Consider the following 460,435-nt stretch of genomic DNA (forward strand, 5'->3'; position numbering starts at 1 on the left):
TGATCGGCATTACTTCCGGGGACATAAAAATTCTAGGCAGCAGCATTAAAACAGATTTTGAAAAAGCGGTTTCCCATATTGGAGCCATTGTAGAAAATCCTGAGATGTATAAGTTTTTGTCAGGTTATCAAAATCTCATCCATTATGCACGAATGTCAAAAGGTGTGACAAAAGAGAAAATTGATGAGACTGTCGAGCTGGTAGGCCTGACAGATCGGATTCATGATAAAGTGAGGACATACTCACTTGGAATGAGGCAGAGACTTGGTCTGGCGCAGTGTCTATTGCATGATCCCAAAATCCTCGTTCTGGATGAGCCTACGAATGGCCTTGATCCGGCAGGCATCAGGGAAATTCGTGATCACCTGAGGATGCTTGCGAGAGACAGAGAAATGGCTGTCTTTGTTTCCAGCCATTTATTATCGGAAATGGAAATGATGTGCGACAGAATCGGCATTATCCAAAACGGGAAATTGATTGATGTTCAGTACATCAGTGATTTTGTACAGGGAAAAGAAAAAGTTTATGAAGTGGAAGTGGATGACCCTGATCAAGCAGAAAGAATGTTAAAGGGTATATACCCCGAATTGCCTATACAGGTCACAGAAAACAGCGTGTACCTTCCACTTGTCCGTGAAGGCATACCTGAGATGGTAAAGGAGATGGTCCGGACAGATATTAGAATATTTGCTGTCCGTGAAGTTACCAAAACATTGGAAGATCGCTTCCTGGAAGTTACTGAGTACAAGGGAGGTGCCGAACATGCTCGGACTGATTCAAAATGAATGGATGAAGATATTTAGGCGTCCGGGGACTTATGTCATGATTGGACTGCTTTTAATCATGGCGACTGTTGCAGGTGCCTTTATAAAATATCAGGAAAGCGGAGGGTCAGTCCCGGATAATATGGAATGGAAAAGGGGTTTGCAGACTCAAAACGAAAGCTATCAAAAACAGCTTGATGAGATGGGGGAAACGGTTCCCAGAGACATGAAGGAACAGTATCAGAGGGAGATTGCCCTTAATGAATACCGAATTCAACATGATATATCACCGAATGAGGAGTACTCTGTCTGGGGATTTGTATCCGATACCTCACAGCTTATTGAATTTGCCGGCCTGTTTACCATCATCATTGCCGGGGGGATCGTGGCGAGTGAGTTTACATGGGGAACCATCAAACTTCTTTTGATCAGGCCTATTAAAAGAGTGAAAATCCTGGGAGCAAAGTATATCGTCGTGATTTTGTTCGGTCTGATGCTGCTGGCCCTCCTCTTCGGATATTCAGCACTTCTGGGCAGTCTCCTCTTTGGATTGCCTGAAAAAGCAATTCCTTATTTATATTATTACAATGGAACAGTGGAAGAACAAAGCATGGGACTTCATCTGATAGCTTATTATGGCCTTAAATCTATTAATATGCTTATGCTTGCAACTATGGCTTTTATGATTTCAGCAGTTTTCAGGAATAGCTCTCTGGCAATAGGACTTTCTCTGTTTCTGATGTTTATGGGAGGACAAGTCACAAGGCTGATTGCCATGAAGTATGATTGGGCAAAGTACAGCCTTTTTGCCAATACAGATCTTCTTCAATATTTTGAAGGAGTGCCAATGGTTCAGGGAATGACGCTTGGATTTTCGATCATGATTATTTTTATCTACTTCCTGCTTTTCCAGGCGCTTGCATTTTATGTATTTAATAAAAGAGATGTTTCTGCTTAGAAGTAAATAAGAAAAGGTCTGGCATCGCTGCCAGACCTATTGCTATTTAAGGAGTTTTTCATAAACTGACGCTAATGCCTGTTCAAATTTGCCTGTTTTCTTAGGCTGATAATATACCTTGTTTTTTATTCTGTCCGGCAAGTACTGCTGTTTGACCCAGCCTGTTTCATAATCGTGAGGGTACAGATAGCCGATGCCTCTTCCAAGCTCTTTTGCTCCTTTGTAGTGGGCGTCCTTCAGATGATCGGGGACTTCACCGCTTTTGCCTGCACGAATATCTGCAATGGCAGAATCCAAAGCTTTGTATGCAGAATTGGATTTTGGAGATAAGCTAAGCTCTATGACCGCATTTGCAAGCGGTATCCTTGCTTCCGGAAATCCAATTCTTTCGGCTGTTTCGACGGCTGCGAGAGTCCTGGCTCCGGCTTGGGGTGATGCCAGTCCAATATCTTCATAGGCGATAACCAGAAGTCTTCTGCTTATGCTCTGCAAATCGCCTGCTTCAATTAATCTGCCCAAATAGTGAAGCGCAGCATTTACGTCGCTTCCGCGGATAGACTTTTGAAAACCGGATAATACATCGTAATGGGCATCCCCATCTTTATCGTGTGTAAAGCTTTTGCGCTGAATGCATTCCTCCGCAACGGACAAGTCAATCTTTATGATGCCTTCTTCATTCTCTTTTGTTGAAAGCACAGCCAGTTCCAAGGCATTAAGCGAGCTTCTGACATCGCCATTTGAAGCAGTGGCCAGATGAGTTAGTGCTTCATCCGTAAAAGCAGTTTGTTTATTGCCAAGGCCCCGTTCCTTATCCTGCAAGGCCCTTGCCAGTGCTTTTTTTATTTCATCTGCGGACAGCGGCTTCAGTTCAAAAATTTGACACCGGCTTCTGATCGCGGGATTTATTGCATGATATGGGTTGCTGGTTGTGGCGCCAATTAAAGTGATGCTGCCATTTTCCAGATAGGGAAGCAGAAAATCCTGTTTGCCTTTATCAAGCCTATGGACTTCATCCAGCAGCAGAATGACCCTTCCCGACATTTTTGCCTCTGCCGCTACCACTTCCATATCTTTTTTATTATTAGTCACTGCATTTAAAGTGCGGAAAGCATATTTGGTGCTTCCAGCAATAGCACTTGCAATCGACGTCTTGCCTATACCTGGAGGCCCGTACAGAATCATGGATGAGAGCTGCTTAGCCTGCACCATGCGATAAATAATTTTTCCTTCTGAAACAAGATGCTCCTGGCCGATGATTTCATCTATCATTCTCGGCCTCATCCGGAATGCAAGAGGTTTAATGTTCAAAGTTATCACTCCAGCCTTTTGCCGGCAGCCTGCAGTCTGCCTATCAATTTTCAGCAAAGCTTTCGCTTTCTATTTAAGATACCATAACATTTCCTGCTGCGAAATCATTTAGGCGGCAGTCGGCGAGTTCAATCCCGGCCCGCCCTTTTCCTCCTAAAATATGCTATAATGTCAAAAGTCTATAATATTACTAAGGATTTAATCTTCATATATTAAAGCTGGTCTTGCTGGGAGCGTTGGGCTTATGTTACTGAAAAATAAAGGGCAAATCGGTCCCAGGTTTTTGGTTTATTTAATAGGGCTGCTTGTTATGAGCCTGGGGATTGTTTTGTTAATAGTAGCTGATATAGGGGCAACCCCCTGGGATGTTCTGCATGTTGGGCTATACTACCAGCTTGGACTGACGATAGGCAGCTGGTCCATCATTGTCGGTATCTTCATATTAGCTGCTGCAGCATTGATTTCAAAGGAATTTCCACAGGCCGGTGCATTCTTGAATATGATACTGATTGGTCTGTTTATTGACGCCTATTTGCTTTTGCCGTTTATGCAGACACCTAATGGGCTGGCGGGGAAAATGGCCATGTTTGGTTTTGGTATAGTTGTTTATTGCTATGGGATGGGACTGTATATTTCTGCTCAGTTCGGAGCTGGGCCGAGGGATAGCCTGATGATTGCATTGACAGAAAAAACCGGCTGGAAGGTTAGAAATGTCAGAGCCTTAATGGAAATGGCTGTGCTGACTGTTGGATGGCAGTTAGGGGGACCTGTGTTTTGGGGCACCATTGTACTCAGTTTGGCAGTCGGACCAATTGTCGGTTCATCTTTGCCGCAATGCCAGGCTTTAACTGACCGATTTTTGGCAAAGCTTAAAGAAAGGGATGTATATGGGAATCAAAAGCTTAAAGAAAAGGATAGAGGTGCAAGCTGATGAAAATATCTACTAAAGGCCGTTATGGTTTAACTATAATGATTGAATTAGCTAAAAAGCATGGGGAAGGTCCGACTTCGTTAAAATCGATTGCCCAGACGAATGACCTGTCTGAGCACTATCTGGAGCAGCTTATTGCTCCGCTTCGGAACGCCGGCCTTGTTAAAAGCATCCGCGGTGCATACGGCGGATATATTTTAGGCAAAGAACCGACAAAAATTACCGCCGGGGATATCATCAGAGTTCTTGAAGGGCCCATCAGTCCAGTGGAAGGAATTGAAGATGAGGAGCCTGCAAAGAGAGAACTATGGATGCGAATTCGTGATGCTGTGAAAGATGTGCTTGATAACACAACGCTTGAAGATCTTGCCAGCCATACAGATACCGGAGAATCGGATGCTTATATGTTTTATATTTAGGCCTTAATCAGGGAATAATTTTCGTGGAAAATACAAGCAGCAGGACGAAATGAAGTAGGTGGAATAATTTGGAAAGAATATATCTTGACCATGCGGCAACTTCGCCAATGCATCCTGAAGTGATTGAACGGATGACTGAAGTCATGAAATCTGAATATGGAAATCCTTCAAGCATTCATCATTTCGGGAGGAGTGCACGCCATATTGTCGATGAAGCAAGATCTGCTTTAGCAAACAGTATTGGTGCAAAAGCCAATGACATTATTTTTACAGGCGGCGGAACAGAAGCTGATAATCATGCGATTTTTGGAACGGCTGAATCCTGCCGCCATAGGGGCAAACACATTATCACAACTCAAATTGAACATCATGCGGTTTTGCATGCATGTGAGGAGCTTGAAAGACAGGGCTTTGAGGTAACGTATTTGCCTGTTGATCCAAATGGGCGTGTTTCGGTAAAGGACGTAGAACATGCCTTGCGGGATGATACCATTCTTGTAACCATCATGTACGGAAATAATGAAATAGGGACTCTTCAGCCGATTAAGGAAATAGGCGGGTTATTGGCAGAGCACCCTGCCAAATTCCATACTGATGCTGTTCAGGCATATGGGCTTGAAAAAATTGATGTGCAGGAATTGAGAGTGGATTTGCTTTCCGTCTCCGCCCATAAAATCAATGGCCCAAAAGGGATTGGCTTTTTATACGCCCATCCTGATGTGAAGCTTTCTTCGAGGCTATTTGGCGGTGAACAAGAAAGGAAGCGCCGGGCAGGGACGGAAAATGTTCCATCTATTGCAGGCTTCCAGGAGGCTGTCCGGATCACTCAGAAGGACATGGAAGCTAAGCGGGAAGAGCTGCTTTCTTTTAAGATGCTGTTCATGGATAAACTGAAGCAGGAAGATGCTGTTTTTGAGCTGAACGGATTGCTTGATTATTCCCTTCCTCATGTTTTAAACTTAAGCTTTCCCGGAACAAATGTTGAAGCCATGCTGGTCAATCTTGATTTGGCTGGAATAGCAGCATCAAGCGGGTCGGCCTGTACTGCAGGCTCCATCGATCCATCCCATGTTCTTGTCAGCATGTTTGGAAAAGGGTCAGATAAACTGCAAAATTCCATACGTTTCAGCTTCGGCCTTTTTAATACAAAAGAACAAGTCGAAAAAGCAGCAGAACAAACAGCCAAAATCGTGAAGCGGCTGGCTAAATAGATATGATGATGGAAACATGCACATTTAAGCGTGCTTTCTGAAGATTTGAGGTGAAAGAGATGAACAAAGATCCAAAAGATACCCGGGTAGTGGTTGGAATGTCCGGAGGCGTTGATTCTTCTGTGGCGGCCCTGCTTTTGAAGGAACAGGGGTATGATGTCATCGGCATCTTTATGAAAAACTGGGATGATACAGACGAAAATGGTGTTTGTACCGCTACAGAGGACTACAATGATGTCATCCGGGTATGCAACCAAATCGGCATCCCATATTATGCAGTTAACTTCGAAAAGCAATATTGGGATAAGGTATTTACCTACTTCCTTGAAGAATACAAGGCAGGGCGGACACCCAATCCTGATGTTATGTGCAATAAAGAAATTAAATTCAAGGCATTCCTTGAACATGCTATGAGCCTTGGCGCCGACTATCTTGCGACAGGACACTATGCACGTGTTGAATTCAGGGATGGCGAATATAAAATGCTTAGAGGCATTGATGATAATAAGGACCAAACGTATTTTCTAAATCAGTTAACACAGGAACAGCTTGAGAAAGTGATGTTCCCGATTGGCGATATTGAAAAATCAAAAGTTCGTGAACTTGCAAAGGAAGCCGGTTTGGCAACTGCAGCAAAAAAAGACAGCACGGGCATCTGCTTTATTGGCGAGCGCAACTTCAAGGAGTTCCTTGGGAATTACCTTCCGGCGCAGCCCGGAAACATGGAAACCATGGACGGAAAAGTTGTCGGCAAGCATGATGGTCTCATGTATTATACCATTGGACAGCGGCATGGACTTGGCATTGGCGGAGCAGGTGAACCCTGGTTTGCAATTGGTAAAGACCTAAAGAGAAATGTCTTGTATGTTGGACAAGGCTTCCACAATGAATTGCTCTATTCAGACTCCATTATTGCTGTTAATGCCAGCTGGGTGACAAATTCAGAACAGCCGCAGGAATTTGAATGTACGGCTAAGTTCAGATATCGTCAGGCTGACAGCAGGGTAAAGGTTCAGATACTTGGAGATGGCAAGGTCAAAGTTACTTTTGAGGAGCCAATCCGGGCTGTTACCCCTGGTCAGGCGGTTGTCTTTTATAATAATGACGAGTGCCTTGGCGGCGGAACAATTGATGAAATATTCAAGGATGGCAAACAGCTGGATTATGTCGGTTAAGAAAAGACGGACCCCGATTCTTATCAAAGGATCGGGGTTTTATTACGGGAATAGAAGACAGCGGAAAAGGTGAAATCAAATATGCTATACTTTGATTTGAATGGAGTGATGAATTATGGATAAAAACCAAATGGGTATTCGATATATGCAAGAAGGAAAATGGGAAGAAGCAGCGAAGGTTTTTATGGAAGCAATTGAAGAAAATCCAACCGATCCAGTTTCATATATTAACTTTGGAAATGTGCTATCTGCTGTCGGAGAAAACGAAAAAGCGCTGAAGTTCTATGAGAAAGCAATAGGGCTTGATGAAAATGCCGGTGCAGCTTACTACAGTGCGGGAAATTTATATTATGAATTACAGCAGTTTGATGAAGCTAAAAAGATGTTTGAAACAGCATTGCAAAAAGGCCTGGAAACCGCTGATAATTTCTTCATGCTGGGCATGTCCCTTACAGCCCTTGATCAGGGCAGACTGGCTTTGCCTTATTTGCAGCGAAGTGCGGAGTTAAATGAAAATGACGCCGAAGCACATTTCCAATATGGATTATGCCTGGCACAGCTGGATTACATTGATGAAGCTATCGGGCAGATGGAAAAGTGCATTGAAATTGAGCCGGAGCATGCAGATGCTTATTACAATCTTGGGGTAGCATATGGATTTAAAGAAGACGAAAATGAAGCACTTACTTACTTTAATAAGGCACTGGAAATTCAGCCGGACCATATGCTTGCGGGCTATGGAAAAAAGCTGATTGAAAAGGGCGGCAGCGAATTGAATTAAAGTGGTTTTAAGGGGGAGGGAATGGAAATGGAAAAACAGGATTCCATGGATCTTTTTGCCGAACAGGGGAAGTTCATAAAAGGCAGACATCTGGTCACAATCTTTCATAATGAGCAAAACTTATATACGGTTGTGCGCATTCGGGTTGATGAAACGAATGACTCTTATGATGAAAAAGAAGCGGTCATTACAGGCTATCTGCCAAAGATGCATGAGCATGAAACCTATATTTTTTATGGTGAATTCAAAGACCACCCTAAGTTCGGAATCCAATTCCATGCAAGCCATTACAGGAAAGATCTTCCCCAGACCAAACAAGGTGTAGCCAATTATTTATCAAGTGAATTATTTAAAGGGATTGGCAAGAAAACCGCCGAGCAAATCGTGGAGACACTTGGAGAAGATGCGATTACTCGTATTCTAAACAAGCCGTCCCTGCTCGATAGTGTTCCCAAACTGTCACCTGAAAAAGCTAAATTGCTTTACGATACGCTTATGGAACACCAGGGTCTTGAGCAGGCCATGATTGCTCTTAATCAATATGGATTTGGCCCGCAGCTTTCCATGAGAATTTATCAGGTATATAAAGAAATGACGATTGAAGTCGTCCAAAATAACCCTTATAAGCTGGTTGAGGATATAGAAGGGGTCGGCTTTGGCCGTGCTGACGAACTGGGATATCAAATTGGCATATCAGGCAGTCATCCTGATCGTATAAAAGCTGCCTGCCTCTACATACTTGAAACGGAGAGTATGCAGGCAGGCCATGTTTATATTGAAGCAAAGCCTCTTCTGCAAAGTGTGAAGAAGCTGCTGGAAGAAAATAAGCGTGATGTGATTGAATACAGGGATATATCCAATGAACTGATTAAGCTTGAAGAGGAAGGGAAGATCATGGCTGAAGGCCAGAAAATCTTCCTTCCATCTCTTTATTTTTCCGAAAAGGGTCTAGTAACCAATATTAAGCGGATCCTTAAGCAAACCCAGTATGATGAACAGTTCCCGGAGTCGGAATTTCTTTTGGCCCTTGGAAATTTGGAGGAGCGCCTGGGTGTCCAATATGCCCCAACTCAAAAGGAAGCCATTCAAACAGCTCTTATGTCTCCTATGCTGATATTGACCGGCGGGCCGGGGACAGGAAAAACAACCGTTATTAAGGGGATTGTTGAGTTATATGCCGAGCTGCATGGCTGCTCTCTGGAACCGAAAGATTATAAAAAGGAAGAGCCCTTTCCCTTCCTGCTGGCAGCCCCTACAGGAAGGGCTGCAAAACGGATGGCAGAATCAACAGGACTGCCCGCGGTAACAATTCACCGTCTTCTTGGCTGGAATGGGTCTGAAGGATTTGACCGGCACGAGGAGAGTCCATTAGAAGGCAGGATTTTAATTGTAGATGAAACATCAATGGTTGATGTTTGGCTTGCAAACCAGCTTTTCAAGGCTCTTCCAGAAAATATGCAAGTAATCCTGGTTGGTGATGAAGACCAGCTGCCTTCTGTGGGTCCCGGCCAGGTTTTGAAGGATCTTTTGCGCTCAGAACGCATTCCAACTGTCCGTTTAACAGATATATACAGGCAGGCTGAAGGATCCTCAATTATTGAACTGGCCCATGAAATGAAAAAAGGCAAGCTTCCTGCGAACATCTCTGCGCAGCAATCGGATCGTTCATTTATCAAATGCCAGCCGGGCCAAATTGCGGATGTCGTTGAAAAGGTTGTCCTGAATGCCAAAAAAAAAGGTTATTCTTCAAAAGATATTCAGGTGCTTGCTCCAATGTACCGCGGACCTGCAGGCATCGACAGACTAAACGAAATACTGCAGGAAATACTGAATCCAAATCCCGATGGAACAAGGAAAGAGCTGTCCTTTGGCGATGTGAAATACAGAATTGGCGATAAGGTCCTTCAGCTTGTCAACCAGCCTGAGAACAATGTTTTTAATGGAGATATGGGTGAAATTGTTTCTATTTTTTACGCAAAGGAAAATACGGAAAAACAGGATATGATTGTCGTATCCTTTGATGGTGCGGAAGCTACATACACAAGGCAGGATCTGAATCAGATCACGCATGCCTACTGCTGCTCTGTCCATAAATCGCAGGGAAGTGAATTTCCGATCGTCATTATGCCTGTTGTTAAAAGCTATTACAGGATGCTGAGAAGAAATCTCCTTTATACCGCCATTACCCGCAGCAGACAATTTTTGATACTGTGCGGAGAAGAAGATGCATTAAAAATCGGTGTGGAACGTGCGGATGAACAGGCCCGCCTGACCACTCTTTCTGAAAAGCTGAGAGATGCAATCCTATCTAATGATGAAACAGGGCTTGAAGATATAGCTGAGTCTTCTCTTGAGGAAACACTTTCTCTCGAAGAAAAGCTTCTCCAAGCCGACCCAATGATAGGAATGGGAAATATAACACCGTATGATTTTTTGGAAAAAGAATATAGCTAAGAAGAGCAGTCTACAATAAAAGACTGTTCTTTTTGTATATCTAAACAATAGACATGCAATTTGTCGGTTAAATCTAAAATATAAAAAGGAGAGATAAATGTGGAAAAGAAAAGCAGAACTTCTCTTCTCAATCTCCATGGAGTAAAACGCCGCAGACAGCCTCGGCAGGAATATGAGTTTTCAGAGGAACTGTCAGACGGCGGGGAGCGCAGCGAGCGTTTTAATAAGCCAAGGTACAGCAGAAAGTAGGCTTATGCAGGCTTTCTAATCCGTTCTTAACAATACTTTTTGGCTCCTATGGCAATGGTTTTCCGTTATGTTTTTTTAGGGACAGTGAAAACTATAAATGTTCGGGAAGGCGGGACTCTCTTTGCGGACATTTTCTTTATTAAAAGGCCTGCCGGTTTTTGAGTTGAAAACCGGTAATAAAGCAGGCGATATCTGTGATTTATCCATTTCAGGCACCGGAAAAGTTCAGGGATTACTGCTGCGAAAGGGCGCACTTTTGAAAAAGACATATATCATCAATATTGAAGACGTGGCATCTTTCGGCTGGGATGGAGTGATGATTGAAGATACCTCTGTTCTTCAGGCAATTCCTAAACATGATGATTATACATGTGAGACCCATAACCGGTTAACCGGCAAAATGATTATGAGCCGGGAAGGAGAACGGCTGGGTTTGCTTGAGGATGTATACTTTAAGGAAGAATTGGGCACGATTGTAGGGTACGAACTGTCGGATGGCTTCTTTTCAGATGTGCTGGAAGGAAAACGTGTCATAAAAACCGATGACCCGCCTGCAATTGGAAAAGACGCCATAATTGTAAATGTAAAATAGTGAGGTGTCTTTTTCGTGCTGAAATGTCCAAATTGCCAGAGCAAAGATATTGGTAAAATCGGGATTAACCAATATTATTGCTGGAATTGCTTTATAGAACTTTCCTTGTCCAAAGGGATCATTAACACCCATCAAGTAGAGGAAGATGGTACGCTCAGCTCCCTTGATGATTTATTTGCAGAAGATGAGCGCCGGTTTCTTTCGTAAGAATTAACGAAAGAGGTGAGCCAGTGTGAACAGAATATTAACCTCTGCAATGATGCTTGGGGCAGGCATGGCTGCTTATAATTACGCCCAAAAGAATAATATGATATCAGGCCGAAAAATGAAACGCATCCAAAAAAGAATAACAAAAGCTTTATTTTAAAATGATCATGGCTGGTTCTTAAAAAAGGGGCCAGCTTTTTTTGCGCAGCTCCAGGCTTTTCTTACTAAGTAAGATGCATAAATCCCAGGGAAGCTATCACAATAAAAACAAGGAGGGGGGCCATATTGAATATTCAAATGAAATGGTACTACCGGCTTGGATTTCTGCTTCTCTTGTTTATTGTGATTTTGGTTTTTCTAAAGCTCCAGGCATTATGGATGCCCATTCTGGAAATCGTATTTGCCGTATTCATTCCTTTTGTCATTGGTGCATTTATTACATATCTTCTACACCCGATCGTGGAAAAATTGCATGAAACGGGCCTTCACAGGGGGCTTGCCGTTTTTATTATTTATTTTTTATTTTTCGGGGGAATTGGCCTTACCCTGTATAAAGGGATTCCGGCTTTTATTCATCAATTGCGAGATCTGGCGGAAAATGCTCCTCATTTTGCAAATCAGTACCGCGGGTGGATCGACACGATACAGAGTAAAACTTCAACATGGCCTGATGGCCTGCAGACCAGGATTGATGATGTTATTGCAGCTGTAGAGCAGCGGTTAAATAATCTTTTATCGAAGGTAATCACATTTTTTCTTAATGTATTGAACTATGCTGTGATTATCGCAGTTATCCCCTTCATCTCCTTTTATCTCCTTAAAGATTTTTCGATTATGAAAAGAGCTGCCTGGTATTTGACGCCAAGAAAATGGAGAAAGGAAGGCGTGTTGTTCTTAAGAGATATAGATAAGTCTCTCGGAAGCTATATCAGAGGGCAGCTTCTGGTATGTGCAGCCATTGGGGCCATTTCTTCTCTGCTATTCTGGGTTTTTGATATGCGCTATCCTCTTTTGCTCGGCACTATAATAGGTGTTACTAATGTAATCCCTTATTTTGGTCCAATTATCGGAGCGGTCCCGGCTGTCATCATTGCCTCAGCTTTATCGGTTAAAATGGTCGTAATAACAATTGGGATTATTATGGTTCTTCAGTTCCTTGAGGGGAATATCCTATCACCCCTGATTGTTGGAAAAAGTCTTCATATGCACCCTCTTCTCATTATGCTCGCACTGCTGGCCGGCGGAGAAGCTGGAGGGATATTGGGCTTGATTATTGCAGTTCCGATTTTAGCTGTTATTAAAGTAAGTATCATACATGCAAAAAAACACTTTTCAAAAAATAAACAGCCAAAAATCAGCAGAACCTCATCATGATGTTGACAACAATAAAGATAAATCGCTATAATGCGTCTATAAAGTTATATATTAAACATTTTGACGGAATGAGTATGTTATAGGCCATCTGCGTGAATGCATTGCTGCATTCATAAAAGAGAGGGAGTTCCATGGCTGAAAGAACTTCCAGATGAAGGATAACAGAAAGCTAATCCTGAGTGCAGCTAATCCCTGCCGTATTTCCGCGTTAAGGATCTGAGAGATGGGAGATTGTCTAATGAACCGGATAAGGATCTGGTCATTATACTTTTAACTTCCATAATCAGGGTGGTACCGCGAGCAAGCTCTCGTCCCTGTCCAGGGATGAGGGCTTTTTTTGTTGTTTTTAAAGTTTTTACATACATTAGGAGGCTGGTTAGAATGAAACAATTGTCAGGTGCTGAAATACGCAGAATGTTCCTGGATTTCTTTAAGGAGAAAGGACACGCTGTTGAACCGAGCGCATCTCTCGTTCCGCACGAAGATCCTTCCCTGCTCTGGATTAATAGTGGTGTTGCCACTCTGAAAAAATATTTTGACGGCCGTGTCATCCCTGAGAATCCAAGGATTACAAATGCCCAAAAATCCATCCGCACCAACGATATCGAAAATGTAGGAAAAACAGCAAGGCACCATACATTTTTTGAAATGCTGGGCAACTTCTCAATTGGTGATTACTTTAAAGAAGAAGCAATCGTTTGGGCTTGGGAGTTTTTGACTGATAAACAATGGATCGGTTTTGCAGAAGAAAAGCTTTCTGTTACGATTCACCCCGAAGATGATGAAGCCTTCAACATCTGGAGGGAAAAAGTGGGAGTGCCGGAAGAAAGAATTATCCGCCTGGAAGGAAACTTCTGGGATATCGGAGAAGGGCCAAGCGGTCCAAATACAGAAATCTTCTATGATCGCGGACCTGAATATGGAAATGACACAGAAGATCCTGAACTTTATCCCGGCGGTGAAAACGACCGATATTTAGAAGTCTGGAACCTTGTGTTTTCTGAGTTCAACCATAATCCTGATGGTACTTATACACCGCTTCCTAAGAAAAATATTGATACCGGGATGGGGCTTGAGCGGATGGCATCTGTCGTTCAAAATGTGCCTACCAACTTTGATACAGACTTATTTATGCCGATTATCCGGGGAACAGAAGAAATCTCAGGCCGGAAATATGGATCTTCAAAAGAAACGGATGTTGCATTTAAAGTTATTGCTGACCATATCCGCACAGTGGCATTTGCAGTGGGTGACGGTGCGTTGCCTTCTAATGAAGGTCGGGGCTATGTATTGAGAAGATTGCTTCGCCGTGCTGTCAGATATGCCAAACAAATCAATATAAACGAGCCATTCATGTATGAATTGGTGCCGGTGGTAGGAGAAATTATGCATGACTTCTATCCGGAAGTAAAAGAAAAAACAGAATTTATCCAAAAGGTCATCAAAAATGAAGAAGAACGTTTCCATGAAACACTTCATGAAGGTCTTGCCATTCTTTCATCTGTTATTAAGAAAGAAAAGGAAAAAGGCAGCGATACGATTCAGGGTGAAGACGTTTTCCGTCTTTATGATACGTACGGATTCCCGGTTGAGTTAACGGAGGAATATGCTGAAGAAGAGGGTATGAAAGTGGATCATGCCGGATTTGAAAAGGAAATGGAAGGACAGCGTAAGCGTGCACGTTCAGCGCGTCAGGATGTAGATTCAATGCAGGTCCAGGGCGGTGTATTAGGAGAGCTGAAAATCGAAAGCAAATTTGTCGGATATGATAAGCTTCAGACAGAAGCCCAAATAGCTGCAATTGTGAAGGATGGGCAATTAATCGAAGAAGCTCATGATGGTGAGGAGATTCAGCTGATCCTGAATGAAACACCATTTTACGCAGAGAGCGGCGGGCAGATTGCTGACCAGGGAACTCTTGAAGCAGAAGATTTAAAGGTTGTCATCAAGGATGTTCAAAAAGCTCCAAATGGCCAAAACCTTCATAGAGCTGTCGTTGAAAAAGGAACGCTGAAGGCTGAAGCATCTGTATTGGCTGCGGTAAATGAGCAAATCCGTTCAAAGGTAATCAAAAATCATACTGCAACTCACTTGCTGCATCAGGCTTTAAAGGATGTTTTGGGTGGCCATGTTAACCAGGCTGGTTCTTTAGTAGGGCCGGATCGTCTGCGTTTTGATTTCTCTCATTTCGGGCAAATTACTTCTGAAGAGCTTGAGAAAATTGAAGCGATTGTTAACGAACAAATTTGGCAAAGCCTTGAAGTTGACATCAATTACAAGGATATTGACGAGGCAAAAGCACTGGGTGCTATGGCTCTATTTGGTGAGAAATATGGCAAGATAGTCCGTGTTGTTCAGGTTGGGGATTACAGTCTTGAGCTTTGCGGAGGGTGCCATGTTCCGAATACTGCTTCCATCGGATTGTTCAAGATTCAATCGGAAAGCGGAATTGGCGCTGGAACTCGCAGAATAGAAGCAGTAACTGGTGAATCTGCATACAAGCTAATGAATGATCAGATTACTGTTTTAAAAGAAGCATCAGGCAAATTAAAGACCAATCCAAAAGATTTGTCCGCAAGAATTGATGTGCTGCTTGGAGAAATGAAGCAGCTTCAGCGTGAGAACGAATCTTTAGCAGCGAAATTGGGCAATATTGAAGCAGGGAGCCTGGTATCCAAGGCAAAAGAAGTCAATGGCATTACCGTTCTTGCTGCGAAGGTCCAGGCATCAGATATGAATAACCTGCGCAATATGGCTGACGATTTAAAACAAAAGCTTGGATCTGCAGTTGTTGTATTAGGCAGTGTAAACGAGGGAAAAGTGAATATTATTGCCGGAGTGACAGATGATCTGATCAAAAAAGGCTTCCATGCAGGCAAAGCGGTCAAAGAAGTTGCAGCAAAATGCGGCGGCGGAGGCGGAGGCCGTCCGGACATGGCTCAGGCTGGCGGAAAAGACCCGGAAAAACTTGAAAGTGCTCTGCAATTTGTAGAAGAATGGGTTAAATCCGTTTGATATCCCTGTAAAGTAGTGTAAAATGGGAGGTAACCAAGAGAGATTGTTCATCATCAGGAAGAAACAGCTTGTTCTTCACCATGTTTTCCTGTCAGGAACAAGATCATTTATTGATCGCTCTGTTTATTCAGGCGGCAGGCCAAACAGTTATGAAGAGAGGGACAAGCTGGCAGTGAACCGGATTTAATCCGGCAAATATAAGCTATCCTATCCTTCATACAGAAAAGCGAGGTGTAAGATATGAGCTCATTTGACAAAACAATGAGGTTTAATTTTCCTGAAGAACCAATCGAACAAGATGTTAATGAAGTTCTGTTTCAAGTTTATGGTGCCCTCCAGGAAAAAGGGTATAACCCTATAAATCAAATTGTCGGTTATCTGCTGTCCGGGGATCCGGCTTACATTCCCCGCCATAAGGATGCACGCAATATCATCCGTAAACTTGAACGGGATGAGATCATCGAAGAATTGGTTAAATCATACTTAAAACAGCAGCGTGAGGGGTAAACATGCGGACTATGGGACTGGATGTCGGCTCTAAGACAGTCGGCGTCGCTCTAAGCGATGCGCTTGGATGGACAGCGCAGGGCTTGGAAACCATCAAAATCAACGAGGAAGAAAAAGAGTTTGGTTTTGAAAGAATTGGTGAAATAATAAAAGAGCATGAAGTCAGTAAGATTGTTGTCGGCTTGCCTAAAAATATGAATGGAACCATTGGCCCCCGCGGTGAAGCCAGCCAGTTCTTTGCTTCAGAGCTGGAGAAGCTATTTGGCCTTCCGGTCGTATTATGGGACGAGCGTCTCTCAACAATGGCAGCTGAAAGAGTTTTGCTTGAAGCGGATGTCAGCCGCAAAAAACGGAAAAAAGTCATTGATAAAATGGCAGCCGTCATGATTTTACAAGGCTTTTTAAATAGCCAAATTTAATGAGGTGAACAGAAATGAACCATGGAGATAACAACATTACTGTAATTGACGAGGAAGGCAACGAGCAGCTTTGCGAAGTATTGTTCACGTTTGATTCGGAAGAATTCGGCAAGTCATATGTCCTTTACTACCCAGTGGGAGCAGATGAAAATGATGATGAAGAAATTGAAATTCACGCATCAGCATTCAGCCCAAGCGAAGATAGCAAGGATGGCGAACTGCAGCCGATCGAGACAGAAGAAGAATGGGATCTAATTGAAGAAATGCTAAACACATTCCTTGATGAGCAGGAAGATTAATAAAACTGGCCCGCGGGCCAGTTTTTTATTTGCTTCTTTTTCGGCAGGAGTTGAATAAACCGAAAGTGCAAAATATGGAAATGATTGGCGAATCTTTTTGGTTTTTGTAATATCCTGCGACTTCCAAAAGAAAATATAGTATAATAAGCCCGTGATGTATGAGGAAACAATAAGAATATACGATTTCTTTGGCCAGTTGGCAAGAAAACATGCTAGTTAATTTCCAAAGAAGCCAACGTCTTTAACGGGGGGATATGTGATGTCGGCAGACGATCAAAAAGGAAAAAAAGAAATAATACGTGAAAAAATGATTGAGCGCCAAGGCGAAGCAAAAGTAGTCCGTAAAATTGTACTGATAGTTGCAATCATATTATTAATCTCAGCTGCTGCTGTGATTGGCGGCGGATATTTTTATATTAATTCAGCTTTAAAGCCTGTAGATCCGGATAATAATAAGCCGAAGAAAGTAGAGATACCAATCGGGTCATCTGTTACAGGAATCGGCACTGTTCTTGAAGAAAATGGAATTATCAGGGATGCACGTGTTTTTAAATACTATGTGAAATTCAAAAATGAAGCTGGATTTATGGCAGGAGAATATGAATTGAAGCCTTCTATGAATATGAAGGAGATTCTGGATAGCTTGAAAACAGGTAAGGTAATGGAAGAAGTAGCATTCAAGATCACCATTCCAGAGGGAAAACAGCTTGAGCAGATCGCAGGAATTATTGCCGAAAAGACTGATAAAAAACCTGAAGACGTTTTGAAGAAACTCAATGATAAAGCTTTTATTGAGTCTTTAATGGCAGCATATCCTGAATTGCTGACAAAGGAAATCCTTGCAGAGAATATTAAGTATCCCCTTGAAGGATACTTATTCCCGGCAACCTATCCTTTTTACAAAGAAGATCCGACTATAGAGGAAATTGTCAAAGTTATGCTTGATAAAACGGCTTCAGTTATTAAAAAGTATAGCGGTGATATGGAGAAGCAGGAATACACTCCGCACAAATTATTGACAATGGCATCGCTCATAGAGGAAGAAGCAACGGCGAAAGTAGACCGTGATCAGATTGCGAGTGTTTTCTACAACCGGATTGACACAGGAATGCCTTTACAGACAGATCCAACTGTCCTGTATGCACATGGTGAGCATAAATCAAGGGTCCTTTATAAAGACTTAGAGATCGACTCACCATACAACACATATAAGTACCCTGGACTGACGCCCGGACCTATTGCAAATGCCGGGGTTTCCTCAATTGAAGCAGCATTGGTGCCTGCAGAAACAGATTTCCTTTACTTCCTGGCCACATCAACAGGAGAAGTGCTTTTCTCAAAGACACTGGATGAGCATAATCAAAAAAAAGCACAGCATATATCAAATAATTAAATTAGGAAAAGGGGAATGTGCAGATATAGCATTCCCCTTTTACTTATGGTAAAATAGATCAGGTGTTTTATATTTCTTCGCGATAGCGTAAATCACGGACAAGCATGGATACAGGCTCATCTAAGCCGGAATGCAGCACAGCGCATTTTCACATCCTATCTGTGAACGCTATTTTTTTCATGTCTAAATAGAAAAGCGGCTAAAAACCGCAGTTTGACAATAAAATTTCATCTGATCGAGGTGATGCCAGCTTGATGAACGATAAGCTGCATGCATATATAGAGGAAATAATACCTGAAAGGCCCCAGTTGCTGGACAAAATGGAGCAATACGCCCAAGAACACAATGTTCCGATCATGGAGCTGGCAGGAATCGAGGCGATGCTTCAGCTGTTGCGCATTCAAAAACCGAAAATGATTCTCGAAGTAGGCACGGCAATAGGCTATTCAGCACTCAGAATGGCGTTCGCAGTTCCAGAGACGAAAATTGTTACAATTGAACGCGATGCGGAACGTTACCAGCTTGCCGAAAAGTATATAGAAGAAGCCGGGAAAAAGGAGCAAATCATCATCATTAAGGGAGATGCCCTGGAAGTCGGGGAAGACGTTGAAAAGCACGGACCCTATGATGCTATATTTATTGATGCAGCAAAAGGCCAATATCAGCGGTTCTTTGAAATCTATTCACGATTTCTCTCAGATGGCGGCGTGATTATAACAGACAATGTCCTTTTCAAAGGCCTTGTGTGTGAAGCAGATATAGAAAATAAACGTATCCGGAATATGGTAAGAAAAATTGATGTGTTTAATAAATGGTTAATGAGTCATCCTGAATATCATACAGTTATTTTGCCTGTTGGGGATGGCGTGGCAATTAGTAAAAAGAGGTGATTATAATGAAAAAACCTGAACTGTTGGTAACGCCAACAAGTGTTGAGGATATCGGGCCCCTTGTGTATGCAGGTGCAGATGCTTTTGTGGTAGGAGAACAGCGATATGGACTGAGACTTGCAGGGGAATTCACACGGGAAGATGTGAAAGAAGCGGTTGAACTTGCACACAAGCATGGGAAAAAAGTGTATGTGGCGATGAACGCTTTATTTCATAATGATAAAGTGCCTGAACTTGAAGGTTACATCAGTTTCCTGAAAGAAATAAATGCTGATGCAATTATATTTGGAGATCCTGCTGTATTAATGGCCGCCCGCTCGGCTGCGCCGGACATGAAGCTCCATTGGAATACAGAAACTACTGCAACAAACTGGTATACATGCAACTACTGGGGCAGAAAAGGTGCAAAACGCGCAGTCCTGGCAAGAGAGATAAATATGGATGCCATCATTGAAATAAAAGAAAATGCCGATGTGGAAATTGAAGTGCAGGTTCATGGCATGACTGCCATGTTCCAATCAAAGCGCTCCCTGCTGGGCAACTATTATGAATACCAGGGGAAAGCCCTGGAAGTGGAAAACCGCAAACAGGAAAAAAATATGTTCCTCCACGATAAGGAACGGGAAAATAAATACCCGATTTTTGAAGATGAAAATGGCACTCATATCATGAGTCCTAATGACATCTGCATTATAGATGAACTGCAGGAAATGATTGAAGCAGGCATTGATTCATTTAAAATTGACGGGATATTAAAAACTCCTGAGTATATTGTTGAAGTGACTAAACTCTATAGAAAAGCTATTGATCTATGTGTCGAAGATTCGGGCCAATACGATGAAATAAAAGATGGTCTTCTCACTGAAGTTGAAGAAATACAGCCAGCGAATCGTCCGCTTGATACCGGATTCTTCTTTAAGGAAACTGTCTACTAATTTGACTATATTAAAAAGAAAGAGGAGGAAGCTCTATGGCAGCGGTAAAAGTAAAAATTTCCGAAATTGTCAACGGCAAACGGGTTATTGTAAAAAAGCCTGAATTGCTTGCTCCGGCTGGAAACCTTGAAAAGCTGAAGATTGCCGTTCACTATGGTGCCGACGCTGTGTTTATCGGCGGACAGGAATACGGCCTTCGTTCAAACGCAGGCAACTTCACTTTTGAAGAAATGAAAGAAGGCGTCGAATTCGCCAAAAAATACGGAGCTAAGATTTATGTTACAACCAATATTTTTGCTCATAACGAAAATATTGATGGTCTTGAGGATTATTTGCTGGGCCTTAAAGAAGCAGGAGTTGCAGGAATCATTGTGGCAGATCCGCTGATCATTGAAACCTGCCGCCGTGTTGCACCGGAGATAGAAGTTCATTTAAGCACACAGCAATCCCTCTCCAACTGGAAGGCAGTCGAGTTCTGGAAGGAAGAAGGATTGGAGCGTGTGGTCCTTGCGCGTGAAACAAGTGCGGAAGAAATCAAAGAAATGAAGGAGAAGGTTGATATTGAAATTGAAACCTTCATTCATGGGGCGATGTGTATTGCCTACTCCGGGCGCTGCACACTCAGCAACCATATGACTGCACGTGATTCCAACAGGGGTGGCTGCTGTCAATCCTGCCGCTGGGATTATGATTTATATCAGCTTGAAGGAGAAAATGAAGTTCCTTTATACAGCGAAGGAGATGCTCCATTTGCGATGAGTCCTAAAGATCTTAAGCTGATTGAATCAATTCCGCGTATGATCGAATTGGGAATTGACAGTTTAAAAATTGAAGGACGCATGAAATCCATCCATTACATTGCAACAGTAGTAAGCGTGTACCGCAAAGTGATTGATGCCTATTGTGCAGATCCGGACAACTTCCAGATTAAGCAGGAATGGCTTGAAGAGCTTGATAAATGTGCAAACCGCGAAACAGCGACCGCTTTCTTTGAAGGGGTTCCTGGGTATAAAGAGCAAATGTTTGGAAATCATAGCAAAAAGACGAATATCGATTTCGTCGGGCTTGTGCTGGATTACAATCCGGAAACACAAATTGTTACCCTTCAGCAGAGAAACAAATTTATGCCTGGAGAGGAAGTCGAATTCTTCGGACCTGAAATTGAAAACTTTACACAAGTCATTGATAAAATTTGGGATGAAAAAGGCAATGAGCTGGATGCTGCGCGCCATCCGCTTCAAATTGTTCAATTTAAAGTTGATAAGCCGGTATACCCTGACAACATGATGCGAAAGGAGCTCTAATCAATGAAACGCAAACCCGTTGTAATTGGGGTGGCCGGCGGTTCCGGCTCAGGAAAAACGAGCGTAACCAAAGCGATCTACGACCGTTTCAAAGGGCACTCAATCCTTATGATCGAACAGGATTATTATTATAAGGATCAGACTCATCTTCCTTTTGAAGAAAGATTGAAAACGAATTATGACCATCCGCTTGCATTTGATAACGATTTGCTAATTGAACATATTGAAAGCCTGCTGAGATATGAACCGATTAACAAGCCTGTATATGATTATGCCATGCATACAAGGTCGGAAGAGGTAATTGAAGTCGAACCAAAGGATGTCATCATCTTAGAAGGCATTCTGATTCTTGAGGATGAGAGGCTCCGTAATCTGATGGACATGAAATTATACGTAGATACAGATGCCGACCTGCGGATCATCCGCCGCTTATTCAGGGATATAAAAGAGCGGGGGCGCACCATGGATTCAGTCATTGAACAATATGTAAATGTTGTGCGGCCAATGCATAATCAATTTATTGAGCCGACGAAAAGATATGCTGACATCATTATTCCTGAAGGCGGGCATAATTACGTGGCCATCGATTTAATGGTCACAAAAATTCAAACAATTCTTGAACAAAAGTCATTTTTATGAAACAATAGCATTGAAAATGTTCTATAGGACTTATCCTTTTACCGAATGGCTGTGTAAGATCCATTACTTACCCGGTTCATAATAACCGCCAGCTAAATCTTTCAGAGCCAATCAATAGAAAAAGATGATCTGCGCGCCCTTTAACAAAGGACGCGCTCCTGTTCATTTTCTTGAAAATATGATAAAAAGAAGTACATACATTATAGAACACATACTTTTAAAGAATGTGTAATTCGAAGGAGTGAAGGTTTTGGCTACAGAAAAGGTTTTCCCAATGACACAGGCAGGTAAAGAAAAACTTGAGCAGGAACTTGAATATTTAAAATCGGTTAAACGCAAAGAAGTGGTTGAACGTATAAAGATCGCAAGAAGCTTCGGAGACCTTTCCGAGAACTCAGAATATGATTCAGCGAAAGAAGAGCAGGCATTTGTTGAGGGCCGGATTACCACTCTTGAAAATATGATCCGCAATGCAAAGATCATCCAAGAGGAAGAAATGGCCGGAGATATTGTTGGACTTGGCCGTTCCGTTACGTTCGTAGAGCTTCCGGATGGAGACGAAGAAACTTACACTATCGTAGGAAGTGCCGAGGCGGATCCTTTTGAAGGAAAAATCTCAAACGATTCACCAATTGCTAAGAGCCTGATTGGGCGTACAGTTGGAGACGAAGTGACCGTTCAGACTCCTGGAGGAGAAATGAACGTACGCATTGTTTCCATTAAATAAGAATAGCTGGTTTGAAATCAGAAAACCTCGTCAAGACTTTTGACGAGGTGTTTTTTATGTGGAGAAAAAGAGCAGTTGGCTGGCTAATTGTTAGTTTCATTATTCTTTGTTTTTTAATGGGAAGGCTTATACAGCTGCAGCTTGTTTCAACAGAGCATTTTACAGGCAGGAAAATCAACCTTTTGGAAGCGAGTGTCCGGCAGCGGTCCCAGGAAATGATTATCGATGCCGGGAGAGGGGATTTTCTTGATCGCAGCGGTAATCCCATGACATTTGAAAATAAATCTGTTCTTATATTATTCCCTTTCCTCGCAAGAATGGATTGGGATATAAAAAAAATATCTGAAATTACGGGTGCTTCGGAGTATTCTTTGCGGCATTCTGTTGAGAATGCAAAAGAACCTTTTGCATTTGGAAGTCCGGAGCCCATTCAGCTGTCTTACGATCAAATGGATAAAATCAATGACTTGAAAATTCCGGGTGTCTTTGCTGTTGAAAAGAAATACAGCCGCTCCGAAAAACCTGCATCCCAGCTAATTGGTATTACCGGTCAAAATCAGGACGTCCTTAATGAAAGGTACCCGGACAAAGATCTGTCTCCTGACACAATGATCGGCATTACTGGTATGGAGAAGAGCTTTGATGAATTTCTGCTTCCTGAAGGGGCATCAAAACTTGTTTATCATGTGGATGGAACAGGCGGGCCCCTGTTTGGAATCGATGTAAAATATGTTGAGCCGGCAAATCCCTTTTATCCTGTCAATATTAGGACAACTTTGGACTACGATTTGCAGATGATGGCTGAAAAATTGGCGGATCAGCATGGGATAAAAAAAGGCGGTATTGTACTTCTTGATATAGATACTAATTCAATTTTGGCAATGGTGTCGCGTCCATCGCTTAATAAACATAATCCATTTGATGAAGAAAGCAGAGGGACGATTAATCATATGATTAAACAGCAGATCATGGGATCGGTTTTTAAAACGGTGGTCGCCGCAGCCGCAATTGATCATGGTCTGGACGATCCTAAGAGGCAATTTGACTGCAGCAGGAAAATAAATGGGGAACCAGATCTTAAATATCAGCATGGCATGCTGAATTTCGATGAGAGCTTTGCCAGAAGCTGTAATAATACATTTGCTTCCATTGCTAAGGAATTAAAAGATATTAACCCGGATCTCCTTGAGGAATATGCGGAAAAACTGTCATTAATAGGTCCTGTAAGCTGGGAGGGGGATATTTATCACTTCAGCGATTTTAAACAGCTTCAGGACGAAGAAAAAGGAAGGGTGTTTCTGTCTGAAGATGCTAAAAAAGACAGTAATTTTGCAGGCCTGACAGGGATTGGGCAGCATGAAGTGAGGGCTACTCCACTCGCTGTTGCCAACATGATGGCAACTATAGCCAAAGGAGGAGAGAAAGAAATGGTCCGGGTTGCGTCAGAAATTGAATATAAAAACAGTACATCTCTTATAGAATTCGAGAAACAGAAGCTGCAGGGAGAAATAATTGCCCCGTTTACCGCTATGAAGCTTCAAAGGCTGCTAAGGGAAGTAGTAATCAATGAAGATGGGACCGGCCGATGGTTTAAAGAACTTCCTTACGAAGTTGCAGGCAAATCCGGCACTGCAGAAACAGGCATAATGGCAGATGGAAAGCAGCTTCACAATAAATGGTTCGCTGGTTATTTCCCATATAAAAATCCAAAATATGCCCTTGTAACTGTAAACTTGGAAGTTACTGAAGACACAGGAGGAGTGAATTCGCTCTTTGCTGATATTGTGAAAGAAATCTATAACTATAATCATAAACAAGAAACTCCTCCATTGGGCTCTGCAGACCAGTAAACAAATATGGTATAGTGTAACTTTCCGTATACTGCTGTCGTCCATTTAATTGCCGCGAGTACAGGTGTCCATAGGTTATTTCTTTTAACATAACCTGATTCCATGTTAGAATGTTGACAGCCGCTGTTTGGGCAATAGCCCTTGTGCGGATGGGGGTAAATAATTTCTACTCATTTTTTATTAAACCTATAAGTCTGATAATAGATTGGGGAGGAGAAAGTCTTGAAAGGGAATAACAGAGAATCCCGTTTTGGAAAACGGGAAAAAAGAAAAAAAACCAATATCATCTTAAATAGCCTTATTGCACTTGTCATCATCCTTATTATTGTTGTATCAGCCAAAATATTCTTAGGCGGTAATAATGACCAGGCACTTCCTGCCGATGAACAGACAGCATCTGAATCGAAGCAAAATGAGAAAAACAAGGAAGATAATGGCAATGATATAGAGCGAAACAAGGATAAAGGCGAAGAGAAAGCAGATAAAGAGTCTGAAGAAGAAGAAAAAGAAACAGAAGAGAATGCTGAAGAGGAGCCTGAAGAAGATAAAGAACAAGTCGTAACAGAAGGCGGAAGCGGGCCTGACGTTGAAAAAACGATTGAAAATCCAGCATGGAAACCAGTCGGAACCTCTCAAACCGGAGAGCATACTGCTGTCTACGATCAAAATCATGCAGATTGGCAGGAAATGCTCAGTGCCATTTCTTATGCTACAGGTGTTGATCAGGGCAATATGACTGTTTGGTTCCTTGGGAATAATGGGCCAAACAGCTCTGTTGGGACAATTTCCACAAAAGATCAAAGTGAGAAGTACCGTGTCTATATAGACTGGGTTGACGGAGAAGGATGGAAGCCATCCAGAGTAGAGGTCTTAAATGAAATAAATTAATTAATAAGGACGCCAAGGCGTCCTTATTTTTTTGCTTTAAAGTGGACTACCGCCGAGAAATAAGTCCTTCCATTCTCATCAAGATGCATTTGATGCGATACATGGTGGACAGATAATAGGATGGCTTTATTATGCTCAATCTGTAAATTTATCTTCCTTTCAAGCTCCTTTATAGTAGGCGCCTCATAAAACTCAACCTTATCTTCTATCAAATCAAACTGGAAATTCATCATGATTCCCCCTTCCCTTCGATACTATCTTTTATTTTATGGGGTGAGTTTTAGTCTGGCAACTTTCAAAACCTGAGAGGTTAATGCATGAATTATTTACGAATATGGCAAACATCCCGTCTATGATGGTAGAATAGAGTTTGCATAAATCATATGGGCATGCTATTACCAGGAAGTAATCAAAGCATAGAAAATCAGAAAGAGGTTTTAAAATGAAAATAGCTATTATCGGAGCAATGGAAGAGGAAGTTACTTTACTTAGAGATAAAATAGAAGATAAGCACCAGGAAACTATTGCCGGATGCGAGTTTACAGCAGGGAAAATGAATAGCGCGGATGTTGTGCTGCTCCGTTCTGGAATAGGCAAAGTAAATGCAGCGATGTCGACTGCCATCCTTTTGGAGCGGTACAAGCCGGATTATGTCATTAACACCGGTTCAGCTGGAGGATTTAATCCTGAACTGAATGTAGGAGATACGGTAATTTCGACTGAGGTTAGACATCATGATGTAGACGTGACCGCTTTTGGCTACGAATATGGACAGGTACCTCAATTGCCTGCAGCATTCGAAGCCGATCACAGCCTCGTGCAGATTGCTGAAGCATGCGCCAGGGAAATTGGGGATATTCAGGTTGTCAGAGGGTTAATTGCCACCGGTGACTCTTTCATGAATGATCCGGCAAGAGTGGATTATATCCGTGATAAATTTACAGACCTTCAGGCAGTAGAAATGGAAGCAGCAGCGGTTGCGCAGGTTGCTCATCAGTTTGGGACTCCTTTTGTTGTCATCCGTGCCCTGTCAGACATAGCAGGAAAAGAATCCGATGTTTCATTTGAGCAATTTTTGGAGAAGGCAGCACTTCATTCTGCTACACTTGTAATGAAGATAGTAGATGCCATTAAGAATAACAAATAAAAAAGGTCAGGCGCTTGTACATGAATCAGCTTTTCCCTTTTTTTCCAATCTTACATTATTTACATCACCTTCACGCTTGCTAAGTATGTTAAAGTAGAATTATAGTCTTTCTTAGAAGGTGATAATAAATGATGAACGAAGCAAAGCACTTATATGAAAAAATGGTGGATTTCAAGCGGTTTGCAATTTCAATGCTCGCTGTCGGATCGTTTTTTTACATTGGTTTAATTATCCCTGACACAGCAAATACAGTTTCTGATTTATATATAATGGCTGGATCTTCTTCAGCTTTCCTAATAGGCTCAATCCTTTTCTTTATCCTTTCCAAGCGATGCAGAACGAAATTGAATGAAACGGATGAAGGCCAGGAATACCTCATGAGAAAATAATGAAAAAAACGCCCGGATTCCCGGGCGTTTTTTTCATAAATTAAAATTCTTAATAAAAATGAATAAAAAAGGTTTACAAACTGCATAATCGTGGATATAATTACCAGTGTAAGTGAAAATTCTAAAAAGGAGGTCGAATGAAATGATGCTAACTGCAATTGTATTAGAAACACAGCTAAATAAATATTGTACAAATTCGACCTACATGGAATGGATCGCTTAGATTTACTTTATTGACATTATATATCCATGCCGCAGGGAGAATTGTGCCCTGCGGTTTTTTATGCCTAAATGGCAGGCCGCTGGGAGTATATCTCTTTGCGGCTTTTTTGTGCCTTTTGGCAGGATATGAAAGAGGAGGTGGAATATCTAATGACATTAAATATCTTATTTTTGACAGTCACGATAAAAAAACGTCACGTATCAGCAGAAGATGTTGTTCGTGAACAAATGGCTAAAAAAATTATTGAACAAAATCGTGATCGTCAATTCTCTATTTATCGTCCATTTTAATTTCAGTGACAAAAAATCAAGAAAGGTGGTTTGTTAAATGATTTACATTTTACAAGGACGTCAGGCAATTTTCTGGGTGGAGAAAGATTCCACCTAACAAAGCTGTAACCGGTTAGGAGGTAAGAAGCGTGTCTTTGCATATTTTAATTTTAACCTTGAAATTCCGAAAAAAAAGGAACTGATCCACTTGATGCGGATTAACAGAATGTTCACATTCCTCCCATTTTCTGAAGCAAAAACCATGTTACATTAAAGAAAAGAAGGATTTAAAAAAGGGGTGTGGAAGATGTTCTGGATCGTAATGGGATTGGTTGTGTGCGGTACTGTCGGCTGCATCATTTCTGCTGAGGTAAGCGTAACAGAGTAATATGAAATATTAAAAATAGGACTGACTTCCAGATTGAGAAGTCAGTCCTTTTTGTTCGGGTAAATCCAGAGAAATAGGACAATTACAGAAACTGCGATCAATATCAGCAAGGTCTTTAAAGAAAAACCTTCAAAAATAAACTTTGCAAGGCTGTCAAGAAAAACAATAAAAAATACGAGGGCTAAAATTATTCTCTGACCATTCAAATCATCAAGACCTCTTTCTTCCTGATTATTTATATAACTTTAAACGGAGCTATGTATACCGCATGCCGGCGATAAAAATTATACCATGAATGATTATATCCTATCATCATAGCGAAAAGCTTTAATGAAGGTCTATTGGCTGAAAAAATGAGGGACGGAATTTTTTCTGAGGAAATTATCTGAATTGGACAGACAAAAACAACTCCATCCATACATAGGAATTAGTTATAGGCATTTTTGAACGCATTATAAGCGGGGGTGGAACGATGTCCGGTATTTTAACTGCACTCGGGTTTTTGGTTAAGGAGATAGTGTTTCTTGTATCTTATGTAAAAAATAATGCATTTCCTCAACCGCTGTCTCCTGCAGATGAAAAGAAATACCTGCGTTTGATGGCTGCAGGCGATTCGCATGCCCGTAATATGCTTATTGAACATAATCTAAGGCTGGTTGCCCATATTGTAAAGAAATTCGAAAATACAGGAGAGGATTCCGAGGATCTGATTTCAATTGGGACAATCGGACTGATAAAGGCCATCGAGAGCTATTCGGAAGGGAAAGGCACAAAGCTTGCCACCTATGCAGCCCGCTGTATTGAGAATGAGATACTGATGCACTTGAGGGCACTGAAGAAGACTAAAAAAGATGTATCCCTTCATGATCCTATCGGGCAGGACAAAGAAGGCAATGAAATATCTCTTATTGATGTTCTTAAGTCGGAATCTGAGGATGTTATTAATACGATTCAGCTAAATATGGAGCTGGAAAAGGTGAAGGAGTACATTGATGTTTTAGATGACAGAGAAAAAGAAGTCATTGTCGGCAGGTTCGGACTTGACCTGCAAAAAGAAAAAACACAAAGAGAAATTGCCAAAGAGCTTGGCATCTCAAGAAGTTATGTCTCCAGAATTGAAAAGAGAGCATTAATGAAAATGTTTCATGAGTTTTATCGGGCGGAAAAGGAAAAAAGGAAAAATAACAGCTAAAGGGACAGTTTGACTGTCCCTTTAGTTATTCAATTCTGCCGTTTTTCAATAATAGCTTCCAGTTCTCACCGCTGTCTGCAGATTCATATACATCTTTGAGATAAGTTGAAACAGCAAGCTTTCCGTCAGAGTTATGATCGGCAGCAATGTATGTAATAGGGTTGTCATAGCTTAGAAAAGGGATTTCAATCTGTGAGTTTTCCATCGTTTTGAGATCGATTTTGCTCATTTGAACCTTTTCCTTATCTGCAAACGCATAATACAAGCTGTTTTCCGTAAATGCGAGGGCTGTAGCCATAATTGGCTCAGATACTAATTTTACAGTTTCTCCTTTATCCTGTGAGTAAAAGATGCCGCTTCTTGTTGACATTGCCATGATTTCCGGATTAGTTGGGTGTGCTGCGATCATACCAAGTGTGTCGGCCTCAAGTCCTTTTAAGCTTATTGGATCCCATGTTTTTCCTGCATCCTGAGAGCGGTATACACCTGCCTTGAGCTCATCGTTATTTTCCTGATTAATCATATAGATGATTTTGGTATCATATCCGGCAGCTAAAAAAGGAAAGGAACTTGTTCCGCTAAAAGCCAATTTCTTGAAAGAAGCTCCGTTATCTGTACTTTTCACAATGCCTAGGGGGTTTTTAATAACGGAGTTCTTATCAGGATGGCCGCTGACAATAAATCCATCTTTGACTGCCTGAAACCCCATATAGTCATGGTTAAGAGAAGTGGTCTCGTGCCAAATGCCATCTCTGAAAAACTTTAAGCCTTCGCTGGATGAAAGGTAAAGTCCGGTATCATTTCCGGGATAGCCAATTCCTTGAATATGCTCGATTTGCTGAGCTGAGGCCTCAACAATAGTATAGTCAGTCGCCTCTGAAGTTTTATTTGAAGGTACATCAGCAGTTTTCTCACTTTGCTCATCCTCAACAGAACAGCCTGCTATGAGCAATAAAAGGAGAACCGCCAAAATTGTTCTGCCTTGTTTCATTCGTTTCACTCCAATCCATAACATTTCAATAGTTATAATTATCGATGTCATTATATAGTATTTCAGCAAAAAATAAAAAACCCTTGCCTGTGGAAGGGTTCAGATTAATGGCTCGCTGCTATGAGTGAAGAAAAAACTTATTCCTCTCCTTATACTTGATATCAGAAAGGTGTTTTGTCATTTTGCCTGACCCCTTACAGGCAGGGCAGGTTTTCTTTATGAATTTACATGCTGTTATGCTGCCTGTGCCTTTGCATTTCTTGCAGATGGAGATAATCTTCATTTAACACTCCTCCCATAAAATTCCTTCTGCTATATTCTATGAATTGCTCTAATAGAGGTGCTAAGAAAACATCGATTTTTAGCAGTAATTTAGTACAAAAGCCTAAGCGATTGTCCATTTTTTACATATCCTAGTAATAGAAGGCGAAGGGAGGTAATTGGTTATGCCTTATGGTTATGGCGGTTATCCTGTTCCCCCTCCTTATCCATGCGGTTATTATGGAGGGGGCGGTTTCTGGCTGGCCCTTGCAGTTGTCCTGCTGATCCTGCTGCTTGTTTTTGGGGGATTTGCTTATTATGGCGGCTATTTCAGGTAGCGATAACCAGCATTTGGCTCATATCTTAGGGTATGGGCTTCTTTTAATTGTGTTATTTAATAGAAATTTCGGAAAAATCAAGGTATAATATTTCTGCAGCCGAAACTTTTTATGGGGGGATAATATGACTGCAACAGCATATTCGTCAGTGTGGGATTTAGATGTTTTTTTTAAGGGTGGAAGCGACTCAGCTGAATTTAAACAGCATTTACAGGAAACAAGAAAACATATTGATTCATTTTCAGATCTAATACATAATTGGGAGCCTTCTAACTCAGCCGAAGATGCAGCTGAAATAAGTAAAATTATTGAGATGTTTCAGCAGACGGCAAAAAAAGTGCGCCAGGCCGGAGCTTTTGTGAGTTGTCTACAGGCTCAAAATACCGAAGACAAAAAAGCGAAAGACCTTAGAGGGTCTACTACGGAATTGAGTGCAGGTTTTCAAAACGCTTTAACTGTATTTGATCAGAAGCTGGCAAGTTTAGAGCGCGATGCATGGGAGCAAATAATAAATGATAAGGATTTAAATGAACTCTCATTTGTATTAAGGGAGCGCCGCGAAAATGCCTCAGAAAAACTTTCGCAGGAGGAAGAGACTGTTATTAATGCTCTTGCCGTTGATGGTTACCACGGATGGGGCCAAATGTATGACGTAATAGTAGGAAACATAAAGATTCCATGCACTGAAAATGGGGAGTTAAAACAGCTTTCAGTAGGACAGGCCGCCAATAAGTTTTCAAGTCCTGACAGAAAGGTGCGCAAGGAAGTTTTTGACAATTGGGAAAAGTCATGGAACAGCCAGTCTGACTATTTATCCAAGACACTAAATCACTTAGCAGGCTTTAGATTAAATGTATATAAATTAAGAGGATGGAATGACTTTCTAAAGGAACCTCTGGATTTAAACCGAATGAAAAAAGAAACTCTGGAAACAATGTGGGAGGTAATTTCACGAAATAAAGCACCTTTTGTTAAATATTTGGAGAGAAAGGCAAAGCTTTTAGGTTTAGAGAAATTAAGCTGGTATGACCTGGATGCGCCGCTCTCCGAGTCAGAAACGAAATTATCCTATCAGGAGGGCGCAGAATTTATCCTTGAGCAGTTTGCCCACTTCGGAGAAGAGATGACCTCCTTTTCTAAAAGAGCCTTTGAAGAAAAGTGGATTGAAGCAGAGGACCGTCCAGGAAAGGCGCCAGGCGGTTTTCATACTTACTTCCCTGAGGACAGCCAATCAAGAATCTTTATGACATACTCAGGGACCCCATCCAATGTTTCTACTCTGGCACATGAACTCGGGCATGGTTTTCATACATATGCCATGAGAGATCTTCATTTGCTGAATCGAAATTATGCCATGAATGTTGCAGAGACAGCTTCTACTTTTGCAGAAATGATTGTCTCTGATGCAGCAGTCAAAAATGCAGGGTCAGAAGAAGAGAAACTGGCACTTTTAGAAGATAAAGTTCAAAGATCTGTTGCATTGCTAATGAATATCCATGCACGATTCCTGTTTGAAAACAGATTCTATGAAGAAAGAAAACAGGGAAATGTGAGTGCCGACCGTCTGAATGACATCATGACGGCAGCCCAAAAAGAGGCTTATGGCGACGCACTTGATGAGTATCATCCATCCTTCTGGGCTTCAAAACTACACTTCTTTATTACTGGCGTGCCATTCTATAATTTCCCATATACTTTTGGGTATTTATTCTCGCTTGGAATCTATGCACAGGCACTAAAAGAGGGGAAAGGGTATGAAGAAAAATATATAGCATTATTAAAGGATACTGCATCGATGACAGTTGAAGATTTAGCGATGAAGCATTTAAATGCCGATTTAACCAAGCCTGAGTTCTGGGAAAGCGCTGTTCAATTATGCATGGATGATGTGGAAGAGTTCCTGGCATTAACAGAAGATAAGTAAATATAGAAGCCGCGCTCTTATTTTGAGCACGGCTTTTTTACATTTTTTTCAGCCTGAAAGGGCTTATCATTAAAATTGAAAGTATCAGCATTATGAAAAGGAATATTGGTGAAGGCCAATATGGAACCGCCAGAAAGCATAAAGTGGCGAGGCATCCGGAAGCTGTTATTGGCAGCCCGGTAAAATAGCCGTCGTTATTCTCACTAATGTTAAAACGCGCTAGCCGCAAAGCTCCACATCCTATATATAGAGCAGTCAGGAAGGCGCCGGGTGCCCCGAATTCATAAAGTACTCTCGTGTATAGGAGCAATGCAGGTGCAACTCCAAACGAAATAATATCACTCATCGAATCCAGCTGTTTTCCTAAATCCGATTCAATATTCATTTTCCTTGCTGTCATCCCATCAAACCGGTCAGCAAGAGCTGCGATAAAGATCAGCAGCACACTCAATTTCAAATTGTCATTAATAGAAAATAAAATAGCAAAGCACCCTAAGAACAGGTTAGACAGAGTTAAGATATTGGCTGTCTGTGCCTTTAGCTTCTTGATGGTTAAATCAAGAACATCCTGAAAAAACATATCAAACACTCCTTGCAACGGGGAATCACAGCTTGCAGACTATAGGAAGTTTTTCTAACAGCTATGTGTTAATGTCTGGAAATTGGGAACTATCAGGAAGGGTAGAAAAAGAAGTAATCCGCAAATTTACTGAAGCCAATAATAAAAAAGAGCCAAATCTGAGGAAGTCTATGGCAAACTTAGTTTTATATGTTATATAATAATATTTTATTCTATGCTTTTTATGCCTGTTCGTAAAGAACATATTTAGTTAGGGGGCATTTCTTTTGTTAAAACCTGTATATCGACTGCTGATTGAATTGACAAATGGAAGATGGACATCCGGTATACTTCAGAAATTTGCACAATCAAATTTAAGCAGGAGGGTCATTCCTTCATTTTCAAGAATTTATAATATTAATGAGAGTGAAATGGAAAAAAAACTGCATGAATATCCAACACTTCATGAGTTTTTCATTAGAAGGCTGAAGGAAGGTGCACGAGTAACGGACGAAAACCCTAATTCAGCAGTAAGTCCTGTAGATGCTGTAATCGAAGATATTGGGGATATCCGGGAGGATCGTATAATTACAGTAAAAGGGAAGAACTATTCCATCTCTGAGATGCTTGGTGCAAATAAAGCAGGGAAATATGCAGGCGGCACTTACATGATCTTTTATTTAAGTCCGAGCCACTACCACAGAATACACAGCCCGGTCACTGGAAAAGTAGCAGATCAATGGATTCTGGGTTTAAAATCTTTTCCGGTTAACAAATGGGGTTTAAAATATGGAAGAGAAACGCTTTCTAAAAATTTCCGGAGTATAACTGAAGTAAGGCATGGTGAAGCTGCAATTGCGATTGTGAAGGTTGGTGCTATGTTTGTAAATTCCATTGAGCTTACCCATGAAGGGGACCAGCTTGAAAAAGGAAAGGAAATGGCCTATTTTACATTTGGCTCTACCGTCATTCTCTTATTTGAGAAGGGGAAATTCCAACTTGAAAAGTCAATTAAGACTCCTGCTCACATTAAAGTTGGGGAGCGGATTGGAACCCTATTGTGATTGTGCAGGCCAATTGTTTCAGGTTTTAAATATGGAGAATAAAAAAAGCCCTATGCAGGGCTTGTCCATTTTTAGGATGTAACTTTTATTCTGTTTGATAGTGAACGACGGTGGATTTCTGTTTCAATTAAACGGATGAAGTCTTTGCTTAGCTGCAGTTCCTTTGCTTTATAATAGGATTCGATTAATAATTCATCTGACAGTTTACGCATTCCTGTCCCACCTCCAGGTACTTGATATTTCAGCTCTAAAAGGATTATTTTATACATATAATGTAAGATTTTATGTTGTACCCCTACTCTAGCAAATTAAAACGATTAGAACAACTGTTCTCTTATCCACAGGAAACCGTGGATAACCTGTGATTATTTTGTTTATAAAAAGGGAGAAAGTATTAAAACCATATTGGATTATGTGCATAAAGTTATCCACAGGTGTGAGGGGCGGATGGTTTTTGTCGAAAAATTTTTATTTTAAGGGTAAATAATAACTATTCCGTGGAAATTTACTGAGTTTTGAGTGTCTTTCCCCATTTTGTGGAATCGTATAAAATAGAACGGCCAGATTGTATCCGTCATTCTTTATTTTGAAAGAGCGGATGAAATTGGGTATGATGAAGTCGGTGTTTACCTAGTGAAAGGCTGCAGACCCTAATTGTCATTAAAGACCGGGAATTAGTTGAGGTCATTAGAAACATTATTGCCGGACAATATGAATAAATGATTGAGGTGTAACTATAGTGTTAAAGCAATTTTTGCCTAATCAGCATGTTAAAAGTATTTTTGAAATAACTCCACACAGTTTACAGGAAAAGGGAGTTAAAGGGATAATCACGGACCTGGATAATACTCTAGTCGAATGGGACAGGCCGAATGCAACACCGAAGCTGATTAGCTGGTTTGAAGAAATGAAGCAAAGCAACATCAAGGTTACCATTGTGTCTAATAATAATGAAAATCGTGTTAAGGCTTTTTCCGATCCCCTTGATATTCCGTTTATTTATCAGGCTAGAAAGCCAATGGGCAGGGCCTTCCGGAGAGCTCTATCCGAAATGGGACTGAGAAAAGAAGAAACAGTGGTGATTGGTGACCAATTGCTGACTGACGTGCTGGGAGGAAACAGAAGCGGTTTCCATACTATTTTGGTTGTACCTGTAGCTCAAACTGACGGATTTGTTACGAAATTCAACCGTCTGGTGGAGAGACGGATTTTAAATTGGTTCAGAAAAAAAGGAATGATTCAGTGGGAGGATTAAAAAGTGAGTGAAGAACAATTTGTTTGCGTAGGCTGTGGAGTAAAAGTTCAGGCAGATAATCCTGATGAGTTGGGTTATGCTCCTCAATCAGCTCTGCAGAAGGAAACAATTATTTGTCAGCGCTGTTTTAGGCTGAAGCATTATAATGAAGTTCAGGATGTAAGCTTGACTGATGATGATTTTCTGAAGATCCTGAATGAAATTGGACAAAGTGATGCGCTTATTGTGAAGATTGTGGACATTTTTGATTTTAACGGCAGCTGGCTTCCAGGGCTTCACCGTTTTGTGGGCAGCAATAAAATCCTGCTTGTCGGAAACAAAGTTGACCTGCTTCCAAAGTCCGTGAAGACAAACAAGCTGATTAACTGGATGAAGCAGGAATCAAAACAGCTGGGGCTGAAACCGGAAGAAGTTTATTTGGCAAGTGCTGCAAAAGGGTACTCCATTAATGAAATTGCATCAGCCATCGATCATTATCGGGACGGAAAAGACGTTTATGTAGTAGGATGTACTAATGTAGGTAAATCCACTTTCATCAATCGCATTTTAAAAGAAGTAACAGGTGAAGGCGATGTTATCACTACTTCTCACTTCCCTGGGACGACTCTTGATATTATCGAGATACCTCTATCTGACGGAAAGGCTTTGGTGGATACTCCAGGTATAATAAACCATCATCAGATGGCCCATTATGTAGATAAAAGGGATTTAAAGGTGATAACACCTAAAAAGGAGATTAAGCCTAAGATTTATCAGCTGAATGAAGAGCAGACTCTGTTTTTTGGCGGCTTGGCAAGGTTTGATTACATTGCAGGCGGCCGGCGTTCATTTGTTTGCCATTTCTCCAATGAATTAAATATCCACCGCACAAAAACAGAAAAGGCGGATGAGCTATATGAAAATCATGCGGGAGAGATGCTCACACCGCCAAGAAAAGAGCAGATGGAAACCTTTCCGGAACTTGTGAAACATGAATTCACAATTAAAGAACCGAAAACAGATATAGTATTTTCAGGACTTGGCTGGATTACGGTAAATGAGGGCGGGGCCAAAGTAGCTGCATATGTTCCTAAAGGTGTCCATGCCATGATAAGGAAGTCATTAATTTAGGCTGTGTACTTGCATTTTTACGTTTTTCAAAAGGGGTGAGGGTTTTTGAAAAAGCTGTTTGGGGTGATTGGGGATCCAATTTCCCATTCAATGTCCCCCGCTATGCACAATGATTTATTTGAGTTTTACAGTATTGATGCACATTATCAGCCATTCCATATATCCAGTGAGAATCTGACTGACGCTATTAAAGGGTTCAGAGCAATCGGCATTGCGGGATTTAATGTTACAGTCCCCCATAAGGAAGCAATCATCCCTCTTTTAGATGAACTGGATCCTCTGGCGGAGGCAATTGGGGCAGTTAATACAGTGAAAAATCAGGATGGTAAGCTAATAGGCTATAACACGGATGGAAGCGGGTTTGTAAAAGGCCTGCTGAACCAAAAACAATCAATTAATGACAAAAAGGTGCTGATAGTGGGGGCAGGCGGAGCTGCGAGAGGGATTTATTTTACAATTGCTAAAGAAGGTCCGGAGCTTATGGATATTTGCAACCGGACTCCACAAAGGGCAGAACAGATTTTGAATGATTGCCCTTTTAAGGTTCCTGCTCGTGTGCTGAACCGGCAGGAGGCAGAGGAAAGCCTTGAGAAATACGATTTAATTGTTCAGACTACATCAATCGGGATGCATCCGGAAATTAGCAGGATCCCGCTTTCAGTACATAAGCTAAAGCCAGGAGCCTTTGTCAGTGATATCATATATAATCCGCTGCAAACCAGGCTTTTAAAAGATGCTGTTGAAAATGGCGCGGGTATTCAGAATGGGATTGATATGTTTGTATATCAGGGTGCACTTGCTTTCGAAATGTGGACTGGCATCGAACCTGACATTGAAAGAATGAGACAAAAAGTTTTAAATCAGCTGGGAGGATTATCATGCTAACAGGAAAGCAGAAACGTTTTTTACGATCAAAAGCGCATCATTTAAACCCGATTTTCCAAGTGGGAAAGGGCGGGGTAAATGAAAATATGATTAAGCAAGTAGGAGAAGCGCTGGAAGCCCGTGAGTTATTAAAGGTTTCAGTCCTTCAAAACTGTGAAGAAGACAGGGATACGGTGGCACAGCAGCTGTCAGAAGGCGCGAAGGCTGATATTGTACAAATCATCGGAAATATTATTGTTTTATTCAAAGAATCGAAGGAAAACAAACAAATCAACTTGCCGTAAGCTTCCAGGGACTAAACTGAATGTATGGAGGAGTGTAAATGGAAAAGGTAGGCATACTTGGAGGGACCTTTAATCCGCCTCATTTAGGCCATCTCATTATTGCGAATGAGGTAATGTCTTCTCATGGTTTGGATGAAGTCTGGTTTATGCCGAACCATGAGCCTCCCCATAAAAAAAGGTCAGATAATGTCAGCAGCAGTGATCGAATAGAAATGCTGAAACTGGCATTGCAGAATCATCGCGGCTTTAAATTGGAGCTGATTGAACTGGAGCGGGAAGGTCCTTCATTTACCTACGATACGATCAGGATTTTGAAGGAACACTATCCTCAAAAGCAATTTTATTTTATTATTGGAGCTGACATGGTTGAATATTTGCCCAAGTGGCATAACATTGACAAACTTCTTGAATTGATTACCTTTATAGGAGTAAGGCGGCCATCTTACAATTTGCAGACTCCGTATCCGATTCTTTATGCTGACGTTCCTGAAATGGGGATCTCCTCAAGTATGATCAGAAGCCGTGTAAAGGAAGGCGGTACTATACGATATCTGGTACCGGATTCTATAAGGAGTTATATAAAGGAGAATCATTTATATGAATCGTGAAACAGCTCTTGCTATAGTAAAGGAGAAGCTGACTGAACATCGCTACCTTCATACAGTCGGAGTGATGGAAACAGCCATTAAACTTGCAGAGAAATATGGCGCTGATAGTAAGAAAGCTGAATTGGCAGCCATTTTTCATGATTATGCCAAGTTCCGCCCTAAGGAAGAAATGAGGGGAGTTATCATTAAGGAAGGTATGCCAGCCGAGCTTTTGGATTACAATAGTGAACTTTGGCATGCTCCTGTTGGTGCTTTTTTGGCTGAGAAAGAAGCGGGAATCCATGATAAAGAGGTTTTGGATGCAATAAGATATCATACTTCAGGGAGGCCGGGAATGGCACTTCTTGAAAAGATCATTTATCTTGCAGATTATATTGAACCTGGAAGGCATTTTCCGGGAGTTGACGAAGTGCGTGATTTAGCACAGACGAACTTGAACAAGGCATTAATAAAATCTGTCCAAAATACCATCATGTTTTTAATGAAAAAAGGGCAGCCTGTTTTTCCGGCTTCCTTCGAAACTTATAACGACCTTGTAATGAATAAGGAGGATTGATTAAATGAAAGAAAATACAATGCTGATGACGGCAGTAAAAGCAGCGGATGATAAACGTGCAGAAGATATAACGGTTCTTAATATGAAGGGGATTTCCCTGATTTCGGACTACTTTGTTATTTGCCACGGAAACTCTGATAAACAAGTGCAGGCCATTGCTCGGGAAATGAAAGAAAAATCTGAAGAACACGGATTTACGGTTAAGCGAATGGAAGGCTTTGATGAAGCAAGGTGGATTCTGGTGGATATGGGTGATATTGTTGCACATATTTTCCATAAGGATGAAAGAAGCTACTATAATCTTGAGAGACTTTGGGGAGATGCCCCGGTCGAGAACGTTCAGGGCATTCTTAACCAATGAGCTATGGAAAGTTCGCTTATCTGTATGACAGGCTGATGGAAGATGTTCCTTATGACAGCTGGATTAAATTGGTCAATGAAAAGCATGAGGAATTCAATGTTCCAGGCAAACAATTGCTGGATCTTGCGTGCGGCACAGGACAGCTTTCAATAAGGTTAAGTGAGCAGGGCTATGATGTAACCGGTGTGGATTTATCAGAGGATATGCTGGCTGTAGCCCAATCAAAGGCGGAACAGAAAGGTCTGCAAATTCCCTTTTTCCTGCAGAACATGGCAGAGCTTGAAGGGTTTAGTGAATTTGATATTATTGGCATCTTTTGTGATTCTCTGAATTACCTGGAGACAGAATCAGATGTGAAGAAGACCTTCCAGCGGGTCCATAGCCATTTAAGAAACGATGGTCTGTTTATTTTTGATGTTCACTCCATTTATAAAATTATGCAGATATTTATGAACCAGACATTTGCTGAAAATGACGAGGAAATTTCATATATCTGGCACAGCTTTCAGGGCGAATACCCCAATTCTGTAGAGCATGATCTTTCATTCTTTGTTCTTGACGAAAAAACAGGAAAGTATGACCGCTATGACGAACTTCATTTGCAGCGTACTTATCCTATTGATCAATATAAAAGCTGGCTTGAGGAATGCGGTTTTAACCTTGTTGATGTTTCAGCAGATTTTGAAGCAGGACCACCAGGCAGCAAGGCTGAACGAATCATTTTTATTGCAAAGAAAAGACACTAGTAAAAAACAGCCGGGTTCATTCCGGCTGTTTTTTTAAAATAATAAAGGATTTTTTCCGTTAGCATCGAATAGCTAATGGAGAGAATACTGTTTTTTTACTTCGACAAGATCTTCGTCAAACTTGGAGTGTGTAGCCTGGAATAAGTGTTCAAATACACTGCCGAGCTCGCTTTCGAGAATTTTAATTCCCTCTCCTGTAATTCCTCCTTTGACACACACCTTTTCCTGCAATGTAGGCAAAGTATAAAAACCTTTTTTCAGTAATTCCCCAAGCCCGATCAGCATTTCTCCTGCAAGCTTTGTAGCTGTTTCATTATCAATCTCCGTTTCCGCAACTGCCGCATTGATGAAGCGCTGTGTCAAGTAGCTGAAAAAGGCAGGGCCGCAGCTGACAATATCTGAAGAAACCCTGGTAATGGCTTCCTCTATAAAGACAGGCGTGGAGATGCTTTCAAAAAGCTTGTTAAGTTCCCCTTTCCATTGTTCGCTGCACTGTTCACCGAATGATAATAATGAAACTCCTGATAAGGCCCGGTTAGTTATGCTTGGAATCGCCCTCGCTGCTGAACAAGGCACAATTGATTCAAGCTGTTTTACACTAATAGGGCTGGTTATGGACACTACACATTTATCTTCTGACAGGAACGGCAAAATATTTTGAACGACATTATACACATCATGAGGCTTTACACAAATAAAGATCAGCGAAGAACGATGGGCGGCCTCTCTTGCATTATTTACAACGGTAATTTCCTGATGTGTTTCTTTTATTTCCATGGCTTTTGCCACTGTCCGATTGGTTATCGTCATGGAGGCCGGGGAAACGGCTCCTCCATCCAGGAAGGCCTCGGTCAAAATTCTCCCCATATTACCTGTGCCAATGATTCCGATCTTCAATGCTATATCCCTCCCTTAAAAGCAGGCTCTCTCATATAACGATATGTATCAAAAAAACATTTATTCCAAAAAGAAAGGATGGATTCATAGTGCCCGAATGGATAAAAACATATAAATTTTACTTTGCAGGAGGTGCGATTGCATTGGCTGCATTCCTCTATCACTATTTGACACCCGTTCAGGAGACTGAAGTATTTCCTGAGATTGAACAGTCAATTTCATTGAACGAAGAAAATGGTAAAGAAACAGCTGGTGATATGCAGGCTGAACAGGTGCCACAGGCAATGAAAGCAGATATTAAAGGTGCAGTAAAAAACCCGGGAGTGTACGAAGCAAAAGAGGGTGAAAGGGTAATAGACCTGCTGGAAAAAGCAGGCGGACTGACGGGAAAAGCGGATAGCACTAAAATTAATTTTGCTCTCAAAATTACAGATGAAATGGTGATATATGTTCCGGAAGAGGGTGAAATTGTTGAAGAGACCCAAACGGGAGCCGGAAATGTCGAGGCTAAAGGACAGCAGGATAGCGGAAAGGTAAATTTAAACAGGGCAGATGAAACAGAATTGCAGACATTGCCTGGGATTGGCCCCTCTAAGGCTGCAGCGATAATTGAACACCGGGATACAAATGGACCCTTTAAGGATATTGAGGATTTGAAATTAATATCAGGGATAGGGGATAAAACCTTTGAAAAACTCAAAGAGCATATTAGAATAAACTAATTTCATTCCATTGACCTGCACAAGCTTGAGGCTTACACTTATTGAGAGAAAAAGCTATATTTGAATTCAGGGCATTCATGCCTATGTAAAGGGGAGAGACAGATGGACCGGATTTCCTGGAACCAATATTTTATGGCACAAAGCCATTTGCTTGCTTTGAGGAGCACATGTACAAGACTTGCGGTCGGGGCAACCATTGTAAGGGATAAGAGAATCATTGCAGGCGGCTATAATGGATCTATTACCGGCGGTGAACATTGTGTTGATGAAGGCTGCTATGTTATTGATAACCATTGTGTCAGGACCATTCATGCGGAAATGAATGCGATTTTACAGTGTGCAAAATTTGGGGTGCCGACAAGTGAAGCAGAAATATATGTAACTCATTTTCCGTGCCTTCAATGCTGCAAAGCGATTATACAGGCGGGAATTAAAACAGTTTACTACGCACAGGACTATAAAAATCACCCTTATGGAATTGAACTCTTTGAGAAGGCTGGAGTGAAAACTGTCCAGGTGGCAGCTGAAAAAGTATCCTTTGATGACAGCATGCAGGAAAAACGTGAGTTTATAGAAGATTTAATCCATGAGCTTGAAAAAAGCGGTAAAAATCAGGACGTAATGAAAAGCTATAAAGAAAAAAAGGACAAGCTTTTTCAAAAATAAACCACTCAAGGAGCGGCACCTGCAATGATAAGGTGCTGCTCTATTTCAAAAAACTAAAGGAGCAAATGATATGAAAGGCAGATGGATCTACGCAGCTGCTGCCTCACTCCTGGGGAATTTGACATCATTACTTCATCCGGCAATTGCTATTATTTTTTCTCTTCTTGCCCTTTTCCTCTTGAAAAGAAATATCTTGACCAAAAACAACATGACTATCCTGATTTTGATTTACATTGTCTTAATCATAAGGAGTGAATTAGCGGCAGATTATAACAGGACAAGTCTTACAGGAAATGAGGGTGAATTTGAAATTACCCTGTCTGAATCAGTAAAGATAGATGGAGATCTTCTCACAGTCCTAATTGAATTGACCGGAAAAAAAGAAAAGCTGGCTGCCAGTTATAAGATCAAATCCGAAGCAGAACAAAAAATCCTTTCAGACCATCTGAGGATAGGAATGACATGCCGGGTTAATGGCACCTTACAGAATCCTCCAACTTCTACTAATCCTAATTCCTTCAGCTACAAGGATTACTTAAACCACAACAGTATCTTTTGGATCCTCGAATTGGAACAGTTAAACCTCTCTGATTGCACCTGCAATAAAAGCCGCATCACATTACCTATCTTAAAAATGAGGGAGATGGGCACTAATCATATTTTAGAGCATTTCCCTGAACAGACAGCTCCACTGGCAATTGCACTTGTTTTCGGCGATCGGAATTTTGTTGATGAGGATACTATTGCTTCTTATCAGAAAATCGGAATTATCCATTTGCTTGCAATATCCGGACTTCATGTAGGTATGCTTGCTGGAATGTTCTTTCTTGCCGGAATACGGGCCGGTATCACCAGAGAAAATATGACCAGCATCCTAATAATGGTTTTGCCGGTATATGCAATACTGACCGGAGCTGCACCGTCTGTACTGCGGGCTGTGTTTATGATGCTTCTGGTTTTACTGGCAAAGAAGCTGAAGGCCCCTATTCAATTAGCTGATGTTATTTCTATTGTGTTTGCAGGCTATCTTTTTATCTCCCCTTTTATTATATATAATGCCGGGTTTCAGCTGTCTTTTGCTGTTGCCTTATCGCTTATTCTCTCAGCTCCTGCCATCTTCAAAAAATTCACTCATCCCTTCGCTGCCCTCCTGGCTGTCTCCTTTATTTGCCAGATGGCAGCCATTCCGATCCTCCTTTGGCATTTTTATGAGGTATCGATCATTTCCATAATTGCCAATCTGGTCTTTGTGCCTTTGTTTTCTTCCATTGTACTTCCAGTGGTATTAATTCTATTCTTTATTGATTTATTAACAGGGGGAAGGGCAGATTTCTTACTTCATGTATTTGAAAAAATGATTATTTTTCTTAATTGGATTGCTGAAATGCTTTCGGCCATTCCTAATTCGACCCTTATACTTGGCAGGCCATCCGTTTTAATGCTGATCATATATCTTCTGCTGATTCCCGCATTCTTTGCCGGCTGGGAAAGGTCAAAAAACAAAAAAGCCATTATTAAGAACGGAGTGCTTCCCATCCTTGCAATAGTATTTCATTACTTGTCAAATGTGTTTACACCAGCTGGTGAAATTACATTTATTGATGTTGGGCAGGGTGACAGCATACTGATAAAGCTCCCGTATGGGAGAGGGAATTACTTAATAGATGCAGGGGGCGCGCTCATGGTTGAGACTGAGGACTGGAAGATGCGAAGTGATCCATATGAAACAGGAAAGGACACAGTAGTGCCTTTTCTGAAAAGCAAAGGGATCAGTAAAATAGATAAATTTTTTCTCACTCACGGGGATATGGACCACATTGGCGGCGCATCAGCTGTTCTGAGGGAAATGAAGGTAAAGTCTGTAGTGTTTCCACAGGGAGCTAAGTTCTCGGAGGCTGAAAAGGATTTAATTGTACAGGCTAAAAATAACAAAAGTGAAATTGTTTTTACTAAAGCCGGAGATAGCTGGCTTATAGGAGATTCCGTATTTCAAGTTTTGTCCCCGTTTGGCGGGGAGATGGGGGACGGTGAGGAGAAAAATGATGGATCTATTGTCCTTTTTGCCAAAGTGGGAGGGTTAAACTGGCTGTTTACCGGAGATTTGGAGGAACATGGGGAAGGTCAGCTCATAAAGTCTTATCCCAAGTTGAAAGCTGATGTCTTAAAAATTGGGCATCATGGAAGCAAAACCTCTTCAACAGAATTATTTCTCGCTGGAGTAAAGCCGCGGATTGGCGTTATATCTGCAGGCAGAAACAACAGGTATGGGCATCCACATAATGATGTAATGAGCAGGCTGAATGATTATAATGTCAAAGTTTTGAGAACCGATAAGCAAGGGGCGGTTACCTATTTTTTTAAAGAGGATTCAGGAACCTTTTCAGTGCAGCTTCCATAGTATATGTTAGAAAGCATCAGCTTCCAGACATGATAATGCTTAATCGAAATTCCGCCAAAAAAAAGAGGCTGCCTCAGCAGCCTCAATGTGTCAGCGGTATTGTGACACATTGCTGTATGTAGCCATTAAGCTCCTAAAAATTTAATGACTGTTGCAATAATAAATAACGTTGCGAAGAAACCGAATGATACGATGAATCCTACACCAGAGTCGATTGCATCATTACGTTTGCTTTGGACGTTCTTTTCAAATTCGTTCACAGTCTACCCCTCCTATTTCCTATATAGTATAAGTCATTCAAATGAAAAAATCTAGAGTTCGCCTGCCCTTTTCCTGCATTAGCAGGAGTTGTCACAAATATGACGAAACAACAAGGGGAAAATAATAAACAAAGGTGCACCGCAGCTTCCTGAGTTTCCCGGGCCTCAGGGATGCAGCGTTCTATATAGATTGGAAATTGGCGTTCATTTGGACGCCAATTTCTTATGTCTTGTCAAATTGCCATCGCTTCTTTAGGATATATAGTGAATATATTGTTTGGCGAACGGAGAGAAGAAATTGGTTTTTGATATTTGGAACAGAATTAAAGCGAAAAGTTTTGCTCCTATTTACTTATTATACGGAACAGAACCTTATCTTATAAACGAAACGAAGCAGCTTCTGATCAACAATGTGCTAAGCGAAGAGGAAGCTGATTTTAATTTATCCTCTTATGACCTTGAGGAAACCCCCATTGATACAGCGCTTGAAGATGCGGAGACATTTCCGTTTATGGGTGAAAAGAGACTGATCTTTTTACATAACCCGGTTTTTTTAACATCAGAGAAATCGAAAGCTAAACAGGAGCATAACCTGGCTAAGCTTGAAGCCTATATTAAAGAGCCTGCCCCATATTCAGTGGTGGTATTTTCCTCATCGGCAGAAAAACTCGATGATCGGAAAAAAATAACCAAACAATTGAAAAAAACGGCTGCAGTCCTTGAAGCCAAGAAATTAAATGAAGGTGAATTGAAAGCCTGGATCAGGGAACGGGCAGCATTGAACGGTGTGCAGATTGATGAATCGGCTGTTGAGCTGATTTTGACATTGGCAGGCGCCAACCTGTTTATTCTGACCAACGAGATCGATAAATTAGCCCTATATGCGAATGACACAAAGCGGATAGATGAACAAATGGCAGAAAAAATGGTATCACGGTCTTTAGAGCAAAACATTTTTTCCCTAGTAGATAAGGTGGTTCACCGCAAAATAGAAGAAGCCCTGAGAATTTATTATGATTTATTAAAGCAAAATGAAGAGCCCATTAAGATTTTATCTGTTATTACAGGGCAGTTCAGATTGATTTATCAGGTGAAGGAGCTTGCCAGGAGAGGCTACGGCCAGCAGCAGATTGCCGGCTATTTAAAGATTCATCCTTTTCGGGTAAAGCTCGCGGCCGGACAGGCTCAGCTGTTTGCAGACGAAGAACTGGCAGCGATCATAAGCTTGCTTGCTGATGCGGATTACCAAATGAAAACAGGAGGCATGAATAAAACCATGCTGATTGAAATGTTCCTGTTTCGTCTGCAAAGTCAGGCGCTCAGAAAATAGAAAAGCGGAAACGGCTTATGACCCCGAGTCCCTGGGAGCCGCAACTAGACAAGCTTGTGACCTCGAGGGGGTAGGCGCTGGAGCTGGACAGTTCTCGAAGTACAAAGTTATAAATTCTGATTACATAAAAAAAGCGGTCCACAATTTGGACCGCTTTTTTATGTAAAATAAAAGGCTATCCCTTAAGATAGCCGATATCTTTAAACATTAAGCATTTAAAGAGTTCATTTTTTTCATTAAACGAGACTTTTTACGGGCAGCAGCATTTTTGTGGATAAGACCTTTTGCAGCAGCTTTGTCCAGTTTACGAGCAGCATCAGCGAAAGATTCAGTTGCAGCAGCAGAATCGTTGTTTACGATTGCAGCATCAACCTTCTTAACAGCTGTACGCATTGCTGATTTAACAGTCGCGTTTTGAGCGTTGCGAGCTTCGTTAGTTTTAACACGCTTGATAGCAGATTTAATGTTTGGCATTCCATTCACCTCCTGAAAAAGCATCGAGATTCTATAACTCGACATTCACGTTCATTAACAAATTCAGAACAAGTGATATTTTATCAAACACGGGGTGATAATGCAATACTCTGTACTCAAAATTACTGAAGGATAAATCGGGAAGTTCATTTTTATTCTGCATGTTTTTTCATTTTAAAGGCAAAGATAGTATATATCTGAATTTTAGTAATTTGTCTGTTATTTTCCAACCTAATAAGCTGAGATTGTGAGGGATACATATGAAGGAATCAATAGATTTAAGCCAGTACTCAGTTCGAACGGATCTTGCCATTGAAGCCAGGGAAATGGTGATTTCCGGCAGGCAGAAAGACAATGTTCACGAACAGGAGAATCTTTCCCAAATAGAAGGCGTCATAATTAAAGAAAAAGAAGAAAACGATATTAAAATTTCCTTTGTTGAAGTAACAAAGGAAGGAGCAGAAGCATTAGGGAAAAAAGAGGGCAAATATCTGACCCTCGAAGTGACGGGCATACGCCAGCAGGATACCGAGCTCCAGCACAAAGTGGAGACTGTATTCGCAAGTGAATTCTCCCAATTTATAAAGCAGCTGGGCATTAATGAAGATGCATCCTGCTTAATTGTCGGACTGGGCAATTGGAATGTCACTCCCGACGCATTGGGGCCGCAAGTTTGCGAAAATCTGCTTGTTACAAGACATCTCTATCAGCTGCAGCCTGAAAGCGTAGAAGAAGGCTACCGGCCGGTAAGTGCTATTTCTCCAGGGGTGATGGGCCTGACAGGAATTGAAACAAGTGACATTATTCATGGCATTGTTGAAAAAACAAAGCCTGACTTTGTCATTGCGATCGACGCTCTTGCTTCCCGATCAATTGAAAGAGTCAATTCTACCATTCAAATTTCGGATACAGGGATTCACCCTGGCTCTGGTGTAGGGAATAAACGAAAAGAAATCAGTAAGGAGACTTTAGGAATACCTGTTATAGCGATTGGCATCCCAACAGTTGTCGATGCCGTATCCATAACAAGCGATACAATTGATTACATCCTGAAGCATTTTGGCAAGGAAATGAAAGAAGGAGGCCGTCCATCACGTGCTCTTGCCCCTGCAGGAATGACTTTTGGGGAGAAGAGAAAGCTGACAGATGATGATCTGCCGGAGGAACATCATCGAAAAACCTTTCTTGGCATGATCGGAACCTTGCCTGAAGAGGAGAAGCGGAAGCTTATTTATGAAGTACTCTCGCCTTTGGGTCACAACCTTATGGTGACGCCAAAGGAAGTGGATGTATTTATTGAAGATATGTCAAACTTAATTGCTAACGGTTTAAACGCTGCGCTCCACCAGAAAGTGAATCAGGATAATGCCGGATTTTATACAAGATAGAAAATATCCTGTTCTATCTTCTCTAGCAAAGTCATAACATTTACTAGACTAGCAAGGAGAGGTGGAGCAATGAAACCTTTTAAAGCGAACGGACTTGTAGTAACTATCCAAGGGACAAGCTTGCTGAAGGCTATTGGGGGATTTCTGCTTTTTCTATTTATGATATTTTCAATAAGCGGGGCATTAACTTCCTTAAAGCCTGAATACCGAATCAGTTCATCTTCAGTAAATTCTGCCGCGAACAGCCTGACAGGAGAAATGCTTTATCATTTTCTCGGATGGGAAAACCACTCATTTCTCCAGGGAGTTTCTGAAAGCAGTTCTCCCCCGGCCTTTGCCAATTTAATTTTTAAGCTATCCACAAATGTCAATTTGGATGATCCCAGAAGTCTTCTGGGAAGGGAGCTTCCCTTTTTCTCGATTTATGACAGTAAAATTCTAGTTGCAGGTGAAGGAACGGATTATACAAATATGCCTGTAGAATCTTCTCCCCCTTTAGAAGTACTGATGGCCGAACAGGAGGCAGCCCTGCAAAACACTGAGGGGCTTGAGCCATCTGGAGATAAAAAACAATCAAATGCCCCGCCGGTATCTACAGGTGATAAAAAACCTGTCTATGTATATTTTTCGCATAATACTGAGTCCTATCTTCCATATCTCAAGGGTGTCACCAACCCTGATGCGGCCTACCATTCAAAAATTAATATTACTAAAATCGGTGACAAGCTTAAGGAAGAGATGGAGAGCAAAGGAATCGGCACATTTGTAGATAAAACGGATGTTCAGGGGAATTTAAACAAAAAGGGCTTATCATATGGACGCTCCTATCAGGAATCCAGAGAGGTGGTCCAGGCAGCAATCACTTCCAATCGGGATCTCACTTATTTAATTGATATTCATCGTGATTCAAAAAGAAAAAAAGATACTACAAAAGAAATTAACGGAGAGTCTTATGCCAAGCTGGCTTTTATAATTGGAGGAAATAATCCGAATTACGAGAAGAACTTAAAATTTGCAAAAGAGCTGCATGATAGATTGAGCGTCAAGTACAAAGGATTAAGCAGGGGAATAATGAAAAAAGAAGGCGCAGGGACAAATGGCAACTTTAATCAGGATTTATCAGGCAATGCCATACTCATTGAGTTTGGGGGAGTCGATAATACGTTTGAGGAGTTAAACCGCTCGGCCGAAGCACTCGCGGAAGTGTTCAGTGAATATTACTGGCAGGCAGAGGAAGTGAATTCACCGGCTGGCGGTGAATCAGAAAAGAAATAGTAATAGGATGATGCGGAATGAAAATGTTTATGCTTAAAGCTCTTTTTCTGGCAGCGATTATGTTTGTCTCTGTATTATTCGGAATGCAGCAGGCAAATGAAGGAATTCACAGAATGAAGGGATTCCATGACGGAAATTTCAAAAGTGCCCTGACCATAAATGAAACCAATGAAGGCGAAGTTCAGGCTTCTGTCCTGGGGAATGATGTGTCAAGCCATGATCTTCAGAAGAAAAGAGAAAAACTTGAAGAAATGAAAGCATATAATTTCTTTTCATCATTAGGAAAAAGCATATCCGAAGGCATATCAGAGCTGACAGAAAAATCGGTCGCAATCATCACAGACTTAATAACAGGGAAATAGGCTGCTCAGGAGGGCAGCCTTATTTTTTTGAAAATAAGCGGCTTAAAGCTTAGCATTGAATCTTCACAAACCTACTGATATAATCAAAAATAGTGTATAAACTAAAAAGACTATTTTAAAATTGACCACACTTAGCTCCAGGCGCCTATTTAAAGGCGCTTGCGCTTTTCTATAGTAGGAGTTGAAATATTAATAATGAACAAAGAAGAGAGACTAAAAAGGCAAGAGAAAATCAGGAATTTTTCGATCATCGCCCATATTGACCATGGTAAGTCGACTTTGGCCGACAGGATCCTTGAAAAAACCAATGCGCTGACTTCACGCGAAATGAAGGATCAGCTCCTTGATTCCATGGATCTTGAAAGGGAGCGCGGCATTACGATCAAGCTGAATTCCGTTCAGTTAAAATATAAAGCTAAAGATGGAGAGATATACACTTTCCACTTAATAGATACGCCGGGACACGTCGATTTTACATATGAAGTATCCCGAAGCCTTGCAGCATGTGAAGGCGCAATTCTGGTTGTGGATGCGGCTCAGGGTATTGAAGCGCAAACCCTTGCTAATGTTTATCTGGCCCTGGATAACGATCTTGAGATTCTTCCAATTATTAATAAGATCGACCTGCCAAGTGCGGATCCGGAAAGGGTTCGAAATGAGATCGAAGAAGTTATCGGCTTGGATGCATCTGAAGCAGTACTTGCTTCAGCAAAGGCAGGAATCGGAATAGAAGAAATCCTTGAGCAGGTTGTTGAAAAAGTACCTGCTCCAGTAGGGGATCCGGATGCCCCATTAAAGGCTCTTATATTTGATTCTCTTTATGATGCCTACCGCGGTGTAGTAGCTTATATCCGGGTGGTTGAGGGTACGGTAAAAGTAGGGGATAAAATTAAAATGATGGCAACCGGCAAAGAGTTTGAAGTTACAGAGGTTGGTGTGTTTACGCCAAAATCAACGCCATTGCCTGAATTGTCAGTTGGAGACGTAGGGTTTTTGACTGCTGCAATTAAAAACGTTGGTGATACACGTGTAGGTGATACCATTACAAGTGCGAAAAACGGTGCGGCCGAAGCTCTTCCTGGATACAGAAAAATGAACCCGATGGTTTATTGCGGACTTTATCCAATTGATAGCGCCAAGTTCAATGACCTGCGTGAAGCGCTTGAAAAGCTGGAGCTGAATGATTCTGCCCTTCAGTTTGAACCGGAAACTTCACAGGCCCTCGGATTTGGATTCCGCTGCGGTTTTCTTGGATTGCTTCACATGGAAATCATCCAGGAGCGCATTGAGCGCGAATTCAAAATAGATTTGATTACAACAGCGCCTAGTGTTATCTATGATGTTATTCTTACAGATGGCACTGAGGTTAAAGTGGATAACCCATCCAATATGCCTGATCCTCAAAAGATTGACCGTGTTGAAGAACCTTATGTAAAAGCTACGATGATGGCGCCGAATGATTATGTGGGAGCCATTATGGAACTTTGCCAGCAAAAACGCGGCATCTTTATTGATATGCAATACATGGATGAAACCAGAGTAAATATTATATATGAAATTCCTTTATCGGAAATTGTTTATGATTTCTTTGATCAGCTGAAATCCAATACAAAAGGATATGCTTCTTTTGATTATGAATTAATTGGATACAAGCCATCAAAACTTGTTAAGATGGATATTCTGTTAAATGCAGAAAAGGTAGACGCATTGAGCTTCATCGTTCATAAGGATTTTGCTTATGAAAGAGGAAAAGTAATCGTTGAGAAGTTAAAAGAGCTTATTCCCCGTCAGCAGTTTGAGGTTCCTATTCAAGCGGCGATCGGCCAGAAAATTGTAGCCCGCTCAACCATTAAAGCCATCCGCAAAAATGTATTGGCTAAATGTTACGGCGGAGACATTTCCCGTAAGCGTAAATTATTGGAGAAGCAGAAAGAAGGTAAAAAGCGGATGAAGCAGGTTGGTTCTGTTGAAGTTCCGCAGGAAGCCTTCATGGCCGTTTTGAAGATGGACGATAACACCCCTAAAAAGTAAAATATTTGCTTTGTTTTAAGAGGTTAGATATGCTGTCATAATAATAACAGCACTAGCCTCTTTTTATTTAGGAAATTGCTGTATTTGAATGTTGATTGAATGATGAAAGTAGTGAAATAAATGATTAAAGCAGCTTATATACACATCCCATTTTGTGAACATATCTGTCATTACTGTGATTTTAATAAAGTGTATTTAAAGAACCAGCCAGTTGGAGAATACCTTGATTCTCTTGATAAAGAGATGAATCTTGCTTTGAAAGATACACCTGCATCTCGGCTGGACTCCATCTTTGTCGGAGGCGGCACGCCCACTGCGCTAAACGGGAAACAGCTTGAACAGCTTTGCAGCACTATTAAACGGCAGCTTCCCTATGACCCTTTCACAGAATATACATTTGAAGCTAACCCGGGAGATCTCTCTAAGGAAAAGCTTCAAATATTGCATGATGCCGGAGTCAACAGGCTGAGCTTTGGTGTCCAGACCTTCAACGATGAACTCTTAAAAAGAATTGGAAGGTCACACCGGGCAAAAGACGTTTTTCAATCAATTGAAGCTGCAAAACAAGTAGGCTTCGATAACATCAGCATCGATCTGATATACAGTCTTCCCGGCCAGACACTTCAGGACTTTAAAGATACACTCGAAACATCATTCACATTGGATATTGTTCATTATTCGGGCTATTCGCTGATCATTGAGCCCAAGACAGTATTCTATAATCTGATGAGGAGAGGGAAACTGCCGACTCCCGGAGAAGATGTGGAAGCTGAGATGTATGATTTATTGATGGAACAAATGGACAAACATGGATTTGCCCAATATGAAATCAGCAATTTTGCCAAACCGGGCTATGAGAGCAGGCATAACATGACTTATTGGGATAATGAATGGTACTTCGGCTTTGGGGCAGGTGCGCATGGCTATGTAAACGGGCTTCGCCGTTCAAACCACGGACCCCTGAAAAAATATATGGAGCCTATTGAAAAGGGCCAGCTTCCGATCCTCGAAGAACATAAGGTGCCCCTGGAAGAGCAGATGGAAGAGGAAATGTTTCTTGGGCTGAGAAAAACTGAAGGTGTCTCAATTAGTCGCTTTAAAGAGAAATTTGGCAAAAACCCGCTGGAGCACTTTAAAGTTCAAATTAAACAGCACACCGAAAAAAAATTAATTATTGCCGGGGAAGAGCATATTAAATTGACAAAGCAAGGACGATTTCTTGGAAATGAAGTATTTCAGTCCTTTATAGGGTAATCTGCCTGAGGATTGCTTCTGGAAAAAAGGAAGCCAAATTATTGACACTGCACGTATGATTTGATAATTTATTAGTAGAATTAGCACTCGGGGACAAAGAGTGCTAACAGAGGTGATAACTGTGTTAACAGATCGTCAATTATTAATTTTTCAAGTAATTGTTGATGATTTTATTCAAACTGCACAGCCTGTCGGGTCGAGAACTCTGTCGAAAAAAGAAGAAATTTCTTTTAGTTCCGCAACGATCAGAAATGAGATGGCTGATTTAGAGGAACTTGGGTTTATTGAGAAAACACACACCTCATCGGGGAGGATTCCATCTGAAAAAGGGTACCGCTATTACGTGGACCACCTTTTATCCCCGCAAAAATTAAATCAGCATGATATCCACAAAGTACAATCGATCTTTGCGGAAAGAATTTATGAGCTGGAGAAAATTGTTCAAAAATCGGCAAAAATCTTATCTGAGCTGACTAATTATACATCCATAGTCCTCGGGCCTGCAGTAAGGGATAACAAGCTGAAGAGAATTCAGATTGTTCCTTTGAATAAAGAAACAGCGATAGCAATTATTATCACAGATACAGGCCATGTGGAAAACAGAATGTTCCACTTGCCGGAAAACATTGATGCAGGTGATTTGGAAAAGGTCGTTAATATCCTTAATGACCGTCTTGCCGGTGCCCCGTTGGAAAGTCTGAACAATAAGATATATAAAGAGGTTGCCGTGCTTTTAAGGCATCATATCAATAATTATGATTTAATGCTGAATTCAATTGCCGATACAATAAAGATACCGGCCTATGATAAGCTTTTCTTTGGCGGTAAAACAAATATGCTCAGCCAGCCGGAGTTTCATGATATTGAAAAGGTTAAAAACCTCATGAATATGATCGAGCAGGAAAAAGGCATCTATGATTTACTCAGTAAAAACAAGTCAGGGATCAATATTAAAATCGGCAGGGAAAATAATAATTCAGCAATGGAAAACTGCAGTCTGATAACAGCAAGCTACTCAATCGGCACCGAGCAGCTCGGCACAATTGCCATTCTGGGCCCTACCAGAATGGAATATTCAAGAGTTATCAGCTTATTGAACTATATCAGTGCAGACTTATCATCTGTTTTATCCAAGCTGTATCAAAACAGATGATGGTGGAGATATTGATTAAGGGTGGAAAAACCTTTCCACTCCTTTCCTTATGTATTTTTATATCAATACTGCAGCCATTCTTTAAGGGAGGTGAACATGTTGGCAGAAGAGAAAGAGACATTGAACCATGAATCAAATGAACAAACCAACGAACCTGAAGGAGCTGAAAATGAGGCTCCTATTGAAGAGGTATTTGCAGAGGCTGATGAAGCAGAAGCAGGTCCTGATGAGGGAACCGATGCTGAGCTTACAGCAGCAAATGCAAAAATAGCTGAATTGGAAGGCAAACTGGAAGAGGCTGAAAATCGCATCTACCGCCTACAGGCTGATTTTGAAAATTCCCGGCGCCGTGCAAGGCTGGACCTTGAAGCGTCTGAAAAGTATAGAGCACAAGGCTTAATCTCTGATTTGCTGCCTGCGCTTGATAATTTTGAAAGAGCACTTCAGATGGAAGCTGAAAATGAACAGGCTAAATCTATTCTTCAAGGAATGGAAATGGTTTATCGGAGCTTGGTGGAGGCTATAAAAAAAGAAGGCGCAGAACAGATTGAGGCAGTTGGGAAAGAATTCGACCCTCATATGCACCAGGCTGTGATGCAGGTAGAAGATGAGAATTTTGATTCCAATATCGTGGTCGAAGAGTTCCAAAAAGGCTACAAGTTAAAGGATCGAGTCATTCGTCCATCAATGGTTAAAGTAAATCAATAACTACATATTTGGGGAGGTAAAGAACATGAGCAAAATTATCGGAATCGATTTAGGTACAACAAACTCATGTGTCGCTGTACTTGAAGGCGGCGAACCGAAAGTAATTCCAAATCCGGAAGGCAACCGTACAACGCCATCAGTCGTAGCGTTTAAAAACGGCGAGCGTCAGGTTGGTGAGGTGGCAAAGCGCCAGTCTATTACAAACCCGAACACCATCATGTCCGTTAAACGCCATATGGGTACAGATCATAAAACAGAGGTTGAAGGAAAGGAATACTCTCCGCAAGAGGTTTCTGCTATTATTCTTCAATATTTGAAATCTTATGCAGAAGACTACCTTGGCGAGAAAGTTACTAAAGCAGTAATCACAGTTCCAGCATATTTCAACGATGCTGAGCGTCAGGCTACAAAGGATGCAGGCCGAATTGCCGGCTTGGAAGTTGAACGTATCATCAACGAACCGACTGCTGCAGCTTTGGCATATGGACTGGATAAAATGGATGAAGACCAGACTATCCTTGTTTATGACCTTGGCGGCGGTACATTTGACGTATCTATCCTTGAGCTGGGCGATGGTGTATTTGAAGTAAAATCCACTGCCGGGGATAATCGTCTTGGCGGAGATGATTTTGACCAGGTAATTATTGATTACCTCGTTGATCAATTCAAAAAAGAGAACGGCATTGATCTTTCTAAAGATAAAATGGCTCTTCAGCGTTTAAAAGATGCTGCTGAAAAAGCGAAAAAGGATCTTTCCGGTGTAACTTCAACACAAATTTCACTTCCGTTTATCACTGCCGGGGAAGCTGGACCTTTACACTTGGAAGTAACACTTTCAAGAGCAAAATTTGAAGAGCTTTCTGCGGATCTTGTTGAACGTACAATGGGACCTACACGCCAGGCATTAAAGGATGCTGGCTTGACTCCTTCAGAAATCGATAAAGTTATCCTTGTCGGCGGTTCAACACGTATTCCAGCTGTACAGGAAGCAATCAAAAAAGAAACAGGAAAAGAACCGCACAGAGGAGTTAACCCTGATGAGGTTGTAGCAATGGGTGCAGCTATTCAGGGCGGTGTCATCACTGGTGATGTTAAGGATGTTGTCCTTCTGGATGTAACACCTTTGTCTCTTGGAATTGAAACAATGGGAGGAGTATTCACTAAGCTGATTGAACGCAATACAACTATTCCAACATCAAAATCCCAGGTGTTCTCAACTGCTGCTGATAATCAGTCTGCTGTTGATATCCATGTTCTTCAAGGGGAGCGCCCAATGGCAGCGGATAACAAAACACTTGGCCGTTTCCAGCTAGGCGATATTCCTCCAGCTCCGCGCGGTGTGCCGCAGATCGAAGTGTCTTTCGATATCGATAAAAATGGTATCGTAAACGTACGCGCTAAAGACCTGGGCACAAACAAAGAACAAGCTATTACGATCAAATCATCAACAGGATTATCTGATGAAGAAATTGAAAAAATGGTAAGAGAAGCTGAAGAAAATGCTGAAGCTGATAAGAAGCGCAAAGAAGAAGTTGAACTTCGCAATGAAGCGGACCAGCTGGTATTCACTACTGAAAAGACTTTAAAAGATCTTGAAGGCAAAGTGGATGAAGCAGATGTGAACAAAGCAAATGAAGCTAAAGATGCACTAAAAGCTGCAATTGAAAAGAACGATCTGGATGAAATCCGTGCTAAGAAAGATGCTTTACAGGAAGTTGTCCAGGCGTTAACAATGAAGCTTTATGAGCAGGCGCAGGCTGCTCAGGGAGCTCAGGGCGCAGAAGGTGCTGAAAGCAAAAATGACGACGATAATGTTGTAGATGCTGAGTTCGAAGAAGTTAAAGACGATAAATAATCTCTGAATCTTTTAAGTCAAAGTCAGGTCTTTCTTGGCTTTGGCTTTTATTTTTGATACAATAATCTTTATGTGAAATGAATCGGGGAGTGGTAATCATGAGTAAAAGGGATTACTATGAGGTTCTCGGAATCAGCAAGGGTGCATCCAAGGATGAAATTAAGAAGGCTTATCGAAAGCTTTCAAAAAAATATCATCCTGATATTAACAAAGAGCCTGATGCAGACGAGAAGTTCAAGGAAGTTAAAGAAGCATATGAAGTCCTAAGCGACGACCAGAAGAAGGCCCACTATGATCAATTTGGTCATACGGATCCTAATCAGGGCTTTGGCGGAGCCGGTTTTGAAGGTTTCGGAGGATTTGAAGACATTTTCAGCACTTTCTTCGGAGGGGGTTCCCGCCGGCGTGATCCTAACGCACCAAGACAGGGTGCAGATTTACAGTACACCATGTCCTTAACGTTTGAGGAAGCAGTATTTGGCAAAGAGACCGATATTGAAATTCCGCGTGAAGAGACGTGCGATACCTGCAGCGGTTCAGGCGCTAAACCGGGAACTAAGCCGGAAACCTGCCGTCATTGTCATGGATCAGGTCAGCTGAATGTTGAACAAAATACGCCATTTGGCAAGATCGTCAATAGAAGAGTTTGCCACTACTGTAATGGTACCGGCAAAGAAATCAAAGAAAAGTGCACAACATGCCGTGGAGCCGGTAAAGTGCAGAAACGCAGAAAGATACACGTGAAAATTCCTGCAGGCATTGATGATGGCCAGCAGCTCCGCGTGGCGGGCCAGGGGGAGCCAGGTGTAAACGGAGGACCTCCAGGCGACCTTTATGTTGTATTCCATGTGCGGTCACATGAGTTCTTTGAGCGTGATGGCGATGATGTTTATTGTGAAATGCCTATAACGTTTGTCCAGGCTGCTCTTGGTGATGAAATCGAAGTGCCGACACTGCATGGAAAAGTAAAACTTAAAGTCCCTTCAGGCACACAAACAGGAACCAAATTTCGTCTAAAAGGAAAAGGTGTGCCAAATGTAAGAGGATATGGAACAGGAGATCAGCATATTATTGTCCGCGTTATTACTCCGACAAAGCTGACCGAAAAACAGAAGCAGCTTTTAAGCGAGTTTGCTGAAGTCAGCGGAACAGTTCCGCAGGGAGAACAGGAAGAAAGCTTTTTTTCTAAAGTAAAACGAGCCTTTAAAGGTGAATAAAGGAATGGGAGTTGGTAGTAGTGAAATGGTCAGAAATCAGTATTCATACTGCAAATGAAGCTGTTGAACCGATTTCGAATATTTTGCATGAAGCCGGAGCAAGCGGAGTTGTAATAGAGGATCCTTTAGAACTTGTAAAAGAAAGAAAGGATCAATTCGGTGAAATCTACCAGCTCAATCCGCAGGACTATCCTGAAGAAGGCGTAATTGTAAAAGCATATTTGCCAGTAAACAGTTTCCTTGGGGAAACTGTTGATGAAATAAAAGAAGCAATCAATAACCTCATTCTATTTAACATCGATATTGGCGAAAATAAAGTCAGCATTAGTGAGGTAAACGAAGAAGAATGGGCTACTGCCTGGAAAAAATATTATAACCCTGTAAAAATTTCAGAACGCTTTACCATTGTCCCAACCTGGGAGGATTACACACCTGTCAGCAGTGATGAGCTTATCATAGAGCTTGACCCGGGCATGGCATTTGGGACGGGAACACACCCTACGACGGTAATGTGCATCCAAGCACTTGAAAGAACAGTAAAACAGGGTGATAAAGTTGTAGATGTAGGAACAGGATCGGGTGTCTTAAGCATTGCTGCAGCTATGCTGGGTGCCGGGAAGGTAGAAGCCCTTGATCTTGATGAAGTGGCAGTAAATTCAGCTAAATTAAATATTAAGCTGAATAAAGTGCAGGATATAGTAGATGTATCACAAGGAAATCTGCTCGATGGTGTCAGCCAGGGAGCAGATGTGGTCGTTGCCAACATTCTTGCAGAAGTAATTCTCCGCTTTACAGATGATGTTGCGTCAGTCGTAAGGGAAGGGGGATACTTCATCGCTTCAGGCATTATCCAGCAGAAGAAACAGGAAGTAAGAGATGCTATTTCCGCTGCAGGGTTTGAAATAGTTGAGACCATACAAATGGAAGATTGGGTTGCCATTGTGGCAAGGAGAAAGTGATCAGAAAAGCTCCTGCACCTCGAGGATGGAAGGTGCAGGAGCTGGCATACCGTAAAAAGGGGGTAATGAACTTACCCTCCTTTTTACAGTTGAATGAATCTTGGACAGGTTAGAAAGAGGGTGCCGATTGTGCAGCGGTATTTCATACAAAATGCAGTTAATGATAAGTACTTTCATATTACTGGGGAAGACCGTCATCATATAGTGAAGGTAATGCGCATGAAAGAAGGCGACAAAATTATCTGTGTAGATCCATCCCAAAATAGTGCACTTTGTTCAATTGCAGAAATTACCGATGAATATGTGGCTGCAGAAGTTGTACAATGGATTGAAGGGTCTTCTGAGCTGCCTGCCGATATTACTATCGTGAGCGGACTGCCTAAAGGGGATAAGCTGGAGTGGATCATTCAAAAGGGCACTGAGCTGGGAGCGAACCGTTTTATCCCTTTTACTTCAGCTCGTTCAGTAGTAAAATGGGATGCGAAGAAATCTGTGAAAAAAGCAGAGAGATGGCAAAAGATTGCTAAAGAAGCTGCTGAGCAGTCACACAGGAGCATAGTGCCTGAAGTGTTTGCACCGCTTGATTTAAAGTCATTGCTGAAAATATCGGCTGATTATTCATATAAATTGATTGCCTTTGAGGAAGAAGCGAAGCAGGGAGAGGTCTCTGTGCTCTATAAAACACTTTCTTCCATGAACAAAGGAGACTCACTTTTAGTTGTATTCGGACCTGAAGGCGGTCTTGCAGATAATGAAGTTTCATTGCTGCTCGAATCAGGCTTTCTAGCCTGCGGTTTGGGGCCGCGTATTTTAAGGACAGAGACAGCGCCTCTCTATTTGCTGTCAGCTGTTTCCTATCATTTTGAATTAATGGGGTGAATTTAGATGCCTGCAGTTGCATTTCATACACTTGGCTGCAAAGTCAATCATTACGAAACAGAAGCCATTTGGCAGCTGTTCAAAGAAGCTGGCTATGAACGGACAGACTTCGAATCCGTTTCAGATGTTTATGTAATTAATACATGTACAGTTACAAATACCGGTGATAAGAAAAGCCGCCAGGTAATCAGAAGGGCAATTAGAAAAAACCCTGATGCGGTTATCTGTGTAACGGGCTGTTATGCACAAACCTCACCTGCCGAAATTATGGCAATCCCTGGAGTTGATATCGTTGTAGGGACTCAGGATCGGGTGAAAATGCTTGAATATATCGAGCAATATAAACAAGAACGGCAGCCGATCAATGGCGTCGGAAACATCATGAAGAACCGTGTCTACGAAGAGCTTGATGTGCCGGCATTTACAGATCGGACACGTGCTTCCCTTAAGATTCAGGAAGGCTGCAATAACTTTTGCACATTCTGTATTATTCCCTGGGCGCGCGGCTTAATGAGATCCAGGGATCCGAAAGAAGTAATCCGCCAGGCTCAGCAGCTTGTTGATGCCGGATATAAAGAAATCGTTTTGACTGGAATCCATACAGGCGGCTATGGCGAAGACATGAAGGATTATAACCTGGCTATGCTTCTTACGGATCTTGAAGCTCAGGTAAAAGGTCTCAAACGTTTAAGAATCTCTTCTATTGAAGCCAGCCAAATTACCGATGAAGTCATTGAAGTTATGGATAAGTCCAAGGTCGTGGTAAGGCACTTGCACATTCCTCTGCAGTCAGGCTCAAATACAGTTCTTAAAAGAATGCGCCGCAAGTATACCATGGAATTCTTTGCTGAGCGTCTCGAGCGCTTGAAGGAAGCTCTTCCGGGTTTGGCTGTTACATCTGATGTTATCGTTGGCTTCCCTGGGGAAACAGAAGAAGAATTTATGGAAACCTACAACTTTATTAAAGAGCATAAATTCTCAGAGCTTCATGTATTCCCATATTCAAAGCGGACAGGAACACCTGCGGCGAGAATGGACGACCAGATCGATGAAGAAGTCAAAAACGAGCGTGTTCATCGCCTGATTGCTCTGTCAGATCAGCTTGCAAAAGAATATGCATCTCAGTACGAAGGTGAAGTTCTGGAAGTGATCCCGGAGGAAAGCTTTAAGGAAAGCAGTGACAGCAATTTATTTGTCGGATACACTGACAATTATTTAAAAATCGTCTTCCCGGCAGCAGAAGAAATGGTCGGCCAGATAGTAAAAGTAAAAATTACAAAAGCCGGCTATCCATACAATGAAGGTCAATTTGTAAGAGTTCTTGATGAATTGAATGAAACAGAAGAAGCGGCAGTTTAAAGGAATTACCTCAGGGTAGTTCTTTTTTTTTATAAATTTATTAATAAATAATGGGAAAACTACTTTCGAAAACGATTACAAAAAATATAAATAGTGCTCGATATTTTATTGTCTAAATGATATTATGAAAGAGGTACGTACAACTGTTTTTAAAAGGAGTAGTTAAAATGACAAATAACGTAGCGAAAATGATCGATCATACATTACTTAAAGCCGATGCGACAAAAGACCAAATAGAAAAAATCTGTGCTGAAGCTAAAGAATATAATTTCGCGTCTGTTTGTGTTAATCCGACATGGGTTAAACTTTCAAGCGACCTGCTTAGCGGAACTGAAGTGAAGGTCTGCACAGTAATCGGATTCCCGCTTGGAGCTTCCACACTTGAAACAAAAGCATTTGAAACAAAGAATGCCATTGATAACGGTGCAACAGAAGTAGATATGGTAATTAACATTGGTGCTTTAAAAGGCGGAGACAATGAGCTGGTTGAACGGGACATACGTGCGGTTGTAGATGCTGCAAAAGGAAAAGCATTAACCAAGGTTATTATCGAAACTTGCCTTCTGACTGAAGAAGAAAAAGTTAGAGCATGTGAGCTATCTGTAAAAGCTGGTGCTGACTTTGTTAAAACATCTACAGGATTCTCAACTGGCGGAGCAACAACTGAAGATATTGCCCTAATGAGAAAAACTGTCGGACCTGATCTTGGCGTAAAAGCTTCGGGTGGAGTAAGAAGTGCCGAAGATGCACAGAAAATGATTGAAGCAGGTGCAACGAGAATTGGAGCAAGCTCTGGCGCTGCTATTGTCAACGGTTTAACAAGCGATTCGGATTACTAAGAAAACCGGAAGGCGACCGTTTATCGGCTTATGACCTCGAGCTAGACAGTTATCGAAATTCAAAATATATTATACTTGTTGTAAGAAAATGCCGGGATTTCCCGGCATTTTTTGTTTTTTTATCGGCCGTGCAGCTTTATGATAAATTTTCCAAATTGATTTGCAAAAGGAAGAACAAGCAGTGAAGATAGTACATTAAATAGAACACTGATATGTGCAAGCTGCACATCCGGGGAACTGGCTGCACTCTCTCCTACGACAGCAAGGGAATGAATAAAAGGATAAAAGGCCGCCACACCCAAACAGTTCAGCCAAATATGGGCAAAGGCAGTCAGTTTTGCTTCTTTTCCTGAACCGATGGATGCTAAATATGCGTCTGCGCATGTACCTATATTAGATCCAAGCATTATGGCAATGCCGGTATCCAAATCCATTGCGCCAGCAGTTAAAAACCCCATAATAATGCCAGTTGTTGCTGTGCTTGATTGGATGATAGCCGTAAGGACAATTCCGGCAGCCACAGCGAATAAATAATTCCCATCCAAAGTAAGCAGCCAGTGGTTGACCATATCATTATCTTTAACAGAACCAGCGAGATATTCAAACCCGCGCATTGCTGCAAAAACCGCTGATAATCCAAGCAAGGCGAGACCCGAGCTCCGCAAGCTCTTCTTCTTCAGTACAGCCAGGATGCTTCCGGCAGCTGCAAGCGGGATAATATACGATTCTATATTAAAAGTGATTAATTCTGTCGTAAATGTTGTACCTATGTTGGTTCCTAATATGATGCCAATCGTTTGGGGAAAAGTCAGCATACGTGCAGAAACCATTCCAATTGTTATAATCATTACCGCTGAACTGCTTTGCAGGACAGCCGTCAAAATTGTGCCCATCACAGTGCCTTTCCAAGGTGAATTTGTCATCACTGCCAGCCAATTCTTTAATGAACCGGCAGATAAATTAAAAAGACCCGACCGTAAGAGTGTCATACCATAAATAAATAACCCGATTAGCAGAAAAAATAATAACAGCTGGACCAAGCAGCATTCACCCCCTACATTTAATACTATGGAACACCCTGCCGGGACATGCTTATGTACAAAAAATTGTTTAGCTTGTCAGGAATGGGGTACTAAATAATCACAAACTAATAAAAATCAATCCCGCAGCAGGCTAATTACTGTTGACCTTGATAAGCTGTTATATTATAATTGCAAGGTACATGGAATAAACCATGTTGTTGATGTAAGTGTGTTGTGCTCGGAGGGAGGGAAAGAGAATGTCTAAAACCGTCGTTCGTAAAAACGAATCGCTTGAAGATGCTCTTCGTCGCTTCAAACGTTCAGTATCAAAAACTGGTACTTTGCAGGAAGCAAGAAAGCGCGAATTCTACGAAAAACCTAGTATTAAACGTAAGAAAAAGTCTGAGGCTGCTAGAAAGCGTAAGTGGTAAGAGAGGGTGTATGTAATGAGTCTTCTCGAGCGTTTAAATGAAGATATGAAACAAGCGATGAGGAATAAAGAAAAAGAAAAGCTTACTGTTATTCGTATGATCAAAGCTTCGCTTCAAAACGAAGCAATCAAGCTTGGTGAAGATCTTAACGAAGAACAGGAGCTTACTGTCCTTTCTCGCGAAGTTAAACAACGCAAGGATTCCCTCCATGAATTTGAAAAAGCAGGTCGTGAAGATCTTGTTGAAAAAATTCGTACTGAACTTCAGTATGTCGAATTATATATGCCAAAACAGCTTTCTGAAGATGAAGTTTCCAAAATTGTTGCAGAAACAATCGCAGAAACAGGTGCTTCTTCAAAAGCTGATATGGGAAAAGTGATGGCTGCTATCATGCCAAAGGTAAAAGGCAAAGCAGATGGTTCACTTATAAATAAACTTGTACAACAACACCTTTCATAAAACTTTGCATTAAAAGACCGAAAGCCAATGGCTGACGGTCTTTTTTACTTTTTCTGCCCAGCAATGGGCCGATGGAATGGATTACATTTGTTTCTAGGTTATACTAAAGAAAATAGCAATTATCTAAAAAAATAAAAATGAAACTTTTTAATGATTCAATCGTAAATACATATATAGAAGGTATCTTACGGTTAAAGGGGGGGGAAGTTTTGATTGCCAGAAGAGCAATAACCGCCTTTGCATTGTTTTTTGCTCTGCTGCTGCTGGGAAGCCCTTTTCAAGGAAAAGCCGATAATGAAAAAGTGCTGATTGTTCCTATCGAAGAAACTGTGGAAAAAGGGCTACATGCATTTTTAAGCAGAGCGGTGCAAACAGCTGAAGAAGAAAATGCATCAGCCATAATATTTGAAATAAATACACCCGGAGGGGCAGTGGATGCAGCCGGACAAATTGGAAAGCTGTTAACCTCAACAAATGTAAAAACTATATCTTTTGTCAATAAGCAGGCCTTATCTGCAGGTGCCTATATAGCTTTGAATACGGATGAAATATACATGGTGCCGGGTTCAACAATGGGTTCAGCCGCAATTATTGACCAGCAGGGAAATACAGCTGGCAAGAAAGCAGAATCGTACTGGTTTGCGGCAATGCAGAGTGCAGCCTCACAAACGGACAGAGATCCTGTTTATGCCCTTGCTATGGCAGATGAATCGGTTGACCTTCCGGAATTGGGGGCTCCGAAAGGAAAGCTGCTTACCCTCACAGCTGAACAGGCTGAGCAGGTAGGCTATTCGGAAGGCACAGTAAATTCCAGGGCGGAATTACTGAAAGTGCTTGGATTTGAAGAAGCTAATATACAGACAATTGATGAAAGCTTTGCAGAAAAGGCAGCCCGCTTTATTACCCATCCAGTCGTCATCCCCATTCTATTATCTATTGGAAGCCTCGGGTTAGTTCTGGAACTGTATTCACCGGGTTTCGGCATCCCTGGATTAATGGGATTATCGTCCCTGCTCCTGTTTTTTTATGGCCATATGGTGGCCGGTCTGGCAGGTTATGAGACATTAATTCTGTTTGTAATAGGCATTGGCTTAATAATAGCCGAGTTTTTCCTTCCTGGAGGAATTCTAGGAATAGCCGGGATAGCAGCAATACTCGGGAGCCTGTTCCTGGCTTCTGATAATGTGGCCCATATGGGAATGTCTATTTTAATTGCTATAGGAGTTTCAATATTGGCATCTATATTAATGATAAAGGTGTTTGGTAAAAAGATGAAATTCTTCAAAAAAATTATATTAACCGATAGCACAAATACTGAAAATGGATATATTTCAAATAAGAGCAGGCTTGAACTGATTGGGCATGAGGGTTATGCACTTACTGCACTAAGGCCTTCAGGCACTATAGTTATAGGGGATGAGAGAATTGACGTTGTCAGTGAGGGAGCCTTTATCCTTAAAGGGGCAAGAGTAAAAGTTGTTAAAGCAGAAGGATCGCGTATTGTTGTCAGAGAAATATCTAATCTAGATTTAGATAAATAAAATCATCAGGAGGTAAAATTATGTTAGAAGCAGGAACAGTAGCAATATTGGTTGCCGTCGTACTCGGTGTCATATTGCTGGGGATATTATTCACCTTTGTACCGGTTATGCTGTGGATATCAGCATTGGCAGCGGGTGTCAGAGTCAGTATCTTTACATTAATTGGAATGAGGCTTCGCCGGGTTATACCAAGCCGTGTTATTAACCCGTTAATCAAAGCGCACAAAGCAGGACTTGAAGTAACAACAAACCAGCTGGAGAGCCATTACCTGGCAGGAGGAAATGTTGATAGAGTTGTCAATGCGTTAATAGCAGCACATCGTGCGAATATTGATTTAAGCTTTGAACGCAGTGCAGCCATTGACCTGGCAGGTCGTGACGTTTTGGAAGCAGTTCAGATGAGTGTTAATCCAAAAGTAATTGAAACTCCTTTTATTGCCGGTGTGGCGATGGATGGTATTGAAGTAAAGGCAAAAGCGCGAATTACAGTCCGGGCCAATATTGACCGTCTGGTCGGAGGTGCGGGTGAGGAAACAATCGTGGCGCGTGTCGGTGAGGGGATTGTCTCTACAATTGGTTCGCAGACAGATCACAAGAAAGTACTTGAAAATCCGGATATGATTTCTCAGACTGTTCTTTCAAAAGGTCTGGATGCAGGAACTGCTTTTGAAATCCTCTCGATTGATATTGCAGATGTGGATATCGGCAAAAATATTGGTGCGGAACTTCAGACTGAACAGGCTGAGGCAGACAAGAAGATTGCCCAGGCTAAAGCGGAAGAAAGACGTGCTATGGCCGTAGCTCAGGAGCAGGAAATGAAAGCCCGTGTTGAAGAAATGAGAGCGAAGGTTGTGGAAGCGGAGGCACAGGTGCCGCTTGCCATGTCAGAAGCGCTCCGTTCCGGTAATATCGGGGTAATGGACTATATGAATATCCAAAACATCTCGGCTGATACCGAAATGAGGGATTCAATCGGCAATATGAGTGACGACGGCAAAAGTGGCCGTAAAAATGACTAAATGATCCCTTATTGGGAGAAGGGAGGAAACTCTCTTGGAATTTTTATTTGAGAATCCTTTTATTCTCATTGCTGTTATTGCTTTCATTTCCTCCTTTTTCAAAAAAAAGAAAGAGGAGAAGCCTGTTAAACAGGCTCCCCGTTCAGTACAGCAAGAGAATCGGACACAGGCGGAAAGAACTTCTGCAGAGCCTGAATTGGCCGAAGTGCTGGAAGAGGAAAAAAGGAAGCTGACAGAGAAATCCAGAAGAATAGAACAAGAATACAGACAGCGTAAACAGCAGGCAGAACAAAGCATGAAGGCTCTTCAGAGTCAGCAGAGAGCTGCTGAAAGAAAAGCAAGCGCAATATCGAGAACAGCTTCCAATACAAAAACAGGATACCCGGTGGAAGCCTCAGGAGCTGGAAAGTTTGAGCCGCGGAAACAGTCGCTTGTTGATGGAATTATCTGGTCTGAGATTCTTGGACCTCCAAGATCAAAAGATCCTCACAGGTCCCTCAACAGAAAGCGGTAAAAAATAAGTGCTAGAACCTTCGTTCATTTCATAAATATGAGATGAAAGGGGGTTCTTTTTTTATGGCAAAAAAGTGGGGACAATTCGTCCGCGGCTGGATGACTAAAAATATGGAGCTTCCTCAAGATGTCATGATGGATCTGCCCCGCATTACAATGATCGGGCAAATCCATATCTATATAGAAAACCACAGGGGATTACTGGCTTTCTCAGATAAGGAATTAAGACTGCTTTTGAAGCAGGGACAGCTTTTAATAAGAGGGAAAGCCTTCGTCATAAAAACGATACTGCCGGAAGAAATACTGCTCGAGGGAAAAATTGATTCAGTAACTTATATTACAGACACTGATTAAGAATTCAGGGGGAAGGAAATGAAGAACCAGTGGATTGAATTTTACAGGGGCCTTGTAACAGTTAAAGCAAGCGGGAAAGGAATAGAAAGATTTATTAATGCGCTTACCCGGAGCGGAATCAATATCTGGAATGTAAAGAACCATGGAACGCATTCAGTCACCTTCAAAATGAAATTGGAAGATGCCAAAAAAATAAGGAGCCACGCCAGGAACAGCGATTGCAGAATCGAGTTCCTGCAGCGGGCAGGAGCACCGTTCCTTATGAAAAGGCTGCTGAAAAACAGCGGATTTGCAGCTGGTGCCCTCGCGTTTTTTGCTGTCATTCTCCTTTTATCCAATATGGTTTGGGGCATAGAGATTAAGGGAGCAAATCCAGCAACGGAATATCAGATCATCAAAGAATTGGACAAGATGGGGGTTAAAAAAGGAAAGCTGCAGTTTTTTGTAGATAACGTGGAGTCAATTCAGCGGACGATATCCAACAATATTGATGCGATAACCTGGGTTGGCGTGGAGTTAAAAGGGACAACCTACCATTTACAGGTAGTTGAGAAAAATGAACCTGAGAAGCCCGAGTATTTAAGTCCGCGTCATCTGGTAGCTAAAAAGAAAGCTGTCATTGTAGAAATGTTTGTTGAAGAAGGACGTCCAGTCGTCGATATTCATGATCATGTTCAGCCAGGACAGCTTTTAGTCTCCGGGATCATCGGGAAAGAGGGCCAAACGGAGACTGTTCCTTCAAAAGGGGAGGTTTTCGGGGAGACCTGGTACAAATCTGAAGTCATTCTTCCGCTTAAGAGCACATTCAAAGTCTTTAGCGGCAATGAAAAAGTTAAGCATAGCATCAGAATCGGAAATCTCGAGATTCCCATATGGGGATTTGGGAAACCGGAGTTTGAAGAGTATGAATTAGAGGAAAATGAGAAAGTAGTAAAGTTCCTGAAATGGGAACTGCCTGTTTCATACGTAAATAAGACATTCCGTGAAAGAGAGCAAGTCACCAGAATATATTCCAATAAAGAGGCTTTTGAAGCTGCGAAAGATTTGGCCAGAAAAAAAATAAAAAGCAGCTTAGATGAAAATGCTAAAGTTAAGGGAGAAAAAGTTTTGCACCAATCAATTGACAATGGTAAAGTAACTATAGCAATACATTTCCAAATTATTGAGAATATTGCAGAAGGACAACCAATTATTCAAGGAGATTCGGAATGACAGAAGACTTGAAAACAATGAACCTGCAGCTTGAAGATCCTAATGAAGCCATTGCATTATTAGGCAATTCAGATGCAAACCTAAAAATTATTGAGCAAGAACTGAATGTTTCCATTGTAACCAGGGGAGAATCCGTTTATGTGTCTGGCGAAATGGACAAGGTGGAACTGGCTGGAAAGGTTCTGGATAAACTGCTTTATGTAATCCGGAAAGGAATAAATATAAGCCAGAGAGATGTTATGTATGCTCTTCAAATGGCAAACAAGGGAACACTTGAGTATTTCAGTGATTTATACGAAGAAGAAATCACAAAAAATGCAAAAGGAAAGTCTATTCGTGTTAAGACATTAGGACAGCGTCAATACATTCATGCAATCCGCCAGAATGACCTGGTTTTTGGCATAGGGCCAGCAGGAACAGGAAAAACGTATTTGGCAGTTGTAATGGCTGTCAATGCTTTGAAAAATGGGAATGTGAAAAGAATTATTCTTACCCGCCCTGCAGTCGAAGCAGGGGAAAGCCTTGGCTTTCTGCCGGGGGATCTGAAGGAAAAAGTCGATCCTTACTTACGGCCTTTGTATGATGCTTTGCATGATATATTAGGTGCAGAGCATACACAAAGAATGATTGAAAGAGGCACGATTGAAATTGCACCGCTGGCTTATATGCGCGGAAGAACCTTAGATGATGCCTTTGTCATTCTGGATGAAGCGCAAAATACAACTCAGGCGCAAATGAAGATGTTTCTGACCAGGCTGGGCTTTGGTTCAAAAATGATTATTACCGGAGACAGAACACAGGTTGACCTTCCAAAGGGTGTAAAATCAGGCCTGATCGCAGCAGAAGACATACTAAAGGGTGTAAGCGGACTATCATTCGTTCATTTGGAACAAAGTGATGTTGTGCGGCATCCGCTTGTGGCGAGGATTATTCAGGCATACCAAAAAGAAGATAGTCAATGAACCTATAAGCCGCCTTTTTGGCGGTTTTTTCTTTGCCTGCTAAAATCTGAAGTTAATTACTATGGAATTATTTGCTATTAATGAAATGTTTAGGTAACCTGTTATTAGATAGGCCATTTTTCATTGATGAAAACCCTTAGAAAAACTGTTATGATTTTACATAATTATAATTAAACTATTTAAAGTGTAATAGAAGTTTTTTACCCAGGACAGGAGGGGTAAATGTGCCAAATCTTCAGCAGAGCATGACGACAATCAGAAATTTACTTAATATGACCTTTTTTCGTGTTCTCTTATTTGTTCTATTGGGAGTTGCTATGTATTTTTCCATGTATAGCAATGTGAAGCCTGAAAAGCTGGATTTAAGTCTGTTCTCTGTGGCTGAACAGACAATAAGGTCACCCATAACAATAGAGGATAAAGCAAGCACAGAAAGAAAGAGAAAAGAAGCAGAAAATAATGTAAAGGATATTTACGTTGTAAAAAAAGAGATTGCACAAAACAGAGTTGACCTGGTTACTTCCATTTTTGGATCCGTATCGGAAGTGAATGAAGAAGTAAAAGAAGTGATGGATGAGAAAAAGAAAGCTGCTGCAACTGAGTCCGGCAAAGATGTAGAGGCACCAGACCCTTCCGCTCCTGGTCCTGAAGATAAATTATCCATGGTTAAAGAAAAACTCACTGATGACGTAACACGTGAAGTATCTGATGGCGTCTTCCTTGCTTTGCTGCAGGCAAAGGAGGGGGAACTGAGCATTGCGAAAGACCTTACTGTCACTGCTATCAATAAAATAATGAATAATGAAATTCCGGCTGAACAGGTGGAGAACGCGAAGAAGCGTGTTGAAGAAGAACTGAAGTTCACCAGCTTAAATTCAGATTTAAAAAAAGCCGCAATAGAGCTGGGTCGCTATGCAATATATCAAAATCAATTTTATGATCCTGCTGCTACGGAAGAATTGCGGCAGCAAACTATCGAGAGTGTGGAGCCTGTAAAAATCCTTCAGGGACAGATCATTGTTGAAGAAAATCAGCTGATCAGCAGGGACATATACAGACAGCTTGAACTTGCAGGACTTCTTGACAGTGTTAATTCGATTCAGCCTTTTATAGGCTTATCTCTGATCATTGTCATCGTTTTATCAGCCCTATACTATTATTTCCACGAATTGAATGTGCAGCGGGAATTAAAGCAAAGCTATTTATTGCTGTTCAGCCTTGTTTTTATCTTATCGATATTGCTTATGAAGGTCATAAGCCTGTTCCAATATGCTGATTACTCAGAGATAGGGTATATTTACCCTGCAGCCATGGGAGCTATGCTGATCAAAATATTGATCGATGAAAAGCTTGCAATGTACTACACAATTATTATGGCTATCAGCGGAAGCATCATTTTTAATGAAGGTGTTACAGGAACATTCCAGCTGACATCAGCCATTTATATCCTTTGCAGCGGCTTGGCGGCCATATTGTTTTTGAGTAAGCAGAATCGCCGCTCTAAAATATTGCAGGCTGGTTTATTTGTATCTGCAGTTAACATACTTGTTATCTTTTCAATGCTTTTTTTAAGAAATGGCCACTATGAAACGATAGAATATGGATTTTACTTTGTCATAGCTCTGATTTCAGGTATATCGTCTGCTGTCCTGGCGATTGGCCTGCTGCCATATTTTGAGGCGGGCTTTGGAATTTTGTCTACTATGAGGCTGATTGAGCTTTCCAATCCTAATCATCCGCTGCTGAGAAAGATACTGATCGAATCTCCCGGAACCTACCATCATAGTGTAATGGTTGCAAATCTTTCCGAGTCAGCTTGTGAAGCTATTGGAGCAAATGGTCTTTTGGCGAGGGTGGGCTGCTATTATCACGATATCGGCAAAACGAAACGGCCGCAATTTTTTATTGAGAATCAGGTGAATATTGAAAATCCGCATGATCGGCTTCCTCCTCAGACCAGTAAGAACATTATTATCGCCCATGCCGCAGATGGGGCTGAAATGCTCCGAAAACATAAGATGCCTAAGGAGATAGTGGATATTGCCGAACAGCATCATGGAACAACATTGCTGAAATATTTTTACTATAAAGCAAAACAGAATGGCCTTGAGGTAAAAGAAGAGGATTATCGCTATCCGGGACCTAAACCGCAATCAAAAGAGTCGGCAGTCATCGGCATTGCGGATAGCGTAGAAGCTGCAGTCCGTTCAATGGCACATCCTACAACAGAGCAAATAGAGGATTTGGTCAAAAAGATAATCGCAGACAGGCTTCAGGATGGACAGCTGAATGAATGTGATTTAACCTTAAAAGAACTGGAAACCGTTTCACACTCGTTCTGTGAAACGTTAAACGGAATTTTCCATTCACGTATTGAGTATCCTGAAATGACAAAACAGAAGGTGAAACAGGCATGAATTTAAGCATTGATTTTTTAGACGAAACGAATGAGCTTCAGGAAAATGATATAGCCAAAATTGAAGAGTTAATTAACTTTGCGGCTTCAAAAGAAACTGTAGAGCCTGAAAGCGAAGTATCCATTACGTTTGTGACCAATGAGCGCATCCGCGAAATCAACAGGGAGTACCGGGATAAAGATCGGCCCACAGATGTTATTTCTTTCGCGATGGAAGAGCTGGGTGAAGGTGAAATTGAATTGATTGGTGCTGATATGCCGCGGGTACTTGGGGATATCATTATCTCCACTGCTAAGGCGAAGGAGCAGGCGGAGGAATATGGACATTCTTTTATAAGGGAGCTTGGCTTTTTGGCGGTCCATGGCTTCCTTCATCTTCTTGGCTATGATCATGAAAATCCGGATGATGAGAAAAAAATGTTTTCCCGCCAGAAGGATATACTTGATGAATTCGGGCTCACGAGATAAAAAAGTCCGAAAACACAATGTCCTTAAATCCTTTGTGTTTGCTTTTTCCGGAATTAGAACTTCGTTATTGAATGAAAGGAATCTGCAGATACATTTGGCAGTATCCCTGGCTGTCATGTTCTTTGGGATATACTTTGGCATTTCCCGGCTTGAATGGATGGTCATTCTGCTGGCCATCGGGGGCATGCTCTCACTTGAATTGCTGAATACAGCCATTGAAAGGGCTGTGGATCTGGCAACCGAAGATTATCATCCCCTTGCAAAGCAGGCGAAGGATATAGCCGCTGGAGCGGTGCTGGTGTATGCCATTGTAAGTGTAATAATAGGCGGAGTAATATTCCTGCCTAAAATTCTGATATTTTTGCAGTAATGTGAAGCTGTCCGAATGGGCAGCTTTGCTTTTTTGCTTTTTCTATATTAATGATAAAGGCTGACCTTAATCTGCTGAGAATTATCAGGCCTGAGTTTGAAAACGTTCACTGAATCAGCTAAAATGACAGAACAGCCTTAAATTCTGCAGGCTGTGGAGATTCTAAGGGGTGCCATTTAGAAAACAATGGCCAGATAAAATTCAATCAGCCTACATATTTTTAGAAAATTCAATTTTTTTATTACGTTTTTGCTACAAACGATGAAAATCAAAGTAAAATGTTGTAAAATAAAAGAGAAGCGGCTGCTTTTTACAGAAAGAAGCTTTGCGAGCCCAAAGGACCATGATTGCATCGGGAGCAGCTCCGTTTTACAGGAAAGGAAGAAATATTTGTGAATAACGATCAACTAATACAGGAAGCAAAGATTGCAAGAGATAGAGCATATGTGCCATATTCAAAATTCAAAGTGGGAGCGGCGCTATTAAGCAGTGACGGTCAGGTTTTTCACGGCTGCAACATAGAAAATGCAGCGTACAGCATGTGTAATTGTGCTGAAAGGACTGCGCTTTTCAAAGCGTATTCTGATGGCGTAAAAAGCTTTTCAGCCATTGCTGTTGTTGCTGACACAGACCGTCCTGTCCCCCCATGCGGTGCATGCAGACAGGTAATATCCGAATTATGTCCGCCTGAAATGAAAGTTGTTTTAACCAACTTAAAAGGGGATATTAAAGAACTAACAGTTGAAAAATTACTGCCAGGAGCATTTTCACCGGAGGACTTACATGAATAATACACAACAAGGACACAAATCAGGCTTTATTTCCATAATCGGCAGACCAAACGTAGGAAAATCAACGTTTTTAAATCGCGTAATTGGGCAGAAAATTGCCATTATGAGTGATAAGCCGCAAACAACGCGCAATAAAGTTCAGGGTGTCCTGACAACCAATGACGCACAATTTATTTTTATTGATACGCCAGGAATTCATAAGCCAAAGCATAAACTGGGAGACTTCATGATGAAAGTTGCCCAAAACACACTGAAAGAAGTGGATGTCATCCTGTTTATGGTAAATGCCCAGGAAGGCTTTGGACGCGGTGAAGAATTCATACTTGAGAAATTTCAGTCAGTCCGTACGCCAATTTTCCTTGTGATCAATAAGATTGACCAGGTACATCCAGATGAACTTCTTAAAATTATTGAATCTTACAAGGAAAAGTACGATTTCAGCGAAATTATCCCCATTTCTGCTTTAGAAGGCAATAATGTAGAGACGCTGTTAGGACAGATTAAAAAATATATTCCGGAAGGGCCGCAGTTTTATCCTGCTGATCAGGTAACAGATCACCCAGAAAGATTTATTGTTTCCGAACTGATCAGGGAAAAAGCGCTGCACTTAACGAGAGAAGAAATACCGCACTCACTGGCTGTAACTATTGATAAAATGGAGCGCCGCGAAGACAAGGATGTCGTCCATGTCATGGCAACGATCATTGTGGAACGTGACTCCCAAAAAGGGATTGTGATTGGAAAGCAAGGAAAAATGCTCAAGGAAATCGGAAAAAGAGCCAGGGTGGATATTGAAAATCTTCTTGGATCACAGGTTTTTCTGGAGCTTTGGGTCAAAGTCCAGAAAGACTGGCGCAATAAAATGTCTCAGCTCCGCGATTTTGGCTTCCGTGAAGATGAGTACTGAACCAGCCCTAATTAAAGTATTATCTATTTCTGATTTATATGCATACAGGTGATTGACAATATTTTCGTCTCATGATTTTACAAAGACAGGCTATGATATAAATAAATGTATTGGGATAAAGAATTGCTAGTTGAATAACTGAAAGGTGGGGTTTTCGATGATGGATTTTACCTGGAGAGTGTTTTCCCAGACAGGAAATATTGACACATATCTTCTCTTCAAGGAGCTAGAAAAGGAAACTCAGGATATACCCGGCAGCAATGATGAAGAGCTAGCAGAAGCTGATTTTCCCATCTCATAGGTTTGTCGAAAGACAGGGATGGTGTCACGGTTGCTTGATAAATGTGAAGGCATCGTCATCAGGACAACTAATTATAGTGAAACAAATAAGATAGTTACTTTATATACCCGGGAATGGGGTAAAGTTGGTGTGATGGCACGAGGAGCGAAAAAGCCCAACAGCAGACTTGCAGCTGTCACCCAGCTTTTTACATACGGGAATTTTTTAGTTCAGCGCGGAAGCGGTCTCGGTACCCTGCAGCAGGGTGACATGATTTCATCCATGCGATCTATTAAAGAAGATATTTTTCTGACGGCTTATGCAAGCTATATTGTCGATTTGACTGATAAAAGCAGTGAGGATAAGAAGCCCAACCCATTTTTGTTTGAATTGCTGCATCAAACGCTAAATTTAATTAACGAAGGATATGACCCGGAAATTCTCACGAACATTTATGAAATGAAAATGCTGAATGGTCTAGGTTTATATCCAGTTCTTGATCAATGTTCTGTCTGCGGAAGCACTGACGGACATTTTGCATTTTCTATCCGGGAAAACGGACTCATTTGTCATCGCTGTCTTGATAAGGATCCTTATCATTATAAAGTATCACAGGCGACAATTAAGCTGCTGCGACTGTTTTATTTTTTTGACTTGTCCAGACTCGGCAATATCTCTGTTAAACCGGAGACCAAAGCTGAATTGAAAAAGATTATCTCTGCTTATTATGAAGAGTATTCCGGCTTAAACCTTAAGTCTAAGAAGTTTTTGAATCAAATGGACAAGTTTAATGATCTTATGTAATGATATCCTTTTGCTTTTTACTTAAGATTGACAATCCAATGTAATTCCGCTATGATTCAAATTAATAAAATATTATTGCTGTGAAGGAGAAGAGTACTTAACTTTTTCTCATTAAAGCGAACCTGGGACAGTGGGAGCCGGGTATGGATGGTTAAGGAAGGGCGCTCTGGAGCAATTTTGTCTATCGACAACCAAAGAGGCTGCGGTCAAAATCGCAGCAAATAGGGTGGAACCGCGGGTGAACTCTCGTCCCTATGCCATGTGGGCATAGAGACGGGAGTTTTTTTATGTTTACTGAAGATGGAAGTTCTATAGGTAGACAGCTGCTAAGTTCATAATTGTTTATTTAATAAAAAATAAGAAAGAGGTGTCCTATGAATATTCAAAACATGATTTTAACACTTCAAAAACATTGGTCTGAACAGGGTTGTATCCTCATGCAGGCTTATGATACTGAAAAAGGCGCCGGTACAATGAGCCCTTATACATTTTTACGAGCGATTGGACCAGAGCCGTGGAATGTGGCTTATGTAGAACCTTCACGCCGTCCGGCCGATGGCCGATATGGAGAGAATCCAAACCGGCTTTATCAGCATCATCAATTTCAGGTGATCATGAAGCCGTCGCCGGATAATATCCAGGAGCTGTATCTTGATTCACTCAAGGCATTGGGCATTGATCCGCTTGAACATGACATCCGGTTTGTAGAAGATAACTGGGAAAATCCTTCTCTTGGCTGCGCAGGCTTAGGATGGGAAGTTTGGCTTGATGGTATGGAAATAACACAGTTCACATACTTCCAGCAGGTAGGCGGATTGGAATGCAAGCCTGTATCTGTTGAAATTACATACGGAATTGAAAGGCTTGCCTCTTACATTCAGGATAAGGAAAATGTATTTGACCTTGAATGGACAGAAGGATTTACAGTTAGGGACATTTTCCTGCAGCCCGAGTTTGAGCATTCCAAATATACGTTTGAAACATCAGATCAGGAAATGCTCTTTAATTTGTTCAATATCTATGAGAAAGAAGCACATAGGCAAATGGATGAAGGGCTTGTACACCCGGCTTATGACTATGTATTGAAATGTTCCCATACTTTTAACCTGCTCGATGCAAGGGGAGCGATCTCAGTAACAGAAAGAACAGGCTATATTGCAAGGTGCCGGAATCTGGCCAGAAAAATAGCCAAAACCTTTTATGAAGAGAGAGAAAAACTTGGCTTTCCAATTTTAAAGGATAAGGAGGAAGGATCTCATGAATAAGAAAGATCTTCTGCTGGAAATTGGACTAGAAGAAATGCCTGCCAGATTTGTCACTAATTCGATGAATCAGCTTTCAGATAAAGTGAAATCATGGCTGTTGGAAAAGAAAATATCTTTTGGCGAGATCAGCGCTTTCTCCTCTCCACGCCGTTTGGCTGTTCTTGTTACGGGAGTGGATACCGCCCAGGAAGACATAAATGAGGAAGCGAAAGGACCTGCGAAAAAAATTGCATTAACCGAGGATGGAGAATGGTCAAAAGCTGCGGTTGGATTCAGCCGGGGTCAGGGAGCTTCTGTAGAAGATATATTCTTTAAAGAAATTAACGGTATTGAATACGCCCATGTCAGCAAATTCATTAAAGGGCAGGAAACAGCTGCACTGCTTCCTGAACTTCAGCAGATTGTCACTTCGTTATCATTCCCGAAGAATATGCGCTGGGCAAATCAGGAGCTGCGCTTTATCAGGCCTATCAAGTGGCTTATGGCGCTATTTGGAAATGAAATCATACCTTTTTCCATCACAAATGTTCAGACTTCCAACCTTACAAGAGGTCACCGCTTTTTAGGGAAAGAGATTGAAATTAACAATCCTTCTGATTATGAAAAGGCCCTGCTGGCACAATATGTAATAACTAACCCTCAGGAAAGAAAAAGTGCCATTCTTTCACAATTGGAAAAAATAGAGGAAGAGCATGGCTGGGTTATCCCGGTGGATGAAGAACTATTGGAAGAAGTAAACAATCTTGTTGAGTACCCGACTGCATTATATGGCACATTTGAAGAAGAATACCTTGAACTTCCGGAAGAGGTTTTAATTACTTCCATGAAAGAGCATCAGCGCTATTTCCCGGTAAAGTCCAAAGACGGCACGCTTCTTCCTTACTTTGTAACAGTCCGGAATGGTTCTCATGAACATTTGGAGAAAGTGGCTAAAGGAAATGAGAAAGTATTGCGGGCAAGACTTTCTGATGCAGCTTTCTTCTACAGGGAAGACCAAAAAACGGATATTGCGGCATCGATCGAAAAACTTAAAAACATTGTGTATCATGAGGAAATTGGTACACTTGCCGAAAAGGTAGACCGTGTCCGCCAGCTGGCAGCGAAACTGAGCGAGAAGCTTGACTTCAGTGATGAAGCAAAAGCAGTGACAGATCGGGCTGCTGAAATCTCAAAGTTTGACCTTGTTTCGCATATGGTTTATGAATTTCCTGAGCTGCAAGGTTTTATGGGGGAAAAATACGCCCTGCAAAAAGGTGAAAAAGAAGCTGTGGCACGTGCAATTAATGAACATTACATGCCGCGCAATGCAGAGGACCGGACGCCGGATAGTGATGCCGGTGCATTGCTTTCCATTGCTGAGAAGCTGGACACAATTGTGTCATCCTTTGCAATTGGAATTATTCCAAGCGGTTCCCAGGATCCATATGCCTTAAGAAGACAGGCATCGGGTATCATCCAGACGTTACTGGCGAGAAACTGGAATTTGAACCTCGAAGAATTGATTTCATTATCTTCTGAGACTGTTCTTAATGCGGATATTGGAAAGAAATCAAAAAGTGAATTGATGCAGGAATTAGTTTCTTTCTTTAAATTAAGAATTAAATATATGCTGCAGGAAAAAGCAGTGCGCTATGACTTGATTGAAGCTGTTTTAGGAAATGATATCGGCTCCGTGCCTTCACTTGTGAAGAGAGCCCAAGTATTGGAGTCCCACAAGGATGCAGAAGGCTTCAAGGAAAGCATTGAAGCTCTTAGCCGGGTAATCAACATTGCTTCTAAGGCAGAAGATAAAGGGGATATAGACAGCGGCTTATTTGAAAATGAAAACGAAAAAGCTCTGTTCAGCAAATATTTATCAGTTAACGAGGAATTGAAAAAAGAGGTTAACGAGGAAGAAGCCTTTAACTTGCTAATCAGCTTGAAACCTGAAATTGATCAATACTTCGAGCATACTATGGTAATGGATGAGAATCAGGAAATTCGCCGCAATAGGCTGCAGCAAATGGCACATTTGGCTGATGTGATAAAGAAATTTGCAAATATGAATGAAATAATTGTTAAGTAATAAGCTGAAATTTTGCGTTTTATGCTTTAATACGATTAAAATCTAAGATGAGGACAGCTGCCGTGGCTGTCAGGAAAGAGCCTGTTTTTGACGGGCTCTTTCGTATTTTGGGCATATTAGGCAGTATAAAACAAACTATATATGAAACACATCTTTTCATTTATGATATATAGTATATAATAATTATATAAAAGTATAACCTTATTATAGTGGAAAATGAGTGCCAATAGCATCTCCTTTTCAGATTAGGTGGTGAGGAAAATCGAATTAAATAAAAGGCAGGAAAAGATCATAGAAATCGTTAAGGAAAACGGGCCGATCACTGGTGAGAGTATAGCGGAACAGCTTAGTCTAACGAGGGCAACACTAAGGCCGGATCTGGCTATATTAACGATGGCAGGCTATTTAGATGCCCGTCCGCGTGTAGGTTATTTTTATACAGGGAAGACTGGGGCACAGCTGTTGACAGAAAACCTTCAAAAGCTTTATGTAAGGGATTATCAATCCATTCCTGTAGTGGTTAATGAGAATGTTTCGGTATATGATGCTATAGTGACAATGTTTCTAGAAGATGTCGGCACGTTATTTGTTGTCGATCAGGGTTCACTGCTTGTTGGGGTTCTGTCAAGGAAGGATTTACTGCGAGCAAGTATTGGCAAGCAGGAACTAAATTCCATCCCTGTTAATATTATTATGACAAGAATGCCTAATATTACCATGTGTGAAAAAGATGATTTGCTCATAGAAGTTGCTAAAAAGCTGATTGAAAAGCAAATCGACGCCCTTCCTGTTGTAAGAAAGACGGAGAAAGGGTTCGAAGTAAACGGCAGGATAACCAAAACAAATCTGACAAAAGCGTTCTTGGCTCTGGCCGGGGAAAAGTAGCAATCTAAGAAGGAGATGGTGTTGAAGGATGAAAAAATTGCCGGTCATTTACGTCGTTTCAGACTCAGTTGGAGAAACGGCCGAACTTGTAACAAAAGCTGCAACGAGCCAGTTCAATGGCAGTGATATATCTATTAAGCGCTTTCCATATGTCGAAGAGAAAATACATATTGATGAAGTCATTTCGCTCGCAAAGCTTGATAATGGGATGATAGCCTATACAATGGTCAAGCCGGACATGAGGAAATATATTAACCAGCGGGCTGCTGAAGAAGGGATATATGCTTTTGATATTGTTGGCCCATTAATGGATCAAATCCAAAGAGCCTGCGGCATTACACCGCTTTTTGAACCTGGACTGGTCAGGAAGCTTGATGAGGATTATTTTAAAAAGATTGAGGCAATTGAGTTCGCTGTAAAATATGATGATGGCCGTGACCCTCGTGGAATATTAAAGGCTGATATAGTGCTTATAGGTGTATCAAGGACTTCAAAAACACCTCTTTCCCAGTATCTTGCCCATAAGCGCCTTAAAGTGGCTAACGTGCCCCTTGTGCCTGAAGTCGATCCTCCAGAAGAGCTGTTTCTTGTCCCGCCGGATAAGTGCTTCGGTTTGAAAATCAGCCCTGAAAAATTAAACTTCATCCGAAGAGAACGCCTGATATCATTAGGTCTAAGCGATAATGCCAGCTATGCTAATATAGAAAGAATCAAAGAAGAAATAGGTTACTTTGAAAAAATAGTTTCCAAAATTAAATGCCCGGTTATTGATGTCACGAACAAAGCTGTAGAAGAAACAGCCAATATGATCCTAAGTCAATACCGGAAAAACTTTCCGAAAAGCTAGCACATAAATTCTTTATGTGCCTTTTCTTTTTTTGTCGGCAGCCAGTTTTTTGGGGGATTTCACTTTATGATGAGAAAGAAACGGCAAAATTTAATTATATTCTTGCCAGATAAAATAATGGCAAAATAGAGATTAATGTACTATAATAAAAAATTGTGATAAAAATGTATCCGAATAGGTTTAGAGTTCATTGTCAAGGAATAAACTATTTATTGTGGCATGTCAAGCTTTCGACCAAGAAAAAATTCGACATATCTCACTATGCAAAAGTTATTCATGTAAAGAAGGATTATGCGGAGTGATGTAGAATTATTAGAACATTAGGCAAACCAATCATTATGGTAGATGCTGATTCCTGTCCTGTAAAAGAAGAAATTGTCGAAATAGCCAATTCCTTTACTGTGGACGCAGTATTTGTTGCTTCCTATGCCCATATGCAAAATGACCTGAATGGGCTGTCTGGAAATTTGTTGACAGCAGTAAGGAAGCTGCAGATTTATTCATAATGAATAATGTGAAATCAGGAGATGCAGTTGTAACTCAAGACATTGGATTGGCATCAACTCTTTTGCTAAAGGGTGTTTATGTCCTTTCTCCCAGGGGAATTTTATTTGAAGAAAGTGAAATTCGAACCGCTTTGGAAATGAGGCATCTTTCAGCTAAGGCGCGAAGAAGAGGGGTTTATGGAAAAGGCCCAAAACCATTTAGCCAAGAGGAGCGATCCAGGTTTGTGCAGCAATTGACCAAGATTTTGTCGAATTTTGAAGGGATTCAGTAACGTTTATCGAATACCTGAGTAAGTAATGGAGTTGTTCATATGGCAGAACGGATCGCCGAGGAGAAAGTAAATGAAATTCGGCAAGCTGTAGATATTGTTGATGTCATTGGCGACTATATTCAACTAAACAAGCAAGGACGCAACTATTTTGGGCTTTGTCCTTTTCATGGCGAAAATACACCTTCCTTTTCTGTATCACCCGAAAAGCAAATCTATCATTGCTTTGGATGCGGAGCAGGAGGCAATGCCTTTTCTTTCTTAATGGATTTAGAAGGATATTCCTTTCAGGAAGCCGCACTAAAACTCGCTGAAAAGGGAAATGTCAAGCTTGAAATTGATGCGGCATCAGCTAAATCAATGCCTGTGGATATACAGCAGATGATGGAAGCCCATGAGCTTCTACGTAAATTTTATCACCATCTGCTTGTAAACACAAAAGATGGTCAGCATGCATTAGAATATTTGCTCAATAGAGGCTTTACAATGGAGTCGATCGAGAAATTTCAAATCGGTTATTCATTGAAATCCTGGGATTTTGTCTTCAAGTTCCTGACTAAAAGAAAGTTCCCCGAAGGCGTCATGGAAAGAGCAGGACTGATCATCAAAAGGGAGAAAGATGGGAACTATTTTGACCGCTTCAGAGATAGAATTATGTTCCCTATTTTTGACCGCAGCGGAAATACGATTGCTTTTTCAGGGAGATCACTCGGGGCCGATGAGCCCAAATATTTAAATAGTCCTGAAACAGCAATCTTCAATAAAAGCAAAACTTTATATAATTTTCATCTGGCGAGACCACAGATTAAAAAATTGCAGAGAGCCGTTCTTTTTGAAGGGTTTGCAGATGTAATCGCCGCTGATCGTGCTGGTGTCGGTAATGGTGTTGGTACGATGGGCACCGCTTTAACTGAAGAACATGTTGCTTCCTTAAGAAGAAATGTTCAATCAATCACGATCTGTTATGATTCCGATAATGCCGGTATCGAAGCCGCATACCGGGCAGCAAACCTGCTAATGGAAGCAGGCTGTCAGATCAGAGTGGCACTCATGCCTGACGGCTATGATCCGGATGATTATATTAAAGAATATGGCGAAGAAAAATTTCGTCATGATGTAATCGAGTCCAGCATAACCTTTATGGCATTTAAGCTTCTTTATCTCCGAAGAGGCAAAAGACTTCAAAATGAAGGAGATAGGCTCCTTTATATCGAAGAGGTATTAAAGGAAATCAGCCGGCTTGATAAAGCGGTAGAAAGAGACCATTATCTTCGCCAGCTTGCGAATGAATTTTCGCTTTCTCTGGAAGCCTTGAAAGAGCAGCAAAAACAGGTCTATTACACGGAGAAGAGAAAAAGCAGCCAGAAGGGCACAGGTGCTTTCGAGCCTCAAAAAAGGCTGCAGACACCCAAAAGGGCTGACAGTCTAAAACCCGCCTACCATACAGCGGAAAGAAGGCTGATTGCCCACATGCTCAGAAATAGTGACGTAGCATTTAAAGTTCAGGATATGCTTCAGGGAAATACATTTAACATTGATGAACACCAGGCTATTATTACCTATCTTTTAGGTTTCTACGAAAAAGGCCATACGCCTGATCCAAGCGCATTCATAAATTTTATAAATGATGAAAAGCTTAAGCGCATTGTGGTGGATATAGAAATGATGTCCATAAACGATGAAATAAGCGAACAGGAATTATCAGATTACCTTAAACAGGTGTTGAATTATCAAAAGATGTTAAAAATAAAAGAAAAACTAAATGAAGAAAAGGAAGCAGAACGCCAAAAAGATTATGCTAAAGCGGCTTTAATCGCAATGGAGATTCTTCATTTGCGAAAGTCACTATAAGAAGGCTGTGTGCCTTAAATAAATAATTTGGGATTATGCGTCTTCTAAGGGATGGTTCCATTTGAAGATGTATTAGAATGTGTGTGATTTTTGGAAGGAGGGGGACATATGGCTGAAAAGTCGGCCCGTTCAAAAGAGGTTGATACAGAATTGACCCTTGAACAAGCGAAAGATCAATTAGTTGAAATAGGAAAAAAGACAGGTGTCCTTGCCTATGATGATATAGCAGAAAGATTGTCTCAATTTGAACTCGATTCCCACCAGATGGATGAATTCTATGAATTCCTCGGAGATCAGGGTGTTGAGTTAGTCGGAGATAATGAAAATGAAGATCCAAATGTTCAGGAACTTGCAAAAAATGAGGAAGAATTTGATCTTAATGATTTAAGTGTTCCTCCGGGTGTAAAAATTAATGATCCTGTCCGTATGTACTTAAAAGAGATTGGTCGTGTGGATTTACTCTCTGCAGAAGAAGAGATTGCACTCGCCAATCGAATTGAGGAAGGCGACGAAGAGGCGAAAAGACGTCTGGCAGAAGCGAACCTCCGATTGGTTGTAAGTATCGCTAAAAGGTATGTAGGACGCGGAATGCTGTTCCTTGACCTTATCCAGGAAGGGAATATGGGACTGATAAAAGCGGTTGAAAAATTTGACTATCGCAAAGGATTTAAGTTCAGTACGTATGCAACATGGTGGATACGCCAGGCCATTACGAGAGCGATTGCTGACCAGGCCAGGACCATTCGTATTCCTGTCCATATGGTGGAAACCATCAATAAATTGATTCGTGTTCAGCGCCAGCTTCTTCAGGATCTTGGCCGTGAACCAACACCAGAAGAAATTGCTGAAGATATGGATTTAACTCCAGACAAAGTTAGAGAAATTCTTAAGATTGCACAGGAGCCTGTATCATTAGAAACACCTATTGGTGAGGAGGATGACTCTCACTTAGGTGACTTTATTGAAGATCAGGATGCGACTTCTCCATCAGAGCACGCGGCATACGAGCTCTTGAAGGAACAGCTAGAAGATGTTCTGGACACACTGACTGACCGTGAAGAAAACGTTCTGCGTCTTCGATTCGGTCTTGACGATGGCCGCACCAGGACTCTTGAAGAAGTTGGCAAGGTATTTGGCGTTACCCGCGAACGTATTCGCCAAATAGAAGCCAAAGCCCTAAGAAAACTTCGCCATCCGAGCAGAAGCAAACGTTTAAAAGACTTTTTAGAATAAAAAATAATTGCCAGTGGATAGTTTACTTCTTAAAATAGAAGTAAACTATTTTTTTTGACAGGATGTGCTTTGGTTGGAAGAAAACAGAAAAAAAATTATTGTTAACGAACTGCTGCATTGGAAAAAGAGCCGAATGCTCCCTGATCAATATTGTGACTACCTGCTTGCTCTTTACACAGAAGGAAGTCAGCCGAAAGAAATAAAAAAACGTAAAAATACAATGGTTCTATATCTTGCCAACCTTATCCTCCTGCTGCTGATTCCAATTTCTGCTTTATTAATTTATTTTACTGAATTGTCTATTACTTTGCAAACCGTCATTTTAATTCTTTTCATTTCTGCGTGTATTTTCTTTATTTTTTATTTTTCTGGAAAAGTAAAAATGATACATATACCCATCATCTCAGCAGCTTTGATTTTACTGATGGGATCTGTTGGTTATGTATCGGAGTTATATCCCGAAAACGAAAGAATTCTCTATGCTTCCCTAGTAATTAATTGTGTTCTTTGGCTGTATACAGGATTAAAATGGAAGTTTTTATATTTATGGATATCAGGGGCGCTTGGATTCTTTTTAATAGTTATTTCTATATTCATATAATAAAATATTTTAAAAAGTTTTTAAATGTTGAGAAAACTCTAACATTCCTTATATAATAGTAATGAAAGCGTATACAACTTTTGTTCTTATAAGGGGGATTTACATGAATTTTGATTTAACTGCAGAACAGAATATGATCCTTAAAACAATCAGGGAATTTGCTCAGGAAGAAGTGGCACCGGGAGCTTTGGAAAGAGACCTTACTAAGGAATTTCCAATAGAAGTATTTAAGAAAATGGCTGACCTTGGCTTGATGGGGCTTCCTTTCCCTGAAGAATATGGCGGTGCAGGGGCAGATACTGTAAGCTTTGCTATTGTAACAGAGGAGTTGAGCAGGGCATGCGCGTCCACCGGAATCACTTACTCTGCGCATATTTCACTTGGCGGAGCACCGCTTTATTTATTCGGGACCGAAGAGCAGAAGCAAAAGTATCTGGTGCCAATTTGTACAGGTGAGTCTTTTGGAGCTTTCGGTTTGACAGAGCCTAATGCAGGCTCTGATGCTGGCGGTACTAGAACAACAGCTGTCGAAAAAGATGGGGAATATATCATTAATGGTAATAAATGCTTCATTACGAATGCCAGCTATGCGAAGCATCTAGCTTTGACTGCAGTCACAGGTGAAGTGGATGGTAAAAAAGAAATCAGTGCGATTATTGTTCCAACGGATGCAGAAGGATTTACGGTTATCGATAATTACGAAAAGATGGGACTCAATGCGTCTAACACAACTGAACTAGTCCTTGAAGACGTACGCGTTCCGACTGAGCACTTGCTCGGCAAAAAAGGCGAGGGCTTCAAACAGTTTTTAATCACATTGGATGGAGGGCGTATTGGTATTGGAGCAATGGCTCTGGGGATAGCGCAGGCTGCTTACGATAAGGCACTTCAATATGCTAAGGAGCGCCAGCAGTTTGGCCGTTCTCTCTCAAACTTCCAAGCTATCCAATTTAAACTTGCAGATATGGCGATGAAAATTGAATTGGCACGAAATATGGTCTATAAGGCTGCATGGCTGAAAGACCAGGGAAGACCATTTGCCAAAGAAGCTTCCATGTGCAAGCTCTATGCCTCTGAAATCTGTATGGAAATCGCGGACCAGGCTGTTCAGATCCACGGCGGATACGGCTATATGAAAGAATACCATGTAGAACGCTACATGAGGGACGGTAAGCTCACAGAAATCGGGGAAGGCACCTCAGAAGTACAAAGAATGGTCATTGCGCGCCTAATTGGATGCTAAAACTGTATATTGAGGAACGAATGAGACATCCAGGTGAAATAATTAGCAAAAACTCCATCCTCTAGATGGAGTTTTTTGTCCATTTTATGAACAAGATTTGACAAAGTTTACAATAGGGCTTTTCCTTCTGAGTTTTTTAAAGTAAAATAGAGATTGTTTGTATACTTACTTAAACTGAATGTGCTTACATAAGGGAGGTTAAATCATGAATCGCAATCCAATCATTCCATTTGTGTTAATTATGGTTTTTGGTGTGGTAGCAATGTTCCTAGTTTCTTTTAAAGGTCTTGGCGATATGGAAGAGCTTGCAAAAGAACAGGAAGGCGGCGGTGCTGAAACTGAAGAAACTGCAGCTGCGACCCCTGAAGAAATTTACCAGAAGAGCTGTATCGGATGTCACGGTGACCAGTATCAAGGCGGAGTTGGTCCTGCTCTAACAGGTGTAGGTGATCGTTTATCGCAGGATGAAATCGCAGATATCGTAGTAAACGGTAAAGGCTCAATGCCTCCAGGATTAGTGCCTCAAGACAAAGCTGCCGAAATGGCTGAATGGTTAGCAGGCCTTAAGTAATACCTATAATGAAAGTCCTTTGCATATGTAAAGGACTTTTTTTATACTATAAGAAAGGCTATCGTAAAATGACGATAGCTTTTTTAGCTGTTCGCTCAAGAAGAGCAGGCGCTATGCGCTTTTTACAATACATAAATAAGTGGTGACAATATGAATACGGAAAAATTATCAAATCGGCTTGAAGCTGTAACAAATTATATTCCCCCAGGTGCACGAGTAGCTGATATAGGCTCAGACCACGCGTATTTGCCATGCTATGCAGTAAAGAAAGGGATTGTCCCTTTTGCCGTTGCTGGTGAAGTGGTGGAGGGTCCTTATCAATCCGCCAAAAAACAGGTGAAAATGGAAGGACTCGAAAATCAGATTTCCGTAAGAAAAGGAAACGGGCTTGAAGTGATTAGCCCAAATGAAGTTGACTGTATAACCATAGCAGGCATGGGAGGATCTTTAATTGCGAGCATTCTTGAAGAGGGGAAGAGCAAGCTTGCTTCTGTAAAGAGGCTGATCCTCCAGCCGAATCTAAGTGCCATTTCGATTAGAAGCTGGCTGATTGACAATGGCTGGGAGCTAATAGCCGAAGATATTCTTGAAGAAGACGGAAAGGTCTATGAAATCCTTGCAGCTGAAAAAGGAGAGCCATTGAAACCATACAAGAATACAGAACAAGGTCTACTGATGGGCCCTTTTCTTATGGAGCAAAAATCAGCCATATTTCAAAACAAGTGGCTCGGTGAAAAGAAGAATTGGGAGAGAATCCTTTTGCAGCTTGAAAAAGCAGCATACTCCAGAGAAACAGAGAAGAGAAAACAGGAGTTAAAGCGAAAAATCAAAATGGCAGAGGAGGTATTGATGCAATGAAAAAAATAAATGGACATGAGATTATCCAACTATTTGAGCAGTTCTCCCCAAAAGGGTATGCGATGGAAGGAGACAAGATTGGCCTCCAGGTTGGCAGGCTTAACGCTCCTGTTGAAAATGTTATGATTGCCCTGGATGTACTGGAAGATGTCGTTGATGAGGCAATTGAAAAGAATGTGCAGCTGATTATTGCTCATCATCCCTTAATCTACAGACCTTTGCAAAAAATTCCCACTGATACTCCATCAGGAAGAATTATTGAAAAGCTTATCAAACATGATATAGCCGTGTATGCAGCACATACGAATTTGGATATCGCCAACGGCGGGGTCAATGATATGCTGGCTGATGCACTGAAGCTTTCCAATACGGAAGTCTTATATCCCACATATGAAACTGTATTGAAAAAGCTCGCTGTGTTTGTGCCTGAAGAAAATGCTGAGTCTTTAAGACAAGCTCTTGGGAACGCAGGAGCTGGTTCAATCGGCAATTACAGTCATTGCTCTTTTACCTCTTCTGGGATAGGGCAATTTAAGCCTGGCAGTGAAGCAAATCCTCATATTGGCCAGCTGGGTGAGCTTGCGGCTGTTAATGAAGTCTGCATTGAGACCATTTTTCCTGAACATATAGAAAAAAAAGTGCTTTCTGCGATGTTCAAAAACCATCCTTATGAAGAAGTTGCCTATGATATTTATAAGCTTGAAAACAAGGGTGAAGCTCTGGGTCTGGGTAAAATTGGAGAAATCGGCGAGATGACTCTGGAGGAATTTGCGGAGCATGTAAAACAAACACTTGAAGTGAAGGGAGTTCGTGTAGTGGGTGACCTTTCATCAAAAGTGAAGAAAGTTGCTGTTCTGGGGGGAGATGGAAACAAGTACTTTATGTCAGCAAAGATGAAGGGTGCTGATGTATATGTGACGGGGGACATGTATTACCATGTGGCCCATGACGCTATGATGATGGGCCTGAATATTGTTGATCCCGGCCATAATGTTGAAAAGGTAATGAAAAAAGGAGTCACCCAAAAATTATCTCAGATGTGTACCGAAAAAGGATATAGCGTATCCATTTTCCCTTCCGAAGTTCATACAGATCCGTTTAAATTTGTCTGAAAATCAAAAGAACCGGCTTCCCTCAGGGACCGGTTCTGTTTATCGCAGTCTAACGGGCAGTAAGATCCCACTTCAAGAATCAGAGAAATCAAATGAGGGTAAGTGGGGTCAAACTGCCCGTAAAGGCCCGAAAAGAAGAACAAAGACTAAGAACGCCCCATCCTGTGGCAACGTCTTTGTGACCCACTTTCCGTGGGCCTCAACTAACAATCAGCGGGGGATAAAGAACCCCCCAGTGATTGAAGTTTCACTTTATATGCACTTCCGCTTTTTATAACTTTGCAGGCTTCTTTACTTTCGGAAGTATTTTATTTAACGGCACTTTCTTCTCACGGGACCATGTGGAATCATCAGCCGGATCAAATTGTTCAAGGAAAGTAATAACTTCCTTTGTAATAGGTGTCGGGGTTGAGGCTCCTGATGTAACGGCAACTGTCGATGCATCTTTAATCCAATTCACATCCAGTTCAGTAATATCAGCAATACGGTAGGCTTTTGTACCGGCAATTTCTTCTGATACCTGTGCAAGACGATTGGAGTTATTGCTCTTAGGGTCACCCACAACGATTAATACATCGGCCTGGCCAGCTTGTTCTGCAACTGCTTCCTGGCGGACCTGGGTAGCCATGCAGATTTCTTTATGGAACTCTGCGTGAGGGTATTTTTCCTTTATCTGATCCATTACATGGACAACATCCCATTGGCTCATTGTAGTCTGATTTGTCACCAGTATTTTATCCGCCTGTATGTGAAGTTCATTTACATCCTCAACAGTCTGCACTAAATGAACTGCATGAGGAGCCACTCCAACTGCACCTTCAGGTTCTGGATGGCCTTTTTTGCCGATGTAAATGATTTGAAAACCTTCCTTTTCCTTTTCCCTGATCAGATCATGTGTTCTTGTTACATCAGGGCATGTTGCATCAAGTGTCACAAGGCCTTTTTGTTTCGCTGCTTCCCGCACTTCAGGTGAAATGCCATGTGCTGTAAAAATGACGGTGCCTTTGTCGACTTTGTCCAGGATTTCTTTGCGGTCTTTTCCATCAAGTGTAACAATGCCTTCCTCTTCAAAAGCATCTGTCACATGTTTGTTATGGACGATCATACCCAAAATATAGATGGGTCTCGGCAAAGACGGATCAAGTGCAGCGTTCCTCGCAATAACCATTGCATCCACCACACCGTAGCAATACCCCCGAGGAGAGATTTTTATGACGTTCATCTGTATATCCTCCCTAATAAAAAGCTTATATATGAATTGAACTGAGTTATGTTTCTATACGGAAAAACTCCATATTGCACCTCTATTATATAAGAGATAAACCGAGAATACAAAAGGAGTAATTCTTCTTAAGGAAAAAGAAAAAAAGAATGCCCCGGCATCCTTTTCATTAAATATATAATTTTGGTCTGGAAATACCTTCTGCCGATGATCGCTTGACAGCCGGCTGTTCCATGGCATGTTCCTTTTTTGTATTTTTTGGCTTTGAATTCTGTTTCTTTTTTTCTGTAGTTGCCTGATGGGATTCCACTTTAGCTTCAGAAGCTTTCTCACCAGCTTCAGGTGCATCCTTTATGCCTCTGTAAAGCTTCCACATGGCAGGAAGATTCCTGACCAGCGGTCCATACTGCTGAACCATGGGTCCGATTTGCTGTGCTGTATTTAAGACCTTTTGAGTGTTGGTTAAAAAGCCGTTTATGGAAGATGGGTTGCTTATTGCCTGAAGGATGCCTCCGCCTGCCTGTGAGCCTCCTGCAGCTCTGGCAGCTCCCATTCCTGGTGCCGGCTGGGCATTTCCTTTTCCTAATATTTTGGAGAGCAATCCTCCTCCTCCGCGTTTCATTCCCGGAGGACCGCCCATCATAGGCCCCATGGGTGGTCTTCCCTGCATCGGGGTCATAAAAGGATGGGGATTCATCCCTCCGCGCATAGGGGGTCTTGATCCTGGCATCATATTCATTGGCCTCCTTTCGCAGCACATTTCTGCTTCTTAAATAAAAATTTATATTATAAAGTATGCGTTTATCCCATTTTGGTTTAGGCATTATGGAGAAGAAGCCAATTTATTTATTAAAATCACCTAAAAAGCTCATCATAAAAATATAAATGCCTGTTTGAGTGGTTATTTGCAGGAAACTTTATTATAATAACAGGATGTAAGAAAAGCTCGGAACCAGCAAGTTGTCAGTTGATACTAGTAGATCTTACTCACTAATATATGTTTCGGATGAAGCCTGAACAAAGGAGAATCTGAATAATTGAGGAGTTTTTTATATGAACGAAACGAAATTTGACCGATTTAATTTAAAGCCATTTATTATAGAAGCGGTTAAAGATTTTGGCTTTTATGAGCCGACGGAAATTCAGGAAAGAATGATCCCTGCCGTGCTGAAGGGCGAAAGCGCAATAGGACAATCACAGACAGGTACAGGGAAAACGCATTCATATGTATTGCCTATCCTTCAAAAGGTTGATCCTTCCCGCCAGGAGGTTCAGGCTATTATTACAGCTCCAACCAGAGAGCTTGCCAATCAGATTTATCATGAAATTCTTAAAGTTACAGAGCATTGCCCGGAGGGAGAAGAAATAACTGCACGCTGCTATATTGGCGGTACGGACAAGCAGAGAACCATTGAAAAGCTAAAAAAACAGCCTCATGTGGTTGTAGGCACACCGGGAAGGATCAATGACCTTGTAAAAGAACAGGCATTGTTTGTGCATACTGCCGAAATTCTTATTGTGGATGAAGCAGATTTAATGCTTGATATGGGGTTCATTGAAGATGTTGATCAGATTGCGGCAAGGATGCCGGAGAAGCTGCAGATACTGGTATTCTCAGCTACCATTCCAGAAAAGCTGAAGCCTTTCCTGAAAAAATACATGGAAAATCCTAAATATGTACATGTGGAGCCTAAGCAGGCCACAGCAGCAAATATTGAGCACTGGCTTCTGCCATCCAAACACCGCAATAAAGTGGAGCTGGTCTATCAGGCACTGACTTCCTTAAATCCTTACTTAGCCATTGTTTTCACCAACACCAAGAAAAAGGCAGATGAAGTGGCAGACGGATTAATCAGTAAAGGCCTTAAAGTCGGACGTATCCACGGGGACCTTAACCCGCGTGAAAGAAAGAAAATGATGAAGCAGATTCTCGACCTTGAGTTCCAATATATTGTAGCTACAGACCTGGCTGCCCGGGGCATTGATATACAGGGAATCAGCCATGTAATTAACTATGAGCTTCCAACTGATCTTGATTTTTATATACATCGGGTTGGGCGGACAGCGCGTGCAGGTTTCTCAGGAATTGCTGTAACAGTGTATGAGATTTCCGATGAGGATGCATTAAACAGACTTGAAAAAATGGGGATCGAATTCAGGCACAAAGATCTGCAAAAAGGTGAATGGACAGACCTGGATAATCGCAACAAGCGAAAAACGAGACAGAAACAAACAGATGACATTGATAAAAAAGCCGCTTCATTGGTGAAAAAACCGAAAAAAGTAAAACCAGGCTACAAAAAGAAAATGAAATGGGAAATGGACAAAATAAAAAAACGCGAAAGAAGAATAAAGCGTAAATAAAGAATCAAAGGGAGAGGTATTGTCATGCTGAAAATTGGATCACATGTTTCCATGAGCGGGAAAAAAATGCTTTTAGCAGCAAGTGAAGAAGCTGTTTCATATGGCTCCAATACATTTATGATTTATACAGGAGCTCCGCAAAACACAAGAAGAAAAAAAATCGAAGATCTGAACATTGAAGCCGGACTGAAGCATATGGCAGAGAACGGGATTGCTGATATTGTTGTACATGCTCCTTACATTATCAATATCGGAAATACTGCAAACCCTTCAACATTTGAATTAGGCGTTAATTTTCTTCGATCTGAAATCGACCGCACCGAAGCGATTGGAGCTAAGCAGATCGTTCTCCATCCCGGCGCCCATGTTGGGGCAGGATCAGAGGCCGGCATCAAAAAAATCGTCGAAGGCTTAAATGAAGTCTTAAACGGTGAAGAAAATGTGCAGATCGCTCTTGAGACCATGGCTGGAAAAGGGTCGGAGTGCGGGAGATCCTTTGAAGAGCTGGCTATGATTATAGAGGGAGTTAATTATAACAACCACTTATCTGTATGCTTTGATACTTGCCATACACATGATGCAGGATATGACATTGTGAATGATTTCGACGGGGTATTGGAAGAATTCGATAAGGTTATTGGACTTAACCGCCTGAAAGTTCTCCATATTAATGACAGCAAAAATGAGCGCGGAATGCGTAAAGACCGTCATGCAAATATCGGCTTCGGCCACATTGGCTTCAGCGCATTAAATTATATTGTCCATCATCCTCAATTAAAGGATATCCCTAAAATTCTGGAGACTCCTTATGTTGGCGAAGATAAAAATAATAAAAAAGCCCCTTATAAGCATGAAATTGATATGCTGCGCAGCCAGGAATTCAATGAAAACTTATTAGAAGCCATTTCGGCTGTATAAAAATAATAAAAAGCTGTGCCTGGGCTGCACAGCTTTTTTGCATGAGAAATTAAGTATCATAAACAAAGTTCTATTTTGTGAATTGCAAAAATAGCCTGTTTACTTCCCTTGCAGTTTCAGGGCCGGCAATCCTGGCAATTTCCTTTATGATTTTTGTCCTTTCGCGGTCATCAAAGATGTTTACTTGCTTGCCTCTCAAATGATCTGCAATTTTCTGAGCCTGCGCTTTTGTAATCTGAATGTTGAACTGCTCTCCATATTTTAATAATTCTTCTGCTGTAATATTACTTAATTTGTGATTAATGATGTTTTCGAATATTTTCATTTTTCATCACTCCTCCTCAGTACTTTATGAGTGAAGAATGTGAATAGTGACAATAAGTTTTAAGATTTACGATAAAAGCATGTACCTTTACTTTAAATGCAGGTTCCTGTATACTATTTTAGTAAATCGTAATGATTCTTAATATGTAAGGTGATAAAAATGGCACAGCCAATAATTGAAATAGCTCATGTTTCTTATAGATATGAGAAAGAGAATGTTCTTGAGGATATTAATCTGACCATTAATGCAGGAGATTTCCTCGGAATTGTAGGTCCCAATGGGTCGGGTAAATCAACCCTTTTAAAGCTTATCCTGAATTTGCTTAAAGTGCAGAAGGGGAGCGTAAAACTGTTTGGCCAGGAAATCAGCCGATTTAAGGATTGGCAGAATATTGGATTTGTTTCTCAAAAGGCAAATTCATTTAATACAGGATTCCCGGCAACAGTCTTTGAAGTCGTTTCAAGCGGCCTTACAAAGAAGCTGGGGCTTTTTAAATTTATGGGCAAGGCCGATCAGGCAAAAGTTATGCGTGCAATTGAATCTGTTGGCATGCATGAGTATGCAGGACGTAATATAGGCGAGCTTTCAGGCGGGCAGCAGCAGCGGGTCTTCATCGCCCTGGCATTGGTAAGCGACCCGAAGCTATTAATATTGGATGAACCTACAGTGGGTGTGGATGTGAAAAATGTTCAGTCCTTCTATGAAATGCTCGATGATTTAAATAAGGAGCTGGGCATTACTTTATTGCTTGTTACACATGATATTGGGACAATTTCTGATAAAGTCACTCACGTGGCGTGTCTGAATAAGAATTTGCATTTCCATGGAAATACAGCAGAATTTGAAAGTTTGAATATAAATGAAATGTCAGAGATCTACGGGCATGATGTACATGTCCTGACACATAACCACCATGATCACCATCACCACCACGATAAAGGAGCAGGCAGATGATTTCAGGAATCCTTCAATATGAATTTTTACAAAATGCTTTTTTAACTGGAATTATCATTGGGCTTATTGCTCCTCTTCTGGGTGTGTTTATTGTTGTCAGAAGGTTATCTTTAATTGCCGATGCCTTAAGCCATGTCACACTTGCAGGCATCGCTGCAAGCCTGCTGCTCGAAAAGAAATTTATCGGGCTGAGCGGTTTGAATCCTTTATATATGGGGATGGCTTTTTCTGTAACCGGGTCGTTATTTATTGAAAAGCTGAGAGCTGTTTATAAGCACTATCAGGAGCTGGCTATCCCCATTATTTTATCTGGCGGTATTGGGCTTGGAGTCATATTCATTTCACTGGCTGACGGATTCAATACAGACTTATTCAGTTATCTGTTCGGCAGCGTCAGTGCAGTGAGCCGGCTTGATTTATGGACTATTTTGATTATCAGTGTGCTTGTCATTGCACTTGTGGTCCTGCTCTATAAAGAATTGTTTTTGCTGTCCTTTGATGAAGAGCATGCCAAGGCATCTGGAATAGCTGCTAAAAGTGTCCACTTCATATTTATTGTGATGGTGGCCCTGGTTATAGCTGCTTCCATGAGAATAGTGGGTATTTTATTAGTTTCCTCCCTTATGACATTGCCGGTTGCTGCGAGCATCAGAATCGCAAAAGGATTCAAGCAGACCATTTTCCTGTCCATGCTTTTTGGTGAAATATCTGTTCTGGGAGGATTGACTATTTCCTACTATATTGATTTGGCACCGGGCGGAACAATCGTCATGATTGCCGTATTAATACTGATTGTAACAATATTGCTGAAAAAACTTGCGGGCATGAGGCCGGCATAAATGTGAGTGACTTCTATCCTATATGATTTAAGAGCAAAAAAGAGGTGGAAAGAATGAATGTTGATGAAGCCATGCAGCTTTTAAAGGATAAAGGCTATAAGCATACGGGGAAAAGGGAAGAGATGCTTCAGCTATTTGCCGACAGTGATAAATATATAACGGCTAAAGATGTTCTCGAGAAAATGAAAGATAATTACCCTGGACTTAGTTTTGATACCATATACAGAAATTTATCGTTATTCGTGGATCTGGGGATTTTTGAAATGACAGAGCTGTCAGGCGAAAAACATTTCCGCTTTACGTGTTCTCATGATCATCATCATCATCACTTTATATGCCTGGATTGCGGGAAGACGAAAGAAATTGAAGTCTGTCCCATGAAACAAGTGCAGGAAAATCTAAAGGGCTATGATGTTTCAGGGCATAAGTTTGAAATATATGGGAAATGTCCGGAGTGTTTTTAATTAGGAACAAACAAAGAAGCATGGAGCTATTTTTCCATGCTTCTTTTTTGCAGCCAATCTTCTGCCCATGCATTAGCTTCTATCCAGTTTCGGACTCTAATGACGCCATTGGGAAGGGGATCCTGATTATAGGGTGTGTCGAATAATATGACAGGAATTCCGCAAGCCTCATGGATCATGACCGCATTATCATGCTTGTCTTCCAAAAATATATCCACCTCATACTTTTTGGCAGCTTCGATTTTATCATGGTTCCCGATCAGTTCGATATGATCAAACTCCAATGCATTCTCTAAAAACCATTCCTCTGTTACTTGCTGCAGGTGAGAACCCCTGGCACTTATAAAATACAATTCATGGTCCCGTTTCCATTTGGTAAGAACTTCTTTTGCGCCTTTTGCCAGGGGGGACTCTTTGTAGATAATGGGCTCATTTTCATAAAACCACTGTGCAAATTGTTCTTCTGAAATCGTTACTAAAGGTGTTAAATCATATTGCTTAATATCTTTTAAAGTAATATTCAAATTAAATGCTTCATTTAAATACGGGACCATGGCTTCAGGGCTGGTAACCGTTCCATCTATATCGATGCCAAAGCGCTTCTTCATTTTAATAATCTCCTTTAATGCATATATCCCTTATCTTAACAAAAGTCATGGTCTTGCAAAAGAGTATTGCAGGCCGGTTTGACAGTTAAACATTAACATCTTAAAAAAGTCTTTTATCGCAAACACTATAAATGCTCCATTAAGCAATATTCTTTTAGGAACACAGCAAAGAAAGAGAGGGATCATTGATGGCAGACCAAGATCGCACCAATGAAGAGTATGACCTCAGATACAGTGAGCGAATTGGTGAAGCAGATGCAGCAGATTATTCAGAAGAAGCTGCTGCAGAGATAGCGGCGCCAGGTTTATATGACAGGTCGCTTGATCGGGATGAGGAAATCGGAAAAGAAGCAGTTCAGGCCAATTATTCTGAGGAGACCTCTGCAGAAATAGCAGCGCCAGGTGTCTATAATAGATCATTGGACAGGGATGATGAGAATGAAACCGCTGCAGCCGGCAGAGGAGTCGGTTATGCAGCACTGGCACTTTCCATTTTATCTTTGTTTGTGCTGCCGGTTCTTTTTGGAGCAACAGGAATTGTCCTTGGTTTTATCGCAAGAAGAAGGGGTTCAGAAAGCCTTGGAGGCTGGGCGATTGCCATAGGAGCGATTTCCATTATTGTCGGTATGTTTATACTGCCGTTTTTTTAGAAAAAAAAAGCCTGGTTTCCAAATTTAATTTGGTGCCAGGCTTTTCTGTTTAATTTATTGTGGTTCTTTCTATGGCTGCAGGCTTTCTGCCTGTGCTTTTTCTTCTTCCTGTTTTGCAAAATATTCTTCAGCGATTTTGTCGATTTCGATCTTAAGTTCCTCGACCATCGTTTCTTCCGGAACCTTCCTTACAATCTGGCCTTTGCGGAACAGAAGACCTTCTCCGCGGGCACCGGCAATGCCGATATCAGCTTCCCTGGCTTCACCAGGTCCGTTAACCGCACAGCCCAATACAGCAACCTTAATGGGCGCTTTGATTTTTTGAATATATTCTTCCACTTCATTAGCAATGCTGATTAAATCAATCTCAATCCGTCCGCATGTTGGACAGGAGATCAGTGTGGCAGCATTGGAGGATAAGCCAAACACTTTAAGAAGTTCACGGGCAACCTTGACTTCTTCAACCGGGTCTGCACTCAATGAAATTCTTAATGTATTTCCAATGCCTTTGCTTAAGATTGCCCCGAGTCCGGCGGCGCTTTTTACAGTACCGGCAAAAAGTGTGCCTGATTCTGTTATACCTAAATGAAGAGGGTAGTCAAAAGCTTTTGAAGCTTTCTCATATGCTTCAATTGCCAAGTTCACATCGGAAGCCTTCATAGAAACGATGATGTCATGGAAATCAAGGTCTTCTAAGATTTTGATATGATGAAGGGCGCTTTCAACCATGCCATCTGCTGTAGGGTATCCGTATTTCTCGAGGATTCTTTTCTCAAGAGAACCTGCATTAACCCCAATCCGGATAGGTATTCCTTTTGCTTTGGCAGCTTTGACGACTGCTTCCACTTTTTCTCGTTTACCGATATTTCCGGGATTAATGCGGATTTTGTCTGCTCCGCCCTCGATAGCCTTAAGAGCCAGCTTGTAATCGAAGTGGATATCAACAACAAGCGGTATGTTAATTTGTCTTTTAATATCTGCTATGGCATTTGCAGCTCTTTCATCAGGGCAAGCAACACGTACGATCTGACAGCCTGCTTCTTCCAGCCTTTTAATTTCGGCTACAGTTGCTTCAACATCATGTGTTTTTGTTGTGGTCATGCTCTGGATGAACAGCTCATTGCTTCCGCCAATTGTTAAAGGCCCAACTTTTACAGGCCTTGTTTTCGTGCGATGTATAATTTCACTCAATGGAGATTCGCTCCTTTTTATCTATTCATATAACAGCTGAATATTTCGCTGTTAGAGAAGGTCCACTCTATTGTATCAATGAACCGCTGATGTTGACAAGAATGATGATTAGTTGTCCTGACTATATTTTGGGAATTTATAGGTTTTACCGGATTTTATTTCTTCAGGCTGCATTCCATTGTTCAATTCCGAGAAGTCGGACACCACCTGGTCTATGCCAACTGGAATTGGCCCATCAAGGTTTAGTTCAATTATTGAAAGAACTGTCTCTCCCGGATTGACCTTTTTCTCAAAAAAGCCTGCGTCTGTTTCTGCAGATGGAATTGTGCTGGCCTCCATAGACGGGTTTTGCCCAGCTGGGAGTGTACCATGATTCAGGTCATAAAAAATTACGTAAATTACAAGGACTGAAAGCAATACTCCCGCAATTTTCTTCATATTGGACAAACCTCCTGCAAATAGCATGTTTACCCAATATGTATGCTTGTCCTAGCGTGCTTAGACCAACAAAAGTTCTCTTTTATTATTCTGCAGACACAAGAGATTTATTTTAAACCAAAATAAAAAAACGTGCAGGGTGCACGTTTTATTTGGGGTTATGAGCAGGGACTTCCTTAATGGCCAGCAGAAGAATAATAAGGGAAACAAGCCAGTTAATAATTGCCCCGTTTTGCACGGTGGTTTGCAGGGCTGACATGATAGCAAAGAAAATGGTCGGCAAAGTAATGCTGTAGGCAGACATACGCCATAATTGTCGGTATTCCAGTTTTTTGGCAAGAGCTTTTTTGATTAGAAGGCCTGCCAGTGCTAACAGGGATATCTCAATAAATCGAATGCCCGCTGCAAAAATATAAATGACAATCCCTATTAAGGGAATAATAATCGGCATAAGGGATTCTGCAGAAGCAAGGAACTCGGAAAGATCACTTTTGGAAATTGTGCCGCCCGACAGCATGGAGTAGGGATATGTCTGTACCTGTCCTTCTGCACGTATATAGATTTCATTTGTTAATAAAGCAATCGTATTGCCGCTTTCGCTTAGAACTGAAGGGTCAACTGCACCTGTCGAATCAACAATGATTGTAAAGTCATTCTTGCTGATGGTAACTGGTGCTTTTTCATCTGTGTAAAGCTGTCCATCTGTTATTTCAAAATGGGGTAATTGATTGTCAATGGTTTCATCAATAGCATTGAAGCCATTAATGATTCCTGCCCCTGAATAAAATACGGCTGGCAATACTGACAGCAGGGTAAGGAAAAACACATACAAAATAGTCTTGCCTATTCCCTGATGCCTGAATAAAGCAATATCTTTAGGAGAAAACAAACTTTTATAAAACTGAACAAAAATATTCATTTGCACACACCCTTTTTGAGATTCACATTCTTATTTTAGCCAAATCCCAAGGAGTTACAAGGGAAATACTCTGTTGGATTTAAAGCAATACTTCTTCTGTGTTTGTAATAAAAATGTAATATTAGTGCCTAATGTTAAGGAATTGTAAATTTGGCTCTTATTTTATTTACTTTTATCTTGAATACCTTTAATAATTGTATGGGGTTTGATGAAACATGTCGAATAAATTATAGGGGTTGAAAATTGTGGAACTTAATGTTCAGCAAATGCTTTTTGAATTTTTGGGAGGACTTGGAATCTTCCTTTATGGAATCAAGTTTATGGGTGACGGGCTCCAAAAATCAGCTGGTGACCGGCTGAGAGATTTATTAGATCGTTTTACGACAAATCCGCTAATGGGGGTATTGGCGGGTGTACTTGTCACCATCCTTATACAAAGCAGCTCTGCAACTACTGTAATTACAGTTGGTTTAGTATCAGCCGGGTTCATGACTTTGCGCCAGGCGATAGGTGTTATTATGGGGGCTAATATAGGAACCACGGTTACTGCATTCATCATTGGTATAGATATCGGGGAGTATGCTCTGCCGATCATTGCTTTAGGCTCAATTCTATTATTTTTCTTTAAAAAACAGAAAATCCACAATATCGGGCAAATTGTTTTTGGCTTTGGAGCATTATTCTATGGACTGGAATTAATGAGCGGAGGAATGAAGCCTCTTCGCACATTGGAATCTTTCCATGACTTGACCGTCAGCATGAGTTCAAATCCAATTCTGGGTGTTGTTGTCGGAACTGTGTTTACAGTTATTGTTCAAAGCTCAAGTGCCACAATCGGTATACTCCAAGGATTGTTTTCTGAAGAGCTGATTAATCTGGACGCGGCATTGCCGGTTCTGTTTGGAGATAATATCGGTACAACCATTACTGCTGTTTTAGCTGCTATTGGAGCGTCTGTTGCTGCAAGAAGAGCTGCAGCTGTACACGTACTGTTTAACTTAATCGGAACAACCATTTTCTTGATTTTATTAAAGCCTTTTACATTCTTAGTTGAAACACTGCAGGGTAACATGGATCTGAATCCTGAAATGACAATTGCCTTTGCACATGGAATTTTTAATACGTCTAATACAATTATTCAGCTTCCATTTGTAGCTGTACTGGCGTGGATCGTGACCAAGCTCATTCCGGGTGAAGATGCGGTTGCTGATTATAAAGCAAAGCATTTAGATCCTATGTTTATTGAACAATCACCATCGATTGCGCTCGGACAAGCTAAGGAAGAAGTGCTCCGTATGGGAACATTCTCTGTACGCGGACTTGAAGAAACGGTTCAGTATTTAAAAACAGGCAATCAAAAACATTCCGATACCGCATATCAGTTAGAAGATGCAATCAATAACCTTGACCGTAAAATTACAGATTATTTGATTAAGCTCTCTACAAGTTCACTTTCAGCACATGAATCTGCTGAGCACACTATGCTGATGGATACGGTAAGAGATATTGAGCGTATCGGTGACCATTTCGAAAATGTAATAGAGCTGATTGATTATAAACAGGCAAATAAAGTGTCCATTACTGATTCAGCCATGGCAGATCTGGAGCAAATGTTCAAATTAACTATTTCCACCGTGAAAGAAGCTATGCAGGCACTGGATCATAATGATAAAATTGCTGCAGAACATGTTGTAAAAAAAGAAGAAGAGATTGACAAGATGGAAAGAAAGCTCCGCAAACAGCATATCCTTCGATTGAATGAAGGACTCTGCACCGGGCAGGCCGGCATCGTGTATGTCGACATTGTCAGCAACCTGGAGCGTATCGGCGATCATGCTGTGAATATTGCTGAAGCTGTTTTAGGCGAAGAATAAGTGGTAAAATAAGCAAGGGGTAATCCCTTGCTTATTTTATTTTAATAAAGAGGTGCTGATATTGGAGATAGTTTATTGGACACTGATTATTCTGTTGTTTATTATTGCTTTTGCCGGCCTGGTTTTTCCAATTATTCCAAGTGTGCTGTTTTTGCTGGGCGGTTTTATCCTTTATGGAATCCTTTTTTCTTTTGAACCGTTTAACTGGCTCTTTTGGACGGTTCAGGGGCTGTTTGTTCTCCTGCTGTTCGGAGCTGATTACGTAGCCAATATGATTGGCGTAAAAAAATATGGCGGTTCAAAAGCTGGTGTATGGGGAAGTACAATCGGCCTTTTAGCTGGCCCATTTGTCATACCTGTTCTGGGAATCCTGATTGGCCCATTTCTTGGAGCGGTTATTGCTGAACTCGCAATTAACAGGACAAACTTTAATGATGCATTAAAGATTGGATTCGGATCTGTAATCGGATTTGTCAGCAGCGCAGCAGCCAAAGCGGTGATCCAGGGAGTTATGATTATTTATTTTCTTTTTGTGGTTCTTTAAATAAGGCTGTATTCACAAGGTTTGTTGCTTTTTATATATTATTTACTGAGTTGATTGTAGCGGAAGGTGCGAAATCCTCGAAAATGCATTCGCATTTTCTTCGTGCGGTGTTTACTCAAGGGGGCTTATTCAATGCCTGCGGGAGTAGGGGGACAGGTGAGACCCCGCAGACGCGAAGCGTCGAGGAGGCACACCGCCCGCCCCGCGGTTCGCTGAGCAGCCTGGAGCGGAAATCAACGGATAACATTGCTGGAGAAAAACAACTATTTATACGAAAAGAGCCTTAAATTAGCAAGATCCTTCGAATTAAAAAATATTAATTTGGATATTGTATATATGTAGCAAAGCATTTTGTTTGAAACAAAAATCCAACTTTGGTAATCTTAATCTAAAGACCTTAGAAACATTATAAAATCTGAATTTTATAAATGATTGAATTGTTTCGGGGGCTGACCAAAACAGATACATAGGGAGGAATTTTATTATGGCATTCGAATTACCGCAATTACCTTACGCTTACGATGCATTGGAGCCAAACATCGACAAAGAAACGATGAATATCCACCATACAAAGCATCACAATACTTATGTAACAAACCTTAACAATGCTTTAGAAGGAAACGAAGAGCTTCTTTCTAAAACTGTTGAAGAAGTGGTATCCAACCTGGATGCTGTTCCTGAAGCAGCCCGTACTGCCGTACGCAACAACGGCGGTGGTCATGCAAACCATTCACTTTTCTGGCAAATCATTTCTCCAAATGGCGGCGGAGAGCCAACAGGTGAATTAGCAGATGCCATCAGCAGCAAATTCGGAAGCTATGACAGCTTTAAAGAAGAGTTCGCTAAGGCGGCTACAACTCGCTTTGGTTCAGGCTGGGCATGGCTTGTAGTAAACAATGGTGAACTTGAAGTAACAAGCACACCTAATCAGGATTCACCATTAATGGAAGGCAAGACTCCAATCCTTGGCCTTGACGTTTGGGAGCATGCTTACTACTTAAAATACCAAAACCGCCGTCCTGAATACATCAATTCTTTCTGGAATGTTGTTAACTGGGATGAGGTTTCTAAGCGTTACAGCGCTGCAAAATAATAAATCTAACAGCACGGCAGATTATATCTGCCGTGTTTTTCTTTTTCATATTGATTTCCAGGTGGTTCTTGTGCAAATTTCTAAATCATTGCATAACCACACTGGCTTTGTAGGAGACTACCCTTAGAACCAAAGGGGAGTTTTTTTATGAGCAGATTTAAAAAACTGATCGGTGATGTTGATTTAACAAAAGATTTAACATTGCTATTATTTATAGGCGGGCTGTATTCTTTAAGTGCTGCCCTTTCAAACACATTTGTAAATATCTATCTCTGGAAGCAGTCTGGTGAGTTCAGTGATCTGGCTTTGTATAACCTGGCCATTGTTGTTCTGCAGCCTTTGACTTTTATTCTGGCGGGGAGATGGGCGAAGAAGATTGACCGTGTCATTGTACTGAGAATCGGTGTGATTTTTTTAGCTCTTTTTTATCTGACCGTTCTTTTTATTGGAACAAACGCTTCGAAATTTTTATTGCTTCTCGGTGCTTTGCTGGGGGTAGGGTATGGGTTCTACTGGCTTGCTTTCAATGTGCTCACTTTTGAAATAACTGAGCCGGAGAATCGGGATTTCTTTAATGGCTTCCTTGGAATACTAACATCCGTTGGGGGTATGATTGGACCGATAGCAGCGGGTTTCATTATTTCAAGGATGGAAAAGTTCACCGGCTATTCCGTTATTTTCGGAATCTCCCTGACCCTTTTTTCAATAGCTGTGTTTTTAAGTTTTTTTCTTAAAAGACGGCCGGCAGATGGAAGGTATTTATTTAGGAGAATCCTTGCAGAGCGAAAAAACAGCCTGAATTGGCGCATGATTACAAATGCTCACTTTTTTCAGGGGCTCAGAGAAGGAACCTTTATTTTTGTCATATCAGTTTATGTCTTTATTTCAACTGGCAGTGAACTGGCTCTTGGTACATACGGTTTGGTAAACTCAAGTATATCTTTTTTAGGGTATTATCTTGTGTCAAGACTTTTAAAAAAGGAGTATCGGAAAAGAGCCATACTTATCGGCGGATTAGTACTGTATGCGGCCATATTCTTTATCGTATTTGATGTTACATATCCAAAGCTGCTGATGTATGCAGCTGCGATTGCTGTAGCATATCCTCTCCTGCTTGTGCCATATATCTCGTTAACGTATGATGTCATTGGCAGAGGCTGGAAGGCGGCAGAGATGAGGATTGAGTATATTGTCGTCAGGGAAATCTTTTTAAATGCAGGACGTATAGTATCGATTTTAAGTTTTTTAGCTGCGGTAACTTTTTTTCAGGAAGAAAAAAGCATCCCTATTCTTCTCTTAATAATAGGAGCCGGACATTCCGTCATTTATTTATTCGTCAGAAAAATTCATTTTCAGTCTGCATGAGAGAGGAAATCCTCTCTCTTTTTTTTACCAATAAAATTATCTTTGTCGAAAAAGGGTTCTTTATAGAATTTATTGTTATTTTCTTTTAGAATGGGACTATGAGACTTTTTTAAAGGAAGTGTGCGTAATTTGAATAGGAAGAAAAAGAAGACCCATGTTCCTTTCCGTCTGAATATGCTCTTCTTTGCTGTGTTTTTATTGTTTTCCATGCTGATCCTCCGGCTTGGGATGGTTCAGATTGTTTATGGCGATGATTATAAGCGTGAGATTGAAAGAACGGAAGATGTTACAGTTAACAGCCCGGTGCCAAGAGGTAAGATGTTTGACAGAAATGGACAGGTGATTGTCGATAATACCCCGCAAAATGCCATCACATTTACTAATAATGGGTATAAGCAGGATGAAATGCTTGAGGTGGCAGAGAGGCTTGCCAAGCTGATCCACAAAGATACCAAGAAGGTTCAGGAACGCGATAAGAAAGATTACTGGATCATGAAGAATCCTGAAAAGGCAGAAGAAAAGGTTACTAAAAAAGATAAAGAAGAACTTGAAAAGAAGTATGAGGGTAAGGACAAGGAGCTGGATAAGGCCATTTATCAGCTCACTTTGGATCGGATTACAGAAGAGGAATTAAGTGAATTGACAAAAGACGATCTTGAAGTTCTTGCTATCTACAGAGAATTTACAAGCGGATATGCTTTAACACCCCAAATTGTTAAGAATAAAAAAGTAACACCTGAGGAATTTGCAGTTGTCAGTGAAAATCTGCAGGTTTTACCTGGTGTTGATACAACAACTGACTGGGAAAGATATTATGCTTTTGGAGATACTTTGAAATCAGTCCTTGGAAAAGTAACAAGCTCTGATGAAGGTCTTCCGGCTGAACAGATTGAATACTACATGGCACGTGACTATAGCCGTAATGACCGTGTAGGTAAGAGTTATATCGAGATGCAGTACGAAGAAGTGCTTCACGGCCAAAAGGCAAAAGTGAAAAATATTACGGACAAAGCCGGGAATGTTCTTGAAACTATTCCCATCACAGACGGTCAAAGAGGAAAGGACCTTGTTCTGAGCATTGATATGGATCTTCAGAAAGAAGTTGAGAAAATTATTGAAGAGGAATTGCGTAAAGCCAAGGCATCGTCCGGAACTGCATTATTGGACAGAGCCTATGTAGTACTGATGGACCCGCATACCGGAGAGGTTCTATCAATGGCCGGCAAAAAGATTGTTAAGGACAAAGAGACTGGCCAGTCTGAAATGCAGGACGATGCATTAGGCAACATCACGACTACTTATAATGTCGGTTCAGCTGTGAAGGGTGCTACAATACTTACCGGCTATAAAACGGGTGCTATTAATCCCGGAACCGTCTTTTATGATCGTCCTTTAAAAATTAAAGGAACACCGGTAAAGAAATCCTGGAGAAATTTCGGCCCTTTAAATGATATTAATGCTCTTAAATTTTCCTCTAACGTTTATATGTTTGAAACTGTCATCAACATAGGCGAGGGTAAATATGAATTCGAGAAGCCATTATGGATAGATAAAAAAGCTTTTAGTACTGTTAGGGAATCCTTCGCTCAATTCGGTCTTGGCGTCCGGACAGGGATTGATTTGCCAAATGAGCAAACAGGCTTTAAAGGAATGAGTACATTGCCTGGTTTCATGCTTGACCTCTCGATTGGACAGTACGACACCTATTCCAACATGCAGCTGGCCCAATATGTGTCTGTCATTGCCAATGGGGGTAATAGGATGGAGCCTCATATTGTAAAGGAAATCCGTGAGCCATTAATGGAAAATAATGAACTTGGCCCTATTGTTCAGGAGATGGAGCCAAAGGTTCTTAATAGGGTCGAACTTAAAGATGGCTGGATGGACCGTGTTCAGGAAGGTTTCCGCAGAGTCATGCAGGAAAAAGGCGGTACAGGTTATTCCTATTTTGCCGGCAAAGAGTATAAACCAGCGGGTAAAACAGGTACAGCAGAAGCCTTCTACGATGGGCCTGAGCGCAGCAAATTTGGAAAAGAGCCTCCTGAGGTCATGAATCTTAGCCTTGTTGGCTATGCACCATCAGAGAATCCCGAGATTGCCATGGCTGTTTTAGTCCCTTGGGCCTACCAGGGAAGCGTGGACCACGGAGCGAATAAAAAAATTGGTGAACGTGTTCTGGATGCCTATTTTGACCTCAAAAAAAATCGTGAAAAAGAAGGAAAAGATACTCAAGAACCTGTCCAGGACGTAGAAAATGTTGATGATGTGCTTGAAGGACAGGAAGAGGCTCGAGAAGAAGTTGAATAAGTTTTTTAAAACTGTCTCCTGACAATCCGGGAGACAGTTTTTTTTTACAATATGCATTGTAAGGCAGCCGTGATGGAAAGATAAATTATGTTATACCTCATATTCGACATATTTACACAAGAATCGCCCAAATTTACAAAAGCTTTACAATCAGTTAAAACCGCGTTAACAGTCAACCCTTATTCTAATAACCGTAGGACAAAACAACCAATTTTCTTAGGGGGAATTCAGGAATGAAACGTCTTAAAAAAATGAGCCTTTTATTAATGCTGACGGCTGTAATGGCATTCACTGCAGCTTGCGGAGGCGGAGATACAAATGAAGATGCAGGCGGAAATGGTGAAGAGCTCGAAGGCAGTGTGGTCATAGATGGCTCTGGTACTGTTTACCCATTCATGGCACGCATGGCTGAAAACTATATGGGAGAACAGGAAAATGTCTCTGTAGAAGTCAGCCGTTCAGGAACTTCAGCCGGCTTTAAGAAATTCCTTGCAAAAGACGGAACAGATTTTAATGATGCTTCCCGCCAAATCAAAGATGAAGAGAAAGCTTCAGCTGAAGAACTTGGCATTGATGTACAGGAAATGAAGGTTGCTTTAGACGGTATTACAATCGTAATTAACAAAGAAAATGACTGGGCTAAAGATCTTACACAGCAAGAAGTTGTTGATATCTTCCTTGCAAGTGCAGGAAAGAAAAAATGGTCAGATGTTCGCCCTGATTTCCCGGATGAAGAAATTCAGACATATGGCCCAAATGAAAACCACGGCACTTACGAATTTATGTTTGAGAATATTCTCGAAGAACAGGATCTTCCTGAAAATATCAACTTGCAGCAGGATTACTCAACTTTAGTGGATCTTGTATCTAAAGATAAAAATGCTATCGGATTCTTTGGCTATGGTTACTATGACAGCAACAAAGATAAATTGTCTGCAGTAAAAGTTGACTTTGGCAATGGGCCTGTTGAGCCATCACTAGACACAATCAAAGAAGACGGAGATTATGCTCCATTTACTCGCCCGGTATTCACATACTTGAACACAAATATGGCGAAAGAAAAGCCGCAAGTGCTCGATTACGCAATCTACACAATGGAAAATGCACAGGATGTTGCAGCAGAGACTGGATTTGCTCCATTATCTGATGAAGATATCCAGGCTTCTCTGGATGCTTTGAACGGATTGAAATAATTTTCTAAAAAGTGTTGAAAAGGGGAAGATGAGAAGTTAGCCTTCTCATCTTCTTGCAGTGTTTAATATTTTACCGGGTATTATAAGCAAAAAAGTTCTTCTATGGATGAGAGGAATGAAAGGGGTTTTAAACTTGGCTAAAAGTGCTGTTCACGAAAACGACAAAAAGTTAAATATTCGTGAAATCATACAACAAAAAAAGAAATCTCGAAGTGTCAATAATTATACTGAAAAGTTAATTCCTAAAATTTTATTTGGTATCGCAGCAATCTCTGTTTTGACCACTATTGGAATTGTACTTACTTTAATTACGGAAACAATCGCCTTTTTTAAAGACGTTCCTTTTATAGATTTTTTTACAGGCACTGAGTTAAAGCCTTTAGGAGAAAATGCTGTCTTTGGTGTTCTTCCCTTACTGACGGGAACAATCATTTCCACTTTGATCGCTATGCTTGTAGCCATTCCGGTGGGTCTGATGACAGCCATATTTTTAAGTGAATACGCATCAGAAAGAACACGAAAGGCATTAAAGCCTCTTCTTGAAATCCTGGCAGGTATTCCTACAATAGTTTATGGGTTTTTTGCTTTTACTTTTGTAACACCTTTACTAAGGTCTTTTATTCCTGGCCTTGAACCAACAAATATTTTAAGTCCCGGGATTGTAATGGGAATTATGATAATCCCAATGGTGGCTTCCCTTTCTGAGGATGCAATGAGTTCTGTACCAAATGCAATGAGGGAAGGTGCTCTTGCACTGGGGGCAACAAAGCTTGAGGTAACCTGGAAAGTGGTTGTGCCAGCAGCTATTTCGGGTATTATTGCTTCGTTTGTATTAGGAATTTCCAGAGCAATTGGGGAAACGATGATCGTAACCATTGCGAGCGGAAGTTCAAAAAACTTCACATTTGACGTTACTCAATCCATGCAAACCATGACTGCTTATATTGTGGAAGTAACAGGCGGGGAAGCAGCCGCAGGAACAACATTATATTACAGCCTTTATGCAGTTGCTATGACATTGTTTGTGTTTACGTTAATTATGAACCTTCTTGCTCAGTATATCTCTCGCAGGTTCAGGGAGGAATATTAATATGAAATATGTAGATTCAGAACAAGTGCATAAAAAGATGGGCAGCCGCCTGCTAGCCAATAACCTGGCTAAAACACTCTTCTTTATGGCCACTTTATTTGGCCTTGTCGTATTAATTGTTTTGATCTATCGGGTTCTTGCCGGTGGATTAGGCTGGATAAACTTAGATTTTCTGATGAATCGCTTATCGACAGATCCTGAAAGAGCTGGAATCTGGGGAGCGATAACAGGAACATTTTGGCTGATGCTTGTTGTTGCTCCTGTAACGATGATTTTAGGAGTAGGCACAGCAATTTATCTTGAAGAATATGCAGCCAAGGGACGCATTTCTTCTTTTATTAAAACTAATATCTCCAACCTGGCGGGCGTTCCGTCAGTTGTTTTTGGAATCCTTGGATTAACTGTTTTTGCAAGAGCATTGGATTTGGGTTCTGTAGTTCTCGCAGGAGGGCTCACGATGGCACTGCTGGTTCTTCCTGTTGTAGTAGTTGCCAGCCAGGAAGCAATCCGTGCTGTTCCCCAATTTTTAAGAGAAGCCTCTTACGGAATGGGAGCGACAAAGTGGCAAACGATTAAAAATGTAGTACTTCCTGCAGCATTACCTGGTATCCTTACGGGGGTTATTCTTGCACTATCGCGGGCAATCGGAGAAACAGCTCCATTGGTTGTTATCGGAATTCCGGCATTGTTGATTCCCGTTCCTGATGGAATCTTTGATAAATTTACGATTTTGCCGGTTCAGATTTATTACTGGACTATTGACTCTGCCCTTGTAGCAGAATATGCCAACCTGGCAGCTGCAACAATCGTTATATTATTAATTGTTTTGTTCGCGATGAACTCAATAGCCATCTTAATTCGGAATAAATTCCAAAAAAGATATTAGCCTGGGAGGTTTAATAAAATGCCTGTAGTGACAGAAAAAACAAATCCAAATGTAAAAAAAGAAAGCATAGCTCCAAATTCAGCAGAAAACAAAAAAGTTGTTTATAATACAAAAGATCTTAACTTATGGTATGGTGAAGGCCATGCGTTAAAAAATATAAATTTAGCCATCAATGAAAATGAAGTAACGGCGATTATCGGACCATCAGGATGCGGTAAGTCCACATATATTAAAACGCTGAACCGCATGGTTGAACTTGTGCCTTCAGTAAAAATTTCCGGCGAAATCTTATACCGGGAGCGCAATATTCTTGATAAATCATTTAAAGTGGAGGATTTAAGAACAAATGTGGGGATGGTCTTTCAAAAGCCAAATCCATTTCCAAAGTCCATTTATGAGAATGTAGCATATGGACCAAAAATTCACGGTATCCGCGATAAAAAAATCCTTGATGAGATTGTTGAAAAAAGTTTGAGGGGTGCCGCTATTTGGGATGAAGTAAAGGATCGGCTGAACCAGAATGCGTATGGCCTATCCGGCGGGCAGCAGCAGCGACTTTGCATTGCACGCTGTCTTGCCATTGAACCGGATGTCATTTTAATGGATGAGCCTACATCTGCACTTGACCCTATCTCTACATTAAAGGTAGAAGAGCTTGTACAGGAGCTTAAGCAAGAATTCAGCATTATCATCGTTACTCATAATATGCAGCAGGCAGCACGTATTTCTGATAAAACAGCTTTCTTCTTAAATGGTGAAGTAATCGAGTTTGCCGATACTGATAAGATATTTTCTACCCCTTCAGATAAGCGGACTGAAGATTATATCACTGGACGATTCGGCTGATCTATTATATTGGTTTGTATCAACGATTTTAATCATTACTATTAGGATGAAGGGGGATTACATTGATGGTAGTACGTGAGAGGTTTGAATATGATCTTCAGGAGCTTCAAAAGAAACTGATTGAAATTGGCAATTTTGCAGGAGAAGCTTTGCATAGATCGGTTGAAGCGCTTGAAACTAAAAATATAGAATTGGCACTTGAGATTATTGATGACGATAACCAGGCAGATATTTTATATGAGGAAATAAATGATTTAGCGATACTATTAATTGCTAAACAGCAGCCAGTGGCAATTGACCTCCGCCGCATCATTGTGGCTATAAAGATCGCAACAGACATTGAAAGAATTGCAGACTTTGGAGTGAATATTGCAAAGTCCACCATACGGATTGGGTCAGAGCCGCTAATTAAGCCGATTGAACATATAAAGAAAATGTATGAAATTTCAACTGAAATGCTGCGTCTATCACTGGAAGCTTTCACTGAAGAAGATACTGCAAAAGCCAAAAAAGTTGCCGATATGGATGATCAGGTCGATGACCTCTATGGTGAAACCATTAAAGAGCTGCTGCAAATTAATCTGCAGAAACCGGAATACCTGCCGCAGATCACCCAGCTTTCATTTATTTGCCGTTATTTAGAAAGAGCAGCTGACCATGTTACGAATATTTCTGAACATATTTTTTATTTGGTTAAAGGACGCCAGTATGATTTAAATAATTAACAAGAAAAGCGGAAGCGCCTTGTTCACCCCGACAAGCACAAGACGAGCCTCGCGGGAAGGCGTTTTTTGCCTTTTTGGGAGGATTGGCTTGTGATCTCGAAGGGGTAGGCGCTGGAGCTAGACAAGAAAAGCGGAAGCGCCTTGCCGCACAGGAGCTATTCAATAAAAAAAGCTAAAAGGAATCTTCCCTTTTAGCTTTTTGTTATGATTTTAGCAATTTCTTTATAGCTCATATTATGGTTCAGTTCAAATGTGCCCAGCTGTATTTTTTTGCTGTACCCGTATTCCTCCATGTAATTGCCGAAGTCTGCTGCCTGGTCAATTACACTTGCTTTTTCAAGAAGTGACGCGATTTCCCCGGGTGTCATGCCGCTCTCAATGGTTAGCTGATATACTTTCTGAGACTCTTCTTCCTGCTCCGTATTTTCCTCAGCAGGTTCTTCTTCTTTTACTTCCTTATTCTCGTTTTGGTCTTTGGCGTCCGTCTGCTGTAAGAGAGTATATTCTTCGTTTGTTAATACAGTGTAGCTGTTTGCCTGCAGGAATTTTTTTGCGCTGCTTTCATCGATTGTTCTATTTGGGGTTTGCCCCGGTTTATTCAAAAAGTAGGCTGTGCCAAAGGCTATGACGGCAATAAGGATGCCAAATGCAAATGCCCTGGTATTTCTTTTATTCATAGCTATGGCCCCTAAATTTCATTTCTGTTTGAATGGTCCTTACTTCATCAGGTGAGAGTGAAGATTGTCTTGCAATTTGTTCTATTGACAGCCCTTGCCTGGTCAGCAGCATCACCTGATTTTTTATTATTTCATGAACTTCCCTTTTTTCTGCAAAATGAACAGAAGGCTCTGCAGGAACGTTCTGAGTAAAGGGTTCATCCTCCACCAGCAGTTCTTCTTCCAATACTTTTAATTTCTTTTTAATTTGATACATTTCCTGGATTTGCTGCATGGACATTTGGTCCATTTCATCGCGAAGCTCTTTATAAGGATCTCTCAAAAACACTGAAAGAATTAATAGCCCTATAGATAAGATCAATAATGACAGTAAGATTGATTCCAATAAAAGTCACCTCTAATTCATTGCACAGAAATATTTTACCATCTAAATTGACAAATTTCGATATATAATCCATAAACAGGTGAAATTTAAAGATTCCTGTCGCTGAAGCTCTGTCGAATCAGAAGCTCAGCAAACGTTTTAAAAATTTTTCCTATTTGAAATCGGGAAGGCATGTGCATTCGCAAGAAGCGACAATTTCCGTTCATTGTAGACTATCCATATCAGTGATAACATTGAGTTATATAAATAGTCATAAAATTTTGCTTTTTGTCATATAGAACCCTTTTTCTATGAAAATAATCGCAAGAGGTGCCGTCATGATAGATGAAATTATTAAGCTTCGCCGCAGGGGGCTTTCATTCCGTAAAATCGCAAGTAAGCTTGATACAACAGTCGGAAAAGTACAGTACCAGTGGACCAAACTTATCCAAAATAAAGGGAAACGCGACAGCGGGGAGTCTTTAGGGGAAAAATTAATATCTGAAGAAAATATCGTGCGAAATCAATCGAAAGATCATTTGACATTAACACGTTCAGCAGATGATAGTGCAAAAGTATTCTGGAGATTGTCTATTCAGAAAGTGAAGATGCTATCACTATACTTGGACGAGCCTGTCTCTTCCTTGAGAAAGTCTTTAAGGATCTATGATGTTACCGGGGTTATTTTTGATGGAGCCAATGCGGTCTGTGATCATGAAGTGATCCTTTCCGATCATTCTGAATGGACCTTTAAAGGGCTTAAACTCGGCAATGTGTATTGTGTTGAGCTGGGCATTAAAATAACAGATACTCATTTCATTCCGTTACTGCGTTCAGAAGCATTGTATACTTCTGAGGAATCACCTTCACACAGAAAAAGTGAATCTGAGCTTCAGCCTGCATGGACGGTAAATGTGAGTACATACACCTATTATGAATCAGTGAGTGAAGGAGAAGGTAAAGAATGATGGACTCGGTAACTTCAGGACTAAATAATAATAGTTTCATTAATGATAAACCTAAAATCCTTCTTCTTACCTGGGAGTATCCTCCCCATGTGGTAGGTGGTTTATCAAGGCATGTGTATGGACTCGCAGGTGGATTAAAACAGGATTATGAGGTTCATATACTGACTGCTAATCCCGGCACTCTTTCCAGCTATGAACGTATAAACGGTATCTATATCCACCGGGTTAAGCCGCTAAATGAAAAAGATCCTAATTTTCTGCACTGGATTTTGGGATTGAATTTGGCGATGGAGCAAAAAGCCATTGAACTGTCATCCTTCTGCCACTTTGAAATCATTCATGCACATGATTGGCTTGTAGGTGCATGCGGCCTGTCCTTAAAGGAGAGCTTGCACTGTCCTTTAATTACAACTATACATGCAACAGAATATGGAAGGAATAATGGGATCTACACAGAATTGCAGAAATTTATCCATACAAAAGAAGAACAGCTGATCATTGGATCAGATCAGGTTATTGTCTGCAGTGAATATATGAAGGAAGAAGTACTTCAGCAATTTTCAATTGCCAGCGAAAAAATAGCTGTTATCGCAAACGGAATCAGCAAAGAAACAATTCTTGATGATCCTGACAGCATATTGGAAGGGCTTCCGGTAAAAAAAGGCGGAAGACTGATATTCTCCATTGGACGGATGGTGAGGGAGAAAGGGTTTGATACCTTAATAGAGGCAGCGCCTATAATAAAAGAAAAGTATCCGGATGTTTATATAATCGTTGCCGGCAAAGGTCCTATGCTTGAAGCACACAGAAAAAAAGCAAGAGAACTGAAAGTTAATGATGTCATATATTTTCCGGGATTTGTAAATGACATGCAAAGATTAGCTCTCTTTCAAAAATGCGAAATCGCTGTTTTTCCAAGTTATTATGAGCCATTTGGCATTGTAGCCCTCGAAGCAATGATCACTGGAAAGCCTGCGATAGTTTCCAATACAGGAGGGTTAAAGGGAATCGTTAAACATGAATATTCCGGGCTGTTCATGGTCCCTGGAGATCCGCACAGCTTCGCAGAGCAGGCTTCCGCTATCCTTGAGAACCCTAAAGCTGCCGACACAATTGGCAAACAAGGCCAAAAGGTCGCAGAAAGCCTATTCAGCTGGGGACGCATTGCTGATGAAACAAAAAGAGTATTTCAAGAAACTCTGATCATCCAGAAGCTGGAAGATCTGGTATGATGTATTTTATTTTACCTGCCATTAAAATGCCGTTAAAAAAATTATAGAAAAAGGTGCATAAAGATGAATACATTAAATTGGATTCAATCTGATGTTTATGAAGAAATGGAGAAAGCGCCGATCGGGAAATTGAGGATGATTCCCGGATTATGGATAGACGGGAAAACTTACTGGATGGAAAATGTCAGTAAAGAAATGTTTCCTGATGAAAATATTTCTGTTCAAATTAAGACAGAAAAAATCCACTCTAAAATTTCCTATTTTAGATGCTATATTACTAACCATGCTGACGAGCCCAGAACGATTAAGCTTTTATTGCAGCACAGACATGAGTTTTCTTCCCGTGGACACCTTTCTTTCATTTCTCCCGCAGAAAATGTCATCTTTCATATGGCTGATTCCAAGCTGTTTTTGGTTAATGGCCAGCTAAACGGCAAAAAAATGGAAGAGTGTACGATTCAGCCATACTGGAACATTTTCAGTGATCAAATATGGAACTGCAAAAAGAAAGGAACATTAAAATACCACCCTATGGCCCAGGGCAATGCAATAAGCATCTTCGCACTTAATGCAGTATTCGATGGCAGAGGAACAGCAGAAGGCGAGTCATGGATAATAAACGGAAACAGCAAATCAGAAACGCTTCAGTATAACAGCCTGCTGATAGACAGGGTTAAAGAGGATACTTTTAAAAAAACGTACTAGCATTTCGATTTAAAAAATGCTATTATAGAAAAGTCGTATGAACGAACTAGTTTGAACATAGTTTGGAGGGAAATTACATGCGCGTAAACATTACGTTAGCTTGCACAGAATGTGGAGATCGTAACTATATTTCTAAAAAAAATAAACGAAATAATCCAGATCGTCTTGAGCTTAAAAAATATTGCCCAAGAGACAAGCGTTCGACTGCACATCGTGAAACAAAATAAGCGGTAGGATCATTCCTACTGCTTTTTTTGTTGACTTTTTTTATGGATATCCTTCCCTTTTTTGGATGAATTATTGAGAGCTTTGCAAAAGTAATCTTCTGTTGGAGGTTTTAATATGGAAATCGGTAAAAAGGCCCTTAGAAAGCAAATGCTGAATCGAATGAAGGAATTGAACAAGCCTGAGTATGAACAGCTGTCCTATCAAATTGCCTGCAGCCTTTATAGCAGCCCATTATGGAGACAGACCAAAACGATAGGAATAACGGTCTCAAAGGCGCCTGAGGCTGACACTTGGCAGATTATCAGAAGAGCTTGGGATGAAGGGAAAAGGGTGGCTGTCCCGAAATGCATACCCGAATCAAAGCAAATGGTGTTCCGTGAGTTGAATAGCTTCATGGATTTGGAGTCTGTATATTATGGATTATGGGAGCCGAATCCGGAAAAAACGGATGAAGTCCCCAGTGAGGAAATCGATACTTTAGTCGTTCCCGGACTGGCATACATGAAAAATGGCTTCCGGCTCGGATTTGGCGGAGGCTATTATGATCGTTTTCTCGAGCATTATAAAGGAAGAAAGGTTTCACTGGCTTTTGAAATGCAGGTCATAACCGGCTTTCCGGTGGAAAACCATGATATGCCGGTGGAAATGATTATTACCGATCAGCAGGTGTGGGCATCCGGCGATGCTTGAGTCTATTGCTATTATTATTTTTATATTGATCACATCGCTGGCCGGATATTATTTCCGATTACTGACCTTTTCAGGCAGTATAGCGGCATTCATTGTGGGTGCGGCAGCAGGCTGGGGATTTGGTTTTTATGGCCTTCTTGTCCTGGGGTTCTTTTTTGCAAGTTCAAGCTTCTGGTCAAAATTTAAAAGCCATAAAAAAAAGGAATTCGAAAATAAGCATGCAAAAGGATCAAGAAGGGATTGGCAGCAGGTTGCTGCCAATGGAGGCATATCCGCTATTGCCAGCATATTTTATCTGCTGGATCCATCACAGGTTTGGCTGATAATGTTTCTTATCGGACTGGCTGCAGCAAACTCGGATACATGGGCATCAGAAATTGGCTCATTAAGTCAAAAACCCCCCATTTCTCTAAAAACCTGGAGGACAATAGAAACGGGTACTTCCGGTGCTGTCAGCTCTCTTGGCACGCTTGCAGCTTTGTCAGGGTCATTTACAATTGCTCTTCTATCAAATGTGCTGTTTGACATTTCAATTTATGAGGTTTTACTGATTGGAGTTCTTGGGTTTGCAGGGAATTTGATTGATTCTTTATTGGGTGCTTTTCTTCAAGCTGAATACAAGTGCCATGTATGCAGTTCAAACGTGGAAACAGCCGAACATTGCGGGCAGCCGGCCTCTTTGGTAAAAGGCTGGTATTTTGCAGATAATGATTTTGTTAATTTTTTTTCAGGTTTAGCTTCTGCCTCTGTGGGAATGCTTCTATATATCTTATTGGCATAAAGGGACTTTGCTGTTCTCTACAATTAAGTAAAGGGGAGTTATTATGAAAAGTCGGGTAAACAGAGTGGTGCTGATCGGAACAGGCTTCGTTGGATCAAGCTATGCGTTTGCACTATTAAATCAAGGTGTTACAGAAGAACTGGTGCTGATTGATTTAAATAAGGATAAATCTGAAGGAGATGCCATGGACTTGAATCACGGCATGCCCTTTGCCCCTTCCCCAACATCGATCTGGTTTGGAGATTATTCCGATTGCAAAGATGCTGATTTGGTTGTGATTACTGCTGGAGCGAATCAAAAACCCGGGGAAACTCGCCTGGACCTTGTGGAAAAAAATTCTAAAATCTTTAAAGGAATAGTTGATCATGTCATGAAAAGCGGTTTTGATGGCATTTTTCTGGTTGCGACCAATCCAGTGGATATTCTCACGTATGCTGTCTGGAAATACTCCGGACTCCCAAAAGAAAGAGTAATTGGATCCGGAACGATATTGGATACGGCCAGATTCAGATTTCTGCTGGGGGAATATTTCAAAGTCGATACGAGAAATGTTCATGCTTATATTATAGGTGAACATGGAGATACTGAATTGCCTGTATGGAGCCATGCTGATATTGCAGGGAAAAGCATTGAAGACTGGATGAAGAAAGAAGAGAATTTCAGACAGGAAGATCTTAATGGGTTATTCCTTAATGTCAGAGATGCAGCTTATCATATTATTGAGCGAAAAGGCGCGACTTATTATGGAATAGCCATGGGTCTGGTCAGACTGACCAAAGCCATCCTGCAGAACGAAAATTCTGTCCTTACGGTGTCAGCTTACTTAGATGGGGAATATGGTCATGAGGATGTTTATATTGGGGTGCCTGCTATAGTCAATCGAAATGGCATTCGTGATATTGTTGAACTTCACTTAAACACTGAAGAGAAGAATCGGTTTACCCATTCTGTTAATGTTCTCAAGAAAACGATGGATCCAATATTGAAGGATTAGTCAGTTTGTATCAATAGTGAAATTTATTTGCTATAGAGAATGGATAAAAATTATTCACTCTTCTCACAATAAGGAAGAGGAGGGAATTCAATGTCTCGATTACTATCTATTTTTATGATTGGGCTTGGTACTTATTTTGCCTATCATAACCGTTATCGATTGATTAATGTTATGTTCGGGAATGTCTTTTTGCGGAAGCTGCTGGTTACTTCAGTCATGAGTTTTCCGCTTGTCCGCGACAGGATGATGAGCTCTGTTTTTTCTTCCGGGCCATCGGAAGGGCGGCAATCTTGAAGTAAAAAGACCGTAATAGGTCTTTTTATTTTGCGGATATCTTTGGGTGCTTTTTCTTTTACAAAAAGATTCTTTTTTGCCTATAGTTAAATAAAGTATAGTAATTATTGCAATATATAGAGAGTGGGGGAAAAATTGGCCGTTCAAGAGGATTATGTATTTTGGAAACTTGCGGATTACTTCATATCTGACCACGGATACAGAATGATTCAGTTATCAGGAGATCAGGATGAATTATGGCTTGAAAGAATGGAGGATAAGAGCATAAAGGCAATCAGGCTCTTTAAATATAATCTTGATTGGAGCAATTGGATGCAGCGGGATATTGAAGTGACTGCCGAAAAAGCTGAATCGGTCAGGAAGCAGCTTGGAAAAAGGGAAATGCCGGTTTTAAATATCTATGTTTCTGCGCACCTGCCTGTTGATGACTATGAATTCCGCATCACAGACCCCTTCATGCCTGAAAATGGGAAGGCATCTGTCCGAACCATGATCATTGAGTCCGGCAAACCGGAAAGCCTGCATGAAGTTGAAGAAATTTTCGAAAAACCGTTAACCCTTCCGGCCGGAAATTATACGGAAATGGATGCTGATGCCCTGAAGCATACTGCTCTTTCTAAAGCGGTAAAAACAGCAAAAAAAGAAAAGGAAATGTTCAATTTTGGAAAGCCTTTTTTCACGTATATATTTATGGTTATTCAAGTTGCTGTCTTTTTGCTTTTGGAAGCGATGGGAGGCAGCACAGATACATCAACGTTAATTAAGTATGGGGCTAAATTTAATCCATTAATTCTTGATGGAGAATGGTGGAGGTTTTTAACCCCGATTATCCTTCATATTGGGCTGCTGCATTTATTAATGAATACACTTGCCTTATTTTATCTAGGATCGGCAGTGGAACGGGTGTATGGAAATATAAGATTTCTATTTATCTATTTGGCTGCTGGATTTGGCGGAACATTAGCCAGTTTTGTTTTTAGTCCTACACTTTCAGCCGGGGCCAGCGGAGCTATTTTTGGCTGCTTTGGAGCACTTTTATATTTTGGCCTCATTTATCCAAGCCTTTTCTTCCGGACCATGGGATTTAATATACTTGTTGTATTAGGAATCAACCTTGCATTTGGATTTACCATCCCGGGAATTGATAATGCCGGACATATAGGAGGACTGATTGGCGGATTTCTTGCTACTGGCATTGTGCATTTTCCAAAGAAGAAAAAGCCATTGCTTCAGCTGCTGTTTTTAGCTGGATCATTCTGTCTGGCTGCCGGCTTGCTGAAGTATGGATTCAATGAACCGGGAAGACTATTAAATGAACAAACTGCTATGGTAATGGCCCAGGAACATATTAATGGTGAAGAGTTTGAAAAGGCTCGTTTAATGCTTGCTGATTTTATTGAAGAAGGGAATGCTTCACCGGAAGTCTATTTTCTTTTATCATATGCTGAAATAAAAGTGGGGAGATTAAAAGAAGCAGAAGAACACCTTCTTCATGTAATTAAGGAAGATGCTTCTTTTCATGAAGCACATTATAATCTTGCACTAGTCTATTTAGAAGAAAAGCAACTGGAAAAAGCAAGGAATCATGCACAAAAGGCCGCTGATCTTCAGCCGGATCAGGAGGAGTATCAAAAGCTGTTAAATCAAATAGAATGATGCTGACAGAATTTTCAGCTTACTTCCTGGGAAATAACAGCTGCATTTCCCTGCGAATTTTTATGAATCATGCCATTTATTGGTATGATTTTTTTTATGCATGTCAATGATGTTGAATAGTATGCAAGGAAAAGAATGGAACAGAATGCTGAGGTGGGGATTTTGGAGAAAGCGAGAAGAGAGCCTGTAAAGGTTTCTCTGAAAGATAATATTGAATATCTTAGAGATGCTCTGGGAGTTGACAAAAGCTTTGATGTGATTCAGCTTGATGTGGAATATGCAGAAAGGGAAATGGCTTTATATCTGGTAGACGGCTTTGTAAAAGATGACATTCTGCACTATCTGATGAAGATGCTTGCCGGCCTGGATGCAGCCCAGCTGGAAGGAGATGCACTTTCCAGACTGATAAAAACGTATATTCCATACGTGGAAGTTGAAACAACTGATGACCTGGATAAAGTTGTGGATATGGTGCTGGCAGGGCCGACTGCTCTAGTCGTGGATGGTATCGATGAAGTAATTCTCATTGATGCACGTACATATCCGGTAAGAGGCCCTCAGGAGCCTGATATTGAACGTGTTGTCCGCGGTTCAAGGGATGGGTTTGTAGAAACACTCGTTTTTAACACAGCTTTAACAAGGAGAAGAATTAGGGACAGGACACTGCGCATGGAATATATGCAGGTGGGCAGACGTTCCAAGACAGATGTTGTTGTCAGTTATATTGAAGACATTGCAGATCCGGATATGGTGAGGAAAATAAAGGAGTCTATCTCAAAAATTGATACTGATGGATTGCCGATGGCCGAAAAATCAATAGAGGAATTCATATCAGGCCGGCATTGGAATCCATATCCCATGGTAAGGTATACCGAAAGGCCTGATACGGCAGCAACCCATCTTTATGAAGGCCACGTCTGCATTATCGTCGATGGTTCGCCAAGTGTTATCATAACACCAACAACCTTCTGGCATCACCTTCAGCATGCTGAGGAGTACAGGAATAAGCCGCTTGTAGGGGCTTATTTGCGATTTGTCCGATTTTTAGCTGTCTGGGCTTCCATCTTCCTTTTGCCATTATGGTATTTATTTGCGATAGAGCCGCAGCTGCTTCCTGATGCATTATCCTATATCGGACCCAATGACACGGGAGAGCTGCCATTAGTCGTTCAGTTCCTGATGATAGAGCTTGGTCTAGATATGCTTAGGATGGCTGCAATCCATACTCCTTCCGCCCTGGCCACTGCCTTGGGACTCGTGGCGGCCCTGATGATTGGTCAGGTAGCAGTTGAAGTGGGATTGTTTATTAATGAAGTCATTCTTTATTTAGCAATAGCGGCAATTGGAACATTTTCAACCCCAAGCTATGAAATGAGCCTGGCAAACAGGCTGATAAGAATCGGTCTGCTGATATCAACCAGTATTTTCCATACTTACGGCTATGTAGTTGGGATCCTGCTGATGATTATCATGCTTGCCAGAATGAAGTCTTTTGGGGTGCCCTATTTATGGCCATTCATCCCTTTCAATCTGAGAGCATTCAGGGATGTATTGCTAAGGTCACCAATACCATTGAAGAACAGGCGTCCGCGTTTCCTGCATCCAAAGGATCCAGATCGCTGATCGAAATCCCTTCCTGCCTGGAAGGGATTTTTTATATATTCTAGGGGCTTCTCTGTCTTGAGTAGGGGGGGATTTTAGATTATACTTTTATGTGGTATAAACTTATTAATAAGGCAGAGGTACAGAATGAAAACCATTTATGATATACAGCAGTTTCTTAAGAAATATGGAACTATCATCTACATAGGGGATCGGGAAGCTGACTTGGAGCTTATGGCTGCTGAATTAAAAGAGCTATATGATTCCCAGCTTATTGATGTAAAAGATTATCAGAGCAGCATCTTGATCCTGCGGACAGAAATTCAGAATCTTAAAGAGAATAAATAGAAAGAAAAGGTGATGGAGTTTGGCAGAAAAATGGCTGGTAGGGGTAGATTTAGGCGGAACAACAACAAAGCTTGCTTTTATTAACTACTATGGGGAAATAATTCATAAATGGGAAATTCCCACGGATAATAGTGAAGAAGGAAAAAATATTACTATAAATATAGCTAAAGCTATCGATCATAAATTAGAGGAATTGGATTTAAGCAAGGATAAAATTATCGGCATTGGCATGGGGGCGCCAGGTCCAGTAAATCTGGCAACGGGTGTTGTATATAACACTGTTAATTTAGGCTGGAAAGATAATTATCCGCTGAAGGATCTTCTTGAAGTGGAAACCTCACTTCCAGTCATCATTGATAATGATGCTAACTGTGCTGCTCTCGGGGAAATGTGGAAGGGTGCCGGAAATGGCGCTAAAGATCTGGTGTGTGTAACACTTGGAACAGGTGTCGGCGGAGGCGTAATTGCCAACGGAGATATTGTGCAGGGAGTCAGCGGGGCTGCTGGTGAAATAGGCCACATTACCTCCATTCCTGTTGGCGGGGCTCAGTGCAATTGCGGCAAAACAGGCTGCCTTGAAACAATTGCATCTGCTACGGGCATTGTTCGGCAGGCTCTTGAAAACCTTGAATCTCGCGGAGAAGGGGCTCTATCTCAATTGTACAAGGCAAACGGGTTTATTACTGCAAAAGATGTTTTCGATTCTGCAAGGAATGGGGATGAAACATCAATTCTGACAGTCAATAATACAGCTATGCACCTTGGATTGGCATTGGCAAATATTGCGAATACGTTAAATCCGGAGAAAATAGTATTGGGCGGAGGAGTTTCCAGAGCAGGAGATATACTGCTTAAGCCGGTTATTGCAAATTTCATGAAATTTGCGTTTGCAAGAGTGAAGGAGTCCACAATCATTGATATTGCGACATTGGGCAATGATGCCGGAGTAATTGGTGCAGCCTGGCTGGCAAAAAATAAGTAAATTGAAAGATAAGTACCTGAGGTGCAGGTGCTTTTTCTTTTTCTCGAAAAGTGAGAGTCTTAAGCAAAGCGGATCCCTGGTTACCTATCAGCTGCTCATTTTTACAAAGTTAATCAGTCATCTTTTTTTCTTTTTCTCATAAAATTGAAATGATGGAAAGGGGGAGAAAGATGAAAGTCAAAGTCCGCTCAGGAGATTCCTTATGGTATTACAGTCAGCTCTTTATGATGCCAGTCAATCTCATTGCTGATGCTAATCCCGGAATTAATCCTGCATCACTGAAGATAGGCCGGGAAATTAATATTCCGGGTTTTACATTACTAAATTATACGGTTAAATCAGGTGACACCTTTTGGAAGCTGAGTTCTTCCCGTAACCTGTCTGTGGATGCTCTTCTCCTTGTTAATCAATCCCTTAATCCGAACAGCCTGATCCCTGGTTCGACTATAAAACTGCCGAGGCGCGTCATAACCCCAATTGTATCAGGCAGGAGAATTTATGATTATAAAGCATTAACAGCCGATATCTCCATGCTGGCAGATATTTATCCGTTTATAAAAGTAAATACAATTGGCCGAAGTGTCCTTGGAAAGCCAATACAGGAAATACGGTTAGGCAAAGGGAATAAGAAAGTGCAAATCAATGCATCCTTTCATGCGAATGAATGGATTACGACTCCTATATTAATGGCTTTGCTGAACAGCTTTCTTTTATCCATTACAAATGTCCGGCCGATTAGAGGAATTTCAACAATGCCTTTGTATAATTCCGTTGACCTTTCCATAGTTCCAATGGTGAACCCTGATGGGGTTGACCTGGTGTTGAACGGGCCTCCAGCGGAAGTCAGGGAGGAAGTTATTTCAATAAATAGGGGCAGCACTGATTTCACAGGATGGAAGGCTAATATTAGAGGGGTTGATTTAAATAATCAGTTTCCTGCCAAATGGGACTTTGAGAAACAGCGAAGTGAACAAAGTGCTCCGGCACCAAGAGATTATCTTGGAGAAGCCCCGTTAACGGAACCGGAAGCCATAGCGATGGCGGAGTTGGCAAGAGATAATCAATTCGATCGGATGTTGGCCTTCCATACACAAGGGGCAGAGTTTTATTGGGGATATGAGGGAATGGAGCCTCCGGAATCGGAGGTAATCGCGCAAGAATTCGAGCGTGTCAGCGGATATAAGGCAGTCCAGTACATTGATAGCTTTGCGGGTTATAAGGATTGGTTTATACAGGATTTCCGGATGCCGGGATTCACAATTGAATTGGGAAGAGGCATTAATCCACTGCCCCTGTCACAGTATGATGATATTTATGAAGAGGTGCTGGGCATTTTTCTTGCATCACTTTATATGTAAAAAAATTGACTTTAAAATTGATTCTGTATTGTATTTTAATCAAGCAGACATTAAAATTACTATCATACTAACTTCTCTAAGCCAATAGTTCTATGTAAACCAGCCGCTTTTCCCAATTGAAGACGGAAAAACGGCTTTTTCCTATTAAATTTTTTAATTTCTATTAATATTGAAACATTTTCATGCTATTTACGTACTTATATTTAGGGAGAAAAGGGGGGGGCGGACTTGTTAAACATTGCAGATCACAGGAAGTTTCTTTTTGTATCTTTTATTCTGCTGCTTTCATTATTTTTAATAACCGGCTGTGTACAGCCTGAGAAAACTGAGATAGAGCAGAATAAGGATCAGGAAAAGGAAGCTTCTGAACCTTCCGCACCACCTGATGAAGCCGGAGACAAGAGCATTAAGACTATCCGGATAAAAGAAGGGGAATTTCAGGGAGCAAATGGCTGGCTCAGCAATGATCAAATTGTTTACACTGTAAATGATGGCGCAGCTTCCAGGATTTATGCTTATAGCCTGTTTTCAGGCGAACAAGAGCTTCTCTATGAAAGTTCACACCCGATTGCATCTGTAACGGTAAGCCCAGCCGGCAAATACATATTGATTCGATCATCACCTGGAACCTATGAAGCAGCCTTAACGGTTATAAAATCAAATGGAAAAGTTGTCTGGGAGGAAAATATTACTGGCTTTGATTTTGCTGTTGAGTGGAACCCTTATCATGAAGAGTCTATATTAATTGCTTCATTTACTGAAGACTGGGATTTCACACCTTACCATATAGATATCGCAAAAGGTACATTAGCAGAATTAAACTTAAGGGAGCCTTTTGCTAAATGGTGGGATTCAAATCATCTTATTTTCCTTGATTGGGACAGTGAAAACCCGTCACTTTTCGCACCGCTCGTTAAGCAATCTATTGCTGGAAATAATGAAACCCTCGTTGAGGAAGACATTTTTCAATTCGATGCTGCCAGGGACAGGCTAATGACCATTACTGTGCCGGCAAATCAATCAGACCAGGCACTGTATACTTTTATGGATAATCATTTCAATAAGCTATCATCATTCTCGGTACCTCACTTGACAAGATTTTCGGATTGGCTGGTGCCGTATTATGACTGGATTCCCCGAGGAATCATTACTTTCCAGCCATTGTATAGCGCTGAGAGTGATATGTATGCAGGGGGATTTCAGCTTATATCCGTTGACAGTGAAACCGGCGATAAGGAAGTGCTTTTCGAAGATATGGAAAATGCGCCGCTCAGCTGTTCACCCGACGGGAAAGCCTGTTTAACAGGTTTCTATCTTGAGGAACTGATAATGACCGGCAGAAAAGAGGTCATTCGGTTAGTTGAACAGAACGAGTAATCAAGCAGGTAAAGGAGCATAGATATGGCAATCGCAGATGTTACAGTCATTCCAATTGGAACGGAAACACCAAGTGTCAGCAGCTATGTGGCAGACATTCAGCGTGTATTAAAAAAATACGAGGAAAGCGGCACAATTCGATTTCAGCTGACACCTATGAATACCATTATTGAAGGGGAGCTTTCTGATTTGTTTGAGGTCATCCAGGCAATGCATGAAGTCCCTTTTGAAAAAGGCTTAATGAGAGTGGCGACAAATATCCGCATTGATGACAGAAGAGATGTTAAGAGAAAAATGGAAGAAAAGGTCCAAAGAGTTGAAAGCCGGCTTAATAGCTAAAAATAAAAGGGCTCCCACTGAGGGAAGCCCTTTTATTTCTTAAAGTAAAGCTCAATGCGCCGGCGGGTTGGCGGTAACGCTGTGTTTTTCTTAGTGAACAGCAGGATATCCACTGTTAATTAAGGTCATTACAGAGAACCATCCGAAAACGGCAAGTGTTCCTACAGCAAAAACCAAGCCAAGGAAGTTCTTGTTCTTCAGTGCACTAAATGCACCAAAAGCTGCAAGAACTGCGACTAATGCAAAAATGATTGGTAGTCCCATTAAAACAGCCCCCTTTATTTCGTGATCAGCAGGCAAAAGCCATATCAAAATCATTCTTCAGGTTATATACCCATTATGTAAAACCCAAGTATATACATTCGTCCTTTATTTTATATTTTTTTCTTCTATTTGTCGAGGTCTAAAAATGACACTTGTATGTCATATGCTTCAGCAATGCCGATTATTAAATCCTTTAGATGAAGTTCCGAAAAATAAACCGCTGGCATTTTTTCATCTTTCTCCGTAAAGACTAAATGCTCCTGAAATTGATACACAGCCATCCGGATATCTTCCTTATTGCCCCCGGTTATTGTAAAGGCGCTAAGGAGCTCCGTGAACAAGCAAACTCCGCTTTCTGTTTCAATCGCAAAGTCTTCAAAAGTTTCTCCCTTTACACCCGATTTTATGTAACAGAGCTTAAAAAATTCTTCAAAAAGTCCGGCATCGACGAGGACGCTTTTGGTAAATTCTGCATGATTCCTCTCTTCAAACAGAAAGATGCTCTGCTGAAAATCGAACAGTTCAGTATTATTTTTTATTAAGTTCATGAATTCGGGCACATCTTGAATAATATAGCCGGCTTCAACGCCATATAGGATTTTCATCTTACACTCCTTTTGCAGATATAAGGCATTCCATTCTGATATAGTGTAAAATAATAGACAAATAAATCAACAATGGAGGTGTAGGCAATGGAATGGAATCAGATCCCTCTTGGCCCATTGCAAACAAACTGTTATGTCCTTTCGAATGAAAACAAAGATTGTTTAATCTTTGATCCGGGTGAAGAAAGTGGAAAACTGAGCGGTATTATCGAACAAAAAGGACTGAAACCTCTGGCTGTCATACTTACTCATGCCCATTTTGATCATATTGGCGCTGTAGACGAAATAAGAGATGCATTTTCTATCCCAGTATACATACATGAAAAAGAAGCAGCGTGGCTTCCGGATCCAGCCTTAAATGGTTCTCACCTATTTAAAATAGGCAAGCTGATAAAAGCAAGGCCTGCCGACCATATTATAACAGCTGAACAAGAGTTGAGCATAGGTGAATTTACCTTTAAAATTCTGGAGACACCTGGCCATTCTCCAGGGAGTGTTTCTCTGTATTTTAGAGATGCTGGTCTTGTGGTTGCCGGTGACGCGCTGTTCAGCGGAAGCATCGGACGCACAGACCTGCCGGGCGGAAATCATCAGCAGCTCCTTGAAAGTATACATAATAAGCTTTTGTCATTGCCTGAAGAAACAGAAGTGCTTCCTGGACACGGACCGGTTACGACAATTGGCCTGGAAATGGATTCAAATCCATTCCTGAATGGATTCTGATTGGAAAATAGAAAAGCCCTTCTCCAATGAGAAGGGCTTTTCTGGGGGATGTTTTATTCATATAAAATGGGAGGGGATATAGTTAAGCTACTACATTAACAATATAACAGGGAAAACACTATGTCAATAGTGAAAAAAGTGTCCAAAACAATAAAAATGGCTGTTTCCAGAGATCTAGATTTTTTATTCGAAAAGGGAGTTTATATGCTGAATTTAATAATAAATTATATAGAAAATACTCCTCAAAAAATGATCAGCTATGCTGACTATATCCAGCAGGCCCTTTATCATTCCGAATATGGTTACTATATGAAAGATGCGGAAAAAATTGGGCCGGGGGGAGATTTTATTACAACCAGCAATGTTTCTGATATATATGGAAGGACCATATCAAAGTGGTTTCATCAAATGGCAGGGAAATATAAGCTGCCTTTTCAGGTCTGTGAAATAGGGGGCGGAAATGGGCGCTTTGCGAAAGCTTTCCTTGATGAGTGGAATCTTATTGCTGATGAAGAGATTCATTACTATATTCTTGAAACAAGCCCCTATCACAGGAAACTGCAGCAGGAGCAGATAGTATTTTCCGAACATATCAGACAAATAGATAGCTGGAACGAGATCACCCCATTTTGCGGCCTGATTTTTTCAAATGAGCTGTTTGATGCCTTGCCTGTACATGTGGTTGAAAAAGTAAATGATCAATTGCATGAAATTATGGTAACCGTAAAAGACGGAAAGCTTGCAGAAAAAGCTGTGCCATTAACAAATAAAGATGTTTCCTTATTCCTTGAAGAAAGCGGTTTGTCACTTAGCGATGGTCAAAGAATTGAAATCCCTCTGCAAATGGAACAGATGATCAAAAGTCTGTCTGCAGCTCTGGATAAAGGATTTGTGCTGACTGCCGATTATGGCTATACAGATGAGGAATGGCAAGAACCGATGAGAAGAGATGGAAGTCTCAGAGGTTATTACAAGCATTCTTTAATTAAGAATGTACTCGAGCATCCTGGAGAGATGGATATAACCAGCCATATTCATTTTGATTCCCTGATCCGCATGGGAGAGAAAGAAGGGCTGGATTGTCATTTTAAGATGAGACAGGATGAATTCCTGCTGTCTGCCGGCATTTTACAGGAGCTTGAAGATCATTATGATCCTAACCCGTTTTCTCCTGTCAGCAAAAGAAACCGGGCAATCAGAAGTCTGATAATGCCTTCAGGCATGAGTGCAGCATTCCATCTGGTCCTTCAGGCAAAGAAAATAGGGCAAAAATAAAAAAGCGATGAATTCATCGCTTTTTTATCGGCTATTAGTGGCCGCCGGCGCCAGGTGTCATCATAAATGTTGACCAGTAAGTGAAGCCTACGAAGAAAACAGTTAAGTATGCTCCAAAAACATAAATATACATACGTTCGGAAAGCTTTAAGTAGCTTAAAAGCAGGAAAAATCCTGTTTGGCCGAAGAAAATCAAGGACGTTGTATACATATCGCCAAGGTAAAACATAACAGCGAAAATTCCCGTCCAGAATCCTAATACTCTGTACATACGATCCATATGTATCCCTCCTTTTACCCTTACAAGTCCATCACTACAATATTATAAAGTAAATGCTTAATAAAAGTAAATAATGGTTTCTAAATAGTCCAGAAAAGGGCGGGGAAAAATGCTTAGCACGGTCTTTTTTCCGCCATTTTTCTGCGGGTTCCTTTAATTTCCAACAATTGCTTTGTATGCGCACGAATCACAGCCAGTGAGCATATTCTGCTTTTCCACCAGCTGAATGGAATCAAACAGACTTTCAAACATTCCCTTTAAAAATTCATAATGCATATTGCAGACTGGCTCAGCATGCCGGGCTGCAACCTCCTTAAATGGGCAATTATAAATTTGGAAATAGACAATGGTCTTTTCCTCATTTGCATCAAATTCAGGGTGAAATCCAGACAAATCGGCAGCATGCTTTAAGATGTTTAATTTCTGTTCAAAAGTAAGTTGATCTGTGTTTCCATACCGTTTAAGCTCTTGGCCGATCAGCTCACCCCCAAACTTTTTCCCTGTCGCATACAGTGCTTTTCGTCCTTCTTCACCTAAGTCAAGCATTGTTTCCATGGCTATTTTGGCCAGCAGCTGATAATCCCTGTAAGGGAAATGCAGCTGTACAACATCATCAGACAACCGATATAACCGGCTGGGCCTTCCGCCTTTGCCCGTTTTTTTTGTTTCAGAAACAAGCATATTTACATCTTCAAGCTTGGATAAATGCAACCTTGCAACATTGGGATGGATGCTGAAATTATCAGCAATCTCCTGTACGGTAACATCTTTATGCCGTTTAGTAATGTATTGATAAATATAATAGCGGGTTGGGTCGGATAACACATTGGTTATTTTTAATGTTTGCTCCATTTATTGTCACCTCAAAAGGATTATTTATTCCCGAGGTCATCAGCTGTCACTTAAAGGATTTAGCTGGCGCCTTCCTGGCCTGCTTCCATTATAATACAGCCGATTGAGGTTAACACTGTAATCACTATAAGTTTAGAAAATGTTCACAAATGAAGTTTAATTACTTATACAAAAGTGTATACATATATTGTACAATTAATATACAATACGTGTCGACATAATCATAATAATGAATTTGTGAGGTGAAGAGGTATGAGCCAATTGACATTTTTCACATATCCCAGCTGTACTTCCTGCAGGAAGACGAAAAAATGGCTGACAGCCCATTCAATTGATTTTAAAGAAAGGCATCTCTTCAGGGAGACTCCATCACCAAGAGAATTATTAAAAATCCTTTCTTTAACCACAAGCGGCCTTGATGAGCTTCTCGCGACCCGCAGCCAGACCTATAAAGAACTGGGACAGAACCTTGAGGAATTATCTTTATCAGAAGTGGTGCAAATGGTGATTAAGGAGCCTAAACTGCTGCGGAGGCCGATTCTGACAAACGGAGATAAGATTGTCATAGGCTATAATCCGGATGCATTTAAGAATATGGCTAAATAGTTTTTTTAAAATTGAAAAAGGAAGGACATCCGGTGTCCTTCCACAACTACTGGGCTAGCAGGATTCGAACCTGCGCATGACGGAGTCAAAGTCCGGTGCCTTACCGCTTGGCTATAGCCCATCAATTCGCTTTATCCTTTTTTATTATGGAAAGAAAAAAATAATCTATTCACAAATTCGTCAAAAAAATTTGTCGAAGAATGAAGGAAATGCTCTGGATAAGTCGAATTATTATCCATAACAATTAAAAAAGGTGGTGCATAATTAGTTGAGTATAATTGAAAGAATGGCAGAACGAATTATTAAAGACGCAGTCAGAAGCCATGCATCCGACATCCACATCATTCCCCGAAGAAAAGACACACTCATTCAGCTGAGGTTCGGAAGCCAATTGACCCCAAGGCTTTATCTTCCCAAAGAAGAGTGCGACAGATTGATTTCTCATTTTAAATTTACAGCATCGATGGATATTGGTGAAAAGAGAAGGCCGCAGAGCGGTGCATATTCATTTGAAGTAGACGGACAAATGATTGGCCTGCGCTTTTCAACCCTCCCATCTAGCCACAGCGAAAGCCTAGTTATCAGAATTCTTCCCCAACAGGAACAAATTCCTTTTTACCAAATCAGCCTTTTTCCAGACATGACAAGAAAAATGCTTGCACTGCTGAAGCATGCTCATGGATTGATTATTTTCACTGGCCCGACCGGCAGCGGAAAAACCACAACACTGTATTCCCTTCTGAATGAAACCTCCCATATGTTCCATCGCAATGTCATCACCCTGGAAGATCCCATTGAAAAAGAGAATGACTTAGTTCTTCAAGTTCAAGTGAATGAGAAAGCCGGCGTATCTTATTCTGCAGGCTTAAAAGCAATCCTTCGCCATGACCCGGATATCATTATGGTGGGTGAAATCAGGGATGCGGAAACGGCGAAGATTGCAGTTAGAGCAGCGCTTACTGGTCACCTTGTTTTAAGCACTATGCATACCCGGGATGCTGCAGGGGCTGTATATCGTATGGCTGAGTTTGGAGTGAACATGCTGGAGATTGAGCAGACTCTAGTGGCAGTCACCGCACAGCGCCTTGTCGAATTGAATTGTCCATATTGTGAAGAGGAATGCTCCCCATTCTGCTATGGATATGGCAGGTGGAAAAGGGCAAGTGTGTTTGAACTGCTCTCAGGAAGGGCGCTCAATGCCTCCATAAAGAAGGCAAGAGGGGAAAGCAGCCTTGTTAAGTATCGAACACTGAAGGAAATCATAACTAAAGGGATTGCTCTAGGCTATATAAAGGAAACTGAGTACAGCAGGTGGGTGCATGGCGATGGAGAAGCATAAATGGACCATTCAAGAACAGGGTTTATTTCTAAAGAATACGGGGGAACTGTTGTCCAGAGGTTACCCTTTATCTGAAGCGCTGGAGTCACTGGTGCATCAGCTGCCGCTAAAAAGAAAACATGAAATCAGGCAGTGCCTCTCTCAATTGAGAGAAGGGTTTCCATTTTATCAAATACTTGCAAACATGAACTTTAATAAAAATCTGATTGGCTATGTTTTTTTTGCTGAACAGCACGGAGGTCTTGCTTCTGCATTTCTTGAAGGAAGCGAAATGGTGCTCCGAAAAGGCAAGGACATTGAAAAATTGAAAAAGATGATGGCCTATCCGATCTTCCTGATGCTCATTACCGCATTCTTATTTATTTTCGTTGATAAAGTCCTGTTGCCCCGCTTCTCTTCCTTATTCATTTCAATGCAGCTTCAGCCTAATTTCTTCACGAAAGCCGTTTATTTGTTTGGTGATTTTCTCCCATTTTTCTTTATGATCCTGCTCTTCGGCTTGGTCGCTTTGCTTATATACTATTTTGTCAGATTCAGAAATCTTTCCCCTATCCAGCAAAAAAAGATCCTGGTAAGAGTACCTGCAGCTGGCCATTTTCTTCGCCTTTACTATACCCATTTCTTTGCTGTACAGCTCAGTTATCTTTTAAAGGGCGGCTTATCCATATCTGAGGCGCTGAGCCTTTTTGAGAAAAATGATAAGCAGCCTTTTTACAGTGCCCTCGGTAAAGCCGTTAAGGCCAAGCTCCGTGAAGGGAATAAGCTTGAAGACATTCTAATGAGTTTTCCATTTTTTGAAAGGGAACTGGCTAATATTATTAGACATGGTCAAAAAAATGGCAGGCTGGACCAGGAATTAACTTTTTTCAGCAGGCATTGTCTGCACAAAATGGAGGAAAACACAGAAAAATTTCTTAAGGTCATTCAGCCCATTTTATATATGTTTATCGGTTTTTTAATAGTTTCGATGTATTTGGCAGTTCTGCTGCCTATGTTTCATTTACTGGAGGGATTTTAATGAAATGGCGCATGTTAAACAATAACAGAGGATTCACGCTCATTGAAATGATGATTGTTTTATTGGTGATTTCGGTGCTCTTGATCATCACCGTTCCCAATGTAACAAAACACAATTCAAAAATAAACAGCAAGGGATGCGATGCGTTTGTTAAAATGGTGCAGGCGCAGGTTCAGGCATATGAAATCGATAAAAAAGTACTTCCTTCGGACATACAGGACTTAGTTGCTGCCGAATATCTCAATCAAGAAACCACAACTTGTCCAAATGGAGATGCTATTACGATTTCTGCAGATGGGAAGGTTGAATCTGAAGAGTCATGATGAAAAACAAAGCAGGCTTTACATTGATAGAGTCGCTATTTGTTCTCAGTATTTTCCTTATTATTGCCTCGGTTACAGCCCTGCTTCTCAAACCGCATTTTTTCTATCTTGAAAAGATAATGTTCTTTTCCCAATTAAAATCTGACCTCCTTTATGCCCAAAACTATGCCATAACCCACCAGACAGATGTAGCTATTCAGATAATTCCAGAGGAGAATAGGTATTTCGCTAAGGAAAAGCTTGCGGCAGATCCTATTTTTAGCAGAGAATATTCCGGAATCATTGAGATTAAGCCGGGAACAATGCCCTTGTATTTTCAATATGGCCCTGGCGGAATTACAAATAAATTTGGAAGCTTCTATATTAAAGCAGACAGGGAGCAATACAAAATAACATTTTTTATCGGAAGAGGACGATTTAATGTGGAGAAGGAATGAAGGCTTTTTTCTGGCTGAGCTCCTGCTGTCTTTATCAGGGCTGCTGCTTGCAGCAGGCATAATGTTTCCCCTTGTCATAAAGGCACTTGAGCATTCTGAAGAGGTAAAACAGGATTATGACGGCACACAGCTGTTTTATGAAAGTCTTTTGGAGGCTGCATCGGAAGGTAGTTTTCCTGAGGGGAGGACCATGAAGAAAAATCAGACAGTCTATAAAATATTCCTTAAGGAAAACCAAGGATTTATGGAGGTTTGCATAAGGTATGAAAATGTACGGGATAGCACGAAGGAAAAGTGTGAGGTATTTCAGTAATAAGGGATTTACAATGCTTGAAATGCTGTTTTCATTTTCAGTATTCTTATTGATTGTTTCCTTTTTGACGGTTAGCTTAAATTTCATTTTTCAGGACTGGAAAATGGAAGCTAGGACACAAAGACTTGAATGGCATGTATTTATCAACCAGCTGAAAAAAGAAATCAGACTTGCTGATGCTGCAAATATAACACCTGGTTCAATTGTATTAACGATAGACGGGAAAAGTGTGCTTTATGAAAAATATGGATCTAACTTGCGAAGGAGAGTGGATATGAAAGGCCATGAGATTGTCCTTCAAAAACTAAATGCCATTACATTTACGTCTGTAAATGGCGGAGTTGGAATAAATGTTTCGGATCATTTTGATCAGGAGCATTCCGCATTTCTTTATTACTTTATGGATATGGAGGATATTAATGTACAGTAATCAGGGTGGATTTGCGTATCCTCTTACTTTGACAATCATTCTGGCTGCACTCTTTCTTCTTACAATTCAATTAGACCAGTTTATTTCTGAGAAAAGGATCGTGAATCAGACGGAAACCGTCATGATGCAGGAATACTACCTGCTGAGTTCCTTTAAAAAAACAGAAAAAATGCTGCGTGAAAATGCAGACCCGAAAGAGTCAGGAGTTTATTCGTTTAAAAAAGGATCGGTTTCATATGAGATTTCTCCTGTAGCAACAAGCTTAATTCAGATAACCTTTAGAACAAAGATTGACGCTGATAAGGAAATTTCCGGTTATGCTTACTATGACACAGACCTTCAAAAAATGATAAAATGGATTGAAAAAAACTGAGTGGGGATAAAGATGAAGCCTATTTACTTAATCGGATTCATGGGTTCCGGCAAAACAACGATAGGAAAAGAGCTGGCAGCCCGTTTAAATCAGGAAGTACTCGATACAGATGAAGAAATAGTGAAGCGGGAGAATAAAAATATTAATGATATTTTCGCACAGAATGGAGAGGGATACTTCAGAAATCTTGAATCACTTATATTAAATGAAATCGGTGATAGAGCGGGAGTTATAACCACTGGCGGAGGAATTGTGATAATGCCTGAAAACAGGAAGAGGCTTAGCGAAACAGGAATTGTTTTCTTCCTTTATGCGTCTCCTGAAGAAATTTTTAAACGGATTGAGAAGGATCATTCCAGGCCGCTGCTGAAAGGCGATAAAAAAAGGCTGATTCATGACCTTTATGAAAAAAGGATGCCTCTCTATGAAGAAACTGCGCATGTAATCATTGATACAACTAATAAAGATAAAGCAGAAATTATACAAGAGATTATAGATTGTTTAGAGTGAAAACCCGTTGGACATACTTGTAAATGATAAATAGCAAACTGCTATTGCAATTCTGTGCGGAAAAAGGCAGGTATGGACATGAAATTCAACGATTATGTAAAGTATCTTACACAGACAGTAGTAAAATATATTGATCAGCCAAAAGATGAGCGAATACGGCATCGTATTGAAAAAAAGGACATGAAAGAGCCGTTTTTATTCAGGTGGTTTGGCATGTTATCTTATCTGTTTTACTTGGGCATGAGAAGAAAAAAACATAAATAGCTTTCATACAAAAAACCGGCTAAGTCTGCCGGTTTTTTGCATTTTTAGACTGCGCTGTCTGTCAGATAAAAGAGACCGCCATTTATTATGGAAATATTAACCTTTGGTTCATATTGCTCCTGAAGAGCTGTTTTTTCGTTTTCATAACTTTCTCCCTTTTCTTCTGCCTCCTCGTAAAAATGTTCAAGAAGGCTGAGATCTTTTTGCCAGCGCTTACGGGCCTCATCAGCCCATATATGATCTTCTTGTTCAATTTCAGTTTTAATAAAATTTGCTACCCTGTATACTCCGCTCCCCGGCATAATAAGCGGAGACAATGTGAACGAGTAGTCGGGGATTTTGGGCGTAAGGCTCATGCCAAGCAATCTGTCATGAAAACCTTCGACCATCTGGCCATTTATCAATTGGAGGCCGATGGATTTAAAGACATCCCTTTTTCGGTCACATTGATAAGATACGCGAATGTTCATACCCAGCCATGGTCTTAACGGGACCTGCTTTCCAGGTGCCTGCCGATGATTTTCATATAAACGGATATAGCCTGCCAGGTTCCTGGCTGAATCAAAGATCTGATGAAGCCTCGGGGAGCCGAAATGAATGACTTCCCCCTTAATATGCGGGGGGGCCAGCTGTTGGTTTGTAACAAGCGTCAGCTGCATCGGGTTTGGAATTCCGCCTGTTTTTTCGAGATAATGCCAATAAAAGGGACGATTCATTAATTCTTTATCCAAATCAATCGTCAGCTGTACGGTCATATACCCCGGACCTTTATCAGTTATTTCACACCCATTTGCGTGAAAATACCTTTCAAGAAATTTATGAATTTCCTGTTGCTGCATTCAGTTCACCTTCTTTCAGATCCTCCGCGAATTGAATCATGCTCGTCAAGTTCTCCATTTTAATTCTCATTTCACCTTCTGAAGCCGATCTTCCGAAAATATCAACAAGGTGATCGTCAATACTGCCAAATTCAAGCTTTGTTAAAATATCGTCCAAATCACCGATGACTTTTTCGAAGAGATGTATTTTCTCATATAAAAGCTTCATGATGTGTTCTTCGACTGTTTCTTTAGTGGCAAAATTATAAATCATGACATCCTTTTCCTGGCCGAGACGATGGATGCGCCCAATCCTTTGTTCGAGCCGCATTGGATTCCAGGGGAGATCAAAATTAATGATATGATTGCAGAACTGCAGGTTTATTCCTTCTCCTCCCGCTTCTGTTGCGATCAGGACTTGAGCATTCTTTTGGAAAAGCTCCCTCATCCAGTCCTTTTTGCCTCTTTTAAATCCTCCCCTGAACGGAACCGAAGTAATCCCATATTGCTTTAAAAACCACTGCAGGTACATTTGCGTTGCCCTGTATTCAGTAAAGATTATGACCTTGTCATTTATTTTCTGTATCAATTCCAGTGCTTTTTGAGCTTTGGAGTTTTGCTGGACAGCTTCTACTTTTTTAATAAGGTATTGTATTTGCTCCTGAAAAGCTATTGAAGGCTGCTCCTGTCTTTTCAGCATATTCTGAAGCGTAAAATAGACAGCTTCTCTGCTTGAGCAGGCCTCTCTTTGCAGCGTCATCACTGAAAACTGGCTGGAACTGACCCAATTTTCTTCATTCCGCAGCTCTGTTACTGCTTCATAAAGTTCACGCTCGGCCTGCGAAAAATCAATCGGTATGGTTTCCACATGTCTTTTGGTCCATTCAATCCCGGTATCTGCCCTGCGGTTGCGGATCATGACTTTGTTTACGAGTTCCTTTAGATGTGCATCATCGTTCAAAGATCTTGAGTCCCTTTTATAATTCTCATAAAAAGCTGATTCATTGCCAAGATGTCCGGGTTTAAGCAGGGATACGAGATTGAAAATCTCACTGATTCGATTCTGAATGGGTGTTGCTGTTAATAGGAGGCAAAACTTCTTTTTAAGGTTTTGTACAAATTCATAGTTTTTCGTTTTATTATTTTTTAGCTTGTGAGCTTCGTCTATAATGATCAGGTCATAATCAAGGCTGTAAATAATGTCCCGATGAGGATTGCGTTTGGCTGTATCGATGGATGATACCACAACGTCGCATTGTTCCCATACATAGCTTTTCCGCTGCGCCACAGCCGGAATGAAAAATTTGCTGTTCAGTTCCATGGCCCATTGTGAAACGAGTGAAGCTGGCACGAGTATAAGAACTTTTTTTACGAGTCCTCGGATCATATATTCCTTTAATATCAGTCCAGCTTCAATCGTTTTTCCAAGACCGACTTCATCAGCCAGAATCGCTTTGCCGTTCATGCTTTCGACTACCTGCTTGGCCACTTCCAGCTGATGGGGAAGAGGAGTAAGGTTCGGCAGATGCTTTGGAGCCTGCAAGCCTTCAAAGTCAGGAATAGTTGTATGATTCTCAACCTCAACAGCCAGTTTATAAAGCTCCCAGTTTCCCCATGGGCCGTCGTCATCAATTCTTTTTAAGAATTCATCCTGCCAGGCAGAATCAAAGCCAATTTGCACTGTCATAAAAACAGCTCCTTTTATCTATATAAAGATATTGCCCAAACCTTGCTAAGGTGGTACGATGTTAATAGCTTTGAAAGTTTTGAAAGTTAACACATTACATTTAGTTAACCGAAGTAATGGATGCTAAATTTTTTCTGTTTGGTATAAGTATGACCATCTTGGAAAATTTTATAAATGCGAATGACAACAAGGGGAGAGACTACATTTGTAGCGCCGAAGGAGCAAGCAAAATCTGTGAATCTCTCAGGCAAAAGAACTCTTGTTTGACGCAGCTCTGGAGAGTGCTTTTAAATAAGCCACCCAAGGGGAAAGCCGGTTTCGGTAAACTTTCAGGTGCAAGGACAGAGATCTTCTCATAATTGAGGGGACACTCTGTCCTTTTTTATGTTCCTAAAACAAATTTCAAAAGATTTAAGGGGGACGAGTAAATGTCAAAGTTAAAACGCACGCCTTTATTTGAGGTGTACAAAGATTACGGAGCAAAAACCATCGACTTCGGCGGCTGGGACCTTCCTGTTCAATTTTCAAGCATTAAAGAAGAACATGAAGCAGTCCGTACAAAAGCCGGCCTTTTTGATGTATCCCATATGGGTGAAATCGAAGTGAAGGGGACGGACAGTCTTAAATACCTTCAAAAAATGATGACGAACGATATTTCCAAATTAAAGAACTCAGGTGCTCAATATACAGCCATGTGCTATGAAAATGGCGGAACTGTTGATGATTTACTTGTCTATAAAATTGAGGATGACCACTATTTGCTGGTTGTAAATGCTTCCAATATCGAAAAGGATTTCAACTGGCTGCAGGACCATGCTGAAGGCAATGTGGAATTGAAAAACCTTTCAGAAGATATGGCACAGCTGGCGATTCAGGGGCCGCTTGCAGAAAAAGTGCTCCAAAAGCTTGCTGGCACTAATCTGTCGGATATCGGATTTTTCAAATTCCAGCAGGATGTTGATTTGAATGGCAAGAAAGCGCTTGTATCCAGAACTGGATATACAGGAGAAGATGGATTTGAAGTTTACTGTGATGCCAAGGATGCAGCCGTATTGTGGAATGAAATTCTTGAAGCGGGCAAAGAAGAAGGAGTTCGCCCGTGCGGACTTGGCGCAAGGGATACCCTTCGCTTTGAAGCCAACCTGGCGCTCTATGGTCAGGAGCTCTCACCTGATATCACACCGCTTGAGGCAGGTATCGGCTTTGCTGTCAAGGTAAATAAAGAAGCGGATTTTATCGGAAAAGAAGTGCTTAAGAAGCAAAAAGAAAACGGGGTGCCGCGCAAGCTGGCCGGAATTGAAATGATTGACCGCGGTATTCCGCGCCATGGATATCCTGTGTATAAAGGAGAAGAACTGATCGGGGAAGTGACAACAGGCACTCAATCTCCGACATTGAAAAAGAACATTGGCCTTGTTCTTATCAAGAAAGAACATGCTGAGCCTGGAACTGAATTGGAAGTGGAGATCCGAGGCAAAAGGCTGAAGGCTGAGATTGCAGCAACACCTTTTTACAAAAGAGAAAAGAACTAACCGGGGGGAGAAAATGATGAAACATCGCTATTTACCGATGACAGAGTCTGACCAGAAAGCAATGCTTGAGAAAATCGGCGTCAGATCTGTGGAAGAATTATTCAGTGATATTCCCGAGAGTGTAAGATTTAAGGGCGAATATAAAATCAAGCCGGCAAAATCAGAGACAGCCTTACTGAAAGAGCTTACTAAAATGGCTCAGAAAAATGCTGATCTTCGCACAAATACATCTTTCCTTGGTGCGGGAGTTTATGATCATTACATGCCAGTCATTGTCGATCATGTATTATCCCGTTCAGAGTTTTATACTGCCTATACTCCTTACCAGCCGGAAATTTCCCAGGGGGAGCTGCAGGCAATTTTCGAATTCCAGACCATGATCTGTGAATTAACAGGAATGGATGTTGCCAACTCATCCATGTATGATGGCGGGACAGCTCTTGCTGAAGCAGCCATGCTAAGCGCAGGGAGCACACGACGGAAGAAAATACTAATCTCAAGCGCAGTTCACCCTGAATCTAAGGAAGTAGTCAAAACATACGCAAAGGGCCAGTATATTGAAGTGATTGAGATCCCTCATAAAGACGGCACCACTGACCTTGAAGCCCTAAATGAAATGATTGGCGATGATATCGCAGCTGTGATTGTACAGTACCCTAACTTTTTTGGCAGAGTCGAGCCATTAAAAGAACTTGAGGAAATTATCCATGCCCACAAGTCTATGTTTGTTGTTTCAAGCAACCCGCTTGCTCTTGGCGCGCTTACTCCTCCAGGGAAGTTCGGAGCAGACATCGTAGCAGGAGATGCTCAGGTTTTTGGTATTCCTACTGCTTTTGGAGGCCCTCATTGCGGATATTTTGCCGTAACATCCAAGCTGATGAGAAAAGTGCCGGGACGTCTTGTCGGACAAACGGTAGACGATCAGGGCCGCCGCGGCTTCGTGCTTACCCTTCAGGCGCGTGAACAGCATATACGCCGTGATAAGGCAACGTCCAACATTTGTTCCAATCAGGCTCTCAACGCACTGGCGGCATCTGTAGCGATGACTGCTCTTGGCAAGAAGGGCGTAAAGGAAATGGCTGCTGCCAATATGCAAAAAGCCTATTATGCAAAACAGCAATTTAAGGCTGCCGGCTTTGAAGCTCCATTCGAAGGCCCTTCATTTAATGAATTTGTCATCAAGCTGAATAAGCCTGTTAAAGAAGTAAATCAAAAGCTTCTTGAAAAGGACATTATTGGCGGCTACGATTTGGGCAGAGATTATGCTGACCTGAAAAATCATATGCTTGTTGCTGTAACGGAATTGAGAACGAAGGAAGAAATCGATGCATTCGTTAAAGAAATGGGGGATTACCATGCATAAGGAAGATCAGCCACTCATCTTTGAATTAATCACAGAAGGCCGTATCGGCTACAGCCTGCCTGAAATGGATATTCCGGAAATTGACCTGGGCGAGCTTCTTCCTGAGGGATATCTGCGAGAAGAAGAGCCTGAACTGCCGGAAGTGTCAGAACTTGATATAATGCGCCACTATACTGCACTTTCCAAACGAAATCATGGTGTTGATTCGGGATTTTATCCACTTGGATCCTGCACAATGAAATATAATCCTAAAATCAATGAGAATGTAGCGCGCTTCAACGGTTTTGCCCACTTGCACCCGCTGCAGGATGAAAGCTCTGTTCAAGGTGCACTGGAATTGATGTATGATCTGCAGGAGCACCTGATTGAAATTACAGGAATGGATGAAGTTACACTTCAGCCGGCTGCAGGAGCGCACGGAGAATGGACTGGATTAATGATGATCCGTGCCTATCATGAAGCTAATGGTGATAGCAAACGTACTAAAGTAGTCGTTCCTGACTCTGCCCATGGAACAAATCCGGCATCCGCAACAGTAGCAGGATTTGAAACAGTAACGGTTAAATCGGATGAAAATGGATTGGTGGATTTAGAGGACCTGAGAAGAGTGGTTGGCGAGGATACTGCTGCTCTTATGCTGACTAACCCGAATACTTTAGGTTTGTTTGAAGAAAACATTCTTGAAATGGCTGAGATTGTTCACAGCGCCGGCGGAAAGCTTTACTATGATGGAGCTAACCTGAATGCTGTACTTTCAAAGGCACGACCTGGAGATATGGGATTTGATGTGGTTCACCTTAATCTTCATAAGACCTTTACAGGACCGCATGGCGGCGGCGGACCTGGATCTGGCCCTGTCGGCGTAAAAGCGGATCTAATCCCATACCTTCCGAAGCCTGTTTTGGTTAAGAATGGTGACCAGTATGAATTTGATTATGACCGCCCACAATCAATCGGCCGCGTGAAGCCGTATTATGGAAACTTCGGCATCAATGTCCGGGCTTATACTTATATCCGTACTATGGGGCCGGATGGACTGAAGGCTGTTACGGAAAATGCGGTACTAAACGCAAACTATATGATGAGAAGACTTGAGCCATTCTTTGACCTGCCATTTGACAGACATTGCAAGCATGAATTCGTTTTAAGCGGCAAGCGCCAGAAGAAGCTTGGGGTGCGTACTTTGGATATAGCCAAGCGCCTTCTAGACTTTGGCTATCATCCGCCAACCATCTATTTCCCGCTTAACGTGGAAGAGTGCATCATGATTGAGCCGACAGAAACAGAATCTAAAGAAACACTGGACGCTTTTGTCGACGCCATGATTCAAATTGCAAAAGAAGCTGAGGAAAACCCTGAGATTGTTCAGGAAGCACCTCATACAACAGTGATTGGCCGTCTGGACGAAACAATGGCTGCAAGAAAGCCGGTTCTTCGTTACCAAAAACAATAATAAACAAGAGGCCCCGTCAAACTGACGGGGCCTTTTCAAATAACGCTATTATTTTTTCGCCTTCACTTTTCCGGACCATTTTTTAAATCCGCCCTGCAGGTGTGAAAGGTCTTTGTAGCCTTTACGGTGCAAAAACTGGGCAGCTCTTGCACTTCTCATACCGCTCTGGCAATATAAGTAGACTGGCTTGTCCGGACGCAATTCTTTCATGCGCATTTTCATTTGTGAAAGCGGAATATTGCGTGCACCTAAAATATGGCCATGTTCAAATTCATTTGGTTCGCGAACATCGATTAATTGGGCTTTTCTATAGCCTTCTCTAAACTGGTCTTCAGTAAGCGTTTTAACAATTCGGCGCTGATAAAACCACGTTATGACAGAATAGGTAATGATTGCACCCAAAATGATAAGAATGAAATAAAGTGTTTCCAATATGTCTTTCTCCTTTCACACATAGGTAAGCCAACTAATATTATATAAGTCTTTCCTGATTGGAGTAAAGGAAATCTGTTAAATTTGTTATGGAAATTCAACTTGCTTTAAATTTCATCGGAATTTTGTTAGACTAATATCCGCATACGACCAGTTAAAGAAATTGAAAATGAGGGTTACATATGACTAAAGAAGTTTGGCGGTTTATTGATTCAGGAGAAGGTTCTCCTTCTTTTAATATGGCTTTGGATGAAGCCTTGCTTGACTGGAACAGTGATGGGAAGATGCCACCTGTAATCCGGTTTTACGGCTGGAATCCCGCAACTCTTTCAATTGGATACTTCCAAAGGGTTGAAAAAGAAATAGATATGGAAGCAGTGAAGCAGCATGGCCTGGGATTTGTCCGCAGACCTACAGGCGGAAGAGGGGTGCTGCACGAACATGAACTCACATACAGTGTCATCGTTCCTGAAGCCCATCCGGAAATGCCAAGTACAGTAACTGAAGCATACAGAGTCATTTCTGAAGGAATTCTAAAAGGTTTTCACGCCCTCGGAATGGAAGCTTATTTTGCTGTACCAAAGACGGCTGAAGAAAGGGACTCTCTAAAAAATCCAAGATCTGCTGTTTGTTTTGATGCTCCAAGCTGGTATGAACTTGTTGTAGAAGGCCGTAAAGTAGCTGGGAGTGCACAAACAAGACAAAAAGGTGTAATCCTTCAGCATGGCTCTATTTTGCTTGATTTGGATGAAGACAAGCTGTTCAGCTTATTCAAATATCCTAATGACCGGGTAAAAGAGAGAATGCAAAAGGCTTTTAAAAATAAAGCTGTTGCCATAAATGAGCTGACAGCAGAAAATATTACTCTTGAACAGGCTAAGGCAGCTTTCAAGAAAGGGTTTGAGGAAGGCCTGAACATTGTACTGGAACCTTACGAGCTTTCAGATGAAGAGATGGCATATGTACAAAAGATCGCAAATGAACGATATGAAAGTGATGACTGGAACTATAAGAGATAAAAGCGGCTAAGTAGCTTTTTCTCTTTTTTTAATGAATATTTTTCCAATTACTGCTTTACAAAAGTGCAAGCTTCAAAATATGTTAAAATTTATCGTTAATTGTCGGAAATCGGCTGTTAACTCTGTTTTTCTTTAAATTTTAGTATATTTTAAGTTTGACAAAATCAGATTCAGTTGAATCAGACACAATATGTAGTGGTGTCGAAAATATTTAGGACACTATATATTGATTTTAAGGTTTGAGTTATGGTAACTTTAGGGTACTCTTTTAAAACAGATAGATTTACCCTATCTGACAGAATACTTACACACATTAATTAGATAATTGAAATTAGAAGGAGTTGTAACAATGTCTGTTGCTCTAGGACAAAAAATGAAATTGAACATTGAACGTTTAAACAAGGACATCCGTCTCTTTCCTCAGGTTCACCCTGTAACCTCAGATATGAAAATGACCCACAAAGGTGTTTCCCGCTTGGTTATGCTAGATCGCTATACCTTCAAAGACACCGAGAAAGTGACACTCACAAACGGTGACTTCGTTGTTCTCACCATCAAGGAAGATCCGAAATTTCCGGCACGCGGCTTAGGCTACATCCTGGATATTGACTGGGAAAACAAGACAGCAAAGGTTTTAGTAGAGGAAGATTACAGAGGAGTGCTGGATGATCCGGAAGAATCGAGAACAGGCATTATTACAAAGCCTCTTGATGTAATAGAGAAGCCTTTGGAAATCTACTATGAGCAAATCGCCAAGCGTAACGCAACAGGCCTTGCAGCGGTTGAGAAGACCGAAGAAAAGAAAAAAGAGTGGTTTGAAAAATTCTATCAGGAATTGAAAAACCTGAATTTCATTCCGGCTGGCCGGGTGCTGTATGGAGCGGGTGCTGACACAGATGTTACGTACTTCAACTGCTATGTAATGCCTTTCGTGCAGGATTCCCGTGAAGGAATTTCCGAGCACCGCAAGCAGGTAATGGAAATTATGAGCCGCGGCGGCGGAGTAGGGACAAACGGTTCAACTCTGAGACCGCGCAATACACTGGCTAAAGGGGTAAACGGAAAATCTTCCGGTTCGGTTTCCTGGCTGGATGATATTGCGAAGCTTACACATCTTGTTGAGCAAGGTGGATCCAGACGTGGTAAATCAGCTTAAGTGCCTCGTCTATAAATAAACCTCGTGAATTGCTGGGAAATCTTTAATGTAACCTCTGAACCACAACGAAGCCGGAAACGGCAGGCGTGAAGGTTTGAAAATCAGAGCGAAATAAAGACAATCAGCAGCCAAGCTCCTGTCTCGAAAGAGTGGAGAAGGTTCAACGGCCATCGAAACCACACCTCCAGCAGGTGGAAGGGAGTAGAGTAGGGAGCAAGTGCTTCCGAAGTGCGAGGATACCAAAAAGGTATAAGATATGGTCTGAACTCTAGGGTGACCTAGAGAGTTGGTGTAACGAACCAACATAACATTTTTGGCTCAGATGATTATGCTATCCGATTGGCATCCGGACATTATCGAATTCATCATCTCGAAAATGCAAAACCCGAGAATTTTACGTTTCCTTCTTGAAAATACAAATGATGATTCGATAAAAAAGTATGCTAAAGAAAAATTAAAATTTACTCCATTTAATGAACAGGAAATTGCCATGTACCAGGGCATTGTTAATTACAAAACTATTCCAGGCTATGGCGGCTTCAGTGAAAAAATCATAAAAGATGCTGAAGAGAAGCTGGCGGCTGGCGGTACTTACAGTGTTCATAACTCTGAGTTCCTTACAGGGGCAAACATTTCAGTCTGCCTCACAAAAGAATTTATGGATGCGGTTGAAAATGATGCAGAATATGAGCTTCGTTTCCCGGATGTTGAATCCTATGATGCCGAAACGATGAAAACATACAACGAAGAATGGCATAAAGTCGGTGATGTCAGAGAGTGGGAAAAACTAGGCTATAAAGTCCGCGTTCACCGTAAAATTAAAGCGAAAGAGCTTTGGAACCTGATTAACATCTGTGCAACATACTCAGCTGAACCAGGCATTTTCTTTATCGATAACGCAAACGACATGACGAATGCACAGGCTTACGGACAAAGGGTTGTAGCTACAAACCCTTGTGGCGAGCAGCCTCTGGCGCCAAATTCTGTCTGCAACCTTGCAGCGGTGAATCTTGCAGAAATGGCAGATAAAGAAAATAAAACTGTTAATTTTGAAAAGCTGAAGCGTACTGTTGAAGTAGGTGTACGGATGCAGGACAATGTAATAGATGCTACACCATACTTCCTTGAAGAGAACAAAAAGCAGGCATTAGGCGAGCGACGAGTTGGACTTGGCGTTATGGGTCTTCATGATCTGCTTATCTATTGTGAAACAGAATATGGATCTGAAGAAGGCAATGTGCTGATTGATAAAGTCTTTGAGACTATTGCTACATCAGCATACAAAGCTTCTGTAAAGCTTGCGGAGGAAAAAGGAAGCTTCCCGTTCTTAACAGGTGACAGTCCTGAAGAAACGAATCGTCTGCGAAAAGCTTTTACCGAAACAGGCTTCATGCAGAAAATGCCTGAGGATATCCGTGCTTCTATTTTAGAAAGCGGAATCCGCAATTCACATCTTCTAACCGTTGCTCCTACTGGATCCACAGGGACGATGGTTGGAGTTTCTACAGGCCTTGAACCATATTTCTCCTTCTCATACTTCAGAAGCGGCCGCTTAGGCAAGTTCATTGAAGTGAAGGCAGATATTGTTCAGGAATATTTAGACCGTAATCCGGATGCAGACCCTGATAATCTGCCTGAATGGTTTATAGCAGCGATGGATCTTGCTCCAGAAGCGCACGCAGATGTCCAATGTGTAATTCAGCGCTGGATCGACAGTTCGATCAGTAAAACTGTCAACGCACCGAAAGGCTACAGTGTTGAACAGGTTGAGAAGGTGTATGAACGCTTATACCGCGGCGGAGCAAAGGGCGGAACAGTATATGTGGACGGATCACGCGATTCACAAGTATTGACACTGAAAGCTGAAGAGAATAGCTTTGATGGTACTGATACAGTCAAAAAAGAAAAATCAAAGCAGCATGTTGTGCTGGTTGATACAATCAGTGACCTGCGTTCAACCGATGTAACAATCGGTTCAGAAGTAGGCAATACTTGCCCGGTATGCCGCAAAGGAAAAGTCAAAGAAATCGGCGGCTGCAATACTTGCACAAACTGTAATGCCCAGCTGAAATGCGGTTTATAAAAATGGCTGTTTTCGCAAGGTTTGTTGCTATTTGTATATTATTTACTGAGTTGATTGGAGCGGAAGGTGCGAGATCCTCGAAAATGCATTCGCATTTTCTTCGTGCGGTGTTTACTCAAGGAAGCTTATTCAATGTCCTGCGGGAGTAGCGGGACAGGTGAGACCCGCGGTTCGCTGAGCATCCTGTAGCGGAAATCAACGGGCAACATTGATAGGTGAAAAACAACAATTTATACGAAAAGAGCCATAAAAATAATAAATAAAACGAATGAGAGAAGATGGAAATAATTGTTCCGTCTTCTTTTTTTGCTGTTGGATTATTTGGCTCATACTACAGTCATAGGGTTCAGCCGAAATTATATAACGGCAGGACAAATTGACAAAGAGAGGTTAATCCAATGAAGCCATTTATCCCTCAGCTAGTTTATATAGAGCCTCAAGCTCTTGAGTATCCATTAGGAAGAGAACTAAAGGGAAAATTTGAGAAAATGAATATAGAAATCAGGGAAACAACTTCACATAATCAGGTGAGGAATATTCCTGGCGATAATGAATTGCAGAAATACCGCAATGCTAAATCCACTTTAGTGGTAGGGATCAGACGTACTCTGAAATTTGATACATCCAAGCCTTCGGCAGAATACGCCATCCCCCTTGCTACTGGCTGCATGGGTCACTGTCATTATTGCTATTTACAAACCACACTTGGCAGCAAGCCGTATATTCGAACGTATGTAAACCTTGAAGAAATCTTTGATCAGGCCTCTAAATATATGGAAGAGCGCAGCCCAGAGCTGACACGCTTTGAAGCAGCGTGTACTTCCGATATCGTAGGGATTGATCACCTGACCCATTCACTGAAAAAAACGATTGAATACATCGGTCAGACTGAATACGGCCAGCTGCGGTTTGTCACCAAGTACCATCATGTCGATCATTTGCTGGATGCGAAACATAATGGGAAAACCCGGTTCCGATTTAGTGTCAATTCCCGCTATGTTATAAAAAACTTTGAGCCTGGTACTTCCTCTTTTGATGACCGGCTTGAAGCTGCCCGAAAAGTAGCCAATGCCGGCTATCCGCTTGGCTTTATTGTAGCACCCATTTATATGCACGATGATTGGCGTGAAGGCTACCATGAACTGTTTCAAAGGTTAAGCAGTTCACTCGATGGCATCAATCTGAATGGCTTAACTTTCGAATTAATCCAGCATAGATTTACGAAACCGGCAAAAAAAGTAATTGAAAAACGCTACCCAAAAACAAAGCTTGAAATGGATGAAGAAAAGCGAAAATATAAGTGGGGAAGATATGGTATAGGCAAGTATGTTTATCCGACAGATGAAGCAAAAGATCTGGAACATACAATCAGGGAGTATATTCACTCCTATTTTCCAGAAGCAGAAGTGCAATATTTTACTTAATTATGAAATTTTGCTTGTCAGCCGTACTAATTTAAAAAGCTCCTGATTAAAGATGTATAAGTAAAGGTTCCTCTATGAGCAAGTACATCGACAGGAGTGGCTTACATGTATATAGATGGTGTTTTTTCAGGAGGAGGCATCAAAGGATTTGCCTTAATCGGCGCATATGAAGCAGTTCATAAAAGGGGATTTCGCTTCAAGCGGGTTGCTGGTACAAGTGCAGGATCCATTGTGGCTGCTTTAATTGCTGCCAATTATACAAGTGAGGAAATATATCGGCTCGTCGATGAGTTTGATGTAAAAAAACTTCTTGATGAAAGAAAAAGCTTTATTCCCTTTGCAGTCGGAAAATGGCTTAATCTATATTGGCGGCTGGGTTTATATAAAGGATCCGAGCTGGAAACCTGGATGGCTAAAAAGCTGGCTGACAGGGGGATTAGAACCTTTTCAGATCTTCCGCCTCAATCGCTGAGAGTCATAGCGTCCGACCTGACAAATGGAAGATTGGTTGTACTGCCGGATGATCTTGTGCATTATGGCATTGATCCAGCTTCATTTTCGGTAGCAAAAGCGATCAGGATGAGCTGCAGTCTTCCCTATTTTTTTGAACCGGTCAAGCTGAACGCATACAGCGGTTCCAGTGTCATTGTGGATGGAGGGGTTCTAAGCAATTTTCCCATGTGGCTTTTTGATAAGGAGAATGTGAAAAAGACCAGGCCAGTGCTCGGGATAAAGTTAAGTCATAACTTAAGCGAACGGCCCCCGAATAAGATCGACAACGCCATACAAATGTATGCGGCGCTTTTTGAAACGATGAAGGACGCGCATGATGCAAGATACATCTCGAGAAAACATGCACAAAATATTATTTTCATTCCAACTGATGGTGTACTGACTGCGGAATTTAATATAACCGAGCAGAAGAAAAAAGATCTTCTGGAGCACGGCAGGCAATGTGCGGAAAAGTTTTTTTCATCATGGAGCTATTAATTCATCATGGAGCTATTAATTAGAAAGGTCAAGGGCTTTAAGTCAAACAATATATCAGCAAAAAATCGAGCCCGGATTAAAGGGAGGCTCGATTTTTCTTTTTGCCTTTTTTGCCTTCTATGACTGTCAAATGTGGAGAAGACTTTTTTTTGGACTTTTTAATGGAAGTAATGGAACCGACAGATCCCTTTCTGCCATTGGCAGAACCCGATTCTTTATTATTAAAGCGTCTTTTTGATTTTTTGGCTGCCTTTATAAAAGCTCGCTGCTCTCGCTTTGAGGGATTAAATTTGTTAAAGCGCTGAAAAAGAAAGTATACAACAGCTCCAATGATGACAATGACAGCTATTCTCTGCAAAAAACCGGCAGGATTTGAGATCAGGCTGACGGCAACTCCGATTACAGCTAGAATTATAAGACCGGAGACAATATAAAATGTAAATGGTTTTTTCAAGAAAGCCACCTCCCTAAAAGCATGATGAGCAATTTTATAAGCTTTTAAACTCTATAAGCTAAAGTTTATCGAAATAATGATGAAATCTGTCTTTATTTTTTAATTTTCCTATTTCTTTACAATTTAAACAGAAGAGCATTAACTTTTAATAAGTCTTAGTAAGGTTTTCCAAAGTATCACGAAAATTGCTTATACTTAAATTTATGCTGTGCACCCCAGTCCCGGAACTTGCATAACCGGAAAAGCACAAAATTAAAGAGCTTCATCCTTAATTATTTTATTCGACTTAAAATCTCATAAAACCTCTATATAACAGGAAAATATATAAAAAATATGAACGGTTTTTGCAGTGGATATTATTCCGGCTGCTTTTATTTAAAATTGCATGCAATGGAATAATTGTGTGTGGACATAATAGGAAAAGGAGGTGGCGCAAAGTGGCAGATGAAAAAGAGCGCTTGGAACAGGATCAAAGAGAAAAACCAATGTCTTTTATGACAATGGTGGTCATTACCGGACTGGTTGGAGGCATTCTTTGGAGCGGACTGGCCTATCTTGCTTATGTGTTTAATTTCACGGAAATTCGCCCTAATGTTATTCTGGAGCCCTGGACGATTGGAGCCTGGAAAGAGGGATGGCTTGGGACGCTGATTTCAATTTTCCTGATAGGGGGGATATCTATTATAGCTGCCCTTATCTATTATGCAGCGCTGCGGAAATTTCAAAGTATTTTCGTGGGGGCTGGCTATGGAGTTGCCCTTTTTTTACTGGTGTTTTTTGTACTCAATCCAATCTTCCCTGGAATTAGCCCGTTTTGGGATCTTGAGCGAAATACGATTATTACATCACTTTGTTTCTATATTTTATTTGGTGTGTTTGTAGGATATTCCATTTCATATGAAGCTCAGGAACTGAAAGGCAAAACCGAAGATGAAAAAAAGGCCCGCACAGATCCGGATTTAATCTGATGAAAATATGCTCATAAATTATCAAAGCAGAAATGGCAATTATTTTCGAGCGATGATAAAGAAAATAATGCGAAAAGCGCTATACATCAGAACTGTATGAAATTTTGCTTTATGATAGAATGTTCTTAAATGGGCATTCTTTTTCAGTGCTGTCAGCAGGAAGTTAAAAAGAAGGAAAAGCCCGTAAGCAATTGTTTAAAAGGGGGTTGAATATGGGGAAAATACTCCTGTTAAATGGGCCGAATTTAAACCTGCTCGGCAAAAGGGAACCTGGTGTTTATGGAAAAGAAACACTCGACCAGCTGGAACAAAATATGAAAGCATTGGGTGCTTCATATGAGACAGAGGTGACCTGTTTTCAGTCAAATCACGAAGGGGAGCTCATTGACAAGCTTCACCTTGCCAATGAAGATGGCACACAGGGGATAATTTTCAATCCCGGGGCATTTACCCATTATAGTTACGCAATAAGGGATGCTGTTGCAGGAATCCAGGTTCCTGTGATCGAAGTACATATTTCTAATGTTCATGCAAGGGAAGAATTCAGGCATATTTCTGTCATTGCACCCGCTGCAATGGGCCAAATAGTCGGCCTCGGCTTTAAAGGGTATGAACTGGCACTTTATGCATTAATGGATTTTGACAAGGGGAGAGGATAAAATGGAGAAAATTCAAAAATTACGTGCACGCTTTTCAGAGTCAGGGATAGATGGGATGCTGATTACCAGCAATTACAATCGCCGTTATATGACTGGTTTTACCGGTTCATCTGGCGTGGTTCTAATCAGTGCGGATAAAGCACTCTTTATAACCGATTTCCGCTACACGGAACAGGCTGCTAAACAATGTGAAGGATATGAAATTGTGAAGCATACTGGTGCCATTCCGGAAGAAGTCGCCAAACAGGCAGAACTGCTTGGGATTAAAAAGCTTGGTTTTGAAGAGAATCATGTGACCTTTTCATCCTATAAAGCCTATGAAAAAGCTGTTCAGCTTGAGCTAGTCCCTGTTTCTGACACTATTGAAAAGTTACGCTTGATAAAGGACGATTCAGAGATTAAGATAATAAAGGTGGCGGCAGACATTGCAGATGCTGCGTTTAAACATATTCTCGATGTCATTCGGCCAGGCATTACGGAACTGGAAGTTTCGAATGAATTAGAATTCTTTATGAGAAAAGCGGGTGCAGATTCATCATCGTTTGACATTATCGTAGCATCCGGGTACCGTTCGGCTCTGCCGCATGGAGTTGCAAGTGATAAGGTTATTGAAAAAGGCGATTTTGTCACTCTGGACTTCGGCGCTTACTATAAGGGGTATGTTTCAGATATTACCCGCACAGTTGCTGTTGGAGAACCGGAAGATAAGCTGAAAGAAATCTATACAGTTGTGCAGGAAGCTCAGGAGCGGGGGATGGAAGGCATCAAACCTGGAATGAGCGGCAAAGAAGCAGATGCCTTAACTCGTGACTATATTGCTGGTAAAGGCTATGGCGAATATTTTGGCCATTCTACCGGACACGGCATCGGCCTTGAAGTGCATGAAGGGCCCGCATTATCATTTAAGTCTGATGTTATCCTTGAACCTGGAATGATTGTAACGGTGGAGCCTGGCATTTACATACCGGGACTTGGCGGTGTCCGCATTGAGGATGATACAGTCATAACAAATGATCATAATGAAACGCTTACTCATTCTACTAAAGAATTGATTATTCTTTAATTGTACACATTAGGAGGACAAACTTATGATTTCAGTAAACGATTTTCGTACGGGATTGACGATTGAAGTTGATAACGGCATTTGGCGCGTAATGGATTTCCAGCACGTTAAACCAGGAAAAGGAGCGGCTTTTGTACGTTCCAAATTGCGCAACCTTCGCACAGGTGCGATTCAGGAAAAAACCTTCCGTGCAGGTGAAAAAGTAGGGAAGGCACAGATCGATAACCGTAAAATGCAGTACCTTTATGCAAATGGAGATCAGCATGTTTTCATGGACAATGAGTCTTATGAGCAAATCGAGCTGCCTGCATCAGCAATTGAGTATGAATTAAAGTTTTTAAAAGAAAACATGGAAGTTGCTATTATGCTTTATCAGGGCGAGTCTCTTGGAATCGAACTTCCTAACTCTGTTGAGCTTACAGTAACGGAAACAGAACCAGGCATTAAAGGGGATACTGCATCCGGCGGAACAAAGCCTGCAACAGTTGAAACCGGCCTGATTGTGCAAGTTCCTTTCTTTGTAAACGAAGGGGATAAACTGATCATCAATACAACTGATGGTTCATACGTATCGCGTGCGTAGTTTTAAAAAAATCCCGAGAAATCGGGATTTTTTTATCCTTTATATTTCCTGCCTTCAGCGCCGGGGGATATGTCCGTGTCATTGCGATTATTATAATCAGGATCAGATGTGGGAGCAGTTCTGTTATCGCGGGTTCCGCCCAGATAAGCCCTGTCGCCTTTTTTCTGGTTTTTTAAAAATTCATCTAAATTTTCATTCATCCTATAACCTCTTTTCTATAAAATTGCTCAGTGTCACCTTATTAGTATTTGCTTCTTCACTGTGATTATAAGCCGAAGATTTCCTAGCTGTAATAGATGAACTCGGCCGTGATGCGGCTTTCAATTTCTATGGTGCCCGGCTGGATAGGTGTGCTTGCGGCACTTTTAACAAAAGTGGAGGATTGAAAAGAAACAGGCTGCTCAATGCCTAAAGTTCCTTCCGTAATCGATACTGGAGTGCTGATTAATTGTACTCTTAGTGCAGCAGCGATTGTTTCTGCCTTTTTGTAAGCATCCAATACGGCCATGCTTAATGCCTGCTGGTAGAATTCCGGCTGGTTTTCAGTTTCGAAAGTAATTCCTCTAACCGTATTTGCGCCGTTTTCCACTCCCGTATCCACAACAAGTCCTGTATTTTCTATTTCATCGATCGTAATGGCGAGTATATGCTCAACCCTGTACCCTCGGAAAATTTGCTTGCCATCCACAAAATCATACTGAGGAAAAATAGTGAATTCAGACGTTTGAATTTGCTTATCTGTAATTCCAATGGCATTAAGCGACTTTTTGACATTTGAAATGGCAGCTGCATTCTGCTCCTGTGCTTTCTGAAGCTCCCGGTCTTCTGTTAAAACTCCCAGCTTTATATTAGCCTGATCAGGCTGTACAGCTAACTTTCCTTCACCTGAAACCCTTAAAGTATTTGTCTTGGACCTTTCATGGCTTCCAGTCTGCAGAGTATTGCGGACAAATGGCTGATAATAATACATAACTTTCGGACCCCGCTTTCATGAATGTATCTTTCTAGAATTACGCGGGAGAAAGAGAGAAAATGCGTAGAACATTAATGCCAGCTGTAATTCATTAGTCCGGCAATTTTTTTTGGTATATCCGTATTCTCGAGCACTCCTGTAAAAGTTTCGCTCCCATTGCCGTAAGCAAATAAAGGGATCATATTGCCGGTATGACCGCCGGTTGAGCTAAGAGATCTTATTGTATTTGTTAAAATTCCCCCATGATATTTCTCAGCAATCAGGCTTCCTATTTCCCATGCTGCTAAGTATTGAGGATAAACCTGGCTGTCTTTGTTCTTAAGCTTGCCATTAAATGCCTCAATCTCCTGCCCGGTTAAATCAATATTTGCATACTGTTTTAAAACACTCTTCACGCTTTCTGAACGGTAAATGCCCCTATTTTCATCTTTTGCCAATTGGCTGGCCATATACTGCGGAGACGCCTTAATTTCCTTTAAATGCTGTATATCCAGCGGTTCTGATGCTGATATCCCCATGGTTTCATGATCTGCCACAATCAAGACGAGTGTTTCTTTGTCCTTTTTTGCCCATTCGACCGCATACTTGACAGCTTCATCAAATTCAATTGTTTCTTTCCAGATGCCTGTAATATCACCTGCGTGTGAAGCATGATCAATTCTAGCTCCTTCCGCCATGAGGAAAAATCCCTGTTCTCCTTTTGAGAGTATATCGATCGCCTTTTCAGTCATTTCTTTTAAGCTGGGTTCTTTGCTGTTCAGTAAATGCCGGTCCAATTTAAAGTTCATATATTCGTCATGGAACAAGCCAAGCAGCTTTGAACCTTTGACATTCAGTAATTCATCCCGATTCCCGGCATAGGCATATCCTTGTTGCTTTGCCTCTTTTATTAAATCTCGCCCGCTTTGCTTTTCTGGTGTGAAGTATGCTCTGCCGCCTCCCAGCAGCACGTCCACCCCGGATTCCAGCTGCTGGCGTGCAATTTCCCCCTGTCCGGACCATCTGTTTGAAACACTTGCTGTAAAGGCTGCGGGTGTTGCATCTGTAACTGTATTGGTGGATATAACCCCTGCTTTTTTACCGTTTTTCTTGAATAAATCAAGGATACTGTCTGCTTCCTTCCCATCAGGTGTAACTCCGATCATCTCATTATTTGTTTTTTTTCCAATTGCAAGTGCCGTACCGCCGGCAGCAGAGTCTGTCACATAATTATTGGCAGATTCGGTATGCACCAGTGCGGTGTGAGGCAGAGATTCCAGGAACAGCCGCCCATCCTTCCCGTATTCCAGTTTTCTTGCAATCTCAATCTGTCCAATTCCCATTCCGTCCCCAATCATCATAATGACATTTTGCGGTCCATTAGTATTTCTTTGATGAGCTATTCCTTCTGCAGGTAAGAAACCAAGAACAATAAGATGAAAAATAACCATGATGTAAATGCATTTTGCTTTCATAAATCGCACCAGCCTTTTTCTAATTCTTTTTGAATTATTTTTTGAAGAAAGATATTTTTTTACTCAGGCAAAAGCTTGTACTAAATAAATGTGAAGCTTTCAAATCTAAGTCATATTGTTTTGCAGCAGGCATACATTTTAAATAATGAGAAGCTAGTCCGAAAGCTGATTGGGAATGGAGGAGCAGACTTGGAAACGATTATAGCCTTTTTGCCGAAAAAAATTGCCGAACAATTACAGAGAATCCCTCCGAAAATCTTAAAGGACCTGGAGGAAATCAGGGTCCGCATTTCGAGGCCTATTGAGCTGACAGCAAGGGGAGTACCGCATTTTCTCCCTTATATAGTTGATTCAGAAGACGCTGTGCATTTATTGAATAAAATAAGCCATTTCTCGATTTACACACTCGAGGAAGAGCTCAAAAGAGGTTATATAACGATTGAGGGCGGCCATCGGGTTGGACTTGCAGGAAAGGTCATTCTTGAGCAAGGCAAGGTAAAGGCGATCAGGGATATTTCCTCTTTTAACATTAGAATTGCCAGAGAGAAAGTTGGCATTGCCCAAAAGCTGATTCCGAGAATTTACAGGGGTGGCTGGCTGCATACCATGATTATTGGACCGCCGCAGACTGGTAAAACCACATTGCTGCGCGATATTGCAAGAATCATTTCATCTGGTGATCCAAGCAGTGACCTTCCTGCGAGTAAGGTTGGGATTGTGGATGAACGCTCCGAAATAGCAGGATGTGTGAATGGAATCCCGCAGATGACTTTTGGAAACAGAATTGATGTCCTTGACGCCTGTCCCAAAGCTGAGGGCATGATGATGATGATTCGTTCCATGAGCCCCGAGGTTCTGGTTGTCGATGAGATTGGCAGGCATGAAGATGCAGAGGCCATAATGGAGGCGGTGAATGCCGGAATAAAGCTGATTATGACTACACATGGAAATTCACTGGAGGAAATTAAGAGGCGCCCCACTTTACAGACCATACTTGAAATGGGTGTTTTTCAGCGATTTATTGAACTGAGCAGAAAAGATGGGCCGGGCAGCATTGTTTGCATTCGAAACGCAGACGGTGCGGGATATCAGCATCAAGAGGGCGTGATGTAAATGATGAAGCTTATTGGGGCTGTATTTATCCTCATTGCAACCACATGGGCAGGGTTTGAAGCCTCAAGGCACCTGACCGAACGGCCGCGCCAGCTTCGTCAGCTTAAATCGGCACTGCAGTCCTTAGAGGCTGAAATTATGTATGGCCATACACCTCTTCATGAAGCATCAAGACGACTTTCGGCCCAGCTTTCCAAGCCCTTATCCTGGTTCTTTGAATCCTTTGCAAAAAAACTGACCGATTCCGAGACGACAGTAAAGGAGGCATGGGAAGAAAGCTTGAAGGAAATATGGAAAATGACGGCCTTTAAACAAGGGGAATTCGAGATTATGAAGCAATTTGGCGAAACACTTGGAAGACATGACCGTCTTTCTCAGCAAAAGCAGATCATGCTGACCCTTTCCCATCTGGAACGTGAAGAGGCTGATGCACATGACAGACAAGTGAAATACGAGAGAATGGTCAAAAGTTTGGGGTTTTTATCCGGATTGCTCTTAATCATTTTACTAATGTAGGATACGCCGGCTTGATTTGCCGGACGCTGATCAGAGCTTAGGGGGAGAAAAGATGGGCTTAGAGGTAGATATCATATTCAAGATTGCAGGTGTGGGAATTGTTGTAGCCTTTTTGCATACTATTCTTGATCAGGTGGGCAAAAAAGAATACGCCCAATGGGTAACTCTTTTCGGATTTATTTATATCTTATTCATGGTTGCTTCCATTGTAGATAACCTTTTCCAAAAAATTAAATCAGTCTTTTTGTTTCAGGGATAAAAGGGGGGCTCAGCCATTGAAATTCTCCAGATAGTCGGATTTTCGCTTGTTGCCACGTTCCTGGCGCTGATTGTTAAGGAGCAAAAGCCGAATTTTGCGTTTTTGCTGATTGTTTTTGTCGGCTGTGCCATCTTTCTTTTTCTGGTCGACCAAATTTACGCCATTATCCATATGATTGAAAAGATTGCTGTCAATGCAAAGGTGAACATCGTCTATGTTGAAACCATTTTAAAGATTATCGGAATAGCCTATATTGCTGAGTTTGCCGCCCAAATTACGAAGGATGCAGGACAGGGAGCTATTGCAGCAAAAATTGAAATGGGCGGGAAGATTCTAATTCTTGCCATGGCCATTCCGATCCTAACTGTATTAATCGAAACCATTATTCGCATGATTCCGAGCTAGCCGGCTGCCTGCTGAAATTACAGGCTGCCGGACTGGACAGGCTCATATTACTGGTATTAGATAGGGTCTTTTAAAAGAGGTGAAAAAATGAAGCAAAGGATGCAGAAAATTTTACGGTTGAGCTTATTTCTATTCTTTTTCCTGACACCAATTGTACAAGCCTCACCAAAGACCGGCGAAGCAGAAGAGACGATATCCCCGCAGGATTTAATTGAAACCCAGGTGGAGAAGTTAGAACTTAATGAATTAAAAGGATTTTGGGAAGATATCACCACAGAATATGGAGGCTTTTTGCCCGAGAGTCAAAAGGGGAGTCTCTATGAATTCATAAAAGGAGATAAGGAATTTTCACTAAAAGATTGGGCTGGCGGCGCGATTAAGTTTGTGTTCCATGAGTTTATAGTCAATGGGAAATTGCTGGGGACTCTGATATTGCTGACGGTGTTCAGCATGTTCCTTCAGTCGCTGCAGAATTCATTTGAAAAAAGTACTGTCAGTAAAGCTGCCTATTCCATCGTCTTCATGGTGTTAATTATTATTGCACTGAACAGCTTCCATGTTGCGGTCACTTACACAGAGGAAACCATTTCCACCATGGTGTCATTCATTATGGCACTCATTCCGCTGCTGCTTGCACTGATTGCTTCTTCGGGAGGTGTGGTATCTGCAGCGTTTTTCCACCCGGTGATACTATTTTTGATGAATGTCAGCGGAATATTTATCCAGTATGTTATTCTTCCGCTTCTATTTTTATCAGCCCTTTTAAGCATTGTCAGCACATTGTCAGAACACTATAAGGTAACTCAGCTTGCCAATCTTCTCCGGAATTGGAGCATTGGGCTTCTTGGGATGTTCCTGACGGTCTTTCTGGGAGTTATATCGGTTCAGGGAGCATCGGCCGCGGTTACAGATGGAATAACCATACGGACAGCAAAATTTATTACAGGGAATTTTATTCCGGTCATTGGGAGGATGTTTACAGATGCGACAGATACCGTAATCAGCGCTTCGGTGCTTTTAAAAAATACTGTTGGGATAGCAGGTGTAGCCATTCTCCTTATTATTGCAGCATTTCCTGCAATCAAAATTTTAATGATTGCCTTTATATATAAATTTGCGGCAGCCATTTTGCAGCCGTTGGGGGGAGGGCCGATCATATCCTGCCTGGATATAATCAGCAAGAGCATCATCTATGTTTTTGCCGCTCTGGCCATTGTCTCCCTAATGTTTTTCCTTAGCATTACAGTTATTATTGCGGCCGGCAATTTGACCATGATGGTCAGGTAGGGAGGGAATGAAGTGGATTTCATAAAAGAATGGGTAACCAACATCATATTGTTTGTTCTGCTTGCCACTGTCATAGATATGCTCCTCCCAAGCTCCAAGCTTCAGAAGTACACCAAAATGGTGACAGGGCTGCTGCTTATAGCGATTATTCTTACACCGATCTTGAGAATTATATCAAGTGATTTTGAAGAGGCTCTTGTTTCTGTGCCGGTTTTTGAGGCTTCCGGAGAAAAAAATATGGAAAATTTAATAGAAATGAAGAAAAAAGAAATACAAGCCTCAAGTGATGCATATATTTTAGAACAAATGGCTGTCCACATGAAACAGGACGCAGAAGAGGAGTTGATGGAACAGTACGGTCTGGAAATTGCTAACATTGATATTTTAGTAGATGAAAGCAGTGATCAAGCCTTCCCGGATAACCTGCAAAAGGTCATGATCCAACTCAAAGCAGAAGATGCAGAAGCTGAAGCTGTAGAAGTGGTTAAAACAGTGGAAATCAATGCCGGGAAACCTCTTCCATCCAGCGGGCCCGAACATGAAGACGCAGAAAGAATTGCTTCTCTTCTCGCACAAAAATGGAATGTAGACGCAAACTCAATCGAAGTTCTGGTAGAAGGGGGGAATATGGACAGGGATGGATAATGAAAAAGGTCCTTTCACATGGATAAAGAAAATGATTTCCAAAGATGGACAGTCTGATAAGAAACCCGGTAAATTCCATTATTTGCTGCTTGTTCTCCTTTTTGGGGCAGCGATCATGCTGATCAGCAATACGCTGTTTCAAGAAGACAGTTCCACCGGGGATTTGCCCGTTTTTAAAAATGGAGAAGAAGTGAAGCAGGAGGAAGAGGTGCCGGTATTCGGCCAGCAGAAATCCGGAGGAAATGACACCATTGCCAATTATGAAAAGGCATATGAAGCCCAAATAAAAGAGGCGCTTGATGCAATCATAGGGGTAGAAGATGCTACTGTGGTGGTGAATGTGGATGCCACAGAGAAGAAAGTCCTTGAAAAAAACAAAACAACCCAAACTCAGAAAACCGATGAAACAGATCGGGAAGGCGGCAAAAGGAAGGTTGAGGATCAGTCACAGGAGGAACAGCTTGTGATTGTCCGAAATGGAGAAAAAGAGGTTCCCATTGTCATAGAAACCAAGAAACCTGAAATAAGGGGAGTGCTGGTTGTGGCAAAAGGGGCTGAAAATATACAAGTGAAAAAGTGGATTATTGAGGCAGTAACCAGAGCTCTGGATGTTCCAAGCCATAGAGTATCTGTAATGCCTAAAAAAACTAAGGGGGAATAATAGATGCTTTTAAAGAAACAAACGGTCTGGCTATTAACAATGCTGAGTTTGGTGGTTGTATTATCGGTTTATTATGTAACATCACCGGAGCAAAAAGGCAGTGACCTTGCTGGAATGGAAGAAAAGGCAGAGGGCGAAATGGAGTCAGTTGAAAGTGAAGATGGCAAAGCGATCATTACAAACACTGCCAGTGATGAAATGTTTGAAAATCTCCGCCTTCAGCTTGATGACGAGCGCAGCCGCATGAAGGAAGACCTGCAGGAGGTCCTCGGTCAAACTGACCTTCCTGCCGAAGAAAGAATGAAGGCAAAAGATCAAATTGATGAATTAAATGAAATCGCTCAAAAGGAAGCGATGCTTGAAACATTAATCAGAGCGATGGATTATGAAGATGTGCTTGTCCGTGCTGATGGAAAAAAGGTTCAAATTACTGTTAAGGCAAAAGATCATTCAGCTTCAGCTGCAAACAATATCATCCAGGAAGTAAGGAACGAAATTGGTAAGCTTGAGGCAGTGGCTGTTGAATTCCAGGTTGAAAAATAATAATTTAGAGGGAGCCTGCAAAATTCTGCGGGCTCCCCATTTAATTTTATTTGCAGTTTGGTATCATTGTATAAACTAAAGAAAGTGATTTTGGATGAAATTCGGTTAAATCCCATGAAACATTTCACAAACATTTAGAAAAATATTAGAATGGAATATATGACGGATAGAGAAATTATTATCCAGTACCTAATAGAATGTTGAAGTTTTATAAGGTCTTATCGTATGATATTAGTATCTAGTCATAATTCAAACCATGCATAACATCCCATTCGTATGTTTCTATTCTTTCGCAGTGTATGCATACGGGGAAAGGGATTATGATGCAATGAGAAAACAAGGGGTGCCAAAATGTTAAAAGTACAAGAAATCCGTGAACTGATTAAATTGGTAGATCAGTCAAATATTGATGAATTTGTATATGAGCATGAAGGTTCTAAAATTAAAATGAAGAAAAAAGGCAATGAAGCAGCCGCAGTACAGCAAGTCCAGCCTGTAGCCGCTCAAGTGTTAGCGCCTGTTCCACAGCCTGTCCAGCCAGCTGCTGTGAAAGTGGAAGAGCCAAAAGCAGAAGCTCCGGCAGATGCACCTGCAGCAAAGGCTGAAGCCGCGGAAGACTTACATAAGATTGTCTCACCAATGGTAGGGACCTTTTATCAATCATCATCACCTGATGCTGATGCATATGTAAAAGCCGGTTCAAAAGTTACAAAAGATTCCATTGTCTGCATTGTAGAAGCAATGAAATTATTTAATGAAATTGAAGCAGAAGTAAATGGTGAAATCGTAGAAGTGCTTGTAAAGGACGGCCAATTAGTAGAATATGGCCAGCCACTATTTTTAGTAAAGCCTGAATAAGGAGCGGTTACAGAATGATTAAAAAACTCTTGATTGCCAACAGAGGAGAAATAGCTGTCCGCATTATCAGGGCAGCCCGCGAAATGGGGATTGAATCTGTTGCTGTCTTTTCAGAAGCTGACAGGGAAGCACTCCATGTTCAGCTGGCAGATGAGGCATACTGCATTGGTCCAACAGCCTCAAAGGACAGCTATTTAAATTTTACAAATATAATAAGTGTCGCTAAGCTTACTGGCTGTGACGCCATTCATCCAGGTTATGGATTCCTTGCAGAGAATGCGGACTTTGCCGAATTGTGCAGAGAATGCAATATTATTTTTGTAGGACCTACACCTGAAGCCATCAGCAAAATGGGCACAAAGGATATTGCAAGGGAAACGATGAAGGAAGCAGGAGTTCCGATTGTTCCGGGCTCTAATGGAATCATTAAGGATGCTGAAGATGCTATTCAGCTGGCAGAAAAGATTGAATATCCGGTCATTATTAAAGCGACTGCGGGCGGAGGCGGGAAAGGGATCCGCGTAGCGCGCAATGAGCAGGAGCTTATAAAAGGAATTACGATCACACAGCAGGAAGCACTGACAGCATTCGGGAATCCTGGCGTTTACATCGAAAAATATATTGAGGACTTCCGTCATGTTGAGATCCAGGTTCTAGCAGACAATTACGGGAACACCGTCCATCTCGGGGAAAGGGATTGTTCCATTCAAAGACGTCTGCAAAAGCTGCTTGAGGAAACGCCTTCACCTGCACTTGACGGTGAAACACGCGAAGAGATGGGAAATGCTGCTGTAAAAGCTGCAAAAGCGGTTGATTATACAGGCGCTGGCACGATAGAATTTATATACGATTATAAAAATCGCAAGTTTTATTTCATGGAAATGAACACACGTATTCAGGTGGAGCATCCTGTTACAGAGATGGTAACAGGGGTCGATCTAATCAAGGAGCAAATTAAGGTTGCTTCAGGAGAAAAGCTTAATTTCACACAAAGTGATGTAACATTTAACGGCTGGTCAATCGAATGCAGAATTAATGCGGAAAACCCGGAGAAGAATTTTATGCCATCAGCAGGAAGGATCAATATGTATCTGCCTCCTGGCGGACTTGGTGTCCGAGTCGACTCTGCTGCATACCCGGGCTATATGATTCCTCCATATTACGATTCAATGATTGCAAAAGTGATCACTTATGGCAATACTAGAGAAGAAGCCATTTCCAGAATGAAAAGAGCATTAAGCGAATTTGTAGTGGAAGGGGTCCATACAACAATCCCGTTCCATCTCAAGCTCTTAAGCCATGAAAATTTTGTGGAAGGGCAGTTTAATACGAAATTTCTTGAATTGCATGATGTAATGAATTCTTAAAGACTTGTGGAGGTGCTAAGATGAACGAAAATAATATTCTCGAAATGAGCCCTGAAAATTCAGGTCTTGGCAAGGTGGAAATTGCTCCGGAAGTTATTGAGGTAATTGCCGGCATTGCTGCTTCAGAAGTAGAAGGTGTTGCGCAAATGCGCGGGAACTTCGCTACAGGAGTAGTTGAAAGGCTTGGTAAAAAGAACCACGGCAAAGGTGTTAAAGTTGAATTAACAGAAGAAGGCATCAAAGTCGATGTATATTGTCTGATGAAATTCGGCGTGTCAATCCCAAGCGTTGCCCAAAAAATTCAGGACAATATCCGGCAGGCCCTCCTGAATATGACAGCCCTGGACGCCCAGGAAGTTAACATTCACGTAGTAGGAATCATGTTTGAAAACCAAAAGCATGAAGTTGAATACGAACAGGAAATGTAACCATACACATCAAGCCAAAGACATCAGACTCGTCTTTGGCTTTTCTTATGGTTCATTCTCTTCATCATTCACTCCTTAAAACGTTATAAAGGAGTTTGTAAAGGGAAAATTAATATTATAAGTTTTCTTGCATATGTTTCTGACCAAACATAATGCTCTTGGTGTAGTGCGAAGATTCCTTACTTATGCTATTATCTTCTTATGCAATTTTTGGACGTGCAAATGCTCAAAAATGAAAATTACTATGCTAGCCATAAAGGAGTTTTATAAAGATGAAGAGAAGAACAGCCAGAGAAAAAGCATTGCAGGCTTTATTTCAAATTGATGTTAGCGGGACAGAACCTGGGACCGCCATCGAACATGTTTTAGAGGGTGAAAAAAACGATGAATACCTAAGCAAACTTGTATCAGGTGTGCTGGAGCATAAAGAAGAAATTGATAGTGAAATCAAAGGATTCCTTGAAAAATGGACGCTGGAGAGACTTGCCACTGTAGACCGCAATCTTCTGCGATTATCTGTTTTTGAGCTGCTGTATTTAACAGAGGAAGTGCCAGCCAATGTGGTGCTTGATGAAGCAATTGAAATTGCCAAACTTTACGGCGACGATCAGTCAAGCAAGTTTATTAATGGTGTTTTATCAAAGGTAAAAGAAAAACTTTAAAAAACATACACTGGATATGCTGGCACTTTCTAGATGCAAGCAAGCCGGCAGTCCTTATCAAAGGCGCTTTCGAGTTTCTGATAGGGGGATACAAATGGCTGCAGAATTAATAGATGGAAAAGAAATTGCAAGAAAGAAACAGGATCGTATCGGTGCTGAAGTGCAAAAGCTGAAAGCAGAAGGAGTCACGCCAGGCTTGGCTGTTATTTTAGCGGGAGATAATCAGGCATCCAGAACCTATGTGAACAACAAGCAGAAAACCTGCAATAAGCTGGGCATGTATTCTATGCTTATTGAACTTCCCGAAAGCGTCAGCGAACAAGAGCTTATCAGAAAAATTAATGAGTTAAACAAAAGTGATGCAATTCATGGAATCCTCGTCCAGCTGCCGCTCCCAAGCCATATTAATGAAAAAGTCATCATCGAGACCATATCTCCTGAGAAAGATGTGGATGGATTTCATCCCATAAATATCGGCAGGATGATGATAGCTCAGGATGCCTATATCCCATGTACACCTGCAGGGATAATTGAAATGCTCGAAAGCATCGGGGCAGACATTTCCGGAAAGCATGTAGTGGTTATTGGCAGAAGCAACATTGTAGGGAAGCCTGCCGGGCAGCTGTTTCTTAATAAAGATGCAACAGTTACCTACTGTCACTCGAAAACAGCTGATCTAAAGGAATACACAAAGAGAGCAGATATTCTGGTGGCAGCAGCAGGTAAGGCCAAGTTAATCACGGGGGACCATGTTAAAAAGGGCTCAATCGTGATTGATGTGGGCATGAATCGAGATGCGGAAGGAAAGCTTTGCGGCGATGTTGATTTCGAGACAGTTAAGCACAAAGCAGGGTATATTACTCCTGTTCCGGGCGGAGTGGGACCGATGACGATTACCATGTTAATGCATAACACGTTAAAGGCAGCAAAGTATTCTATAAGCAAAATCTAAAATTCATGGCCGCCATAGATGCAAAATCTGTCCATTTCCATTATCCTGTATTTAGGAAGCCTGTCATAGGCTGAATGGAAGGACAGTTTTTTTGCGTTATTGCTTTGCAGGAGGTGCAATGGAGCTTCTGCATAAAGGAGATTGTTATGAAGGAACAGCAGTATCTGACAGTTTACGCACTGACCAAATACATAAAAAGAAAATTTGACGCCGACCCTCATTTGCAAAATATTTTGGTTAAGGGAGAAATCTCAAACTTTAAACAGCACTCAAGCGGCCATATGTATTTCACTTTAAAGGATGAGAAAGCCAGAATTTTAGCCGTAATGTTTGCAGGAAATGCGAGATCCATGAAATTCAGGCCAGAGAACGGCATGAAAGTATTAGTCCGCGGAGCGATTTCCGTTTATGAATCCAGCGGGCAATATCAAATGTATGTACAGGAAATGCAGCCGGACGGGGTTGGTGAGCTTTATCTTGCATACGAGCAGCTTAAAGAAAAACTGGAGAAGGAAGGATACTTTTCGTCTGCATATAAAAAAAATATCCCTCGTTATCCACGTACGGTTGCTGTTATCACATCCCCTACGGGTGCTGCAATCAGAGATATTTTGACAACGCTCAAAAGGCGCTATCCAATCGCGAACATACTTATATACCCTGCGCTTGTCCAGGGTAACCAGGCAGCTCCATCCATTGTGAAAGCGTTAAAGGAAGCTAATACCTCCAAGGAAGCGGATGTATTAATTATCGGCAGGGGCGGAGGTTCCATTGAAGAGCTTTGGGCCTTTAATGAAGAAGCTGTGGCAAGGGCCATATTTAAGTCGGAAATACCTGTAATTTCAGCTGTCGGCCATGAAACAGATTTTACAATAGCGGATTTTGTTGCAGATTTAAGGGCTCCTACCCCAACGGGAGCTGCTGAATTGGCTGTCCCGCATATTGATGACCTGACAGAAAGACTTTATAACAGGCAATCAAGGCTGATTAGAGCGATGAAGGAACAAATTGCACTGAAAAATGAAAGACTTCTAAGGGTACAGAAATCCTATGCTTTCAGGTACCCCAAAAAATTGTATGAACAAAAACTGGAACAGCTCGATAAAGTCACCGAACAGTTGTTGCGGGGGGCAAAAAGGCTGCATGATTTAAAGCAGGAACAGGCTGATATCCTGCAAAAAAGGCTGGTTCGAAGTCATCCTGGTCAGCTGAGGAATCAGGCAAAAGAAAAACATGATCGGCTGCATAAGCTTTTAAACAACACAATGGCAAATACCCTTGCTGCAAAGGAAAAGGATTTTGCGAGGGTCATTTCAACCCTTGAGGCGCTCAGTCCTCTAAAGATTATGGATAGAGGCTATAGCCTTGCTTATACGGAAAAGGGATCCCTAATTAAGGCTGTGTCTCAGGTTAAAGTGGATGATATGTTAAAATTGAAGGTATCTGATGGAACTATTGAATGCAGGGTAACGGATATTGAGGAGTGAATGGCATGGCGGATGAAAAGCAGCTTTCATTTGAGCAAGCGATGGAAGAACTTGAAGTGATTGTGGAAAAGCTTGAAGAGGGCGATGTTCCTCTTGAGGAGGCTTTTAATATTTATAAAAAGGGCATGGAGCTTTCAAAATTATGCCATGATAAGCTTAAAAATGTGGAATCACAGCTTACTGAAATACTGACGGAAGATGGCCGGAAAACGAACTTCGCCATTCCGGAGGAGGAATAATCTTGCAGCAGCAATCCTTAAGTTCTTTCTCTGAATTGCATAAGAGAAAACTGGAAATCCATTTAAAGGAATATGTACATAAATTGAATGCCCCACCTGAAATCAAGGAATCGATGAATTATTCACTTGAAGCCGGAGGAAAGCGGATAAGGCCAATGCTGTTATTTGCCACATTGGCTGCTTTTGGCGAAGATACGGCAAAAGGGGTATGGACTGCAGCGGCGATCGAAATGATCCATACCTATTCGCTCATTCACGATGACCTGCCTAGCATGGATAATGACGATTTAAGAAGAGGTAAACCGACTAACCATAAAGTATATGGGGAAGCTTTTGCCATCCTGGCAGGCGATGCCTTGCTCACATATAGCTTCCAGACCATTGCGGAAACCCCAGACGAATTCGCTTCAGCCGAAACCAAGCTGTCTTTAATTAAAGTGCTTTCAAAAGCTGCCGGTGCTGAAGGGATGGTTGGAGGCCAGGCGGCAGACATTAAAGGAGAGGGCAAACAGCTGGACTTAGAGGACCTGGAGTATATTCACGTGCATAAGACCGGCAAATTGCTTGAATGCAGTGTGGTTTCAGGTGCTGTTTTGGCAAATGCCAATGAAGAGACGATTCAGGCACTATCCCATTTTGCCTATCATCTGGGGCTGGCTTTTCAAATCAGGGATGATATTCTCGACCTCGAAGGGACAGAAGAGATAATCGGGAAGCCTGTTGGCAGTGATGAATCAAAAAATAAAAGCACTTATCCAGCTCTTCTTACAATGAATGGCGCGAAAGAGGCGCTCGAATACCATATCAGGTCTGCAAAAGAGAAGCTGAAGGAAACAGGCCTTCAAACAGAGCTGCTCGAAGAAATAACAGATCTAATTGCAAACAGGGACCACTAATTTCTATATTAAATACTCACATCGAAATGAATTATGGTATAAAATGAAGGCTGTTTTCGCAAGGTTTGTTGCTTATTATATATTATTTACTGAGTTGATTGGAGCGGAAGGTGCGAGACTCCTGCGGGAGTAGCGGGACAGGGGAGACCCCGCAGACGCGGAGCGTCGAGGAGGCTTACCGCCTGCGGAAAGCGAGCATCCTGGAGCGGAGATCAACGGACAACATTGATAGGCAATAACATCAATTTATAAGAAAATAAACAAAATGAATGAAGAAACGATGGTCGTGCCGCTGTACTATTTGTACCAGCGGCATTTGCTGTTTAATAAAATGATGGTCTTTAATGTATATATTTTGGTATGATAGGAATTGCTGCCGGGAATCTTTCACAAGAAAGACTGGCCGGAGTGAGAGACTGTTTAAAATGAAAAGCATTTGGAAAATCTCCTGTAATAAGGTAATCTTAAGATATTATCTTTTAGACAGGCTGGACGCCGTAAAAAACAGGCTTTGATTTGTTATAAACATGATTGCCAAAATATACGTAAAAAACGGACGAATAAGAAACGAAAGTGAGTGGTCCGCAGTATGGATCTGTTATCAATTAAAGACCCTTCCTTTTTAAAAGGGCTCTCGAATAAAGAATTGGAAAGTCTCAGTCAGGATATCCGCACTTTCCTGATTGAAAAGCTATCAGGCACAGGGGGACATATTGGCCCTAATCTTGGAGTTGTTGAGCTGACTGTTGCATTGCATAAATGTTTTGACAGTCCAAAAGATAAGATTATCTGGGATGTCGGACATCAATCATACGTCCATAAAATCCTTACAGGCCGTGCGTGCCAATTCGATACTCTTAGGCAATATAAAGGTCTTTGCGGTTTTCCAAAGATGATTGAAAGTGAGCATGATGTATGGGAAACGGGCCATAGCTCTACTTCTTTATCTGCCGCGATGGGCATGGCCATTGCAAGAGACTTGAAAAAAGAAAGCAATTATGTCATTCCCGTTATTGGGGATGGTGCCTTAACAGGCGGAATGGCTTTAGAAGCCTTAAATCATATCGGCCATGAAAAAAAAGATATGATCGTCATATTAAATGATAATGAAATGTCGATTGCCCCTAATGTAGGTGCCCTGCACAATGTACTTGGAAGGTTAAGGACTGCAGGCAAATATAATTGGGTAAAAGATGAACTTGAATACTTATTAAAAAAGGTTCCGGCAGTCGGCGGCAAATTGGCCTCAACTGCTGAAAGACTGAAAGACAGCCTAAAGTATCTGTTTGTGTCAGGCATGTTCTTCGAGGAATTAGGCTTTACCTATTTGGGGCCTGTCGATGGGCATAATTATGAAGCTTTATTTGAGAACCTTGCTTATGCTAAGAAAACAGAAGGCCCGGTGCTTCTCCATGTTATAACGAAAAAAGGGAAAGGCTATCATCCTGCAGAAAACGACAGGATAGGCACTTGGCACGGTACAGGCCCTTACAAAACGGAAACAGGGGACTTTGTGAAACCTGCAGCTGCGCCGCCTGCATGGAGCAAGCTTGTGTCAGAAACCGTCAGGGAACTTGCGAGACAAGATGAAAGAATTGTTGCAATCACTCCAGCAATGCCTGTTGGTTCCAAGCTTGAAGGCTTTGCAAGTGAATTTCCGGATCGGATGTATGATGTGGGTATTGCTGAACAGCATGCAGCAACAGTAGCTGCAGGCCTGGCAACGCAAAACATGAAGCCGTTCCTTGCGATTTATTCTACTTTCCTGCAGCGTGCTTATGATCAGGTCGTACACGATATTGCACGCCAGAACTTGAATGTATTTATTGGAATCGACCGGGCAGGACTTGTTGGTGCAGATGGGGAAACGCATCAGGGTGTATTCGATATCGCATTTTTAAGGCATTTGCCGAATATGGTTTTGATGATGCCAAAGGATGAAAATGAAGGCCAGCATATGGTGAAAACAGCCATTGAATATAACGATGGCCCAATCGCCATGCGGTTCCCGCGCGGAAATGGCATCGGGGTGCCTATGGACCCGGAACTTAAGACTATTCCAATTGGAACATGGGAAGTTCTGCGCGATGGCAGCGACGGAGCAATATTAACTTTTGGGACAACGATTCCAATGGCATTGAAGGCAGCCCAGCTTCTGGAAAAACAAGGACACTACATCAAAGTCATTAATGCAAGGTTTATTAAGCCATTTGATGAAAAGATGCTGCATGAATTGTTCGCAGCGAATATGCCTATTCTTACGATAGAAGAAGCTGTTCTGCAGGGGGGCTTTGGAAGTGCAGTACTTGAATATGCACACGAGCATGGCTTCCATCATTCCGAAATAGACCGAATGGGGATACCTGATACATTTATTGAGCATGGCAGTGTAAATGAACTATTGGAAGAAATCGGGATGACTGTAGACGATGTTGTGGAAAGAATGGGAAAACTGGCAAGAAAAAAACAAAAAAGGGCTTAACACATGAAAACAAAGAAAGAACGATTAGACGTTTTATTAGTTGAAAGAGGTCTTGCTGAAACGAGAGAAAAAGCGAAAAGGGCCGTTATGGCCGGTTTGGTGTTCAGCAATGAAAGCAGGCTGGATAAGCCGGGTGAGAAGGTTAGTGAAGATATTCCGCTGACCATTAAGGGAAAGGTTATGCCCTATGTCAGCCGCGGAGGCTTAAAGCTTGAGAAAGCTCTGAAGGTTTTTGATTTAGAGATCGAAGGCAAGATCCTCCTTGACATTGGTTCCTCAACCGGCGGATTTACTGATTGTGCTCTGCAGAATGGCGCCAAAATGTCCTATGCTTTGGATGTCGGATATAATCAGCTTGCCTGGAAATTAAGGCAGGATGAACGGGTTGTTGTCATGGAAAGGACGAATTTCAGGTATGTAACTCCAGCAGACCTTTCAGCCGGTATGCCTGATTTTGCTTCCATTGATGTTTCGTTCATCTCTCTAAAGCTCATATTGCCGGTATTAAAAACACTGCTGGTTCCTGGCAGTGACACAGTGGCTTTAGTGAAACCGCAATTTGAAGCAGGACGGGAGCAGGTTGGAAAAAAAGGAATTGTCAGAGATCCTAAAATACATGAAGCCGTCCTTGGTAAAATTATCGAATTTGCTTTGGGTCTTGGCTATGATGTCAAAGACGTTTCCTATTCACCCATTACCGGCGGTGACGGCAACATAGAATTTCTCCTCCATCTGTATTGGTCCGGCAGGAAAGAAGAAGGAGAAAACCTCTTTAAAGCCCAGACTGTTGAGGTAGTAAAAGAAGCCCATGCCGAATTGAAAACGAAGCAGGTGAAAGAAGAGGAATAGGCTGATGCCTGTTCCTTTTTTTAAAGGAATTTGTCGAGTTAGGACGAATTATAATAATATATACGGGAAAATTGTACTTTATTGAGAAAATCAGCTAACATTATAGTACAAACAACACTATAAATTAATTTTTTTCTGCCTGCTGTCAAGCGGCTGATTATAGAGGTGAAAAAATGAATAAAGGGCAAAGACATATTAAGATACGCGAAATTATTACTAACAACGATATCGAAACACAGGATGACCTGGTGGATGAATTGAAAAACGCAGGGTTTAATGTTACCCAGGCGACAGTCTCAAGAGATATAAAAGAGCTTCACTTGGTAAAAGTTCCTTTAATGGACGGAAGATATAAATACAGTCTTCCAGCGGATCAGCGTTTCAATCCGCTGCAAAAGCTTAAAAGAAATTTAATGGATGCCTTTGTTAGAGTGGATACTGCAGGACATCTCCTTGTAATGAAGACTCTTCCAGGCAATGCCATGGCTATAGGCGCACTTATAGATAACCTTGACTGGGAAGAGATCCTGGGGACAATCTGCGGGGATGACACATGCCTGATTATATGCAAAACCCCTGAAGACACAGAAGCCATTTCAAACCGTTTTCTTGAAATGCTGTAGATAATTTTATAGCTCAAGACGCGCCTGCTCCCCTCGAGGTGTTGTGGCTGGCAAGGCGCTTCTGCTTTTTCTAATGAGGTGATAAGCTTGTTAAATGAAATAACGATACGAAACTTTGCTATAATCGAAGCCCTTTCTGTCTCATTTGAAAAGGGCTTAACTGTTTTAACTGGTGAAACAGGGGCGGGGAAGTCCATTATTATTGATGCCATTCACTTGCTGGCTGGAGGCAGGGGATCTGCAGAGTTTGTCCGGCATGGTGAAGATAAGGCTGAATTAGAGGGGCTTTTTATTCTTGATGATCCTAAGCACCCTTGCTATAAACGATCTGCAGAATTTGGGATAGAGATTGAAGATGGGATGATTGTTCTCCGCAGGGATATATCAAAGACAGGAAAAAGCATCTGCAGAGTGAATGGAAAACTGGTCACTATTTCTGCTTTGAGGGAAATCGGAAGTTCACTTATTGATATACACGGTCAGCACGAACATCAGGAATTAATGAATGAAACCTTGCATCTTCCTCTCCTCGATCAGTTTGGAGGAATGAAAATTTCTGCTTCCCTTTCTGAATATCAGGATATCTACAGGTTATATGAAAGCACTTTGAAAAAGCTTAAGAATTTAAGTGAGAATGAACAGCAAATGGCGCACCGGCTTGATTTAATCCAATTTCAGCTTGATGAAATCCAGTCAGCACAGCTGAAATTGAATGAAGATGAGGATCTGATTGAAGAAAAGAGAAAGCTATCCAACTTTGAACGTATTTTTGATTCTGTTCAGTCGGGCTATAATGCTCTTCAAGGAGAGCAAAAAGGGCTCGATTGGATTGGGATGGTTATGGGGTATATGAATGATGCCGCGGAATTGGACCCATCATATAAAGAAATAGCGGAAAATGTGGCAAACAGCTTCTATTTGCTTGAAGATGCGGCCAGTTCCCTCCGCAATGAAATGGACTTTATGGAATATGATCCCCAAAGGCTTAATGAGATCGAAAACAGACTGAATGAAATAAGCGGGCTAAAAAGAAAATATGGAAAAACGGTTGAAGAAGTGCTGGAATATGCAGCAAAAATAGAAGAAGAAATTGAAACCCTGCAAAATAAAGAAACCCATATTGATAAGCTGCAAAAAGAAGTTGCTGCCCTGAAAAAAGACCTTATGGTTGAAGGGGAAGAACTGAGCAAGCTGCGGAAAAAATCTGCCCTAAAGCTTACGAAGTTAATTCATAAAGAGCTTAAGGAATTATACATGGAAAAAACAGTTTTTGAAGTAAGGTTCTTTTCTGATCCCGAAGTCCTTTTTAAAAATGGAATTGACAGAGCGGAGTTCTATATTTCCACCAATCCGGGAGAACCGCTCAAGCCTCTGTCTAAGATTGCATCGGGAGGGGAATTATCCCGAATCATGCTTGCATTAAAGAGCATTTTTTCAAAACATCAGGGTGTTACAAGTATTATCTTCGATGAAGTGGACACAGGCGTGAGCGGAAGAGTGGCACAAGCTATCGCGGAAAAGATTCATCATGTTTCCGTGGATTCACAGGTGCTGTGCATCTCTCACCTGCCACAGGTTGCAGCGATTGCAGATACTCATTTATTTATTGCTAAAAACACGAATGAAGGGCGGACCAAAACTACAGTGAAGCCGCTGAATGAGGAAGAAAAGATAAAAGAAATCAGCCGTATGATTTCTGGAGTGGAAATTACCGATTTGACAAAAGAGCATGCAAAAGAGCTGCTTCATATGGCTAAACAGCTGAAATGATTATGATCTATTATCAGGTCTGTACCTTTCAGCTGCGCAGCCAGATCTAATACCTTGAAAAGCTATCCAAAGCAGGATAGCTTTTTTTATGTCACTGGCAGTTATAAATGCCTTCGATGCAGGCAAAATTAAAGATGTAGCCATTTGACGTGATGGACTAGAAGCGAGGAGAGTGAAAAATTTGACATATGATGTTTTGCGCAAAATAATTGGTGGAATTCTCCTTGTTTCATTAATTGCTTTAGGTTTTTCCAAGCCTGTTCAGGAATATTTGCAAATACCTGCAAATATTACCCTTTTTGAAGGACAGCAGCTGGATATTGCAAAGGCAGAAACAGTGTCGGCCGGGCTGTCCATAGATAATACAAGTGTTGCACTTAAAGAAGATAACCATTCAATTTCGCTATCAGCAAAAGAAAATGGGAAAAATGAAATGCTTCTCGAACTGGCAGGTTTTCCGATAAAGAAGGTTGATGTTAATGTCTTAAAAGATTTTAAAGTAATTCCAGGAGGCCAATCAATCGGGGTTAAATTAAATACAGTGGGCGTGTTAGTAGTTGGGCACCATCAGGTTAATACTGCTGAAGGAAAAGCATCGCCAGGCGAAACGGCCGGGATAAAAATCGGAGATATCATTACAGAAATCAATGGCAAGAAAATTGAAAAGATGTCAGATGTTGCCCCCTTTGTTCAAGAAGCAGGCAAAAGCGGCAACCCGCTCCAAATCATTGTTAGCCGTGAAAGCGGAAAGGTGAAAACGGAGCTGACTCCTCTTAAAGAAAACGGAGAAGAAACCTATAAGCTTGGTTTATATATACGTGACTCAGCAGCAGGCATTGGGACGATGACTTTCTATCACCCGGAATCGAAAAAGTATGGAGCACTCGGTCATGTTATTTCCGACATGGATACGAAAAAGCCTATTGTGGTTGAAGACGGACAAATTGTCAGATCGACTGTTACTTCCATTGAAAAAGGAAGCAATGGCAATCCAGGCGAAAAACTTGCACGATTTTCCTCAGACAAAGAAATAATCGGGAATATTGTCAGGAACAGTCCTTTCGGAATTTTTGGGGAATTAAACCGGGATATGAAAAATGGGATCTTTGACAAACCCATGCCAATAGCACTATCCCATCAGGTGAAAGAGGGATCTGCTCAAATACTGACTGTGGTGGACAATGATGAAGTACAATTGTTTGATATTGAAATTGTCAGCACGATTCCGCAAAAGTTTCCGGCAACAAAAGGAATGGTCATAAAAGTTACGGATCAGAAGCTCCTTGATAAGACTGGCGGCATTGTCCAGGGGATGAGCGGAAGCCCGATTATTCAGGATGGCAGGATTATTGGGGCCGTAACACACGTATTTGTAAATGACCCTACTTCAGGATATGGTGTTCATATCGAATGGATGCTAAATGAAGCAGGCATCAATATATATGAAAAAGCAGAAGAAAAAGCATCCTAATACGGGGAATGGAAAAGAAAAAGACGGGGAAATCCCGTCTTTTTCTTTTTTTATGTTAGAATGGCGATATTAAAAGATTTTTCGACAAATATACGCGAATTGCAAAGAGTATGGCGAAACTGGTCGAAAACAGGAGAAAACAAAAGAAAAAATGAGATTTCGCTGGTTTTTTAAGAAAATTTCAAAAAAGTAGAGGAATTTTTGTTGCATTGTCGAATTTCTCATTTAGAATAGAAAATAGATATCAAAAAAAGAGCGTGTTCAAAATGAACATTCATTAAAGAGACCATAATGGGCCGAGGAGGAAAGTAAGTGAAGAAAATAAAAGTTTGTGTTGTGGATGATAATAGGGAACTGGTCGGGCTTTTAGAGGAATATATATCTTCTCAGGAGGATATGGAAGTTGCGGGTGTGGCACATAATGGACAGGATTGCCTCGACATTTTAGAGCAGACACAGCCTGACGTTCTTGTGCTGGATATCATCATGCCTCACTTGGATGGACTTGCTGTACTCGAGAAAATGAGAGAATTAAATCTGAATGCACTCCCCAATGTAATTATGCTTACTGCATTCGGCCAGGAGGATGTCACCAAAAAAGCAGTGGATTTGGGAGCTTCTTACTTCATTCTTAAACCATTTGATATGGATAATCTGGCAAGCCATATTCGTCAGGTCAGCGGAAAATCCAACTCATTTCTCCGCAAACCCGCTCCATCTTACCGTCCTCAGGCAGAAGCAAAGCCCAAGAACCTGGATGCCAGCATCACCAGTATCATCCATGAAATTGGCGTTCCTGCCCATATTAAAGGATACTTATATCTTCGTGAAGCGATTTCAATGGTGTACAATGATATTGAACTTCTCGGTTCCATTACAAAAGTGCTGTACCCTGATATTGCTAAAAAGTTTAATACGACTGCAAGCCGGGTTGAGCGTGCGATCCGCCATGCGATTGAAGTTGCTTGGAGCCGCGGCAATATAGATTCGATTTCCTCTCTTTTCGGGTATACTGTCAGCATGACCAAAGCAAAGCCGACTAATTCCGAGTTTATTGCCATGGTCGCTGATAAGCTTCGCCTCGAGCATAAGGCTTCTTGAAAGGGTAAGGACTTATAACAAAATTTTTTTAATTTGCTGCGCTCCTCTTGGGGCGTTTTTTATTTTTTCTCCTGAAATAAGATATAAAAAGGTTCAGTTTGAATGCTTCAAACTGAACCTTTACTTTATTTGTTTTCTTCCTTCTCAAGCTCCATCATTTTTTGGATCAGAATATGCTGAGGCATGTGCATGATTTGCTCAAGAGGAAGATTAAGTTTTTCAGCAAGCTTTAATGCTGTTTCAGGTGATATCTGCAGCGGCTTCACTTTTATCCCCCACTAACTTATTTAGATTTAAAACGATCCTGAACTTTGTTTCTTTTTCGATCACGATAAAGAATAAACCCTGCGATAAAGCCAAGCCCTATGATCATGAAAACGAAACCTGACACAAATTGAAGCCATAAATATGGAAATGGGCTTTGCAGGATGCCAAAGACCATATCTCTCATTAATTTTATCCCATACACAGCCAATATGCCCGGCAAGAGTAAAATTAATAAAGCAATTAGTCTAATCATAAAAAAAGTCCCTTCAAATCGAGTTGCCTACCGAAATCATAAATCATTAAAGAAATTTGTCAAGTGTCTATGTTATGCTAAAATAAATCATGAAGAATATTGCAGGAATTTCTATAGAATGTGCAAGAATTTTCAGTGGGAAGCAGGTAAAACTATGCAAACAGTGATGATTGTCGGTGCAGGAAAAGGCGGTACCGCCATTCTTAAAATAATAAAAGAAACGGCAGTTCTGGATATAAAAGCCATGGTGGATACCGACCCTGATGCCGAAGGACTTCAGCTTGCCAAAGAAAGCGGCATCCCGACCGGCGCTGATTGGCGACAGTTCATGGAACAAGATATTGACATCATTATTGAAGTTACCGGAAATGAGCAGGTGTTTATCGACATCAGGGAAGCCAGAAGCAAAAATACAGTTCTAATACCTGGAAGTGTAGCTTTTTTAATCGCGAAATTACTTGAGGAAAAAGAAGAGCTGATTTCGAAATTCAGAAATGAAACATATAAACATGACTTGATTTTTAATTCGACAGATGACGGAATGATTGTAATAAATAACCTCACTGAAATTATAGTCTTTAATCGAAGTGCGGAGAGAATGACAGGAATAAAGAGGAAAGATGCTTTAGGGAAAAAAATTATTGAAATCATTACAGACAGCATGCTTCCCAGAGTTATGGCGACAAGGAGAATTGAAGCGAATCAGGAAATGACTTTGGCTAATGGCCTGAAAATTATTACGACAAGAATACCTATGCTCGGTGAAAATAGCGAATTAATGGGTGCCTTTGCTGTGTTTAAGGATATTACAGAAGTTGTTTCACTTGCGGAAGAAATAACGAATTTGAAAGACATACAGACGATGCTTCAGGCAATTATTCAATCAAGTGAGGAAGCCATCTCCGTTGTTGATGAAAATGGGAATGGGATTTTGATCAATCCGGCATACTCCAGGCTTACAGGTCTGGCGGAAGAAAAAGTAATCGGAAAGCCTGCCACTGCAGATATATCAGAAGGTGAAAGCGTTCATATGAAGGTCCTTCAAACGCGAAGAGCGATGAGAGGTGTGGCCATGAGGGTCGGACCGAAGAGAAAGGATGTAATTGTAAACGTTGCGCCTGTTATTGTTGATGGAAAGTTAAAAGGGAGTGTTGGTGTTATTCACGACGTATCGGAAATTCAAAATCTGAACCGTGAATTAAACCGGGCCAGACAAATTATTCGTACATTGGAAGCGAAGTATTCATTCGAGGATATAATCGGAACATCTGAAGAGATGACCATTGCAATCGAACAGGCAAGACTTGGAGCTAAAACTCCTGCCACAGTTTTGCTGAGAGGAGAGTCCGGGACAGGTAAAGAGCTTTTTGCCCACGCTATACACAATGCAAGCGACCGAAAATATAACAAGTTTATCAGGGTAAATTGTGCCGCTTTATCAGAATCTCTTTTGGAAAGTGAATTATTCGGTTATGAAGAGGGGGCATTCTCGGGTGCAAAAAGAGGCGGCAAGAGGGGTTTATTTGAGGAAGCTGATAAAGGCAGTATTTTTCTGGATGAAATTGGCGAGCTGACAGCTAACACTCAGGCGAAGCTTCTCAGGGTCCTTCAGGAACATGAAATTACAAGAGTGGGAGGGACCAAGCCTATTTCAATTGATGTTAGGATTATTGCCGCGACCAATGTCAATTTAGAAAAAGGAATTGCAGATGGCACCTTTAGGGAAGACTTATACTACAGGCTGAATAGAATGCCCATACATATTCCTTCATTAAGACGCAGGAAGGAAGATATTCCTTTGCTGTGCAGCAGACTTATTCAAAAGATAAACCAGGAATATGGGCGGAATGTAGAAGGTGTGACAGAACAAGCTGTTGATAAGCTGATGGCCTATAATTGGCCGGGGAATGTGAGGGAACTCGATAATATCCTGGGCAGAGCCATCATTTTTATGAATTACAGCGAAACGAAAATAGAAGAACGGCATATTCCGGATCTAGGTGCCAATAATCCGTCACCCAATATTGAAGTAAGTGAAGAAGCCGAAAATAAACCATTAACGCAAATGGTTGAGCAGTATGAGGCAAGGGTGATCAGGCAAACTCTTCAAAAGCTGAATGGAAATAAAACCAAGACAGCAAAAATGCTTGGGCTCTCAGTCAGGAATCTTTACTACAAATTGGAGAAATACGAAATTGCAAAAGATGGCATGCAATAAATTTCATACCATGCAATAAACTGCGCGCTTTAGCTTAATGAATAAAGCGTTTTCACAGCGTTTCAAAGTTGGCACACTTCTTGCAAGTATAATAAACGGAAGAACATCAAGAAAAAGGCGTCGATTATTATTCTTAAGTTCCTGAACCTATCCACTGGTATCGGGGGGCAAGGCATGGCGCCTGCGCTTTTCATGTAAGGGGGTTGAACAGATGACATTGGATTCGCTTCTAACGAAAGCAACCCAATATGGTGAGAAAACGGTAGCCGTAGCTGCAGCGGAAGATGAAGAAGTTCTGGAAGCAGTTGCTGAAGCAATTAAGCTGAACTTAGCAAGCTTTTTATTGTTCGGGGATGAAAAGGAAATCCGCAAAATTCTGAACGAGAAGCATAGCGAAGCAGCTGAAAGCCCTAAAGTTGAAATCATTCATACAGAATCGGCTGCGCATGCAGCTGAATTGTCAGTAAGGGCTGTGAAAGAGCAGAAAGCCAATGTGCTGATGAAGGGGAATATCCCGACGGCAGGCATCTTAAAGGCTGTCTTAAATAAAGAATTTGGTTTAAGAACAGGAAATGTTTTATCACATGTGGCTGTTTTCGAGGTTCCAGGCTTTGAAAAGTTTACGATCGTAACGGATGCAGCTATGAATATTGCACCTGATCTTAATCAAAAAGCACAAATCCTGAAAAATGCAGTTCATATTGCAAAAAGCATTGGGATTGAAAAACCTCTCGCAGCTCCAATTGCTGCAATAGAGGCAGTTAACCCTGCTATGCAGGCAACTTTGGATGCTGCAGCATTAACTCTTATGAACCAAAGAGGGCAGATTAAAGATTGTATAGTCGATGGTCCTCTGGCTTTGGACAATGCCATTTCTTTTGAAGCAGCTGAACATAAGGGAATCAAAAGCAAAGTTGCCGGACAGGCAGATATTTTATTGGTGCCGACTATAGAAGTTGGGAATGCTTTATATAAATCACTTGTCTACTTTGCGAAAGCAAAAGTAGGAGCCGTTATCGCAGGGGCCAAAGCGCCAATCGTTCTTACTTCAAGGGCGGATTCGGCAGAAAGCAAGGTTTATTCATTGGCATTAGCGATATGCTCAGCAAAGTAATAGCGCTGATATTCAGCATTTTATATAAAAAATATTAATTAAACGAACAAAAACTCTTTATAATCCGGGGAGGAAATAGAACATGGAAATCTTCAAATACTTAGAAACTTACGATTACGAACAAGTGGTGTTTTGCCAGGATAAACAATCAGGCTTAAAAGCTATTATTGCTATTCATGACACTACTTTAGGTCCTGCACTTGGCGGAACACGCATGTGGACTTATGAATCTGAAGAGGCTGCTATTGAGGATGCATTGCGCCTTGCACGCGGCATGACTTATAAGAATGCAGCAGCAGGCTTAAACCTTGGGGGCGGTAAAACAGTTATTATCGGCGATCCGCGCAAAGACAAAAACGAAGAGATGTTCCGTGCTTTCGGACGTTATATCCAAGGATTAAATGGACGTTACATTACTGCAGAGGACGTAGGCACTACTGTAGCTGATATGGATCTGATCCATGAGGAAACAGATTATGTAACAGGTATTTCACCTGCCTTCGGTTCTTCAGGCAACCCTTCACCAGTTACAGCTTATGGCGTATACAGAGGAATGAAGGCAGCAGCAAAGGCTGCATTCGGAACTGACTCTTTAGAAGGCAAAACAATTGCCGTTCAGGGTGTTGGAAACGTTGCGTTCAATCTTTGCCGCCATCTGCATGAAGAAGGTGCACAGCTAATTGTAACAGATATTAATAAAGAAGCAGTTCAGCGTGCAGTTGAAGAGTTCGGTGCTAAAGCAGTTGAACCAAATGAAATTTATGGCGTTGAATGTGATATTTATGCACCATGTGCGTTAGGTGCAACGGTTAATGATGATACAATTCCGCAGCTGAAAGCAAAAGTAATTGCTGGAGCTGCCAACAATCAGCTTAAAGAAACCCGCCATGGTGATTTAATCCATGAAATGGGCATTGTTTATGCACCTGATTATGTAATTAATGCAGGCGGAGTTATCAATGTTGCAGATGAGCTGTACGGATACAACCGTGAACGTGCAATGAAGAAAGTTGAAACTGTATACAATAATATTGAAAAAGTTATTGATATTGCTAAAAGGGATGGAATTCCGACATATAAAGCGGCTGACCGCATGGTTGAGGAAAGAATTGAAAGAATGCGTAATTCACGCGGACAATTCCTCCAAAACGGCCATCATATCCTCAGCCGCAGATAGGTTTTAGGAAGAAGAGGAATTTAGCCTGGCTTTCCTGATATGCAAAGCGCTGAATTATGAATTCAGCGTCTTTGCCTTTAAAAGCAGAGTAGAAAAAATGCAGCGGCAGATAAAGTACCTTGAGTAAGAGATGCTTTTACAAGGGAGATTTCCGCTCTATATGGAGGTTTAAATGTGCTAGAACAAGAACATCGAATTCTCGTCATCAATCCGGGATCCACTTCAACTAAGATTGGAGTTTTCGATAATGAGATCTCTGTCCTGGAGAAGACATTACGCCATGATGCAGATGTCATTAATTCTTATGAAAGTATTATCGATCAGTATGAATTCCGCAAGCAGACCATTTTAGAGACGCTGGATCATGAAGGAATCAATATTTCCAAATTAAGTGCAGTGTGCGGCCGCGGCGGGCTGCTTCGCCCAATTGAAGGAGGCACATATTCTGTTAATGATGCAATGCTTGGGGATCTTCGTGCAGGTTTTGCTGGTCAGCATGCTTCTAACCTTGGCGGAATCCTGGCATATGAGATTGCTTCGGGTTTAAATATTCAATCCTTCATTGTTGATCCGGTTGTGGTTGATGAACTGGACTCAATTGCCCGTATTTCAGGCTTTTCAATGATTGAAAGAAAAAGTATTTTCCATGCTTTGAATCAGAAAGCTGTTGCCAGGAGAGTGGCCAAGGAGCTCGGCAAAAAGTATGAGGAGCTTAACCTGATCGTTACACATATGGGCGGAGGAATTACTGTTGGCGCTCATAAAAAAGGCAGAGTAGTGGATGTTAATAACGGACTTCATGGAGATGGGCCGTTCAGTCCGGAACGGGCAGGTACAGTACCTGCCGGTGATTTGGTGGGACTTTGCTACTCCGGAAGCTTTTATCGTGAAGAAGTAATGAAGAAACTTGTTGGACAAGGCGGTCTCGTTGGTTACCTGGGAACAAATGATGCAGTAAAGGTTGAAAAGATGATTGAAAACGGAGATGAGAAAGCAAAGCTTGTCTACTCCGCAATGGCTTATCAGGTGGCTAAGGAGATTGGGGCTGCCAGTGCAGTGCTTGGCGGAAAGGTTGATGCAATTATCCTTACGGGTGGTCTTGCCTATGGCAAGGGCTTTGTAAAAGAAATCAGTGAGCGGATTAGCTGGATAGCAGATGTCATCGTCCAGCCTGGTGAAAATGAGCTTCAGGCATTGGCGGAAGGTGCACTTCGCGTCCTGCGCGGTGAAGAGACTGAAAAAGAATATCCTGGAAAAACAGCTGGGAAAGCAGCATTGAAATAGAAGGGGGAAGCAACTTGGCACAGGAATATGATTTGGTGATTTTAGGCGGAGGCACAGGCGGTTATGTAGCAGCCATCCGTGCTTCACAGCTTGGTTTAAAAACGGCAATCGTTGAAAAAGGAAAACTTGGAGGGACTTGCCTTCATAAAGGCTGCATACCAAGCAAGGCGTTATTAAGAAGTGCTGAAGTGTTTGCAACTGCAAAGCACAGTGAAGATTTTGGCGTAATGACAAGCGACGTATCAATCAATTTTGGTAAGGTACAGGAACGAAAAAACAAAATCGTTGATCAGCTTCATAAAGGTGTTCAGCACTTGATGAAGCAAGGAAAGATTGATGTTTTTGAAGGAACAGGCCGCATTCTTGGACCTTCTATTTTCTCTCCAATGCCAGGGACAATTTCTGTTGAAATGAACAATGGGGACGAAAATGAAATGCTGATCCCTAAAAATGTTATTGTAGCAACTGGATCTCGCCCCCGCACCCTGCCGGGACTGGACATTGACGGACAACTTGTCATGACTTCGGATGAGGCTTTAGCTTTGGAAGAAGTCCCAAGCTCCATTATCATTGTTGGCGGTGGAGTCATCGGCATCGAATGGGCATCCATGTTATCAGACTTTGGTGCTGATGTAACAGTAATTGAATATGCAGACCGTATTATTCCTACAGAAGACAAAGAAATATCAAAAGAAATGCAGCGCCTTATGAAGAAAAAAGGAGTCAAAATTGTTACTGGAGCAAAGGTTCTTCCTGAAACCCTCCAGAAAGGTGAAGGAGTAACTATTTCAGCTGAAGTGAAAGGTTCCCAAAAGGAATTTTCCGCTGAGAAATTGCTTGTTTCTGTGGGCCGTCAGGCAAATACAGAAGGCATTGGCATTGAAAATACGGATATTCAAATTGAAAAGGGATTTATTGCCGCAAATGAATACTTCCAGACAAAGGAATCTCATATCTATGCGATTGGCGATGTCATTGGCGGACTTCAGCTGGCACATGTTGCTTCTCATGAGGGAATTGTTGCAGTGGAGCACATTGCAGGCCAGAATCCTTCTTCAATTGACTACAGCCTGGTTTCTAAATGCATTTACAGCTCACCGGAAGCAGCAAGTGTAGGATTAACAGAGGATGAAGCAAAGGAAAAAGGCCATGATGTGAAAACTGGCAAATTTTCATTCCGGGCAATCGGAAAGGCACTAGTATTTGGCGAATCCGACGGATTTGTAAAAATTGTGGCAGATAAAGATACCGATGATATTCTTGGTGTCCATATGATCGGCCCGCACGTAACAGATATGATTTCAGAAGCAGGCCTTGCACGTGTTCTTGATGCAACTCCATGGGAAGTAGCACATACTATCCATCCGCATCCGACGTTATCTGAAGCAATCGGTGAAGCTGCCCTTGCTGTAGATGGAAAAGCAATTCACGGATAAAAATCCGATTAAATAAAATAAGTCCAGGTCTCAAATTGGAGCCCGGGCTGATACATATTAGCTTAGGAGGTTGTATAAATGGCTGAAAACCGTCATAAAGATTTAGGTTTAAGTGATGAGAAAGTTCTTGAAATATATGAGACGATGCTATTAGCCCGCCGTCTTGATGAGCGCATGTGGCTTTTGAACCGTGCTGGGAAAATTCCGTTCGTTATTTCATGCCAGGGGCAGGAAGCTGCACAGGTAGGTGCCGCGTTTGCTCTTGATCGCGAGAAGGACTATGTTCTTCCATATTATCGTGACATGGGTGTTGTTCTGACATTTGGCATGACCGCAAGGGAATTAATGCTGTCAGGGTTTGCTAAAGCTGAGGATCCAAACTCAGGCGGACGCCAAATGCCTGGACACTTCGGCCAAAAGAAAAACCGGATCGTGACAGGATCTTCTCCTGTTACTACACAGGTGCCCCATGCTGTTGGTGTAGCTCTCGCCGGAAAGCTTGAAGGAAAGGACCTGGTAACTTTTGTAACATTTGGTGAAGGTTCTTCAAACCAGGGAGATTTCCATGAAGGTGCGAACTTTGCAGGTGTTCATAAGCTTCCTGTAATCTTTATGTGTGAAAATAATAAATATGCAATCTCTGTTCCGATTGAAAAGCAGCTTGCTTGCGAAAATGTGTCTGACAGAGCTATTGGCTATGGTATGCCAGGTATAACAGTTGACGGAAACGATCCGCTTGAAGTTTATAAAGCTGTGAAAGAAGCAGCAGACAGAGGCCGCCGCGGAGAAGGTCCGACATTAGTCGAAACCGTTTCATACCGTTTAACACCACACTCATCTGATGATGATGACCGAAGCTACCGTGCTCCTGATGAAGTGGCTGAAGCAAAAACAAAAGATCCGATTATTACTTTTGGCGCCTACCTGAAAGAAAATGGCGTTATGGACGATGCGATTGAAAAGGAAATCAATGACCGGGTTATGAAACTGGTAAACGAAGCAACTGATTATGCTGAAAATGCTCCATATGCAGAAGCGGAATCTGCTTTAAAGCATGTATATGCTGAACAGTAAGGGGGAGAGAATATGGCTGTAATTTCTTATATCGATGCGGTGACTATGGCAATCCGCGAGGAAATGGAAAGAGATCCAAAGGTATTTGTTTTAGGTGAAGACGTAGGTAAAAAAGGTGGCGTATTTAAAGCGACACAAGGACTATATGACAAATTTGGGGAAGACCGCGTAATTGATACTCCGCTTGCTGAATCAGCGATTGCAGGGGTTGGAATCGGTGCAGCAATGTATGGAATGCGTCCAATTGCAGAAATGCAATTTGCCGACTTCATTATGCCGGCTGTTAACCAGATTATTTCAGAAGCGGCACGCATCCGCTATCGTTCAAATAATGACTGGAGCTGTCCGATTGTAGTACGTGCACCATATGGCGGCGGTGTTCATGGAGCACTTTATCATTCCCAGTCTGTCGAAGCTGTATTTGCTAATCAGCCGGGACTTAAGATTGTTATGCCTTCTACCCCTTATGATGTTAAGGGTTTATTGAAAGCAGCAATCCGTGATGAGGATCCGGTGCTGTTTTTTGAACATAAGCGTGCATATCGCCTGATTAAAGGTGAGGTTCCTGATGATGATTATGTGCTGCCAATCGGAAAAGCGGATGTAAAACGCGAAGGTGAAGATATCACGGTCATCACTTATGGCCTATGCGTCCATTTTGCTCTTCAGGCTGCTGAAAGACTTGCTAAAGACGGCATTTCAGCGCACATCCTGGATTTAAGAACGGTTTATCCGTTAGATAAGGAAGCAATTATTGAAGCTGCATCTAAAACAGGAAAAGTACTACTTCTTACTGAGGATAATAAAGAAGGAAGTATCATGGGCGAAGTAGCTGCCATTATTGCAGAGAACTGCCTGTTTGAGCTGGATGCACCTATCAAACGCCTTGCCGGCCCTGATGTACCGGCGATGCCTTATGCTCCGACTATGGAAAAATACTTTATGGTCAACCCTGATAAAGTAGAAAAAGCAATGCGTGAATTGGCTGAATTTTAATAATGGCAAATTAGTTAATAAAAAGGGAAAGCTCGCAGATGGTGCGGCACTCAGGCTGAACTCCATTCCGGATCAGCTGCACCTGCTGCATGACCCGCATAGTGCGGGCAGCTAGAAGGAGGTTACTCAGGTGGCTATTGAACAAATAAAAATGCCCCAGCTTGGGGAAAGTGTTACAGAAGGGACTATCAGCAAATGGCTGGTTTCCGTTGGAGATAAAGTAAATAAGTATGACCCGCTTGCTGAAGTAATGACTGACAAAGTAAACGCAGAGGTACCGTCCTCTTTCTCTGGTGTAATCAAAGAATTGATCGCAGAAGAAGGCGAAACGTATGAAGTAGGCCAGGTGATTTTGACTATTGAAACTGAAGGCGGCAGTGAAGCTGCTCAGGATGCTCCAGCAGAGACGAAAGCAGAGGAAAAGACTCCTGCTGCATCTTCAGCCTCGGCGCCTTCTGCACCCGCGGCACCTGTTAAAGCAGCAGATGCCCCAAAAGGAGTCCGCTATTCACCAGCAGTTTTAAAGCTTTCTCAAGAGCATGGCATCGACTTGAACCAAGTAGCGGGTACAGGCGGCGGCGGACGCATCACCCGTAAAGATCTAATGAAAATCATTGAGTCTGGAGATATTCCGACAGCAGCAGCAGCTGCTGCCGCACCGGAAAAGACAGAAGCGCCAGCACCGGCTCCAGCAGCTTCCCAGCCAGCAGCATCCAAACAGGCAGCGACAGCACCTAATGTACCGGTAATGCCAGGTGATGTTGAAATCCCTGTTACCGGAGTGCGAAAGGCGATTGCTGCCAATATGCTCCGCAGCAAACATGAAGCACCTCATGCCTGGACAATGATGGAAGTGGATGTTACAAATCTTGTTGAATACCGCAACAGCATTAAAGGGGAGTTTAAGCAAAAAGAGGGCTTTAACCTTACATTCTTTGCTTTCTTCGTAAAAGCAGTTGCACAGGCCCTTAAGGAATTTCCGCAGATTAATTCCATGTGGGCAGGAGATAAGATCATCCAGAAGAAGGATATCAATATTTCCATTGCAGTAGCAACAGATGACGCGTTATTCGTTCCGGTCATCAAAGCGGCTGATGAAAAGACGATTAAAGGTATTGGCCGTGAAATTAATGATCTTGCCTTAAAGGTGCGTACAGGAAAACTGACATCTGCTGAAATGCAGGGTGGAACTTTCACTGTGAATAATACCGGATCATTTGGTTCCGTACAGTCTATGGGCATTATCAATTATCCGCAGGCTGCAATTCTTCAGGTTGAATCAATTGTGAAACGTCCTGTTGTCATGAACAATGGCATGATTGCTGTCCGTGATATGGTTAACCTTTGCATGTCACTTGATCACCGTGTGCTTGACGGCCTGGTATGCGGACGCTTCCTGCAGCGCGTAAAGGAAATACTGGAGAACACATCTAAAGAAAATACATCTATTTATTAATAAGTGAAATTACCGCTGCCCTGCTTTGGGTCAGCGGTTTCTTATTGTTCATTGCTTGTTTCTCTTTTGTATACTAAAATAGGTGTATGGAGAATTTAGAATTTTATTATAATTTTCTTGCGGCATTGTTTCTTAACAGAAACGGGACCGCTGCCGCATGAGGGGAGGGAACGCTGTCAGCTACAAGGACAGCAGATTATGTCATTAGAGAAAATGATTGAAGAAAAATTCCCGCAGCAGACTAATGAAGACTGGGAACAAAGTGCAGAAAAAGCTCTTAAAGGGAAATCCTTAGGGACATTATCACGAAATACATATGAAAACATAAAATTGAAACCGCTTTATTCCAGAGAAGACCTCACCGATAACCCTTTATCTCAGTATCCTGGTGCAGAAGACTTCAGAAGGGGCTCATATGCTTCCGGATACCTGAGAGAAGAATGGAAGGCTGCCCAGAAACTTAATGCGTCAGCTTCCGAAGAGCTGGCAGAAAAACTCCATGATGCCGTAGCGAAAGGGCAGACAGCGCTGGCTTTCCAGCCAGAACAGTTAACTAATCCAGAGAAGATCAGCATCGCTGTTGGAGAACTTTATAAAAAATATCCTTTCAGTGTGGATGCCGGTCAAAATCACCATCAATTAATAGAAGAACTTGCGAAATTAAGTGAAAGCGAAAAAATCACAGGATATATTGCAGCAGACCCGCTTGCGATTGCTGCTGCAGACAAAATGAACGATCGCTCAATCGATGAACTTTACGGAAAGTTGAATGAAACGGCCAATGCGGCAGCTGAACATATGCCAAGCCTGAAAACCATCATGGTAAATACTGCTATTTATCATAATGGAGGCGCGAATGCCGTCCAGGAACTTGCTTTTGCATTGGCAGCAGGAGTAAACCACCTGCAATATTTTTTTGGAAAAGGCAAAAAACTAGAAGAAATACTATCCAAAATGCTATTTAAGTTTGCCGTTGGCTCGAACTTTTTTATGGAGATTGCCAAGCTGCGTGCAGCAAGGGTTTTATGGGGCAAGGTGGCAGAAGTATATGGAGCTGAGAGAGACAGTAAAAAAATGGTCATTGCAGCAGAAACGTCCTCATTTACTAAGTCAGCTTATGATTCTTATGTGAATATGCTGAGAGCGGGGAATGAAGCGTTTGCAGCAGTTTTGGGAGGAGTCCAATACCTGCACGTCAGTCCGTATAATGAACCGGAAGGAGCACCTTCTCCTTTTTCAGACCGAATTGCCCGAAACACCCAGCTTATTCTAATGGAAGAGGCGCATCTGCTGAAGGTCTCTGACCCGTCGGGCGGGTCCTGGTATGTGGAGCATCTGACGAATGAACTGATTGATAAAGCCTGGGAACTTTTCCTTGAGATAGAAGAGCTTGGAGGAATGGCTGAAGCTCTCCAGACAGGGTGGGTTCAGAGTCAGATTTCTCAAGTTCTTGAAAAGAAGCAAAAAGATGTTCATACAAGAAAACAAAGTATCATCGGAACAAATATTTATGCTAGCCCTGATGAAAAGCCGCTTCAAACAGAAGCTGAAACCATTGAAAACAGCAAGAATGTTATCAAGCCAATCCCGCAGGTTCGGCTTTCAGAGTCATTCGAAGGTTTGCGGAGTTTATCGGAAAGATTACAGGAAAAGGGGATACGTCCTCAAGCAGGACTAATCTGTCTGGGAGAATTGAAGAATCATAAGGCCCGTGCTGATTTTATTGCAGGCTTCCTGGCACCCGGAGGGGTTAATGCAGTCAGAAGCGGTTCTGTAGAGAACCCGGAAGATGCTAAAGCATTTATCCAAGAAACAAATTGCAGGCATTATTTTATTTGCGGATCAAACGACCAATATGAAAGCATGGCTGTTCCTTTAATTAAACAACTGAAAGAAGATTTTCCGTCAGCTGCAATCTATTTAGCCGGCCTTCCTGAAGAGAGAAAAAGGGATGAATATAAAGATGCTGGAATCAGCGGATACATTCACGTGAAAAGCGATTGCTATGAAACTCTCTTAACTATGCTAAACGAGATGGAGGTGGCAAACAATGGCCGATAAACCAGATTTTAAAAGCCTGGATATTCATAAAGTGAAACAATCAGCAAAGAATGAGTGGAAAAGGAAAGCGGAGGAAGAGATCAATTCATCCATCGATAATCTTCTTTTTGAAACAAATGAGAGGATACAAATAAAGCCGCTGTACACAAATGAAGACCTAAAAGATATGGAGCACTTAAACGATAAGCCGGGGCTTCCTCCATATACAAGGGGACCTTATTCAACCATGTATGTGAACAGGCCCTGGACTGTACGTCAATATGCCGGCTTTTCTACTGCAGAGGAAAGCAATGCTTTCTACCGGCGCAATCTTGCCATGGGGCAAAAGGGTTTATCAGTCGCTTTTGATCTTGCCACCCATAGAGGCTATGATTCTGATCATCCAAGAGTCGAAGGGGACGTAGGGAAAGCTGGCGTGGCCATTGATTCCATCCTGGACATGAAGACACTGTTTGATGGGATCCCTTTAGATCAAATGTCTGTATCTATGACGATGAATGGAGCAGTTTTGCCTGTTATGGCTTTTTATATTGTCACAGCGGAAGAGCAGGGAGTGAGCCAGGAGAAGCTTTCGGGAACGATCCAGAATGATATTCTAAAAGAATATATGGTGCGCAACACCTATATATATCCGCCGGAAATGTCTATGAAGATCATTGCCGATATATTTGAATATACATCAAAATACATGCCGAAGTTCAATAGCATCAGCATCTCGGGCTATCATATGCAGGAAGCGGGTGCACCTGCTGATATTGAGCTTGCCTATACGCTCGCAGATGGACTCGAATATGTAAGAACTGGACTTAAAGCCGGAATAGATATTGATTCTTTTGCACCGAGACTCTCGTTTTTCTGGGCTATCGGCATGAACTACTTTATGGAAGTGGCAAAAATGAGGGCAGCCCGCTACATTTGGGCAAAAATGATGAAGACCTTCGAACCCGGTAATCCTAAATCAATGGCTCTTAGAACGCATTCTCAAACCTCAGGCTGGAGCTTGACCGAGCAGGACCCATTCAATAATGTAACAAGGACTCTTCTTGAAGCGCATGCAGCAGCGATGGGGCACACTCAATCCCTTCATACGAATGCATTGGACGAAGCCATCGCGTTGCCGACGGATTTTTCAGCCCGTATAGCGAGAAATACACAGCTGTACCTTCAGGAGGAAACAGGTATCACGAACGTAATTGATCCATGGGGCGGTTCTTATTATGTCGAAGCTTTAACAGGTCAGTTAATTAAGCGCGCCTGGGAGCATATTGAAGAAATCGAGAATCTTGGCGGAATGGCCAGGGCAATTGAGACAGGATTGCCAAAAATGAGAATCGAAGAAGCGGCCGCCAGAAGGCAGGCACAAATCGATTCAGGAAAAGAAACTATTATTGGGGTGAATAAATACCGGCTGGAAAAAGAAGAGCCGATTGACATTCTGGACATCGACAACACAGCTGTACGATTGAAGCAGATCGAAAAGCTGGAGCGGCTAAAGGCCTCCCGCGATAATGAGAAAGTTGCTGAGGCCATGGAGGCTATTACAAAAGCTGCTGAATCAGGAGAAGGTAACCTTCTTGAGCTTGCAGTAAATGCAGCACGGGTTAGAGCCACTCTTGGCGAAATTTCCGAAGCAATTGAAAAAGTGGCCAGCCGCCATAAAGCGATTATTCGTTCAATCAGCGGCGTGTACAGTTCTGCTTTTTCCAATGAAGAAGAAATTGCAGAAGTTAAGCAGATGACAGATGAATTCCTTGAAAATGAAGGAAGAAGACCGCGGATTCTGATTGCTAAGATGGGACAGGATGGCCATGATAGAGGAGCAAAAGTCATTTCAACAGCCTTTGCCGATCTTGGCTTTGATGTTGATATCGGCCCTCTGTTCCAGACTCCGGAAGAAACAGCTCTTCAGGCGGTTGAAAATGACGTTCATGTCATTGGCATCAGTTCACTTGCTGCAGGCCATAAAACCCTTCTGCCGCAGCTTGCTGCTGAACTGAAGAAACTGGATAGGGAAGATATTATTGTAGTCATCGGCGGGGTTATTCCGGCACAGGATTATCAATATTTATATGAGCATGGTGCTTCTGCCATTTTTGGCCCGGGCACTGTCATTCCAGTGGCTGCCCAAAAGGTCATCAGGGAGATATACAGCCGTCTGGGGTACGAGGAAGTGACCCAGTAAATGACTGAGAATAAAAAACCGGAATGGTTTGATGAAGAAAAGGCAGAAAGTTTTACAAGCACCGTGCGCAGTGGTGTGGATTCAGGTGAGCCGAAGCAGAAATTCGAGAAAATAGGCAGGTTTCAAAAAAAATCTGCCTCTCTGCCGGATCTTAACGTTCTTGAAGAAGGCATCATGAGTGGCAGCAGACCTGTTCTTGCACGAGCGATCACTCTGATTGAAAGTAACGCAGAGCATCATTTTCGCCATGCACAGGAACTCCTGCACAGGCTTCTGCCTCATTCAGGGCGATCGCTCAGGATTGGGATAACCGGAGTGCCGGGGGCAGGAAAGAGCACGTTCATTGAATCTTTTGGGACCTATCTATGTGATGCTGGTTTGAAAGTAGCTGTGCTCGCTGTAGATCCAAGCTCAAGCTTAAGCGGCGGCAGCATCCTTGGCGATAAAACAAGAATGGAGCAGCTATCAAGAAACCCGCGTGCTTTCATAAGACCTTCTCCTTCAGCAGGGAAACTGGGAGGAGTACACAGAAAAACAAGAGAGACCATGCTGCTGTGTGAAGCAGCAGGCTTTGATGTTATTCTCGTTGAAACAGTCGGTGTGGGACAAAGTGAAGTCATTGTCAGGGAAATGGTGGACTTTTTTATGCTTTTAACATTGACCGGGGCAGGGGATGAACTGCAGGGAATGAAAAAGGGCATTATGGAACTGGCTGATGCGGTAATTGTCAATAAAGCCGATGGAAGCAATAAAAAATTGGCCGAGAAAACAAAAGCTGAGTATAACCGTATCCTTCACTTTCTTCAGCCAGCTACTAAAGGATGGCAATCGGAAGCTTATACCTGCTCATCTGTTTTTAACGAAGGCATCCCTGAGATCTGGAATATGATAAAAACGTTTGAAAACACGGCAAAGACATCAGGAGTTTTTGAAGAAAGAAGAAGGTTCCAGGCAAAACAATGGATCCATTCCATGATCCTGGATCAGCTTCAATTCAGCTTTTTTTATCATCCTGCCATAAAACCGCTCCTTCCAAAAATCGAAAACGAGGTCATCGCAGGAAACAGGACGGTTACATCTGCAGTTGAAGAATTGTTTAATCTTTATACAAAAAGGTAGAGCTTTCCGTTCCAGGAGCTTTTTCCTGAAGGCAAAAAATGGCCAGTGCCTTGCGGGCACTGGCGAATCTAGGGAGTTTAGGGGTATGGATCTAGCTGTAGTTTTATCTTTCCCCGATAATCCAAAAGCTAAACTTTTTTATTCAAAAAATTGACTTGATTGTAAAATTTACTGTTGTATTGGTATTATGTATATAGTCAAGAGAATTTTTAACTGAGGAGTGATGACTTTGAATATGGATTTTAATTTATTTATGAATGACGTTGTCAGGCAGGCGCGTCAGGAAATAACACATGCCGGCTTTACTGAATTAACGACACCGGATGAAGTGGATGAGGCCCTTAATAAAAAGGGAACAACACTTGTAATGGTGAACTCTGTCTGCGGATGTGCAGGCGGAATTGCCCGTCCTGCGGCCATGCACTCCCTGCATTATGATAAACGCCCTGACAATTTGGTTACGGTATTTGCGGGACAGGATAAAGAAGCAACTGAAAAAGCTAGATCTTATTTTACAGGCTATCCGCCTTCATCACCATCTTTTGCACTTCTCAAAGATGGAGAGCTATGCACGATGATCGAGCGCCACGAAATCGAAGGCCATGAACCTATGGCAGTTGTCCAAAAACTGCAGGATGCCTTTGAGAAATATTGCGAAGAGCTTTAAACAGAGAAAAGTCCCGAAATACGGGACTTTTTTTGTATACATTTTATCTGAATAATTAAACTTCTAATAAATAATTAAAAACCTTATTGCATAAATATAAAAATCTGTTAAAATTCATTTTAGTGAATATTTATTAATAGCTATGCAGAGATTATTCATATTTTATAGGGGGAAACGAAAATGAAAAAAGTCATCATGATTGCTTTAAGCATACTTTTAGTTGGCGTATTAGCTGCATGCGGCACAAGTGAAGAAGCCAGCACTAAAAGCGGCTCAGGGGAAAACTCAGATAAAAAAGTATTAACAATGGGTACGTCAGCGGATTATCCGCCATTTGAATATGTAGATTCAGCAAAAGGGGAAGAAATCATCGGATTTGATGTGGATTTGGCCAAAGCGATCGCTGGAAAATTGGGCTATGAAATCCAAGTGAAGGATATGGACTTTAACGGACTGATCCCTGCACTGGAAACGAGCCAGGTTGATTTTGTTTTAGCAGGTATGACTCCTACTGAAGAGCGTAAAGAAAACGTTGATTTCAGCGATGTATATTATACAGCGAGCCACATGATTGTTTCTAAAAAAGGCAGCGGAATTGAATCATTGGAAGATTTAGACGGAAAAACAATAGGTGTGCAGCTTGCCTCTATTCAGGCAGATAAGGCAGAAGAAATTGCTGAAACAGTTGATATGACTGTGGAAAACCGTAACCGCATCCCTGAATTAATTCAGGAAATTATGGCAGGCCGATTTGATGCAGCCATGATTGAAGACACAGTTGCTAAAGGATATTTTGAAAAAAATAAAGACCTTGCCGGTTTCACCATTGAAGAAGCTGAAACTGAGGCAGGTTCTGCCATTGCTTTTCCTAAAGGCAGTGAATTAACTGAAAAATTTAATGCAGAGCTTTTGAAGATGAAAGAAAACGGTGAATTGGAAGAACTGATCGTAAAATGGTTTGACAACAAATAATTCGCTGTGAATTGGCGTCCAAGGCATATTTTCCTTTGGACGCTTTATTCTTCCCGGAAAATAAATTACTTATAGAAAGGATGGAAAGCTAGTGAATCTGGATTTTCAGCAGTTCATTCCCTCCCTTCCATATATACTTAAAGGCATTGGCGTCACGCTGCAAATTGTGTCTATGGCAGGCATACTGGGTTTTGTATTAGGTATTATTCTATCATTCTTTAAAATTAGCAAATTTAAATTTCTTGGCTGGATTGCAGATGCCTACACATCCGTTTTTAGAGGAACACCTCTTGTTCTTCAGCTGATGCTCATCTATTATGGGTCACCCCAGCTGATCGGGTATAAAATTGATCCTTCCACAGCTGCCGTCCTGTCTTTTGGGCTTAATTCAGCGGCCTATATTTCGGAGATTATCAGGGCGGGAATTTTGGCGGTGGATAAAGGGCAAAGTGAAGCGGCAATGGCACTGGGCGTTCCATACAGGCCGGCCATGATGGATATCATACTTCCGCAGGCAATGAAAAACATTTTGCCTGCTTTAATGAACGAGTTTATTACTCTAACAAAAGAGTCTGCGATCGTAACAGTCATTGGGGTAACAGACGTGATGCGCCGGGCTTACATCGTGGGAGGCGAAAAGTTTTCCTACTTCGAACCGATACTGATTGCCGGGCTGATTTATTACATTATGGTTATGGTTCTGACTGTGCTCGGAAAAGGAATTGAAAGGAGAATGAGACGCAGTGATTAAAGTGGAAAATTTGCATAAGCATTTCGGTAAACTTGAAGTTCTCAAAGGAATTTCAACCAATGTTAAAGATGGCGAAGTAGTGGCTGTAATAGGTCCGTCCGGTTCCGGTAAATCAACGTTCCTCCGCTGCATCAATCTCCTGGAAATGCCAACAGACGGCAGGATCATGATTAATGGGCAGGACATTACGGATAAAAGCACGAACATAATTAAAGTGCGCCAAAATGTGGGGATGGTGTTTCAGCATTTTCATTTATTCCCCCATAAAACTGCCCTGCAAAACCTGACCTATGCACCGATGAAGGTTAAGGGATTATCAAAATCGGAAGCTGAGAAAACAGGGCTCGAGCTTTTGGAGAAAGTAGGATTATCTGCCAAAGCACACGAATACCCCAATCGGTTATCCGGGGGGCAGAAACAAAGGGTTGCGATTGCAAGAGCTCTTGCCATGCAGCCTGAAGTTATGCTGTTTGATGAGCCAACATCTGCTCTTGACCCGGAAATGGTGAAAGAAGTGCTGGACGTTATGAAGAATTTAGCACATACTGGCATGACAATGGCGATTGTTACCCATGAAATGGGCTTTGCCCGTGAAGTGGCAGACAGGGTGCTGTTCCTGGATGGCGGTGAACTTGTAGAGGATTCCTCCCCTGAAGAATTTTTTTCTAATCCTAAGAGTGAACGTGCAAGGGATTTCTTGCAAAAAATGCTATAATCGATATATGCTATGGGAGAAGATGATCAAAATGATCATCTTCTCTTTCGCATTTAAATACCTGAAAGCCTTCTTAAAATTAGATGGGGCAATTGAAAATAGGAGTTTGAATAAATGAAGTACAGAATTGGCTACCGGACAATCAAGACTGCAGTGGGGACTTCCATTAGCATCATGATTGCACAGATGCTGCAGCTTGATAATTTTGTTTCTGCGGGCATCCTGACTATATTATGCATAAAAGTCACAAAGAAAAAATCACTCCGGGCTTCATGGGACCGATTTTTTGCCTGTCTGCTGGCAATGGCATTTTCTTCTTTGTTTTTTGAGGGCATTGCTTACCATCCGCTTGTAATTGGACTGCTGCTGCTGTTTTTTATTCCGGCAGCTGTCATGGCAAAGGCCAGCGATGGAATTGTAACAAGCTCAGTTATTATTTTGCATATTTATTCTGCAGGAGAAGTCTCAAAGGACCTCTTGCTGAATGAATTGGGCATAATTATTGTCGGAATCGGTGTTGCGCTAATCGCGAACCTTTACATGCCGAGCCTGGAATCGAAGCTTAAGGAATATAGACTTGAAATAGAAGAAAATTTTAAGGTTATCTTTGACGAAATCGTGAGGTATTTGCGTACCCATGAAAGCAGCTGGGACGGCAGAGAAATTACTGAAACAATGGAAATGATCGATGAGGCAAAAGCGCTGGCCTTCAGGGATGTTGAAAACCACTTTCGAAGAGATGAAAATTTATATTATCATTATTTCAAAATGAGGGAAAAACAATTTGAAATTATTGAGAGAGTTCTTCCAAGTGTCACTTCCATTGCACTCCCTGTTGAACAGGGGGAGATGATCGCTGATTTTATTGAAGAATTATCAGAGCATATCCACCCAGGCAATACGGCCCTGCTATTCCTGGAGAAATTGTACCGTATGAAGGTTTCTTTTGAAAATATGGAGCTCCCCAAAACGAGGGAGGAATTTGAAGCACGTGCTGCCCTGCTTCACTTTGTAAAAGAAATGGAACAGTATTTAATTATTAAGAGCTCTTTTAAAGGGTTAAAGGATAAGGAAATGAATCAAAGCGGGACTGCAGAAGCAAACTAAGGAAAAGGAATTGGAGCGTGAATCGTCATGCTGAAGTTTGCTGCAGCGGCCATCCTGTTTTTTTCACTTTCCCCAATCTGGCCATTGGGTCCTAATCCGCTGCCTGGAGATCCATTTCTGATTGTCAATAAACACACAAATGAAGTTGCGTTTTTACAGGATCATAAAGTGCAGAATGTCATCACAGCTGCAACCGGCAAAACGGATGACCTTACACCGGAAGGGCTGTTCTCAGTGACTGTAAAGGCAGCTGATCCTTACTACAGAAAAAAGGACATAAAAGGCGGTGACCCCCGGAATCCGCTCGGCACAAGGTGGATTGGGTTTGACGCAGAAAATACTGATGGCAGAATCTATGGCATTCACGGGACGAACGATCCTTCGTCCATCGGCAGATATGTCTCCAATGGATGTATCAGATTGCAGAATGAGGCAGTCGAGTCGTTATATGAATCCGTGCCAATTGGAACAAAAATCCTAGTGGTCACCTCAGCTAAAAGTTTTGAGGAACTTGGAAGAGATTACGGTGCCATAAAAAAAGATAATTGAAAGCTTGTACAGCTGCATCTGAATGGATGCAGCTTTTTAATGAGCTGGATGAACGCTAACTTCGGACTCTGCAGTTCAGATTTCTGCCTCTGGTGTCCGAAGTTGAACTGGGTTCGGACTCTGAAACTCGGATTTGGCCATTCTCTGTCCGAAGTTGCTCAATGTTTGGACTCAACTATCTGGTTCCCTGCTTTTTATGTCCGAAGTTTCTCCAGCTCGTGAGATTTAGTTAAAAAGGATCAGCAAAAACAATCAAACAAAAAAGCTGCCCGGAATTGCCATCCGGGGCAGCTGAATGATGAATAGAGTTCCCTTGTTATAAAAACATCGCCATACCCATAATGAGGGTAGATGCGAGCATCGCAAATATCATTAGATAGACAATTACTTTCGCTAGTTTCTTATTTGACATTCTATGCCTCCTCGTCCCAATTCTTACTCTTATTTTACTAAGAATCATCAAATTGAACAACCGCTCAATTTTTAAAAGGGTTTTCGACATTTTTAACGAATATTTAAATTATGGAATCAAATTTTGCCGCATTCTGCGGAAAATGAATATATTATGACATCCAGAAGGAGGGAAATAGATGATTAAGAAGGTGGATCATATTGGAATTGCTGTCAGGTCTATTGATGAAGCGCTTCCATTCTATACTGAAACGCTTAAGCTTGAGTTTCTAGGAATAGAGGAAGTAGACAGCCAGGGAGTAAAGGTGGCGTTTATTCAAGCGGGGAAAACGAAACTTGAGCTGCTGGAGCCGACAAGTGAAGAAAGCCCAATTGCCAAGTTTATAGAAAAGCGGGGCGAAGGGCTGCATCATGTAGCACTGGGAGTTGACAGCATACAAGAACGTATAAACGAAATGAAGGAACAGGGTATCAGGATGCTGCAGGATGAACCTAAGATTGGAGCGGGCGGTGCCCATGTAGCTTTTATGCATCCGAAATCAACAGGCGGTATTTTATATGAATTCTGTGAAAAGAAAGGATTGAAATAAGGCATGGCAGACATCTATGAGAAAATAAATGAGTTATACGACAGGCGCCGGGAAGTAGAACTGGGCGGAGGGGATGAGCGTATACAAAAACAGCATGAAAAAGGAAAATTGACTGCCCGGGAACGAATCGATTTATTAGTAGATCCGGGAACTTTCGTTGAGCTTAATCCATTTATTGAGCACCGCAGCACGGATTTTGGACTGGAAAACCAAAAAGGGCCTGGAGATGGTGTTGTAACTGGATATGGAAAGGTCAACGGACGTCCTATCTTCTTATTCTCCCAGGACTTTACCGTTTTTGGGGGCGCTCTCGGAGAAATGCATGCAAAAAAAATTGCCAATGTAATGGATTTAGCAGCTGAAAATGGAGCTCCATTTGTAGGCTTGAATGATTCCGGCGGCGCCAGAATTCAGGAAGGTGTTGTTTCCCTTGATGGGTATGGCCATATTTTCTACCGGAATTCCATTTATTCAGGAGTGATTCCGCAGATTTCAGTCATCATGGGGCCTTGTGCCGGTGGTGCAGTATATTCTCCGGCGATCACGGATTTTGTCTTTATGGTGGAAAAGACGAGCCAGATGTTCATAACCGGACCAAAAGTAATCGAAACAGTGACTGGGGAGAAAATTTCTCCTGAGGATCTTGGCGGTGCGCGTGTGCACAATACGATCAGCGGAAACGCTCACTTTAGAGGGGAGTCCGAAGAGGAAGTGATTGGGCAGGTGCGGAGTCTGTTAAGCTACCTTCCGCAGAATAACGAAGAAAAACCGCCTATGTCCAAATGGGATGAAGAAGATGATTACCGTCCGGATTTGACAGATGTTATTCCCTTTGATGCCCTTCGTCCATATGACGTTCGAAAAGTCATTGAACAGGTAGTGGATAACGATACTTTTATGGAGGTACAGCGCGACTTCGCTAAAAATATTGTAGTCGGCCTTGCCCGGATCAAGGGTGAAACGGTGGGACTTGTCTGCAATCAGCCGAAGGTGATGGCAGGAGGCCTTGATATAGATTCTTCTGATAAGGCTTCAAGATTTATCCGGTTCTGTGATTCCTTTAATATTCCACTTATAACATTTGAGGACGTTACAGGATTTTTCCCGGGTGTTAAACAGGAGCATGGCGGAATTATACGGCACGGAGCAAAGATTCTCTATGCATACTCAGAAGCAACCGTGCCAAAGCTTACTGTTATTTTAAGAAAAGCATTCGGAGGAGCTTACGTTGCGCTTAACAGTAAATCTATTGGCGCAGATCTTGTTTTTGCATGGCCGAATGCGGAAGTAGCCGTAATGGGTCCTCAAGGTGCAGCCAACATTATTTTTGCAAGGGAAATCCAGAATAGTGATGATCCCGAGGCCACCAGGGCACAAAAAATCGAAGAGTACAGAGAAAAGTTCGCCAATCCATATGTGGCAGCAAGCCGGGGCATGGTGGATGATGTCATCGATCCGCGCGAAACCAGAATCAAGCTCATACAGGCGCTTGAAATGCTTCGCAATAAAAAAGAAAGCAGGCCTCATAAAAAGCATGGGAATATCCCGCTATGATGGATGCCTGATTTGCTGTGCCAAAATTTTGGAGTTATACTTGCTTAGTAAGCTTAAATTTGGAGGTTTGTACATAAATGATTAATGAGGAACGCTTATTAAACGAATTTCTGGAACTGGTGCAAATTGATTCTGAAACAAAGTATGAAGCTCAAATTGCCAAAGTGCTGAAGAAAAAATTCAGGGATCTCGGGGTTGAGGTGTACGAAGACGATACGACTGCACAGACCGGACACGGTGCAGGCAACCTCATCTGCACTCTTCAGGGAGCGAAAGAAGGAATTGATACCATTTATTTCACTTCACACATGGATACAGTTGTTCCTGGAAAAGGAATTAAACCTTCCATCAAGGACGGCTATGTTGTAACCGATGGCACAACGATCCTGGGGGCAGACGACAAGGCAGGACTTGCCGTTATGCTGGAAATTGTTAAAGTCCTGAAAGAGCAGAATATCGCTCATGGGACTATTCAGTTCATTATAACAGTTGGTGAGGAATCGGGACTGGTTGGAGCTAAAGTTCTTGATCCTTCACTTGTTAAAGCGAAGTTTGGCTATGCATTGGACAGTGACGGCAAAGTCGGAAATATTATCGTTGCCGCTCCAACCCAGGCTAAAGTTAAAGCTGCTATTCTGGGAAAAACAGCTCATGCAGGTGTTGCTCCTGAGAAGGGCATTTCTGCCATCACGATGGCATCAAAAGCGATTTCAAGAATGCCGCTGGGCCGCATTGATGGAGAGACAACGGCTAATATCGGGCGTTTTGAAGGCGGACAGCAGACGAATATCGTATGTGACCATGTTGATGTATTAGCAGAAGCACGTTCATTAATTCCTGAAAAAATGGAACAGCAGGTAGCTAAAATGAAGGAAGCATTTGAAAGTGCTGCCGAAGAAATGGGCGGCAAAGCTGAAGTGGATGTTCAGGTTATGTACCCTGGCTTTAAATTTGGCGAAGGTGATCATGTCGTAGAAGTAGCACGCAGAGCGGCTGCAAAAATCGGCCGCAGCTCCGAGCTTCTTCACAGCGGCGGCGGAAGCGATGCAAACGTGATCGCCGGCTTTGGCATTCCTACAGTTAACCTTGCTGTCGGCTATGAAGAAATTCATACAACCAATGAGCGCATGCCTATTGAAGAATTAAATAAACTGGCTGAAATGGTCATTGCCATTATTGAAGAAGTTTCAGCTTAAGCAGCAAGAAAGAGAACCGATGCGGTTCTCTTTTTTTGCTGCAGCATTCTATTTTTTCCTCACTAGTTAGAAAATAATGGCTATGGTATATTAGTTCTATATATAAGAGTTTCCGAGGGGGAAATGGGATGATTGAAAATAATAAAGCTGTCGTTTTCAGGGCAGGAAATGAGGAATATGCTACACCGGTTCCTTTTGTTATATCCATTGAGAAAATGGAAGGCATTACACCGATTCCTCATTTGCCCGGCTATGTAAGAGGAATTGTTAAAGTCAGGGGAGAGCTTATTCCTGTTGTGGATTTTGAAGAAATTCTCTACAGCCGGAAACTTGCTGATAGTGACTCCGCAAGAATGATCGTGCTGCAGACAGACGAGCTATCATTCGCCGTCCTTGTAAATGAAGCCAAGGAAATTCTCGATATTCCAGAAGGCTGCCTGAAACAGCCAGGTCTGATTGCCTATCAAAAAACCAATTATTTTATAGGTGTGGCTAATATCGATAATAGGCTGATTACTATAATCGATCCTTTAAAGCTGGTGGAATCACTGGAGGGAATAAGAGAAATAAAAGAGTATATGAAAACACAGCATACAACTGCATAGTGGACGAATTCTAAAACAGGGGATCAGAGAGAGATTCCCTGTTTTCGCTTTTACAAAAGTCTCTGATTAATAGAAAAGAAAAATATTTGCTAAAATGGAATTGAATTATATTTACAGGGAAGTGCCTGCATGAAACAAATGTATCCAAAAAACGGGAGGGTTATCCTTCATGTTGATATGAATAGTTTTTATGCTTCGGTTGAGATGGCTTATGATCCGTCATTAAAGGGTAAGCCTTTAGCAATCGCAGGGAATCCGGAGGAGAGACGCGGTATTATTGTAACTTGCAGCTATGAGGCAAGGAAATTCGGGGTAAAAACCACCATGCCTCTATGGGAGGCTAAAAAGCTCTGTCCCCAGCTGATTATCATGAAGCCTAATTTTGAGAGATATCGTGCAGCTTCTATGGGAATGTTTGATATATTGCGCGAATATTCTTCTCTTGTTGAACCTGTATCGATTGATGAAGGATATGTGGACATAACAGACAGTTATGAGTTTGGGAGCCCCATAGAAATTGCCGAGACGATCCAAAAGCAGGTATTTCAGCAGCTCGATTTGCCCTGCAGCATAGGTGTTGCCCCTAATAAATTTTTAGCCAAGATGGCTTCTGACATGAAAAAACCTATGGGGATTACAGTTCTCAGAAAAAGGGATGTTCCGCATATCCTATGGCCGATGGAAGTGGAAGAAATGCACGGAGTCGGCAGAAAAACCGGAGAAAAACTGAGAAATCTTAACATCACCACAATTGGCGAATTAGCAAAAGCGGATGAAATTATCTTAAAAGCAGCGCTGGGCATCAATGGCCCGAGGCTGAAACAAAAGGCCAATGGCCAGGATTTTAGAAAAGTCGATCCGGACTCGGCATCTGAATTTAAAAGTGTAGGAAATTCGACCACACTGCCGAGGGATGTTTCAAATCAAAGAGAGCTGCTCCATGTATTTGAAAAGTTGGCTGCACAGGTTTCTTCCAGATTGAAACGGAAAAAGGTTATGGCGGTCACTCTCGGAATTACCATCAGGTATAAGGACAGAAAAACCATTACCAGAAGCCGCAAACTGAAGAATCCGATTCAGCAGGATGAAGAAATTTACCAAATGGCAAAAGAGCTTTTTATAAAACATTGGAATGGAAATGCAGTACGGCTTCTTGGCATTACAGGGACAGACCTTGTCGAACCCGAACAGGCGGTTAAGCAGCTGGATCTGTTCAGTTTTGAAAAAGATGCCAGAAAGGAGCCGTTATTTCAGACAATGGATCTTTTGCGCAAGAAATACGGCACTAAAATAATCGACAATGCGGGTGCACTTTCGGACATGAAATTGACCAGCCCCAAAATCGGCACTGACACCAGCTTTAATAAAGACTTTTTGCATGGCAGTCCAGGAAGAAGCGATAAAAAAGAAAAAGATGATAATTCATGAGTTTTTCAGTCGGATATAAGCAAAACTAAGACAGGAAAGTTGAATCAGAATAGGAATCTTGCTAAAGTAGAGTGGATTATTTTATCGCAGTCTAACGGGCAGTAAGACCCCCACTTCAAGACTCAGAGGAATCAAAGGAGGATAAGTGGGGATCAAACTGCCCGTAAAGGCCCGATTGGTTCAACTAACAATCAGTGGGGGATAAGGAAAACCCCCACTGATTGAAGTTTCACTTTATTGGATTTTGTATGTAACGCATAAAGGCTGGAAGGGAAGTAATAAGAGATGACGAAATCACAGTTTGGTGTTATCGGCTTAGCCGTCATGGGCAAAAATCTTGCCATGAATATCGAAAGCAGAGGGTACTCAGTGTCTGTTTTTAACCGGTCACGTGAAAAAACGGATGAGATGCTTAAGGAAGTGGAAGGAAGAAACTTTAAAGGTACATATACAATTGAAGAGTTTGTTGATTCTCTGGAAAAACCCCGCAAAATCATGCTTATGGTGAAAGCAGGCGGTCCGACAGATGCGACAATTGAGCAGTTAAAGCCTCTGCTGGATAAAGGGGATATTCTGATAGATGGAGGAAATACCTTCTTTGTGGATACGCAGCGCCGCAATAAGGAATTAAGCGAGCTGGGCATCCATTTCATCGGTACGGGTGTTTCCGGCGGTGAAGAGGGCGCTTTGAAGGGACCTTCCATTATGCCTGGCGGCCAAAAAGAAGCCTACGAGCTGGTTGCCCCGATTTTTCAAGATATTGCAGCAAAGGTTAATGGCGAAGCATGCACCACATATATTGGTCCGGATGGGGCGGGGCATTATGTGAAAATGGTCCATAACGGCATTGAATACGGCGATATGCAGCTGATTTCCGAATCTTATTTTCTTTTGAAAAACGTGCTTGGTTTGACTGCTGAAGAGCTCCATAAAGTATTCGCAGAATGGAATAAAGGCGAACTTGACAGCTATCTGATTGAAATTACGGCTGATATTTTCACGAAAAAAGATGAGGAAACCGGAAAGCCGCTGGTAGATGTCATCCTTGATACAGCAGGCCAAAAGGGAACCGGCAAATGGACAAGCCAAAGTGCGCTTGACCTCGGTGTACCGCTTCCAATCATTACTGAATCCGTTTTTGCCCGATTCATTTCTGCCATGAAAGAAGAACGTGTGAATGCAAGCAAAGTTCTTCGCGGGCCAGCTGCACAGGACTTCACAGGCGATAAAAAAGCATTTATCGAGAGTGTCCGCAAAGCCCTTTACATGAGTAAAATCTGTTCATATGCACAAGGCTTTGCTCAAATGAGAGCAGCTTCCGAAGAATATGGATGGGATCTGAAATATGGTGATATTGCGATGATTTTCCGCGGCGGCTGCATTATCCGTGCGCAATTCCTGCAGAAAATCAAGGAAGCATATGACCGTAAGCCAGGCTTGAAGAATCTCCTTCTTGATCCGTATTTCAAGGAAATCGTGGAAAGCTATCAGGATGCTGCCCGTGAAATCATCAGCGTGGCTGTAAAGAACGGCATTCCTGTACCATGTTTTGCGGCTGCTTTGTCCTATTATGACAGCTACCGCACAGAAACATTGCCTGCAAACCTTCTTCAGGCACAGCGTGACTACTTTGGTGCACATACCTATCAGCGTACAGACAAAGAAGGCATTTTTCATACAAACTGGATGGAATAATAAAATAAAAACAGCGTCCGTGTGGCGCTGTTTTTTGTCTTTCAAAAAATAAAAACCCCTGCATCAGCAGGGGTTCTCAGAATCATTAACACTGTTCCACATCAAGGTCAGTTACAGGCCACCAGAAGAAACCGTCTTTTTCAAGCAGCCGGTCTGCTTCTTTAGGACCCATGGAACCGGATTCGTAATTAGGGAAGCCTTCTTCTCTTGTGTTTTCCCAAAAGTCGGAAATCTTGTCGACAAAGCTCCAGGAAAGAGCCACTTCATCCCAGTGTGTAAAGTTTGTTGCGTCACCGCGCATGCAATCATATAAAAGCCTTTCATATGCTTCAGGTGTATTCATGTCATCGATGCCTTTGTTGGCAAAGTTTAATTTTACCGGTGTGGCTTCAATGTTTTGGCCTGATTTTTGGGCATTTAAATAAAGGGTAATGCCTTCTTCAGGCTGAATATGGATCACCAGCAGGTTCGGATTTAGTGTTTGCTCAGTCTGATAATATAAGTTCATCGGAATGTCCTTGAACTGGATAACAATTTTCGTTGATTTAGCAGCCATCCTTTTTCCTGTACGAATGTAGATAGGCACACCTGCCCAGCGGAAATTGTCAATCATCAGCTTGCCTGCTACATACGTTTCGGTGTTTGATTGTTCATCCACCATCGGCTCTTGATTGTAAGCTGGTACTTCTTTTCCATTTAAATGGCCTTTTCCGTACTGGCCGCGGACAAAGTAATCTCTCACCTGATCGCCTTCAATTGGACGCATGGCTCTTAAAACTTTTACTTTTTCAGATCTGATTTCATCTGTTGTCAGGCGGATTGGCGGTTCCATTGCCAATAAGGCGACCATTTGCAGCATATGGTTTTGAACCATGTCACGAAGAGCTCCGCTTTTTTCATAGTAGCGGCCGCGTTCTTCTACACCAAGTACTTCGCTCGATGTAACCTGGATATTTGAGATATAGCGATTGTTCCATAAAGGTTCAAATATAGCATTAGCAAAACGGATCACTTCAATGTTTTGCACCATCTCTTTCCCCAGGTAGTGATCAATCCGGTAAATTTCACTTTCTGAAAAAGCTTTTCGGATTTGCTTATTAAGATGCTTCGCTGATTCAAGATCATGCCCAAATGGTTTTTCAATGACAAGACGCTTAAACCCATTTACATCTGTCAGGCCATCTGCTTTTAAATGCTCTGCAATGGTTCCGAAAAACTCAGGTGCCATGGCAAGGTAAAAAATGCGGTTGCCTTCAAGGGAATAGTGAGTATCCAAGTCTTCCGCCATGCTCTTTAATGCCAAATAGGAACTGGAATCTGTCACATCATGCGAATGATAGTAAAAGTGAGAAATAAAATCTTCAAGTTCTTTGTTATCTTTTATAGCGGACTCAACAGAGGCTTTAACACTTGCCTGAAACTCATCATTTGATAGCGGCCTTCTGGCAACCCCTACTACGGCAAAGCGATCAGACAGCCTGCCCTTTTTGTATAAGCGGTAAAGTGAGGGAAACAATTTTCTCTTTGCCAAATCCCCTGTTGCTCCAAATATCATTATTAATCCGGCCGGTTTTTCGTTTGTTTTCACGATTCTAGAACCTCTTTTCGACAAAATTTCTGTATGTAAGGCGGGACTGACTTTTGTCCGTCCTCAGCTTGAGAAGAAGCTGTTATATTGCATTACAAAAAACGTCTGTACAAGTATAAAATTGTATCTGTTTACAGCTATTTTCGCAAATATTATGTTTGTCCTTTTTACCTTAGTTTCTATCTAACAGCCAGGAACTATCCTTTCAAATAACACAAAAAACAATTGTTAATTGAATGAATTCCGAGGCTGCTATGGTATATTGTTTATATTCTTACAAGACCAGACAGGTTAACCCCTAAATTGCCGAAAGGAGGTATTTGTCATATGGACATTTTTTTTCTGGGAACGGGAGCAGGAATTCCGGCTAAACTGAGGAATGTATCTTCGATGGCTTTAAAGCTCCTGGATGAAAGAGGGAGCATATGGCTTTTTGACTGTGGCGAAGCGACCCAGCATCAAATTTTACATACAAGCATTAAACCGAGAAGAATTGAGAAAATCTTTATCACTCATCTTCATGGTGACCATATATATGGTCTGCCCGGCCTGCTTTCCAGCCGCTCTTTCCAGGGCGGTGATACAGAGGTTACTCTATATGGACCAAAAGGTTTGAAAAAATTTATTGAAGTTTCGCTATCTGTCAGCGGCACATACCTTAAGTATCCTTTAAAGGTAGCTGAAATCACTGAGGGTATTGTGCTTGATGAAGAAGATTTTAAGGTGGAAGCCCGCATGCTCGAACACGGAATATCCTCTTATGGTTACCGGATTACAGAAAAGGACCGTCCGGGCACATTGCTTGCGGACAAACTTGCTGAAGCGGGAATCAAACCGGGTCCGATATATAAGAAAATTAAGAATGGGGAAAACATAGAGCTTGAGGATGGAAGAATTCTCGAAGCAAAAAATTTCCTGGGGCCGGCTCAAAAGGGAAGAATTGTCACGGTGCTGGGAGATACCAGATTCTGCGATGCGGCAATAGATTTAGCAGCCGATGCTGACCTTTTAATACATGAGGCAACCTTCTCCGGGGGGGAAGAGAAGCTTGCATACGATTATTTTCATTCGACGACCCTGCAGGCTGCTCAGGTTGCCCTCGAGGCGAATGCAAGGAAACTTTGCCTGAATCATATCAGTTCACGATATGAACGCCAGGATTGGGAACAGCTTGTTAAAGAATCACAGACCATTTTCCCCAATACGGTTATTGCTGAGGACTTTAAAGAAATTCATATCCCGCTTGATGAAGGAGAGGCGAATTAATTGAAAACTTTCTATATCGTGCGCCATGCAAAGGCTGAGGGCCAGCCTTTCTCCGCCAAATTGACAGAAAGGGGAAGGGAACAGGCATTAAAATTAATTGATTTCTTTAAAGGCAAAGAAATTAATCGCATATACTCAAGCCCTTTTGTGAGGGCGATTGAAACAATCCGGCCGCTTGCACAGTCCAGAAATCTGGATATTATTGAGGAAAGCCGTTTGGGTGAAAGGGTGCTGAGCTCTATTCTTTTTGATGATTGGCAGGAAAAGCTTAAGCAAAGCTTTTCCGATTTTGATCTCGTTTTTGAAGGGGGAGAATCTCATTCATCAGGAATGAAACGAGCTTCTTCCCTGCTGGATGAATTAATCGCGTCCAATGAGAATCACATCGTTCTGGTCAGCCATGGCAATTTATCAACGCTGCTGCTTCGCCATTTCGATGAAAATGCAGGCTTTGAGCATCTGATGAAAATGAGTAACCCGGATGTTTTCGAGATAAAAGTAAATGGTGATGATACAGTATGGAAGCGGATTTGGAATGAAAAGTAATGCCTGGAAAAATTGAATTTTTCAAATTTGGCATTGACGGTTCTCTGCATGCATACTATAATCACACTTATACTTTAAAACATTATAGTAAAAAGCTATGAAGAGACTCTACTAAGTTTTATCTCCCTGTTTATAGAGAGCCAGTGGATGGTGGAAACTGGCACAAAGATAAAATGAATTTCATCTTGGAGCTTATCTTTCCTGCATTTAGCAGAAAAGACGGTAAATCCGTTATATTTTCGAGTGGAAAGTCACATGCTTTCAAAAAGGGTGGTACCGCGTGAATCTAAATTCACGTCCCTTTTGAAGAATGTGGCTTTTTTGTTTTTAAAAAAATTTGGAGGTACAGGCATGCAGCAAAATGAGCAATGGTCATCGAAGATAGGATTTATTTTAGCATCGGCCGGTTCGGCAATCGGACTTGGAGCAATTTGGAAGCTTCCGTATGTGACGGGAACAAGCGGAGGCGGGGCATTTATATTATTATTTCTGTTATTTTCCCTTTTAATTGGTTTTCCGCTTTTGCTGGCTGAGTTTGTGATTGGCCGCAGTACGGGGAAGGAGGCAATCTCGGCATATAAGGATATTGCTCCGGGAACTAAATGGCACTGGATAGGCTACCTTGGCGTATTCACGTGTTTTCTGCTTTTATCCTTCTATAGTGTAATAGGCGGGTGGATTCTGAAGTACATTGTATATGGGGTTACCGGGTCTATGAATGGTGCAGGCAATTATGAAGAGCTATTTGGCGCAGCCGTGTCAGACTCTGTATCTGTTGTATCGGCACAAGGGATCTTTTTATTCATAACTGTTTTAGTGGTTGCCAAAGGCGTCCAGAAGGGGATCGAGCAGGTCAGCAAAATTATGATGCCGGCTTTGTTTCTTTTATTTATTATTTTGATTGCACGATCCCTGACACTGGATAATGCGATGGAAGGCGTCTCGTTCTTTTTAAAGCCTGATTTTTCAAACCTAACGTCTGAAACCGTACTATATGCGATGGGCCAATCGTTTTTCTCCCTAAGTGTCGGGGTATCGGTTATGGTAACGTACAGCTCTTATCTATCTAAAAAAGAAAATCTGATGCAGCCTGCATTTTCTGTTGTCGGAATGAACTTATTTATTTCAGTTCTGGCTGGACTGGCTATTTTCCCTGCTGTGTTCTCATTGGGCTTTGAGCCTGCTGCAGGTCCTGGCTTATTGTTCATTGTCCTGCCATCTGTTTTTGATCAGATTCTGTTTGGGAGAGTGTTCCTGCTCTTCTTCCTTGCACTGTTTCTATTTGCAACCTTAACATCCGCTTTTTCAATGCTTGAAATTGTGGTGGCTGCTCTGACGAATAAGAAGGGAAGTGGCAGAACCCGTGCAGCCTGGCTGACAGGACTGGCAATCTTTATCGTCGGGGTCCCATCGGCATTATCCTTCAGCAGCTTATCCGATATTTCAATTTTCGGCAAAATCATCTTTGATGCTGCTGATTTCCTTGTCAGCAACATCTTGATGCCGGTAGGAGCTTTGCTGATCTCCATATTTGTGTCCTACAAAATGAAGAAAGACCTGCTGAGAAGTGAATTGATTCAAGGTTCAAAGTCGCTGAATGGAATCTTTTCCGCGTGGTATTTCCTTCTGCGCTATGTGGTTCCTCTGGTTATTATCATTGTATTCCTTGATTCACTGCAGATTATATAATAAAAACGAGGGATGGCAGCTAACAGGTGCCATCCCTCGTTTTTATGCTACAGCCATCCCCGTTCATATTGCTTAGGAGGTTCGATTGATGCACCAAGTTCGTTTGCTGCTGTCCGCGGCCAATAGGGGTCTCTCAGCAATTCTCTGGCAATAAAGATTAAATCAGCCCGTTCGTTTTGAAGGATTTCTTCAGCCTGCAGGCCGGATGTAATAAGCCCGACTGCACCAGTCTGGATATTCGCACCTTCTTTAATGGTTTCAGAGAATTTGACCTGGTAGCCCGGGTAAGTATGTATTCTGGCTGGCACTACTGCTCCGGAGCTTACATCAATTAAATCCACTCCCTGCTCCTTCATCCATTTTCCCATTTCTGCATAATCCTCTGAGGTTAACCCTTCATCATGATAATCATGGGCTGATACTCTGACAAATAAAGGGCCATCCCAAACGGCTTTAACGGCTTCAATGACTTCACGGAGGAAGCGGTATCGGTTTTCAGCCGATCCCCCATACTCATCATTCCGTTTATTGCTTAGGGGTGAGAGAAACTCATTGATCAGATAGCCGTGTGCAGCATGAATTTCAATTACTTCAAAGCCGGCTTTTTTCGCTCTTTCAGCGCCTTTTTTGAATGCCTGGACAGTTTCTGATACTTCTTCTTTTGTCATTTCTTTTGGTGTTTTCATTTTTTCATTAAATGCAATAGCTGATGGGGCGAGAATTTCTCCTTCAACAGTCGCTTTTCTGCCGGCATGCGCAAGCTGTATTCCAGATGAAGCACCGTGTTCTTTCACTAGCCCGGTTAATTCCTTCAGGCCTGCGATGTGATCGTCACTCCATATCCCCAGATCCTGAGGAGAAATCCGGCCCTGTGGAGTCACAGCTGTTGCCTCCAGGATAATTAATCCCACCTGCCCGACAGCCCGGCTCGCATAATGAATCCGGTGCCAGTTTTCAACCATTCCGTCTTCATTATGGCTTGAGTACATGCACATCGGTGCCATAACAATTCTGTTTTTAAAGGTGACACCTTTAATTGTAAAAGGTGAAAAGAGCTTCGTTTCCATAATTTCTGCCTCCTTATTTCGCTATCCTAAATATTAAGTATATCAGGCAGTTCCAAAAATGAAAAAGAACATGCATTTAGGAAGGTGTGTGCTTTCAGCGTTTATTCCTCAATTCGCTTAACTTATATAATGTACCTCTCCAGACTATGCCGCCCCGTACAAAGGTTAGAATGCTGGCACGGATTATAGAATAAATAAACAGGAGAGCTGTAATAGGAAATACAGTAAACAGAAGCGGAGAAAATTTGGACATTCTTTTTGTAATGATTGTATAAACACCTGCTATTAAAACAATGTTTGCAAGGCTTAGACTGAAAATCATTTTGTCAGTTGAAAAAATGGAGAAAAAGGGAAGCACCTGAGAAAAGAATGTGCCGGCAATTGCAAATAGCACCATGCTAATACGGTAATGAAGGCCTGCAAAAGTATTTTTCTCCAATCCTTTAAAGGCTTCTATTAAGCTTTCATACCATTCAACTTCAATCAGATCCATCGCCGTTGCAAATTTCTGCCTGAGGCCGTTCTGTTTGATTTTCATTCCAAGCATTAAATCATCATCAGGACGCATTTTTAATGCCTTGTGTGTTCCGATTGCTTCATAGGAATGCCTGGACACCATATTAAATGCCCCAATGCCAACGCCGCTCTTTGAACGTGGATTATTCGCCAGCCATGGGCGTTTATAATAGGAGAAGCCGAAAAGAAAAAAAGCAATGAACGTGTTGAGCCAGAAACTCCTGCCCGTCAAGCTCGGTGCCGCCGTTAAATGATCCAGGTCATTCTTGCTGAAATAATGAACCGCCTTGCTGAAGGCATCCTTTTTAAATAACACATCGGCATCTGTAAACAGAATTAATTCCCCTGATGATTCCATATATCCTTTATAAAGAGCGTGGTTTTTTCCCAGCCATCCGCTAGGGAGGGAATCAATATGAATGCACTTAACCCTTGGATCTTTCTTCTGAATATGGCCCATGATGCTTCCTGTGCTGTCGGCTGAACGGTCATTGACCAATATCCATTCAATGCGCTTATAGCTTTGCCGCAGCTGGGTTTCTAAGCTCTCCGTAAGCTTCGCTTCTTCATTCCTTGCCGCTGTAATAACAGAAAGAAGGGGGCCTTCAGTCATCGTATCGCTATCTTCAAGGCGGTCCAGGCTTTTTAGTCCCAGAACGGCATCAATTAGTACTGCAATCCATACCAGGAGGCTTGCGCTTAATAGAATAATGAGCATTTGCAGGTTTCTCATCCTTTTTTCATAGTTTGCAATAAGACGGCGTTTTATAGGGGATGCCGTCAGCTAAATTTTGACGGTGCTGCTGAAGTTTTGGCCAAGCCGCCTCGATTGGGCTGTCGCTTCCTTGATGCATTCAATGAAAGCTTCCTGCACTCCGTTCGCTTCAAGCACTTTTACGCCTGCTTCAGTGGTGCCGCCAGGGCTTGTTACTTCTTTCCTAAGCTGCTGAGGGTCCTTGGCTGATCGGGCCAGCATTTCGGCTGCCCCGATGAGTGTCTGGATGATGAATTCTTTCGCCATACCCTTTTCGAGCCCGATTTCTTCCGCGCTTTTTTCCATAGCTTCCGCAAGATAGTATATATATGCCGGTCCGCTGCCTGACAGGCCTGTTACAGCATCCAGCTGACTTTCCTCAACAAATGCTGATTTTCCCACTGTATCAAAAATGCCTCTTACTGCTTTCATCTGTTCTCTGTTCACTCTTTCATTAGCCGATAAGGCGCTTGCTGATTTTCCGACTGCTGCTGATGTATTTGGCATGGCTCTTACGACTGGCAGCTTTTTTCCTGCCAAAAATTCAATGCTTTCGATCGAAACGCCGGCGAGAACGGAAATGATCAGCATGTCTTCCTGTAAATAAGGCTTTATGAGATTGATGGCTTCCTGAGCATCTTTTGGCTTCATCGCTAAAATAACAGCGTCAGCCCCGCTTAACAGTTCACTGAGATTATAAGTGGCCTGAACGCCATAGGCTTTTTGCAAGGATTGCAGCTTTTTCCTGCTGCATCGGTTTGTCACCCAAATTTTGCTGCCGGTAATGAGCCGGCTTTCGACGATTCCTGATATTAACGCTTCTGCCATTGATCCTGCTCCTACAATAGCTAATTTTTTCATTTGGTTATTCCTCCTTATTGTTTGCTCTATTTACCGGCTGTTAAAAATAAAAAAGCCTTTCCATCCAGTAAAGGACGAAAAGACTTTGCTTCCGCGGTACCACCTTCATTGCCTTTTCTTTCTTCGTGCAGCATGCCTGCCGCAGCCGCTGTGTTTTTGAAAAGGCATCTCGATCCCGATAACGCCGGGGGTGCGTTTAGGTTTTCCTAACAGCTCATAAGGCAGGTTCAATGGTCAAGTGGACGGTGAAGCCTTTCAGCCGCTCGAGCTTCACTCTCTTTCGCCGTTTTCCATTTACTAATCTTATTCATCGCCATGTTTCTGCTGTACAGAAGTACAGCTTTGATTTATGAAAATCAAATTTTAATTGTGATTATGCAAGAAGACACACTTATTTGTCAAGCGGTATTTTTCAAAAGATTATTAATATTGCATAAAAGTTATGTGAAAATAATGACAATTACTAAAAAGAACGGTACACTTATTTTTATATATGTAAATTTCTAAATTATGTTATTGAATTCCGTTAATATGTGTGTATGGCAAATGCTGATATTTAAGGGAATAACAGAACAGTTTTACTTAAAGGAAGCATGTCTGCGGAAGTATATAGAAAAACAGCTTTATTTTATTTAAATATAGTGATTTTGGGAGGATTGTAACATGGCAAAATGGAAGGATGGAATTGCAAAGCTTATTATCCCGACACCTTTTCCTGTCGGCGACGTTAATGTATATGCAGTAAAAGGGGAAAAGCTGACTCTTGTCGATGCAGGCCCTAAAACGGATGAAGCTTGGGAAGCTTTAAAATCCCAGCTTAAAGAGCTGAATTTAACTCCGGGTGATTTTGAACAGGTTGTTCTCACACATCATCATCCCGATCATGCCGGGCTGCTTGACTTTTTTCCGGACAATCTTGATGTGTTCGGGCACCCGGTTAACCAAAGGTGGCTGTCCCGTACTGACGAATTTCTAAAATTTCATGATGAATTTTACATAAAACTGTTTAATGAATTTGGAATCCCTGAAAGGTATGCTTCCTTTATTAACAAAATGAAAAAAACTTTGCGCTATGCCTGCAATCGTACCCTGACAGGAGAGCTGAAGGAAGGCAGCCAGCCTGAAGGGCTTAACGATTGGGCGGTAATGGAGACCCCCGGGCATGCACAGAGCCATATAGGTTTGTTCAGAGAGAAAGATGGTGTATTCCTTGGAGGAGACCATTTGCTTGCACACATTTCACCTAATCCTATCCTGGAGCCGCCGCTTTCCGGCAATGCGGAAAGGCCGAAGCCGCAGCTTCAGTATAACGAGTCTCTGAAAAAGCTGCGCCAGCTGCCGATATCCCTTTTTTACTCCGGACATGGAGAGGATATTACAAATGTGAATGAGTTAATAAACGAAAGGCTTGGCCGCCAGCATGAGCGGGCGATGAAAGTAAAGGCATGGCTTGAGTCCGAATCGCTTACTGTTTTTGAGGTATGCCGCCGCCTTTTTCCGAAGGTTTATGAGAAGGAGCTTTCCCTGACCATTTCCGAAACAGTCGCACAGCTTGACTATTTGCATTCAATAGGAGAGATTTATATAAATAAAGAGGAGGAAGCATTCTTGTATTCCGCATCAAAAGAGGTGGTTTGATTGTCAGACAGATTAAAAAATAAAAATGTGATTATCACCGGTGCATCAGGCGGAATCGGGGCGCAAATGGCCGTCCTTTGTGCCGAGAGGGGAGCAAATCTTGTCCTTCTTGCCCGCCGCCTTGACAAATTGCAGGAGCTGCAGGCAGACTTGCGGAAGCGTTATTCAGTTGATGTTCATGTGCAGAAGCTTGATGTTTCGGACACTGACGAAGTTTCGGCTGTTTTTTCAGAGATCATTGCCCGGTTTGGTCACATAGACGTTCTTGTGAATAACGCGGGTTTCGGTGTTTTCAGGGAGGCGCATGAAGCAAAAGTTGAAGAAATAAAGGGAATGTTTGATGTAAACGTTGTTGGCTTAATGGCCTGCACGAGCATGGTGCTGCCAGTGATGAGGAAACAGAGGAGCGGCCATATTATTAATATCGCTTCACAGGCCGGCAAAATGGCCACACCGAAATCGAGTGTCTATTCCGCCACCAAACATGCGGTTCTTGGCTATACAAACAGCCTTCGGATGGAGCTTACTGACAGCAATGTGTTTGTGACGGCAGTTAACCCCGGACCGATTGAAACCAATTTCTTTACTATTGCAGATGAAAAGGGCACATACGTGAAAAATGTAAGCAAATATATGCTTAAGCCCGAATACGTGGCCCTCAAGGTAGTCAATGCCATGCTACGGCCTGTCAGGGAAATCAACCTTCCGCGGTGGATGAATGCGGGGAGCATTATCTATGCCCTTTTTCCAGGACTGTTCGAAAAAATTGGAAAACGCGCATTCAATCAAAAATAAGAAGCTCAGAAGCTGCAGCCAAATGCCTGCAGCTTCTTTTGTTTTTGGCTGGTGAGGCGTCTGTCCCGGGGAGAAAGAACCACTTTTAAGAAAAACCGCGTAAAATTTCCATTGAAACCGAACGCATATTCGCTTAATATAATGGGTATACATATACAGAACAGATGTTCTTGCGATATATATTTTTTCTCAGAGGGGCTATGCAGCATAGAAGCTGATAAGCAGCGCCTTACGCTTTTTTTTGAAGGAGGATGTCGAAGTCATGGTTGATTACAGCTCAATGCCGAACAATCAAATTTTGTGTGTTGATATGAAGAGCTTTTATGCAAGCTGTTCTGCTGTCATGCTTGGTCTGGATCCTCTTGACTGCTATCTTGTAATTGCCGGGAATGTGGAACGGAAGGGGAGCGTTGTTCTGGCGGCCTCTCCACGAATGAAAAAAGAGTTTGGAATAAAGACAGGGTCCCGTCTTTTTGAGGTCCCCAATGATTCGCGCATTCGAGTTGAGGAGCCGAAAATGGCGACTTATTTAAGAATCTCCACTGAAATCACCAGAGTGTTTAACCGATATGTCCCCAAGGAAGCCATCCATACGTACAGTGTCGATGAAAGCTTTATAAAAGTAGACGGCGCAGTGCATCTCTGGGGTGATGCCCAGACGATTGCCTGGAAAATAAAAGATGATATTGAACGGGAATTTCAGCTTCCCTGTGCCATAGGAATAGGGCCTAATTTGCTAATGTCAAAGCTGTGCCTGGACCTTGAGGCGAAAAAAAAGGGAGTTGCACAATGGACGTATGGAGATGTAAAAACAAAGTTGTGGAATATATCGCCGTTACGGGAAATGTGGGGCATCGGCCGCCGTGTTGAAAAGACATTGAATGGAATGGGGATTTTTACAGTCGGCCAGCTTGCCCGCTATGATCTGGCTAAGCTCGAGAAGAAGTTTGGGATTATGGGCAATCAGCTCTATCACCATGCATGGGGTATTGATTTGTCGGAAATAGGCGCGCCGATTATGGCAGGGCAGATCAGCTTCGGCAAAAGCCAGATTTTACTGAGGGATTACAAAGAGGAAAAGGAAATTAAGCATGTGGTCCTTGAGATGTGTGAAGAAGTGGCAAGAAGGGCCCGCAGCCACCGCAAAGCCGGCAGAACCATCAGCTTTGGTCTTGGCTACAGCCAGGATGAATTCGGAGGGGGGTTTTACCGCTCCAGGACAGTTGATCAGCCAACCAATATTACGATGGATCTTTATCGGGTCTGCCTCGAGCTTTTTGACGAGAATTATGAGGGGAAAACAGTACGGCAGATTTCCATTTCCCTCGGCAATATTACGGATGACTGCGAAATGCAGCTGAGTCTGTTCGACTCGGATGGCTGGAAAAAAAGGGAGCTCGGCTATACTGTCGACCGGATCCGCTCCAAGTTTGGAGGAGGAGCTCTTCTGAGAGCCGTCTCTTATACAGGCGCAGGAACCGCCAAACACCGTGCGACATTGGTTGGCGGCCATAAAATGTAAAAGGAGGGTCAGCTTATGATTCGCGATCGGGGCAGAATTAAATGGACTTCCATGATGCTGCCGGAACATGTAAAGCTCTTAAGAGACTGGGCAAAGGAAGACACATACGAGCAAAAGCGGGAATTGGATGAGCAGAAGCTTGAATATATGAATGAAATTCTTTCGGAAGCAATGGAATTTCAAAAAAACGTTACACTTACACATTACAGGGGCAGAAATTATGAACTGGTTATCGGGAGCATTCATTATTGGGATGACTTTGGCCAAAAGCTTCATGTTGTTGATCGGTTTGGGGAAATTCACCGTATTTCCATTAACGATATAGCGGATGCGCGGTTCACGGAAGAGTAGTGCTGTCTGAAATGGATGAATTTAAAACGGGTATTTTTGGACGAGGGAAGCACCTTAACAGCAGGGAGGTGTATGAAATATGCCTAGAGGAAAAGAACTGGAACAGCTGCCAATGTCCAATATCGCACCAGGGGCCGGGGAAGACAGTACGGACAGGGACCGGGAACGGCTTCAAGGGATTATACAGAATGAAAGAGCAACACCCGCAAGAATAAAAAATGAAAAAAAACGGGGATGACTGTCCCCGTTTCCACCCTTATTGCTTGTCATCGGAAGCTTTCTCCGCGCGGACACAGGATTGGAAAGTTCCTTTATGAGTGCCATCACAAAATGGGATTTTCAAGGATCTTCCGCAGCGGCAAAGGGAGAAGGTTTTTTTTGTTTCGAATTTATTGCCATCCATATCAATTAACTCTACATCACCTGTTACACGCAGCGATCCATTATCCATTACTTTAATCTGCGCCTTGGACATATCCAATCATCCTTTCTAAAAATCTTTATTAGGCGGCTCAATAGCAGCTGTCTCTTTCAGAAGCAAGTTATGCCTATCTGTGTTAAAATCAGCATATGCAAAGGGAGGTAGTTTTACAACATGGAAATAACATTAACTGAGTTGGCGGCAGAAAAATTATCGGGACGGATTGCCGGCAAAGATGGATTCATAAAGCTAAAGTATGATATAGACGGCTGCGGCTGTGTGGTAAGCGGAGTCGCGGCACTCTGGCTTGTTGAAGAGCTGGATGAAGATGACAGGGAAATCAAAACAAACACCGGCAGCGTATATGTGGAAAAATCCAAGGAAGTATTTTTGGATGAAAGATTAACGATAGACTTTTCAGAGAAGGCAAATTGCTATCAGTTAAAAAGCCCGAATCAGTATTTAAACCCAAGAATGAGCTTTATTGATAAAACAAAATAATAATGAAGTAGCAGACGGCCGCTGAGGGAAGGCGGTCTTTTTAATAGGCTGAGATAGGTAAAAATACCCTTCCAAAATTCTGGAAAATAAGGTTTTAATATATTAGTAAAAGGTTAGATAACAGGATGTTTGTCATTATGGGTGAAGAGAGTGCTGATTGGGGGAGATTTGAATGAAGTGGAAGTTATTTTTTCTGGCGGCAGCTTTCCTGATTTTGTCGGGGTGCAGTACAGCAACAATGGGCCAGGCGATTGATGATGGAATTCCATTCAATGTAAAAGAAGTCTTACATAAAGAAAAGGTAAAAGATGGAGTCATACTGCTGTATTTAACGCAGCAGAATGATGGGCAAAATGAGGTCGAGGCCATGGCAGCTGCCTATTTGAAAGGCAGTGACAAAAAGGGCTGGAAAAATGAGGGCCATAACCATTGGGAGCATTATGAGAATGAACATATGACCGTTTATTCAGATACCTTCTATGATTACGATAAGGAAGGTAATCTGGAAAACAGATTACCAATAATTTTTGGTGAAATTCAAAGCAGAGATATTAAAAAAGTAGAGGTAGCCGGCAAGGCAGAGAAATTCGAAGAAGCGGCTATTATCAAAAAAGAAAACAAACGCTATTATTTTAAAATGGGAGATTTTCATACTGCAAGAGGGCTGTCGGCAGATGGAAAGGAAATCATAAAGAAAAAGAAAAATTAGAAAATCTTATATGAAGCAGCTGGCTTACACTGAAGCCAGCTGCTTCTATTGTGATAAAGTATCTTTGCTGCTGACATACTGCTCCAAAAACTCGTCAATGACTTTTTCATAATCCTCTCTGTTTTCGTTAAAGGATTGGGCATGGATCCCATTGGCAGCAAGGTAAAGTTTTTTAGGGCCTTGTTTCTTTTCATACAAAGCTTCGGACATGGTCGGCAAAATAAAATCATCTTTTTCACTGTGGATAAACAGGATGGGCTTCTTTATATTGTCTATAACGGAAATAGGCGAAACGTCTGCAATGGAGTATTTCTCCCGCATCCGCAGGAATAGATCAGCAACAGGCAAAAAGAGTTTAGCGGGCAGCTTCATCTCGGTTTTTAAACGGTAAGCCAGCTGCTCCTTAAAATCAGAAAAAGGGCAATCGGCAATGTAAAAGTCGGCACCGTCTTCAAGCATTCCCGCATAAAGGAGCATGGTGGCAGCCCCCATGCTTTCACCATGAATGCCGATCTGGATATCGGGGCCTTTTTCCGCTTTAAGCCAATCAACAATTGCTTTTAGATCAAACTTTTCATAATGACCGTAACTTGTCGTCTTTCCCCCGGATTCTCCGTGGCGGCGATGATCATAGATTACAGCGTTAAACCCCCTTTCCAGAAAGAGGTTCATATATTTAATCGAGTTCATTTTATTTTCCGTAACACCGTGTGAAATAATGATATAGCGGCTGTTTTTATGGGGTTCAGCAGCCACGGCTTTTAAGTTATAGCCAAATGGGGAAGGAATAAGCACTTCTCTTTTCGGGAGGCTTTCATACTTGATCAGATCAAGTCTGCCGGACTCCTTCTCCCTTTCTAAAATAAAGTCATCTTCCTTCTTTTTCATAAACATAAGCCTATTTGTAAAATAGACGCCGAGTGATGAAAGAAAGAGAACGATGGAAAATAAATAACGAAAAAACCTTCTCAAACCCATCCCTCCATCTTTTTTCTTTATCGCAGTCAATCACGGGAAATCCCCACTGATTGAAGTTTTACTTTATTTTACCATTCTGGATAAAATTAAAACAGAGATGTGAGCCGGGACAAACTGAAATTTTATGAAGGGCTCGCGGCACAAAAAAAGCCGCTCCTGCGGCGGCTTATTGCTGTGCGTTTTGTCTTTTAGTTGGATGAATCGCCTTTTCCAATTCCTCGGCAGCAATCGTCTGGCTGACTGTATCGGAATTCGGCTTCCCCTTCTGGCTGGATCCTTTATCGCGTTTGTGGCTCATCGGATTATCCCCCTTTTAATGGCTGCAGCTGAACCTGAATTCGACAGATGCTTTCATCTAATAAGATGCGATAAAAAAGGGGGCATTATTCATCGAAAGCTGTAATACTATTGGACAGTTTGAGCATTCAGCCTGAAATAGGTGCTTTCAATCGGCCTGGAAAGATGAGGCTGAACAATTTTTACAGCTTCCATTAATTGATCCAGGTTAACATTGGTTTCAATTCCCATGCGCTCAAGCATATAAACAACATCTTCTGTTGCAGCGTTGCCTGCAGCGCCAGGGGCAAATGGGCATCCGCCAAGTCCGCCGGCGGATGTGTCAAATCGGTCGACACCTGCCTGCATGGCTGCAAAAATATTTGTGAGGGCCATTTTTCTTGTGTCATGGAAGTGAGCAGTCAGCAGAGTATTTGGAAACTCTTCTTTTAAACGGGAAAAAAGCATGTATGATTCATGGGGAGCAGCCATTCCGATCGTATCTGCCACGCTTAATTCATCAGCCCCTGCCTCTGTAAATTGGCGGCATAGTCCAACTGTATCTTCAGGATCGATGGCTCCTTCATACGGACAATAAAATGCCGTTGAGATGCAGGCACGGACAAAGTAACCTTTCTCCTTCAGTTCTCCGATAATCGGCTTTAGTTCATCCATACTTTCCTGAGTAGTTTTATTGATGTTTTTCTTGTTAAATGTATTGCTTACACCAACGAAAACGGCAACAGCCCGGCAATCAGTCATATATACTCTGTCAATGCCTTTGCGGTTCGGGGCAAGCACGATATCCCTTGTATTTGCATCAAGACAATCTGCCGTAATTTCAGCTGCATCCCCCATCTGCGGAACCCATTTAGGAGACACAAATGAAGTAAGCTCCAATTCTGTTAATCCTGCATTTTTTAAACTTTTAATAAAGTCTTTCTTAACTTCAGTCGGTACAAACGACTTTTCGTTTTGCAGTCCATCCCGCGGGCCCACTTCAATAATTGTTACTTTATCTGGAAATGCAAGCGTCATGTTTTCCTCTCCCGTTTCATAATTTAATTTTTGGTAAGCGTTTTCTCGATATCCTTAAATTTATTGTATTAGGAAAGTATTTTCGATTGCAAGAATAATAGAAATTTTGACAAAATAAAAGGAATTTTGATATCCCTGCACGAATATAAGCAAAGAGATGTTTTGAAAGGATGAGAGAGATGGCACAAACCGAAGTTGTAATAGTCAGCGCTGTCCGGACAGCAATCGGCAGTTTCAATGGAAGTCTAAAAGATGTATCAGCACCAGAGCTTGGGGCGATTGCAATAAAAGGCGCTCTTGAAAAAGCTGGTGTAACACCGGATCAAATAGATGAAGTAATCCTGGGAAATGTCCTGCAGGCAGGCCTGGGCCAAAACACAGCAAGGCAGGCAGCTCTTAAAGCGGGTCTTCCTGAAAGCGTTTCCGCAATGACGATTAATAAAGTTTGCGGTTCAGGGCTGAAGGCGGTCCATTTAGCAGCACAGGCCATTTTGGCCGGCGATGCCGAAGCAGTGATTGCAGGCGGCATGGAGAATATGAGCCAGGCGCCTTACATACTGAAAAATGCAAGAAATGGCTTTAAAATGGGTGACCAAAAACTTATAGATTCGATGATTTCAGACGGTCTCTGGTGTGCTTTTAATGATTACCATATGGGAGTTACGGCTGAAAATCTTTGCTCGAAATATGAGCTGAGCAGGGAAGAACAGGACAAATTTGCCGCAGACAGCCAGGAAAAGGCGGCAAAGGCAATCGAAGAAGGAAAATTCAAAGATGAAATCGTTCCGGTTGAAATTCCTCAGCGAAAAGGGGATCCGATTGTTTTTGATACAGACGAGTATCCGAAAAAAGGGACAACTGCTGAAAAGCTCGCAGGCCTGCGTCCGGCGTTTAAGAAAGATGGCAGCGTAACAGCCGGAAATGCTTCCGGGATTAATGACGGGGCGGCTGTATTGCTGGTTATGAGCAGAAAGAGAGCAGATGAACTGGGGCTTAAGCCATTAGTGGCGATTAAAGGAAATGCAAGTGCAGGTGTAGATCCGAGCATCATGGGCATTGGTCCTGTTGCAGCAGTAAAAAAAGCGCTTGAAAAGGCATCTGTTTCCATGGATGAATTAGAGCTTATTGAAGCAAACGAGGCATTTGCAGCCCAGGCGCTGGCAGTTGACAGGGAGCTTCGTTTTAACAAGGAGATTCTGAATGTTAATGGCGGGGCCATTGCACTCGGACATCCAATCGGCGCAAGCGGAGCACGAATCCTCGTAACCCTAATTCATGAGATGCAAAAAAGACAGGCAAAGAAAGGCCTTGCAACTCTTTGCATTGGCGGAGGCCAAGGGGTAGCTACAGTAGTGGAGCTTGCATAGCCGTTTTTGATACTAGTTAGTAAAAATAAGTACTTTTTAATGAAAGGAGCGATTGAAGTGAAGAAAATTTATACTTCCTTCAGTGAAGCGGTTCAGGAAATTCACGATGGTGCCGTCCTTATGGTTGGCGGTTTCGGTCTGTGCGGAATTCCGGAAAACCTTATTTTGGCTTTAGTTGAAAAAGGGGTTAAGGATCTGACAGTCATCTCGAATAACTGCGGTGTTGACGATTGGGGACTTGGACTGCTTTTAAAAAATAAACAAATTAAGAAAATGGTTGGCTCATATGTTGGGGAAAACAAAGAGTTTGAAAGACAGGTTCTTTCAGGGGAAATTGAAGTAGAGCTGCTCCCTCAAGGAACACTGGCTGAGAAAATCCGTGCAGGCGGCGCAGGCATACCTGCTTTTTACACACCGGCTGGAGTAGGGACCCCAATTGCAGAGGGGAAAGAGACGAAGCTGTTTAACGGCAAGGAATATCTCCTTGAAGAAGCGCTGAAAGCAGACTTCAGCCTTGTGAGAGCATGGAAGGGCGATAAGATGGGCAATCTTGTTTATCATAAAACAGCCCGAAACTTCAATCCGATGATTGCAGCAGCCGGCAAAGTGACAATTGCAGAAGTGGAGACGCTTTATGAGATTGGTGAACTGGATCCGAATTATATTCATACCCCGAGCATCTATGTTCAATCACTGATTGAAGGAAAACAGGAGAAGCGCATTGAAAGACTGACGGTGAAGAAATAAATACCAGTGACGGAAGGAGAGGGTGTCATGAGTAACGATAAAGCGGCAGTACGCGAAAAAATTGCGAGACGGGCTGAGAAGGAAATTGAAAATGGCTTTTACGTGAATTTGGGAATCGGTATGCCAACATTGGTTGCCAATTATATTTCTAATAATAAGGAAGTGGTCCTGCAATCTGAAAATGGATTACTGGGAATCGGCCCGTATCCTGCAGAAAGTGAAGTTGATCCGGATCTAATTAACGCAGGAAAAGAAACAGTTACAGCCATCCAGGGATCATCTTATTTTGATAGTGCTGAATCTTTTGCAATGATCAGGGGCGGCCATGTGAATATTGCCATTCTCGGCGGGATGGAAGTCTCAGAAAAAGGAGATCTTGCCAACTGGATGATTCCCGGAAAAATGATCAAGGGGATGGGCGGTGCAATGGATCTCGTTCATGGCGCCAATAAAATCATTGTGATTATGGATCACACTAATAAAAATGGTGATTCAAAAATTCTTAAAGAATGCAGCCTGCCTTTAACTGGTAAAAACGTCGTTGACCGCATTATAACTGAGCGGGCAGTCATCGATGTCACCGAGTCCGGTTTAAAGCTTGTTGAAGTAGCTAAAGGCTTTACAATCGAGGAAATTATCAATTCAACAGAACCTGAATTGCAGGTTGATGAAAACGTTGTAACAGAAGCCTACTAATACATTAGAAAAGTACAGCTGCATGCTGTGCTTTTCATTATCTTCAGCCTAAAAGAAAAGAGGAGAAAAAATGAGTTTTTCCTTTAAAGGAATTGACCATATCCAGCTGGCAGCTCCGAAAGGCTGCGAGGAGGAAGCAAGAATATTTTACGGCGAACAGCTTGGCCTGAAGGAAATTCCCAAGCCTGAAAATCTCCAAAAGCGCGGAGGCTGCTGGTTTATTTGCGGAGATCAGGAAATCCATATTGGAGTACAGGAAGGCTTCCTGCCCGCCAAAAAAGCCCACCCTGGATTTATTGTGGAAAACCTGGAAGCCTTGAGAAGCAAACTTGAGGAGCAGAAAATAGCAATAAAGGAAGAACCTCAGATAGAAGGAAGAGAGAGGTTCTTTGTAGATGATCCATTCGGAAACAGAATTGAGTTTCTGGAATTTTTACCATAAAAGTGATTAAGCCTGTTCCTTCATGAAAAGTAAAATATGCTATAATAAATGGCAAAATCAGTTGATGAGGGGATTATATGAAAAAGAAAAAACACCATTCCCAGCCTAAAAAAGACGATAAGCCAGTCACGCTTGGCGACATGCTGAACCGGGACCTGGTGGAGCAGCTGAAAGGGAAAAAGCAGGAATTAAAGGCTGCTGAAGATAAACAGAAGGAAGAAGAAGAGCGCACAAAAAGAGAAGAAAGAAGACTGCGCGAAAAAAATAAAAGTTTTGAAGAACTGCTTGGAGAAAGCAATCTTAACTGGAAAGAATTCAAATAATATTAAAAAAGGGGCCGACTTTTCTGTCAGCCCCTTTCTTGTCTTATATTATGAGCATTCTATCATCTATGCTGCTCATATTTATTTAGCTTTGCAATAGATTTAATCATTGCCAATTCATCTTCGTTCAGAGGCTTGGCTCTTGCTGCTTCTGCATTTGCTCTTACTTGCTCAGCCCGGCTGGCACCTGCGGCAATGGAAGCGACAGCCGGGTCAGCGAGATTAAACTGAAATGCTATCTCGTTCATGGTGCGCTGGTCTGAAATTTTTTCGCGGATGCTGGTGAGCGTTTTTTTCAATTCTTCATAGCTGTAATCCAAATAGCCTTTATCTTTTACCGATTCCGACGCTTTATCAAGCATTTTGTCGCTGAGCAGCCCTTTGGCCAGCGGCCCTCTTGTAACTGCACTGATGCCTTTTTGATTCAGAAGAGGCAGCGCTTCTTCTTCAGGGCGCCGATCTAAAATGCTGTATTGCATCATGACAGAAACAATGGATGATTTTGATGCAAATTCCCGGATTACATTTGGGCGAATGGAGGAAATGCCATATTGGCGGATGTATCCTTCTTCCTTTAGTTCCTCAAATGCTTCAATGGTTTCATCAATCGGATCTTCAATCGTGCCGCCGTGAAGCTGATATAAATCGATATAGTCCGTATCCAGTCTTTTCAAGCTGTCTTTTACAGCTTCTTTGATGTGGCTTTTTGAGGGATCCCAGCTCCAGCCGTCTTTATTCTTATTCCATCGGTTGCCGGCTTTGGTTGCAATAATCACCTGTTCGCGGACATTCTTTAAGGATTGTCCGACAAGCTTTTCGTTTTCGCCAAAATCATATAAATCAGCTGTATCAAAATAATTGATTCCTGCTTCAAGGGCCGATTCAATGATCTCCTGAGCCCTGGAAGGGTCGGTGCCAATTGACATGCAGCCCAGCCCCAGCTCGCTTACGTACAAGTCTGAGTTTCCAAGTCTTCTCTTTTTCAAGTGCCCACCTCATTTGAATGTTTTCTATAATTGTACATAAACAAATGAGGCATACTCAAATTTAGAGGCTTATCATTTTATCGCAGTCTAATGGAGATGAATCAAAGGAGGATAAGTGGGGGGGCAAACTGCCCGTAAAGCCCGAAATAAGGACAAAGACTAAGAACGCCACGTCCTCCCAAAAGCTGCCGCTTTCGGTCGTGCGATGTATCGCTGCCGCAGCTTTCCTTGTCCTGTGGCAACGTCTTTGTGACCCACTTCCTGTGGGCCTCAACTAACAATCAGTGGGCGATAAGGGAACACCCCCACTGATTGAAGTTTCACTTTATAATGTTCTGAGATTCAACCCAGTCTTTTACAAGGATATACTGCCTGCCGTATTGTTTTAGTTTCTCACGGACTTCCCAGGCTTTGCCGGCCAGAATGACTCCCCTTTTATGGACGTACACCTTCATGCCATACTCCCCCTCATCAAGTATGATAAAATGTATGAGCAATCATTACCGGAATAGAACAGGAGTGACTGAAAACAATGAGCCGCTTAGAAGAAAAAACAATTAAGACGGAAAAAATCTTCACTGGTAAAGTCATTAGTCTGCAGGTGGAGGATGTTGAGCTGCCGAATGGCAAAACATCGAAGCGGGAAATTATCAAACACCCCGGAGCAGTAGCTGTATTGGCAGTAACAGAAGAGAATAAAATAGTGATGGTTGAACAATATCGAAAAGCGCTGGATAAGATTATTGCTGAAATTCCAGCCGGAAAGCTTGAAGAAGGAGAAGAACCCAGCGTGTGTGCAGAAAGGGAACTGGAAGAAGAAACGGGGTACGGCTGCACGGAAATGGAATGGCTGATCTCATTCTACACGTCTCCCGGATTTGCCGATGAGCTTGTACATCTATATATAGCAAAGGGTCTGAAGAAAAAAGAGAATGCCGCTTCGCCTGATGAAGATGAATTTGTGAACCTTTTGGAGGTAACCCTTGAGGAAGCCATATCCCTGCTTGAGGAGCAAAAGGTTTATGATGCGAAAACTGCTTATGCAATCCAATATCTGCAGCTTCAAGAAGCGCTGAAAAAATAGCATGAAGCGCTTTTTTGCTGATCTCCATATCCATATTGGACGTACGTTTACGGGAAAGCCAGTTAAAATAACTGGCGCTAAATCACTTACCTTCACTAATATCATCAGGCATGCCCGCAATGAAAAGGGGCTTGATATCATTGGAATAATTGATTGTCATTCTCCCGAAGTCATCCTTGAAATCGAGGACTTGGCCCAAAAAGGCTTTGTAACAGAGCATAAGGACGGGGGACTTCAATACGGAGATTTGACGATTATACCCGGGTCGGAACTTGAAATATATGATGATTCCTGTAAAGGCCCTATTCATGTCCTGTGCTACTTTCCAACCCTATCCGCAATGAAGGATTTCTCTGCCTGGTTAACGGGGTATTTGAAGAACATAACTTTAAGCTCTCAAAGAATTTATGCCTCAGGCAGAATGCTTCAGGAAAAAGTAAAGGAACTGGAGGGGCTTTTTATTCCTGCCCATGTTTTTACCCCATTTAAGAGTCTATTCGGGAAAGGGGTAGAGCGGTCGCTGTCGGAGGTGTTTGATCCTGGTTTAATCGATGCAATTGAGCTGGGACTTAGTGCAGATACGAAGATGGCTGATCAAATAGCTGAACTTCACAGATATACATTTTTAACAAATTCAGATGCCCATTCATTAAAAAAGATCGCAAGAGAATATCAGGTTCTGGAAATGGAAGCACCGACATTTGCTGAACTGCAGAAGGCTTTGACCGGAAAAGAAAAATGCAGGGTTAAAGCCAATTACGGGCTTGATCCTCTGCTCGGCAAATACCATCAGACTGTTTGTTCTGAATGTTTTGGCCCCTTTGATGAAGGGAAGGGTAAATGCAGGAATTGCAGTCACCACAAATTTATCAAAGGCGTGGCTGACCGAATTTCCGAACTGAAATCATTTGGAGAGTTGCTCGTTGAACGGCCTCCTTATATTCATCAGGTGCCGCTTGAGTTCATTCCAGGGTTAGGCCCGAAAATGCTGGAGAAGCTGCTGAATCATTTCGGAACTGAAATGGCCATTCTGCATGATGTTCCTTTCTCAGAGATTAGCAAAGTAATTCCTGAGAAAACAGCTAAGCTAATTGGAAAAGCGCGTGAAGGGAAGTTAAACCTTCAGGCAGGGGGCGGAGGCAAGTACGGCAGAATTGTGGATTCTTAAAAACATAGAGCCTATGCAGGCTCTATGTTTTTAGATGCTGACTTTAGCATAAACACAAGTATCTCTAAGCTCTTTTCCGTCTGCACTTAGGCTGTCATTAATTAGGATCCCTTCAAGCGTGTATCCCAGCCTTTCGGGAATTCTTCGGCTGTTAACGTTTCTCGAATCACATCTGATTTCCACTCTGTTCGCTTGAAAATGCTTAAAGGAAAACTTTGTCAAACCTGCGGCTGCTTCAGAAATATAGCCGTTTTTCCGAAACCTCACATCTCCCCAATAGCCAATTTCGAATTTGCGGACATCCCAATCTATGCGATGCAGGCCAGTAGAGCCGACAAACACATCATCTTCTTTCCTATAAATATGGATACGGAAATCTTCCCTTTGAATAAACTTGGCATAAGATTTACGGATACCAGACTCAACTTCATCAGCTGATTGTTCATTCTGTGCAAAAGGAAGCCATTTTTTAAGCTCGGAAGCTGAAGCTGTTAAAGCCTCATGAACTGTTTTTCCGTCTCCGGGCAAGGCGGGCCTCATATAAAGTCTTTCTGTTTCAATTCTCTCTGGAAACTCTTTTAAGATCGGATCCATTTTCCCAGCCCCCCCAATGATAATTAAGACAATTTTGAAAATTATAGCAAGAAACACATGAAGTATTCAAGAACTTTTTTACTGATTGAGGAGCAGAGCAGATCAATTCTTTGTCATACAATTCCGGGACAGGCATACAATTTAATATCCAATTTGTTTTGTCTTAGGAGGAAGAGCAATGAAAAAAAAAATGTACCAGAACGCCGCAGCAGCCCACTTTCGCGAACATTCCTCAATTTACTTATTTGTTATTGTATTATTTCTCATGGGTGTCATTTTTGGGGCTATTGTTGTAAATAGCTTGAGTTTTACTCAAAAAGAAGATTTATTTTATTATCTGTCTCAGTTTTTTGGACAAGTATCAGATGGGCATATTGCAGCAGCAGATGAATTATTTAAACAAAGCTTTTTCCATAATACAAAATTTATAGGGTTGATGTGGATTTTGGGAATCTCCATAATTGGACTGCCAGTCATTCTTATTCTGCTTTTTATGAAAGGCATGGTGGTTGGCTTTACAGTTGGCTTTCTCGTTAACCGCATGGGATGGGAAGGATTTATACTTTCCTTCGTATCGGTTCTTCCCCAGAATCTGATCATCATACCTATATTTATAATAGCAGCAACTCTGGCTGTGTCTTTCTCTTTGAAAATGATAAGAAGACAATTTATGAAAAAAGCCGGCCAGCCCATGATGCCTCTTTTCGGAAGATATATGATTGCTTTTGCTGTTGCCATTCTGTTTCTAATTGCTGCAGCCGGGGTAGAGGCATTTATCTCGCCAGTCTTAATGAAATCTGTTGTTAATTCAATCCAATCTTAATAGGATTATTGTTAAAGGCAGAGCGGCAGGCTCTGCTTTTTGCTGTACGGGAAAAGGATAAAAATTGTAATATAGGGTAAATATAAAGAGGTTTCAATCTATTTTAGATGATATTATAATTATTATTATATTAAATTCGTTATCGTTTGTTATTTATAATTATTTTATTTTGAATGTGATCTCATTTCTGTTATAATGAGAATGTTAGTGGCGAGGGAGGGACTTTCGGTATGGAAAGCAGAATTGAAAGAATTAAAAAACAGTTGCATTCATCCAGCTATAAACTAACACCACAGCGAGAGGCAACAGTTCGCGTCCTGTTAGAACACGAAGAGGATCATTTAAGTGCGGAAGATGTCTACCTCCTAGTAAAAGAGAAATCGCCTGAGATAGGCTTGGCAACTGTATATAGAACACTTGAATTGCTGACTGAATTAAAAATTGTCGATAAAATCAACTTTGGTGATGGAGTTTCCAGGTATGACCTGCGTCAGGAAGGGGCAGCCCATTTTCACCACCATTTAGTCTGTATTGAGTGCGGAGCTGTTGATGAAATACAGGAAGACTTGCTTGAAGACGTAGAGGAAGTGGTTGAACGCCGCTGGAACTTTAAAATAAAGGATCACCGCCTTACGTTCCATGGCATCTGCTACCGCTGCCAGGATAAACAAACAGAAACCGATTCAGATGAAAATTAATATGATTATTGACAAAGCTTATTCTACATTAGGATAGGCTTTTTTATTTGCGCTGTTTTCCAAAAAGCAAGTGCCCTGAAGAAACTTCATTTATACAAATTCAGGTATAATTCTTGTCCAAAATGGCATACCTTTTAATAATAGAAAGCTGAATATCTTTCTTTTTATTAAAAGTTATGGAGGAACAAACCATGAAATCCTGGCTGGGCATGGCTTTTCAGACCATTAAAGTATTTGTGATTTTTACTGGATGCACAATCCTTTTTTATTATGGTATTATGTGGTTAAATGAAGAATACCAGGATTATCACCGCTATGACGAACCAAGGGGAGCGGCTGTTAAGGTGTCTGCGAGCGGAACTGATGAGGATAGGAGCTTGCTGGACCGGTTAATTCTTTTCTACTTAAACGGGGAGTAATGCTATCATATGGATGATCAGTTAAAAGACTTTATTCATTATTTACTTGTAGAAAAAGGCCTCGCCAAAAATACAATTATCTCTTATGAAAGAGATTTGAAAAGTTATCTGAAGTATCTCAAGTCGGAAGAGAAGGCTACAAGCCTTGAGAATGTGCAGCGCATGCAGATTGTCCAATTTCTCGGTTTTTTAAAAAAACAGGGTAAATCCTCAAAGACTCTGGCTCGGCACATAGCCTCCTTAAGGGCCTTTCACCAATTTCTGCTCCGCGAAAAAGCAGTTGGCCATGATCCTTCTGTCCATATAGAAACTCCGCAAATTGAACGTTCGCTTCCGAAAGTATTAAACATGCAGGAAGTGGAAACTTTATTGGATCTTCCGGAAATTAAGGATCACTTTGGTCTGCGGGATAAAGCCATGCTTGAACTTTTATATGCTACAGGCATTCGCGTAAGTGAACTGATAGGCCTGAACTCAGGTGATGTTCATTTAACGATGGGCTTTGTAAGATGTATTGGCAAAGGAAATAAGGAACGGATTGTGCCTATTGGTAAAACAGCTTCTGAAGCGCTTGAAAGGTATTTAACTGAAGGAAGAGGCAAGTTTGTTTCTAAAAAGCATAGGGATGAAGCATTATTTTTAAACCATCACGGCAGACGTCTTTCAAGACAGGGATTCTGGAAAATACTGAAGCGGCTGGCTCAGGAGGCAGGGATCGAGAAGGAGCTGACTCCACATACGTTGAGGCATTCATTTGCCACTCATCTGCTGGAAAATGGGGCAGATTTGCGGGCTGTCCAGGAAATGCTTGGACATGCCGATATTTCCACAACGCAAATTTATACGCATGTAACCAAAACACGGCTTAAAGATGTGTACAGTCAATACCATCCGCGTGCTTAAAAATAGAAAAAAATCAAATGTCATAAAGCTGCCATGAAAAATAGGCAGCTTTTTCTTGTCATTTCACCTGTTTATTAGGTAAAATATAGATGTCAGACTTCTGACAAATGAAAGGGCTATCCTTAATATGTTTTAAACGCACGAATGGCGGTATACACCCCAGCTCCAGCAAGAGAATCAGTGTTAAATAAACCTAAAAAGGGTACTATACGAATATGATTTTTGTAACCGTATTCAAATAATTAGGAGGTTTTCAAATGGCTGCATATACATATAAGCGCGTTTTTTTAATTGTCATGGATTCAGTGGGAATCGGAGAAGCGCCTGATGCCGATAAGTTCGGTGATAAAGGTGCCGATACGATCGGCCACATCGCAGAAAAAATGAATGGCCTGAAGATGCCGAACATGGGTAAACTTGGCCTTAGTAATATCCGCGAAATCAAAGGAATCGAAAAAGCGGATAATCCTATGGCGTTCTACACGAAGATGCAGGAAGCATCAAATGGAAAAGACACAATGACCGGTCATTGGGAAATTATGGGTTTAAATATTCAAACTCCATTTAGAGTCTTTCCTGATGGATTTCCGGAGGAATTGATTTCAGAACTTGAATCACGCACAGGCAGGAAGATTATTGGGAATAAGCCTGCAAGCGGAACAGAAATCCTGGTTGAACTGGGAGAAGAACATATGAGAACCGGAGCTCTGATTGTTTATACATCAGCCGATTCAGTTCTGCAGATTGCGGCACATGAAGATATAATTCCTATTGAAGAACAGTATAAAATCTGTAAAATCGCACGTGAGCTGACACTTGATGAAAAATATATGGTAGGACGTGTGATTGCCAGACCATTCGTTGGCGAGCCGGGAAATTTCCAAAGAACATCAAACAGGCATGATTATGCGTTAAAGCCATTTGACCGCACAGTAATGAATGAAATGGCAGATGGCGGACTTGATGTAGTGGCAATTGGGAAAATCTCCGACATTTATGATGGAGAGGGAATAACTGAGGCCATTCGCACAACATCAAATATGGATGGGATGGATAAGCTGATCGAAACGTTTGATAAAGAATTTACAGGCCTGAGCTTTGTAAATCTGGTGGACTTTGATGCATTATTTGGCCATAGACGTGATCCGGAAGGGTATGGAAAAGCTCTTGAAGAGTTTGATGAACGCCTGCCAGAAGTATTTGAAAAAATGCAGGATGGCGACTTATTAATGATCACGGCAGACCACGGCAATGACCCTGTCCATCATGGCACAGATCATACGAGAGAATACGTTCCACTTCTTGTTTATTCAAAAGATATGGAAGAAGGAAAAGAGCTGCCGGTCAGTGAAACCTTTGCAGATATTGGGGCGACAATAGCAGATAACTTTAAAGTGAAAATGCCGTCCTATGGCAAAAGCTTTTTGAATCAACTGAAATAATTACATTAAAAAAGCAAAAGAGGAGAATGATGATGGATTATAGCAAAATTCAAAATGCGGCTGAATTTCTTAAAAATAAATATACAGGCCAGCCAAAGATTGGGCTGATTTTAGGCTCAGGACTTGGTGTTTTGGCAGACGAAATCGAAGAACCGGTTAAAATTCCATACAATGAAATCCCTGATTTCCCTGTATCAACAGTAGAAGGTCATGCAGGACAGCTTGTATTTGGACGCTTGAACGGCATTGAAGTGGTTGCTATGCAAGGCCGATTCCATTATTACGAAGGATACTCATTTGAAAAGGTAACCTTCCCTGTAAGAGTAATGAATGAGATGGGTGTTGAGAAACTCATTGTTACGAATGCGGCAGGTGGAGTGAATGAAACCTATTCTCCAGGTGATTTAATGCTTATTTCAGACCATATCAACAATATGGGCAGCAATCCTTTAATCGGCCCTAATGATTCCCGCATGGGTCCGCGTTTTCCGGATATGTCAGAAGCATATTCCAAAGAAATGAGGAAGCTTGCCAGAGGGATAGCCGATAAGCTGAACCTGAAGATTCAGGAAGGAGTGTATGTCGGCAATACAGGCCCAACATATGAAACCCCTGCAGAAGTTCGCATGCTGAGAACAATGGGCGGAGATGCAGTCGGCATGTCAACTGTTCCGGAAGTCATTGTGGCACAGCATTCAGGCATGAAGGTACTTGGAATTTCCTGTATCTCAAACATGGCTGCAGGCATCCTGGACCAGCCGCTGAACCATGAAGAAGTAATCGAAACAACAGAAAAAGTCAAAGCTGACTTCCTTCGGTATGTGAAAGCAATTGTTAAGGAATTTGGTGCTTAAGCTTATTAATTTTGGCGGTTATGCTGCTAACTTGGTTTAATAACTGAGTTGGTTGGAGCGGAGGGTACTTGAACCTCGAAAATGCTATCGCATTTTCTTTGTGCGGTGTTCATTCGAGGAAGCTTATTCAATGTCTGCGGGAGGAGAGGGGTCGGGAGACCCCGCAGGCGAAGCCGAGGAGGCTCCCGTTCCTCCCCGCGGAAAGCAAGTGCCCGCAGTGGAAATCAACGGGCTGACTTTTTAAGCAAAACAACAATCGATTAGAATAAAGCCATAAGAAATGAATAAATGAAAGTGGTGTTTGATGATGAGAATGGTGGATCTTATTGAAAAGAAAAGAGATGGACTGGAGTTAACGGCAGAAGAAATTCAATTCGTCATTAAAGGATACACAGACGGTTCGATCCCGGATTATCAGGTAAGTGCTTTAACAATGGCTATCTTCTTCCAGGGGATGACAGAGAACGAAAGAGCCAACTTAACTATGGCAATGGTAGAATCCGGTGATCAAATTGACTTATCCAAAATAGAAGGAATTAAAGTAGACAAACATTCAACTGGCGGTGTAGGTGATACAACAACACTCGTACTGGGACCGCTTGTAGCTGCAGTAGGTGTCCCGGTTGCGAAAATGTCAGGACGCGGGCTTGGACATACAGGCGGAACAATCGACAAGCTTGAGGCTGTTGAAGGGTTCCATGTAGAAATTGAGAATGAGGAATTTATTAAGCTTGTTAATCAAAATAAAATTGCAGTCATTGGGCAGAGCGGCAACTTAACACCTGCAGACAAAAAGTTATATGCACTGCGCGATGTAACAGCTACAGTGGACAGTATCCCTCTCATTGCAAGCTCAATTATGAGCAAAAAAATCGCCGCTGGTGCTGACGCCATTGTCCTTGATGTTAAGACAGGCGCCGGCGCATTTATGAAGACACTTGACGATTCACGTGAATTAGCAAAAGCGATGGTCCGCATTGGAAATAATGTCGGCAGAAACACAATGGCTGTTATCTCGGATATGAGCCAGCCGCTTGGTTATGCCATTGGCAATGCCCTTGAAGTAAAGGAAGCTATCGATACGTTAAGAGGCGAAGGACCTGAAGATCTGACTGAGCTTTGCCTGACCCTTGGAAGCCATATGGTTTTCCTGGCGAAAAAAGCGGATTCATTGAAGGAAGCGCGTGAAAAGTTAGAGAATGCTATGAAGGACGGTTCAGCTTTAGAAACATTTAAAGTATTCCTAAGCTCTCAAGGCGGAGATGCGTCAGTTGTCGATGATCCCCAAAAATTGCCTCAGGCAAAATATACATTTGAATTAGAAGCTAAGCAGGATGGCTATGTTTCTGAGATTGTTGCCGATGAGATCGGAACTGCAGCCATGCTGCTGGGAGCAGGGAGAGCAACCAAGGAATCTGAAATTGATTTAGCCGTTGGCCTGATTTTAAGAAAGAAAATCGGCGACCGTGTACAGAAGGGCGAATCTCTCGTAACCATCTGCAGCAATTTCGAAAATGTAGAAGAAGTCAGAAATATGCTTTATGAAAACATTACGCTGTCCACTGAAAAAGTGGAGGCACCAGTATTAATTCATGAAGAAATAACTGAATAATATTGAATCGAGAAGCCGCCGGGGGGTTAAATCCGGCGGCTTTTTGGCGCGGTGCTGACTGTTTAATTTCTTTTTTAGTCTTCGTGATCTGTATAAATTTTCTTTAACTGGAAAAAATGGAGGCTATAAAGAATGGAGGTATTGTGTGATGAAACGACTCGTCTCATTAATGTTAATAGCATTATTAATGGCAACAATCTTTGCTCCTTCCGGGTTTGCAAGAGAAAGCAGCGCAGAGTTAGCGGATAATGTGAAGTCCGCAATTCTTATCGAGCGTGATACCGGTTCGGTATTGTATGAAAAAAACAGCGGTGAGCAGCTTCCGCCTGCCAGCATGACAAAAGTCATGACCATGCTCTTAATTATGGAAGCAATAGATGAAGGAAAGCTGTCATGGGATGAGAAAATCCGGACAAGCGAATATGCAGCATCAATGGGCGGTTCGCAAATCTTTCTGGAGCCAGGTGAAGAAATGACCACAAAGCAAATGCTGCAGGGGATTGCCATTGGTTCCGGTAATGATGCATCCGTTGCAATGGCTGAGAGAATTGCCGGGTCAGAAGAAGCTTTTGTTGAAATGATGAATAAAAAGGCAAAGGAATTAGGGCTGAAAAATACTAGTTTCAAAAACCCTACAGGCCTGTCAGCTAAGGAACATTACAGTACTGCACATGATATGGCCATAATGGCCAAAGAGCTTCTTAAATATGAGAAAATAACTGATTTTACGGGGACATATGAAGCCTACCTTCGTGAAGACACAGATAAAAAATTCTGGCTGGTCAATACGAATCGCCTTGTGCGTTTTTATCCTGGTGTTGATGGTCTCAAAACCGGTTTCACTTCTGAAGCAAAATACTGTCTGACGGCAACAGCCGAGAAAGACGGAATGCGGGTTATAGCTGTTGTATTTGGCGCACCGACTTCAAAAGAACGCAATGCTCAAGTGACTAAAATGCTCGACTTTGCATTTAGCCAATATAAGACACACCCAATGTATGAAAGAAATCACGTTCTTGGAAAAGTAGAAGTCAGCAAAGGCGAAAAGAAAATGGTTGAAGCCCTGACTAGTGAACCGATTTCCCTTTTAACTAAAAAAGGTGAAAGCATCAAGGAAATTGAACAGAAGATCACTTTAAATAAAAATATTAAAGCTCCTGTCCAAAAGGGTGATCAGATCGGAACATTAACCTTGAAAAAGGATGGAAAAGTCTTAGTTGAAAGCCCTTTGGTTGCTAAAGAAGACAGCAGTGAAGCATCATGGTGGACATTGTTTAAAAGATCCATGGGATTATTTTCAAAAACAGAATAACCATTTATTTTTGTCGAAAAGCCTCCCTATGATCATTATTTTTAGCGAAAATACACTAGTTTTGTCTCCAGGGAGGAAATGAAGCTCCAGGCATCGAAATTGACTCACTATAAGGGCGGATACCGGAATTTTTTAAGATTCCGGATTATCCTATCCGGAGGAAAAGCATGAGCATTAGCGGCTTTTCAGTTGCGGATACAAGATAAGGAGGCTAAGATAGTGAGTCTTAACATTAATTTGGAAGTAAAGCATGATGTCTTATGTATTCGTTTAAGCGGGGAACTGGACCATCATTCGGCAGATGAACTGCGTGAACAGGCGACAAAGGCGATTGAAGATCATGACATCCATCATATTATATTAAACCTTGAGCAGCTTTCTTTTATGGATAGTTCAGGGCTGGGAGTGATTTTGGGCCGCTACAAACAAATCAAACAAAAGCATGGTGAAATGGTTGTTTGTGCGATTTCTCCAGCAGTGCAGAGACTATTTGATATGTCGGGTTTATTTAAGATAATCCGTTTAGAACCGACAGAAGAAAACGCACTGCAAAGATTGGGGGTCGCCTGAACTATGAAAAATGTGATGAACCTCGAATTCAGTGCGCTTAGCCAAAATGAATCATTCGCCCGTGTCACTGTTGCTGCCTTTATTGCCCAGCTTGATCCGACAATGGACGAACTGACAGAAATTAAAACGGTGGTTTCTGAAGCTGTAACCAACTCCATTATTCACGGCTATGAAAATGATCCTAATGGGGTTGTCTATATTTCAGTCCTGATTGAAGATGGATTCATTGACCTGACTATTAAGGATAAAGGCCTTGGTATTATGGATGTGGAAGAGGCGCGTCAGCCATTATTTACAACAAAACCTGAATTGGAAAGATCAGGTATGGGCTTTACCATCATGGAAAATTTCATGGACGAAATCGAAATCCAATCGCAGCCGGGAATAGGCACAGAGATCCGATTAAGGAAGCATTTATCAAATAGTAAAATGCTATGCAATTAAGGGAGTCTTGCTATGGATGTGGAGGTTAAAGCAGAGAAGGGCCAAACCTATTTAAAGGACAATGAAGTCAAGGAGCTAATAAAGCAAAGCCAAAGCGGAGATCAGGGGGCAAGGGACAAAATTGTTCAAAAAAATATGCGTCTTGTCTGGTCTGTCGTCCAGAGATTCTTGAATAGAGGATATGAACCCGATGACCTCTTCCAAATTGGCTGTATCGGCTTATTGAAATCGGTTGATAAGTTTGATCTAAGTTATGATGTAAAGTTTTCGACCTACGCAGTTCCAATGATTATCGGAGAAATCCAAAGGTTCATACGGGATGATGGAACGGTAAAAGTAAGCCGTTCTTTAAAGGAAATGGGCAATAAAATCAGGAAAGCCAAAGACGAGTTATCAAAAACGCTTGGGCGCATCCCGACCGTTACAGAGCTTTCCGAGTTCCTGGAAATTTCTCCTGAAGATATTATCCTTGCCCAGGAAGCAAGCAGGATCCCTTCTTCTATACATGAAACAGTGTATGAAAACGACGGTGATCCCATTACACTGCTCGATCAGATTGATGATGGCAATGAAGGAAAATGGTTTGATAAAATAGCATTAAAAGAAGCGATCCGTGAATTGGATGAGCGGGAAAGACTGATTGTTTACTTGCGCTACTATAAAGATCAGACTCAATCCGAAGTGGCGGCAAGGCTTGGCATTTCCCAGGTGCAGGTGTCGCGTCTGGAAAAAAAGATACTGCAGCAAATGAAAGACCGGATGGATATTTAACTCCATCCGGTCTTTCATTTTTTATATAACAATTCAGTGCTTTTCGACACTTCTCAAACAGCCAATTATTGGAGTTCATGAAGCTAATATCTGTAACTCATACTAAATATAGACACAAAAGCGAAACGCCATAAATAGGCGAACCAATTTCGAAGAGGATATCACTTTGTGGGAAGTGAGCATATTGGAAAAAACAGTTTATATTCGCTTGCGGCATCGTCTGCAAATACGGCCCAATCAGAGAATACTGCTGAAAGATATTGCACAGGTTATTGCCGATGATGACATTTACGAAAAGCTTTGTGTACTTCCGCTTTATCAAGTAAGCGAGCAGGATCGGAATATTGTCGTAATTGACGTTATGAAGGTAATTGGGACCATAACCCAATTATTTTCGAACATTGAAGTCCAGTCGATCGGGCCGGCTCAAGCGATAGTCGAGGTGGTTACAAAGAAGCGTAAAGTATCATTTCCTCTCTTTCTGCTGGTTTGGCTGCTTCTGTTCATAGGTGCTGCCCTCGCTATTATGAATTTTCATGAAGACGTGAGCATGCAGGCTGTACAGCTTAGAATTTACACTCTCATAACCGGGGAAGTGGACAGCAGGCCTCTCATTTTTCAAATCCCCTATTCGATTGGCCTGGGGCTTGGCATGATCATTTTCTTTAACCATGTTTTTAAGAAGCGGCTGAACGAGGAGCCAAGCCCATTGGAAGTAGAAATGTTCAATTATCAGCTTGATCTTGATAACTATGTTGCATTGAAAGAAAACAAGGAGAGTATGAAGTATCTTGATGACCATTAATGTTGTCCTGGTAATGATCATAGGATTTGCAGGCGGGCTCGCTGTTGGTTCTGGTTTTGTTGCTTTTCTGGCTGTCTTGGGCATTATTCCAAGGCTTACACAGCTGAGCAAGACGATGAAGATGATCCATTATTATGAAGCTGCAGTTGTAATGGGGGCTTTGGCTGGTGCACTGGCAACTTTATGGAATCCGGTTTTTCACCTGACACCTCTGTTTTTAATACCCATCGGGCTTGCTTCGGGCATATTTATTGGCATGCTGGCGGCAGCTTTAACTGAAGTGCTGAATGTTTTTCCAATCCTGGCGAAAAGAATCGGAGTAGATGGAAAGATTGTCATTTTATTGATGGCATTTGTATTTGGAAAGGTGTTCGGATCACTGTTTCAATGGATTTATTTTGTAAATAAATAAGCAATCGGCTGGGCATATTTAAGAAAAATGAGGATTCGGAAAGGAAAAACTGCTATGGATGAACGGAGGCACGTCATTCTTATTACTGATGGAGACGATTTTGCAAGAAGGACAGTGGAGCGTGTTGCGAAGGAAATCGGAGGAAGATGTCTATCTTTGTCGCATGGAAACCCTTCAGTCTTAAACGGTCAGCAAATCGTCAAGCTGATAAAAAAAGTCTCCCATGATCCCGTATTAGTTATGTTTGATGACAGCGGGTTTATCGGGGAGGGAGCCGGAGAGAATGCGCTGAAATATGTTGCGTGCCATAAAGATATCGATGTTCTGGGTGTCATAGCAGTTGCCTCAAAAACAAGACAGGCCGAGTGGACAAAAGTAGATGTATGTATCGATAATAACGGGGAATTGACTCCATACGGAGTTGATAAGTTCGGAGTACCCGAGATGGAAATTGGAAGAATCAATGGTGATACCGTTTATTGTCTTGATCAGCTGGATGTGCCGATAATCGTGGGAATTGGCGATATCGGAAAGATGTCTAAAAAAGATCATTATGAATTAGGTTCGCCAATTACTAAAAAGGCAGTAGAGCTTATATTGGAAAGGAGCGGCTATTATGACACGAAACAAGACGAAGGATGATAAGACACCTATATTTGAGTCCGTCCAAGAAATTGAAAAGTACATGAAAAATAGAGTTGGCCTGGGAGAAAGCTTCGATCTGGGTGTCAGAAAGCTAACGATCTTAAGGAAGGATGTTCATTTCTATTATATTAATGGACTGACGGATACGAGTTATATCATTGCCATCATTGAGGGTCTGGTTGGGATCAATGACAGTGAAAAACTTTCCTCTAACCTATTTAAAATCATCGAAAACAGGCTGAGGCACCAATCCATTGAGCACATTAAAACAATGGATGAACTGGTTGATCAGGTGCTATCAGGCCTGATTGTCGTTGTGGGCGAGGGTGAAGGAGAAGGGCTTGTCATCGATGTCAGAAGCTATCCCGGAAGGACCCCGCAGGAACCGGATACCGAAAAGGTTGTCCGCGGCTCAAGAGATGGCTATGTAGAAAATATAATAGTAAACACAGCCTTGACCCGCAGAAGGATTAGAGATGAACGGCTTCGCTTTGAAATCATGCGTGTTGGTGAAAGATCCAAGACAGATGTCGCCATTGGGTTCATTAAAGATGTGGCTAATAAGGATTTAGTTGATTTAATTAGAAAAGAAATTAAAGCGATTGAAATAGATGGCATCACAATGGCTGATAAGACAGTCGAGGAATTTCTTTTAAAGCAGGGATACAATCCCTTCCCGCTGGTTCGGTATACGGAAAGAGCAGATGTGGCAGCAGCCCATTTGCTTGAAGGGCATGTCGTTATATTTGTTGATACTTCACCAAGTGTCATTATTACACCTACAACATATTTTCATCATTTGCAGCATGCAGAAGAATACAGGCAATCGCCGGCAGTCGGCACATTTCTCCGCTGGATTCGTTTTTTAGGTCTTTTGGCTTCAATCGTACTGTTGCCGCTATGGTTTTTATTTGTATTAGAGCCTTCCCTTCTGCCTGAAAGAATCGCATTTATCGGGCCAAATGAAGAAACGAATGTTCCTGTTATAGCCCAGCTGTTTCTTGCAGATGTGGGAATTGAATTTCTTAGAATTGCGGCAATCCATACACCGACACCGCTTTCAACTGCAATGGGCTTAATAGCCGCTGTACTTATAGGTCAAATTGCCATAGATGTAGGCCTTTTTGTTCCTGAAGTCATTTTATATGTATCACTTGCGGCCATTGGAACTTATACGACACCAAGCTATGAACTGAGCATTGCCAATAAAATTTTACGATTGAGTTTGCTTGTGGCAGTTGCGATTTTCCATACACCAGGCCTGGTCGTGGGGCTTACATTAATCATTCTTCTTCTTGCAAGCATCAAATCTTTGAATACACCATATCTATGGCCGTTTATTCCGTTCAGCCCGGTTGCTTTATCCCAAATCCTGATTCGCCGTTCCATGCCTGGCTCAAAAATACGGCCAAGCATTGTCCAGACTAGAAATCGTTACAAGCAGCCTGTTAAATAAGAAATACGCGGAATGCCGATTGCTAAGATACACGAAATATGGTAAAGTTTTTTTAATTAAATAAAGGATTAAAGGAAACAGAATAGACAGTCTCTTGGGATGCTGTCTATTTCTTTCATAAATTGTTCAGTCTCAGGGGTAAGACACCTGAGGAAAAGGAAGAGGGGGAACCATGTTTTTTCACGGCACCATGAAGGCAAATGACAAAGGGCATCTTGAAATTGGCGGTATGGATACCGTCGAACTCGCAAGTCAATTTGGAACACCTTTATACGTATATGATGTGGCATTAATAAGAGAAAGAGCCAGGGGCTTTAAGCAAACTTTCGAGAAGCTTGGAATAGAAGCACAAGTTGCATATGCGAGCAAAGCTTTTTCAACAGTGGCAATGGTTCAGCTTGTAGATGAAGAAGGTCTTTCATTGGATGTGGTATCAGGCGGAGAGTTATACACTGCTCTTGCAGCAGACTTTCCATCTGAAAGAATCCACTTTCACGGGAACAATAAGAGCAGAGAAGAACTTGAGATGGCTCTAAAGAATCATGTCGGCTGTATAGTTGTCGATAATTTTTATGAACTGGAATTATTAGAACAGATTTGTGAATCACTTGCAGCTAAAACAAAAATTTTACTGAGGGTCACGCCTGGAATTGAAGCTCATACCCATGACTATATCTTAACCGGCCAGGAAGATTCAAAATTTGGATTTGACCTGCAGAATGGCCAGGCTGAAAAGGCTCTGCAAATAGCTCTGAATTCGAGCTGGATTGAAACGCTTGGACTGCACTGTCATATCGGGTCTCAGATTTTCGATACAACAGGCTTCATTTTGGCTGCAAAGAAAATCTTTGAGAAGATGGCAGAGTGGAAAGAAAAACATGCATATGAACCTAAAGTGCTTAACTTAGGCGGTGGTTTTGGAATCCGCTATACAGAAGATGATGATCCGATTCATGCATCTCAATATGTTGAAGAAATTATCGGGGAAGTTAAAAATCAGGCTAAACAGTTCTCCATGAAGATGCCGGAAATTTGGATTGAGCCGGGGCGTTCCCTTGTAGGAGATGCCGGAATAACTTTATACCAGACTGGGTCACGCAAAGAGGTTCCAAATGTAAGAAATTATCTCGCTGTAGATGGCGGTATGAGTGACAATATCAGGCCGGCCCTTTATCAGGCTAAGTATGAAGCGGTATTGGCAAACCGGGTGCTGGATAAGCCGGAAGAGACAGTATCAATTGCCGGAAAATGCTGTGAATCAGGCGATATGCTTATTTGGGATTTGCCTCTTCCAAAAGCAGGGGATCAAGATCTCCTGGCCGTTTTCTGTACAGGCGCATACGGTTATTCCATGGCAAACAATTATAATCGAATCCCAAGGCCGCCTGTAGTTTTTATTGAAAATGGAGAGGCTAATCTGGTTGTTAAAAGGGAAACATACGAGGATCTATTACGATTGGATCTGCCGATTAATGAAAAAATAAAAAATTAAGCTGCCCGCTAAGGCAGCTTAATTTTTTTAAGAAAAGAAGGCTTTAATCGCGTCTATTACACTAGTGAAAAAACGTTTTAGGCTTTCTAAAAATCCCTGGCCTTCTTCACTTTCAAGGTATTTGGAAATTTTGTCTTTTGCCTGGTTAAGCTGTTCGCCGACCTGATTCCAATCGATATCAAGCTCTTTCAGCTTGTTGAATAAATCTATTAAGCTTTGAATCTCCTGTTCGGTCAGAGTGATGCCAAGGTCCTTTGCTGCATTTTCGATAATTGTTCTGAGTTCTGCATCGGTTTCAGGTGAATTTTTGGCTATTTCCTCTTTGATTTTGGCAATTAAAGCAGCTGCGTTCTCGTTTCCAACCGAATCGCCAAGCTTGGCTGTTTCCACCATCTCTTCATTTGCCGCCTGTTTTACATCTTCAGGGATCGTTTTTTCAGCTGAAATTTCATATGCCTTGATAATGCCTGTTAAAGCAGCTGTTCCAGAAACATTTGCAGGTGCTGTAATATAAATTTTGGCATCTTTTACACCAGCAGTAATCAAAGCATTAATGTACATTTCATCAGTGACCCAGTTAATATTCTTAGTCTCTACTTCAAGGCCTGAGCCTTGTTTCGCTACTGTGACTGCCGAAGAGGATATCGCTCTTGTTCCTATAAGAGCTTTAGAGATATAATTTCCAAGATATTGATGTTCTTCCTCATTTGAAACAGTAATGATGGTCGCATCTTTCGGAGCTTTCATTTCAGCCAGAAGCATATTTTTTTGTTCTTCTGATAGATTCTCACCTAAAGTGACAATTACATCACCTTCCGCCATATCAGCAAATGCCTGTATCGGCAAAATAAATAATAGCGACATTATGAATAGTAATAGCATTTTATTCCATTTCATGCGGTTACCTCCCGGAGCAAAAATAGGGAAGCCATTTAAATCAAATCTGCGGCTCACTTAATGGCTTCCTGTAAATAGACGATTCTTTCCGCGAAAAAGTTTCAATTCTCCTCTACCTGAAACATTAGCTCAAAATGCCTATTTCAGCAAGCAGAATGGAATTATGAGAAAGAATAGTGTAAAATGAATGATAGTTTGTAAGTCAAAGGATTTAAATAAATGGGGGCAGTAAGGAAATATGAAAAAAAGCAATTGGCTTCTTTTTATAATATTGCTTGTGTTAAGCATCGGATGGGGACTTGTTTACTGGTTCTTTATAGTTTAGAGCTTTGCAGCGAAGAAGGCGATAAGGCAATGAATTAGCCGGTTTTATTCGAAAATAGCAACATTCAGCATGAATACATATACTGTTATGAAAAGTTTACAAATATTAAAATATGGGAAAAATAGTTTATGATGTTTTTATTCAAATAATGAGGGATTAATATGCTAATTCGATATAAAAAGTCATTTGAAAAAATTGCAATGGGTCTTTTATCTTTCATGCCTAATGAAAAAGACTTGAAAAGGCTGCAGCAGACGATGAAGCAATATGAATCTGAAGAAAATCGGCAGCTGTTTTTATGGAAGGAAGGCGAAGATATCATTGGGCTGGTCGGTGTTACATCAAGTGATCAGACAATGGAGATTCAGCATATCTCTGTTAACCCGTCACACCGGCATCAAGGCATTGGCAAAACAATGATAAAAGCATTGGATGAACTATATCCTGGGAAAACTTTAACTGCAACGGATGAAACCGAATCTTTTCTAAGCAAATGTGATGTTAATTAACAAAAGCGGAAGTACATGGCACAGCTATACCGCTATCGGGGTTCAGCAATATACTTTGTTACATGGAAAAAGGCAGCGAATAATCATTATTCCTGCCTTTTTTTCTGATTCAGGGCATCAAGTCTTTCTTTAATAACCATGGTTCTATCTCTTCTTTTATGGCGGTGCACAATATCTTCATCTGGAAAATTGCTGTCAGAACACCAGGGAAATCCCTTGGGTGCGCATTTTTCCTTAAGTAAGGGATCAATAATAGGCAAGTTAACGCTGGAGTACTTTCCGCCTTTTTGAATCAGCACAAGCCTGTCCTTAAGATCCTTTATCAATTGATCTGTTTCAAGACCCAATGCCTGTATTTCTTCAGCTCTGCACTCCAAAATGCCGATTCCTTTGCGGAGGGTCCGTTCTGCACCATTAAAATTCTCTCTGCGATGATGATAAAAAGAAACTGCCATAAGAATTAATCCGACCCATGCAGACTTTTTATTGTTTGGATCCGTATTCTTCCAATACTCCTCCAGTATTTCGTGACATTCAAAATAATCACGGTCACCATGAAAATGGACCAGGAACTCGATATATTTATCAGGATACATACTTTCACTCCTTGACAATTCTTACTTTATTTTACCACAGCACAATCTATTATCAGAAAAATAAAAGCCCGGCGCTTAACCGGGCTTTTACAGCTGTTAAATCTGAACACATATATGTTGGCGCTTTTAGGTTTCTAATAGGACAGCCTTGTCTGGGCAAATGTACAGAATTTGCTGTAATAAACACAGCGATTTAGAAGAACCAGGAAGCTCCGACAATAATTAATAGGATGAACAGAACGACAATTAAAGCAAACCCGGTTCCGCAATCTCCAAATCCAGTATTAGACATATAAAATACCTCCTGTATCTTTATTTCCCTACATCGTATGTAGGCAATTGCCTTATTGATTGGGCGGTTCAAAAAAATCACGAATGAAGCAGGGGCATTGCTGACAGGGTTATTTTTCTATTGGATAACATCCATGAATAATCTATACTAGATATAGCCTTTTGGCATTTAAGGGAATTTATATTAGGAAAATTTGGTGGGTATTTTATGCAATATGATCATTATAACGTCAAAATAGATGCTTTCGAGGGGCCTCTGGATCTTCTTCTTCATCTTATTAACAGGCTGGAAATTGATATCTATGACATTCCTGTATCAGAAATTACCGAGCAGTACCTCATTTATATACATACAATGAAGGAGCTTCAGCTTGACGTAGCAAGCGAATATCTTGTAATGGCCGCAACGCTTCTGGCAATTAAAAGCAAAATGCTGCTGCCAAAGCATGATGAGGAAGAGCTCGAGGATGAATTTGGAATGGAAATGGAAGAAGACCCCAGAGATGAACTTGTAGAACGGCTGATTGAATACCGTAAATATAAGGAAGCTGCAGAGGAGCTTAAGGAGCGGGAACAGGATAGAAGTTTAATGTATACAAAGCCGCCTGCAGACCTTTCGGAATATGTGAATGAAACACAGCAGGAAAAAGCTGATTTGAATGTAAGTCTTTATGATATGCTTGGCGCTTTGCAAAAGTTATTAAGAAGGAAGAAACTGCAAAGGCCGCTTTCTGCAAAAGTTGCCCGCCAGGAGATTCCCATTGAGAAGCGGATGTCTGAAATTGTGGAACAGTTAAGAAGTGTAAAAGGCAGGAAAAAATTCACCGATCTTTTTCCGGTATCGGACAGAGAGCATATAGTAGTAACTTTCCTGGCGGTACTGGAGTTAATCAAGCGAAAAGAAATTCAGGTCGAGCAGGACAAAAATTTCTCTGATATTTTTGTAGCTTCCATGGAAGGAGGAAAATAGTGTGGAGATCGTTAATTGGAAGGGGATAGCCGAAAGCCTCCTGTTTGCAGCTGGTGATGAAGGCTTGTCTCTTAAGCAAATTGCCCATGTGCTGGAGGTGGAAGAGAATCAGGCCCGTGAAATAATGGACAGTCTTATGGAAGACTACAATACTGGCAGCCGCGGAATAATGGCTGTTGAATTGGCGGGGACTTTTCAGCTGGTTACGAAAAAAGAGTTTTCCCCATACCTGAAGAAGCTGGTAGAGTCTCCTTCTGCCGCTTCCCTTTCTCAGGCGGCACTCGAGACGCTCGCAATTATTGCTTACAGACAGCCCATTACAAGGACAGAAATTGAGGAAATTAGAGGAGTCAAGACAGAGAGACCTCTTCATACATTGTCTGCTAAAGCCTTGATTAAAGAAGTTGGACGGGCAGATGGAACAGGGCGTGCCTATTTGTATGGAACGACTAAAGAGTTCCTTGATTATTTTGGCCTTAAAAGCATAGAAGAGCTTCCGCCGCTCCCGGATAAGATCAGTGAAGAAGAGGATTCATTACAGGAAGAGGCTGATTTATTCTTTGAAAAGTTCCAGGAGCTCGATTCTTGAGTTTTCTGACACATTACATAGGAAGTGTGGTAAAATAGATTTAAATTTTTCCCTTTCCTTTTAATACATATTAATCTTGTAAACCATCGGGAAATAGGAGGGTTTTGCTTGCTGATTAAACATTGCAGGGGATATGAGCTTGAAAAAGAAAAGCCAAACACCTCGGAAGATTTTTTTAACAGAAGTGAGATTGTGTTCGAAGAAGATGGACAGGAGAAGACTTTTCATGTTTTATACGTCCGTTTCTTTGATGAATCCATGAATGAGTTCACACCATATGAACAGGATCCAGTCTTTCAGGCTGGTTCCAGAGAAGTTCAGTTCAAGGATATTGTTGCTCTTTCATGTTTATTGAAGAATCCGGGTTTTAGACATCGCAAACGAATTTATCTTAATTCAAAGGCTGATTTTGCATCCTATTTTCAGGATCTGGACTTTTCCAAGCTTCCCTCCATTTTTGAAGCGCTGGAGAGTAAAAAATCCTATGACCTGCGATCACCTTTAGATTTCATTGTTCAACCGCAACAATAGCCAGTTTATAATAATGGGGGTGTAATGGATGGGGAATTCAATAGTTAAATCACAGATGGAAGATGTGAAAAATTTCCTCGGTAATAGCGTTGCCGCATTTGAAGATTTCTTAAATAATACAACAATAAAAGATCTTGAAGCAGAACAACAAGGGAATTTGAATTATTATAAAAGTATCCTCTCACATGTTAGAAAACTGCTTGTATATTGTGAAGAAGGACTTGATGCCAGCACAATCATATTAAAAAGTGACCCTTTCCAAAAAGGGGCAGCCGAAAAGACGTTATACCGGATTTACCATCAGTGCATTGAAGAGTTTTTTTCTCCGAAAAATGATGCATGGTTTGAGAATAGCCGTTCAGCATATACGGGAAAAAACTCAATCCAGTTTCATGATGAAGTTCCGGACAGCCTCAAATCAATGTTCAGGCAGCTGGAAGGAGAGTTCCAAAGGGTTCGTGAGGAACTTGAATATTACGAAACTGATTATCGGACAAAAATGATTCAATCAAAATAGCATTGGAAGTGGAGAACAGCGGGCAGCTGTTCTTTTTTTTCTGGCACGTTATAGGGAGCTTTCCATTTTCATTGGAAAACGTACAAACTTTCACTCATACAAATAGAAAGTGAGCTATTTATGGAAGCGAGTGAGGGGATTATATGAGTAAAATGGAAGATTACATTAAGGACGTTACAAAATGGAACAAAGAGCTAAGAGATTTTTTAGACTCGGAGGATGTTGAACAAAACAGTGAGCTGTGGCAGAGGCTGGATCATTTTACCGAAATTATGGATGGAATTAACAGCCCCCTGGATATAGAAGGTTTGGAAAAGCTGCAGGAACAAGTGGACTCTCTTCATTCCGATATGGAGAATTATTTTTCCAATAGACAGCAGCTTGGAAATATCTATATGAATGAACCGTACATTCCTGCGGGTAAGCATATTTTACCCCCGCTCCCTTATGATTACAGTGCACTTGAACCGCATATCTCAGCGGAAATTATGAGGCTGCATCATGATAAGCATCATCAATCATATGTGGATGGATTAAACAAAGCGGAGGCAATGCTTCAAAATGCGAGGAATAATAATGATTACAGCCTGGTAAAACACTGGTCCCGCGAGCTCGCCTTTCATGGCTCCGGCCATTATTTGCATACGATTTTCTGGAATAATATGAGTCCTGAAGGCGGAGGAAGTCCGTCCGGGGCACTCATGAAGGAAATAAACAAATACTTTGGGAGCTTTGAGAAATTTAAAAGCCATTACACAGAAGCAGCCAAGCAGGTAGAAGGAGTGGGCTGGGCAATCCTGGTGTGGTCTCCAAGAGCGCGCAGGCTCGAAATACTTCAATCGGAAAGACACATGCTCTTAACCCAGTGGGATACAATCCCTCTGCTGGCATTAGATGTATGGGAACATGCTTATTATCTGCAATATAAAAATAACCGCGGTGATTATATTAAAAATTGGTGGAATGTTGTCAACTGGAAGGATGTAGAAGACAGGTATTTAAAAGCATCAGAATTAAAATGGAAGCCATTCTAGATAGGAGCAGAAAGAAGTAAGAGGGAGTACAAAGAGTATTCCCCTCATTTTTGATGTACAAGCCATTTCCAAACCCTCATTACAAGTCAAACATAATAGTCATATCACTACTTGTCCTGCATAAACTTGTACAAATAAATGAAAAACATGCGGCTCCTCCCTTGTGGGGAGATCATGTATTTCGCTCAATCTGACATCCATAAAGGAGACGGGGTTTTGTGCAATGAAAATGTCTAGCAGGCTGATGGCCATAGCTTTGGTCACCGCGTTGATGATGATGAATCTCCCTCAGAAGACAGAGGCTTCAGTTTCAGTAAGTGCCCGGAGCGCAATATTAATGGAACAGGATTCTGGCCGCATCCTTTACCAGAAAGAAGCAAATGAAGTGAGGAGAATAGCAAGCATTACAAAAATCATGACAGCAATTCTGGCCATAGAATCCGGAAAAATGGATGTTATGGTTAAAGTAAGTGATCGTGCTGTCAGAGCGGAAGGGTCATCGATTTATCTAAAGGCAGGAGAAAAAATAAAGCTTGAAGATCTGGTTTACGGGCTTATGCTTCGTTCAGGCAATGACTCTGCAGTCGCAATCGCAGAGTATGTCGGCGGAAGCCTTGAAGGATTTGGCTTTTTAATGAATAAGAAAGCTGAAGAAATCGGCATGAAGAATACCCATTTTGCAAACCCCCACGGTCTGGATGATCATGAAGACCATTATTCGACTGCATATGATATGGCTCTGCTGACCAGATATGCAATGAATAATGAGACTTACCAAAAGATTGCAGGAACAAAGGTGCACCGTGCACCAAACCCGAATGAAAGCTGGGACAGGGTGTGGAAAAATAAAAATAGGCTCCTGACTGAATTATATGATTATTGTACAGGGGGGAAAACAGGATATACAAAAAGGGCTAAGAGAACTCTTGTAACAACAGCATCAAAAGGCAGTCTTAATCTGATAGCAGTAACCTTAAACGGGCCGGACGACTGGAATGACCATATTAACATGTATGAAACAGCTTTTAGAGCCTATGATTCTGTGGAAGTCCTGCAGGAGGGTGTTATATCGGATATTGATGATGAATTTTATAAAGGCAGGGTTTATATAAAGCATTCATACAATTATCCTGTTACAAAAGAAGAGAAAAACCACTTTAAAATTGATATCAAGCTGCTAGAGCCTGAATCAGAATGGGAAGACGGCAGGACAATACCTGAAGTGGTCGGTCAGGCAACAGTGTATTTTGAAAATCAGCCAATTAAAAAGCTTCCAATATATTATAAGCATGATGAGGTAAAAGAGGATAAGTCGTTATTAGACTACTTTAAGAATCTTTTTACCTCAATTGCAGGAGTGAAGACAAATGGTTAATATCATTTGGGTGATGCTTACCGTTATAGGCTTAGTTTTTGCTATGATAAACGGCACCATAAATGAAGTGAATGAAGCCATTTTCAATGGTGCGAAAGAAGCGGTCACATTATGCATCGGTCTAATTAGCATTCTTGTTTTTTGGCTCGGAATGATGAAAATTGCTGATGACGCCGGATTGCTGAATAAGCTTGCTTCCTTATTCAGGCCAATTGTGAAAAAGCTTTTTCCAGAAGTGCCCGGTGATCATCCGGCAATGGGATATATGCTATCGAACATGATGGCCAATATGTTCGGTCTGGGGAACGCTGCTACCCCTCTCGGCATAAAAGCTATGGAAGAGCTGAAAAGATTGAATGGGGGAAAAAATGAAGCGAGCCGTTCTATGATAACCTTTTTGGCCATCAACACTTCAAGTCTGACTTTAATTCCTACAACCGTGATTGCCATACGGATGAATTATAATTCTGCCTCGCCCACCGATATCGTAGGTCCTACTTTAGTGGCTACTTTCTGCTCTACATTGGCCGCAATCATGATTGACCGTTATTTCTATTACCGAAGAACGCGAAAAGGATGAGGTTAGGATGGAGATTGTGTCAGCCGTTTCCCTTTGGTTAATTCCTATTTTAATAGGCTTTATATTAATATATGGAACATTTAAGAAAGTTCCTACCTATGAAAGCTTCACTGAAGGTGGAAAAGAAGGTATAAAAATTGCTATATCCATTATTCCTTTTCTTGTCGGGATGCTTGTAGCCATATCGGTTTTCAGGGCTTCCGGCGCCCTGGAGTATTTAATGAATCTGATCAGGCCCGTACTTGAAGCAATTGGAGTGCCTCCTGATATCGTACCCCTGGCTATCATTCGTCCGATCTCTGGAACTGCAGCACTGGGAATGACCAGTGACTTAATTGCTGTCCATGGTCCCGACTCGTTCATAGGCAGGCTTGCCTCAGTACTGCAGGGCAGCACAGATACAACTTTTTATGTCCTGACGGTCTACTTTGGAGCAGTAGGTATCAAAAAAATGGGGGATGCCCTTAAAGTCGGGCTGCTGGCCGATTTGGCAGGCATCATAGCATCCATTGTGATCGTAACACTTGTTTTTGGCAGTATGTAGCCATAAAAGAAAATATCCAGTACAAAAGATGCCTGAGTGTGGGTATCTTTTTTATTTTACTATTAAATTCCAACTTTCAGTAATTACAGATTATTTTTCACCTAAGCTGTTTTGACAATGGTTTGCTTTGAAAACTTGACGAATTATGTCATAATTCATTAGGAGTGAAAAAGTATGAAGCATTGTTAAAAAAACTTTGAGGTGACATAAATGGAAAGATTGCAGAAAGTTATTGCCCATGCAGGGGTTGCTTCGCGAAGAAAAGCTGAAGAGCTAATGGCTGAAGGCCGTGTAAGGGTTAACGGAAAAACAGTAAAGGAACTGGGTGTTAAGGTCTCTCCTTCTGACCGCATTGAAGTGGATGGAATACCGCTGGAGAGAGAGGAGCCTGTTTATTTTCTCCTCTATAAACCAAGAGGTGTAATTTCAGCCGTTTCAGATGACAAGGGCAGAAAAGTCGTCACGGATTTCTTTGAGGGAATTAAACAAAGAATATACCCTGTTGGAAGACTGGATTATGATACATCCGGAATTCTCATTCTTACCAATGACGGTGAGTTTGCAAATCTTTTAATGCACCCAAAGAATGAGATTGAAAAAGTCTATGTTGCCAAGTTGAAAGGCATCCCTTCAAAAGAAAAAATGAAAAGCCTTCAAAGAGGCATCGTGCTTGAAGATGGAAAAACAGCACCAGCCAAAACCAAGCTGTTATCAATGGATAAGAAAAAACAGACAGCTATTGTGGAAATCAGCATTCATGAAGGACGCAACCGCCAGGTTAGGAGGATGTTTGAAGCAATTGGCCATCCTGTTCTGAAACTGAAGAGGGAGAGATATGGGTTCCTCACTCTGCAGGGATTATCAGCTGGGGATGCAAGAGAACTTACTGCCCATGAAGTTAAGCAGCTCCGGACACTTGCGGTGAAGAAGAAATAGTCGCTTTTAGAAAAATTCATAGAAGTGTCACAGTTACGCTTATTTGTAAACAATATAGCTATGATGAAAAATGCTATAATAGTAAACAGCTATGAGGCAAAATTCTTTTCCATATGTTACATATAATTTTGTAAGGTACGGTCTTTTGGCATGATTAGGATGCATTAGGAGGGGAAGTTTTTTATGAAAAAGCAGCGTCTGGTAATGAGAACAGTCATATTGCTTGTCCTTGGTGCTGCCGTGGCATATACGCTATACGCAAATTTTACGAAAGATAAAATTCAAAAGGTTGCCGTTGGAGAAAAGGCACCTGATTTTGTTCTGACAGATATGGATGGAAATAAACACAGGCTATCCGATTATGAAGGCCAGGGTGTTTTCCTGAACTTCTGGGGTACATGGTGCAAACCCTGTGAGAAAGAGATGCCATATATGAACAACCAATATAAGCAATTTAAAGATGAAGGTGTTCAGGTTTTGGCTGTTAATGTCGGAGAGACAGATCTAGCAGTAAATAAATTTTCTGAGCGTTACGATCTGGCCTTCCCGATTGTAATTGATAAGGATAGCCAAGTCCAATCGGCATACGGAATTAATCCTCTGCCTGCCACTTTCCTCATTGATAAAGATGGTAAGGTTGTCAAGTATATTACAGGAGAGATGACGGAAGAAACGATCAAGAACTATATGGAACAGATTAAACCATAAGTTACGGGGAGTTTTATATATGAAAGAAGTAAAATGCGACTGTGGCCATGTTAATCCCATAGGTACGATACTATGTGAGTCGTGCGGAAAGGTATTGGAAGAAAAAGAAAAAGACAAGAAACTTCTCGATATGCGGTATGAAGGCAGTGCACGCCGCTCGCAAACCTATAATAAAACGATAATTGATAAAATATGGAATTTTTTCTCGTCTGTTAAGGTTGGAGTCTGGCTGATCGTAATAACGCTGATAGCATCAGCTGTTGGAACGATACTGCCTCAGGAAATGTATATTCCGCCAATCATGCCTGCTGAGGAATATTACGAAGACCAGTATGGCTGGATTGGTAAATTATACTATGATCTTGGATTTCATAATCTTTACAGCTCATGGTGGTATTTGATTTTGATTGCCTCAATTGGCATATCTCTTGTGATCTGCAGTCTGGATAGAGTTGTCCCTTTGTATAGAGCTTTAAAAAAGCAGAAGGTAAGCCGTCATGAAAGCTATCTGCAGCGCCAGAGAGTTTTTGGTGCGTCACAGCCAGAAGACACTGATAAGGCGTTCACAATGGCAAAAGAAAAATTAAAAACCAAGAAATACAGCATCCGGGAAGAGAATGGAAACATCCTTGCCGAAAAGGGACGTTTCTCAAGATGGGGGCCATACGTTAACCATGTGGGGCTTATCATATTTTTAATCGGCGGAATGCTCCGTTTTGTACCGGGCATGTATGTTGACAAAATCCTTTGGATCCGGGAAGGGGAAACCAAGGTCATTCCGGAAACCAATGGTGAATATTACCTTAAAAATGATGGCTTCATCCTTGAAATGTACGATAAAGAGAAAGATAATGAAGTGTTTGGAGAAGCGATTGATAAAGCAGGAATGGTAGCTAAAAATTATCAGTCCAATGTCACTCTTTATAAAAAACAGGGCAATACTGTTGCGGGAGAAGAGGCAGATCTCAAGAAAGTTAAGGACTATGAAATTAAGGTAAATAAACCTCTGAAGTTTGAAAACTTTGCATTATACCAAGTAGATTATAAACTTAATGAACTTAACAAAATGTCATTTGCCCTTACAAATAAAAAAACGGGTGAGGAATACGGGGATTTAACAGTTGACCTGAATCATCCGCAGGATGAATATGATCTTGGAAATGGCTATAAAGCAGAAGTTGTCAGCTATTTTCCCGATTTTGAATTTGATGAAAATGGGGAACCGGTTACAAAGTCAAGAATCCCTAATAATCCTGCCTTTGTTTTTAAAATGTTTACTCCGGATAAGCCTGATGGCGAAATTAGCTTTGTTGCGATCAGACAGACTATTGAACCTTTTGGCGATAATGAATACAAGATGGCCTTTAAAGGCATAGATACTAAAAATGTATCAGCCCTGACCGTCCGAAAAGATTTAACATTATGGATTATCGCATTGGGCGGCGTTATTTTCATGATAGGTGTTGCACAGGGATCTTATTGGAACCATCGGAGAGTTTGGCTGCGCCGTGTTAATGGAGAAGTGTGGGTAGCCGGACACACTAACAAAAACTGGCATGGACTTAAAAGGGAAATTGAAGCAGCATTGGATGGAACCGGAATTAAGATGCCGGAAGATCAGCTGCAAAATCAAAGTGAAAAGAAAGGCTAAGGAGGAATCTGAGTGGTTACAATAAGCAGCAATTTACTATACACAGCTTTTATCCTCTATTTAATTGCTACTGTCTTTTTTGCCGGCTCCATAAAGGATAAGAATAGAACGAAACAAGGGCCTAACAAATGGGCAGCAATAGGATTATGGATCTCGATTATCGGGTTTGCTGCACAGCTTGGCTACTTTATTACAAGATGGATTGCAGCTGGGCATGCGCCTGTCAGCAACCTTTTCGAATTTACAACATTCTTTGGAATGTCGCTTGTTGGTGCTTTTATAGTGATTTACTTAATTTATAAAACACCTATTTTAGGAGTCTTTACGCTTCCGGTTGCGGTACTGATGATTGCCTATGCAAGTATGTTTCCGCGGGAAGTTTCACCGCTGATCCCCGCCCTGCAGAGTGATTGGCTTCATATTCACGTTACAACAGCTGCAGTTGGGCAGGCTATTTTGGCTGTAAGCTTCGCTGCCGGATTAATTTATTTGGTAAAATCAGTAGATCAAACAAAGCAAAGCAAACAGAGATTCTGGCTTGAAGCCGTTATGTTTGGCTTGGTTTGCACACTTGGGTTTATCATTATAAGCTCAAGCTTCTCAGCTTCAGGCTACAAGGCCGAATTTAACTGGGTTGATAAGAACGGTCAGGAAGATGTCCTGGAATATCATATGCCTGCTTTAACAGGTCCTCACGAGGGCCAGCTGATTACGGAAGGTAAATTTGAACCGCTGGCGGAAATGCCTGCAATCATTAATGCAAAAAAATTAAATACCGTTATATGGTCTTTGGCTTCAGGTGTCATTCTATATCTTGCTTTAAGATTGGTTCTCCGCAAGAGGGTCGGAGCTGCGCTTCAGCCGCTTGCTAAAAATATTAATCTTGATTTGGTTGACGAGATCGCTTACCGTTCAGTATTAATAGGATTTCCGGTCTTTACACTCGGAGCTTTGATTTTTGCCATGATATGGGCACAAATCGCCTGGACTCGTTTTTGGGGATGGGATCCAAAGGAAGTATGGGCGCTCATTACCTTCCTATTTTATGCTGCCTACCTGCACCTTCGCCTTTCAAAGGGCTGGCATGGCGAAAAGTCTGCGTGGCTTGCTGTAATCGGATTTATCATTATCATGTTTAATCTGGTTGCGGTAAACCTGGTCATTGCCGGATTGCACTCCTACGCTGGATCATAATGAAAATATAAAAGCCTTCACTTCACAATAGTGGAGGCTTTATTTAAAGATTTTTTATTGAACGTCAGGGGGACTTAAAAATGGAAAACCAAGTGAAAATATTGCTAGTGGATGATGAAGAAAGAATCCGCCGTTTATTGAAAATGTACCTTGAGCGTGAAAATTATTCAATTGATGAAGCAGAGAATGGAAACCAGGCTTTGTCAAAAGCCTTGGCAAATGATTACGATGTCATTCTTTTGGATTTAATGATGCCCGGCAAAGACGGCATTGAAGTCTGCAGAGAACTGAGAGAGAAAAAAGCTACTCCGGTGATCATGCTTACAGCTAAAGGAGAAGAAGTTAACCGTGTACAGGGCTTTGAAGTCGGCACTGATGATTATATCGTAAAGCCTTTCAGTCCAAGGGAAGTTGTGCTGCGCGTGAAGGCATTATTGCGCAGATCTTCTAAAACTACTTATCTTCAGACAGAAACAACAGCAAAAGATGTAATCGTATTTCCTCATCTAACGATCGATAATGATGCTCACAAAGTATTGGCTGATGGAAAAGAAGTCAGTTTGACGCCGAAGGAATATGAACTTCTATATTTCCTGGCAAAGGCTCCAGATAAGGTATTTGACAGGGAGCATCTGCTTAAAGAAGTATGGCATTATGAATTTTTCGGAGATTTGAGAACAGTTGATACTCATGTGAAGCGTTTGCGTGAAAAACTGAATAAAGTTTCTGAGCAGGCAGCCAGAATGATTGTCACCGTTTGGGGAGTGGGCTACAAGTTCGAGGTTATCAATGAATGATGCTCTTTAGGAGTGTTGCCGGAAAGCTTTGGGGCACAATTCTTTTGTTGGTATCCTTTGTTCTGCTGATTTTAACAGTCATGCTGCTGGAGTTTTTTGAGAATTACCATATAAATGAAACAGAAAAAGGATTATCGAATACGGCCCATAAAATAACCAGAATTTTAAAAGAACATAATCGTGAAGTCGGTTTGGAGATTTCCTGGGAGCTTGTCGATGATGTTACAAAAGTAGTCATTATTAATTCGCCGAAAGAGTATTACTATTCTCCTAACCATACAGATTCATTAAAACTGCCCATTTCCTACCTCACTGAGGAAGATGATTTAAAAGAAGTTCTCACGGAAGATAAGACTGTAAAAAAAGTAACATCCGTTAATCCTGAGTATACAGACGTATCCGCAGATGACGACAGTAAAATTCTTATCATTGGAGTCCCGCTTCATGGTGACGGCAGCAATGGAGCCGTTTTTATTTATCAGTCCATCGAAGTTATGCACGAAACATTGCGTTCAACGACAAAGTTCATATTGCTTGCTGCGGGAGTTGCCATCATTTTAACAACCATCTTTGCTTTTTTCTTATCAACAAGAATCAATGCTCCGCTAAGAAAAATGAAAGAAGCTGCCTTTGAGGTAGCAAGAGGTAAATTTGATACAAAAGTTCCGATTCTGACTAATGATGAGGTTGGCGAATTAGCCATGGCTTTTAATCAGATGGGCAGACAGCTGAAATTTAATATGAATGCTTTAAGCCAGGAAAAAGAACAGCTGGCAAGCATTTTAAGCGGGATGGCCGATGGGGTAATCACCTTCAACCGGGATGGAACAATTCTGATCACCAATCCTCCTGCAGAGCGGTTTTTGCAAAGCTGGTTTTATGAGCTGGATGACATTGAGAATAATACAGAGGAAGTCCCTTCCAAAGTAATGGAGCTCTTCCAGCTTGCTGTTAATACCGAGAAGGAACAGATTGGCGAAATCTCTATCCAGGGACGTTCCTGGGTGATAATCGTCAGCCCTCTTTATAATAATAAATATATTAGGGGAGCGGTTGCAGTTATCAGGGATATGACTGAGGAGCGTAAGCTGGATAAGCTCCGCAACGATTTTATAGCGAATGTTTCACATGAATTAAGGACGCCAATTTCGATGATGCAAGGGTATAGTGAAGCGATTGTTGATGATATTGCCGGCACGGATGAAGAGAAAAAAGAGATGGCAAGTGTCATTTATGATGAATCCCTGAGAATGGGCCGGCTTGTGAATGAACTGCTGGATCTTGCCAGAATGGAAGCCGGACATATTCAGCTGACAATGGAAGAAACTGAGGTAAACTCATTTCTGCAAAGAATTACCAGGAAGTTTCAGGGGCTCGCTAAAGAGAAGGAAATTATTCTGGAACATGATTTGCAAAGCAAAGGTTTATCTATTCAATTTGATCCGGACAGAATAGAACAGGTTATGACCAATCTGATTGATAATGCCATCCGGCACACCCCTCATAACGGAGAGGTTAAAGTTATCGAACGGAGTGATGAACGGGGGCTGTTTATCGAAGTGAAAGATTCTGGCTCGGGAATCCCCGAAGAAGACCTGCCGTTCGTTTTTGAACGTTTTTATAAAGCCGACAAAGCAAGAACACGGGGGCGATCCGGAACTGGTCTTGGACTCGCAATTGCAAAAAATATTATTGTAGCTCATAAAGGGCATATTACTGTTCAAAGCAAGACCGGTCATGGTACGACATTTTCAATATTTATCCCTCGAAATGACGGATAAAGACGGGAATTATGGCGAATGTTCTTGATACACGGGAAACAATTAATTATAGGCTAGGGAAGGAGATGCAAGAATTTCCTTCCCTTTCTTTTTGAATTATAATGAAAAGGCATTGGCTGTTCGGATTCGAAGGCAGGGAGTAATCCTCCATCCAATCAGGCTATTGCGCTTTTCTGCACAATAATAATATAGTTAAACTGTAACTTTTTTTAGAGAGAGAACGACTATTTTATTGAACGGGGAGGGGAATTCATGGACTCCGTTTTTGATGAACTTTATAAAAAATACCATCAGGACGTTTTTCAATTTCTTTTTTATATGGTCAAAAACAAGGAACTGGCTGAGGATTTAGTCCAGGAAGTCTATATAAGAGTATTAAAGTCTTATGAAAGATTTGAAGGGAAAAGCAGCGAAAAAACATGGCTCTTTTCAATTGCGCGGAATGTTGCCATTGATTCCTTTCGCAAGCAAAAGGGCTGGAAACAAAAGATTATGGAGAAATTTGACTGGTCAACTCAGCAGGTAAAGGATGAGCTCCCCTTGCCTGAAGAAATTGCTGTTCAACGAGAAGAAATTCAGATGATCTATCGCTGTCTGGATTTATGCACCATGGACCAGAGGCTTGTCATTATTATGAGATATATACATGAACTTACCATTACAGAAACAGCTGATTCACTTGGCTGGACTGAAAGTAAGGTGAAGACAACACAGCATCGTGCGTTAAAGGTACTAAAAAATCATATGGAACAATTTAAGGCAAAGGAGGGAATGGATAATGAAGGAATCAAAGTGGAGCGATGAGCAGCTTAAGGAATTGCTGAGCCAGATGCCTAAAATTAAAGATAATCGTGACCCGAGAGAAATTTATCAAACCATAGAAATCAAGATGAGCAAACAAAAGAAAAGAACATGGCTGCTGCCTGCTGCAGCAGCGGCTGCTGCCTTGCTCCTGCTTTTCATTCTTGCCCCGAACCTTATGAATTGGCAGGAGTCTGCTGATAAGCAAGTCGAAATTCAATCAGAACTGACACAATCATCTGAACAAATAACAGGTGACAATAACAGCATATCGGAAGCAAAAGACGAAGATTCAGACCCGGAACCTCTTGCAAAAGAAGAAGATCCACAAGAGGATCATGCGCAGCTTTCCGGTGACCCGGAAAAAGACTCAAGCGATGATATAAGCATGAAGTCTGTTTCATCCGAAGCAAGCCCTACTGCCGTTTATGAAGAAGACTTGGCAGGAAAGGAAGTGCTGACTTATGCGATTCCTGATAAGGAGGCTCAAAATATAGTACCTGTCAGCGTTTTAGTTGATGAGGATCCGCGCAGAACGAAATTTGAGTTATTTGAAGACACGATGAGCAAACTTACTGAGGATACATGGGGTTTAGAGGATTACTATCCTTTAAAAGCAAATTTAACACATGATCAGGAAAGTAATTTACTGACAGTTGATGTGCCTGCGGATCACCCATACAGTATGTCCTCCACCACAGAGTTGCTTTTAGAGAAGGTTATGGCAAATATAATGAAAAATCTTGATATAGAAAAGATTAACCTCACGACGGAAGGGAAAGCCGGCATTGAGTTCAGCCATTATGGATATAGAGAGGAATTTATCCCGGAAAATAGCAATGGTAACTTAATTTATTATTTCTTATATTCCAATGGTTCTGATTCAACACCATTCCTGGTCCCGTTAAGAGAAGAGCTCAATTCGGTAAAAGATGCTCTAAAAGCCATGAAGCAAAATAGGACTGAAAATAATTTACAGGCATCCATACCGGATGATATTGATTTTGAAATAGAAGAAATAAAGGATGGCAAACTCATAATCCGTTTTAATAATGAATCAGAAATAATCGATAATGCACCAACACTTCATGCGATCGAAGCAATCCTTCTTACGGCAAAAGACTTTGATTTCGACACGGTCAAATTAGAAAATGCAGATGTTGATAAAATTGGCAAGTTTGATCTTAATGAGGATTTAAAGGTTCCGGTAGCTGCTAATAAACGAGATTTGCCAAATTAGAAAGGCGGCCCTATGTGGCCGTCTTTTCCATTTCAGGATAAAGTTCCTCCATATCTGCATAAAAACCTTGCTGCTGGAAGAATACTAATCACTGTGCTTTTATGAGCTTTATTGTTAATTGTTCTAAAAGAGTACAAGCTGTCATAGGGTGAAAGAGGGTGCGGAAAGAAAGCACTCGTACGGATATTTCAGCTGACATCATAGGAGGAAAAGAATGAAGGATTACATAAGGCGTTTCTTTATCGCAGGAATAATGGCTCTTTGTGTGAGTCTGCTATTTCTGGGAGGGAAGCATTCTAAAGCTGCTGAGCCAAAAATTTCTGAGTTGACAGAGCATTGGGTGTGGCCGGCAGATGGTGTTATTACGGACACGTATGGGACAAGAAGTGGTCAGCATAAGGGCATTGATATTGCCGGAGATTCCGGTTCTCCGGTTTATGCCGCTGACTCTGGAATTGTGTCCAGGTCGTATTACTCTCAAACATACGGAAATGTGATATTTATTAAACATAACAACCAAACTGAAACAGTATACGCCCATCTGAATAAACGATTATCTGCTGAAGGTGAAAAAGTTGCGCTCGGACAGAAGATCGGATTGATGGGAAGCACGGGTGACTCTTCAGGAGTCCATCTTCATTTTGAAATACATGCGCAGGCATGGACAGCTGATAAAATAAATGCAGTTGATCCTTCTGTGGCATTCGGCATGGGAGAAGTTGGACAAGCTGTAAATGCAGCGGTAAGAACTGAAAACGCACGTGAAGTTTCAGCCAGGCCGTCTAATTTTAATTCGGGGCAAATAACAAATTATTCCGGGGAAACCTACCATATAGTTAAAACCGGGGAAACATTATGGACCATCGCTGCACACTATAATCTGCAGCCCGGTGATATTGCCGATCTAAATAATATTAATCCTGATCACATTTTTACAGGTCAAAAGCTGCTGATAAAACCCGGCAAATTTAGCGAATACACTGTTAAACAAGGCGATACATTAACTTCTATAGCGAAAATGCATGATACAACAGCAGAAGCTATTAAAGAGGTAAACAATGCAAATTCAGATGTTATCAAAATTGGACAAATTCTAATCATTAACAAAAATTAGTATAGAAATGATTGCACCGCTTTACTCCCTTAAAGTATAATGGGTAAAAAACTGGGGGAGTTAGAGAAATGCTTACAGACTATCATAACCATCTTGAAAATGGCACGCTAAGCCTGGACTATTTAAAAAAATTCACAGATGCTGCAGCCCGGAAAGGGATTGAATCTTTTGGCATCTCGGAGCATGCATATCATTTCTTTCAGACAGCAGACATTCTGCAAAATCCATGGGTAAACGAAAGGCGCTTTTATGATATGAAAGACTATGTGAAAGTTTTTCAAGAAGCGTGGGGTAATAATATAGATGTAAAAATGTCAATCGAAATGGACTACACGCCGGGCAAGCATGATGAAATGGCGAAGTTTATTAACAGTTACTCATTTGATTATGTAATTGGATCCATTCATTGGGTTGGAGATTTCGGCATAGATCTTGCTGAGTTTAGAAAAGAATGGGATAAACGGGATCTTTATGAAGTATATCGGAAATATTTTGATCAAGTGGTTACACTGGCCCAATCAAATTTATTTGATATTGTAGGCCATTTAGACCTCGTGAAAATTTTTAAATATGTGCCCCAGGATGAAGAATTTTTGCTGGAGCAGTACGATCGTGCAGCCAATGCATTGTCAGAATCCAAGACATGTGTTGAAATCAGCACAGCCGGTCTGCGAAAGCCAGTCGGTGAATTATACCCGGACAAACGGCTCCTGCAGAAATGCTATGATAAAAATATCCCGATTGTACTTTCATCTGATGCGCACTTTCCTGAACATGTAGGTGCCGATTTTGATAAGGCGATTGCTCTGGCAAAAGAAGTCGGATATCAGTCCATCATGACTTTTTCCAAAGGAGAAAGAAAGGAATATCCGCTTGGATAATACAAAAGGGATGGCGGAGCCTCCCTTTTGTATTATCCAAAAAAATTTAATAGGCAAGGGCATGGATAAATATATGTATCAAGTACATACAGATAAACAAATCCCTTCACAGAATAACTTTTTTTCAGTATAATTAATCTGTATAAATAAATACGGTCTATCTTCGGGGCAGGGTGAAATTCCCGACCGGCGGTGATGGGTCAGTCTTGACTCTAAGCCCGCGAGCCTGAGAGAAGCGTTTTAATCGAAAAACGCTTTGCATTTAATTGGGCAGGATTTGGTGCGATTCCAAAGCCGACAGTACAGTCTGGATGGGAGAAGATGGAGGTTCTGCAGACGTTCAAAAAATGCAGGTTTTGAACGTTATTAAGCGTGCCTTTGCAATTCTCCCTCAAGTTATTTTAGCTTGGGGGTTATTTATTGCGAAGATATTTGCTTAGCTGAACCTTTCTTCTATAGGAGAGATAGTCCTAAAAAGGAGAGAGGAACTTGAAAAAACTTAATATCAAATCAATGGTTGCCATCGGAATGCTAAGCAGCATCTCTTACGTATTAATGCTGCTCAATTTTCCAATTCCTCCGTTTCCGCAATTTTTAATGATTGACTTCAGCGATATTCCTGCATTAATCGCAGCGTTAATCTTTGGACCGGCGGCAGGAATATTAGTGGAGCTTATTAAAAATATTCTTGATTACTTCATGACAGGGAGTGCAACAGGTGTACCTGTCGGACATATTGCAAACTTTGCGGCAGGCATTTTGTTCGTCTTGCCTACTTATTATGTATACAGAAAGCTGAAGACCAAAAAAGGCATGACGTTTGGGCTCGTAATCGGCACCATGGTGATGGCTGTTATTATGAGTGTGCTTAATTACCTTGTCATTCTGCCGGCATATACTTTCTTCCTGAATTTCCCGGCAATGTCAGCGCCTGAAATGAGAACAATGATTGTGACAGGGATTTTGCCATTCAATATTTTAAAAGGACTTATTATTTCAATTGTTTTCATGCTGATTTTTACACGCATGAGAACCTGGGTGGAAAAGCAGGCTGTAATGAAAAGCGCAGCATAATGAATATATAATTTAAAGCAGCGGCAAATGTTCCGCTGCTTTTTCAATTTGATAGCATCATAAAAAAACTCCCTTTCTAGTTGAAAGGGAGCAGTAGCTTAACAAAGATTAGAGTATGGTTGAAGGATTATTCGTATTTAAGCGGGTCGCCATCAAAAGCGTCATCAGCAACTTTGATTGAATCGGTTGGGCAGCCTTCGAATGCATCCATCATATCGTCAATTAATACATCTGGAATCTCAACGATACCCTGGTTATCATCAAGGGTAACAAATGCGATGCCTTCATCATCATAATCATAAATGTCCGGTGCAGCTGCGCCGCAAGCTCCACATGCAATGCATGTTTCTTTGTCAACAATTGTATACTTTGCCATGAAAAAAACCTCCCAAGAATTAAACAATTAATCTTCCATCAAGATGATGGTAACACATTCCTCACATCCTATTGTAAAACTGTATGTTCAACTTTTCAATAGAAAATGTATTGAGAATGCTTATCACATAAGGGTTTAGGCATAATTTACCCTGTTAAAAATAATTAAAACGGCCTGCCGATTTCTTTCATGATAAAATAGAAGTAAGAAAATGAATGTAATGAAACTTGAAAAAAATCTTAAGCCGTAAGGTGAACATTAATGCATAGATCATATTTGAAAACTGTAATAATGTACTGTGTTAAAGAATTACAGGGGCAAAGAACTATATATTCCATTTTACATTTGATGAATGGGAAAAAGTCTTCCCAGACCATCCAAGATGCTCATTTATTTCAATTAACCCCACTTTTTCGCACCTTTGGAAATTTAAGCAGGGGAGTTCTGGACCATCTTGCAGAAGAAATCATAAACAGCAGCTGGATGACTTCCATTGATGAAAAGCATTACATTTTGACTGCAGAAGGGAAGAAAGAACTGGAAAGATCTCTTTTAGAATGTCCAATTCCTTCATCATTAAACGGATGGCTGTATCATAGTACAGGTGAATTGTTTTGGGAGAGGATTACTCTTTTAATTCAGGTAATATCACATTTAAATAACAATAATGTAAAATACCTTCCTATCCAAAGGAAAAGAGATGTTCATGAATGGCTGAAAGACTTTCTGAGAACATCGGGATTTGCCCGCAATGAAGTTGGGGCTATGCTGTACAGGGAACTTGGCCAGTCCCTCGAAGAGCTAAGTGATATTAATCCTGCTGTGCTGACATTGAGGCTGACAGGCTATAACCGTATTGGCCTCACAGCTGTTCAGGCTTCAGAACAGCTCGGAATCAGTCAGGATTATTACCACCATCAGTTCCTTGGAGCTATTCACCATATACTGGAAAGAGCAAGAGAAAATCCTGCCAAATATCCGCTTATCAATAAGATCGTGAGCGATGCAGGAAATGAAGTTCAACTGACATTGTCTGCCCAAAAGACTTACACACTGTTAAAACAGGGACTGGATTTGGATGATATTGCTAAAATGAGAAGATTGAAAAAAAGTACCATTGAGGATCATGTTGTGGAAGTGGCGTTAAACGACAGTGGATTTAATATCACTCGTTATGTCTCAGAGGCTAAACAGAAACTGATCATTCATGCAGCCAGCAGTGCTGATTCATTGCAATTAAAGCAAATACGTCAAATAGTGCCTGAATCCGATTATTTTGAAATCAGATTAGTAATGGCAAAGCTTGGAGAGGGACAATGAGACTGGAAGCACTATTGCAAAGCAAATTTGGATATCCTGCCTTCAGGCCTGGACAAAAGGAAATTATTGAATCCGTGCTCGCAGGCAGAAATACTGTTGCCATGCTGCCAACAGGTACAGGTAAATCCCTTTGCTATCAGCTGCCGGGATATATGATTGAAGGCCAGGTGATTATTATTTCTCCTTTGCTGTCCCTGATGCAGGATCAGGCCGAACAGCTTATGATGAATGGGGAAAAAAAGGTGATAGCATTCAATTCTTTTTTATCCCGCACAGAAAAAAGACAGGCATTAATTAACCTGAACCAGTATAAGTTTATCTTTATTTCTCCTGAAATGCTTTATTATGAATCAGTACTAACTCAGCTGAAAAAATTGCGCATAGCTTTATTTGTTGTTGATGAGGCTCATTGCATCTCCCAATGGGGATATGATTTCAGGCCTGATTATCTAAAGCTTGGCGAAGTGAGACAAAAGATAGGAAACCCCGTTACACTTGCTTTAACTGCCACAGCTACCCGTGAAGTTAAAGCAGATATAAAAAAGTCACTCGGCATACTGGACTGCAGCGAATTTATTTTCTCGGTTGACCGTCCTAATATTGCACTGACTGTAGAAAAGGCAGAAAATTACCGTGTAAAAACAGAGAGGCTCGTGGAGCTTGCGGAGAGCCTTAAGGGTCCTGGCATTATATATTTTTCCAGCAAAAAAATGGCTGAACAAACAGCCGATCTGCTGAGGGAAAAAGGAGCTAAAAGAGTGATGGCTTATCATGGGGGAATGGATAATGAAAGCCGCATCCTTGTGCAGCAGCAGTTTATCCACGGCCAACTCGAGCTTATTTGCGCTACAAGCGCCTTTGGCATGGGAATTAATAAAGATAATATCCGGTATGTGATACACTTTCATATGCCTCTTCAAATTGAATCTTACTTGCAGGAAATTGGACGGGCGGGGAGAGATGGAAAACAAAGTATTGCTATTATGCTCTATGCACCGGGTGATGAGCAGCTTCCTCTGCAGATTGCAGAAAATGAATTACCTGACAGGTCTCAAATCGATTGGATCAGCGACTGGATGGAAGAAAACCCGAATGCGATCATGAATATCAGTGCTTATGAAGAGCAAATTAAGCAGCGTTCCGGTTTAACAGATATTCAATGGAGAATATTTTATGATTTTTTTGAACGGAAAAACAAATCTGGACTGGGTTTTAAAAGGATTCTGCAGGAAATGAATGGGTACTGCGAAGACAGAATCAAATTTAAAAGAAATAGCATTGAGGAAGTATACAGATGGATTCACAAGAAAAATTGCCGGAGAGAGAATATACTTTCCTGCTTTGATGAGAAAAAAAATACCTCAGTTCAATTCTGCTGTGATATATGCGGTTTGCAAATTGAAAATTTCACAAGAAACACAAAATCAGATAATCAGGATAAAACGTTCTATGATTGGAAAAATCATTTAGAATATCTCCTGATTCCAGGTGAGTGAACCAAAATGAAGAAAAGATACGAGGATATCATTAAGGAATTAACTGACAAGGAACTATTATTTCATCTATATCTTACTCAGGTGCTTATTTTAGCCATTGCATTCATCCTAAGTATTATATTTTTTAACAGCTTTAAGGAATTCCAGGCTCTTTTTATACTTGATGATATTGATATTCTTGTAATAGGAGCAGCGGCAGGATTGGCTGTTGTCCTGATTGATATTGTCTTGATGAAGCTCCTCCCTGAGGAAATGTATGATGACGGAGGGTTAAATAAGAAAATTTTTCAAAACCGCCATTTTCTTCATATTGCTTTTATTGCAGCAGTTGTGGCTATAAGCGAAGAACTTCTCTTCAGGGGTGTCATTCAGACCCATTTCGGACTTGCGATATCAAGTCTAATTTTTGCGCTAGTTCATTATCGATATCTTTTTAATTGGTTTTTGTTTGTAAATATTATTACATTAAGCTTTTTTATAGGTTATATTTATCATATAACCAATAATTTGGTTGTTACGATTGTTATGCATTTTCTGATTGATTTTCTTCTGGGTATTCTTATTCGAAAACGGTACCTGAAAAAATCTAATGAGGAAAATACAATGAACAATAGTTAACAGCAGTTCAATAAACTTCTAATGATTTTTTTTGCAGGAAGGGATGAAACATGAATAAAGAAGATCCTTATAGAGATCAAGCTGAAAGACTCCGCAAGAAGATTGACAGAAAACAGGAAACGGGAGACAGCGGGCAAAAATCCGCTTTGCCGCCGCGGAGCCGTATACATCAGGAAAAAAGAAAAAAAAATAAATGGAGAGTTAAATACCCTGTTATTCGCTTGCTGGCTTTATTTTTTATCCTGCTCCCGATTACCATTTTCAGCATATATCAATATATAAGCAGTGATAAAAGCATCAATACCGGGTTAAATGCAGAATCTGAAGAAATGGGTTCTGAAACGGTTGTTTTCGCCACAAATGATGAAGATGAAGGGACGACCATAGAAGTAAGAGAAGAGCAGGAAAGTGAGAAGCCTAAAAAAGCTGAAAAAGCTGAAGAGACACAAGAGAAAGAAGCTGCCAGCGACCAGGAGAAAAAACAGGTTCCCCAAAAGTCTGCTGCAGAAGATAAAGGTTCTGAACCCGCTTCCGATAAAGAGGCCAAAGAAACAGCTTCTGTAAGTACAGACCCTTCAAAAACAGCCGGGACACAGGAAGAATTAAAAAAGGAAGGCAAAGTTGTCTACCATACAGTTCAACCGAAGGAAACAATCTTTCGAATTGCCATGACCTATTATAAGTCACAGTCCGGAATTGAAATAATAAAGCAAGCCAACAATTTGCCGTCAAATGAAATACAAACAGGTCAGGTATTAAAAATCCCGCTTGAGCAATAAAAGAGTCTCAGGCCATCAGCTTCCTTCTCTCCCAGTCATAGAATAATGTACAAGCTCATACATTATTATGAAAGGGAGGGAGCGTTTTGGAATCGCCGATTAGAATGCTTGACGAACGTACAGACCAGGCAACAAGAAAAATGCTTGAGAAAGTAGTAGAGAGAAAACAAAAGTTTGACCGATTCAAGTCCTGGCATTTAATTGCCATGTGGGCGACTGTTTTTATATCTTTTTTATTCTTATTCTATCTTTATAAGAGTGTTATGCAGCCATACTCTTATTCGTTTGCATCCATGTTTTCGGCTTTTGTCAATCAGTCTGCTAATTTCTATTTACTCGTTTTTACGGTTGGTCTTTATGGGCTTATGAATCTTCTGAGAGAAAAAAGAGAGAAAGCAGAAAAAGAATTTCATGCCCTCAGGTGTGAAATAATTGATAAGAGCAAAGATCTCTGGAAAAAAGAAGATGAATGGAAAAATCGCCATACCGTTTTCGAAATGATGAAAAAAAATTATGATATAAACCTTTATCATGAGAACAAATGAAAGATCAGCAAATGGAAAAAGAAGCAGCCTGCCTGCTTCTTTTTGTTAAGTATTTAGAAGAATTTTTTCTTATCCCGTTCTTCCTTTAGAATTTCAACGGCTTCTCTGAAGCGCTGGGAATGAATAATCTCTCTTTCTCTTAAAAACCGGAGTCCGTCATTAAGATCCGGGTCATCACTCATGTTTATAATCCACTGATAGGTTGCCCTTGCTTTCTCTTCTGCGGCGATGTCTTCGTATAAATCAGCTATTGGATCGCCTTTTGCCTGGATATAAGAAGCTGTCCAAGGCACACCTGCAGCATTATGATAAAACAGTGCATTATCATGGTTAGCATAATGGGCATCCAGGCCGGCAGTCTTCATTTGATCAGGCGTAGCATCCTTCGTTAATTTGTAAACCATTGTAGCAATCATTTCCAGATGTGCAAACTCTTCGGTTCCAATATCTGTAAGGAGTCCGATTACCTTATCTGGAATAGTATAACGCTGATTCAAATATCTTAGTGCGGCAGCAAGTTCACCGTCCGCACCCCCATATTGTTCAATTAGATATTTTGCCAGTTTAGGATTGCACGTGCTTACCTTAACCGGATATTGAAGCTTTTTTTCGTAAACCCACATTTTATTCTCAGCCTCCTTAGGAAGTCCGCTAGTAATCCGGCCCTGAGCGCCTCCATATTAAGAAGGCGCCTGAAAATCAATTTAAACCTGCCATGGCCACGGGGGATCATCCCAATTCCATGGCTGTCCCGAATAGCTGTGGCCAAATTGCATTAATGGGCCATATTTGCTCTCTATGGCATTTCTCAGTTTTTTCCGTTCTTTTGCGTAATGGTTGAATTGCTTAATGGCTTCTGAATCATTATTGTGAGTGTCAAGGTACAAAGTCAGATCAACAAGAACAAAGTCTACAGCCTGAAGCTGTTCGAGAAGCTGGTAGTAATCTGCCGGCAATTGTTTCATCACTGCTGTCCCTCCCTGGCTTTTTCATAGGGACTGTACCATGGATCATAGAAAGCCTTCCAAAGCGTACCTGTTTTTAAGGCCTGCATCGGTGTAAACTGTTCAAGTCCTGGCGGCTGGAATCCCATATAAAGGTTTGGAGGTGTGGAATAAGTTTTGACCTTTATAGGAGTGCAGGGGTCAAAGGGGCTTACATATGGGTGCCAGGTTTTACGGAGTGTATTCATCATAATCCCTCCTTTTTATGCGTCAATGAAACTTATGAGAAGCATGGTGTTTTTATGAGTGTTTACTCCAATAAAAAGAGGGAAAAGTTGAGGCAATAGCGAATTTAATAGGTATAATTAATATTACTCTTGAGGTGATGGCAATGTTTGTGAAAAGTATTATGATCCCCAAACATAACTGTAAAACAATCGGACAGGATGCAGCTTTGAAAGAAGCTCTGGCCTTGCTGGAGAACAACCAGATCGATGGACTTCCCGTTTTGGATGGCGATCAATATGCCGGCATAATTACCAGATTTGGTATATACGAGAACTTCTTTTTGGCGGGGAAATCTAAGGAAGATTTTCTTGAAGGAACACTCGTAAAGGATATTGCCACACACCAGGAGCAATATTTACAGGGAAATGAAATTTTTGAAAAAACACTGCTGGATTTAAAGGATTTTCCTTTGCTTGCTGTCTTGGGGGATAACAGCAAATTTCTGGGCATCGTTACTCGCTTTGATGTTCTTGCTCAATTCCAATCTGCTTTTGGAACCAATAAACCTGGTGTCAGAATTGCATTTACCTCTGTAGAAGCGGAAGGACGAATTGCCCGTTTGGCCGAAATCGCCCATTACTTCCATGAACACATCATATCCCTTGTTACTTTTGATGAAACAGACAAGCTGGTCCGCCGCATCGTCATGAAGGTAGAGAAAAATGATAATATGGATAAGTTCATCAGCCGGCTTGAAAAATCCGGTTTCCGTGTTCTGGATATTTCGGAAGATTAATGTATATATAGTCAACAAAATCAATCCTTCTCATACACTCTGTATGGGAGGGGTTTTTAGTGTTTGTAACTTTGCTGAAGCTGGTGACTGGCTTTATTGGCGGCATTTTATTTATTAAATTTTTTCCGGTGTCTATTCCAATGGGCATTTCAGATATGATTGTTATTTTTGTGCTCGAGCCGGCAGGCTTTGTCCTGGGCATGACATTTTTTCTTATCTCCTTTATAGCCAACGCAGAAATCATTAGGATGATCATTGAATGGACTGCCGGGGTTTTTAAAAATATCAAGTCATTGAAAGAAAGCAATGCTTTGTTTGGGACTGTTCTGATCTTATTGCTGATGGGATGCTTTTTTACTTTGTCAGTTCTTTCGCCATGGGAAGCGTTTGCCCTTTTCTGTTTTTCGGCAATCTATGGTATTATTTCTTTAGATTTCAAGAAAATCAATTTTGCTGGAGACTGAGTAAAGGCGATTGATGGCAGGAGGATTTATGATATACTTAATAGCTTTAGCCTTAATTGGCGGTACAGGTTTACTATTGTTTATGCTTAGGGAGGCATTTGCAGATAGAATTATATATAAAGAGCTTACTTTTCCTGAATTCCCGGAAAGCTTTGGTGAAATAAAGCTTTTTTTTATTTCTGATATTCATAGGAGGACAGTATCAGAAACCATGATTGGGGAGATAAAAGAGAAGAAGCCTGATCTGGTGATTATCGGCGGTGATCTCTTGGAAAAAGGAGTTCCTTTTGATAGAGTAAAGAAAAACCTGCTGAGTTTGAAGGAATGCGGGCCTGTCTATTTCGTGTGGGGGAACAATGATTATGAAGTGGATTACCATCAGCTCGACGCCCTCCTCCTCGAATGCGGAGTTAAAATTCTTGATAACACTGCCCTCTCCTTTGAATCAGCGGAAGGTGAGCGCTTTATTCTGCTGGGAACAGATGATCTTAGCAAAGAGAGGGATCGGCTCGACCTTGCACTTGAGGATGCAGGCTCTGATGGATTTCGGGTTCTCGTCAGCCATGATCCGCGAATCATTAATAGTATAGAAAAAGAACAAAATATTCACCTTGTCTTAAGCGGGCATACACATGGGGGTCAAATACATATTTTGGGGTATAGCCTATATGAAAAGGGACGGATAAAAGTGCTGCCGCAAACAACAATTCTGATCAGCAACGGCTATGGTACGACTGGAGTGCCTTTAAGGCTGGGGGCAAAGTCTGAAACTCACTTCATCACCTTAAAAAAAGCTGATATCGACGCTGCAAAATAAAAACACATCCAGATTTTACAATTCTTACAGCTGTTTTTATACTTTTTAAGTAGGTATAAGTTCTGAAATTAATCGCTGTCCAGCTGGCTCGAGGGCATGGCGATCTGTTAATTAGCATTGAAGGGAGGGCTGGGCATGGCAACTGAAGAGGGTAAATATAATATCAAGGCTGTTTCTAAGATGCTCGGCATTCAGCCAGGAACCTTAAGAGCATGGGAAAGACGATATCAAATCGTTGCCCCAAAGAGAAATGAATCCGGCCATAGACTATACACCGAAGAGCATATCAAAATATTAAAATGGCTGATCAGCAAAGTGGATCAGGGTTTTTCCATCAGCCAGGCTGTTTCCCTTCTGGAAAACAAGGAACTAAATGCTGAGCCGCTTCAGATGGATAAGGAAGGAGACCGGTCGGGTGCCCTCGCCAATGAGCTGCTTGAAGCTCTTCTTCATTTTAATGAATCCAAAGCGCATGATTTGATTAATCAGGCTTTTAGTTTTTACACAATTGATAAAGTATTAATTGATATTTTAGGCTCTCTTTTAGTGAAAATCGGGCATCTATGGGAGGAAGGAAAAATAACCAGTGCTCATGAGCATTTTGCCTCGTCCATATTAAGATCAAGAATAGGGATGATTCTTCATTCCTTTCCGCATAACGGGGTTCTGCCAAAAGTGGTCGCAGTTTGCGGCCCTGGAGAAGCTCACGAATTAGGGCTTTTAATTTTTACTTTATTCCTGCGGAGAAGAGGATTTGAGGTTGTTTACCTTGGGACAAGCATTGCTGATGAAGATATTGACACTGTAATTGAAGTGGTTAAACCCAAGTTTTTGTTCTTATCCTGTACATTGAAGTCTAACGTGCCGGAAACCCTTAAACTTTCAGAGAGACTTACCGGGACTTATGGAAACCTGCATGTAGGCATTGGGGGATTCGGCATTGATTCCCTTGGCAGCGAAGAAAAAATGAAGTATGAACAGTTTATACCCGGCAGTTCTCCGCAAGAATGGGAAGAATGGATTAAAGAACGGCTCTTATAAAAAAAGATCTGGCGGTCAATTGCCGGGTCTTTTCTTTTGGCTGTTTTCGTAAAGTTTGTTGATTTTTCATAACTTAGTTTAATTTGCTGAGTTGATTGGAGCGGAGGGCACTTGACTCCTGCGGGAGGCTCGCATTCCTCCCCGCGGAAAGCAAGTGCCTGCAGCGGAAATCAACGGGCAGAATTCATAAACAAAAAACAACAAGCTTTGAAAAAAGACGACTCACAAACTAATCAATATTTCATACACTAAACCAAAGAGTTGGTTCAGGTCAGGGGGCTTATAATGCGCTTAGAACGTTTGAATTATAATAAAATCAAAATCTTTCTCACTTTAGATGACTTGAATGATAGGGGACTGACTAAGGAAGATGTCTTGAAGGATTCATTAAAATGGCATCAGCTTTTTCATGAAATGCTTGAAGAGGCAAGTGAAGAATTTGGTGTAGACATTCAGGGCTCAGTTGCAGTGGAGATATTCTCCATGCAGGCACAGGGAATGGTGATGATTGTTACGATGGAGGAGCAGATGGATGAAGAGCTCCTTGAGGATGGTTTTATTGAAATGCAGGTAACTGTTGATGGCAGTGAAGATATATTATTCGAATTCCGGGATTTTGAAGATGTAATTCAAATGGCAAAAAGTCTGAACAGCGTGCAGATTGAGGAAGGGAGCCTATATTGTTATAAGGAAAAGTATTTTTATCATGCAGCTGATTTAGAGGGAGAAAATATTCATCGGGTAATTGCCATATTAGCTGAGTATGGCGATTCAGCTTTTACCAGCATTCACGTTATTCAGGAATATGGGAAAGTGCTTATCGAGACCAGCGCTGTAAAAAAGCTGATGGACTATTTCTCTTAAAGTGGAAGAGGGGAATCAACCTCTTTTTTTTTTGATTGCTGCTCTTTTGCAAGATCTCAAAAAAATTAGCAGACATAGGTAATAACAGCGAAACACCGAATCTGGATTAATAGCTCATGAATTATAAAAAAATTGGGTAAACCAAATATAGTTAAACAGCTGCAATAATATCAAATATAAGGCTGTTTCTTTAAAAAAACAACAAAAGGAAATAGGATGTTTCTTTTGTACTCGAGCGGGAAAAGAAGTACTGGGAGAATACAGAAAATTCCCTTTAATACCAACGCTGATAGCGTTTTCATGTAAATATCAAAAAATGCGGAAAACTTCATTATTCTTCTTGCATAAATTAGGCAAAGGTGTATACTATTCCATGGAAGCGGACAACTAATGAAAGTGATTTTTCTAGGAGGTTTACAAATGGTAGCCGAGAAAGGTACTGATTCAAATAAAGCTGAAAAATTGGACGTTTTAAAGTCGACTCAAACGGTCATACATAAGGCTTTAGGGAAGCTGGGTTATTCTGATGAGGTGTATGAGCTTCTTAAAGAGCCAATTCGTATGATGACAGTGAAAATTCCTGTACGGATGGATGACGGAACAGTAAAAGTCTTTACTGGCTACCGGGCCCAGCATAATGATGCTGTTGGTCCTACTAAAGGCGGTATTCGTTTTCACCCGAATGTAACTGAAAAGGAAGTAAAGGCACTGTCTATTTGGATGAGCTTAAAATGCGGAATTGTAGATCTTCCATATGGCGGAGGTAAAGGTGGAATCGTGTGTGACCCGCGCGATATGTCCTTCGGTGAGTTAGAGCGGCTAAGCCGCGGGTATGTTCGGGCAATCAGTCAAATTGTGGGGCCTACTAAGGATATTCCTGCGCCTGATGTATTTACCAATTCGCAGATAATGGCATGGATGATGGATGAATACAGCCGGATTGATGAATTTAATTCCCCAGGCTTTATTACCGGTAAACCGCTTGTACTGGGCGGTTCACATGGACGGGAATCAGCAACAGCTAAAGGTGTTACAATTTGCATTCGGGAAGCTGCCAAGAAAAAAGGCATCAACCTTGAAGGTGCAAGAGTTGTTGTTCAGGGATTCGGAAACGCTGGAAGTTTCCTCTCGAAGTTTATGCATGATGCCGGTGCGAAGGTTGTTGGTATTTCAGATGCTTATGGCGGTTTATATGATCCAAACGGCCTTGATATTGATTACCTCTTGGATCGCCGTGACAGCTTCGGCACTGTGACAAAGTTGTTTAATGATACAATTTCAAATAAAGAGCTTCTTGAACTTGATTGCGATATTCTAGTCCCGGCAGCTATAGAAAACCAGATAACAGAAGAAAATGCACATAATATAAGAGCTGGCATTGTAGTGGAGGCGGCTAACGGTCCAACTACTTTGGAAGCAACCCGGATCCTGTCTGAGCGGGGGATCCTGCTTGTCCCTGATGTACTGGCTTCTGCCGGTGGTGTAACAGTATCCTATTTCGAATGGGTTCAAAATAACCAGGGATATTACTGGACTGAAGAAGAAGTAGAAGAAAAGCTTGAGAAAGTCATGGTTAAATCATTCGATAATATTTATCAGACATCCCAAATCCGCCGTGTCGATATGCGTCTGGCTGCCTATATGGTAGGTGTCAGAAAAATGGCTGAAGCTTCTAGATTCCGCGGATGGATTTAACTGTAACTATCTAAAGTAGAACATTTGAATAATCATAAGAAATCTCCTATCATAAACTGATGGGAGATTTTTTATAAACGCAGCATGGAATATTTGTTTTTGGCATTTAAGGAGTGAGAATCTTGAATATAGACGCTATTATTGTTGGGGGAGGGCCCTGCGGATTGGCAGCTGCCATAGCCCTTCAGGAAGCTGGAAAAAACCCCCTTGTTATCGAAAAGGGCAATATCGTAAACGCAATATACCACTACCCAACACACCAGACTTTCTTCAGCACAAGCGAAAAGCTCGAAATCGGCGGTGTGCCCTTCATAACGGAAAATTACAAGCCTAAGAGAAACCAGGCGCTAACGTATTACCGGGAAGTGGTGAAAAGAAAGGGCATTAAGATTAATGCTTACGAGAAAGTTCAATATGTAATAAAGAATCAATCTGAAGCATTTGACGTACAAACTGATAAGGGGCATTATACCGTCAATAACGTCATAATTGCAACCGGTTATTACGACCATCCCAATTACATGGGAGTACCTGGCGAGGATCTTTCAAAGGTATTTCACTATTTCAAAGAAGCTCACCCATTTTTTGATAAAGACGTAGCGGTTATCGGCGGTAAAAACTCAAGTGTTGATGCTGCGATCGAACTGGTAAAAGCAGGAGCCAAAGTTACGGTAATCTATCGAGGAACAGAATATTCACCAAGCATAAAGCCATGGATTCTGCCTGAGTTTGAGTCTTTAGTGAGAAATGGCGTCATTAAAATGGAATTCAATGCACATGTGAAAGAAATCAGTGAAAATAAGCTATTATATAAGGTGGATGGTAAAACTTTTGACATTAAGAACGATTTTGTATTTGCCATGACTGGCTACCATCCTGATCACGAATTTTTAAGAAGTATGGGTATTCAAATTAATGATGAAACAGGGCGTCCCCAATTTAACCCTGAAACGATGGAAACGAATGTCCCTGGAATATTTATTGCAGGTGTGATAGCTGCCGGAAATAATGCCAACGAAATTTTTATTGAAAATGGGAGATTTCATGGCGGACAAATAGCTAAAGCAATCATTGAAAAAGAGAGCGAAAGCAGCAAAGGCTGATCACTTAAGATCAGCCTTTTAATTATATTTGAAAAATCTCTTCGATATTTTGCTGCGTTTCCAATCCAATTAACAGTTTAATTCTGGCTTTTTGCCCATTAAGTCCATTTGAGAAAATAACACCCATATCCTTGAGATGTTTTCCTCCTCCGTCATAACCATATACATCTTGTGCAATTCCATTGAAACAGCGGGAAACCAATACAATCGGAATGTTTTTTTCAGTAAGGGCTTTAATGCCCTCAATTGTGGCTGGAGGGAGATTACCTTGTCCAAGTGCTTCAATTACAACCCCATCGAAATCTAAATCCCCGATTGCATGAAGCAAAGAAGAATCCATTCCGGCAAAAGCTTTAATAAGTGTGACTTTTTTTACAATCGTATCCAAAGGATAGTATTCTCTATTTGTCGGCGCGTTATGGAATAATACACCTCTCTTTGTGACTATTCCGATTGGCCCATACTGAGGGCTCTGGAAAGTAGAAACATTACTCGTATGTGTTTTTGTAACATTTTCTGCTGTATGGATTTCATCATTTAAAACGACAAGGACCCCTTTGTCTTTTGCTTCTTCACATGCAGCCACACGAATAGATGAAATAAGGTTGTAAAGTCCGTCTGAACCGATTTCATTACTCGACCTCATTGCCCCTGTAACAACGATGGGAAGGGATGTTTTAACACTCAAATCCAAAAAGTAGGCTGTCTCTTCTAATGTATCTGTCCCATGGGTAATCACTACGCCGCTAATCTCTTCCTTTGCAAGGCTGTTTTCAATGATTTCCTTTAATTTAAGCATTTCCTTTGGTGTAATATGCGGTGAAGGGAGGTGGAAAGGCTCTTCAACCAGTAATTCTGCAAGCGACAGCAGTTCTTTTGTTTTTTCAGTTAATGGATTATTATCTGTTGGCTTTACGGCACCTGTTGCTGCATCCTCGCTCATTGAAATGGTGCCTCCTGTGTGTATAACAAGTATCTTTTTTTTCTCCATGTTAATCCCCCAATTTTTGCTTTTAAATAAGAATATGAAGCGAAATATTTCTTTTCCAATATTTGAATAATCATTTTAATTCTTTCTATATCATGATACGATTAAGAAAACAGATTGAAAAGAGGACAGCTCATGCTGGGAATATTATCCGCTGGCATCGCGCCGGGACTGGCACTATTAAGTTATTTTTATTTAAAAGATCAATATGAGTCAGAACCCATATCAATGGTTTTTAAAACTTTTTTATTTGGTGCTTTGCTCGTGTTCCCCATCATGTTCATCCAATATGTCTTAGAAGTTGAAGGGGTGCTGCAGTCCAGTTTAGCGGATGCGTTTCTGTCATCAAGCATGCTGGAAGAATTCTTTAAATGGTTTATATTATTCTATACTATTTATCAGCATATAACCTTTGATGAACCATATGATGGAATAGTGTATGGTGCCTCAGTATCACTCGGCTTTGCTACTGCAGAAAATATCTTCTATCTTATCGGGCTCGGTGTGGAACACGCACTTGGGAGGGCCTTGCTCCCGGTTTCCAGTCATGCTCTCTTCGGTGTTATTATGGGCTATTATATAGGAAAAGGAAAATTCTCGGCAACATCTACAAGAAAATGGTTAGCCTTTTCACTTCTTATACCTTTTCTCCTTCACGGCATTTACGACTATATCCTTATCTCCCTAAAACATTGGATTTTTATCATGTTTCCATTTATGATCTTCCTTTGGTGGCTGGGCTTAAGAAAAGTTAAAAAAGCAAGGGCTCATAGCGCAAGGCATATGAATCACCAATTTGATATACAGAAAACTCTCCATTCCTGATGGAGGGTTTTTTTATTTCCGGCAACCTTAATAAATGACTCAAGTTATTGAATAAAAAGCCAGGGACTACAAAAAATAGGGTCAATGATAAAAGATTGACTTTTGGAGGTTATAATCCATGAAAAAGAAATTTTTGGCAGGAAAGGTTTTACTCATAATCTCCCTTTGTGTGCTGGGAATTCCATTGAGCGGGAATATGGAAAAAGCCAATGCCTTTTCAAATCAGGTGATTCAGCACGGGGCTGTAGGCGAAGATGTAATAGAACTTCAGTCCCGTCTCCAGTATTTAGGCTTTTACAACGGGAAGATCGATGGAGTCTTTGGATGGGGAACCTATTGGGCACTGAGGAACTTCCAATATGAATTTGGACTTCCCATTGACGGGCTTGCAGGCCAGGAAACAAAAAACAAGCTCGCGAAAGCATCTAAATACAATGAACAGTATGTGAAAGAACAAATCAATAAGGGGAATAAATTTACCCACTATGGCGGAGTGGAAACTGACAAGCAGACTAAGCCTCAGCAAGGGTCAACGGGGGGAACGGAACAGCAGCAGGAAGCTCCCAAACAGCCCACTGCTTCAAATGTCCCTAATGGCTTCTCGGAAAATGATATTCAGCTAATGGCCAATGCGGTCTATGGAGAATCAAGAGGGGAACCGTATACAGGCCAGGTGGCCGTTGCTGCTGTTATCTTAAACCGTGTAAACAGTGCTTCATTCCCAAACACTGTTTCTGGTGTCATTTTTGAGCCTCGTGCTTTTACTGCCGTTGCCGATGGACAGATATGGCTAACGCCAAATGATACGGCAAAAAAAGCAGTGCTGGATGCGATAAATGGATGGGACCCGACAGGAGAGGCGCTGTATTACTTTAATCCGGATACCGCTACAAGCGGATGGATTTGGACACGGCCGCAAATCAAGCGGATTGGAAAACATATATTCTGTAAATAGAGGGGTGAATAATCATGCTTAGAGGAATTCTTATTGGAGTACTTGCGCTGGGCGTTGCAGGTACAGCGTTTTGGGGTTATCAGGAACACCGTGAGAAAAATGCAATTCTCATTAATGCTGAAAATAATTATCAAAGAGCATTTCATGATTTAACTTATCAAGTCGACCTATTGCATGACAAAATCGGAACAACTTTAGCGATGAATTCGAGAGCTTCACTGTCACCTGAATTGGCAGAAGTATGGAGATTGACTTCAGAGGCCCACTCGGATGTGGGCCAGCTGCCTCTAACACTTCTTCCTTTTAATAAAACCGAAGAGTTTCTATCCAATATCGGAGATTTCAGCTATCGGACAGCAGTAAGAGACTTAGAGAAGGAACCGTTATCGGAAAAGGAATACCAAACGCTCAAACAGCTTTATAAGCAATCTGCGGATGTTCAGCAGGATTTACGTAAAGTACAGCATATGGTTCTTGAAAAAAACTTAAGATGGATGGATGTGGAAATGGCTCTCGCGTCCAATAAAGAACCTGCAGACAATACAATCATAGATGGCTTTAAGACAGTGGAAAAAACAGTTGAAGGCTATGGAGAGACAGACTTTGGGCCTGCATTTGTAAATATGCAGAAAAAGGATGAAAACTACAAATATCTGAAGGGCAAAGAAATAACAGAAAAAGAAGCTGCACGTATTGGTCAGCATTATGCAGGTTTGGGTAAAAATGTGAATATCAGAGTAACGGAGAACGGCAAGGGATCTGATTACGGGTTTTTCAGTGTGAGTATCCAAAACAAGAAAACAAATGAAGAAGCAAACATGGATATTACCAAAAAAGGCGGCTATCCAATCTGGTTTATCCTGGACCGGAAAGTGGCGAAACAAAAAGTAAGCCTTAATGAGGCAAGCAATAATGCAGTTAAATTTCTAAAGGACAATGGCTTTAAAGATCTGGATTTATTCGAGAGTGCCCAATATGACAATTTAGGTGTATTCACCTTCGTGTCGAATCAGGATGGTGTAAGAATTTATCCGGACTCCATTCGTGTGAAAATTGCGCTTGACAATGGCAGGATGACAGCTTTTTCTGCGGAAGATTATTTAAAATCTCATCATCAGCGTGAAATTCCTGAGCCTGCGATCACTGCAGAAGAGGCAAGATCCAAGGTGAACCCGCAGCTGAAAGTCATGGAAGACAGGCGAGCAATAATTATCAACGATTTGAATCAGGAAGTTTCCTGTTATGAATTTGTGGGCACATTGGGTGAAGATACTTACAGGATTTATTTAAATGCAGAAACAGGACAGGAAGAAAAAGTAGAAAAGCTTAAGAATGCAGAACCAATCTATGAAGATGTAGTGTAAAGAAAGCCGGATAGGCTTTCTTTTTTTTAGGTCTTTTTGCCTAAAAGAAATAAAAATGTTATTGCAGGAATCTAATATAGCGTTCATAATTAAATGACAAGATTATCCTTTTGTTATGGGGAAGTGTAGAAGTGTGATAAATATTGGAGAAGCATTGATGCTCGAATTGACGTACTCTGAAAAACCTGAGAATTATAAATGCAAGCTTGCCGAAAGAGAAGGAAATAACTTATATATTGATTATCCAATAAATCAGGAAACGAATAAAACTGCATTTCTGGTAGATGGTACTCAGCTGAAGGCTACCTTTTTGGCTGATGATGGAACAGTATACCTTTTCGAAAGCGAGGTTCTTGGAAGAGTTAAGCAAAAAATCCCTATGATGATTTTATCCTATCCCGGGGATGAACATTTAGTGAAAATTCAAAGGCGGCAGTTTGTCCGGGTTGAAACACCTGTAGATGTTGCAATCCATGCGGAAAATAATGAGTTTACTCCTTTTGTGTCCGTTACGGATGATATAAGTGCAGGCGGGGCTGCAATCATCGCTAAGATGGACAATTCCTTAAAAGCCAATATGCAAATACTTACTTATTTCGTATTAGCCATGCAAAACGGTGCAAATTATTATTTGAAGCTTAAAAGTAAAATAATAAGAGTATCTGAATCAAGAAATGGTATATCGCTTATTTCTGTACAATTCATAGATACAACCCCGCAGGACAGGCAATTGCTTCTGCGCTTTTGTTTCGATAGGCAATTGGCCATGAAGAAAAAAGGCCTGGAAAAATGAATAAAGGAATATTTTTTATATTCATCTCTCATAATAGATGGTAAAGTCTATGGCTGAATTTTATATTTCCAGTTGGAGAGATGGCAATGATGAAAACGGTGGAGAGGATTATTCTTAAGTTAATAATTGTGCAATTTGTTTTCCTGCTGATCACTCAATTTTTCTTTCATCATATGGATGCTTTTCCGGAATTAAAGCAGCTGACACAGTATGAAGGTGTCACAGATCAGAATTTTACTGAGCTGCTTGAAACTTTCAGGAAAAATAATTAGCAGGCAGGCGCCTGCTTATTTTTTGTGGCGAAATTTTTTCAGGACTATTTAAAAAAATTTGCAAGACTTAAAAACAGCTTATTTATGCACTGATGCAGAATTATTATGTTAAAATAAAGCGGAATGAACCTGGGGAAAAAGCGGCCAGGGTTACACAGGAGGATCTATGAGTAAACGTATATCAATTGCAATTGACGGGCCAGCTGCTGCAGGGAAAAGTACAGTAGCAAAGATCGTGGCAGAAAAATTATCTTACATATATATTGATACTGGTGCCATGTATCGCGCCTTAACATATAAAGCGATTCAGAAAAATGCAAGCCTTGAAGATGAAGCTTCTCTTATGAAGATTTTAAACAATACAGTTATTGAACTGCAGCCAGGTGAAAAAGGGCAATTAATTTATCTGGACGGCCAGGATGTGACAAACGAAATCAGAACTTCCGAAGTGACAAATTCTGTTTCTGTTGTCTCCATGCACAAGCTGGTCAGGGAAGAAATGGTTTCGCGTCAGCAAAGCTTTGCTTTAAATGGAGGAGTGGTCATGGATGGCAGGGATATTGGAACCCATGTCCTGCCCCATGCAGAAGTGAAAGTTTTCCTTCGGGCATCTGTCGATGAAAGAGCTTTAAGGCGGCATAACGAAAATATCCAAAAGGGATATTCATCTGACCTGGACAAGCTGAAGGAGGAAATCTCCCATAGGGACAAGCTGGACTCTGAACGTGAAATAGCTCCTTTAAGAAAAGCGGCAGATGCTAAGGAGATTGATACTACATCTTTGTCAATTGGGCAGGTAGTCGATAAGATAATGGATCTGGCTATTGAAAGGATTGGTTCTAAGTGAATCTCTACGCTTTTGCCAAAGCGGCAGTCTATGGAGTCCTAAAACCCATTTACAGATTTGAAGTAATCGGAAAGGAAAACATTCCATCTGAAGGCGGAGTTCTTCTATGCTCCAATCATATAGATAATCTGGATCCGCCCGTAGTCGGAATTAATGCTCCAAGGCCAGTATATTTTATGGCCAAAGAAGAGCTTTTTAATGTTCCGGTCCTCGGGAAAATTGTTCCTCATCTAAACGCTTTTCCTGTCAAAAGAGGAATGAGTGACAGGGAAGCATTAAGAAAAGGGCTTGCGATCTTAAAAGAAGGAAATGTTTTAGGGCTGTTTCCTGAGGGTACTAGGAGTAAAACGGGACAGCTGGGAAAAGGTCTTGCCGGAGCAGGATTTTTTGCTCTCAGGTCGGAAGCGCATGTCGTTCCCTGCGCCATTATTGGTCCTTATAAAGCCTTTTCAAAATTAAAAGTTGTTTACGGGACACCAATTGATATGAAAGAGCTCAGAGAAAGAAAGGCTTCGGCGGAGGAAACCACCGAGAGGATTATGTCTGAAATCCGTAAATTAATTGAAGATTACTCATAGACCTTCTTGCTTGACAAAAAACTTCTTTTGTAAGAAGTTAGTAAAAAGGCATTTTTTAAAAAGGCGAAAATATTCGAAAAATAAGGCTTTCCTTTACTGAACAATTTTATAATCCTTATAATCAAAAACAGTTGAAAAATAGCCTGCAAATCATTAGCCATTCGAGTATTTCTGCTGCTGACACAGGGTTCTTGCCTGGATGGCAGGCAGTTGAATACAGATTAAAAATTTGAAAGCAGCCATTGGATTAAGGAGGAATACATATGTCAGAGGAAATGAATCAAGTAGAAGTTAAAAATTTTGAGGTGGGTGACAAGGTTAAAGGCCAAGTTACCAAGGTTGAAGAAAAGCAAGTCATTGTTGACCTTGCTGACAGCAAACTAGATGGGATTATCCCAATCAGCGAGCTTTCAAGCCTGCACATTGAAAAAGCTGGCGATGCGGTATCAGAAGGAGATGAACTCGAGCTTGAGGTTTTAAAAGTCGAGGAAGATGCCCTTATTCTTTCAAAACGTAAAGTTGATGCCGGTAAATCATGGGAAACTCTCGAAAAGAAATTCAATGAGGGTGAAGTTTTTGAAGCAGAAATAAAAGATGTAGTTAAAGGCGGATTAGTAGTAGACCTGGGTGTTCGCGGATTTGTTCCTGCTTCCCTGGTTGAAGCTCATTTTGTTGAAGATTTTACTGATTATAAAGGCAAAACGATGACATTTAAAATTGTTGAGCTTGATAAAGATAAAAATCGCCTGATTCTTTCCCATCGTGCTGTAATTGAGGAAGAAAAAGGCAAGCAGAAACATCAAGTGCTGGAGTCCCTTCAGGCAGGTCAGGTTCTAGATGGAACAGTTCAAAGAATTACTGACTTTGGAGCATTTGTTGATATCGGCGGAATCGATGGGCTTGTCCATATTTCCCAGCTATCCTATGAGCATGTAGAAAAGCCTTCAGATGTTGTCGAGGAAGGCCAAAAAGTGAAAGTGAAAGTATTAAGCGTTGACCGTGACAATGAACGCATTTCTCTATCCATTAAGGAGACTCTGCCTGGACCATGGGATAATATCAGCGAGAAGGCTCCTAAAGGCAGCACTCTTGATGGAACAGTAAGAAGACTCGTTTCCTATGGAGCATTTGTTGAAGTTTTCCCGGGTGTTGAAGGACTTGTCCATATTTCTCAAATTGCACATAAACATATCGGAACTCCTCATGAAGTTCTAAGCGAAGGACAGGAAGTGAAAGTGAAGGTTCTTGATGTGAACGAACAGGATCAGCGCCTGTCATTGAGCATCAAAGATCTTCTTGAAAAAGAGCAGGAAGAAGTGACTGACTATGAACTTCCTGAAGAAACTAAAGGCTTCTCGCTTGGTGATATGATTGGCGATCAGCTAAAGAATTTAAAAAAGTAATGGTGATAAATTGTGTCCAGATCAAAACGTAAATGGGATCATATCCAGCATGCTTTAGCAACAGGCCAAAGCAGCAATACCGGTTTAGCGGATATTGTTTTTATTCATCAAAGCCTTCCTGATGCGTTTCTTGATCAGGCAGATTTAGGCACTTCAATTGGCGAACTTTCATTAAGTTCGCCAATTTTTATAAATGCCATGACAGGTGGCGGGGGAGAAAGAACGGTTCAAATTAACCGGGATCTTGCCTTGGCTGCCAAATCAACAGGCCTTGCAATGGCAGTAGGGTCTCAGATGTCTGCACTTAAGGACCCCAGTGAAGCAGAATCCTACAGGGTTGTCAGAAGAGAAAACCCCCGAGGAATTATTTTTGGCAACTTAGGAAGCGAAGCTACAATCGATCAGGCAAAAGCAGCAGTTGATATGATTGAAGCAGATGCACTGCAAATTCATTTAAATACTGTCCAGGAATTGACCATGCCTGAAGGGGACCGGGATTTTCGCGGTGCATTAAAAAGAATTGAAAATATCGTCTCCCATTCCGAAGTTCCAGTAGTAGTAAAGGAAGTCGGGTTTGGCATAAATAAAGAAACAGCTTCAATGCTTGCATCAGCCGGTGTTACTGCAATTGATATCGGCGGATTTGGCGGAACAAATTTCTCCCGTATTGAAAATGCAAGAAGAGATAGACTGTTATCGTTTTTCGATGAGTGGGGAATCCCTACAGCTGTCTCCATTGCAGAAACTGCATCTTTGGAAGCAGGCATGGCTGTCATTGCTTCCGGTGGCATCCGTACAAGCCATGAAATAGCAAAGGCAATTGCTCTTGGTGCTGGAGCTGCTGGGATGGCTGGATTCTTTTTAAAGGTTCTAATGAAAGAAGGACTTGAGGCACTTATTGAAGAGATTAACAATATTCATTCTGAATTGAAGATGATTATGACTGCCTTGGGGGCAGAAAGCATTGCGGCACTCCAGCAGTCTCCAATTATCATTGATGGAAGGACCCATCATTGGCTGAATGAACGCGGAATTGATACAAAAGCATATTCCAGGCGGACCATCCCAAAATAGCTCTCGTCATTTGACGAGAGCTATTTTCTCTTTCTGGCTTCAGTGCATAGCAAGGCACTGCAGCTTTTCTGCTTTAACTGTATTTTGAATCATTCAGAGATCTGGCTTCTTCGGGGCTCTGCATTTTAGAAGCTCCGGGATAATGAAGTGCCTGGTCACGATCGGATTCGACTTTTCCGCTGTTCTTCAGCTTTTTTTCCTGTCTGTCTTTGCCCATATATAACACCTCCATATTATTAAGATGAAGTGAGCGCAAGAGAATTATGCAAAAAGACAGCTGGGATTCCATTTCATAATGCTTTTGAACTTGCAGGGTTAATTTACATACGAAGTAGCCATAATGGAAATGATAGGAGGTAGAGGATGGAAGGATTAATTTTCTATTGGATATCCTGGATGGTTTGGATTATGGCGACTTTTTTTATGGAACGAACTAATAAATACAGGTTTTTATTGTCTGCGTGGATCTTACTCTTCATTATGCTGTCACCCTGGACACTTAATATCTTCAATTTTAATATTGGTATCGCTGGCCTTTTTCTGCTTGTATCCCTATATATTTTTGCCGGGAGACTAAAAGAACTGAGCAAACTTTATTTCCTTTTTTGCACATTCATCCTGATGATGGCCTATGTCACATTTCACCTTTTTGAACTGTTTGATCCTGTTTGGGTGATTTTCCCCAGGGAATGGATGCTTTCAGTCCTTCTGGTTTATATGGCTGTACTCCTGCAAAAAAACAGAATGCTCAGACTGCCGTTAATATTGCTTGGGGGCATCCAGGGGGAAGTTCTGTATGCATTTATTCTTAATAGATTTTCCTTTCCGTACACTATTGGATCATTGGCCTTTCTGGATATCATGGCAATCTCTGTTTCCATATCCGTCGTATGGATTGCAGTGCATTGGGCGGTCAAATATATAGAAGCCAACTTTAAACATTTTGAAAGGGAGAAACAAAAATTATCATGAGTGAATATACGTACCCGATACTTTTTGGTCTGGCAGCTGGAACCTTGACCCGTATTTATATGCTGCGGACCGATTACCGTCAATACCCTACATACTTGCATGGGAAAATTATACACGTTGCACTGGGATTCATTGCTGCAGGTCTTGGAACGGTGGCAATCCCTTCAATAATGGAGGAAGAATTTACAGCTATTACCTTCCTGACCCTTGCTGCATCCCAGTTTAGAGAAGTCAGAAACATGGAAAGAAACACGCTCACAGAACTGGACAGCTACGAGATGGTTCCCAGAGGCAAAACGTATATAGAAGGAGTGGCAATCGCCTTCGAAAGCAGGAATTATCTTGTGATTTTCACATCTTTATTAAGTACGCTTGGCTTTCTGGTATTTAATATATGGGGAGGACTTGCAGCAGCCATTCTGGCCGTAGTTATTTCCAAAAAATTAATGTCTGGGGGAAGGCTGAAGGAAATCGTTGATGTTGAGTTTGTGGAGCCGCGTTTTGATGGAGCGGGCTTGTATGTTGACAATATTTATATAATGAATATAGGTTTGCCCGATAGACAAGAGGAAGTGCTGCGATATGGGATGGGATTTATTTTAAAACCTAAAAATTTCAATGCCCGCTCCACTATTGCAAATCTTGGGCAGAGGCAGGCTATATTGCATGATGTTTCTACTGCTTTGGGTGTTTACCGGGATTCCGGAACTCCTGCGCTTGTTCCGCTGGCGAAAAGAGATCTGGATGATGGGCGTGTAGGAGTATTTGTATTGCCCCAGGAAAAGGATATTAATAAAGCCCTAAAAGTCATCGAAGCGGTCCCGACACTCGAAAATGCAATCAGGATGCCCACTGAACGGCAAACGAATGGGAAAGGAAGTTAGCGTATGGTGCTTGAAAAATACATACTGGCTGCAATTACAACAAATCCATCCAAGATACCTTCAGGAACTGCCGTTTTCCATTGTGAAGATAAAAAAGAAATGGAAATCATCGCAGCCAATCTTGAAGCGATTCTTGACGGAATTGCCCATGCTTTAACAGAAGAACTATATGTAATTGTTAAGCATTAATGGGGCTTCCAAGTTTTAATAAAACATAAATTATATCTTTAAACTTCGATAACTGTCTAGCTCCAGGCGCCATCGGCTCGAGGTCAGAAGCTTGTCTTGTTGCGGCTCCTAGGGACGAAAGACTAGCCAATCCCTTCCAGAAGAAAAGAACACCTTCTTGCAGGGCTCTTCTTATGCTTGAGGCCCGCAGGACAAGGAAGGCTACGTCACCATAAACATCGCACGACTAAAAGCGACAGCTTTTAGGAGGATGCGGGTCATGCAGACGTTGCCACAGGACGTGGCGATTTTAGTCTGCGTTCCTTGATAAGCGGGCGCCTTCCGCTTTTCCTATTGCTAGGAAGGTTTCTCTTTGTTAAAATATCTAAGTTAGACCCTTCTATCTTTGAGAAGGGTTTATTTTATAAATGTAAAGCGGTTTGGATGGTTTTAACATCAATGTTGTGTTATTGTGGACAGCCATCTGTATGCTTACTTTAGGTAAAGGCATTTCTGGAACATAAACGCAAAGTTGAAAACAATTTAAGAATAAAGAATTGAAAGGGTGATGTTCATGGCAAAACCGGTTTTGGCTATTGTCGGGCGTCCTAACGTTGGAAAATCAACGATATTTAACAGAATTGTAGGAGAACGGATATCAATTGTCGAAGATATTCCGGGAGTGACCAGGGACAGAATTTATAGTTCTGCAGAATGGCTGACTCATGACTTTAATATTATTGATACAGGCGGAATTGATATTGGGGACGAGCCATTTTTAGAGCAAATTCGTCTACAGGCAGAAATTGCGATAGATGAAGCAGATGTCATTATTTTTCTTGTAAACGGAAGAGAGGGTGTCACTTCTGCAGATGAGGAAGTTGCCAAAATATTATATAAAGCCAAAAAGCCTGTAGTTCTGGGTGTTAATAAAATCGATAACCCTGAGATGCGGGATTTGATCTATGACTTTTATGCACTGGGTTTTGGTGAGCCGTTTCCGATTTCAGGTTCCCATGGTCTTGGTCTTGGAGACTTGCTTGATGAAGCTGCCAAGCATTTCCCAAAACATGGCCAAAGTGAATATGGAGAAGATATCATTAAGTTTTCATTAATTGGCCGCCCGAATGTCGGGAAGTCCTCCCTTGTAAACGCGATGCTTGGCGAAGAACGGGTCATTGTCAGCAATATTGCAGGCACCACAAGAGATGCAATCGACTCGAAGGTCAAAGTGGATGGACAGGAATATGTCATCATTGATACTGCGGGTATGCGAAAAAAAGGGAAAGTTTATGAAACAACAGAAAAATACAGTGTACTAAGAGCTTTGAGGGCAATTGAACGTTCCGATGTTGTCCTGGTGGTCATTGATGGGGAAGAAGGAATCATTGAACAGGACAAGCGCATTGCCGGTTATGCTCATGAAGCAGGCAGAGCTGTTGTTATTGTTGTCAATAAGTGGGATGCTGTTGAAAAAGATGAGAAAACAATGAAGGCATTTGAACAAAATATCCGTGAGCATTTTCAATTCCTGGATTATGCACCTGTTGTTTTCCTTTCCGCCAAAACGAAAAAGCGTATTCATACACTTATTCCAATGATTAACACAGCCAGTGAAAATCATTCTTTGCGTGTTGAAACAAGCGTCCTGAATGATGTTGTAATGGATGCTGTTGCAATGAATCCGACGCCAACAGATAAAGGAAGACGCCTCAGAATTTATTACACAACACAGGTTGCTGTAAAGCCGCCGACATTTGTTGTGTTTGTCAATGATCCTGAACTTCTTCATTTTTCTTATGAACGGTTCCTGGAAAACCGAATCAGGGACGCTTTTGGTTTTGAAGGCACACCTATTAAGATATTTGCAAGGGAAAGAAAATAATGCGATGACTCCGGCCGGATAGCTTTATAAATGTGTCTGGCTGCTGAATCGGATGAATTTTTGATGCACCCAAATACATTAAAAGGCAGTGATCAAATGGAGCGAAAAAAAGAAAGCGTAGCTGTAGCTGGTGCCGGCAGCTGGGGTACTGCCCTGGCGATGGTGCTAGCAGATAATGGGCATGATGTCAGACTGTGGGGCCATAATCCTGATCAGATAGAGGAAATTAATAATCACCATACTAATCAAAAATATTTATCAGGTATACAGCTGCCTGCAGAAATAAAAGGATACACATCGCTTGAAGAGGCTTTAACCGGAACAGACACGCTGATTTTGGCAGTACCGACAAAGGCCATTCGTGAAGTCATGGGGAAGATCAAGGGAATTAGAAGAGAGCCCCTAACCATTGTCCACGTAAGTAAAGGAATTGAACCTGATTCACTTCTCAGGATATCTGAAATGATTGAAGAGGAAATGCCCGGAGAACTTTTGGACAGTGTAGTTGTCCTATCTGGCCCAAGCCATGCAGAAGAAGTTAGTCTCAGGCATCCGACAACTGTTACGGTATCATCAAAAAATATGGACGCTGCCGAAAAAATTCAGGATTTGTTTATCAATAACAATTTCAGAGTATATACCAACCCTGATATCATTGGAGTAGAAATTGGCGGTGCTTTAAAAAATATCATTGCTCTTGCTGCCGGAATTACAGATGGCTTAGGTTATGGAGACAATGCAAAGGCAGCCCTCATAACGAGAGGTCTTGCTGAAATTGCCCGTCTCGGGATGAAGATGGGGGCAAGTCCGCTTACTTTCTCAGGATTAGCGGGAATTGGGGATTTGATCGTTACATGTACTTCCGTCCATTCACGCAATTGGAGAGCAGGCAACCTTCTTGGAAAAGGGCATAATCTGCAGGAAGTCCTGGATAATATGGGCATGGTCGTAGAGGGCGTCAGAACAACAAAAGCAGCGCATCAGCTGGCTCAAAAATATGACGTGAAAATGCCAATTACCACTGTTCTGTATGATGTCCTTTTTAATAATGTTAATGCAAAGGATGCTGTTGATCTTCTGATGGCAAGAGGAAAGACACATGAGATGGAAGATCTTGCGAACGTTTTGGAAGATCAAAGCGGGAATAAAAAAATCTGATATCTATATAAATTTAAAAATATAGGCATTAGATGATGCGAGACAGCAGGTTCCTGCATACAATGCAACGAAGCAAACTAGTGTAATGAACAGGGTGCTGGGTTATTTAGTCAAATGGCTGAGGTAAAGAATTGCCCCTTCTTTGCCTCAGTTTTTTTTGACTTCATTTTTTTCGTGATGAAAAGCTTTTAGATTTATCCATTTAATATGGTATAATACATTTCGGAAAAGGGAGTTGATTTGTATGTCGCCGGCTTTAATGAAAATGTGGATATCGCTTGCTTCTATGGGATTCATGTTTTTATCTATAATATTGATTTATCTTAGCCGCTACAAGCTGAAAGCTGGAGTTTTTAAGGTTATAACAGCTATTATTGCCTACTTTTTAATGATAATAAGCGGAATTATTATAGTGATTGTCGTGTTCAGCGGTCCGACAAGCAGCTAGCACTTTTACATAAAGGGTTGATTACATGAAAAAAGTTTTTAACATGTTTTTGCTTTTACTAAGCGGTGCTTTGATTCTGACTGGCTGTATGTATCCTGAAGAAAAATTATCTCAAAACCAGATAGCCTATAAGGATCAGATTCAGTCTGTACAGTCTGCAGTGGACCAATATAGGGAAGCAAATGGAGGTCTTCTGCCGATTAAAACTAAGAGCCAGACAACCCCTATCTATCAAAAGTATCCAATTGACTTCAAGAAAATTGCTCCGGAATACATGGCAGAACCGCCTGGAAATGCCTTTGAATCCGGCGGAGTTTTTCAATATGTGATTGTTGACGCAGAAACAGATCCGAAAGTGAAAATCTTTGATTTGAGAATTGCAGAAACAATCAGGGATATTAACCTGAGGGTTAAGGCACATGGATTCCCGCCATATAAAGAGCAAATTGCTGAAAATGTTTATACAATGGATTTTAAGAAATTAGGATTTAAGGAAGAGCCAAAAGCCCTCAGTCCTTATAGCGGCCAGAGCCTTCCATACGTCGTTACCGGCAACGCTGAGGTATATGTAGATTATCGGGTTGATTTGTATCAGGCATTGGAGAATAAGGAGAACAAACCTGAACCTGGAAAGGATATTAGAGATCTTCTTGTGGAGGATTCTGATTTTGTTCCAGCCTATTCACTGCCTTATACGATTGAGCCCGGCACAAATGATCCAATCTTTTTGGTGAAATAGTCATAACCCTTCTCCTGCAAAATATATTGTAGGAGAAGGGTTATTTTTTTATATACTTTTATAACCACTCTTCAACTAATGACTAAAAGCATAAAGGCAAAGAAATAAAAGAGCAGGGGAGTTTGTAAAAAAAAAAGGGAATTTGGAATGGCCTGCTGTCCATTCCTGACTGTCATAGGATTGGAGATTTCCAGCCGGACTGACAGGTGCAGTGCACTTTCCTGATAGGGGGGTAAAAAAGAAAAAAACTGTCATAACAATGTAGGACAACATCATACACATATAATGTCCAAACATAATAGATAGGATAATATTATCCCATTAACTCAAGATTTCAGGAGGGGATCACTTGGAAAAGGTTGATATTTTTAAAGATATTGCCGAAAGAACTGGCGGCGATATATATTTCGGAGTAGTTGGCGCAGTTCGCACCGGCAAATCTACATTTATAAAAAAGTTCATGGAATTGGTTGTACTGCCAAATATGGAGAACGAAGCAGAACGTGCCCGCACACAGGATGAGCTTCCGCAAAGTGCTGCCGGCAAGACAATTATGACCACAGAACCGAAATTTGTTCCTAACCAGGCTGCTACAGTTCATGTAGCAGAAGGGCTGGATGTAAATATCAGGCTTGTGGACTGTGTGGGATATACAGTACCGGGAGCGAAGGGCTATGAAGACGAAAACGGCCCGAGAATGATTAATACACCATGGTATGAAGAGCCGATTCCTTTTCACGAAGCTGCTGAGATAGGAACAAGAAAGGTGATTCAGGAGCATTCTACAATCGGAGTGGTGATTACAACAGACGGAACAATTGGGGAGATACCGCGTGCAAACTATATTGAGGCTGAAGAAAGAGTTATTGCGGAGTTAAAGGAAGTTGGCAAGCCGTTTATCATGATCATTAACAGCGTCCAGCCTCACCACCCAAATACGGATGCCCTTAGAAATGATCTTGCTGAAAAATATGATATCCCTGTCCTGGCCATGAGCGTAGAGGGCATGAGAGAATCGGATGTATTAAATGTTATGCGTGAAGCTCTTTACGAGTTCCCGGTACTGGAAGTAAATGTGAATCTCCCGAGCTGGGTAATGGTGCTGCATGAAGATCACTGGCTTCGTGAAAGCTATCAGGAAGCTGTTAAAGAAACGGTTAAGGATATTAAGAGGCTAAGAGATGTTGACCGTGTGGTCCATCAATTCAGCGACTTTGAATTCATTGACAGGGCAGGCCTTGCAGGAATTGAAATGGGGCAGGGAGTAGCCGAAATTGACTTATATGCGCCAGACGATCTTTACGATGAGGTCCTTAAAGAGATAGTGGGTGTTGAAATCCGCGGAAAAGACCACTTGCTCGAGCTGATGCAGGAATTTGCCCATGCAAAAGCAGAGTATGACCAAATTTCCGATGCACTGAGAATGGTTAAGCAAACCGGCTACGGCATTGCTGCTCCATCACTGGCTGATATGAGCCTCGATGAACCTGAAATAACACGCCATGGATCACGCTTTGGTGTAAGGCTTAAGGCTGTCGCTCCATCTATTCATATGATAAAAGTAGATGTGGAATCTGAGTTCTCTCCTATCATCGGAACAGAAAAGCAAAGCGAAGAACTCGTCCGCTACCTGATGCAGGACTTTGAAGATGATCCGCTTTCAATCTGGAACTCCGACATTTTTGGACGCAGCCTCAGCTCCATCGTAAGAGAAGGAATTCAGGCAAAATTGTCCCTAATGCCTGAAAACGCAAGATATAAACTCAAAGAGACTTTAGAAAGAATCATTAACGAAGGCTCTGGCGGATTAATTGCGATAATCCTTTAATGAAGGCTCCTTTTGGAGTCTTTTTTTTTTGCCGGCTAAATGAACCCAAGCCAACTTTGGACAGAAAAAGCAAGAATCCTGGGCTGTGAGTCTGAACCCAGGCATACTTCGGACAGAAAAAGCAAGAATCCAAGGCTCTGAGTCCGACCCCATACCTTAAAGTAAGTGGAAAACCCTGCAATTTAATAAGATAATGTTTTATCTTGCGTGTTAAGGGTAATAAAACCAGGTCAGCGTATTACAAATATGTTGCAAATAAGAAAAGATTCCCATTAAATCATGAAATATTCTTGATAACAGCATTTGATTGTGATAATCTTTTAACAGAATTACCGTTATGGCGGCCAAACCCTTATTTTTAAAGGGTTTATAATGATTTTTGGATTGAAAAATTTCAATTTATCATTTATTATAAGGCTTGTTAAACAAAAACACGCCATAACGTATAGAATTCAGTAATTTTGTTTACAAATGTATGTAAGGAATCTTATTTTACTGGGTTTTATCCATATTTGGGAGGAGGTGAAAGGCATGAACAAAACAGAACTAATTAACGCAGTTGCTGAGGCTGGCGAACTTTCTAAAAAGGACGCGACTAAAGCGGTTGATGCTGTTTTCGATACAATCCTTGATGCTTTGAAAAATGGTGATAAGGTACAATTAATCGGTTTCGGAAACTTTGAAGTTCGCGAACGTGCTGCCCGCAAAGGACGCAACCCGCAAACTGGCGAAGAAATCGAAATCGCTGCAAGCAAAGTTCCTGCTTTCAAACCAGGCAAAGCGCTTAAAGATGCAGTTAAATAATCTACATACAAGTGCTTAAAGCTTATGCTTGAGCTAAAAACCGCGAAATATTCGCGGTTTTTTCTTTTTGCATTATAGGCCTTCAGAAAGCAGAAAATTCACCCTATTTCAGGTATTTTATTTTACTCATAGAAAGAAGTTTCAGTTTTGCCTGAATGAGGGGGTTATGCTAATATGAACATATTATTACCACAGTGTTAATACATAGGAGGCATAATTATGGCAGAGGTAAATCGTGCCCAGATAGAAGATGCGGTGCGTTTAATATTGGAAGCAATCGGTGAAGATCCAAATCGTGAAGGACTGCTTGATACACCAAAGCGAGTTGCAAAAATGTATGAAGAAGTTTTTATGGGGCTAAACCAGGATCCTAAAGAATACTTTGAAACAGTATTTGGCGAAGACCATGAAGAACTTGTTTTAGTTAAAGATATTCCATTCTACTCTATGTGTGAACATCATCTTGTGCCTTTCTTTGGTGTTGCCCATGTAGCATACATCCCGCGGAATGGCAGGGTAACAGGTTTAAGCAAACTTGCCAGGGCTGTAGAGGCAGTTGCAAAACGTCCTCAGCTTCAGGAACGCATTACATCTACTGTAGCAAATTCCATCCTGGAAAAGCTTGAACCGCATGGTGTAATGGTTATTGTGGAAGCAGAACATATGTGCATGACAATGCGCGGAGTTAAAAAGCCAGGTTCAAAAACGGTGACATCAGCAGTAAGAGGCGTGTTTGCAGAGGATGCAAGAGCACGTGCAGAAGTCCTTTCGCTGATAAAACAATAAATATGGACTCTGTTCATGAATGAGTTCAGGCAATAAACAGGTCAAAGGCTGAAAGATAAAACTTTTAGCCTTTTTTTGTAAATAATTATCAATCATACATTAAGCAAAGGATGGTATGAATGGAAAAGAAAAATCAATCAGGAAATGATTATATTGTTATTAAAGCCAAAGAAGACGGTGTTAATGTCATAGGGTTAACAAGAGGTTCTGATACAAGATTCCACCATTCAGAAAAACTCGACCAGGGAGAAGTAATGATTGCGCAATTTACGGAGCATACTTCTGCGATTAAAATCAGGGGGAATGCAAGGATTATGACAAGCTATGGAGAACTCGAAAGTGAGGCTAAGAAATAGCTTTCCCCTTGAATCGAAGGGCAGAATATTTTCATAAGATAATGTCCTGACATGATCCTGTCATTTATGATATAATTGTCTCTGCTTGATTAATTCTCTTGAATACAAGATACCGGGTAAAAGGCTTTTTTTGCCCGTTTTATATTTAATAGGAAACATTGAATTGGCTAAAAATAGATAAGAATGTGAAAAACGTTTTGTATCCGTTCTCTTTGTCGCAGTATTCACATGGAGAAATAGCGGTTGGGAAAAGAAAATTAAGGGGAAACAAGGGTGATGGCATGCATGATGTGAAGATTAAATTAGCAGATGTGAAAGAACAGATTGAAAAAAAAGTTAACCACCCTTATCTGCTCAGGTATATTGATTCACCTGTTATTGATGAAGACAAGCTTTTGCTTTTTATCTCTTTACTCGATGATGTGGAGATACCTGACTCAAAAGCAGAAAAATATGCAGTAACTGCAATGCTTATCCAAATCGCCCTTGATACCCATGAACTTGTTAAGAACGATGAATCTGAAGACAAAGGTCTTAAACATAGACAGCTTACTGTCCTTGCAGGTGTTTATTACAGCGGATTATATTACAAGATTCTCGCAGCTTTTGATGATATCAAAATGATCAGAGCCTTCGCAGATGGAATCAAAGATGTAAATGAGCATAAAATTTCCCTATATCAAAAATCTCCAGAAGCGGTCGACAGTCTGATGAATTCGGTCAGGAAAATAGAGGCGGCACTTTTTGAAAAGCTGGCTGATGCATTCAGCAAAGCAGCATGGAAAGACGTAATATCCAATCTTTTATTCATTAAGCGTCTGATTATGGAGAAGCAGCAGTTCATGAAGGAAGGCACCTCAGTTGTTTTTGAAGCGCTTAAAAAACTGACCTTCCCAAAAGTGAAAGAAATGTCTGCTGAGCAGCGGAAATATCTGATTCTCATTTGCGACAGGTATATTGATTTTTCAAGGAATATTGTCGATCAATCACTGCTGAAATTCCCTATGGCAAATGAATTTTTAGAGCAGCGTATTCACTGCATTTTCAATAATAATCAGTCTGTGGCTAAAACTTTTGTGGAAGAAGGATAAAATATGCAGCAATCAAAAGAAGAACGTGTCCATAGCGTATTTGAGAAGATTTATGGCAACTACGATAAAATGAATTCGGTTATCAGCTTTCAGCAGCATTTAAGATGGCGAAAAGATACAATGAAAAAGATGAATGTTCAAAAAGGTGCAAAAGCTCTTGATGTATGCTGCGGTACAGCCGATTGGTCCATTGCGCTCGCTGAAGCCGTGGGTGATAACGGAAAAGTGACAGGCTTGGATTTCAGCAAAAATATGCTGAAAATCGGCGAGGATAAAATCAAGGATCGGAAATTGAAGCAAGTGGAGCTTGTGCATGGTAATGCAATGGAGCTTCCTTTTGCTGACAATTCCTTCGATTATGTTACAATCGGTTTTGGTCTGCGCAACGTTCCGGATTATCTGCAGGTGTTAAAAGAAATGCACCGTGTTGTAAAGCCAGGGGGTTTAGCAGTGTGTCTGGAGACTTCTCAGCCAACAATGTTCGGATACAAGCAGGCATATTATTTCTACTTCCGTTTTATTATGCCTATGTTCGGAAAGCTTTTTGCCAAAAGCTTTAATGAATATTCCTGGCTGCAGGAATCAGCGAGAGACTTTCCCGGGATGAAAGAACTTGCAGGAATGTTCGAGGAAGCAGGCTTTAAAAACGTTACATTCAAGCCTTATAGCGGCGGAGTGGCTGCAGTACACATTGGAACGAAATAAAAATAATAACTTGTTCTGTATGTTTCTCATGGAAGATAGAGAATAGATCAGACGGGATCGATAAGCTGGGTGAGTAAGCAATGAAATTGAAAATGATGTATTCATTTTTAAATTCAGATTTAAATGTTATAGAGAACGAGCTAGAGGAGACGATTAAAGCTGAGTCTCCTCTATTGCATCAGGCTTCCCTGCATCTGCTGCAGGCCGGGGGGAAAAGAATCCGCCCAGTCTTCGTATTGCTGGCTGCAAAGTTCGGAGAATACGATATTGATAAAATTAAAAACGTAGCTGTATCACTGGAGCTTATCCATATGGCGTCGCTTGTCCATGATGATGTTATTGATGATGCAGAACTGCGCCGGGGACAGCCCACCATTAAGGCAAAATGGGATAATAAGATTGCCATGTATACCGGTGATTATATCTTTGCGCGTGCGCTGGAATTGATAACAAATATCGAAAATCCGCATGCCCATAAAATTCTCTCTCATACACTTGTAGAGCTGTGTATAGGTGAAATAGAGCAAATTAAAGATAAGTATAACTATGACCAGAATATCAGGACATATTTCCGGAGAATTAAAAGGAAAACAGCCATGCTGATTGCCGTGAGCTGTCAGCTTGGCGGAATTGCGGCTAATGTAGAGGAAGATATACATAAAAAACTTTTTAAATTCGGCTATTATGTGGGAATGTCCTATCAGATCATTGACGATGTCCTTGATTTTGTCGGTACAGAAAAAGAACTTGGCAAGCCGGCAGGAGGAGATCTCCATCAGGGAAACATTACGCTTCCTGCTTTATTCGCCATGGAGGATCCTAGCATCTCCGAACAAATCAAGAGAGTCCACGAAGGAACTGAACGAAGTGATATAGAGAACATAATTGCCTCGGTCAAAGACTCCGGTGCTATTGAAAGATCTCTGCAAATTAGTGATAAATATCTGCAGAAAGCCTTAAGGGTTCTCGAAGAGCTGCCTCATTCCAGGTCCAAGAAGGCTTTGAGGGATATTGCAAAATTTATAGGAAAAAGAAAATTTTAATGTACTGTACTAATTGCCAGCATCCTGCCGGGTGCCGGCAATTTATGTTTTTGTGAAATTAAAATTAAAAGCGCTTTCAAATTTCTGTTGCTAAATTTTCAAAGCAATGTTAATATTTTCGTGGATTAACATTATAACTATACATAAGTTTTAGGAGTGGAATTCAATGGAAAGAACTTTTTTAATGGTTAAACCAGACGGTGTACAGCGCAATTTAATCGGGGAAATCGTTTCCCGTTTCGAAAAGAAAGGCTTTCAGCTAGTAGGCGGCAAGCTAATGAGCATTAGCCAGGAACTTGCGGAAGAGCATTATGGAGAGCATAAAGAGCGTCCGTTCTTTGGAGAGCTTGTTGACTTTATTACATCCGGACCAGTTTTCGCAATGGTGTGGGAAGGCGAAAATGTTATCGCAACTGCTCGTCAGATGATGGGTTCAACAAATCCTAAAGATGCTGCTCCTGGAACAATCCGCGGAGATTTTGGCATTACAGTTGGAAAAAATGTAATCCATGGATCCGATTCACCTGTAAGTGCAGAACGTGAAATTGGCCTTTTCTTCAAAGAAGAAGAAAAAGTGGAATACAAAAAATTAATGAATGACTGGATTAACTAATATTCTAAAAAGTACTTGTCCATGACAAGTGCTTTTTTTGTAACCGAATTCATTACTTCAGCTGGAGGGTATAACGATAAATGACAAAAGCTCACCAGTAATATCAGAGGGGAAATAGAATGGCTGACGATTATCAGGAATTTATTCAAAATATAAAAAGAAAAACAGGAATTGATCTTTCTCTCTACAAAGAAGCTCAAATGAAGAGAAGGCTCATGTCACTGTATGAGAAAAAAGGCTTTCAATCATTTGGAAGTTTTTTTAGCGCGATAGTCAAGGATAGAGAACTGCTGAATGATTTTTTGGATAGGATGACAATAAATGTATCCGAATTTTACCGGAATGCACAAAGATGGGAGGTCCTCGAAAAAAACATCCTGCCTGGACTATTAGATCAAAATAAAAATCTGAAAATCTGGAGCGCGGCCTGTTCCACTGGTGAAGAGCCTTATACAATAGCCATGATTTTATCAAAAATGCTGCCAATGTCCCAAATCAAGATAACTGCAACAGATATTGATGAAAATGCCCTGGCAAGGGCGCGGATGGGTATTTACCCTGAGCGTTCGCTTAATGAAGTTCCTGACATGATGAGACAAAAGTTTTTTAAGCGGGAAGGAAGTTTCTATAAAATATCCGAGGATATAAAAAGGACAGTAACCTTTAAAAAGCAAAATCTCCTTTCAGATGATTTTGGCGGTCCGTATGATCTAATTGTATGCAGGAACGTTCTCATATATTTTACAGAGGAAGCAAAGGATCAGCTTTATCATAAATTCAGCAGCGCATTAAGGAAAGATGGCATTTTTTTTGTTGGGAGCACTGAACAGATTTTTAATTCAGGCCGCTATCACCTGGCATCTGCTGAAACTTTCTTTTATAGAAAAGAATAATAACACTTGGAGGATGATTTCCAGTCATCCTCTTTTCTTTTGTTTTTTTAGTTTGGTAGTAAATAACTATTCGTGTTAAAATGGCTCCATTCATAAGAAGAAATAAAATATTATAGGAATTTTCAATTTTATCTATTCTTATATTTAGCATTATGTTATATTGGTACATAATCCTTTAATGAGTTGAAGGGGGAAAGAGTTTTGAGATATCTTACATCTGGTGAATCTCACGGACCGCAGCTGACCACTATAATAGAAGGGCTGCCAGCAGGAATGCCGCTCGTAGATTCAGATATAAATGAAGAGCTTGCCAGACGCCAGAAAGGCTATGGCAGGGGCAGAAGGATGCAAATTGAAAAAGATACTGTTCAAATAACAGCGGGAATCAGGCATGGATACACACTGGGATCCCCGGTAGCACTTGTTGTTGAGAATAATGATTGGAAGCACTGGACAAAAATTATGGGCCAGGATCCTCTTAATCCTGAGGATGAGGCTGAAATGAAAAGAAAAATATCCCGTCCCCGACCAGGCCATGCTGATTTAAATGGAGCCCTGAAATATGGGCACAGGGATATGAGAAATGTTTTAGAGCGATCTTCAGCCAGAGAAACCACAGTGAGAGTGGCTGCCGGTGCAGCTGCAAAAAAACTGCTTTCTCAGCTTGGTATTGAGATTGCAGCACATGTTATTGAAATTGGCGGGGTTGTTTCAGGCCAAAGAGATTATTCTTCACTTAAGGAGTTAAAGGAAATTACCGAAGAATCGCCTGTTCGCTGTCTGGATCAGGCTGCTGCCCAAAAAATGATGGAAGCCATTGATGCCGCTAAGGAAAATGGCGATTCCATTGGCGGAATAGTGGAGGTTATTGTTGAAGGAATGCCTCCGGGAGTTGGAAGTTATGTACACTATGACCGAAAGCTTGATTCGAAGCTTGCAGGTGCAATGGTGAGCATTAATGCTTTTAAAGGTGTGGAGTTTGGCATAGGTTTCGAGGCCGCAAGGAAGCCTGGAAGTGAAGTTCATGATGAGATCGCTTGGGACCCGGATAAAGGCTATTACCGAAAAACGAACCGTCTTGGCGGCTTGGAAGGAGGCATGTCAACGGGAATGCCTATCGTCATCAGAGGAGTAATGAAGCCAATACCGACTCTCTATAAACCGCTGCAAAGTGTCGATATTGAAACAAAGGAACCCTTCTCAGCAAGCATAGAGCGTTCTGACAGCTGTGCAGTGCCGGCAGCTGCAGTTGTTGCAGAAAATGTGATTGCCTGGGAACTGGCTTCAGCCATCGTGGATCAGTTCTATTCTGACCGGTTTGAGACATTAAAAGCATCGGTTGAACAGCAAAGGCAATTTGCGAGGGAGTTTTAATGAAAAGTATTTTAATCAAAACACCTGACAGGGCCTATCCGGTTTATATAGGGACTGGAGCAATTGAGGGATTGGAATCATATATTAAAGATACTTTTCCGGCCTTGACGAATGTAATGATCATCACGGATGAAACGGTTCGGGATTTACATCTGCCAGAGCTGGAAGCGTCACTTTCGGGGATGGAGGCAAAAGTCTGTACAGTGCCAAGCGGCGAGAAAGCCAAAACCTTTGAAGTTTACTACCAGTGCTTATCCTTTGCTCTGGAACATAAACTTGACCGAAAATCTCTTATCCTGGCGTTTGGCGGGGGAGCTGTCGGTGATTTGGCAGGTTTTGTGGCAGCCACATTTATGAGGGGAATACCTTTCATTCAGATTCCTACTACCATACTGGCACATGATAGCGCTGTGGGAGGAAAAGTTGCCATCAACCATCCTTCAGGAAAAAATATGGCAGGGTCTTTTTACCAGCCCCAGGCAGTATTTTATGACCTGGCGTTTCTTGACTCCCTGCCTCAAAAAGAGATGCGCTCAGGGTTTGCAGAAGTCATAAAGCATAGCCTGATAGATGATATGACTTTTTATTTGAACCTTAAAAACAACATCCTTACCCTTGAGGGCCTTCCCTCTGATGAATTAAGTAAGATGCTTACAAAGGGAATAGAAATCAAGGGCAGGATCGTTGCAGAGGATGAAAAGGAAGCTGGCGTTCGGGCATTTCTGAATTTTGGCCATACCCTGGGCCATGCAATTGAAGCGGAGAAAGGCTATGGAGAATGGACACATGGCGAATCTGTTGCAGTAGGAATGCTATTTGCACTTCAATTAAGTAAAACACTGCTGGATCTTTGCTTTGATGTTAACGAATTCAAACGCTGGCTGGATCAGCTTGGCTACAAAACAGATCTCCCTGATGATTTATCACATTCAAAACTGCTTGAGCGGATGAAGCAGGATAAAAAATCAGAAGGCCAGAATGTCCGCTTTGTTCTTTTAGAGGAAGTCGGTAAGCCTGTCATATATCAGGTTTCTGATGACCTGATTTTGCGGGAGCTTGCTCTTTTTACAAAATAAATAGGCTTGACTATATGACTAAGAGATAAAAAGGCTGACAAATCAGCTTAGGGAGGTGCTGCAAATGATCCGAGGGGTGAGGGGAGCCGTCACCGTAGATAAGAATTGTGAAGCTGAGATATTAGAAGCGACTGAGCTGCTGATCAGGCAAATGATTCGGGAGAATAATATTGTATCTGAGGATGTAGCTTCTGTCTTTATATCCGTTACGGAAGAATTAACAGCAGCCTTTCCCGCAAAGGCGATGCGTTCAATTGAGGGCTGGACATATGTTCCTGTCATGTGTATGAACGAAATACCTGTTGAAGGATCACTCCCTAATTGTATCCGGGTTATGATGCATGTGAATACAGAAGCACCTCAGCAGAATATCCGCCATATTTATTTGCGTGGAGCCATCAAGCTTCGGCCAGATCTAAACACCGCGAACTCTCCTTAATGGAGAGTTTTGTGATAATATAGGAGCAGATCAACAACGCTTTAATACGATAATTAGTGAAAGCGATAAAAAAAGAGGTGGATTTGAATGAAATGGAAGGAACAGCTGTTGAATTTAACTCCTTACCAGCCGGGAAAATCAATTGATCAAGTAAAAAAGGAATATGGACTGGATCAAATAGTTAAGCTTGCTTCAAATGAAAATCCTTTTGGATGCTCTGAAAAAGTTCTTTTTACGATGAATCAGTCGCCATCATTTTTTGCCCTGTATCCCGATGGTTATGCTTCTGAGCTGCGGTCGGTTTTGGCTGGGCACTTAAGCATACAGGAAAATCAGCTGATTTTTGGCAATGGCTCGGATGAAATTATTCAAATGATTTCCAGAGCTTTATTAAGTCCGGAAACCAATACTGTTATGGCGGCGCCAACATTTCCGCAATATAGGCATAATGCTGTGGTAGAAGGTGCGGAAACCAGGGAAATTCCACTGGTTGAAGGAGAGCATGATCTTGATGGAATGCTGGCTGCCATCGATGAAAAAACAGCTGTTGTTTGGGTGTGCAGTCCAAACAATCCGACAGGGAACTATATTAATGAGTCTGCATTGCTTTCATTCCTGAAAAAGGTGCCTCAAGATGTATTGGTTGTCCTTGATGAAGCTTATTATGAATATGTTACAGCAGAGGATTACTGCAATACATTGGATTTAATCCGGAATTACGAAAATTTGATTGTCCTGCGTACATTCTCGAAAATTTATGGCTTAGCAAGCCTTCGGGTAGGCTATGGAATTGCAAATCCTCAAACGATCAAAGCCCTCGAACCGGTTAGAGAGCCGTTTAATGTAAATAAGTTTGCTCAGGCTGCCGCTGCTGCAGCCATAGGGGACCAGAATTTCATTGAAGAGTGCAGACTGAAAAATCGCGAAGGGCTGGAACAATTCTATGCTTTCTGTGAAAAGCATGGACTGGGTTATTACCCTTCACAGGGAAATTTCATATTAATCAATTTTAATGCCGATTCAGATGAGGTGTTTCAATTTTTGCTTGAAAAAGGGTATATCGTCCGGTCCGGCAAGGCACTTGGCTTCCAGGGCTATGTCCGTGTCACGGTAGGTTCTAAGGAACAGAATGATGGGGTGCTAGCCGCAATGGATCAATATCTTGCAAAGCAGGCTGCAGCATTGTAGGCAATTTTTTTGGAGCAGTATTAAATACTTTTTTGATATTCATTCAGAGGCATAATAATGCCTCTGAATTATTTTTAATAAAGGCGGTGAGAGGATGAGAGGGAAGATCTTTATTATTGGCCTTGGCTTGATCGGAGGTTCTTTGGCCCTATCAATAAAAAGAAAACATAGTGAAAGCATGATCATTGGCTTTGATGTAAATAAAGAGCAGGGGCGGCTTGCCCAAATGCTTGGGGTCGCAGACGAAATTTCTGCTACTATTAAAGATGGGGCAAGGGACGCAGATTTAATTTTAATAGCTGCACCTGTACAGGAGACTCAAAAAATTATACATATTTTAAAAGAGTGTGAATTGAAAAACAGCGTCATCATTTCGGATGCAGGCAGCACGAAACAAGAAATTGTCAGCTGCGCAAAGGTATTAAAGGAAAAAGGAATTACTTTTATCGGAGGGCATCCAATGGCTGGCTCCCATAAGAGCGGGGTCACTGCAGCAAAAGATTTGCTTTTTGAGAATGCCTTTTATCTGCTCACTCCTGAAGAGCATATTGCTCCGGCAAAGGTTGAAAGGTTAAAAGAATGGCTCTCAGGAACAAAAGCGAAATTTCTTACCATAGCTCCCGATGAACATGATTATATTACCGGGATCGTCAGCCATTTTCCGCATATGATAGCTGCTTCCCTGGTCCATCAGGCAGAAAAAACAAGCCGTTCGCACAAGCTGATTCCAAGACTGGCAGCTGGAGGCTTTAGGGATATTACAAGGATTGCCTCCAGCAGCCCTGCTATGTGGAGGGATATTCTTCTTCAGAATAAAGAAGTGCTGCTTAAGTTAATGGAGGATTGGCAGGGAGAAATGGAGACAGTAAAATCAATCCTCCAACAGGAAAACAGTGAGGGAATATTTGAATATTTTTCCCATGCAAAAATGTTCAGGGATGAACTGCCGCAAAAAGAAAAAGGGGCAATTCCGGCATTTTATGATCTGTTCGTGGATGTACCTGACTACCCTGGTGTCATTTCAGAAATCACTGGATATTTGGCCAAGGAAGAAATCAGCATAACGAATATTCGAATCCTGGAGACAAGAGAAGAAATTTATGGAGTTCTGGTTATTAGCTTTCAAACGGAAGAGGACAGGGATCGGGCAATCAATTGCCTGGAACTGTATACAAGCTATGAAACAACCATCGGTCTATAGAGCAAATTTATTAATCCAGCAAAGGGTGATGATAGATGATACCTGCAAAATTGAAGTCAAATGTCAAAGGTTTAAGCGGAGAAATAGCGGTACCCGGCGATAAATCCATATCACATCGATCTGTAATGTTCGGATCCATTGCAAAAGGGAAGACTGCTGTAACTAATTTTCTGCTCGGAGAGGACTGCCTTAGCACGATAGCCTGCTTCCGCAAGCTGGGTGTAACTATTGAACAGGAAGGCAATAAAGTTACAATTATGGGGCAGGGAATGGATGGATTACAGGAACCGGCAGGTATTCTGGATGTTGGAAATTCCGGTACAACGATACGCCTTATGATGGGGATTCTGGCTGGCCGTCCGTTCCATTCAGTCCTTGTGGGTGATGAATCAATCGCAAAAAGGCCGATGACAAGAGTGACCGCGCCACTAAGTTTATTTGGTGCGAGGATTCACGGCAGGAAAAATGGAGAATATACCCCTTTATCAGTTATTGGCAGCCCATTGTCAGGAATAACATATGAGCTTCCTGTCGCGAGTGCACAGGTAAAATCAGCACTGCTCTTTGCCGGCCTGCAGGCAAGCGGCGAAACAGTCATTATTGAACCTGTGAAGACACGTGATCATACTGAAAGAATGATCACACAGTTTGGCGGGGAAGTTGCTGCAGACGGGCACACCATTCGGATTAAAGGAGGCCAAACACTGACTGGGACAGAAATTCATGTACCCGGTGACATATCTTCTGCTGCCTTCTTTCTGGCTGCAGGAGCCATTGTGCCTAATAGTGAAATTACGTTAAAAAACGTTGGTCTGAATCCTACCAGAACCGGCATCCTTGAAGTGCTGCAGCAGATGGGTGCAGATTTCAGCATTGAGCCGTATGAAAATGGATCAGCCGAGCCTGCAGGGGATATTACCATCAGAACTTCTAAACTTAAAGGAACCGTTATCGAAGGGGCGCTCATTCCGCGGCTGATCGATGAAATTCCAATTATTGCCCTTCTCGCAACACAAGCGGAGGGAGAAACAGTAATTAAGGATGCAGAGGAACTTAAGGTCAAGGAAACGAATCGCATTGATACGGTTGTCAATGAACTCTCAGAGCTTGGAGCCGTGATTACTGCTACAGAAGATGGAATGGTAATCAGGGGGAAATCAACTCTTTCAGGTGGAACTGTCTCAAGTCATGGAGACCATCGGATCGGCATGATGCTGGCAATTGCTGCTGCCGTTTCAAAGGGCGAAGTTCAGCTTCATCAGAAAGAAGCTATTTCTGTATCCTATCCGTCGTTTTTTGAGCATTTAGATAGCCTTATATAAGATTGAAATACCTTTATTTAAAAAAGAGCTGTTTTAGCAAGGGTAGGTACTTTTTGTATTTTATATACTGAGTTGATTGGAGCGGAAGGAGCGAGATCCTCGAAAATGCATCCGCATTTTCTTCGTGCGGTGTTTACTCAAGGAAGCTTATTCATAGTCCTGCGGGAGTAGCGGGACAGGTGAGACCCCGCAGACGCGCAGCGTCGAGGAGCTCACCGCCCGCCCCGCGGTTCGCTGAGCATCCTGGAGCGGAAATCAACGGACCACATTGTTGGCGAAAACAATAATTTATACTTAAAGATCCTTGAGCTGTTTTCTGCAGCTCTTTTTCTGTTCAAGCAGTCATATTTATCTGAAAATTTCATAGCTTGTCATAAGACCGTTTTAAGAGGGTGGTTTTATGACATATATTATTCAGAATGCTAATCTATTAAAGGAAGACAAGCTTTTAAAAACATCAATGTTGATAAGAAATAATGAGATTTCACTGATGCAGGCTGAAATGAAAAGGTTTCAGTTTACAAGAATGGATGCGGGTGCATTTATTATGTCTGCAGGATTTGTGGTTCTGGATACATCTATCCCGCTGGAAGTGCCTTTTTCAAAACTCAAAGAGTATTATATTCGGGAGTTCATTTTAAAAGGATGTACAGCCTTCCTGACAGCTGTGCCTGTAAAGCATGAATATTCTATGAAGAGTGATCTTAAAAGCTTTAAGGCAAGTTTATTAAGCAGCCCGATCGATTATATTATTGGTGTTAAAATTCCTGTCCGTCTCCTCACCCCTTCTTTTATGAGAAAATGCAAGAGAGAAAGAGTTCCTGTTGTTTTTGTTGAAATACAGGATGCAAAGGAGCTTGAACAAGTTCCATGGGGATGGCTGCGGGAAGCAATGTTTCCTTATAATTGCCCGCTTTCCCCCATCTTTGCAGGCAGGAATGAAAAGGAGAAAAGCAGAATAAATACATTATGGGCAAAATTGATGCAGGAAGAGAAAATCCCTTCGATGCCGAATGAGCTGATGGAACACGAGCCTCTATCCCGGTCAGTTCTGTCCAAAGCCGGGATTTACCCTTTAAAAGGGAATATTTATCAGGGTGGGGAAGTCAGTTATAATCTATATGAAAAGACTGAAGAAGGTCTTACCGTTGAAGAATCACAGCTGTTTCATTATCATAGAAATAAACTTGCTGTCACTGTACTGAAGGGAAAAGTGATTAGAGCCGGACAAGAAGTAATTTTTCGTTCTGGTTCCGGAGAGCATGTTAAAATCAGCACACCAGCTTATTTTAAAATAGCCGATTAGCATTCGAAAGGAATTTAGTATGGATAAAGTAAATAAAATCATTACTCTTTTAGAAAACGGTCATCATGAAGAAGCGTTGGAGAGCTATCAGCAAATACTGCTGGATGGTTCTCATGAAGAAAGGTTCCTGCTGGCAGAAGAACTGTTCCAGTATGGGTTCCTTGAGGAATCAAAAGCCTTATATGAACGGCTTCTGGAAGCATATCCGGAAGAAGGAGAACTGCTCGTTCTGCTGGCTGAAACACATATTGATCTTGGAAATGAAGAGGAAGCCATCCTTGTCCTAGAAAAAATAAATGAACATGATCCGAGCTTTCCGCAGTCGCTTCTCTTATTAGCAGACCTTTATCAGATGGATGGTCTATTTGAGGTCAGCGAACAAAAGCTCCTGAAAGCAAAAGAAATATTGCCTGATGAGATAATTGTAGATTTTGCCCTGGGTGAACTTTATGCAGAGCAGGGAAGGTTCCTGGAAGCAAAGCGGATTTATGAAAATGTTCTCAGGAAAGAGGAAATCATTGCAGGCATAAATGTAAATCAGAGATTGGCGGATATTCTCAGTGCAGGCGGAGCATTTGAAGAAGCCCTTCCATATTACGAAAAAGCGCTTGATGACAAACTGGAGATTAATACCCTTTTCAGTTATGCTTTTACAGCGCTGCAAGCCGGCTTTAACCGCACAGCTATTGAAAAATTGACTGAACTGAAAGAGCTGGATCCCGAGTATCATTCACTGTATTTATACCTTGCCCAGGCCTACGAGCGGGAGGAAGAAGCCGGCAGCGGCCTGGAAGCGGTCAAGGAAGGCATAAAACAGGACGAATTTAACAAAGAACTATTCTTTTATGGCGGGAAGCTTGCCTTGAAAAATGGCGATGAAAAAGAATCAGAAGATATGTTCAGGCAGGCTCTTGCACTGGATCCCGAATATGTCCAGGCAGCGATTCTTTTAAATAAACTTCTTCTCCAGCAGGAAAGATATGAAGATGTAATCGAAATCACTGAAATGCTTAACGAGCTGGAAGAGCCTCAGCTTATATGGGATTCAGCCGTTGCCTTTCAGTATATAGAGGAATATTCAGAGGCATTAAACAAATATCAGCTTGCATATACTTTCTTTAAACAGCAGCCGGATTTTCTTTCAGATTACGGATATTTTTTAGCAGAGGAAGGAAAAAGGGAAGAGGCTGCCGAAATTTTTAATACATTAATCAAACTGGAGCCTGGCAATGAGGAATATCTAGATGTGCTGCAGCGACTCACGGATGATTTTCTTGATTAAATAGGCAGTTTCTATCATTAATTAGTTTCAGTAAGACCAAATTTGTCTGTAAGCAGAGGAGGGAATCAAAAATGGCGACCCCTGTATCTGTCAACGAGAAGAAAGATTTTATCCGCTGGTTTTTAAACCATTATCAGCTCAAAAGAAGAGAATGTGTTTGGATTCTCAATTATTTGATGAGTCATGACCAGCTTATGGAGAAGGTGCATTTTGTGGAGCAGGCACAGTATTGCCCAAGAGGCCTGATCATGTCGACCCATTGTGTGGATGAAGTTCCTTTCCGTTTTTACAAAGAGAATGTAATGACCACAGATGCGGAGAAGTCCTTCCATGATATCCGCTTAAACAGGGATGAAGAGATTTATATCCAGCTTAATTTCCATGCTTCAAATAAGGCCCATCAGTATGCAGCGGTCATGGAGGAAAATCCCTTTATGCCAAAGACACTTCAGATAAACGAAAAGGACCGGCTGATCGCCGAAAGGTTCCTGACAGAAAGCCTGGAGAAGTTCAGAAGAGAGAAACTCCTTGAGCTCATTGATGAAGCATTGGATAAGCAGGATAAAAAAGCTTTTAACGTTTTGACTCAGCAGCTGAATAGATTAGAAACTACCTAAGCCTTGCTTTTATAAAAGCAGGGCTTTTATTTTGCCTGCATCCTCTGATTTGAAGCATTCTAATCATTAATGATATATTTAGGAAGGCAAATATATGTAATGGAGTGAATGTTATGAAATGGATATCACCGGATATCGATATGTTCCTTAAAGAAAAGCAATATGTAGACACAGCTGTTCTGCCGCTCCTTCCTGTATCATTTGGCGATGATATAAAACAGTCTGTAGCGATGACAGAATTTATATCGCTTCTAAGTGTGCAGCTTGAACGGCAATTCAGAGGACGTCTCATCATGCTGCCTGGATATGCCTATCTGAAACCGGCATCAGAGGAGAGCCTGATCAGCGGCTTGGGCCAATGGGAATCAGAATTGAAGGCACAGGGGTTTAAGCATATTTTCCTTTTAACTTCGGACAGCATGTGGAAAACGTTCGAAGACCGGCTTGAAGGAGGCTTGATTTGGCTGCCATCTCTGCCTCTTGAGCATATGGATGAAAATTATCGGAATTCCATACTGGATGACCAGGTGAAACAGCTGCTGAATCTTTTTGTGCAAAAGTGGCAAAATGGTGAATAGTGTGAATGTTAAGTCGCTCTATTTACATGTTTCGCCAAAGGATTATATTGACCTTGCATAAAGATTGATATATCATTGTTATGTCCTAGTTTTATATTGTGTTGAATTTTGTCCGTTGGACTTAACTTCATAATAGAGGGGGGAAAAGTATGAGCAAAAATCGAGTTTCTAGACGTCAATTCCTGAACTATACACTTACTGGTGTAGGCGGTTTCATGGCAGCAGGCATGCTTATGCCGATGGTCCGTTTTGCGGTTGATCCTGTATTGCAGGCAGCTGGTGAAAGTGATTTTATTCCAACAAAGCAAAAAGTGGCTGAAATTACCGAAAAGCCGACAAGGGTTGATTACACTTACGAGCAGCAGGATGCATGGTACACATCCGAAGTTACCGGCACTGCTTGGGTTTATAAGGATGATAAAGGTGAAATTGTTGCATTGTCTCCAGTATGTAAGCATTTAGGGTGCGTAGTTGACTGGAACACTGACAAGTCAAACCCTGATCATTTCTATTGCCCTTGCCATGGCGGCCTTTATACAAAGGATGGGACAAACGTTCCAGGTACACCGCCGGTTGCATCACTTGATGTATTTCCTTACAAAGAAAAAGATGGCTTTTTGTACTTAGGCAAGGCTGAACCGCGAAAGGAGGCGTAATAATTGTTAAACAAAATTTATGATTGGGTAGATGAGCGTTTAGATATTACGCCGATCTGGCGGGATATTGCTGACCATGAAGTGCCTGAGCATGTAAACCCTGCACATCATTTCTCTGCATTCGTTTACTGTTTTGGCGGTCTGACGTTCTTCGTTACTGTAATTCAAATCTTATCCGGTATGTTCCTGACAATGTACTATGTTCCGGATATCAAAAATGCATGGGAATCCGTGTATTATCTTCAAAACCATGTTGCATTTGGGCAGATTGTCCGCGGAATGCACCACTGGGGAGCAAGTTTGGTAATCGTAATGATGTTCCTACATACGTTACGTGTTTTCTTCCAGGGAGCTTATAAGAAGCCCCGTGAATTAAACTGGATTGTCGGAGTGCTTATTTTCTTCATTATGCTTGCACTTGGACTGACAGGTTACTTATTGCCTTGGGATATGAAAGCCCTTTTCGCTACAAAAGTAACAATCCAGATCGTAGAATCAACTCCGCTGATTGGAGAATATCTGAAAATACTTATTGCGGGACATTCTGATATTGTCGGCGCGCAAACGATCACCCGATTCTTTGCTATCCATGTATTCTTCTTACCGGCTGCATTATTCGGGTTGATGGCTGCCCACTTTATTATGATTCGTAAGCAGGGTATTTCAGGACCGTTGTAAGAAATAATTTTTTGATCATTGCAAAAGGAGGGGAAATCGCCCAATGCATCGTGGTAAAGGTATGAAATTCGTAGGTGACTCTCGTGTTCCTGCAGAACGCAAACCGAATATTCCGAAAGACTATTCGGAATATCCAGGAAAAACAGAAGCATTCTGGCCAAACTTCCTGTTAAAGGAATGGATGGTAGGGGCTGTATTCCTTATCGGTTTCCTATGCTTGACAATTGCGCATGAGCCGCCGTTAGAAAAAATTGCTGATCCAAGTGATACAGCTTATATTCCGCTGCCAGACTGGTACTTCCTGTTCTTGTACCAGCTTCTGAAATACAGCTATGCATCAGGACCTTATAATGCAATCGGTGCTTTCATTATTCCGGGTCTTGCATTCGGAGCATTGCTGCTTGCACCATTCATTGACCGCGGACCTGAACGCCGTCCGTCCAAGCGTCCTTTAGCAACCGGCTTTATGCTATTGGCTCTAGCCGGCATCACTTACCTGACTTGGGAGTCTGTTGCCCACCATGACTGGGAGGCGGCTGCACAGCAAGGTAAGATTGTAGCTGAAGTTGAGTTTGATAAAGAAGACGAAGGCTACAAGATTTTTGAAGCAAACGGCTGTATTTCCTGCCACGGAGGGGATCTTCAGGGTGGTGCTGGCTCACCTGCCCTTGTTGACACTGGGTTGACACCTGAAGAAGTTGCTGACATTGCTAAAAACGGTAAAGGCGCTATGCCTCCAGGAATGTTCAAAGGCTCTGATGAAGAACTTCAAAAGCTTGCTGAATTCATTTCTGGCCTTGAAAGCAAATAATAAAAAAAGAAGCTGGCAATGCCAGCTTCTTTTTTTTGCCCAATAATTGTTCATTTTTTTACATGAGTTTGATGTGGTAAAATAATGAAATAATCGTGTACATATAGAAAAGGAGAAAAAACATGAAATGGATCTATCCTTTGTTAGGCAGCAGAGCTATGCTGATACTGCTTCTGATTATTAACACAGCAGGCACCATCTATGGGTATATTTGGTATAAGTGGCAGCTGGTAGATACACCGGCTATTTTCTTGCCTTTCGTACCCGACAGTCCTACAGCGAGCCTGTTTTTTATGTTTGTGCTGATCGCCTTTCTGCTGGGCAAAAATTGGCCCTTGCTGGAAGCATTAGCTATTGTAACCCTTATTAAATATGGAATCTGGGCTGTAGTTATGAACTTGCTCGTATTTCAGGTTACTGGTGAATTGGATCCTGTTGCTCTCATGCTGATCTTCTCGCATGGTGCAATGGCAGTTCAGGGTGTGCTGTATGCACCTTTCTATCGTTTTAAAGCATGGCATCTTGCTTTAACGGGAATCTGGACCCTTCATAATGATGTAATTGATTATGTCTTTTTCATGCTTCCCCGCTATCCTATTTTAAATCTTTACACACCGCAAATCGGCTATTTTACATTCTGGCTCAGCATTTTCTCACTAGGAACCGCGTATTACTTCGTCCTAAGAAAGAATCGGTTTAGTCTGGATATAGTGAAATAGTGTTCCGATTCCCCTGATCCAAACCATTGAGTGTTTTGGGTCTTTTTTTTAGGCTGTTTTCGCAAGGTTTGTTGCTTATTTGTATCTTATTTACTGAGTTGATTGTAGCGGAAGGTGCGAGATCCTCGAAAATGCTATCGCATTTTCTTCGTGCGGTGTTTCTCGAGGAGACTCACCGCCTGCCCCGCGTTTCGCTGAGCAGCCTGGAGCGGAAATCAACGGACAATATTGATAGATGAAAAACAACATTATATAGGAAAAGAGCTTTTTTTAAGAAATAACCTGGCTCCCAAAATTATTTTCTGGTCTAACCTTGTCCCTCTTTTCATATTTATCTAATAGTAATTTGAGGGGGGACAAGTTTGATGAGGCGAAAAGTAATCGCAATCTTATTCATTATTATGCTATTGCCTGGAATGGTGTCTGCGGATAAGACAGCCAAAATAGATAAATTAGATCAATTATCTAATGAAGCCTTACAGATGGTTAAGCTTCACAGGTATGAGGATGCCAAGAAGCTTTTGGAGTATTTCTCCGAGCAATTCGTTGCTGTAAACGGCAGGGAAAGGCCATTTACAATGGACGAACTGCGGATTATTACCGTCTCTCATGACGATGCTGTACAAGCTGCGGTGAATACATCTATGAGCCATGAAGAACGGCTGAATCATGCAACAAAATTCCGCCTGGTAATGGATGCGATTTCCTCAAAATATCAGCCTTTATGGACTGAAATGGAGAAGCCGATTATGTCAGTGTTTGGGGAGGTTAAGGAAGCTGCATACAGCGGTAATAATGAGAACTTCCATTCACGTTTGAATTCCTTTTTGTCTTTATATGAGGTTATTTATCCCAGTCTGAAGATTGATGTGGATGCAGAAAAGGTGCAGAAACTGAACGCCCGCATAAATTTTATCGATCATTATCGGCCGCAGGTGCTTTCCCAGCAGGCAAGCCAGCAGGAACTTGCTGCATTGGAAAATGATCTGCAGACTATCTTTGATGAAATGACAGAGGATGAAACGGATCCATCTCTCTGGTGGGTGATTATCTCAACCGGGAGCATAATCATCATTACATTATCTTACGTAGGTTGGAGAAAATATAAAGGAGACAGGGCAAGGCAAAAAAATCGATCCTAAATACAAAAAGCTTGTTTTCGCAATGTTTATTGCTTTTTGTATCTTATTTACTGAGTTGATTGGGCGGAAGGTGCGAGATCCTCGAAAATGCATTCGCATTTTCTTCGTGCGGTGTTTACTCAGGGAAGCTTATTCAAAGTCCTGTGGGAATAGCGGGACAGGTGAGACCCCGCAGACGCAAAGCGTTGGAGGAGGCTCACCGCCCGCCCCGCGGTTCGCTGAGCAGCCTGGAGCGGAAATCAATGGCCGATATTGTTGGCGAAAACAATATTTTATACGAAAAGAGCCTTAAAAAAAAGAGAGTCTTTTCCGTTTTGTAATCAAGGAAAAGGGGAAAAGATAGGCAGAGTGACTTGTATGCTGGGCATTCGCAGGCCAGCGGATAAAATTCATCATGACCAGCTTAATGGGAGGTAACAAAATGGGAGGATATCTCATTTATTTCGCAATAATTATTCTTGTTCCGCTTTGGGCACAAATGAAAGTAAAGGGAGCTTACAGCAAATATTCAAAAGTTCCTTCATCCACTCAAATGAGGGGTGCTGAAGTAGCCAGAAGAATTCTGGATGAGAATGGTCTATATAAAGTTGGCGTTGAAGAAACCAGGGGGCATCTAACAGATCACTATGATCCGCGATCCAAGACAGTCAGGCTTTCAGCAACAAATTATCATGGCCATTCAGTGGCTGCTGCTGCAATTGCAGCACATGAAGTTGGCCATGCCATCCAGGATAATCAGGATTACGCTTTTCTGCGTTTCCGCCATGCACTCGTACCTGTTGCGAATCTTGGTTCAAACTTCTCCTGGATTTTGATCATGATCGGTTTTTTTGCTGGGTTGAGCGGTATGGTGCTGCTTGGAATTATCTTCATGGCAGCTGCAGTGGTTTTTCAGGTGATCACACTTCCGGTAGAGTTCAATGCTTCCAATCGTGCGATGGATCAGGTAGTATCCCTTGGAATTATCAGAAACGATGAAGAAAGAGAGACTAAAAAAGTATTGAATGCAGCTGCGTTGACATATGTGGCGGCAGCAGCCGTGGCTGTGCTGGAATTGCTGCGTTTAATTCTTATTTACACAGGAATGACCAGATCTGAGTAAAAAGCCGGCAATGCCGGCTTTATTTATGGAAAAAAGTGATGCCCTTGGGACATCACTTTGATTTTTAGCGTTCAACCGGCTTTTTATTTTCATCCAGTGTAAAGCCTTCCCCCAGCACATCATGTACAGCTGTGACAGAAACAAATGCATGGGGATCAACAGAAGTAATCGCATTTTTTAACCGCACAATTTCATTTCGGCCGACAACACAATACAATACTTCCCGCTCTTTTTTTGTGAAGGAACCATGACCTTTTAGCACGGTAACGCCCCGATCCATTTCTTTCATGATTTTATCGGCAATTGCATCGTTTTGTTCGGATATGATCATGGCTCCTCTTGCTGCATAAGCCCCTTCCTGCATGAAATCAATTACCTTTGCACCTACAAAAACAGCTACCAGAGTGTACATGGCTTCCCTGTAGTTCAAATATGTAATTAATGATAGGGCAATCACAAAAAAGTCAAAAATGAACATTGTCTTTCCCATGCTGACTCCAGCATATTTATGTACAAGTCTGGCTATTATATCAACTCCGCCTGTTGTGCCTCCAAATCTGAAAATGGTGCCCAGACCGATCCCGATAAAGACACCCGCGAATAAAGAAGCAAGAGTCAAATCCTCTTTTAATGGCATTTCAATCTGGTACCGCTGAAAAATCCACAGGAATAGGGATACACCGACCGTTCCGATGATGGTATAAAGAAAAACATTCCTCCCCAGGAGTTTCCATCCAATAAAGAAAAGGGGTATATTTAGCAGAAGGTTAGTATAGGAAGGGTCCCACTTGAAAAGGAAGTATAAAAGCAGGGTAATACCAGTGAAACCGCCTTCAGCCAAGTTGTTTTGCATATTAAAGTGAACAAGGCCCCATGAAAAAATGGCCGAGCCAAGCAAAATGAAAAAAATATTCTTAAATTTTAATCCATTAAACATATTATCCCTCCGCTGCCTGAATATCACAATACCAAAGCGTATCTAATTATATAAGATACAGATTATAAGAGCAATAACATCAAAGAGGAAGAAGCGGCTGACTGATCATCTTTAAGCCATGATAAAAAATATTTGTAAAATGGCCGAGCTATAGCTTAACATGAAAAGTGGAAATCTCGTACATAGAATATGTAATTAAAACTGAGGTGAAAGTATGGAGACACCAAAAACAATGAAAGACATGCAAACAGACGTTGACAAATACATAAGCCAATTTAAAGAAGGATATTTCAGCCCATTGGCGATGCTTGCAAGGATGACCGAGGAACTTGGGGAACTATCCAGGGAAGTGAACCATCACTATGGTGAAAAACCAAAAAAATCAACAGAGGAAGAAAAGGCTATCGAGGAAGAGCTTGGAGATATGCTCTTTGTTCTAATATGCTTTGCTAATTCCTTAAATATTGACTTGGAAGAAGCGCACGATCGTGTCATGAAAAAATTCAGCACACGTGATAAAGACAGATGGACAAGAATTGAAGAGTAGAAGGAGAGAGGACAATGGATAAAGTTAAAGTTATTATAGCGGGACCGCGGGGGAGAATGGGAAGTGAAGCCGTCCAGCTCGTTAATCGAACAGAGAACTATGAGTTAGCTGCCGTGATCGACCATAAAAATGGAGGTGGCTTTCTTAGTGATTTTGAAGGCTTCTCACAATTTGCCCAAGTTCCGGTATACACAGATCTGGCCCTGGCCTTTCAGGAGCTAAGTCCCGATGTACTGATCGATTTGACAACTCCGGAAGTAGGAATGTTCCATACAAAAACTGCCCTGGAATATGGTGTTAGGCCGGTTGTTGGAACAACAGGCTTTTCGAAGGATAATCTGAAAGAGCTTGAAGAACTTTGCCATGAAAAAGGGATTGGCTGCATAATTGCCCCAAACTTTGCACTTGGTGCTGTATTAATGATGAAATTCTCCCAATTGGCAGGAAGATATTTTAATGATGTGGAAATTATTGAGCTGCACCATGATCAGAAATTGGATGCTCCATCTGGTACTGCAGTTAAAACAGCGGAGATGATTGCTGATGTAAGAACGAAAAAGGAGCAGGGGCACCCGGAGGAGAAGGAAACGATTTCTGGTGCCAGAGGAGCAAATTTCGATGGCATGCATATACATTCTGTACGACTGCCCGGCCTGATTGCTCATCAGCAGGTAATGTTCGGCTCTGAGGGCCAGACATTGACTATCCGACATGACTCATATAATAGAGCTTCCTTTATGTCAGGAGTAAAACTTGCTGTTGATACGGTTTTAAAAATTGATACGCTTGTTTACGGTCTCGAAAATATTATCGAATAGAAAGGGGTGCCAATATGGAAATTGCCTTAATTGCCCATGATAAGAAAAAGGATGATATTGTAAGATTTGCGATCGCCTATAAATCTATTCTTGCTGAACATACCCTTTATGCTACCGGAACAACCGGTTCACGCATCATGAAAGAAACGGGCCTTTCCATTCACCGTTTTCAGTCCGGACCACTTGGCGGGGACCAGGAAATTGGTGCTTTAATTGCCAACAATAAAATGGATGTTGTATTTTTCTTCAGAGATCCTCTGACTGTTCAGCCCCATGAGCCGGATGTCTCAGCTTTGGTGCGCCTCTGTGACGTCTATGCTGTGCCGCTCGCAACTAATATGGGCACAGCTGAAATTATTATTAAAGGCCTTGAACGCAATGATCTATCATGGAGAAATATTGTAAGTGAAAAAGGTGACATGAATGAATCCGGATAACCTTGATATTCTGGCATTTGGCGCGCATGCTGATGATGTTGAAATCGGCATGGGCGGCACACTTGCCAAATTTGCCTCTATCGGAAAAAAGATTGGAATATGCGACTTAACAAGGGCAGAGCTTTCTTCCAATGGGACGATTGAAATCCGTAAAGACGAAGCGCTGAAAGCAGCAGGCATTCTGGGGGTTAGTGTCCGGGAGACTCTTAATCTGCCTGACAGGGGCTTATTTTATAACCAGGAATACATAAGAAAGATCGCTGAAATGATCCGTAAATATAGGCCTGCTCTTGTATTTGCGCCATATATGGAGGACAGGCATCCAGACCACGGGCATTGTGCCCGCCTGGTGGAAGAAGCGGTCTTTTCAGCCGGGATCAGGAAATATGAAGCAGGCGGCAATTTTGCCCCGCATAAGGTGAAAAGCCTGCACTTTTACATGATAAATGGCTTCCATAAACCTGACTTCCTGATCGATATCTCCTCTTTTATGGATAAAAAAATTGCAGGTCTCGAGTCCTATCAAAGTCAATTTACAAGAAGCCCAGGTTCATTTGATACACCGCTTGTCAACGGTTATATTGAAACTGTTGCAGCGAGGGAAAGCCTTTTTGGAAAACAGGCAGGGGTGCAATATGCAGAGGGATTTAAAGTTAATAATCCCCTACTGGTAAATATGGATATATTCGGTGGAGAATTATGAGAAAAAAGTTAAAGATAGGTATCACTTGCTATCCCACGGTGGGAGGGTCAGGTGTTGTTGCTACAGAACTAGGGAAAATGCTTGCCGAAAAAGGTCATGAAATACATTTTATTTCATCAAGTCTGCCTTTTAGACTGAAAAGGATGTACCCCAATATTTTTTATCATCAGGTGGATGTCAATCAATACTCTGTATTTCAGTATGCTCCTTACGATATCGCGCTGGCAAGTAAAATGGCGGAAGTGATAAAACGCGAGGGCCTTGATCTGCTGCACGTGCATTATGCGATTCCCCATGCAGTTTGCGCGATTCTGGCAAAGCAGATGAGCGGTACAGACATTAAGATTGTTACCACCCTTCATGGAACAGATATTACAGTTCTCGGGTACGATCCATCCCTTACAGATGCGATACGTTTTGGAATCGAAAAGTCTGATGGAGTTACAGCTGTTTCCAAAGCTTTAATATCACAAACTTATGACCTGATCAAGCCTGATAAGTCCATAAGAGCTGTTTATAACTTTATAGATGAAAGAATATACAGGAAAACCGATTCACTTTACCTTAAAGAAGAATATGGCATAAACGCTGGTGAAAAGGTGATCATCCATGTATCTAATTTCCGCAGTGTAAAGAGGGTGCCGGATGTTGTTAAAGCCTTTGCAAAAATATCTGAAGAAGTTCCTTCAAAGCTGCTGTTAGTAGGAGACGGACCGGAAATGAGCGTTATATGCAGACTGGTGAATGACCTGAAGCTTAAAGACAAGGTTTTGTTTTTGGGAAAGCAGGACAATGTGGAGGAGCTTTACAGCATCAGTGATTTAATGCTCTTATTATCGGAAAAGGAAAGCTTTGGACTTGTTGCTCTTGAGGCAATGGCATGCGGAGTGCCATGCATTGGTACAAATGTCGGTGGAATTCCCGAAGTAATCAGCGATGGTAAGACCGGTTATATTTGCGCTTTGGGTGATATAACTGATATCTCCCGAAAAGCAATAAAATTGCTTACTGATGAGAAACTGCTTGACAGGTTTTCTTCACAATCCATTTCACTTGCAAAAGACAGGTTCAGTGCCGGCCGCATTGTCATTCAATATGAAGAGTTTTATTATGAACTTCTGGAAAAAGGTGACCTTTGATGAATGAAGCTTTTGCAAGGGCAGTTCCTGTGCTCGAGAATTTAGAAACTGCAGGTTTTGAGGCCTATTTTGTAGGAGGCTCTGTCAGGGATTATATACTTGGAAAAGAAATTGCAGACGTCGATATTGCTACTTCGGCTACCCCGGAAGAAGTAAAAACAATATTCTCAAGAACACTTGATGTGGGTATTGAGCATGGCACTGTTGTGGTTCTATATCATGGCATACCCTATGAAATTACAACCTTCAGAACAGAGGCTGAATACCTGGATTTTAGGCGGCCTTCAGAAGTACAATTTATCAGATCACTGGAAGAGGATTTGAAAAGAAGAGATTTTACGATGAACGCGATTGCCATGGATAAAGAAGGACAGCTTATCGATCCTTTTAACGGCAGGGGCGATATAGAGGAAAAAAGAATTTGCACCGTAGGCAAGCCGGCTGAGAGATTTACTGAAGATGCCCTTCGAATGATGAGAGCAGTCCGCTTTTTCAGCCAGCTGGCATTTGAGATTGAAAAAAACACTTATGAAGCTTTGGCATCTCTGTCTCATTTACTTGAAAACATAGCAGTGGAAAGAAAGCTGGCAGAGTTCGAAAAGCTATTAGCAGGAACCGGCAGGATGAAAGCTCTTAAGATCATTGCGGAAACGGGATTGTCTAATTATCTGCCAACAATGTCAGGCTTCCAGCAGGAATTAAAAGAAGCAGATGGTTATCATGCAGCTGATCTGACAGCAGATGAAATGTGGGCCTTTCTTGCGTATATCTTTAAGTTGGACGAGTCACAGGCTGAAGCTTTTCTGAAGAACTGGAAACTGCCTGTAAAGAGAACAAAAAGGCTAGTGTCGATTATCAGTTGGATCCGGTACAGAGCCAAAAACCAGTGGGAGGCCTATTCCCTTTATCAGGCAGGGGACAAATCCCTGAACGCGGAACGGGTCCGCAACGTAATCTTGCATGAGGACTCAGGCAGGGGAACAGACAGCCTGCTGAGTCAATATAAGTCCCTGCCGATTAAAGAAAGAAGCGATCTTCAGCTTACTGGAGATCAGCTGATGAATTGGTTTGGCAAACCTCCTGGTCCCTGGATTAAAGCGGAGCTTGAAAAAACCGAAAAAGCAGTCCTGCGCGGCGAAGTGAATAATAGCAATGAATCCATAAGGGAGTGGCTCATAAAGTGCAATCAGAAATCAGGAACAAATTGATTGATGCTTTTACGAAAAGCAATGAGGAATATCTTTCAGGACAGTACTTAGCTGACCTGATTGGCTGTTCAAGAACGGCTGTATGGAAGCATATTGAAGAGCTGAGGAAAGAAGGCTTTGAATTGGAAGCGGTCAGAAGAAAAGGTTATCGGATAACAAAAACACCTGAAAAAGTTACTCCTGATGAAATCAGGCTTGGTTTGCAGACTGAAACACTTGGACGTCAGATTCATCATGAAGAAAGTGTTGATTCAACTCAGAAGATTGCCCATCGCCTTGCATACGAGGGTGCGCAGGAAGGAACAGTCGTCATTGCTGAAGAACAGCTTTCAGGCAGAGGGAGAATGGACAGGAGATGGCATTCTCCAAAATCAACAGGCATATGGATGAGTGTTATTCTAAGACCGAACATTCCACCCCCGAAAGCACCGCAGCTTACGCTGATTACAGCAGTGGCTGTTGTACAGGCAATTGAAGAGCTGACCGATTTAACACCGCAGATTAAATGGCCGAATGATATTTTGATGAACGGGAAAAAGGTTACAGGAATTCTGACAGAACTGCAGGCGGATGCAGACCGGATTATTTCTATTATCATTGGAATTGGCATCAACGTTAACCAGCAGCTTGATGATTATCCCGATGAGCTTAAAGAAATTGCTACTTCATTATCCATTGAAAAAGGCGAAAAGCTTTCAAGAGCTGAGCTGATTAAGATCCTGCTTGGCAAACTGGAAAACCTGTATAAACTTTATTTAGAGAAGGGCTTTTATCCGATTAAGCTTTTATGGGAAAGTTATGCGGTCAGCATTGGCAAAAACCTTACTGCAAGAACGATTACCGGAAGCATATATGGCAAGGCCCTTGGAATTACCGAAGAGGGGGTCCTGATGATTGAAGACAGCAGCGGGAAAGTCCATCACGTATATTCTGCAGACATTGAGCTGGATGTTTAGAATGCCGGCCTGAAAGTTTTTATAGCCAACTCATTTGCCTTTTTGATATACTTTTTATGGGCAGTATCCTTAACAGAACTGCACCTTTTTTAAGGAAACGCAAATATAATATATCTGCCTAGATCCAAAAAATGGACCGGGACAGAGGGATGAACTGATATATGAGCTAATGTAAAATCCTTCTGCCGACAGAAGGATTTTTTTAATGTTCTGTTTTTTAAAACTCATTAAAGTTTTATTGCCTCTTCCTGCATAAGGAGGACGAATGATGAAGCAAACAACAGACTTTTTAAAAATGAAGGAAAATGATGAGAAAATTGTAATGCTGACTGCCTATGATTTCCCTGCTGCCAAACAGGCTGAAAAAGCCAATGTGGACATGATACTTGTTGGGGATTCGCTGGGGATGGTAGTGCTGGGCTATGATTCAACCGTTCCTGTTACGATGGAGGATATGATTCATCACGGAAAAGCTGTTAAACGGGGGGCACAACATACATTCATTGTGATTGACATGCCGTTTATGAGTTATCATTTGTCCGTGAAAGATACACTGTTAAATGGGGCAAGGCTCATTCAGGAGACTGGTGCACATGCTGTTAAGCTTGAAGGCGGTGATGAAGTCGCACAACAGATCAGGGCGTTAACAAAAGCAGGCATTCCTGTTGTTGCCCACCTCGGCCTGACACCACAATCCGCTGGCGTCCTGGGAGGCTATAAGGTCCAGGGGAAAAATGCTGAAGCAGCAAGAAAGCTGATTGATGATGCCAGGGAATGTGAGAGAGCCGGAGCCTTTGCTCTTGTCCTTGAGTGTGTTCCAAAACAGCTGGCAAAGCAGATCACGGAAGAATTGACGATTCCAGTCATTGGAATCGGGGCTGGAAAGGATACCGATGGACAGGTTCTTGTATACCATGATGTATTAGGATACGGTGTAGATCGTGTTCCAAAGTTCGTGAAACAGTATGAAAACCTGAACCCGATTATCGGCGACAGCCTTACTAAGTTTTCCGCTGAAGTGAAAAATGGAGTATTTCCTGATGATTCCCATTCTTTCAGAATGAAAGAGGAAGAGCTGCTGAGTCTGTATGGAGGAAAAGCATGAGAACGATTACTGATATAAGAGAAATGCAAAGGATTGCTTTACAGCTTAAGAGGGAAGGAAAAGCAATCGGTTTTGTCCCGACAATGGGCTATTTGCATGAAGGCCATCTTTCGTTATTAAAGAATGCCAGGAAAGAAAACGATGTAACAGTGGTCAGCATTTTTGTCAATCCGCTGCAATTTGGCCCTAAAGAAGATTTAGCGACATACCCAAGGGATCTTGAGCGTGACAGCAGCCTTGCAGAGAGAGAGGGCAGCGATTATCTTTTCTTTCCTTCAGCAGAAGATATGTATCCTGCAGCAATGTCGGTAACGGCTAAGGTAAAGGAGCGGACAGATGTTTTATGCGGAAAATCACGGCCTGGGCATTTTGATGGTGTTGCCACAGTCCTGATAAAACTGTTCAACATTGTTCTGCCGGATAAAGTGTATTTCGGAATGAAGGATGCCCAGCAGGTGGCAGTCGTTGACGGGCTTGTAAGAGATTTTAATATTCCAGTGGAGATTGTCCCTGTTCAGACGGTCAGGGAAGAAGATGGTCTTGCTAAGAGCTCCCGGAACGTCCATCTTCTGCCGGCAGAACGCGACCAGGCCACCGCTCTCCATCAAAGTCTTAAAATGGCGGAGTCTCTAATAGCTGAAGGGGAAAATGATCCCGTGAAGATTCTCAGCATCATCAGGATATTTATTGAAAAAAACACAAGCGGGGAAATAGATTATATTGAAATTCTATCCTATCCTGATCTTAAAAAGCTCTCCCGTCTGGAAGAGAAAATCATTATCGCTATGGCCGTTAAATTCACAAAAGCCCGTTTAATAGATAACGCAATAATATCAGTGAAAAAAGAAAGTTAAGGGAGGAAGGCAGCATGTTTCGCACCATGATGAATGGCAAGATCCATCGTGCAACAGTAACAGAAGCCAATCTAAATTATGTTGGCAGCATCACAATTGATACGGACATTATTGAAGCGGTAGGAATGGCACCCAATGAGAAGGTTCAAATCGTCAATAATAACAATGGTGCAAGATTTGAAACCTATATTATTCCAGGGGAAAGGGGCAGCGGAGTAATCTGCGTGAATGGGGCAGCTGCACGTCTTGTTCAGGAAGGCGATATTGTCATTATCATTTCATATGCTCTTGTTCCTGATGAAAAGGTGCCTTATCATGAACCGAAGGTAGCCATAATGGATAGCAGCAATCGGATCGCTGACATGATACATGCAGAACCGGAAAGTACAGTGCTATAATGTATTTTAACTAGAGCGGAACTCTTATGGAGCTTCGGCTCTTTTTTATAATCGGCAGTGAATAAGGGACCTGAGCAGGTGGAAGAAAATAAAGAGGGAAAAGTATTTGCCTTTTTCTTTTTCCGTTTTTATGATACCTTTTGAATGACTGAATATGAGGTGTTAGCCATGGGTAATAAATATGTTGTAGTGGATTTGGAAACAACCGGGAACGCCCCGAAAAAAGGCGATAAAATAATACAATTCGCTGCTGTGGTAATCGAAAACGGAAAAATTACTGAGCAATACTCCTCCCTTATAAACCCGGAGCAATCTATTCCCCCTTTCATAGAAGAACTGACAGGTTTGTCAGATGAAATGGTCGAGGATGCTCCGCTTTTTTCGGAGATTGCCCCTAAAGTCCTGACTTTGCTTGAGGGTGCCTATTTTGTGGCACACAATGTTCTATTTGATTTGTCTTTTTTACAGGAAGAATTGATTGAGGCAGGATATAACGGATTTTACGGCCCTGTTCTCGATACAGTGGAGATGGCCCGAATTCTTTTTCCCACCGCAGATAGCTACAAATTATCGGATCTTTCACTCCGGGAAGGACTAAATCATGAACGCCCCCATCAGGCAGACAGCGATGCATATGTTACCGCTGAGCTCCTGTTAATATTATTAAACAAGGTTAAAAACCTTCCTAATACCACCATAGAACGGCTGCATAAGCTGTCTGGAGGCTTAAAGAGTGATCTTGATATATTATTGGACGAGCACATTTTAATTAATAATAGCAAGATTGAGCAACTGGCAGATGATATTGAAGTTCACAGAGGAGTTGCTTTAAAAAAAGGAACGGAACGACAGGAATCTGCAGGATCCGGACTACAGGACTTTCCTTTCCGTGAAGAGGAAAAACAGGCATTGTTCGTTAAAGCTTTCCCGTCCTATGAAAAAAGGCATGGCCAGTTTATCATGATGGATTCGGTTTATGAAGCCTTCAAAAATAAACAGCATTCATTAATAGAGGCAGGAACTGGTGTTGGGAAATCCCTGGCATACCTTGTTCCGGCGGCTTTACATGCAAAGGAGAGCGGCAGAACTGTCATTATCAGTACATATACAACACAGCTGCAGGAGCAGCTGCTTTCAAAGGATGTTCCTCTGCTGCAAAAAATGCTTTCATTCCCGCTTAGTACTGTATTGCTGAAGGGGAGAAGCCACTATATCAGCCTAGCGAAGTTCGTTCAAACACTGAGAGATGATGAAGATAATTATGATACAATCCTCAGCAAAATGCAGATTCTTGTATGGCTCCTGGAGACTGACACTGGTGATATTGATGAATTAAACCTGTCAAGCGGCGGGATGATTTACTGGGGCAGAATAAAGAATGATGAAACAGCTTTTTTGCAGGATAAGTCGTGGCTATCGAGAGATTTTTATCTGAGGGCAAGAAAGGAAGCACAAAAGGCAGATATCATTATTACGAATCATTCACTGCTATTAACGGATCTTACAGCAGGTAATGCTATTTTGCCGGAGTTCAGCCATGTGGTGATCGATGAGGGGCATCATTTTGTTAAGGCTTCCGGGAAACATTTCGGAAACAAGCTGGATTATTTATCAGTGCGGCTGATGCTTGGACAAATTGGAATGATGGAACAGAAACAGCTCTACTATAAGCTTGAGAAGCTGGTGGAAGAGAAAGCAGGGACACGGGATGATTTCATGCATTCTTTTGAAGTCAACCAATTAATAGCTGATATTCTTCATGAAATGGATGAATTGTTCAGAGTTATAGCGATGTATGCTAAGAAGTACAATAAAGCCAAAAAAAGCGTAAATCGAATTTCAGTGAGATTTAATAAAAGTGCTGCCAATAAGGAAACGAAGGCTGTATTAGCGGGTGCCGAACGTTTTGGATTTATGCTTAAGGATTTAATCCAGGCCATAGACAGTCGTGTATGCGCAGTTTCAGCAATTAAATCGGCCCTTTCTCTTGAGGAAAAGGCATTAATGGAGGAAGTGGCTTCTATTTTGGATGATTTGCGGGATATGAATGAAGATTTAAAGCATATCTTTCATTTGCCAGCCGCCGAATTTGTTGTATGGATAGAAATGGATACGCGCGCAGCACAAAATGCCACAACGGTTTATGCACAGCCTGTATCGGTTTCTGATTATCTCAAAGATCAATTCTTCAGCCAAAAGGAAAGTGCGGTCATTACATCTGCCACTTTATCTGTAAAAAATTCCTTTAGCTTTATCGTAAAAGAATTAGGGCTGGAGGAACAGCAATGCACTCTGAAGCAAATTCAATCTCCTTTTGATTATCAGAATCAGGTTAAGCTCGTGGTTTCTGATGATTTGCCAGAAGTTAATGCAGTACCGCTCGAGGAGTATGTGGCATCCATTACCGAGCATATTATTTCAATTGCGGAAGCAGCAAAGGGAAGAATGCTGATTCTTTTCACTTCACATGAAATGTTAAGGAAAACCCATGAGCTTATCAAGGAATCTGGGTTTCTGGAGGACTATGCTATCTTCGCTCAGGGTGTGACAAGCGGGAGCAGGTCAAGGCTAACGAGAAATTTCCAGCGTTTTGATAAAGCCATCCTCCTAGGGACAAGCAGCTTTTGGGAAGGTGTGGATATCCCGGGTGAGGATCTTTCCTGTCTTGTTATTGTAAGACTGCCTTTTTCACCGCCTGATGAACCGATGGCACAGGCTAAAAATGAGCAAATTGCCAATAAAGGAAAAAATCCGTTTTCCGAATACTCATTGCCCGAGGCAATTATCCGTTTTAAGCAGGGGGTAGGGAGATTAATCCGAACAAGTTCCGACAGGGGGGTCATCGTAATATTTGACCGGAGAATCATCACCGCAAGATATGGGAAAGCATTCCTGGATTCCATTCCGCCCATTCCTGTCGAGAAAAGCAATATTGATGAAATTGTTGATTTGATTAATAATTGGCTATAAACGTTTTATGTATTTTCACTTTCATTCCTTTATGATGAACAAAGGTCTGTAATGCAGGATAAATTTAGATGATTAACACATTATAAATTTGTTGGGTTTTAATAAACCCTCAGTCTGCTTTTGTTTCAATGTAGGAGGAATGGAAAGATGAACGTGCTGTTCGCCTTTATGCTGCTGTTTGCGAATTGGTATTACATACCGAAAGATTCACCGGCAGTTCCTGTTAAAGTGGAAAGTATTGACCTAAAACTAAAAAGTGATGAACTGGCTTTTACGTTTTTTTCTCTAACTGATGGCGAGTCTGCCTTAATACATCATGAAAATGACGAAAAAGTCCTAATTAACACCGGTGGGCAAGGAACAGAGGGAGAATTAAAGAAGCTACTGGAATTATATGGCGTTAATCAGATTTCAGCAGTTATCCTGACAAATGAGGAACTATATAATAAGGCAAGCCTTAAATGGCTGATCAAAAACTTCGGGGTAAGGGAAATTATAGCGAATAAATCTGCCCTTTCAGAGCTGAAGGCTGAAAAAGGAATAGGTGATCTGGATTTACATGCCTGGAATCAGAATACGAAGCAGCAGCTTTTTCCGGGATTTCATGCAGAAGTTCTATATGAAGGCAGTGACCTGGGGGAAGGAATGGATATTTCTTTTACATTCGAAAGACATCGGATGTTGTTTATGAACTCGACAAGTCCGGAAGCTAAAGAATCTCTCATGGGAAAAGAGTTATCGAATGTTAATATTGTTAAACTTCCTGCATTTGGAAGGGCTGGCTCTATATCAGAAGAGATGATCAAACATCTGGATCCCCAGATCGCTATTCTTTTTTATAGACCATCCATAAAACATGACTCGGATCTGTTCCGACTGTTAAATGATGCCTGGGTTGATGTATATTATACAAGAAAGCACGGAACCATCACCATTAAATTTACAGACGTTAACTATGAGCTATTTACGATTTTCCAGGGTGAGGAGTTCAAATAAACCGAAAATTAACCTTCACGAAAAATTCCCAGGGAAGATTTTGTGAAGGCAATTATTTTTGCGGCTAATTCATGTCACTCAGCTAACTTCTTTCCTCTTGAAAAGGCAGGAAACGAAAAAGCTGCGCTTATGGCGCAGCATGACGTGGTGGACCAGAAGAAAATTTGTTATTGTTTTAATACCAGTTAATCAGTTCTGCTGTTATACTGTTACTGAGATTTATTTCTTTGTAAAATTAGTTTAACCTTAATGGTTGGGTATATAAGTTACAAATATTGTAGAGGCTGAGGAGGAATTCCAGAATGGAAAGCAAAATTGAGGTTTTATCTACGGTGAAGATCCAGCAAAGCCCGGATCTGTATAAAATTGTTGATGCACTGAACAGAACGTTAAAAGAAAAAGACTTGATGTTCGGGTTGGCGCTTGATCAGGAAGACCAAAATAAAGCTATTTTTACGATTTATCGTACATAAAAGAGTGATGGAGACATGAAAAAAGTATTATGGGGTATCATTATTCTGCTTGTCATAAGCATTGGAGCAGGCTCTTTCATTTATTTTAACAGCATGAAGCCAGTGAGGGCAGCAGAATCAAAGGCAGTTGAGCTGGCGAAACAGGAAACGGATCTTGCTGAAGCTCGTGACTTCAATTTATATCATGGGAATGAAACCTTCTATGTGATCGAAGGTAAAGACCATGATGGTACAAGCATATATGTGTGGGTTCCGGAAAAAAAGGGGAAAATCGTCTCACTGAAGCAATCTGATGGAATTTCCAAAAATGAAGCCATTAACAGACTTAAACAGGAGAAAAAATCTGCTGAGATCATGTCTGTACGGCTGGGGATGGAGAAAAATATTCCATTATGGGAAGTTCATTACCGTTCCGGCAGTAATTTAATAAATTATTACTATATAGATTTTAAAACAGGGGAATGGCTGAAAAAAATTGAAAACCTGTAGCCTTAGGCAATCACCGCCACAGTGCAGGAGAAAATCGGGAGGAAACAAGCAATGGAGATTCAATTGGCACAAAGAGTAAAAGCATTAACACCATCAACAACTCTGGCAATCACTGCTAAAGCAAAAGAGCTAAAGGCCCAGGGACATGATGTTATCGGATTGGGAGCAGGCGAGCCGGATTTTAATACGCCTCAGCATATCATTGATGCTGCCGTGAAATCCATGAATGAGGGACATACAAAATATACACCATCGGCAGGTCTTCCAGCATTAAAGAAAGAAATCGCAAACAAGTTTAAAAAAGATCAGGGACTTGAATATGATGCTTCACAAATCATCGTAACCAATGGGGCAAAGCATGGCTTATATACACTGTTCCAGGTCTTGCTGAATGAAGGGGATGAAGTCATTATCCCGATTCCATATTGGGTCAGCTATCCAGAACAGGTTAAACTAGCCGGGGGTGTTCCTGTTTATGCAGAGGGAAGAGAAGAAAATGACTTTAAAATCACTCCGGAGCAGCTGGCCAAAAGCATAACTGACAAAACCAAGGCAGTTATTATCAACTCTCCAAGCAACCCGACTGGCATGCTTTATTCTGCAGAGGAATTAAAGGAGCTTGGAGAGGTATGTTTAAAGCATAATGTTCTGATCATTTCTGATGAAATTTATGAAAAACTGGTTTATGGCAGCCATCAGCATACTTCGATTGCTGAGCTTTCACCTGAGCTTAAGGAACAAACCATTATTATCAACGGGGTATCCAAATCTCATTCTATGACAGGCTGGAGAATTGGATATGCTGCAGGCAATAAGAGTATTATCAAAGCTATGACCAACCTTGCCAGCCACAGTACATCCAACCCGACAACAACAGCACAATATGGCTCAATTGCTGCATATGCCGGGCCGCAGGATACACTGAAAGAAATGAGAGAAGCATTCGAACATCGACTAAACGTTATATATAATAAATTAATCAGCATTCCAGGCTTTACCTGTGTAAAGCCACAAGGAGCATTTTATCTGTTTCCTAATGTAAAAAAGGCAGCAGAATTGACCGGATTTGCGAGTGTTGATGAATTTGTGGAGGCGCTTCTGGAGGAAGCGATGGTTGCAGTCATTCCTGGATCTGGTTTTGGCGCTCCGGACAATATCCGTTTATCCTATGCAACTTCTCTTGAGTTATTAGAAAAGGCAGTGGAACGGATGCACGGATTTGTTGAAAAGAACTTAAAATAATAGTGAAACGGGAGAGCCGGATCGTATCCGGCTTCCTTCTATGTTTTCAGCCTAATTAGAGCGTTTTATTGCTTGTCAATGTGCTTGAAGGTATAATATATAGCGATACATAAGAAGTGATTGCTTAGATTTTTTTGGAGGGAAACTTAAATTGATAAAAACGACAATTTCTCAAGTTCATAAATATGTTGACCAGGAAGTTACCATCGGTGCTTGGATTGCCAACAAGCGTTCAAGCGGGAAGATTGCGTTTTTGCAGCTGCGCGATGGTACAGGATTTATTCAAGGTGTTGTAGTAAAAGCGGAAGTGCCGGAGGAAATCTTTCAAGGTGCTAAAACAGTCACACAGGAATCTTCCGTATATGTAACGGGCAGAATCCAAAAGGACGAGCGTTCTCCTTTTGGATTTGAAATGCTGGTTACAGGCCTTGAAGTTCTTCATCAGGCTGTCGATTATCCTATTACGCCAAAAGAGCATGGAACTGAATTCCTCATGGATAATCGCCACTTGTGGCTGCGGTCCCGCCGTCAGCATGCAGTGATGAAAATCAGAAATGAAATTATCCGGGCAACTTATGAGTTTTTCAATGAGCAAGGGTTTTCCAAGGTTGACCCGCCAATTCTGACGGGCAGCGCACCGGAAGGCACGTCCGAGCTTTTTGCGACCAAGTATTTTGATGAAGATGCTTATTTATCCCAAAGCGGCCAGCTTTATATGGAAGCAGCTGCGATGGCTCTTGGAAGAGTATTTTCATTCGGGCCGACTTTCCGTGCTGAAAAATCAAAAACCCGCCGTCATTTAATCGAATTTTGGATGATTGAACCTGAAATGGCTTTCTGTGAATTTGATGAAAACTTAAAGGTTCAGGAAGAATATGTTGCTCATATTGTTCAGTCCGTACTTAAGAATTGTTCAATTGAACTTAAAACACTTGGCCGTGATACAGAGAAGCTTGAGAGAATTACGGCTCCATTCCCGCGCATAACGTATGATGAAGCAATTAAGTTTCTTCAGGAAAAAGGCTTCGATGATATTCAGTGGGGAGACGACTTTGGAGCACCGCATGAGACAGCTATTGCAGAAAGCTATGATAAGCCAGTCTTTATCACGCACTATCCAACTTCACTGAAGCCTTTCTATATGCAGCCGGATCCTTCAAGAGAAGATGTTGTACTATGTGCCGACTTGATTGCACCTGAAGGATATGGAGAAATCATCGGCGGCTCTGAGCGGATACATGATTATGACCTGCTTAAGCAGCGAATTGATGAGCATAATTTAGATTTGGATGCTTACAAGTGGTATCTGGAGCTTCGCCAATACGGTTCAGTGCCTCATTCCGGATTTGGTCTTGGACTTGAAAGAACAGTTGCCTGGATTAGCGGCGTCGAGCATGTACGTGAAACAATTCCGTTCCCTCGATTATTAAACCGTCTATATCCATAATGAAAATGAATTAATAAATAATGCAAAAATCCGCCTCCCGCGGATTTTTTGCTTCTTCCGGTTTCGTTAGAACATCCAGAAGAAGGCAGTCAAGCTGAATCTTCATGGAAAAGTTACCGTTTTTTCAACTCACTTTAGTCACTATGTTCATGATATACTGAGAAGGAGGTGTCCCGAATGTCTAAAAATAGTTTATTAAAGTGGATACAGGAAGGTAATATTTCCATACCTGGAGTCCTGCTGTCACAATATAAAGAAATGAATTTGAATGAGCATGAACTCGTCCTGATACTTCATGTAATTTCCTATATTGAACATGGGAATAAATTTCCCACCCCTGTAGAATTATCTTCCCGCATGACCATTTCTGTGGCTGAATGCACGGAAATGCTAAGAAAACTAATCCAAAAAGGCTTTATTGATATTAAAGACAGCTACTCTGCCGATGGTATCAGATATGAAAGTTACCATCTTGATCCGCTCTGGGAGAAGCTCATTGATCAGTTTCTGTTAAGCGGTAAAAAAGAGGAAGCTGCTAAGATGCAGCAGGAGGAAACAGATCTTTATACCTGCTTTGAAAGGGAGTTTGGCAGGCCGCTTTCACCTTTTGAATGTGAGACACTTGCTCTTTGGATGGATGATGATCACCATGATCCCCATATTATAAAAGCTGCCTTAAGAGAATCTGTCCTGTCCGGTAAACTGAATTTCAGATATATAGACAGGATTCTTTTTGAATGGAAAAAGAACGGCATAAAAACGATTGAACAGGCTAAAAGCTATGGGAAAAAATTCAGGCAGAATCAAACACAGCAAAGGACGAAGAGGGAGGATACTCCGTCGCAGACAACGAAATCTGTTCCCTTTTATAATTGGCTTGAACAGTAAGCAGGCACTGCTGCCCGAAAAATATTGAAGATAATAAGTTGGTGATTTCTTTGTTAAATAAAACACAAATTAGACACTGCCTTGATGCAATGGGAGAAATGTTCCCGGAAGCACATTGCGAATTGAATCATTCCAACCCCTTTGAACTGGTCATAGCAGTGGCACTGTCTGCACAATGTACGGATGCACTGGTTAACAAAGTGACAAGAAACCTGTTCCAAAAGTATAAAACCCCCCAGGATTACCTAGATGTTTCCATAGAGGAATTGCAGGAGGATATCCGCTCCATTGGTCTTTATCGAAACAAAGCCAAGAATATCCAAAAGCTATGCAGATTGCTTCTCGATGAATATGGAGGGGTAGTGCCCCGTGACAGAGACGAGCTTACAAAGCTTCCCGGAGTAGGCCGCAAAACTGCTAATGTCGTTGTTTCAGTGGCTTTTGGGGTACCTGCCATTGCAGTTGATACTCATGTTGAACGAGTCAGCAAAAGGCTTGGTTTCTGCCGCTGGAAGGACTCTGTACTGGAAGTTGAAAAGGCATTGATGAAGAAAGTGCCCATGGATGAATGGTCCATTACCCATCATCGTATGATCTTTTTTGGAAGATATCATTGTAAGGCGCAGAATCCTCAATGTGAGATATGTCCGCTGCTCGATTTATGCCGGGAAGGCAAAAAACGAATGAAGGTGAAGCAGGCAAAATGACCGGAGAAATCGTCATTCCTGTTAAAGAACAATTATGCCATTCCCTGTTTTATAAAAGGGGTGATTCATTGGCTGTAAAAGAAGAATCTCTTTTCGCTTACCAGCCGCTGCCGCCCTTTTTATATGAAGCGGCTTTTTATGCGGTGATCCCTGCAGTAAGGCCTTGGGAAAATAATGAGAAATATATCCCCGTTTTGATTGATGAGTGGGCAGGACAGAAGCGTATTCTGGGTATGCACTTCTCAAACCGGGACCGGAAAGCCGCTTTAGGTCCGATGAAAGCATCTTTGGGAGTATTTTTACAGCTGCTCTATTGGACAAACAGCAAGCCGGTAAACCTTCAGGCAGATCCCGGAGAATTGACAATAAAGCCAGTAAACCTAAAAGAGCGGCTGGATTTCATTGCTGCACGTCCGGCATTTTATCACTCTTACATACAGCTGTCTGAACTAATCGCTGAAATGGAGAAGCAATATAAGAAGATGCTGGCATTGGGTAAAATGAAGAAAAAGCGCTGATTCAAAACTGAATCAGCGCTTTTTTCATTAGCTTTATTTAATTACGGCCGCCACTGGATTCAGATCCGTTGCCGGAAGCTCCTCCGGTGCCACCGCCAGTCCCAGTTCCAGTCCCTGCTCCGGTACCTGTATCGCCATCTCCAGTACCTGTACCGCCATCTCCAGTACCTGTACCGCCATCGCCAGTACCTGTACCGCCATCGCCTTCACCATCACCGTTTCCGGCTCCGTCACCATCTCCAGAGCCTTCTCCGGAACCTTCACCATTACCATTTCCAGAACCGTCACCATTTTGGTTTCCGTCCTGGCCGCCTTCACCATTTTGATTGTCCTGACCTTCCTGTTCTTCTTCTTCCGTTCCATCCTGCCCTTCACCTTCCGTTCCATCTTCTTCGATGAGGCTTGGGTCAGGGATTTCTACTTTTACAGACGCAGGATCACTTTGCTGGTCACCGTTAAATGCTGTTACTTTAAAGGTATACACAGCACCTGGCTGAGGGTTGGCAATTTTTAAGCCTTTTTCTGAAGTAACGCTAAGCTGCTGATCTCCGCCTTCATTTACGGATACAGTCACTTCAAATTGAGTGCCTTCTGCATCTTCCGGGTAATCCCATGATAATGTGATCTCATTTGCATCCTGGTCAAAGTTCGCTGACAGGCCAGAAGGGGGGTCCAGTTTATCAAACTTCTCGGACACTTGTGTCGGAGCATTGCCTTTTACAGCGTACTCATAAATGATTTGCTCCTTAGGTGTGTACTGGCTTGCCAGTTTGGCAGGATTGCTGCCTTTTTCAATGGCTACCTTCTCTACAGAGTTAGGGGCCTTGAAGTCTTCTGTTTCTTTTCCTTCTGATACATGTGCCATTAAGCTGCTGAAAAGCTTTTGAGCAATTTTTTGCTCATCGCCGGCCGGGATATAATTTTTTCTATCCTGATAGCCGGTCCAGACAGCTGCGGTATAGTTAGTTGTATAGCCTGCAAACCAGGCATCAGGCACGGCACCTCTAGGTATTCCAAATTCCTGTTCCTGTTCATCCGTGTAGTTTGTAGTCCCTGTTTTTCCTGCTACAGGCAATCCTGGAACATCAGCCAGACGGCCGGTTCCGTAAGAAGATTTAACTGCACTTTTCAGCATGTCACTGATCATAAATGCTGTATAATCCTTCATAACTACTTCAGATTCAGGTTTCAAATCAAGCTTCGTGCCGTCACGCATTTCAATTTGCTTGATGGCATGTGGCTCAGTGTAGAAGCCATTGTTTCCAAATGCACTGTATGCACCAGCTACCTGAAGAGAAGAAACTTCATAAGCGCCGATAGAATAGGACTCATACATCTCTTTCATTGGAATGCCTAATTTATTGGTGAATTCCAATGCTTTATCAGTTCCGACTTCCTGAAGTGTTTTCAGAGCCGGAATGTTGCGTGAGCGGGCAAGGGCCTCACGCATTGACATAGGACCCATGTGCTTTCCATCCCAGTTATTGATTTTTGTACCTCCGGAATATGTGTGAGGTTCATCAACAATTGTCTGGTAAGTCCCCCATTTTAGATATTCAATTGCTGGTCCATAATCGACAATTGGTTTAAAGGTTGAACCGGCATGTCGTTTTTGATCCACGGCAAAGTTAAAGCCGCGTTTCACTTCCTGATTGCGTCCTCCGCCGATTGCTCTGATTTCACCCGTCTTTGTATCAAGAAGGGTGATTCCCGCCTGAAACTCTTCATCAGGATACGCTACAGCTGCATCAGTGTTTAAAATGTTTTCTACGTGTTTCTGTGCATTTGGATCGAGGGTCGTATAAATTTTCAGCCCGTCAGAATATGGATTTAGATCCGGGTATTTTTTTTCGACTTCGTCCAAGACAACATCGATGAAAGAATCATATTTTGATTCGTTTGTTTCTCTTTTTTCTTCAGCCACAAGTGTAGATTCCACAGGAACCTTTTGGGCTGCTTTCATTTCTTCTTTTGTAATAAAACCATGCTGATTCATTAGAGAAAGGACAATATTTCTCCTTTTCTCTGCATTGTCAGGATGATCAAAAGGATTATAATTGTTCGGGCTTTGCGGCATACCGGCTAGCAGGGCAGCTTCATGCAGTTCCAGCTCACTAAGTTCCTTATCGAAGAAAATTTTCGATGCCGTTAAAACGCCATGGCCTTCAGACATATAAATCTTGTTCACATACATCTCAAAGATTTCCTGTTTTGTATACTTGCGTTCCAGCTGGAACGCAAGCCAGGCTTCCTGGGCTTTCCTGCTAAGCGTTTTTTCATTATTCAAGAAGGAGTTCTTTACCACCTGCTGGGTAATCGTACTTGCCCCTTCAGAACCAAATCCGCGCGTAACATTAGCGATAACAGCACCGCCTAAACGGATTAAGTCCATTCCATTATGTTTATAAAAGCGGACATCCTCAGTTGCCAAAAAGGCGTCTTCCACAAGTTTGGGAATGTCTTCATATGCGACATAATCCCGGTTTTCCGAGCCTACATCTGTAATGAATTCGCCCTCCATATCGTAAATCTGTGAAGAAATGGGATCCTTCAGCAATTTTTCATCAAGCTTTGGTGCGTCTTTCACCATAAAAGCAAAAGCGCCTGCTCCTAAGAGCATTCCAGCAATCCCCAGGGCAATTAAAATAAGGAAAATACGTTTAAAAGTGCCTGTGCCTTTTTTCTTGCCCTTCTTTTTAGGCTTGGATTGCTGTTTGCGGCGCTCCTCCCTCGATTGATATTTTTCTGTCATATCTATGTTCATCCTTTCTGACAATGGAACTGTAAAATTAATTATTTAAGGGTATAAAGATAATCTATTATCTTAATATAGTCAATTCTGGGCTGAAATCCAAGCGGAATGTAATGGCCATTCATTTCAATTTCCCCCTTGGTGATTGATTTTCTCCCCCCATCCTTCATTCTCTCCCAATATGAGAGTAGATGATGTGCCTCTAACAGGAAAACTTCTTCGGTAGCCGAGAAGCGGAGGAGGACAAAACAAATCCCTTGCTGGGCTAAAACTTTCTCCATGTGCTTTACCTGGTGCTCATGAAAGTTCTTTAAAGGGAAGGAGGTCGTGTTCTGGGTTTCTTTTGCTTCAAAATCAATATACCTGCCTTTATACACACCATTATAATCAGTTGTTGATGCTTGTTTGAAATAAGCTTCTTTAATAACGGCTGCACTTCTCTTTGGATAATCGACCTGTACGATTTGAACAGGCGTGGGCTTTTTATGAATAGTGGCTATTCCATGTTCCAAATAGAATTCATTGGTTTCATTTATGTCTTCCTCCAGTGTCATTCCGCGATTGCTGTAGGTCCATTTCTTCTCTGGGGTAAGTTTTTTCACGCTATTAGCAGGCGGGGTATATCTCCTGCCATTAGGATAGTGGAAATTCATGCATTCACCTCGTTTTCAGCTACTCCCTATGATAACAAAAGTAAGCATGATTTGGTTGAATAAAAAGTTCTAAATAACAAAGTATATAGGAAACTCCAGTTATGCAGTATTTTCCGATATTACCCGGCTGCTGCCTGCCGGCCAAATATAGAACATTCATTTTCTGAGGTGAATTGCAATGTTTCTTTCTGGGAAATTCCTGAACAGACATGAGAAAAAGGAACAGGCAATAAAGGATCATGTTATGAAAATGACAGCCAAATATAACCTGGACAATATCTCGAGAACGGAAGCTTATTTTCATTTTTATAAAAAGCATCCTGAAATACGCTGGGCGTTCCTGGCCTCCATGGTATCCCGAAATGCCGGCTGGAATATGTGCGATCTTGAAGGAAACTGTTTTCCTAAATTGATAGGAAAGAAATTCAGGGATATGCTTTATATTACATACGAAAGGGCCAATTGGCTGATTTTTCAGGATGCATTTCCACAGCTGCTCCTCTATCATTATTCGACGAAACTAAATAGGCCAATGTTTCATTTATTAAAAACTTTTCATGTTTCTGCGTTTATGAAACAGGAGTGGCTTTATTTCTGGAAAAATAGAAATAAAAAGAGGTTAATGATTTCACTGGTTATCAACGAACAAAATGTTATTCAAGGGCCGGTAATGGAGCATTCTATTTATAAAAATAAAGTGTTTCATACAATGCTTTTTTCCCTTCAGGACTATCTGCATTTTAGTTCTGTCATCTTTCCTACTTGCAAAGGGGAATTATACGGAGCGAGTGTTAATGGTTTCCGCTCGGTGTCCAAAAGAATTGATCTTGGAAAAAGGCTGGCAGAAATATTATTTGACACAAGTTATTATGACGACGTGTATGAATTTGCTTCATGCACCATTCATACTGGTTCAAGGCATGATTATGAGAAATACTTTAAGGGAAGAAAACGGAGAACCACCCCTTTCTTACGCTGTACATACCCGTTAATCACCCATCACATACATCAATTTACTGATTGGTCTGTCAAAAAACGGGTAAAGAGTAAATGGGCATCAGAATCGGTTGTCCTAAAACATCCCGTCCAAATTACAAAATGGTATTTGCATAAGCAGGAACAGCTTCACAAGGCTGCCAAACTGGGAAAAATATTTCGCTCAATTGGTTAACAGAATAAAACTGCAAATAAAAAAGCAAGGGATCCCTTGCTTTTTTCAAGTTTTTAAGTTGAAGGGCGGTCAGGACCTTCAAGCTTCTTATTGCCATAGCCTGCTTTTGTTTCTTCAAGCTTTTTTGGCTGTACTTTATTTTGTTTTTCTTTTTTTGCCATAACACAACACCTCCGTTCATTAGTTTGTTCAATGATGTTATTTTCATTCTTCGGAGGCTGTCGAAACCTTGCCGCTTCTATGCAAATAAGTACTTTCTTTGGCGAATCACTTCTAGTTTTGTCATGCATGGAGGAAACCTTCAGGGAAGATAGAATTTATGTAGGCACAAAGAAATTTTCACTGTATCCTTCATTGTATTTATTGCAGATGGCAAGGAAAAAGAAATCGGGAGGTTTTTTGAATGCAGGGAAAAATGGTAGAAAAAGAAGAATTGCTGGCCATGCTTTCAGAAATATACGATCAGCTTGAAGAGCTTGAAAATGTACTGGAGTCTAATTTGTCGGGACTTCGGCAGGATTGGTATTATGAGCAGTCAGAAAAAATAGAGGCCTGTGAAAGCAGGCTGGAAGTGATTGAAGAAGATATGACGGCAATCAGCTCTGAGGCAGGCAGTATAGAGAGCGCAAAAAGATCAGCACGAATGAAGCTTGAACTCGGCTTCTAAGTGGAATAGAATAGCAGTATCCTTCAGTAGCTAAAATTGACTAGCTACTTTTATTTTTGGAGATGAAGCCCATGATACAAGAAAATTCCCTGCTGCAAATGACAGAACTGCTGCTTGAATATGTGGAAATCTCAGACAGCAGGTATAAAAAGGTTAAGGAATCAGGTGAAAAGGGTGATTTTTATAATGAAGTCAAACCTTTTGCTGATGAGGTTAAATCCATAAATGACAAATGGAAAGAAGAAGCCCGGGAGTGGGTTAGCATTCATAAACCGCGAAATCTTTATTCACAGCAGATTGAATCTGCTTCTGAACATATTGAAATGGTTTCCATACAGGCATTTTTTCCTGAAACAAGCAGAACCAGATTCATTAATTATGTTAATTCGGCCTTGTATGTGTTAAAGCAGCTCATAATATTATTAAGTGATGAAAAAAAGGGAACCTGAAGCAGGCTCCCTTTTTCATTGAATTCCTATGCATTTACTGAATCCTGGAGGGTATTATCTTTGTAGCTTTCCGGAACGGCCGCTCCTTGAGCTTCAAGCTCACGAACGAGATTTCGATAATCTGTACTGGAAATTTCATTATGGATATAGGCCTTTTTAGCAAAATCCAATAATTCATTTACATTTTCAGGAGTATACTCCCGCAGCTGATGAAACTTCATTTGTAGTTCGTGAACATTCATGATATTTCCTCCTCTAAATAGATTCGCGGAGAGATTTCTTCCCCGCATCCCGGTAAATGAAAAAGCGGACAAGAAACAATTTGTTTTTTATATCCTAACATAAAAATTTATTTTTCATCGTTTTTAAAAAAATCAAACTTCCGACATCATTCTTCATGGTTAGACAAAAACGGAAAGTACTTCCTTTTTTGATCATATTTTACTTCTTTCACGTTCTGGGCAAATCATTCATATATTGTATTGGTGATAATAAGAAGGATATTGCCAGATATTATCGCTAATATACTTATCTTTTTGAATGGGGAGGATGTTTGCCCATGTTTGGCCGAGTAATGAATAGAACGAATCATATACAGCCTTACGGCCATTTAAATCAAAATGTTTACTTTGATCCATTTTATATGGGGACCAATGGCCAATATTATATGAGGCAGCAGCCATTGCAGAATTATAACCAGGCTGCCGGACAGTATAATCCTTATTATTCGCCTTTTAATATGGAATACCAGCAGCCGCAGCAAATGGCAGGAATGCAGCAAAGTTTTCCGCATCAGTCCTATCCGCAGCAAAATTTTGATCCCGGATATTACTCACATACAGGTTCAAAGAATGCAGGGATATTTCAAAACCCGTTAGAATCTGAGGATTATTATGGAAATCAGCCAAGCAAGCCAGCTGCTCCGCACATGCCATACATGAATCCATATCCAAAGCAATCCTTCATTCCTAAACAGCCGTCCGGAGTGCAAAGTATTATGAATTCCTTTAAAGCCCAGGATGGCTCGCTTGATCTTAATAAAATGGTGGACACTGCAGGACAGATGATGTCTGCAGTCACGCAGGTATCATCCATGGTTAAAGGGATTGGCGGAATATTTAAATCTTAAAGGATCATGGCCGCTTCGGCCTTTTTTTATGTTTTAAATAATCAGACTTGAAAAAATATTGAATATATTTGAAAATAGAATAGCCGGTCTATTTTTCAGACTCTTAACTCATAGGAAATATTATCTATGAGAATTTAATTGTATGATTGACAAAATTTAGATAAAGGTGAAAAAATAAAAAATGACATATACTCATAAAAGGGGGGTTATGATGATTCGTGCTGTGCAGCAAATTTTTATTATCTTTGTATTGATTTTATTACTGGCAGCTCTGCCAAAAATTATATCTGTTGATCCATTGAGCGGGAGTCTGCAATGGAGCTTCGAAAGTCTGCCGCATATTTATGGAGATTTTATTTCTGAAATAAGCAAGGGAAGCCTTGGTACCTATGAGCTTGGGATGCAGAAACGTCCTATAGCCGGGGATATTGCTGATAACTTTTTTACCAGTCTCCATATAGTGTTGATTGCTGTAAATGCTTCCTTAATTATAAGTCTAATTTTCGGGGTATTTATCAGCCGCTTCAGGCTTACTAAGCTATTTGGGGCAATCTTGAATATTCTTGCGGCCATACCTGACTTTATCATCATTGTGATGTCTATGATTCTTGCCGTTAAAATATATAAAATGACCGGTATCAGGGTGATTTCACTCAGGCCGGATGGAGGAGCCCTTAACACCTGGTTTCCGACAGTGCTTGCAGCGATTGCCCCGACGCTATATTTATTTAAGCTCGTGTCGGTCAAATATTATCAGACAAGCGGGGAGGACTATATTAAGACTGCAGTTGCTAAAGGAATGGGCTTAAATTACATAAATTTTCAGCATGTCTTCAAAAATTTAGAGCCATTTATCAAATCTGAACTTGTCAAAGTGATTTCCCTGGCTATTGGCAATCTCTTTATTATTGAACATATTATGAATGTTTCCGGCATAACAAAATTTATTTTTCAGAGCAGCGGGGTTCAGCCGATTGCAATCGGCTTGTTTGCCATGCTTTTGATTTCTTTGATTGTCTATATTTCTAATAGACTTATATTTTATCTGTTTAAACGGGGTTTTATCTATGAATAGGCTGCTAAAAATAAATTACACCTTAATTATCGGAATTGTTATGGTTACCGGCTTGCTTTTTCTTAGCATATTCGGGCCTATTCTTGCACCGCATTCATTAACTTCGATTTTAGAAACACAATATACAAACGGGAAGGTTCTGGCACCGCCACTTGAGCCTTTTGAATCATCCTCCTATCCGCTGGGCACCGATAAATGGGGCTATGATATTTTATCCATGATTTTATATGGATTAAGATACACTGTTTTTATTGCAGCTGCTGTGACTGTTATAAAAATGGCATTTGGAACAATCATCGGTTTGTATGCGGGCACCTTGAAAAGGACGCCAGGCTGGCTGATTGCTTTCGAAAATGCATGGAGCTATGTACCGCTCTTTCTGATCCTGTATTTTTTTCTTGCGCCAATAAGCTTCAACAGTACTCTTGAGCAAAATGTGTTAATTGTCTATTTTATTGTCATTGCGTCAGTCATCAGCATTCCAAGCATTGTGTCTTCTGTAAGGCTTAAAACTGCTCAGTTATATAAGTCTGTTTATATTGAAGCTGCAAAAGCCCTGGGGGCCGGAAAACACCGTCTGATCTGGAAGCATATTTTTCCTCAGTTAAAGGAAACGTTCCTAGTAATGTTTATACTTGAAATTGTGTACGTAATCGCCCTTATGGGCCAGCTGGCGCTTTTAAATATCTTTGTCGGCGGAACTATTATGAGATATGACCCCATCATCTACCTGTCAGCAACAAAGGAACTGGCGGGATTGGTTGGTCAGGCAAGATTAAATATTTATGGCAACACCCATATATTAATTGCGCCATTAGCGGTCCTTTTACTTACAACTGTATCTTTCAGTCTGCTGGCTAATGGACTGAAGAACCGCACTCAATCAAACTATCAGCGTACTCCTTGGATTAAGACCGGGCATGAGCCATTAATACAGCCTTCCAGAAAACAATATGGCCGAAAAAAGAAATTCTGGTCATTCTCCGGCCCTAAAGCTGGCTTTGCTGCATTAGTCATTTCTTTTGCAGGTGCAGGTGTCTATGTTGTTACAGCAAAGGATTCAAATACAGGCGTCCAAAGCGGCAGCAAGGCGGATTATAAAATTGATCTGGAAATGAATAGCGAAGGCTATTTCGCTGCTAATGCAAATATCCAGGTGAAAAACCAATCAGATAAAGACTGGAATGAGCTTGTCTTTTATTTCATTCCGAATGTTTTTAAAGAGGGACATACATTTGATTCTGTTGAAGGATCGTCTGAAGCAGAGATCGAAAAGGTGACAGTGAATGGGCAAAAAGCTTCTTTTCAGCTGGATGGTGATACGCTGACAATAAACTTAAAACCTGAAATGAAAGATAAAAGCAGACATAAGGTGGAGATCCAATATGGATTTACAGTCCCTGAAAGAGGCAGCCGTTTTTCAAAAGCAGGTACAAATTATTATCTTGCTCAATGGTACCCAATGGCTGCAGTCTATCAAAAAGGAAAATGGAACAAAGAGCCTTATATGGAGGGGCTGGAAACATTTCATACAGGCTTCTCTGATTTCAAAGTTTCCTATAAGCTGCCTGAAGGGTATTCCCTGGCTTCCACAGCAGAAATAGATCCGGCAAAGGGAAAAAATGAGGGGAAAGTTAAAGCCAAAAAGGTCAGGGATTTCTTCATTGCAGTGATGAAGGATATGAAAGTGTATGAAACGGAAGCGCAAGACGGTGTGAAGGTCAGACTATTTTCAAAGGGGAATCATGACAAAAACCCGGAAGCATCGTTAACACTGGCCAAAAAAGCACTGTCTTTCTATCAGAATAATATTGGAGATTACCCGCATGAGCAGCTTGATATTATTTTGGATGAAGGGCAATTCATGGAGTATCCCGGTATAGTCACTATAAATCCGTATATTGATGATAAAAGGTTTTATGATATTTCTATTGTCCATGAAATTGCTCATCAGTATTTTTATGGAGCAGTAGCTAATGACCCATACAACAATGCGTGGATTGATGAAGGAATCACAGAATTTGCCACCTCTATGTACTTCTATGCAGGACAAAATCAAGCTGAACGGCAGGCATTTGGCATCTCCCATTATCGGATGGAGGCAATCGAGGAAGCTGGTTTAGGCAGGCAATATTCAAATGTGCCGGTTAATGAGGTAAAGCATACAGGATATATTTATGGCCAGCCTGCTCTGGAAATTTTACAAATGATTCAGGAAAAGTATACCTTGAAAGGGGCATCCCCCAAGGAAGTGGGGATGCAGTTCCTGTCCGATTATTATCAGAAATTCCGCTATAAAGAGGTCGATACGAAGGAGTTTATATCCTTCACAAAGGATTATTTCAGTGTTCCGACCGGTTATTTCAATAATTGGATTGATACATCTAAACTGAACAGTTAAGCCCAGCTTAGATAACCCCAAACAAAAAACAAGCAGGCATGATACTGCTTGTTTTTGTTTAACCAGACTCTATAAAAGTGCAGCCAGAATCAGTTCTCATCGATCAGGATTCTTTTTCCCTGCTGCTTAGGTACTGTGATTTGCAAAAGGCCATTTTGGTAAACCGCTTTTACTTTCTTTTCATTAACTGGCTGTGGAAGCGGAATGGTCCGGCTGGAACGCTGCATGCTTTGCTGTCTGCGGAAAATTTTGTTTTTTTCATCTTCTTCCGTTATAATCTCAGCGGATTTAACTGAAATGGTTATATAATTGTCCAGGATATCAATCTGTATTTGCTCTTTATTTATTCCCGGAAGTTCCGCACTAATGATGTGTTCCTTTTCAGTTTCAGCAACATCAACATGGAAGGAAGAAGAAACTGGGAAGGGGTTTTTAAAGAAATCATCCATTGTCTGCAGAAATCCTCTGCCAGGTTTTTCATGAAAAAGCTGATTCATTGATCTCATCAAATCCCCAAATGGTTCGTTTCGATCCTTTTTCTTTGGATCCTCCATATCCATCCATCCCCTCTCAAACAGGATTTTTCAACATATCGTATGCCGCCCATTGGGTGGATGTTCCTGTTGAGTGATCAGGTTAAAGAAAAAACCGCATAGTGCGGTCTTAGAATATTGTCTCCAATAGCTGATCAGGGTTTATGATTAAATGTCCATCCTGGTCTGTTTCGATTAACATTTCTTTTTTCATTTTGGTTAAAGTCCTGCTGACCGTTTCTCTTGTGGTGCCAATCATATTGGCAAGGTCTTTATTGGTAAAGTCCCCTTTTAAAACAAAGCTGCCGTTTTCAAGCCTTTTCCCATGCATTTTGGAAAGCCGGATAAGCAATTTAATGATTTGCTCATAAGTATTGTTTAAGATTTGTGATTCCAGCCGCTCCTGCAGATCGACAATCTTCTCGCCAAGGACTTTAAACACCTTAATGCATAACTCCGGATTTTCAATAAGCACCTTTTCAAATTGCGAAATAGGCACAACCACGAGCTGAGCGTTTTCCAGAACCTCGGAAAAAGCCGGGTACCCGCCTTTTCTGAAGAATCCCACATGAGGGAACATTTCGCCTTTTGCCAGGATGGCAACAATCTGTTCTTTGCCATTAATATCACTTCTATAAATCTTAACTCTGCCGTTGTTAATGAAATAAACATTATCCAGCGGATCGTCCTGCAGAAAAACATGACTTCCTTTTTTCCATTCCCGTGATATGGATATCTCAACTACTTTATCCAGTTCTTCGCTGTTCAGCTCTTTAAAAAGAGAGAACTGGGAAAGAACTGCCTTAATTTCTTCTGTTTTCATAATCCACCTCTTGCTTCTGTCCTATTAAGCCTATTGTAACAAAAAACATTAATAACGTTTATATTAAGAAAAGCTTATTTTAATATTAGGCTCTTTTCGTATAAATTGTTATTTTTTGCCTATTAATGTTGTCCGTTGATTTCCACACCAGGCTGCTCGCTTTCCGCGGGGCGGGCGGTGAGCCTCCTCGATGCCCCGCGTCTGCAGGGTCTCACCTGTCCCGCTACTCCCGCTGGCTCTTATATTTAGAACTTTCGGTCAATTTTTCGAGGAATCTGATTTTAGTAAAAATAAAGATTAAAGTCTTTAAAGCTTAAAAGAAATTTTCCCATAAAAAGTTAATGGAAATTAAGAGTTTGCTCTGTTATAACGAACGTTTATTCGGTAGAATAGGAATATGAGGTGAAATAGATGAAAGTGCGAAAAAATTTGCCTGAAATCATGAAACAGCTTATATCTGAACAGCAATATAAAGAGAATATTGTCCATTGGCATACAATAGAAGAAAAAGAGGCTAAGACTGCCAGCCTTCCGGAAAACATTCATCCATCCTTAAAGGATGCACTGCAAAAAAGGGGAATTTCAAGGCTATATACCCATCAGAAAACATCTTATCAGACAGCCATGAATGGGGACAGTCTGGTAGCTGTTACTCCAACGGCCTCCGGAAAAACGCTTTGCTACAACCTTCCAGTCCTGCAGACGATCGTAAATGATCCGGATGCAAGGGCGCTTTATATGTTTCCGACAAAAGCATTGGCTCAGGACCAAAAAAGCGAAATTAATGAAATCATCCAGGAGTCCGGATTGGATATCAATTCCTATACTTATGACGGGGATACACCGGCGAACATCCGGCAAAAGGTACGCAGGGCCGGGCATGTGGTTATTACAAATCCGGACATGCTTCACTCGGCAATATTGCCACATCATACAAAGTGGGTATCCTTGTTTGAAAATTTAAAGTATGTGGTCATAGATGAACTTCATATTTACAGAGGGGTATTTGGCAGTCATGTAGCGAATGTTATTCGCCGCCTTAGACGCATTTGCCGTTTTTATGGCAGCGACCCCATTTTTATCTGTACATCTGCAACAATAGCCAATCCTCTGGAGCTGGCAGAAAAGCTTACTGAAAAGCCGATGAAACTCGTGGATAATAATGGAGCCCCTAGCGGGAAGAAACATTTTGTATTTTATAATCCTCCAATTGTCAATAAACCGCTGAATATCAGAAGAAGTGCAACTCTCGAAGCGAGAAAGCTCGCAGGAGAACTTCTGAAAAATAAAATCCAGACCATTGTATTTGCAAGAAGCAGGGTCAGAGTCGAAATCCTGCTGACTTACCTCCAGGAGCTTGTCAAACATAAACTGGGGCCAAAAGCAATTCGGGGCTATAGAGGCGGTTATTTGCCAACCCAGAGACGGGAAATTGAAAAAGGACTGCGTTCAGGAGATATCTATGGAGTTGTCAGCACAAATGCTCTTGAACTGGGCGTGGATATCGGACAGCTGCAGGTTTGTGTCATGACCGGATACCCCGGTACCATTGCCAGCTCATGGCAGCAGGCTGGACGCGCAGGCAGAAGGCATGGTGAATCGCTTGTCATTATGGTGGCAAGCTCCAGTCCGCTGGATCAATATGTTATTCAAAATCCTGATTACTTTTTTAATAAAAGTCCTGAAACAGCCAGAATTAATCCGGATAACCTTATTATTCTGGTTGATCATATCAAGTGTGCAGCCTATGAGCTCCCTTTTAATGCCGGGGAACGTTTTGGCACTTTTGAAACTGAAGAGGTATTGGAATACCTGGCGGAGGAAAGGGTGCTTCATCAGAACGGAGATAAATTTTATTGGATGAAAGACTCATTTCCTGCCCATAACATCAGTCTCCGTTCAGCATCACAGGAAAATGTTATCATAATTGATCAGTCAGATATTGCGAATGTAAAAGTAATTGGTGAAATGGACCGTTTTTCTGCTATGACCCTTCTTCATGATGAGGCAATCTATCTTCATCAGGGAACCCAGTTTCAGGTAGAAATGCTTGATTGGGAAGAGAAAAAGGCATTTGTCCGGGAAGTGGATGTAGATTATTTTACCGATGCTAATCTGGCAGTAGAGCTCAAAGTGCTTGAGCAGGATAAAATCAGAGTGTCATCCATTGGAGAAATTGGCTTTGGGGATGTCAGTGTTGTAGCGATGGCAACAATATTTAAAAAAATTAAGTTTGAAACACATGAAAATATCGGATCAGGTCCAATAACACTTCCTGAAGAAGAACTCCATACAAGCTCAACCTGGCTTTCGTTTAACCAGGAATCCTTGAATTATAAACAGGACCGGCTTGAACAGGGCCTCATTGGAACAGCACACGCGCTTAAGCATATTGTACCGCTATTTGTTATGTGCGATCCTCAGGACGTTCATGTTGTTCCGCAAGTGAAGGCTGCCCATAATGAAAAACCGACGATCTTTTTCTATGACAGGTATCCCGGCGGTGTAGGTTTAAGTGAGAAAATTTTCGGGGGAATAGAACATATCATGCACGAAACGATGGAAATGGTCAGCAGATGTGCATGTGACCACGGCTGTCCTTCCTGCATCGGAACAGATACCTCTTCAGAAACGGCCAAAAAAGACGTACTCAGGATTATCGCCTCTTTTAAAAAGTGCGATAATAGCGCAGGTGATAGAATTGTCCATTAAAAACAAGCTGAACAGGCTTAAGGGTCATCTTGGGACAGATAACGATAAACAGCCTTCATCCGTTCAAAAACATGAGAATATGGCCGATGTCCCATTTAAAGAAGTATGGGCTAATGAAGGTGTTTATCCGTATTATTTTGAAGACTCTTACTGTCTTGTAAGGGAAAAAGAATACAGCCTTGACCATAGGCATGGAATCTACTCTTTTGGGCAGTTTACAGCAGCGGTGGATGCCTGGAATAATTCCAGCCTCAGGCATCCGCTTTCTGCTTCCGGTCACGGGCCGGAAAATCTTTTCTTTTTTGATACAGAGACAACCGGCTTGGGAGGAGGGACTGGCAATACTATATTCCTGCTTGGCCAAGCCAGTCTGCAGGGGAGCAAAATAAAGCTGAAACAGCATATTCTCCCTCAGCCGGGTGCTGAGATACCTTTATATAAAAGTTTTCTGGAAAGCATTGATTATTCAACAATGGTCACGTACAACGGGAAAGCTTTTGACTGGCCGCAGGTTAAAACGAGACATACCCTGCTGAGGGAGAATGTTCCAAAACTGCCGCCGTTTGGACATTTTGATTTATATCATGCTGCAAGGAGAATGTGGAAGCACAAGCTTGAAAGAATAAAGCTTACTGCAGTGGAGAAAGATGTTCTGGGGATTGAAAGAAAAGACGATATTCCAGGGTTTCTGGCACCAATGATTTATTTTGATTTTATTGAAAGAAAAGATCCTGAAGGCATGCTGGGAATTATAAAGCATAATGAAATTGATATACTATCCCTGATCAGCCTTTATACACATCTATCTTTCCAGATACTGCAGCTGGATGAAAGACAGACTTCCCGGGAGGTTTATGAAGTAGGAAGGTGGCTTTCAACTCTCGGTGAATCTTCACAGGCAGCTATTGCCTTCAATAAAATATCTGAAGGAGAGTCTTCTGAAGCTTTAGATGCCAGGTTTGCATTGGCTTTTGAGCATAAGAAACATAAAAATTGGGATGAGGCCGCAAAATTATGGAAGGATATTGCTGAAAAAGGGTTGATCAATATGAAGGTAATATCCTGCATTGAACTGGCCAAGATCTACGAGCATCGAAAAAAGGATATTGGCCAGGCTATAATCTATTCGAATAAAGCGTTAAACCTGCTGGAAGCAGATAACGGTACAGAAAAGGTGAAAATAAAACAGGAAGATTTGCACCGGCGGATTGTACGGCTTGAACGAAAATTTAATCGGGCTAAAATCTCCCTGTAACATAATTTTAATATACCAGACAAAAAAATCCACTATTTCCTAGTTGTATGTACTTCTTCTAACAGTTAAAATTAGAACTTGTGTGGTACTTTTTTAGGAATTTTATATAGTGAGGCTGGTAAAAAATGTATAAAGCAATCTTATTTTTATTCTTCCTTGTAATTTTCACTACTGCAATCGTTTTCTCCAATTTAAAAGACAGTTTCTACAGTATGCTCTAAGGCTAGTACCTATAAAATAGGTGTTTTCATTAGTACAAGATTACTCTTTCTAACATAGGTTGTTAATGTAAAAACAATTTCGAAAGGGGATCTTTACATGTATTGCAGACCAAGACCTTCGCAGGTGATGCCTGCTGTTGTTCATCCGACAAAATGCTGTGTAACTCATTCGTTCCAGAACATCGTGGTTCCGCACATTCATCCTACACATCATACTCATGTAAACCACATTAACTATGAGAATCAGCATTCTTACCCGCACACGCAGTCAAATGTTAACCAGGTGACACAATCGAATGTGAACATGGGACCAAGGCCTGGTGTGGCAGGTGCATATAGCCCAGGAATGGGTCCAGGAATGGGAATGGGCCCAGGAATGGGAATGGGCCCAGGATATGGCGGACCTGGCACTGGTGTAGCTGGAGCATCAACCGGTATGGGTCCAAAACAAGGGCCAAGTTTTTCCGGCAGATAATAAACAAGGGCTTTATGCCCTTGTTTTATTTATATAAATGGCAGCTTTCTCAGTCAGATTTCTTTAAGGAGTTTTGCAATTGACAAAAGTAGCAGTTATTTCAGGGTACAAGCCTTTTGAAGTAGGGATATTTAAAAACGATGACCCTGCTGTCAGCTATATTAAAGCCGCAATCAGGAAAAACCTGCTTTCTTTGCTGGATGACGGGCTTGAGTGGGTAATCATCAGCGGGCAGCTTGGTGCAGAACTTTGGGCAGCTGAGATTGTTTATGATCTTCAGCTCGAAGGTTACGAAGACCTGAAGCTTGCAGTCATTACTCCCTTTTTAGATCAGCAAGCTTCCTGGAAGGATGCCAACAAAGAATGGTATGAATCTATATTGGTTCAGGCAGATTTTGTTGATTCAGTAACAAAAAAACCTTATGAAAGCCCGCAGCAATTCAGATTGAAAAATCATTTTTTTGTTACTAAAAGTGATGTGCTGCTGCTATTTTATGATATGGAAAAAGAGGGAAGCCCTAAGTATCTGTATGAAACCGCAAAAAAATATCAGGAAGAAAATGAATATGAAATTAGACTAATCACCTTTTATGATTTACAATTGATTGTAGAAGAAGAACAATTCTCTCAGAGAGACACATTTGAATAATGCTCAGATAAATTGACAAATGTACATATCTCTGGAAAAATAGTATTAATTATGATTGCCGATATACTGAGGTGAGTGTCATGCTATCCGATAAAATTAAATTAACTGCAAAAGATATTTTGGAAAAAGAGTTTAAGACAGCTATGAGAGGCTACAAGCCGGAAGATGTCGATAAGTTTTTAGATTTGGTCATTAAAGATTACGAAGCATTCCATCAGGAAATTGAAGATCTTCAGCTGGAAAATATGAAGCTGAAAAAACAGGTTGAGGAAGCTTCACGAAGACCGGCAGCACAAACTGCAGGAACAACCAATTTTGACATCCTAAAAAGATTATCAAATCTGGAAAAACATGTTTTTGGAAGTAAATTGTATGATTGACAGTTCTTATCGGACTTTCCAGTTTATAACCATTGCTATTCTATCACAGATTACATATAATATTCTTTGTGATCATTAATAGCGTTCGGGTAATCGCTGCAATATATCTTAATATTGTAGAGGAAAGTCCATGCTCGCACAGGCTGAGATGCCTGTAGTGTTCGTGCCTAGCGAATTCATAAGCTAGGGCAGTCGGAGCTGGCTCCGGCTGACGGCAGGGAAAATGCCTAAGTCCTTCGGGATATGGCATGAATACTTTGAAAGTGCCACAGTGACGTAGCCTTTTCAGAAATGAAAAGGGTGGAACGAGGTAAACCCCGCGAGCGAGAAACCCAAATGATGGTAGGGGCACTTTCCCTGAGGAAATGAACAACGGGAAGGACAGGCAGATGCCTGTAGATAGATGATTACCACCTGAGTACGAGACATTTGTCGCTTGCAGTACTACGGTACAAAACATGGCTTACAGAACGTTATTAGTGAGACAGTATGAGTGTTATAAATTCAAGCTCTCCTTTTTGGGAGAGCTTTTTTACTTTGCTGCAGGCTGGTATATAATAATGAAAACTAAGGCATTCATTGCGGGTAATCATATAAACAGATATACTTTATTTGTTGATCCAGTTAGAGTATACATAATAGAAATAAGAATTAGGTTAGGGTGAAAATAAATATGTCTAAATACGATTTAATCGCCACTACGGCCATGGGTCTTGAGGCGCTTGCTGCCAAAGAAGTGCGCGATCTTGGATATGAATGTGAAGTTGAAAATGGCAGAATAACATTTAAAGGCGATGAAGCTGCAATTGTCCGGTCTAATTTGTGGCTGAGAACAGCAGATCGGGTTCGCATAAAAGTGGGAGAATTCAAAGCAACGAGCTTTGACGAGCTTTTTGAAAAAACTAAAGCGCTGCCCTGGGAAAGGTATATGCCTGAAAATGCCGAGTTCCCAGTTTCAGGGAAATCTGTGAAGTCCAAGCTTTTTTCTGTTTCCGATTGTCAGGCGATTGTCAAGAAAGCAATCGTGGAACGCATGAGAACAAAGTATCATAAGACAGGCTGGCTTGAAGAAAATGGGCCGCTATTCAAAATAGAAGTTGCTCTCCATAAGGATGTAGCCCTTCTGACCATCGATGCCAGCGGAAGCGGCCTCCATAAACGGGGATATCGTGCAGGGCAGGGGGAAGCGCCACTTAAGGAAACACTTGCAGCTGCATTGGTTATGCTGACAAATTGGAACCCTGATAAGCCATTTGCAGATCCCTTCTGCGGATCCGGCACTATCCCGATTGAAGCAGCATTAATCGGCCAGAATATTGCACCCGGTTTTAATCGTGAATTCATTTCGGAAGGATGGTCCTGGATTCCTGAAAAAGTCTGGGAGGATGCAAGAAATGAAGCTGAAGACCTGGCAAACTATGATCAGCCACTCGATATCACTGGTGCTGACATTGATCACAGGATGGTTAAGATAGCTGAAGAGAATGCTTTCGAAGCTGGATTGGGTGATTTGATAAACTTCAAACAAATGCAAGTGCGTGATTTTACGACTGCTAAGGAATATGGTGTCATTGTCGGGAATCCTCCATATGGGGAACGCCTTGGTGAGAAGGCTGCGGTACAGCGAATGTATGCAGAGATGGGAAGTGCCTTTGCTCCTCTTGACACTTGGTCCATTTATATCCTGACTTCTGACGAGGAATTTGAAACTCACTATGGAAGAAAAGCAACTAAAAAACGAAAGCTCTTCAATGGTTTTATTCGTACAGACTATTATCAGTACTGGGGCAAAAGACCGCCGAGAAATAATTAGCAGCAAAAGCATAAAACCTCCTGAAACTGTATAGAATATATCTATCTGATTCTTTTTTTTATAACATCAGAATCTATATTCTACTTCGAGAGCTGTCTAGCTCCAGCGCCTACCCCCCTCGAGGGGATTGTCGGGGGTGGGCAAGGCGCTTGCGCTTTTCTAAGGAGGGGTGGCAATGAAACATTCCAGCATTGATTTCCATAAAATTTCCCAGGCGCTAAATGGAACACTTGAAGCAATACACGGAGACGGTGATCCATCAGAAGAGGCACTGGAGAGTATTAGAAACGCACAGGGCGAACTTCAGCAGGCATTGTCATTTTCTATGTCACGTTTCAACTAGTCGTTTATAATGAGCAGGGGGCTGCCTTAAAGCACCCCTGTTTTTTTGATAAGGCTGTTTTCGCAAGGTTTGTTGCTTTTTTATATATTATTTACTGAGTTAAGTTGATTGGAGCGGTAAGCGAGCATCCTGGAGCGGAAATCAACGGACAACATTGATAGGCGAAACAACAGGTTTGGCATTATATCTTGACAGTTACTGTATTTGAGATAAAATTATATGATGTTCATTTGATTATTAACGCCTTATATATGAAATAATGATAGAACTGAATTCAAAGCGTCTGGTTTATAGGCGCTTTAACTTTTTAATTACGGAGGGGTAGCATGTCGAACCGGATGCCTTTTGCCGTATCCAAGAGCGAATCTTTTTATGAAAAGCTAAGTGAGTGGATCGGAGATGTTTTTTACGATATATTGCCTGAAGCAGGATTTGAAATTCGGGATGAGCAAATATTTATGGCCTTTCAGCTGGAAAAAGCATTTAAAGACAAAAGTGTTATATTTGCAGAGGCAGGTGTAGGGACTGGGAAAACGATCGTTTACCTTTTATATGCAATCAGTTATGCAAGGTACATAAATAAGCCTGCTATTATCGCCTGTGCGGATGAGACTTTAATCGAGCAGCTTGTGAAAAAGGAAGGTGATATTGCCAAGCTGGAGAAAGCTTTAGGGTTAAATATTGATGTCAGACTGGCAAAATCACGCGATCAGTATCTATGCCTAAACAAGCTGGACAAGCTCGTAGCAAATGATGTTCATGATCACTATAATCGCATTTTTGATGATCTTCCGGACTTTGTTCAAACTGGCTCATCCATGCAAAAGTTTGAAAGATATGGTGACCGGAAAGATTACCCTGAATTGCCGGATGAGCATTGGACCAATGTCTCTTGGGATTCAATCCAGGACTGTTTCACTTGTGAGAAGCGTCACCGCTGCGGTCAAACTCTCCATAGGGAATATTACCGCAGCGCAAAAGACTTGATCATTTGTTCACACGATTTTTACATGGAACATATCTGGACCAAGGAATCGAGAAAACGGGAAGGGCAGCTGCCTTTGCTTCCTGAGAGCTCTTGTGTGGTTTTTGATGAAGGCCATCTGCTGGAATATGCATCCCAAAAGGCTCTGACATATCGTTTTTCCGAGCAGATCCTGGAATCTATCTTAACAAGGCTTATGGCGAATGATGTACGTGAAAAAACGTTAAATATCATTGAAGATGCTATTTACCAGAATGAGCATTTCTTTTTGACACTGTCCATGTCTGCTTCGGGTGATACTGGTTCTGACAAGAAAACGATTGAAAAAACTGCAGATGTTATGAGAGAAGGACGTAAACTGCAGGACTTGATCAATACACTTGAGGAAGAATTAGTATTTGAAAGCGAAATGTATGTCATTAATGAATATGACTTAAAAATTGTTGAAGAATATCTTGAGCAAATCTCATACTCGCTTTCATTGTTCCTCAAGGATTTAAAAGGAATCACCTGGTTTGAAGAGAATAATGGGGAAAGAACTCTGGTTATTATGCCAAGAATGGTCGAAGATATTATGCGGGAAGAAGTATTTTCCCAGAAGAAGCCGTATGTTTTCTCCTCGGCAACACTGTCTGAGAATAAGTCCTTTGATTATATGGCAAAAAGCCTGGGAGTAGACGATTATCTATCCTTTACCGTAGATTCCCCGTTCGACTATGAAGAAAATATGGTCATTCGCATGCCGGAATTTGCAGAGGGATCAGGAACTGCGAAAATGGACTACATTCTCGAACAAGTTAAAGCAACAGAAGGACGGGCTTTAGTATTATTCAACAGTTCTTCTGAGCTGGCAGAATTCAAAGCATTTGTTTCAGGGAAAATAAGTGTGCCGGTCTTTTTTGAAGGGGATGCAGAGATAAGCAGCCTCGTATCAAATTTCCAAAATGATGAGCATTCAGTTCTCTGCTCTGTTCATTTATGGGAAGGTCTTGATATACCGGGCAGATCCCTGGAGAATGTGCTTATTTATGGCCTCCCATTCCCTCCGCACGATCCGGTCTTTACGGCCAAAAGGGAAGGTTCGGCTGATCCTTTCAAAGAGGTTGATCTTCCATATATGATCCTGCGGTTAAGGCAGGGGATTGGAAGATTAATTAGAACACATGAAGACAAAGGGACCGTTCATATTCTGATGCATAAAAATGAAAATCCTGAAGTCCGCGAAATGATAAAAAAGGTTCTGCCTGCAGAGCCCGTAACAAGCTGAACTAAGGCAGTGCCCAAGCGGGCACTGCCTTTCTTTTAACCTCTCAACAGCTGATTTGCTTCGGGTGTCATACGAGCAGGAGTCCAGGCAGGCTCCCAGACAAGGTTAACCTCTACATCTGAAAATAGCTCAAGATCTTCAATGCAATATTTAACTCCACTGACTATGCTGTCATGCAGCGGGCATCCCGGTGTTGTAAGAGTCATGGTAATAACTGCCTTGTCACCATCGGGAATATTAATATCATAAATAAGGCCTAAATCAACCACATTTATATTCAATTCAGGATCCATAACTCTCTTTAGATTGCTGAGAACTACTTCTTTTCGATTCATGTTAATTCCCCCTATTGTTTTAAAACAGTAATAATCAAATAACAGAAAACAATGCTGGCTCCAGCCGTTACAATCTGGCCGGATAGGAACAAGGTGAGCTGTTCACATACGATGGAGACTGTCACACTGAGTATACCGAGAATGAAAGCGGAAAGAACCGGAATGGATGCCTTGTCATTCATCATATCTTTGAGAGAAGGCACACTCCGTTTTCCGATCTCTTTGCTGTATTTCCAGGTCCACCATAAGAATGGCACGATTTTAAACAGGTAACCGAGAATGCTCAAAGCTACCCAAAGCATGAGGTAAGCAAACACGAGATACCCAACTGTATTTTGAAAGCTTCCGATTAGTGTGCTTATGAATGCTCCCAGGTGGATTGCCAGCCCTGCAGGTATGGCGAGAAGAGCAAATCGGAATGAATAATCAAGCTTTTTCTTTACTCTTTTCTGCAGGATTTGCAGCATGTGCCAGGTGAAGAATGCAAATCCGCCAGCCAGGATCAACAATGCAATAGTTAAAAGCGAATTATTCCCGGTGAAAAAAGAGATAACTGCCGCAGCCAGTCCTGCTGCATATACCATAAATACATATTTGGCAGGCTTCATGCTATAGCCATGGGACAAGGAAAACATGGGAACCATTTTATAGGAAAATCCAAAAATCAGAAGTGTAAACCAGCCTGCCGTTCCAAGCAGTATGTGGCTTTTAAAGACTGCCTGATAATGGCCGGAAATAAATCCGGTTTTCATGCTGAAGACCATAAGGATTCCCAATAGAATTGCAGACAGCAGGCTAATCAGTGCAGTTCCTACGAAAAGAGTCAGTACATTGGGCTTTGCCTGCTGCCTTAAAGTCATGAACATTTGCAGCAGAAACATTAAGATGCCTGTTAATGTAATAAGCCCGGGCAGCATTGCACCCGCCGGATTATAAAATAGACTATGCGCAAAATATAATACTCCAAAGGCAGTTACAGTAAATTGTATAAATCCAAATCTTTCATTCCATATAGGGGTAAGAAAGGCCACCGGAACGAGCTGATACATGGCTCCCATTGCTGTCATCAGCGCCCAGCCTAATATAAACAAATGAGCCGCTGACCAAATGGCGGGTATACGAAATTGACTGTTAATTATGGATTCCCCTTGAAAAAGAATGAGCGCCATAGATCCTATTAAGCAGAGCAAGCTGAAAAGTATAAATGAAAAAGGAAGTTTGATATTGGTCTCATTTTTTGTATTGGCCAGCAACGCGATCACCTGCTTATTTTCTTATTTCTATTAAAAAGCTTCCGTCTTCCTGTTCGGCAGTTACATATCTGCAGCCCATTTCGTCCAGCTGTTCATAAAGAAACATGGGCCTCCTGTCATTTATAATGGATAAGGTTTCTCCCTCTGGCAGATCTTTAAGAGCCGCGAGAGTTCTCATCATCGGCTGAGGAGGTTCCAGTCCCCGGTTATCCAGTTTCATTTTGAAGCACCTCTCTTAGTAAAGATCACTTTCCAATGCTTCTTTTCAATTTCTTCAGCTTTATATTCAAACCCTTTAGCCTTCAATACTCCAAAAAGAGGGACGGGTTTAAACGGAGCATGAAGGATAAAAACATCATCGATATCAAGTTCAGCAATCGCCGACATGATTTTTTGAAACGGCTCCAATTTATTTTTTAAATCCTCTCTTACGTCAAGTTCAATAACTTTGTTTTCCATTCTGATCTCTCCTTCAATCGGCTGATGGGATTAATTTAATTGCCAATAACTGAAAATCACCTGCCAGTGAGAATCGTTATTAATTACTTTAAGTTTAACAGCGTGAGCTTTTCAAATAAGTGACATATATCATATTACGAAGAACAATTTTAAAATGTATAAATCAAAGGGAACAAAAAAAATCCGCAGATGCTTACTCTGCGGATTCTTTCTGTTCTTCCATACATTCAAAACAGATGGTTTCATTTTTTTCATTATGGACTCCGTTGAAGAATCCATCAAGACAGTATAGGTCTTTCCCGCAAACTGTGCAGCTGCCAACTAATTCTTTCATTTTCAGTCACTCCCGCTTTTTAATAATTGGGGACTTCTCTTTTTAAAGTATATGGACATGCCGCCAACCGTTAACAGCAAAATGGCTGCGGCGATTAAAAAACCTATATCGAATGTTACTCTCAAGAAACCTAATATGGTGGAACCGGCTACCACACCTAAAGAAAAAAAGGCATAGAAGAGGCCAAATGCCTTACCTCTTGTTTTTTCAGTTGTATGATTGGCTATAAGGGCATTAATGGATGGAAATAAAAGAGCAAACCCGGTGCCATAAAGAACCATGCATAAAAACATGAAGCCAAGAGAAGATGCTGAACTTAGCAGGATTAATGCAATTCCAATGATCAGCATTCCGGAAAGCATGCTATTGTGATGCTTATACTTATCAAAGATTTTATTGATAGGCAGCAGAAAAATAAGAATTGCAGTTATTCCGAAAGTGCTTAATAAGATCCCGCTGTACATCGCATCAATTTGCAGTGCTTCTACCTGAAGGGGAAGAAGATAGGCAAGTGTCCCTTGAGCAAACATGAGAGAAAAGGCTCCTAAATAGCTTGCTGTGAGCATAGGATTCTTAAGTAATGTAAGCATTTTCTCATTGGAGCTCTCTTTTTTTACATTTTTCAGAGTCCCTGCTGGCAGAAACACAAAGGCAAGGACTGCGCTGCTGATCATTATTGCTGCTATAATTAAAAAGACCCAGTTTATGCTGTAATTGGAAGCAATGACTGCCCCAAAAGCAGGTCCTATAATGGCTGAACAGCCGACAGCTGCGCCTGATACAGCCATTTTTCTGCCTTGTTTGTCTGAAGTTCCGAGGTTTGAAATGATTGTAAAAGCCGCAGGGACCAGGAAGCCGCCAAATAACCCGTGAAGAAATCTTACTGAGATTAATTGGAGGGGTGAATCAGTAAAGGTATACAGGATTAATATGATTCCGGTTAATGAGAGACCGGACACAAGAACCCTTTTTGCTCCGATTCTATCTATCCAATAGCCGGCTAAAATATTGCCTATCATATTCGAGAAGGAATACATCCCAACAATCATTCCCGCAAAGACGGGTGATGGATGATATGTCAGGGCAAAGGGGCTCATTATAGGAAGCTGAGAAAATGTATCAATAAATGCTGCAATAACGATAAAATAAATCAAATATTTCATGCTATCTCACTTTCCGGTTAGTTCACTTTCCACCATTATAACTCTTTGGCAGCCAGGTGAAAAAGAAAAACAGCCAAAGGGCAAAGAATAAGAAAAAGATTATAAAGACTGCCTTTTCTGAAAAATATGATAAAATAAAACTGTAATAGATACAAAGGGGGAAAAATTGTGGCAGAATCACTTAAACAGACAGAACAGCAATTCCTTGATTATGTCAAAAAAATGACGGCCTATAATGAAGCAATCGGGCTGATGTATTGGGATATGAGGACAGGCGCACCCAAGCAGGGAATGGAACAGCGCTCCGAAGTGATTGGAATGATTTCTTCAGAAGTTTTCAGGATGTCCACTTCTGAGGAAATGGCAGCATACATAGCGAAACTCACCGGCCGGGAAAATCTTTCTGAAGTAACTGTGAAAACACTGGAAGAATGTAAAAAGGATTATGACCGGAATAAGAAAATTCCTGCGGAGGAATACACCGAATATGTCATCCTGCAATCCAAGGCTGAGAGTATTTGGGAAGATGCAAAGGAAAGTTCAGATTTTGAAATGTTCCAGCCTTATTTGGAAAAGCTTGTTGAAATGAATAAAAGATTCATTTCTTATTGGGGATATGAAGGAAATAAATATAATACTCTGCTGGATATGTATGAACCTGGTGTCACCGTAGAAACGCTTGATCAGGTGTTTGGGCAGCTGAGGGAAAAAATTGTTCCTCTTGTCCAGCAGATTTCTGAATCACAGAATAAACCGGAAACCAGCTTTTTATATGAACATTTTGCCAAGGACAAACAGCGGGATTTCAGCCTTAAAGTTCTTGAACAAATGGGCTATAACTTTAAAGCGGGACGTCTCGATGAAACCGTTCATCCCTTTGCAACAGGTTTAAATCCCGGTGATGTCCGAGTAACCACCAAATATGATGAAACTGATTTCCGTACAGCTGTTTTTGGCACGATTCATGAAGGCGGGCATGCCCTTTATGAACAAAATATTTCTTCTGACCTGGTAGGAACTCCGCTATGCTCTGGTACATCTATGGGAATTCATGAATCACAGTCACTATTTTATGAAAACTTTGTTGGAAGACATCCTTCTTTCTGGAAAAAGAATTATGAACTTCTTAAAGAATATGCAAGCGGTCAATTTGATGCTGTCTCAATAGATTCTTTTTATCGTGCAATTAATGAATCAAAGCCATCTTTAATCCGTATTGAGGCAGATGAATTAACATACCCGCTTCATATCATCATCCGTTATGAAATTGAAAAAGGCTTGTTTAACGATGAAATTGAAGTTAAAGACCTTCCAGCGATCTGGAATGAAAAATATGAACAATACCTGGGAGTAAAGCCAGGGAATGACGGAGAAGGCGTTCTGCAGGATGTTCACTGGGCAGGGGGAAGCTTCGGTTATTTCCCTTCATATGCTTTGGGATACATGTATGCAGCACAGCTGAAAAACAGCATGTTAAAGGACCTGCCAAATTATGATGAATTGCTTGAAGAGGGTAATTTACTGCCGATCAAAGAATGGTTCACTAAGAATGTGCACCAGTTCGGCAAGATGAAAAAACCGCTTGAAATCCTAAATGATGTAACGGGAGAAGGCTTGAATTCCCAGCATTTAATTGATTATCTGTATGATAAGTACGGCAAGGTGTATCAGCTGAAATAAGTGTTTAAACATAATTTTAGTAAGGGGGTGGCCTCAGCCATCCTCTTACTTCATGGAGAGACATAATGAAGAAATTACTTCCATTTCTAATGATAGCGTTAGGAGCAAGTCTATGGGGCATTATTGCTGTATTTGTTAAAGGGCTCGGAGAATATGGATTCTCAGCTATGGAAATTGTGGCTGTAAGAGTGTTTTTTGCGGCCATATTTCTCGTTCTAATCGGAATGATGCGTTTCCGGAACTGTTTTAAACTGCAATCTGCCACTGACATCCGGTTTTTTGCTGGAACCGGGATACTGAGCATCGTCTTTTTTAATTATTGTTATTTCACAGCAATGAACCAAATCAGCATTTCATTGGCAGTCGTTCTGCTTTACACCGCTCCTGCATTTGTGACTGTATTATCCTACCTGTTTTTAAAGGAGGGGATAAATCTAAGAAAGATTGCAGCTGTGGCAGGCACCATTGTGGGCTGCATTTTAGTTGCCGGATTATCAGCAGGCAGCAGTGACATTACTCTGCTTGGAATTTTGACGGGATTAGGTGCCGGGTTCGGGTATGCGCTTTATACCATCTTCGGGAAATTTGCGTTAAGAAAGTATCATCCTTTTACAGTTACGCTTTATACATTCCTGGTTGCTTCGGTATTTCTGATCCCGGTAACAAAGCTATGGACAAAAGCTTCAGTTTTTTTGAACGCTGAAGTTTTGTTTCTTAGTATGGGTTTAGGGTTTGTGCCTACGGTTCTCGCCTATTTTGTTTACACATGGGGATTGGAAAAAACAGATGGAAGCAAAGCAGCTGTGATCGCTACAGTCGAACCAGTTGTGGCTATGCTTTTAGGAGTGACACTTTACGGGGAAAATCTTGGTGCAATCCAGATTGCCGGTGCTTTGCTGATACTCAGTTCGGTTATTATTGTGAATCTGCCTGCAAGAAAGAAAAATACGGGACTGACAGCTGAGAGCAAGTTAGAACATTAAAACACTCCGGTCCAATTTAGACCGGAGTGTTTTTTTACCATAACTTATATCCCTTGGCCCCTGGGGGTGCATTTTGAATTAAATCGATAAATGGAATGGTGTAGGCAAATAGAATAAGAACAACAGTAATTCCGAGCCAAAGCTTCCAGTTTTCGAATACCATCGGTGCTTTTTCGGCTTCTTCAGCCGCTTCTCCGACAGGGAACTCCTGCTCGCCCTTTGGTGCGAAGAATGCAAGGTTGATAAAGATATAGATCATTAATATAATGCCAATAAAGAGAATAGAACCGCCAATTGCCTGTGCAACCTGGTATGGAATCCATTCTGCTGCTTGTGCTGCTCCGCCATATTCAGAATATGATGAACGTCGCGGTGCTCCAAGCAGACCGACAGCATGCATGGCACCAGACATGAATGTCATTCCGATTGACCAGATAACTGCCTGGATGATCCCTAATTTATTCATTGCTTTGGTTAATGTTCTTCCAGTCAGATGAGGAATAAGCCAGTAGGAAACTCCAAAGAATGTAAGTACTACAGAAGTTGCCACTGTTAAGTGAAAGTGACCGGTTACCCAAATCGTGTTATGAACTACCTGGTTCATCTGGTGGGAGGCGTTGACGATCCCGCCTGCACCCGCAGGGATAAAGGCTACCATCCCAATAAAAGGAACGACAAATCGCGCATCTCCCCATGGAAGCTTCTTCACCCAGCCGAATAACCCTGTAGCCCCTTTAGAACGGCCAAAGCTTTCGAAAGTAGCAAATAAAGAAAATGCAGTCATTAAAGATGGGATGACAACAAGGAATGTTAAGATAACCTGCAGGAATTTCCATGCCGGATCAATTCCCGGCTCCATTAATTGATGGTGAAATCCGACAGGGATTGAGAACAGCAGGAATAATATAAAAGACAAACGTGCCAATGAATCAGAGAAAATTTTTCCGCCGATAACTTTTGGAATGACAACATACCACGCCATATAAGCCGGCAATAGCCAGAAGTATACAAGCGGATGTCCGAAATACCAGAATAGAGTTCGGCTGACGCCGATATTTACGGTTTCTACAAATCCTAATGACCATGGAAGAAGCTGGAAAAGAACGGTAGATGCTACACCGATTGTTGCCACAATCCACATCATTGTATTGACCAATGACATGAAGGTTAATAACGGACTCGGCTGGCCAGGATTTTTCCTGCGCCATTCTGCATACTTCATAATGATTGCTGCCCCGTCAATCCAGCTTCCCACTATGACAAGTGTTAAACCGATATAGTACAATGCATGTGCCTGAAGAGGAGCATAGAAGGTATAAAGAACTGTAGCCTCATTCAGCAGGATCATAACAGCTGCAAGAACAGTTCCCGCTGTCATCAGCCAAAAACCGATCCAGCCGGTAATGCGCTGTTTATTTGTAAGGGTCCCTGATGTTTTGCTTGTTGCAGCTAACTGGAAGCCCATTATAAAAAAAGTAGTAAGTACAAGTCCCAATACAACACCGTGAACCGTGAGGATCTGGTAATACCCGATGCCTGCCGGGAGCTCGAATTTACCGGAGCGGACCAAAGTCTGCAATAATCCGGCTAGGCCGCCTATTGCTAAAGCTGTAAAGGCAACGAAAAAGTGAGCCATTGCCAATTTTGCGTCGCGAGGGTCAACTTTTAATTTTGCTGAAGGATTAAACATTATTCCACCACCTTAATTTTAGACGACATCATGTGGTGACCAACACCGCAATATTCATTACATACAATTAAGTATTCGCCTGTTTTATCAAATGTTGTCACATGTTCACTGATATAGCCGGGTTCAAGCATCATGTTGATATTCGATCCCGCAACTTCAAAACCGTGGACGACGTCTTTGGTTGTAGCGATAATTTTCACTTTAGCCCCATATGGAACCTCTACTTCAGCTGGGCTGTAGGAAAACGCAGATGCTACATATACCAATTCGTAATCCCAATCTTTTCCTTCTACCTTTTTCAATCCAGGCTCATTAAATGGAACGGTAGTATCGACCTTTTCAGGGTCAATGGTTGCCAAACAGCTTGGAGGCTGATTGCCCAGGTAAAATGCGCTGACCCCCAGTACTGTCAGAAAAACAAGCAGCGATCCGATTCCAAAAATGAGCCAGGCTTTTTCAAACTTATGCATATGCATGGCTTTTTCCCCTTTCTAACTTTAAAAGCGGCTGATAAATAATAGATAAACGCCTACCCATGTAATAATCAGGAAGAATCCTAATAAGAAAACGGAAGCTAACGTTCCCTTTAAGGAAGAGCTATCCTCTATTTCAGTTTTTGTTTTGCGGCTGAGTTCCGTTTTCGCCATTTTCCTTCACTCCTTTCGAAAATTGGAAAAAGTAAATGATTACACTTTCATAATACAAAACATTTAGGAAGATTCTAGATGCTTTTGGTGAGTTCACAAATTGTTCATTCGTAACTTAAACACTATGATAATGGTGAAAAATTGATATTTAAGTGATTTAAATCACAAAACTCATGTGTAAATTGTGAAATAAATGTGAAGGTTTACATTTGGCTTCAAAAGAGGGACTAATTATTGAAAAAAATCATACTGAAGATGATAAACTGTTCAATTTACGAACGATTATAGAAAAAATATTATTTTAGTTCGCTTTTGTGTGAAGGTTTTTGTTGAAGTATCAGGAAATGATGTTATAATGTTAATAAATTAATAACATTCACTCATATAATCGCGAGGATATGGCTCGCAAGTTTCTACCGGGTTACCGTAAATAATCCGACTATGAGTGAGCAATGACCAGGACGTTTTTTTGGCATCCTCGTTTGCCTGCAGCTTAACTCCCAGCCTGAAGGCCATTGCTTCACTCATTTTTATGCTGTGAATGCGATGGGCCTCAGGCTTTTTTATATGGCTCAGAATAATGAAGGCTTTCTAACACAGAGGAGGATGCAAAATGGATATGCTTATTGAAAAAATAAAAAGCGAAGGAATTGTTTTATCGCCTTCAGTCTTAAAGGTGGATTCATTTCTGAATCACCAAATAGACCCTCAGCTTATGCAAGAAGTCGGAAGAGAATTTGCAGATAGATTCTCAAGAAGCGGTATTACAAAAATATTGACTATTGAATCTTCGGGGATTGCTCCAGCTGTAATGGCGGGGCTTCATCTGAATGTCCCGGTTGTATTTGCGAGAAAAAGAAAATCTCTCACTCTGGTAAATGACCTGATTACAGCTTCTGTCTATTCTTTTACTAAAGAAGAAACAAGTGAAATTTCTGTTTCAAAGAAATATCTTGCAGAAGAGGATAATCTTCTGATCATTGATGACTTTCTAGCCAATGGACAGGCTGCATTAGGTCTTGCGGAAATAGCCCAAAAAGCGGGGTCAGCAGTTGCGGGGATAGGAATTGTTATTGAAAAAGGCTTTCAAAAGGGCGGACAGCAACTGAGAGAGAATGGATTCCGGGTCGAATCTTTAGCGATTATTGACTCTCTTGAAAATGGAGTAATCAGCTTTGAAAAAACAACTGAGAAATTGGGGGAATTGATCCGATGAATCGTAATCCATTAAAAATTGCTTCACTCGGAATTCAGCATGTCCTTGCAATGTATGCAGGCGCGGTCATTGTCCCATTGATCGTAGGAGGGGCACTGGGCTTAACAGGGGAGCAGCTCACCTATCTTGTTTCAATTGATATCCTTATGTGCGGAATTGCAACACTGCTTCAAGTATGGCGCAGCAGATTTTTTGGTATTGGCCTTCCGGTCGTTCTTGGCTGCACATTTACGGCTGTTGGACCAATGATTGCGATTGGCGGTCAGTATGGAATACCAGCAATCTATGGTTCTATACTGGTTTCTGGTATTTTTGTGGTGGCTGTTTCAAAGTATTTTGGAAAACTGGTGAAATTTTTCCCGCCTGTTGTTACAGGGTCAGTAGTTACAATTATCGGAATTACGTTAATTCCAGTTGCCATGAATAATATGGCCGGCGGGCAGGGAAGCCCGGATTTTGGTTCGATGACAAACATAGCATTGGCTTTTGGAACTTTGCTGTTCATCATTATACTCTTCCGTTTCTTTACTGGCTTTATCAGAGCGATTTCCATTTTACTGGGATTGGCTGCAGGAACCATAACATCCTATTTTATGGGCATGGTTGATTTCTCGGCTGTTGGAGACGCTTCCTGGTTCCATATGCCCTCACCTTTCTATTTTGGCATGCCGACATTTGAGGTGACAGCTATCCTGACAATGATTCTAGTAGCAATGGTCAGTTTAGTTGAATCTACAGGCGTATACTTTGCCCTGGGTGATATCTGTGAAGAAAAACTGGAACAAAAAGATCTGTCAAATGGTTATCGTGCCGAAGGGCTTGCCATTATCCTTGGTGCAGTCTTTAATGCTTTTCCCTATACAACCTATTCTCAAAACGTCGGGCTTCTTCAGCTGTCAGGCGTAAAAACAAAGAATGTTATATATACAGCAGGTGCTTTCCTTGTACTGCTTGGGCTGGTTCCGAAAATCGGCGCATTGACCACGATCATTCCAACTCCGGTATTAGGAGGCGCAATGGTTGCCATGTTCGGTATGGTAGTCGCCTATGGAATAAAAATGCTCAGCAAAGTGGAATTCTCTTCTCAGGAAAATTTATTGATCATCGCCTGCTCTGTCGGGATGGGACTGGGTGTAACAGCTGTTCCTGAACTATTTGCGCAAATGCCTTCGAGTGTGCGGATCCTGACTGATAACGGGATAGTGGCAGGCAGTGTGACCGCCATCCTTTTAAATATCGTTTTCAATGTTGTTAAAGGAAAAAAAGCAGTCCAGCGTGCTTCTCTTGCGGAGCAGAAGGCTTTATAATTAATAAAAAATATCCCACATATTTTGAGTGATAATATGTCGATACGTCATCATCATTTACTTATCTTAATTTATTAGATGAGTATTTGGAGGTGGCGTTTTTTCTTGTTATGAAACGAAGACGAGTTACATTAAGAGAAGTTGCAGTGGACGAAAACACATCTAATAATTACAGCTTAACATTTGACCAGGCTTTCGAATTCTTTGTATCTGCAAAAAGATCAGAAGGACTTCGAGAAAAAACATTAATAAGCTATGATGAGCATTTCAGGTTCTTTAAAAATTGGTTGACCAGTAGAAAACAAGAAATTGACAAAGCAGAACAACTAACTGCGATTATTGTACGTGAATATCTAAACTACATGAAACAAGACCACTTTAATTTTAAGACAAAAAGGTATGGTCTTGGGGATCAAACAGTTAACGGGCGATTGCGTTTCTTGAAGATATTTTACAACTTTCTGTATAAAGAGGATTTGGTTAACTCTAATCCAATCGAGTCAGTCAAATTTATAAAGATGGATGAACGACCTTTTGAACCTTTGACAGAGAAAGAGATGGAAAGATTGATGCGGATACCAAATATTAAACACTTTCCTCAATTTAGAGACTATGTGATTATGAATCTTTTATACGATACAGCTTTAAGAATACAAACAGCTATTAGTCTTAGAATTGATGATGTGGATATAAGGGGGAGGAGATTGGTTATTCCTGCAGACAAGATGAAAAGCAGGAAGACTAAGGTGATACCACTGTCAAATCATGTCCTTAAATTATTGATGGAGTTGATTTCCGAAAATAAAACTCATTTTGATAATGATTACTTGTTTTTGAATTGGTATGGTGAACAAATTGTAGAAGATACTTTTAGGAGAAATCTAAAGAGATATGTTGAGAAAGCAGGGATAACTAAATCATTTTCTTGCCATGATTTTCGCAGGCAGTCGATTACAGAAATGTTGAAGGCGGGTGCGTCTATTTTTGCTGTAATGGCCATAGCTGACCATCAATCCGTTGCTACTACTAAAAAATACGTCCATTTTGACCAAGAAACCATAAAGAATCAGCATGATTTATATAGCCCAGTTGTAAAAATGAGAGCAAAATTCAAAAGGAGATAATTACAATGAATACAGACAACTTAGAGAATATTGATGAAGCAGAATTAGAGGATATATTAACAGAAATTAGACAGTTATGTTACACCATCAAGCATAATCCGAAATTCAGATTTACTGATGACCAAAAGGAGCTTTGTACTTGGATCGATCAGATAACACAGGGAGAAAAACCAAATTTAGATTTTTATAAGAAGAATTTTAAGTAAACAAATTTGTAAACAAAAAAATAAGATCCGAGTTGCAGCTCGGATCTCGACGAATTATCAATCCCATAAACAAAAATATGGAACTATCCTTAAAATTGAATATGGAATTTCCCTGTCTTCATTTTACGAAAAAAAATTCGTATGTGCAAGGCTTAGTTTCTTATTGTCTTTTTTAGGGTTATTCCGAATGTGGTTGCCCATTAACACATTCTTAAATAAAACTGGTCAGGTTATGTCTTAACCGATGCAATAATTAAGACTAGGCAGGTTAATCAGTCCCTATTCTGAACCTGTTGAAAGGAGAAAGCTGCCTTTAAGTGCTGATCGAAGGAAGGGTAGAGCGTTTACGGACGCTGTAGGACAAGCCACAGAGGATTTAAGTTAATCCAAACTGTTAGGGATACTTGTTGCAGTAGGCTTGTTTAGAGGGGACTCTAGCGATTAATAGGGCATTACGACGGATACCTTAGCTTATGGCTATACCATCAAGTTTGAATCGTCTGCTACTTGCTAACGATTCTTTATTATTTGTTTCGTTAGTAGGTAGCCGATTTTTCACCCAAGCCGTTTTCCTTACTTAAACTGCCCATCAAGCCAAAAACCAAAAACAAAATCAAGTGAAAACACCATAAATATGCAAAAAAAATAACCACTGATTATTCAGTGGCTTTTTTATTATCTTCCTTAACATGGACTATTACGTCTTCAATTCTGCAATTAAGAACCGAGCATACATCATCAATTACTTTTAAAGATACCATTTCATCTTTACTTATCTTAGCAATTGTTGCTGAAGAAACATTTATAAGCTTTTGTAGATCAGTCTTGGATATCTTTCTCTGGTGTAATGTAGACATCAAAGGTGCATAAGAAATCATTCTCATTCTCCTTTTCTAAAGATTTCTTTACTATATTGTATCACATCTTTAAAAAAAATAAAAAAACTTTCAGAAATCCCTTGACGTTTTTGTTTAGCAAAGTATATACTATCTTTAGAAAGTTAAAGAAATATTCATAAATTAAAAGAAGGGAGGGTATATATGTCAAACAGTCCAATAGCTTCACACATATACGAGATATCTGACAATCAAACTTGTTACGCTGCTGTTGAATCCACCTATGTCAATCCAGTAGAAGGTAAAGGGGAAAAAGATGCTGTAAGTATTTACATGGGGCAAGTAGATATAAACGCTATTGATGCATTAATTAGCGTATCTACAATGGATGCAAGAAGTTTCGCTGAAGCAATTTTTGCCGTATGTGATCAAATTGAGAAGGGAGAGTGAACAAAATGGAACTTTTTTTAATCACATATCCAATTATCCTGTTTTTCGCAGGAGTTTACGTGGGGATGTCAAAGGCTGGTTACTTAGATAAAAACTAAATATTACATATCAGGGGGAAATAATTATGAAAACTATGATGATCGGTAAGGTTGAAATGGAAGTTGAAACATTAACAGGTCTGAAAACTTCAGAGTTTAAAAATAAATTTAATGAGTTCAATATTGTCGGAGCTAAGTTAACGGTAATTTTGTCTGATGGATCTGAATCAACCCTGAATGTGGGAGAACTTTTCTCTATGAATTTTCAATCATTTGAACCTGACACTGGGATTGAAATTTTTAATGATGATGAGCTTGCAGTCTAACTGAATCCTTAGGAGGTTTGTTTCAATGGCAAATACCGAGATATCCAGCCATCAAAAATACACCGATGGCATGATTAACACAAAAATTATGATATTGATGAGCGAGTTTATCTTGGATCATGAAATGGAACCAATATTTGTTCAATTTTTGAATGGTCTTTTAGATGAGGATAAGTGGTCTGATTTTGAATGTCAGATTAATTTTCTTATCAATGAATTCGACTTAAAGGAATCTGAGATTGAATGTGAAATGAAAAAATTAATTAAATTACCAGTTGTTAGCTAATGGAGGAGTATAAATGAATAGTGTATTAGAATTCCCTTCTGTGAAGCCACAGGAGACCGATACTGAGGGTTTGTTAATGTTTGTGAATCAAACTGTTCAGGATAACAAAGAATCAGTTATTCAAATGATTAAGGCTTTAAAACAACCTGATGTAACTTATCTTGTCGAGGCATTAACTTATAAGGTTATGAGTCTTGTATTGGCTTCAAAGAGCAAAGAGGACATTTTGGAGTATATTGCTGGAGGAACTTACTATAAATTAACTCAGCTACTTATTGAAGGTTTTCTTGCTGATCGGGATATTATAAGCAGCATACCAAAAAGAGCGTAAATAAAAAAATCTTCAATTATAAGAGTGCTAGCTGTGGAGGCTTTGGGCATTCTTATAATTGAAGATCTTATTAATATTGCTAGTATTCTATGGTCGCTATTATACATAGTCAATATTGCACAAGGGATTTATTTACAATTATTTATCCAAAAAGTATGGACTAAAATGAAATAATTCAATACAATAACTATAAATCGATAAATGACAAATAACCCTTCTTTTTTACTGTTCTCAGTAAGGAGGGTTGGCTTTTTATTTTCTTTTTCAGATACACCTGCTCTTTGACAAGTTAATATCTGCAAATCTCTTAATCACATTATAAGACTGGTTAGTATCAAAGTCAACAAAAACTGTACCTATAATTTTGTTATGTGGTCAATTCAGCCTTCCCTATCAGTTCCAATAAAACAAGTGTTTTAACTTAAATAAAAAATATCCGACCAATCACGGTCGGACAGCAAATATATTAATGGGGGTCTAGATTTGTGTACTGCATTTTGGCTGACTATAGTTTAACAAATTTATGTTAAAGGAATGTATCAGAAAAAATACAGAATGATTAAATTGAGGAAGGGAGGTGGATCAAAAATGAATTTATCACGCAGCGACTTTTTCTATTGCTATAACAAACATGTGTCTGATTATCTCTCAGCGCACGGGATACCATTCATCCATATTGGAATGGAGCCAAAAAGCCAACGTTTATACAGCTTATATTACATAAATGATCAATTGCAAGCAGTTTTGAATCAATACAAATTAAGCAAATAACATAATCCAAACAAATTCACATTGAAACAATCGGAGGTTAATAAATGGAAGAAGATTTAAAGACATTACTTCAGTACAGAGAAAAAGAATCAAAGATTTTTATGCCAAATGAAATATTTGATGATATCAAGAAACCGTTCATCCAAATGGCAGCTAATAAAAAAATTGAGCAATCTAATAATTTTATTAAAGTAGAAACTGTTAAGGGGATTAGGAAAAAGAGAGGACAAAATAAGGATGCAATTTCTAAGCATATTGCATTTGCGTATTCCTATTATTACTTAATCTCATGGTTATACAGAAATGCAAAATATGGAGAAATAAACATAACGATAGAGGACATAAAGAAAGTCTTAACATATGCAAGAAAAAGTCAGGAAGTTGACTACATAATAAAGAAAAACGGAATACTTGACGAAATTGGCTATACTGAAACAACTAATGATTATCCGATTGCTTGGGAATTTAAAGATCCAGAACTTGAATTCACTTTTTTTAGCGATATGGATAAAGATATTCAAAAGATGTTGATTAACCAGAAGGGGAGAAACTTCAAAATAAAGATTCCTATAAAACATTTGCACAGAGATTCAGAGTCTTATGAAGAAGGAATATTAGATGGCTTATTTTATGAACCACATAACTTTCACGTAGTTCCATTTGAAATTTTCTTATTCTGCATGGGTAAGAAAGAGGTAGGTGTTAGAGGATTTTATCTATACTGCTACTTAAAAAGAATGAATGAATATTACGGTGAAGGATATGATGTCTCAATTGAAAAGTTGTCTAAGGATATAGCGATACCTATAAGCACTCTGGAGAAAGACGTTGAGGCAATTAGATGTTATAGGATGGTAAATTGCATACATAATCAAGAGTATTTTGTGCCTGGACTTGAAGATGGTGAAAGAAAAGCTAACACATACATAACTAATGAGTACTTTGCATTTTCAGATATTAAATTACCTATTAAAAAGATACAGAGAATGAACCTTAATGATTACCGAATAATGAAGCAAGCAACTGAAGAAGCTCCTAATGTACAGCAAATTGATGATATGATGTGGGGATTATCCTAAAATATGTGAAATTAAAAACCATTGATTTTTAGTAAACATATAACACAGGGGCAGTTTATTTTTAAGTGTAATTTTATTACATAATTAATATTTAATAAATCTAAGTATAAATAATAAAAGTAAAATAACCTATCTATTTTCTAACTGTACTAAATATCCATGGTTTTAAAAAAAGTAATAATCACGAACAAACAGATCACAAATTGAGTGGTCAATTTTTATTATCTTAAATCAGAGAAAAGACGAAAGATTTATACATAACTTAATTTAAACGTACGTGTCTTAGAAATAATCTTATACAGAATAGGAGAATGTTAAATGAAACAATCAGCAATCTATATTCAATCACTTCAAGCGAGCGATATTTATAGTCACCAGTACAGAGGTAAAAATATTTCATCTGATTATGTAGGGGCTATTCCTTTCAGCTTAGAATCAATCAAGTTAAGGGAAGTGTTAAAAAGAAATAAGTTAAAAATTAAAAAGGTTAAGACGAGTGAAAAGCAAATTTCAGATGATGTAATTAATGTGAAATTTGAACAAAGTGTAGTGTCAGGAGATAAGCTTATCATCTTGCTGCAAAATAAGGTTAATCGTCTTGAAAAGAAACTTAAAGAAGATAAAGAGAAATTTGAATTGGATAAGAAGGATAAAAAAATTTCATCAAAGAAGATGAAGAATAAGCAAAGTAAGTTTGATAAAAGATTTGCATACATAGAAAATCTTAAAGCAATTATTAATAATACTGAAAATGAATTAGAGAATAACCGTCTTCATAAGAAGTGGCAAGAGGTTAAAGTTACTGAACTTAGAAAGCAGCTTTATGAAAATGGATTCACTATTAGAAATATAGATGAGAAATCCGGAGAAATTATAGACACTGATTATATTGTATACAAGCGAAGCAGTGCAAAATCTCGTGTAGGTGAGTGCTTATTCATCAATAAGAAAATCCATGAGGAAATGATCTGGTGGAGTAGAATGTATCTAGAGTTTGATGAAGATAAGAAAATGGATATGGCTTCGCTATTAGCGTATGAGAGTCTTGTTGGAAGTTCGATTGAAGATACTTTGACGATTGATACTTCACGGATTTTAATTGTAGAGGACATTGACAGCACTTTTGAGTGGAGGGCAAATGTAGTAAAGAAAAATGAAGATACAGGGTTTTTGGATAGCTTTCCTGTAGATAATGCAGAGGTAAAGAATAGTTTATTTGATGGAGAAGGATTGTTGCAGTCTGGTGATCAATACTTCTCAGAAGGTTATTCGATGAAACTGCTTAGAAATCACATGTTTAAAAGTGCTGTATTTGCTTGTGACATTAGGCAATTCCTTCAAGACAACTGTCCAAAGGGAATTCCATTTGATGAATGGGAAATCACTAACATGTTTAACCAGAAGATTAATGCAAAAGATGTTGATATGATTATCACTCCAAGTTCATTAAAAGCTTTGAAATTTAGTTATGTGTTTGAAGGTAAGGATGCGAAAGAGCAACAAAGGAAGATGTGGAATTACTGGAAGAAGCTTTGTAAAAAGGAAGGTAGTAGCTTCGGAGTGTGTAAGCATGAAAAAGCTTCTAAATTAGGTACAGATGATAATGGGAAGATTCTTCAGCAGACTTCTTATCAGATGTTGAACTCAATGCAGATGAAAAAGGCTGATGTGCTAAAACTGGCTGAATTTGAGAAACAATACATACAGGATTTAAAGAATGATAAAGACTTCTTTATCAATTACTTAAAGGAAAATGCAACTGAGCAAAATAGCCATGAGATGTTTGCTGCAGCATATGAAAGGAATAACGGCATCTTTGACACGAAGATATTTAGGGATTATAAAAAGAAAGAAATTCACAAATATGTGAAACATGTCAAGGGTGGAAAGCTTCGTTTAGTTGGCGACTACGCTGTAATGCTGGGTAATCCAATTGAATTGTTAAAACACTCCATTGGTAAGTTTGATGCAAGTGTAATGACACTGCAAGGGAATCAAGTCTATACAAAGTTACATGACTTTGGGAAGACTCTTGTAGGCTTTAGGAATCCACATACATCACAATCGAATGTACTTCAAGTGGTTAATACAGATAATGACTTAATCAAGAAGTACTTTAAGGATTTATCGCCTAACATTGTTATCGTTAATGCGTGGAATTTCCCAATTCAAGATATTTTGTCTGGTGCCGATTATGACTCTGATACCATTGTTTTATTCGAAAATGAGAAGCTAACAGAATTAAGTAATTATTGTTATGGAGCATACAACGTTTGTATTAACAAAGTATCCAGCAAACCGAAATTGTATAAGCTTAACAACTCATCCATGTATGAAATTGATGTGGCACTATCAGAAAGCCAAAAGAATATCGGTCAAACAGTTAACCAAGGGCAACTTTGTATGAGCCTTTACTGGGATCTGTTTTGGAAATCAGATGATAAGAACAACAGCAAATTGAAGCAATTACAGAAGTACTCAGATGTTATGACTGTTTTATCAGGCATTGCAATTGATATGGCTAAGAAGATGTATGATATTGACCTTGGAAATGAGATTAAGCATGTAGCAGAATCACTCTCATTGAAAACTGTTGAAGTGAAGGGTGGTAAAGTTGTAAAAGCAAAGCCTAACTTCTGGAAATATGTTGAGGACGAAAAAGAAGTGAAACGACAAAGAGACAAAGCAAAGAAGGAAGGAAAAGAGCATAAGAAAAAGACACTGACTCACTATAACACTCCAATGGACTTGTTAATTGAAGGTTTGTCGATTGAAAGGGCAGACGCTGGAGAGGATTTGATTGAGTTTAAGAAATTATTAGATCAGAAGAATATCACCAAGGGAGATAGACACCAAGAAGAAAATATTCTTAGATATGTTGAAGAAATGGTGGATAAGATTGGGGAAGTTAAATGTAAACTGAAGGATGAGCAAGAGCAAGAAAGTAAAATCAGTGACATTGTGAAATATTGTAATTTCTTCATTGAAAAGAAAACAGTTAAAGAAGATACAATGTATGCTATCCTAACTCACATGTTTAAAGATGACTTTCCTCATAAAGTCAAACTGCTAAATACCTTATATAGGACGCAAAGAGAAGTATTCCTAAACGCTTTCAAAAATAGATAAAAATTCATCAAAAAATACACACAATTGAAATTCAACAAGTCTAAGAACCTAGTAATATCAAGGTTTTTTAGGCTTGTTTTTGTGTGTTTTGAAGTTCCCTATAGGTAAGGGGATGAAGGCAGAGGTATACCATATGTGTCACTCGACCATCTATATGATCAGTAGAGCATCCCTATTGCCTTTTTAGTTTTTTCTAAAAAAGTTCATACGATTCCGTAATTGTTATTCTTACTAATCAAAGTATAACAAAATGGATTTCACTATGCAAGGATTTTTAATAAAAAATTTTAGATTTGCATTAAGGATTGCTCTTTGATCTGCTCTCCTCATTTCTTGGAGTAGTCCTTAATGGAGATTTAAAACAGCGAATAGTCAAAGGTGAGAAGCTTTGACAAAATACACGGTTATGCTTCCTAAAAAAAGCAGAAAGGAAAGTGATACATGGAACAGGTGATTGAAAATATATTGGTTAATGAAGCAGTGGCAATAACAACGAAGGAAAAAAGGCAGCATTACAAAGAACAGGCTTTATCTAGAGTAGGTCAAATGGGAATTAATACATTAGGCTCTTTAATGATTGTTGATGCATATTACGGCTCAACTGAAGTATGGGTGAGGTTTTCCCAAGGCAATGTGGTTAGATGCTCATGGCAACAGTTTCAAAAAGGAAATGTCAAAAATCCTTATGATAAATCAGTTTTCGGAATCGGTTATTTAGGTGAGGGTAATTATAAATCTAATAACGGAAACGGTTTAACTGAGCAATATAAAGCTTGGGTTGCAATGCTGATGAGGTGCTACAGTTTAAAATTCCATGAAAAGAATCCTAGTTATATTGGATGTACAGTAGATGAGAGATGGCATAATTTCCAAACCTTTGCTAAGTGGTACGATGAGAATCATTACACAATCCCAGGCCAGAAAATTGATTTAGATAAAGATATATTGGTTAAGGGAAACAAGGTGTATTCTCCAGAAGCATGTATATTTACACCGTCTGCGATTAATAAATTATTTTTAAAAAGACAGGCAGCTAGAGGGGATTTACCGATTGGAGTAAAAAGGTGCACGAGGAATCCTAAAAAATATGAGGCTCAATGTAGAAATAATACTGGAAAGAGGATTTATTTGAAGTATTTTGATACGAAAGAAGAAGCCTTTCAATCTTATAAAGTATATAAGGAACAATTGATTAAAGACATAGCCGAAGAGTACAAGGAGTGCATTCCTCATACTCTATACAACGCTATGCTTACATACAAAGTAGAAATTAATGATTAATTACTTTTGGCGAAGTAATTGACCTTTTGATTGACTCTGTTGGCGCAGAATCAATCACAGGAATCAAATTTTACATAATAAGATTAGCATATTAAATGAAAAATTTTCAAGTGGTACATAAAAGGGGTAAAAATATAGTGAAGAGGATTGATACATACCAGGTTAAAGATGGTGTTGTAGTTAATGTTATATATAAGGAAGATAAGAAATAAATACATAAATTCATAAAAAAGAGGATGATGATTACACATCCTCTTCTTGATAATACTCTAACTATCTACTCATCTTACTAAGTAAATCAGCATCTATAAGGTTCTTTATAGTGTAAACATCCGAACTTTCACAGTATGCTGCAAGAGCATAATACTTTGCGAATACTCCTTCTACTTCTTCTTCAGGTATTCCATAATTTCTTAAGTGAAGATTTGTTAATTCCATTGCCACATCAAACTTATTTCTTTGTATCGGAGTAGGTTTAACTTTAACTGTTTCAGCCATTTGTTTCACCTCACTTTCTACTAAATTATAACATTATTTTACAAATTGGGCACTATTATAGAAATTGAGGAAAGGTATTCCATCTAAGTATGTCGAAATTAATAGGTAATTTGGCAGAAAGGAGGGAGAAGTTATGTTATCTGAAAACATTTCACAAGGAAGTAGAATTTGTATAATTTGTAAACATGAGTTTAAATGGGCAGGAGTTTTTAAAGGAGAAGTGTCACCAAAATCCATAAAGGACATTTTAGGAATTGAGGTATTGGCTGATATTTCTGCTTTAAAAACCGGAGTATATAATAATGGAAAGACTTCAGGGGCGGAATTAGAAGTTGTAGCAAAGTGTCCTGAGTGTAAAGTCAAAAACAAATTTAATGCAGTACATGTTTTAAATCACTCACAAAATTAAAGAGAAATAAGTTTGTTTTAGAAAACAGATGGATAATATGTTTTATTCTATAGAAAAAGGGTGGTAAAAATAGAAAGATACCAAAGCTTTTACAATATTAATCTCATAGAAAGCACTTTAACTTCAGCACTTACCGATGTAGTTGCAAGTTGTAAAGAAAAAGAAGAAGCCCAATTTGTAGAAGTGCACCAAGTAATTCAACATAATGAAAAGCATTTTACAGCAATAGTTAATATTTATAAAAAGAAGTAAAGTATTGAGCATTCCTTTGGGAGTGCTTTTTCATTTGTCGAAAACATTTACTTTCAAGATACTTCCAAGTGACAGATGTTTGTGATAGGTTTGTCCTTGGGAGGATGATATCAATGAACGTCGAAGAAATTGACATATTCAAAAGCGAAGTTTTGGATATCTACTTGAGCGAACTTTATTCCTTAGCATATAGTGTTAAAAGTGGTTGTGAAGAAATATTTGCCGAAACAAAGGTTCCTGATAATGGATATGCAATACAAGTTTCACCATCAATTCATAATAAAATCAACAATGTTATTATAAGCGCTGCAAACATTAAAAAGTTAATTAATTCACCATTACCAAAACAAAAAAAGGAATCTAGAAAGAGTTTTACAGTCAGGAAGCAGAGAGAATCTTTACTTCAAGAATTATTATCCGGACTAGAATTAAAAGAGATTTATAATACTGATGTTCGCAATAAACTTGAGCACTTTGAAGAATACTTAGATTCTATGGCACTTAAATTAATGGATAATGAATCAGATATTAACAAAGAGTATAATGCTGCGTCTTATAACATGGTATTTTCGCATTGGGATGTTATAAAACCACATGTATATCCAATAAGATTATATATCACTAGTGAAAGAATTTTTTATCACATGAAATGGTCTGTGAGTTTACAAAGTTTATTCGAGGAGGCAAATTTAATAATTGAACGTCTAGGGAAAATAAAGCTAACTCATAATGAGGGTAATCCTGGAGGTCTACTTTTAATTTTTCAAAATAAACAGGATTACTGAGGTGGCGGAATAGCTAGATGCACAGGAAGACTAGGCTGATATCCAACCCTCACTTTTTTAGGGAAAGATGACATCTATTTTTAAAATAGGTGTTTTTATTTTGTCTAAATTTAGATGGGAGAGATGAATAATGGCACAAATAAAAAGGTTATACAGTGAGATCATTGAGGATACACAACAATTAATACAGCATAGTCAGGACAATTTAAAGAAGCTCCAGGAGTTGAAACAGGAAGAGTTGAAGTTGTTGGAGAGTATGCAGGAGTTATTAAGAAAGGGTGAATGAATGTGAGTAATATTACTACAGATGACACGCAGATAGGCACAAAACTTGGGTTAAATGGTAAGCAGATAGAAGTGGCTCAAATCCTTGCTGATCCTAGTGAAACTCGTACTATCAAAGCAATCTGTGAAGATATAGAATTGCCAAGAAGGACTTTTTATAACTGGGTTGGGAAGAAAGAATTTGTAGAATTTGTTAATTCATTAATTGATAAATATACTGATGCTGAACTAGCTGGAGTATGGGGAGCATTAGCAAGGAAAGCCCGTACTGGTGATACTCATGCAATGAAACTGTTTTTCGAATTAAAAGGTAAGTACAAAGAGGTTAAGGAAATTAACCATAATATTGATAATTTAACAGATGAAGATAGAGAACAGCGCATTAAAGAACTAATGAATAAAGTATCTGATCAATAATTCTCTATAAAATGAAGTTTTTATCGTCTACAAAGGTACACCTTTTAGGACTATTAAAAAGTGGAGTTATTCAATGTCTATTTATAATAAAAATAAACCTTTATAAACGTCTATAAAATAATTGACCTTTTTGTACATAGTTGATATGATTATGGTATCAAATGGTAAAGGCGGTTATTAATATGGGTGAAAACTTTGGTTATATTCGCGTAAGTACTAAGGATCAAAACTTAGATAGACAATTTGAAGCTTTAAAACCTTATGTAACTAATCCTGATTATTTGTACCAAGATAAAGCCAGTGGTAAGGATATGGAACGAATAGGCTTTAAGAATATGCTTAAGGCATTGAGAAAAGGCGATACCCTATATATTAAATCAATAGACCGCCTTGGACGTAATAAACAACAAATAAAGGATTATTTAGAACTGTTTAAAAAGAAGGGTATTAGAGTGAAAATGATCGACTTACCAACAACAATGCAGGATATGCCAGAGAATCAAGAATGGGTTATAGACATGATCAATAATATTATTATTGAAGTTTATACATCCATTGCCCAGCAAGAAAGGGAAACCTTACTACAAAGACAATCTGAAGGTATTTCGGCTGCTAAAGCTAAAGGAAAGCATTTGGGTAGACCTGTAATGGAATTACCTAAAGATTGGACTAAATATTATAAGCAATGGAAAGACGGTAAAATCAAAGCAGTTGAATTTATGGATTTAGTAGACATGAAAAAGGCTACATTTTATAAAAAGGTAAAAGAATATGAGAATTCATTGTAAGACGGTCAAATAAGATCGTCTTTTTTCTTTGGTTAAATAGGTAGGTGAAATAATGTCATTAACCACTCGAGAACAATTAGAATTGCAAGCGTTACTTGAATTGAAATACTTGGATAAAGTTAAGCAAGATTATGCTGAATACGTTGAATATACTCATGATGGACTATATCAACATGCTAAACATACAAGATATCTTTGCAGTGTTATTCAAGAAGCATTAGACAAGAAAAAGAAAATGTTAAATGGTGAAATACCAAAACAAAATCAATATATAGCTTTATCTATTCCCCCTCGGCACGGTAAATCAATGACCATAACTGAAACTTTACCTAGTTTTTATCTTGGTCAATTTCCTAATGATCGGGTTATCCTTGCTGGGTACAACACTGATTTTGCAACAAAGTTTGGTAAGAAGAATAAAGACAAGGTTGAACTATATGGTAAGAAGGTATTTGGACGTACTATTAAAAAAGGATCTTCGTCTGCAACTGATTGGGATATAGAAGGACATAGAGGTGGAGTTATTTCACGTGGTATTCTATCTGGTGTAACCGGAGAAGGTTCTGATTTAATGATTATTGATGATCCAATTAAGACCCGTGAAGAAGCTAATAGTGAAGTAACTCGTAATAAGATATGGGGAGAATGGATTGACTCTTTCTCTACTCGTCTCCATCCAGCAGCAATTGTCATTATCATTATGACTAGATGGCATGAAGATGATCTTGTAGGCAGATTATTAAATGAAGAATACGGTGAACCTTTACCATGGAAGGTTATTAATTTACCTTTAGAGGCAGAAGATGATAATGATCATTTAGGTAGGAAAATAGGTGAACCTTTATGGCCTGAACGTTATGGTATTGATTTTATTGAAACCCGTAAGAAGATGTCTGCTACTTCATTCAATGCTCTTTATCAAGGTAGACCAACTTCTCAAGAGGGTAACATTGTTAAGCGAGAATGGTGGAAAAAGTATACTTCTTTACCTAAGATACCTCGTAAGATTATGTCTATAGATGCAACCTTTAAGGATAGTGAATCATCTGATTATGTATCTATTCAAGTATGGGGTAAAAGTGGGGCTAATGCTTATCTAATTGATAGGCATAAAGCAAGGATGGATTTCCCGACAACACTAAAAGCAATTTATCAAATGAAATCAAAACATAATGATATTAGTGGGATATTTGTTGAAGATAAAGCTAATGGATCAGCAATTATTTCTATGTTAAGAAATAAATTATCTGGCATTATTCCAGTTAATCCTCAAGGTGGAAAGATTGCAAGGGTTAATGCTATATCCGATTACATACAAGCTGGTAATGTATGGTTACCTAAAGATGAACCTTGGGTTGAAGAATTTATAGAAGAATGGGCTGCTTTCCCTCGTGGTAAACATGATGACGATGTTGATTCAGCATCACAAGCCCTCAATAAACTGTTTTATTATTATGCTGAAATCCCTGAACCTTCAGATCCAGATAATCCAACTCCTGAAGAAAGATATCAATCAATGGTTAATGACATGACTGGTGGAGCGCCTCCATCATCAATATTTAAATGGTAGGTGTATTAATGAATATTTTAATTGGGCTATTAAGTGGAATAGTCTTATTTGTCGTTCTGATATTAGCTTTTTATTTGGGTTTTAAATTTGGCAGCAAGAATCAACAAACAACTACAACTTTACAAAATGAACAATTAGATGAACAACAAAAAAAAGCGCAAGAATTACATGAAGCTTTTACAAGTATGATGAATTACGATGTACAGACAGCTCTACAACGGAAGAAGGTGTAATACTAATTGAATAGTTATAACGACAAAACTGAAGATTGGCGGTTGTATGAGGCTGGCAAACAATACAATAACAGATTAGAACCTAATTATTATGATACGGTTGATGCCAATTATGAATTCTTTCACGGTAATCAATGGCGTAATGTTAAAGCTGAGAACATACCAAAGCCTACTTTCAACATTATAAAAAGGATAACTCAGTTTCTTGTAGCTAGTTTAACATCGTCAAAAATTAAGCTACATTTTGAACCTTTGCCTTTCTTTCAGCAACCTACAGAAGAAGGTCAATTAAACAGTGCAGATATTGCTAATGCTCAAACAACTAGCTTATTTGAAAAGTTTAAAATGGATTTTAAAATTAAAGAAGCATTATTTGATGCTGCTATTACCGGTGATTCATGTGCTCACTTTTTCTTTGATGTAACTAAACAACCTTATGGAAGTTTATCAGAGGTTCGTGGTGAAATTGGATTCGAATTAGTTGACGGTTCCAATGTTTTCTTTGGAAATGCCAATAATTCAAACGTTGAATCACAACCCTATATCATTGTCTCTGGTCGTGATATGGTTAGAAATCTTAAAGAACAAGCTAAGCGATACAAACAAAAAGACTCAGAGGTAAATAGCATTACAAATGATTATAACTATCACGAACAAACTTCTGACTCAGGAAAGATTGAAGTGGAAGCTGATGAATATGGAAAAGCATTATACATAATTGTTTACAAAAAGAAAAAGGTAAAGCGAGCTAAGAAAGATGAGCAAGGAAATGAAATGTTTGATGTATCTGGAAATCCTGTAACTGAAGAAGTTGAAACAATTGTAGCAAGTAAAAGTGTTGAGAATGCTTATATCTTTAAAGATGTAGATACTGGTCTATCTCATTATCCTGTTGCTTGGTTAAATTGGGAAAAACAGAAGAATCAATATCATGGTAGAGCATTATGTACAGGGATTTTACCTAACCAAATATTTATTAATCGTATGTTTGCAATGGTTATGTACCATCTTCAAATGACAGCCTTCCCTAAAACTGTATATAATGCTGATGTTATTACTTCTTGGAGTAATGAAATTGGTCAAGCAATTGCAGTAAGAGGATTGGGAACTAATGAGAACATTAAGAATATTGCTGGTTATCTTGAGCCAGGTAATATGTCCAATCGAATTGAAAGTGTTATAGATTTAGCTATGCAATATACAAAAGAAACTCTAGGTATCTCAGATGCAGCACTTGGAAATGTAGATCCTAAGAATACATCAGCTATTATTGCAGTTCAAAAAAGTACAGCCATTCCATTAGAGAATCCTAAATCGAATCTTTATGAATGGGTTGAGGATATAGGAAAGATACTTTTAGATTTTATGGGTACATACTATGGAATCAGACCTGTCCCTGTTGATCAGAATGGAGAAAAGGTAGTTGTAGAATATGACTTTAATCAATTTAAAGACTTATTCTTAGATATACGTGCTGATGTTGGTGAATCTTCTTACTGGTCTGAAATCGCTTCAATACAGACATTAGATAACTTGTTGGGTAATGGTCATATAGATATAATTGAATATTTAGAACGTACACCTGATGAATATATACCTCAAAAAGAAGAACTGATTTCAAGTATAAAAGAACGTATGCAACAACAAGTTATGAATCCTGAGCAATTAGTTAGTCAATTACCACCTGAAGAACAAGCAGCATTTATGAATGCACCACCAGAAGTACAGCAGCAAATATTAGCGCAAATACAGCAGCAACCACAAGCACCACCACAAGGAGCAATGTAATGGAGATATTTTGGTTATTGTTTGCTCATTTATTAGCTGATTACCCTTTACAGGGTGAATTTCTAGCTACTATGAAGGGGAAAAATCACATTGTTCTAGTATCACATGCCGGGATATGGACTGGAACTATTTGTATAGGGTTAGTGTTATTAGATATTCCGTTCACTCATTTTGATGTAGTGTTTTTATTTGCTATTCATTGTGTAGCGGATTATATGAAAGCTAAACCAATAGGATTTTACAAACGCCTCAATCCTTTAGGATGGGGTCTTTTTATTGATCAAATGATTCACGTTTTACAATTGGCATTTGTTTTGTATATCTAAGTCATTGTCCTGGATATGACGTTAAACTGTCTCAAATATTCCCCTACCATAGGGAAAGGAGCTTTAACTTATGAAATTTATCGCCAACCATAGCGGACGTTTGTTGAAATTGGATTTACAGTATTTCGCAGAGGATGAAGATTTTATTCTTCCTGATGATTTTGAAGCGGAAACTGTAGAACCGGAAGTACCTGAAGCTGTTAGTGAGGAATCTTTTGAAGAACCTTTAGAGGAACCTGCAGAAGAAACCGAGCAGACAGAGGAATTAACCGAACAGCAACAAGAGGAACAGCGTCAAGCCTTCCTCAAAGTTAAATATAACAAAGAGGAAATGGATCTTGACGAGGATACAGCCCGGGAATTGGCTCAAAAGGGTTTGAACTATGACAAGGTACAGGAACGTTTACAAGCGCTTGAAAGTGATCCACGTTTATCCTTTGTCGAGGAATTAGCCAAAGAGCAGGGAATGACCACAGAGCAGTATCTTGAAGCTGTACAGGAGTACAAAGAGCAAGAAAAACTGAATGAATTGATTCAGCAGAACATTCCAGAAGAATTAGCAAAAGAAATTCTTGAAACAAGGAAGATGCGCGAGGAAATTCAGTCTGAAAAACAAGCCAAAGTTGAAGAACAGAGAAAAAATGCAGAATTTCAAGAGTTCTTTGATTACTACAAGCAAGCTCAAGGAAAAGATTTTGATCCAAATAAAGATCAGATTCCACCAGAAGTTTGGCAAATGAATCAAAATGGAGTTCCACTAAAGTATGCTTTTATGGAACATCATTCTAATCAGTTATTATCACAAATTCAAGTATTAAAACAAAACAAGGAAAATGAGCAAAGAGCACCTATTGGAAGTTTAACTAATCACGGAAGCACAGAAGTAGCTTCTGAGGATGATTTCCTAAAGGGCTTTAACTCAATCTAATAATAAAAATAGGAGTGGATAAAAATGGCAGTAAATTTAGCGGCAAAATATGAGAAAAAAGTAGACGAGCGTTTTAAACATAAATCTTTAACACAAGCAGCGGTGAACACTGATTACGATTGGACTGGAGTAGATACAATTAAGGTTTACTCAATTCCAACAGTAGGAATGAATGATTATGTTAAATCTGGTACAAACCGTTATGGAGTAGCAGCAGAGCTGGATAATACAGTTCAAACTATGCTCTTAACTCGTGACCGTTCATTTACTTTCACTATTGATAAGGCTAACACACAAGATTCTCAAGGTGTAATGGAAGCTGGCAAGGCTCTTGCTCGACAAATCGATGAGGTAATCGTTCCGGAGATTGATGTATATCGTTTGGCTACAATGTCAGCAGCGGCTGTTGCAAATGGTCATACAGCTACAGTAGCAGTTACTAAGGATAATGCTTATTCATCCATCCTAACAGGAACAGAAAAGCTAGATGATAAGAAGGTTCCTACTGGAGGTCGTTTACTATATGTTACTCCAGCTTTCTATAACCTTATTAAACTTAGCCCAGAATTCATTAAATCTACAGAAATTGCACAGAAGATGCTGATTAATGGTCAGGTTGGTGAAATTGACGGTATGAAGGTAATTAAAGTTCCTTCTTCTTATATGCCAGCAAACACACCATTTCTAATTACTCATCCTGTTGCTACTGTAGGCGCGCAGAAGTTAGAGGATTATAAAATTCATGATAACCCTCCTGGTATCAATGGAAAGTTGGTTGAAGGTCGTAAGCGGTATGATGCTTTTGTATTGGAAAACAAAAAGAACGCACTGTACGTTCATAAAACTCTATAATACATAAAATTTTCAAAGGAGTGATTCTAGATGAGTAAAGTATTTGTTACTGAAAAAGGTGAAAAACTAGTTGCTCGTGATGAAATTCAAGCAGCAGCTTTTAAAAAGGCTGGACTTAAAGAAAAGCCAGAGAAGAAGTAATTATCTATGGGGTGGACGGTTGTCTACCCCCTTTTTTTATTTGTATTTAAAGGGGTGATAGCGTGACAGTCACAGCAAAACAGGTCTATGATGCGGCTCTGGTTCTAATGGATGAAGTAACAGATACTGGAATTATTGCACCAGATAACCCAACTTATTACCAAAACAAAGCAGTAATAATATTGAATGCTCTTCAAATGGAGTTAACTCCAGCGTCACAGGAGGCCATTCTTATAACTAGCCTTTCGGACGAAATAACGGTATCTGATCGATTAGCACTGCTTGTATTACCCTATGGGTTGGCTGCTCATTTAATGATGGCAGAAGGCGACAGTGGAATGACAGTGGCATCCTTTCTAAACAATCGTTATGAAGAATTGAAAAGAAAGAATTCTTCTAGCATCCAGCCGATTGAGGATAAGTACGATGTTTTAGGTGGGTGGGAGTAACCGATGGCACGTATGGAAGTGAAAAGAAGCCAGAAACCAATGATGCTACGGATAGGACCATTCGGAGGTATTGATTTAAGCTCATCTCCAGCTGAAATTGATCAAAAGCGTTCTCCTGATATGGTCAATTTTTCTATAGACGAAAGAGGATCTTTGAACAAACGCACAGGTTACGAAAGAATCTATTTGGAGTCATTAGGCAATGGGGCAATTCATGGAATGCATGAATATAGAAAAAAAGATGGTACTGTCCGATTTTTATTGGCTCACGGTAACAACTTATACACACAATCAGGCGATCAGCAGCCTGTTTTAATATCAAGCATTTTATCAGATCAACAAATCTCATTCTTTGATCTTAATGATAAATGCTACATTATGGATGGCGCCTCCCTCCTTGTTTACGACGGGGTAAACGTGACTCAACCTACTCCGTATATACCTACCCTTACTGTCAGTAACGAACCTTTGGGCGGTGGTACTCCATACGAAGACTTTAATCTAATCGGTAAAGGATTCAAAGAGAGCTTTTCAGGCGATGGTACGGCAACGGTGTACCAACTGTCCTTGAAAGGGTTGGATGGAGATCTAGTAAAGGTATCAATTGATGCTGTGTCTGAAAAAGTGGAAGGGGAAGCGGATGCTGGTTTCACGGTTGACCGTGCAGCAGGAAAAATCACCTTCACCACAGCACCACCGACAGGAACAAACAATGTTATTATAACTGCATTCAAAACAATTTCTGGACTATCCGAAAGAGTGCTGAAATGCAGATTTCATACAATGTATGGGGGATCTAATGACACAAGGGTGTTTATTAGCGGTAATCCAGATTACCCGAATCATATTTGGCGGAGCGGTCTTTATGACCCTTCATACTGGCCTGAAAATGGATTTTATAAAATAGGTGCGGATAATGATTCTGTAAAAGGATTTTGTAAACAATATGACACTCTTGTGATTATCAAGGAAAGGTCATTATGGAACATGTCTTATGAATTGAATAATGGTGTTCCATCTTTCCCGATTAAGCCAATAAATGACCAAATCGGTGCTTCATCCCATAACGGAATTCAACTGATTGAAAATAGCCCTGTATTCCTTTCTAAAAAAGGAGTATATCTGCTTAATTCATCAAATGTGAGGGATGAAAGGAACGTAACTCATATATCCGAACGTGTAGATTCCAGGCTATTGAAAGAGCCTGGTCTTCATCTTGTAAAAACGGTTGATTTCGACAAAAAGTATTGGGTTGCAGTTAACTTTAATGTATATATCTACGATTACATTTTAGGCGAGTGGTACATCTATGATAACATCCCAGCTTCATGCTTCTTAGAAAGGGATGGTGTTCTTTATTTCGGAGATTCCACAAAAGGAGTAGTATACCGATTTGTAAATAAGAACGCTGCTTCTCCTTATCACGATGATGCGGTACCTGTAAAAGCCTATTGGTACTCCAAACTTCTGGATTTTGACCTTCCGGAATTCCAAAAAATAATCCAAAAGTTATTTATAGACATGAAACCGGATAAACACACATCAGTCAATGTGTATACTCGTTCAGATAGAAAGCACGAACAATTCTTGGTTAATAACCGGATGGATCAGTTTAATTTTATGTTTATGGACTTTAGTAAATTTTCTTTTGTGACTTCTGATATACCGCAGGAGAAAGGAAAGAAATTGAAAATGAAAAAAATCACTCATTTTCAATTCAAGCTAGAAAATACTTCCGGAGAAGAAAGTTTAGGAGTGATTGGAATCTCTATTAAATATGGTATTCAAAATGAGGTGAAATAATGGCATTTAATAAACAACCCGAATTTACCCAAAAAGTAACAGATTTGCCAGATGTGCCATCGCCATCTTACACACCTGCAGATATCAAAAGTATCATTCAGGCACCTGCTGATGAATTAAAAACGACTGTTAATAAATTAGTAGAAGACTTAAATGCGAACGAGTGGATCGATACTCCGAAATTAGGGTCAAAAGCTGTAACACGCGATAAGATAGCGGAAGGATCAGTAGGGACGAGAGAGATTGATCCTGAAATTTTGTCGCAGCCAACAACTGCGTTTGGTGTGCAAGCAAAATTTCAAGATGTTGATACACAATTGGCAGATATAGCGATAAATGTAAGAACACCACCTTACAATGCTAGAGGAGATGGTTCTTATGATGATATTCAGGCGATTAACGATGCAATCGCAACTGGAAAACCTGTATATTTCCCAGAACCAATAAATTTTTATAACATTACAGATACCATCGTTATTAAGTTTCCTGGTCAGATTTTATTTTCTAATGGTAGAAAACGAGGAATGATCCGTAACATAACAAACGAAAAACAGTTAGTGGTTTTTGGTGATACGACAATTAATGATGGCGCTGTACCACAAGCGGGAATCAAGGGACTAACTTTCTACGGAAACCCTTTAACAGTTGGCGGAATTCGACTAGATGCTAAGTCATCAGGAAATCCATCTTGGAAAGACGCATCCAAAGACTGTTTATTACAAGATGTAGCAGTTGATTATGTAGGTAATGGATGGGCTTTAGAAGTTTATTCATGGTGTAATGACATCATTAATTTTACGGCCTATATTGGAAATAAACGTGGTGCTTTATTTGCGAAAGAACACAATCAAAATAACATTAATGGCCTTTACCTTACAGGTTGTGCAGAACAATCACTCCAATTAGGTGGAGATGGTTCTGGTATGCGCGGTCGTGGTAATGTCTTTAATGGTGTAGTCGTTCAGCAATCAGGAGGGGCAGAGGGTTGTATTGTAATTGGTGACGTTGATAACTTAGTTATTAATGGGATATACCTTGAATCCAACCTCTCTAAGGGTGCGCCGAGAGCTATATTTGTAAAAGGTTCAGCAAGAGGGGTAGTCATTAGCGGAGTAAATAACCTCGCTGGGCAGTCTGTGATTATTAGAAATGAGGGAGTAGGAACCTTTGTACAAGATGTGGTGTCCAGCAATGTTTCAGGTGTTATTGTTGAGAATGCTGGAACCGGCAGGATGATTGCTGCAGCTATTGAATGGTTGCCAGATGCTACTGCAACCGTTCCGAAATTCTCTGATTTATCAACCACAAAGACAGGTCTTTTTTTAGACACAGTGGATGGGTTTAACAAATTAAGAGTTTCAGACTACACTCCTTCTTTAGAATTAATTGACCTTTCAAGCGGCGCATACGGTTGGAAACTGTATTCTGATGGAACACAAACCTATTTGCAGTATGATGCTGCTAAAGATGGAACATACGAAGGAACAGCATTTAGATTTAATGCTTCCGTACCGGAATTAATTGTAGATGGAACGGTTAGACCAGAAACAGACAATACCAGGACTCTTGGAACTGGTACACGAAGATGGTCCACTATCTATGCGGGGTCCGGAACAATTAATACGTCTGACAAGGATGAAAAGCAAGATTTCCGAAGTATTGATGATGCTTTAATTAATGCATTTCTCTCTATTGAGCCAAAAGTATTCCGTTTTAAAGACTCTGTTGAACTTAAAGGTGATATGGCCCGTTACCATATGGGTTATATAGCCCAAGAGTTAAGAGATGCTCTTGATATTGCAGGATATGACCCTTCGCAATATGGGATATGGTGTGAGGACATTTTAGAGAATGGTTCCACTCGTCAGGGTATCCGATATGATCAATTCATTGCTCTGATGGAAGCAGCTAACAGAAAGAGATTTTCTAATATTGAAGAAAGATTAAAGGTACTGGAAAGCACACTTTGAAATGGGTGCATTTTATTATTAATTAGGTGGTGAGCTCATGGCGAATAACTCTAAATTACCCACTTATTACGGGAATAATATAGACATTCAAAACGCCAAAAATGCAGGCCTGCAAGGTAAATTCTATGACATCAGCAAATACGGTGAAAAATCAATTTTAACAGATATTAGCAACGCTTTTAAATCAGGAGCAAACCCCATTATTCTAGGTGGAGCAGGTGCGGTTGGGGGAATAAACGACAAGATTCAAAATCAATTGAAACAATCAGGTGTGAACATCAATCGGATCGGGGGCGCTGACCGTTATGAAGTTTTAAACAATGCGAAAAGATTTGATGATCAGAATCGAATCAATTCCTTATATGATCAACAACAGAAAAACGTTGCTCCCCAATTCGCCCAGCAAAGAAACCAAGCGGATGCAGTCAATCAGCAGAATGTTCAAAAGTTACGTGAAGCGATGGCGGCTAATGGCTTAACTGGCAGTGGTGAAAATGTCACTGCACAAGTTGGATTAGGAGCAGCAAGGCAAAACAGCCTGAACAATATCAACGCACAAGAAACACAAATGGCAAACGCTCTGGAATCACAGCGCATACAGGAATTAATGAACTCCCGTAAGTATTGGGATGAGATTAACTACCGTGATAATCGAGATCGTGTTGAAGATCAGCGGTATAACCAGGAAAAATCGTGGAGAGAGAAAACATACAACGATGAAAAGGCCTGGAGAGAGTACACATATAAAAATATGTCTGCATCTGAAAAAGCTACTTTGGATTGGGCTAGAACACAGTATGGCGAGGACGCTGCTTGGAGAATGTTCCAACTTCAATATCAAGGTGAATTAGCAAAATCTCAATCGCAAGCAGAATTAGATTTTTATAAGAACTCGGGTTTTCTGGTACCGTAGGCGGCGGAAAGCTAGGCTCATTATCTAAAAAATATGAGTCCGGTTCTTCTGGTCCTGGAACTATCGCTCGAAATAGTGGTGATTGGGGCGGTGCTTCCTACGGAACTTATCAAATAGCCACAAATACAGGAACAATGAAAAGCTTTATGAATTACCTAAAATCTGCAGATCCTTCCATGTATCGCTCTTTAGCGCAGTATTCACCTGGAACATCCGGATTTGATTCAACCTGGAAAGCTCTTGCGAATAATTACACAGAGCGATTTGACCAGCTGCAGCACGCTTTTATTAAGTCTTCTCACTTTGATCCAGCTGCAAGTAAAATTAAGTCTGCTTTAGGATTTGATATAAATAAATATTCAATTGCGGTACAGAATGTCCTTTGGTCAACTGCTGTTCAGCATGGTGCGCAGGGAGCATTAAATGTATTTAAAGGTGCAGGCATTAAGTCAGGAATGAGTGAAGCAGAGATCATACAGCGTGTATATAACGAACGAATGGCGGGAAATGGAAGTAAATATTTCTCTCGTTCATCTTCAAATATTCGTCAATCGGTTGTGAATAGATTTAGAAATGAAATGCAAGATGCTTTAAGAATGTTAGGGTAGGTGGTGGAAAATGGCTAACTTTAATCAAAATAAATACAAACAAATATTTGAGCAGAGATATGGAAAGGACTCGTTTAATACGGGTCTTTCTTCTGCCCGTGATATTGGAACTTCAAGAGCACAAGCTGATTTTGCAAAGCTTGAATACAATCAGCGCATTAAAGAGTTGGAAAAAGCTCAAAAGGAGGCTGAAAAAGCTTCCCAAAAGAAAACTTATGATGATGCTCTTGCTTTTTGGAGTGAACCTGAAAACAATGCGGTTTTACGGAAAGAAGGGGCAAACAGGAACGCTGAGAATATCAGAAATGATCCACGTCTTAAAGCGCAGATTAAAGACGAAGGATATAATGTTGAAGATTACATAAACGCTATGTATCATGCTGTTTCGGGTGGTCAGTTTAGGTCAGAACGTGAATTTAAACAATTCTCCAAGCAACAGCAGAAGGAAGTAAATAAAAAGACAATGAAGGAAGATATACTTTCACAATATACCAAGAAAACAGCCGAACCTCCCAAAGTGAAGAAAGACGAAAAAAAAAAATCTCCCTCCCTTTTTAATGATATTCTAACACCTTTAAAGCGATTTGGTCAGGCGATTAACCCTTTTGATGATGTAAGCATTGAAGATGCTATCAAAGGAAACGTCGATGATGCTCTTAAGACAGAAAGAAGTGCTGTTACTAAAGAAGCTACAAGGGGATTAACCCGTATTGCTAACACAGGTACATTAGGTACACTTGACCAACTTTACAAGAAAACTAATGATGGAGAACAAGCATCTCAATTTACTAATGATGATAGAGGCACAGGCGGTAAAATTGCTGACTTTGGATATGATACACTGGGTTATCTTATTCCTGGTTCTGGTGCTTATAAAGCTGTAAGAGGTGTGGGAGCAGGACTTAACCAAGGTGTTCAGGGTTTGACAAAGGTTAGACAATTAGCACAAGAGGGAGCTTTAACTGGTGGTATGCTAGGTGCTGGAGAAGTATATGTAAGGGAAGGTTTAAATCCAGAGGATACTAATTTTAAAGATAACCTAAAACACATTGGCTTAGGGGTCGGTTTGGGTGCTATTGCGGATCCGGCTTTATATGGAGTTGGTAAAGTTGCTGGTAATACTCTTTCTAAGTTTGCTAAAGGTGATGTACCAACATACAGTGGTAGACCTAGCGAAAGTATTCTTGAAGGATTACGTCCAACTGCGAATCCTAGCACAAAAGAGCGGTCTGATCAGTTATTCGATAATCTAATCTCTAACTCTCGACAATCAGAAAATATACTTCCTAGGGAGAATGACGTAGCTGTAACTCGCACGATTGAGCCTTCTCCTTTACGAACAGGTAGAGATTTTGAACCAATTGAGTCACGAGCGAGTGTAAGAGAACCAGAATTAGCACGTGTGAGTGAAGTCTTATTAGATACAAACAGACAATCACAAGGTAATGCTGAAACCTTCCGTTCAAGAATAAATGATACTCCACAGAAAAAAGACAGTATATTAAAAGGATTGCGCACACAATTTATTGATGATGTTGCACCTTTAGAAAATATTGAAAAGCAAATAGCAGGGAAGGTTGAAAGCGCAGAGAATAGCTTATATAAGCAAGCAAGATTGTTTAAAGGAAGTCCTGAGAAAGCTCACATGATTGTTCAAGAACAACTTCAGCCAATTTTTAGGGATCTACAGCAAAGCAAAATTGCTTATAAAGATCTTAGGGATTATGCTTTGGCTGTTCATGCTAAAGACGTAAACGAGAAAGGAATCAATTCTGGATTCACAAATGCGGAAATTAATGATGTTATAAATAAGCTAGGTTCTGAACAGATGGAAACAATGAGGAAAAAATTACTTAGTGTGAATAACAATGTCCTGGATATGCTTTCGACTGGCGATAAACCTATTCTTAGTGGTGAACAAGTAGTAGCCATGAAAGAGAAATGGCCTAATTACATGTCCTTATTTCGTTCATTTGATGATGATAAAGTAGAATTTGCTTCAGGGTTAAATAAGGCAATGGCGAATGCGGCTAATCCAATAAAAAAATTAGAAGGTTCTAGTCGTGATGTTATCGATCCAATTGAAAGCATGGTTAAAAATATCTTCAAGGCTGTTAATACTATTGAAAAAAATAAAGTATCTGCCCAAGTTGGAAAATTAGCCGAAAAAGATGTTGAAGGTAATTTTATTCGCAAGATATCGGACAATGAAGATACTAGTAGATTAAATGTTATTAGTGTTATGGATAATGGGAAAAAGGAAAAGTATGAAGTACCTCCCGAAGTTTATCGAGCATTAATGAGTTTAGACAAGGAGTCTACGAATACACTAATAAAAATTCTCCAAAAACCTGCATCACTTTTAAGATCTGGTGCAACTTTAACACCTGAGTTTAGCTTAAGAAACCCATTACGTGATGTCCCACAGGCATTTATTGTTTCCAATTCTGGTTTTAATCCTATTACTGATTTCCCTGTTGGGCTTTGGCAATCCATTTGGAAAGGTAGAGCAATTAAGATTGGTAATAAGGAATTCAAGACTTCAGGAGACATTTATAAACAGTTCATTAAGGAAAATGGTGGTTATGGAAACATTGTTTCAATGGACAGAGAATTGCACAGAAAAACTCTTAAAAAAGCAATAACTGAAGTTGATGAAAATTATGTTGATGTTTTAAGCCCAAAAACGTTAAAATTAATAATGAAAAAAATGGTAAATCCAATTGGGACATTAAGGTCTATAGCCGATGTTAGTGAATCTGCAACAAAAGTTGGGGAATTTAGAGCAGCATTACGATCAGGAACTACACCAGAGGAAGCGGCATATAGAGCAAGGGATATAATGGACTTTGCCAGAGCTGGAGTAAGTATTAGAGAGGCAAATAAGGTTGTTGCCTTTTTAAATGCCAATATTCAAGGTAAAAGTAAACTTTGGAGGGCTTTTCAACAGGATAAAAAAGGTGTGGTTGGTCGTGCTATTGCTACTGTTACCTTGCCGACTATTGGAGCCATAGTTGCACAAGAAAAATTATCTAATGAAAAGCAAAGAGAAGTATTGGAAGATGCTCCTCAATGGTTAAAAGACACTTTCTACCTTGTTCCTATTCCTGGTACAAACCAGATAGCTCGTATACCTAAACCATTTGACTTAGCTTTTGCTTTTTCAAATACAATTGAACGAGCTGTAGACTTTGTTAAAAAAAATGATAAGGAAGCATTTGACGATTGGATTAAACAAGGTTTTTCAACTGCTGCAGTTCCAACAATGCTAACAGGTGTTGCGCCTATAGTTGAAGGAATGGCAAATTACTCATTCTTTAGGCAGGGGGCAATTATTCCTCAGAGAGAACAAAACTTAGAATATCCTGATCAGCATGATATTAACACCACTGGTGCAGCAAAATTTATTGGTGAAAAAGTTAATAATGTTACTGGTGGTCAAGGTGCATTTAGAAATTTCGGCTCACCTCGTGTTGTAGATAATACAATCCAAGGATTTACTGGTGGACTTGGAAATTATTTTACTAGTGCTATTGATTGGGTTGCTAATACAGTTTCACAGGATGAGAGCAAGCCAGAAAAACCGACAAAAAGTATTGATCAAGCCCCGTTAACTAGAGCCTTTTTAGTAAATCAGTCATCGACAGGTGCATCTATTGACAAGTTATATAAGTTAAAGGATAAACTTTCTAAGCAAAGAGGATCTGCGAAGACTAATAACAAAGAGTTTGCTAAAGAAGGGGTTTATAAACTTGTAAATGATGTAACAAAAGATGTTGCAGATATAAATAAAGAAATGCGCACCATAGAAAATTCTTCAGAATTATCCGGTGATGAAAAGAAAAATGCCTTAGATAAATTGAACAAGTTAAGAAATGATATTGCTCGTCAAACTATACAACAATTAAAAAATGTGGAGTGATTAGGATGGCTTGGTATCATTGGATTGCTGTGTATATGATTATTATAGGCGGTGTGATTTTTACAATTATTCCTGATAAACCTTTTTGGTTGTGGGGGGTGATTGCTCTATTAATAATTTCGGGCTTGATAATGGGCGTATTGTTACCACATAAAGAAGATAAATATGCGAGTAGTAACCAAAGGACTGAATAAAAATCAGTCCTTTTTATTTTTCTTAGAAAGTAGGTGTTTTTAATGTCATTAGTTGAACTTTTTAAAGAGGCAGCAAGTCTATATGGCTTACCATTTGCTCTTTTTATTGCATTGCTTATATGGGTGCTATGGAAAAACGACCAACGTGAAGGGCGATATTTAACTGTAATACAAACGTTATCAGAAGATGTCAAAGAGCGATTGTCAAAAATTGAAGCTCGTATATTTGATGGGAGGGATAATAATTGAATAAATTAAAGAATAATGGTCTTTGGGTTGCGATTGCAGCTCTTTTTTATTTGGTCTTGGAGGATTTAGGTTATCAAATTGATCCTACTCGTTGGGAAACGTATGTAACATTAATTGTAGGTATCTTAATCTCTTTAGGAGTAGTAAGTAATCCTAAGGAGGGAAAATGGTTTGGAGATGATAAACATGAATCTTGATTACTTATTAGATAGAGCAAATAACAAGCTATCTGGTGTACATACTTCTGTTAAGTTAAAAGCTCTGGAACTCGTAGAAAAAGCACACTCAGAAGGAATTTACGTTTTAATCACTCAAGGATTACGATCAATTGAAGAACAAAATGGACTATACGCTCAAGGAAGGACAAAGTCCGGTAAAATTGTCACCAATGCAAGAGGCGGATACTCTTATCACAATTTTGGTTTAGCTTTTGATTTTGCCATACTTGATACTCCTTCCAAGGTCAACTGGAATGTAGACAAACGGTGGAGAAGAGTAGGGGAAATCGGAGAATCATTAGGTTTAGAATGGGGTGGAAGATGGACTAGTTTTAGAGATTATCCTCATTTCCAATTAACTTTTGGATTATCACTTGCTAATTTAAGGGCAGGGAAAAAGCCACCTGTTGTTAAACCTACTGTACAAAAACCAGGGGCTAAGAAGGAGGAGGATCACATGTTAGAAAAAGCTATTGTAATTAATGCATTTCCTGATTTCCCATTTGCAGAGGTGCTGGCTGCAAGAATCAAAGCACCTATTTATACTCGTAGTGCTTTACCTAAAGGGAAAATAGCTAAAGAAGTATATGTTGTAGGTGGAACTAAGAATGGCCTTCAGGCAGACAAAGTTATCTCTTTAACAGGAGCAGATCGCTTTGAGGTTGCAAGAGCAGTTGAAAACTTTTTGAAGTAAATGTAAAAAGCCCTTTTTACCTTAGGGAAGGGCTTGTAACTTTTTTGTAATATTTCTGAAAATATTGAAACTTATTCATTTGTTAACCGTCTAATTTGTGAGTGAATAAAAGGGAGAGATGGGTTAATGAAAAAGAAATGGTACTCAATTATTTTTATGGTCACTTTTCTGTTAGCTGCCTGTGCTTTTTCTAATAAAGGGGCTCCAGATAATGCAGTTGCTGGCTCAAGCGAAGTTAACACCAGTGATGTTTCTGAGAGAGAAGCAGGAATACTTGAGAAGCAAAATAAAGAACATCAAGAAGCAGTAATTATTAACCAAACACAAACAGAAACAGCTGAACAAAATGATTTAAATAAAGAATCAAATGGAACTGATATAAGTGATGAAACTAAACCCCAAATTAAGCCATTAGATAAAGAAGAAAAAGTATCAGAAGAAAAGGCACCAGAGGATAAAATTGAAATTGATGGATACCAATATGTTAGTGTGATGGATGAAACTAAGTTCCAACACCTTATCAATGTTGCTAAGAAATATGATTCCAAACTTTATGCAGTTCCTAATACGGATCTTTTTGCAATTATAAAAAGTGGAGAACCAATTCTTTATAAAAGTACTGGTGTAACTTCTGTGCCTGTAAATCGAGTTTCTCTTCTTAAGGATGTGTTTTCAGGAGAAGGATTTTTATATAAGGGAATACCTGAAAACATAGATTTCGTTAAGAATACAGGTGCAAAAGTTACAGTGGAATTTTCACAATATGAGGCTTATTCTATCTTTCTTAAAGACGGTTGGATTTATGTTTCATGGTAGTAAATGGTTTGAACAATATATAAGTAAAAAGCCCTTCACTTAATTGTGAGGGGCTAAAGTATATTTAAAATTGATATTCAACTTGTTGTTCATTAGTTATAGTATCATAAGTATCGGTATCAAAAGTATTGCCCCAAATTAATTTTAACTTTGCAATATCAGGATCTTTAACAATAAAACCGTCTGCAAACTCTTTCTTTACCTTACCTAAAAATTCACTATCCCCATCTGAATCTGTATAGATAAAGTCATTGGAATCAACGTTCACTTGTTGGCCTTTATCAGTAACTGCATTCATTAGTGTTGACCAACCGATATTCTTTTCCTCTAAGTTTTCGGCATCATAAGCAACTTGAACGTAAATAAATTCATCACCAACAGGTTGGTTATCGTTATATATAGACATGAATTCTTTCGTTTCATCATCTAAGTTACTCATTTTGAATAATTTAATATCTTTTATTGTGACTTTAATTGGAGCAACTTCAATTGTTTCATTAATAGTTTTTATTTTAAGTAATTCTAAAGTTCCACCATCAACGTCGTCTTTTTGACCAGCCTCTGTAAATGTAACTTTGCCATTTTTGTCTTTTTCAGGCTTAGATGATCCATTTGTTGCTGCACTTTCTGTCGTTTCCTCTTCTTTATTACTTACTTCTTTTTGTTCAGCTGGTTTAGGATCTTCCTTCGGTTCTGAACTACTTTGTTCTTGTCCTCCACATGCCGTAAGGAGTAATGCAGATAAAGCACCTACTGATAATACTTTAGCTAACTTTAAATTTTTCAAAATTAATCCCCCCAATAATTCTACATTGAAAATATTACCACTCAATAGGAAATATGACTATATAAATTTCCGGTAACTGATAAAATTGTAACATTGGGGGTGATTAAATTTTTGGTAGGGTTATAAAGATTTTAAACGTGCTCCCAGTTTTTAGGTCGGATATGTGAAAAATAAAAAGCCCTTCATGATCGAGGGGCTATAACCTTTCAAAAGTAACAGTTTTTCTAAGATCAATATTTTTAGTCTTCCATCCAGCCTGTAACCAAGACTTTGCTTGAGTATGAGTTCCAATATCATTTGCCCACCAAGCACTATGAATATATGCTGATTTCGGTAATGAAAACTTCAATATTTCTTCGATCTCTCCAAAAGATAATGTAACTTCATTTGTCTTGATTTTTCTAAGAAAATCATAAATAGGTAGATATTTACCAGAGTACATAATTTATTATCATCTCCCTGAAACATTAATTTAATTCCAAATATGACTCTATTAAAATAACTTCATTTTCTAACAATGCTGCTTCATTTCATACTTTGAGAACTTATCTCCGATAAATTTGTTAACATAATCCATTGACTCAAAAGGAAGCCATCCACCATCTTCTTTTAATTTTCCAATACCTTTATGTTTAGTTTCTTTTTTCTGGATAACATAAGTACAAGTACCAGCCTTATGGATTGTGTATGTTCTGGTTGGCTTATCTATATTAACCCAAATCAACATAATAATCTCTCCCATAAAATTTCACTAAAATGGCAAATTATCTTCTGGCATAACAGGCTGGATTTCCCTCACAACCTCAGTAATATCATTGTTCTCATTCCAAGTAACCTTCTCAATAACTGTATTTCTATGTCCTGTTTCATTCATCTGCTGCTGGATCCATTCATAAGCGACTACAGCAACAGCAAAATCGGGGTCTTTTTTAAACTCCTTGTCTGGGACAAAAAACTCCCCATTTCTAAATCCTCTGTTACCTTCAATGTTAAGTGTGGTTTGAATTACTACTTTCATTAATTACTCCTGTTCTGTGCGGTCATATAGATCATCTACTTTAACGTCCAACAAATCGGCTAGGATATAGGCCTTATCCATTGGTATGTAATTTTTCTGCAATTCATAATTCCTCAATTGTCTGGTACTCACACCAATTTTATCAGCTATAAAATCTTTTCTAAGCCCACTTAACTTAATCAATTCCTCAAGTCTACATCTCATATTATCACCTAAAAATAACTATTCCATTAAAACTGACAAACTCCTTCCTGAAATATTTTTCAGATGGACAGACAATAAAACTTCATTTGCCCATATAGATATTTTAACTAGCAAATATATCAGCAAATACATTTACAAATATAGCAATAAATATATCTGCTAAATGTTTATATCCAAATATATTTCTACCTTGTCCATCCATTAATAATCATCAATTTTAGAAAACATTTAGAGAGATATGTGACCGGGAAGGAAGGAGAGGGGGGTACGGGGGAGAGGAAGGAAACCAATTTAATTAAGGGAGAGAGATAAATGATAAAATTTGTCCTTATCGGTAGTTACATTGCTCACAAAATTTATTGGAAACATGCTAATAAAAAAGTGTTAATTTCATGGAATAGCTTTTTTAAGGATGTGGTTTAGATGAGAGGAACAGCTTATCCGATTATTGTAGAGAAACTAAAAACCAAGTATGAAAGCTTTAAATGGAATCAGCATGAACCAGATATGGATGTTTTCACTGATCTTAATAAAGTAAAAATGTATTGTGGGAATTTAGGGGACTCAGTTGAGGAAACGGCTTGTTGGTTAGACACGTTTAATTGGAGCATTATGAAACAAACAAAGCTTTCTGAAGACATATACCAGTTTATATCCAATCGGTCAGGTATTGTAAGAAGGTCAATTGATAAAGAAGTTGAGAATTTTCATATCAATTGGGAAACACTTGATCCAATAAAAGATACTGTCCTCGAGCAATTTAAGAAAGGTGTAATTAATTTTATTGATCTAATGATTTAGGGAGGGTTAATAATGATACTTGCAGTAAAGAAAAAAGAGGTATTTACACTGAAAGAATTCTTAGCTCCCCAGCCAAAAGATCCAGTTCAGAGTAAAACACCTCATATTCCATTGTATAGTTACATGGGACTTGATACAACCTCAAGAAGTTTTTTTAGTGGATATGATTTCAATACACCTTACTATATAGTTTTTGGCATTGCAGGAGTCCTTTTAGTATCCACTTTAATTGAAAATGTTTTTGTTGCTCATGGTAATCCTCGAAAGGCTGAACAGGTTAAAGCGTTTACTCAATTTGCCATGCCTGTTATGTTTTACATCTTCCTGGCTGTAGGGATATTTAAAGTATTTCTATAAGAGGTGGTCAAATGTTCTCTTTGAAGGATTATCTGTATAAACAAAAAATAAAATCAAAGTTACTGGACTGTTTTAGGTCTGCAGAAATTTATTTCACAGCAAAGGCTGGCAATAGAACAGTATATATTTATCCAAGAATCCATTCAGTGAAATACAAGTCGAATGAAAAATTCACAGAGGTTGTATTTACATTACTCAATGGGATGAATCCTCATGATTTAATGATAAAGAAAAGGTATGTACTAGAGCAGTATTTTGGGAAATCCATAGATCTGCAAGGAGATTTAAAAAAGTTTGTCCTCAATATTTACGATAAACCATTGAAGCCTAATGTAACTTACTCTTATAAAGAGGTTTTCCCATTTCTAGAGGGAATGGATATGCCAATTGTGATCGGTAAGAAAAAGAATGGCAGATACTTGGTTCTTGAAAGTCTTGAACTACCCCATGTCATTATTCAAGGTACAACTGGATCGGGTAAAAGCTCAGCCATAAGAGTTATTCTTACTACTTTGATTAAGTATAAACGACCAGAGGAGTTAGATATTTATTGTATAGATGGTAAACGTGCTGAATTTGGGCTATTTAAGAAGGTGGAACACGTTCAAAAGGTTGTTTACTCAAACAAAGACGCTAGGAAAGTATTAAAAGATGTAACAAAAATGATGTATCAAAGGGAAGAATTGCTTGATACGTTTGATGTTCCTCATGTTAATGATTTACCAAAAGAGCATAAACAAAAGTATATTCTTGTTGCTGTTGATGAGTTTATTGAATATCTGGATGATAGGGAATTAATGAGCGATATTATTAAGATTAGTTCAAAGGGCAGAGCAGTGGGAATATTTCTGTTAGCTTCAGCACAACGGATGGATGCAGATGTTATGGATACTAAAGCAAGAGGAAATTTCAATATTAGAATGAGCTTCAGAGCAGTCGATAAAACAAATGCTATGCTGCTTGGTACTCAGGGAGCAGAGAAAATAAAACGTGAAGAAAAAGGTAGATTAATTTTAAATTCTGGTGAAATTGAAGAATTGCAAAGCCCACATTTAACCTATGATAAAGCAAGGAAACTTCTGAATCCTTATATGGTCTCTAAAAGCAATATAAAAGATGTAACAGAGGTTCAAGATGAACCATCTTCGTCTGACTCTTGTGAAGTCCTAAATGAACCTCACAAAAATGACTTAGACTTATTTCTGTAGGAGGATAACAACATGAGAAAACGTGATATGGATATCCTTTATTCATTAGAAAAATTCAAATGTCTTGAACGGGATCAAATAGCTGCCTTGCATTTTTCAAATAACAAGAATCCTATTGTTTCAGTTAACAGGGTTCTGAAAAGGCTCCGAATGGATGGATATGTTTTGGTGAATACAAACAGATCATTTAAGCCTTATATATATTTCTACAATCCCTCCCCAATTAAATTAGACTCTCAAAAAATTGATCACTATTTAATGATTGCTCAAGGTTATATAGATATGAGTAAGTATTCCAAAATTGAAGATTACAAAATTGAACCTAATATAGAACAGGCTGATTTTATCCCTGATGTTGCTTGTAAATGGTTAGGAAATGAGTGGTTCTTAGAGTTTCAGAATAGTACTTATACAGTTAAGCAGTTATATGCCAAGTTGGATAGGTATAAAGAATATCATGATAAAGGGTATTGGAATAATCAAAGAGTGCTTATTATAGGTAAAACAAATCTAAAATTAGATGCTGAAGATTACCCCTTTAAAGTTAAGCAGATTAGGGGCATTGAAGACCTGAGTGAGACTATTCAGCAATTCAAGGAAATGAAGTATCGCGAGTTTAAGGGTAAGGTTAAGGAAGAAGCTGATGCGACTGTATCAAAGCCTAGTACAGTCTCAGAGGGTTATAAAAGTAAGGATGGAGTGATCAAGTTTGTATTTTAATTAGTAATAAAAATATCCTAAGTATTTTTGTCCTAATTTCTGGTTAAGTGAGTATATCTATACTATGTAGGACAAAAACATCTAGGGGGAGTATCATGGGGATTAAAAGTATACTACAAACAATTGGAACAGTAATTACAATAGTATTAATAATTGTTACAACTGAGGTTACTCGATACGCTCACAACCTTGAACAGTTTAACTCTTCGTTGGATTTAACTCAATTTATTTTAACAATTGCAACCATTGGAATTGCTATGGTAACAGGATTTAGTTATTTTAATTCCAGATATGAACACGAAGGATTTACTTACTTTTTATATGCCTGTCTGGGGGTAGCTCATTTTATACTTGCTCCTATTGCTTTTGTCATTGCTAATATGAAAATTGAATTTGGTCAATATTGGTGGGCTGTATTAATCGGTATTGTTGTACTATTAATTGGGGGAAATCGGTATAAAGATGCCCATAATTAACCCATTCAGAAGAGTGACTTAACTGTCACTCTTTTTTTATATTAAATTATTTTATATTAACTGATAATTTTGACAGTTATATTATTTGTCCGTATAATAACCAAAGTGTTTTGAAGGACATGAAATAGTATTAGCAGCAGAGAGGTGTAACATTGAAGTCAACAGAAATTAATAGGGATCAATTACCCGAAGTACTAACACCAAAAGACATACAAAATATATTACAAATAGGGAAAAAGCAAACATACGAGATGATGGAAAATCCTCCATTTCATGTAGTAAGGGTAGGAAGGTTGTACAAAATCTCCAAGAAGACATTTTTTAAATGGTTTGACGGTGAGTGAGATAGTTCTGAACTGTTCGGAAGGCTTTTCGGGAAAGTTTTCCTTGAAAGTAAGAGTAATAAAGAATTATAATTTACAATAAGATAATAAAATGTTGATGACTAAAAAATATGTGGGTATTTTTTAATCGGACAAACACTTAATACAGCAACGATCTATAGCATGATCATCTTCCAAACCTATTCTCAAAACGTCGGGCTTCTTCAGCTGTCAGGCGTAAAAACAAAGAATGTTATATATACAGCAGGTGCTTTCCTTGTACTGCTTGGGCTGGTTCCGAAAATCGGCGCATTGACCACGATCATTCCAACTCCGGTATTAGGAGGCGCAATGGTTGCCATGTTCGGTATGGTAGTCGCCTATGGAATAAAAATGCTCAGCAAAGTGGAATTCTCTTCTCAGGAAAATTTATTGATCATCGCCTGCTCTGTCGGGATGGGACTGGGTGTAACAGCTGTTCCTGAACTATTTGCGCAAATGCCTTCGAGTGTGCGGATCCTGACTGATAACGGGATAGTGGCAGGCAGTGTGACCGCCATCCTTTTAAATATCGTTTTCAATGTTGTTAAAGGAAAAAAAGCAGTCCAGCGTGCTTCTCTTGCGGAGCAGAAGGCTTTATAATTCTTCTTTGTGGCAATCACAATAATACTGGAAGCCAATATAATAATCTATCGGTATTTTACATTTCGAAGCGATGTTTCTCGCAAGAAAGAGAGTGTAATGTGATGGAGAAATATTATTGTGATAACTGCCGGCTTTTATATAATGAAGAAGAGGTTTGTGCTGCTTGCGGTATCCTGGTGACGAAAAAAATATATATAGAAGTTCAGAAGCATCATAAAAATCATAATGGATTGGATGCATCAGAATAACTGCGTCAAGGGCCTGCATTTCATGGATTGGCGCGGCACCCAAAACGTTAATTGGAAAAGATTTAGTAATGCTATTCATTTAGTGATTCATTTATAATAAAGATGCACAACAACTCCTTCAAAACATATTGCTTCCTCCTAATAGGGGGAGCTTTTTTTTTTGCTCTTTATCCAATTTTGAAACATAAATTGCTTTTATTTGGAAAAATTAACAGAAAGCAATAGAAGGAGAGTCGCCTATGCCAGCAATTGTATCAGTAGCGGAGGCAATACCTGAACATGTTCTGACACAGGATCAGGTAATGGATTTTGCCAGAGATTTATTTTCCGATTCCTTTAAGGATATTGAACGGCTATTAAAAGCTTTCCACAACGGCCAGATTGAGAAGCGGCACTTTGCAAAGGGACTGGAATGGTTCAAAACAGATAAATCATTTGAAGAACGAAACAATGCATATATTGAGCAGTCTATTGAACTGGGAACAAAGGCCATAAAGCGCTGCCTGGAAAATGATCTTTTCCTGACCAGAAACCTTCCGTGCGATGAGATCGACGCCATCTTTACTATCTCAAGTTCAGGGATTGCCACTCCGAGTATTGAAGCAAGAATCATGAATAAGCTTCCATTTTCTGAGCATACGAAACGAATTCCGATATGGGGGCTGGGATGTGCAGGAGGTGCTTCAGGGCTTTCAAGAGCCTATGAATATTGTCTGGCATTCCCAGAAGCGAAGGTACTTGTTTTAAGTATAGAATTATGCAGTTTGACCTTTCAGCGCAATGACCGGTCAAAAAGCAATCTTATCGGGACCTCTCTCTTTGCTGACGGTGCAGCATGTGCTCTTATAACAGGTGATAAGGTACAAAGGGATTTTCAAAAGCTGTCATCCATTCCCGGAATTCGGGGAACCCAATCGACAACCAAGCGAAATTCTCTGGATGTAATGGGCTGGGAAGTTAAGAATGAGGGTTTATATGTGGTTTTCTCAAAGGACATCCCATCCATAATAGAGGGATGGCTAAAGCCCAATGTAACGGAATTTCTAGGGGGAAAAGGCATAGAAATGGATGAGATAAACCACTTTGTTGCCCATCCCGGCGGAAAAAAAGTCATTGATGCTTATCAGAAATCGCTGCAATTTGACCCTGGTATGACAGAAATTTCACTTGAAGTATTAAGGGAGTTCGGTAATATGTCATCTGCAACTATTCTTTACGTACTCAAAAGGTTTATGGAGATCGGCAGACAGGGAGATATCGGGCTGGCAACTGCACTCGGACCGGGATTCAGCTCGGAATTACTGCTGCTTGAATGGGAGTGAATACATGCTGTTCTTAATTTTTATTACCTTCATCATTTTGCAAAGGGCTGCAGAGCTTGCAGTAGCCCGGAGTAATGAAAAGTGGATGAAAGAGCGGGGGGCACTGGAATTTGGCCAGAGCCACTATACGTGGATTGTTGCTGTACACGCTTCCTTTTTTGTCTGTTATCTGCTGGAAGTAATCCTCTTTGAAAAAAATCTGTCGCCTTTTTGGCCCATACTGCTGATTCTGTTCTTCCTTACCCAGGCGGGGAGGATATGGGCGCTGTTTTCTCTGGGGAAATACTGGAATACGAAAATTATAGTCCTGCCGGGAGCTGAGGTAGTCAGAAGAGGGCCATACCGGTTTATAAAGCATCCCAACTATGCCATTGTAGCTGCTGAATTTCTCGTGATTCCTTTAATGTTTCAGGCTTATATAACGGCTGCTGTTTTCACTCTGCTAAACATAATGGTGCTATCGGTCAGAATACCAGAAGAGGAAAAAGCACTGAAGGAATTGACAGAATACGAAGAAGCCTTTTTACGGTTACGGCCTGACCTTAATGAAGATATTAAAAAAGTTTGACAATTTTAAATTCCCTATTGAAAATGATTATCGTTCGTGATAAACTTCTAATTGAATTTGAAAATTATTCTCAATATCATTCCAACAGGAAGGTGCTGCTACATATGACAATTCTATTCGTTGCCGGCACAATTGCTGCCTACTCACTTGTTATGAAACATGTTCTAAATAACGTAGCTAAACCACATACAAGATAATAACTACTTATGAAACCAGGCTATCAATGCCTGGTTTTTGTTTTACTTTCGCTATTAATTATGTTTTTAGTAGTAAAATACATTAATGCACTGAGTTGATTGGAGCGGAAGGCGAGTGCCTGCAGAGGAAATCAACGGGCTGAATTGAGAGCCAGAAAACAATCTTTTAAGGAGTAATTTGAAAAAAGAACATAGAATAACAGCAGAAACTGATTTGCTGATAAAAATTAGAAAAATCAAAGATTAATCCATCCTGTATAGGAAAATAAACAAAAATCATTTAAAATAGGAAGTAAATTAAAGTTACAAGGGGATTAATGGAAATGGCCGACACGATTTTGCAACCAGGATTGCAGCAAACTGAATTAATAAATAGAATAACTGCTATATATACATTTGCCCAGAAAAATGGAGATGCCGAGACAGCCCAAAGAGCTAAGGATCTCGTGATAAAGCTAAGGAACCAGGAATTTGCCATCGCTTTTTGCGGTCATTTTTCTGCCGGAAAATCAAGTATGATAAACAGGCTGGCAGGCGAAGATCTTCTTCCTTCCTCGCCAATTCCAACCAGTGCCAACCTGGTCAAAGTCAAATCAGGTGAGGAGGATTATGCAAAAGTAATTTTTAAGGAAGGAAAGCCAAGGCTTTATCCTGCTCCATATGATTACGGACAGGTAAAATCCTATTGCAAAGATGGCGATTCTATCCATTCCATTGAAATAAGTCATTCCGCCGCCAGCTTGCCAAAGAAGGCAGTGATTATGGATACACCCGGAATAGATTCCACTGATGATGCGCATAGGATTGCTACTGAATCTGCTCTTCATTTGGCTGATCTCATTTTTTATGTAATGGATTACAACCATGTCCAGTCAGAATTAAATTTTCTTTTTACTAAAGAACTGACGGCAGCAGGAAAAGATGTTTATCTTGTTATCAATCAAATTGATAAACATCGAGAAGAAGAACTCAGCTTTGAGCAATTCAAAAAAAGTGTAAAGGATTCATTTGCATCCTGGGGAGTAAGGCCTGCCCGGATTTTTTACACCACATTAAAAGACGAAAACCATCAGGCAAACGATTTTAAGGAACTTCAGAGCTTTATTAACAGCAGCATTGCTGATCGAGAAGAACTTTTGCCTCAGTCTGTTTTTAATTCTTTGAAGAAATTAACAGAGGACCATCTAGAGTTTTTAAGAGACTCTCATGCAGCTGAAAAAGCTGACTGGGAAGAAAAACTGTCAGAACTTGATCAGGATGACAGGGAGCAGCTTCCCGGCAGACTGGAAGACCTGGAGAACCAGTTAAATAAGCTGAATTCTTCCTTACATGAAGCTGATATAGAGGTAACCGATAAATTAGATGAGATTTTGAAAAATGCCTATTTAATGCCTTTCCAAACGAGGGAACTGGCTGAATCATATCTTGAATCGTGCCAGCCTTCCTTTAAGATTGGCCTGTTTTTCAGCAAACAAAAAACGGAGCAGGAAAGGTCATTGAGGCTTGACCGCTTCTATGAGGATTTATCAGAAAACATTAAATCTCAGCTGGAGTGGCATATAAAGGAGCTGTTTTTACAGCAGTTCAAGAAGCATAGTATCCATGATTCTGAAAAACTTGCACAAGTTCAGAGCTTCAAGCTTGCCTTTAAACCAGCTGTTTTAGCTGAAACTGTAAAATCCGGGGCAATGGTTTCAGGTGACTATGTTCTGCAGTATACAAACGACACAGCAGAGGCCGTAAAGAGAATTGCCAAAAAGAACTCAGCTTCTTTAAAGAGTGCACTATTAGAAGCACTTGAAGAAAATAACAGCCAGGAGCAAACTGCGCTGGTCAATGAAATTCGCACCCTTAATGCTTACGCTGAAGCACTAAATGCGGTCATGGCCATCAATGAAAAAGTTAGTAAGGCATCAGCGGGAATGAAAGTCTATTTAACTGGTGAATTTAATACTCATGAGTTTCAGGAAAAAGCCCAGATGCTTGCAGCAGAAGAAGTTGATGAAGCTGAAGTTGTTTTCCTGAATGAAGATAAAGCTGAGAAAGAACAGGCAACCCGGAAATCTGAACAGTCACCTGGTGAAGAGCCTGAAAAGGAAGCGGTTTCTGCAGTTGCAGTACAGCCTGTTATTGAAAAGCTTCGATATACTGCTAATGCAGTAAAGGAGCTCCCGGGCTTCAGAAAGCTTGCAGCTGATTTGGCAGATAAAGCATCAAGGCTTGAGAGCAAAGAATTCACTGTTGCCCTTTTTGGTGCATTTAGTGCAGGGAAGTCTTCCTTTGCCAACGCTTTGATCGGGAATAAGCTTCTTCCTGTTTCACCGAATCCGACGACGGCTGCTATCAATAAGATTAAGCCTGTTACAGATGAAAATAAACATGGAACCGTTCTTGTTAAAGTTAAAGATTCACCTACACTTTTAAATGATATAAATCATTCCTTAAAGGTGTTTGATTATTCAGCAGGAAACTTCGATGATGCTGCAGCCGCAATTAAGAAGATCACTGGGGAAAACCAGGATTTTGATGCGAGTGAAAAGACACACTTTGCATTTCTTAATGCATTTATGAAAGGGTACAATTTCTTCACAGATAAGCTGGGGAAAATCATTAAAGCTGACCTGGATGAGTTTGGGGATTATGTTGCCAATGAAGAAAAATCATGCTTTGTTGAAACGATTGAAGTTTACTTTGACTGTGAACTGACAAGGCAGGGAATTACCCTGGTTGACACACCCGGCGCTGATTCGATTAATGCGAGGCATACCGGGGTTGCATTTGAATATATTAAAAACTCGGATGCTATCCTTTTTGTCACTTATTATAATCATGCCTTCTCAAAAGCGGATAGAGAGTTTCTTATCCAGCTGGGGAGGGTTAAGGATACCTTCTCCCTTGATAAGATGTTCTTTATTGTCAATGCCATTGACCTTGCCAATAATGAGGAGGAAAAAGATTCGGTGCTCCAGTACGTTGAAGAACAGCTGGTGCAATACGGAATCCGCCGTCCTAATTTGTCTGGCATTTCAAGCCTTCAAGCTCTGGCAGAGAAGCTGGATAGCAGCAAAGAGGAAGTATCCAATATCAGTTCATTTGAAAAAAGCTTTTACGCCTTTATTAATCAGGATCTGCTGAATATTTCCATTTCATCAGCAGAAACAGAGTGGAGGCGCCTATTAGCCCAGCTGAGGTCTTATATTTCTTCCTCACAGGAAAATAAAGAAGTACGGATCGAAAAGCTCAAACAGCTTGAGAAAGAACATAAGGATATTACTGCGATTATCAGCGGACAAAAACCTGAACTGCTTTCCCAAAGGCTTGAACAGGAAACAGATGAGCTCGTCTTTTACATCAAACAGAGGGTATTTCTTCGTTTCTATGATTTTGTGAAGGAGGCCTTCAATCCATCAGTTCTGAAAGATGACGGCAGGAATTTAAAGAAAATGCTTAAGTTGGCCTTGGACGAATTCCTTGGAAGCTTTGGATTTGATTTTGCCCAGGAGCTTCGTGCAACAACATTAAGGCTTGAATCCTATATATCCAAATTGATCGCTCAGCAGCAGGAGACTATTTCGAAAAAAGCCTCCAATGTAAACAGTGATTTGACTTTTAGCACATATGAGCCGTTAAAAATGGAAAGTATTGAATTTGAATCAGCATTTTCCAATGAAGACCCGAACCAATTTAAAAAAGCTTTGTCCTACTTTAAAAATCCAAAAGCATTTTTTGAAAAAAATGAGCGCAAGCAATTAGCTGATGAACTGGAGAAGAACCTGCAGGAACCTGCAGACCGTTATCTGCAGGCTGAAAGCAGCAGGCTGAAATTCCATTACAGCAGCCAGCTGATGACTGAATTCGAGCGGCTGCTCAATTCGCTGATTGAACAGAACAACGAATATTATGAAGGAATTACGGCTGCTTTAAAAGATGATTTCCCAATTGAAGAGCTGAAAGAAATTGAGAGGAATATTGCACAGTACGAAAATTAACTGGGAAAGGTTGCTGCTTTTCACATGGACAAATGGCTGTGCACAGCAGAAGAGAAATATAATATTGATATCCTTTTTGCTTGTGAAGCGGGGAGCAGGGCGTGGGGGACAGATGATGCGGATTCGGATTATGATATACGCTTCATCTTCAAACATAAGAATCTGAAAACATATCTTTCCCTTGAACGCGCAAAAGATGTTATCAATACAGATACCCCTTATGATGCGCACGGCTGGGATATCTTTAAAGCATTTGACCTTATGCAGAAATCCAATCCCAGTATATTTGAATGGGCATACTCCCCTATTATCTACAAGGATATGAACGGCTTTTCAGAGAGGCTGAGGAATCTTGCGGAAGAAGAGTTTTCAAGATTTAAGTTATTCCATCATTACACTCAGGCTTTTTCCCGCAATCTCGGTGAAGCTGTAAAAAATGAGGATTTTACGTTTAAGAAACAGAAGCTTCTGATTCAGGCAGTAAGGGCGTGCCTCATATCAAGGCAGCTGCTTAAGAAAAGTAATGTAAAAGGGGATTTTTTGTATACAGGTCTCTTTTGCATAAAGGAAGCGGATGAGATCACCCGTTTTTATCAGACCCTGGTTCATGCAAAACAAAGCGGGAGGATAATCGAGAAGCATTTAGCAATGCAGATGGCGGAGAAACTGGAGTCAGAAAGGGAACGGCTCTATGCAGCAGCTGACTCAATGCCTAAAGAAAAAGGCAAGGTATCCGGATTGAATGAATGGGTCTGGGAACTGCTGAAGGTTTAAAATCATTTCTGAGAAGAAAAGGGAGACAAATGGAGAAGAATTCTTTTCATGCATGTGCAACCTGCATAAACTTCCAGTCTGAAAAACGTAAAGACGAAATGTTTTATTTTTGCAGCAGACTGGGTTATGAGACAAGGCCTGACTATCAATTTAATTGCTGGACACCAAAGGAACATATAATACACCTGATGGAAAAGAGAAAAGGGGAGAATCTTAAATGAAGTATCTAGCAGAAAAGGAATGGGTATTATCAAAACTGGATGATCCCAATATCCGAATTGCCGATTGCCGCTTTAAACTAGGATCGCCAGATGAAGGGCGCAGCTTATATGATCATAGCCATATTCCCCATGCAGTGTATATTGATCTGGAGAAAGATCTGTCAGGTCAGGTAAGAGAACACGGAGGCCGGCATCCCCTTCCGGATCCAGCTAAACTTAAAAAAGTCCTTGAGAAATCCGGGATCAGCAGAGATACCACAGTCATTGCCTATGACGGCGGAGAAGGGGCTTTTGCCGCAAGGTTCTGGTGGCTGCTCAGGTATTTAGGGCATGAGAAAGTTTTTGTATTGAACGGCGGATATAAGGAATGGGCTGAAAACGATTATCCTTTGACTAAAGAAGTTCCCTGCATGAAGCGGGCGGATTTTAAAATTGATCTGCAGCCTGACATACTTGCCTCATACGGAGAAGTTAAAAGCGTTGCAGGAAAACAGGATAGCGCTGTATTAATTGACTCCAGAGAGGAAAAGAGATACCTGGGGCTGGAGGAGCCAATTGATAAAAAAGCAGGCCATATCCCAGGAGCAATCAATAAAGTTTGGCTTGAAGCATATAAAAATGGCAGATTTAAAGATGCGGAAGAACAGGAAAATCGATTTGCAGGTATTGATAAAAACAAACCCATCATTGTTTATTGCGGCTCAGGTGTAACGGCGGCGCCTAATTTTCTGGCTTTAAAGGAAGCCGGCTATAAACATGTTAAATTATATGCCGGAAGCTTCAGCGATTGGATCTCTTATGACAGCAATAAAATAGAAACTGTTGAAAAATAGTGAAATCCCTTTTTGAAAAGGGATTTTTTTACTGTTTAAATTATTATATAATTTAAAATGTTTAATAGATTTGAAAAGCGGAGGGTAAATATGAATACTGCTGGTTATACCATAACGAAAAAACAAAAAACCGATATAACCCAAATATTGGTCACGATGGGAATCATTCTAATATTATCTGCAATATTTATTCCAATATTTTTACTTTCGCCATTTCAGGCTCAATTTTATAGACCTGAAGGAACTTGGGTATTCGAAGCGCCAAAATCAGCTTATTTGACATTTAGCATGGGTCTGGCAGCAGTGGGTGTTTTTATCATATTGGGAGTCTGGATGAAGAGCGCCGAAAAATTCGGCTGGTTTGGAAAAGTTTTTGCAGGGGCAGGATTATTAATTTCGCTTTTGATGGCGATTTTAAGTTTTGATTATTATCACTATATCGATAAAAATGGTGTGCATTTCAACACATTACTCAGTTTGCAGGAGAAGCATTATGAATGGTCCGAAATTCAGCAGGCTAGGCAAACGGTTATAAATAAAATGGGTGTTATGTCAGATGCTGAATTAATTTTTACATTTAACGATGGTACTGAATATTCATTCCAGCTAAATGATAATATCCGTAAAGCGAGAATAGCGACTTATTATGAACTGGAAGAACATGAAGTGGAATTGATCAGGGAAACAGACTAATTCTGTAAAACTTTTCAAAAGAAATGGAGAGTTTCCCATGTTATAATAGTTGTTATGATTATAATTGGGAGGCGGAGACATGAACGAGAATAGACCTTCACTGCTGCTTGTTGATGGAATGGCGCTGCTGTTCAGAGCTTATTTTGCAACGGCAATGTCCGGTCAATTTATGATAAATTCTAAAGGAATACCTACAAATGGCGTTTACGGTTTTGTAAAACACTTTTTAACAGCTGTTTCTTCCTTTAATCCGACACATGTGGCAGTATGCTGGGATATGGGCAGCAAAACCTTCCGCACGGAAATGTTTGGTGCCTATAAAGCAAACCGTCCAGAAGCTCCAATTGAATTAGTGCCTCAATTCGATCTGGTAAAAGAAGTGGTGGAAGCCTTCGATGTACCTAATATTGGCCTTGAAGGATTTGAAGCTGATGATTGCATTGGAACCATTGCAAAAAAAGCAAGCCAGGAAGCGGAAGTGCTGATCCTTACAGGTGACCAGGATATGCTGCAGCTTCTGGATGACAATATTTCTGTCATTTTACTGCAAAAAGGCTACGGCAATTACCTTGTGCATACGACGGAGACGTTTTATGAGGAAAAAGGAATAACACCTAAGCAGATGATTGACCTGAAAGCCTTCATGGGAGATACAAGTGATAATTATCCCGGTGTAAAAGGAATTGGCGAAAAAACAGCGCTGAAGCTGCTTCAGCAATTTGAGCATATTGAAGGCGTATTGGAAAATCTGGAACAGCTCACTAAGGGACAGCGTGCCAAGATCGAACAGGATCTTGAAATGCTCCACTTGAGCAGGCAGCTGGCCGAAATAAAATGCGATGTTCCTGTTGAATGCCCTCTTGACCTGGCCCAATTCACAATGAATCGGGAAAAGGTCATCGAGAAATTCACTGAAATTGAATTCCGCGGCCTTCACAGATTTCTTGATTTTAAAAAGGAATATGCATAATACGAGCTCCAGGCGTCTGCCTGGAGTTTTTTAAATCTTAACATCAAAAAAGCCGCCCATGGCGGCCATCCAAAAATTATTTAGTATTCTTCTTCTTCGCTGCATTCTCCAGCTTGCTTTTAGGCTCTTCTGCAAATTCAGCATCCTGTCCGTATCCCTGCGGGTTTACGCCGGGTGCTTTTTTCCCTCTGTTTGTATGTCCGTTTTTACTCATCTGATTCACCTCCCTGAGCAGGCAATTCTTCATTTGATAAGCTTATTATTGTTAAAGTCTTCGGGTTTTAATCATGTACAGGCAGGGTACAATTTAGCAACTGATGCGGTGAATTTTTTCTTCTGATCCGGCTTAAATTACTCCATGATTTCCAATCCATTTAGCATTTGAAGGAGGAATAATAAAAGACTGCATACTTAACACTAAAGAAGAGGTGAGTTGTTATGAATAAGGGAGTTTATATCGCTCTTTTAAGTATAGGGCTGGCACAGGGCCTGAAAATTCCGATCCACTATGTGAAAAAGGGGGAACTGCGTCCGGATTTATTTTTTCAGACAGGAGGCATGCCAAGTTCCCATTCGGCAGGCGTATCGTCTTTAACCACGTTTATTGCTTTAAAGCGGGGTGTACCAACGGTGGATTTTGCTCTATCACTGGTTTATGGCCTGATCGTAATGTATGATGCACAGGGAATCAGGCGCCAGACAGGTGAGCTTACCTTAAAGGTAAACAGTCTGGGTGAGCTGGTTGATAAAATTCACAAAGATGAAACAGTAAAATTTGAGGAAGAAGGTCCAAAGAAGCTGAAGGAAATGCTTGGCCACCAGCCTGCTGAAGTATTAGGCGGAGCACTCCTGGGGGTATTAACCGGAACACTTGGCTACCTTCTTACTAAAAAGAAAAAATAACTGCTCACATGAGCTTACAGTGCCCCTGCTTCATGCCGAAAAAAGGTAGATAATTGTCGAAAAATCAGTTAAGATTTAAGAATACAGGAGGAGCAGGGGAAGAGGGTAAGTACAATGAAGACAGTTGAAGAATATTTGCATTTTTTGCAAAGTAAAGGTTTTCAATTCAGGGAGGACGCAATTGGCTTCATTTACTTTGGCAAACATTATACCAATGCTTCTGACGAGCTGGCCAATGCAGCAATAGAACTGACATTAAAGGCACAGAAATCATTTGACGGAAGTTTCTACGTTTCTTTGCTGGAAACTTTGGTTTCAAAGAATATTACCAGCAGGCGGGAAGCAATAAAATTTGTAAAAGAAAAAGCAATCATCTAAAAAGGCGTGTCTATTTCGAGAACACGCCTTTTTCAAATTATGATGCTGTCTTTTTTTTGAAGGTAAAAAACGTTTTCTTAGCAGGCAGTTCTGCAAAAATCATTCCAGCAAAAATAAGCAGACAGCCGGCCAGGGCACTAAACGAAAGTCTTTCATTCGCCCACATAAATCCTGCAGATGCTGCAAACACAGGCTCCATAGCGAAAATCAGGGCAACTCTAGTTGGTGTCGTGTACTTTTGAAATGCAGTCTGTGCAAAGAATGCGATAGCGGTAGCAAAAAGTGAAGTCACAATAAGGGCAGTTACCACATTGGCTTTAAATAAAACTTCTGTCTCGAATGCCTGCTGCCAGTCTTCAGTGATCAATGCGAAAATGCCTGATAATACTGCCACCGTACTTACTTGGATAACCGTTAATAGCAGGGCAGGGTATTTGCTGCTGTATTTACCAGTAAAGATAATATGGAGGGCAAAACCGACAGAGCAGATTAATACATAGGCATCACCAATATTCAGCGGGGCATTATCGGTCATGGTTAGAAAATATAGTCCGGCCGTCGCGATTGAAACGCCGATAATGGCATTGAATCCCGGCTTGATTTTTAGCAGCATTAAAGAAAAGACTGGAACCATTACTACACTTAACCCCGTAATAAAGCCGGCTTTTGAAGAAGTTGTGTGCAGCAGGCCGATCGTCTGGAAGGCATAGCCTATAAATAAAAACAAGCCCATAATAACTCCGGATATTAAGAGCTTTCTATCCATTTTCTTTACCTGTTTTCTTTCAAAAATAACAAGCCATCCGCCCAGAATTAAAGCGGCCAGAAAAAAACGGACACCATTAAAAGAGAATGGCTCAAGAAAAGCAATGGCGTTTTGTACTAGCACAAAGGTGGTTCCCCACACAAAGGCAACCAGCAAAAGGCTTACATCTGCAAATATTACTGATCTATTCATGATCTTCCTGACCTTTCACTTTGTTTTTGTGAATGGCAGCTCTTGCTAATTCATCCGCTGCCTTGTTTTCAGAGCTGGGAACCCACTTCATAAAAAATAAATCAAATTTTCCTGTAAGCTCCAAAGCTTCTTCAAGCAGTGGGGCAAACTTTTTATTTTTTACAAATTCTTTTTCAACAGCACGGTTAACAAGCTGTGAATCCGTTCGAAACGAAACAGTTTTATATCCCTTATCAATGCATAGCTTCAGTGCATGAATAAATGCACGGTATTCTGCTTCATGATTTTCCATGCAGCCCAATGCGATGGAAAAGCGTTCAACCTGGCCATTATTTTTTATGAATATGCCTGCACCGCTGGGACCCGGGTTTCCCGCACTTGCTCCATCGATATATACTTCAATCAATTGAATTGCCTCCTGATTTTAACACTATAATAGGGTAAACTAAATGTAGTTTATCACAAAAAGAGTTGATACTGCAGAAAAAGGATACCTAAACGGCATCCTAATCTTTTACTGGGAAACGTTTAGCAATATAGCCAAACGGGGTATCAAGTACAGCTACTATAAATTTCAGCAAGTAAGTTGTGATGAAAATTTGAATCCATTCTTCCAGGGGAAATACACCGAGGAAGGCAATGCTTGTAAATACAAGGGTATCCAATAGCTGGCTGATCATGGTGCTGCCATTATTCCTGATCCAAAACTGGCCGTCTTTTGGAAATTTCTTTTTTAAATAGGTAAAGATATAAACATCTGTAAATTGGCTGACTAAATAGGCAGCGAGGCTTCCGGCAGCAATTCGCGGCAGAACCGAGAAAAGAGTGCTGAGAGATTCCTGTGCAAAATCCGTTTCATGCGGTTTGAACAATAATACCATCTGCATGATTAGAGTCATGGACAGAAGAGTAAAGAAACCGAGCCATACAGCTTTTTTTGCTTCTTCTTTTCCGTACTTCTCATTTAAGATATCTGTAACAAGAAAAGCTGTACCATACATAGCGTTGCCTAAAGTGGCAGTCAGGCCGAACATTTCAATTGTTTTTACGACTTGAAGATTGGCCATGACAGTGGAGAAGCCGATCCACACGAAAAGACCAGTCTTTCCAAACAGGCGGTACATCGCCAATACTAAAATGAAATTAATTATTGCAAAAAGCAATCCAAACCATTCATTAAACATCAAATTCCTCCTAGTTTTGTTAATGCGGGAGTTTTCGAACCGCAGAATATAAAAATGTCATTGACCATTATACCTTGAAATATACTCATTTAGTAATAAACAAAGGAAAGTATAATAAGTTCAACTATTGCAAACAGTTCTAATAATGATAACCAGCTAATAAAGTACAGAAAGGCTGACCTCAATGAAATATAAATTAGAATGGAAATATAAACTTAAAGGAACTGAGGATATTTTATTTACTTCTGACCTGATCGATGGTGAAACGGCTTTGCAGGCCGGTGAAGATATTGAAAAGTCGGGCAAGGGCAAAGAGGTAATTTATTATGATGAAGCCGGCACTTCCTGGAGCACAAAGGAAATGAAAAAGCTTCTTATGGAAGTGGAAGAGGACCCTCATGATATTACCGTATTTTTTGATGGGGGCTTTAATAAAGATACCGGCCAGGCCGGACTCGGTGCGGTCATTTATTTTAAACAGGGCAAAAAAAAGTACCGTGTGCGGGCAAATGAGCTTTTTGATGAGATGGATAATAATAATGAGGCAGAATATGCAGCAATTTATTACACCCTGAATCTGCTTGAAGAAATGGGTGCTCATCATATGACATGTGAATTTAAAGGCGATTCCCAGGTGGTATTAAAACAGCTTGAAGGTGAATGGCCTTGTTATGAAGAAAATCTAAATCGCTGGCTTGACCGGATAGAAGAAAAGATTAAAAAGCTGGGCATACTGCCAAGATATAAATCCATTCCGCGCAATGAAAATAAAGAAGCGGATAAGCTGGCAAGCCAGGCACTGCAAGGGAAATTTATTAACAGCAAAATGCAGATCATATAATCGCAAATAAGGAAGGCGTGAACCGTTTTGAGCAGAAAGCAAATTATCAATGAAGTGGAGGAGCTGATGACCAGTTACTGCAAAGACTGCTTCCTTCATAAACATCATAAAGATGAAAAAGGGCGCAGATATGCCCATCGATTTTGCATTACAGAGTGCACTGTAGGTGAGAAAATAAAATCGATAGGAAGCAAGCTTTCATAAAGTGAAACTTCAATCAGTGGGGAGTGCTTTTCTCCCTGCTGATTGTTAGTTGAACCAATCGGGCCTTTACGGGCAGTTTGACCCCCGCTTATCTTCCATTGATTCATCTGAGTCTTGATGTGGGACTCTTACTGCCCGTTAGACTGCGATAAATCCTGGACAAAAATAAAAGGCTGGCAAATGCCAGCCTTTTTATTGTTATATTTGAATTATAGTTTTACAACGTTTGCAGCTTGAGGTCCGCGGTTTCCTTCAACGATTTCAAAAGAAACTTCCTGGCCTTCTTCTAAAGATTTGAAACCATCACCTTGGATAGCTGTGAAGTGTACGAATACATCGTCTCCGCCTTCAACTTCGATGAAACCGAAACCTTTTTCATTGTTGAACCATTTTACTTTACCGTTTTGCATGTTTACTTTTCCTCCTAAGCCTTTCAAGACACAACAGGTGCCTTAGATGAATATTACCACCTAACAAAACATAAAGCAGATATTTTTAGCTAATAACGGAAATATATTCTGTTAAATGATGATTATAATATACACGAATGGGCACTTTCAGTCAAGGAATTGAACACCTTTTTTACAAAAAACATTAAAATATTTTAAATATTTTTACTTTTTTGTGCTGGGAGGAAAATACAAAGTTTATGCTGTGATCTGATAACATAAATTATCGTTTTTCTCATATGAATTATTAATTATCTTGTTGTTAAAGGGTGAGGAAAATGTACCGGTTTTCGATTGAGGATCAGGATTGGATTTTGAGGTTTTCACCCAACATCCAAATTGAAGCGGAAGAGAAGCAGGCCATCATCAGCTCCATCCTGCAGCTTGGCAAGGATCTCCCACAATACTCGCATGGAGAGTCTTTTATCATTATGAATGACCAATTAGGCATTATTGTTTTTATTGTCGAGAAAATACCATCAATGATATTGACCGTCTCAAACATTGTTACAGAAGATAAATGGTACATTCAAAAGAACCTTACCTTAAAGCGCTATCTTAAAGAATGATCGGCCATAGCCGATTTTTTTGAGAGATATAAAAGTATAAAATTTGTACGTAGATAACTGTCCAGCTCCACAAGGAAGGCTTCGGCAGCATAATCATCGCAGGACTAAAAGCGTTAGCTTTTAGGAGGAGATCCTACCCCCTCGAGGTCACAAGCCTGTCTAGTTGCGGCTCCTAGGGACGAAAGACTAGTCAATCCCTTCCAGAAGGAAAGAACACCTTCTTGCAGAGCTCGTCTTGTGCTTGAGGCCCGCAGGACAAGGAAGGCTTCGGCAGCAAAAACATCGCACGACAAAAAGCGGCAGCTTTTGGGAGGACGTGGTGTTCTTAGTCTGGGTTCCTACGTGGGCAAGGCGCTTGCGCTATTCTTATTGTGAACAGGTTTGATAGGTATAAAGCCACGGAGTCTCCCGCCTTATGCAAACGCTTTCCTTTTTGGATTAATATATAATTGCAGGAATCTTTAAACAATTTATAAAGGAGGACTTAGATTGAAAGGGTATAAACAGATTATTTTTCTGGCCGCAGCTATAATATTGGCGGCATCCAATTTTTTATCACCATTTATGCAAACGATTGCATCAGCCGAAAAAACAACACAAGGGGCCGATCAGACTACAGCAGTCACCATCCATTATCAGCCTGAGGAGGGCGAAATGAAGGATTGGAATTTGTGGGTATGGCCTAAGGATGGCGAGGGTCAGGTTTTTGAATTCACTGGTGAAGATGAATTTGGACTTATTGCAGAGATTGTGCTGCAAGGTATTCATGATGAAGTTGGTTTTATTGTCCGCACTGACAGCTGGGAGAAAGATGGAGGGGACAGATTCATCAATGTAAAGAGCGGCAATGATGAGGTATGGGTGAAAGCAGGCGATGAACATACATATACATCACCGCCTGATGGTGAGTACAGGGACTTTCCAGCATTTGAACGGGTGAAGGTAAAACTCCACTACTTTCGATATGACGGAAATTATGAAGGCTGGAATTTATGGACATGGCCAGAAGGCAAGGATGGCAAAAGAGTTGATTTTACAGCAGAAGATGATTTTGGGAAAGTTGCTGATTTTGAGCTTGAAAATCCGGAAGGTATGAAAAAGGCCGGATTTTTAGTCAGAAAGAGTATGGAAGGAAATGATTGGGCCGGCAAGGAATTTGGTGATCGCTTTATTACAAAGTTCGATGAAAATGGGAATGCAGAAGTATGGATTGTTCAGGGGACAGAAAGAATTTATTACAATCCAGCCTATATTGAAAAAGATCCAAAAATAGTGAATGCTTCTATGGATACTTTTAATCAGATTACGCTTGAAACCAATTTTCCTTTCCAGTGGAGGGATTGGGAATCCATAATTAATATTGACAATGCCGATATTGAAGAAGTTGTCCCTTATGACGGGGACGAGGAAAAAGATTTTACAAATAAAGTAAGAGTGATAACAGAAGATAAACTGGATTTCAGGCAATCTTATAAAATTTCTGCAGTTTCATTCGGAGAGGCAGAGGTGAAGATCGGGAATATTGTCAGAACAAAGGAATTTGATGATGCTTTCTATTATGATGGAAAGCTTGGAAATCAGTATGCGAAAAATCAAACCTCCTTCAGGCTCTGGGCACCTACAGCAAGTGAAGCATCGATTGTGCTTTATGACAGCTGGGATGATCAGACCGCTGAGGAACTTCCTCTTAAAAGAGGTGAAAAAGGAACCTGGACAACAGTTTTAAAAGGTAATCAAAATGGGCTGATTTACAATTATAAAGTCAAAATTGGAGGGGAATGGACAGAAGCGGCGGATCCCTATGTCCGGGCTGTAACAGTAAATGGCGACAGGGGCGTTGTGATGGACCTGGACTCAACCAATCCTAAAAAGTGGAATAAACAGAAGCCGGAGTTAAAGAATCCAGAGGACTCCATCATTTATGAAGTTCATGTGCGGGACCTTTCAATTCATGAGGACAGCGGCATTAAGCATAAGGGGAAGTTCCTTGGGGCTGCTGAGAAAAGCACTTTAAATTCTAAAGGAGAAAAAACAGGTTTAAATCATATAAAAGATCTCGGAGTCACACATGTTCAGTTCCTTCCGATTTATGACTACCGGACAGTTGATGAAACAAAACTGGACGAACCACAATATAATTGGGGCTATGATCCGAAAAACTATAATGTGCCGGAAGGATCGTATTCTACTAATCCTTATGATCCGGCGGCAAGAATTACAGAATTGAAGACAATGATTCAGGAATACCATAATCAGCAGCTGCGGGTTGTAATGGATGTTGTGTATAATCATGTGTTTGCAGTAAATGAATCCAGTTTCCATAAGCTTGTTCCAGGCTACTATTTCCGCTATAACGAAGATGGAACACTTGCCAATGGCACAGGTGTTGGCAATGATACAGCTTCAGAAAGAAAAATGGTGCAGAAATTTATTGTTGACTCTGTTGCATATTGGGCTGAAGAATATAATCTTGATGGATTCCGCTTTGATCTGATGGGCATTCATGACACTGAAACAATGAATGAAGTAAGAAAGGCTTTGGATAATATTGATCCTACTATCATTATCATTGGGGAGGGATGGGATTTAAACACACCACTGGCAGCTGAAAGAAAGGCCAATCAGAAAAATGCCGAAGATATGCCTGGCATTGGCCATTTCAATGATGGCATCAGGGATGGATTAAAAGGGAGTGTGTTTGATGAACTGGATAAAGGTTTTGTAAATGGCAAACAAGGCATGGAAAATATTGTACAGCAAGGGATTGCAGCCGGATTGGATTATCCGGACACAATGGCCACATACAAAGATCCTGAACAGGCGGTTACGTATGCTGAGGCACATGACAACCACACTCTTTGGGATAAGCTTGAACTGACCAATCCGGATGCAGCGGAAGAATCAATAAAGAAAATGCATAAATTGGCTTCTTCCATTATACTGACATCGCAAGGAGTCAGCTTTGTTCATGCAGGACAGGAATTCATGAGGACAAAGTACGGGGATCACAACAGCTATAAATCCCCAGACAGTGTAAATCAGTTAGACTGGGACCGCCGAACTGAATTCAGCGGGGAGGTAGACTATTTTAAAGGTCTGATTAAGCTCAGAAAGCATTATAAATCGTTTAGAATGACAACAGCTGAGGATATTCAATCAAATCTTGACTTTATTGATGCCCCAGATAATACGGTGGCTTACAGACTGGATGCAAAAGGCTTGAAAGATAGAGCGAAAGAGATTGTTGTAATCCATAATGCAAATACAGAACCAGCCAAAATATCACTTCCGGGCAAGGGCCCTTGGCATTTGCTTGCAGACGGAAAACAAGCTGGGATTAGAACCCTAAAGATATATCAGTCAGAAACAATTGTAGTACCCGCACAAACTAGCTTTATACTAAAAAGATAAGTAACAGAGGAGAATCCTGTCAGGGGTTCTTCTTTTTATTTGCTTAGCGGAACACAATTGTTTTAAAAATTTCAGAACTATAAAGGTATTTTAACTCCTTTTGCTAAATTTTTAGGTTAATATTAAAATAGATGTCTATATTTTGTTTTACAACAAAGGGAGCTAAAGTATGAAACTGATAATCGCGGAAAAGCCCGATCAGGGTATGACGCTGGCTTCTATTTTTAAAATGAAGAAACACCAGGGATATATTGAGATCTTTCCAAATGATATATTCCCCCAGGGGGCTTATGTTACCTGGGCTATAGGTCACCTATGCCAGCTGTCTGCCCCTGAAAAATACAAAAAGGACTGGAAAAAATGGTCATTGGACACATTGCCGATCATTCCGGAGCAATTTCAATATGAAGTGACAAAGGATAAAGCAAAGCAATTTAATATAATCAAACAGCTTGCTTCTAATCCTGATTTAACAGAAATTATCCATGCGGGCGATGCAGGGAGAGAAGGAGAGCTTATCATCCGGAACATTCTAAGGCTTACCGGATCAAAAGTGCCTATGAAAAGGCTCTGGATCTCTTCTTTGACTCCAAAGGCCATAAAGGATGGGTTCCTTGCCCTGCTGGATGAAAGTGACACAAGGAATTTATATTATGAAGCCTATACGAGAGCATGTGCCGACTGGGTCGTTGGGATGAATGCTTCGCGTTTATACAGTCTTCTCCTGCAGCAGAAAGGTTTCTCCGATGTTTTTTCAGTAGGAAGGGTTCAGACCCCAACTCTTGCTTTAATTGTAAAGAGAGAACAGGAAATTCAGAATTTTGTTTCCGAACCTTTCTGGGAGGTAAATGCACAGTTTAAAGTGGACGGGAAAAAATATACCGGCAAGTGGGAAAAAGATGGTGAGACGAGAATTAAGACCAAAGAGCTTGCCGAAAAGATTGCGGCATTTTGCAGAGATAAAGAGGCACAGGTAGAAGATGTGCAGGCTGAAAAAAAAGAATTTCTGCCGCCGATGCTTTATAATCTTTCGGCATTGCAGGCGGAAGCCAACCGCAGGTTCAAGTTCCCGCCTAAAAAAACACTTGATGTACTGCAGAAGCTTTACCAAAAAGGAATCGTATCATATCCCCGTTCAGACTCCAGACATGTAACAGAAGGAGAAGCGGAAATGTTTCCGGAAATCCTCAGAAAAATGGAAGTAAAAGAGGAGTATAAGGAATTTTTCCCTCTGCCTATAAGCTCCATATTGCAGAATAAACGGTATGTGAATGACAAAAAGGTAACTGATCACTATGCCATCATTCCGACGGAACAGGTGCCGGATCTGGGAAGGTTATCTTTGGATGAAAAAATTCTCTATGATCTGATCGTGAGGAGCTTAATAGCTGCACATTATGGAAAAGCTGTATCAGAATATACAACTATAAAAACCCTTGTTGATGGAAGAGCATTGTTCCTGTCCAAGGGAAAAGTACAGCTTGAAGAGGGCTGGAGAAAAGTGATTCCGCAGCAAGAGAAGGAAAAGGAACCGATTCTGCCTTTATTGCAGGGAGGCGACCAGGGAACAGTGTTAAAGGCCGATGTAAAAGAAAGCAAAACCCAGCCTCCCAAAAGGTATACCGAAGGCCAGCTGATTACACTAATGAAATCGGCCGGGAAGCAAATAGAGGATAAGGAACTCGAGAAGGTTCTGATGAAAACAGAAGGCCTGGGAACGGAAGCTACAAGAGCGGGAATCATTACCATGCTGAAGGAGCGCAAATACATTGATATTAAGAAGAATCTTGTATACGCAAATTCAAAAGCAAAAATCCTCATTGAAGCGATAGGAACAGAGATACTTGCTTCCCCTGAAATGACTGCCAAATGGGAACAGCGGCTGAAGGACATTTCAGATGGGCAGGCATCCCCAAAACAATTCATGGAGCAGACCAATAAAATGGTTGGCCATTTGATTTCTGCCTCCATTGAACATGCAGGAAAGTGGACATTTTCTGAAGAAGACAAAGAGGGATTCATTCCTGGGAAATTCAAACAAAAAAGGTCAGCCAATTTGGGCAAGTGCATGCTGTGTGATGGTAAAGTTGTTGACAAAGGAAGCTTTTATGGCTGCTCCAATTATAATAAAACCAAATGCACTTTCACTATTTCCAAAAGTATTATGGGCAAGACAATTACTCAAAAACTGCTCAAACAGCTTTTAAAGGATGGAGAAACAGAATTAGTCGAAGGATTTGCAAGCAAAGGAAAAGATAAAACATTTTCAGCTAAATTATCCTGGGAACGGCAGGAAAACAGAGTCAAGTTTCTCTTCCCGCAAAAGGCCTGAATATGCCTGATGCAGTATATTTCCTTGTCTCCATTTTCCAACTGTAGTAAAATCGTTAAAGTCTAATATTAATTTATGAAAGATATAAAGTGAACATGCGCTCTGCGCTTTTCTAATTGGCAGGAGGTTGCGTAATGCCAACACCAAGTATGGAAGATTACATTGAACAAATATATTTGTTAATTGAAGACAAAGGATATGCAAGGGTTTCTGATATTGCCGAAGCTCTTTCTGTGCATCCATCTTCAGTGACAAAAATGGTTCAAAAGCTTGATAAAGATGAGTATCTTGTTTATGAAAAATACCGGGGGCTTATTTTAACGCCAAAAGGGAAAAAAATCGGCAAGAGGCTAGTATATCGGCATGAACTCTTAGAACAGCTTCTCCGTATCATTGGAGTCAAAGAAGAAAACATTTATGAAGATGTGGAAGGCATCGAACATCACCTGAGCTGGGATGCCATCGACCGGGTTGGCGACCTGGTTCAATTTTTTGAAGAGGATGACAGCCGCATCGGAGTGCTGAGGGAAATTCAGCGTAAAAATGAAGAAGAACAGTAAAAACCTGACTGCTATGAGTCAGGTTTTTTCATGTAGCGGCAATAATTAATAGAGGCTTGGAAAATCATCAAAAGATGACGCATCTGAAGGATTCAGGTGCATAGAGCCGTCTTCGTTTTCATAAATATGGATACCCTCAATTACACCTTCTTCAGTCTCCATTAGTGCTTTGCGATAAGAAATAATCCGTCCTCCGGAAGTCTGGAATGAAATTATTTCACCACTATTGTTACGGTAGACTGCTGTCAGCTGCTCGCCGTTCATACATAACTCTCCTTATTCATTTTCTATCAATATTGTTGACGTTTTTAACATTTTATAATCAGAGGTATTTTTGAGAATCTTAGCGAATTTAAAATATTGGAACCTTTTTTATTGAACAATCGTATTCATAAACGGAGGGATAAAATGAGTACTTTTAATTGGTCTGCAGAAGCAGAGAAGCTTTGGGATAATAATTCGGAATCATGGAATGCAAAGAGCAGGGCAATGTGGGAGGAAGGAAGCCGAAAGGATATCATCTCTTTCTTCGAAAAGCATGTCAAAAAAGGATCTGATGTTTGTGATCTTGGGTGCGGGGATGGTTACGGTTCCTACAAGCTTGCGTTGGCTGGCTATAGAGTTACTGGGATTGACGTCTCAGAAGAAATGATACATAAAGCTGAAAAATTAAACGCTGAAACTGATGCGGTGTTTAAGAAAGAAGACATTTCGAATCTTTCCCTTGAGGAAAATGCGCTTGATGCGGTTCTAGCCATAAATTCACTGGAATGGACAGAGAGCCCGCTGGATGTATTAAAAGAAATTCGGCGAACTGTTAAGCCGGGCGGAAGGGCGTGTATAGGCATTCTAGGTCCAACAGCTGCACCCCGGGCTCACAGCTACCGCAGGCTCTATAAGGAAAAAGTTATCTGCAATACCATGATGCCGTGGGAATTTGAAAAGCTTGCAAATGAAAATGGATGGTTGAAGATTGATGAACTGGGTGTTTATAAAAAAGCATCAGAGCAGCTTTCAAAAGGCTCGCTGACTGATGAGCTAAAGCAATCATTATCTTTTATGTGGGTCTTTATGCTTGAAAATAGGGGATTGAAAGGATGAAAAGAGAATGAGCAGATATTCAATTGAAGAGTTTGTAAACCAGACGAAACAGCAGGATAAAGGTGAAGGGCTGTTTGAACTGGAAACATCAAGGATGCTCGAAATTAACTTAACCAGCCAGATTTGGGCTAAAGCAGGCGGGATGGTTTCCTACCGCGGCCAGATAAAGTTTGAGCGAGAAGGCATTCTCGAGCATGGGTTAGGAAAAATGTTCAAAAAGGCACTCACTGGAGAAGGCCCAGCTTTAATGAAAGCTACAGGCAACGGAAAGCTATACCTTGCAGACCAGGGAAAAAAGATTTCAATCCTGAATCTTGATGAGGATTCCATCTTTGTAAATGGGAATGATCTCCTCGCATTCGAGCCTTCCATCAGCTGGGATATTAAATTAATGAAGAGGATGGCAGGCATGCTTGCAGGCGGCTTGTTCAATGTCCGTTTAGAAGGGACGGGAATGGTGGCTATTACTTCTCACTATGAGCCCCTGACACTTTTGGTTACTCCTGATAATCCCGTATATACCGATCCCAATGCGACAGTTGCATGGTCAGGGTCACTGCAGCCGGAATTCGTAACAGATATCTCTTTTAAAACGTTTCTTGGAAGAGGGAGCGGAGAGTCGATCCAAATGAAGTTCTCAGGAAGCGGCTTTGTAGTGGTTCAGCCATTCGAAGAAGTGTATTATGCCCAGCAATCATAATGAACAGCGGAAGTGCTTTGCTTACCAGGCGCTTGACACTATACGAAATTTTGTATAAAGAAAAAGCCGGTTTTTGAGGGGGAACCCTGAAAAAAACCGGCTTTGCATGCTTTTAGCTGCATATTAAGTTATTCCGCTCACTGCATTATCAATCCCACTCGAAAGGAGTCTCCTGGTATACATAGTAGTTCAGCCAGTTGGAAAACATTAAATGGGCATGTGACCGCCATATATTATGGGGTCTTTTGCTCGGATCATCATTCGGAAAATAGTGTTTTGGCAAGGGAACCTGAAGACCTCTGCTTCTGTCTCTTGCGTATTCTTCTGCGAGTGTGCCTGCTTCATATTCGAGATGGCCAGTTACCATGATTTGTCTGCCGCCGTTCGCGCTCATGATGAAAGGACCCGCCTCCTCAGAAGAAGACAGAAGCTTAACTTCCCGGTGATTCAGCAGCTGTTCTTTATAAACATCGGTATTACGTGAATGCGGAGCATAATAGATATCGTCAAAGCCCCTCAGCAATTTTTCGCTTCTGTCATGAACTTCATGAAGATAAACACCCGAGCATTTCTCAGGAAGCTCATATTTTCCGATCCCAAAGTGATAGAATAACGCTGCCTGTGCTCCCCAGCATATATGCAGGGTGGAGGTAACATTTGTTTTTGTCCACTCCATGATTACGGTTAGCTCCTCCCAATAGTCAACCTCTTTAAAGTCAAAAAGCTCTACAGGAGCGCCAGTTATAATCATCCCGTCAAACTTTCTTTTTTGAACCTGCTCAAACGTAGTATAGAATTGTTCGAGATGCAAGGGACTGGTATTTTTTGATTGATGAGTGGCAGTTTTTAAAAATGAGATGTTTACCTGTAATGGCGTATTTCCAAGAAGTCTTAAAAGATGGGCTTCCGTTTTTTCTTTCTCAGGCATCAAATTCAGGATAAGAATATTTAATGGGCGAATATCCTGCTGTTTGGCACGGTCCTCATCCATGATAAATATATTTTCTTCCTCTAAGATCTCCCTGGCAGGAAGCAGCTTAGGAATTTTTATCGGCAAGTGATCATCTCCCTGTACAAAAATTCAATTAAACTTATTATAAAGACGATTCAAAATTGTATCAATGCTTTACTGTGTGAAAATGCGAAAATATCAAAAGTAATTGGCAATATTTCTTATCAGTGATGGTACAATATAGCTGTAAGGAACCTATACATATTGGATTCTGGGGGGATAAAAATGAATGTGAAACCGATCGTGAAATCAGACATTGAAATTGCTCAGGCATCAGAAATGAAGCCCATTATGGAAATAGCTGAAAAACTAGGGCTCATTGAGGATGATCTGGAGCTATTCGGCAAGTATAAAGCAAAATTATCCGCAGCAGCATTAAAAAAATTAAGTACGAATGACAGCGGTAAAATAATTCTTGTCACTTCCATTAATCCAACACCTGCTGGAGAAGGGAAGTCCACAGTAACAGTAGGACTGGCAGATGCTTTTAACAGACTTGGCAAAAAGGCTATGGTCGCAATGCGTGAACCTTCCCTGGGTCCGACAATGGGAATTAAAGGCGGGGCAACAGGCGGGGGATATTCACAGGTTCTGCCGATGGAAGATATCAATCTGCATTTTACCGGCGATCTTCATGCAATTACAACAGCCAATAATGCCTTGGCTGCCCTGATTGATAATCACCTCCAGCAGGGAAATCTGTTAAATATCGACCAGAGAAGAATTGTCTGGAAGCGTGCTCTGGATTTGAACGACCGTGCATTAAGAAAAATCGTAATTGGACTGGGAGGGCCTTTGCAAGGTGTTCCAAGGGAGGATGGCTTTGATATTACTGTGGCTTCAGAAATTATGGCCGTTTTATGCCTTGCATCTGATCTGCAGAACCTGAAGGAAAGACTGGGGAAAATGGTTATAGCCTACAATTATGATAAACAGCCCGTAACAGTGAGCGATCTTGGAGTGGAAGGCGCTCTTACCCTGCTTCTTAAAGAAGCAGTCAAACCTAATCTGGTCCAGACTATAGAACATACACCGGCATTGGTTCATGGCGGCCCGTTTGCCAATATTGCTCATGGCTGCAACAGTGTGATTGCAACTTCCGCAGCATCCAAGCTCGCTGATTATGTAGTGACAGAAGCCGGTTTTGGTGCAGATCTTGGCGCTGAAAAGTTCCTGAATATTAAAGCCAGAAACGAAGGCATTGACCCTGAAGCAGTAGTTATTGTAGCTACAATCCGTGCTTTAAAAATGCATGGAGGCTTGTCAAAGGCTGAATTGGGCATAGAAGATACTGAAGCACTCACTAGAGGCTTTGCAAATTTAAAAAAGCATGTTGAAACAGTTGAAAGCTTCGGGCTTCCGTATGTAGTGGCCATTAACCGGTTTATTTCCGATAGCGAGAATGAAATTGCGACCCTTACAGATCTTTGCAGTGAGGAAGGTATGCCGGTAGCCCTGACAGAGGTTTGGGAAAAAGGCGGGCAGGGTGGAATTGAGCTGGCAGAGAAGCTGCTGGAAATTTTGGATCAAAACGCAGCGAGTTTCAATCATCTGTATGATTTATCACTGCCTCTTGAAGAAAAAATTCTAACAGTGGCCCAGAAGGTTTATGGCGCAGATAATGTTGAATACTCAACAAAAGCAAAAAAGCAGATAAAAGACTTTGAAAGCTTTGGCTGGGGGGTCCTTCCGGTTTGTATGGCTAAAACACAATATTCTTTATCTGATGACCCCTCAAAACTTGGAAGGCCATCAGATTTTACCATTACAATACGTGAGCTGAAGCCATCCATTGGTGCAGGATTCATTGCAGCACTCACAGGTGATGTGATGACTATGCCCGGCTTGCCTAAAGCCCCTTCAGCTATGAACATGGATGTAGATGAAGATGGAAATGCAGTGGGCCTATTTTAAGGGGGATTACCATGTTTGATCCAACGGCCTTTGAAAATATGAAGGTTGTAATGGAAGGCGGATTTTATGACCGGGATCTGGGCGGAGAAATAAGAATAATTGACCGGAATGATATTATAAACTCAGCGAAAATGTGCCGCAGATATGACATTACTTTCACAGATCATGCTGAAGATGTGACGGAAATTCACTGTACCTTTACAATGGAAGCAGGACTTGATAATCTTGCAGCTGAGCTATTGCCTCAACGGAAATCTGAAATGCTGGCCGGATGCCGGATTTTGGTGAATTTTAAAATTAAACACGAGCAGGATCACCAAAAAATGCAGGAAATCCGGGAAGTCCTGGAGCAAATATGGGGGAGCGGACGGAATATCGGACAAACTGTGAAATACAGCCCTGAAAATAGGCAGGAGCTGGCCGAAATCGAAACTATCATCTCCTTTAACCGCCTGGTCCAGGAAGAGCAGATAGATGACCTGAATGAAATGATTACTTATATGACAGCTTCTATGGGTGCTTTGAGAAAAATTTACTTGTAGCACCTGCTCGCCTTGCTATTGAAAGCAAGGCGTTTTTTTGTGATATTTTTTACGGAATATTCAAAATCATGTTTACAATTAATCGCTCTGATAATACGATTAAGAAAGAATGGAAAAACATTCCGAATACTAAAAATAGGAGGAGAGGCAAATGATTAAGGAAATCTTTGCGCAAAAAGAATTGGAGAAGGGTAGACAATGCGTAACCTAGTCAGGAGGACAAAGGAATGATTCAAGGTACAGACAAATTAATCATTGCAGAGTATCATGAGGGCTTTGCTGCAGGAATCGCAAAAATGTGGAACCTGAGCAGAGACAGCTGGGGCGGAGATACCAGTGTAATGACGGAAGAGCAAGTGAAAACGAAGGAAGCGAATAACGGCAATATTATTTTATACTTAGCCCTTGATGGGGAAGAAGTAGTAGGCTATTGCGGGCTTAAAGAGGATACGGGATCCCTGTATATCCCTCTTTTAAATGTAAGGCCGGATTACCATGGGCAAAAAATCGGAAAGATGCTGGTGCTAAAAGCACTGAAAAAGACTATAGAATTGGGATGGCCGCGTCTTGACTTATATACATGGCCAGGAAACGTGAAAGCTGTCCCGCTTTACAAAAAATGCGGCTTCTTCTGGGAAGACAGAGATGATACAACCCATTTAATGAATTTCATTCCCGCTGTTCACCAGACACAGCTTTTAAAGCCTGTCCTGGAAAAGTTTGATTGGTATAACAGCAGCCTGAGAGATATCGAAGTGAAGCCGGATGGAATCAAAGAAAATGGATTTACATTTTACGAGTATAAATGGCGAAGCGGGGAAGTGTCTGCAAGAGTAAGATTTGAAAGAACCGGCAGAGGAATCAGTTTAATAGAAACAAATGAATATCTTATAGAACTGTGCAAGGGCCATCATGAAGTAATTGAAAATGAGGTTCAAAACTTTCAGCTCAAACTTGTAAATAAAACCGGAAATCCTGTTTCGTTTAAGGCTCAAGGGAAAAATCAGGGAAGAGTCGAATCAATGTTCGAGCACGATTTGACAGTCGAAAGCGACGCTGTTATTAGCGGGCAATTCATTGTACATGAAGGTGAAGAGCCCAGTGTCTGGAAAACTCATCCTTCACTGGATGTAAAGGTTTGGGTAAATGGTGAGGAATGTGAACTGCGCCTTGGATTTCTTCCAAAGCAGCCAGCCAAAATAACAGCCGCTTCTAAAGGAAATCTCCGGTTTTTGAATCAGGAAGCAGAACTGGAAATGGAAGTAGAAAACAACCTGGAGGAAGACGCAGTATTTCACCTTTCTTTTCCTGAAAGTGATCTGGTTGAATTAGAAAAGAGGGAGTATCGGATACAGCTCCACAAAAAAGAACGTCAGCTGCTGAAGGTGCCTTTTACCGTGAAAGAACATGGGTTTTATCAGCCGGAAATGTCGATATCGGCATTTAAGAAGAATGGGGAAGAACTCTCTTTTATCTGCAGCCCTGTTGGCATTCCCCTTAAAAGCTTCGGTGAGAAATTCGGGGGAGAGTCAACGGATTACTGGCATATCTGCAATGGGATCTGCCAGGTGAACATCCGGAAAATGGATTATAAGATAACAGCCGGCAGGAACGAAAGTGTTAACCAGCCGTTCGCGTTTTTTGTACCTAAGCTTGGCAAGCCATATTCCACTGAATTTTCAAAGGCAAAGCCTCTGGCAGCAGAATGGTTTACAGGTGATACGGCCATCACCTTCAAATTGGTTTTCAAGTCTGAAGCTTTTCCGGGAATTCTTGTAACCTTGTATACCTCCCTTTATGGTGAAGGCCTTGTGAAAATTTGGTCTGAACTGACAAATGAAGGGAATAAAAAATACGAAAACCTGTATTTAAGCCAGCCGTTATATCATGAAATGCAGCATCCATATTTTCCGCTGGAGAATGAAGTGATAGAGTTTTCTGATGTAAAAGAATTGGGGTTCATGGAAATACCAGGTGAAAGCATAACCGAAAATTGGTTTTTTGCCAATCATAATGGAGATCCGATTGGATTCTGCTGGCCAAAAAGTGCGAAGTCCAATCCTGATGGGTGGCAATTTTATTATCAGCAGGAGACTGGATGTCTTGAACCGGGAGATCGGGCGGTATTAGCTCCTGGTTATTTATCCATTGGAGCCTTCCGTACTTGGGAGGAACTGCAGCAATTTGCAGGTGTGACGGCTGAACCTGGAAAAATGGTAAAGAATGAAAAAGCGCTAATTATCAATGGGGGTAATCCAGTTGCAAAGGAACAGGAAACAGCAGAGTTTACTCTTAAAGCCTATCGTTCAAGTTACCTTAACGGCACTATGGAAATTTATTTAAATGAGGATAAAAAACTATCCGCAAATTTCGGCCAGCAACAGGAACTAAAGGTATTTAAAGCGAATTTCCCTATTGAAGGCATGAAACCCTTATCACTTGTGAAAGCCGAGATGACACTTGACAGTGGTAAGACGTATGTAAAAGACCTTCTGCTGATGCCCAGGGGGGAAATCCGTATATTAACTGAAGAGCAGAGCGGCAAGACTGTATATACATTGGATAACGGCATTATTAGCTTAAAAGCAGCACCGGATTTTTATCCTGGATTATTCTCATTATCGTATAAAGAAAATGAATGGCTGGATTCTTCTTTTCCTGAACCGGTTGCCAAGGGGTGGTGGAATCCGTGGGCTGGCGGCATGAAAACTGTTCCATCCCAAATGAGTGTGTTTTCGCTATTGAAGGAGAAATCTTCTGCTGAATTTATCAATGTTAAAGATTCGTATGAAAACGAATGGTCTGTATTGGCCATTCATACGAAAGTTGTCCATCACTCCGTCTGGAAAGGACTTGAATATACACAGTATTACGCGTTATTGCCGGGAGTGCCGATCCTTGCCCATTGGGTAAAAGTGACCGATGCAGGAGGAAAGTATCTGTTTAATGAAAAGTGGATCACAGATATCTTTTTATCCGGAGGCTCATTAAAGGATCTTACTCTTACACTAAATGACAAAGGTGCTGAATCAGCCTATCAGGCCGGAGTTGAGGAACAATCCTTTGTTAATATTGATGGATCACGTATCAGCAGCTCCCGCTCTCCTGAAAAAATGTATGTAATGAAAAGTAATGATACTGAATTCCTGGGAGCATATATGAATAAAGAAGCCTTCGAAGTTATTTCAGAAAGGAAGGCAGGCCCATTAGCAAAACCGGGCTTTATCGCATTTGATGAAAGAAGCTTCGAGGGCAAAATGCTTAATAAACTGCGTTATCTGGAATTCCGCTAAAGGAGATATTATGAAAGTCATAGATGCACATATCCATTTTTCTGATATTAAATCATTTCATCATACTGCCGATAAACTCTCATTTGTAGATTATTCATATAATGGGCACCAAAAGGAGTTCCAAAATGCCAATGTAGTCCTGAGCATCGCAATGGGACTTACAGAAACAGATAACATGGGCTTTCCGGATTATGAATCAAGAACACCCATGGGTATAGACCTGGAAGACAAGGTGCCGGCTAATATTGTTTACTGTGCCGGCATCAATCCATATGATCTCAATGAAGGGGCTTTAGAAAGACTCGAAGAAGACCTGCAGAAGCCTGCTGTTGTGGGCATTAAGATTTACCTGGGGTATTATCCTTTCTACGCCTATGATGAAGTATATGAACCTGTGTATGCACTCGCTGAAAAATATGGAGTTCCTGTTGTATTTCATACAGGGGATACATATTCGGAAAGGGGATTGCTTAAGTATTCTCATCCCCTGTCTATTGATGAGGTTGCTGTTAAACACCGGAATATCAATTTCATAATGGCTCATTTTGGAGATCCGTGGACACTGACCGGAGCTGAAATCATATACAAGAATCAGAATGTCTATGCCGATCTTTCAGGCATTATTGTTGGAACAGAAGAAGAATTGAAGAAGCGCAGTGATGGTCGATTTCTGGACCATCTGAGGCATGCTTTAGTGTTTGCAGATTCTTACGATAAATTGCTTTTTGGAACCGATTGGCCGCTTGCGCCTGTAGGTCCTTATATTGAATTTATAAAAGAGTTCATACCTGAAGAGTTTCATGAGGATGTTTTTTACAATACCGCTATAAAGGTTTTTCCTAAAATCAAGCCTTTTCTGCCATAGAAACTGCGGCTGGGGGAGAAATCTTTCACTTCCAGCCCTTTAAATAGTCTTATTTACATACATACACGTATAAATATCTTAAAAGGGGGCATCTTTAATGGTTAAAATTGCATGGGTAACAGACAGCACGGCTTTTTTAAATAATGAGTTAAGGAACCATCCTGACCTGTACCAGATTCCGATGACAATCATTATGGATGGCAGAGAATATACAGAGGGTGTTGATTTTTCACCTGAAGAACTTTATGCGAGTTTAAAAACCCTGGATACCCCGGCTAAAACTTCCCAGCCATCCATCGGCGCTTTCAGGAATTTATACGAAAATCTGCAGAGGGATTATGACTGCATCATCGCTGTGCTAGTATCGGCAAAGCTCAGCGGGACTGTTTCTTCCAGTGAACAGGCCGCCCAGCTGGTTGATATTCCGGTATACAGCCTGGACTCCAAGATATTATCATATCCTTTAACAAGATTAATCCTTAAAGGGATGGAATTGGCAGAGGCCGGATTGGATAGTAAAGACATTATCAGCGAGCTTAAGACGCTTCGCGATACGGGCGAAACATATGTCCTCATCGGCAGTCTTGAACAGCTTCATCGAAGCGGCAGGATGTCCGGAGTTCAATTTTTCCTGGGAAGCATGCTTAATGTAAAGCCGATTATCTCAGTACATGATGGAGAATTAAGTGTCAGGGAGAAGGCCAGGAGCGAGAGAAAGGCAAAAGATAAGATTGTGAAGCTTCTGAGGAGCGCTCACGAGAGAAACCCGCTGAAGGAAGTATTCATCCTGTACGGTTTGCATCCGGAAGAAGCCGAGCTATGGAAGAAGGAACTTCAGGAAGAATTTACGGGCATTGAATTTGGGTGCTATTCCTTAGGAGCCACCATTGGCGTCCACGCAGGAGAGCATACACTCGGCATCAGCTGGCTGAATGGCCTGGAATAAATTATTATAAGCTCTGGTGCAGGAAATCAAATACTGGTTTTCTGCACTTTTTTTGTCTTTTATTTAAATTGGCGGATTTCGCAAGGTTTTTTGCAAGTTGAATATTATTTACTGTGTTGATTGGAGCGGAAAGCGGGCAGCCTGGAGTGGAAATCAACGGGCAACGTTGAAAGGGAACTCCCTTGCTATCGTTTCTTTTTGACACTAATGTTAAAATGGACAGTGGAGTTTGAAAGCGGGTGAAATAATGAAAGAAAATATAATACATATAACAGAAAAATTTGTCCGGGATACACTCGGGGATGATTCAACCGGGCATGACTGGCATCATATTGAGCGGGTGCGGAAAAATGCCCTTTACATAGCGAAAAGGGAACAAAAAGGAGATCCTTTTTTCATTGAAATGGCAGCCTTGCTTCATGATATACCTGATGCGAAGCTGAACACTTCCAGAGAAGCAGGGGACAGGAAACTGTCGGACTTTCTGCAGGAACTTGAAATCACAGAGGAAGCATTCAGCAGTATTAAGGCAATCATTGATTCAGTTTCCTTTAATGGCGGCTATAACACCAGGATTTTAAGTGAAGAAGCCAAAATAGTCCAGGATGCGGACAGATTGGATGCGATCGGCGCCGTGGGAATTGCTAGAGCATTTGCCTACGGAGGCAAAAAAGGACAGCTGATTTATGATCCTGCCCTTAATATCAGAAGAGAAATGACTGAAGATGAATACCGGAATGGCAGGTCGTCATCCATCAATCATTTTTACGAAAAGCTTTTGAAGCTGAAAGATCTGCTGAATACTGACACTGCTAAGGAAATGGCAGAAGAGCGGCATGAGTTTATGGAACAGTTTCTGCATCAATTTTTTAAAGAATGGAATGGTAAGCATGAAGATGATTTCTGTGGAAAATGTGACAAAAACCTATGGTGAGAAAGAACTTTTTAACAATATATCATTTACAATAGCTGAAAAAGAAAGGGCAGGACTGATCGGTGTAAACGGTACAGGAAAATCCTCCCTGCTGAAAGTGATCGCGGGGGTAGACCTGCCGGACTCAGGAGAAATAGTCAAACCGAGAGATTACACCATTTCATATTCAGCACAGCAGCCTGACCTGAATTATGATTTAACCGTTCTCGAGCAGGTATTTGCAGGAGATGCGCCAATTCTTGTGCTGCAGAGAGAATATGAACAAGCACTGGTGAAGCTTAGCCGGCACCCTGAAGATCCAGCTGTCCAGGAAAGCCTTTTCGAACTTCAAAAAAGAATGGATACACTTAATGCCTGGGAAGTAAATACCGACGCCAAAACGATTCTCACTAAACTGGGCATTGAGGATTTCAGCAGAAAAATCGGTGAGCTTTCAGGAGGACAGAAAAAGCGCGTTGCACTGGCGCAAGCTTTGATCCAGTCACCAGACTTGCTGATTCTTGACGAGCCGACAAATCATCTTGATTTTGAATCGGTAAAATGGCTGGAAGAATATCTGGGCAGATATAGGGGCGCACTTCTTCTAGTGACACATGACCGTTATTTCCTAGACAGGGTTACAAATAAAATGTTTGAGCTTGAGGGCGGAAATCTCTACAGCTATAAAGGGAATTATGCTGCATTCCTTGAAGCCAAGGCGATAAGAGAGGAAAATGAAGCAGCCACTATAGAAAAGCAGAAAAATCTGTTCAGAAGGGAACTTGAGTGGATCAGGAGGGGGGCAAAAGCCCGTACCACGAAACAAAAAGCCAGAATCCAGCGGTTTGAAACCCTTGACAGCCAGCTTGCCTCAGTTAAATCCTCTGAAAAATTGGATATGTCCCTAAGCGGCAGCCGTCTCGGAAAACAGGTATTTGAACTCGAAGCTGCTACAAAAAAGTATGGTTCCCAAACAATTCTGGATCACTTTGATCTTCTCGTAAAACCGGGGGACAGAATAGGGATTATTGGAAGAAATGGGACAGGGAAATCAACGCTCCTTAACATATTGGCAGACAGAATTCCGCTCGACTCGGGTGAGCGCATTATTGGGCAGACAGTAAAAATTGCGTACTATACCCAGGAAAGCGAAGATATGGATGAGAGTAAACGCATGATCGAATACCTCAAAGAAACAGCTGAAGTAGTTGAAACTTCAGATGGAAAAACCATTTCTGCAGCTCAAATGCTGGAGCGTTTCCTTTTTCCTCCGTATACTCATGGCACCCCTATCCGCAAGCTTTCCGGCGGGGAAAAACGGAGGCTTTATCTACTGAAAATCTTAATGTCTGAACCTAATGTTCTTCTTCTTGACGAGCCGACCAATAACCTTGATACCCAAACCCTGACGGTTCTCGAGGATTACCTTGATGATTTTCCCGGCGTAGTCATTACTGTTTCGCATGACCGCTACTTCCTGGATAAAGTGGCTGAGCAGCTGCTTGTGTTAAAAGGAGAGGGCAAAATCGAATCCTACTATGGAAATTACAGTGAATTTCTTGAAAGTGAAAATGCCAAACCGGTTCAGGAAATGGACCATGCCCCTAAAAAAACGAGGGAAACAAAACCGAAAAAGAAGAGAATGAGCTACAAAGAGAAGAAAGAATGGGAAGAAATAGAGGGAAAGATTGAGGCTGCTGAAGCCCGTCTTGAAGTGATTTCCTCAGAAATGGCCAGCATCGGAAGTGACTTTGAAAAGGGCCAGGCCTTAGTAGAAGAAGAAACAAAGCTGAATGAAGAACTTGAATACTTGATTGAGAGATGGAGCTATCTATCAGAAGCAGCAGAAGATGAATAATGTCATGCCCGGGGGAATCTCCGGGTTATTTTTTATAGTTAAAACAGCTAAAATGCCTCGAAATTCTCCTTATGTTAAAATAAAATCAGTTACCAGCGTGAATATATAAAAAAGGGTGATACTTTTGAAAATAAAAGCAATCGAACCAACACCAAGTCCGAATACAATGAAGGTTATTCTTGATGAAGAGCTTCCAATGGGGAAAGCCAATAATTATAAAAAAGATAAAAAAGAAGGAGCTCCAAGGATCATCCTTGATATTCTTGAGATCGAAGGCATAAAAGGGGTTTACCATGTTGCTGATTTCCTGGCAGTAGAAAGAAATGCAAAATATGATTGGAAAGAGCTGCTTCCTCAAGTTCGATCAGCATTTGGCGAGGAAGTGGAGAATGACGGTCCTGAAGAAAACGGCATAGATGAACATTTTGGTGAAGTTCAGGTTTTAGTTCAAATGTATAAAGGAATTCCGATGCAGGTGAAGCTGACTGACGGCACGGAAGAAAAGCGCTTCGGACTTCCTGAAAACTTTATTAATGCCGTTGCAAAAGCTCAGGATCCCGCTGACAATGTTGTCATGGTCCGCAAATGGAAAGAATTTGGAGTCCGCTATGGAGATTTTGACCAAGTTGGCCACGATATTGTAGAGGAATTAATGGCTGCCTATCCGGAAGGAAGACTTCAGACCCTAGTGAAAACGGCTAACAACCCGGATAAAATGGAGGATAAGCATGTGCGTTCTCTTCTAAAACTTTCAGCCGAAGATTTGGATTCACCTGATTGGCGGGAGCGCTATCAAAAACTCGAGCAGATGGATAATCCTGAACTTGAGGACCTGCCTGTTCTTGAAAAAGCACTTAAAGATGAGAAGGCTTCAATTAGGAGACTTGCGACAGTTTATCTTGGAATGATTGAAGATAAAAATGTCCTGCCGCTCCTATACAAAGCATTAAAGGATAAAACGGTTACTGTAAGACGCACAGCAGGAGACTGTTTATCAGACTTGGGGTTTCCAGAAGCAATGGACGCCATGACCGAAGCACTGCAGGATGACAGCAAGCTTGTGCGCTGGCGTGCGGCCATGTTCCTTTACGAAGTGGGAGATGAAAGAGCGCTGCCTGCTCTAAAGGCTGCCGAAGAGGACCCGGAATTCGAAGTCAGCCTGCAGATCAAACTGGCTATTGAGAGGATTGAGCATGGAGAAGAAGCAAAGGGTTCAGTTTGGAAGCAAATGACTGAATCCCGGAATAAAGGTGAGAAATAATTCTAATTAAACCGCTCAGATTTTAGGCTCTGGAGCGGTTTTTTTATTGGAATTGATTAATTTAAAACTTATACGTATTACAGTTTCATTCATTTAAAGCGAAAAATTATATTAAATTTGTAATAATTATTGAAATTATCCGAAAAAGGGTCTATATTGAAAAGAAAATATTTGGGGGGGCAGGAGGTTAGTAATTTATTTCCATAGAATAAGAGATTATGAATCTAAAGTAAAACAGGAGGTACATACTATGACTGGCTCACAGATGAGAAGTGATATGATCAAAAAAGGGACAGACCGGGCTCCGCACCGCAGCCTGCTGCGTGCAGCCGGAGTAAAGGAAGAAGATTTCGGAAAACCATTTATTGCTGTGTGCAATTCCTATATTGATATCGTTCCTGGCCATGTGCATTTGCAGGAATTTGGTAAAATCGTTAAAGAAGCAATCCGTGAAGCAGGCGGCGTTCCATTTGAATTTAATACCATTGGTGTGGATGATGGAATTGCGATGGGCCATATCGGCATGCGCTATTCTCTGCCAAGCCGTGAGATCATTGCAGACTCACTTGAAACAGTTGTTTCTGCTCACTGGTTTGATGGAATGGTCTGTATCCCGAACTGCGATAAAATCACACCCGGAATGATGATGGGGGCATTAAGGGTTAATATTCCAACCCTTTTTGTCAGCGGCGGCCCGATGAAAGCCGGCGTAGATTCAAGCGGAAAGCCATTATCCTTAAGCTCGGTGTTTGAGGGTGTAGGTGCCTTCGAATCCGGCCAAATAGACGAACAAAAGCTCCTGGAAATCGAGCAGGTAGCATGTCCGACATGCGGTTCCTGTTCAGGGATGTTCACTGCGAATTCCATGAACTGCCTTGCAGAAGGACTGGGACTTGCACTGCCAGGCAATGGCACGATTCTGGCTGTATCAGAAGAAAGAAAAGAATTTGTTAAACGTTCAGCCAAGCAGCTGATGGAATTAATCAAGCAAGACATCAAACCGCGCGATATTGTTACCATTGATGCGATTGACAATGCATTTGCCCTGGATATGGCAATGGGCGGGTCAACTAATACAGTTCTTCACACATTGGCGCTTGCTCACGAAGCTGAAATTGAATATCCGATTGAACGAATCAATGAGATCGCCAATCGGGTTCCGCATTTAGCCAAGATCGCTCCTGCATCAGATTATCATATTGAAGATGTTCATAATGCGGGTGGGGTGAGTGCAATTATCAATGAATTGCTTAAAAAGCCGGACGCCCTAAATGGAGACTGTCTGACAGTTACCGGAAAGCCGCTAAGGGAGAATGTAGCAGGCAGTGAGATTTTGGATAAAAATGTAATCCGGACTCTGGAGAATCCGCACTCTGAACGCGGAGGGCTGGCAGTTTTATTTGGGAATCTAGCTCCTGAGGGATCAATTATAAAAGTGGGTGCAGTAGATGAGTCAGTAGGAGGATACCATAGAGGGCCAGCCATCTGCTTTGATTCGCAGGAAGATGCACTATCCGGAATCATTACTGGCAAGGTGCAGGAAGGCCATGTTGTTGTCATTCGTTATGAAGGTCCTAAAGGCGGCCCTGGAATGCCTGAGATGCTTGCACCGACTTCGCAGATAGTCGGCCGTGGCCTGGGTGCAAAGGTCGGCCTGATTACAGATGGCCGTTTCTCGGGTGCTTCCCGCGGCATCAGCATTGGGCACATCTCGCCGGAGGCTGCTGAAGGCGGCCCTATTGCATTTGTGGAAAATGGAGACATCATTGAATTGGATTTGAACAATCGTACAATAAATCTGGAAGTTTCAGATGAAGAATTCGAAAAGCGCAAAGCCAATTGGAAAGGCTTCGAACCAAAGGTTAAAAAAGGGTATCTTGCCCGTTATTCGAAGCTTGTCACCAATGCCAGCACAGGCGGCGTTATGAAAATCTAAATATACTAAAGAAAGCCGGTCTTTTAGGACCGGCTTTCTTTGAATTAGCTGCGTTATGACGAGAACCGGCATAGAAAAATTGCATAAAGATCGTGTGATATAGTATGCTTACTTTACAAAATGCACGTTAAGGAGGAGGCAAATCTTATGTCAATGGCATATGAAGAATATATGAAACAAATGGTGAAGCCGATGCGTGAGGAGCTTGTACAGGCAGGCTTTAAAGAGCTTACGGCTTCAGAAGATGTAGAGAAATTCATGGAAAACCTTGAAGGAACAGCTCTTGTTGTCGTGAATTCAGTTTGTGGCTGTGCCGCTGGTCTTGCCCGTCCTGCAGCAACACAGGCTGTTTTGAGAAGTAAAAAGAAACCGGATCATCTGGTCACGGTTTTTGCAGGACAGGACAAAGAAGCAACAGCCAAAATGCGCGAGTACTTTGATGGATATGAGCCTTCATCACCTTCTATGGCTCTTTTAAGAGGGAAGGAAGTTGTGCACTTCATTCACCGTCATGATATCGAAGATCATTCCATGGAAGCAATCATGGAGAATCTGCTTGCAGCTTTTGAGGCGAATTGCTGAGAATATAAAGCTTAAACCAAAGAGGGTGTCTGCTGGCACCCTTTTTTTATAGCAATTTCAGGGAATCAGGTGAACATAAATGATAATTACGACATCCGGACGCACCAATGAAGCAATGAAAGAAAAAGCAAAAAACATTGCAGAACAATTGGGAGCAGAATACATCGACAGGAATAAAAGGTCTGTAAGAGCGATTCAAAAACAAGTTCCTGAAGACTGCATAGTAGTTGGAAAAGAGCGGATGGAACTTTATCCGATTGGCGAAACTCAGCCGTTCTTCTTTCATCCGAGTTCAGCAATGTTCAGAGTGAAGCGCCTCCTAAAAGGTGAGAGTGACCCTTTTCTTGAGGCTGCCGCTCTAAAAGGAGGCAGCAGTATTCTCGATTGTACTCTTGGTCTGGCCTCTGACAGCATAACAGCCAGTTATGCTGCGGGGAGTAAAGGTAAAGTTACAGGGCTTGAAGGAAACAAATACCTTTCCTTCCTCGTGGCGAATGGGCTCAGGCAGTGGGACTCCGGGCTTGAGAGTATGAATCAGGCTATGGGAAGAATAGATGTTGAAGCATCAATGGCCCTTCCTTATTTAAAAAAACTGCCCCCGGACAGTTTTGATATTGTCTACTTTGATCCTATGTTTGAAGAAGAGATCTTTGAGTCAGAGGGGATTAAAGCTTTAAGGAACTTTGCTGTTTATGAGGATCTGTCAGAGGAAGTTATCTTTCATGCAAAAAGAGCAGCGAGGCAAAGGGTGGTCTTGAAAGATCACTTTAGAAGTTCCAGGTTTGCTCAATATGGCTTCAAAGTAATTGAAAGAAAGTCATCGAAATTTCATTTTGGCATAATTGAAAAATAAGAAAAGGTGCCATTTATACCAGGCACCTTCTTATTTAATCTGCTATGGCCAGATAAACAAAGTAAGCCATCAGTAAAAGACTTGCAATGACGAAGAATACAGACCAATCCATGATAATTTCCCCCTTATTCATTCTTCTGAACTTGAAGAACATGATTTGTATTATTATTCCCCGCTTTGCTGCTTATTAATCCGCTAATTAAGGTATTACTATATTTCTATTGTTCTTTTTGCCGATGCATGAAATCAATTTTAATTTGGATCGAAAAGAAGTATAATAGAAAAATAGAAACGAGATACATAGCGAGGAAGGATACGATGAAATTTCCTATTTCAAAAAGAATGGCATCTTTTACAGAGAGCGTGTTTACGGAATTGGCCCAAATTAAGAATTCGAAACTTTCAGACGGGATTTCGGTGATTGATTTGAGCATTGGCAGTCCTGATTTGCCCCCTCCCGCTTTTGTTATGGAGGAATTGGCAAGAGGAGCTTGTGATCCACAACTATACGGGTACTCGTTAACAGGTACAAATAAGTTTCATGTCGCAGTCAGCGGCTATTATAAACGAAATTTTGAAGTGGATCTCGATCCTGCTTCAGAGGTGCTGCTTTTAATGGGATCCCAGGATGGGCTGGTACATTTGCCGATGGTTCTATGCGATCCGGGAGATTATATCCTTGTTCCTGACCCGGGATACACTGCATATGCTGCAGGTGCAGCAATGGCTGGTGCAGAAATGTACGGAATGCCTTTGAAAAAGGAGAACAGCTTCCTACCTGATTTTAATGAGATCCCTGAAGAAATCCTTGCAAACACAAAATTAATGATCTTAAACTTCCCTGGCAATCCCGTTCCAGCGATGGCAACAGAGGATGTTTTTCTTGAAGCGATCCGGCTTGCAAAAAAATACGGTTTTGCTGTATTGCATGATTTTGCTTATTCGGAGCTTTATTATGACAAGAAGCCTTTGAGTTTTTTGTCTGTAGAAGGAGCCGATGATGTAGGGATTGAAATGAATTCACTATCAAAAAGCTTTAATATGGCTGGCTGCAGGGTGGCATATGCCGCAGGTAATCAGGAGCTTATTGCGCTGCTGGCCAATTTCAAATCCAATTTGGATTATGGGGTATTTCTGCCAGTACAGGCAGCAGCGGTGAAAGCATTGAATGATCAGTCTGGTTTTTTGCAGAACTTGAGAGAGACATATAGAAAAAGAAGAGATGTATTTATAAAAGATCTTGAAACTATCGGCTGGGATATCAGCAGACCTGAGGGGTCTATGTTCTTGTGGGCCGAGGTCCCATCAGGGTACAGCTGCTCAAAAGATTTTGCAATTGACTTAATTAACCGGGCCGGTGTAGTCGTAACTCCTGGAAGTGCATTTGGTACATGGGGTGAGGGATACGTTCGGATTGCTCTTGTACAGCCCGAAGATGTATTGAGGCAAGCTGCCCTTAAAATTGAAGGCAGCGGCATATTTAAAAAAATCCTTGCTTAGGAGAAAGGAAGTGGAAAAACATGCCGAATTGGCTGAGAAAATCCTTTGTTGTACTTGTTACCATTTTAACGTTTGGCCTTGTTACACCTTCTCAGGCATTTCTTTATGAAAATACGAACCAGTTAAAAGCATCCAGAGCTTCTGATGTGGAAAGCTCAGAGAAGGGCGCAGAACTTGCTGAAGAGGAAAATAGTAATTTTGATAAAGAGGACTTTGTCAGGCAAATGCTTACAATAGCTGAGGCACAATCATATGAAAAGTTTGGGACAAAGATTGGCCCTGTTATTGAAGATGAATTTAACGAGGTCATCCTTCCGGAAATTGAGAAAGCCATCCAGGAGGTCGCAGTGCAATTTCCGGAAGAAAGCCTTGCAGAGTTAAAGGTTACAGAAACTCCGGGGGGCGGATTATCGGAAAAAATCTTCCACATTACCAACAGCAGGACTGAGGAAGATGTCATTCGCTTCCATGTAAGAAGGGACCATCCTCCTCAGCAGGGGTACTGGTTTAATTTTCACTATCACACACACCATGATCAATTTCAGGCCCACCATGAACTCGGGTCAATTTACTGGAACAAAAATACTCCGCCAAAATGGATGAGTTAAAATATTGAAATAAACTCTGGAATATGAAAAAATATTTTTATGGATTATGAAACTTTTCATGATTTATACCGTAAATACATTTATTCTACATAATGGAGGTTTGAGTCGAAATGGCAGTAAGCTTATCAAAAGGACAAAAAGTGGACTTAACAAAAACAAATCCAGGAATGAGTAAGGTAATAGTAGGACTTGGATGGGACACGAACAAATATGATGGCGGAAATGACTTTGATTTAGATTCTTCCGTATTTCTGCTTGGAGATACTGGAAAAGTAACTTCTGAAAGCGACTTTGTTTTCTACAACAATACATCAGGTGCTAATGGTTCAGTTGTACATACTGGAGATAACCGTACAGGTGAAGGGGATGGCGATGATGAGCAGGTGAAAATTGACCTGGCTAATGTCCCAGCTAACGTTCAGCGCATTACATTCACAATCACCATCCATGACGGGGAAGCCCGCAATCAGAACTTTGGACAGGTATCAAATGCCTATGCAAGAATTCTGAATGAAGATACAGGTGAAGAATTGATCCGCTATGACCTGGGTGAAGACTTCTCAATTGAAACTGCACTAGTAGTTGGAGAATTATACAGACATAACGGAGAATGGAAATTCAGTGCAATCGGAAGCGGATATCAGGGCGGACTTGCTGCACTGGCAAAAGATTTTGGTTTACAGGTTGGATAAATAAGAGGTATATTTGCTTAATAAGGCTCGGCAATGCCGGGTCTTTTATATGAAAAAGCAGTCATCACCGGGAGGAATAATTTAGAATGGAAATCTTAGAATCTATTATGCATACATATTCCCAGTTCTTTAATTGGGAAATGTGGGTTGAAGCTTTGTCAAAGCCGGAAAGCTGGGCACTGATAGGTACACTTGTAATTCTGGAAGGCCTATTATCTGCTGATAATGCGCTTGTTCTTGCTGTTATGGTAAAGCATCTGCCGGAAAAACAGCGGAAGAAAGCTCTTTTTTACGGTCTTTTAGGTGCTTACTTCTTCAGATTTATTGCTATCGGTATCGGTGTATTTTTAATTGAATTCTGGTATATCAAGGTGTTAGGTGCTGCCTACCTGGCCTGGCTTGCTATTAAGTATTTTATTGATAAGAGGCAAGCTGAAGAGGAAGGCGATGAACATGCAATAGAAGGCATCAATCAAAGAGGATTATTAATTCGCCTTTTCGGTACTTTCTGGGGAACTGTCATTGCAGTTGAATTGATGGATATTGCATTTTCAATCGATAGTATATTGGCTGCGCTTGGAGTCAGCCAGGAAATCTGGGTGCTGTTGATAGGCGGTATGCTTGGTATTATCATGATGCGTGGTGTAGCAGGCGTATTTTTGAAGCTGATTGACAGGGTACCGGAGCTGGAAACCAGCTCATATATTCTGATCCTTCTTATTGCTGCTAAAATGCTTGCGAGTGCTGCTGGTATTCACATCGACCATATTTACTTCTTTATCGTATTGGTTATCGTGTTTGCTGTTACTTTTATTGTACATGCGAGGAATGCAAAAAAAGAAGCTGCAGATCAAGGGTCAAACTAAATATGTAACTGCATAGATCTTGAAAGGGAACAGACACTTGTCCGCTCCCTTTTATTTTTATCTTTTTTGGATGAAAAAGGAAGAAAGTAGTATTTTAGTGAAGGAATGGAGCTGCGAAAATGAGACTATTTTCCGATATTCCGGGTGAAAAAATAAATAAGATGTTTTATAAGAAGCCTGGTTATTTTAATAAGAGATCAGGCCGGGAGCTATTATCATATGCTCTAGGGGCAACTTTATATATGCCGGCGACAAGGCCAAATATTCACCAGGATCTGCTGTCAAAAAAGCATGCTGGCCTTTCATCCATGGTTATATGCCTTGAAGATGCAATTGGTGATGATGAAGTGGAAATGGCGGAAGATCTGCTTTGTTCGGAATTGGAAAATTTGAGTTCAGACCTTGTGAAAGGTCTTTGTGAAGAAGAAGATCTCCCTTTGATCTTCGTGCGAATCAGAAGCTATGAGCAGCTTATGAGACTCAAAAGCAGAATTCCGAATGGAATGCATCTCCTGACGGGCTTTGTCCTGCCTAAGTTTTCACCAGCTGAAGGATGCAAAATTTTAACTGAAATAAAAGAGCTTAATTCTCATGGGTATTGTTTATATGCCATGCCGATTCTGGAGACGAAAGAAATTATTCAGAAAGAAACAAGGCTTGAAGAGTTGATCGGCATAAAGAAAGTGCTGGATCAATATTTTGAGCTGATATTAAATGTAAGAATTGGAGCTACGGATTTTAGCGGACTCTACGGAATACGAAGGAATTCTGATACGACAGTTTACGATATTGCTGTAATTAGAGATTGCATATCAGATATTATTAATATTTTTCTGCGTGCGGACCAGCCGTATGTCATTTCAGGTCCGGTATGGGAGTATTTTTCCTCAAAAGAGCGTCTTCTAAAGCCTCAAATAAGGCAAACACCATTCATGGAACGTCTTGGACAGGATGGACTGAAAATGAGAACGGACTTAATTGATCGGCATATGGATGGTTTAATAAGAGAAATTGCAATGGATATTTCAAATGGCTTAACAGGGAAAACCATTATTCATCCAACCCATATTAGGCCTGTACAGGCATTGAATACGGTAACACTTGAAGAGTACCTGGATGCTCAGAGCATCGCCGGTCAGGCCGGCGGAAAAATAGGGGTTATGAAAAGCAATTATCAAAACAAAATGAATGAAATTAAACCCCATTTATATTGGGCTAAAAAAATATTATTAAAATCAGAAGTATACGGGGTGCTGCAGGATGAGATCACATACATTGACCTACTCAAAAACGAAACATTCAATTCAGATACTCAACTCATTAACCGTTGATATTCACATAACCGAAAACCCTTATGAGCTGCTCCCTGAAGATTTATTTGTCATGGCAGCAAGAATTAACAAGAAAAGATCTTTCTTATTTGTCAGCAAAGTACTCGGGAAGCATATACCGATAGACCCGAAGATCGGACTTCTGACAGGAGAATTGCTCGCCAGCCGTTATATGGAGAAGGTGAAGAAGGTGGAGACCGGAAAGGCCGCAGAGCTTTTATCCGCTATTGAAAACGGTACAGATTTCTTGTACAGCAGTCCTTTTATTGATAAAGACCATAACCCGGTCATTATTGGATTTGCCGAAACAGCAACTGCACTTGGACATGCTTTTTTTCAATCATTTAACCGTGCCGATTACTTTCATACAACAAGGGATCAGCTGGCAAATCAAAAATCAGTCATAACATTTGAAGAAGAACATTCTCATGCTACTTCACACAGATGCTATGCAGATGCAGATCTTTTGAATAATAAAAGAGAGATCATTCTTGTCGATGATGAAATGACTACAGGGAAAACAGCCATTAATATCATCCGCTCTATTCATGAACGCTTTCCCAGAAAAATGTATACTGTCGTCTCCATCCTGGATTGGCGTTCCCCAAAAGATCAGATGCGGTTTGATGATTTGGAAAAAGAGCTGGGCATTATTATTAACAATGTGTCTCTTCTAAAAGGGGAGATCGAAGTTAAAGGGACTCCAGAAGTGAGTAAAAGTCAGTCAGCGGACGAACCATCAGGAAATACTGTACAGATTACCTATATTCATATAAATAAAGAATTTCCTGGATTATTAAACCGGACCAATGAACCATCGGTTACCCTAAATGGTGAAATCAGAAATATTCCCTATTTAAAAGATTCGGGCCGTTTCGGGCTGGATGCAATACGCCAGGCTGGATTAAGTGTGTCATTAGCTGAGATCGGCCAATCCTTATCCCGAAAACGGGATGGAAGAAATACATTATGTCTTGGAACCGGGGAGTTTATGTATATCCCTATGAAGCTTGCCTCTTTAATGGGGGAAGGCGTAAAATTTCACTCAACAACACGCAGCCCCATTTTTGTAAGAAATGATAAAGCCTATGGAGCGAAATACGGCATTTCCTTTCAAAATCCTGAAGACCCTGAAATGGCACAATTTGTTTATAACATTCCAGAAGATTGTTATGAAGAAGTATTCCTGTTTTTTGAAAGAGAACCGGAAAAAGAGTCGCTTATGCCTCTTATAAATCAAATTAAAAAATATATTAAAAATATAAAATTAGTCTACTTTAACGGGGGTGGAAAAAATGAATAAAACAGCAGATAAATTTGGTTCATATAGCAGAGATGATGTTGTCTTTTTACTGAAGGATTTAAGCGGATATTCACTTGAGGGATCCATTGAGCAAAGAGAAAAAAACATTCAGTCCGGTCAGCATTACAGTGAAACACTTCCTATTGAGTATCAGCCGCCTGAAAAGTATCTTTCCCTGTTTTGGGAAACACTTGATGTTTATAAACGGAAAACGGCATTGTCTGCAGGAGCAGTTTCTGAGCAAATTTGGAAGAAAAAAGGCGAAAAAACAGTGCTGGTTTCCCTCGCGAGGGCCGGAACACCTGTTGGAATCCTGATAAAAAGATATCTTTTTGAAGTATATGGTGTCAGTTTGCCGCATTACAGCATTTCCATTATCAGGGACCGCGGGATTGACGAAAATGCGATAAAGCATATTTTAAAGTCACATCCCGGCTGCGAAATTCAATTTGTGGATGGATGGACAGGAAAAGGGGCTATTTCCATTGAATTAACCAAGGCTTGCAGACAATTCCATGAAGCATATGGTGTTCCTCTCGATGATAACTTGGCCGTTCTCGCTGATCCTGGTTACTGCACAACTTTATATGGAACGAGGGAAGACTTTCTGATTCCAAGTGCCTGTCTCAACTCAACTGTTTCAGGATTGGTTAGCAGAACAGTATTAAATAAATCCTTAATTGGGCCGGAAGATTTCCATGGCGCTAAATATTATAGTGAGCTGGAAGAAGCAGATGTTTCAAACCAGTATCTCTCAGCTGTAGCAGAGGGGTTCCCGGCTATTAAGCAGGAAGCTGCTGAACTTGCGAAAAGGATTATGGAAAACCCGGGGGAAGCAAGTTTTAAGGGCATGGAAGAGATTCAGAAAATACAAGAGGAATTTAAGATTGAATCTATTAACTTTGTAAAGCCGGGAGTCGGCGAAACAACCAGAGTTCTTCTGAGAAGGCTTCCATGGAAAATTCTGATGAAAGATCCCCAAAGTCCATATGTTGACCATATTGTCATGCTGGCCAGGGAGCGGGATGTTGAAGTTATCCATTATCCTGATATGAGTTATACCTGCTGCGGATTAATTAAAAAGACTGGAGAAAAATCATGAGGATGTTTGCGTCAGATTTGGACAGGACACTGATCTACTCAAATAAAGCACTTGCTGATTTTGGGCACTCAGGAGAAGATTTAATAGCTGTTGAGAGTAAAGATGACAGGGAAATTGCCTTTATGACACAAGAAGCTCGAAGATTACTGAAGGAAATATCTGCTCAAATGCTCTTTGTGCCTGTTACAACGAGGACTTATGAGCAATATAAGCGTATTTTCATTTTTCAGGATGTCCTTAACATTCCATACACTGTCACATCCAATGGTGCCAATATCCATTATCATGGAAAACCTCTTGAGGAGTGGTCCGTCATAGTCCGAAAGCGGCTGAAGGCAGAGTGTGCTTTGCTTGAGGAAATGATTGACAGATCACAAAGCCTGAAACTGAATGGGAAAATAAAAATGGCTGAAAATCTCTTCTTTTATTATATTCTGGAAGAAAAATTAACAGCAGCATCCAAAAAAGCAATTGCTGGTCTGGCAGAATCCTTTGGATGGAGGATATCCCATCAGGGAAGAAAGCTGTATTTTATGCCAAATCCTATTTGTAAGGGCGAGGCAGTGAAATTCATTCATGAACGTGAAGATATGAAAATGGTATTTGGGGCAGGGGATTCCATGCTTGATCATGACTTTTTAAAGTACTGCGACTATGCATACGTCCCCAGCCACGGAGAACTGGCAGCCGAAAAGTCCATCTCATCTCCGTACTTGATTACTGCTAATATAGGGACAGCGGCAGGGGAAGAAATTCTAAATAATATACTAAATAGTATTAAAGAAAGAGTTTAGTCCGGCTGGTCCCTCAGCCATTTTTTTAAAGCAAAAAATAAACAGATGCAAAAGGTGTAGCTTCCTGTAAAGATTATGCTGCTGATGGGAATAGACTGGTAATTGGCAAAAGAGAAGACGGCAAGGATCATTGACAAGAAGAAGACGTCTATAAATACAAAGGAACTTGAACATAAAGTATTCCTGATTATATCCAGATCATGATCAATCCCCCGATATCTCACTCTTCGAAAAAGCAGCCTCATACTGATTCACCTTCCTCTTACAAAGTACTCCACTTTATGCGGGGACAGGGATAAAGGTGAAAAAGTCCTTTTGAGGTCAATCAGCAATGAAAAATATTGCTGAGATGAAACTTTCTTACTGTTAATTCGTAAAGAAAGTTAACCATTTTAGAAAAAGGCTGTATTCCTATGATATGATGGTAATAAGTTTACATATTTTTGTCCCGTGCCATTATCCGGGATCTGAAACGCAATTTTTGAATGAAATGATAAGAATGCATCTTTCGCTCATAGAGGGAAGGGATAACTATTGAACTTGTCGTACAGTCAAATTAAAACTCACATCTTAAAGGTTACATTTGAGAACTGGAGCTCTCAGCTAACAAAGCCTAATCATGAACGTGAAGGTTACAGAGAGGAACAGCAAACGCTGCATGTTGGCCAAATTGTTGCCAGATTTCTTGGAGTTCCCCTCGATGAAGATGAATATTATAATCGTCTCTTTGATCTCATTCACACAGAGAATGCAGGCCTTCTCCTGCTCAGTGAAGAACATCTGGATAAAACCATTGATAACCAGCAGTTTCAGGCGATACAAAAAGTCCTCAATATTAACCGGGAACAGAATTTATCCATAAACCGATTTGCTGCTTTTCTTGATGGCGAACAGCTGCTGCTCAAATCTTCCTCACCTTCCCTGCACAGGAAAATAAGAGAAGCGATGATCAGTATGCTGAGCCTTTTTTCTGAAAAGGAAACAGGCGGCTTAAAAAACCAGGATATAAGAAGAGTGCTTGTTGATGTGATTAAGTGGTCCGCTAATCATTTTGGCACAGAACTTAAAGAAATTGACCCTAAATTGGGTATGCCAAAAGTCCTTTGGTACGGGAACGGGAAAAAGAGTCATTATTACTTTTTGTTCTACTTAATCCAAATCGGGTGCGATATTCTTTATTTTTCTCCTTCAGGAGAAGACCTTTTTGCAGAGATGGGTCAGGAAGTACGGGATTCTTTTGTACATCATTATCCTGAAAAGAACAAGCCTGAACCTTTCCCGCAGGAAAAGAGAAGAAGGACTGCTACAGTCGCCTATAGGGCATCCAGGGAAATAGAAACCATCCTTAACCATGAGGGTTCAGGCCTTTATAAACCCTGGCAGCTTAGGGAGTATACTCCTTCTTCTGTGACCTTGAAAACTACTTATGATGAACTTTTTATTTTAATTAAAGAGAAAGCCATGATCCGCCCAAACTTTGAGGTGAAAGATGGAAGAGTCATGATACCGTCCATTTTTTCAAAGATCCAGGGAGTCAGCAGGAATCGCAAGGAATACTGGGATCGAATACAAACGATCAGCCAATATGAAGAAAGTCTGCTGATAAGGAGATTTCCTTTTACAAACAGCGTCAACAATGATTTTCGGTTCCATTACCGCAATGCACTGGACAGGGAAGGGAAGCTTGACCCTGAAAAAATCATTACAGGGCATTATTGGAGGTATCAGCAGCTTCCCGGCGGCCTTCAAAATGGAATTGCAAAGGCCATTAGAAATATGTGTGAACGTCCGCGATTAAAGCTGCTGCCGGGTGAATCGGATGAAGAATTGAAGATTTATCTGTTTAGCCAAAGCCTGCAAATTCCGCCGAGCATTGTAAAGTTAATGCAGCAATTTGATTACTCGCAGGAAGTTCCTAAGATTATCCTCTATAACAACGAGCTGAACGGGACGATGGTAAGATCTGATGCCGCACTCCTTTTGCTGCTTAATCAGTTTGGGATAGATATTGTACTGTATAATCCGCCTGGCCATAACGACATTGAAAATTTCATTGAGGAAGATTTATATGATGTTCATTGGCTTGAGGATGTTGTTTTTGAACAGGAATTTAAGGAGCCATCCTTTCTAAAAAAAGTTCTCTTTCAAGGATTATTAAAAAATTTAAAGGGTGATTGAAAATGAATCCGACCAAATCAACAGAACTAAATTTAACAGCCCAGCTGCAGGATGATAAATTAACCGAAAATAACGTTTCAGAAATTAAGCTTGCTTTAAGGCAGGAGCCTGAGGTGCAAAATCTGGCCAGGTCCATTGATGAGAAGGACCAAATACAAATACTTGAATTCGGCAAAGAGCCTGCTGTCCAGATTTCACGCTTCTCTGACCAGATATTGAGCAACATGAGAACAACGAAGGTAGAAGATTCAGGTGAACTTTTAAAGCAGCTCGGCAGAATTATGGACAAATTTGACAAGAAGGATTTCCAACAGGGACCAAAAGGCATCTTTGGCAAGCTTTTCAAGCGCGGAGAAAAAATGATTGAGAAGCTTTTCGGAAAATACCAGACAATGGGTGCGGAAATTGATAAAGTGTATGTTGAAATTTCCAAATACCAAAGTGAAATGGTCGATTCCACAACCATGCTTGAACAAATGTATGAGCAAAATTATCAGTACTATCTGACGCTTGAAAAGTATGCTGTTGCAGGACAAATGAAAGCCGATGATTTAAAAGCCAATCAGCTTCCACAGCTGGAAGCGCGGGCGGCTCAGGGGGATCAGATGGCTTCAATGCAGCTTGATACGTTAAGAAATGCCGTCGATTTACTCGAGCAAAGAGTTTATGATCTTGAAATGGCTAAAATGGTTGCCCTTCAGACTGCACCGCAAATCCGGCTGCTTCAGAGAGGGAATACCAAGCTTATCGGCAAGATTAATTCTGCATTTGTAACCACTATTCCAATTTTTAAAAACGGTCTGATTCAGGCAGTTGCAGCCAAAAGACAAAAGCTTGTTGCTGATTCAATGAGCGAGCTGGACAGACGGACAAATGAGATGCTGGTGCGCAATGCCCAGAACATTTCAAACCAAAGTGCTGATATTGCAAGATTGGCAGGCGGTCCAAGTATTAAGATTGAAACGATTGAGGAATCCTGGAATATCATCATGAAAGGTATGCAGGAGACTAAATCAATAGAAGAAGAAAACAAGCGTCTGCGTGAAGAAGGATCCAGGAGACTGGAACAGCTGCAGGACAATTTTAAAAAAATGAAGCAGCAGGGTTAGGAAGCTGCTCATTTTAAAATATAATATAAATTATGACGAGGTGGAATTGATATGGCAATTAATCTTCAAAAAGGCCAGCGTGTTGACTTAACTAAAGGAAATCCGGGATTATCTAAAATTATGGTAGGATTAGGCTGGGACCCAGTGCAAAAAAGCGGAGGCGGCGGTCTCCTGGGATCTTTATTCGGAGGCGGCGGCGGAGCAAATATCGACTGTGATGCTTCTGTAATCATGCTTGGTGAAAATGAAAAGCTAAAGAGCAATAAAGATGTCATTTACTTCGGTAATTTAAAGAGCGGCGATGGAAGTGTTCAGCATACTGGAGATAACCTCACAGGAGCAGGCGACGGAGACGACGAGCAGGTGCTGATTGATTTAAGCAGAGTGCCTGCACATATTCATAAAATGGTATTCGTTGTAAATATTTATGACAGCGTTAAGAGAAAGCAGCATTTCGGCATGATCCAGAATGCATTCATCAGAGTGGTAAACTCCGGCAACAATCAGGAACTGATTCATTACAACCTGACTGATGACTACAGCGGAAGTACCAGTTTAATAGTTGGGGAGATTTATCGCCATGGAAGCGATTGGAAGTTCGCAGCTGTAGGTACAGGAACGGCTTCTCCCGGTCTTTCAGATGTAGTGCGCTCTTATTCTTAATAAAAATAAGCTTGGCAGGGGCCCGAAATTACTCGGGTCCTTTTTGAATTTTCATAAAAGTTTACCATCATTTGTTTCCTTCAAATCCTCCTTTCATATGTTATAATTTTAATAGATTATCAGAACGGTTTTAGATTTTTTCTCCATTCAGGCAGTTCCGCAGCTTATATACTTCAAAGAGCTCTGTTGCCCGCAAATTATACATCTTAGATTAGCAGAAGGGGCTTTTCACATGCGCAAAATGGTACTTACATTTACAATTATGATTGTTTCCCTTGCACTGCTTGGGAACTCTCAAGCTGCCATGGGCGGCATAAAACTAAAGGATTACCCGCACTCCTCCGAGCTTAAAGAGTTTCTCAGTTTGAAATCTCCACGCCAGCTTGGTGAGATCTTTATTGTGCCTCTCGAACCTTTTGATGAGAGAGAGGCTGCAGAAATGATTTCCCGGGTTGATCATCTGCCTGTCTCCCTGCTCTCCAAAATAGAGGATGAAGATATCAGGGTGAAATTATTCGTGGGAAAGCTGACAGATAATCCTACGGCCCAGCATCTTGCAGGGGTAATTCCCCGCGGCTATACAGGAGATACTACGTGGGATGACGTCCCAGGGGTTGGCGGGGCAAAAACAGTCCTTGTAAAAATAGGCTTCAGCGCGAGGGGGAAAGGTCATGGATCCGTTAATCTGGAACTTCATGAACTTGCCCATTCTGTTGATCGCCATGTTTACAATGGCATTCGATTTAATCAGAAGTTTCTATCTGTGTGGAAAGCTGAAAAAGCTAAATTGTTCCCGGGTCAAAATTATTTTCTTTCCTTCCCTGAAGAATATTTCGCTGAGGCTTTTGCTATGTATTTTTCAGGAGGGGAATCCAGGAGATTATTAAGCGAGAATGCTCCGAAAACCTATGATTTTATAAAAGAATTAAACTGATTTACCTGTTTCTTTAAAGTTTTTAACTGATGTGAAACGAATGGAAATTGTGTACAATAGCAATGAGTATTTTAAAAAGGTTGGGTGGAAATGAAACAATATTTAGATCTTTGCAGGCATGTTCTGGAAAATGGCACTAAAAAAGAAGACCGTACAGGCACAGGTACAATAAGTACGTTTGGATATCAGATGCGCTTTAACCTGCAGGAGGGCTTCCCGCTTGTTACTACTAAGAAATTGCATCTGAAATCCATAATCCATGAGCTATTATGGTTTTTAAATGGAGATACAAATGTAAAATATCTTCAGGAAAATGGTGTGCGGATATGGAATGAGTGGGCAGACGAGGAAGGGAATCTCGGACCCGTTTATGGACATCAGTGGAGATCCTGGACAGGTGCTGATGGAAATACAGTTGATCAGATTACCAGCCTGATTGAGCAAATCAAAACAAATCCTGATTCCCGCCGCCTGATTGTAAATGCATGGAATGTGGGAGAAATTGAAAAGATGGCTTTGCCGCCTTGCCATTGCATGTTCCAGTTTTACGCTGCAGATGGAAAGCTATCCTGCCAGCTTTATCAGAGATCTGCAGATGTCTTTCTCGGCGTGCCGTTTAATATTGCTTCCTATGCTTTACTGACTATGATGGTTGCGCAGGTTTGCGATCTAGAGCCTGGTGAGTTTGTTCATACTTTTGGTGATGTGCATATCTACCAGAATCATCTTGAACAGGTAAACCTCCAGCTGGGCCGTGATCCTCGAAAGCTTCCAAAAATGAAGATGAATCCTGATGTGAAAGATATTTTCAGCTTTAAGTTTGACGATTTCCAGCTTGAAGACTATGATCCGCACCCTCATATTAAAGGAGTTGTCAGTGTATGATTTCTTTAATGTGGGCAATGGATGAGAATCGTGTGATCGGCAGGGATAATAAACTTCCCTGGCATTTGCCTGAGGATTTAAAGTTTTTTAAAAGAACGACGATGGGTCATCCGATTGCCATGGGACGCAAAACCTGGGATTCAATCGGGAGACCTCTGCCGGGGAGAGAAAATATTGTTATAACCCGGAATAAATCCTTTTCCTGTGAAGGATGCACAGTAGTACATACAGTTGAGGAACTTTTGAAGTTCAGCGGAGAGAGAGAAGATGAGATCTTTGTCATCGGCGGTGCAGAGATTTTTAAAGCCATTCTTCCTGCAGCTGATCGTCTATATCTGACTATGATCTATGACCAATTTGAAGGGGACACATACTTTCCGGAATTGGACATGTCAGAATGGGACCTCCTCTCAAGGGAGAAAGGCAAAAGGGATGAAAAAAATCCGTATGATTTTGAATTCCTCATTTATAAAAGAAAATAACCTTAACAGCAGCTCGCGCCGGCGGGCTGCTTTTTTTAATTATTAAACTGTAAACATATAGTGAAAGGATCCTGATTAATATATAATGTAAAACATCTCAACCCTTGGAGGTATGTATGCTTCGACTAATAATCTTTTTTCTTTATATGGGCGGATATTTAGTTTATAGCCTTCCTGCACTATCCCGGATGAGAAACCTGAGTTCGGCACTCCCTGTTGAAGAGCGCGACCGCATCATCCATAAAGTGCCCCAAAAGTGGTCCAGGACGATTATGAAAATATCAGGCTCTCAAGTAAAAATTACGGGGCAGGAATTAATTCCGGATGGGCCAGTAGTCATTGTCTGCAACCATGAAGGGGATTTTGATATTCCAGTCCTTCTTGCATCCATTAATAAACCTTTTGGTTTTATATCGAAAGTAGAAATGAAGAAAGCACCCATTATCTCATCATGGATGGAAGTCATGAATTGTGTCTTTATTGATCGCAGCAATCGCAGGAGTGCTATCAATTCTTTAAAGAATGCTGCAGAGCTTTTAAAAC

487 protein-coding genes, 1 tRNA gene, 1 other RNA gene, 6 pseudogenes, 3 riboswitches and 2 other annotated features (2 of these 500 running past the window's edge) are annotated in these 460,435 nt (G+C 40.9%); of the genes and pseudogenes, 413 read left to right on the top strand and 82 right to left on the bottom strand.

The features are described from left to right. Nucleotides 1-785, top strand: partial view of an ABC transporter ATP-binding protein gene (locus tag NYE23_RS01325; protein WP_341074948.1) — the 3' portion only. The gene continues 157 nt to the left of window position 1, outside the view; only the last 785 of its 942 coding nucleotides appear in the window; its start codon lies beyond the left edge, outside the window; it ends in the stop codon at nt 783-785. Further along, the gene (locus NYE23_RS01330) at nt 763-1,722 is read left to right on the top strand and encodes an ABC transporter permease (RefSeq protein ID WP_341074949.1); all 960 of its coding nucleotides are present in this window, start codon (nt 763-765) and stop codon (nt 1,720-1,722) included. Before NYE23_RS01325 ends, NYE23_RS01330 begins: the two co-directional genes overlap by 23 nt. A 42-nt stretch (nt 1,723-1,764) precedes the next feature. Here the strand turns inward: NYE23_RS01330 and NYE23_RS01335 are convergent, their stop codons facing one another. Further along, nucleotides 1,765-3,030: a replication-associated recombination protein A gene (locus NYE23_RS01335; RefSeq protein ID WP_341074950.1), complete on the bottom strand. Its 1,266-nt coding sequence runs from the start codon at nt 3,028-3,030 to the stop codon at nt 1,765-1,767. A gap of 244 nt (nt 3,031-3,274) precedes the next feature. On the opposite strand from NYE23_RS01335, the gene NYE23_RS01340 reads away from it, so the two are divergent. The 24 genes from NYE23_RS01340 (at nt 3,275) to NYE23_RS01455 (ending at nt 25,289) form a co-directional block, all read left to right on the top strand. Continuing rightward, the gene (locus NYE23_RS01340; RefSeq protein ID WP_341074951.1) at nt 3,275-3,961 is read left to right on the top strand and encodes a YczE/YyaS/YitT family protein; all 687 of its coding nucleotides are present in this window, start codon (nt 3,275-3,277) and stop codon (nt 3,959-3,961) included. Beyond that, a complete protein-coding gene (gene cymR, locus NYE23_RS01345) occupies nt 3,961-4,380 on the top strand; it encodes a cysteine metabolism transcriptional regulator CymR (RefSeq protein WP_009333072.1) in 420 nt (139 codons plus the stop codon). The genes NYE23_RS01340 and cymR overlap by 1 nt, the downstream gene beginning before the upstream one ends. Nucleotides 4,381-4,448: 68 nt before the next feature. Beyond that, on the top strand, nt 4,449-5,591 hold the full coding sequence (locus NYE23_RS01350; RefSeq protein ID WP_341074953.1) for a cysteine desulfurase family protein: 1,143 nt from the start codon (nt 4,449-4,451) through the stop codon (nt 5,589-5,591). 59 nt (nt 5,592-5,650) lie between these two features. Next, on the top strand, nt 5,651-6,766 hold the full coding sequence (gene mnmA, locus NYE23_RS01355; protein ID WP_341074954.1) for a tRNA 2-thiouridine(34) synthase MnmA: 1,116 nt from the start codon (nt 5,651-5,653) through the stop codon (nt 6,764-6,766). A 115-nt stretch (nt 6,767-6,881) separates the two neighbouring features. Further along, on the top strand, nt 6,882-7,547 hold the full coding sequence (locus NYE23_RS01360; protein ID WP_341074955.1) for a tetratricopeptide repeat protein: 666 nt from the start codon (nt 6,882-6,884) through the stop codon (nt 7,545-7,547). Between the two features lie 27 nt (nt 7,548-7,574). Next, the gene (recD2, locus tag NYE23_RS01365; RefSeq protein ID WP_341074956.1) at nt 7,575-10,001 is read left to right on the top strand and encodes an SF1B family DNA helicase RecD2; all 2,427 of its coding nucleotides are present in this window, start codon (nt 7,575-7,577) and stop codon (nt 9,999-10,001) included. 99 nt (nt 10,002-10,100) lie between these two features. Beyond that, nucleotides 10,101-10,250, top strand: coding sequence for a hypothetical protein (locus NYE23_RS01370; protein WP_341074958.1), 150 nt, complete (start codon nt 10,101-10,103; stop codon nt 10,248-10,250). Nucleotides 10,251-10,371: 121 nt separating this feature from the next. Continuing rightward, nucleotides 10,372-10,842, top strand: a complete 471-nt coding sequence (locus NYE23_RS01375; RefSeq protein ID WP_341074960.1) for a PRC-barrel domain-containing protein — start codon at nt 10,372-10,374, stop codon at nt 10,840-10,842. A gap of 15 nt (nt 10,843-10,857) precedes the next feature. Beyond that, nucleotides 10,858-11,049 (top strand): hypothetical protein, encoded by a 192-nt coding sequence (locus tag NYE23_RS01380; RefSeq protein WP_341074962.1) that lies wholly within the window; start codon nt 10,858-10,860, stop codon nt 11,047-11,049. A 25-nt stretch (nt 11,050-11,074) separates the two neighbouring features. Then, nucleotides 11,075-11,209: a YrzQ family protein gene (locus tag NYE23_RS01385; protein ID WP_341074963.1), complete on the top strand. Its 135-nt coding sequence runs from the start codon at nt 11,075-11,077 to the stop codon at nt 11,207-11,209. 125 nt (nt 11,210-11,334) lie between these two features. After that, the gene (locus NYE23_RS01390; protein WP_341074964.1) at nt 11,335-12,423 is read left to right on the top strand and encodes an AI-2E family transporter; all 1,089 of its coding nucleotides are present in this window, start codon (nt 11,335-11,337) and stop codon (nt 12,421-12,423) included. A gap of 381 nt (nt 12,424-12,804) precedes the next feature. Further along, a complete protein-coding gene (alaS, locus tag NYE23_RS01395; protein WP_341074965.1) occupies nt 12,805-15,438 on the top strand; it encodes an alanine--tRNA ligase in 2,634 nt (877 codons plus the stop codon). Nucleotides 15,439-15,481: 43 nt separating this feature from the next. Next, nucleotides 15,482-15,625 (top strand): hypothetical protein, encoded by a 144-nt coding sequence (locus NYE23_RS01400; protein WP_341074966.1) that lies wholly within the window; start codon nt 15,482-15,484, stop codon nt 15,623-15,625. A 53-nt stretch (nt 15,626-15,678) separates the two neighbouring features. Continuing rightward, nucleotides 15,679-15,945: an IreB family regulatory phosphoprotein gene (locus NYE23_RS01405; RefSeq protein ID WP_009333061.1), complete on the top strand. Its 267-nt coding sequence runs from the start codon at nt 15,679-15,681 to the stop codon at nt 15,943-15,945. Between the two features lie 2 nt (nt 15,946-15,947). After that, nucleotides 15,948-16,364: a Holliday junction resolvase RuvX gene (ruvX, locus tag NYE23_RS01410; protein ID WP_174749524.1), complete on the top strand. Its 417-nt coding sequence runs from the start codon at nt 15,948-15,950 to the stop codon at nt 16,362-16,364. A 14-nt stretch (nt 16,365-16,378) separates the two neighbouring features. Beyond that, entirely contained in the window at nt 16,379-16,663 is a 285-nt protein-coding gene (locus NYE23_RS01415; protein ID WP_009333059.1) for a DUF1292 domain-containing protein, read from the top strand. Between the two features lie 259 nt (nt 16,664-16,922). Continuing rightward, nucleotides 16,923-18,056, top strand: a complete 1,134-nt coding sequence (gene mltG / locus NYE23_RS01420; RefSeq protein WP_341074967.1) for an endolytic transglycosylase MltG — start codon at nt 16,923-16,925, stop codon at nt 18,054-18,056. A gap of 254 nt (nt 18,057-18,310) precedes the next feature. Continuing rightward, nucleotides 18,311-18,946: an O-methyltransferase gene (locus tag NYE23_RS01425; protein WP_341080562.1), complete on the top strand. Its 636-nt coding sequence runs from the start codon at nt 18,311-18,313 to the stop codon at nt 18,944-18,946. A gap of 5 nt (nt 18,947-18,951) precedes the next feature. Then, a complete protein-coding gene (locus tag NYE23_RS01430; RefSeq protein ID WP_341074968.1) occupies nt 18,952-19,881 on the top strand; it encodes a peptidase U32 family protein in 930 nt (309 codons plus the stop codon). Between the two features lie 35 nt (nt 19,882-19,916). Next, nucleotides 19,917-21,185 carry a peptidase U32 family protein gene (locus tag NYE23_RS01435; protein ID WP_341074970.1) on the top strand — a complete coding sequence of 423 codons (1,269 nt, stop codon included), beginning with the start codon at nt 19,917-19,919 and terminating at the stop codon, nt 21,183-21,185. 3 nt (nt 21,186-21,188) lie between these two features. Next, entirely contained in the window at nt 21,189-21,824 is a 636-nt protein-coding gene (udk, locus tag NYE23_RS01440) for a uridine kinase (RefSeq protein WP_053434308.1), read from the top strand. Nucleotides 21,825-22,074: 250 nt separating this feature from the next. Continuing rightward, the gene (gene greA / locus NYE23_RS01445; RefSeq protein ID WP_009333053.1) at nt 22,075-22,551 is read left to right on the top strand and encodes a transcription elongation factor GreA; all 477 of its coding nucleotides are present in this window, start codon (nt 22,075-22,077) and stop codon (nt 22,549-22,551) included. A gap of 56 nt (nt 22,552-22,607) precedes the next feature. After that, nucleotides 22,608-24,401 (top strand): peptidoglycan D,D-transpeptidase FtsI family protein, encoded by a 1,794-nt coding sequence (locus tag NYE23_RS01450; protein WP_341074971.1) that lies wholly within the window; start codon nt 22,608-22,610, stop codon nt 24,399-24,401. Nucleotides 24,402-24,623: 222 nt separating this feature from the next. Then, on the top strand, nt 24,624-25,289 hold the full coding sequence (locus NYE23_RS01455) for a YrrS family protein (protein ID WP_341074972.1): 666 nt from the start codon (nt 24,624-24,626) through the stop codon (nt 25,287-25,289). A gap of 23 nt (nt 25,290-25,312) precedes the next feature. Here the strand turns inward: NYE23_RS01455 and NYE23_RS01460 are convergent, their stop codons facing one another. Beyond that, on the bottom strand, nt 25,313-25,519 hold the full coding sequence (locus tag NYE23_RS01460; RefSeq protein WP_341080563.1) for a YrzA family protein: 207 nt from the start codon (nt 25,517-25,519) through the stop codon (nt 25,313-25,315). A gap of 212 nt (nt 25,520-25,731) precedes the next feature. On the opposite strand from NYE23_RS01460, the gene mtnN reads away from it, so the two are divergent. The 4 genes from mtnN to sigK all read left to right on the top strand — a co-directional run bounded on the left by mtnN (nt 25,732) and on the right by sigK (nt 28,897). Further along, complete coding sequence (mtnN, locus tag NYE23_RS01465; RefSeq protein WP_341074975.1) at nt 25,732-26,436, top strand: 5'-methylthioadenosine/S-adenosylhomocysteine nucleosidase; 705 nt, start codon at nt 25,732-25,734, stop codon at nt 26,434-26,436. Nucleotides 26,437-26,564: 128 nt separating this feature from the next. Further along, on the top strand, nt 26,565-26,825 hold the full coding sequence (locus NYE23_RS01470; RefSeq protein ID WP_035331223.1) for a YrhC family protein: 261 nt from the start codon (nt 26,565-26,567) through the stop codon (nt 26,823-26,825). A gap of 372 nt (nt 26,826-27,197) precedes the next feature. Continuing rightward, nucleotides 27,198-27,338 carry a YrzI family small protein gene (locus tag NYE23_RS01475; RefSeq protein ID WP_076257467.1) on the top strand — a complete coding sequence of 47 codons (141 nt, stop codon included), beginning with the start codon at nt 27,198-27,200 and terminating at the stop codon, nt 27,336-27,338. Between the two features lie 839 nt (nt 27,339-28,177). Further along, on the top strand, nt 28,178-28,897 hold the full coding sequence (sigK, locus tag NYE23_RS01480) for an RNA polymerase sporulation sigma factor SigK (protein ID WP_035331221.1): 720 nt from the start codon (nt 28,178-28,180) through the stop codon (nt 28,895-28,897). Between the two features lie 25 nt (nt 28,898-28,922). Here the strand turns inward: sigK and NYE23_RS01485 are convergent, their stop codons facing one another. Then, the gene (locus NYE23_RS01485; RefSeq protein WP_341074979.1) at nt 28,923-29,888 is read right to left on the bottom strand and encodes a F510_1955 family glycosylhydrolase; all 966 of its coding nucleotides are present in this window, start codon (nt 29,886-29,888) and stop codon (nt 28,923-28,925) included. A 446-nt stretch (nt 29,889-30,334) separates the two neighbouring features. Here NYE23_RS01485 and NYE23_RS01490 point away from each other — a divergent pair, with 446 nt between their 5' ends. Both NYE23_RS01490 and NYE23_RS01495 read left to right on the top strand, forming a co-directional pair. Then, entirely contained in the window at nt 30,335-30,487 is a 153-nt protein-coding gene (locus tag NYE23_RS01490) for a hypothetical protein (protein WP_174749532.1), read from the top strand. 124 nt (nt 30,488-30,611) lie between these two features. Further along, a complete protein-coding gene (locus NYE23_RS01495; RefSeq protein WP_341074980.1) occupies nt 30,612-32,411 on the top strand; it encodes a M3 family oligoendopeptidase in 1,800 nt (599 codons plus the stop codon). A gap of 37 nt (nt 32,412-32,448) precedes the next feature. Here NYE23_RS01495 and pssA read toward each other — a convergent pair whose 3' ends face one another. Further along, entirely contained in the window at nt 32,449-32,991 is a 543-nt protein-coding gene (pssA, locus tag NYE23_RS01500; RefSeq protein ID WP_341074981.1) for a CDP-diacylglycerol--serine O-phosphatidyltransferase, read from the bottom strand. A 266-nt stretch (nt 32,992-33,257) separates the two neighbouring features. On the opposite strand from pssA, the gene NYE23_RS01505 reads away from it, so the two are divergent. After that, nucleotides 33,258-34,034: a phosphatidylserine decarboxylase gene (locus NYE23_RS01505; protein WP_341074982.1), complete on the top strand. Its 777-nt coding sequence runs from the start codon at nt 33,258-33,260 to the stop codon at nt 34,032-34,034. A 71-nt stretch (nt 34,035-34,105) separates the two neighbouring features. On the opposite strand, the gene NYE23_RS01510 is transcribed toward NYE23_RS01505, so the two are convergent. Beyond that, a complete protein-coding gene (locus tag NYE23_RS01510) occupies nt 34,106-34,246 on the bottom strand; it encodes a sporulation histidine kinase inhibitor Sda (protein ID WP_035331211.1) in 141 nt (46 codons plus the stop codon). Nucleotides 34,247-34,773: 527 nt separating this feature from the next. Here NYE23_RS01510 and NYE23_RS01515 point away from each other — a divergent pair. The 8 genes from NYE23_RS01515 to NYE23_RS01550 are packed head-to-tail and all read left to right on the top strand — an operon-like array spanning nt 34,774 to nt 39,839. Then, nucleotides 34,774-35,289, top strand: a complete 516-nt coding sequence (locus NYE23_RS01515; protein WP_061791112.1) for a YqeG family HAD IIIA-type phosphatase — start codon at nt 34,774-34,776, stop codon at nt 35,287-35,289. A gap of 3 nt (nt 35,290-35,292) precedes the next feature. After that, the gene (yqeH, locus tag NYE23_RS01520) at nt 35,293-36,399 is read left to right on the top strand and encodes a ribosome biogenesis GTPase YqeH (RefSeq protein WP_341074983.1); all 1,107 of its coding nucleotides are present in this window, start codon (nt 35,293-35,295) and stop codon (nt 36,397-36,399) included. A 45-nt stretch (nt 36,400-36,444) separates the two neighbouring features. Next, a complete protein-coding gene (gene aroE / locus NYE23_RS01525; RefSeq protein ID WP_341074984.1) occupies nt 36,445-37,284 on the top strand; it encodes a shikimate dehydrogenase in 840 nt (279 codons plus the stop codon). Next, nucleotides 37,278-37,568: a ribosome assembly RNA-binding protein YhbY gene (gene yhbY, locus NYE23_RS01530; protein WP_341074985.1), complete on the top strand. Its 291-nt coding sequence runs from the start codon at nt 37,278-37,280 to the stop codon at nt 37,566-37,568. Before aroE ends, yhbY begins: the two co-directional genes overlap by 7 nt. 38 nt (nt 37,569-37,606) lie before the next feature. Beyond that, the gene (locus NYE23_RS01535) at nt 37,607-38,176 is read left to right on the top strand and encodes a nicotinate-nucleotide adenylyltransferase (protein WP_341074986.1); all 570 of its coding nucleotides are present in this window, start codon (nt 37,607-37,609) and stop codon (nt 38,174-38,176) included. Next, the gene (gene yqeK / locus NYE23_RS01540; protein WP_341074987.1) at nt 38,166-38,732 is read left to right on the top strand and encodes a bis(5'-nucleosyl)-tetraphosphatase (symmetrical) YqeK; all 567 of its coding nucleotides are present in this window, start codon (nt 38,166-38,168) and stop codon (nt 38,730-38,732) included. The genes NYE23_RS01535 and yqeK overlap by 11 nt, the downstream gene beginning before the upstream one ends. Before the next feature lie 4 nt (nt 38,733-38,736). Further along, a complete protein-coding gene (rsfS, locus tag NYE23_RS01545) occupies nt 38,737-39,093 on the top strand; it encodes a ribosome silencing factor (protein ID WP_048010312.1) in 357 nt (118 codons plus the stop codon). After that, on the top strand, nt 39,090-39,839 hold the full coding sequence (locus tag NYE23_RS01550; RefSeq protein WP_341074989.1) for a class I SAM-dependent DNA methyltransferase: 750 nt from the start codon (nt 39,090-39,092) through the stop codon (nt 39,837-39,839). Before rsfS ends, NYE23_RS01550 begins: the two co-directional genes overlap by 4 nt. A gap of 72 nt (nt 39,840-39,911) precedes the next feature. Here NYE23_RS01550 and comER read toward each other — a convergent pair whose 3' ends face one another. Then, on the bottom strand, nt 39,912-40,736 hold the full coding sequence (comER, locus tag NYE23_RS01555; protein WP_341074990.1) for a late competence protein ComER: 825 nt from the start codon (nt 40,734-40,736) through the stop codon (nt 39,912-39,914). Between the two features lie 89 nt (nt 40,737-40,825). On the opposite strand from comER, the gene NYE23_RS01560 reads away from it, so the two are divergent. From NYE23_RS01560 to NYE23_RS01570, 3 genes are all read left to right on the top strand, one after another. After that, entirely contained in the window at nt 40,826-41,458 is a 633-nt protein-coding gene (locus NYE23_RS01560) for a helix-hairpin-helix domain-containing protein (RefSeq protein ID WP_341074992.1), read from the top strand. A gap of 102 nt (nt 41,459-41,560) precedes the next feature. Continuing rightward, the gene (locus tag NYE23_RS01565) at nt 41,561-42,124 is read left to right on the top strand and encodes a ComE operon protein 2 (RefSeq protein WP_341074994.1); all 564 of its coding nucleotides are present in this window, start codon (nt 41,561-41,563) and stop codon (nt 42,122-42,124) included. Nucleotides 42,125-42,194: 70 nt separating this feature from the next. Then, nucleotides 42,195-44,522, top strand: a complete 2,328-nt coding sequence (locus NYE23_RS01570) for a DNA internalization-related competence protein ComEC/Rec2 (RefSeq protein ID WP_341074995.1) — start codon at nt 42,195-42,197, stop codon at nt 44,520-44,522. 125 nt (nt 44,523-44,647) lie between these two features. On the opposite strand, the gene NYE23_RS01575 is transcribed toward NYE23_RS01570, so the two are convergent. After that, complete coding sequence (locus NYE23_RS01575; protein ID WP_035331183.1) at nt 44,648-44,782, bottom strand: YqzM family protein; 135 nt, start codon at nt 44,780-44,782, stop codon at nt 44,648-44,650. A 298-nt stretch (nt 44,783-45,080) separates the two neighbouring features. Between NYE23_RS01575 and holA the strand changes: the two genes are divergently transcribed. Continuing rightward, nucleotides 45,081-46,112 (top strand): DNA polymerase III subunit delta, encoded by a 1,032-nt coding sequence (gene holA, locus NYE23_RS01580; protein WP_341074996.1) that lies wholly within the window; start codon nt 45,081-45,083, stop codon nt 46,110-46,112. Between the two features lie 207 nt (nt 46,113-46,319). Here holA and rpsT read toward each other — a convergent pair whose 3' ends face one another. Continuing rightward, nucleotides 46,320-46,586: a 30S ribosomal protein S20 gene (gene rpsT, locus NYE23_RS01585; protein ID WP_341074997.1), complete on the bottom strand. Its 267-nt coding sequence runs from the start codon at nt 46,584-46,586 to the stop codon at nt 46,320-46,322. A gap of 260 nt (nt 46,587-46,846) precedes the next feature. Between rpsT and gpr the strand changes: the two genes are divergently transcribed. From gpr to deoC, 13 genes are all read left to right on the top strand, one after another. After that, nucleotides 46,847-47,974, top strand: coding sequence for a GPR endopeptidase (gene gpr / locus NYE23_RS01590; protein ID WP_341074998.1), 1,128 nt, complete (start codon nt 46,847-46,849; stop codon nt 47,972-47,974). Nucleotides 47,975-48,043: 69 nt separating this feature from the next. Beyond that, nucleotides 48,044-49,249 carry a stage II sporulation protein P gene (gene spoIIP / locus NYE23_RS01595; RefSeq protein ID WP_341074999.1) on the top strand — a complete coding sequence of 402 codons (1,206 nt, stop codon included), beginning with the start codon at nt 48,044-48,046 and terminating at the stop codon, nt 49,247-49,249. 17 nt (nt 49,250-49,266) lie between these two features. Further along, nucleotides 49,267-49,611, top strand: a complete 345-nt coding sequence (locus NYE23_RS01600) for a YqxA family protein (RefSeq protein WP_341075000.1) — start codon at nt 49,267-49,269, stop codon at nt 49,609-49,611. A gap of 195 nt (nt 49,612-49,806) precedes the next feature. Continuing rightward, the gene (gene lepA / locus NYE23_RS01605; RefSeq protein WP_341075001.1) at nt 49,807-51,642 is read left to right on the top strand and encodes a translation elongation factor 4; all 1,836 of its coding nucleotides are present in this window, start codon (nt 49,807-49,809) and stop codon (nt 51,640-51,642) included. A 120-nt stretch (nt 51,643-51,762) separates the two neighbouring features. After that, on the top strand, nt 51,763-52,896 hold the full coding sequence (gene hemW / locus NYE23_RS01610) for a radical SAM family heme chaperone HemW (RefSeq protein ID WP_341075002.1): 1,134 nt from the start codon (nt 51,763-51,765) through the stop codon (nt 52,894-52,896). 121 nt (nt 52,897-53,017) lie between these two features. Continuing rightward, nucleotides 53,018-54,049, top strand: a complete 1,032-nt coding sequence (hrcA, locus tag NYE23_RS01615) for a heat-inducible transcriptional repressor HrcA (RefSeq protein ID WP_341075003.1) — start codon at nt 53,018-53,020, stop codon at nt 54,047-54,049. 96 nt (nt 54,050-54,145) lie between these two features. After that, the gene (gene grpE / locus NYE23_RS01620) at nt 54,146-54,757 is read left to right on the top strand and encodes a nucleotide exchange factor GrpE (protein ID WP_341075005.1); all 612 of its coding nucleotides are present in this window, start codon (nt 54,146-54,148) and stop codon (nt 54,755-54,757) included. Nucleotides 54,758-54,782: 25 nt separating this feature from the next. Beyond that, nucleotides 54,783-56,612, top strand: coding sequence for a molecular chaperone DnaK (dnaK, locus tag NYE23_RS01625; protein ID WP_341075007.1), 1,830 nt, complete (start codon nt 54,783-54,785; stop codon nt 56,610-56,612). A gap of 98 nt (nt 56,613-56,710) precedes the next feature. Further along, nucleotides 56,711-57,829 carry a molecular chaperone DnaJ gene (dnaJ, locus tag NYE23_RS01630; RefSeq protein ID WP_163143518.1) on the top strand — a complete coding sequence of 373 codons (1,119 nt, stop codon included), beginning with the start codon at nt 56,711-56,713 and terminating at the stop codon, nt 57,827-57,829. A gap of 20 nt (nt 57,830-57,849) precedes the next feature. Next, entirely contained in the window at nt 57,850-58,788 is a 939-nt protein-coding gene (gene prmA / locus NYE23_RS01635; protein ID WP_341075010.1) for a 50S ribosomal protein L11 methyltransferase, read from the top strand. Between the two features lie 129 nt (nt 58,789-58,917). Next, a complete protein-coding gene (locus NYE23_RS01640; RefSeq protein ID WP_341075011.1) occupies nt 58,918-59,667 on the top strand; it encodes a 16S rRNA (uracil(1498)-N(3))-methyltransferase in 750 nt (249 codons plus the stop codon). A gap of 6 nt (nt 59,668-59,673) precedes the next feature. Then, nucleotides 59,674-61,026 carry a tRNA (N(6)-L-threonylcarbamoyladenosine(37)-C(2))-methylthiotransferase MtaB gene (mtaB, locus tag NYE23_RS01645; RefSeq protein WP_341075012.1) on the top strand — a complete coding sequence of 451 codons (1,353 nt, stop codon included), beginning with the start codon at nt 59,674-59,676 and terminating at the stop codon, nt 61,024-61,026. A gap of 167 nt (nt 61,027-61,193) precedes the next feature. Beyond that, nucleotides 61,194-61,865 (top strand): deoxyribose-phosphate aldolase, encoded by a 672-nt coding sequence (deoC, locus tag NYE23_RS01650; protein ID WP_341075013.1) that lies wholly within the window; start codon nt 61,194-61,196, stop codon nt 61,863-61,865. A 119-nt stretch (nt 61,866-61,984) separates the two neighbouring features. Here the strand turns inward: deoC and NYE23_RS01655 are convergent, their stop codons facing one another. Beyond that, a complete protein-coding gene (locus NYE23_RS01655) occupies nt 61,985-62,905 on the bottom strand; it encodes a Na/Pi symporter (RefSeq protein WP_341075015.1) in 921 nt (306 codons plus the stop codon). A 239-nt stretch (nt 62,906-63,144) separates the two neighbouring features. On the opposite strand from NYE23_RS01655, the gene rpsU reads away from it, so the two are divergent. From rpsU to NYE23_RS01790, 27 genes and pseudogenes are all read left to right on the top strand, one after another. Then, on the top strand, nt 63,145-63,318 hold the full coding sequence (gene rpsU / locus NYE23_RS01660; RefSeq protein WP_009333009.1) for a 30S ribosomal protein S21: 174 nt from the start codon (nt 63,145-63,147) through the stop codon (nt 63,316-63,318). A 15-nt stretch (nt 63,319-63,333) separates the two neighbouring features. Further along, nucleotides 63,334-63,777: a GatB/YqeY domain-containing protein gene (locus NYE23_RS01665; RefSeq protein WP_035331153.1), complete on the top strand. Its 444-nt coding sequence runs from the start codon at nt 63,334-63,336 to the stop codon at nt 63,775-63,777. A 209-nt stretch (nt 63,778-63,986) separates the two neighbouring features. Beyond that, on the top strand, nt 63,987-65,318 hold the full coding sequence (locus NYE23_RS01670; protein WP_445662577.1) for an NfeD family protein: 1,332 nt from the start codon (nt 63,987-63,989) through the stop codon (nt 65,316-65,318). 20 nt (nt 65,319-65,338) lie between these two features. Continuing rightward, complete coding sequence (floA, locus tag NYE23_RS01675; protein ID WP_341075017.1) at nt 65,339-66,337, top strand: flotillin-like protein FloA; 999 nt, start codon at nt 65,339-65,341, stop codon at nt 66,335-66,337. 34 nt (nt 66,338-66,371) lie between these two features. Next, complete coding sequence (locus tag NYE23_RS01680; RefSeq protein ID WP_341075018.1) at nt 66,372-66,851, top strand: hypothetical protein; 480 nt, start codon at nt 66,372-66,374, stop codon at nt 66,849-66,851. 62 nt (nt 66,852-66,913) lie between these two features. Beyond that, entirely contained in the window at nt 66,914-67,204 is a 291-nt protein-coding gene (yqfC, locus tag NYE23_RS01685; protein ID WP_035331147.1) for a sporulation protein YqfC, read from the top strand. An 18-nt stretch (nt 67,205-67,222) separates the two neighbouring features. After that, nucleotides 67,223-68,416 (top strand): sporulation protein YqfD, encoded by a 1,194-nt coding sequence (gene yqfD, locus NYE23_RS01690; protein ID WP_341075019.1) that lies wholly within the window; start codon nt 67,223-67,225, stop codon nt 68,414-68,416. Next, nucleotides 68,413-69,378, top strand: a complete 966-nt coding sequence (locus tag NYE23_RS01695) for a PhoH family protein (protein ID WP_341075021.1) — start codon at nt 68,413-68,415, stop codon at nt 69,376-69,378. Before yqfD ends, NYE23_RS01695 begins: the two co-directional genes overlap by 4 nt. 224 nt (nt 69,379-69,602) lie before the next feature. Further along, the gene (locus tag NYE23_RS01700; RefSeq protein ID WP_341075022.1) at nt 69,603-71,795 is read left to right on the top strand and encodes an HD family phosphohydrolase; all 2,193 of its coding nucleotides are present in this window, start codon (nt 69,603-69,605) and stop codon (nt 71,793-71,795) included. Next, the gene (gene ybeY, locus NYE23_RS01705) at nt 71,792-72,262 is read left to right on the top strand and encodes an rRNA maturation RNase YbeY (protein ID WP_341075023.1); all 471 of its coding nucleotides are present in this window, start codon (nt 71,792-71,794) and stop codon (nt 72,260-72,262) included. The genes NYE23_RS01700 and ybeY overlap by 4 nt, the downstream gene beginning before the upstream one ends. Next, nucleotides 72,240-72,632: a diacylglycerol kinase family protein gene (locus NYE23_RS01710; protein ID WP_341075024.1), complete on the top strand. Its 393-nt coding sequence runs from the start codon at nt 72,240-72,242 to the stop codon at nt 72,630-72,632. The genes ybeY and NYE23_RS01710 overlap by 23 nt, the downstream gene beginning before the upstream one ends. Before the next feature lie 347 nt (nt 72,633-72,979). Further along, complete coding sequence (locus tag NYE23_RS01715; RefSeq protein ID WP_341075026.1) at nt 72,980-73,423, top strand: cytidine deaminase; 444 nt, start codon at nt 72,980-72,982, stop codon at nt 73,421-73,423. Continuing rightward, the gene (era, locus tag NYE23_RS01720) at nt 73,416-74,330 is read left to right on the top strand and encodes a GTPase Era (protein WP_335689608.1); all 915 of its coding nucleotides are present in this window, start codon (nt 73,416-73,418) and stop codon (nt 74,328-74,330) included. Before NYE23_RS01715 ends, era begins: the two co-directional genes overlap by 8 nt. A 157-nt stretch (nt 74,331-74,487) precedes the next feature. Further along, nucleotides 74,488-74,631, top strand: a complete 144-nt coding sequence (locus NYE23_RS01725) for a YqzL family protein (protein WP_009332996.1) — start codon at nt 74,488-74,490, stop codon at nt 74,629-74,631. 30 nt (nt 74,632-74,661) lie between these two features. Next, nucleotides 74,662-75,414: a DNA repair protein RecO gene (gene recO, locus NYE23_RS01730; protein WP_341075028.1), complete on the top strand. Its 753-nt coding sequence runs from the start codon at nt 74,662-74,664 to the stop codon at nt 75,412-75,414. Nucleotides 75,415-75,485: 71 nt separating this feature from the next. Next, nucleotides 75,486-75,671, top strand: a binding site (T-box leader). A gap of 117 nt (nt 75,672-75,788) precedes the next feature. Then, nucleotides 75,789-76,679, top strand: coding sequence for a glycine--tRNA ligase subunit alpha (gene glyQ / locus NYE23_RS01735; protein WP_035331136.1), 891 nt, complete (start codon nt 75,789-75,791; stop codon nt 76,677-76,679). Continuing rightward, nucleotides 76,672-78,744, top strand: coding sequence for a glycine--tRNA ligase subunit beta (gene glyS / locus NYE23_RS01740; protein ID WP_341075029.1), 2,073 nt, complete (start codon nt 76,672-76,674; stop codon nt 78,742-78,744). The genes glyQ and glyS overlap by 8 nt, the downstream gene beginning before the upstream one ends. Before the next feature lie 249 nt (nt 78,745-78,993). Continuing rightward, nucleotides 78,994-79,629 (top strand): helix-turn-helix transcriptional regulator, encoded by a 636-nt coding sequence (locus NYE23_RS01745; RefSeq protein ID WP_159864983.1) that lies wholly within the window; start codon nt 78,994-78,996, stop codon nt 79,627-79,629. A gap of 28 nt (nt 79,630-79,657) precedes the next feature. Further along, complete coding sequence (locus NYE23_RS01750) at nt 79,658-80,476, top strand: pyruvate, water dikinase regulatory protein (RefSeq protein WP_341075030.1); 819 nt, start codon at nt 79,658-79,660, stop codon at nt 80,474-80,476. Nucleotides 80,477-80,814: 338 nt separating this feature from the next. Continuing rightward, nucleotides 80,815-81,254 (top strand): annotated as a pseudogene (locus NYE23_RS01755) (YaiI/YqxD family protein). Nucleotides 81,255-81,293: 39 nt separating this feature from the next. Then, nucleotides 81,294-83,102, top strand: coding sequence for a DNA primase (gene dnaG / locus NYE23_RS01760; RefSeq protein ID WP_341075031.1), 1,809 nt, complete (start codon nt 81,294-81,296; stop codon nt 83,100-83,102). Between the two features lie 108 nt (nt 83,103-83,210). Then, the gene (gene rpoD / locus NYE23_RS01765) at nt 83,211-84,335 is read left to right on the top strand and encodes an RNA polymerase sigma factor RpoD (protein WP_035332682.1); all 1,125 of its coding nucleotides are present in this window, start codon (nt 83,211-83,213) and stop codon (nt 84,333-84,335) included. Between the two features lie 64 nt (nt 84,336-84,399). Then, a complete protein-coding gene (locus NYE23_RS01770) occupies nt 84,400-84,936 on the top strand; it encodes a hypothetical protein (RefSeq protein WP_341075032.1) in 537 nt (178 codons plus the stop codon). A gap of 103 nt (nt 84,937-85,039) precedes the next feature. After that, nucleotides 85,040-86,179, top strand: a complete 1,140-nt coding sequence (locus tag NYE23_RS01775) for an acyl-CoA dehydrogenase (RefSeq protein WP_341075033.1) — start codon at nt 85,040-85,042, stop codon at nt 86,177-86,179. A gap of 205 nt (nt 86,180-86,384) precedes the next feature. Beyond that, nucleotides 86,385-86,750 carry a cytochrome c550 gene (cccA, locus tag NYE23_RS01780; RefSeq protein ID WP_026583849.1) on the top strand — a complete coding sequence of 122 codons (366 nt, stop codon included), beginning with the start codon at nt 86,385-86,387 and terminating at the stop codon, nt 86,748-86,750. Nucleotides 86,751-86,900: 150 nt separating this feature from the next. After that, nucleotides 86,901-87,608 (top strand): tRNA (adenine(22)-N(1))-methyltransferase, encoded by a 708-nt coding sequence (locus NYE23_RS01785; RefSeq protein ID WP_341075035.1) that lies wholly within the window; start codon nt 86,901-86,903, stop codon nt 87,606-87,608. Then, nucleotides 87,605-88,720: a Nif3-like dinuclear metal center hexameric protein gene (locus tag NYE23_RS01790; RefSeq protein WP_341075036.1), complete on the top strand. Its 1,116-nt coding sequence runs from the start codon at nt 87,605-87,607 to the stop codon at nt 88,718-88,720. Before NYE23_RS01785 ends, NYE23_RS01790 begins: the two co-directional genes overlap by 4 nt. Nucleotides 88,721-88,991: 271 nt before the next feature. Here NYE23_RS01790 and NYE23_RS01795 read toward each other — a convergent pair whose 3' ends face one another. After that, nucleotides 88,992-89,942: a 4-hydroxy-3-methylbut-2-enyl diphosphate reductase gene (locus tag NYE23_RS01795; RefSeq protein ID WP_341075037.1), complete on the bottom strand. Its 951-nt coding sequence runs from the start codon at nt 89,940-89,942 to the stop codon at nt 88,992-88,994. Between the two features lie 169 nt (nt 89,943-90,111). Then, nucleotides 90,112-90,675: a VrrA/YqfQ family protein gene (vrrA, locus tag NYE23_RS01800; RefSeq protein WP_341075039.1), complete on the bottom strand. Its 564-nt coding sequence runs from the start codon at nt 90,673-90,675 to the stop codon at nt 90,112-90,114. A gap of 320 nt (nt 90,676-90,995) precedes the next feature. Between vrrA and NYE23_RS01805 the strand changes: the two genes are divergently transcribed. After that, nucleotides 90,996-92,306, top strand: a complete 1,311-nt coding sequence (locus NYE23_RS01805) for a DEAD/DEAH box helicase (protein ID WP_341075040.1) — start codon at nt 90,996-90,998, stop codon at nt 92,304-92,306. 24 nt (nt 92,307-92,330) lie between these two features. Then, nucleotides 92,331-93,224, top strand: coding sequence for a deoxyribonuclease IV (locus tag NYE23_RS01810; protein WP_341075041.1), 894 nt, complete (start codon nt 92,331-92,333; stop codon nt 93,222-93,224). A gap of 70 nt (nt 93,225-93,294) precedes the next feature. On the opposite strand, the gene NYE23_RS01815 is transcribed toward NYE23_RS01810, so the two are convergent. Further along, complete coding sequence (locus tag NYE23_RS01815; protein WP_341075042.1) at nt 93,295-93,549, bottom strand: DUF2624 domain-containing protein; 255 nt, start codon at nt 93,547-93,549, stop codon at nt 93,295-93,297. A gap of 159 nt (nt 93,550-93,708) precedes the next feature. Between NYE23_RS01815 and NYE23_RS01820 the strand changes: the two genes are divergently transcribed. From NYE23_RS01820 to NYE23_RS01830, 3 genes are read left to right on the top strand one after another with little or no spacing between them, the layout of a single operon-like run. Beyond that, nucleotides 93,709-94,503: a metal ABC transporter ATP-binding protein gene (locus tag NYE23_RS01820; protein ID WP_341075043.1), complete on the top strand. Its 795-nt coding sequence runs from the start codon at nt 93,709-93,711 to the stop codon at nt 94,501-94,503. Continuing rightward, nucleotides 94,500-95,342, top strand: a complete 843-nt coding sequence (locus NYE23_RS01825; RefSeq protein ID WP_341075045.1) for a metal ABC transporter permease — start codon at nt 94,500-94,502, stop codon at nt 95,340-95,342. Before NYE23_RS01820 ends, NYE23_RS01825 begins: the two co-directional genes overlap by 4 nt. A 53-nt stretch (nt 95,343-95,395) precedes the next feature. Further along, nucleotides 95,396-95,806 (top strand): Fur family transcriptional regulator, encoded by a 411-nt coding sequence (locus NYE23_RS01830; protein ID WP_076258022.1) that lies wholly within the window; start codon nt 95,396-95,398, stop codon nt 95,804-95,806. Between the two features lie 26 nt (nt 95,807-95,832). Here the strand turns inward: NYE23_RS01830 and NYE23_RS01835 are convergent, their stop codons facing one another. Beyond that, complete coding sequence (locus NYE23_RS01835) at nt 95,833-96,414, bottom strand: hypothetical protein (protein ID WP_341075046.1); 582 nt, start codon at nt 96,412-96,414, stop codon at nt 95,833-95,835. 188 nt (nt 96,415-96,602) lie between these two features. Between NYE23_RS01835 and NYE23_RS01840 the strand changes: the two genes are divergently transcribed. Further along, complete coding sequence (locus NYE23_RS01840) at nt 96,603-97,064, top strand: DUF4190 domain-containing protein (protein WP_341075049.1); 462 nt, start codon at nt 96,603-96,605, stop codon at nt 97,062-97,064. Nucleotides 97,065-97,133: 69 nt separating this feature from the next. Here the strand turns inward: NYE23_RS01840 and ispG are convergent, their stop codons facing one another. From ispG to NYE23_RS01855, 3 genes are all read right to left on the bottom strand, one after another. Beyond that, complete coding sequence (gene ispG, locus NYE23_RS01845; RefSeq protein WP_341080567.1) at nt 97,134-98,246, bottom strand: flavodoxin-dependent (E)-4-hydroxy-3-methylbut-2-enyl-diphosphate synthase; 1,113 nt, start codon at nt 98,244-98,246, stop codon at nt 97,134-97,136. Between the two features lie 117 nt (nt 98,247-98,363). Continuing rightward, nucleotides 98,364-98,693, bottom strand: a complete 330-nt coding sequence (locus tag NYE23_RS01850) for a hypothetical protein (RefSeq protein WP_341075050.1) — start codon at nt 98,691-98,693, stop codon at nt 98,364-98,366. Nucleotides 98,694-98,841: 148 nt separating this feature from the next. Further along, complete coding sequence (locus tag NYE23_RS01855) at nt 98,842-99,612, bottom strand: DUF1189 domain-containing protein (protein ID WP_341075051.1); 771 nt, start codon at nt 99,610-99,612, stop codon at nt 98,842-98,844. Between the two features lie 266 nt (nt 99,613-99,878). Here NYE23_RS01855 and NYE23_RS01860 point away from each other — a divergent pair, with 266 nt between their 5' ends. From NYE23_RS01860 to phoU, 10 genes and pseudogenes are all read left to right on the top strand, one after another. Further along, nucleotides 99,879-101,486 (top strand): Na/Pi cotransporter family protein, encoded by a 1,608-nt coding sequence (locus tag NYE23_RS01860; RefSeq protein WP_445662609.1) that lies wholly within the window; start codon nt 99,879-99,881, stop codon nt 101,484-101,486. A gap of 61 nt (nt 101,487-101,547) precedes the next feature. Then, nucleotides 101,548-102,030 (top strand): DUF456 domain-containing protein, encoded by a 483-nt coding sequence (locus NYE23_RS01865; RefSeq protein WP_341075053.1) that lies wholly within the window; start codon nt 101,548-101,550, stop codon nt 102,028-102,030. A 484-nt stretch (nt 102,031-102,514) separates the two neighbouring features. Next, nucleotides 102,515-103,123 (top strand): superoxide dismutase, encoded by a 609-nt coding sequence (locus NYE23_RS01870; protein WP_076258029.1) that lies wholly within the window; start codon nt 102,515-102,517, stop codon nt 103,121-103,123. 147 nt (nt 103,124-103,270) lie between these two features. Further along, nucleotides 103,271-104,488: an MFS transporter gene (locus tag NYE23_RS01875; protein ID WP_341075054.1), complete on the top strand. Its 1,218-nt coding sequence runs from the start codon at nt 103,271-103,273 to the stop codon at nt 104,486-104,488. A 129-nt stretch (nt 104,489-104,617) separates the two neighbouring features. Further along, a complete protein-coding gene (locus NYE23_RS01880) occupies nt 104,618-106,795 on the top strand; it encodes a peptidoglycan D,D-transpeptidase FtsI family protein (protein ID WP_341075055.1) in 2,178 nt (725 codons plus the stop codon). A gap of 233 nt (nt 106,796-107,028) precedes the next feature. After that, the gene (locus NYE23_RS01885) at nt 107,029-107,988 is read left to right on the top strand and encodes a PstS family phosphate ABC transporter substrate-binding protein (protein ID WP_341075056.1); all 960 of its coding nucleotides are present in this window, start codon (nt 107,029-107,031) and stop codon (nt 107,986-107,988) included. Between the two features lie 115 nt (nt 107,989-108,103). Continuing rightward, the gene (pstC, locus tag NYE23_RS01890) at nt 108,104-109,078 is read left to right on the top strand and encodes a phosphate ABC transporter permease subunit PstC (RefSeq protein ID WP_341075057.1); all 975 of its coding nucleotides are present in this window, start codon (nt 108,104-108,106) and stop codon (nt 109,076-109,078) included. A 1-nt stretch (nt 109,079) separates the two neighbouring features. Next, the gene (gene pstA, locus NYE23_RS01895) at nt 109,080-109,964 is read left to right on the top strand and encodes a phosphate ABC transporter permease PstA (RefSeq protein WP_341075059.1); all 885 of its coding nucleotides are present in this window, start codon (nt 109,080-109,082) and stop codon (nt 109,962-109,964) included. A gap of 90 nt (nt 109,965-110,054) precedes the next feature. After that, nucleotides 110,055-110,810: pseudogene (gene pstB, locus NYE23_RS01900) on the top strand (phosphate ABC transporter ATP-binding protein PstB); the annotation flags it as partial. Between the two features lie 65 nt (nt 110,811-110,875). Next, nucleotides 110,876-111,535, top strand: a complete 660-nt coding sequence (gene phoU, locus NYE23_RS01905; protein WP_197208710.1) for a phosphate signaling complex protein PhoU — start codon at nt 110,876-110,878, stop codon at nt 111,533-111,535. 191 nt (nt 111,536-111,726) lie between these two features. Here phoU and NYE23_RS01910 read toward each other — a convergent pair whose 3' ends face one another. Then, nucleotides 111,727-112,212 carry a hypothetical protein gene (locus NYE23_RS01910; protein ID WP_341075064.1) on the bottom strand — a complete coding sequence of 162 codons (486 nt, stop codon included), beginning with the start codon at nt 112,210-112,212 and terminating at the stop codon, nt 111,727-111,729. Continuing rightward, on the bottom strand, nt 112,205-112,597 hold the full coding sequence (locus NYE23_RS01915; protein ID WP_341075065.1) for a hypothetical protein: 393 nt from the start codon (nt 112,595-112,597) through the stop codon (nt 112,205-112,207). The genes NYE23_RS01910 and NYE23_RS01915 overlap by 8 nt, the downstream gene beginning before the upstream one ends. Before the next feature lie 317 nt (nt 112,598-112,914). On the opposite strand from NYE23_RS01915, the gene NYE23_RS01920 reads away from it, so the two are divergent. The 15 genes from NYE23_RS01920 (at nt 112,915) to NYE23_RS01990 (ending at nt 126,130) form a co-directional block, all read left to right on the top strand. After that, nucleotides 112,915-113,544 (top strand): DUF4912 domain-containing protein, encoded by a 630-nt coding sequence (locus NYE23_RS01920; RefSeq protein WP_341075066.1) that lies wholly within the window; start codon nt 112,915-112,917, stop codon nt 113,542-113,544. Beyond that, the gene (locus NYE23_RS01925) at nt 113,541-114,776 is read left to right on the top strand and encodes a glycosyltransferase family 4 protein (protein WP_341075067.1); all 1,236 of its coding nucleotides are present in this window, start codon (nt 113,541-113,543) and stop codon (nt 114,774-114,776) included. Before NYE23_RS01920 ends, NYE23_RS01925 begins: the two co-directional genes overlap by 4 nt. A gap of 63 nt (nt 114,777-114,839) precedes the next feature. Continuing rightward, nucleotides 114,840-115,481 carry a hypothetical protein gene (locus NYE23_RS01930; protein ID WP_341075068.1) on the top strand — a complete coding sequence of 214 codons (642 nt, stop codon included), beginning with the start codon at nt 114,840-114,842 and terminating at the stop codon, nt 115,479-115,481. Between the two features lie 77 nt (nt 115,482-115,558). Then, entirely contained in the window at nt 115,559-115,708 is a 150-nt protein-coding gene (gene rpmG, locus NYE23_RS01935) for a 50S ribosomal protein L33 (RefSeq protein WP_053434400.1), read from the top strand. 115 nt (nt 115,709-115,823) lie between these two features. Further along, the gene (locus NYE23_RS01940; RefSeq protein ID WP_341075069.1) at nt 115,824-116,399 is read left to right on the top strand and encodes a 5-formyltetrahydrofolate cyclo-ligase; all 576 of its coding nucleotides are present in this window, start codon (nt 115,824-115,826) and stop codon (nt 116,397-116,399) included. Then, entirely contained in the window at nt 116,392-117,180 is a 789-nt protein-coding gene (locus NYE23_RS01945) for a DUF92 domain-containing protein (RefSeq protein ID WP_341075071.1), read from the top strand. Before NYE23_RS01940 ends, NYE23_RS01945 begins: the two co-directional genes overlap by 8 nt. Nucleotides 117,181-117,223: 43 nt before the next feature. Further along, entirely contained in the window at nt 117,224-118,174 is a 951-nt protein-coding gene (locus tag NYE23_RS01950; RefSeq protein WP_341075072.1) for an L-lactate dehydrogenase, read from the top strand. A 90-nt stretch (nt 118,175-118,264) separates the two neighbouring features. Then, a complete protein-coding gene (locus tag NYE23_RS01955) occupies nt 118,265-118,468 on the top strand; it encodes a hypothetical protein (RefSeq protein WP_048008275.1) in 204 nt (67 codons plus the stop codon). A gap of 135 nt (nt 118,469-118,603) precedes the next feature. Then, nucleotides 118,604-120,124, top strand: coding sequence for a rhomboid family intramembrane serine protease (locus tag NYE23_RS01960; protein WP_341075074.1), 1,521 nt, complete (start codon nt 118,604-118,606; stop codon nt 120,122-120,124). 135 nt (nt 120,125-120,259) lie between these two features. Beyond that, entirely contained in the window at nt 120,260-121,747 is a 1,488-nt protein-coding gene (locus tag NYE23_RS01965) for a spore germination protein (protein ID WP_445662578.1), read from the top strand. Nucleotides 121,748-121,873: 126 nt separating this feature from the next. Then, nucleotides 121,874-122,074 carry a YqgQ family protein gene (locus NYE23_RS01970; protein WP_061791187.1) on the top strand — a complete coding sequence of 67 codons (201 nt, stop codon included), beginning with the start codon at nt 121,874-121,876 and terminating at the stop codon, nt 122,072-122,074. Between the two features lie 19 nt (nt 122,075-122,093). Further along, the gene (locus NYE23_RS01975; protein ID WP_341075076.1) at nt 122,094-123,056 is read left to right on the top strand and encodes an ROK family glucokinase; all 963 of its coding nucleotides are present in this window, start codon (nt 122,094-122,096) and stop codon (nt 123,054-123,056) included. Nucleotides 123,057-123,226: 170 nt separating this feature from the next. Continuing rightward, on the top strand, nt 123,227-124,414 hold the full coding sequence (locus NYE23_RS01980) for a M14 family metallopeptidase (RefSeq protein ID WP_341075077.1): 1,188 nt from the start codon (nt 123,227-123,229) through the stop codon (nt 124,412-124,414). Between the two features lie 228 nt (nt 124,415-124,642). After that, the gene (locus NYE23_RS01985; RefSeq protein ID WP_341075078.1) at nt 124,643-125,791 is read left to right on the top strand and encodes a YqgU-like beta propeller domain-containing protein; all 1,149 of its coding nucleotides are present in this window, start codon (nt 124,643-124,645) and stop codon (nt 125,789-125,791) included. A gap of 24 nt (nt 125,792-125,815) precedes the next feature. Beyond that, nucleotides 125,816-126,130, top strand: a complete 315-nt coding sequence (locus tag NYE23_RS01990) for an MTH1187 family thiamine-binding protein (protein ID WP_341075079.1) — start codon at nt 125,816-125,818, stop codon at nt 126,128-126,130. 90 nt (nt 126,131-126,220) lie between these two features. On the opposite strand, the gene NYE23_RS01995 is transcribed toward NYE23_RS01990, so the two are convergent. Together NYE23_RS01995 and NYE23_RS02000 are read right to left on the bottom strand one after the other, a co-directional pair. Further along, on the bottom strand, nt 126,221-126,394 hold the full coding sequence (locus NYE23_RS01995; RefSeq protein ID WP_048008269.1) for a DUF2759 domain-containing protein: 174 nt from the start codon (nt 126,392-126,394) through the stop codon (nt 126,221-126,223). 125 nt (nt 126,395-126,519) lie between these two features. Next, nucleotides 126,520-126,999 carry a hypothetical protein gene (locus tag NYE23_RS02000; RefSeq protein WP_341075080.1) on the bottom strand — a complete coding sequence of 160 codons (480 nt, stop codon included), beginning with the start codon at nt 126,997-126,999 and terminating at the stop codon, nt 126,520-126,522. Nucleotides 127,000-127,086: 87 nt separating this feature from the next. Between NYE23_RS02000 and NYE23_RS02005 the strand changes: the two genes are divergently transcribed. Both NYE23_RS02005 and NYE23_RS02010 read left to right on the top strand, forming a co-directional pair. Continuing rightward, entirely contained in the window at nt 127,087-127,722 is a 636-nt protein-coding gene (locus tag NYE23_RS02005) for an MBL fold metallo-hydrolase (protein ID WP_341075081.1), read from the top strand. 204 nt (nt 127,723-127,926) lie between these two features. After that, complete coding sequence (locus NYE23_RS02010) at nt 127,927-128,997, top strand: class I SAM-dependent methyltransferase (RefSeq protein ID WP_341075082.1); 1,071 nt, start codon at nt 127,927-127,929, stop codon at nt 128,995-128,997. Between the two features lie 34 nt (nt 128,998-129,031). Here the strand turns inward: NYE23_RS02010 and NYE23_RS02015 are convergent, their stop codons facing one another. Both NYE23_RS02015 and NYE23_RS02020 read right to left on the bottom strand, forming a co-directional pair. Then, nucleotides 129,032-129,277, bottom strand: coding sequence for a DUF2626 domain-containing protein (locus tag NYE23_RS02015; RefSeq protein ID WP_009332938.1), 246 nt, complete (start codon nt 129,275-129,277; stop codon nt 129,032-129,034). A 153-nt stretch (nt 129,278-129,430) separates the two neighbouring features. Then, entirely contained in the window at nt 129,431-130,129 is a 699-nt protein-coding gene (locus NYE23_RS02020; RefSeq protein ID WP_341075083.1) for a helix-turn-helix transcriptional regulator, read from the bottom strand. Between the two features lie 252 nt (nt 130,130-130,381). Here NYE23_RS02020 and NYE23_RS02025 point away from each other — a divergent pair, with 252 nt between their 5' ends. Next, a complete protein-coding gene (locus tag NYE23_RS02025) occupies nt 130,382-130,735 on the top strand; it encodes a Spx/MgsR family RNA polymerase-binding regulatory protein (protein ID WP_341075084.1) in 354 nt (117 codons plus the stop codon). A 49-nt stretch (nt 130,736-130,784) separates the two neighbouring features. Here NYE23_RS02025 and NYE23_RS02030 read toward each other — a convergent pair. Beyond that, nucleotides 130,785-130,856, bottom strand: a tRNA-Gln gene (locus NYE23_RS02030). Between the two features lie 147 nt (nt 130,857-131,003). Here NYE23_RS02030 and comGA point away from each other — a divergent pair. The 9 genes from comGA to NYE23_RS02075 all read left to right on the top strand — a co-directional run bounded on the left by comGA (nt 131,004) and on the right by NYE23_RS02075 (nt 135,742). Further along, nucleotides 131,004-132,074 (top strand): competence type IV pilus ATPase ComGA, encoded by a 1,071-nt coding sequence (gene comGA / locus NYE23_RS02035; RefSeq protein WP_341075086.1) that lies wholly within the window; start codon nt 131,004-131,006, stop codon nt 132,072-132,074. After that, nucleotides 132,061-133,092 carry a competence type IV pilus assembly protein ComGB gene (gene comGB / locus NYE23_RS02040; protein ID WP_341075087.1) on the top strand — a complete coding sequence of 344 codons (1,032 nt, stop codon included), beginning with the start codon at nt 132,061-132,063 and terminating at the stop codon, nt 133,090-133,092. The genes comGA and comGB overlap by 14 nt, the downstream gene beginning before the upstream one ends. Continuing rightward, nucleotides 133,092-133,415: a competence type IV pilus major pilin ComGC gene (comGC, locus tag NYE23_RS02045; protein WP_341075088.1), complete on the top strand. Its 324-nt coding sequence runs from the start codon at nt 133,092-133,094 to the stop codon at nt 133,413-133,415. The genes comGB and comGC overlap by 1 nt, the downstream gene beginning before the upstream one ends. After that, nucleotides 133,415-133,852, top strand: a complete 438-nt coding sequence (gene comGD, locus NYE23_RS02050) for a competence type IV pilus minor pilin ComGD (RefSeq protein WP_341075090.1) — start codon at nt 133,415-133,417, stop codon at nt 133,850-133,852. The genes comGC and comGD overlap by 1 nt, the downstream gene beginning before the upstream one ends. Further along, nucleotides 133,836-134,165 (top strand): phosphatase, encoded by a 330-nt coding sequence (locus NYE23_RS02055; RefSeq protein WP_341075091.1) that lies wholly within the window; start codon nt 133,836-133,838, stop codon nt 134,163-134,165. Before comGD ends, NYE23_RS02055 begins: the two co-directional genes overlap by 17 nt. After that, nucleotides 134,122-134,595, top strand: a complete 474-nt coding sequence (gene comGF / locus NYE23_RS02060) for a competence type IV pilus minor pilin ComGF (protein WP_341080572.1) — start codon at nt 134,122-134,124, stop codon at nt 134,593-134,595. The genes NYE23_RS02055 and comGF overlap by 44 nt, the downstream gene beginning before the upstream one ends. Then, nucleotides 134,585-134,968 carry a competence type IV pilus minor pilin ComGG gene (gene comGG / locus NYE23_RS02065; RefSeq protein WP_341075092.1) on the top strand — a complete coding sequence of 128 codons (384 nt, stop codon included), beginning with the start codon at nt 134,585-134,587 and terminating at the stop codon, nt 134,966-134,968. The genes comGF and comGG overlap by 11 nt, the downstream gene beginning before the upstream one ends. A 12-nt stretch (nt 134,969-134,980) precedes the next feature. Beyond that, nucleotides 134,981-135,478, top strand: coding sequence for a shikimate kinase (locus NYE23_RS02070; protein ID WP_341075093.1), 498 nt, complete (start codon nt 134,981-134,983; stop codon nt 135,476-135,478). Between the two features lie 78 nt (nt 135,479-135,556). Then, a complete protein-coding gene (locus NYE23_RS02075) occupies nt 135,557-135,742 on the top strand; it encodes a YqzE family protein (protein ID WP_341075095.1) in 186 nt (61 codons plus the stop codon). A 44-nt stretch (nt 135,743-135,786) separates the two neighbouring features. Here NYE23_RS02075 and NYE23_RS02080 read toward each other — a convergent pair whose 3' ends face one another. Continuing rightward, nucleotides 135,787-136,581, bottom strand: a complete 795-nt coding sequence (locus tag NYE23_RS02080; RefSeq protein ID WP_341075097.1) for a YqhG family protein — start codon at nt 136,579-136,581, stop codon at nt 135,787-135,789. After that, nucleotides 136,559-138,247, bottom strand: coding sequence for a DEAD/DEAH box helicase (locus NYE23_RS02085; RefSeq protein ID WP_341075099.1), 1,689 nt, complete (start codon nt 138,245-138,247; stop codon nt 136,559-136,561). The genes NYE23_RS02080 and NYE23_RS02085 overlap by 23 nt, the downstream gene beginning before the upstream one ends. Before the next feature lie 180 nt (nt 138,248-138,427). Then, nucleotides 138,428-138,516, top strand: a riboswitch (glycine riboswitch). A gap of 159 nt (nt 138,517-138,675) precedes the next feature. On the opposite strand from NYE23_RS02085, the gene gcvT reads away from it, so the two are divergent. Genes gcvT through gcvPB form a run of 3 tightly spaced genes read left to right on the top strand, consistent with a single transcriptional unit; the run spans nt 138,676 to nt 142,595 of the window. Beyond that, nucleotides 138,676-139,779, top strand: coding sequence for a glycine cleavage system aminomethyltransferase GcvT (gcvT, locus tag NYE23_RS02090; RefSeq protein WP_341075101.1), 1,104 nt, complete (start codon nt 138,676-138,678; stop codon nt 139,777-139,779). A gap of 16 nt (nt 139,780-139,795) precedes the next feature. Continuing rightward, nucleotides 139,796-141,142: an aminomethyl-transferring glycine dehydrogenase subunit GcvPA gene (gene gcvPA, locus NYE23_RS02095; RefSeq protein WP_341080573.1), complete on the top strand. Its 1,347-nt coding sequence runs from the start codon at nt 139,796-139,798 to the stop codon at nt 141,140-141,142. Beyond that, entirely contained in the window at nt 141,135-142,595 is a 1,461-nt protein-coding gene (gcvPB, locus tag NYE23_RS02100) for an aminomethyl-transferring glycine dehydrogenase subunit GcvPB (RefSeq protein WP_341080574.1), read from the top strand. The genes gcvPA and gcvPB overlap by 8 nt, the downstream gene beginning before the upstream one ends. Before the next feature lie 48 nt (nt 142,596-142,643). Here gcvPB and NYE23_RS02105 read toward each other — a convergent pair whose 3' ends face one another. After that, a complete protein-coding gene (locus NYE23_RS02105) occupies nt 142,644-143,027 on the bottom strand; it encodes a rhodanese-like domain-containing protein (protein WP_341075104.1) in 384 nt (127 codons plus the stop codon). A 182-nt stretch (nt 143,028-143,209) separates the two neighbouring features. Between NYE23_RS02105 and NYE23_RS02110 the strand changes: the two genes are divergently transcribed. The 5 genes and pseudogenes from NYE23_RS02110 to NYE23_RS02130 all read left to right on the top strand — a co-directional run bounded on the left by NYE23_RS02110 (nt 143,210) and on the right by NYE23_RS02130 (nt 149,699). Then, nucleotides 143,210-144,046 (top strand): lipoate--protein ligase family protein, encoded by an 837-nt coding sequence (locus NYE23_RS02110; RefSeq protein ID WP_341075106.1) that lies wholly within the window; start codon nt 143,210-143,212, stop codon nt 144,044-144,046. A 349-nt stretch (nt 144,047-144,395) separates the two neighbouring features. Next, a pseudogene (locus NYE23_RS02115) lies at nt 144,396-145,190 on the top strand (ribonucleotide reductase N-terminal alpha domain-containing protein); the annotation flags it as partial. A gap of 328 nt (nt 145,191-145,518) precedes the next feature. Then, a pseudogene (locus NYE23_RS02120) lies at nt 145,519-147,285 on the top strand (vitamin B12-dependent ribonucleotide reductase); the annotation flags it as partial. Between the two features lie 398 nt (nt 147,286-147,683). Continuing rightward, nucleotides 147,684-148,709 carry a spore photoproduct lyase gene (gene splB, locus NYE23_RS02125; RefSeq protein WP_341075109.1) on the top strand — a complete coding sequence of 342 codons (1,026 nt, stop codon included), beginning with the start codon at nt 147,684-147,686 and terminating at the stop codon, nt 148,707-148,709. Nucleotides 148,710-148,814: 105 nt separating this feature from the next. Next, nucleotides 148,815-149,699: a patatin-like phospholipase family protein gene (locus NYE23_RS02130; protein WP_341075111.1), complete on the top strand. Its 885-nt coding sequence runs from the start codon at nt 148,815-148,817 to the stop codon at nt 149,697-149,699. A gap of 76 nt (nt 149,700-149,775) precedes the next feature. On the opposite strand, the gene NYE23_RS02135 is transcribed toward NYE23_RS02130, so the two are convergent. Next, nucleotides 149,776-150,162 carry an SA1362 family protein gene (locus NYE23_RS02135; protein WP_341075113.1) on the bottom strand — a complete coding sequence of 129 codons (387 nt, stop codon included), beginning with the start codon at nt 150,160-150,162 and terminating at the stop codon, nt 149,776-149,778. A 428-nt stretch (nt 150,163-150,590) separates the two neighbouring features. On the opposite strand from NYE23_RS02135, the gene NYE23_RS02140 reads away from it, so the two are divergent. The 4 genes from NYE23_RS02140 to efp all read left to right on the top strand — a co-directional run bounded on the left by NYE23_RS02140 (nt 150,591) and on the right by efp (nt 153,426). After that, nucleotides 150,591-151,121, top strand: a complete 531-nt coding sequence (locus tag NYE23_RS02140; RefSeq protein ID WP_341075115.1) for a YqhR family membrane protein — start codon at nt 150,591-150,593, stop codon at nt 151,119-151,121. 212 nt (nt 151,122-151,333) lie between these two features. Beyond that, nucleotides 151,334-151,780 (top strand): type II 3-dehydroquinate dehydratase, encoded by a 447-nt coding sequence (gene aroQ / locus NYE23_RS02145; RefSeq protein WP_341075116.1) that lies wholly within the window; start codon nt 151,334-151,336, stop codon nt 151,778-151,780. A gap of 1 nt (nt 151,781) precedes the next feature. Further along, nucleotides 151,782-152,843 (top strand): M24 family metallopeptidase, encoded by a 1,062-nt coding sequence (locus tag NYE23_RS02150; RefSeq protein ID WP_341075119.1) that lies wholly within the window; start codon nt 151,782-151,784, stop codon nt 152,841-152,843. Between the two features lie 25 nt (nt 152,844-152,868). Further along, nucleotides 152,869-153,426, top strand: a complete 558-nt coding sequence (efp, locus tag NYE23_RS02155; RefSeq protein ID WP_035329990.1) for an elongation factor P — start codon at nt 152,869-152,871, stop codon at nt 153,424-153,426. 32 nt (nt 153,427-153,458) lie between these two features. On the opposite strand, the gene NYE23_RS02160 is transcribed toward efp, so the two are convergent. The 3 genes from NYE23_RS02160 to NYE23_RS02170 form a co-directional block, all read right to left on the bottom strand. After that, complete coding sequence (locus NYE23_RS02160) at nt 153,459-153,626, bottom strand: hypothetical protein (protein ID WP_035329991.1); 168 nt, start codon at nt 153,624-153,626, stop codon at nt 153,459-153,461. An 83-nt stretch (nt 153,627-153,709) separates the two neighbouring features. Further along, the gene (locus NYE23_RS02165; RefSeq protein WP_341075122.1) at nt 153,710-154,396 is read right to left on the bottom strand and encodes an SIMPL domain-containing protein; all 687 of its coding nucleotides are present in this window, start codon (nt 154,394-154,396) and stop codon (nt 153,710-153,712) included. A gap of 74 nt (nt 154,397-154,470) precedes the next feature. After that, a complete protein-coding gene (locus NYE23_RS02170; protein ID WP_341075124.1) occupies nt 154,471-155,853 on the bottom strand; it encodes an alkaline phosphatase in 1,383 nt (460 codons plus the stop codon). 189 nt (nt 155,854-156,042) lie between these two features. Here NYE23_RS02170 and spoIIIAA point away from each other — a divergent pair, with 189 nt between their 5' ends. The 22 genes from spoIIIAA (at nt 156,043) to spo0A (ending at nt 176,467) form a co-directional block, all read left to right on the top strand. Next, nucleotides 156,043-156,966 carry a stage III sporulation protein AA gene (gene spoIIIAA, locus NYE23_RS02175; protein WP_341075127.1) on the top strand — a complete coding sequence of 308 codons (924 nt, stop codon included), beginning with the start codon at nt 156,043-156,045 and terminating at the stop codon, nt 156,964-156,966. Next, complete coding sequence (gene spoIIIAB / locus NYE23_RS02180; RefSeq protein ID WP_341075128.1) at nt 156,967-157,482, top strand: stage III sporulation protein SpoIIIAB; 516 nt, start codon at nt 156,967-156,969, stop codon at nt 157,480-157,482. It abuts the gene before it with no gap. A gap of 52 nt (nt 157,483-157,534) precedes the next feature. Continuing rightward, complete coding sequence (gene spoIIIAC / locus NYE23_RS02185; RefSeq protein WP_009332905.1) at nt 157,535-157,741, top strand: stage III sporulation protein AC; 207 nt, start codon at nt 157,535-157,537, stop codon at nt 157,739-157,741. A gap of 15 nt (nt 157,742-157,756) precedes the next feature. After that, on the top strand, nt 157,757-158,146 hold the full coding sequence (gene spoIIIAD / locus NYE23_RS02190; RefSeq protein ID WP_172581968.1) for a stage III sporulation protein AD: 390 nt from the start codon (nt 157,757-157,759) through the stop codon (nt 158,144-158,146). A gap of 87 nt (nt 158,147-158,233) precedes the next feature. Continuing rightward, entirely contained in the window at nt 158,234-159,433 is a 1,200-nt protein-coding gene (gene spoIIIAE, locus NYE23_RS02195) for a stage III sporulation protein AE (protein WP_341075129.1), read from the top strand. Nucleotides 159,434-159,445: 12 nt separating this feature from the next. Then, entirely contained in the window at nt 159,446-160,078 is a 633-nt protein-coding gene (spoIIIAF, locus tag NYE23_RS02200) for a stage III sporulation protein AF (RefSeq protein ID WP_048008238.1), read from the top strand. Then, nucleotides 160,071-160,739 carry a stage III sporulation protein AG gene (gene spoIIIAG, locus NYE23_RS02205; protein WP_341075131.1) on the top strand — a complete coding sequence of 223 codons (669 nt, stop codon included), beginning with the start codon at nt 160,071-160,073 and terminating at the stop codon, nt 160,737-160,739. The genes spoIIIAF and spoIIIAG overlap by 8 nt, the downstream gene beginning before the upstream one ends. Before the next feature lie 3 nt (nt 160,740-160,742). Beyond that, nucleotides 160,743-161,282: a SpoIIIAH-like family protein gene (locus NYE23_RS02210; RefSeq protein WP_341075133.1), complete on the top strand. Its 540-nt coding sequence runs from the start codon at nt 160,743-160,745 to the stop codon at nt 161,280-161,282. A gap of 351 nt (nt 161,283-161,633) precedes the next feature. Then, nucleotides 161,634-162,140, top strand: a complete 507-nt coding sequence (accB, locus tag NYE23_RS02215) for an acetyl-CoA carboxylase biotin carboxyl carrier protein (RefSeq protein WP_341075135.1) — start codon at nt 161,634-161,636, stop codon at nt 162,138-162,140. A gap of 14 nt (nt 162,141-162,154) precedes the next feature. Further along, the gene (gene accC / locus NYE23_RS02220; RefSeq protein ID WP_048008234.1) at nt 162,155-163,507 is read left to right on the top strand and encodes an acetyl-CoA carboxylase biotin carboxylase subunit; all 1,353 of its coding nucleotides are present in this window, start codon (nt 162,155-162,157) and stop codon (nt 163,505-163,507) included. 20 nt (nt 163,508-163,527) lie between these two features. After that, on the top strand, nt 163,528-163,935 hold the full coding sequence (locus NYE23_RS02225; protein ID WP_035330002.1) for an Asp23/Gls24 family envelope stress response protein: 408 nt from the start codon (nt 163,528-163,530) through the stop codon (nt 163,933-163,935). Between the two features lie 272 nt (nt 163,936-164,207). After that, entirely contained in the window at nt 164,208-164,597 is a 390-nt protein-coding gene (gene nusB, locus NYE23_RS02230; protein ID WP_341075137.1) for a transcription antitermination factor NusB, read from the top strand. A gap of 94 nt (nt 164,598-164,691) precedes the next feature. Then, nucleotides 164,692-165,549 carry a bifunctional methylenetetrahydrofolate dehydrogenase/methenyltetrahydrofolate cyclohydrolase FolD gene (folD, locus tag NYE23_RS02235; protein ID WP_341075138.1) on the top strand — a complete coding sequence of 286 codons (858 nt, stop codon included), beginning with the start codon at nt 164,692-164,694 and terminating at the stop codon, nt 165,547-165,549. 146 nt (nt 165,550-165,695) lie between these two features. Next, complete coding sequence (gene xseA, locus NYE23_RS02240) at nt 165,696-167,036, top strand: exodeoxyribonuclease VII large subunit (RefSeq protein WP_341075141.1); 1,341 nt, start codon at nt 165,696-165,698, stop codon at nt 167,034-167,036. Nucleotides 167,037-167,041: 5 nt separating this feature from the next. Then, the gene (gene xseB, locus NYE23_RS02245) at nt 167,042-167,275 is read left to right on the top strand and encodes an exodeoxyribonuclease VII small subunit (RefSeq protein ID WP_341075143.1); all 234 of its coding nucleotides are present in this window, start codon (nt 167,042-167,044) and stop codon (nt 167,273-167,275) included. Nucleotides 167,276-167,277: 2 nt separating this feature from the next. Continuing rightward, nucleotides 167,278-168,171, top strand: a complete 894-nt coding sequence (locus tag NYE23_RS02250) for a polyprenyl synthetase family protein (RefSeq protein WP_341075145.1) — start codon at nt 167,278-167,280, stop codon at nt 168,169-168,171. A gap of 589 nt (nt 168,172-168,760) precedes the next feature. Further along, nucleotides 168,761-170,653, top strand: a complete 1,893-nt coding sequence (dxs, locus tag NYE23_RS02255) for a 1-deoxy-D-xylulose-5-phosphate synthase (protein WP_341075147.1) — start codon at nt 168,761-168,763, stop codon at nt 170,651-170,653. Nucleotides 170,654-170,656: 3 nt separating this feature from the next. Further along, complete coding sequence (locus tag NYE23_RS02260; RefSeq protein WP_341075149.1) at nt 170,657-171,502, top strand: TlyA family RNA methyltransferase; 846 nt, start codon at nt 170,657-170,659, stop codon at nt 171,500-171,502. Nucleotides 171,503-171,675: 173 nt separating this feature from the next. Beyond that, the gene (gene ahrC, locus NYE23_RS02265; protein WP_009332889.1) at nt 171,676-172,125 is read left to right on the top strand and encodes a transcriptional regulator AhrC/ArgR; all 450 of its coding nucleotides are present in this window, start codon (nt 171,676-171,678) and stop codon (nt 172,123-172,125) included. Between the two features lie 87 nt (nt 172,126-172,212). Then, nucleotides 172,213-173,895: a DNA repair protein RecN gene (gene recN, locus NYE23_RS02270; protein WP_341075151.1), complete on the top strand. Its 1,683-nt coding sequence runs from the start codon at nt 172,213-172,215 to the stop codon at nt 173,893-173,895. Between the two features lie 181 nt (nt 173,896-174,076). Further along, the gene (gene spoIVB, locus NYE23_RS02275) at nt 174,077-175,366 is read left to right on the top strand and encodes a SpoIVB peptidase (protein ID WP_341075153.1); all 1,290 of its coding nucleotides are present in this window, start codon (nt 174,077-174,079) and stop codon (nt 175,364-175,366) included. Nucleotides 175,367-175,678: 312 nt separating this feature from the next. Further along, nucleotides 175,679-176,467: a sporulation transcription factor Spo0A gene (gene spo0A, locus NYE23_RS02280; protein WP_035330013.1), complete on the top strand. Its 789-nt coding sequence runs from the start codon at nt 175,679-175,681 to the stop codon at nt 176,465-176,467. A 125-nt stretch (nt 176,468-176,592) separates the two neighbouring features. On the opposite strand, the gene NYE23_RS02285 is transcribed toward spo0A, so the two are convergent. Next, nucleotides 176,593-176,733, bottom strand: coding sequence for a YycC family protein (locus NYE23_RS02285; RefSeq protein ID WP_082138922.1), 141 nt, complete (start codon nt 176,731-176,733; stop codon nt 176,593-176,595). Between the two features lie 17 nt (nt 176,734-176,750). Beyond that, on the bottom strand, nt 176,751-176,987 hold the full coding sequence (locus NYE23_RS02290; protein WP_341075157.1) for a DUF2627 domain-containing protein: 237 nt from the start codon (nt 176,985-176,987) through the stop codon (nt 176,751-176,753). Between the two features lie 154 nt (nt 176,988-177,141). On the opposite strand from NYE23_RS02290, the gene NYE23_RS02295 reads away from it, so the two are divergent. From NYE23_RS02295 to NYE23_RS02380, 18 genes are all read left to right on the top strand, one after another. After that, nucleotides 177,142-179,205, top strand: a complete 2,064-nt coding sequence (locus tag NYE23_RS02295; protein ID WP_341075158.1) for a sigma 54-interacting transcriptional regulator — start codon at nt 177,142-177,144, stop codon at nt 179,203-179,205. Nucleotides 179,206-179,416: 211 nt separating this feature from the next. Then, on the top strand, nt 179,417-180,319 hold the full coding sequence (gene yqiS, locus NYE23_RS02300; protein WP_341075160.1) for a phosphate butyryltransferase: 903 nt from the start codon (nt 179,417-179,419) through the stop codon (nt 180,317-180,319). Between the two features lie 82 nt (nt 180,320-180,401). Next, nucleotides 180,402-181,496, top strand: coding sequence for a branched-chain amino acid dehydrogenase (gene bcd, locus NYE23_RS02305; RefSeq protein ID WP_048008219.1), 1,095 nt, complete (start codon nt 180,402-180,404; stop codon nt 181,494-181,496). A 174-nt stretch (nt 181,497-181,670) separates the two neighbouring features. Continuing rightward, entirely contained in the window at nt 181,671-182,780 is a 1,110-nt protein-coding gene (gene buk, locus NYE23_RS02310) for a butyrate kinase (protein WP_341075164.1), read from the top strand. Between the two features lie 14 nt (nt 182,781-182,794). Next, nucleotides 182,795-184,216: a dihydrolipoyl dehydrogenase gene (gene lpdA, locus NYE23_RS02315; RefSeq protein WP_341075166.1), complete on the top strand. Its 1,422-nt coding sequence runs from the start codon at nt 182,795-182,797 to the stop codon at nt 184,214-184,216. A gap of 78 nt (nt 184,217-184,294) precedes the next feature. Then, nucleotides 184,295-185,290 carry a thiamine pyrophosphate-dependent dehydrogenase E1 component subunit alpha gene (locus NYE23_RS02320; RefSeq protein WP_341075168.1) on the top strand — a complete coding sequence of 332 codons (996 nt, stop codon included), beginning with the start codon at nt 184,295-184,297 and terminating at the stop codon, nt 185,288-185,290. A 12-nt stretch (nt 185,291-185,302) separates the two neighbouring features. After that, complete coding sequence (locus tag NYE23_RS02325; RefSeq protein ID WP_035330022.1) at nt 185,303-186,286, top strand: alpha-ketoacid dehydrogenase subunit beta; 984 nt, start codon at nt 185,303-185,305, stop codon at nt 186,284-186,286. Continuing rightward, entirely contained in the window at nt 186,267-186,401 is a 135-nt protein-coding gene (locus NYE23_RS02330; RefSeq protein ID WP_341075170.1) for a hypothetical protein, read from the top strand. Before NYE23_RS02325 ends, NYE23_RS02330 begins: the two co-directional genes overlap by 20 nt. Nucleotides 186,402-186,416: 15 nt before the next feature. Continuing rightward, nucleotides 186,417-187,742 carry a dihydrolipoamide acetyltransferase family protein gene (locus NYE23_RS02335; protein WP_341075173.1) on the top strand — a complete coding sequence of 442 codons (1,326 nt, stop codon included), beginning with the start codon at nt 186,417-186,419 and terminating at the stop codon, nt 187,740-187,742. Nucleotides 187,743-187,940: 198 nt separating this feature from the next. After that, a complete protein-coding gene (locus NYE23_RS02340) occupies nt 187,941-189,803 on the top strand; it encodes a methylmalonyl-CoA mutase family protein (RefSeq protein WP_341075175.1) in 1,863 nt (620 codons plus the stop codon). Further along, on the top strand, nt 189,793-191,985 hold the full coding sequence (scpA, locus tag NYE23_RS02345; protein WP_341075178.1) for a methylmalonyl-CoA mutase: 2,193 nt from the start codon (nt 189,793-189,795) through the stop codon (nt 191,983-191,985). The genes NYE23_RS02340 and scpA overlap by 11 nt, the downstream gene beginning before the upstream one ends. Further along, nucleotides 191,986-193,104: a methylmalonyl Co-A mutase-associated GTPase MeaB gene (gene meaB, locus NYE23_RS02350; RefSeq protein WP_341075180.1), complete on the top strand. Its 1,119-nt coding sequence runs from the start codon at nt 191,986-191,988 to the stop codon at nt 193,102-193,104. It abuts the gene before it with no gap. A 229-nt stretch (nt 193,105-193,333) separates the two neighbouring features. After that, a complete protein-coding gene (locus tag NYE23_RS02355; protein ID WP_341075182.1) occupies nt 193,334-193,771 on the top strand; it encodes a BrxA/BrxB family bacilliredoxin in 438 nt (145 codons plus the stop codon). 180 nt (nt 193,772-193,951) lie between these two features. Next, on the top strand, nt 193,952-194,743 hold the full coding sequence (locus tag NYE23_RS02360; RefSeq protein ID WP_341075185.1) for a transporter substrate-binding domain-containing protein: 792 nt from the start codon (nt 193,952-193,954) through the stop codon (nt 194,741-194,743). Nucleotides 194,744-194,834: 91 nt separating this feature from the next. Beyond that, nucleotides 194,835-195,494, top strand: a complete 660-nt coding sequence (locus tag NYE23_RS02365) for an amino acid ABC transporter permease (RefSeq protein WP_035330029.1) — start codon at nt 194,835-194,837, stop codon at nt 195,492-195,494. Next, entirely contained in the window at nt 195,487-196,209 is a 723-nt protein-coding gene (locus NYE23_RS02370) for an amino acid ABC transporter ATP-binding protein (protein ID WP_341075188.1), read from the top strand. The genes NYE23_RS02365 and NYE23_RS02370 overlap by 8 nt, the downstream gene beginning before the upstream one ends. 114 nt (nt 196,210-196,323) lie before the next feature. Continuing rightward, nucleotides 196,324-197,316 carry an aromatic acid exporter family protein gene (locus NYE23_RS02375; RefSeq protein ID WP_076258105.1) on the top strand — a complete coding sequence of 331 codons (993 nt, stop codon included), beginning with the start codon at nt 196,324-196,326 and terminating at the stop codon, nt 197,314-197,316. Nucleotides 197,317-197,343: 27 nt separating this feature from the next. Then, nucleotides 197,344-197,865, top strand: coding sequence for a L,D-transpeptidase (locus NYE23_RS02380; RefSeq protein ID WP_341075189.1), 522 nt, complete (start codon nt 197,344-197,346; stop codon nt 197,863-197,865). 316 nt (nt 197,866-198,181) lie between these two features. Here the strand turns inward: NYE23_RS02380 and prli42 are convergent, their stop codons facing one another. Further along, on the bottom strand, nt 198,182-198,367 hold the full coding sequence (prli42, locus tag NYE23_RS02385) for a stressosome-associated protein Prli42 (protein ID WP_341075190.1): 186 nt from the start codon (nt 198,365-198,367) through the stop codon (nt 198,182-198,184). Between the two features lie 88 nt (nt 198,368-198,455). Here prli42 and mce point away from each other — a divergent pair, with 88 nt between their 5' ends. The 6 genes from mce to gndA all read left to right on the top strand — a co-directional run bounded on the left by mce (nt 198,456) and on the right by gndA (nt 205,344). Next, nucleotides 198,456-198,866 (top strand): methylmalonyl-CoA epimerase, encoded by a 411-nt coding sequence (gene mce / locus NYE23_RS02390; RefSeq protein WP_341075192.1) that lies wholly within the window; start codon nt 198,456-198,458, stop codon nt 198,864-198,866. A gap of 3 nt (nt 198,867-198,869) precedes the next feature. Next, nucleotides 198,870-200,420: an acyl-CoA carboxylase subunit beta gene (locus NYE23_RS02395; RefSeq protein WP_341075194.1), complete on the top strand. Its 1,551-nt coding sequence runs from the start codon at nt 198,870-198,872 to the stop codon at nt 200,418-200,420. Nucleotides 200,421-200,497: 77 nt separating this feature from the next. Next, complete coding sequence (locus tag NYE23_RS02400) at nt 200,498-201,616, top strand: M20/M25/M40 family metallo-hydrolase (RefSeq protein ID WP_341075196.1); 1,119 nt, start codon at nt 200,498-200,500, stop codon at nt 201,614-201,616. Nucleotides 201,617-201,744: 128 nt separating this feature from the next. Further along, entirely contained in the window at nt 201,745-202,221 is a 477-nt protein-coding gene (locus NYE23_RS02405) for a chemotaxis protein CheW (RefSeq protein WP_341075197.1), read from the top strand. Between the two features lie 129 nt (nt 202,222-202,350). Next, a complete protein-coding gene (locus tag NYE23_RS02410) occupies nt 202,351-203,649 on the top strand; it encodes a DNA polymerase IV (protein WP_341075198.1) in 1,299 nt (432 codons plus the stop codon). Between the two features lie 285 nt (nt 203,650-203,934). After that, the gene (gene gndA / locus NYE23_RS02415; RefSeq protein WP_341075199.1) at nt 203,935-205,344 is read left to right on the top strand and encodes an NADP-dependent phosphogluconate dehydrogenase; all 1,410 of its coding nucleotides are present in this window, start codon (nt 203,935-203,937) and stop codon (nt 205,342-205,344) included. Nucleotides 205,345-205,429: 85 nt separating this feature from the next. Here gndA and zwf read toward each other — a convergent pair whose 3' ends face one another. Continuing rightward, a complete protein-coding gene (gene zwf / locus NYE23_RS02420) occupies nt 205,430-206,899 on the bottom strand; it encodes a glucose-6-phosphate dehydrogenase (RefSeq protein ID WP_341080576.1) in 1,470 nt (489 codons plus the stop codon). Nucleotides 206,900-207,259: 360 nt separating this feature from the next. Here zwf and rnz point away from each other — a divergent pair, with 360 nt between their 5' ends. From rnz to NYE23_RS02435, 3 genes are all read left to right on the top strand, one after another. Continuing rightward, nucleotides 207,260-208,198: a ribonuclease Z gene (gene rnz / locus NYE23_RS02425; protein WP_341075200.1), complete on the top strand. Its 939-nt coding sequence runs from the start codon at nt 207,260-207,262 to the stop codon at nt 208,196-208,198. After that, nucleotides 208,199-208,744 carry a histidine phosphatase family protein gene (locus tag NYE23_RS02430; RefSeq protein ID WP_341075201.1) on the top strand — a complete coding sequence of 182 codons (546 nt, stop codon included), beginning with the start codon at nt 208,199-208,201 and terminating at the stop codon, nt 208,742-208,744. It abuts the gene before it with no gap. A gap of 88 nt (nt 208,745-208,832) precedes the next feature. Further along, nucleotides 208,833-209,049: a binding site (T-box leader), on the top strand. A 46-nt stretch (nt 209,050-209,095) separates the two neighbouring features. Beyond that, a complete protein-coding gene (locus tag NYE23_RS02435) occupies nt 209,096-210,433 on the top strand; it encodes a sodium-dependent transporter (RefSeq protein ID WP_341075202.1) in 1,338 nt (445 codons plus the stop codon). 47 nt (nt 210,434-210,480) lie between these two features. Here NYE23_RS02435 and namA read toward each other — a convergent pair whose 3' ends face one another. The 3 genes from namA to proC form a co-directional block, all read right to left on the bottom strand. Then, nucleotides 210,481-211,500 carry an NADPH dehydrogenase NamA gene (gene namA, locus NYE23_RS02440; RefSeq protein ID WP_341075203.1) on the bottom strand — a complete coding sequence of 340 codons (1,020 nt, stop codon included), beginning with the start codon at nt 211,498-211,500 and terminating at the stop codon, nt 210,481-210,483. 94 nt (nt 211,501-211,594) lie between these two features. Continuing rightward, a complete protein-coding gene (locus NYE23_RS02445; RefSeq protein WP_341075204.1) occupies nt 211,595-212,734 on the bottom strand; it encodes a glycosyltransferase in 1,140 nt (379 codons plus the stop codon). Nucleotides 212,735-212,800: 66 nt separating this feature from the next. Next, complete coding sequence (proC, locus tag NYE23_RS02450; protein WP_341075205.1) at nt 212,801-213,631, bottom strand: pyrroline-5-carboxylate reductase; 831 nt, start codon at nt 213,629-213,631, stop codon at nt 212,801-212,803. A gap of 663 nt (nt 213,632-214,294) precedes the next feature. Between proC and NYE23_RS02455 the strand changes: the two genes are divergently transcribed. From NYE23_RS02455 to NYE23_RS02475, 5 genes are all read left to right on the top strand, one after another. Further along, complete coding sequence (locus NYE23_RS02455) at nt 214,295-215,269, top strand: MBL fold metallo-hydrolase (protein ID WP_341075206.1); 975 nt, start codon at nt 214,295-214,297, stop codon at nt 215,267-215,269. Continuing rightward, on the top strand, nt 215,270-216,064 hold the full coding sequence (locus NYE23_RS02460) for an SDR family NAD(P)-dependent oxidoreductase (RefSeq protein WP_341075208.1): 795 nt from the start codon (nt 215,270-215,272) through the stop codon (nt 216,062-216,064). A 262-nt stretch (nt 216,065-216,326) separates the two neighbouring features. Next, the gene (locus NYE23_RS02465) at nt 216,327-217,586 is read left to right on the top strand and encodes a Y-family DNA polymerase (protein ID WP_341075210.1); all 1,260 of its coding nucleotides are present in this window, start codon (nt 216,327-216,329) and stop codon (nt 217,584-217,586) included. A gap of 15 nt (nt 217,587-217,601) precedes the next feature. Continuing rightward, nucleotides 217,602-217,937, top strand: coding sequence for a YolD-like family protein (locus NYE23_RS02470; protein ID WP_341075211.1), 336 nt, complete (start codon nt 217,602-217,604; stop codon nt 217,935-217,937). 79 nt (nt 217,938-218,016) lie between these two features. Further along, a complete protein-coding gene (locus NYE23_RS02475; protein ID WP_341075213.1) occupies nt 218,017-218,175 on the top strand; it encodes a hypothetical protein in 159 nt (52 codons plus the stop codon). Between the two features lie 18 nt (nt 218,176-218,193). On the opposite strand, the gene NYE23_RS02480 is transcribed toward NYE23_RS02475, so the two are convergent. Continuing rightward, a complete protein-coding gene (locus tag NYE23_RS02480; RefSeq protein ID WP_341075214.1) occupies nt 218,194-218,412 on the bottom strand; it encodes a CDGSH iron-sulfur domain-containing protein in 219 nt (72 codons plus the stop codon). 120 nt (nt 218,413-218,532) lie between these two features. Between NYE23_RS02480 and NYE23_RS02485 the strand changes: the two genes are divergently transcribed. Together NYE23_RS02485 and NYE23_RS02490 are read left to right on the top strand one after the other, a co-directional pair. Beyond that, nucleotides 218,533-218,859, top strand: a complete 327-nt coding sequence (locus NYE23_RS02485) for an iron-sulfur cluster biosynthesis family protein (RefSeq protein ID WP_341075215.1) — start codon at nt 218,533-218,535, stop codon at nt 218,857-218,859. Between the two features lie 172 nt (nt 218,860-219,031). Beyond that, nucleotides 219,032-219,568 carry a hypothetical protein gene (locus NYE23_RS02490; RefSeq protein WP_341075217.1) on the top strand — a complete coding sequence of 179 codons (537 nt, stop codon included), beginning with the start codon at nt 219,032-219,034 and terminating at the stop codon, nt 219,566-219,568. 45 nt (nt 219,569-219,613) lie between these two features. Here NYE23_RS02490 and NYE23_RS02495 read toward each other — a convergent pair whose 3' ends face one another. The 3 genes from NYE23_RS02495 to NYE23_RS02505 all read right to left on the bottom strand — a co-directional run bounded on the left by NYE23_RS02495 (nt 219,614) and on the right by NYE23_RS02505 (nt 221,860). Continuing rightward, nucleotides 219,614-220,540, bottom strand: a complete 927-nt coding sequence (locus NYE23_RS02495) for an alpha/beta hydrolase (protein WP_341075218.1) — start codon at nt 220,538-220,540, stop codon at nt 219,614-219,616. Nucleotides 220,541-220,712: 172 nt separating this feature from the next. Further along, entirely contained in the window at nt 220,713-220,844 is a 132-nt protein-coding gene (locus NYE23_RS02500) for a hypothetical protein (protein ID WP_341075219.1), read from the bottom strand. A 107-nt stretch (nt 220,845-220,951) separates the two neighbouring features. Further along, complete coding sequence (locus tag NYE23_RS02505; RefSeq protein ID WP_341075220.1) at nt 220,952-221,860, bottom strand: hydroxymethylglutaryl-CoA lyase; 909 nt, start codon at nt 221,858-221,860, stop codon at nt 220,952-220,954. Between the two features lie 179 nt (nt 221,861-222,039). Here NYE23_RS02505 and NYE23_RS02510 point away from each other — a divergent pair, with 179 nt between their 5' ends. The 5 genes from NYE23_RS02510 to NYE23_RS02530 all read left to right on the top strand — a co-directional run bounded on the left by NYE23_RS02510 (nt 222,040) and on the right by NYE23_RS02530 (nt 225,435). Then, entirely contained in the window at nt 222,040-223,227 is a 1,188-nt protein-coding gene (locus NYE23_RS02510) for an acetyl-CoA C-acetyltransferase (RefSeq protein ID WP_341075222.1), read from the top strand. Nucleotides 223,228-223,284: 57 nt separating this feature from the next. Further along, nucleotides 223,285-223,974, top strand: a complete 690-nt coding sequence (locus NYE23_RS02515) for a CoA transferase subunit A (protein ID WP_341075223.1) — start codon at nt 223,285-223,287, stop codon at nt 223,972-223,974. A 27-nt stretch (nt 223,975-224,001) separates the two neighbouring features. Beyond that, complete coding sequence (locus tag NYE23_RS02520) at nt 224,002-224,670, top strand: 3-oxoacid CoA-transferase subunit B (RefSeq protein ID WP_341075225.1); 669 nt, start codon at nt 224,002-224,004, stop codon at nt 224,668-224,670. A gap of 70 nt (nt 224,671-224,740) precedes the next feature. After that, nucleotides 224,741-225,112 (top strand): VOC family protein, encoded by a 372-nt coding sequence (locus NYE23_RS02525; RefSeq protein WP_341075226.1) that lies wholly within the window; start codon nt 224,741-224,743, stop codon nt 225,110-225,112. A gap of 77 nt (nt 225,113-225,189) precedes the next feature. Continuing rightward, entirely contained in the window at nt 225,190-225,435 is a 246-nt protein-coding gene (locus tag NYE23_RS02530) for a YqkE family protein (RefSeq protein WP_341075227.1), read from the top strand. Nucleotides 225,436-225,497: 62 nt separating this feature from the next. Here the strand turns inward: NYE23_RS02530 and NYE23_RS02535 are convergent, their stop codons facing one another. Both NYE23_RS02535 and mciZ read right to left on the bottom strand, forming a co-directional pair. Then, entirely contained in the window at nt 225,498-226,421 is a 924-nt protein-coding gene (locus NYE23_RS02535) for an aldo/keto reductase (RefSeq protein ID WP_341075228.1), read from the bottom strand. 320 nt (nt 226,422-226,741) lie between these two features. Then, entirely contained in the window at nt 226,742-226,876 is a 135-nt protein-coding gene (gene mciZ, locus NYE23_RS02540) for a Z-ring formation inhibitor MciZ (RefSeq protein ID WP_341075230.1), read from the bottom strand. Between the two features lie 77 nt (nt 226,877-226,953). Between mciZ and NYE23_RS02545 the strand changes: the two genes are divergently transcribed. Continuing rightward, nucleotides 226,954-227,505 (top strand): NUDIX hydrolase, encoded by a 552-nt coding sequence (locus NYE23_RS02545; protein ID WP_341075231.1) that lies wholly within the window; start codon nt 226,954-226,956, stop codon nt 227,503-227,505. A 1-nt stretch (nt 227,506) separates the two neighbouring features. After that, nucleotides 227,507-228,673, top strand: a complete 1,167-nt coding sequence (locus NYE23_RS02550; RefSeq protein ID WP_341075232.1) for an endonuclease Q family protein — start codon at nt 227,507-227,509, stop codon at nt 228,671-228,673. Nucleotides 228,674-228,703: 30 nt separating this feature from the next. Here NYE23_RS02550 and NYE23_RS02555 read toward each other — a convergent pair whose 3' ends face one another. Then, nucleotides 228,704-229,267 carry a GNAT family N-acetyltransferase gene (locus NYE23_RS02555; protein WP_341075234.1) on the bottom strand — a complete coding sequence of 188 codons (564 nt, stop codon included), beginning with the start codon at nt 229,265-229,267 and terminating at the stop codon, nt 228,704-228,706. A 178-nt stretch (nt 229,268-229,445) separates the two neighbouring features. Between NYE23_RS02555 and spoIIM the strand changes: the two genes are divergently transcribed. The 16 genes from spoIIM (at nt 229,446) to lysA (ending at nt 243,925) form a co-directional block, all read left to right on the top strand. Further along, nucleotides 229,446-230,090 (top strand): stage II sporulation protein M, encoded by a 645-nt coding sequence (gene spoIIM / locus NYE23_RS02560; RefSeq protein ID WP_341075236.1) that lies wholly within the window; start codon nt 229,446-229,448, stop codon nt 230,088-230,090. Nucleotides 230,091-230,320: 230 nt separating this feature from the next. Next, nucleotides 230,321-230,788, top strand: a complete 468-nt coding sequence (fur, locus tag NYE23_RS02565) for a ferric iron uptake transcriptional regulator (RefSeq protein WP_341075237.1) — start codon at nt 230,321-230,323, stop codon at nt 230,786-230,788. Between the two features lie 191 nt (nt 230,789-230,979). Continuing rightward, nucleotides 230,980-231,207 carry a YqzK family protein gene (locus NYE23_RS02570; RefSeq protein ID WP_035330067.1) on the top strand — a complete coding sequence of 76 codons (228 nt, stop codon included), beginning with the start codon at nt 230,980-230,982 and terminating at the stop codon, nt 231,205-231,207. A 9-nt stretch (nt 231,208-231,216) separates the two neighbouring features. After that, nucleotides 231,217-232,110, top strand: a complete 894-nt coding sequence (xerD, locus tag NYE23_RS02575) for a site-specific tyrosine recombinase XerD (RefSeq protein WP_341075238.1) — start codon at nt 231,217-231,219, stop codon at nt 232,108-232,110. Nucleotides 232,111-232,367: 257 nt separating this feature from the next. Next, nucleotides 232,368-233,552, top strand: a complete 1,185-nt coding sequence (gene deoB, locus NYE23_RS02580; RefSeq protein ID WP_341075239.1) for a phosphopentomutase — start codon at nt 232,368-232,370, stop codon at nt 233,550-233,552. Nucleotides 233,553-233,584: 32 nt separating this feature from the next. Further along, nucleotides 233,585-234,406: a purine-nucleoside phosphorylase gene (locus NYE23_RS02585; protein ID WP_341075240.1), complete on the top strand. Its 822-nt coding sequence runs from the start codon at nt 233,585-233,587 to the stop codon at nt 234,404-234,406. Between the two features lie 307 nt (nt 234,407-234,713). Next, on the top strand, nt 234,714-236,018 hold the full coding sequence (locus NYE23_RS02590; RefSeq protein ID WP_341080577.1) for a pyrimidine-nucleoside phosphorylase: 1,305 nt from the start codon (nt 234,714-234,716) through the stop codon (nt 236,016-236,018). 148 nt (nt 236,019-236,166) lie between these two features. Beyond that, nucleotides 236,167-237,330, top strand: coding sequence for a D-alanyl-D-alanine carboxypeptidase family protein (locus NYE23_RS02595; RefSeq protein ID WP_341075241.1), 1,164 nt, complete (start codon nt 236,167-236,169; stop codon nt 237,328-237,330). Nucleotides 237,331-237,549: 219 nt separating this feature from the next. After that, nucleotides 237,550-237,900, top strand: a complete 351-nt coding sequence (gene spoIIAA / locus NYE23_RS02600; RefSeq protein WP_076258140.1) for an anti-sigma F factor antagonist — start codon at nt 237,550-237,552, stop codon at nt 237,898-237,900. A gap of 3 nt (nt 237,901-237,903) precedes the next feature. Then, complete coding sequence (gene spoIIAB, locus NYE23_RS02605) at nt 237,904-238,344, top strand: anti-sigma F factor (protein ID WP_282172687.1); 441 nt, start codon at nt 237,904-237,906, stop codon at nt 238,342-238,344. A 12-nt stretch (nt 238,345-238,356) separates the two neighbouring features. After that, nucleotides 238,357-239,115: an RNA polymerase sporulation sigma factor SigF gene (sigF, locus tag NYE23_RS02610; RefSeq protein WP_009332823.1), complete on the top strand. Its 759-nt coding sequence runs from the start codon at nt 238,357-238,359 to the stop codon at nt 239,113-239,115. Between the two features lie 184 nt (nt 239,116-239,299). After that, nucleotides 239,300-239,920, top strand: a complete 621-nt coding sequence (locus NYE23_RS02615; protein WP_341075244.1) for a stage V sporulation protein AA — start codon at nt 239,300-239,302, stop codon at nt 239,918-239,920. Beyond that, on the top strand, nt 239,910-240,332 hold the full coding sequence (locus NYE23_RS02620; RefSeq protein WP_341080579.1) for a stage V sporulation protein AB: 423 nt from the start codon (nt 239,910-239,912) through the stop codon (nt 240,330-240,332). The genes NYE23_RS02615 and NYE23_RS02620 overlap by 11 nt, the downstream gene beginning before the upstream one ends. A 54-nt stretch (nt 240,333-240,386) precedes the next feature. Beyond that, a complete protein-coding gene (locus tag NYE23_RS02625; protein WP_341075249.1) occupies nt 240,387-240,974 on the top strand; it encodes a stage V sporulation protein AE in 588 nt (195 codons plus the stop codon). Beyond that, complete coding sequence (locus tag NYE23_RS02630) at nt 240,949-242,433, top strand: spore germination protein (RefSeq protein ID WP_341075251.1); 1,485 nt, start codon at nt 240,949-240,951, stop codon at nt 242,431-242,433. The genes NYE23_RS02625 and NYE23_RS02630 overlap by 26 nt, the downstream gene beginning before the upstream one ends. A gap of 172 nt (nt 242,434-242,605) precedes the next feature. Then, nucleotides 242,606-243,925, top strand: coding sequence for a diaminopimelate decarboxylase (gene lysA, locus NYE23_RS02635; protein WP_341075252.1), 1,320 nt, complete (start codon nt 242,606-242,608; stop codon nt 243,923-243,925). Between the two features lie 27 nt (nt 243,926-243,952). On the opposite strand, the gene NYE23_RS02640 is transcribed toward lysA, so the two are convergent. Next, nucleotides 243,953-244,822, bottom strand: a complete 870-nt coding sequence (locus NYE23_RS02640; protein WP_341075253.1) for a DUF1002 domain-containing protein — start codon at nt 244,820-244,822, stop codon at nt 243,953-243,955. Between the two features lie 486 nt (nt 244,823-245,308). Between NYE23_RS02640 and NYE23_RS02645 the strand changes: the two genes are divergently transcribed. After that, a complete protein-coding gene (locus NYE23_RS02645; protein ID WP_035330083.1) occupies nt 245,309-245,656 on the top strand; it encodes a GNAT family N-acetyltransferase in 348 nt (115 codons plus the stop codon). Between the two features lie 86 nt (nt 245,657-245,742). On the opposite strand, the gene NYE23_RS02650 is transcribed toward NYE23_RS02645, so the two are convergent. Then, entirely contained in the window at nt 245,743-246,252 is a 510-nt protein-coding gene (locus NYE23_RS02650) for a DUF309 domain-containing protein (protein ID WP_341075255.1), read from the bottom strand. A 193-nt stretch (nt 246,253-246,445) separates the two neighbouring features. After that, nucleotides 246,446-246,544 (bottom strand): YjcZ family sporulation protein, encoded by a 99-nt coding sequence (locus NYE23_RS02655; protein WP_076258148.1) that lies wholly within the window; start codon nt 246,542-246,544, stop codon nt 246,446-246,448. Between the two features lie 207 nt (nt 246,545-246,751). Here NYE23_RS02655 and NYE23_RS02660 point away from each other — a divergent pair, with 207 nt between their 5' ends. From NYE23_RS02660 to NYE23_RS02750, 19 genes are all read left to right on the top strand, one after another. Continuing rightward, complete coding sequence (locus NYE23_RS02660; RefSeq protein ID WP_048008117.1) at nt 246,752-247,513, top strand: segregation/condensation protein A; 762 nt, start codon at nt 246,752-246,754, stop codon at nt 247,511-247,513. 1 nt (nt 247,514) lies between these two features. Next, complete coding sequence (gene scpB, locus NYE23_RS02665; protein ID WP_095244736.1) at nt 247,515-248,102, top strand: SMC-Scp complex subunit ScpB; 588 nt, start codon at nt 247,515-247,517, stop codon at nt 248,100-248,102. A gap of 108 nt (nt 248,103-248,210) precedes the next feature. Further along, nucleotides 248,211-248,633, top strand: a complete 423-nt coding sequence (locus NYE23_RS02670) for a hypothetical protein (RefSeq protein WP_341075256.1) — start codon at nt 248,211-248,213, stop codon at nt 248,631-248,633. A 28-nt stretch (nt 248,634-248,661) separates the two neighbouring features. Further along, the gene (locus NYE23_RS02675) at nt 248,662-249,150 is read left to right on the top strand and encodes a YpuI family protein (RefSeq protein ID WP_197213636.1); all 489 of its coding nucleotides are present in this window, start codon (nt 248,662-248,664) and stop codon (nt 249,148-249,150) included. A 143-nt stretch (nt 249,151-249,293) separates the two neighbouring features. Beyond that, the gene (locus NYE23_RS02680; protein WP_341075259.1) at nt 249,294-250,184 is read left to right on the top strand and encodes a superoxide dismutase; all 891 of its coding nucleotides are present in this window, start codon (nt 249,294-249,296) and stop codon (nt 250,182-250,184) included. 223 nt (nt 250,185-250,407) lie between these two features. After that, nucleotides 250,408-251,559, top strand: a complete 1,152-nt coding sequence (locus tag NYE23_RS02685; protein ID WP_341075261.1) for a D-alanyl-D-alanine carboxypeptidase family protein — start codon at nt 250,408-250,410, stop codon at nt 251,557-251,559. Beyond that, a complete protein-coding gene (locus NYE23_RS02690) occupies nt 251,552-252,139 on the top strand; it encodes a nucleoside recognition domain-containing protein (RefSeq protein WP_341075262.1) in 588 nt (195 codons plus the stop codon). The genes NYE23_RS02685 and NYE23_RS02690 overlap by 8 nt, the downstream gene beginning before the upstream one ends. A 7-nt stretch (nt 252,140-252,146) precedes the next feature. Then, nucleotides 252,147-252,683, top strand: a complete 537-nt coding sequence (locus NYE23_RS02695; protein WP_341075263.1) for a spore maturation protein — start codon at nt 252,147-252,149, stop codon at nt 252,681-252,683. A gap of 210 nt (nt 252,684-252,893) precedes the next feature. Beyond that, nucleotides 252,894-253,619: a 23S rRNA pseudouridine(2605) synthase RluB gene (gene rluB, locus NYE23_RS02700; protein WP_341075264.1), complete on the top strand. Its 726-nt coding sequence runs from the start codon at nt 252,894-252,896 to the stop codon at nt 253,617-253,619. A gap of 183 nt (nt 253,620-253,802) precedes the next feature. Further along, nucleotides 253,803-254,327: a thiol-disulfide oxidoreductase ResA gene (gene resA, locus NYE23_RS02705; RefSeq protein WP_061792440.1), complete on the top strand. Its 525-nt coding sequence runs from the start codon at nt 253,803-253,805 to the stop codon at nt 254,325-254,327. Between the two features lie 19 nt (nt 254,328-254,346). After that, a complete protein-coding gene (gene resB / locus NYE23_RS02710) occupies nt 254,347-255,978 on the top strand; it encodes a cytochrome c biogenesis protein ResB (RefSeq protein WP_341075265.1) in 1,632 nt (543 codons plus the stop codon). A gap of 12 nt (nt 255,979-255,990) precedes the next feature. Continuing rightward, entirely contained in the window at nt 255,991-257,172 is a 1,182-nt protein-coding gene (ccsB, locus tag NYE23_RS02715; protein WP_341075267.1) for a c-type cytochrome biogenesis protein CcsB, read from the top strand. An 80-nt stretch (nt 257,173-257,252) separates the two neighbouring features. Then, entirely contained in the window at nt 257,253-257,969 is a 717-nt protein-coding gene (locus NYE23_RS02720) for a response regulator transcription factor (RefSeq protein WP_061792437.1), read from the top strand. Further along, nucleotides 257,966-259,750 carry an ATP-binding protein gene (locus tag NYE23_RS02725; RefSeq protein WP_341075268.1) on the top strand — a complete coding sequence of 595 codons (1,785 nt, stop codon included), beginning with the start codon at nt 257,966-257,968 and terminating at the stop codon, nt 259,748-259,750. The genes NYE23_RS02720 and NYE23_RS02725 overlap by 4 nt, the downstream gene beginning before the upstream one ends. 252 nt (nt 259,751-260,002) lie before the next feature. After that, nucleotides 260,003-260,554: an RNA polymerase sigma factor SigX gene (sigX, locus tag NYE23_RS02730; RefSeq protein ID WP_341075269.1), complete on the top strand. Its 552-nt coding sequence runs from the start codon at nt 260,003-260,005 to the stop codon at nt 260,552-260,554. After that, nucleotides 260,529-261,791 (top strand): hypothetical protein, encoded by a 1,263-nt coding sequence (locus tag NYE23_RS02735; protein WP_341075270.1) that lies wholly within the window; start codon nt 260,529-260,531, stop codon nt 261,789-261,791. The genes sigX and NYE23_RS02735 overlap by 26 nt, the downstream gene beginning before the upstream one ends. A 214-nt stretch (nt 261,792-262,005) precedes the next feature. Beyond that, a complete protein-coding gene (locus NYE23_RS02740; RefSeq protein WP_341075272.1) occupies nt 262,006-262,905 on the top strand; it encodes a LysM peptidoglycan-binding domain-containing protein in 900 nt (299 codons plus the stop codon). Between the two features lie 68 nt (nt 262,906-262,973). Next, the gene (locus NYE23_RS02745) at nt 262,974-263,786 is read left to right on the top strand and encodes a histidinol-phosphatase (RefSeq protein WP_341075275.1); all 813 of its coding nucleotides are present in this window, start codon (nt 262,974-262,976) and stop codon (nt 263,784-263,786) included. 155 nt (nt 263,787-263,941) lie between these two features. Continuing rightward, nucleotides 263,942-264,113: riboswitch (FMN riboswitch) on the top strand. 162 nt (nt 264,114-264,275) lie between these two features. Continuing rightward, nucleotides 264,276-264,860 carry an ECF transporter S component gene (locus NYE23_RS02750; protein WP_341075276.1) on the top strand — a complete coding sequence of 195 codons (585 nt, stop codon included), beginning with the start codon at nt 264,276-264,278 and terminating at the stop codon, nt 264,858-264,860. A gap of 127 nt (nt 264,861-264,987) precedes the next feature. Here NYE23_RS02750 and NYE23_RS02755 read toward each other — a convergent pair whose 3' ends face one another. Then, nucleotides 264,988-265,236 carry a ferredoxin gene (locus tag NYE23_RS02755; protein WP_026584182.1) on the bottom strand — a complete coding sequence of 83 codons (249 nt, stop codon included), beginning with the start codon at nt 265,234-265,236 and terminating at the stop codon, nt 264,988-264,990. A 261-nt stretch (nt 265,237-265,497) separates the two neighbouring features. Between NYE23_RS02755 and NYE23_RS02760 the strand changes: the two genes are divergently transcribed. The 5 genes from NYE23_RS02760 to NYE23_RS02780 all read left to right on the top strand — a co-directional run bounded on the left by NYE23_RS02760 (nt 265,498) and on the right by NYE23_RS02780 (nt 269,994). Beyond that, a complete protein-coding gene (locus tag NYE23_RS02760; RefSeq protein WP_341075277.1) occupies nt 265,498-266,556 on the top strand; it encodes a helix-turn-helix domain-containing protein in 1,059 nt (352 codons plus the stop codon). Continuing rightward, nucleotides 266,553-268,052 carry a RecQ family ATP-dependent DNA helicase gene (locus NYE23_RS02765; protein WP_341075278.1) on the top strand — a complete coding sequence of 500 codons (1,500 nt, stop codon included), beginning with the start codon at nt 266,553-266,555 and terminating at the stop codon, nt 268,050-268,052. The genes NYE23_RS02760 and NYE23_RS02765 overlap by 4 nt, the downstream gene beginning before the upstream one ends. Before the next feature lie 6 nt (nt 268,053-268,058). After that, nucleotides 268,059-268,670 carry a CPBP family intramembrane glutamic endopeptidase gene (locus NYE23_RS02770; RefSeq protein WP_341075279.1) on the top strand — a complete coding sequence of 204 codons (612 nt, stop codon included), beginning with the start codon at nt 268,059-268,061 and terminating at the stop codon, nt 268,668-268,670. A gap of 50 nt (nt 268,671-268,720) precedes the next feature. Next, nucleotides 268,721-269,449 (top strand): LysM peptidoglycan-binding domain-containing protein, encoded by a 729-nt coding sequence (locus NYE23_RS02775; RefSeq protein WP_341075281.1) that lies wholly within the window; start codon nt 268,721-268,723, stop codon nt 269,447-269,449. Between the two features lie 86 nt (nt 269,450-269,535). Beyond that, a complete protein-coding gene (locus NYE23_RS02780; protein ID WP_341075284.1) occupies nt 269,536-269,994 on the top strand; it encodes a YpbF family protein in 459 nt (152 codons plus the stop codon). Nucleotides 269,995-270,047: 53 nt separating this feature from the next. Here the strand turns inward: NYE23_RS02780 and cotJC are convergent, their stop codons facing one another. The 3 genes from cotJC to NYE23_RS02795 all read right to left on the bottom strand — a co-directional run bounded on the left by cotJC (nt 270,048) and on the right by NYE23_RS02795 (nt 271,186). Further along, on the bottom strand, nt 270,048-270,617 hold the full coding sequence (gene cotJC, locus NYE23_RS02785) for a spore coat protein CotJC (protein WP_341075285.1): 570 nt from the start codon (nt 270,615-270,617) through the stop codon (nt 270,048-270,050). A gap of 81 nt (nt 270,618-270,698) precedes the next feature. Next, on the bottom strand, nt 270,699-270,959 hold the full coding sequence (locus NYE23_RS02790) for a spore coat protein CotJB (protein ID WP_341080580.1): 261 nt from the start codon (nt 270,957-270,959) through the stop codon (nt 270,699-270,701). Continuing rightward, a complete protein-coding gene (locus NYE23_RS02795) occupies nt 270,959-271,186 on the bottom strand; it encodes a spore coat associated protein CotJA (protein ID WP_076260414.1) in 228 nt (75 codons plus the stop codon). The genes NYE23_RS02790 and NYE23_RS02795 overlap by 1 nt, the downstream gene beginning before the upstream one ends. A 143-nt stretch (nt 271,187-271,329) precedes the next feature. Here NYE23_RS02795 and NYE23_RS02800 point away from each other — a divergent pair, with 143 nt between their 5' ends. The 7 genes from NYE23_RS02800 (at nt 271,330) to NYE23_RS02830 (ending at nt 277,946) form a co-directional block, all read left to right on the top strand. Beyond that, complete coding sequence (locus NYE23_RS02800) at nt 271,330-271,962, top strand: CBS domain-containing protein (RefSeq protein ID WP_341075287.1); 633 nt, start codon at nt 271,330-271,332, stop codon at nt 271,960-271,962. Between the two features lie 59 nt (nt 271,963-272,021). Beyond that, complete coding sequence (locus NYE23_RS02805; RefSeq protein WP_341075289.1) at nt 272,022-272,426, top strand: hypothetical protein; 405 nt, start codon at nt 272,022-272,024, stop codon at nt 272,424-272,426. A gap of 28 nt (nt 272,427-272,454) precedes the next feature. After that, nucleotides 272,455-273,243 (top strand): metallophosphoesterase, encoded by a 789-nt coding sequence (locus NYE23_RS02810; RefSeq protein WP_341075292.1) that lies wholly within the window; start codon nt 272,455-272,457, stop codon nt 273,241-273,243. Nucleotides 273,244-273,378: 135 nt separating this feature from the next. Then, a complete protein-coding gene (locus tag NYE23_RS02815) occupies nt 273,379-274,284 on the top strand; it encodes a MerR family transcriptional regulator (protein WP_341075294.1) in 906 nt (301 codons plus the stop codon). A 285-nt stretch (nt 274,285-274,569) separates the two neighbouring features. After that, nucleotides 274,570-275,148, top strand: coding sequence for a genetic competence negative regulator (locus NYE23_RS02820; RefSeq protein ID WP_341075297.1), 579 nt, complete (start codon nt 274,570-274,572; stop codon nt 275,146-275,148). A 420-nt stretch (nt 275,149-275,568) separates the two neighbouring features. Further along, nucleotides 275,569-276,843: a Glu/Leu/Phe/Val family dehydrogenase gene (locus tag NYE23_RS02825; RefSeq protein WP_341075298.1), complete on the top strand. Its 1,275-nt coding sequence runs from the start codon at nt 275,569-275,571 to the stop codon at nt 276,841-276,843. Between the two features lie 122 nt (nt 276,844-276,965). Further along, nucleotides 276,966-277,946: a YpdA family putative bacillithiol disulfide reductase gene (locus NYE23_RS02830; protein WP_445662579.1), complete on the top strand. Its 981-nt coding sequence runs from the start codon at nt 276,966-276,968 to the stop codon at nt 277,944-277,946. A gap of 22 nt (nt 277,947-277,968) precedes the next feature. On the opposite strand, the gene NYE23_RS02835 is transcribed toward NYE23_RS02830, so the two are convergent. Beyond that, nucleotides 277,969-278,937: an asparaginase gene (locus tag NYE23_RS02835; RefSeq protein ID WP_341075299.1), complete on the bottom strand. Its 969-nt coding sequence runs from the start codon at nt 278,935-278,937 to the stop codon at nt 277,969-277,971. A gap of 132 nt (nt 278,938-279,069) precedes the next feature. Here NYE23_RS02835 and prsW point away from each other — a divergent pair, with 132 nt between their 5' ends. The 9 genes from prsW (at nt 279,070) to fni (ending at nt 287,045) form a co-directional block, all read left to right on the top strand. Continuing rightward, nucleotides 279,070-279,759, top strand: coding sequence for a glutamic-type intramembrane protease PrsW (gene prsW, locus NYE23_RS02840; RefSeq protein WP_341075300.1), 690 nt, complete (start codon nt 279,070-279,072; stop codon nt 279,757-279,759). Nucleotides 279,760-279,877: 118 nt separating this feature from the next. Further along, nucleotides 279,878-280,714, top strand: a complete 837-nt coding sequence (gene sleB / locus NYE23_RS02845) for a spore cortex-lytic enzyme (RefSeq protein ID WP_341075301.1) — start codon at nt 279,878-279,880, stop codon at nt 280,712-280,714. A 14-nt stretch (nt 280,715-280,728) separates the two neighbouring features. Then, nucleotides 280,729-282,078, top strand: coding sequence for a germination protein YpeB (ypeB, locus tag NYE23_RS02850; protein WP_341075303.1), 1,350 nt, complete (start codon nt 280,729-280,731; stop codon nt 282,076-282,078). 133 nt (nt 282,079-282,211) lie between these two features. Next, a complete protein-coding gene (locus tag NYE23_RS02855; protein WP_341075304.1) occupies nt 282,212-282,871 on the top strand; it encodes a flagellar brake protein in 660 nt (219 codons plus the stop codon). Nucleotides 282,872-282,957: 86 nt separating this feature from the next. Further along, nucleotides 282,958-283,143, top strand: coding sequence for a YpfB family protein (locus NYE23_RS02860; RefSeq protein ID WP_386852051.1), 186 nt, complete (start codon nt 282,958-282,960; stop codon nt 283,141-283,143). 166 nt (nt 283,144-283,309) lie between these two features. Beyond that, nucleotides 283,310-283,990 carry a (d)CMP kinase gene (gene cmk, locus NYE23_RS02865; protein ID WP_341075305.1) on the top strand — a complete coding sequence of 227 codons (681 nt, stop codon included), beginning with the start codon at nt 283,310-283,312 and terminating at the stop codon, nt 283,988-283,990. Next, nucleotides 283,987-284,568 (top strand): lysophospholipid acyltransferase family protein, encoded by a 582-nt coding sequence (locus NYE23_RS02870; protein ID WP_341075306.1) that lies wholly within the window; start codon nt 283,987-283,989, stop codon nt 284,566-284,568. Before cmk ends, NYE23_RS02870 begins: the two co-directional genes overlap by 4 nt. 263 nt (nt 284,569-284,831) lie before the next feature. Next, nucleotides 284,832-285,971, top strand: coding sequence for a 30S ribosomal protein S1 (gene rpsA, locus NYE23_RS02875; protein WP_341075307.1), 1,140 nt, complete (start codon nt 284,832-284,834; stop codon nt 285,969-285,971). 12 nt (nt 285,972-285,983) lie between these two features. Further along, complete coding sequence (fni, locus tag NYE23_RS02880) at nt 285,984-287,045, top strand: type 2 isopentenyl-diphosphate Delta-isomerase (RefSeq protein WP_341075309.1); 1,062 nt, start codon at nt 285,984-285,986, stop codon at nt 287,043-287,045. A gap of 73 nt (nt 287,046-287,118) precedes the next feature. Here fni and NYE23_RS02885 read toward each other — a convergent pair whose 3' ends face one another. Beyond that, nucleotides 287,119-287,262, bottom strand: coding sequence for a YpzI family protein (locus NYE23_RS02885; RefSeq protein WP_082138921.1), 144 nt, complete (start codon nt 287,260-287,262; stop codon nt 287,119-287,121). Nucleotides 287,263-287,408: 146 nt separating this feature from the next. Between NYE23_RS02885 and NYE23_RS02890 the strand changes: the two genes are divergently transcribed. The 32 genes from NYE23_RS02890 to NYE23_RS03045 all read left to right on the top strand — a co-directional run bounded on the left by NYE23_RS02890 (nt 287,409) and on the right by NYE23_RS03045 (nt 316,909). Continuing rightward, nucleotides 287,409-288,017: a YphA family membrane protein gene (locus NYE23_RS02890; RefSeq protein ID WP_341075310.1), complete on the top strand. Its 609-nt coding sequence runs from the start codon at nt 287,409-287,411 to the stop codon at nt 288,015-288,017. Next, on the top strand, nt 288,014-288,901 hold the full coding sequence (locus tag NYE23_RS02895) for a YIEGIA family protein (protein WP_341075312.1): 888 nt from the start codon (nt 288,014-288,016) through the stop codon (nt 288,899-288,901). The genes NYE23_RS02890 and NYE23_RS02895 overlap by 4 nt, the downstream gene beginning before the upstream one ends. Nucleotides 288,902-288,904: 3 nt before the next feature. After that, nucleotides 288,905-289,090: a capping complex subunit for YIEGIA gene (locus NYE23_RS02900; protein ID WP_048008161.1), complete on the top strand. Its 186-nt coding sequence runs from the start codon at nt 288,905-288,907 to the stop codon at nt 289,088-289,090. Between the two features lie 553 nt (nt 289,091-289,643). Beyond that, nucleotides 289,644-290,954 (top strand): ribosome biogenesis GTPase Der, encoded by a 1,311-nt coding sequence (gene der / locus NYE23_RS02905; RefSeq protein ID WP_341075314.1) that lies wholly within the window; start codon nt 289,644-289,646, stop codon nt 290,952-290,954. Between the two features lie 96 nt (nt 290,955-291,050). Then, nucleotides 291,051-292,112 (top strand): NAD(P)H-dependent glycerol-3-phosphate dehydrogenase, encoded by a 1,062-nt coding sequence (locus NYE23_RS02910; RefSeq protein WP_341080584.1) that lies wholly within the window; start codon nt 291,051-291,053, stop codon nt 292,110-292,112. Nucleotides 292,113-292,356: 244 nt separating this feature from the next. Next, nucleotides 292,357-292,560, top strand: a complete 204-nt coding sequence (locus NYE23_RS02915) for a DUF2768 domain-containing protein (RefSeq protein WP_341075315.1) — start codon at nt 292,357-292,359, stop codon at nt 292,558-292,560. A gap of 25 nt (nt 292,561-292,585) precedes the next feature. After that, the gene (locus NYE23_RS02920) at nt 292,586-293,299 is read left to right on the top strand and encodes a hypothetical protein (RefSeq protein WP_341075317.1); all 714 of its coding nucleotides are present in this window, start codon (nt 292,586-292,588) and stop codon (nt 293,297-293,299) included. 349 nt (nt 293,300-293,648) lie between these two features. Next, nucleotides 293,649-295,127: a stage IV sporulation protein A gene (spoIVA, locus tag NYE23_RS02925; RefSeq protein WP_341075319.1), complete on the top strand. Its 1,479-nt coding sequence runs from the start codon at nt 293,649-293,651 to the stop codon at nt 295,125-295,127. A gap of 531 nt (nt 295,128-295,658) precedes the next feature. Then, complete coding sequence (hbs, locus tag NYE23_RS02930) at nt 295,659-295,931, top strand: non-specific DNA-binding protein Hbs (RefSeq protein WP_009332755.1); 273 nt, start codon at nt 295,659-295,661, stop codon at nt 295,929-295,931. Between the two features lie 219 nt (nt 295,932-296,150). Then, the gene (folE, locus tag NYE23_RS02935; RefSeq protein ID WP_341075320.1) at nt 296,151-296,717 is read left to right on the top strand and encodes a GTP cyclohydrolase I FolE; all 567 of its coding nucleotides are present in this window, start codon (nt 296,151-296,153) and stop codon (nt 296,715-296,717) included. 119 nt (nt 296,718-296,836) lie between these two features. After that, nucleotides 296,837-297,073, top strand: coding sequence for a trp RNA-binding attenuation protein MtrB (gene mtrB / locus NYE23_RS02940; protein WP_341075322.1), 237 nt, complete (start codon nt 296,837-296,839; stop codon nt 297,071-297,073). A gap of 158 nt (nt 297,074-297,231) precedes the next feature. Continuing rightward, nucleotides 297,232-298,164: a heptaprenyl diphosphate synthase component 1 gene (locus tag NYE23_RS02945; RefSeq protein WP_341075323.1), complete on the top strand. Its 933-nt coding sequence runs from the start codon at nt 297,232-297,234 to the stop codon at nt 298,162-298,164. A 3-nt stretch (nt 298,165-298,167) separates the two neighbouring features. Then, complete coding sequence (gene menG, locus NYE23_RS02950) at nt 298,168-298,869, top strand: demethylmenaquinone methyltransferase (RefSeq protein WP_341075325.1); 702 nt, start codon at nt 298,168-298,170, stop codon at nt 298,867-298,869. Between the two features lie 80 nt (nt 298,870-298,949). After that, nucleotides 298,950-299,912, top strand: a complete 963-nt coding sequence (gene hepT, locus NYE23_RS02955; protein WP_341075326.1) for a heptaprenyl diphosphate synthase component II — start codon at nt 298,950-298,952, stop codon at nt 299,910-299,912. Between the two features lie 166 nt (nt 299,913-300,078). After that, nucleotides 300,079-300,525, top strand: a complete 447-nt coding sequence (gene ndk, locus NYE23_RS02960) for a nucleoside-diphosphate kinase (RefSeq protein ID WP_035330143.1) — start codon at nt 300,079-300,081, stop codon at nt 300,523-300,525. 119 nt (nt 300,526-300,644) lie between these two features. Further along, complete coding sequence (locus tag NYE23_RS02965; protein WP_341075329.1) at nt 300,645-301,418, top strand: CheR family methyltransferase; 774 nt, start codon at nt 300,645-300,647, stop codon at nt 301,416-301,418. Nucleotides 301,419-301,619: 201 nt separating this feature from the next. Further along, entirely contained in the window at nt 301,620-302,792 is a 1,173-nt protein-coding gene (gene aroC, locus NYE23_RS02970; RefSeq protein WP_341075332.1) for a chorismate synthase, read from the top strand. Beyond that, on the top strand, nt 302,792-303,868 hold the full coding sequence (gene aroB / locus NYE23_RS02975) for a 3-dehydroquinate synthase (RefSeq protein WP_341075333.1): 1,077 nt from the start codon (nt 302,792-302,794) through the stop codon (nt 303,866-303,868). The genes aroC and aroB overlap by 1 nt, the downstream gene beginning before the upstream one ends. A 64-nt stretch (nt 303,869-303,932) precedes the next feature. Beyond that, on the top strand, nt 303,933-304,307 hold the full coding sequence (aroH, locus tag NYE23_RS02980; protein WP_341075336.1) for a chorismate mutase: 375 nt from the start codon (nt 303,933-303,935) through the stop codon (nt 304,305-304,307). 87 nt (nt 304,308-304,394) lie between these two features. Continuing rightward, nucleotides 304,395-305,495, top strand: a complete 1,101-nt coding sequence (gene hisC, locus NYE23_RS02985) for a histidinol-phosphate transaminase (protein ID WP_341075337.1) — start codon at nt 304,395-304,397, stop codon at nt 305,493-305,495. Nucleotides 305,496-305,589: 94 nt separating this feature from the next. Further along, on the top strand, nt 305,590-306,696 hold the full coding sequence (locus NYE23_RS02990) for a prephenate dehydrogenase (RefSeq protein WP_341075338.1): 1,107 nt from the start codon (nt 305,590-305,592) through the stop codon (nt 306,694-306,696). Nucleotides 306,697-306,731: 35 nt separating this feature from the next. Further along, nucleotides 306,732-308,018 (top strand): 3-phosphoshikimate 1-carboxyvinyltransferase, encoded by a 1,287-nt coding sequence (aroA, locus tag NYE23_RS02995; RefSeq protein WP_341075339.1) that lies wholly within the window; start codon nt 306,732-306,734, stop codon nt 308,016-308,018. A 400-nt stretch (nt 308,019-308,418) separates the two neighbouring features. Next, the gene (locus NYE23_RS03000) at nt 308,419-309,324 is read left to right on the top strand and encodes a hypothetical protein (protein WP_341075340.1); all 906 of its coding nucleotides are present in this window, start codon (nt 308,419-308,421) and stop codon (nt 309,322-309,324) included. 19 nt (nt 309,325-309,343) lie between these two features. Next, the gene (locus tag NYE23_RS03005; protein ID WP_341075341.1) at nt 309,344-310,606 is read left to right on the top strand and encodes a tetratricopeptide repeat protein; all 1,263 of its coding nucleotides are present in this window, start codon (nt 309,344-309,346) and stop codon (nt 310,604-310,606) included. 71 nt (nt 310,607-310,677) lie between these two features. Next, nucleotides 310,678-311,223: a ReoY family proteolytic degradation factor gene (locus tag NYE23_RS03010; protein WP_048008181.1), complete on the top strand. Its 546-nt coding sequence runs from the start codon at nt 310,678-310,680 to the stop codon at nt 311,221-311,223. Between the two features lie 113 nt (nt 311,224-311,336). Beyond that, a complete protein-coding gene (locus tag NYE23_RS03015; RefSeq protein ID WP_341075344.1) occupies nt 311,337-311,801 on the top strand; it encodes a YpiF family protein in 465 nt (154 codons plus the stop codon). 149 nt (nt 311,802-311,950) lie between these two features. Further along, nucleotides 311,951-312,457 (top strand): QcrA and Rieske domain-containing protein, encoded by a 507-nt coding sequence (locus NYE23_RS03020; protein WP_048008301.1) that lies wholly within the window; start codon nt 311,951-311,953, stop codon nt 312,455-312,457. A gap of 3 nt (nt 312,458-312,460) precedes the next feature. Beyond that, entirely contained in the window at nt 312,461-313,135 is a 675-nt protein-coding gene (qcrB, locus tag NYE23_RS03025) for a menaquinol-cytochrome c reductase cytochrome b subunit (RefSeq protein WP_009332736.1), read from the top strand. A gap of 43 nt (nt 313,136-313,178) precedes the next feature. After that, complete coding sequence (locus tag NYE23_RS03030) at nt 313,179-313,946, top strand: menaquinol-cytochrome c reductase cytochrome b/c subunit (RefSeq protein ID WP_095244676.1); 768 nt, start codon at nt 313,179-313,181, stop codon at nt 313,944-313,946. A gap of 122 nt (nt 313,947-314,068) precedes the next feature. Next, entirely contained in the window at nt 314,069-314,665 is a 597-nt protein-coding gene (locus NYE23_RS03035) for a DUF1405 domain-containing protein (RefSeq protein WP_341075346.1), read from the top strand. 365 nt (nt 314,666-315,030) lie between these two features. Then, nucleotides 315,031-315,807, top strand: a complete 777-nt coding sequence (gene ypjB, locus NYE23_RS03040) for a sporulation protein YpjB (RefSeq protein WP_341080585.1) — start codon at nt 315,031-315,033, stop codon at nt 315,805-315,807. 421 nt (nt 315,808-316,228) lie between these two features. Then, a complete protein-coding gene (locus tag NYE23_RS03045) occupies nt 316,229-316,909 on the top strand; it encodes a zinc metallopeptidase (RefSeq protein WP_048008306.1) in 681 nt (226 codons plus the stop codon). A 64-nt stretch (nt 316,910-316,973) separates the two neighbouring features. On the opposite strand, the gene NYE23_RS03050 is transcribed toward NYE23_RS03045, so the two are convergent. Further along, the gene (locus tag NYE23_RS03050) at nt 316,974-317,846 is read right to left on the bottom strand and encodes a YitT family protein (protein ID WP_341075349.1); all 873 of its coding nucleotides are present in this window, start codon (nt 317,844-317,846) and stop codon (nt 316,974-316,976) included. Between the two features lie 214 nt (nt 317,847-318,060). On the opposite strand from NYE23_RS03050, the gene NYE23_RS03055 reads away from it, so the two are divergent. From NYE23_RS03055 to NYE23_RS03145, 19 genes are all read left to right on the top strand, one after another. After that, nucleotides 318,061-318,393 carry a nucleotide pyrophosphohydrolase gene (locus tag NYE23_RS03055; protein WP_341075351.1) on the top strand — a complete coding sequence of 111 codons (333 nt, stop codon included), beginning with the start codon at nt 318,061-318,063 and terminating at the stop codon, nt 318,391-318,393. Between the two features lie 14 nt (nt 318,394-318,407). Next, entirely contained in the window at nt 318,408-319,211 is an 804-nt protein-coding gene (gene dapB, locus NYE23_RS03060; RefSeq protein WP_341075353.1) for a 4-hydroxy-tetrahydrodipicolinate reductase, read from the top strand. Between the two features lie 14 nt (nt 319,212-319,225). After that, nucleotides 319,226-319,648 carry a methylglyoxal synthase gene (mgsA, locus tag NYE23_RS03065; RefSeq protein WP_341075355.1) on the top strand — a complete coding sequence of 141 codons (423 nt, stop codon included), beginning with the start codon at nt 319,226-319,228 and terminating at the stop codon, nt 319,646-319,648. Then, a complete protein-coding gene (gene bshB1, locus NYE23_RS03070; RefSeq protein WP_341075356.1) occupies nt 319,635-320,351 on the top strand; it encodes a bacillithiol biosynthesis deacetylase BshB1 in 717 nt (238 codons plus the stop codon). Before mgsA ends, bshB1 begins: the two co-directional genes overlap by 14 nt. Then, nucleotides 320,348-321,490, top strand: coding sequence for an N-acetyl-alpha-D-glucosaminyl L-malate synthase BshA (gene bshA / locus NYE23_RS03075; RefSeq protein ID WP_341075357.1), 1,143 nt, complete (start codon nt 320,348-320,350; stop codon nt 321,488-321,490). The genes bshB1 and bshA overlap by 4 nt, the downstream gene beginning before the upstream one ends. Next, nucleotides 321,490-322,698: a CCA tRNA nucleotidyltransferase gene (locus NYE23_RS03080; RefSeq protein WP_341075359.1), complete on the top strand. Its 1,209-nt coding sequence runs from the start codon at nt 321,490-321,492 to the stop codon at nt 322,696-322,698. The genes bshA and NYE23_RS03080 overlap by 1 nt, the downstream gene beginning before the upstream one ends. After that, the gene (locus tag NYE23_RS03085) at nt 322,671-323,654 is read left to right on the top strand and encodes a biotin--[acetyl-CoA-carboxylase] ligase (RefSeq protein WP_341075361.1); all 984 of its coding nucleotides are present in this window, start codon (nt 322,671-322,673) and stop codon (nt 323,652-323,654) included. The genes NYE23_RS03080 and NYE23_RS03085 overlap by 28 nt, the downstream gene beginning before the upstream one ends. 268 nt (nt 323,655-323,922) lie before the next feature. Continuing rightward, nucleotides 323,923-324,759: a 3-methyl-2-oxobutanoate hydroxymethyltransferase gene (panB, locus tag NYE23_RS03090; protein WP_341075364.1), complete on the top strand. Its 837-nt coding sequence runs from the start codon at nt 323,923-323,925 to the stop codon at nt 324,757-324,759. Beyond that, entirely contained in the window at nt 324,756-325,613 is an 858-nt protein-coding gene (panC, locus tag NYE23_RS03095; protein WP_341075365.1) for a pantoate--beta-alanine ligase, read from the top strand. Before panB ends, panC begins: the two co-directional genes overlap by 4 nt. 14 nt (nt 325,614-325,627) lie before the next feature. Next, on the top strand, nt 325,628-326,011 hold the full coding sequence (gene panD / locus NYE23_RS03100; RefSeq protein ID WP_113884577.1) for an aspartate 1-decarboxylase: 384 nt from the start codon (nt 325,628-325,630) through the stop codon (nt 326,009-326,011). A 168-nt stretch (nt 326,012-326,179) separates the two neighbouring features. Next, nucleotides 326,180-328,981, top strand: a complete 2,802-nt coding sequence (gene dinG, locus NYE23_RS03105; protein ID WP_341075366.1) for an ATP-dependent DNA helicase DinG — start codon at nt 326,180-326,182, stop codon at nt 328,979-328,981. Between the two features lie 147 nt (nt 328,982-329,128). Then, nucleotides 329,129-329,977, top strand: a complete 849-nt coding sequence (locus NYE23_RS03110; RefSeq protein ID WP_341075367.1) for an ATP-dependent DNA helicase — start codon at nt 329,129-329,131, stop codon at nt 329,975-329,977. A gap of 302 nt (nt 329,978-330,279) precedes the next feature. Then, nucleotides 330,280-330,450, top strand: coding sequence for a YpmA family protein (locus tag NYE23_RS03115; protein ID WP_009332715.1), 171 nt, complete (start codon nt 330,280-330,282; stop codon nt 330,448-330,450). Nucleotides 330,451-330,465: 15 nt separating this feature from the next. Continuing rightward, nucleotides 330,466-330,939, top strand: a complete 474-nt coding sequence (locus NYE23_RS03120; protein ID WP_341075368.1) for a cell wall elongation regulator TseB-like domain-containing protein — start codon at nt 330,466-330,468, stop codon at nt 330,937-330,939. A 57-nt stretch (nt 330,940-330,996) separates the two neighbouring features. Further along, the gene (locus NYE23_RS03125) at nt 330,997-332,181 is read left to right on the top strand and encodes a pyridoxal phosphate-dependent aminotransferase (protein ID WP_341080586.1); all 1,185 of its coding nucleotides are present in this window, start codon (nt 330,997-330,999) and stop codon (nt 332,179-332,181) included. 154 nt (nt 332,182-332,335) lie between these two features. Then, entirely contained in the window at nt 332,336-333,628 is a 1,293-nt protein-coding gene (gene asnS, locus NYE23_RS03130; protein ID WP_341080587.1) for an asparagine--tRNA ligase, read from the top strand. A 177-nt stretch (nt 333,629-333,805) separates the two neighbouring features. Next, on the top strand, nt 333,806-334,516 hold the full coding sequence (locus NYE23_RS03135; RefSeq protein WP_341075371.1) for a DnaD domain-containing protein: 711 nt from the start codon (nt 333,806-333,808) through the stop codon (nt 334,514-334,516). A gap of 50 nt (nt 334,517-334,566) precedes the next feature. Beyond that, the gene (nth, locus tag NYE23_RS03140; protein WP_341075372.1) at nt 334,567-335,223 is read left to right on the top strand and encodes an endonuclease III; all 657 of its coding nucleotides are present in this window, start codon (nt 334,567-334,569) and stop codon (nt 335,221-335,223) included. Next, nucleotides 335,220-335,741 carry a YpoC family protein gene (locus NYE23_RS03145; RefSeq protein ID WP_341075373.1) on the top strand — a complete coding sequence of 174 codons (522 nt, stop codon included), beginning with the start codon at nt 335,220-335,222 and terminating at the stop codon, nt 335,739-335,741. Before nth ends, NYE23_RS03145 begins: the two co-directional genes overlap by 4 nt. A gap of 37 nt (nt 335,742-335,778) precedes the next feature. On the opposite strand, the gene NYE23_RS03150 is transcribed toward NYE23_RS03145, so the two are convergent. After that, nucleotides 335,779-338,493: a PBP1A family penicillin-binding protein gene (locus tag NYE23_RS03150; protein WP_341075374.1), complete on the bottom strand. Its 2,715-nt coding sequence runs from the start codon at nt 338,491-338,493 to the stop codon at nt 335,779-335,781. A 41-nt stretch (nt 338,494-338,534) separates the two neighbouring features. Continuing rightward, nucleotides 338,535-339,146 (bottom strand): Holliday junction resolvase RecU, encoded by a 612-nt coding sequence (gene recU / locus NYE23_RS03155; protein ID WP_341075376.1) that lies wholly within the window; start codon nt 339,144-339,146, stop codon nt 338,535-338,537. Between the two features lie 178 nt (nt 339,147-339,324). On the opposite strand from recU, the gene NYE23_RS03160 reads away from it, so the two are divergent. The 3 genes from NYE23_RS03160 (at nt 339,325) to NYE23_RS03170 (ending at nt 341,433) form a co-directional block, all read left to right on the top strand. Beyond that, complete coding sequence (locus NYE23_RS03160) at nt 339,325-340,317, top strand: DUF2515 domain-containing protein (RefSeq protein WP_341075378.1); 993 nt, start codon at nt 339,325-339,327, stop codon at nt 340,315-340,317. Nucleotides 340,318-340,720: 403 nt separating this feature from the next. Next, nucleotides 340,721-340,984, top strand: coding sequence for a hypothetical protein (locus tag NYE23_RS03165; RefSeq protein WP_341075380.1), 264 nt, complete (start codon nt 340,721-340,723; stop codon nt 340,982-340,984). Nucleotides 340,985-341,055: 71 nt separating this feature from the next. After that, nucleotides 341,056-341,433 carry a YppE family protein gene (locus tag NYE23_RS03170; protein ID WP_341075381.1) on the top strand — a complete coding sequence of 126 codons (378 nt, stop codon included), beginning with the start codon at nt 341,056-341,058 and terminating at the stop codon, nt 341,431-341,433. Between the two features lie 26 nt (nt 341,434-341,459). On the opposite strand, the gene NYE23_RS03175 is transcribed toward NYE23_RS03170, so the two are convergent. Beyond that, nucleotides 341,460-341,675, bottom strand: coding sequence for a YppF family protein (locus NYE23_RS03175; protein WP_061792775.1), 216 nt, complete (start codon nt 341,673-341,675; stop codon nt 341,460-341,462). Nucleotides 341,676-341,992: 317 nt separating this feature from the next. Here NYE23_RS03175 and NYE23_RS03180 point away from each other — a divergent pair, with 317 nt between their 5' ends. From NYE23_RS03180 to NYE23_RS03190, 3 genes are all read left to right on the top strand, one after another. Beyond that, nucleotides 341,993-342,562, top strand: coding sequence for a YppG family protein (locus tag NYE23_RS03180; RefSeq protein WP_341075383.1), 570 nt, complete (start codon nt 341,993-341,995; stop codon nt 342,560-342,562). 211 nt (nt 342,563-342,773) lie between these two features. Next, nucleotides 342,774-343,637, top strand: a complete 864-nt coding sequence (locus NYE23_RS03185; protein WP_341075384.1) for an ABC transporter permease subunit — start codon at nt 342,774-342,776, stop codon at nt 343,635-343,637. Further along, nucleotides 343,630-346,038, top strand: coding sequence for an ABC transporter permease subunit (locus NYE23_RS03190; protein WP_341075386.1), 2,409 nt, complete (start codon nt 343,630-343,632; stop codon nt 346,036-346,038). The genes NYE23_RS03185 and NYE23_RS03190 overlap by 8 nt, the downstream gene beginning before the upstream one ends. 89 nt (nt 346,039-346,127) lie before the next feature. On the opposite strand, the gene NYE23_RS03195 is transcribed toward NYE23_RS03190, so the two are convergent. Together NYE23_RS03195 and NYE23_RS03200 are read right to left on the bottom strand one after the other, a co-directional pair. Beyond that, on the bottom strand, nt 346,128-346,592 hold the full coding sequence (locus tag NYE23_RS03195; protein ID WP_341075388.1) for an Hsp20 family protein: 465 nt from the start codon (nt 346,590-346,592) through the stop codon (nt 346,128-346,130). Between the two features lie 109 nt (nt 346,593-346,701). Further along, the gene (locus NYE23_RS03200; RefSeq protein ID WP_341075389.1) at nt 346,702-347,394 is read right to left on the bottom strand and encodes a Crp/Fnr family transcriptional regulator; all 693 of its coding nucleotides are present in this window, start codon (nt 347,392-347,394) and stop codon (nt 346,702-346,704) included. Between the two features lie 411 nt (nt 347,395-347,805). Between NYE23_RS03200 and NYE23_RS03205 the strand changes: the two genes are divergently transcribed. The 9 genes from NYE23_RS03205 (at nt 347,806) to NYE23_RS03250 (ending at nt 357,494) form a co-directional block, all read left to right on the top strand. Next, nucleotides 347,806-350,106 carry a DEAD/DEAH box helicase gene (locus tag NYE23_RS03205; protein WP_341075390.1) on the top strand — a complete coding sequence of 767 codons (2,301 nt, stop codon included), beginning with the start codon at nt 347,806-347,808 and terminating at the stop codon, nt 350,104-350,106. Beyond that, entirely contained in the window at nt 350,096-351,361 is a 1,266-nt protein-coding gene (locus NYE23_RS03210; RefSeq protein ID WP_341075391.1) for a ribonuclease H-like domain-containing protein, read from the top strand. Before NYE23_RS03205 ends, NYE23_RS03210 begins: the two co-directional genes overlap by 11 nt. Before the next feature lie 318 nt (nt 351,362-351,679). Then, nucleotides 351,680-352,057, top strand: coding sequence for a CotD family spore coat protein (locus NYE23_RS03220; RefSeq protein WP_341075392.1), 378 nt, complete (start codon nt 351,680-351,682; stop codon nt 352,055-352,057). 79 nt (nt 352,058-352,136) lie between these two features. Further along, a complete protein-coding gene (locus NYE23_RS03225; protein WP_341075395.1) occupies nt 352,137-352,706 on the top strand; it encodes a DUF1273 domain-containing protein in 570 nt (189 codons plus the stop codon). Nucleotides 352,707-352,786: 80 nt separating this feature from the next. Continuing rightward, nucleotides 352,787-353,086, top strand: coding sequence for a cell division regulator GpsB (gene gpsB, locus NYE23_RS03230; protein WP_048008342.1), 300 nt, complete (start codon nt 352,787-352,789; stop codon nt 353,084-353,086). 81 nt (nt 353,087-353,167) lie between these two features. Then, an RNA gene (gene rnpB, locus NYE23_RS03235) (RNase P RNA component class B) lies at nt 353,168-353,557 on the top strand. A gap of 202 nt (nt 353,558-353,759) precedes the next feature. Further along, nucleotides 353,760-354,899: a THUMP domain-containing class I SAM-dependent RNA methyltransferase gene (locus NYE23_RS03240; protein ID WP_341075398.1), complete on the top strand. Its 1,140-nt coding sequence runs from the start codon at nt 353,760-353,762 to the stop codon at nt 354,897-354,899. A 175-nt stretch (nt 354,900-355,074) separates the two neighbouring features. Beyond that, complete coding sequence (locus NYE23_RS03245; protein WP_341075400.1) at nt 355,075-355,242, top strand: hypothetical protein; 168 nt, start codon at nt 355,075-355,077, stop codon at nt 355,240-355,242. Nucleotides 355,243-355,568: 326 nt separating this feature from the next. Continuing rightward, nucleotides 355,569-357,494: an ATP-dependent DNA helicase gene (locus tag NYE23_RS03250; protein WP_341075402.1), complete on the top strand. Its 1,926-nt coding sequence runs from the start codon at nt 355,569-355,571 to the stop codon at nt 357,492-357,494. 35 nt (nt 357,495-357,529) lie between these two features. On the opposite strand, the gene NYE23_RS03255 is transcribed toward NYE23_RS03250, so the two are convergent. From NYE23_RS03255 to NYE23_RS03280, 6 genes are all read right to left on the bottom strand, one after another. After that, nucleotides 357,530-357,829, bottom strand: coding sequence for a metal-sulfur cluster assembly factor (locus NYE23_RS03255; RefSeq protein ID WP_341075404.1), 300 nt, complete (start codon nt 357,827-357,829; stop codon nt 357,530-357,532). Nucleotides 357,830-357,840: 11 nt separating this feature from the next. Further along, nucleotides 357,841-358,896, bottom strand: coding sequence for a hypothetical protein (locus NYE23_RS03260; protein WP_341075406.1), 1,056 nt, complete (start codon nt 358,894-358,896; stop codon nt 357,841-357,843). Between the two features lie 199 nt (nt 358,897-359,095). Then, on the bottom strand, nt 359,096-359,302 hold the full coding sequence (locus NYE23_RS03265) for a DUF2249 domain-containing protein (RefSeq protein ID WP_341075408.1): 207 nt from the start codon (nt 359,300-359,302) through the stop codon (nt 359,096-359,098). Continuing rightward, a complete protein-coding gene (locus tag NYE23_RS03270) occupies nt 359,299-359,541 on the bottom strand; it encodes a DUF2249 domain-containing protein (protein WP_251169492.1) in 243 nt (80 codons plus the stop codon). The genes NYE23_RS03265 and NYE23_RS03270 overlap by 4 nt, the downstream gene beginning before the upstream one ends. 193 nt (nt 359,542-359,734) lie before the next feature. Next, nucleotides 359,735-359,875, bottom strand: coding sequence for a hypothetical protein (locus NYE23_RS03275; protein WP_341075409.1), 141 nt, complete (start codon nt 359,873-359,875; stop codon nt 359,735-359,737). A gap of 2 nt (nt 359,876-359,877) precedes the next feature. Continuing rightward, a complete protein-coding gene (locus NYE23_RS03280; protein ID WP_341075410.1) occupies nt 359,878-361,038 on the bottom strand; it encodes an MFS transporter in 1,161 nt (386 codons plus the stop codon). Between the two features lie 168 nt (nt 361,039-361,206). On the opposite strand from NYE23_RS03280, the gene NYE23_RS03285 reads away from it, so the two are divergent. Together NYE23_RS03285 and NYE23_RS03290 are read left to right on the top strand one after the other, a co-directional pair. Further along, entirely contained in the window at nt 361,207-362,718 is a 1,512-nt protein-coding gene (locus NYE23_RS03285) for a carboxypeptidase M32 (protein ID WP_341075413.1), read from the top strand. A 65-nt stretch (nt 362,719-362,783) separates the two neighbouring features. Beyond that, the gene (locus tag NYE23_RS03290; protein WP_341075416.1) at nt 362,784-363,701 is read left to right on the top strand and encodes a DMT family transporter; all 918 of its coding nucleotides are present in this window, start codon (nt 362,784-362,786) and stop codon (nt 363,699-363,701) included. Nucleotides 363,702-363,735: 34 nt separating this feature from the next. On the opposite strand, the gene NYE23_RS03295 is transcribed toward NYE23_RS03290, so the two are convergent. From NYE23_RS03295 to NYE23_RS03305, 3 genes are read right to left on the bottom strand one after another with little or no spacing between them, the layout of a single operon-like run. Further along, nucleotides 363,736-365,391, bottom strand: coding sequence for a b(o/a)3-type cytochrome-c oxidase subunit 1 (locus NYE23_RS03295; RefSeq protein WP_163141924.1), 1,656 nt, complete (start codon nt 365,389-365,391; stop codon nt 363,736-363,738). Continuing rightward, nucleotides 365,391-365,867, bottom strand: coding sequence for a cytochrome c oxidase subunit II (locus tag NYE23_RS03300; protein ID WP_035333556.1), 477 nt, complete (start codon nt 365,865-365,867; stop codon nt 365,391-365,393). Before NYE23_RS03300 ends, NYE23_RS03295 begins: the two co-directional genes overlap by 1 nt. Before the next feature lie 21 nt (nt 365,868-365,888). Then, nucleotides 365,889-366,038 (bottom strand): hypothetical protein, encoded by a 150-nt coding sequence (locus NYE23_RS03305; protein WP_035333553.1) that lies wholly within the window; start codon nt 366,036-366,038, stop codon nt 365,889-365,891. 360 nt (nt 366,039-366,398) lie between these two features. Continuing rightward, nucleotides 366,399-366,500, top strand: a riboswitch (purine riboswitch). 151 nt (nt 366,501-366,651) lie between these two features. On the opposite strand from NYE23_RS03305, the gene NYE23_RS03310 reads away from it, so the two are divergent. From NYE23_RS03310 to NYE23_RS03325, 4 genes are all read left to right on the top strand, one after another. Then, the gene (locus NYE23_RS03310; RefSeq protein ID WP_341075424.1) at nt 366,652-367,254 is read left to right on the top strand and encodes a xanthine phosphoribosyltransferase; all 603 of its coding nucleotides are present in this window, start codon (nt 366,652-366,654) and stop codon (nt 367,252-367,254) included. Then, on the top strand, nt 367,251-368,561 hold the full coding sequence (locus tag NYE23_RS03315; RefSeq protein WP_341075426.1) for a nucleobase:cation symporter-2 family protein: 1,311 nt from the start codon (nt 367,251-367,253) through the stop codon (nt 368,559-368,561). The genes NYE23_RS03310 and NYE23_RS03315 overlap by 4 nt, the downstream gene beginning before the upstream one ends. 146 nt (nt 368,562-368,707) lie before the next feature. After that, the gene (locus NYE23_RS03320) at nt 368,708-369,685 is read left to right on the top strand and encodes a tyrosine-type recombinase/integrase (protein ID WP_341075428.1); all 978 of its coding nucleotides are present in this window, start codon (nt 368,708-368,710) and stop codon (nt 369,683-369,685) included. Nucleotides 369,686-369,690: 5 nt separating this feature from the next. Further along, nucleotides 369,691-369,891, top strand: coding sequence for a hypothetical protein (locus tag NYE23_RS03325; RefSeq protein ID WP_341075429.1), 201 nt, complete (start codon nt 369,691-369,693; stop codon nt 369,889-369,891). Nucleotides 369,892-370,547: 656 nt separating this feature from the next. Here the strand turns inward: NYE23_RS03325 and NYE23_RS03330 are convergent. After that, nucleotides 370,548-370,769: a helix-turn-helix domain-containing protein gene (locus NYE23_RS03330; protein WP_341075432.1), complete on the bottom strand. Its 222-nt coding sequence runs from the start codon at nt 370,767-370,769 to the stop codon at nt 370,548-370,550. A gap of 162 nt (nt 370,770-370,931) precedes the next feature. Here NYE23_RS03330 and NYE23_RS03335 point away from each other — a divergent pair, with 162 nt between their 5' ends. The 8 genes from NYE23_RS03335 to NYE23_RS03370 all read left to right on the top strand — a co-directional run bounded on the left by NYE23_RS03335 (nt 370,932) and on the right by NYE23_RS03370 (nt 378,418). Then, complete coding sequence (locus tag NYE23_RS03335) at nt 370,932-371,177, top strand: hypothetical protein (RefSeq protein ID WP_341075434.1); 246 nt, start codon at nt 370,932-370,934, stop codon at nt 371,175-371,177. A 124-nt stretch (nt 371,178-371,301) separates the two neighbouring features. After that, nucleotides 371,302-371,541, top strand: coding sequence for a hypothetical protein (locus NYE23_RS03340; protein WP_341075436.1), 240 nt, complete (start codon nt 371,302-371,304; stop codon nt 371,539-371,541). A gap of 25 nt (nt 371,542-371,566) precedes the next feature. Then, nucleotides 371,567-371,827, top strand: a complete 261-nt coding sequence (locus tag NYE23_RS03345) for a hypothetical protein (RefSeq protein ID WP_341075438.1) — start codon at nt 371,567-371,569, stop codon at nt 371,825-371,827. Nucleotides 371,828-371,840: 13 nt separating this feature from the next. Next, a complete protein-coding gene (locus NYE23_RS03350) occupies nt 371,841-372,158 on the top strand; it encodes a hypothetical protein (RefSeq protein WP_341075441.1) in 318 nt (105 codons plus the stop codon). A gap of 588 nt (nt 372,159-372,746) precedes the next feature. Further along, complete coding sequence (locus tag NYE23_RS03355) at nt 372,747-372,929, top strand: hypothetical protein (RefSeq protein WP_341075443.1); 183 nt, start codon at nt 372,747-372,749, stop codon at nt 372,927-372,929. A gap of 44 nt (nt 372,930-372,973) precedes the next feature. After that, on the top strand, nt 372,974-374,008 hold the full coding sequence (locus NYE23_RS03360) for a hypothetical protein (RefSeq protein ID WP_341075445.1): 1,035 nt from the start codon (nt 372,974-372,976) through the stop codon (nt 374,006-374,008). Nucleotides 374,009-374,326: 318 nt separating this feature from the next. Beyond that, on the top strand, nt 374,327-377,137 hold the full coding sequence (locus tag NYE23_RS03365) for a hypothetical protein (protein WP_341075446.1): 2,811 nt from the start codon (nt 374,327-374,329) through the stop codon (nt 377,135-377,137). Nucleotides 377,138-377,578: 441 nt separating this feature from the next. Further along, a complete protein-coding gene (locus tag NYE23_RS03370) occupies nt 377,579-378,418 on the top strand; it encodes an AP2 domain-containing protein (RefSeq protein WP_341075449.1) in 840 nt (279 codons plus the stop codon). Nucleotides 378,419-378,691: 273 nt separating this feature from the next. Here NYE23_RS03370 and NYE23_RS03375 read toward each other — a convergent pair whose 3' ends face one another. Next, nucleotides 378,692-378,916: a hypothetical protein gene (locus NYE23_RS03375; protein ID WP_019381845.1), complete on the bottom strand. Its 225-nt coding sequence runs from the start codon at nt 378,914-378,916 to the stop codon at nt 378,692-378,694. Nucleotides 378,917-379,049: 133 nt separating this feature from the next. On the opposite strand from NYE23_RS03375, the gene NYE23_RS03380 reads away from it, so the two are divergent. From NYE23_RS03380 to NYE23_RS03485, 22 genes and pseudogenes are all read left to right on the top strand, one after another. Then, complete coding sequence (locus tag NYE23_RS03380) at nt 379,050-379,325, top strand: hypothetical protein (RefSeq protein WP_341075452.1); 276 nt, start codon at nt 379,050-379,052, stop codon at nt 379,323-379,325. 365 nt (nt 379,326-379,690) lie between these two features. Beyond that, nucleotides 379,691-380,362, top strand: a complete 672-nt coding sequence (locus NYE23_RS03385; protein ID WP_341075453.1) for a hypothetical protein — start codon at nt 379,691-379,693, stop codon at nt 380,360-380,362. Between the two features lie 130 nt (nt 380,363-380,492). Next, a complete protein-coding gene (locus NYE23_RS03390; protein ID WP_341075454.1) occupies nt 380,493-380,648 on the top strand; it encodes a hypothetical protein in 156 nt (51 codons plus the stop codon). Nucleotides 380,649-380,650: 2 nt separating this feature from the next. Next, complete coding sequence (locus tag NYE23_RS03395; protein WP_341075455.1) at nt 380,651-381,064, top strand: phBC6A51 family helix-turn-helix protein; 414 nt, start codon at nt 380,651-380,653, stop codon at nt 381,062-381,064. Between the two features lie 182 nt (nt 381,065-381,246). Then, nucleotides 381,247-381,852: a recombinase family protein gene (locus tag NYE23_RS03400; protein ID WP_341075457.1), complete on the top strand. Its 606-nt coding sequence runs from the start codon at nt 381,247-381,249 to the stop codon at nt 381,850-381,852. 52 nt (nt 381,853-381,904) lie between these two features. Beyond that, entirely contained in the window at nt 381,905-383,422 is a 1,518-nt protein-coding gene (terL, locus tag NYE23_RS03405; protein WP_341075459.1) for a phage terminase large subunit, read from the top strand. Between the two features lie 8 nt (nt 383,423-383,430). Next, nucleotides 383,431-383,655 carry a hypothetical protein gene (locus NYE23_RS03410; RefSeq protein ID WP_341075461.1) on the top strand — a complete coding sequence of 75 codons (225 nt, stop codon included), beginning with the start codon at nt 383,431-383,433 and terminating at the stop codon, nt 383,653-383,655. Between the two features lie 6 nt (nt 383,656-383,661). Continuing rightward, the gene (locus NYE23_RS03415) at nt 383,662-385,443 is read left to right on the top strand and encodes a portal protein (protein ID WP_341075463.1); all 1,782 of its coding nucleotides are present in this window, start codon (nt 383,662-383,664) and stop codon (nt 385,441-385,443) included. Then, complete coding sequence (locus NYE23_RS03420; RefSeq protein WP_341075464.1) at nt 385,443-385,769, top strand: DUF3307 domain-containing protein; 327 nt, start codon at nt 385,443-385,445, stop codon at nt 385,767-385,769. The genes NYE23_RS03415 and NYE23_RS03420 overlap by 1 nt, the downstream gene beginning before the upstream one ends. A gap of 70 nt (nt 385,770-385,839) precedes the next feature. Then, nucleotides 385,840-386,697: a hypothetical protein gene (locus NYE23_RS03425; protein WP_341075465.1), complete on the top strand. Its 858-nt coding sequence runs from the start codon at nt 385,840-385,842 to the stop codon at nt 386,695-386,697. 24 nt (nt 386,698-386,721) lie between these two features. Continuing rightward, nucleotides 386,722-387,549, top strand: a complete 828-nt coding sequence (locus tag NYE23_RS03430; RefSeq protein ID WP_341075466.1) for a N4-gp56 family major capsid protein — start codon at nt 386,722-386,724, stop codon at nt 387,547-387,549. 203 nt (nt 387,550-387,752) lie between these two features. Continuing rightward, entirely contained in the window at nt 387,753-388,139 is a 387-nt protein-coding gene (locus NYE23_RS03435; protein WP_341075468.1) for a hypothetical protein, read from the top strand. 3 nt (nt 388,140-388,142) lie between these two features. Beyond that, nucleotides 388,143-389,942: a hypothetical protein gene (locus NYE23_RS03440; RefSeq protein WP_341075470.1), complete on the top strand. Its 1,800-nt coding sequence runs from the start codon at nt 388,143-388,145 to the stop codon at nt 389,940-389,942. Further along, nucleotides 389,942-391,912: a tail fiber domain-containing protein gene (locus tag NYE23_RS03445; protein ID WP_341075473.1), complete on the top strand. Its 1,971-nt coding sequence runs from the start codon at nt 389,942-389,944 to the stop codon at nt 391,910-391,912. The genes NYE23_RS03440 and NYE23_RS03445 overlap by 1 nt, the downstream gene beginning before the upstream one ends. Nucleotides 391,913-391,949: 37 nt before the next feature. After that, the gene (locus tag NYE23_RS03450; RefSeq protein ID WP_341075476.1) at nt 391,950-392,825 is read left to right on the top strand and encodes a hypothetical protein; all 876 of its coding nucleotides are present in this window, start codon (nt 391,950-391,952) and stop codon (nt 392,823-392,825) included. A gap of 23 nt (nt 392,826-392,848) precedes the next feature. Further along, a pseudogene (locus NYE23_RS03455) lies at nt 392,849-393,433 on the top strand (VgrG-related protein); the annotation flags it as partial. 10 nt (nt 393,434-393,443) lie between these two features. Beyond that, the gene (locus tag NYE23_RS03460; RefSeq protein WP_341075477.1) at nt 393,444-397,355 is read left to right on the top strand and encodes an LPD38 domain-containing protein; all 3,912 of its coding nucleotides are present in this window, start codon (nt 393,444-393,446) and stop codon (nt 397,353-397,355) included. A gap of 5 nt (nt 397,356-397,360) precedes the next feature. After that, nucleotides 397,361-397,549 (top strand): hypothetical protein, encoded by a 189-nt coding sequence (locus tag NYE23_RS03465; RefSeq protein ID WP_341075478.1) that lies wholly within the window; start codon nt 397,361-397,363, stop codon nt 397,547-397,549. 42 nt (nt 397,550-397,591) lie between these two features. Beyond that, nucleotides 397,592-397,798, top strand: a complete 207-nt coding sequence (locus NYE23_RS03470; RefSeq protein WP_341075479.1) for a hypothetical protein — start codon at nt 397,592-397,594, stop codon at nt 397,796-397,798. Further along, nucleotides 397,795-397,995 (top strand): holin, encoded by a 201-nt coding sequence (locus NYE23_RS03475; RefSeq protein ID WP_341075484.1) that lies wholly within the window; start codon nt 397,795-397,797, stop codon nt 397,993-397,995. Before NYE23_RS03470 ends, NYE23_RS03475 begins: the two co-directional genes overlap by 4 nt. After that, nucleotides 397,985-398,710, top strand: a complete 726-nt coding sequence (locus NYE23_RS03480; protein WP_341075486.1) for a M15 family metallopeptidase — start codon at nt 397,985-397,987, stop codon at nt 398,708-398,710. The genes NYE23_RS03475 and NYE23_RS03480 overlap by 11 nt, the downstream gene beginning before the upstream one ends. Before the next feature lie 126 nt (nt 398,711-398,836). Continuing rightward, nucleotides 398,837-399,526: a hypothetical protein gene (locus NYE23_RS03485; protein WP_341075487.1), complete on the top strand. Its 690-nt coding sequence runs from the start codon at nt 398,837-398,839 to the stop codon at nt 399,524-399,526. Nucleotides 399,527-399,590: 64 nt separating this feature from the next. On the opposite strand, the gene NYE23_RS03490 is transcribed toward NYE23_RS03485, so the two are convergent. The 5 genes from NYE23_RS03490 to NYE23_RS03510 all read right to left on the bottom strand — a co-directional run bounded on the left by NYE23_RS03490 (nt 399,591) and on the right by NYE23_RS03510 (nt 401,535). Continuing rightward, a complete protein-coding gene (locus tag NYE23_RS03490; protein ID WP_341075488.1) occupies nt 399,591-400,313 on the bottom strand; it encodes a hypothetical protein in 723 nt (240 codons plus the stop codon). A gap of 196 nt (nt 400,314-400,509) precedes the next feature. Then, nucleotides 400,510-400,755: a DUF7662 domain-containing protein gene (locus NYE23_RS03495; RefSeq protein WP_341075489.1), complete on the bottom strand. Its 246-nt coding sequence runs from the start codon at nt 400,753-400,755 to the stop codon at nt 400,510-400,512. A 69-nt stretch (nt 400,756-400,824) separates the two neighbouring features. Then, nucleotides 400,825-401,040: a hypothetical protein gene (locus NYE23_RS03500; RefSeq protein ID WP_341075490.1), complete on the bottom strand. Its 216-nt coding sequence runs from the start codon at nt 401,038-401,040 to the stop codon at nt 400,825-400,827. Nucleotides 401,041-401,064: 24 nt separating this feature from the next. Continuing rightward, nucleotides 401,065-401,331: a hypothetical protein gene (locus tag NYE23_RS03505; RefSeq protein ID WP_341075491.1), complete on the bottom strand. Its 267-nt coding sequence runs from the start codon at nt 401,329-401,331 to the stop codon at nt 401,065-401,067. A gap of 3 nt (nt 401,332-401,334) precedes the next feature. Next, on the bottom strand, nt 401,335-401,535 hold the full coding sequence (locus NYE23_RS03510; protein ID WP_341075492.1) for a helix-turn-helix domain-containing protein: 201 nt from the start codon (nt 401,533-401,535) through the stop codon (nt 401,335-401,337). A 423-nt stretch (nt 401,536-401,958) separates the two neighbouring features. Between NYE23_RS03510 and NYE23_RS03515 the strand changes: the two genes are divergently transcribed. The 15 genes and pseudogenes from NYE23_RS03515 to NYE23_RS03585 all read left to right on the top strand — a co-directional run bounded on the left by NYE23_RS03515 (nt 401,959) and on the right by NYE23_RS03585 (nt 415,880). Continuing rightward, the gene (locus tag NYE23_RS03515) at nt 401,959-402,336 is read left to right on the top strand and encodes a hypothetical protein (RefSeq protein ID WP_341075493.1); all 378 of its coding nucleotides are present in this window, start codon (nt 401,959-401,961) and stop codon (nt 402,334-402,336) included. A gap of 12 nt (nt 402,337-402,348) precedes the next feature. Beyond that, nucleotides 402,349-402,693: a hypothetical protein gene (locus NYE23_RS03520; RefSeq protein ID WP_341075495.1), complete on the top strand. Its 345-nt coding sequence runs from the start codon at nt 402,349-402,351 to the stop codon at nt 402,691-402,693. An 11-nt stretch (nt 402,694-402,704) separates the two neighbouring features. Further along, nucleotides 402,705-403,901 (top strand): FtsK/SpoIIIE domain-containing protein, encoded by a 1,197-nt coding sequence (locus NYE23_RS03525; protein ID WP_341075497.1) that lies wholly within the window; start codon nt 402,705-402,707, stop codon nt 403,899-403,901. A gap of 12 nt (nt 403,902-403,913) precedes the next feature. Further along, nucleotides 403,914-404,621 carry a replication-relaxation family protein gene (locus tag NYE23_RS03530; protein ID WP_341075499.1) on the top strand — a complete coding sequence of 236 codons (708 nt, stop codon included), beginning with the start codon at nt 403,914-403,916 and terminating at the stop codon, nt 404,619-404,621. Nucleotides 404,622-404,716: 95 nt separating this feature from the next. Further along, nucleotides 404,717-405,097 (top strand): hypothetical protein, encoded by a 381-nt coding sequence (locus tag NYE23_RS03535; RefSeq protein WP_341075501.1) that lies wholly within the window; start codon nt 404,717-404,719, stop codon nt 405,095-405,097. A gap of 518 nt (nt 405,098-405,615) precedes the next feature. Then, nucleotides 405,616-406,062, top strand: a pseudogene (locus NYE23_RS03540) (solute carrier family 23 protein); the annotation flags it as partial. A 101-nt stretch (nt 406,063-406,163) separates the two neighbouring features. Next, the gene (locus NYE23_RS03545; RefSeq protein WP_341080835.1) at nt 406,164-406,313 is read left to right on the top strand and encodes a hypothetical protein; all 150 of its coding nucleotides are present in this window, start codon (nt 406,164-406,166) and stop codon (nt 406,311-406,313) included. A gap of 239 nt (nt 406,314-406,552) precedes the next feature. Further along, nucleotides 406,553-407,635 carry a type III polyketide synthase gene (locus tag NYE23_RS03550; protein ID WP_341075503.1) on the top strand — a complete coding sequence of 361 codons (1,083 nt, stop codon included), beginning with the start codon at nt 406,553-406,555 and terminating at the stop codon, nt 407,633-407,635. A 4-nt stretch (nt 407,636-407,639) separates the two neighbouring features. Next, nucleotides 407,640-408,203, top strand: a complete 564-nt coding sequence (locus tag NYE23_RS03555; protein ID WP_341075506.1) for an isoprenylcysteine carboxyl methyltransferase family protein — start codon at nt 407,640-407,642, stop codon at nt 408,201-408,203. 520 nt (nt 408,204-408,723) lie between these two features. Next, a complete protein-coding gene (locus tag NYE23_RS03560) occupies nt 408,724-412,389 on the top strand; it encodes a dynamin family protein (protein WP_341075507.1) in 3,666 nt (1,221 codons plus the stop codon). 24 nt (nt 412,390-412,413) lie between these two features. Continuing rightward, entirely contained in the window at nt 412,414-413,163 is a 750-nt protein-coding gene (locus NYE23_RS03565) for a nucleotidyltransferase domain-containing protein (protein WP_341075508.1), read from the top strand. Between the two features lie 29 nt (nt 413,164-413,192). Next, nucleotides 413,193-413,384 carry a hypothetical protein gene (locus NYE23_RS03570; protein WP_341075509.1) on the top strand — a complete coding sequence of 64 codons (192 nt, stop codon included), beginning with the start codon at nt 413,193-413,195 and terminating at the stop codon, nt 413,382-413,384. Continuing rightward, a complete protein-coding gene (locus tag NYE23_RS03575) occupies nt 413,381-414,217 on the top strand; it encodes a sulfurtransferase (RefSeq protein ID WP_341075511.1) in 837 nt (278 codons plus the stop codon). Before NYE23_RS03570 ends, NYE23_RS03575 begins: the two co-directional genes overlap by 4 nt. Before the next feature lie 90 nt (nt 414,218-414,307). After that, nucleotides 414,308-414,910 (top strand): hypothetical protein, encoded by a 603-nt coding sequence (locus NYE23_RS03580; RefSeq protein WP_341075513.1) that lies wholly within the window; start codon nt 414,308-414,310, stop codon nt 414,908-414,910. Nucleotides 414,911-414,989: 79 nt separating this feature from the next. Next, nucleotides 414,990-415,880 (top strand): 5'-3' exonuclease, encoded by an 891-nt coding sequence (locus tag NYE23_RS03585; protein ID WP_341075515.1) that lies wholly within the window; start codon nt 414,990-414,992, stop codon nt 415,878-415,880. Nucleotides 415,881-415,956: 76 nt separating this feature from the next. On the opposite strand, the gene sspL is transcribed toward NYE23_RS03585, so the two are convergent. After that, entirely contained in the window at nt 415,957-416,094 is a 138-nt protein-coding gene (gene sspL / locus NYE23_RS03590) for a small, acid-soluble spore protein L (RefSeq protein ID WP_026581140.1), read from the bottom strand. Nucleotides 416,095-416,318: 224 nt separating this feature from the next. Here sspL and NYE23_RS03595 point away from each other — a divergent pair, with 224 nt between their 5' ends. Continuing rightward, complete coding sequence (locus NYE23_RS03595; protein ID WP_035333569.1) at nt 416,319-416,783, top strand: divergent PAP2 family protein; 465 nt, start codon at nt 416,319-416,321, stop codon at nt 416,781-416,783. Between the two features lie 114 nt (nt 416,784-416,897). Further along, nucleotides 416,898-417,161, top strand: coding sequence for a DUF6123 family protein (locus NYE23_RS03600; RefSeq protein ID WP_341075518.1), 264 nt, complete (start codon nt 416,898-416,900; stop codon nt 417,159-417,161). 37 nt (nt 417,162-417,198) lie between these two features. Here the strand turns inward: NYE23_RS03600 and NYE23_RS03605 are convergent, their stop codons facing one another. From NYE23_RS03605 to NYE23_RS03615, 3 genes are all read right to left on the bottom strand, one after another. Continuing rightward, nucleotides 417,199-418,119 carry a DMT family transporter gene (locus NYE23_RS03605; RefSeq protein WP_341075521.1) on the bottom strand — a complete coding sequence of 307 codons (921 nt, stop codon included), beginning with the start codon at nt 418,117-418,119 and terminating at the stop codon, nt 417,199-417,201. Beyond that, nucleotides 418,112-418,525, bottom strand: coding sequence for a reverse transcriptase-like protein (locus NYE23_RS03610; protein WP_035333572.1), 414 nt, complete (start codon nt 418,523-418,525; stop codon nt 418,112-418,114). Before NYE23_RS03610 ends, NYE23_RS03605 begins: the two co-directional genes overlap by 8 nt. A 100-nt stretch (nt 418,526-418,625) precedes the next feature. After that, nucleotides 418,626-419,303 (bottom strand): queuosine precursor transporter, encoded by a 678-nt coding sequence (locus tag NYE23_RS03615; protein WP_197213797.1) that lies wholly within the window; start codon nt 419,301-419,303, stop codon nt 418,626-418,628. A 184-nt stretch (nt 419,304-419,487) separates the two neighbouring features. Here NYE23_RS03615 and NYE23_RS03620 point away from each other — a divergent pair, with 184 nt between their 5' ends. Then, complete coding sequence (locus tag NYE23_RS03620) at nt 419,488-420,144, top strand: reverse transcriptase-like protein (protein WP_341075524.1); 657 nt, start codon at nt 419,488-419,490, stop codon at nt 420,142-420,144. A 27-nt stretch (nt 420,145-420,171) separates the two neighbouring features. Further along, a complete protein-coding gene (locus NYE23_RS03625; protein WP_341075526.1) occupies nt 420,172-420,348 on the top strand; it encodes a zinc-finger domain-containing protein in 177 nt (58 codons plus the stop codon). Between the two features lie 209 nt (nt 420,349-420,557). Here the strand turns inward: NYE23_RS03625 and cspD are convergent, their stop codons facing one another. After that, nucleotides 420,558-420,758 (bottom strand): cold-shock protein CspD, encoded by a 201-nt coding sequence (gene cspD, locus NYE23_RS03630; RefSeq protein ID WP_009791749.1) that lies wholly within the window; start codon nt 420,756-420,758, stop codon nt 420,558-420,560. A 317-nt stretch (nt 420,759-421,075) separates the two neighbouring features. Between cspD and NYE23_RS03635 the strand changes: the two genes are divergently transcribed. The 4 genes from NYE23_RS03635 to mntR all read left to right on the top strand — a co-directional run bounded on the left by NYE23_RS03635 (nt 421,076) and on the right by mntR (nt 427,669). Beyond that, complete coding sequence (locus tag NYE23_RS03635; protein ID WP_341075528.1) at nt 421,076-421,366, top strand: hypothetical protein; 291 nt, start codon at nt 421,076-421,078, stop codon at nt 421,364-421,366. A gap of 489 nt (nt 421,367-421,855) precedes the next feature. Then, entirely contained in the window at nt 421,856-424,777 is a 2,922-nt protein-coding gene (pulA, locus tag NYE23_RS03640; protein WP_341075530.1) for a type I pullulanase, read from the top strand. 169 nt (nt 424,778-424,946) lie between these two features. Beyond that, nucleotides 424,947-427,109 carry a DNA topoisomerase III gene (locus NYE23_RS03645; protein ID WP_341075532.1) on the top strand — a complete coding sequence of 721 codons (2,163 nt, stop codon included), beginning with the start codon at nt 424,947-424,949 and terminating at the stop codon, nt 427,107-427,109. Nucleotides 427,110-427,243: 134 nt separating this feature from the next. Next, on the top strand, nt 427,244-427,669 hold the full coding sequence (gene mntR, locus NYE23_RS03650; RefSeq protein WP_095244609.1) for a transcriptional regulator MntR: 426 nt from the start codon (nt 427,244-427,246) through the stop codon (nt 427,667-427,669). A 45-nt stretch (nt 427,670-427,714) separates the two neighbouring features. Here mntR and NYE23_RS03655 read toward each other — a convergent pair whose 3' ends face one another. After that, nucleotides 427,715-427,933, bottom strand: a complete 219-nt coding sequence (locus NYE23_RS03655) for a DUF3892 domain-containing protein (protein WP_341075535.1) — start codon at nt 427,931-427,933, stop codon at nt 427,715-427,717. A 144-nt stretch (nt 427,934-428,077) separates the two neighbouring features. Between NYE23_RS03655 and NYE23_RS03660 the strand changes: the two genes are divergently transcribed. Both NYE23_RS03660 and NYE23_RS03665 read left to right on the top strand, forming a co-directional pair. Next, the gene (locus tag NYE23_RS03660) at nt 428,078-428,770 is read left to right on the top strand and encodes a class I SAM-dependent methyltransferase (RefSeq protein ID WP_341075537.1); all 693 of its coding nucleotides are present in this window, start codon (nt 428,078-428,080) and stop codon (nt 428,768-428,770) included. Between the two features lie 7 nt (nt 428,771-428,777). Further along, a complete protein-coding gene (locus NYE23_RS03665; RefSeq protein ID WP_341075539.1) occupies nt 428,778-429,470 on the top strand; it encodes an AIM24 family protein in 693 nt (230 codons plus the stop codon). 148 nt (nt 429,471-429,618) lie between these two features. Here the strand turns inward: NYE23_RS03665 and metA are convergent, their stop codons facing one another. Next, nucleotides 429,619-430,527, bottom strand: a complete 909-nt coding sequence (gene metA, locus NYE23_RS03670; RefSeq protein ID WP_341075540.1) for a homoserine O-acetyltransferase MetA — start codon at nt 430,525-430,527, stop codon at nt 429,619-429,621. A 180-nt stretch (nt 430,528-430,707) separates the two neighbouring features. On the opposite strand from metA, the gene NYE23_RS03675 reads away from it, so the two are divergent. From NYE23_RS03675 to NYE23_RS03800, 26 genes are all read left to right on the top strand, one after another. Continuing rightward, entirely contained in the window at nt 430,708-432,396 is a 1,689-nt protein-coding gene (locus NYE23_RS03675; protein ID WP_341075541.1) for a formate--tetrahydrofolate ligase, read from the top strand. A gap of 11 nt (nt 432,397-432,407) precedes the next feature. After that, complete coding sequence (locus NYE23_RS03680) at nt 432,408-432,938, top strand: hypothetical protein (RefSeq protein WP_341075543.1); 531 nt, start codon at nt 432,408-432,410, stop codon at nt 432,936-432,938. A gap of 227 nt (nt 432,939-433,165) precedes the next feature. Further along, on the top strand, nt 433,166-436,231 hold the full coding sequence (locus tag NYE23_RS03685; protein WP_341075544.1) for a GNAT family N-acetyltransferase: 3,066 nt from the start codon (nt 433,166-433,168) through the stop codon (nt 436,229-436,231). Nucleotides 436,232-436,241: 10 nt separating this feature from the next. After that, entirely contained in the window at nt 436,242-437,096 is an 855-nt protein-coding gene (locus NYE23_RS03690; protein ID WP_341075546.1) for an amidohydrolase family protein, read from the top strand. Nucleotides 437,097-437,193: 97 nt separating this feature from the next. Beyond that, on the top strand, nt 437,194-438,042 hold the full coding sequence (locus NYE23_RS03695) for a DegV family protein (RefSeq protein WP_341075549.1): 849 nt from the start codon (nt 437,194-437,196) through the stop codon (nt 438,040-438,042). Between the two features lie 247 nt (nt 438,043-438,289). Continuing rightward, the gene (locus NYE23_RS03700) at nt 438,290-438,976 is read left to right on the top strand and encodes an HD domain-containing protein (protein WP_341075551.1); all 687 of its coding nucleotides are present in this window, start codon (nt 438,290-438,292) and stop codon (nt 438,974-438,976) included. Beyond that, a complete protein-coding gene (locus NYE23_RS03705) occupies nt 438,933-440,813 on the top strand; it encodes an ABC-F family ATP-binding cassette domain-containing protein (RefSeq protein WP_341075552.1) in 1,881 nt (626 codons plus the stop codon). Before NYE23_RS03700 ends, NYE23_RS03705 begins: the two co-directional genes overlap by 44 nt. A 124-nt stretch (nt 440,814-440,937) precedes the next feature. Continuing rightward, the gene (locus NYE23_RS03710) at nt 440,938-442,074 is read left to right on the top strand and encodes a conserved virulence factor C family protein (protein WP_341075553.1); all 1,137 of its coding nucleotides are present in this window, start codon (nt 440,938-440,940) and stop codon (nt 442,072-442,074) included. 265 nt (nt 442,075-442,339) lie between these two features. Then, nucleotides 442,340-444,010, top strand: a complete 1,671-nt coding sequence (ilvD, locus tag NYE23_RS03715) for a dihydroxy-acid dehydratase (protein ID WP_404324498.1) — start codon at nt 442,340-442,342, stop codon at nt 444,008-444,010. Nucleotides 444,011-444,157: 147 nt separating this feature from the next. After that, the gene (locus tag NYE23_RS03720) at nt 444,158-444,592 is read left to right on the top strand and encodes a BrxA/BrxB family bacilliredoxin (protein WP_341075555.1); all 435 of its coding nucleotides are present in this window, start codon (nt 444,158-444,160) and stop codon (nt 444,590-444,592) included. Between the two features lie 79 nt (nt 444,593-444,671). Then, the gene (locus tag NYE23_RS03725) at nt 444,672-445,445 is read left to right on the top strand and encodes a class I SAM-dependent methyltransferase (RefSeq protein WP_341075557.1); all 774 of its coding nucleotides are present in this window, start codon (nt 444,672-444,674) and stop codon (nt 445,443-445,445) included. Nucleotides 445,446-445,763: 318 nt separating this feature from the next. Continuing rightward, nucleotides 445,764-446,945, top strand: a complete 1,182-nt coding sequence (locus NYE23_RS03730) for an LL-diaminopimelate aminotransferase (RefSeq protein ID WP_341075560.1) — start codon at nt 445,764-445,766, stop codon at nt 446,943-446,945. Nucleotides 446,946-446,965: 20 nt separating this feature from the next. Further along, a complete protein-coding gene (locus tag NYE23_RS03735) occupies nt 446,966-447,553 on the top strand; it encodes a YpjP family protein (protein ID WP_341075561.1) in 588 nt (195 codons plus the stop codon). 110 nt (nt 447,554-447,663) lie between these two features. Beyond that, nucleotides 447,664-448,245, top strand: coding sequence for a TerD family protein (locus tag NYE23_RS03740; protein WP_061793869.1), 582 nt, complete (start codon nt 447,664-447,666; stop codon nt 448,243-448,245). 86 nt (nt 448,246-448,331) lie between these two features. Further along, nucleotides 448,332-449,111 (top strand): TerC family protein, encoded by a 780-nt coding sequence (locus NYE23_RS03745; RefSeq protein ID WP_048009409.1) that lies wholly within the window; start codon nt 448,332-448,334, stop codon nt 449,109-449,111. Nucleotides 449,112-449,230: 119 nt separating this feature from the next. After that, the gene (locus NYE23_RS03750; protein WP_341075564.1) at nt 449,231-450,442 is read left to right on the top strand and encodes an HpcH/HpaI aldolase/citrate lyase family protein; all 1,212 of its coding nucleotides are present in this window, start codon (nt 449,231-449,233) and stop codon (nt 450,440-450,442) included. After that, nucleotides 450,372-451,745: a phosphoribosyltransferase family protein gene (locus tag NYE23_RS03755; RefSeq protein WP_341075565.1), complete on the top strand. Its 1,374-nt coding sequence runs from the start codon at nt 450,372-450,374 to the stop codon at nt 451,743-451,745. Before NYE23_RS03750 ends, NYE23_RS03755 begins: the two co-directional genes overlap by 71 nt. Beyond that, a complete protein-coding gene (locus tag NYE23_RS03760) occupies nt 451,738-452,847 on the top strand; it encodes a cysteine protease StiP family protein (RefSeq protein ID WP_341075567.1) in 1,110 nt (369 codons plus the stop codon). The genes NYE23_RS03755 and NYE23_RS03760 overlap by 8 nt, the downstream gene beginning before the upstream one ends. Further along, a complete protein-coding gene (locus tag NYE23_RS03765) occupies nt 452,844-453,641 on the top strand; it encodes an HAD family hydrolase (RefSeq protein ID WP_341075568.1) in 798 nt (265 codons plus the stop codon). The genes NYE23_RS03760 and NYE23_RS03765 overlap by 4 nt, the downstream gene beginning before the upstream one ends. Before the next feature lie 534 nt (nt 453,642-454,175). Continuing rightward, entirely contained in the window at nt 454,176-455,819 is a 1,644-nt protein-coding gene (locus tag NYE23_RS03770) for a YceG family protein (protein ID WP_341075570.1), read from the top strand. A gap of 2 nt (nt 455,820-455,821) precedes the next feature. Beyond that, nucleotides 455,822-456,928, top strand: coding sequence for a toxic anion resistance protein (locus NYE23_RS03775; protein WP_341075572.1), 1,107 nt, complete (start codon nt 455,822-455,824; stop codon nt 456,926-456,928). 51 nt (nt 456,929-456,979) lie between these two features. Beyond that, nucleotides 456,980-457,591, top strand: coding sequence for a TerD family protein (locus NYE23_RS03780; RefSeq protein ID WP_341075573.1), 612 nt, complete (start codon nt 456,980-456,982; stop codon nt 457,589-457,591). A gap of 232 nt (nt 457,592-457,823) precedes the next feature. After that, nucleotides 457,824-458,525, top strand: a complete 702-nt coding sequence (locus NYE23_RS03785; RefSeq protein WP_341075574.1) for an anthrax toxin lethal factor-related metalloendopeptidase — start codon at nt 457,824-457,826, stop codon at nt 458,523-458,525. 90 nt (nt 458,526-458,615) lie between these two features. Continuing rightward, nucleotides 458,616-459,410 carry a thymidylate synthase gene (locus NYE23_RS03790; RefSeq protein ID WP_341075575.1) on the top strand — a complete coding sequence of 265 codons (795 nt, stop codon included), beginning with the start codon at nt 458,616-458,618 and terminating at the stop codon, nt 459,408-459,410. Further along, nucleotides 459,407-459,892: a dihydrofolate reductase gene (locus NYE23_RS03795; protein WP_341075576.1), complete on the top strand. Its 486-nt coding sequence runs from the start codon at nt 459,407-459,409 to the stop codon at nt 459,890-459,892. The genes NYE23_RS03790 and NYE23_RS03795 overlap by 4 nt, the downstream gene beginning before the upstream one ends. Nucleotides 459,893-460,008: 116 nt before the next feature. After that, nucleotides 460,009-460,435: the 5' portion of a lysophospholipid acyltransferase family protein gene (locus tag NYE23_RS03800; RefSeq protein WP_341075578.1), read on the top strand. It continues 305 nt past the right edge of the window; 427 of the gene's 732 nt are visible here — the first part of the coding sequence; the start codon lies at nt 460,009-460,011; its stop codon lies beyond the right edge, outside the window.

This window comes from Cytobacillus sp. FSL H8-0458 (assembly GCF_038002165.1).
Classification (GTDB): Bacteria; Bacillota; Bacilli; order Bacillales; family Cytobacillaceae; genus Cytobacillus.

Excerpts from the sequence above, each read along its gene's own strand:
- recD2 (WP_341074956.1), top strand. The coding sequence starts at position 7,575 with ATGGAAAAACAGGATTCCATGGATCTTTTTGCCGAACAGGGGAAGTTC.
- NYE23_RS02015 (WP_009332938.1), bottom strand. The coding sequence starts at position 129,277 with ATGGATCGTATGTACAGAGTATTAGGATTCTGGACGGGAATTTTCGCT.
- NYE23_RS03440 (WP_341075470.1), top strand. The coding sequence starts at position 388,143 with ATGGCACGTATGGAAGTGAAAAGAAGCCAGAAACCAATGATGCTACGG.
- NYE23_RS03720 (WP_341075555.1), top strand. The coding sequence starts at position 444,158 with ATGTCAATGGCATATGAAGAATATATGAAACAAATGGTGAAGCCGATG.
- NYE23_RS02570 (WP_035330067.1), top strand. The coding sequence starts at position 230,980 with ATGAAATCCTGGCTGGGCATGGCTTTTCAGACCATTAAAGTATTTGTG.
- NYE23_RS02210 (WP_341075133.1), top strand. The coding sequence starts at position 160,743 with ATGCTTTTAAAGAAACAAACGGTCTGGCTATTAACAATGCTGAGTTTG.
- NYE23_RS01930 (WP_341075068.1), top strand. The coding sequence starts at position 114,840 with ATGAATACATTAAATTGGATTCAATCTGATGTTTATGAAGAAATGGAG.
- xerD (WP_341075238.1), top strand. The coding sequence starts at position 231,217 with ATGGATGATCAGTTAAAAGACTTTATTCATTATTTACTTGTAGAAAAA.
- NYE23_RS01920 (WP_341075066.1), top strand. The coding sequence starts at position 112,915 with ATGATAGATGAAATTATTAAGCTTCGCCGCAGGGGGCTTTCATTCCGT.
- NYE23_RS02595 (WP_341075241.1), top strand. The coding sequence starts at position 236,167 with ATGAAACGACTCGTCTCATTAATGTTAATAGCATTATTAATGGCAACA.
- NYE23_RS01875 (WP_341075054.1), top strand. The coding sequence starts at position 103,271 with ATGAGCAGATTTAAAAAACTGATCGGTGATGTTGATTTAACAAAAGAT.
- NYE23_RS03160 (WP_341075378.1), top strand. The coding sequence starts at position 339,325 with ATGTTTCTTTCTGGGAAATTCCTGAACAGACATGAGAAAAAGGAACAG.
- NYE23_RS02625 (WP_341075249.1), top strand. The coding sequence starts at position 240,387 with ATGGATGAACGGAGGCACGTCATTCTTATTACTGATGGAGACGATTTT.
- cymR (WP_009333072.1), top strand. The coding sequence starts at position 3,961 with ATGAAAATATCTACTAAAGGCCGTTATGGTTTAACTATAATGATTGAA.
- spoIIIAB (WP_341075128.1), top strand. The coding sequence starts at position 156,967 with ATGATGAAGCTTATTGGGGCTGTATTTATCCTCATTGCAACCACATGG.
- NYE23_RS02290 (WP_341075157.1), bottom strand. The coding sequence starts at position 176,987 with ATGATTAGACTAATTGCTTTATTAATTTTACTCTTGCCGGGCATATTG.
- NYE23_RS01570 (WP_341074995.1), top strand. The coding sequence starts at position 42,195 with ATGAAAGGCAGATGGATCTACGCAGCTGCTGCCTCACTCCTGGGGAAT.
- NYE23_RS02510 (WP_341075222.1), top strand. The coding sequence starts at position 222,040 with ATGGCACAAACCGAAGTTGTAATAGTCAGCGCTGTCCGGACAGCAATC.
- comGG (WP_341075092.1), top strand. The coding sequence starts at position 134,585 with ATGTACAGTAATCAGGGTGGATTTGCGTATCCTCTTACTTTGACAATC.
- folE (WP_341075320.1), top strand. The coding sequence starts at position 296,151 with ATGGCAGAGGTAAATCGTGCCCAGATAGAAGATGCGGTGCGTTTAATA.
- NYE23_RS03550 (WP_341075503.1), top strand. The coding sequence starts at position 406,553 with ATGCCAGCAATTGTATCAGTAGCGGAGGCAATACCTGAACATGTTCTG.
- NYE23_RS02800 (WP_341075287.1), top strand. The coding sequence starts at position 271,330 with ATGTTTGTGAAAAGTATTATGATCCCCAAACATAACTGTAAAACAATC.
- bshA (WP_341075357.1), top strand. The coding sequence starts at position 320,348 with ATGAGAAAAAAGTTAAAGATAGGTATCACTTGCTATCCCACGGTGGGA.
- NYE23_RS02860 (WP_386852051.1), top strand. The coding sequence starts at position 282,958 with ATGATGAAAACGGTGGAGAGGATTATTCTTAAGTTAATAATTGTGCAA.
- rpmG (WP_053434400.1), top strand. The coding sequence starts at position 115,559 with ATGCGCGTAAACATTACGTTAGCTTGCACAGAATGTGGAGATCGTAAC.
- NYE23_RS03005 (WP_341075341.1), top strand. The coding sequence starts at position 309,344 with ATGGATAAAGTAAATAAAATCATTACTCTTTTAGAAAACGGTCATCAT.
- NYE23_RS02770 (WP_341075279.1), top strand. The coding sequence starts at position 268,059 with ATGAAGAAAAGATACGAGGATATCATTAAGGAATTAACTGACAAGGAA.
- NYE23_RS02965 (WP_341075329.1), top strand. The coding sequence starts at position 300,645 with ATGGCTGACGATTATCAGGAATTTATTCAAAATATAAAAAGAAAAACA.
- NYE23_RS03755 (WP_341075565.1), top strand. The coding sequence starts at position 450,372 with ATGAGATCACATACATTGACCTACTCAAAAACGAAACATTCAATTCAG.
- NYE23_RS02555 (WP_341075234.1), bottom strand. The coding sequence starts at position 229,267 with ATGGATCCGATCTTAAAAGAGTTTCCAGAGAGAATTGAAACAGAAAGA.
- dinG (WP_341075366.1), top strand. The coding sequence starts at position 326,180 with ATGGGTAATAAATATGTTGTAGTGGATTTGGAAACAACCGGGAACGCC.
- NYE23_RS02160 (WP_035329991.1), bottom strand. The coding sequence starts at position 153,626 with ATGAATGAAAATTTAGATGAATTTTTAAAAAACCAGAAAAAAGGCGAC.
- NYE23_RS03750 (WP_341075564.1), top strand. The coding sequence starts at position 449,231 with ATGAGACTATTTTCCGATATTCCGGGTGAAAAAATAAATAAGATGTTT.
- NYE23_RS02645 (WP_035330083.1), top strand. The coding sequence starts at position 245,309 with ATGCTAATTCGATATAAAAAGTCATTTGAAAAAATTGCAATGGGTCTT.
- rpsT (WP_341074997.1), bottom strand. The coding sequence starts at position 46,586 with ATGCCAAACATTAAATCTGCTATCAAGCGTGTTAAAACTAACGAAGCT.
- NYE23_RS02445 (WP_341075204.1), bottom strand. The coding sequence starts at position 212,734 with ATGCTCATTATTCTATTAAGCGCAAGCCTCCTGGTATGGATTGCAGTA.
- NYE23_RS03635 (WP_341075528.1), top strand. The coding sequence starts at position 421,076 with ATGTACCGGTTTTCGATTGAGGATCAGGATTGGATTTTGAGGTTTTCA.
- NYE23_RS03570 (WP_341075509.1), top strand. The coding sequence starts at position 413,193 with ATGGAGAAGAATTCTTTTCATGCATGTGCAACCTGCATAAACTTCCAG.
- NYE23_RS02745 (WP_341075275.1), top strand. The coding sequence starts at position 262,974 with ATGCTTACAGACTATCATAACCATCTTGAAAATGGCACGCTAAGCCTG.
- accC (WP_048008234.1), top strand. The coding sequence starts at position 162,155 with ATGATTAAAAAACTCTTGATTGCCAACAGAGGAGAAATAGCTGTCCGC.
- aroB (WP_341075333.1), top strand. The coding sequence starts at position 302,792 with ATGAAAAGTATTTTAATCAAAACACCTGACAGGGCCTATCCGGTTTAT.
- NYE23_RS01820 (WP_341075043.1), top strand. The coding sequence starts at position 93,709 with ATGGCACAGCCAATAATTGAAATAGCTCATGTTTCTTATAGATATGAG.
- NYE23_RS03145 (WP_341075373.1), top strand. The coding sequence starts at position 335,220 with ATGACCGGAGAAATCGTCATTCCTGTTAAAGAACAATTATGCCATTCC.
- mtnN (WP_341074975.1), top strand. The coding sequence starts at position 25,732 with ATGAAAATAGCTATTATCGGAGCAATGGAAGAGGAAGTTACTTTACTT.
- NYE23_RS02485 (WP_341075215.1), top strand. The coding sequence starts at position 218,533 with ATGGAAATAACATTAACTGAGTTGGCGGCAGAAAAATTATCGGGACGG.
- spoIIIAG (WP_341075131.1), top strand. The coding sequence starts at position 160,071 with ATGGATAATGAAAAAGGTCCTTTCACATGGATAAAGAAAATGATTTCC.
- NYE23_RS01805 (WP_341075040.1), top strand. The coding sequence starts at position 90,996 with ATGAACGAAACGAAATTTGACCGATTTAATTTAAAGCCATTTATTATA.
- NYE23_RS03260 (WP_341075406.1), bottom strand. The coding sequence starts at position 358,896 with ATGACAGCAATGGGAGCCATGTATCAGCTCGTTCCGGTGGCCTTTCTT.
- efp (WP_035329990.1), top strand. The coding sequence starts at position 152,869 with ATGATTTCAGTAAACGATTTTCGTACGGGATTGACGATTGAAGTTGAT.
- NYE23_RS03350 (WP_341075441.1), top strand. The coding sequence starts at position 371,841 with ATGAATAGTGTATTAGAATTCCCTTCTGTGAAGCCACAGGAGACCGAT.
- NYE23_RS03370 (WP_341075449.1), top strand. The coding sequence starts at position 377,579 with ATGGAACAGGTGATTGAAAATATATTGGTTAATGAAGCAGTGGCAATA.
- NYE23_RS03465 (WP_341075478.1), top strand. The coding sequence starts at position 397,361 with ATGGCTTGGTATCATTGGATTGCTGTGTATATGATTATTATAGGCGGT.
- phoU (WP_197208710.1), top strand. The coding sequence starts at position 110,876 with ATGGTAGTACGTGAGAGGTTTGAATATGATCTTCAGGAGCTTCAAAAG.
- NYE23_RS03310 (WP_341075424.1), top strand. The coding sequence starts at position 366,652 with ATGGATATGCTTATTGAAAAAATAAAAAGCGAAGGAATTGTTTTATCG.
- NYE23_RS03190 (WP_341075386.1), top strand. The coding sequence starts at position 343,630 with ATGAATAGGCTGCTAAAAATAAATTACACCTTAATTATCGGAATTGTT.
- resA (WP_061792440.1), top strand. The coding sequence starts at position 253,803 with ATGAAAAAGCAGCGTCTGGTAATGAGAACAGTCATATTGCTTGTCCTT.
- sigF (WP_009332823.1), top strand. The coding sequence starts at position 238,357 with ATGGATGTGGAGGTTAAAGCAGAGAAGGGCCAAACCTATTTAAAGGAC.
- NYE23_RS02110 (WP_341075106.1), top strand. The coding sequence starts at position 143,210 with ATGACTAAAGAAGTTTGGCGGTTTATTGATTCAGGAGAAGGTTCTCCT.
- hisC (WP_341075337.1), top strand. The coding sequence starts at position 304,395 with ATGAAATGGAAGGAACAGCTGTTGAATTTAACTCCTTACCAGCCGGGA.
- xseA (WP_341075141.1), top strand. The coding sequence starts at position 165,696 with ATGAAGGAACAGCAGTATCTGACAGTTTACGCACTGACCAAATACATA.
- NYE23_RS02505 (WP_341075220.1), bottom strand. The coding sequence starts at position 221,860 with ATGACGCTTGCATTTCCAGATAAAGTAACAATTATTGAAGTGGGCCCG.
- NYE23_RS03560 (WP_341075507.1), top strand. The coding sequence starts at position 408,724 with ATGGCCGACACGATTTTGCAACCAGGATTGCAGCAAACTGAATTAATA.
- NYE23_RS03480 (WP_341075486.1), top strand. The coding sequence starts at position 397,985 with ATGAATCTTGATTACTTATTAGATAGAGCAAATAACAAGCTATCTGGT.
- NYE23_RS03195 (WP_341075388.1), bottom strand. The coding sequence starts at position 346,592 with ATGGAGGATCCAAAGAAAAAGGATCGAAACGAACCATTTGGGGATTTG.
- NYE23_RS03695 (WP_341075549.1), top strand. The coding sequence starts at position 437,194 with ATGGTTAAAATTGCATGGGTAACAGACAGCACGGCTTTTTTAAATAAT.
- NYE23_RS03655 (WP_341075535.1), bottom strand. The coding sequence starts at position 427,933 with ATGAACGGCGAGCAGCTGACAGCAGTCTACCGTAACAATAGTGGTGAA.
- NYE23_RS03745 (WP_048009409.1), top strand. The coding sequence starts at position 448,332 with ATGGAAATCTTAGAATCTATTATGCATACATATTCCCAGTTCTTTAAT.
- NYE23_RS02725 (WP_341075268.1), top strand. The coding sequence starts at position 257,966 with ATGATGCTCTTTAGGAGTGTTGCCGGAAAGCTTTGGGGCACAATTCTT.
- NYE23_RS03460 (WP_341075477.1), top strand. The coding sequence starts at position 393,444 with ATGGCTAACTTTAATCAAAATAAATACAAACAAATATTTGAGCAGAGA.
- NYE23_RS01535 (WP_341074986.1), top strand. The coding sequence starts at position 37,607 with ATGGAAAAGGTAGGCATACTTGGAGGGACCTTTAATCCGCCTCATTTA.
- NYE23_RS03500 (WP_341075490.1), bottom strand. The coding sequence starts at position 401,040 with ATGTTGATTTGGGTTAATATAGATAAGCCAACCAGAACATACACAATC.
- NYE23_RS01415 (WP_009333059.1), top strand. The coding sequence starts at position 16,379 with ATGAACCATGGAGATAACAACATTACTGTAATTGACGAGGAAGGCAAC.
- sspL (WP_026581140.1), bottom strand. The coding sequence starts at position 416,094 with ATGAGTAAAAACGGACATACAAACAGAGGGAAAAAAGCACCCGGCGTA.
- NYE23_RS02835 (WP_341075299.1), bottom strand. The coding sequence starts at position 278,937 with ATGGAGAAAAAAAAGATACTTGTTATACACACAGGAGGCACCATTTCA.
- NYE23_RS01340 (WP_341074951.1), top strand. The coding sequence starts at position 3,275 with ATGTTACTGAAAAATAAAGGGCAAATCGGTCCCAGGTTTTTGGTTTAT.
- NYE23_RS03240 (WP_341075398.1), top strand. The coding sequence starts at position 353,760 with ATGTCTAAATACGATTTAATCGCCACTACGGCCATGGGTCTTGAGGCG.
- NYE23_RS02170 (WP_341075124.1), bottom strand. The coding sequence starts at position 155,853 with ATGAAAGCAAAATGCATTTACATCATGGTTATTTTTCATCTTATTGTT.
- era (WP_335689608.1), top strand. The coding sequence starts at position 73,416 with ATGAATAATACACAACAAGGACACAAATCAGGCTTTATTTCCATAATC.
- NYE23_RS03470 (WP_341075479.1), top strand. The coding sequence starts at position 397,592 with ATGTCATTAGTTGAACTTTTTAAAGAGGCAGCAAGTCTATATGGCTTA.
- NYE23_RS01360 (WP_341074955.1), top strand. The coding sequence starts at position 6,882 with ATGGATAAAAACCAAATGGGTATTCGATATATGCAAGAAGGAAAATGG.
- lysA (WP_341075252.1), top strand. The coding sequence starts at position 242,606 with ATGTTTTTTCACGGCACCATGAAGGCAAATGACAAAGGGCATCTTGAA.
- ilvD (WP_404324498.1), top strand. The coding sequence starts at position 442,340 with ATGAGAAGTGATATGATCAAAAAAGGGACAGACCGGGCTCCGCACCGC.
- mltG (WP_341074967.1), top strand. The coding sequence starts at position 16,923 with ATGTCGGCAGACGATCAAAAAGGAAAAAAAGAAATAATACGTGAAAAA.
- deoC (WP_341075013.1), top strand. The coding sequence starts at position 61,194 with ATGACAAATAACGTAGCGAAAATGATCGATCATACATTACTTAAAGCC.
- NYE23_RS03645 (WP_341075532.1), top strand. The coding sequence starts at position 424,947 with ATGAAACTGATAATCGCGGAAAAGCCCGATCAGGGTATGACGCTGGCT.
- NYE23_RS02900 (WP_048008161.1), top strand. The coding sequence starts at position 288,905 with ATGGTGCTTGAAAAATACATACTGGCTGCAATTACAACAAATCCATCC.
- gcvT (WP_341075101.1), top strand. The coding sequence starts at position 138,676 with ATGTCAAAGTTAAAACGCACGCCTTTATTTGAGGTGTACAAAGATTAC.
- vrrA (WP_341075039.1), bottom strand. The coding sequence starts at position 90,675 with ATGATGCCAGGATCAAGACCCCCTATGCGCGGAGGGATGAATCCCCAT.
- NYE23_RS02405 (WP_341075197.1), top strand. The coding sequence starts at position 201,745 with ATGATTGAAAATAATAAAGCTGTCGTTTTCAGGGCAGGAAATGAGGAA.
- mnmA (WP_341074954.1), top strand. The coding sequence starts at position 5,651 with ATGAACAAAGATCCAAAAGATACCCGGGTAGTGGTTGGAATGTCCGGA.
- NYE23_RS02165 (WP_341075122.1), bottom strand. The coding sequence starts at position 154,396 with ATGTATTATTATCAGCCATTTGTCCGCAATACTCTGCAGACTGGAAGC.
- zwf (WP_341080576.1), bottom strand. The coding sequence starts at position 206,899 with ATGATATTTGGAGCAACAGGGGATTTGGCAAAGAGAAAATTGTTTCCC.
- NYE23_RS01435 (WP_341074970.1), top strand. The coding sequence starts at position 19,917 with ATGGCAGCGGTAAAAGTAAAAATTTCCGAAATTGTCAACGGCAAACGG.
- gcvPB (WP_341080574.1), top strand. The coding sequence starts at position 141,135 with ATGCATAAGGAAGATCAGCCACTCATCTTTGAATTAATCACAGAAGGC.
- NYE23_RS02735 (WP_341075270.1), top strand. The coding sequence starts at position 260,529 with ATGAAGGAATCAAAGTGGAGCGATGAGCAGCTTAAGGAATTGCTGAGC.
- NYE23_RS03335 (WP_341075434.1), top strand. The coding sequence starts at position 370,932 with ATGTCAAACAGTCCAATAGCTTCACACATATACGAGATATCTGACAAT.
- NYE23_RS02475 (WP_341075213.1), top strand. The coding sequence starts at position 218,017 with ATGCCTAGAGGAAAAGAACTGGAACAGCTGCCAATGTCCAATATCGCA.
- NYE23_RS02000 (WP_341075080.1), bottom strand. The coding sequence starts at position 126,999 with ATGAAAATCCTATATGGCGTTGAAGCCGGCTATATTATTCAAGATGTG.
- NYE23_RS02990 (WP_341075338.1), top strand. The coding sequence starts at position 305,590 with ATGAGAGGGAAGATCTTTATTATTGGCCTTGGCTTGATCGGAGGTTCT.
- NYE23_RS02055 (WP_341075091.1), top strand. The coding sequence starts at position 133,836 with ATGTGGAGAAGGAATGAAGGCTTTTTTCTGGCTGAGCTCCTGCTGTCT.
- NYE23_RS02005 (WP_341075081.1), top strand. The coding sequence starts at position 127,087 with ATGGAATGGAATCAGATCCCTCTTGGCCCATTGCAAACAAACTGTTAT.
- pstC (WP_341075057.1), top strand. The coding sequence starts at position 108,104 with ATGAAAGGGGTTTTAAACTTGGCTAAAAGTGCTGTTCACGAAAACGAC.
- namA (WP_341075203.1), bottom strand. The coding sequence starts at position 211,500 with ATGGAAACGAAGCTCTTTTCACCTTTTACAATTAAAGGTGTCACCTTT.
- NYE23_RS03725 (WP_341075557.1), top strand. The coding sequence starts at position 444,672 with ATGATAATTACGACATCCGGACGCACCAATGAAGCAATGAAAGAAAAA.
- NYE23_RS03015 (WP_341075344.1), top strand. The coding sequence starts at position 311,337 with ATGAAATGGATATCACCGGATATCGATATGTTCCTTAAAGAAAAGCAA.
- NYE23_RS01870 (WP_076258029.1), top strand. The coding sequence starts at position 102,515 with ATGGCATTCGAATTACCGCAATTACCTTACGCTTACGATGCATTGGAG.
- NYE23_RS03760 (WP_341075567.1), top strand. The coding sequence starts at position 451,738 with ATGAATAAAACAGCAGATAAATTTGGTTCATATAGCAGAGATGATGTT.
- NYE23_RS02590 (WP_341080577.1), top strand. The coding sequence starts at position 234,714 with ATGAGAATGGTGGATCTTATTGAAAAGAAAAGAGATGGACTGGAGTTA.
- NYE23_RS03255 (WP_341075404.1), bottom strand. The coding sequence starts at position 357,829 with ATGAATCGAAAAGAAGTAGTTCTCAGCAATCTAAAGAGAGTTATGGAT.
- mtaB (WP_341075012.1), top strand. The coding sequence starts at position 59,674 with ATGCCTGCAGTTGCATTTCATACACTTGGCTGCAAAGTCAATCATTAC.
- folD (WP_341075138.1), top strand. The coding sequence starts at position 164,692 with ATGGCTGCAGAATTAATAGATGGAAAAGAAATTGCAAGAAAGAAACAG.
- NYE23_RS01790 (WP_341075036.1), top strand. The coding sequence starts at position 87,605 with ATGAAAAAAATAAATGGACATGAGATTATCCAACTATTTGAGCAGTTC.
- aroQ (WP_341075116.1), top strand. The coding sequence starts at position 151,334 with ATGGGGAAAATACTCCTGTTAAATGGGCCGAATTTAAACCTGCTCGGC.
- ypeB (WP_341075303.1), top strand. The coding sequence starts at position 280,729 with ATGCTTAGAGGAATTCTTATTGGAGTACTTGCGCTGGGCGTTGCAGGT.
- NYE23_RS03450 (WP_341075476.1), top strand. The coding sequence starts at position 391,950 with ATGGCGAATAACTCTAAATTACCCACTTATTACGGGAATAATATAGAC.
- yqfC (WP_035331147.1), top strand. The coding sequence starts at position 66,914 with ATGGCAAAAAAGTGGGGACAATTCGTCCGCGGCTGGATGACTAAAAAT.
- NYE23_RS02380 (WP_341075189.1), top strand. The coding sequence starts at position 197,344 with ATGCTGAAGTTTGCTGCAGCGGCCATCCTGTTTTTTTCACTTTCCCCA.
- NYE23_RS03675 (WP_341075541.1), top strand. The coding sequence starts at position 430,708 with ATGAATGTGAAACCGATCGTGAAATCAGACATTGAAATTGCTCAGGCA.
- NYE23_RS02545 (WP_341075231.1), top strand. The coding sequence starts at position 226,954 with ATGAGCCGCTTAGAAGAAAAAACAATTAAGACGGAAAAAATCTTCACT.
- NYE23_RS01450 (WP_341074971.1), top strand. The coding sequence starts at position 22,608 with ATGTGGAGAAAAAGAGCAGTTGGCTGGCTAATTGTTAGTTTCATTATT.
- NYE23_RS03595 (WP_035333569.1), top strand. The coding sequence starts at position 416,319 with ATGAATAAGGGAGTTTATATCGCTCTTTTAAGTATAGGGCTGGCACAG.
- NYE23_RS03520 (WP_341075495.1), top strand. The coding sequence starts at position 402,349 with ATGATACTTGCAGTAAAGAAAAAAGAGGTATTTACACTGAAAGAATTC.
- alaS (WP_341074965.1), top strand. The coding sequence starts at position 12,805 with ATGAAACAATTGTCAGGTGCTGAAATACGCAGAATGTTCCTGGATTTC.
- der (WP_341075314.1), top strand. The coding sequence starts at position 289,644 with ATGGCAAAACCGGTTTTGGCTATTGTCGGGCGTCCTAACGTTGGAAAA.
- NYE23_RS01955 (WP_048008275.1), top strand. The coding sequence starts at position 118,265 with ATGTCTCGATTACTATCTATTTTTATGATTGGGCTTGGTACTTATTTT.
- NYE23_RS03340 (WP_341075436.1), top strand. The coding sequence starts at position 371,302 with ATGAAAACTATGATGATCGGTAAGGTTGAAATGGAAGTTGAAACATTA.
- hemW (WP_341075002.1), top strand. The coding sequence starts at position 51,763 with ATGATTAAAGCAGCTTATATACACATCCCATTTTGTGAACATATCTGT.
- NYE23_RS02130 (WP_341075111.1), top strand. The coding sequence starts at position 148,815 with ATGTATATAGATGGTGTTTTTTCAGGAGGAGGCATCAAAGGATTTGCC.
- NYE23_RS01965 (WP_445662578.1), top strand. The coding sequence starts at position 120,260 with ATGGAACAGAATGCTGAGGTGGGGATTTTGGAGAAAGCGAGAAGAGAG.
- NYE23_RS03360 (WP_341075445.1), top strand. The coding sequence starts at position 372,974 with ATGGAAGAAGATTTAAAGACATTACTTCAGTACAGAGAAAAAGAATCA.
- NYE23_RS01495 (WP_341074980.1), top strand. The coding sequence starts at position 30,612 with ATGACTGCAACAGCATATTCGTCAGTGTGGGATTTAGATGTTTTTTTT.
- NYE23_RS02820 (WP_341075297.1), top strand. The coding sequence starts at position 274,570 with ATGCGCTTAGAACGTTTGAATTATAATAAAATCAAAATCTTTCTCACT.
- NYE23_RS01475 (WP_076257467.1), top strand. The coding sequence starts at position 27,198 with ATGACATTAAATATCTTATTTTTGACAGTCACGATAAAAAAACGTCAC.
- NYE23_RS02020 (WP_341075083.1), bottom strand. The coding sequence starts at position 130,129 with ATGGAGCAAACATTAAAAATAACCAATGTGTTATCCGACCCAACCCGC.
- NYE23_RS03305 (WP_035333553.1), bottom strand. The coding sequence starts at position 366,038 with ATGGCGAAAACGGAACTCAGCCGCAAAACAAAAACTGAAATAGAGGAT.
- grpE (WP_341075005.1), top strand. The coding sequence starts at position 54,146 with ATGTTGGCAGAAGAGAAAGAGACATTGAACCATGAATCAAATGAACAA.
- NYE23_RS02395 (WP_341075194.1), top strand. The coding sequence starts at position 198,870 with ATGGCAGACATCTATGAGAAAATAAATGAGTTATACGACAGGCGCCGG.
- NYE23_RS01750 (WP_341075030.1), top strand. The coding sequence starts at position 79,658 with ATGAAAAAATTGCCGGTCATTTACGTCGTTTCAGACTCAGTTGGAGAA.
- NYE23_RS02530 (WP_341075227.1), top strand. The coding sequence starts at position 225,190 with ATGAAAAAGAAAAAACACCATTCCCAGCCTAAAAAAGACGATAAGCCA.
- pstA (WP_341075059.1), top strand. The coding sequence starts at position 109,080 with ATGAAATATGTAGATTCAGAACAAGTGCATAAAAAGATGGGCAGCCGC.
- spoIIIAC (WP_009332905.1), top strand. The coding sequence starts at position 157,535 with ATGGGCTTAGAGGTAGATATCATATTCAAGATTGCAGGTGTGGGAATT.
- bcd (WP_048008219.1), top strand. The coding sequence starts at position 180,402 with ATGGAAATCTTCAAATACTTAGAAACTTACGATTACGAACAAGTGGTG.
- NYE23_RS03110 (WP_341075367.1), top strand. The coding sequence starts at position 329,129 with ATGAACGTGCTGTTCGCCTTTATGCTGCTGTTTGCGAATTGGTATTAC.
- NYE23_RS02410 (WP_341075198.1), top strand. The coding sequence starts at position 202,351 with ATGAAACAAATGTATCCAAAAAACGGGAGGGTTATCCTTCATGTTGAT.
- NYE23_RS02920 (WP_341075317.1), top strand. The coding sequence starts at position 292,586 with ATGAAAAAAGTTTTTAACATGTTTTTGCTTTTACTAAGCGGTGCTTTG.
- NYE23_RS03020 (WP_048008301.1), top strand. The coding sequence starts at position 311,951 with ATGAGCAAAAATCGAGTTTCTAGACGTCAATTCCTGAACTATACACTT.
- NYE23_RS03765 (WP_341075568.1), top strand. The coding sequence starts at position 452,844 with ATGAGGATGTTTGCGTCAGATTTGGACAGGACACTGATCTACTCAAAT.
- gpsB (WP_048008342.1), top strand. The coding sequence starts at position 352,787 with ATGCTATCCGATAAAATTAAATTAACTGCAAAAGATATTTTGGAAAAA.
- NYE23_RS02525 (WP_341075226.1), top strand. The coding sequence starts at position 224,741 with ATGAGTTTTTCCTTTAAAGGAATTGACCATATCCAGCTGGCAGCTCCG.
- NYE23_RS03180 (WP_341075383.1), top strand. The coding sequence starts at position 341,993 with ATGTTTGGCCGAGTAATGAATAGAACGAATCATATACAGCCTTACGGC.
- NYE23_RS01910 (WP_341075064.1), bottom strand. The coding sequence starts at position 112,212 with ATGAATAAAAGAAATACCAGGGCATTTGCATTTGGCATCCTTATTGCC.
- rluB (WP_341075264.1), top strand. The coding sequence starts at position 252,894 with ATGGAAAGATTGCAGAAAGTTATTGCCCATGCAGGGGTTGCTTCGCGA.
- ndk (WP_035330143.1), top strand. The coding sequence starts at position 300,079 with ATGGAAAGAACTTTTTTAATGGTTAAACCAGACGGTGTACAGCGCAAT.
- deoB (WP_341075239.1), top strand. The coding sequence starts at position 232,368 with ATGGCTGCATATACATATAAGCGCGTTTTTTTAATTGTCATGGATTCA.
- NYE23_RS03740 (WP_061793869.1), top strand. The coding sequence starts at position 447,664 with ATGGCAGTAAGCTTATCAAAAGGACAAAAAGTGGACTTAACAAAAACA.
- NYE23_RS02690 (WP_341075262.1), top strand. The coding sequence starts at position 251,552 with ATGGTTAATATCATTTGGGTGATGCTTACCGTTATAGGCTTAGTTTTT.
- NYE23_RS01510 (WP_035331211.1), bottom strand. The coding sequence starts at position 34,246 with ATGCGTAAACTGTCAGATGAATTATTAATCGAATCCTATTATAAAGCA.
- NYE23_RS03525 (WP_341075497.1), top strand. The coding sequence starts at position 402,705 with ATGTTCTCTTTGAAGGATTATCTGTATAAACAAAAAATAAAATCAAAG.
- yqfD (WP_341075019.1), top strand. The coding sequence starts at position 67,223 with ATGAAGAACCAGTGGATTGAATTTTACAGGGGCCTTGTAACAGTTAAA.
- NYE23_RS03730 (WP_341075560.1), top strand. The coding sequence starts at position 445,764 with ATGAAATTTCCTATTTCAAAAAGAATGGCATCTTTTACAGAGAGCGTG.
- NYE23_RS03365 (WP_341075446.1), top strand. The coding sequence starts at position 374,327 with ATGAAACAATCAGCAATCTATATTCAATCACTTCAAGCGAGCGATATT.
- NYE23_RS02470 (WP_341075211.1), top strand. The coding sequence starts at position 217,602 with ATGATTCGCGATCGGGGCAGAATTAAATGGACTTCCATGATGCTGCCG.
- NYE23_RS02435 (WP_341075202.1), top strand. The coding sequence starts at position 209,096 with ATGCAGCAAAATGAGCAATGGTCATCGAAGATAGGATTTATTTTAGCA.
- NYE23_RS01840 (WP_341075049.1), top strand. The coding sequence starts at position 96,603 with ATGGCAGACCAAGATCGCACCAATGAAGAGTATGACCTCAGATACAGT.
- NYE23_RS03615 (WP_197213797.1), bottom strand. The coding sequence starts at position 419,303 with ATGTTTAATGAATGGTTTGGATTGCTTTTTGCAATAATTAATTTCATT.
- NYE23_RS01795 (WP_341075037.1), bottom strand. The coding sequence starts at position 89,942 with ATGAACGTCATAAAAATCTCTCCTCGGGGGTATTGCTACGGTGTGGTG.
- rpsA (WP_341075307.1), top strand. The coding sequence starts at position 284,832 with ATGTCAGAGGAAATGAATCAAGTAGAAGTTAAAAATTTTGAGGTGGGT.
- NYE23_RS03380 (WP_341075452.1), top strand. The coding sequence starts at position 379,050 with ATGTTATCTGAAAACATTTCACAAGGAAGTAGAATTTGTATAATTTGT.
- gndA (WP_341075199.1), top strand. The coding sequence starts at position 203,935 with ATGACGAAATCACAGTTTGGTGTTATCGGCTTAGCCGTCATGGGCAAA.
- NYE23_RS03120 (WP_341075368.1), top strand. The coding sequence starts at position 330,466 with ATGAAAAAAGTATTATGGGGTATCATTATTCTGCTTGTCATAAGCATT.
- dapB (WP_341075353.1), top strand. The coding sequence starts at position 318,408 with ATGGATAAAGTTAAAGTTATTATAGCGGGACCGCGGGGGAGAATGGGA.
- panC (WP_341075365.1), top strand. The coding sequence starts at position 324,756 with ATGAGAACGATTACTGATATAAGAGAAATGCAAAGGATTGCTTTACAG.
- aroH (WP_341075336.1), top strand. The coding sequence starts at position 303,933 with ATGATCCGAGGGGTGAGGGGAGCCGTCACCGTAGATAAGAATTGTGAA.
- NYE23_RS01565 (WP_341074994.1), top strand. The coding sequence starts at position 41,561 with ATGGACCGGATTTCCTGGAACCAATATTTTATGGCACAAAGCCATTTG.
- NYE23_RS01885 (WP_341075056.1), top strand. The coding sequence starts at position 107,029 with ATGAAACGTCTTAAAAAAATGAGCCTTTTATTAATGCTGACGGCTGTA.
- NYE23_RS03515 (WP_341075493.1), top strand. The coding sequence starts at position 401,959 with ATGAGAGGAACAGCTTATCCGATTATTGTAGAGAAACTAAAAACCAAG.
- dnaK (WP_341075007.1), top strand. The coding sequence starts at position 54,783 with ATGAGCAAAATTATCGGAATCGATTTAGGTACAACAAACTCATGTGTC.
- glyQ (WP_035331136.1), top strand. The coding sequence starts at position 75,789 with ATGAATATTCAAAACATGATTTTAACACTTCAAAAACATTGGTCTGAA.
- NYE23_RS03775 (WP_341075572.1), top strand. The coding sequence starts at position 455,822 with ATGAATCCGACCAAATCAACAGAACTAAATTTAACAGCCCAGCTGCAG.
- NYE23_RS03505 (WP_341075491.1), bottom strand. The coding sequence starts at position 401,331 with ATGAAAGTAGTAATTCAAACCACACTTAACATTGAAGGTAACAGAGGA.
- NYE23_RS03200 (WP_341075389.1), bottom strand. The coding sequence starts at position 347,394 with ATGAAAACAGAAGAAATTAAGGCAGTTCTTTCCCAGTTCTCTCTTTTT.
- NYE23_RS03135 (WP_341075371.1), top strand. The coding sequence starts at position 333,806 with ATGTCTAAAAATAGTTTATTAAAGTGGATACAGGAAGGTAATATTTCC.
- bshB1 (WP_341075356.1), top strand. The coding sequence starts at position 319,635 with ATGAATCCGGATAACCTTGATATTCTGGCATTTGGCGCGCATGCTGAT.
- NYE23_RS03265 (WP_341075408.1), bottom strand. The coding sequence starts at position 359,302 with ATGAAACTGGATAACCGGGGACTGGAACCTCCTCAGCCGATGATGAGA.
- NYE23_RS03700 (WP_341075551.1), top strand. The coding sequence starts at position 438,290 with ATGAAAGAAAATATAATACATATAACAGAAAAATTTGTCCGGGATACA.
- NYE23_RS03315 (WP_341075426.1), top strand. The coding sequence starts at position 367,251 with ATGAATCGTAATCCATTAAAAATTGCTTCACTCGGAATTCAGCATGTC.
- NYE23_RS01815 (WP_341075042.1), bottom strand. The coding sequence starts at position 93,549 with ATGAAAATATTCGAAAACATCATTAATCACAAATTAAGTAATATTACA.
- glyS (WP_341075029.1), top strand. The coding sequence starts at position 76,672 with ATGAATAAGAAAGATCTTCTGCTGGAAATTGGACTAGAAGAAATGCCT.
- NYE23_RS03495 (WP_341075489.1), bottom strand. The coding sequence starts at position 400,755 with ATGTACTCTGGTAAATATCTACCTATTTATGATTTTCTTAGAAAAATC.
- NYE23_RS01550 (WP_341074989.1), top strand. The coding sequence starts at position 39,090 with ATGAGCTATGGAAAGTTCGCTTATCTGTATGACAGGCTGATGGAAGAT.
- NYE23_RS03390 (WP_341075454.1), top strand. The coding sequence starts at position 380,493 with ATGGCACAAATAAAAAGGTTATACAGTGAGATCATTGAGGATACACAA.
- udk (WP_053434308.1), top strand. The coding sequence starts at position 21,189 with ATGAAACGCAAACCCGTTGTAATTGGGGTGGCCGGCGGTTCCGGCTCA.
- NYE23_RS03420 (WP_341075464.1), top strand. The coding sequence starts at position 385,443 with ATGGAGATATTTTGGTTATTGTTTGCTCATTTATTAGCTGATTACCCT.
- NYE23_RS03575 (WP_341075511.1), top strand. The coding sequence starts at position 413,381 with ATGAAGTATCTAGCAGAAAAGGAATGGGTATTATCAAAACTGGATGAT.
- NYE23_RS02375 (WP_076258105.1), top strand. The coding sequence starts at position 196,324 with ATGAAGTACAGAATTGGCTACCGGACAATCAAGACTGCAGTGGGGACT.
- dnaG (WP_341075031.1), top strand. The coding sequence starts at position 81,294 with ATGGCAGAACGGATCGCCGAGGAGAAAGTAAATGAAATTCGGCAAGCT.
- NYE23_RS02915 (WP_341075315.1), top strand. The coding sequence starts at position 292,357 with ATGTCGCCGGCTTTAATGAAAATGTGGATATCGCTTGCTTCTATGGGA.
- splB (WP_341075109.1), top strand. The coding sequence starts at position 147,684 with ATGAAGCCATTTATCCCTCAGCTAGTTTATATAGAGCCTCAAGCTCTT.
- NYE23_RS02360 (WP_341075185.1), top strand. The coding sequence starts at position 193,952 with ATGAAAAAAGTCATCATGATTGCTTTAAGCATACTTTTAGTTGGCGTA.
- gpr (WP_341074998.1), top strand. The coding sequence starts at position 46,847 with ATGAAGGAATCAATAGATTTAAGCCAGTACTCAGTTCGAACGGATCTT.
- comGD (WP_341075090.1), top strand. The coding sequence starts at position 133,415 with ATGAAAAACAAAGCAGGCTTTACATTGATAGAGTCGCTATTTGTTCTC.
- NYE23_RS03400 (WP_341075457.1), top strand. The coding sequence starts at position 381,247 with ATGGGTGAAAACTTTGGTTATATTCGCGTAAGTACTAAGGATCAAAAC.
- NYE23_RS02550 (WP_341075232.1), top strand. The coding sequence starts at position 227,507 with ATGAAGCGCTTTTTTGCTGATCTCCATATCCATATTGGACGTACGTTT.
- NYE23_RS02815 (WP_341075294.1), top strand. The coding sequence starts at position 273,379 with ATGGCAACTGAAGAGGGTAAATATAATATCAAGGCTGTTTCTAAGATG.
- NYE23_RS03115 (WP_009332715.1), top strand. The coding sequence starts at position 330,280 with ATGGAAAGCAAAATTGAGGTTTTATCTACGGTGAAGATCCAGCAAAGC.
- NYE23_RS02825 (WP_341075298.1), top strand. The coding sequence starts at position 275,569 with ATGGTAGCCGAGAAAGGTACTGATTCAAATAAAGCTGAAAAATTGGAC.
- yqiS (WP_341075160.1), top strand. The coding sequence starts at position 179,417 with ATGACATTGGATTCGCTTCTAACGAAAGCAACCCAATATGGTGAGAAA.
- rpoD (WP_035332682.1), top strand. The coding sequence starts at position 83,211 with ATGGCTGAAAAGTCGGCCCGTTCAAAAGAGGTTGATACAGAATTGACC.
- NYE23_RS02790 (WP_341080580.1), bottom strand. The coding sequence starts at position 270,959 with ATGAAACAATTGCCGGCAGATTACTACCAGCTTCTCGAACAGCTTCAG.
- cmk (WP_341075305.1), top strand. The coding sequence starts at position 283,310 with ATGAGTAAACGTATATCAATTGCAATTGACGGGCCAGCTGCTGCAGGG.
- hbs (WP_009332755.1), top strand. The coding sequence starts at position 295,659 with ATGAACAAAACAGAACTAATTAACGCAGTTGCTGAGGCTGGCGAACTT.
- NYE23_RS02520 (WP_341075225.1), top strand. The coding sequence starts at position 224,002 with ATGAGTAACGATAAAGCGGCAGTACGCGAAAAAATTGCGAGACGGGCT.
- ybeY (WP_341075023.1), top strand. The coding sequence starts at position 71,792 with ATGAATTTAAGCATTGATTTTTTAGACGAAACGAATGAGCTTCAGGAA.
- NYE23_RS03660 (WP_341075537.1), top strand. The coding sequence starts at position 428,078 with ATGAGTACTTTTAATTGGTCTGCAGAAGCAGAGAAGCTTTGGGATAAT.
- NYE23_RS01665 (WP_035331153.1), top strand. The coding sequence starts at position 63,334 with ATGAGTCTTCTCGAGCGTTTAAATGAAGATATGAAACAAGCGATGAGG.
- panD (WP_113884577.1), top strand. The coding sequence starts at position 325,628 with ATGTTTCGCACCATGATGAATGGCAAGATCCATCGTGCAACAGTAACA.
- NYE23_RS02455 (WP_341075206.1), top strand. The coding sequence starts at position 214,295 with ATGGCAAAATGGAAGGATGGAATTGCAAAGCTTATTATCCCGACACCT.
- NYE23_RS01950 (WP_341075072.1), top strand. The coding sequence starts at position 117,224 with ATGAAAAGTCGGGTAAACAGAGTGGTGCTGATCGGAACAGGCTTCGTT.
- NYE23_RS03620 (WP_341075524.1), top strand. The coding sequence starts at position 419,488 with ATGAAATATAAATTAGAATGGAAATATAAACTTAAAGGAACTGAGGAT.
- NYE23_RS01990 (WP_341075079.1), top strand. The coding sequence starts at position 125,816 with ATGGCAATCGCAGATGTTACAGTCATTCCAATTGGAACGGAAACACCA.
- NYE23_RS03445 (WP_341075473.1), top strand. The coding sequence starts at position 389,942 with ATGGCATTTAATAAACAACCCGAATTTACCCAAAAAGTAACAGATTTG.
- NYE23_RS01405 (WP_009333061.1), top strand. The coding sequence starts at position 15,679 with ATGAGCTCATTTGACAAAACAATGAGGTTTAATTTTCCTGAAGAACCA.
- NYE23_RS02660 (WP_048008117.1), top strand. The coding sequence starts at position 246,752 with ATGCAATATGATCATTATAACGTCAAAATAGATGCTTTCGAGGGGCCT.
- NYE23_RS02620 (WP_341080579.1), top strand. The coding sequence starts at position 239,910 with ATGACCATTAATGTTGTCCTGGTAATGATCATAGGATTTGCAGGCGGG.
- rnz (WP_341075200.1), top strand. The coding sequence starts at position 207,260 with ATGGACATTTTTTTTCTGGGAACGGGAGCAGGAATTCCGGCTAAACTG.
- aroA (WP_341075339.1), top strand. The coding sequence starts at position 306,732 with ATGATACCTGCAAAATTGAAGTCAAATGTCAAAGGTTTAAGCGGAGAA.
- NYE23_RS01470 (WP_035331223.1), top strand. The coding sequence starts at position 26,565 with ATGATGAACGAAGCAAAGCACTTATATGAAAAAATGGTGGATTTCAAG.
- NYE23_RS03690 (WP_341075546.1), top strand. The coding sequence starts at position 436,242 with ATGAAAGTCATAGATGCACATATCCATTTTTCTGATATTAAATCATTT.
- meaB (WP_341075180.1), top strand. The coding sequence starts at position 191,986 with ATGACTGAGAATAAAAAACCGGAATGGTTTGATGAAGAAAAGGCAGAA.
- NYE23_RS01850 (WP_341075050.1), bottom strand. The coding sequence starts at position 98,693 with ATGAAGAAAATTGCGGGAGTATTGCTTTCAGTCCTTGTAATTTACGTA.
- NYE23_RS02720 (WP_061792437.1), top strand. The coding sequence starts at position 257,253 with ATGGAAAACCAAGTGAAAATATTGCTAGTGGATGATGAAGAAAGAATC.
- NYE23_RS02755 (WP_026584182.1), bottom strand. The coding sequence starts at position 265,236 with ATGGCAAAGTATACAATTGTTGACAAAGAAACATGCATTGCATGTGGA.
- NYE23_RS02225 (WP_035330002.1), top strand. The coding sequence starts at position 163,528 with ATGAACGAAAATAATATTCTCGAAATGAGCCCTGAAAATTCAGGTCTT.
- NYE23_RS01855 (WP_341075051.1), bottom strand. The coding sequence starts at position 99,612 with ATGAATATTTTTGTTCAGTTTTATAAAAGTTTGTTTTCTCCTAAAGAT.
- NYE23_RS03600 (WP_341075518.1), top strand. The coding sequence starts at position 416,898 with ATGAAGACAGTTGAAGAATATTTGCATTTTTTGCAAAGTAAAGGTTTT.
- hepT (WP_341075326.1), top strand. The coding sequence starts at position 298,950 with ATGAAATTGAAAATGATGTATTCATTTTTAAATTCAGATTTAAATGTT.
- cspD (WP_009791749.1), bottom strand. The coding sequence starts at position 420,758 with ATGCAAAACGGTAAAGTAAAATGGTTCAACAATGAAAAAGGTTTCGGT.
- NYE23_RS03035 (WP_341075346.1), top strand. The coding sequence starts at position 314,069 with ATGAAATGGATCTATCCTTTGTTAGGCAGCAGAGCTATGCTGATACTG.
- NYE23_RS02490 (WP_341075217.1), top strand. The coding sequence starts at position 219,032 with ATGAAGTGGAAGTTATTTTTTCTGGCGGCAGCTTTCCTGATTTTGTCG.
- NYE23_RS02080 (WP_341075097.1), bottom strand. The coding sequence starts at position 136,581 with ATGCAGCAACAGGAAATTCATAAATTTCTTGAAAGGTATTTTCACGCA.
- NYE23_RS01490 (WP_174749532.1), top strand. The coding sequence starts at position 30,335 with ATGCCTTATGGTTATGGCGGTTATCCTGTTCCCCCTCCTTATCCATGC.
- NYE23_RS03430 (WP_341075466.1), top strand. The coding sequence starts at position 386,722 with ATGGCAGTAAATTTAGCGGCAAAATATGAGAAAAAAGTAGACGAGCGT.
- mgsA (WP_341075355.1), top strand. The coding sequence starts at position 319,226 with ATGGAAATTGCCTTAATTGCCCATGATAAGAAAAAGGATGATATTGTA.
- NYE23_RS01825 (WP_341075045.1), top strand. The coding sequence starts at position 94,500 with ATGATTTCAGGAATCCTTCAATATGAATTTTTACAAAATGCTTTTTTA.
- mtrB (WP_341075322.1), top strand. The coding sequence starts at position 296,837 with ATGGAAAAGAAAAATCAATCAGGAAATGATTATATTGTTATTAAAGCC.
- NYE23_RS03055 (WP_341075351.1), top strand. The coding sequence starts at position 318,061 with ATGGAGACACCAAAAACAATGAAAGACATGCAAACAGACGTTGACAAA.
- NYE23_RS03185 (WP_341075384.1), top strand. The coding sequence starts at position 342,774 with ATGATTCGTGCTGTGCAGCAAATTTTTATTATCTTTGTATTGATTTTA.
- NYE23_RS03050 (WP_341075349.1), bottom strand. The coding sequence starts at position 317,846 with ATGTTTAATGGATTAAAATTTAAGAATATTTTTTTCATTTTGCTTGGC.
- NYE23_RS03345 (WP_341075438.1), top strand. The coding sequence starts at position 371,567 with ATGGCAAATACCGAGATATCCAGCCATCAAAAATACACCGATGGCATG.
- NYE23_RS01430 (WP_341074968.1), top strand. The coding sequence starts at position 18,952 with ATGAAAAAACCTGAACTGTTGGTAACGCCAACAAGTGTTGAGGATATC.
- NYE23_RS03250 (WP_341075402.1), top strand. The coding sequence starts at position 355,569 with ATGTCGAACCGGATGCCTTTTGCCGTATCCAAGAGCGAATCTTTTTAT.
- NYE23_RS03295 (WP_163141924.1), bottom strand. The coding sequence starts at position 365,391 with ATGTTTAATCCTTCAGCAAAATTAAAAGTTGACCCTCGCGACGCAAAA.
- spoIIAB (WP_282172687.1), top strand. The coding sequence starts at position 237,904 with ATGAAAAATGTGATGAACCTCGAATTCAGTGCGCTTAGCCAAAATGAA.
- NYE23_RS02760 (WP_341075277.1), top strand. The coding sequence starts at position 265,498 with ATGCATAGATCATATTTGAAAACTGTAATAATGTACTGTGTTAAAGAA.
- NYE23_RS02885 (WP_082138921.1), bottom strand. The coding sequence starts at position 287,262 with ATGGGCAAAGACAGACAGGAAAAAAAGCTGAAGAACAGCGGAAAAGTC.
- NYE23_RS03785 (WP_341075574.1), top strand. The coding sequence starts at position 457,824 with ATGCGCAAAATGGTACTTACATTTACAATTATGATTGTTTCCCTTGCA.
- NYE23_RS03205 (WP_341075390.1), top strand. The coding sequence starts at position 347,806 with ATGAAAGTGCGAAAAAATTTGCCTGAAATCATGAAACAGCTTATATCT.
- NYE23_RS02680 (WP_341075259.1), top strand. The coding sequence starts at position 249,294 with ATGAGTAAAATGGAAGATTACATTAAGGACGTTACAAAATGGAACAAA.
- NYE23_RS03580 (WP_341075513.1), top strand. The coding sequence starts at position 414,308 with ATGAATACTGCTGGTTATACCATAACGAAAAAACAAAAAACCGATATA.
- NYE23_RS03175 (WP_061792775.1), bottom strand. The coding sequence starts at position 341,675 with ATGAATGTTCACGAACTACAAATGAAGTTTCATCAGCTGCGGGAGTAT.
- NYE23_RS03000 (WP_341075340.1), top strand. The coding sequence starts at position 308,419 with ATGACATATATTATTCAGAATGCTAATCTATTAAAGGAAGACAAGCTT.
- NYE23_RS02150 (WP_341075119.1), top strand. The coding sequence starts at position 151,782 with ATGGAGAAAATTCAAAAATTACGTGCACGCTTTTCAGAGTCAGGGATA.
- NYE23_RS03410 (WP_341075461.1), top strand. The coding sequence starts at position 383,431 with ATGAATATTTTAATTGGGCTATTAAGTGGAATAGTCTTATTTGTCGTT.
- NYE23_RS03555 (WP_341075506.1), top strand. The coding sequence starts at position 407,640 with ATGCTGTTCTTAATTTTTATTACCTTCATCATTTTGCAAAGGGCTGCA.
- fur (WP_341075237.1), top strand. The coding sequence starts at position 230,321 with ATGGAAAGCAGAATTGAAAGAATTAAAAAACAGTTGCATTCATCCAGC.
- NYE23_RS01710 (WP_341075024.1), top strand. The coding sequence starts at position 72,240 with ATGAATTCGGGCTCACGAGATAAAAAAGTCCGAAAACACAATGTCCTT.
- NYE23_RS02340 (WP_341075175.1), top strand. The coding sequence starts at position 187,941 with ATGTCATTAGAGAAAATGATTGAAGAAAAATTCCCGCAGCAGACTAAT.
- sigK (WP_035331221.1), top strand. The coding sequence starts at position 28,178 with ATGTCCGGTATTTTAACTGCACTCGGGTTTTTGGTTAAGGAGATAGTG.
- NYE23_RS03270 (WP_251169492.1), bottom strand. The coding sequence starts at position 359,541 with ATGGAAAACAAAGTTATTGAACTTGACGTAAGAGAGGATTTAAAAAAT.
- NYE23_RS03795 (WP_341075576.1), top strand. The coding sequence starts at position 459,407 with ATGATTTCTTTAATGTGGGCAATGGATGAGAATCGTGTGATCGGCAGG.
- ruvX (WP_174749524.1), top strand. The coding sequence starts at position 15,948 with ATGCGGACTATGGGACTGGATGTCGGCTCTAAGACAGTCGGCGTCGCT.
- spoIIIAE (WP_341075129.1), top strand. The coding sequence starts at position 158,234 with ATGAAGCAAAGGATGCAGAAAATTTTACGGTTGAGCTTATTTCTATTC.
- NYE23_RS02640 (WP_341075253.1), bottom strand. The coding sequence starts at position 244,822 with ATGAAATGGAATAAAATGCTATTACTATTCATAATGTCGCTATTATTT.
- NYE23_RS03665 (WP_341075539.1), top strand. The coding sequence starts at position 428,778 with ATGAGCAGATATTCAATTGAAGAGTTTGTAAACCAGACGAAACAGCAG.
- NYE23_RS01995 (WP_048008269.1), bottom strand. The coding sequence starts at position 126,394 with ATGGGACTACCAATCATTTTTGCATTAGTCGCAGTTCTTGCAGCTTTT.
- NYE23_RS02795 (WP_076260414.1), bottom strand. The coding sequence starts at position 271,186 with ATGAATACACTCCGTAAAACCTGGCACCCATATGTAAGCCCCTTTGAC.
- NYE23_RS01945 (WP_341075071.1), top strand. The coding sequence starts at position 116,392 with ATGCTTGAGTCTATTGCTATTATTATTTTTATATTGATCACATCGCTG.
- lepA (WP_341075001.1), top strand. The coding sequence starts at position 49,807 with ATGAACAAAGAAGAGAGACTAAAAAGGCAAGAGAAAATCAGGAATTTT.
- NYE23_RS02910 (WP_341080584.1), top strand. The coding sequence starts at position 291,051 with ATGGAGCGAAAAAAAGAAAGCGTAGCTGTAGCTGGTGCCGGCAGCTGG.
- NYE23_RS03245 (WP_341075400.1), top strand. The coding sequence starts at position 355,075 with ATGAAACATTCCAGCATTGATTTCCATAAAATTTCCCAGGCGCTAAAT.
- NYE23_RS03045 (WP_048008306.1), top strand. The coding sequence starts at position 316,229 with ATGGGAGGATATCTCATTTATTTCGCAATAATTATTCTTGTTCCGCTT.
- NYE23_RS01925 (WP_341075067.1), top strand. The coding sequence starts at position 113,541 with ATGATGGACTCGGTAACTTCAGGACTAAATAATAATAGTTTCATTAAT.
- cotJC (WP_341075285.1), bottom strand. The coding sequence starts at position 270,617 with ATGTGGGTTTACGAAAAAAAGCTTCAATATCCGGTTAAGGTAAGCACG.
- ypjB (WP_341080585.1), top strand. The coding sequence starts at position 315,031 with ATGAGGCGAAAAGTAATCGCAATCTTATTCATTATTATGCTATTGCCT.
- NYE23_RS02010 (WP_341075082.1), top strand. The coding sequence starts at position 127,927 with ATGCTGAATTTAATAATAAATTATATAGAAAATACTCCTCAAAAAATG.
- NYE23_RS02320 (WP_341075168.1), top strand. The coding sequence starts at position 184,295 with ATGGCTGAAAACCGTCATAAAGATTTAGGTTTAAGTGATGAGAAAGTT.
- NYE23_RS01830 (WP_076258022.1), top strand. The coding sequence starts at position 95,396 with ATGAATGTTGATGAAGCCATGCAGCTTTTAAAGGATAAAGGCTATAAG.
- sleB (WP_341075301.1), top strand. The coding sequence starts at position 279,878 with ATGAAAAAGAAATTTTTGGCAGGAAAGGTTTTACTCATAATCTCCCTT.
- NYE23_RS03530 (WP_341075499.1), top strand. The coding sequence starts at position 403,914 with ATGAGAAAACGTGATATGGATATCCTTTATTCATTAGAAAAATTCAAA.
- NYE23_RS01940 (WP_341075069.1), top strand. The coding sequence starts at position 115,824 with ATGGAAATCGGTAAAAAGGCCCTTAGAAAGCAAATGCTGAATCGAATG.
- gcvPA (WP_341080573.1), top strand. The coding sequence starts at position 139,796 with ATGAAACATCGCTATTTACCGATGACAGAGTCTGACCAGAAAGCAATG.
- recU (WP_341075376.1), bottom strand. The coding sequence starts at position 339,146 with ATGAATTTCCACTATCCTAATGGCAGGAGATATACCCCGCCTGCTAAT.
- NYE23_RS02465 (WP_341075210.1), top strand. The coding sequence starts at position 216,327 with ATGGTTGATTACAGCTCAATGCCGAACAATCAAATTTTGTGTGTTGAT.
- NYE23_RS01785 (WP_341075035.1), top strand. The coding sequence starts at position 86,901 with ATGAATACGGAAAAATTATCAAATCGGCTTGAAGCTGTAACAAATTAT.
- NYE23_RS03565 (WP_341075508.1), top strand. The coding sequence starts at position 412,414 with ATGGACAAATGGCTGTGCACAGCAGAAGAGAAATATAATATTGATATC.
- ahrC (WP_009332889.1), top strand. The coding sequence starts at position 171,676 with ATGAATAAAGGGCAAAGACATATTAAGATACGCGAAATTATTACTAAC.
- comGF (WP_341080572.1), top strand. The coding sequence starts at position 134,122 with ATGTACGGGATAGCACGAAGGAAAAGTGTGAGGTATTTCAGTAATAAG.
- mntR (WP_095244609.1), top strand. The coding sequence starts at position 427,244 with ATGCCAACACCAAGTATGGAAGATTACATTGAACAAATATATTTGTTA.
- NYE23_RS03355 (WP_341075443.1), top strand. The coding sequence starts at position 372,747 with ATGAATTTATCACGCAGCGACTTTTTCTATTGCTATAACAAACATGTG.
- spoIIM (WP_341075236.1), top strand. The coding sequence starts at position 229,446 with ATGAAAAAAAAAATGTACCAGAACGCCGCAGCAGCCCACTTTCGCGAA.
- yhbY (WP_341074985.1), top strand. The coding sequence starts at position 37,278 with ATGCTAACAGGAAAGCAGAAACGTTTTTTACGATCAAAAGCGCATCAT.
- NYE23_RS01330 (WP_341074949.1), top strand. The coding sequence starts at position 763 with ATGCTCGGACTGATTCAAAATGAATGGATGAAGATATTTAGGCGTCCG.
- NYE23_RS03510 (WP_341075492.1), bottom strand. The coding sequence starts at position 401,535 with ATGAGATGTAGACTTGAGGAATTGATTAAGTTAAGTGGGCTTAGAAAA.
- NYE23_RS02685 (WP_341075261.1), top strand. The coding sequence starts at position 250,408 with ATGAAAATGTCTAGCAGGCTGATGGCCATAGCTTTGGTCACCGCGTTG.
- accB (WP_341075135.1), top strand. The coding sequence starts at position 161,634 with ATGTTAAAAGTACAAGAAATCCGTGAACTGATTAAATTGGTAGATCAG.
- NYE23_RS02260 (WP_341075149.1), top strand. The coding sequence starts at position 170,657 with ATGAAAACAAAGAAAGAACGATTAGACGTTTTATTAGTTGAAAGAGGT.
- terL (WP_341075459.1), top strand. The coding sequence starts at position 381,905 with ATGTCATTAACCACTCGAGAACAATTAGAATTGCAAGCGTTACTTGAA.
- NYE23_RS02810 (WP_341075292.1), top strand. The coding sequence starts at position 272,455 with ATGATATACTTAATAGCTTTAGCCTTAATTGGCGGTACAGGTTTACTA.
- NYE23_RS02890 (WP_341075310.1), top strand. The coding sequence starts at position 287,409 with ATGGAAGGATTAATTTTCTATTGGATATCCTGGATGGTTTGGATTATG.
- NYE23_RS02500 (WP_341075219.1), bottom strand. The coding sequence starts at position 220,844 with ATGAGCCACAAACGCGATAAAGGATCCAGCCAGAAGGGGAAGCCGAAT.
- NYE23_RS02295 (WP_341075158.1), top strand. The coding sequence starts at position 177,142 with ATGCAAACAGTGATGATTGTCGGTGCAGGAAAAGGCGGTACCGCCATT.
- NYE23_RS01600 (WP_341075000.1), top strand. The coding sequence starts at position 49,267 with ATGAAAATGTTTATGCTTAAAGCTCTTTTTCTGGCAGCGATTATGTTT.
- NYE23_RS02765 (WP_341075278.1), top strand. The coding sequence starts at position 266,553 with ATGAGACTGGAAGCACTATTGCAAAGCAAATTTGGATATCCTGCCTTC.
- NYE23_RS02585 (WP_341075240.1), top strand. The coding sequence starts at position 233,585 with ATGGATTATAGCAAAATTCAAAATGCGGCTGAATTTCTTAAAAATAAA.
- NYE23_RS01980 (WP_341075077.1), top strand. The coding sequence starts at position 123,227 with ATGAAAGTCAAAGTCCGCTCAGGAGATTCCTTATGGTATTACAGTCAG.
- pssA (WP_341074981.1), bottom strand. The coding sequence starts at position 32,991 with ATGTTTTTTCAGGATGTTCTTGATTTAACCATCAAGAAGCTAAAGGCA.
- NYE23_RS01425 (WP_341080562.1), top strand. The coding sequence starts at position 18,311 with ATGAACGATAAGCTGCATGCATATATAGAGGAAATAATACCTGAAAGG.
- NYE23_RS03780 (WP_341075573.1), top strand. The coding sequence starts at position 456,980 with ATGGCAATTAATCTTCAAAAAGGCCAGCGTGTTGACTTAACTAAAGGA.
- NYE23_RS03030 (WP_095244676.1), top strand. The coding sequence starts at position 313,179 with ATGCATCGTGGTAAAGGTATGAAATTCGTAGGTGACTCTCGTGTTCCT.
- NYE23_RS01775 (WP_341075033.1), top strand. The coding sequence starts at position 85,040 with ATGAATTTTGATTTAACTGCAGAACAGAATATGATCCTTAAAACAATC.
- sigX (WP_341075269.1), top strand. The coding sequence starts at position 260,003 with ATGGACTCCGTTTTTGATGAACTTTATAAAAAATACCATCAGGACGTT.
- dnaJ (WP_163143518.1), top strand. The coding sequence starts at position 56,711 with ATGAGTAAAAGGGATTACTATGAGGTTCTCGGAATCAGCAAGGGTGCA.
- prsW (WP_341075300.1), top strand. The coding sequence starts at position 279,070 with ATGCTGGGAATATTATCCGCTGGCATCGCGCCGGGACTGGCACTATTA.
- comGC (WP_341075088.1), top strand. The coding sequence starts at position 133,092 with ATGAAATGGCGCATGTTAAACAATAACAGAGGATTCACGCTCATTGAA.
- spoIIP (WP_341074999.1), top strand. The coding sequence starts at position 48,044 with ATGAAACCTTTTAAAGCGAACGGACTTGTAGTAACTATCCAAGGGACA.
- NYE23_RS02895 (WP_341075312.1), top strand. The coding sequence starts at position 288,014 with ATGAGTGAATATACGTACCCGATACTTTTTGGTCTGGCAGCTGGAACC.
- mciZ (WP_341075230.1), bottom strand. The coding sequence starts at position 226,876 with ATGAAGGTGTACGTCCATAAAAGGGGAGTCATTCTGGCCGGCAAAGCC.
- NYE23_RS01695 (WP_341075021.1), top strand. The coding sequence starts at position 68,413 with ATGACAGAAGACTTGAAAACAATGAACCTGCAGCTTGAAGATCCTAAT.
- floA (WP_341075017.1), top strand. The coding sequence starts at position 65,339 with ATGTTAGAAGCAGGAACAGTAGCAATATTGGTTGCCGTCGTACTCGGT.
- NYE23_RS02775 (WP_341075281.1), top strand. The coding sequence starts at position 268,721 with ATGAATAAAGAAGATCCTTATAGAGATCAAGCTGAAAGACTCCGCAAG.
- NYE23_RS03150 (WP_341075374.1), bottom strand. The coding sequence starts at position 338,493 with ATGACAGAAAAATATCAATCGAGGGAGGAGCGCCGCAAACAGCAATCC.
- NYE23_RS03170 (WP_341075381.1), top strand. The coding sequence starts at position 341,056 with ATGATACAAGAAAATTCCCTGCTGCAAATGACAGAACTGCTGCTTGAA.
- panB (WP_341075364.1), top strand. The coding sequence starts at position 323,923 with ATGAAGCAAACAACAGACTTTTTAAAAATGAAGGAAAATGATGAGAAA.
- prli42 (WP_341075190.1), bottom strand. The coding sequence starts at position 198,367 with ATGTCGAAAACCCTTTTAAAAATTGAGCGGTTGTTCAATTTGATGATT.
- NYE23_RS03275 (WP_341075409.1), bottom strand. The coding sequence starts at position 359,875 with ATGAAAGAATTAGTTGGCAGCTGCACAGTTTGCGGGAAAGACCTATAC.
- NYE23_RS03290 (WP_341075416.1), top strand. The coding sequence starts at position 362,784 with ATGAAGAAATTACTTCCATTTCTAATGATAGCGTTAGGAGCAAGTCTA.
- nusB (WP_341075137.1), top strand. The coding sequence starts at position 164,208 with ATGAAGAGAAGAACAGCCAGAGAAAAAGCATTGCAGGCTTTATTTCAA.
- menG (WP_341075325.1), top strand. The coding sequence starts at position 298,168 with ATGCAGCAATCAAAAGAAGAACGTGTCCATAGCGTATTTGAGAAGATT.
- NYE23_RS03735 (WP_341075561.1), top strand. The coding sequence starts at position 446,966 with ATGCCGAATTGGCTGAGAAAATCCTTTGTTGTACTTGTTACCATTTTA.
- NYE23_RS02655 (WP_076258148.1), bottom strand. The coding sequence starts at position 246,544 with ATGTCTAATACTGGATTTGGAGATTGCGGAACCGGGTTTGCTTTAATT.
- NYE23_RS03165 (WP_341075380.1), top strand. The coding sequence starts at position 340,721 with ATGCAGGGAAAAATGGTAGAAAAAGAAGAATTGCTGGCCATGCTTTCA.
- NYE23_RS02630 (WP_341075251.1), top strand. The coding sequence starts at position 240,949 with ATGACACGAAACAAGACGAAGGATGATAAGACACCTATATTTGAGTCC.
- NYE23_RS02070 (WP_341075093.1), top strand. The coding sequence starts at position 134,981 with ATGAAGCCTATTTACTTAATCGGATTCATGGGTTCCGGCAAAACAACG.
- cccA (WP_026583849.1), top strand. The coding sequence starts at position 86,385 with ATGAATCGCAATCCAATCATTCCATTTGTGTTAATTATGGTTTTTGGT.
- proC (WP_341075205.1), bottom strand. The coding sequence starts at position 213,631 with ATGAAAAAATTAGCTATTGTAGGAGCAGGATCAATGGCAGAAGCGTTA.
- NYE23_RS03010 (WP_048008181.1), top strand. The coding sequence starts at position 310,678 with ATGGCGACCCCTGTATCTGTCAACGAGAAGAAAGATTTTATCCGCTGG.
- NYE23_RS02480 (WP_341075214.1), bottom strand. The coding sequence starts at position 218,412 with ATGTCCAAGGCGCAGATTAAAGTAATGGATAATGGATCGCTGCGTGTA.
- scpA (WP_341075178.1), top strand. The coding sequence starts at position 189,793 with ATGGCCGATAAACCAGATTTTAAAAGCCTGGATATTCATAAAGTGAAA.
- comGB (WP_341075087.1), top strand. The coding sequence starts at position 132,061 with ATGGAGAAGCATAAATGGACCATTCAAGAACAGGGTTTATTTCTAAAG.
- NYE23_RS02400 (WP_341075196.1), top strand. The coding sequence starts at position 200,498 with ATGATTAATGAGGAACGCTTATTAAACGAATTTCTGGAACTGGTGCAA.
- xseB (WP_341075143.1), top strand. The coding sequence starts at position 167,042 with ATGGCGGATGAAAAGCAGCTTTCATTTGAGCAAGCGATGGAAGAACTT.
- NYE23_RS02675 (WP_197213636.1), top strand. The coding sequence starts at position 248,662 with ATGGGGAATTCAATAGTTAAATCACAGATGGAAGATGTGAAAAATTTC.
- NYE23_RS03325 (WP_341075429.1), top strand. The coding sequence starts at position 369,691 with ATGAATACAGACAACTTAGAGAATATTGATGAAGCAGAATTAGAGGAT.
- NYE23_RS02025 (WP_341075084.1), top strand. The coding sequence starts at position 130,382 with ATGAGCCAATTGACATTTTTCACATATCCCAGCTGTACTTCCTGCAGG.
- rpsU (WP_009333009.1), top strand. The coding sequence starts at position 63,145 with ATGTCTAAAACCGTCGTTCGTAAAAACGAATCGCTTGAAGATGCTCTT.
- NYE23_RS03330 (WP_341075432.1), bottom strand. The coding sequence starts at position 370,769 with ATGATTTCTTATGCACCTTTGATGTCTACATTACACCAGAGAAAGATA.
- NYE23_RS01725 (WP_009332996.1), top strand. The coding sequence starts at position 74,488 with ATGATGGATTTTACCTGGAGAGTGTTTTCCCAGACAGGAAATATTGAC.
- resB (WP_341075265.1), top strand. The coding sequence starts at position 254,347 with ATGAAAGAAGTAAAATGCGACTGTGGCCATGTTAATCCCATAGGTACG.
- NYE23_RS03280 (WP_341075410.1), bottom strand. The coding sequence starts at position 361,038 with ATGAAATATTTGATTTATTTTATCGTTATTGCAGCATTTATTGATACA.
- NYE23_RS03375 (WP_019381845.1), bottom strand. The coding sequence starts at position 378,916 with ATGGCTGAAACAGTTAAAGTTAAACCTACTCCGATACAAAGAAATAAG.
- NYE23_RS03385 (WP_341075453.1), top strand. The coding sequence starts at position 379,691 with ATGAACGTCGAAGAAATTGACATATTCAAAAGCGAAGTTTTGGATATC.
- NYE23_RS03300 (WP_035333556.1), bottom strand. The coding sequence starts at position 365,867 with ATGCATATGCATAAGTTTGAAAAAGCCTGGCTCATTTTTGGAATCGGA.
- dxs (WP_341075147.1), top strand. The coding sequence starts at position 168,761 with ATGGATCTGTTATCAATTAAAGACCCTTCCTTTTTAAAAGGGCTCTCG.
- mce (WP_341075192.1), top strand. The coding sequence starts at position 198,456 with ATGATTAAGAAGGTGGATCATATTGGAATTGCTGTCAGGTCTATTGAT.
- NYE23_RS03680 (WP_341075543.1), top strand. The coding sequence starts at position 432,408 with ATGTTTGATCCAACGGCCTTTGAAAATATGAAGGTTGTAATGGAAGGC.
- NYE23_RS01835 (WP_341075046.1), bottom strand. The coding sequence starts at position 96,414 with ATGAAGAAGCGCTTTGGCATCGATATAGATGGAACGGTTACCAGCCCT.
- NYE23_RS03485 (WP_341075487.1), top strand. The coding sequence starts at position 398,837 with ATGAAAAAGAAATGGTACTCAATTATTTTTATGGTCACTTTTCTGTTA.
- NYE23_RS03535 (WP_341075501.1), top strand. The coding sequence starts at position 404,717 with ATGGGGATTAAAAGTATACTACAAACAATTGGAACAGTAATTACAATA.
- NYE23_RS01970 (WP_061791187.1), top strand. The coding sequence starts at position 121,874 with ATGAAAACCATTTATGATATACAGCAGTTTCTTAAGAAATATGGAACT.
- NYE23_RS03685 (WP_341075544.1), top strand. The coding sequence starts at position 433,166 with ATGATTCAAGGTACAGACAAATTAATCATTGCAGAGTATCATGAGGGC.
- NYE23_RS01860 (WP_445662609.1), top strand. The coding sequence starts at position 99,879 with ATGCTTTTTGAATTTTTGGGAGGACTTGGAATCTTCCTTTATGGAATC.
- rsfS (WP_048010312.1), top strand. The coding sequence starts at position 38,737 with ATGAAAGAAAATACAATGCTGATGACGGCAGTAAAAGCAGCGGATGAT.
- NYE23_RS03585 (WP_341075515.1), top strand. The coding sequence starts at position 414,990 with ATGAACGAGAATAGACCTTCACTGCTGCTTGTTGATGGAATGGCGCTG.
- NYE23_RS03425 (WP_341075465.1), top strand. The coding sequence starts at position 385,840 with ATGAAATTTATCGCCAACCATAGCGGACGTTTGTTGAAATTGGATTTA.
- NYE23_RS02695 (WP_341075263.1), top strand. The coding sequence starts at position 252,147 with ATGGAGATTGTGTCAGCCGTTTCCCTTTGGTTAATTCCTATTTTAATA.
- NYE23_RS02325 (WP_035330022.1), top strand. The coding sequence starts at position 185,303 with ATGGCTGTAATTTCTTATATCGATGCGGTGACTATGGCAATCCGCGAG.
- NYE23_RS03790 (WP_341075575.1), top strand. The coding sequence starts at position 458,616 with ATGAAACAATATTTAGATCTTTGCAGGCATGTTCTGGAAAATGGCACT.
- NYE23_RS03080 (WP_341075359.1), top strand. The coding sequence starts at position 321,490 with ATGAATGAAGCTTTTGCAAGGGCAGTTCCTGTGCTCGAGAATTTAGAA.
- NYE23_RS01460 (WP_341080563.1), bottom strand. The coding sequence starts at position 25,519 with ATGAATTTCCAGTTTGATTTGATAGAAGATAAGGTTGAGTTTTATGAG.
- NYE23_RS01485 (WP_341074979.1), bottom strand. The coding sequence starts at position 29,888 with ATGAAACAAGGCAGAACAATTTTGGCGGTTCTCCTTTTATTGCTCATA.
- NYE23_RS03220 (WP_341075392.1), top strand. The coding sequence starts at position 351,680 with ATGTATTGCAGACCAAGACCTTCGCAGGTGATGCCTGCTGTTGTTCAT.
- NYE23_RS01810 (WP_341075041.1), top strand. The coding sequence starts at position 92,331 with ATGCTGAAAATTGGATCACATGTTTCCATGAGCGGGAAAAAAATGCTT.
- NYE23_RS03705 (WP_341075552.1), top strand. The coding sequence starts at position 438,933 with ATGAAGATGATTTCTGTGGAAAATGTGACAAAAACCTATGGTGAGAAA.
- NYE23_RS02085 (WP_341075099.1), bottom strand. The coding sequence starts at position 138,247 with ATGACAGTGCAAATTGGCTTTGATTCTGCCTGGCAGGATGAATTCTTA.
- NYE23_RS02740 (WP_341075272.1), top strand. The coding sequence starts at position 262,006 with ATGAAGGATTACATAAGGCGTTTCTTTATCGCAGGAATAATGGCTCTT.
- NYE23_RS02650 (WP_341075255.1), bottom strand. The coding sequence starts at position 246,252 with ATGTATCCTGATAAATATATCGAGTTCCTGGTCCATTTTCATGGTGAC.
- NYE23_RS03605 (WP_341075521.1), bottom strand. The coding sequence starts at position 418,119 with ATGAATAGATCAGTAATATTTGCAGATGTAAGCCTTTTGCTGGTTGCC.
- yqeK (WP_341074987.1), top strand. The coding sequence starts at position 38,166 with ATGAATCGTGAAACAGCTCTTGCTATAGTAAAGGAGAAGCTGACTGAA.
- NYE23_RS02075 (WP_341075095.1), top strand. The coding sequence starts at position 135,557 with ATGAAATTCAACGATTATGTAAAGTATCTTACACAGACAGTAGTAAAA.